Origin of the sequence: Colwellia sp. RE-S-Sl-9 (genome assembly GCF_048296855.1) — a bacterium.
GTDB lineage: Bacteria > Pseudomonadota > Gammaproteobacteria > Enterobacterales > Alteromonadaceae > Pseudocolwellia.
On record NZ_CP182631.1, the window covers coordinates 1,268,771 to 1,730,143 of the forward strand.

Consider the following 461,373-nt stretch of genomic DNA (forward strand, 5'->3'; position numbering starts at 1 on the left):
AAATTGATTTATCACTAAGGCACATTCTTTAGGTTTTGTTTGTATCACAAAGTGAGGTCCTTCTATTTTTTTAAATTCAATATGTTTAAAAACTTTAGAAAATTCATGACTTTTATTAGAAGATATGAGCTTATCTGAATGCGCTTGAATATACATGGTTGGAAGTTCAAAAGTTACCTGCGGAAGAACCTGTTTGCTCATAACCTTTAATCTATTTTTAATAATTTCATCTGGAATGGATTTAATCACTTTTACGAATTTAGATAAAAGCGCTTTTGAAGCTCCTGTTCCAAAGAAGAGTAATTTATAAAAAACAATTGATATGGATGAAGAAGCAAAAGCTTTAATAGGTAACCTTTTAGTTATGGGTAATAAGTATTTATTAGGAGAACTTAGAAAGCTAGCTACAAACACCACTCCTTTTATATGTGTTAATTCAAGCTTAAGGAGTTCAGGAACAATACCTCCAGAAAATGACTCAGCAAGCAAAATGTAATCTTGTTGCGGTAATTGTTTGCGAATGACTTGAGCTAACGAAGCATGATCTTGAGGACCATGGTTTGGCAATGGAATAACTAAATAATCACCATCAAGATGAGATAGAAAGTCTGTAAATAATTCTCCTGTACCATCCATACCTGGTAATAACACTAATGTAGAAATAACGACTTTCCTTGCTAGATATAAACAATAAACACTTGTTAACAAACTATATTATAGGTAAGTAAAAAAAGCCATTGATGTAATAGTTAGAACGATAGTTGGAATAAATAACAAGAGGTCGCGCTAAAACAGTTATGTGCTCTTTATCAAAATTTAGACGAAAAAAAACCGCGAATAAATAAGCGGTTTTTTAGCATGTGGCGGAGCTAACTGAATAAGTGATTAAGCTGAATTAACTGTTTCAACTTACTGCTTTATTGTAAACAACACTTTTTGAATTTCTTACCACTGCCACATGGACAAGGATCATTACGGCCCACTGTAGCTAAAGAGCTAACAGGAACACTGTTTTTTAGAATGATATTTTCGTCGTACAGGATATTATCTAATAAACCGCCTTTCTCCATTAACGAATCAAAGCCATCAAGTTCTTCATCTTCTGGTTCGTTAGCAATCCAAGTATTTAGGGTATCAACAACATTAAAGTTTGTTTGAATTATGCCAGATTCAATGAGCTTGTGTGAGCTGTCGCTATTCCATGCCTTTACTTCACTTTGTTTAAATCGGTCTTCATCGAATAGGTCTTTGTCACATAATTCGTTAAATTGGCTTTTAAAACTATCGAGTTGATATTTAATACAATAGTCTGCTAATGCACTTATTAAAAAGCTATTGATTGAACTTGGTAAAGCCAAAAATCCAGCTAGCCATTGAGTTATATGATCTTCTAGTTCAATTTTATCAATAACACCTGCTTCGTATTGAGCAAATACCGCTTCAATAGCTGATGCTTTGCAATACATGGCTTGATGACTACCCGTAATATAATTACATAAGGCTTGTGTATTACCGTCGGCGACATTATAAAATAACGTAGATGTTACCTCGGTGAGTGCGTCATCAAATATGGTATCAATGGGAGTTGCCAATGAATCGCTGCGAGCAAATAACTGTAAACACTTTTCTAACGCTGGTGAGTATTTTAATTCTGCTAATAGTAATGTTCCAAAAAATAAAATAGCTTCTTGTTCATTTGTTAACGATGTATCGTCTGCGCTAAATTGATCTATCAGCCGTTCTAATTCAGGGTAAAATGCAGACCAATTTTCTTTCGCTGCTTCTATACCGGCAATAGTTAATTTGTTGTCGTTTGTATTACTTATTGCCAATAAAATTTGTTCTACGTTCATTTAAAGTTCCGCGTTAACTAATCAATTCTGAGTGCATATACTGAAGTTCGTATACTAACATTTCTTATTCTTGTTAACATTTAAATAGATAAGTTAACCAAATAAGTTACTCACTTTAAATCACCAGCCTGTTTTTTCGTCATAAAACAAACGATTAATAGATCATTGAGATCAGTTACAAGTCAAATTTAGGATACATTATGTCAAACATATTTGACATCACTTAAAAGTAAAATTAACATTACACCATGTCAAATATTTTTAACACCACATAATAAGGAGTGAGAGATGTCATTTGTTCATAAAAGTGTTTGGGTGCAATTTTTAATTACTGTATTTATTGCATATTACTACGGTAGTGAGTTTGTTCATTTATTTTCAACAGAGCAACTTAATGATGATAACTTTACCTCATTACTATTTTCTACGGTTATCAAGCTCGTTATCCTGAATATCGTTGTACATACCATAGTGGCAGTGTTGAGTAACAAAAACGAAGTCGAGCAAGAAAGTGATGAACGAGATGTATTGATTAGTTTAAAAGGAGGGAACGCCGCCTACAACATGCTGAGTGCTTGGGTCGTATTCATAATAGTTAGCTTATGGGCAACATCATTAGGAAAAGGTCTTTACCATTTTGATACATTGAGTGGAGAATACAACATCTTGAATATATTACTTGTAGGCTTTCTTGTTGTAGAAATAATAAAATTTTCTTATCAGTTATTTCACTATCATAAGGGCGTGTAATTATGCCTAAAGTATTAACTAATAATGTTCGAGTTTTACGCTTTCATCGCAATGAGATGACACAGCAAGATTTAGCCAAAATGGTTAGTGTCTCTAGGCAAACTATTGTAGCAATAGAAAAAGGCAAATACTCACCATCGTTAGAAGTTGCCTTTAAAATTGCTGATGTATTTGGTGTATCTATTGCAGAGGTATTTAGTTATCAAGAACAAGTTGATAACTAATGTTTGATTTTAAATTGCTACTGATTGAGGAATATTAGCACCATGATTTGAACTCTAAATCAGGTTTAGCGCTACAAACCCTCTATTCTAAACATCAAACTCTAGACGAAAAAAAACCGCTAAATAATTAGCGGTTTCTTAGAATGTGGCGGTGAGATAGAGATTTGAACTCTACAGCAGGTTTAGCGCTACAAACCCTTTTGTTTTACTAAACACTAAATAGCAAAAAGCCGCTACAAGTAGCGGCTTTTTAGAATGTGGCGGTGAGATAGAGATTTGAACTCTAGAAGGGCTACAAACCCTTGCCGGTTTTCAAGACCGGTGCTTTCGACCACTCAGCCATCTCACCTGAATGTAATAAAGCAAGTGCTTGCCTTAAGACGAGGCGAATATTAAAGTGTGGAAAATAACTTGTAAAGTATTTATTTACATTAAGTGTTTGTTTGCTGAGTAATTAGTCAGTTTGCTTTCTATTTATACGTTAAAAGAGAAATTATGCCTGAAAATATGAAGTGTCGTTGTCCTTGGTTAGATGTTACCAAACCTGATTATGTAAAATATCATGATGAAGAATGGGGTGTTCCTGTGGTTGACGACCAAACCTTGTTTGAATATTTAACTTTAGAATCAGCACAAGCGGGTTTAAGTTGGTACACCATTTTAGTTAGACGTGATGGTTATAAAGCGGCATTTAATCATTTTAATGTTGAAGAAGTGGCTCTGTTTGATGAAAACAAAGTTAACGAGCTTTTGCTTAACGATAAAATTATTCGCCACAGGGGTAAAATAGAAGCTACGATAAATAACGCTAAGTGTTTCATTTTAATTCAACAGGAGTTTGGTTCGTTTAGTGAATACTTATGGCGCTTTGTTAATAACCGCACCATTGTGAATAGCTGGCAAAATAAGAACGACTACCCTGCTACGACTCAAGAGTCTGACGCGCTAAGTAAAGACTTAAAGAAACGAGGATTTAAGTTTTTAGGTTCAACCACTTGTTATGCTTTTATGCAGGCGTGTGGCATGGTGAATGATCACAGTGTTGATTGTTACAAACGGACACAAATAATTAATGAATATCAACAAGGTTAGTCATAGCAATTTGAAAAAACCCGTGCCATAATATGTCACAATGGTTTATCGAAGATAAGTAGTAAAAATACTTGAACTTCATTAGTATGACCATATCTAAGAAGTATAACTACGTTTTTAAAGGAAAACAGTATGCAATCAAATATTAGTTTAAATGCAACTAAAAGCTCTGCAATTGAAATTAATAAAGTATTAAAAAATACTTATATGTTGTTATCAATGACATTAGCATTTAGTGCAGTAACTGCTGGTATCTCTATGTCTATGGGCTTACCTCATGGAGCTGCTTTAATCATGACATTAGTTGCTTTTGGTTTGTTATTTGTTGTTAACAAAAAAGCTGACCAAGCAAGTGGTATTTATTGGATTTTTGCTTTCACTGGTTTAATGGGAGCTTCTTTAGGCCCAATGCTTAACCACTACGCAGCTCTACCAGGCGGACCTTCTTTAATTATGCAAGCGTTAGGCGGAACAGCATTAATATTTTTCGCTTTATCAGGTTATGCATTAACAAGTAAGAAAGACTTCTCATTTATGGGTGGTTTTTTGATGGTTGGTCTTATCGTTGCTCTTGTAGCGGGTATTGCTAACATCTTCTTTCAAATTCCTGCGCTTTCTTTAGCTGTAAGTGCTGCTGTTATTATGATTATGTCTGGCTTAATTTTATTTGATACAAGCCGTATTATTCACGGTGGCGAAACTAACTACATTAGAGCTACAGTGTCTTTATACTTAAATATTTATAATATTTTTGTTCACCTACTTAGCCTTTTAGGTGTTTTTGGTGGTGATGATTAATAATCATTAATTTAAAGTGATTATCGGTTTATAATAAAAGCCTCGCAATGCGAGGCTTTTTTTTACTTTGTTATTTACGTTTAGCTTTTTAAACTCTTGGAATTATTCGTGCAAACTCTATCAGTTGTTATTACCACCCCGCCCTGTAGCTATTTAACGATTACAGCTATTGATTATATTAACCATGCAATTAAAGCCGGTGTTGATATTGTGGGTGTGTTTTTTTATCAAGACGGTGTGTTAAACGCGAGTGCGAATATAGCGATTGCGAACGACGAATATCAAACACATAAACATTGGCAAAAGTTAAATACAGAGCACGGTGTTAATTTACATGTGTGTATTACGGCTTGTGAAAAAAGAGGCTTAAGCGACGATATTGGCGATACGGTTAACACAGAGGTTACGCACAGTAATATTAGTCAATACTTTACGGTTTCTGGCCTTGGTGAGTTGGTTGAGTTAACGGCTAAGTCTGAAAAAATGGTGCAATTTTAATGTCTGAATCATGTAAAAAAATCGCTATTTTAAATGCGTCTTCAACCATTAATCAAGCCAGTAAAGAAGCGTTAGATGCGGCGTTAATTTATGGTTCGTACGAGCAATCGACTTCGTTATTTTTTCAAGGTGAAGGTGTAAGGCAACTAATAAGCAATCAACAACTTGAAACGGTTCACGTTAAAGATTATTTAAAAACAATGGCGGCATTAGAGTTTTACGACATTGAAAATATATATGCGTGTAAAGCATCACTGATTGAACGTGGTTTAGCTGAAGATTTTCATCTTGATAATGTGCAGGTTTTAAGTAGCGATGCATTTTCAGATAAGCTACATCAGCACAATGTTATTTTAAGGTTTTAGTATTTTTATATGACTATTTTACATTTACAAAGAACATCTGCTTTTGATAAAAACGATTTTGCACAATGTGTGTTATCTATTAAACCTGACGATGCTTTGGTGCTTATTGATGATGGTTGTTATAACGCAAGCCATTCATTGTTTATCAACTTTAAAAAACAAAACCCTACAGTTGCGGTATTTCATATACAAGAGCATGCGCAAGCAAGAGCCATTGAGATTAACCATGATCAATCAAGCCCAATAACTATAGCTAAATTGGTTGAATTGACTTCTCAATATAACTCAACAATAACGTGGCAGTAAGCCGTTTTATGTATAAATTAGTGATATAAAGATGACAACAGAATTAGAATACAACGGGCAAATTATTCCTACGGATAAGCACGGTTACTTAGTTGACTTTACACAGTGGACAGAAGAACTTGCACCTTTGTTAGCTCAAACAGACGATATAGAGTTAACCGAAGCGCATTGGGAAATAGTAAGATTTGTACGAGAATTTTATTTAACTTACAACACATCCCCTGCGATAAGAGCATTAACAAAAGCGTTGAAAACAAAGTTTGGGGAAGATAAGGCAAGTAGCCGTTATTTATTTAGATTATTTCCTGATGGGCCTGCGAAACAAGCAACAAAATATGCAGGGTTACCGAAACCTGCTCGCTGCTTATAGCGATTAATTATTGTAAGTTGGTTAATAGAAAAATGATTAAACACTAATGTTAACAATACTTCCTAATGCTTCAGTACTTGCCCCTGCAGGTTGTACAGCAACATTAGCAGACTGAATTAACCTAAGCGCCATTTGCCCTTCAATTTCAGCTTGGCTTTTTGCTAGCCCTGCGGTTTTAATTCCTTGTGCTGTGTCTGTTTGAGTCATTGCTGGATTGCTTGTGTTCATGGTGATAGACATAAATTAAGTCCTCTGTGTGTTTCAACAATAATAATAAATTTAACTCAGAATATAACTATAGTCTGTATTGATAAAAATGCTCAAAAAAAAGCAACATATTTTTCAATATGTTGCTTTTTGTTTTAAGTATCAAACTAAAGGTGTTTGTTATGCTTGTGGCAATGTAGGTATTTCAATGCCGGCCATTTCAAGCATTACCCTTACCACCTGACAGCTATAACCAAATTCGTTATCGTACCATACGTATAATACGGCTCTGTCACCATCAACAATTGTTGCTTGTGAGTCTACAACACCTGCATAGCGCGAACCCACTAAATCGGTTGATACAATTTCTGTGGATGCGGTGTAATCTACTTGGTTTTGTAAATCTGAATTTAATGAGATTTGTCTTAAATAGTCGTTTAAGTCTGACTTAGTTGTGCTTTCTTTTAAGTTTAAGTTCATTATCGCCATAGATACATTGGGTGTTGGTACTCGGATCGCATTACCAGTTAATAAGCCTGCAAGCTCTGGTAATGCTTTAGCTACCGCCTTTGCTGCGCCTGTTGTGCTAATAACCATGTTTAATGGTGCACTACGACCACGGCGAGGTGCCGGATGATAGTTATCAATTAAGTTTTGATCATTGGTGTATGAATGTACGGTTTCAACATGGCCGTTTTTAATACCAAACTTGTCGTTAAGTGCTTTTAACACTGGCGTAATAGCATTGGTAGTACAGCTAGCCGCTGACACTATAGTGTCTTCAGGTTTGATCATTTTGTGATTAACACCATAAACCACATTTTTAATATCGCCTTTAGCTGGAGCTGTTAATAATACTTTACTAACACCTTTCGATTTAAGATGTTGACCTAAACCTTCTTCGTCACTCCAAATACCAGTGTTATCTACAACTAACGCGTTATTAATACCATACTCAGTGTAGTCAATTTCTGAAGGTGATTTAGCGTAAATAACTTGAATAAAAGCACCATTCGCTTTAATTACGTTGTTTTCTTTATCAATAGTAATACTACCGTTAAAAGCACCGTGAACTGAATCTCGACGTAATAAACTCGCGCGTTTTTCAAGATCATCTGCTTTACCAGGGCGAATAACAATGGCTTTTAAATTTAATGTACTACTTGGCCCTGTTCTTTCAATAAGCAATCGTGCTAATAAACGCCCAATACGACCAAAACCATATAATACAACGTCTTGAGACATAGACTCTTGTGTTTTATTAGCAATGCTATTTAATTCTTTACTTAAAAATTCTTCTATAGTTAAGCCATTAGCCTCACCTTTAAATAAATAACGGTAAGCTAATTTACCTGCGTCAATACGTGCTGGTGCAAGAGGAAGCTTACTTAGTGCCTCTATAAAAGGATAGCTTTCTCTGAGTCTTAATTTCGTTTCTTCATGAAGAGCAACTGACTTATGTGCTTTAATAATATCAATAGCTGATGCATTTACTAACGGACGGCCATGAATGGTAATTTCAATGCCTTTATTTCTAAATAATTGACCGATAATAGGTTGCATATTTTCAGCAAGAGTTTGTCGTTCTTGCCAACTACTTTGATATTGTTCTTCAAGAATACTTGTCATTATTTAAACCTTTTTATTTCTGTTAATTTCGCAATAAGCTATGATTAATTATTATCTGATTGGTATAAGAAAATTCACGCATATTGTAATTGATCATAAAACCTTTCACCATAGGTTACATGCAATTACTTTATAGATTGCAGGAATATTAAGCATAATGAATAGAAAAAATAATTTAATGCACGTAATAACGATAAGTAGCTGTGTATTTATAGCAGCCTGTAATCAAGCGCCGAGCTTTGCAGATTTGTGTAATGAACACCCTAAAATATGCAATGAGTTTAAAGAAGACTCATGGTGTAAAAAAGAACGAATAACAATAGGTTTTGCTAATCTTGCACAACAAACAACGCCAAAAGATGAAAACCAATACAATCAACTTGTTGGTTACGAAAATTACGCTAAGTGCATGGAACACGCATCTAAAATAGAACATATTAAGTTTAAAGAAAAACAAAGCATGCGTATAAATAACCTGGTTGACGCAAAAAAAAGAATTAAAGAGATATCAGACGACACTAAAGATTCAAAGCACCCTAGCTTGCTGTATTACCATTGGACACGGCATTTAAATAAAGGAGCATTACAAACATTTTTAGCGTTAGAAAATACGCATCAACTTGAAACACCCAGCTTACAATTTAATTTAGCCACTTATTACGCCAAGAAAGATCAAAATAAAACGTTGAATTTGCTATATCACGCTTTAGAACTAACAAATGAAAATGATCCAATCAATACTGAAATTTTCAAGTCTATTGCGACAATTTTTGCCGATAAGAAAAAATATAAACAAGTTTATATTTGGTCTAAAATATTACAGACCCATGCACCTGATGATGAGTCTATAAAAGGAGTTAAGCTAGAAAAATACGCTAAAACGTTTAACTTAAAAAGTAGCTTTTTGGATAATGTAGCCTTAAAAACACTTGATACAATTTTGAAAGGCGAATTCAAAAAGCCATAATGTTGTAAAGAAACAACAAAAGTATTATTACAACATAGGTTACACTTTACTTGTGAACGTTAAGCTTAACGAGTTAACACAGTACCTTTGCCCTGTGGGTAGAGGTCCATCGTCAAATACATGACCTAAATGAGAGTCGCAAGCTGTACATGTTATTTCAATTCGTTTCATGTTTATTGAATTATCTGGCTTGTAACTTACATTACCTTCCACAGCTTTGTAAAAGCTTGGCCAACCGCAACCGGCATTAAATTTATGCTCAGATGAAAACAAAGGTTTATCGCAACAGGCGCAGAGGTATTGTCCTGCTTCCCAATGATCATTATATATTCCAGTAAAAGGTCTTTCTGTAGCAGCTAATCTACACACTTTATAAGCTTCTTCAGATAGCTTATTTTTATACTCTTCGTCTTTCATAGTATTTCCTATAATTTAGCTATAACTTAACTATATCAAAGTTCATCATACTTTCCCGTTAACTTTTAAAATAGAAAAATAAAACCATAAATTACACGTTATTTTGTTAAAAAAACATTAAATACATCCCTCAAATTTATGACGTAAATTAATAAAATGATCACATGTTTTTTCATCGAAAATGTAAGTTTTACTTGAATTTTTCTCAAAATGATGTAATTTTACTACATTATTGTTATTTAGGATTAGATTATGACTATTAGAGTAGGTATTAACGGTTTTGGCCGTATTGGCCGTTTCGTATTTAGAGCAGCAGCAGAAAGAAATGATATTGAAGTTGTTGGTATTAATGATTTGATTGATGTTGACTACATGGCTTACATGCTTAAATATGACTCAACTCATGGTCGTTTTAAAGGGACTGTTGAAGTAGAAGACGGTAACTTAGTAGTAAATGGTAATACTATTCGTGTTACTGCAGTGCGTAATCCTGAAGAGTTAAAGTGGAACGACATTGACGTTGACGTTGTTGTTGAGTCTACAGGTTTATTCTTAACAGATGAAACAGCTCGCAAACATATCACTGCTGGTGCGAAAAAAGTAATTTTATCTGCTCCTTCTAAAGATGACACGCCTATGTTTGTATCGGGTGTTAACTTTGATAAATACGAAGGCCAAGACATCGTTTCTAACGCGTCATGTACCACTAACTGCCTAGCACCTATCGCTAAAGTATTAAACGATAAATGGGGCATTGCTGACGGTTTAATGACTACAGTACATGCAACAACTGCTACACAAAAAACAGTTGATAGCCCTTCTGCTAAAGATTGGCGTGGTGGTCGTGGTGCTGGTCAAAACATCATTCCATCATCGACTGGTGCAGCAAAAGCTGTTGGTAAAGTAATTCCTGAGCTTAACGGCAAATTAACAGGTATGGCTTTCCGTGTTCCTACTCCTGATGTTTCAGTAGTAGATTTAACGGTTAACTTAAAAACTCCAGCAACTTATGCAGAAATCTGTTCAGCAATGAAAGAAGCTTCTGAAGGCGCATTAAAAGGTGTTTTAGGTTACACAGAAGATCAAGTTGTTTCTAACGACTTTGTTGGTGAAATCTGTACTTCAGTATTCGACGCTAAAGCGGGTATCGCATTAACTGATACGTTTGTTAAAGTAGTTTCATGGTACGACAATGAAATTGGTTACTCTAACAAAGTTCTTGATTTAGCAGCGCACGTAATTAACTACAACAAGTAGTTATTACAACTAAAGTTTTGCTATAACAGGCATTACCGCTAATAAATGAAATGAAGCCAAGCAATGCTTGGCTTTTTTGTATCTATTTTACAGACATAAATTTACAGACATAAAAAAACCAAGCATTGCTTGGTTTTTATCACTCTACATAAATATTATTTAACGTGAGCTAGTGCTTGGCCTGCTAAATCAGTAATTGCTGACCAGTTTTTATTAGCAATAATTTCGTCTGATACTAACCAAGAACCACCACAACAAGCAACATTAGGTAGCGCTAAATAATCACGTATGTTGTTAATGTTAATGCCACCAGTTGGACAGAATTTAATATCAGGGAATGGACCACCAATTGATTGCAATGCTTTAACACCACCAGATGCTTCAGCAGGGAAGAATTTAAGGTGATCGTAACCGTAGTCAATACCATCCATAAGTTCTGAAATAGATGAAATACCAGGGATTAAAGCAATATCACCTTCTTTACCTGCTTGTAATAAGTCTTTTGTTAAACCAGGACTTATTGCAAATTTTGCTCCCGCGTCTTGACACTGTTGTAGCATAGCTCTATTTGTTACTGTGCCAGCACCAACAACAGCTTCAGGTAGTTCTTTAGCAATAATGCTAATAACATCTAATGCTGCGGGGGTTCTTAAAGTAACTTCTAATACCTTAACATTTGCAGCAAGAAGAGCTTCTGCAATTGGTAAAGCGTCAGCTACATCTTTAATAACAAGTACTGGAACAATCGGTCCCATGGCAAAAAGATCTTTTGGCGATACTTGCCAATTATTTGATAACGTCATAATTTCTCTTTATACAGTTTTTAAGGTTAGTTTTTGGCAAATAAAAGCAGTTGCACCAAGTAGGCCAGGTTGTGGCTCGGTGATCACAAATGTTGGTATCGCTTGATTAAATGCTTCAAACCTACCCTTTGCTTCAAAACGGCTTCTAAAGTTACTATTTTTAATATATTCGATAAATCGAGGCACTATACCCCCAGCGATATAAACGCCACCGAAACTTGCTAAAGTTAACGACAAGTTACCAGCAAAGCTTCCTAATATTTCACAAAATTTATCTAATGTTTCTTTACACACTTCACATTCATTGTTGATTGCTTTTTGTGTAATATCTTTAGCTTCTAATGCTTCAGGTTCAAGCCCTTTGATAGACATTAGTGCTTGATAAATCTGTTGAATTCCTAATCCTGAAAGTACTTGCTCGTAAGAAACATGCTTGTACTTTTTAAGTAAAAAATTAAGAATTTTTATTTCTGTTTCATCAGTAGGAGCGAAGTCAACATGACCGCCCTCACCACCTAAACTCACCCATTGCCCATTTACGTTAACAACGTTAGCAACACCTAAACCTGTGCCGGGGCCGCAGATTGAAATAGGTTTACCTTGTACAACATCGCCTGTACCAAGTTGAACCTTTTGTTCGTTATTTAATAACGGAACAGCATGAGCAATTGCGGTGTAATCGTTAATGAAATACATGTGAGTTAAATTTAACGTTTCTTGAAGTTCTTTTTTAGAAAACTTCCACGGTAAATTTGTCATTGACATTAAATCATTATCAACGGGGCAAGCTATTGCAAAACAAGCATTAAGTTCAGCATTACTTGTATCAATTTCTGATAAGTAATCTTGAATAATTTCAGCTAAACCAGAAAATTGATTACATTGATATAACTTCAGGTTACTGATATTGCCTTCGATATCCGTGGTACCAATTCTTAAATTAGTACCTCCAATATCAGCAACTAAATTAATCGATGAACTCATTTTTAAACGTCCTGATCAAACAGTGAACAAGCTCCGGTATTAGCAGAACTTAATGATTTACGCATAAATCCAAATAGCTCACGACCTAAACCTTCATGATGACCATTCACTTGAAATTGCGCATTTTCACGTTTAGCCAGCTCTTCTTCGCTTACTAATAGTGTTAATTCACCAGTTTCACCGTTTAATAAAATCATATCGCCTGTTTGTACTTTAGCGATTAATCCACCGTCTAAAGCTTCTGGGCACAAATGAATTGCAGCAGGAACTTTACCTGAAGCGCCAGACATACGGCCATCAGTTAATAAAGCTACTTTAAAGCCTTTATCTTGTAATACACCTAAAGGAGGCGTTAATTTATGAAGCTCAGGCATTCCTCGAGCTTTAGGGCCTTGAAAACGAACAACAGCAACAAAATCTTTATCAAGCTCGCCTGATTGGAAAGCAGCATCAAGATCATTTTGATCTTCAAATACAACAGCAGGTGCTTTAACTATTTCACAACCCGGTCTTAAAGATGATGTTTTGATAACAGAAGTACCTAAGTTGCCTTTTAATACTTTTAAACCACCATCAGCTTTAAAGGGCTGAGCAACTGTAGCTATAACTTCTTTGTCGCTTGACTCAGTTGCGCCATCAACCCAAATTAACTCACCATCTTTTAATATAGGTTTTTGTGTATAACGTGTTAAACCACGTCCACAAATAGTTTCAACATCTTCATGTACTAGGCCGCCTTCAATAAGCTCTTTAAATAAAAGTGCCATACCACCTGATTGTTCAAAGTGGTTAATGTCTGCGTGTCCGTTAGGGTAAATACGAGTAATAAGCGGTACAGCATCTGAAATATCATTAAAATCTTGGAAATCAATGATAATACCCGCAGCACGAGCAAAAGCGATAATGTGCATAGTTAGGTTAGTAGAACCACCTGTAGCTGTTAACCCAACAATAGCGTTAACAATTGAACGTTCGTCAATCATTTCACCAATAGGCATGTAGTTGCCAGCTTGTTCGGTTAAACGAGTTACTTGACGTGCCGCAGCTTTGGTTAGCTCTTCACGTAACTGGGTATTTGGAGCAACAAATGAAGCACCTGGTAAATGTAATCCCATCACTTCAACAACAAGTTGATTTGAATTAGCAGTACCAAAAAAAGTACACGTTCCAGCACTATGATATGAAGCGGATTCAGCTTCTAGTAATTCTTCTTTACCTACTTCGCCTTTAGCAAATTTTTGGCGAACACGTACTTTTTCTTTATTGGGTATACCCGATGGCATAGGACCAGCAGGAACAAATACCGTGGGTAAGTGACCAAAAGTCATACTAGCGATCATTAAGCCTGGTACTATTTTATCGCAAATACCTAACATTAATGCGCCATCAAACATGTTGTGAGATAAACCAACAGCCGTAGCCATTGCTATAACGTCACGACTCATTAAGCTTAAGTCCATACCTGGTTGACCTTGTGTAACACCGTCACACATGGCAGGAACACCGCCAGCGAATTGTGCAACACCGCCAGTTTCAGAAACGGCAGCTTTAATAATATCAGGGTATGTTTGATAAGGTTGGTGCGCTGAAAGCATATCGTTATATGCTGAGATAATAGCAATATCTGAGTGATTCAAACCGCGTAATTTTTGCTTATCTTCTTTTCCACAAGCAGCAAAGCCATGGGCTAAATTACCACATGATAAACTCGCTCTGTGAACTGTAGTTGACTTGGCGGCTCTGATCTTTTTTAAATATGCACTTCTAGAGTTCTTACTTCGTTCTATTATGCGTTGAGTAATATCTACAATTTCTTTTTTCATGAACTATTCTGCCCAATATACTTGTGTAGTGACTTTTTGATCTTGTAAGAACGCTCTTATTGGCATTTCAAAAAAATCAGCTCCAGCATTAGCTTGCGCTAATACTGTTTTCTTACTTTCACCACACACATGTAAAATAATATTTTTACTTTGTATAAGATGAGAGAAAGTGAATGTAATACGATTATTAGGCGCTGTTTTAGGTACAACTTTCATTAGCGCATCAGTATTATTAAGTGATAAACCTTGCTCAATTTGATCACTACATGGAAATAATGATGCGGTGTGACCGTCTTCACCCATTCCTAGAATTAAAACATCTAGCGGTAATACACTTTCTTTAGCCGCAATATTTAGCTCTGTTAATGTGCTTTCAGATAACTGTTCTCCCTTTTTAATATGGAAGAATGTTGCAGCTTTTGCATTATTTTGTAATAAATTTTCATGTACTAAACGTGTATTACTTGCATCACTTTCAAAATCAACCCAACGCTCATCGGCCAAAGTAATCGTCACTTTATCCCAAGCTAAATCAATTTGTGATAAGGCTTTAAAAAAGCCCTTTGGTGTAGACCCACCTGATACAGCTAAACTCGCCTTACCTTTTTCCGCAATAGCTTTACTTAACTCATTAGCAACTTTAGTGGCCAATGCTTCATCTAATTCATTACGCGTATTAAAATCATTAACTTGTTGCATTATTCAACCCACTGTCTATCGTCACGAGCAATTAAAGAAATTGAAGATACCGGTCCCCAAGAACCTGCTGGATAAGGCTTAGGTGGTTCGTTACTTTCTTTCCATGCTTCAATAATACTGTCTGCCCATGTCCAAGCAGCTTCCACTTCGTCACGACTAACAAATAAAGATTGATTACCGTTAATAACTTCAAGCATTAAACGCTCATAGGCATCAACAACTCGTTCGTTTTTATAAGTATCTGAAAAACTTAAATCAAGTTTGTTTTCTTGAATGTGCATTTGTGATGCGATACCTGGAATTTTGTTCATCATTTGCAATTCAACACCTTCATCTGGCTGTAGACGAATAGTTAATTTATTTGCAGGCAACTCTGAATAGCTTTCTTTGAATATGTTATGTGGCTGCTCTTTAAAATGAACAACAATTTCACTGTGTTTAGCAGGCATTCTTTTACCAGTTCTTAAGTAGAACGGTACGCCAGCCCAACGCCAGTTATCTATTTCAACTTTAATAGCAACGAATGTTTCAGTGTTACTGTTTGCTTTAGCACCTTCTTCATTCAAATAACCAGGTACAGCGTTTCCATTTAAGAAACCATCAGCGTACTGACCACGAACTGTTTTGTCTTTAATGTTCATACGGTCAATAGGTACAAGTGCTTTAATTGCTTTTAACTTTTCAAGACGAATACTGTCAGCACTTAAATCAGCAGGAGGTTCCATTGCTAACAATGATAATATTTGTAGTAAATGGTTTTGGATCATATCACGCATTTGACCTGCGTCGTCGTAAAATCCCCAGCGCCCTTCTATACCTACACTTTCAGCAACAGTAATTTGTACATGATCAATACTGTTTCTGTCCCAGTTCGTTGTAAATAACGAATTAGCAAAACGTAATACAAGTAAATTAAGAACCGTTTCTTTACCGAGGTAATGATCAATACGATAAATTTGATTTTCTTTAAAGAAACGAGATACTTGATCATTAATAACTTTTGAAGATTCTAAACAATGACCAATAGGTTTTTCCATTACCACGCGATCTTTATCAGTAATTAGATTTGCAGCATATAAACCATCAGAAATGTCACCAAAAATAGCAGGAGCCGTTGAGAAATAGTAAACTCTTGTGTCATTAGCGCCTTTAAGTGTTTTTGCTAATTTATTAAACGAACTGGTTTCTTTAAAATCAAGTTGTTGATAAACCAAACGATTTAAGAAACGTTCTAAAACATCTTCATTAAGTCCTTCTTTAACAAACTTAGTAAGGTTTTCATTTACTAGACTAGCAAAGGCTTTTAAATCATGCTCTTGACGAGCAACACCTACAATACGACTTTCTGGGTTTAATAAGCCGGCACAATCTAATTGATACAATGCAGGTAATAATTTACGGCGAGATAAATCACCTAAAGCACCAAAAATAACGATTTCACTTGGTGCTTGGCTATCAAAATTATTCATATTATTACTTCTCTAATTCGTTTATTACTTATTAACCCTATTATAGCCCTAATTTAGCGTGTGCTAGCTCATCAGTAAAGAACTTTTTGTAATTTTATTACATTATCGAAAAACGACTTCCCCCCTTATCCTTGCACAATATTTTTACAAAAAAAGTTGAAGTTTCAATTAAATATTTGCCAATATTTAGCATTTTCTTTATATTAGTAATAATTATGAAATAAATTTTCATTTTTTCTGTTATCATTTAGAAAATAAATTACAGTTAGTTTATTAAAAATAAGATCTAGGGTTAGTAATTAATGAATATATTAGAAAAAATCGCCAATGAACTAGACACCTTTAGTAAGTCTGAACGCAAAGTCGCTGACGTTATACTTTCATCTCCTGGCACTGTGATACACGCAAGTATCGCAGCTTTAGCAAAACAAGCTAATATCAGTGAGCCTACTGTAAATAGATTTTGTCGTAGATTAGACACTAAGGGTTACCCTGATTTTAAATTACATTTAGCGCAAAGCCTCGCTAATGGTACACCCTATGTAAATAGACATGTTGATGAAAATGATTCGGCTGAAGAATACACAACCAAAATCTTTGAATCAACCATGGCTAACCTTGAACTTGCACGTAAAAGTTTAGACACATCAACCATTAATCGTTCTGTAGATATTCTCACTCAAGCTAATAAAATTTCATTTTTTGGTTTAGGTGCTTCAGCTGTTGTAGCACACGACGCATTAAATAAATTTTTTAGGTTTAATGTGCCTGTTGTTTATTTTGATGACATATTAATGCAACGTATGAGTGCTATAAATAGCCGACAAGGTGATGTTGTAGTAGTTATATCTCATACGGGACGCACTAAATCATTGGTTGAAGTGGCAAGTTTAGCCAAAGAAAATGATGCTACAGTTATTGGGATTACTTCTGCTGGCACTCCATTAGCTAAAGAATGTAACATCGTTTTATCTATCGATGATGCAGAAGATACTGATTTATATATGCCTATGGCGTCACGTATTGCTCAACTCACGTTGATTGATATATTAGCAACCGGTTTTACGTTAAGACGTGGCACTAAGTTTAGAGATAACCTTAAAAAAGTCAAAGACAGCTTAAGAAGCTCAAGATTTGATCGAAAAGAATAAAGATTTACCCTTACCAATTAATTTAATTTAAAAAAATTAAGGATTAAAATGCCTAGAAGAACGAAAATAGTTGCCACATTGGGTCCAGCAACTGAAAATAGAGAAGTATTAAAAAACGTTATAAAAGCGGGTGTTAATGTTGTAAGACTAAACTTTTCACACGGTACTGCTCAAGACCATATTGATCGTGCAAATACTGTACGTGAAATTTCTAAAGAACTAGGTGTATATGTTGGTATTTTAGGTGATTTACAAGGTCCTAAAATTCGCGTATCTACATTCAAAGATGGCCCAATCAAGCTAGCTGTTGGTGATAAATTTGAATTAAATGCTGAGTTAGGTAAAGGCGAAGGTACTCAAGAGAAAGTGGGTATCGACTACAAGAAATTACCCTTAGACGTAAACGTTGATGATATTTTATTACTCGATGACGGTCGTGTTCAGCTTAAAGTATTAAGTACTACAGATACACAAGTATTTACTGAAGTTACTGTTGGTGGCCCTTTATCAAATAATAAAGGTATTAACCGTCAAGGTGGTGGTTTAACAGCTCCAGCATTAACCGAAAAAGATAAAGCTGATATTTTAACTGCTGCTGAAATTGGTGTTGATTTCTTAGCTGTTTCTTTCCCACGTGATGCTGCTGATATGCGTTTAGCTCGTTCTCTTGCTGAAGCGGCTGGTTGTGATGCACTTTTAGTATCTAAAATTGAACGTGCCGAAGCAGTTAACGATGACCAAGTGTTAGATGATATTATTTTAGCATCTGATGTTGTTATGGTTGCTCGTGGTGATTTAGGTGTTGAAATTGGTGATGCTGCATTAGTAGGTAAACAAAAACATATTATTGCTAGAAGCCGTCAATTAAACAGAGCTGTAATTACTGCAACTCAAATGATGGAAACTATGATTGAACAGCCTATGCCGACTCGTGCGGAAGTTATGGATGTTTCAAATGCTGTATTAGATGGTACAGATGCAGTAATGCTTTCAGCTGAAACAGCAGCGGGTAAATACCCTGTAGAAACAGTTAAAGCAATGGCTGCTGTTTGTGTTGGTGCTGAAACTCATCGTTCTGTAAATAGTTCAAATCACCGCTTAGAGCTTAAGTTTACTGAAATTTCAGAAACTCTTGCTTTATCTGCTATGTATGCCGCTAACCATTTAGATGGCGTTAAAGCAATTATTGCCCTTACAGAGTCAGGACAAACAAGTAAAATAATGTCTCGTATTACTTCTGGCTTACCGATTTACTCTGTTTCAAGACACAGTAAAACGCTAACAAGATCGGCTATTTATCGTGGTGTTTACCCTGTACAGTTTGACTCTACTTCTTGTGGTAACGATACTTTGTCAACTGAAACTCTTAAAATGGTTATTGGTAAATCAGAATTAAAAGTGGGCGATAAAATAATATTTACTCACGGCGATTCAATGGAAACTGTTGGTGCAACAAATACACTTAAGATATTAACAGTAGAAGAAAAACACTTAGGTTAATTAATTATTTAACCTATTTAATAGATAATAAAAAAGGTAGCCTCTGAGCTACCTTTTTTATTATCTTTATTTCAAAAGTACTACAAATATACCCGATATAATCGATATATTCGTAATGTTTTGATCGCAAACCTTTTGTTAAATTATCAAAATTATGTAATAAATTACATTTTTGTAATCAATTACGAATTAACAATACTTTTTACTTTATCTTTATAACTTCGACTTACCTTCAACTCTTTGTCGTTACTCATTACAAGATAATATTCACCATTAAGCTGGCTACAAAATTTACTGATATAATTTTTGTTAACCATGGTTGAACGATGACTACGAATAAAAATTCTAGGATCTAAACTTTCTTCTAATTGCTTCATTGTTTGTCGAAGAATGTGGGTTTCCGTTGCTGTATGCACACACATGTAATCACCTGCGGCATCTATCCATAAAATATTTTTAACAGGTACTCTACTCACTTCCCCTGCATCTTTTATCGCAAGTACATCAGAGTAATGATTAAAATGAATCGGCTTGTTGTTTTCTATCGCTTCTAAAATATCTTGGCTTGTATTACCCGTAACATCGCTCACGAGTTGGGCTAGTTTTAATTTTTGTTCAGCGTTATCTTTATTAGCAATACGTTCTCTAATTTTTTCTAATGCATTTTCAATTCGCACATCGTCAGCAGGTTTTAATAAATAATCTTGGGCGTGTATTTCAAAAGCTTTTAATGCATATTCTTCAAATGCAGTAACAAAGACAACAATAGGCATAGATAAGTTTTGAACAATAATTTCATTAACAACTTCAAACCCATTTAAACCCGGCATTTTTATATCAATAAACATTAAATCTGGCTTATGTGTTTTAATCGCTTCAAGCGCCTCTCGGCCATTACTACAATCTTTGATAATATTGATGTCTTTATGTTCTGCTAGCCTAACCATTAACCCTTTTCTGGCGAGCGGTTCATCGTCTACAACAATAGTGGATAAAACTTGTGTCATATTTCAGCTTCAACTTGGAGAGGAATTCTTATACTTACTTTAACACCTTTTGGCATATTGTTGGACACAATAAGAGAATAATCATTGTCAAATAATGCCTGTAAGCGTTCACGTGTATTAACAAGCCCTATGCCGTTTTCACGATGTAGGTTGTTATTAATAATAACAGCACCGGGGCCATCATCAGATAATTCTATGAATAGGTATTGACCAATAGCTTTTACGGCAACAGAGATAGTACCACCTTCTTCCTGTACCGATATCGCATGTTTAATGGCATTTTCGGCTATAGGTTGTAAAATCATACTTGGTACAAGAGCATTATTGCAGTTTTCATCTATATCAAAAACAACCTGTAAACGCTCTTCAAATCTTACCTTCTCTATATCTAAATAAAGTGTAAGTACTTGAATTTCGCTTTCAAGTGTTACTTTTTTCATTGGATCTTTATCTAAAGTATAGCGTAAAAAATCACTTAATTTAGTCACCATCGCATTAGCGACAATATTGTCTTTCACTAATATTAATGTAGAAATAGCATTAAGGGTGTTAAATAAAAAATGAGGGTTCAATTGATATCTCAACATTTTAAGTTGAGCTTGATGAGCTTCCGTATTAGCTGTTAATACATTTTGTTTTTCGTTTTGAAGCATTTGATAATATTTAAGACCAAAATATAAAACACTCCAACTAATCACTATATAAAACGACCATAAACTGAATTTAGTATAATAAATCAAGTATTCAGGACGATAACCATGTTGGTATATTTCCCAATAATTTAAATTTTTAATTACCTGCCAAATTACACCCGTTACAAATGAAACAACAATAAGGCTTAACGCGATTTGAATAGGTTTGAAATTCCAAACGTATCTATATATATAACGTAACGGTACAGTTAACATCCAACCAGAATAGGCATTAAGAAAAACGATAACAATAAAAATATCACGTAAATCGTGTAGTAAAGACCCTAAATAATGAACCAAAGCAAAGCCAAACCAACCAATAGTATGCATTAGCCAAAATAGTTTATCTTTATCTCTTATTAGGCTTTTCCAATTCACGAAAAACATCTCTATTTTATTATATAATTTATTATGCGGCAGGATTAATGGCGCTGCACGGTAATTAGACGTAACATTTTAGCGCCTTATCTCATAATGCTTTTTAAAGGCATCTCACTAGGCCAGATAAGGTCAAACAAATGAAATTGCTTAGCCGCTAATGTACGAAAATTTATTATTTTAGATTCATTCATAGTTTCCTCTACTTTCTCAATATACCACAAGCCATTAAGAAGATAAGAATATAATAAATAAGTGTTTAGGCTTTTTATATTAATGCCCTCATTAGGATTTAATGCTTGATACACTTTAAGCGCATAGCTTTGCTCATCAGCAGTAAGTAAGTTAATCGCAAAGAACATCGCTATTTCAAATTCTTTTTCCGCTAAACATGCGCATTCAAAGTCAATTAGCCAAGCCCTGCTATTTGCCATAATAATATTAGAAAAATTAATATCGCTATGACAAACCACGTAGTTATTACCAAACGGTGTTGGGAGTTTACAGAGTAATGCTTGTATATGATCTTTTTGAACATTAGAAAAACAAGAATTATTGACTATACGGGTAATGATCTTTGTTATGTTTAATAACGGTAAGGTAACTTTCAATGAATGGCATTGCTTCATCAAATCAAGTGCAATGCCTATTTTATCGGGCATTGAAGCACCACTTCTATCTAATGTTTCACCATAAACAAACTCATTTACTAACCAATCATTGGCTGCGTAAATAACCCTAGGTGACAATGCTATATGGGAAGCTGCTTTTGATGTTTTCAGTTCATTTTCAAAAAATGATAAATTATCGTTATATTTAACAAAGTAGCTTTTATCGTCATGTTTAACTTCAAAACATAAACTACTTTGTCCAGCTTCGATACGATTAATAATTAGTGAAGATGGGTTATGAAGTGCTACAAAACACGGTAGCGCCTTTATCATTTCGCATAATTGGTTATGGTTATAAATATATTTCACCATGAGTAATTTAATTAAATAATTCAGAATGGGTCATATCATCCCCCTTATATTCTCGTCGCCAAATATAATACCCATAAGCGGCAATTAATATAAACACGCCAAATAAGAAGGCTGTAGGCGTTAGACCTTTTTCTACATATAAATAAATAGAAACCGCGTCAATAACAATCCAATACAGCCAGTTTTCAATCACTTTTTGTGCAACTAGATAGGTTGAGAAAACAGCAAAAACAGTAGTCGCGCTGTCTAAATAAGGAAAGTCTGTTGGGGTATATTTATCCATAAAAAAACCAACACCTAAAGAAACAATACCCAGTATTGCTATAGAAATTAAATGCGTTTTAGCTGAGTATGTTTTCAGTTGAATACTGTTACTATGAAAATCATCGGTAGTTTTATTCCAACAATACCAACCGTAAAAAGCCATTCCCATGTAATACACTTGCAGAAAGCTATCCATCCATAAATAAAATTTATAAAACAAAAAAGTATAAATAGCGGTACTTATAAAAGCTGCCGGCCAACACCAAATGTTTTTTTTAGCGGCAAGTATCACATAAGCGAGTGAAGTAAAAACAGCAGCTAGTTCTAGAAAAGACAATGTTGAATAATAATTTAAAATAACGTCCATTAAAACTTACCCATTATAAGTTGATCATTACAATTCAGCTTCCACTTCTGATCTATTTCCGCCAATAAACTTACAAACAAATACGGCGGCATCAACACTATGGTGAACTTTTTTAATTTCAGACATAACATGATGTACGGCTAAATCGTAATCTCCAAACACTTGCGTGCTCATACCATTAGTAACAACGTTTAAACCATCAACCTCACGAAGTTTTTTAATAAAGTCCCATATTTCTTTCTTAAAGTTTTCTTCTGCTAATGGGTATAAACTTATTTCTATTGATATTTCCATTTTATTTATCTCTTATTCATTTTTTATTAAGCGAGCTATCAGTAATAATATACCGTTTATAGCTCGCTCTAATACTTCTGTTTTTCAACTAAATACTCTTTAAGTATATGTTTATTAAATTAAAAATCATAATTAAATGTAACACCAAAAACGGCAGGTTCACCTAACTGAGTGTAGCCAGATGTTGTATAACCATCGCGTGGATCATTCGGAAATTCAAAACCACGCACTTGGTATTCTTCATCTGTTATATTTCGTGCCCATACACTTACATTCCATTCGTCTTGAGAATAAGTGATTGATGCATTTAACAATTCATAAGCATTTGATTCTTTATCATGACTATCTGAGAAGTAAAAAGAATCTTTACCCTCTATCGATACATTTAATAATAAATTTTCTGTTATCGCGTAATTAGCGCCGATGTTAAATTGATATGACGGCGCGTGCGCTTGCTCACGACCTGATAACGATTTTATTCCATCTTCAGTTTGATATGAAAAGTCTTCATATTCAGTATCAAGTAAACCTAATGAACCATATATATCTAATGTATCTGTTGCTTGCCAACCTGACTCTATTTCTATACCTAAATTTTTACCTTGCGAGGCATTAGAAAGAAATTCAATAAATTCGCCTGCTTGTTCTACTTGATATGAAATTTTCACCTGAACGTCTTTGCGGTCCATATAAAAAGCGGCAGCTCTTAAATAAGCGTCGCCATCAAGGTAGGTGGCTTTAAAACCAAGTTCGTAGTTCATCACAAATTCAGGATCAAATTCACGCTGATTATCTTCGAGGGTTCCGTCGGTATTTACCCCTCCAGCTTTATAACCACGATTGATAGATGCATAAATTAAACTATCTTGCGTTTGATATGACAGAACAATTTTACCACCTATCATAGTGTCTGATGGTTTAGCAGAGAAGTTTGTTGAATTTTCATAATCTGCTTCACGATTTTCAACACGTAAGCCTGTTGTTAAAGTAACATTTTCTGTTAATACGGTGGCTAACTCTGCATATGCTGCCAGTGTTTCTGTATCAAAAGTTGACGAGAAGTCGCTGTCGTATGTATAAATACGCGTTAAATCTGATGTTTCTTGTTTATAGTAAACACCAGTAACCCAAGAGGTTGAACCATCAAATATTTCATCACCTTCTTTAGAAGTAGCACGTAACTCTAACGTTTGTGTTTCTTTTTCTCTAAAGTAATAATCTGTCGATGAATAACCATCAACTTCAGCTAAACAACCTGTAGGTGTAATACATGGATCAGGGAAATAAAGACCATTATCCCAATCATCTGCATTGTATTCATATTCACCATACGCCCAATCTTCATCATAGCCGTAACCAAGATCGCTATTTGCGTAACTCGCTATAAGCACTACATCAGCACTATCCAAGCCTTTATAATTGAATGTAGAAGCAATAGCCGTTGTTTCTTGTGTATCAAAACCAGGCTGGTCTGAGTAAGTTGTGCGGTTGTTGTCTAGTGAAAAAGCATCGTAACCATTATCAAAATCAAAATGCATAACAGTTAAATCAATCGATAAGTCTTTAGAGGCTTCAATAGCTAATTTACCACGAAGGCTTAATTCATCACGGTTATTTACGTCGTCACGATTCAAATAAATGTTATCAATAAAACCATCACTGTTATATTGTTCAGCCGCTAAACGGTATTTAACTTTATCGCTAGCAGGCCCAGAAAGAACAATGCCAGCACCTTTACTACCATAATTTCCCAAGGTCACTTTAACAGCACCTTCAAATGAATCACTCGGTGCATTAGTTTCAATATTAATAATACCCGCTAATGCATTAGCACCAAAGCGTGTGCCTTGTGGGCCACGAAAAACTTCGGTTTGTGCAACATCAAAAAGAGAAGAAACACTACCTATACCGGTAAATTCAACATTATCAATAATTACACCAACAGAAGGATTGATGGGTTCGCTGAATTGACTACGTTCACCAATACCACGTATTTGATAATAGCGTGCTCGTTGTGAGCCACTTGAAAAATTAACGTTAGGTGTTAATGCTAAAACTTCTTCTAAATTTTGAGCATTACGGCGCTTTATATCTTCTTCAGATAGTATGCTAATCGCGTTAGGGATTTTTTGAAGACTAGTTTCTCTGAAATCACCTTTTACGGTAATCACTTCTATAGAAGTCGTGTTTGCTTCTTCGGCAAAACTCGTTTGAGAAAATAAAACAGAAGATATCGCTAAAGCGATTGTAGATAGTTGGTTTGTCATTTGGTTCTCATATAAATATAAAATATGGAACCAGCGCATTTAATGGCGGTGTAAAATTCCCATTCCTACGCTGGCATTATCCAGTTCAGGTTCGAGGGTTTGTGCATTACACATCTCAGCAAATACGTTAACGTTAGTTAAATTGTATTCGCACCCCTTGGTTTGGCGTGAATTTTAACAATATTTAAACGAATGTACAGTGAAGAAGAAGGTAAACGAGGAGTTATATAGCATTTTATTATGTATCTCATAATAAAATGCTATTAGATAGGAGAATAAACGATTAAATAGAAAGCATTTTACCTAAGGGTTCGCCGCCAACTAAGTGCATATGAATATGATAAACCTCTTGGCCACCATGTTTATTACAATTCATAATTAAACGGTATCCGTCTTCATCAATCCCTTCTTCCTTTGCCAACTTTCTAGCAACACTGAACATTCGCCCAAGAGCAAGTTCATCATCTTCAGTGACATCGTTCACCGTAGGAATTAACTTATTAGGAATAATAAGTATATGACTTTTAGCTTGCGGTGAAATATCTCTAAAAGCGGTAACAAGATCGTCTTGATATAACAAAGGCGTTGGTATTTCTTGTCTAACTATTTTAGAAAATATGGTTTCTTCGGACATTATAATTCCTATCAATATTATGATTTATTGTGGTAATGATTTGTTCAATAAACTTTTCTTACTTCCCGTAACCCGCTGCACAATGGATTCAACTAATAAATAATTAACAGGTACTAAAATTAAGGTAATAAAAGTCGCAAATATAATACCAAAACTTAAGGATATTGCCATTGGGATCAAGAATTGTGCTTGAGTTGATTTTTCAAATAGTAGAGGCATTAAACCAAAAAATGTGGTTAGTGACGTTAATAATACCGGTCTAAATCTAGTTTGCCCTGCGGTTAATACTGCATCCATAAGATCAGCACCTTGTTGACGTTTTTTATTTATAAAGTCAACTAACACTAAACTATCGTTAACCACAACGCCAATTAATGCCATCATGCCTAATATACTAAAAATAGTAAGATCCATTCTCATAAACCAATGCCCAACGATTGCACCAATGATACCAAATGGAATAATTGACATAACAATAATTGGTTGAATATAAGATCTAAAAGGTATTGCAAGTAAACAATAAATAATAAAGAACACAAGAATAAGGCCTAGTCCTAAACTACTAAAAGAGTCAGCCTGTTCTTTTGCTTCACCTTCAATTACCAACTTAACACCGGGATATGAAGCAACTAGATTATCCACATAAGGTTGTAGATCTGCACTTAATACTGTCATGTTGGTGACTTTTTTATCTACATCGGCAGTAACATTTACACTACGGAAACGATCAATACGTTTAATAGCTGCAGGGCTTTTCCCTGGAACCAAGCTAGCGATATGTGATAAAGGTACTTGGCCACCTTGTGGCGTTTCAATGAGCATATCGCTTAAACTACTAATAGATTCTCTTTCTTCTCGTGGAAACATAACACTTACACGTACATCGTCTCGACCACGCTGAATACGCTGTATTTCAGAACCAAAGAAAGCACTCCTTACTTGTTGAGTAACATTAGAAGCAGATAATCCCATAGCATAACCTTGCGCATTTAACACAATTTGAAGCTCTTCTTTACCCGTAGATAAACTATCTGTAATTTCAAAAACTGAAGGGTATGTTGCCAATTTTTCTTTAATTTTATTGGCTATTTCTTTTAGCTCTTCAAAATTATTGCCCATCAATTGAAAATCAATCGGTGCACCCGACCGCCCAATCTCAGCTCTATAAGTTAGCTCTTCAGCGCCAGGAAGTTCCCCGATCAAATCACGCCACTCATTCACTAATTGCCTAGAACCTATTCCTGTTGTATTTTGATCTGCAGGTAAAATTTCAAAACGCACACGACCTGTTTCATTATTAGTAATAGCTAGAGTATTTAAAATAATACTATTACCTTCTTCATCCCGGTATTTATCTTGAAGTGTTTTAGCTGCGTTCGACATTTTTTGTACGTAACCGTCAACTACATCAAAACTAGTACCCACAGGCATTGTTAAATCAGCTCGAGCTGTTTCACTTGGAATACGTGGGAAAAATACAAATTTTGTCCAGCCACTCATAATAAATGCGCCGATCAATATAAACACACCTACAAATAACGATAATGTAGTTAATTTATTCATTACCGCTTTTTTAAGTAGTGGTTGATAGTATTTTAAAATTGCGTTTTCAAAACCATCAGCAAATCGCTCTTGCCACATAGAGAATTTAGATTGCTTTGTTTTTTCACTACGTAGTTTCAAATGTTTTAGATGTGACGGTAAAACAAACTTAGACTCAATTAATGAAAATAATAAAACAGGAATAACAATCGCTGGGATTTGGAAGAATATAGCACCACGTCGACCTTCAATAAAAGCTAAAGGCAAAAATGCAGCAACAGTGGTAAGTACACCAAAAGTAACTGGACCAGCAACTTCTTTCGTACCAATAATTGCAGCTTCTAAGCTTGATTTAGATGTATGTGTGTGTCGGTAAATATTCTCTCCCGTGACAATAGCATCATCTACCACTATCCCCAGTACAAGAATAAAACCAAATAGACTCATTATATTAATGGTTACACCAAGAAACGGCATAAAAACAAAAGCCCCCATAAAACTAATAGGGATACCAATAAATACCCAGAATGCTATAGAAGGTCTTAAAAACAATGTTAATAACACAAGGATAAGAATGCCGCCCTGAATAGCGTTTGTAATTAAAGTATTTAATCGACCTTTAACAACTTCAGAATCGTCATCCCAATAATTAAGTTTAAAACCTTCTGGTAAAGTATCTTGTCTATCGTCGATATATTCTCTTACCGCTTCGGCAACATCAATCGCATTTTGATTCCCAATTCTGTAAATATCAATCAGTGCGCCCTGCTGGCCATTAAATCGAGCTCGTAGTGGTCTTTCACCAAAACCGTCATCTACTTTTGCAATATCAATTAAACGCAGTAAAGAGCCATCAGGATTCGTTTTAATAACAATATTTTCATATTGTTCTCGACTATATGCTTGCCCTTTACTACGTATTAATACATCTCCGCCTTCTGTTTTTACATTTCCGCCAGAAACATCTTGAGAACTAACTCTAACGGCATTAACGATGTCAGAAATAGATAAATTATATTGTTTTAATGTATCTTGTTTGACTTCAATAATAATTTCGTAATCACGTACGGCATTCAGCGAAAGTTGAGTAACCTCTGGTAAGTTTAATAAATCATCTCTTACTTTTTCAGCAAATTCTCTAATTTCACGTTCGCTATAATCAGATGAAATAGTTACTGAAATAACATCACGTTTGTTTTGTCTAACTGAAGTGATTGGATTTTCGATACCGGCAGGAAACGTATTAATTGCATCCACTCTGTTTTTTACGTCTGCAAGTAATTCTCTGACATCATAGCCAGGTTCAGCTTCAATAGTGATACTTGCGGAACCTTCAACTGAAGTACTGATCAACTTTTCTATACCTTCAAGATCTTGAACAGCCTCTTCAACTTTTATCGCTAATCCAAGTTCTGCATCTTCAGGTGTGGAGCCTCTTAATTGAACTTTTACCTCTACAATTTCAGAAGCAATTGAAGGAAATACTTCAAGCGGGATATTACTTTTTAATGAAAACACTCCCATCAACAAAATGGTGATCATTAATAAGTTAGCCGCTACATGATTTTTTGCAAACCAAGCAATCATCGCTCTACTCCATTAACATTAGTTTGTTGACTTTCTCTTTTCGCTTTCATGAGTTTTCTTTGCTCAGGTGTTAACTCTTTTCTTAACTTACCGTCACCTTTTCCTCTCATAGCTTGAGCATTTTTCCTTTTATTTGGAGTAACAGCAGGAATACCATCAATTGATGTTACGGCTACTCGCATTCCTGAAGAAACTTGTCCTAATGGCGTTAAAACCAGTAAATCATTTTCAGAAAGTCCTGATTTAATAACTGCCACATTCTTATTTTGCCAAGCAATATCTATAGTTACCCTTTTTAATAAGTCGTTTTCAACAATATAAACATAACTACCTTGATATATAGTTTTATTAGGTATAACTATTGCGTTTTCAATAACTTTGCCTGAAATATTCGCTGTAACATACTGACCTATTTTTATTGGGTTAATATCACTATTTTCTTTACCATATGGGTCATTAATTTGCGCAACTACAAATAATTGCTGAGAATTAGTGTCTAATGCACCCTCTGTTCTCACAATCTCTCCTTGCCAAGATTGTTCACCTATAAGATCGGAATAAAACTCAACTTTAGGTAACTCCTTTTCAGAATTAACCGTAGATGTAAATCGATTAGGCTCAGGTAACACAACATAAGGTAAGTCTTTATTTTTTATCGGTAATCTAATTTCAACGTAATCTACAGCATAAATTTCAGCTAACTTGGTATTTGATGAAATAACCTGACCTATATCAACTTCTTTTTTTAATATACGTCCGGTATAAGGTGCTTTGATATCGCTTCGCTCTAACGCTAATTTAGCTTGCGATAAAGATGCTTCTGATGAGAACACATTCGCTTGAGCAGCCATTAACTGAGGTTTTCTTAATACTAAATCTGGCGCTTGGTCTTGATTTCCTAACCTTATCCAATCTTGTTTAGCTTGTTCAGAACGCGCTTCTTCTTCTTGTAAAGCTTGTTGTGCATTAAATAATGCTGATTTCGCTATTTGTATACTGGTTAACAAGTCTCGCTTGTCTAGTTCAATCAGAGTTTCCCCTTTCTCAAAAAAACCACCCTCTCTAAACTTAGGATTGATTTCAATGATTTGTCCTGACACTTGTGAATATAAAACACTTTGTGTTCGGGGTTTTACCGTTCCATAACTTTCAACATTAATTTTTAAATCTTCTAACTTTACTTTAACAGCTTCAATATTAAGTTTAGCAACATCTTCTTGTTTAAATTTTTTAAGAGTAGGTGGATTAGAAACAACAACATACGCTGTTATACCAAATGCAGCTAAAACAAGTATAGGGAGTATTTTTTTTATAGTTTTCACGTTATTGTTCCTGAATATTTGAAGGATGACTTTCATCATCTAATAAATTTGATTTTAACCCGCCACCCAAAGCTAAATAACTATCAGCTCTATTTTGTAATAATTGATTAGTAAGTTGAATAAGTGTTGTTTGGGCATCAAAGGCGCGTCTTTCAGATTCTAATACAGTTGTATATGTAACTAAGCCTCTCATATATTGGTTAAAAGATAATGTTTGTGCTTCAATCGCATTCACTTGCGCCTCTTTTGAATAAAGTAAACGTTCAATCAAAGATTTTCGTTTACTCATTAAATTTTCAACTTGTGCAAATGCACTAGAGACTTGAGCAAGATACTCTTGTTCTTTTTTAACAACTTCTAGCCTTGCTTGCTCTTCTAAAGAGGCTAAAGTTCCGCCGTTAAATATCGGTGCAGTTAAATTACCAATTAACGACCACGTTAAAGGATTGCCACTAAATAAATCCGTTAACTCTCTGCCTGAATCCCCATAAGTTCCAGTCAACGCAAGCCTTGGAAATCTTTGTTTATGAGCAACAGCAAGAGCCGCATCTAAAGATAAAAGCCCAAACCAACTTGAGGCAATGTCATTTCTTCGTGTTAATAATAAGGCGGGCTTTTCAATATGAAGTTCAGTATTGATTTTAGGAAAAACACTGTCAGCGTGAATAGTCCCTTTTGGATAATCACCTAACAGTAATTCTAAAGATCGTGCTGATTCTTTTACGGTTTGTTTTTGTTGAGCTACACGTGCTAACTCGCTATTCACGTTATTTTTCGTTAGATAAACATCTAAAGCATTATTCAAACCTAATTTATATGATGACTCAATCATATTTAAATTTTTAACAAGATTATCTGCTCTTTCTTGATATAAATTTAATAACTTTTGCGCTTCTATTAAGTTATACCAACCTTTTATGACATTAGTGACTAAAGTCAATTTTTGGTGTTGATATAAAGAATTTGCAGATGCATAAGCAAGTTGCTGCTGTTGTTGTTTATCTGATAACTGCCCCCAAATATCCACTTCATAACTTAAATTAAGTTTTATATTTGCGGAGGTTTGATAGGTTTCAGTATTTTCGCTTAATGTTTTGCTTCTTGTATTATTTGTTGAGAGTGATAGTTCAGGAAAATCACTCGCATTAGATACAGCCAAACGTTCCTTTGCCAAACTCACATTAATCGCTTGCGATTGAAGATCATGATTATTAGCTAATGCAACTTTTATTGCTGCAATAAGAGGTTCATCTTTAAAATCTTTTACCCATGGATCAAAAGTGTCATGACTTTCAGATGAAATGATATTAGTTGAGGCTTCTGTTTGCCATTGCTCAGGAACAACAATATTTTTGCTCTCATCCGTAATAGCAGAAATATTCGAACATGATTGAGTTAAAACTATTATGGGAAAGATTATTCTAGTGAAGGATGAATAACTTTTCTTTTTATACTTATTAGAATCAGCTTTAGTCAAAATAATGCCTGAAAAAGTTAAATATTAGGAACTTGTAATATAAAGTAAATAACTTAATTAAAACAAGCGTTTTAACATTCGCTTACATATTTTATTTTCAGGTAATACTTGAAAAAGAAAAAAGCCAACAACCTTCAGTCATTGGCTTTGTATAGAATATCGATTACGCGTTATAACCGTTCGGATTATTTGATTGCCAGCGCCATGAGTCATTAACCATATCTTCTAAAGACTTTTCGGCTTTCCAGTTTAGTACTGAGGCAGCATGAGCAGGGTTTGCATAACATTGCCCAATATCACCGGGACGACGCTCAACAATTTGGTAAGGAACATCTTTACCACAAGCTTTAGAAAAGGCTTTTACCATTTCTAATACCGAATAACCTTGGCCTGTGCCTAAGTTAAAAGTATGGCAACCCGCATTACCATGTAATGTTTCAATAGCTCGTACATGACCTTTAGCTAAATCAACTACATGAATGTAGTCACGTACACCTGTACCATCAACCGTGTCGTAATCATTACCAAAAACAGATAAAAACTCACGTTTACCTACAGCAACTTGAGTAATAAATGGCATTAGATTGTTTGGAATACCTTTTGGATCTTCACCAATAGTACCTGAAATATGAGCGCCAACAGGATTAAAGTAACGTAATAACACAACCGATAAGTTGCTGTTAGCATTAACCGTTTCACGACACATTTGTTCAACAACTAATTTAGTTTGACCATAAGGGTTTGTTGTACTTAATGGGAAGTCTTCAGTAATTGGAACCGTAGCAGGATCACCATATACGGTAGCAGAAGAACTAAACACTAACGTATTTACGTTATGTTTTTCCATTACCTGCATTAATACACGAGAACCGTTTACATTATTATCATAATACTTAAGAGGAACTTGTGTTGACTCACCTACAGCTTTTAAACCAGCGAAATGAATAACAGCATCAATAGTGTGTTGAGAAAAAGCAGCATCTAATGCTGCTTCATCACGTATATCAGCATTAATAAAAGTAACTTTTTTACCTGCTATCTTTTCAACACGACGTAGTGATTCTTCACTGCTGTTACTTAAATTATCAACAATAACAACTTCGTGGTTCGCTGCTAGTAATTCAATACATGTGTGAGAGCCAATATAACCAGCTCCACCTGTTACTAATATTTTCATGAAAAAATCTCCAGTATATTTTTAATATTTAGTCCATAAACACTTATTTAAAAATGTTTTTTATCAACAATTGCACCGTGGTGTTGAACAACAATAGAAGCGACGCGAGCTGCGCTTACTAGTGCTTCTTGTATACCTTCACCTTTTAGACGAGCCGCTAAATAGGTTCCAGCAAACGAATCACCAGCAGCTGTTGAATCAATCTGTTTTGCTGCAGGAGTAAAAGGTAGATGATACTCTTTATTTTCTTCATCGTATGCATAAACACCGTCTTTCCCACATTTTATAACCTGTTCATTTACATTGAATTTTTTCATGTAAGAAATAACAGACTCTCGATCATTTTGATTTAATAAATCGCTATGATCTTCTAAACCAGGTAATACAAGATCACTTCGGCTGTATATTTCTTCTAACCAATGGATTGCGTGTTCTTTACTGTTCCACATTCTAGGACGGTAATTAGGATCAAAAACAATTTTTGCCCCTTTACTTTTTAACAAATCGATTAACGACATTAATTTTTGCTTATCTTCGTCACTAAAAATAGCTAATGTTATGCCACTAAGGTAAACAAAATCAAAAGCACTTTCTGATAATTGTTTAACATCCACTAATTGCATTAACTGTGTTGCAGCAGAGCCGTCACGCCAATAAGAAAAGCTTCGTTCACCTTCATCATCTGTAGTTATTGAATAAATACCAATAGGTTTATCTTGCGATGTTTTTACAAAATCAGAATCTATACCTTCCGATTTCCATACATTGAGCATTTCTTCGCTAAAACCATCTTTACCTACTGACGATAAATATTGAATAGTAGCTTCAGGAAAATAACGTTTAGCGTATACAGCTGTATTATAGGTATCGCCAGCAAAAGACTTTACTAAACAGTTATTATTATCGGTTCGTAATTCGAGCATACACTCACCAATGATTAACATAGACGACACGGTCATTCTCCATATAAAATACAATAAAAAAGGCTAGTTATTACTAACCTTCAATTATATCTATTATTTTAGGTATAGCGCTACCATCATATAGTATTATCTTAGATTTAAATCTTATTAGCTCAAACAAAATCTATTTTAGAGGAAGCCTCAGCATAAAGAAGTGGTAACATTTTTTGATAACTATTTTGTAAACTTTGAATAAATTGTTGATTATTAGCTAACTCAACTTTAAATACTTGTTCGATTGAACATAATATTTGAATATCGTGTTCAATATCATCATTACATAGCGAAACTTTTTTCAGTAAGTTATCGGCTAAAGGATCCACTAACTCTTCTTTTTCGATACAACGTTTTCGCAAAAATAAAAACCAAGCAACAATAGCTCCACTTAACGACTCTATACTTCGCTTATCATGAAGGTTTTGTTCAATGATAGGAAGTATTCTCATTGGAAGTTTTTGTGAACCATCCCAAGCAATTTGAGCTAGTAAGTGCCTTATGGCTGGATTTCTAAAACGTTCAAAAATTTCATTGCTATAAGCTTTAGCATCAAGTTCTTTAGGTGAAATAAACGATGGAATAATTTCTTCATCTATCATTTTTTCAATAAAAGTTACTAGTTCAGGGTTTTGCATTGCATCAAAAACTGTTTCGCAACCAAGAAGTACACCAATGTAAGCTAAAGTTGAATGCGGGCAATTAAGTAAACGTAATTTGGCATTTTCAAAGCCTTCAACATCTGAAGTTAACACTGCGCCTGCGGCTTCCCATGCAGGTCTATCTTCAGGTAAGCAGTCTTCAATAATCCATTGTAAAAAAGATTCTCGTTTAATAGGCCAATTGTCTTTGATTGAAAACTCTTGTTCAATTAATTTACGTAAACTTTCATCAGTAGCAGGAGTAATACTGTCTACCATAGTACAAGGACAAATAAGGTGTTTTGATAGCCAATCAGCTAAATCGTTATCAAATGCTTGCGCAAACTGAATAACTGCAGCACGTAATTTTTTACCGTTATCAGTAATATTGTCACAACTAACAATACAAAATGGAGCTATCCCCTGTGCTTTTCTAATAGCTAACGCATTAACTAACATGCCAACAGCGGTTATAGCTTGCACGCTATTTGAGCCATTTGCTGTAGCTAAATCTTGAATAATTTCGCTGTGAGTTAGATCTAACTGACCTTCGTTATTTAGGCAGTAACCTTTTTCAGTAATAGTTAAGGTAACAAACTTAGTGTTTGTAGCTGATAAACGCTCAATAACCGCTTGGTATTGTTGAGTTGCAATCAATACTTCAGTAATAGAACCAATCACTTGGTATGAATTTTCGCTGTCTAATTGCGCTAAACTATATAAACCATTTTGTGGTGTTAAAGCATCACTTACGCCACTAGAGCGCATAGATACTGCACTTATAGCCCAATCACCACCTTGTGATTGTAGTGCCTGATGAGTATACCAAGCTTGATGCCCTCTAAAAAATGCTCCTGGACCTATGTGTACGATACCTATTTCAGGTTTATGGTGCTCATTTCTATATTTAGGTACATCAACGCCCCTACTTTCCAGTTCATGTAATGTTTTATCGCACAACAATTTCATTCTTTTTCCTTTCAACAAAACCAATAAATTCAAATACAATATAACACATTTATAGGTAAATCACATATACCACTAATGTTTATTCTTAAATATAAATACACGACTTGAAAATAAAAAAGCACTACTGACACAAAATAATAAAGTATCAAGTAGTGCTATAAATAACCTGCTGCTGCCAAGTTCACCTAAAGGTTATGTAGGATCGTCTTCGCCACCGATACCTATTTCATTTTCAAGCTGTAAATCGATTTTAAAGCCTGTGGCAAACTCAGTAGGAATATGATTAGGTAACTTAATAATTAATGCCTGAGGAGTTATCTCCCATTGTACAGTTTCGTTACTACCTAACATTTTTATATTCGCTATTTTCCCTTCTAATAACGTTAAGTCGCTACCTAAAGTTTTAACATGAATATCTTGAGTTGGAGTATCCATTACGTACATATAAAGCGTTTTATCGCCTTTTTTTGTAAAACGAATATCTTGCTGCTGGTAGACAATTTTCTGTTTTTCTACTTTATGCCCTCCACCGCGAATTCTTGTAGGACCTTCACCAAAAGATTTCCAAGGACGCGTACCATAAATACCTTCCCCATTCACTTTTAGCCAAGCCCCCATTTTAAGAAGCATGTTTTTCATCTCTTGAGGAATTGAACCATCAGGATTTGGCGGAACATTAAGTAACATCAAGCCATTTTTAGAAACAATATCAATTAAAATATCAATAATTTCGTTTGGAGAAACAAATTTAGCATTATGTCGATAGAACCAAGCACCTGGCGATGTATCTGTCATCCAGAAATCATCTTTAATTTTATTAGGTCTGCCACGTTCATAATCATGCACACCAGTATTTGCTGGAAATGATGTGTTTTTATAACTGACAACAACTTCTTTACCCCATTCTTTACCTTTATTAAAATAATAAGCTAAGAACTTTTTACGATATTCTTCATCTAACTCTTCTACCCACCAATCAAACCAAACAACTTCTGGCTCATATTTATCAACCACTTCTTTTAGCTTTGCGTACCATTCATCATGAAAACGTTTAGTAGGTTTAAAGTCAGTAACACTATGACGATCAGTGTATAAATCTGAGGTTTCTTCCGTTGCATCAAACTTGTATGCATTAGCGTAGTAAACCCAAGTAAAAGCGTGATGGAACGAAGTTAAAAACTTCATATCACGTTTTTCAATCGACTTTTTAAGCTCGCCCGTAACATCAACACCCGTAAATTTTTTCACATTCCAACGTGTTACATCACTGTCCCACATTGCAAAATTATCATGATGCATAGCAACTGGCCCAGCAAACTTAGCACCTGATTGAGCAAATAAGTCAGCCCACTCTTCAGGATCAAAAGCAGTGGGCTTAAAATTAGGGATAATATCTTTATAACCAACAACCGATGGATCACCATGCGCTTTGTAGTGATGTTGATATACATCACCGACAATAGGCTTGCCATTTTTTAAACGCTTTTCACCTGTATGCCAGTCGTACACTTCATCCATGTATAAATTCAGACCATACCAACCGACACCTCTTTTCATATTTATATTCGCGGTTGAAACAGGTCCCCAATGCGCATAAATACCTAATTTTGCATCTTGAAACCAATCAGGTTTTTCGTCATGCCTACCTAATGACTCCCATGTTTCTTGGTAGTAAGGTTCGGTTTCATTCACAACCTTACCCTCATTTTTTTCATCTACTGTTTGAGATGTACAGGCAGATATACCTAACGCTAAAGTAATAACAGAAAGTGTAAATATACGATTATTTGAAATGTTAAACATATTTTATATATCAATTTTATTTTTTACATACAATACAATATTTTTACAGAGGGATCTAGCTTTATACAGGTATGTTAAATAGGTAAGCTGTTCTAAACTAACAAAAATATAACTAACCTATTGTCTTAGTTAATAAATAACCTCAACTCGGGATAAGCAAAGTTACTCAAGAAAAGTATTCTATTTTTCAGAGGGGTTAATTCTATGTAAATAAAAAAGCCACTAATAAAATTAATGGCTTTAAGTTAAGTTAAGGTCTGTTGCTCTTTACTGATTGTTTTTTAAGTAATTTATTAACCTTTTATACAAGGCAAAGTATATGTTTCGTCGTTAATCTAATCTACTAGGCGATAAGGTAGTAGAAATAGCGAATAAAAGCTCTCTTACAGATCCGCTTAAATACTTATTGTTCATTGTTGCAAGGTATTTATACCCGTTACCATTCAAAATGCAGGTTTCAGTAGGAACTAAAAACAATTTAAGCACAGATTTTACGTTCCAAACAAAATCTAAGGTCTACATCCAGGTATGAACCTGACTAAAGTTAATAAGCATTTAATTCAAACATGAAAGTTCAACATACGCCAGTTAGTTTGAATAATTACAGAAATGATAATAACTCTTCATCGAGCTGCATTAATGTTTTTGGATCTGCCATCATAGTTACCGCTAACGACTTAGTTCTAGGTAACATTTTTTCAAAATAGAATTCAGCAGTTTTAATTTTAGCGCGATAGAAATCTCTATTTTCTACATCACCAGCTAACTTCTCATAGGCAGATTGAGCCATTTTCGCCCACATATAAGCCATAACAATATAGCCTGAATACATAAGGTAATCGACAGAAGCTGAACCAACAAAGTCTCTATTCTTTTTAGCTTTCATTGCTAATCTAAAGGTATGCTGTTGCCAGTTTGCTACGGCTTTACTCAATGGCCAAATAAATTTATTCATTTGACGTTTATGAGGGTTACTCGAAATCATACTTTTTTCTTTACAGAAAGATAAAATATCAAAGGTAAACTCTTTTAAAGAACTACCTCGAGTTAATAAAATTTTACGCCCTAGTAAGTCTAACGCTTGTATACCTGTGGTACCTTCATAAAGAGTGGCAATACGTGTGTCTCTTACTATTTGCTCCATCCCCCATTCTTTAATATAACCATGACCACCAAATATTTGTAAACCATGATTAGCACTTTCTAAACCGAGTTCAGTTAAAAAAGCTTTTAAAATAGGAGTAATAAAACCTAATTTGGTATCTGCAATTTTTTTCTCTTCATCTGTTTTAGCCATTTCAATTTTATCAACGAGTTTCGCTGCAAAATAAATCATGGCACGGCCGCCCTCAGAAATCGCTTTTTGTGTCATTAACATTTTACGAACATCTGGATGAACAATAATAGGATCCGCTACTTTTTCAGGCGCTTTTTTACCCGTTAAAGAACGCATTGAAAGTCGTTCTTTAGCATAAATAAGGGAGTTTTGAAAAGCCAACTCTGCTGCACAAACACCTTGCAATGCTGTACCTACTCGGGCTGTATTCATAAAGGTGAACATACATTCTAACCCCTTATTTTCTGGCCCAATGAGGAAGCCTTTAGCATTATCAAAATTCAGTACAGCTGTAGACGAAGCTTTGATCCCCATTTTATCTTCAATAGAACCACAAGTTACATTGTTAAATTCACCAATATTCCCCGTAGAATCAACTTGCATTTTAGGGACTATAAATAAAGAAATACCACGAGTACCTTCAGGTGCATTAGGTAAGCGAGCCAGTACAATATGAATGATGTTATCGGTTAAGTCGTGCTCACCTGCAGAGATAAATATTTTAGTTCCACTGATATCAAATGAACCATCATCATTAGGAACAGCTTTTGTTTTTACTTGCCCCAAGTCAGTACCACATTGAGGTTCAGTTAAACACATAGTACCTGTCCAAGTACCTTCAGTTAACTTTGTTAAATAAATTTCTTTTTGTTCGTCAGTCCCGTGTTCGTGAATAGTATTCATCGCACCATGGCTTAAACCAGGATACATGGCAAACGACCAGTTTGCTGTTCCCATCATTTCAGACTTAACCATGCCTAACGATGAAGGAAGCCCTTGACCGCCATAACCTTCTGGATGAGAAAGTGACTGCCAACCACCGTCAACATACTGCTGATAAGCTTCTTTAAACCCTTTAGGAGTAATAACTTTACCTTGATCAAAAGTACAACCTTCTTTGTCACCACTTTGATTTAATGGTAAAAGCTCCCCCTCACAAAACTTGGCGCATTCTTCCATTATAGCATCGACTAAGTCGGGAGTAGCTTCAGCAAACTCAGGTATTTTTTCATAATGTCCGTAATAATCGAAAACATCTTCAATTAAAAACTTTATATCCTTTATGGGCGCTTTGTAAGTTAGCATCAGGCGTACTCCTAAAAATTTAAGGGGATCTTTTGATTTCAATTAAACATTAAGTTTTATGATAAGTCAACTGGTCGTACCTCTAAAAATTAATAATAAAAAAGAACAAGTTAGAAAAAGGTAATAAAAATTAACGATTAAAAACAATATATTAGATTGTTTATTTATACGGTGGGTTCTATAGAATTAAATTGTTCGGCAATTATGCCTCACACTTAGCATAAAAAGGCCTACAATATTTTTTGAACTGATATCAAACCCATTAATGAATTAACCTCTTTGATATGAAGAATAAATGGTCAAATACAGGGGATTTATTTCAATAACTAAAGCGTGTTTTTACAACAGATAGTTTTCTATTTATGCAAGACTTCGTTTTTGATATATAGTTATTCTTGTTAAAAAACAATAATGTAGAAAAGTTCAAGCTAGCATTATCTAGAGGTTTATTTAATGAATATAAATGACAAATTGGCTATATTAACCTGAACTCGGTTAAGAGATATTTAACAATTTAAAATATAAAAAAATAATTTCATAGGATCTCTAGATAGATATTTTTTCTTAATTCAAGGCAAATTTCGCGTCAATACTCCTCTATTGCAAGTGAATTTAACGCAGACGTTAGGAAAAGTAACGCCTAGAGAAACATTTGTTAAGCCGAGCTCAGGCTATATTAATAAACTTCATATTATTCACTAACACTAGGTGATTGACCTTCGTGGAACATAAATCAAGTCACAATAAAACAGCTATTAAAAAGCTTAATGTACAAATAATCCCTTTGCTACTTATTTATAGCCGTTACTATTCAAGATGTAGGTTTCAGTGGGAACTAAAAACAATTTAGGCACAGATTTTATGTTCCAAACAAAATCTAAGGCCTACATCCATGAGAAATCTGACTAAAGTTAATAAGCCTCATAAATTATTTTAGCCATATCGCATAAGTGATTGATTGGTAACGGGTATATCATTTAAAGTCTATAAAAAAATTAGCAGTTAACCGCCCTGTAGCGGGATCATCGTTAACATCATGCTCTGGGTTTTCAATAAAAATTGAATGTAAAACACTCGCAGGATATATCAATAAGCGATTAGCTTTATAATCTACCTTTTTTAATAACTCATAATGTTCATCAGAATGAGTAAAGTATTTTTGCGTAGGAAGACCATTGTTATCTATATATTTTTGTGCGGCACTTATATAACTACTTTTTCTTCTTTGGGTAATATTTTCATAACCTGTAGGGCGATGGCGATAAAAGCCAGTCCCCCCAAATTCACCAGGATTTAAATAATGTAATACAGCAAAACTATATTGATTTTTATTATCGTAATGAGGAAGGCATTGCAGTAAATCTAATTCTCTTTCTGACTGTGTTAATAAAGAATATTGACCACTTTTCGGGATCAATGTTAAATTTTTAGGCACCTGATAAAAGCTATAGAAAATAGACTGAATTGCTTTTAAAATTGTCATGCCATAATCGCCACCAACATCAGCTCTGACTCCGGGGTAATATGTACCATCAACATTTTTTTGTTGTATATAATTAGCTGATTGGGCTTCGATAATAGCTGCAGAAGTATCAAGTAATATATCATCAAGAATAAATATAGGTGTGTTTTCATCACCAATAAAGAAATGGCTTGGTTTAGCTTTTAAATTAATTTCATTCATATTATTTCTGATGCTATATATAAAATTAGCATTTTAATAATAAAATATATGTATTACCAGTTTCATTATTAAATTAAACTATTTTATAGAACCGAGGTAGTGATTTGAATCAGGAGAAATAATTATTCAAGTTGATATGCGTAACGATTATCTAGGGAATAATGAATAAATATTTATTAAAGTAACTATGGGGAAAAGAATAAGATTAATACAAAGTTATACTATTTTAAAAATTGGCGGAGTGGACGGGACTCGAACCCGCGACCCCCGGCGTGACAGGCCGGTATTCTAACCAACTGAACTACCACTCCGCTATTTTTAAATAGCTATAAAATAAGAAAGAAAAAAACAAATAAAATTGGCGGAGTGGACGGGACTCGAACCCGCGACCCCCGGCGTGACAGGCCGGTATTCTAACCAACTGAACTACCACTCCGCAGAGATTTTATTTGAGATTTATAGGTCTCACCTATTTTATATAAAACAATTGGCGGAGTGGACGGGACTCGAACCCGCGACCCCCGGCGTGACAGGCCGGTATTCTAACCAACTGAACTACCACTCCGCTATATCGTTTTTTAGAATTTTTTTCAGGATCCTTAACCTTAGATTAATTGGCGGAGTGGACGGGACTCGAACCCGCGACCCCCGGCGTGACAGGCCGGTATTCTAACCAACTGAACTACCACTCCGCTACATCAATCACTGCATACAACATCTCGTTGAATGCGGCGGAGATAATACGGTTATGATGAGTTTCAGTCAACCCCTTTTTTAATATAATTAACTGTATGGATAATTGATGAGCAAAACGTTGGAAAACTCATCAAATTTTAAGCAGTTCCTTGTGCTTTAATCGCTTTTTTCTTACGTAAAGTTAAAAATACAAATATACAAATACCTACAACAATAATTACGCCATTAACAACGCCTATCATTATATACATTTGTTTTTGCTGTTCTTCTTCTTCCGCTTGAATTCTTGCAGCTTCAATTGCTCGAGCTTCAGCCTCTAGAGCTTCTTTTTCAGCAAGGATCTCTGCCGCTGTTTTTCTTGGAACCATAATCTCATTACCTTCATCATCAAGAGAAGGAATTAATAGCCCATTTTTGTTTTCAGCATTAAAAGTAAATTCTGGCAAAGTTAAGAAAAATTCACGTCCATTGATTGTTTTTCCAAAAACATCAACAGTAATACGGTGAATACCAGCCTCTGTATATTCCAATGTTTTTATTCTAGAATTGCTTTCTTTTTCAAGTAGAGAAAATGGGATTTCTTGCTTATCAGGATAAACAACCTTACCTTGTAATATAATACTATTTGGATCGACATACGTTGGGTCAATATCAAAGGTAACTACGTGATTAACACCTTCTTCATCACTTACTTCAACAGAGGTTTTAACTGGTGCTTTTTGAACAATAATAGGCTTTTGCCTTAACTCCCTCTTCATTAACGGCATTTTCACATGATAAATAGGCAGCCACTCTCCAGGAGCAAAGTCTAAAACAAACTCCCCTGTGTAAACGCCATCACCTGCTTTTTCATCAAAGTCATACCCATCATCTAAAAAAGATCCCAGCTTGATAGGTTGAGCACCAAAATTATCATATTGCCGATTATTAGAGCTGAATAAATCAATATCTAAATTAATAACAGCTCTAAATAGTGGATCACTTAAACCTTTATCGCCATTCATTAAACGCCCTGTTACTTTTAATGTTTCACCAGCGAGTAATATTTCAGGTAACGGCTCTGCTTCAATAACAACATCTGTAACTACAAGAATTTGACTATCAGGTAATATTTGACCTATTGCTTGCCAAGGTCCAGCCATTGGCTTTTTAATTTTAACTAAGTCGTAAGTGCGATCATCAAACCATTCAACGCTACCATCTTCAGGTAAACTGTTTATTTTGAGCTTACTACCGTCAGGCCTAACAAGAATAATAGGTTGAGAGCCTCTTTTACGATAAAAAATAAGTTTTAATTCATCTATATTAGCGTCAATTCGAAAACGGTTATCAAAATAAGGAATTTGATTCGTTACATTGTCTGAATCGTAATAATTAACCTGTGGCACGTCATCATCGGCAAAAACAAATAGGGGTAAAAAAAACAATAATGTGCTTATACAATACAAAATATGTAATGGTTTATTATTTTCCCTCATTTTTATGCTTCCCATTTATTTTCCCCATAGTGGTGAACTCCCTTTTTCTTCGATAACAGCTAAGCGTTCTTGATGTGCAATCACTTCATCGGCCGTGGCATCAATAATCTTTAATTTTGGTCGATTAGCGTCAAGTCTTCTAATCTCATTTGAGTCCCCGCTTTCATTATCTCCAGCAAGCAAATTAAAGGCAGCTTGCTTTCGAGTCATCTCTACATAAACAAAAGCAAGCAACTGAGCATCAATTAATGCACCGTGATAGGTTCGATCAACAAGCTTATCTACTTTATAAAACTTAGCTAAATAATCTAGAGTTTTGGGTGAACCAAACTCATCTTTAGACACTTTTAATGTATCTATAACAGTACACATATCATATGTCATAGGGACTTTTTTAGTGAGCATAGAAAACTCATGATCCATAAAGCCAACATCAAACTTCGCGTTATGAATAACTAATTCAGCACCATCAATAAATTTAATAAAATCATCGGCTACTTGTGAAAATACCGGTTTATCACTTAAAAAATCATTCGTTAAACCATGGATATCAATAACCTCTTGTTCCATTTGAATTAATGGATTGATATAAACATGATAATTTCGCCCGGTTAATTGACGATTAACCATTTCCACACAGCCTATTTCGACAATTCTGTGACCTTCCCTAGGATTTATACCTGTTGTTTCGGTATCGAGAATGATTAATCGTTCATCTTGTTTTTCAATGTTGTTCACGTGTAGGACCTTTTAGTTGAACACTTTATTTTGCGAGCTCTTCCGGAAATTCTTGAATGTTTAATCTTATTTTATGGCTGCTATACAAAAACCCAATCAATAATAAAGTAATTGATAACTGAATTAACAACCAGGATAAAGATATAAGTGATAAGTAAAAATAGCCAATAAGGCTCACACTTAAATCAGCTATCAGTGCAAATAATAAAAACTTTCTAATATGCTGCCAACAAACTTTAACCCATGGATGGGCATCAGGTCTTCTTAAACTGATGATTAGAATCACAAACAGTCCTACAGCTCCCGACACTAAACTTAAATAAAACATTTTAGGATCAGGAAAAACCATTTTAATGGTACCTGTTTGATTTTTCATATTCGAAATAGAAAGTATCCACACTATATAACCACGAGTTACAAAAGCTAATATTGCATAAATACTCTTAGATAATTTTAAACAATCAAACTGATTAAAATCTTTAAGAGAATACTTTGCATATTCATGTTTATGCATCGGGGAACCTTTCAGCTCTCTCTTTTTCTAAAAGATGCTGAGCTAAAGTAATAGCCTTAACGGCTTTAGAGTTAAACTCTCGATTATATAAGGTATACACAACAAAAATGGTGGCAAAAATAGATAATAATGGGTGATAAAACCAGCACATAACAGCAATAGAAAAATAATAAGCACGTAAACCATAATTATAGGAATGAGCGGCTTGATCATGCACTACAGCCATTTGCCTAGCATAAGCTCTAAGGTTTTCATTCAAACCACTTTCATCGATAGGTGCAGCTCCTATCATTACATTTAAAAAACCATACTGCCGCATTGACCAAGTAAATTTAAAAAACGACATAACAAAAATAAAAGCCAATATACCTAATTTAAATTGAAACATATGGGCACTGGATGTTGCAGCATAAGGGATAGAATACAATACTTCTTGAACTTGTTCTGTTTTTGCAAACAAAGTAAGAATACCAGCAATAACCAGTAACGTGGTAGAAGCAAAAAAAGCAATATTACGCTCAAGGTTTGAAATTAAGGAGGCTTCCCCAACTCTAATGTCTTTCTTTATAGCCTCATACATCCAATGAATACGATGTTGATTCAAACATCTTGCAATGCAATTTGTTGTTTTTGCTTTTTTTCTCGCGAAAAAAGAGTACCCCACCCAAAAAATCACCAAACAAAATAAAGCAGTATAATCTAATAGATATATAGACATTTAATTAAACGCATAAAGTTTTTCCTTCATTATGCAGTAGAGCAATTAAAGATTCGACCCTAAATAATGAAAAATTAAATAATGTTTTATGCTATCGACATAAAAAACACGAATAAATAATTGATAATAAAACAAAGTATAAGTTGTGCTAAGATATTATTTTTGTAACAATTTAAAGAATATAAATTGAATATTGAATTAATCAGTTCAATTTATATAAACATAATAAACACATCAAACAAACTATAATAATAATTAAACTCGGAGCACTAATGCGAAAGCTAAGGAATAGCTGTTTATATTTTTCAGCTGGCTTATTCTTACTAATTTCACTGTTTTCATCAGCTCAAACGCTTAAAGACAATAACGAGTTAATTATTCCAAACACTCATGATTCCATCGTTATTGATGGTGTTCTCGACGATCTTGTATGGAAAGATGCTCTTAATATTTCATTAGATCTTGTGAATAGTCCTTGGGATAACCTACCTAGCCCAGTTAAAACACAAGCTAAAATCATTGAAAACGGAAAATACATTTATATTTCGTTTGTAGCATCGGATCCAAATCCAACAGCAATTCATGGCTTTTTAGCAGACCGAGATACAACTTGGGACGATGACCTTGTCGGTATAAAATTAGATACTTTTAATAGCCGACAATTAAACTATAATTTTTTTGTAAATCCCTTCGGTGTACAAAACGACTCTATAACCAATGAAGTAACAGGGAAAAGTAATCGTTTATGGGATGGTAATTGGCAATCTTTTGGAAAGAAAACACCTACGGGTTATCAAGTCGAAATAGCCATACCTTACAATATTTTAAATTTTGACGAAAACAGCGCAGATAGAGTTTGGGCAATTGAATTAATCAGATTTTACCCGCGAGATGAACGCCTTCGAATTTCACATATACCACTTGATAAAGATAACAATTGTTGGTTATGTCAAATGCCAGAAATTAAAGGTTTTAAACACTCTAATATAAAAGAAAACCTCACGATAACGCCTTCTATCGTGGCATCACAGAACCAGAAAAGAAACATATCAGATCAGAAATGGTCAAAATTAAACGATATAGATGCAGGTATGGATATTCGCTGGGGCCCTAACCCAAATACACTACTTAATGCGACAATTAATCCTGATTTTTCAACAGTAGAATCTGATGCTGGTCAATTAAATATTAATAACGCTTCATCGTTATTTTTTGATGAAAAACGTAGTTTTTTTTTAGAAAACGCTGATTATTTTAGTAGTAATTTTAATCTTGTTTATACACGTAATATTGCTGATCCCGATTATGGAGCTAAGTTAACAAGTAGAACGGATAAATACAGTTACGGTTTATTTGTAACAAACGATCAACAAACCACCTTTATTGTTCCTGGTAATGTTAGTGATGACATTGCAACACTTAATAGAGAAAGTCATTCAGCAGCTTTTAACTACCGATATAATTACAGTGAACAATTAACCTTAGGCTTTGTTTCAACATTAAGAACCGCTGATGATTACCATAATTCATTAACTGGTATAGACGCAAAATATAGAATAAATGATTCGCATACGATTAATGCCCAGTTTTTATATTCAAATACCGAATACCCTAATGAGCTTTCTAAAAGCTTTTGTTTCGATGATTCTGAAGATGCTTGTCAACCCAAAGTAAGTAACGATTGCAAATTTGGAAATTGTGCTTTTAACGAACAAGTCAACAGAACCAATTTACAAGATGATTTTAGTGATCAAGCCTACAAAATAGATTATGAATATAGAACCGAATATTGGAAAGTAAGTCTCAACCATGAAAATATTGATAACTTATTCAGAGCAGATTTAGGTTTTATGACCAAAGCAGATTACCAACAAGACAACGTAGAAGTTATGCATTTAATTTATGGCGATAATGACGACTTTTGGTCAGAAATCTACTTATATAGTTCATGGCATAATACAAAAAATGAAAAAGGTGAATTTATTGAGCGCGCTTTTGACGGAACTATTGAGCTATTAGGACCTAAGTTATCATTTTTAAGTGTGAATATATCGCAAGCAACAAAAACAGGCCTCAGACATGATGATTCATTACTCAATTTAACAGGAAATACTACAAGGTTTGATGAAAAGGTTATTAAGTTATACGCTGAATTTAAGCCAAACAATAGGCTGTTCACCGGTATAGGGTTCGACTTTGGTGATAAAATTGATTACAACAACAATCGTTTAGGTACTTATCAAGAATTATATGCTGAGTTAACAAGCAATGTGACTGACCACCTATATGTCGCATTAACTCATACTTATAGTAAGTTAGACGCAGACTCTATTGCCCCTACAGTTAATGATAATGTCTACACAGCTAACCTAACAAATTTACGCATATCTTATCAATTTGATGTACAAAGCTATTTAAAACTTAATGTTGAATACTTTGATGTTAAATACAACACGAACAACAATCCATATATCGCACCAGATAACATTAATAAAGACCTATCTACACAACTTATATATTCATATAAGTTAAATCCTCAAACCGTCTTCTTTTTAGGGTATTCTGATAATAGTATTCAAAATGATAATTTAACTAAAATGTTTCGAAGAGAAAAAACATTTTTTAGTAAAGTAAGTTATGCATGGTCGCTATAAAAAGGTCAATCCTTAAACTTAATAACTAAATTCGTTTATTATTTTATAGGAAATCACTAGGGTCTGTTGAAATTTCCTGTTTAAGTTTTGTTCGAATTAAATACTTATTGCTCTCAGCGCAAGGTGTGTAGGCTAATTGTTCTATGTAAACTTCTTGCAACAATCAGCAAAGTTCAACAAAACCTAACGTCCCATTATTCATGTTGTTGTTATAAAAACGTTAACAAAAACCAACCAACAAGTTAATTTTTAAGCACCTTAAATTTACATTAAAATCATATAGATAACATCTCATTTACCAAACAAGAATTACCTTACAATTTTATTGATTATCGCTACCTGTAAAGGGTACGATGGCGTTTAAATAGACTAATTGTAAAAAAATGTAATTTATTTAATTCAAAAAATTAAAATTTTATAGAAGCTTCTTTTGCTTACTTAGTTTGATTATTTAAATAGATATTCTTATTAGTTGTGGATAAATATGATTAAAAATACGCTTTTCCCTATATTGTTATCTCTTTCTTGTATTTCTCATCAAGCGATCTCTGCTGAAATGCAAAATGCTGCCACTATAGATAAATTAAAAAAAGAGATAAATGAAAAGGATTTTCAAAACGCTTGGAATACAGCTCAATTACTAGAAGACGAATACCTTGGTGAAGCTTCCTTTGATTTTTTATATGGTGTTGCAGCTTTAGCAAACCATAATGCTGAACATGCAGTATTTGCGTTTGAAAGAGTTACAGCTAATAAACCTGATTGGTTGGATGCTCAATTTTTACTCGCTAAAGCCAACTATAAAATCGAAAACTATCAAGGCGCAATTAATACTAGCCAACAACTTATTAATAACCCTAAAACGTCTGTAAAGCTTAAAGAGTCTGCGAATAGCTTATTAAATGTATCTCAATCGAAATTAAATAAACAATCGTTTCATCTATCACAACGTGTGTCATTAAATGTAGGACACGATTCGAATATCAATGCAGGAACAACCGAAGATAATATATTTATCCCACTAACTGGAGCTACTTTTCCTTTAAATAATGATAGCAAGAAGAACAGCGACAATTACGCTGCATTAACTTACCGCGCTTCAGGGAGTAAAAAATTCTCGCAGGTATCTCAAATTAATTTTTCAGGAAAAGGCACTACACATAATTTTCAAAATGAATCTCAATATAATCGAATGTTTGCTGACCTAAATTTTCAATATCAGCATACTTTTGATTTTGGTCGTTTATCCGTAGGTTTAAAATTTACGCCTTTATGGTTAGACGACGACTTATACAGAACAAAAACCATGTTAACGACTAACTTCGAAAAGCAGCTAGATCCTAAATGGTTAGTTACTGCAGGTGTAGATGTTGGTCAAACAAAAAACAAAAACAGCGAATCATTAAATACAGATAATATTTCTACTAATTTAGCAGCTCATTACTTTTCAAATAACCTAAAACATTCTTTCGCTTTAAGTTATGCAGATGAAAAAAGCGATGAAAGTATCTACCACTATAATAGCCAAAAAATAACTACCGTAAGTTATTCAAATTTATGGCTTATAAACAACGCTTGGCTCGCTAGCAGCATGGTTGCCTTTCAACAAAAAAAATATCAAGATTTACATCCGTTCTTTCTTGAACAACGCGATGATGACATGTGGCTCGCATCGATCAACCTGCAATACACTCAGTCTAAAAGATGGTCTTACAATTTAAATATTAATGCGCAAGATAAAGACAGTAATTTATCACTCTTTTCTTATCAACGTTCAGACATTAGCTTAACTGCTAATATGAACTTTTAGGGGTAAATGATATGAGAACACACAATCAATTAAGCGATTTAACTTTACTAATAAAAATATCACCTAAACTAATACTACTTAGCTGTTTAGGCTACATTGGTACAAGTTACGCAACCCCTGAAGAAATAATTGCAGGAAAAACACTTTTAGCAAAAGGTGTTGTTAACGCTGTAAACCCAAAAACAAACAATGTTCGATCTTTAAAGCGTCGTTCTAAAATAATGTCTGTTGAGCACATCACCACAGGTGAAAATAGTAAAGCGCAATTTAGTATGTCTGATGGCGGTTTAATTACCCTCAAAGAAAATACAGAAATTAACGTCAGTAATTATGTATTTAACGAAGAAACACAAAAAGGTTCAGCAACACTGGAAGTGATCAGCGGTGGCTTACGTTCAATCAGTGGACTGATAAAAAAAACAGGTGGTGATTACCAAGTAAAAACCCCTGTTGGGTCAATTGGTATTCGCGGAACTCACTTTGCAGTTGAAGTATCAGGAGATGATGTTTATTTTGGTGTTTATAGCGGTAATATCGACATTGCACTAAATAATAATCAATCTCTTTCATTAGGTGTTACTGAAGGTTTTGCCTTTGCCTCAGTTAATCAAGCAGGTGAAATCACCCCATTTACACAGGCGCCTGAAATATTATCTTTAGGTTATAACACTTCGCAAGAAGCTTCAGAAGACGTTACAGCAGAAGAAAACGATAACACGGCATCTACAGATGTTAGTACTGAAACGACTACAATTGATACATCTGAAACATCAACAACTAACGAATCTACTAGTTCTGAGGAATATGTCCAAATAGCTTCAGAAAATAATGCTCAAGAAATAACAGAAGACATTATAGAGAAAATAGAAGATATAGAAGATACCCAAACCATTGCAGAATTAATCTCAGAAAGAACAGGAACCTTTGACTACCAACAAATAACTGAAAGTAACATCAGCTCATCTGTTGGCGCTACTAGCGATTTAACACTTAATTTAGCTGTTGATTTTGACAATGGAACAGTCCCTGGCGGTTCACTTAGCTTTACGGACGCTCAAGGCGAATGGTTTGCAACCTATTCAGGATTAATCAATGTTGACCAGTTAGATCTAGGTGTTAACTTTGCTTCTCATGCTAATAAGCTCGCAGATGGCAATATATCAGCTGACTTTTCTAATGGGTTAGACGAAATTACCGGAAATTTTGATTTACAAGAAATTGAAGATACAAGCGTAAATGCAACAGGCTCTTTCACAGTTAAATAACTGAGAGCTAGCTTACGATTATCAATATTAGGATTTTAACAATGCGTAAATTAAGTATTATTGCCGTTTCATTAATAACCTCAAGTTTACTACTTGCAGGATGTGGTAGCGAAGGCTCTGTATCTAATGAAATAAGTCAATCTCCAATTACTGTTGACCCATCTACTCCTGAAGTTCCATCACCTATTATTGATACAAATAATAATTCAATATCTCTTGCTGGAATACAAGGTAAAAATCAAATACAAGTACAAAAAGTTAAAGGTATTACCAAACCCCAAAATGCCATTGTAGATGCAGAATTCTCAAACGCTAAAGGCGACTTTGTTTACAAAGATAATACAAGTAGTGTTGCAGGCAACTTAACTTTTGCCATTAACGTTGAAGAACCAGATCAAATAACAGATATTTCACTTTACCTACCAAGCGTTGAACAAACTATCTCTGTATGTTCAAATAATTGCGGTACTACATTTAATAGAACACTCACAGGGTTTAATCCTCAGCTTTCAGGTGTTCAAGCAGGTAACTTACGTATAGAGTTGTTTGTTACAGATAGCGCACAAAACACAGCAATGCTAGATGCAATATCTATAGACTGGAGCCCGATTGAAATTACAGGTATTAGTGCAACAAGATCAGAAGACAAAATCACGGTTAATTGGCAAGGTGGCTCATCACTTAACCGATATAATGTTTACTCGGCAACTGAAGCAAATTTAACTCCAACAAGTGTGCTTAGCTTATCAAACGGTAGCCAACAACTCGCTATTAATACAAACCAAACAGACATAGCGGTAATCGACGAAACATCCAATTATTATGTTCTCATTACCGGTATAAACGAACAAGGCGAAAGTGGCCAATCAGCTCCTTTTCAAGTTACAGCGACAAAAGTTACTGTAAACCAACCACCTCAAGCGATTACCGATAACGTTATAATCGACGAAGATAATGTACTTAACACTAATGTGCTTGATAACGATATTGATCCTGAAAACAGCTTACTCACTTTAGATTCGATCATAACGCCACCTGTAAACGGACAGTTAACTTTCGACAATGCAGGTAATATTAGCTACCAGCCCAACAAAGATTTTTTTGGACAAGATAGTTTTACATACCAAATATTAGATGATGAAAGCAATAGCGCACAAGCAAATGTTTTAATTACAATTAATAATATAAATGACGAACCTATAGCAACAAACGATGCATATACCTTAGCCATAAATAACTCACTAGCAATAAGTAGCACGGGTTTATTAACTAACGACACCGATATTGATGGCGACTTTTTATTTGTTGATATACTCCCTGTATCACCTCCTCTACACGGTACTTTACAACTCAACTCGAATGGTAGTTTTACTTATATAGCAGACAATAGTTTTATTGATGAAGATAGCTTTGTATATCAAGTTACAGATAATAAAGGTGGAACGAGTAGTGCCCAAGTAACTATTTTATCTTCAGGAAGTGATGCTCCCCCTATTGCATTAAATGATATTTATGAAATAAATGAAGATACAACGCTTATTATCAACTCTGTTAATAACGGTATACTTGCAAACGATACAGATCCAAATTCATTGTCGATATCGTTAAACGAAACCTTATTAACATCAACAACTCATGGACAATTAAACCTTTCAACAGATGGTACTTTTACTTACATACCTGCTCCTAATTTTTTCGGTATTGATAGGTTTCAATACGAAATAATGAACACTTTAGGTAAAACGTCTCAGGCTTTTGTAAACATAACCGTTAATCCTGTTGCTGATATTCCAACAGCAAATAACGACAGTTATCAAATAAATGAAGATATTACACTTAGCATTAATTCAAATTCTGGCTTACTTGCTAACGATTCTGATATCGATGGGGGTACCTTAACCGTTAATACAACTCCTCTTGTTGCTCCACAACAAGGTAGCCTTATATTAAACACAGATGGTAGTTTTACTTACTTACCTAAAAATAACTTTAATGGTTTAGATACCTTTACTTATCAAATATTAAATAATAAAGGTGCTATCACAACAGCTCAGGCAAGTATCACGATAAACCCGATAAATGATGCACCTGTAGCCATGAATGACCAAGCTCAAACTAATTCTGAAACGCTGTTAATACTTGATGTACTCCTTAACGATAAAGATATTGACGGTGATGAATTAACTATTAACCCTTTTACACTAGATGAAGCATACGGAACGGTAACCGTTGAAAATAATAAATTACGCTTTGTTCCTTCAGTTACCTTTGGAGGACTAGCAGAAATAAGTTACACAATCTCGGATCCATCAGGAGAAGAAAGTACAGCAACCGTTTCTATATCAGTAAGCTTAGTTGGCTCTTTAAATGCAGATCCTATAGGCATTAACGACACTTATACGCTTGATGAAGATGAAGTATTAATAGGTTCATCTTTTTTAAATAATGATACTGACTCTGACGGTGGCACATTAACGGCCTCAACAACACCATTTACCAATGTAAGTAACGGTACATTAATCATCAATACTGACGGTACATTTATTTATACTCCAAATGCTAATTATAATGGAACAGACAGTTTTTCTTATAGATTATCTGATGGTCAAGGTGGCTTTAACAATGCACAAGTTACATTAAATATTGATCCCGTTAATGATGTACCTGTCGCCGTATCTGACATATATTCAACTCAAGAAAATACAAGCCTTACCGTTATAGCTTCAAGCTTTAATGCCTTGTTAAAAAATGACACTGATCAAGACGGCGACTCTTTAAGCATAAATGTTGGCATGAGCGGAAATCCCTCTTTTGGTAGTTTAACGCTGAGTAGTGATGGTAGCTTTACTTACATACCTGAAACTAATTTTAGTGGTATAGATAACTTTACTTATCAGTTAGAAGATAACCAAGGAGGCTCAACCTCAGGCAATGTAAGCATTAATGTCATTAATGTGAATGTAGCACCTAAAGCAGTAACAGATAACTACACTATGCTTGAAGGTGGTGTATTAAATGCGCTGTCTGTACTAAGTAACGATACTGATGCAGATGGAGATACTTTAACTGTTGATACCTCATTTTTATCTTCACCTTCGAATGGAGTTGTTAATTTTGCTAGCGACGGTACCTTTGTTTACACTCCTAGCATCGGCTTTGTAGGTTCAGATACTTTTACCTACAAAGTGGATGATGGCAATGGAGAGCAAGATGAAGGCCTTATACATATAACAGTCTCAACAGATCCTAGCGCTCACGGTAATCCTTTAGCTGTAACAGATTTTTATAATATTAACCAAGGTACAATTTTATCAGGCTCAAACCTATTAGATAATGATTTAAGCGACCAAACCAATAGCGCTGACACTAGCTTATTAACAGTAACAACTGTTCCACATGTAGCGCCATTACATGGCACGTTAATATTAGAAAGTAATGGTAACTTTACTTACACCCCAGAAAGTAGTTTTTCAGGTTTTGATTCATTTGAATACGAAGTTAGAAATATTTACAACAAAACCTCAACAGTTATCGTTACAATTAATATTGCTTCAGTAAACACGGCACCAAAGGCTGTAGCAGATACTTATGTAACAGACGAAAATACTACCCTAAATGCTTCTTCTGTATTAAATAACGATACCGATGTTGATGGAGATGCCTTAACAGTAAGTACTTCATTAATATCTTCTCCTTCTAACGGAAGTGTTTCTATTTCTTCTGATGGTACGTTTACTTACATACCAAATACAGATTTTGTTGGCGGAGACAGTTTTACCTACAGAGTACTTGATACTTATAGTGAATATGATGATACGGTAGTTAATATAACGGTAAAACCTAGTTCTTCATCTTCTAATCAGCCCTTAGCAAGAAATGACTTTTACTCTGTAAATACAAATCAATCTCTTACGGTAAACACAATACTTGATAATGATGATGACGGACAAATACTGTCTCTATTTCAGCTTTCAGTAGCAAAAAAAAGGGATGTAGAGCACGGAACACTAGCATTACAAAGTAATGGTAACTTTACTTATACACCAAACACTGATTACAGCGGCGAAGATTTCTTTATTTATCAAATTACAAATTTTTATGGTAAAAAATCTACAGCAAAAGTTATTATTACCGTTCTTTAATAACGAACAAACTAAAATTTTTAACAGTAATTTGGTACAAAGTTAAATTTAAACCCAATTATTAGAAAATATATAGATGTTAGTCTTTAATATAATTAACATCTATATATTATAAGCCGACAAACAAGTCTGTAGATGATGTTCGCTTACTTAAAAAGAAGAACTAATGGTATTAAAATAAATGAAAATCGAATTTTACGGCGTTAGAGGTTCTATGCCGACACCTGGAAAAAATACCGTATTGTTTGGTGGTAATACATCATGCGTATATGTTGAGCTTAATAATGGCGACTTTGTTATTTTAGATTCAGGTACAGGTATTACAAAGCTCAACAAAAAGTTAAATCATTACAAAGAAACAATTAATATTTTAGTTACACATAGTCATTGGGATCATATTCAAGGTTTTCCATATTTCCATCCTATATACTGCACGAACACAAAAATTAATATTATAACAGGAATTATGGACAATAATGACAACGACATGATATTGAAACAAATGTCTGGCTCAAGTCACCCGGTAAAATACAACGAACTCCCCTCCTCAATCACATTAAATGCTATTTCATCGCCTCAAAGTAAATTTAAGCTAAATGACTTTATTATAACAACACAAGCCTTAAATCACCCCGACGGTGGTACGGCTTACTGTTTACAAGGCGACAATCAAAAAATAGCTTTTGTTACCGATAATGAATTAATTCCACCTTCTGCAGCAGCCACAACATGGGATGAATGGATCGAATTTATATCTGACGCTGATGTATTAATTCATGATGCTCAATATAACAACCATGATATGCCGTTAAAGCATGGTTGGGGCCATAGTACTTATGAACAAGTTATGAAACTTGCTATTCAAGCCAATGTAAAACAACTCTTTTTTATTAGTCACGATCCTTGTAGAACAGACCAAGAGTTACTCGCGCAAGAACAATCAATTCAGTCAAAAAATACAGGAATAACACAAATTGCTTGTGCAAAAGAGGATTCAACGTTTGATTTAAATACAATGAGTTTACGTTAAGCTAATAATCATTCTATTTTATAGAGTACCGCATTTATTAAAAAGCTATTCGCACCCGAGGTTTAAAAAGTTCACTTGAAATCCCTCTTACACAATATATTTATAAGCACGTGCAACAAGTTATTCACCACACGCTTTCTTATTGGCGTTTGTATAACTTGCTTCGTTATAAGCTTACAGTTTATTAATGTTTCTCAAGTACAAGAAGTTATTCAGCGTATTGAAGGGATATTGTACGACTTCAGGCTTAATACAAACCTGCCTGCTGAAAAACGGCAGTTTGATGAACATATCGTTATTATAGATATAGATGAAAAAAGCATGAAGGAACAAGGTCGCTATCCTTGGAGCAGAAGTAAAGTCGCTGAATTAGTAGAAAAACTTCATCAAGCGGGTGTGGTGGTTATCGCATTTGATATATTTTTTGCAGAGCCAGAAAGAAACCCCGTCAATGAAATATTAAATAAAAATCCTCAATTAAATAAACAGCTAAGCACTCAAGTTAACGCGTTATCAGAGTCTGTTGATGCTGATACTATTTTTTCTAAAACATTAGAGAATTCTGAAGTTGTTTTAGGTTTTTTATTTGATAATCAAGCCGAAAATACAGGCTATATACCGCCTAGCTCAATTATTTGGACAAAAAATAAAAACGAGTCATCCGAGATCAGCGTATTTAATAATGCATTAGGCAATATTGAAAAACTACAAACATCTGCATTAGGCGCAGGTTTTATTAATGCCGTACCTGAAAGTGATGGATTTATCAGAAAAGCCTCTCTTGTACTTAACTATAACGGCACGCTTTATCCTTCGTTAGCACTAGAAGCAGCACGTGTTTATACCTTAAACGATTCAATACAAGCTGTAACTAAATCAAATAATAATATCTCATGGTTACAAGGCGTTAAGTTTGGAAAAAACATTATTCCCACTAACGAAAAAGGTCAAATACTTATTCCTTTTAAAGGAAAAAAACATAGTTTTGAATACATTTCAGCCACAGATGTACTCAATCAAAAATTACCTAAAGGTCATTTAGAAGGAAGTATTGCTTTTGTAGGAACTTCAGCCGTTGGGCTATCTGACCTACGAGCAACATCAGTTGGTGTTCAATACCCTGGGGTTGAAGTGCATGCCAACGTATTTGAAAGTTTAATTCATCCTGAAATTCTTCCTTTTGAGCCAGACAGTACTTTAGCTATATCGTTATTGTTATTAATATCTACAGGGCTAATACTTTCTTTTTTAATGACAGAGCAAACGCCAACAAAGATACTCATTTTTAGTACGTTTTTCTTCTGTATTCACATAGTCATTAACTGGTATTTATGGAATAAACTAAAAATAAGCCTACCTTTATTTCAAAATCTACTCTTAACTTTATTACTAACTCTCTATTACGCTGGTATAGGGTTCATAATGGAGAGCCAAAAAAGAAAAAGTATTATAGGCATGTTCAACCAATACGTTCCCCCTGCCTACATAGAAAAACTTATTAAAGCGGATAAAAATTTACAACTTAAAAGTGAAAAAAGAAACATGTCTGTACTTTTTGCTGACATTAGAAGTTTCACCGAACTTTCAGAGAATTTTACCCCTGAAGAGTTAACTGAATTTATGCAAATTTATTTAACTGAAGTCACCTCTATTATTTTTGATCATCAAGGCACTATCGACAAATACGTAGGCGATATGGTTATGGCATTCTGGAATGCGCCTTTAGATGACGACGATCACGCAACCCATGCCGTAGTAACCGCTTTAAAAATGATCCAAGCAACTCATAAACTATCCCGTATTTTTAATGAGAGAAATTGGCCTAGCGTTAATATAGGCGTAGGTATCAGTTCTGGTGATATGAATGTTGGCGATATGGGTTCAAGCTACCGTAAAGCCTATACCGTATTAGGTGATGAAGTGAATTTAGGATCAAGAATAGAATCGTTAACCAAGTATTATGGCGTAGATATTCTTATTACAGAAAAAACATTAGAGCAAATGTCACCTAATTATATTTTATGCCGGCAAGTTGACAAAATTAGAGTAAAAGGAAAAGCTCAGGCGGTTACTGTCTACCAACCTATAGCATTTAAAGAAAATTCAAATAAAGAGATTGAAGACTATTTATTACTGCATCAAAAAGGGATAAACGCATACACATTAGGAGAGTGGGATGAGGCAATAAAAGTCTTTAACCAATTAAAACAAAATGATTTTTGTTCAAAAGCACTTTATGATATATATTTAGATAGATTAGCACTATTAAAAAACTCACCACCAATATCGTGGAATGGTATTTTCGTCCATCAGTCAAAATAGGGAATTATGAATAATAAATATTTGAACGAGACTGTTTTCCAACATTTACTTAAAATTAGTATTGAATTAAGTAGTGAAGAAAATACCGAAATTTTAATGGAAAAAGTGCTTATTGCTGCCATGACAATTTCAAACGCAGATGCGGGATCAATCTATATGGTTGATCAAGCTAAAAATGCTGAATTTAGAACTGTTCTTAATAACAGTTTAAATTTACATTTAGGTGGTAGTTCAAATAACCCTATTACATTTCCAAGCATCCCATTATTTATAGATGGTCAGCCAAATAAAAGTGCCATGATCGCACACGCCATTAATAGCACTAAAGTTATAAACATCAAAGATGTATACGACGAACTTCCTTACGATTTAAGTGCCGCGCGTAAAATGGATAAAGAAACAGGCTATCGAACGCAATCCATGCTGACGTTTCCATTAAAAGATCACATTGGCGATATTATTGGTGCTATTCAAATAATCAACGCTCAAGAAAACAATGATCAAGGTCAACCAGTAACCGTAGAATTTACACCCGAAGTTGAAGAGCAAATACTTTCGTTTGCTTCACTTGGGGCTATTGCGTTAACCAACAAAGCATTAATAAAAAATATGGAAGAGCTGTTTGAGTCTTTTGCTCAAACTATTGCTGCCGTAATAGATGAAAAGTCGCCTCACACCGGCGGTCACTGTAAAAGAGTTCCTGAACTTACCTTATTAATAGCTGATGCTGTACATGATGAGAATAAAGGACCACTGGCAAGCTTTAACCTTACACCACAAGAAAGGCATCAACTCGATATAGCAGGTTGGTTACACGATTGCGGTAAAATAGTAACGCCTGATCACATTATTGATAAATCAACCAAACTAGAAACCATTTTTGACCGAATTCACTTTATTGATTCTAAATTTGAAATAGCCAAGCGAGATATAGATATTCGCTTTCAAAAAAGTATGATTAAAGCCTTAAAAAATGGTAATACAATAGAAGTTCAACAACTTGAAAGAGCATCTGATGTAGCCCATAAACAACTCAATTTAGATAGAGCTTTTATACAAAAAATTAATATTGGCGGTGAATTTTTAACAGATCAGCAAGAACAGCATATTAAAGAAATAGCCACTCGTTATAGCATAGTAATAAACAGAGAAAAGCAATCGTTACTTACCGAAGACGAAGTCACTAATCTTTGTATTAAAAGAGGAACGTTAAACGATAAAGAACGCTTGATCATTCAGCATCACATGGATGTAACGAGTGACATACTTGAAGCACTCCCCTTCCCTAAGCATTTATCAAATGTTGCTGAATATGCTTTAGGTCATCACGAAACAATGGACGGTAAAGGTTACCCTAAAGGCTTAACAAAAGAACAAATGTCAGTACCTGCACGCTTAATGGCTGTAGCAGATATATTTGAAGCCCTTTCGGCATCAGACAGACCTTACAAAAAAGCAAAACCCGTTAGCGAATGCCTAACAATTATGGGGAAGCTGGTATTAAATAATCATCTCGATGGGGATATTTTTACTATTTTTGTACGTTCCAAAGTATACGAAACTTACATTTTAAAGTTTGCAACCCCTGAACAGCTTGACGACTTTAATATAGAAGATATACCGGGGTTAAGTCATTATAATTAAGAAAAAACACGTAATAAGAGTACAAAAATCACTCGTAATATATCAACATATATGCCAATTCAAATTATCCCGTATATCTTATAACTAAATATCACTTCTTTTTTATTTATAAGCATATAACCTAAGACTGTAAATTTATTCGAATCAAGATATTCGTTAAATACCTAATTTATACCAAGTTGGTTCTGTAACGTTAAGTTACTCAATTTATTATTCAAATTGGTATTAATATCAAATAAAGTGCTATTAAGTCAGTATTAAAACTTAAAGCCAAAATGTATAGGAAGTAAGCATGTCAAATATATTTGAAGATAACTCAACGTCAGTAGGAAAAACGCCTCTTGTAAAGCTTAACCGCGTAACAACAGGTAATGTGTTCGCTAAAATAGAAGCCAGAAATCCAAGCTTTAGCGTTAAGTGCCGTATCGGTGCAAATATGATTTGGGACGCAGAGAAAAAAGGTTTATTAACACCAGGTAAAAACATTGTAGAACCTACAAGTGGTAATACAGGTATTGCATTAGCATTTGTTGCTGCAGCACGTGGTTATGGCATTACATTAACTATGCCAAGCACTATGAGCTTAGAGCGCCGTAAATTATTAACGGCTCTAGGTGCAAAAGTTGAATTAACTGACGGCGCAAAAGGCATGAACGGTGCTATAGCTAAAGCAAAAGAAATTAGAGATGCAGATCCTGAAAATACCATTCTTTTAGGTCAATTCGATAACCCAGCTAACCCAGAAATTCATGAAAAAACTACAGGCCCTGAAATTTGGGAAGATACTGATGGTAATGTTGATATTTTTGTTGCGGGTGTAGGTACAGGTGGCACAATAACAGGTACAGGCCGTTACCTTAAAAATGTTTCAGATAAAGAAGTTTTGTGTGTAGCTGTTGAACCAACAGATTCACCCGTAATTACACAAAAATTAGCGGGCGAAGAATTAAAACCGGGTCCACATAAAATTCAAGGTATTGGTGCTGGTTTTATTCCAGGTAACTTAGACTTATCGATTGTAGATGCTGTTGAACAAGTATCTAATGAAGATGCTATGGCAATGGCTCATCGCCTAATGAAAGAAGAAGGTATTTTAGCGGGTATTTCTTCAGGTGCTGCTGTAGTAGCGGCAAAAAGACTTGCTGAAAAACCTGAGAATAAAGATAAAAACATTGTTGTTATTTTACCAAGCTCTGCTGAACGTTACTTATCAAGTGCCTTATTTACTGATAGTTTCTCTGATAAAGAATTAGTTCAATAATACAAAGTAAATCAAAAAAGGCGCTTTAGCGCCTTTTTTATTGCCTAAAATAACTTTACAATGCCAATAGATTAATCGTTTAAACACAATGTTCTCAAGGAAATTATGAACTTTACTAGATATATACTGCTTGGTTTAGCGCTTTTAGTTTTAGGCTGTAATAAAGATAAAAATGACATATCAACAATAGATAACCCTGAGTTAGTTGTTATTGCATTTTTTGATGCTTTATATAATGAAAAAAACATAAAAAAAGCAGCTAGTGTATGCAGCCCCAAATTATCTCGAATTATCCTACATTACAAGTCACCTCAAGCCGTTGGACGTCATCTATTCAATATGCAATTTGATAAAGTAGAAATTACCCCTGACGACAGTGGAGTCAAAGTACGTGAACAATTTAAAGATGCTGCAACTATCACTGTTTTTTTTGATGGACTTTATAGAGGAGATAAAATAAAAGATGTTAAGCGTTTATCTCTTATACAAGTTGATGATAAATGGGTTATTAATAAAATATTAAAAGACCCCTTTTAAGGACTGTTATAGACCAGTTAAGAATTAACAAAATTTATTCAAATACAAAAAGCCCGAACGTAAGATAATGTTCGGGCTTTTTGTTATATTCACGTTTTTAAATAAAACGATAATAACCTACTGACCTAACACTTTACCTTCTCGTCTCGGGTCTGCTCCACCCTGTAAGCCATCCTTAAGTACTTTAATGACATGTAATCCACTATTTAAGTCACGAATACCTACCTTATGACCTATTGCCGTTAAACGTGGTGCTAGCGCCTCTAATGAGGTGCCTTTTTCAAGAGTTGTTGAATCATTACGATTGGTTATTTTAGGTAAGTTAACCGCCGCTTGAGGTGACAAGTCCCAATCTAAAACACCTACAATGGTTTGCGCTACATAATTAATAATTCGACTGCCTCCTGGAGAACCCAACACTAACTTTAAATTATTGTTTTGATCAAATACCATAGTAGGAGCCATTGAACTTCTTGGTCTTTTAAAAGGCTCTACACGGTTAGCCACTAACTTTCCGTTTTGGGTAGGCGACAATGAAAAATCTGTTAGCTGGTTATTCAGTATAAAACCTTCAACCATAACCGCTGAACCAAACGCCATCTCTACGCTGGTTGTCATTGATACGGAGTTTCCATCGGCATCTACAATTGAAATATGGCTAGTTGACGGACGCTCTATCGCATTATCTAAGCCTAAAGCAAGCGCACCTATAGGAGCGCCAGCTTGTGCTTTACCCATATCTTTTTTCGGATCAATTAACTTAGCCCGTTCAGCTAAATAATCAGGGGCTAATAAGCCAGCAACAGGTACATTTGAAAATGCAGGATCAGCGATATATTTTTCTCTATCAGCAAATGCGAGTTTCGAACTTTGCGTAAATAAATGTAGTGATTCAATACTGTTTGGTTGTTGTTTGCTTAAATCGAAATGACTTAATAGCCCCAACATTTGTATAACAGCTATACCACCAGAGCTTGGTGGAGCCATACCACAAATATTATAAATTCTGTATTCACCACATACAGCATCAACTTGATTAGGTTTGTATTGCTTTAGGTCGCTAAGCGATAAACGCCCCGGTGCAATTTGTGTATGTTGAACTTTATCTACAATTTTTTTAGCGACCCAACCTTCATAAAAAACAGCAATACCCTCTTGCGCAATACTTTTATAAACCTTAGCTAGTTTTGGATTTTTTAAAATATCGCCCGCTTTTATAGCGACACCATTAGGGTAAAAATAAGCTTTTATTTCAGGTAGCTGTTTTACACCGGGGTTATAAGCTAATGAAATTAATTTTGCTAAGCGTGGTGAAACAACAAAACCCGTTTCAGCAAGTTTAATCGCATCTACAAACAGCTCATTCCAAGCCAACTTACCATATTTTTGATGTGCTTGATGCAAAGCTGCCAATACACCTGGCGTACCAACCGAGCGTCCACCTACAACAGCTTTTATCCAAGAAACTGCCTTGCCATTTTCATCTAAAAACAAGTCAGACGTTGCTTTTTCTGGCGCGGTTTCTCTACCGTCAAAAGTAGTTAAATGTTTATTGGCTTTATCCCAATAAAGCATAAAAGCACCACCACCAATACCTGACGATTGCGGTTCAACTAAAGTTAACACCAACTGAACGGCAATAGCAGCATCAACCGCACTACCGCCTTTAGCAAGTACGTTGTAACCCGCTTGGCTCGCATAAGGGTTAGCCGCGGCGACCATAAACTTTTCAGTAAAAACATCTTTTTTCTGTTTTAGTCCTGTTGCTGCTTCTGGCTCCCTGTCTTCTTGCTCTGCTTTTTTAACAATATTTTGAGAGTTTGGTTGTTCTGGTGAAAAACTATTGCCACACGATGAAATCATTAACAGTGCGCTAATAATAAGTGACGGTTTAAACGGAGAAATCATAACCTTCCTTACTGATGAACTTGAGCTAGTTACCTTGCCTGAATAACAATTGAAAATCGTTAAACTGGCTAAAACGGTTTAATAATGGTTTATATTTATTTGAATTAGTTTCTATTGAACTTAAAGCATAAACACAGGCTTCTAAAGATGATAAAGCCTGCGCTTTTTGTGTTTTTCTAATATGATATTTACTTTCAATATCATCTGGTAAGGTTAAATGAGGCATGCCATGTAAAAAGTCATTTAGCATATACATTTTATAAGATTTTTTCCACGTGCCATCAATTAAAATAATACACTTTATTGAATTCAAAACTTTATCACATTTAACCATTTCATTTGTTAACGTTTTTGCATTTTCACTTGGGTATAACAAGGCAATTTCATTTTGGTATAAAGATAAAATTTCAGTTAATTCAGCATTCTCCTTAAAAACCTCACCAACAATTACCGTACAATTAACTAAGGAATTGGCCAATAACGTTATAGTACCTTTGGTTTGTTTTACTTCTGTAGGATGTTGAAGTACAACCACGTGAATATCATTTATTATTTCTGTAAACAAATGGCATATACAGGCTGATTTTGCACGTAAACAAAGGGGACAACATTCTCTTTTCATCTTTAACTACTGTAATTAAACTGCACATCAAGTATTTACACAGGTGCATTCAAAATATAATCGGTATACTATCAAATAAATAGACAGTTACGATATTGAATAACCTTTAAAATTCAACAAAAATTGATATGTTCACAATAAAATCACTCCCGCTTAAAAAACATCAAATCGCTTTACCTTTATTGGTTATTATTTTATCCACACTCGCTTTTATTTTCGATGTAGATTCTTTAGCTTTTCAACGTGATCGCTTTATAGAGGGTGAATTTTGGCGAGGACTTACAGGACACTTCTTACATACTAATTTTAATCATTTTGTTCTAAATATAAGCGCGGTTATTTTACTCTGGGCATTACACGGTCAATTTTATAATTTACTTAACTACACACTTATTTTTATTGTTTGCGCTATTACCACAACCTTTGGTGTTTATGTCTATTCACCTGAAATTATGCAATATGTTGGTTTATCGGGTGTTTTACACGGCTTATTTATATGGGGAGCCATTAAAGACATTCAAAATAAAGATAAAACGGGCTTTGTGTTACTTGTTGCCGTTATAGGTAAGGTAATTCACGAACAAGTAAAAGGAGCAAGCGAAGAAGTAGCAGACTTAATATCTGCTACTGTTGCGATAGACGCTCACTTATGGGGCATGATAGGCGGTGGAGTTATTGGTTTACTTTCTCTTTACCATGTTAAAAAGTCGAAAAAATAGCTATAAAGTAGTTTCAAACAATTTAAATATTCTACGGTATTCATTTAACCAAGAACTAGGCTGTACAAACCCATGTGGCTCTACGGGGTAAATAGCTGTTTCAAAGTCTTCTTTTTCTAATTCAATTAATCGCTGTACTAAGCGAACGGTATCTTGAAAAAATACGTTATCGTCAACCATAGGTGCATTAATTAATAGTGGTTTTTGTAACCCTTCGGCAAAGTAAATAGGTGAGCTACGTTCATACGCAATGGGATCGTCAGCAGGTGTATTTAAAATGTTAGACGTATAGCCATGATTATAATAAGCCCAATCAGACACTAAGCGTAAAGCTGAACCTGACTGAAATAAATCAGGTTGAGTAAACATAGACATTAGCGTTAAAAATCCACCGTATGAACCACCATAAGTTCCCACACGGTTGCGATCAACATTAGCATTTTCAACTAACCAATTAACACCATCTCGCATGTCTTCTACTTCTGGTTTTCCCATATGGCGATAAATAGCCGTGCGCCAATCGCGTCCATATCCAGCGGAAGCTCTATAGTCCATATCAATAACCACATAGCCTTTTTGTACTAACATACTATGGAACATGTATTCTCTGAAATATCCTGACCAACCTAAATGAGAATTTTGTAAGTAACCCGCGCCATGTGAAAACATAATCGCTTTATTTTTACTCTGTTTATTATTAACGTTTTTACTATCAACCCCTTCAGGTAAATACACTTTTGAATAGATAGGCTCAGCTTGATTGCTTGATGGAATAGCGACAATACTTGGTAACGACCAAGGCATTGATAAAAAAGCCTCTGAAACCGTATGCGTTAAACGAATAGCTTCAGGCGTATCATCAACAATTTCCACATAAAGTTCAGGGGGCATGTTTATCTCAGAGTGAGAAATTAACAGCTTGGTATTATCAGGGCTTAATTGATAATAATTATCGCCCCCTAGATCGGTTACCGCAGTAACGTCACCAGACTGTAAATCAAGTTGGTAAATTTCATAAATACCAGGATGCTTTTGATTTGCCCTAAAAAATAAAAAATCTTGGTTATTCGATAAAACTAAATCGTTTACTTCATACTTACCAAACGTCAACTGTTTTGCTTTACCTTTTAATGGCTTAACATAAATATGTGAGTAACCCGACTCTTCCGATAAATAATATAAGGCGTCGTCACTTTTTGCTGTTGCATTTAACCAACCAAACTCATTAAACGACCAATTGATCCAAGCATCGTCATGTAACCTATGTTGTGATTCAAAGCTTTTGGTTGCAAAATCAACCGTTGCTAACCATCGATCTTTGTTATCCCACGCTTCAAACAAAATGGCGACATTATCGCCTTTTTCATTCCATTGAATAGGCTCATTCGCTTCCATGACATGAATATACCGAGGCGACTTTTCACTTTTATAAACATGGCCCTGTTTTTTATAATTTTCTGCACGCACCTTAGCTAATACATCATCATCAAATCCAGGTAATGTATCAAAAGGTATATACGCCATAGTGCCATCAGTAATATCTAACAAGTAAACATATTCATTATATTGTCGATTATCGGCTACTCGACTGCGTACAGATTTGATCGCAATATCGCCCGACTTACCAATATAATCAGGCATAACATCGCTACTGTCAGACATAGCAGCAGAACTTGCTACACTAACTATTATTTTATTTCCTGCGGGCGATAAACTCGCATGAACAACTTTGTAGTCTTTATTAAAGTAAAAATTAGTTTGCGTAATTGAGCTATTTTTAACACGCCAAGTGCGTTTTTGGTCTTTAATCAGCTGCGCGTTTTCTTCTTGTAATTTCAGGTATTTAATCAGCTTGGTTTGCTCATTCGCTAAGTAAGACTCGTTAGCTGAAATATTTTCAGCTTCATTTTCCGAAGTCATTAATAAATTAGCTAACTCTTTAATTTGATTATTTTTTAAATTTACGCTGTAAAAAACATTACCAATTCGATAAGCCACATCGCCATTGTTTAAAAACATCGGTGAAGTTTCAACAGCCGAGGTATACGTTAGCTGATGTACATTGCCACTAGCGAGCGTTTTAATAAATACGTTGCCTTCAAAGGTATAAACCTCATGTGTTTTGTCATGATTAAGAATCGCGTTTTTGTCTGACACTTGATGTAAATGAGCTAAATTAACTTGTTTTCCATTACCTTTTTCATTAACTTTTTTTACAAATAAATCGCGTAAAATATTACCTTCACGCTTTTGTTGATAAAAAATAGTGTTACTGTCATCCCCCCAATACCAAGCCTCTGGCGCTCTACCAAACCAATCAGGATCTGACATTATTTGCTCCAGGGTTATCTCTTTATTTAAAGTATGAACATTTAAATTCGGCTTACTTTGAATAATTGCAGGTATAACAACTGTATTTTGAGTATCAACTTGAGAAGTGGCTGGAATATTAGTATCTGAGTTATATACCGAGGTACACGATAACGACATGACGCTAAATGCGGTGAACAATAATTGAGGTTTTATGTGTTTTTTTACTGAGTAATTTATTGGATGTTTGATTAACTGATTTATTAGAGATTTCATGTAATAGACACTGAATTAATGAAGGCATTTAACGTTATACTTCGGCTAGTGTCTAAATTCAATTTTCTGAGATAAAGAGTAAACATTTCATGATGAAAGGTGGAATTTTCATTCCACCTTTATCACTTTCGAATGCTTACTTAAAAACTTCCTCTTACACCTAAACTCACACCTCTTGCAGGCAGTGGCGCTACATCTTTCAAGAAAGATGAATGTACTCTAGCGTCAACATCAGTAATGTTATCTACTTTTAAAAACACAACAAAATCGTCACCTATATTGTTTATATAGTAATTAATGTTTGCGTCAACCATGGTATAGCCCTCTGTAGACGTTTCGTTTTCAGCGACTTTGTTTTGGCTAAAATAACGTTGAGCAGTTAACGATGCAGAAAAATTTTCGCCTGTGTAATTAAATTCAGAACCTATACGTAAAGGTGGAATTCTTGGTAAGTTGTCGCCTTGCGTTAATTTAGCTCTGATGTAGTCACCAAAAATTTTAGCGGTAAAGTTTGAAGATACTTGATAAATCAGCTCAGATTCTAATCCATATAAATCGACATCTGATTGTTCATAGGCATAAATAGGTAGAAAGCTTTCTTCTTCATGCTCGTGATCTGCTTCGTTATGCTCTTCTTCGTCTTCAAATATTTCGCTGGTAAACCCTGTATTGCGTTGAAAATAATAATCATCAATTCGATTATAAAAAGCACTCATAACAAAACCTAAATCACCTTCGAACTTTCTAAAGGTAACGTCAAAGCTCAAACTTGATTCAAGCTCAACATCTTTATCGGATAAAACCACTTGTTCTGTAGCTTCATCTATTTTGTATAGCGCTCCTAGCTCATAAGTACTAGTACCAATATGCGGGCCATTTGAAAACACTTCACTGGCAGACGGCGCACGTTGAGAATAACCTAACGATAAACCTAAGTTGTAGCCCGGAGTAAAGTTCCATACAACGCCTAAAGATGAACTTAATGGAGTAAATGATTGATCTTTCATATCCTGATTTAAAGCAATAAAATTATCACTTTCATCGGTTGGTTCTGCTTTTAATGACACATGTTCAAGACGTATTCCTGCTTGCACAAGAAATTGATCAAAGTGTTTTTCTTCTAGCCATGCAAATGCTGTCATCGCTGTTTTTGAAGGAGGCGTAAATGCTTCTTCCCCAATGGCTTCAAAGTCTGACTTTTTATAATGGAGTGTAAAAGCCCCTTTCCAGTCGTTTAAAGGTTTATGGTATAAGTCAAAGCGCGTTTCAAACATTTTATTTTTAAAGGTAGTCCCCGGAGCGCCATCTTCAATTTCTTGATGAATATAATCGGTATACGCAATTTTAGTAGCAACACGATGGAATACGTCATTATCAAAAGTTAGATCACTTAAAATCTGATAACGATCTTGCTCTAAAATACTGTATACCTGCTCTTCTTCGTGTTCGTCATGTTCTGCTTCATCATGGCCTTCCTCGTGTTCATGTCCAGGTAAACCGTACTTACGGTCTAAATATCCGTAAGAAAACCCTATAAAACCGTTATCCATTAAATAGCTAACACCGGCGTTATAGCCTTTAGCCCTTGAAGAAGAGTTTTCTAAGGTATCCGTTAATTCTTCATGTTCTTCGTGCTCTTCTTCCGTTTCGCCTTCATGCTCTTCATCTTCATGTTCGTCATGCTCTAGATCAGTTAACGGAATTTTATAATCGTTAGATTCACGATAAAAAGCATCTACATGAAAAGCTAAAGCCGTATCGTTATCAAGCTCTACACCGGTATTTACATTAAAAGAAGCTTCGTTTTCATCAGACACATCGTTGTGTTTAACTAAATAATCTACTTGATTATCTATGCTGGTAGGCACTCGGTTATCAACCACATTCACTACACCACCAATAGCGCCACTGCCGTAAAATAATGTTGCAGGTCCGCGTAATACTTCAATTTGTGTTGCTGTGCTTGCTTCAGATGAAACGGCATGATCAGGACCTACGCGAGAAGCATCACTTACATCAAGTCCGTTTTGAGTCACCATGACACGCGGCCCATCTAAACCACGAATAATAGGGCTACTTGATACAGGACCAAAGTAGCTTGAATGAACACCTAATTCTCCTTTAAGTGTTTCACCTAAGGTAGACGCTTGTTTTAATCTTAACTCATCACTCGATAACACGTTAATTGGCAATGCTGACTCAATTGAAGAGGAATGTAATGGCGTAGCATAAACGTCAATATTTTCCATCACACTTGGTTTTAGGGTGTATAACAATCCGCTTAAGTCGTTGTCGCCTACACTAACAAGCTCATTAAAGTGGCTATAGTTTTTAGCGACAATATGAAGCTCGTATTCGCCGGCATCTAATCCTGAAATTTCGAAATAACCTTGGTTATCTGTAAATACTTTTTTATTACTATGGCCAAGAACAATCTGGCTATTAACGCTAGGTTTTCCAGCAGTATTAACTACTTTTCCTGAAATTGTTTGTGCGAATGTTTGCGGTATTGCAAGCATACCTAAAGTACAACACGACAGCTTAAACGCCATCGTACTTTTTTTAATAAAAGTCATTGGATGTTCCTGTGAACTCAAAAATAAACGTTAAAAATACCGAAACACGTTGTGGTAACGGTAAAATAAATTTTAAGTATTACAATTGAACAGGAGGAGCTCTTAAAGGAGGTGTTACAGAGTAGTTTGAATGTGCTAACGGTTTAACAACATTCGATGAAAAGCTTAAAAAACGTGAGGCCAGCTGCTGAATAATTTCAACATTATTATCAACATTATCTATATTTTGCTGGCATAAATGACAGTTTTGCTCTGCACTGCTACTTGTTAAATCACCAATAGCTAAATCATAGTGGTTTCCATGACTTATAAATGAAAACAACAAGGCAAAAGCCAATACGATAGGTACAAAAACCTGACGTGCATTGACTCGCTGTAATTGAATTAAAAAGTTAGATAATTTGTTAGGTAATACGTTTAACAAAATAGATGCAAATGATTGATACTAATTAAGTGTGATATTATAACGTATATTGTTTATGTACAAGGGCTAATGGTTATAAGTATTATTTAATCCCCTTTTATAAATAAAGAGCTTATTTTAATTCAAAAGAAAATTAATAAAGTCGTGCTAATTTAGTCTGTAGAAATTACCAATTCATTAAAAATCATAATACTCTACAAGATGATCAATAAAAGCTCTAATGCGTGCCGTTAAATGTCGGTTAGGCGGATAAACCGCATAAAGACCAATGGCTGATGCTTCCGCAGCTTCAAATAATATCTTCAAGCTGCCGTCTTCCACATGCGAATTGACTGCATATAATGGTGCTCTGCCTATACCAACACCTTGCACAGCCATTTGTACAATAGCGCGTGGTGAATTGGCATGAAAGCTCCCCTGCATTTTGTAGGTTTTTATTTCGCCTTTTAGTTTAAAGCTCCAATGGGCAGGTTCCTTGGTGGTCATTTGTAATAAACAATTATGCGTTGTTAATCCACTCGGGTGTTTAGGTTCGCCGTATTTAAGTAAATAATCAGGTGATGCAACAACAACAATACGCATGTCGCGTAGCTTACGAGCGATCAATGTAGAATCATCTAATTTGCCAAAGCGAACGGCTAAATCAAATCCTCCCTCTACAATAGAAACAAGATGATCGGCTAAATGTAAATCTATACTTACATTAGGATGAATAAGCTGAAACGCTGCTATTGCCTCTACCAGTTCTTTACTACCAAACCCTGTTGGTGCTGTTATTCTTATAGGTCCAGCGAGATCTGATTGTCGCTGTTGAACCATGCCTTCTAGTTCATCAAATTGATCCAGTAAAGGCACACAACGTTCATAATAAGCTTTACCCGTGTCGGTTAACGTAACACTTCGGGTAGTACGGTAAAATAGCTGAGCACCTAGTTTTTCTTCTAACTGTTGTACATATTTACTGGCAAGTTTAGTACTAACATCTATTTGCTTAGCCCCACCAGTAAAAGATTCATTCGTAGCAACAGCCACAAATGCTTCCATACACTTTATCGTATCCATTAGCTTATCTCATCTCTCACATATTATCCCCATAATGTACATAAAGATTCCATATTTCAAGCTATTGTCTTCGATTCGATTCAAAAATATAGTAGTCACTCATTTAAAACAAGCACCATCACTGTACTTAAGAGAGAATAAAAATGACAAATTCAATAAAGATCCATAGCTTTCCACTTTCAGGCCATGCTCACCGCGTAGAGTTATTTGCAAGCATTGCGGGTATAAAGCACGAAGTAAATAATATTAATTTACCAGAAGGTGAACATAAACAAGCCCCTTTCTTAGCCTTGAACCCATTAGGACAAGTGCCAACGATTGAAGATGGCGATATTGTGATCAGCGATTCGAACGCTATTTTAGTTTACTTAGCGAGAAAATATGCGCCAGATTATCTCCCGCAAGATCCTCAATTAGAAGCTGAAGTACAAAAATTTCTTACCTTAGCCGCAGGCGAATTAGCTTATGGCCCTGCTGCTGCAAGATTAGTTACGGTATTTAATGTGCCAATTGATCACGATTTTACTAAAGCAACCGCTGCAAAAGTATTAACTAAGCTTGAAAATCATATGGTGGATCGTGAGTTTTTAGTAGGTAATGCACCGACTATTGCTGATATCTCTATTTATAGCTATACAGCACATGCTCCTGAAGGTGGTGTTTCATTGGAACCCTACCCTAATGTTCGTCGTTTATTATCAAACATTGAATCGTTATCAGGTTTTAAAGCGATGCCAACAACCAAAGCGGGTTTATTAGCTGAGTAAATATAATACAACTTATACACCGATAGAGCATGCCACGTTAATTTCGACATGCTCTCTTAAATAACTTCCCAATCGTTTTACCGAGGTATTTATGGATAAGCAAATAACAACTCAAGATAATAATGAAACTCCATTATCACCTTTTCATCGTGGTGAACATGAATTACAAGCACGCATAGGCAAACGTGAAAAAATGGAAAACATTGGTCATCGAGCTGTGCGTTCATTTATGCCAGATCAACACAGAGAATTTTTTGCGCAACTGCCTTTTATGGTTGTGGGTAGTGTAGACAATAACGGCTGGCCATGGGCTTCAATTTTACCCGGTAAACCGGGCTTTGTTGAATCACCAAGTCCCACTTCATTAAATATAGCAAGTACAGCCATTCAAGGTGATCCGCTTGGCGAATCATTAAAAGAAACAGGCCGACCTCTAGGTTTTGTTGGTATAGAACTCAATACACGACGACGCAATAGAGTAAATGGGCGTATCGCTACATCGAATGAAAATAACGTAACCGTTAACGTTGACCAATCCTTCGGTAATTGTCCGCAGTATATTCAACACAGAAGCCTCAACTTTATTCGTGAAGTAGGCGAACAAGGTCAGCATTATGAAAAACAAACCTTCTCAACACTTGACCAAGCAGCAAAAGCTTTAATTAAAACTGCTGATACTTTTTTTGTTTCAAGCTTTGTTCAATCAAAAGATCAACCCAAAATAGAAGGTGTTGATGTATCTCACCGAGGAGGCCGACCTGGATTTATTAAAATAGAAGGAAACACCTTAACAATACCTGATTACGCGGGTAATCAATTTTTTAATACCTTAGGTAATTTTTTGATTAACCCTAAAGGCGGCTTAATATTTATTGATTTTTCAACTGGCGAATTATTAATGTTAACGGGCACTGTAGAATTATTATGGGGTGCTAATGAAACACTTACTAATGAAGAGACTAACGAAGAAATACAAGCTTTTAAAGGCGCTGAAAGAGCGTGGAAGTTTACACTTGATCACGGTATTCGATTAAAAGACGCTTTGCCTTTTCGAGCAAACTTAGGCGAGTATTCTCCGAATACATTAATGACAGGTAATTGGGAAGAAACCGCTAAAACCATTGCTGCTCAAGCTAAACAAGAGCAGTGGCAAACTTTTAAAGTAACTAAAGTTGCAAACGAAAGTGAAGACATTCGTTCATTTTATTTAGAGCCTAACGACAACAGCGCGCTATTAACCTTTAAAGCAGGACAATACTTAACGGTAAAAATCCCCTCTTTGCCTGATCAAAAAGCACATATTCGCACTTACACCGTTTCATCAGCACCTGATGAAAACTATTACAGAATTTCAGTAAAAAAAGAAAATAAAGGTATTGTTTCAAACTACTTACACAACAACTTACAGCAAGGTGATGTTATTGAAGTAAAAACACCTCGTGGCGACTTTTATATAAATGCTTTAGAAAAAAGACCCGCCGTACTTATTGGCGCGGGTGTAGGTATTACTCCCATGATGTCAATGGCCTTGCATGTTTACAATGAAAGTATTCGCATGCGACAGCTTCGCCCGTTAACCGTTATTCATGCAGCTAAAACAACAAATAGCCGTGCATTTCTAGCTGAATTTAAACAATTAGAACAAGTAACAAACGGTGCTATACGCTACTTGAGCTTTATCAGCCAGCCTTTAACAACAGAAAAAGCAGGCATTGATTTTAATGCTAGCGGTCGTTTAAGTGCAGTTATTTATAAACAAATATTGTCTCTCGACGACTATGACTTTTTTCTTTGTGGTCCAACAGCATTCATGCAATCACAATACAATACTTTGTCTGAATTAGGCGTTAAAGATTCCCGTATTTTTGCGGAAGCTTTTGGCCCTGCATCAATACAAAGAACAGTTGCTCTTACCACTACTGATCAAGTAAACCTAGAAGCTGAAAACAGTGTGATCAAATTTACCAAATCTAAGTTTGAACAACCATGGAGCCAAGGTGATAAAACGATTTTAGAAACAGCTGAAGAGCATGGGTTAACGCCTGAATTTAGTTGTCGTAATGGTAAATGCGGATCCTGCGTAACGACATTATTATCAGGAGAAGTGACTTACAGAAATCAACCTAGCGCACCAATAAATAAAAACGAAGTACTGATCTGTTGTGCTGTTCCGGCAAAAAACAGCAATACAATCGAAATCGATTTATAACTCAGCCTGAATTTATATCTTTGGACGATTAGATTCAAAATGAAGACTTTTAGAAGCCTTTCCAATGACCTCTATTTGTACCATATCTTTACTGAACATTACCAAACACATTAATAGAAACTAAAAAAATGAACATATTAAACAACCTAAAAACATACACAGCAGCCCTATTACTTTTCACAACAGCTACCCATTTACCTACAGCTCATGCAGATAGTAATGTGATTGCTGTTGACTACATTCGTGGCGAAGGCGACGTAGAAGGTATTAAAATTGCCTATCAGCGTCATACTGATTACTTAAAGCAATTTTCATCAAACCTAGGACTTTATATTGAAACTAGTGTGAATTTTTGGGAATACGGCGCAGAAAACAAACATGATACAAACTTTGTATTAGCGATGTCGCCAGTAATTAGGTATCAAATTGGCAGTGCCTACTCCAACCCGTTATATGCAGAGTTAGGCATAGGCGTATCATTATTAGATGATACGCAGTTTGCAGGAAAAAACGTAAGTACTCATTATCAGTTTGAAGACAGATTAGGCTTAGTTTATAAGTTTGGGAAAAATCAAAAAAATAGCATTGCATTACGCTATTTGCATTACTCAAATGCGGGCTTTAAAAGTCCAAATCCGGGGTTAGATTTTGTGAGTCTTTCGTATAGTTCTATGATCTAGTTACTTATTTAGTTTTAAGTTAAGCCTTGTTTAACCGTTTAATTAAACAAGGCCAAGTATTTACTCAATATTTACACGAATAGTACTTGCAACTCCGTCATAAATAGCAGAAACAATTACAACGCCTTTAGCATTTGCTGTACTTGTTAATTTATAACTCGCCTTATTCGTACCTAATTGAACAGGTTTAGCTTCTACTAGCTTACTTCCGCCGTTAGTACTCCATTGAGCAAATTCAGAAACATTCAAGCTTTCAGGTGTCCCCTTATAATTAGCAGTTAATGTTAACTCTATTGAATCTGAAGGCTCAAGAGTGATATCTGTGCCATCATTGATTTGCATAGAGTCTATATCTGCTTCACCTGTAACTTGTAATGTCGCTATAGCTTCTTTACCACCACAGGTTCCAGTTAATGTTGTAACACCTGGTTTAAGTGCTAATATAGTTCCTTTATTATCACCCTCTGTTGTTATACCACTAACGTTCTGACCTACTTGTGACCAAGAGATAGCATTATCAATAACAAAATCTTGTTTAGAAGCTTTAGACTCTAAAGTTGCTTGGCTGCTAATTTGCATACGTTCACCAACGTTTAAGGTAATCAAACTAGTTATTTCGTCATTACGTAAAACATCGATATTATCTAAAAATTGAGGATCAGCTGTAACAGCTAATAACTTTGAAACATTACCTATTTTTGCTGTAATAATAATATCTTCAATTGTAGCGGACGAGGTATACAAAGTACCGTCAGTGGTGATAGTTGCACTTGTATTTTTATTCAGGCTAAACTCCATATTTTTTACTGTGTTTTCTGATACGTAGCCGTCATTGTATGTGACATCTCCTCTTATAGGAGTACCGATACAAGTATAAATATTACCGTCATATACCTCATCGGTTATTGGTGAAATTGTCTTTAATGCAATATTTGTTACACCTACGTCACTGACGGATATTTCACCTTCACCATAAATATCCTCTAAAATAGTAGTGGCTGTGATAGTGACAATACCTTGATTAACCGTTGAATTAGCTACTGCCGTTACTAAACCTTTACTATCCACAGTAGCAATACTAGGATCACTTGAAGTCCAACTTTTTATTTCATTGGTTACATCTCGTAGTTTACCATTACTATCAAGCCCCATCACTTTAAGTTGATGTTTATCATCTTTAGATAAACGTATATGATCATTAATAATGGTTACTTTTTCGATAATAGTGCCATCAGCACGTAGCTTTTCTAGCTCAACTGAACGGGCTAACTCAGCCGAATTATGATCTGAATTACAACCCACTATAGCGAAACAGCTTGATATTAAAGAGCTAATGAGAAGCCTATAAGGCAGTGATTTTTTTTGAATTTTCATCTGAATTCCTTTTATACAGCAAGGTAATAGGTACTAAAACTGATAAGTTATACCAAGAGAAATAGCCGTAATTTCAATATCGCTATCTTTATAAAGTGACTGATAGGCGAGCCTAACTTGAGTGTTTTTTAAGTAAGGAACTTGTTGATGCATAGCAATAGCCCACGAGAAACCATTATAATCATCGGTACCATTGTATGCTTCTTCAGGACCCGAAACCGTCATTTCAGTCATTGCATAGCCTGCTGAAAGATCTAAACCGAAACCATCCACAATACCTGATTGCATAACAAAATAGAGCCCGATACTTTTTTCTATATCAAATTCTGTACGAAGAATATTATCGGTATTATTAGCGACTAAATATTGAGCTTCAAAAGCCATATTGTTATTACTAACACCTACTCGTAAAGCTGTTGCTTTGGGTTTAGCTTCTTCACTAGAAAGCTCAATATTAGTAGATAAATAATCTACACCAATATAAGGAGTGTCAGCAAAGCACTGAAATGAAGAGCCAAGTAATAGTAGAGAAAAGAACTTGTTCATGAATGATAAAATCCATATTAAACTGAGGTGTGCATAGTATCTAGGCAGTTATATGGAGTCAAGGTTAGTAACTCCATATAGAAGAGTAAAATCATGGAAAAAATATTATAAATTAAGATTATAATTTGAAGTTAAGTTAACTTTACGGTGTCTAATAAATTGACTAGTAATGTAAAAGTTCAACAGTCCTATCAAGCTTTATCTGGACTTGTTGCTTCAAATAATTCCCAAGTATTAATTTTTGCTAAAAAGTCACTTAACCCAGTATGCCTATCAATTGAAAAACGCTGACGGAATACTCCCCAACTAAGTAAACAAGCTAAGCGAATTTGTCCATCAGAGTAATTATGTTCGCTAATAGTTGTTGAACTAATTATCGTATTAAGTTGCTTTAAACAATCACTCACTCTATCTCTCTGACGTTGCATGTAATCATTGTTTTCAGGCGTAATGCCACTATTACCTAAGATGAATAAATTAATTTCTGAATCAAGTGCTGTATTTACTAATGCGTATAGATCAAAGTCTGCAACATCAACAAATCCCGCTTGACCATTTTTTTGTTTAATATGCAATAAAATACTGCTTGAATCAGTTAACGTTAAATTACCATCTTGTAAAAATGGTACTTTCTTCGCTGGTGATTTTTCAGCACTGCTCGCATAGTCGGTATCAACAAATTCAAAGTCGATATTCGCGCTTAATAAAGCAATACGACAATGTCTTACAAACGGTGATGTGTAGCTGCCATAAAGAATCATATTTTTACCATAGTAGAGTTATTAAGAAGTTGTGCTTCTTATGTTAATTCAAATCATGTTAATCCGTTAATTAATTTTGAAACAATATTTGTGCAAGGTTCTGTTGCTCTTTCAGATACATTTTTGCAGCAATGAAGTTCAACAGATCCTAATATTAATTTGAAATAAACTTAAACTGAGCGTCTAACTCACTAATCCCTAAACCACTCACCTTTTTAACTTCAATTTGAACACTTATACGTTGCTTTAATGTTTCAACATGACTGATTATACCTATGGTTTTACCGCTGGCATTTAGGTTATCTAACGCATCAAGCGCTATTTCTAACGTGTCATTATCTAACGTGCCAAAACCTTCATCCAAAAACAGTGAATCGATACTCGTTTTTGCACTGACTAAATCTGAAAGTGCCAGAGCGAGGGCTAAACTGACTAAAAAGCTTTCACCGCCTGATAAGGTTTTAGTGTCGCGCACAGTATCCGCTTGCCATGTATCAATCACTTCAAGGGCAAGCGTGTCTTGCTCTTGTCTTTGTAACTGATAACGACCATGTAACTTAATTAATTGCTGATTAGCCAAGTAAACCAAATGCGCTAAAGTTAAACCTTGTGCGAAACGTCTGAATTTTCCACCGTCTGAGGAACCAATTAAACCATTTAAATGAGCTAAGTCATCAACGGTTTTCTGTTTTTCTAACATTGCGTCTAATAACTTTTGCTGTTGTACTTTTAGCTTTTTATTTTGTGCTAAGTTTTCAGTTTTTTGGCCCAACAAAAGTTGTGTTTGTTTTAACTGCTCGCTCAATAAAGCTAACGCCTGCTCTACTTGCGCAATCTCAAAATCTTTAATGCCTTTTTCTACTAACTGTTCTTTTTGCTGGTTTAAGGCTTCAAGGGTTTCGCTATGTTGCGCTATTAAAATTTGCGATTGTTGCTTATCTCGCTGTAACGATTCTTTTAGTTCAACTAACGTTTTACGCTGTTCGTCACTCATTAATGCATTTTTGAAGCTTGCTTCATCTGCAAACATGCTTTGTTGAATGGCTAACTCAAACGCTTTAATTGCGGTATCCTGCTCTATTTCTAATGCCGCGTATTGCTCTTTACTTGCTGTATATTGACCTTCTATCGTCTGAAACTTTTTAACAAAATCATTATGTTTGGTTTGTAGCTCAGTAAAGGCGACTTGTTCAAGTTTGCGTTGCTCTGCTATTTCAGCCCTCACCTGACTAACTTCTTTCTCGGCAAATAAGGCGGTTCTTTCTTCAAGGCTCTGCTTGTATTTTTTCTTAATATCTTCTTTTTGAATGGCTAATTGATCAAGTTCTTGCTGAGTTTGTTGTTGCTGAGAGTTTCCTATCGCGATTTGTTTTTCACATTCACTTAAGTGTTCTTTTATTTGATTAATTTGAGTTACATGCTGTTGATAAACAGATACTTGTTCTGACTGATTTATTAGCCATTGTTCCGCTTGTTCGATAGGTGGAATAATTAAACCAACCGAATGAATGTCTTGCGTTAATGCTTGTAAGCTTTGTTCAGCGCTATCTTTTTGCTGGGTAATTTGTTGAGCGATTACCGCTTGGTTTTCATGGGTAATTGACAATTGCTTGTCTAAAGCAGCAAGTGCATTTGTGCCTTCAAGTTGATGTTTTTCTAGCGTATGTAATTCTTTCTGAATAGTATTTAACTGTTGGCTTAGCTGATTTAGCTGACTAACAAGTTGATTCGTTTGTTGTAGTTCGCTCTCATTATTTTTTATCGTTTGCTCAATAAGCTGAAGTTCTTTTAATTCGCACGATAATCCAATAGCAGATTTTTGTTCATTCCATTGTGCAATCAAGGCATTTTGCTCTACGACCTTACTTTCAAGATCTTTTTCAGCTGAAGCTAAGTTAGTTTCTACCTTGGCTTTTTCTAAGTTAAGTTGAGCACCACTGTCTTTAATACGTTCAACTTCTTGCTTTAATTGATTAAATCGATGTTCTGTTTCGTTTTTCTGAACGTTTTTATACTCTTCAATCGCTGGATGCTCAAAAGAGCCGCATAACGGACAAGCCTCTCCTGCTTGTAATTTATTACGATGCTCTGTGAGTTCTACAATTTTTTTCTGCTGATTTAATATGGTTTCAACATCTTTAAATTGTTGATTTGTATTTTTATATTCAATTCTTAATTGCGCTAACTGAGCATCAAAATTAGTTATAGATTGCTTAAAATCCTGGGTGCTTTGTCGTACTTGTTCATTCGCTTGTTGCAACACAGAGTAACGCTGTGCACATTGCATAATTTGCGCTTGAACATTTTGGTTATTTTGTAAAAAGCTTAATTTTTCATTTAATACATTTTCGCCTTCTTCAATCGGATTATTACTATTAGTTACCAGCTCTTGTGTGCTTGGATTTTGTTGTAACAATGCAAACTTATTTTGAATAAGCTGTTCAGACTGCTTAATAACATTAGTGTATTGTTCGTTAGTCTGTTGGTTAGCACTAATTTGGTTATTTTTTTGCGTCGTGATCTGTTTTACTTGCTCTGCACTTTCTTGATTTTTTTGTGTTAATTGAGTAATACCTTGATTGATATGATCAATTTGCTGAAACTGATTTTTCCATAACGGAAGTTTTTCAGGCAAGGTAATTAACGATGGATTTTCTTCAATAAAGCGCGACGATATGGCAAAGCTTTCTTTATATGATGCAGCTTGCGTTTCGTGCTTTTTTCTCTCGCTATTATGTTTATTTATGGTTGTTGTAGCGCTTGCTAATTTTTGTTCAAGTTCGATACTTTGTTTATGGAGTTGAGCTAGCTCACCATCAAGCGGAATTATTTTTTCAACAATCAAAGTTTCTTGAGCAATACGTTCATTTTCTGATTTTTGCTGAACATGTTTTAGTTCATCAAGCTGATTTTGCGTATGTTTTACATCTTTTTGACCGAATGCTATTTGATTTTTTAATTGTGTTAATTGCTCTTTTTGAGCTGTAAGTTGCTTACCTGTTCGTTCTTTTAATTCGTAGTCCGTACGTAAACGCTCAGCGGGTTCTGAAGCTTTAAGTTGTTCCAATTCGTTGTGTGAGCTTTTTTCTTTGACTTCACACTCTGCAAATAGCTCGGTAGCTTTTGTTAATTTTTGCGTTGTTTCGTTAAAATTACTGGCCCACGTTTTAGCTTGTTGCGATAAGGTGAGCTGCTGTTGAAGCTCTGTTTCTTTTTTATTATTTTCTACTATGTCGTTCTCAATAACTGAAACTTCATCATCGCTTAATAAGGTTACGCCTTTGCTTTGTGCTTGTAATAACTTTAATTCATTACTTTCGTGTTTATGTTGTTCAAATACTTTTCGAGAAACAACGCCGTAAATTTCAGTACCCGTTAGCTCTTCGAGTAATTCTGCTCTATCTTTAGCCGGTGCATTTAAAAAAGCTGCAAATTCGCCTTGAGATAACATCATAGACTTGGTGAAACGTGGAAAGTCTAAGCCGGTTACTTTAGCAATTTCGGTTCTAACTGTTTGTAATTTTTCAGCCAAAATTTCGCCATCAAGGGTTGCCAATTCAGCTTTAGCGGCTTGTAAGTTACCGTTGATTTGCCCTTTCGCTTTACGCTGACTCCAAAAAGCACGGTAACCTTTACCTTTTACTTCAAATTCAACCTCGGCCAAACAAGATGCAGTATGACGTGTCATCAACTGGTTTTGATTGTCAGACACGGTAAGTCGTGGTGTACGGTGATATAAAGCTAAACAAATAGCATCTAAAATAGTAGTTTTACCCGCGCCTGTTGCACCGGTAATCGCAAATAAGGCGTTGTCTTTAAACGGCGCTTGTGTGAAATCAATTTTCCACTCACCTTTTAACGAGTTAATATTTTGAAAGCGTAAACTTAAAATTTTCATTGCGCTTTCTCCTCATTTTTTACTGTTTTACTATTTAATTCTTCTTGGGCTTCTTCAACGGCATGTTGAAATAAATGGGTAATTCGAGTTTTACGTGCCTGTTGCTCTTCTGTTTCCCAATGTTCGACAGCTAAACGGCTTTCAAAAACCTCATCTAACGAAAGTTCATTTAAGGTGATTTTCTTTTGATGGCTTGGCATTAATTCTCGCGCTTTTTTACTGCGTCTGATCAACAAGATTTCTACCGGAAAATCTTCAATTAAGGTTTCAATACGAGCAGTTAAGTCTTGTAAATATTCAGCACTATTTATTTCAATATCTAACCAAATTTTAGTGTTATCTTGAAGATCAGAACTGGAGCTATCAACTAAAGATAAATATGGTTCTATGTCTTTATTTAACGACTCTAAATTTGTTTTTAAGGTAACTAAAGGCTGAAAGCACGGTATGTCAATTTCGCTAATAATACGTTCAAATTTATCTTTTTTACCGGAAGCTAAAAATTCAATCATAACAATGCGTTTAGTTTGACTGGCTTCATCAAAACTTAGCGGAATAGGAGATCCGCAGTAACGAATATGTTCGGTTTTTGCGACTTTTTGTGCGCGATGTATATGCCCTAAAGCAATATAGTCGGCATCAGGAAAAGCATTGGCAGGAAAGGCTTCTAATGTACCAATATAAATATCTCTTACTGATTCAGACGTGGTTACGCCAACCGTAGTTAAATGCCCTGTGGCAATAATAGGATATTGTCCTTTCGATAAATTTTCTGCTTGATCAAACAAGGTTTGGTAGTGGCCACTTATGGCTTGTTGCAATGATTGCTGTTTTTGCGAAGCCGATTGCCCTGCACTACTTTTAATCACATCGCGTGGTCTAATAAAAGGAATGCCGCATATAACAGCTTGCGCTTCGCCTTGCTTGTTATTTATGGTGAAGACTTGCTCATCAATATTATCGCTAACCGCTGGAATAACCCTAGTTGATAAACTTTTAAGTAAAGTTTTAGACTCGCCCAGCATAGCAACCGAGTCGTGATTACCCGCCATAATAATAAGTTGGCAATGAATGTTATGCATTTGGCTAATAAAGTCGAAATACATTTCACGCGCATAACTTGGCGGTGTGCCTGTATCAAAAATATCGCCAGCAACAATTACCGCATCAATACTGTTTTCTTGAACTTGTTCAAGTAACCAATCAAGAAAAAGTTGATGTTCTTTAGCACGACTTTTGCCGTAAAAGTGTTGTCCTAAATGCCAATCAGAGGTGTGCAGTATTTTCATATGAGAGATATTTTGTTAGCGCGATTTATTGGAAAGGATTCTACCTGATTTTAAACGAAAAAACGGCTTTAAAAGCCGTTTTATTTAATGAATAACTAAATTAAATTACGAGGATAATACACTAACGATAATGAACCATTAAAGTCCCTGATACATTACCAACACTCACTTCTGAAAACGTTTTGTAATCAACATCGTTAAAAAAGTCTTGGTATTTTTTCGTTGTTACATAAACTACAACACCTTCACTGTCCTTGTCTTCTTCTAAAATAGTATTAATAGCAGCAACAAGATAATGACCAAACCCATGATGTTGATGCAACGGATGTATTGCAATAAACGACAACATATGGAATTTATTCAAAGGCACTGCAGCAAGTATTTTTTCTTCTTTTTCAATCATTTGCTTGGTACTAAAATAACCAGCGCCTAAAAGCATTTTTAAACGCCAATGCCAAAATCGATCTTTTCCCATTCCTGTGTCCGGCTTATTTAAACAAGCAACACCAACAATGCTTTCACCTAAATACAAACCAACCATAGGTTGTTTAGCGGTCCAAAAAGCATTGAGTTCTTCGCGAATTGATGTTCTTAGTCTTTGCTCGTAATCAGGTTTATCGCCATTAAATATTTCAAGAAAAACAGGATCATCATGGTAGGCTTGATACAATAAAGAAGCAGCAAGTTTTAAATCTTCAGCGGCTAAATATTCAGCTCTAACATTTAAATCAGTTTTTTCAGACACGGTATCACCCATCCTATTTCCTCACTTTATCCAGAATAATTTTAAAAGTTAAACCACTATTGAATTAAAACGGTCTACATAATTATAGACGATATACAATATCAGCATATTTTATAGTGAGCAAATTTCAAACAAATGATGCTAATATTACATCGCCATCAGCCTTTTATAACTTTTACCTTCACCTGTATCGGTTAAAACACCATTTTCGAAGTGTAAATAAGTACATTCATCTTTTGTTGTTAACCCATCTTTATGTATTCGTTGTGTTCTAAAATAAAGTACTTTAATTTCTTGTTCTTTAACTTGGTAAGATTCAGTAAAGTCAGCAACACCTAGCGTATCAATAACTTTTTGATGGGTTATATATATACCCGTAACCATTCAAGATGCAGGTTTCAGTGGGAACTAAAAACAATTTAGGCAAGGTATTAAATTTACGTCATGGTTATTCCCTGACTAAAGTTAATAACGCAGCATAAATTGTTTTTAGACCCATCGTAGAAGCACTTGAGCAAAATCACTTCTTCGTTAATGCTTTTTATAAGGGAACGACCATTATTGCAAAGCATTGCCTTGAATTGATATCGCTCAAGTGCTCTGAAATAGCCTCTTGATTGGTTACGGGTATAAAGGCATGTTAGCTATTTTTTTGCGGTTTTCAAATTCGCGCTCGTGATCATTTTGAAACATGTGATCTCTATCGTCACCATCAATGGCAATAACGCAGCCACTTAAAGTAGTAGCAATCGGTGCAACAAGAAGTAAAGCTAATAATGTTTTTTTCATGATATTTCCTAATAAGATAAAAATTACTGTGATCACTGAGCAATAATAAGTCATCACAACACTGAGTATTAATTCAATTAGCAAACACTAAACCAAAAATATAACTACTTGATTTAAAGCTATTTTATTTATAAATTAAAGATAATCGTATTTAAATTTAGTAAAATACACTAAAATTTAGCTACATTAACTTTAGGTTTATAAAAATGACTAACTTTGAAAAAATTATAATTATCGCCAATCAATTAGCTAATGAAGGAAAAAAACCTAGTGTTGCTTTGATTAAGTCAAAAGTCGCAAGCCCATTACCTTTACCTCAAATAATTAGTGCATTAAGAAGTTGGCAACACGAACCTGAGAATTGCGTTTTATTTGAAACATCAGCACCAGAAGATAAAAATACTCCCTTAATTGAGAATGATGAATTATCTGCTGAATTAATTAATGAAGCTATTACGGTAGCAATAGATAACGCACTTGGACCTATTAAGGCTGAACTAGCCAAAGTAAAAGCGCAGCTACTACAATTAACTCAAAAATAAAAAAACAGCTAAAAACAAGTTAAATTCTTTCGATTTATTTTACACTTAGCAATAAAGCATGTATAAATAAACAGTACAACTAATAAGTAGTGTAAACAGGTTTAATAGAATTGAAGTTATTTATTGCGGAAAAACCCAGTTTAGCAAGAGCAATTATCGACGTATTGCCTAAACCACATAAAAAAAATGATGGTTTTATTGAAGCAGGAAATGGCGATATTGTTACTTGGTGTATTGGCCATTTGCTAGAGCAAGCTCCGCCTGAAGATTATGATGTAAAATATAAAAAATGGGTTGTTGAGCATCTACCTATTATTCCGCAACAATGGCAATTAAAACCAAAAAGTAAAACACGAAAACAACTGACAGTGATTAAACGCTTAATTAAGCAATCAGATATTATCGTAAATTCTGGTGATGTAGACAGAGAAGGTCAAATTCTAGTAGATGAAGCCATTAGTTATTGCGGAGCTTCCAAAACCAAAATAAATAACGCCTTACGTTGTTTAATAAGTGATATGAATTTTGCTGCGGTAAAAAAGTCTGTTAACAACCTAAAGCCTAATAAAAATTATATTCCCTTAGCTACATCAGCCCTTGCTAGAGCAAGAGCCGATTGGCTTTACGGTTTAAATATGACACGTTTATGCACGCTGCAAGGACAAAAATCTGGCTACCAAGGCGTATTATCGATAGGACGAGTTCAAACACCTATTTTAGGTTTAGTGGTAAATCGTGATATTGAAATAAACAACTTTATTTCAAAACCTTTTTATGAGGTACTAGCAGACATAGCCACAAACAACGGTGAAAAATTTCAAGGAAAATGGCAACCAAGCAAAGCTTGCGAACCTTACATGGATGAAGAAAAACGCGTACTATCAAAAGAGCTTGCGTTAAATGTAGTAAACCGAATTACTGATCAACCCGGTAAAATCACCAAAGTAACGCAAGATAAAAAACAGCAACAAGCGCCGTTACTTTTTAGTTTATCTGGCTTACAAATAGCGGCTGCAAAAGCATTTGGTATGACCGCAAAACAAGTATTAGATACTTGTCAAAATCTTTACGAAAAACACAAACTCATCACCTACCCAAGATCAGACTGCCAATACTTACCCGTTGAGCATTTAAACGATGTAACAGCCGTTACCAGTGCCATTAGCCAAGTTTCAAATAAACTTGCACCTATGCTTAAATCAGCTGATTTAAAGAAAAAAAGCCGAGTATGGAATGATAAAAAAGTCAGTGCACATCATGCCATTATTCCTACCGCTAAAAATAAACCAACAGGTGTATTATCTTCAACTGAAGAAAAAATTTATGAGTTAGTAGCACGCCAATATATCGCGCAGTTTTATCCTAATTTTGAATATGTAGATAAACAAATTGATACTGTTATAAGCGGTGGGCTTTTTATTAGTAAACAAAAAGATATTGTTAAAAACGGTTGGAAAGATTTATTTCCCTCATTTAATAAAAATAAAGATACTAACTCTCAAGATAAAGAGTTTTCAGCAACCCAATTACCTAACGTAAAAGTGGGCGATACAGTACATTGCTTACAAGGAAATTTGATAGAAAAAAACACGAGCCCACCTAAACCTTTTACCGACGCGACTATTTTGTCAGCCCTTACTGGCATAGCGCGTTATGTAACAGACCCAGATATTAAAAAAGCTTTACGAGAAACAGACGGTTTAGGAACTGAAGCAACACGTGCGGGCATTATAGAGTTACTTTTTAAGCGCCAATTTTTAACACGAAAAGGAAAAGAAATAAGAGCAACAGAAATAGGGAGAAAATTAATTACTGCTTTGCCCTTACGAATTTCACAACCCGATATGACAGCTCTTTGGGAATCGCAGCTTGAATCAATAAGTACTCAATCACTCAATTATCAAGCCTTTATTGGTGGTGTTGAACAAAACTTAGGGCAACTAATTAACGAAGTAAAAAACATTAGTTTTACAGGGTTACCGCAATCAACTGCCCCGAGAAAGTTTACGAGAAAACGAAAAGCTAAAAAGTAAACTAACGGTTTAATCTAAGAAGCGTGCACACTCGGCGTTAAACCCGCAATAAATTCAACAAGATTATTAGCTAATTTTTTATGAGGCAAACACCCTACTTGCTCGACCCAAACTTCACCCGTTTCATTATCAATTGAAATGATCATGTCGTCTTCATCTGTTACCGCAAAGAAAATAGTAATACTCTGCTTTAACTTTTGTTTCATCATAATATGGCCTATCAGGTTTTGCTGTAGCCTTTCAAAGTCATCTTTGTTCCATGGTAAAAGTAATGAAAGCTTGCCATCGGCACTCTCAGCTTCAATTGATTCGCTATATACACAGGTAAAATAGTCTTTTATGTCTTGATGAAGTGAAAATTCAAGCGCTTTTTCAACATTTTCAAAATTTAAATCACTATCAATTTCAATAGGCTTCCAGTAGCTTTCTTCTTCGTTACTTTGCCCTTGTTCACAAGGAGAAACCCAGTCTTTATCTGATACAACGACAGGTAATTGGTGATGAACTTCCTGATACTTTTCGATATAAGAAGTGGTAAATGCTAACAAAGTATTTTTTACAGAAGTATTTGGTAATGTCATATCAGAGAAAGATCCTTTAAAATAAACGCATATTCTGCGTGCAAAATACGTTAACACAATATTGATAACAAGCCCTTTATGACTTTATACAAAAATTCTATCGAACTAAACGATTTATCTTTAGGTAAACCTACTGAATATTGTAGTGAATACAACCCTCAATTATTACAAGGCGTACCTCGCTCGTTAAACAGGGATGGTTTAGGAATAGATGCAAATAACCTTGCCTTTAAAGGTGAAGATGTTTGGTACGGTTACGAGCTTTCTTGGTTGAACAGTAAAGGTAAACCTATTGTTGCTGTTGCTGAATTCAGATTTGATTGCACTAGCCCAAATATTGTTGAATCTAAGTCGTTTAAACTTTATTTGAATAGTTTTAATCAAAGCAAATTTAGTACTTGGGATGAAGTACAAAAATGCTTAACTCAAGATTTGTCTAAAACAGCTGGCTGCCAAGCACGTGTAGCTCTTTTTAAAATTGACGAATGTACCGCCTTAAATATTGCTTCAACTTCAGCAAAGTGTATTGATGACATAGATGTAACTATTGATACTTACGATATTAATCCAGCCTTATTATCACTCTCTGATAATAACAATAGTGTTGAAAATAAAGCCTTAGTCAGTCATTTACTAAAGTCTAATTGTTTAATTACCAATCAGCCCGATTGGGCCAGTGTTTATATTACTTATTCTGGTACTGAGATAGATGAAGCATCATTATTAAGTTACTTGATTTCATTTAGGCAACATAACGAGTTTCATGAACAATGTGTTGAACGAATTTTTACTGATTTGATGAATGCTTTTACGCCCGAAAAGCTTACCGTATTTGCTCGTTATACAAGAAGAGGTGGATTAGACATTAATCCTTTTAGAACAACAGAAAATATTATTGCTCCTTGTTTAAGAACATTAAGACAATAAGTAGCTAACTTGTCATATTTATGACTATTCAAGCTAACGAATATATTAACTACAAATTATTAACATAAATGTCATAAAGTACATACGAACTAATTACTTATCCATACAAATCGCTGTCACAATAATCAGTGCTATGATAAATTTTGATATATACTAGTTAAATACACATTTTAATTTCGAATCGCTTTATTATGTTTTAAACATAATTAAAGGATTAAGTTAAATGATTCGATTGGCAGGACATAATTCCTTTTATGAGCGATACACCATCATCTGATACGCAGGTAACTCAATTAAAGCGTAAATTAGAAGCCGCTATTTCGTCGCGTGCGTCATTAGAAAATGACTTGAAGACTCAATCTTCGATGTTAGTTGATTTTATTGGAAAATTATCTCAAACCTGTAAAGGCCAAGATAAAACATTAGATAATAAGTTAGCCAATTTAAGAAATTTACTAAAAAAATCGGCTGCATTAGCTGATATTGAAAAGCAAATTTCAGTAATATCTCAACTATTACAGCAACACTCTACAACCAATGCTGCCAATATAAAAACCCTACACAACGATTTTTTATTAGCAGGAAAATCATTACAAAAAGTTAATGGTTTACCTAGTGGACTTAGACGTGATTTACGTTCTTTGCTAGAAAGCAGTGAAGATGAAAAAGATGCGGTGGTTCAATATATTCCTCTGTTAAGTCAGTTAGTCTCTTTTTACACTATCGTTTTAGCTTCAAAAAATACTCCTACAGGTAATGGTACAACCGCCGTAACCTCATTAAAAAATATAAATGAATTAGATACTGAACAACCTGTCAGCAAAGAATTTATCGAGAAATTTTCTGGTATATTAAATGAGCTTGCTTTATCTGATATCAACACAAAACAACTATCAACAGTTAAAGCCAAAATAACGCCTGACATGTCTAATAGCAATTTATTAGACCGCTTTTTTGAAGTATTTGATGTTATTGTAGAAGACTTAAAAAATGAACGAAATACAGCAAAAGTCTTTTTATCAACATTAAGCGAAACACTTTCTACTGTGCAATCAGCAGTTAAAAGCACATTGGAGATGAGCTCTGAGTCAGGCTCTAAACATGAAAAAATAAACAATATACTTCAAAAACAAGTCGGTGAAATGGCAACAGATATTAATAACGCCACATCTATTAATACGATAAAAAATGATATAAACAACAAGTTGAAACGCATAGCGCTTACTTTACAAAAAAAATCAGAACTTGAACAAGAACAAAACAACTTACTACAAGCTAAAATGCAAGATATGTCCGCTAAGGTAAAATCACTAGAAGAACAAAGTAAAACCTTTGAAAAACGAATTCAAGAACAACAAACTAAAAGCATGACAGATGCCTTAACTAAGCTGGCTAACAGAGCGGCTTTTGATGACTACTACGCCAAAGCACTTATGAAGTTTCACAGTAATAATTTTGACTTAGCGATTGTTGTTTTAGATTTAGATGACTTTAAACGTATAAATGATACCTACGGCCATACAGCAGGCGATAAGACATTACAAGTAATAGCAAACACCTTGAAAAAGCAAATTAGTGAACATGCATTCGTAGCTCGCTACGGTGGTGAAGAATTCGTGTTAATTATGTCTGAAATTAACAAAACACAACTTTTACAACGCTTAGATACCCTCAGACAGCAAATAGCCCGCTTACCCTTTAAATTTAAAAACGATAAAGTCAGCATTACCATTTCAGTGGGCGCTAGCCATATCAACAAAGAAGATAATACCCATACCGCATTCGAGCGAGCCGACGAGGCTCTTTATCAAGCTAAAGCCGAAGGAAAAAATCAAGTAGTTTACGTATAACCTTCATTTATCATCATAAGTATTAACGCTGTATATTTTTTATCGTGTTAATACTTTGGCCTATTACATCAAACATTTCATCCTAGGCCTTCAGAAAAGGAATAAACATGCATACACAACTTAATCCTGTAGGAAACATGAAACTACTTTCTCAAGTAGAAGTAGATCAACTTCAAAAATCTGCAACAAGCGATTTATACAACTTATACCGAAACTGTTCTCTTGCTGTATTAAACGCAGGTAGCCATACAGATGATGCCGAAGAAATTTATCAAAAATATACTGATTTTCACATTCAAGTATTAAGGCGTGAACGCGGTATAAAGTTAGACCTAGAAAACCCACCTCAACATGCATTTGTTGATGGCACCATCATTAAAGGTATTCAAGAGCATTTATCTGTAGTTTTAAGAGATATATTATTTACCAACACTAAATATAAAAATATCAGTAACGACTCAAGCGAAATAACACATGTAACATTCGATATTTTGCGTAACGCTAATGTTATCCAACCCGAAACTGATCCTAATTTAATTACTTGTTGGGGTGGTCATTCCATCAACCAAATTGAATATAAATATACCAAAGAAGTCGGCTATCAACTTGGCTTACGTGGTTTTAATATTTGTACTGGTTGTGGGCCCGGAGCAATGAAAGGGCCAATGAAAGGCGCAACTATAGGTCATGCAAAACAGCGTAATAACTTTGGTCGCTATATAGGTTTAACTGAACCGAGTATTATTGCTGCAGAGCCACCAAACCCGATTGTTAATGAATTAGTTATAATGCCTGATATTGAAAAAAGACTTGAAGCTTTTGTTCGTATATCTCATGGTATTATTATTTTTCCTGGTGGCGCAGGTACATCAGAAGAATTACTTTATTTATTAGGTATAATGCTTAACAGTAAAAACCAAGCACAAAAACTCCCTATTATTTTAACGGGACCTGTAGAAAGTGAAGAATACTTTAAAGAAATAGATGCTTTTATTGGCGCAACCTTAGGTGCCAAAGCACAAAGCTTGTATAAAATTATTATTGGTGATGCTGAAAAAGTGGCAAAAACGTTAAAAATAGAGCTTGAAGACGTACTCACTTATCGAAGAGAAATTGGTGATTCTTACCACTTTAACTGGTCTTTAGTCATAGAATCTGATTTTCAGCGCCCTTTTGAACCCACACATGAAAATATGGCAAACCAAAATATTAGCTATGATCAAGAAACCTCGACACTTGCTGCAAATTTAAGACGTATATTTTCAGGTATTGTCGCCGGTAATGTTAAGTCATCTGGTATTAAAGAAGTAAGGGAGCATGGTCCTTTTGAGATAACTGGAGATCCAAAAATAATGGCTTTAATGGATAAACTTTTAAAATCGTTTGTTGAACAAGAACGTATGAAACTTCCTGGCACTAAATACCAGCCTTGCTATCGTGTTATCGGAGAATAAAATGAGTGTACACCTTGTACTTATAGATGCTTTAAATTTAATTAGAAGAATCTACGCAGTACAAGAGCGCCCTTTTTTAATGAATAATGAGTTGTCGGACAATACCAAACAGCAAGTATTGTTCAACACTCAACAAGCTTGTATAAATGCAGTAAAAAAAATAATAGAACAACAACAACCTACTCATATTCTTACTGTATTTGACAGTAAAAATCCCTGTTGGCGCTACGAACTTTTTCCTGATTATAAGAAAGGCAGAAAGAAAATGCCTGAGCATTTAGCCAACCATCTCTCTTGTATTCAAGATGAACTGATGGAAATGAATGTAGATTCATTAATTTCTGAAACTGATGAAGCTGACGATTTAATTGCAACACTCGCCATTAAAGTAGCTTTGAAGGGACAAAACGTTACTATTATCTCTACTGATAAGTGCTTTTTATCTATGCTCAATAATCATATTAATGTTTATGATTACTTTAACAGACGTTATCTTAATGAAGCCTACGTACTTGAAAAATTTAATGTAACACCAGAACAGCTCATTGATTTATGGACGCTTACCGGCGATAGTACCAATAAAATCCCTGGCGTTGCTGGTATAGGTCAAATTACGGCATCTGATTTATTAAATGAATACGGCTCACTTACAGCGATAACTTCAGCAGAAAACCTTAAAGGTAGTATTGCTAAAAAGTTGGCTGAACACATAGATACAATCGAACTCAGCCGGAAGCTATTATCTCTAAAAAATGATATTCCGCTTGGCTTTAACTTGAAAGATATTCGATATCAATAATATATAAAATAGTCTAGATTCGTTTAGCTCCCTTTTAAATAGGATCAAACGACTTCACATAACGCTTTTTTATTTATAAGATTTATCTAAACACTCACATTTAAATACATCATGATGTGCGTTAACAATTACTAAATACTCGTATTTATATAAACAAGGCTTTTCATGAATCATAAATTTATAATACGCGCCATTATTGCATTAGCTATATATATTATTAGCTTTGCGCTCGTACTAAAATTTTATGACGACAACCCATCTAAAATGCAGTGGGAAGAAAGAGAAGATTACATTAGAAACTTTTTAACTACCGTAGAACTAAATAAATTTACTTTTGATGAAGCCTTACACTTACTTGGTAGCCCAGACATTACAGAAGCTAAACGGATTGATAATGACTATTATCAAGTCACGTTTTATAGAACCCATCATGTAAAATCAGATGGGATAACAACACAAGAAGAATGCACCCCCTTATTGTTTAAAAACAACATATTACTTGTCTCAGGTAAGAATGCTTACGAATCATTCAAATTATTATGATGCTCTAAAATATTGTATTAAATTTAAAAATCACAATCCTCCCCAAAAAAATCAAACGTAAAATCAATATCTGCATATACCTGTTACCACTCAAAATACATATTTCAAAGCATTTTGAATAACAACAGGTATATAACCTAAAAATTTATATTATTTTTTAAAATCCCTACCTGTTTGATAGTTTATTTAGTAAAGTCACTTTATTGTCAACAAAATACAGTTAACCAAAACCATGAAAATTTATAATAATCCAAACAAACTATTAAAAACATTAGTTGCTATTGTTGTATCAGGAAGCTTGCTTAATGCCTGTTCAAATACAAATAGTATTGCTTCAGCAATCTCAATAAAAGCAAATTCTCCCATTGTTATTCAACATACAATAACCGGTGATTTGGTCAAAAAAATCAAATTTGATATTAACAATCCAAAACCTTATGCATACATTAGTGTTTATGCCAACAACAAGCTATTAATAGACAACCTAAACATTCCCAAAAAGGGACAACAAATATTAAATGCTATTGTAAAGTTTGATGAATCTGGTGAAGTAAAACTAACGATAAAATCAAATAATGCTGATATCACGCTTAATAACCTAACATTTGAAGAAGTAGACGGATTAGCTATACCTCAATATCAAGACATCACCGTAAAAGCAGGTATGGATAAAGCAAGCTCGATTAAATATGGTGGGCCAACTATTGCTGATATTGACAATGATGGTGACTATGACTTTATTGTTAATAACCACAATGCTGAAACCAGTAAACTCTATTGGAATAATGGCGACGGTACAGTAACTAAACATAGTAAAAATCTTTCTAGATGGTTCATGCAAGACTTACACGGTACGGCAGCCGGCGATTATGATAACGATGGTGACTTAGATCTTGTTTTAACAATGGGTGGAGGAAACGGTAAACAACCTACAAAAGCAAATTTTTATAAAAATAATAATGGTCAATTTGTATTAAGTACCGGCGATGTAAATATAGATAAAGGTGGGCGTGGCCGTGGCGCAAAATGGTCTGATATGGATTTAGACGGCGACTTAGACTTAATGCTATTAAATGAATCTAGCCTCACCCACTCTAAACCACAGCAATTATTTTATAAAAATTTAGGTGATGGGACCTTTGAATACACAGCTATAGCAGGTTTAGAAGACCAAGAACCTTCACGTGCGCTGATCACTGATCTTAATAACGATAATATTGATGACATTATTCTATATAGCCCTTTATCTGTGTGGCAAGGTAATGGTGACTTTACTTTTACTGATATCACTTCACAGTTTCCACAAGATATTAGAGCACTTAAAGATGTAATGGCGTTAACTGATATTGATATTGATAATGACGGTGATTTAGATCTGTATCTTGCTCGAGGTAAAGTATTTGAGCATGGCTATGGTGAAGCACCCTCTGTAGATCATGACCCTATAACTAAAGAATTTTCAATAAAACCTCGCGGCTATAAAGGGGTTAATGAGTTTGAATTTATTGCTGATGGAGACATTAAATTTCATAAATACAACTACATGACTCAAGGCGCTTTTAGAGGTAAAGATTACCCTATATTTCTAGGTAATAAAAAATCATCAAAAATATTAAAACCTGGGGAAGAATTCGATCTTAAACAAAATGATGCGCAAGGTTGGCCTGATGATATTTCTGAAAATGGGGTCTACTTTGGCCACTTAGGTAACGGTCGCTGGAAATCAGCTTTAGTCCGTAATGGTAATATTTTTTGGTCATTCCGATTTAGCCTCAACGGCGTTAATGATGTCACGTTGGGCTTTGAACCAGAAAATAGAAATATTAGTGATATCTTATTAAAAAATGAAGGTGGGAGCTTTGTCGATGCTTCAAAGGAATGGAATATCCCAACAGGCGGTAATGCATTAGGTGTAACAACGGGTGATTTTAATAACGATAGTCATCAAGATCTTTTTGTATATCGTTGGGGATTAATTGGCTCTAGAATTTCTGATCTAATGTTATTAAATACAGGCAAAGGCAGCTTTGAAACATTAACCATGCATGGTGCTAATGATGTTGGTGGGCCAGGAAATGGAGATATGGGCCAAGCTTTTGATTTTGATTTAGATGGTGATCTTGACTTGTTAAACGGCAGTGAAGATGGAGAATGGTACCTTTACTCAAATGAATCTAAAAATCTAGCTGATCAAGGCAATTACGCATTAGTGAAAGTGGGGTACGCTCCTAAGTCTAACGTTGATGCAATATCTGCTGAAGTCATCATTAAAACACCTACCCATGAATATCGTAAACGCGTAGGATCAGCAGGTGCTGTTTTCTCGCAAAGCTTACTCAATATTGTTCATTTTGGTCTAGGTAAAGAAGACGTTATTGAAAGTATTAAAGTAAGATGGCGCAATGGAGAAGATCTTGAGATTTTGAATAAAAAAGCTAATCAGCTATTTGATACAAATAAAATTGATCCTCAAAAAATAAATATACACCCATCAACAACAGATATTAGAAAAGGAACATCAATTAACCTACATCCTCTAATATTACCAATAAATGCAGACAAAAATGTAAACTGGTCGTCAAGTAACAGCGATGTTGTAACCGTAAATGATGAAGGTTTTATCACCGCAGTGGGTGATGTAAATCAAACAGCTATAATTACTGCAACAAGCCCAATAAACAACCTATCTAGCAGTAGTAAAGTAAACATAGTGAAATGGTTTACACAACCACTTAAAAACATTTCTTTATCAGCTAAATCAACAAACCTAATTGCTGGTGAATCAATGACGATAAACGCAACCATAACTCCTGAGTATGCTGATAATGCTGATTTAACATGGATAAGTAGTAATACTACAGTTGCAACTGTAAGCGGTACGGGTGTAGTAACAAGCTTATCCAAAGGAGAGGTAACTATTACAGCTATATCAAAAAGTAATAAAAAGATTCAAGAGAGTATCAAGCTTACTGTTGAGCCATTCGTTGAACCTTTCCTAAAAATTATTAACAGCGAAAAATATGATAATGGTACCCCGATCGTTGACGATAATATTACTTTAAATGTTGAATATCATGCAGGTAGTGGTAATGAAGTTATTTCAGCTGACGAAGGTGGAATGAGATTCTGGTTAAGACACTTCAAATCTAAATGGATACCAGCAAAAGATATTGTATTAACTGACGCTAGTGTATTAAAAACGACCTCAGGTAGCGCAAAAATGGTAATACCACTAAAAGGTGCAACACCAACAGCTGAACTGCCCGAAGGTCACTTCTATCAATTACGAGTATCATTTACAAGTAGTGACGGTAAAAATCACGATGCACTAATATACCCTGTTAATATAGTTGCTTCGAAACAGCAGTAAAGTTTTATTAATAATATAGGTATAATGTATAGGAGAAGGAAATAGTATATTTTCTTCTCCTGATTACTACTACGTTATTCATACGCTTTACACAATAAAAAACCCTAAGTTATTAATAATATAACTTAGGGTTTTCTGTTTTATTTCAGGTTTATTAATGCGTTTGGTATTACAAGTCTAGGTTATTTAACCTAAACTCGGGTTAATGAATGTTAGTGAATTAATTAAAAGCTTTATTTATCAATTAATTGGTGTGTGTTTTTGTTTTCCTAAGCTATATTAGTCTCTCAACATTGATATTTTTATGTATAACAAGGCGAATTTTTCTATCTAATAGCTGGCTATTAGTAATAAATTCAACGAAGTTAGGCGTAAAAATAGCTTGTTGAGTAACTTTGCTTATCCCGAGTTGAGGTTATTTAAATTATGATTAAAATTCAGGTAAAGGCGATAAAATTCTCGCGTGAACAGTAACTTCCTCACGGTCATAATATAAATGCTTAGCGTAAAGTTCGTACTTAACTTTATAATGAGTAAACATATCTTTCATGGTTTGAAGATCTTCATTTACCTGCTGGTAACGACCTTTCATTGGAAGCTTTAAGTTAAACATAGCTTCTTTGCAATAACCTTTTAGTAACCACTCAGCCATCAGTTTGGCTACACGTTGCGGCTTTTCAATCATGTCGCACACTAACCAATAGTTATTTTGCTTCGTTGGTGTGTATTTAAAGCCATCCATCATTCGATGTTTTACTTGACCAGTTTCCATCAGTGAATCAGCCATAGCGCCATTATCAATAGAAGTTACCATCATACCACGTCTGACTAGCTGATATGTCCAACCTCCTGGTGCTGCGCCTAAATCAACAGCATTCATACCTGAAGTGAGACGTTCATCCCATTCGTCTTTAGGAATAAAATATAAAAAGGCTTCATCAAGTTTAAGGGTTGAGCGACTAGGCGCTGCATTAGGGAATTTTAAACGAGGTATGCCCATAACATGTAAAGACGAATTGTGCGCGTGTGAATAACCTAAAATAACCTCATTACCACTTAAAAATAAGGCATGTAGTATTGCACCGTCTTTATCATTCTTTTCTGTTAAAGAGCCTATTTTTCTTAGCGCTTGTCTAAGTGGGACGGCTAGTTTACGGCAAAATTTAGAAAGCTCTTTACCATCATTCGTGTCCGTCATTTCCATACGTAAATCAGCATATTGCCAATCAGTACCTAGGGCTTCAGTAATCGCTTCAACACGGTTATAGTCAGGTAAATCTAACTTTTCTGTTATCGTTAAAAACCACTGACGAGCAAAAATCAAACGACTCAGTGGCATTTTACTGATCAGCTGCTCGCCCTCTTCCGCATTATTTAAATGAAAATAAACAAGCCCTTCATTTTTTTTCAATTCTAAGTAGCCGTACACTTCATTCCATGCTGCTTTTTCTTGAATTTCTGCTCCACACTCTTTTTCAAAGCCGGGGCGACAATATAATATAATAGAGGCCATATTTACTTTCTTATTTACTTTCTAATGAACGAGGGTAATTACCCAAAGAGTGAATGAATAGCTTTTAACGATGTGCTTGATCATAATTTTCGAGCAATTTCTTGCCAATAAATATAATACACAACCAACCTAAAGCTAATAACATACCACCTACAGGTGCTAGTTTTCCGATAACAATGCCGATATCAGAAAATGCAAAAAATGTTTTAACGTATAAACTTCCGCTAAAACACAAAATACCTAAACAGAAACATACGCAAGAACCTAACAACCACTTCGATGGTATTTTTATATACCAAAGTGTTGTTATAAATAAAGCAAGCGTATGAATAAATTGATAAAACTGCGCACTGTCAATTCTAACTTTATCAATTGCAGATAATGTTTGCCCTGCATGAGCAAACCAAGCGCCGAATAATACTGAAAAAGCGCCACTTATACCAACAAAAAGCAATAATAACCGTATCATATTAAGATTTTTCATGAACAAACCTGACTAATTGTTCTACCGCTGTTTTAAGATGCTGCTCTTGAGTATAGCCTGACTTAACTCGTGGCTTTAAATCATGATCACCATCTGTAAAATAAATCACTTCACATAAATCAGATAACGCGTAATTTTCTATCTCTTCTTTATTACCTAATGCATCTCTATCGCCTTGAAGGATCAATATAGGTAACACAGTCTCTTGCAATGGAGCTAAACGCAGATTTTCAGGCTTTTTCTGAGGATGAAAAGGAAAACCTATACAAATAGTACCTTTAACGTGCTCAAGCAGCTGTTTTGAGAGTGTTGCAGCTACACGACCTCCCATAGATTTTCCGCCAATAAATAGCGGTAATTCGTTAGAGGTACTAGGTATGTATTTTTCAAGTAACAACTCATAGCAGGCTTCTAATTGCGGCATTCTATTAGGTGGGTACTTTCTTCCATCAAGTAAACGTTTATCCATGTAAGGAAAATTAAAACGTACTACATTTATATTTTTTTCATTTAACTTTAAGGCAAAATTTTCCATGAAATGATGGCTTTTATCTGCTCCAGCTCCATGAGCAAAAATAAACAAAGCCTTAGGCTTCTCAACAAAGTTTTCAATAACGGAGGGGAAGTTAATCGTTGTCATATAAATCTTCTTCTTGTTCTTGCGCTACGGTGTTTAAAACCCAATCTCTAAAGGCTGATATTTTACCTAACTCAAGTTGATGCTCTCTGCAGACAATATAATGTGAGTTTTTACTCACTAAAATTTCATTAAAAGGACAAATTAAGCGCCCTGAATCAATATCTGGTTTAGCAAAGGCACTATGCGCTAAAGCGACACCTTGGCCATGTATAGCGGCTTGTGCAACCATAGCAGAATGACTAAATATAGGCCCATTATTTACGTCTACGCCCTTCAAACCTACTTTTTTAAACCAGCGTTTCCAGTCTTCCCTTGATTTATAATGTAATAATGTATGATTTGCTAAGTCTTCAATACGCTTCAACGATTTACCGCTAGAAAAAATTAACGGAGAACAAACAGGAATTAAATATTCTTGATGTAATTTAACAGCATTAACATCTCCCCAACTACCGTGACCATAATAAATAGCAATATCTATATCTTCTGTTAATAAATTATCAGGTTGATCTACTGCTTTAATACGTACATCAATGTCAGGATGTAAAAGACTAAAAGCTTTTAATCGTGGTACAAGCCATTGAATAGCAAAGCTCGCTTGCACACTAACGGTAATAGCTCCTTTTTCGCCACGTGCGAGTAGTTTCTCTGTAGATTCTTTAATCAGATTGAAAACATCTTTAATATCTAAATAATAAGATTGCCCTTCCTCTGTTAAAAATAGTGATCTATTTTTCCGCATGAATAATTTAATTCCAATAAATTCTTCTAATGCTTTAACTTGGTGGCTAACAGCGGCTTGCGTCACAAAAAGTTCATCAGCAGCTCGTGTAAAGCTAAGCTGTCTTGCAGCGGCTTCAAACACTCTTAATGCGTTCAGAGGCGGTAATTTACTTGCCATTAGTAGGTTTCACTCAACTGGGTTGTTATTATATTTGATCTTATTACTTACAAGAATATGATATCCAAATCCTACACAAGTATCCATTAGTTTATCTAATGACTAACATTAAATTTGATCGTTTTTATTGTTCAATGCATTAGCTTAATATATACACCATAGATGAAGGACTTCATCTCAACCCCATAACCAGATGGGCTATAGAAAAAATTGTGACTCCCAACCCACAATTAATATTGAGAAAATAGGTCCTAAAAATCTATACGTAAATTAATGTATTTTTTTAGAGGTACCAAAAATGAAAAACGTAAAAATATTAACAAACACAGCCATATTCACTTTAGCTTTAGCTGCTTCAGCGTTAACACAAGCTGCAGAGTTAGTAAAAGTGGAAACTATAAACGATGTAGTTATTGAAACCAATGTAAACGCTGAATTAGCTCAAGCTATGAAAAACATAAGCATATTAACATTGAACATTGAAGAAACAGCAGATGCAATGCTTGTAACTCAAACTGAAGAACAATTTAATGCATCTGATGTTACGTCTACTTTAGTAGCAATTGCCGAATAGTTTAATTCTTAGCTTCTCTAGGGCTATTATTGATAAAAAAGGTGAGATGTTATTAATATGAAATATTATCATTCAATTATAAAAAAAGGTGCTCGTAGCACCTTTTTTAATACCTATAAAATGATATAAATATTAAATATGATCAACTGAAATAATTTCGTATTCAACCACTCCACCTGGAGTTGTTATTTCAATTTCACTGTCAACTTCTTTACCAATTAAGCCTCTAGCAATTGGAGAGTTTAATGAAATACGACCTGTTTTAAAGTCAGCCTCATCATCACCAACAATTTGATAAGTCACTTCTTCTTCCGTATCAATATTTAATAATTTAACCGTAACTCCAAAAATAACCTTTCCGGTGTTCGGTATTTTAGTTATATCAATAACTTGAGCATTACAAAGACGCCCTTCAATATCTTGGATACGACCTTCGCAAAAACCTTGCTCTTCTTTTGCTGCATGGTATTCAGCATTTTCTTTTAAATCACCATGTTCACGTGCTTCAGCAATATCTTTAACAATACGTGGACGTTTTTCTGTTTTTAAAATTCTTAATTCTTCTTTTAACTGTTCAGCGCCAAGAAGTGTCATTGGGTATTTAGTCATTTTATTTCTTCTTAATTTTCAATATTACCAATTTAATTAAAAAAACTGGTATAACAAATAAAAAAGTGGTCTTTCGTTAGAAACACCACTTTAAAAATAATTTTTACTCAACGGGTAAATTGCTTTATTTAAAAATAAATACAATGTGAGTAGCGACCTAACATCTTAAATCACTACTCACCATAAAGCTAGAGGCTTACTTACAACGAAGGTGTAATTCTTGAATAGAGTTAACCGTATTTCTATCATCTGCGGCATGAGCTTGGCACGCTGCAAAGGCTGCATTCAATGTTGTAGTGTATGCCACCTTATAACGTAATGCGCCGCCACGTAAAACTTTTGAATCTTCAATGGCTTTACGGCCTTCTGTTGTATTAATAATGTAGGTATATTCGCTATTCTTAATTCTATCAAGAATATGAGGACGACCTTCATGTACTTTATTTACACGACGTACAGGAACACCTGCTTCGCGTAAAATAACTTCAGTACCATGAGTAGCATCTAGCTCGTACCCTAACTCAACCATTTTCTTGGCTAAATCAAGTACACGACCTTTATCACTGTTACGAACAGAAATTAAGGCACGGCCATCTTTAGGAACAGATACACCTGCACCTAAGTTAGCTTTAGCAAAGGCTTCTTCAAATGTATCACCAACCCCCATAACTTCACCTGTTGAACGCATTTCTGGTCCAACCAATGGGTCACTACCGTGGAATTTGTTAAATGGTATAACAACTTCTTTAACAGAAAAGTATGGTGGAATAACTTCTTTAGTAATACCTAATTCTTTTAAGGTTTTACCTGCCATAACTTGTGCGCCAATTTTAGCTAAAGGAACACCTGTTGCTTTAGATACAAATGGAACTGTACGTGCGGCACGAGGGTTTACTTCAATAAGATAAACTTCACCATTTTTAACAGCCATTTGCGTATTCATTAAACCAATAACACCTAGCTCAAAAGCTAAATCGGTAACTTGCTTACGCATTACGTCTTGAACTTCTTGGCTTAAGCTATATACAGGTAATGAACATGCTGAGTCACCTGAGTGAACACCTGCTTGTTCAATGTGTTGCATAATGCCGCCAATAACCACATCAGTACCATCACAAATCACGTCAATATCAACTTCAATCGCATCATCTAAGAAGTGATCAAGTAATACTGGTGAATCGTTAGAAACGCTTACAGCTTCTGTCATGTAACGACGTAAATCATCTAAGTCGTATACAATTTCCATTGCACGACCACCTAATACGTATGAAGGACGAACAACAAGTGGGAAGCCAATCGCTTCAGCTTTAGCCATGGCTTCATCAATTGAAGTTACTGTTGCATTTTCAGGTTGTAATAAACCTAAACGGTCAACCGCTTGTTGGAAACGCTCTCTGTCTTCTGCACGGTCAATGGCATCCGGTGAGGTTCCAATAATTGGTACACCCGCAGCTTCTAAAGCGCGTGCTAGTTTAAGCGGGGTTTGACCTCCGTACTGAACAATTACGCCTTTAGGCTTTTCAACACGTACAATTTCAAGTACATCTTCAAAAGTGATAGATTCAAAATATAAACGATCAGATGTATCATAATCGGTAGAAACCGTTTCAGGGTTACAGTTAACCATGATGGTCTCAAAGCCATCTTCACGTAAAGCTAATGCAGCATGAACACAACAATAATCAAATTCAATACCTTGACCAATTCGATTTGGTCCGCCACCTAAAATCATGATTGATTCTTTATCTGTAGGATTAGCTTCACATTCTTCATCGTAAGTTGAGTACATGTAAGCTGTATCTGAACTAAATTCAGCGGCACACGTATCTACACGTTTATAAACTGGAAAAATATCAGCAGCATGGCGCTTTTTACGAATTTCAGATTCATTAACACCAATAACATCAGCAAGACGAGAGTCAGCAAAACCTTTACGCTTTAATTGTCTTAGATATTCAGGTGTTAACGACTTCATGCCGCCTTCAGAAACTTTTTTCTCTTCAAGAATTAAATCTTCAATTTGCACTAAGAACCAACGATCTATCTTAGTTGCATTAAAAACATCTTCAATGGTTAACCCTAAACGAAATGCATCGGCAACATACCAAATACGGTCTGCGCCTGCTTCTTGAAGCTCGTGCATAATTTTAGTTTTAGCACCTTTTTTGGTTACATCAACAATTGGGTCAAAACCACTCACGCCAACTTCTAAACCGCGTAATGCTTTTTGCATTGATTCTTGTTGGTTACGACCAATAGCCATAACTTCACCAACAGATTTCATTTGCGTTGTTAACCTATCTTCAGAACCAGCAAATTTTTCAAAGTTAAAACGAGGGATCTTAGTAACAACGTAATCAATTGTTGGTTCAAATGATGCTGGAGTTGCACCACCGGTAATATCATTTTGCAATTCATCAAGGGTATAACCTACAGCTAATTTTGCTGCAATTTTAGCGATTGGGAAACCTGTCGCTTTAGAGGCTAATGCAGATGAACGAGATACACGTGGGTTCATCTCGATGATAACCATACGCCCTGTATCAGGACATATACCAAATTGAACGTTTGAACCACCAGTTTCAACACCAATTTCACGTAATACCGCAATAGAAGCGTTACGCATAATTTGGTATTCTTTATCTGTTAGCGTTTGTGCTGGTGCTACAGTGATTGAATCACCAGTATGAATACCCATAGGGTCGAAGTTTTCAATTGAACAAATAATGATACAGTTATCATTTTTGTCACGAACCACTTCCATTTCATACTCTTTCCAGCCAATTAATGATTCATCAATTAATAATTCAGATGTTGGAGAAAGATCTAAGCCACGGGTACAAATCTCATCAAACTCTTCGATGTTATATGCGATACCGCCGCCTGTTCCACCCATAGTAAAAGATGGACGAATGATACAAGGAAAGCCTAAGTTCTTGCTTGCCGCATGCGCTTCTTCAATTGTATGAACAATTTCAGCTTTAGGACATTCAAGTCCTATATTTTTCATTGCTTGATCGAAGCGTTCACGGTTTTCCGCTTTGTCGATTGCGTCAGCTGTAGCGCCGATCATTTCAACATTAAATTCAGCTAATACGCCTTTCGCTTCTAATTCTAAAGCACAATTAAGTGCTGTTTGACCGCCCATTGTTGGTAATACCGCACAAGGACGTTCTTTTTCAATAATTTTGCGAACAACTTCCCAATGAATAGGCTCGATATAAGTTGCATCAGCCATTTCAGGGTCTGTCATTATAGTTGCAGGGTTAGAGTTAACTAAAATAACTCGATAACCTTCTTCGCGTAACGCTTTACAAGCTTGTGCGCCTGAATAATCAAATTCACATGCTTGACCAATAACAATTGGTCCAGCGCCTAAGATCAAGATACTTTTTAAATCGGTACGTTTTGGCATTTCTTTTTCTCTCTCTTGTCTTAGCTTAAGCTTTAGCAGCTTTGATTAAATCAATAAAGTGGTCAAACAAAGGTGCCGCATCATGTGGACCCGGACTCGCTTCTGGATGTCCTTGGAAACTAAATGCAGGCTTATCAGTTAAATGAATACCTTGTATTGTTCCATCAAATAACGACTTATGTGTTACTTCAATGTTTGCTGGAATATTTACTTCATCAATAGCAAAACCATGATTTTGTGACGTTATCATCACAACATCGCGTTTAAAGTCTTTCACTGGATGGTTAGCACCATGATGACCATGACTCATTTTAATGGTTGAAGCGCCATTAGCTAAGCCAAGTAATTGGTGGCCTAAACAAATACCAAACACAGGTAAATTAGTGGCTAAAATTTCTTTAATTGCTTCAATTGCGTAAGTACATGGCTCTGGATCACCAGGACCATTAGATAAAAATACGCCATCAGGATTCATGGCTAAAACATCGGCAGCAGACGTTTGTGCTGGTACAACTGTTAATCTACAACCACGGTCAACTAACATACGTAATATATTACGTTTAGCACCAAAATCGTATGCAACAACATGAAATGGTTTTTCAGCCGGTGTTACAAAGCCTTGACCTAATACCCAGCTACCTTCTGTCCATTCATATTGCTCTTTAGTAGAAACAACTTTTGCTAAATCCATACCTTTAAGGCCTGGAAATGCTTTTGCTTGTGCTAATGCACTTGCTTCATCAAGTGTCTCGCCTTCAGCAAGGTCGCCAGCAATGATACAACCGTTTTGAGCACCTTTTTCACGTAGAATACGTGTTAGCTTACGTGTATCAATATTAGCAATACCTAAAATATTATTGCGACTTAAGTAGTCACTTAAGTTCTCTTCATTTCTGAAGTTACTTGCTAGTAAAGGTAAATCTCTAATAACTAAACCTTTTGCTACAATCTCACCCGACTCTTCATCTTCTGAGTTAGTACCGGTATTACCGATATGAGGATAAGTAAGCGTAACAATTTGCTCTGCATATGAGGGATCGGTAAGAATTTCTTGGTAACCGGTCATTGAAGTATTGAATACAACTTCGCCAACAGCCGCCCCACTTGCACCAATAGCAGTACCTTTAAATACAGTGCCGTCTTCAAGCACCAAAATGGCAGATTTAGTCAATTTAACCTCCGTAAAGAAGAAAACAAACTTAATAATGAACAACTAAATAAATTCCATCATTAAGCATAAAAGTGGTATTTATTATTTTATTAAATACCACATAGAAAAAATGCCAAAAACAATGCTTTTATTTAAAAAGACTTAATTTTTGACAAAATCCACTTATTTTACGCTTGTATTACCTTTTCGTCTAGTCAAAAATGTAAAAAACAAGCTTTAATTTGAATTTTTATTCAAAACTGCCAAAAGTAGCAGTTATCTATAAAATTCTTTTATTTTAAACCTAATACGTCTTGCATATCGTAATAGCCGATATCAGCTTCACTCAACCAAAATGCGGCGCGCATAGCACCTAAAGCAAAAGTCATACGTGAGCTGGCTTTATGGGTGATTTCTAATCGTTCTCCAATATCCGCAAAAAAGGCAGTATGTTCGCCAACTATGTCGCCAGCCCTAACCGTTGCAAAACCTATGGTTTCTTTATCGCGTTCACCGGTAATACCTTCCCTGCCATAAACAGCACATTTATTTAAATCTCTACCTAGCGTATCAGCAATCACTTGACCCATTTTTACTGCGGTGCCAGACGGTGCATCTTTTTTAAATCTATGGTGTGCTTCAAATATTTCAATGTCGGTATGTTCACCAATTGCTTTTGCTGTGATCTCTAAAAGCTTAAAAAGTAAGTTCACTCCAACACTCGTATTAGGAGCAAGAATAACGGGAATGCTTTCGCCAGCTTGTTTAATTTCATCTACTTGTGCATCTGTAAAGCCTGTAGTACCGATAACTAGCGCTTTATTGTGCTGTTGACACCATTTAATGTTCTCAAGTGTTGTTTCAATTGAGGTAAAATCAATAAACACATCAGCTTCGAGTAGTTCATTTAAATCAATTGATGTTTTAGAACCAATTGCACCAATACCAGCTAATTCACCTAAATCAAAATTAACAAAAGAAGATGTTGCTCTAACGCTTCCACCCACTAATTCAATAGATTCATGCTCTACAGCTGCTTGAATTAAATTGCGGCCCATTCGACCACTACACCCTAATATGGCTACTTTTACTTTCATTCTTTATCTCTTAATTTCAAATCTACAATATTTTAAAAGGCTGAGCTAGTTCAATAGAGTTTTGTAACTCGTGCGAAACAACACTCACTATTTTTCCAATTTCTTCTGATTTATCATCATTATTAGCAATATGATAAAACGCTGTGAAGTCGGTAAATAGCTCATTGTTTTCATCATAAAACAACCAATCTATACATACATCTAATGAGTTTTTTTGACAATGCTGATAGCTAGCTTTATCAGCCACTATTTTCGAAATATTGGCATGCTTTAACACAGTAAATATATCTATAAATTCCTGTTTAAATTGTTCTTCATTAGCTAAGTTAGCTATTTTTTCAGGTGTATGTAAAGTACAAGGCAAATGATAGCAACTAAGTGCTGCATCCATATCATAAAACTTAAACGCTTCAATATAGCGGGTAAATAATACCTTTAGCTCTTGTTCTACTTGCATCAATCAATAAACCTAAATTTTTAAAATGGTTAGATATAAAAAAGCCCTCAACTGAGGGCTTTAAAATAACTACTAGCTAACAATAGCTAATAGCTCAACATCAAATATTAATGTTGCGTACGGAGGAATAGCTCCTTGAGAACCTCTCTCACCGTAAGCTAAGTTAAATGGAACGTATAAGCGCCATTTTGAACCTTCAGTCATTAGTTGTAATGCTTCAGTCCAACCAGCGATAACACCACCAACTGGGAACTCAGCTGGTTGACCGCGCTCTACAGAGCTATCAAAAACGTCGCCACTAATAAATGTACCGTGGTAATGTGTACGAACAGTACTTTCAGCTGTTGGCTTTTCGCCTTCGCCAGTTGCTAATACTTCGTATTGTAAACCTGATTCAGTAACGGTTACTTCATCACGCTTTGCGTTTTCTACTAAAAAGGCTTCGCCTTCAGCTGATAATGCTTTAGCAGCTTCTTGCTCTTGCTCTTGTAATTTTTTAGAAACAATAGCAAATGCTTCGTTTAATTGTTCGTCATCTACTTGGCTTGCAGCGTTTGCAATTGCATCCGCTAAACCAGCTTGAACAGCTGTTACGTCAAAATCTTTAAAAGGATTGTTACGTAATTGGTCACCTAATTGACGACCTACACCGTAACTTACACGTGCTTCGATTGATTCAAATTTGTTATCAGACATTTGGGGGGCTCTTATATTTGATTGCCATTCTCCATTTAAGTAAGTAATCAACCATTTAAAATTATAAAATGACTGAGGTAACTTTTTAAACGTTACTTGGCTTTAATAAAATTCGCGCGAAAGAATACCATAAAACATATATACCCTACAGTAAGATTTTAAGAGAATAATGTGATTAATTTGATATAAGTTATTTTTTATCCGTGAATGAATAGTTTTGCTAAAGCTTGAGCCTTTGAAAAATAAAGTGAATAATGCAACTCTATGCTCTTATTAGATGACATTATGAATTTAAACAGTACTTCACATAACTCAAACACCGAAGAAAAACGATTAATCAGCTTATTACCTTTTGGAGTATTCTTAGGACTATTTTTAGGTACAGGGATTATTTTAACTCTGAATGGCGTTGATTTTGCTTTTTATCAATTACCTGCAAGTATCGCCATTATCCCAGCTATTCTCTTTGCGATCTTCTTAGGTAAAGAATCTATAAACACACAAATCAATCAGTTTATTGATGGTGCTGGCCATAACAACATTATTACCATGTGTGTTATTTACTTATTAGCAGGCGCTTTTGCCACCGTAGCTAAATCAACCGGCAGTGTTGATGCAAGTGTTCAGTTAGGTTTATCTGTATTTCCTGATTACTTATTATTACCGGGGTTATTTCTTGTAGCAGCATTTATATCTACGGCAATGGGCACCTCTATGGGTACGATTGCGGCAATAGCTCCTATCGCTTTAGGTTTTATTGAATCAGCAAGTTTAGATGCTGGACTTGTAGCAGGTTGTATTATTTCAGGCGCTATATTTGGCGATAATTTATCTTTTATTTCTGATACCACTATTGCTTCAACCCGAAGCCAAGGGGCCAAAATGAAAGACAAATTTAAAGTTAACTTTAAATTTGCTATTCCCGCAGCGCTTATTTGTTTAGCCATTTTTGTATTTATGGGAGAAGACATTCCGTTTGAGCAAACACAAGACATCTCATTTATTGGCCTTATTCCTTATATTGTTATTCTTATATTGGCGTTGTCAGGAGTTAATGTATTTGTTGTATTAGTTATTGGTATTATTTTAGCAGCCTTTATTGGTATGTTGTCGAATGACTATCAATTAGGAAGTTGGGTTAGTGATATCAACACAGGCTTTGCAAGTATGCAAGACACCATGATACTCGCCTTATTTATCGGTGGCTTAAGTGAACTCATCAAACAACAAGGTGGCCTTGCCGCACTTACTGCAGCAGTTAAGTCTTTAGCAAATAAACTTTGTCCTAATAATAAAAAACGCTCAGCAGGAATAGGTATTGCCAGTTTAGCGTTTGCCTGTAACTTCTTTACTGCCAACAATACCGTTTCAATTATTGTTACCGGTGAAACCGCAAAAAACTTAGCAACCGACGGAGAGTTACCGCCGGCATACTCTGCTAGCATATTAGATATATATGCTTGTATCAGCCAAGGACTATTACCTTATGGTGCTCAAGCTTTACTATTAGGCGCTACGTTAAAAATTTCACCTGTAGAAGTTGTTTTAAGCTCTTACTACCCTATGGTGTTATTTTTTGTTGGTGGATATGCTTTTTGGCGAGCAACAAAATAAGAATTGATATAAAAAGGCGTAAACTTATTAGGTTTACGCCTTTTTATTTATTAACCTCAACTCGGGTTAATGAATGTTAGATAATGAATTAAAATTATTATTTATCAAAATCTTAACCTGTACCGTTGTTTTCCTAAGTTATATTAGTCTCTCAACATTGATATTTTTGTGTATAACAAGGCGAATTTTTCTATCTAATAGCTAGCTATTAGTAATAAATTCAACGAAGTTAGGCATAAAAATAGCTTGTTGAGTAATTTTGCTTATCCCGAGCTGAGGTTTATTAGTATTTTAAGCGTTTCTCTACGTTTAACTCTTCGCTTCTTCCACTTTAGAAATAGGAATAAACTCAGGCTTTACACAGTTTGGAGTTTTAGTTCCTGTCATCAATTTTTTAGACACAGGCAAATGAGCCGTTAATTGTTTAATACGTGTTTGATTTGACGGATGAGTCGATAAAAATTCAGGTGGCGCTGATTTTGAATTTTTAGCCATGTTTTGCCAAAGCTTAATACTGGCGCTAGGTTCAAAACCTGATTTAGCCATTAAGTCTTGCCCTACTATATCGGCTTCACTTTCGTGTGTTCTGCCATAAGGCATTAACACACCATATTGTACACCTAAACCTAATCCAGCCATCCAAAGGGCTTTATTTTCATTGCCTTTCGCTGCAAGCGCTACACCAGCAATAGCTAACCCGCCTTGAGCAACTTTGTTTGAAGATAAACGTTCGTTTGAATGATGTTCAATAACATGCCCCACTTCATGTCCCATAATGGCAGCAAGCTGGTCTTGACTTTCAGTGACATTCAAAATACCTGTATAAACACCTATCTTGCCACCGGGCAGTGCAAAAGCATTAATTTGTGGAGAATCAAATACCACAACTTCCCATTCACCGTCGTGAGCAGATTTAGGTACGTTTATTGTAATAGCATCTGCAACACATTGTACAAACTGGTTGGTAGCAGGATCTTGACTAATTTTTACTTCTGCTTTCATTTGTTCAAAAGATGTAGCGCCCATTTTGCTCAATTCAGTATTTGAATAAAGCATAATTTGGTTTCTACCTGAAGACGATGTGCTACATGCACTTAATAAAATTTGCGCTGCAACAGCACAAAGTAATAGTTTTTTCATTCATATTCCTAATTCAACATTCTTAAATCGATATGCTTAATTCAACCGCGTCAGAGTTATGTCACTGGTTTATTCAAATTATAAAGCTATACCAAGAAAAATAATGAATAAACAGCTTAACCATATTTAAAGTATTAAGAGGGACACCTTTATAATTTTAAGTCTAACTCACCCTATCCCAAAAGAATATTAAGTTGTTCTTAATTCCTATTTTAAATAAAAACAAACCCAACACAAAACACATGTAATTATTGATATCCCGTAAAAGCAAAAAAGCTTTTGAATAACTCAAAAGCTTTTAATTGAAAATCATACCTTTAACAACTAAACAATAACTTTAGTTTTTCGCAAATAATAACTAAAAAGCACTAAAAGAATTAACCCACTTCCCTCGCCTCCACTACTCTCATTTTGGTTATTAGGGGTAACGTCTTTGGTATTGTTATTAGCAGGTAAAGAAGATAATGATGCATCTAATGGGTATGCATCTAAACTATCAATAACATTATCACCATCATCATCAGTATCTTCATTATTGCCCACCCCATCCAAATCAGTATCTATTGACTCATTTGGATCTAGTGGAAAAGCGTCATCGACATCATTAACATTATCACCATCATCATCGGTATCTTCATTATTGCCCACGCCATCCAAATCAGTATCTATTGACTCATTTGGATCTAATGGAAAAGCGTCATCAACATCATTAACACTATCATTATCATCATCCAAATCTATCATATTAATGGCACCATCATTGTCACTGTCTACACAACCATTTTCATCAAATACATCAGGCATTTTATCTAAACTATCAACAATACAATCGTTATCATCATCAATATCTATAAAGTTTACAAGTCCATCTCCATCAGTATCATCAGCACCAAGAAGCCCCTCTGGTAAGAGTGTTATTTTTGTAAATTCAAATGTTTTGGTTTCAGCTTCTTCACCCAAACCAAGTCTATATTGAACGTCTGAATAACCTGTAACCCATAGGCTACCGTCTTTCTTTAATGCATATGTAGCATCCACAATCGAATAACTAGCCAACCAATCAGTATCTTCTCCAACTTTATTTAATTCTTTTGTTGCATTTTCACCACGCCCTAATACTGGAGAGTTATTGCTAACGGAAGCAGTATAAAGCTCCCCCGAAGATGAGATTATTGAAATATTATAATTTGAAACAGAAAAATGTGACCAACTATTATCTTCAATAAGTACAGGTGTATCATAATTTACATTTTCATCTTTTAGTAAGAAGATAGATCCCCAACCATACAGTCCTGAAGATGTATGTGCGTACTTTCGCCAAAGACCACCATTTATTTTTGTTACTGGTTCAGGAATATCTACTGGTGCTATTTTCCCATTAGTATCCATTCTCCCAAGAGAATTACCAATTCCACCAGTCCATACTTCTCCCTCATTATTCAAGAACATGTAAAAATGTTGTTCATGTTTTGATGCCCCAATCCAATTATACAATCCATTTACTTGAACAGGTGATTCAAAAGATTCAGAATTACCTACTTCAAAAAATGATGCTAATTTACCTATTCCCCACAAACTACCGTCAGCTTTTTGTAAGAAAATTCCATCACCAAAAACTCCAGAATTACTATATATAGCAGTCCAATCTTTATCTATTCCTATTTGCACCGGATCGCTGAAATACTTATCCTGGCCGCTGGTTGAAATGTCAACAGAAGAATAAGTTTCCACTCTCCATAAAGTCCCGTCGCTCTTCAATAAAATCAATAGATTACGGCCAGTACGAATATAAGCTAAATCAATCCAAGAGCCATCTGAAAATAGTTGAGGTTTAGCTCCCGACTTGTCTCCCCAAAACCACAATTGGCCGCGGTGTGTTAATAAAAATGAATATTTGAAGTAATCAAAAAAATCTTGTCGATAATTTGTTTGTAATATAGGAAGAGGTTTTACATGAACTAACGTGGTATAAACATCGTCAGGAAGATTGTTATCATCTGTTACACTTAATTGACTTTCTAAAACAAAGCTATCTTCTTTAAAATCAGCTGCTGCCTGATAGGTAAATGAGTTTTTCTCTATATCTAAGGTGAGACTTCCTTGCTTAGGTTCCTCATCTATTTTATAACTTATTACATCATCATCAATGCTATATCCAGGTAATATTCTGGTTAATGGTTCATTATTAGAAACAAACAATGTTATTTCTGTCGGTATCGTTGGTGGCTGATAAACTTGGCGTTCTACATGAATATTTACACTTTTAAGAGTTAATAGCTCACCATCAAAAGCTGAAAAATCAACACTACCAACAGAACCAAACTTTTGACTATTAACACTAATGATTAACCTGCCCTCATTATCAGAAACAGTAATGTCCCTAGTAGCGTTGATCTTGGTTGTAAGGTTATCGCTTCCTCCATTATCAAAAATAGAATAATCGACAGTAACACTGCCATTTTGAGGAATAACAATTGTATCTGCTACATTAATAACAGGTGCAGTATTAGTATAACCGCTAAACTGAACAGGTATATATTCTTTAGTGCCGCTTGCATCAATCACAACTACACTTGAAGCAGAAATGCTCTTAGTATTATTTAACAATAATTGAAACTGGTTATTTCCAAGTGATATGACGGTGGCTTCCAGCCAATCTTCAGCAGTTGAATCGAGTATACTAACATTAATCTCAGCTGCTATATTTGTAGAAAAATTTAATGTTAGTTGTGTGTTTTGATCTGTAATATGTTGAGGTAATATGTCACTAATATGTATATTGTGTTCTTTGCTATAACCTACTTCAACCGGCGTTGGTGCTGAATAATTAATCGCGCCATGTTCATATGTTTTATAAGCTCTAACCCAATAACATACTTGTTCGTCACCTTCAGGTATGCTTATTTCTGTTTCTTCAACAGTATTATAAATAGCGTAAGTATCTTTAAATAATGGACAAGTACCATTAAGTTTAACTTTTCTAATTTCATAACCATCAGCTTTTGGCATAGCAGACCAACTCAATTTCACTTCATTACTATATATACCTTTAGAGACAACAAAATTATCGGGATAACCAACGCCATTAAAATTAGCAACTATATTCGCAGTCTTATTCAACAACGATGCATTGTCTGCACTATTACCTTCTGATTCATCAATTCCTGTAGGTATTGATTGATAATTAATACTAGGATTTGAATAATGAGTAATAGTCTTGCAACTTACACCTGCTTTGTTACAAGCATCATCATATGACATAATAGTTTTAAATTGATTTTCCACATCAACATGGCCGTATGCATAATCGTTTTCAATAGTTTTTGAGCTTTCAACGAAGCGGTCATGCTTAGCGCCAAGATTGTGGCCTATTTCATGAGCAAAAGTTAAACCTCCTGTACAGTTTATACCTATAACACTAAGTCCATAACGGCTATCAACCCAACCTGAAGCACTCGTTGTGTAATAAGCCTTGCCGCAAAACGAATCAGTAAAAGCCCCCAAATGTCCATAATAATTGACTAAATCCGCATCATATTTATCACGTAATTCATCTAAACGGTCAAAGCTACCTTTACGCTCTAACATGTCAGGTAAAGGATCATTAGGATAATAGGTATTAATCATAACTAAACCCGCGAGCGTATAAGAAGCATCTATTCCTGAATTAATTAAGGCTTGATTTGCATTAGCAAAATCAAGCTCAATCAAGTCTTCCAAGCTAGGTTTTATCTGTAATGCTAATGAGGAATAATAAACCAAAATCCGAATATCATTACTTTCAGTAAAACCTTTAGGAGCTTCACTCTGAAGTGTTTGTAAATAAGTTGTATTATAAGAAGAAGGAGAAACTAATGATTTTTGTAATTTGCTTGTAGATTGCTGCTGCTCTCTATCAATTACATCAGTACTACCTTTTGGGAAAGTGATCTCAAATTTTTCTAACTTTATGTCGTTATCAGCAAGTGTTTGTATTTTCCATGTACCTAGTTTAGCGATAATACTACCGCTTAAGCCATGCTTCGAGTAAATTAAACTAATTGTACTCTTATTTTCTGCCTCACCTAACCAAACCTGCTGATTTTTATGCGTTACATAAAAGTTTTTTCTCACAAATTGAACTAAACCAAGCTCAGGAATATCAATGCTAATGGTATCCTTTTTGATTAGTTTATCTCTACTATCAACTAAAGATATTTGATAACTCGATTCGCTTATTTTTTTAGATATAGAAAAAAGTAGGTCATTGTTTTTAGCAGATACTGCAGTTGATATTAGAATAATAATAAATATTAAAATTGTTTTCACTTACATTCCTTATAACAGTTAAATAACCTTTATTTGTTACTTAACTTATCCAGATAATTTGTATTTTATTTTTAAAGTGTATCAAAAACGCCCAACCAAACAAAACAATTCTATTCTTACCTTCTCAAATATTTATAGCTTGGCACATATACTTTTATATAAGTTACTCAGAAATTAAACTAAACATATTTAACATCGAAACCCCTTATATCATAATGATTTTATTATTTATTATAATTTTTTTAACATTATTCAAAGCAAAAATTAATTCATCTTCTGATTTTGCCGCCATTAAAGATATTCTTACCGCTTCAATTTTGTTTCCTTTCTGGACTGTAGCTTTATTACTTTGAATATTAGCATTTGAATGGCTTACTCTAAAATAATCAGCACTTGAAACCAGTACACCACGCTCTTCTAATGCTTGACTAAATTTATCACTCGTCCACGGTGAAGGTAACGTTAACCATAAATGGAAGCTATTTATTTGGGACGATAGCTGTTCTCCTTTTAAAATACGTTTAGCAATAATTTGACGTTTAATCGCTATGTCTCTTTGCTGTTTTTGAATGGCTAACGCTTGCCCTGAAAAAATAAGTTTAGACGCTAAAGCTAGCGTTAACGGAACCGGCATCCATATTGTATTTCTTATTGTCGCTTCTATACGTTGTTTAAACGTCTCAGGATAAACAATAAACCCGACTCGTAGACCCGGAAAAATAGATTTAGATAAACTACTTAAATAAAAACCATATTCAGGTGCGAAATTAGAGAGTGCAGGAAGTTCAGGACTCAAAAAGCCGTAAACGTCATCATCTATCATCCAAACTTTATGTTTAGTAACTATTCGAGCAATTTCTTTTCTTCGCTTAACAGACATAATAGAAGCTGTTGGATTTTGATGAGAAGCAACTACAATCAATAGTTTTATATCATGTTGCTGACAAGCTTGTTCTAACGATTCTGGCGTAATGCCCTCTTCATCTATTTCAAGCGGAATAAGTTTTCGTCCGAACTGATTAGCAAGTGAAATAATGCCCGGATAACATAAGCTTTCTACAGCAATACAATCACCATAATCAGTTAAAGTACTTATTAGCACCATTAAACCATGCTGCGCACCACTGCATAGCGATACTTGTTTTTTGTTTATTAGTACCCCTTGCGATAACAACCAATGTGTCGCCGCTTGATGATCCGTTAGGCTACCCCCTGCAACATTATAATCCATTAATTCTGATAATTTATTTTGCTCGCTCAAGCTTTTAAGTTGCTGCGTAATTTGTTGATTTGCAATATTAACTTGCGGTTTGATAATAGATAAATTGATAGATTGAAGATCATTCGCTTTGATCGCTTGTGGTAATACAGGACACGCAGAAACAAAACTCCCTTTACCTACTTTTGCATTAATAAAACCAGCACTTTCGGCTGCTTTATATACTTTAGTAACGGTAGCCACAGCAATACTTAACCTTGTTGCCAACTCTCTATGCGTAGGTAATTTATCACCCGCTTTCAATAAGCCTTGTTCAATAGCATATTGAAGTTGTTGATAAAGTGCCTGATGTAAGGTTAGTCGATTTTTCCTTTGATGAAAGCCATCAAGCCAATTCCATAATTGAGACATTATTTTTCCATAGCCAAAGCTAGTACAATTAACAACATTGTACTAGCTAACATTTTTTATACCATAAATTTTCACGCTATTTAAAAGAAAAACAACCAAATATATGGAAAGTGCATCGCTTATTATTTTTAATACTGGTTAAATAATTCTATTGTTTTTTTATGGAGAGTTTTTAAATGAAAGTAGCATTTATTGGTTTAGGCACTATGGGATATTCAATGGCGGGACATTTACAACATAATGGCCTGCAAGTAACCGTTTTTAATAGAACAGAAACAAAAGCTTTAGCATGGAAAAACGAATATAACGGCTCTATCGCGCCAACACCTAAAGAAGCAGTAAAAGAAGCTGAATTGGTTATGTGTTGTGTGGGAAATGATAACGATTTAAGAGAGGTTTGCTTTGGAGAAAATGGAATATTAGCAGGATTAAAAGAAGGTGCTATTTTAATTGATCACACAACAACCTCTGCTGAAGTGGCTAAAGAAATATCTCAAGTATGCCTTAAACAAAACAACACCTTTTTTGATGCCCCCGTATCTGGCGGTGAAATAGGTGCTCAAAATGGCGCGCTAACAATTATGGTTGGTGGCGATGAAGAAAAATTTAAAGACATTGAAAACACGATTAATATCTATGCTAAACAAGTGACTCGTTTAGGCGATGTAGGCGCAGGACAAACCTGTAAAATGGTTAATCAACTCTGTATAGCCGGCATTTTACAAGGGTTGTCAGAAGGTTTAACACTCGCTAAAAAGTCAGGATTAGATTTAGTTACCGTAAGAGATGTACTTAAACATGGTGCAGCTCAGTCTTGGCAGCTTGAACAACGAACGCATACCATGGCAGAAGATCAATTTGATTTCGGGTTTGCTATAGACTGGATGAGAAAAGATTTGAATATTTGCTTAGAGCAAGCTGAACAGCTAGGCATAAATTTACCTGTAGCTAAAATGGTAGATGCTTCGTATCAGCGATTACAAGAAAAGGGGTTTAATCGTTGCGACACCTCGGTTTTAATTAAAGATATAGAATAAAGGCTCACCTTTTATCAAAAAAGCCCTTTGAAAGTATATTTAAAGGGCTTTTGAACACATATATCAGCTATAACAAATTCAATAAAGAGTTATCTATAACCGAGTAATTTATTTTCTTTAATTTCTTCAACAATAGCTTCCGGTACATTCTTTTCCCAGCCTGCCTTACCTGAAGATATTTGCTTAAGTACTTCTCTAGAGTATATTTTTAATAATTTTTTATCACTGCATTCAATACCTGATATAAAATTATTTTCTAGTAAATGTTGATATAAAAAGCGTAAATGGTCAGGCACTTTAACTTGAGTAAAATCAATAAGCTCGTCGCCATTTTCTAATTCTGGATATACAAATATACGCGTATTATCTGGAAATAATTTACCAAAAGCTTCCAGTATTCCACCTTCTACCCCACGATAAAACTGCTCATCAAAAATTTGTCGCATGTTCATCATACCCACAACAATCCCTATTTGTAGCTGCGTATATTGACGAAAATAAGCACGTAAAGAAAAGTAACGAGTGTAATCAGAAATCATTACGCTATAACCCAGCGAGTTTAGTAACTGAACCCTTGTAATAATATCAGCTTCAGGCACTTTCGCATCATTACCATACAGATCATTCAGCGATATTTCAGCAATAGCAATTGTACTATCACCATCTAAACTATTAAGCGTATTAAAAGAGTTTTTACCTTGCTCAATCATATCCACATTTAGTTTAGTGGCTGGCTTGAATGAACCACGAATCGTTAATACGTTCTTTTTATACAACATATCTGCTGGAACAGTTACTGAACCATCAGGCTTAAACATAATGGCACGGGTTTTCCAACTACGTATTAAGTGTAAGTTTATCGCACGGTTATCAATATCTTCAAAATAGGGCCCTTCAAATTCAATGGCATCTATTTCAATACGATCTTTACCTATGTTGTCACTTAAAGAATCAATAATATCTTTTGGATTTTCAAAATAATAATAAGCGGCGTAAATAAGGTTTACACCTAAATTGCCTAACGCTTCTTGTTGCGCTTCAGCGCTATCATCATGCATGCGAACATGAATAGTAATATTTGAAGGCTCTGCGCCTGGATACATTTGCACTCTAACACCACACCAAGCATGGCATTCGTTTTTACGATTAAAACTTTTAGCGGCAACCGTTGCTGCATAAGAAAAATAACGTGAAGACTTAGAACGAATATCACCTACCCGGTCTACCACAAGAGCAAATTCTTGTGTCATCATAGCTTTTACACGTGCTTTACTTACATAACGTCTATCTTCTTGCACACCGTATATTGCATCAGAAAACTTCATGTCATAAGCAGACATAGTTTTAGCAATAGTTCCTGCTGCAGCTCCCGCTAAAAAAAACTGCCTCGCCACTTCTTGGCCTGCACCTATCTCTACGATAGTTCCATACTTTTTCTCATCAAGATTCAAGCGTAAAGCTTTGTTACTTGTAGTGCGCGAGCTAACTTTTTTATCCATGATTTCTCCAAACATCATTAATATGTTCATAACCACTTACTTAATTTTAAATAAAAATAAGTGGTATGTAAGAATACAAACTTTTCAATTACTAATTTATTAGTATAACGGGTTCTTATTATATTCTTATTTAAATATTATTTCCCTTAAATTCAGATAAATCACCTCAATATAGCGATATAAAAATAAGCATTTAACTTATCCTGAAAAATATCTTGAAAAACCTTTAAAAATTCATGTTGTTTTAAGCTTTATTGTATTAAATCAATGTTTTTAAATTTTCATCTTCTATAGTTAGTTTAAGAATATTAATTTAAATAATATATAGGCGTTTTAGATGACAAAACAACTTATTCTGGTTATTAACTGCGGTAGTTCTTCACTTAAATTTTCTTTAATCAATCCCAAATCAACTAAGACTATTTTAACCGGTCTGGCTGAGCAGTTGTTTTCAGATAAAGCCACTATCAAAATAAAGTATAAAGAAGACGTTATTGTTAAAAATATTGTAGCTCCTTATGACCATAGTTTAGCCATAGCAATACTCGTTGATGAATTAAAAGCTTTTGACTTTAATGATAACATTATCGCTATTGGTCACCGAGTGGTTCATGGTGGAGAAAACTATAGTACGCCCACATTAATTACTGATGAAGTAAAACAAATAATCGGCTCTTTATCTCGATTAGCTCCTTTGCATAATCCAGCCAATTTAATGGGTATTACGGTTTGCGAAAAAGCATTTGAATCACTTCCGCAAGTTGCCATTTTTGACACCGCTTTTCATCAAACACTTCCCTCTAAAGCTTTTATCTACGGCTTACCTTATGAGTTATATGAAGAACATAGTATTAGGCGTTATGGTTTTCATGGAACTAGCCATTATTTTGTATCCGCTGAAGCAGCAAAATTAATTAACAAGCCTATTGAACAATGTAACTTTATTTCAGCCCATTTAGGTAACGGTTGTAGTATTACCGCAATAAAAAATGGCAAAAGTGTAGACACAAGTTTAGGTTTTACACCCAACGAAGGTGTCATGATGGGAACACGTTGCGGCGATATTGACTCAAACATTATTTTTTATTTAGTGAATAAGCTGGGTTATTCAACTGATGAAATCAATAAGCTCCTCAATAATAAAAGTGGTTTATTAGGCGTTTCAGGTACCAGTAACGATTGTAGAGCATTAGAAGAAGCAATGACTGATGATCCAAACTGCAGAGCAACATTAGCATTAACGATATTCAGCTACAGAATAGCTAAAGTTATCGCATCTTATACTGCAAGCTTAACAGAACTAGACGGTATTATTTTTACCGGCGGTATCGGTGAAAATTCAATGTTGGTTAGAAAAATGGTGGTATCTCACCTACAAATTCTTAATTTTTATCTTGATGATGAAAAAAATGAACAAGCTCGTTTTGGTCAAAGCGGTAATATCGCCGCTAACAACTCACGTTCATGCTGGGTTATTCCTACAAACGAAGAGTTTGTTATTGCTGAGCAAACACAACAATTACTTTCTTTAAAGAATACTGGGGAATAAAAATGCATCATAAAATAATGTTAATTCCAGCGGGATTTGGTGTAGGTCTTACCAGTATAGCTGTTGGTTTAGTACATGCGTGTCAACAACGTGGAATTAAAGTGGGACACTTCAAACCCATTAGCCAACCCTCTCGCAGTGTATTAAAAAATAAAAAAGATCATATTAGTTGGTCAACCGACGATCACTCAATTCCTCTTAGTTATGTTGAAGAACAAATGGCTGACGGACAACGTGAATTTATTCTTGAAAAAATAGTAGAAAACTACGACAACTTTAGCCAACACTACGACGTTGTAATTATAGAAGGTTTAATTCCTACCACGCGCCAACCTTATGCAGGCAGAATTAACCGAGATGTAGCGCAAACACTTTCTGCCAATATTGTTTTAGTAACCACTCTGGGTAACGATACCGCTGAAGAATTTGAAGATCGTATCGAAGTAACAGCTGAAACTTTTGGGGGAATTAAAAATAGCAAGCTACTCGGTTGTATTATTAATAAAGTTAATTCGCCTAATGAAGATGAATTTGGTTTATTACCCAGAGAAAATGAAATTGAGTCTAATGATGCAACCGATTTATTTCCTGCATTATCTATCTTTAAAAACAAACAATTTAAACTATTGGGTTCTGTTCCATGGGAAATGGATTTAGTTGCTCCCAGAGTTTGTGATATTAGTACTTATTTAAATGCAACACTGATTAATAAAGGAGATTTTGAACACAGAAGAATTAGAAGTATCAGTTTTTGTGCGCGTACCGTTGATAACTTAGTCAGCCATTTACAACCCAGCCGACTAATTGTTACACCAGGCGATCGTACCGATATAATTATTGCAACTTGTTTATCTGCACTTAACGGTACAAAAGTAGGCGCATTATTATTAACCAACGGTTACGTACCTAATGAATATGTACTCGACTTATGTAAACAGGCGCTTGAAGCTGGCTTACCTGTACTTTCTGTAAAGTCTGACACATGGCAAACCTCCCGTTACCTTATGAACTTCACACCAGAAATTCCTAAAGATGACATACAACGGCATGAAAAAGTAAAACAACATATTACCGATCATTTATCTGGTAGCTGGTTAGACACCTTATCGCAATCTATTCAACAGAATAGCTTACTATCTCCACCGGCTTTTAGGCATAAATTAACCGAACTTGCTCGCAAAGCGAATAAACTTATTATCTTGCCAGAAGGAGAAGATATAAGAACCATAAAAGCTGCCGCAATATGCGTTAAGCGTAATATAGCTCGATGCCAATTATTGGGTAACAAAGAAAATATTTTACGTATTGCCGAACAACAAGGTATTGAATTACCTGAAGGCTTACTTATTACAGATCCTGAAAACATTGTAGATAATTATATCGCTCCCCTTGTAGAATTAAGAAAGCACAAAGGTGTAACCGAAGCGATTGCCAAACAAGAACTTACCGACAATGTAGTACTGGCGACCATGATGCTGAAATTAGGTCAAGTAGACGGTTTAGTCTCTGGCGCAGTAAATACCACAGCCAATACCATTAGACCTGCCCTACAATTAATTAAAACCGCTGATAATTGTAACTTAGTATCATCTATCTTTTTTATGTTATTACCCGAACAAGTCCTTATATACGGTGATTGCGCCATTAACCCAGATCCTAATGCTGAACAACTTGCTGATATTGCTATTCAATCGGCAGACTCTGCAACCAAGTTTGGTATAGAACCTAGAGTTGCTATGATCAGCTACAGCACGGGTTCTTCGGGCACAGGGGCTGATGTAGAAAAAGTCACGCTAGCGACTAAAATAGCGAAAGAAAAGCGCCCTGATCTGATCATAGACGGACCACTACAATACGACGCAGCCATAATGAAAAGTGTTGCAAAGAAAAAAGCGCCTAATAGCCCCGTAGCAGGTAAAGCCACTGTATTTATATTTCCAGATTTAAATACAGGCAATACCACCTATAAAGCGGTGCAACGATCCGCGGATCTTGTTAGCATCGGCCCAATGCTACAAGGTATGAGAAAACCCGTGAATGATTTATCAAGAGGAGCGTTAGTCGATGACATTGTATACACAATTGCGTTAACCGCCATACAAGCTAATACGTAATTTGTACAGTAATTGTGTATAAATATATCAAAAAACTAAGCGTTCAAAAACAACACAGCACCATATAAACACTATAAAACAGCAACTTAATACACATATAAAGGGTTGTTAACAATGATATCCACAGGTTTTGTGGATATCATTAAATTATTGGGTATAAAAATAGGATCCTTAATAATAAAACCTTCAAAAAATGTAATATAAATACTTGTATTTCTCTCCTCCCTACCTTTTACCATTGCTTTAATGTTAAAATAATTTCATTCAAAATTTAGTTGCTACTTTTACTTATACCTTTCATTAATAGGTTCAGTATTAGCTAATACCATATTTATACCCGTTATCATTCAAGATGCAGGTTTCAGTAGTAACGGGTATATATTCACCACATTAAGTTTCGAACAATAACAAGGGTTAAAGATGACAACCATCTACGGCATAAAAAACTGTGATACCGTAAAAAAATCACTTAAATGGTTAGAAAAAAATAATATTGAGTTTTCATTTCACGATTTTAGAGTCGATGGTTTAACACCTGAGCTACTCACTTCTTTTGTTGATAGAAGCAGCTGGGATGTATTATTAAATAAACGCAGTACAACATTTCGTAACTTACCGTCAGAAATTAAAGATAACTTAACTGACGACGTAATCTTCAATGCCGTAATTGAACAACCCACTTTATTAAAGCGCCCTATTCTTATCAAAAACGACATCACGTGTGTTGGCTTTAAAGACGATTTATATCAGGAAAACTTACTATGAGTAACAACACACCCGTTATTGAATTAACAAAAGACCTTATTTCACGTAAATCTGTAACCCCAGAAGATGCTGGCTGCCAAGACCTTATATCAAACCGCTTAGGCGCTATAGGGTTTAATAACGAATCTATGGTGTTTGAAGACACAACCAACTTATGGTCAAGAAAAGGTACGCAAGATCCTGTGTTTTGTTTTGCTGGTCATACCGATGTTGTTCCAGCGGGTAATTTAGACTTATGGAATACACCGCCATACGAGCCAACAATTATAGATGGTATGTTATATGGTCGTGGTGCTGCAGACATGAAAGGCAGTTTAGCCGCCATGATCATAGCAACTGAGCGTTTTGTAGCTGACTACCCAGATCATAAAGGTTCAATTACTTACCTTATTACCAGTGACGAAGAAGGCCCTTTTATAAACGGCACTACACGCGTTATTGATACGTTAGAAGCTCGTAATGAAAAAATCACTTATTGTATTGTAGGTGAACCTTCTAGTACTAATGAAGTAGGCGATATCATTAAAAATGGTCGTCGTGGTTCAATTTCTGGTGAGTTAACTATTCATGGAAAACAAGGTCATGTTGCTTATCCTGAACATGTTAAAAACCCTATTCACTCAGCCATGCCAGCATTAGCCGAACTAAGCCAATGTCATTGGGATGAAGGTAACGATTTTTTCCCTGCGACAAGCTTTCAAATATCCAACTTAAACTCAGGTACAGGTGCAACCAATGTAGTACCAGGGCATATTACGGCTTTATTTAACTTAAGATACAGCACTGAGTTAACAGACCAAATAATTGTAGACAAAGTACACGCAATACTTGATAAGTATAACTTTGAATACGACATTAATTGGACCTTTAACGGCAAACCTTTTATTACTGAACCTGGCCCATGGTTAGATGCAGTAACCAATGCAATAGAAACTACTATGGGTAAACCTACCCTGTTGTCTACTGCCGGTGGTACATCAGACGGACGATTTATTGCCCCAACAGGTGCTAAAGTTATTGAATTAGGCCCGTGTAACGCAACGATTCATCAAGTAAACGAAAGTGTTTCATGTAGTGATTTAAACAACTTAGTTGATATTTATTATCAATCTCTTGTTAATGTTTTAGGTAAATAAACATGTTATTGAATACCTCACAGCTTAGCGGACAAAGTGATAACCATATTACTTGGCTTACAGAGCATGTTGGTATTCATAAAGACATGCTCTTAGCGTGGCAATCACTTTGTGATGCTGCACTAATCGCTGGCTTTAATCTTAAAATAGCCAGTGGTTATCGTAGCTTCGACAGACAACTCTCCATTTGGAATAGAAAATTCAGCGGTGAGCTTGCCACTAAAAACAAGCTTAACGAAACAGTAGATTTAACACATTTATCTGATAATGAAAAAGTTGACGCTATATTAGTATACTCAGCATTACCGAGTACCAGCAGACATCATTGGGGCACAGACATAGATGTTTATGCCGATAACCTACTGTTAGAAAATCAAAAATTGCAGCTAGAACCTTGGGAATATGAGCAAGGTGGCCCCTTTGAAAATCTCAGTTTATGGCTAACACAACACGCACCAACATTCGGTTTTTTCTTCCCTTACGATGAAGACCGAGGCGGAGTGGCTGTTGAACCTTGGCATTTATCATACGCACCATTAGCGCAACCGTGTTTATGTAATATGACCATTGAAACATTAACTCAAGCTATTGAGCAATCAAACATATTAGGAAAGCAGGCTATTTTAAATAAATTACCTCATATTCTTAGCCAATATGTTCATAATATAAATAAAGGATCAGAAATATGATTGATATGGGCGAATGGCTTATTCCTATTGTCATTATAGGCGTCGTTTTATTTTACATTGGTAATTTAAGTACCTTGCAAAAAAATGCGAAAACGCCTTTACGAAAAAAAGGATTAAACGATCTTGAAGAAACGTTACCTCGCAGCCACAAAACTGATCATAAAATGCCTACGGTAAGTAATAAAGCAGACTCGCCCTATAAAAAGTTATAACTATTTTTCATTCCCCCCATAAAAAACTCTACTAAGGTAAAGGTTTTTTATGGGGATACAAATTAAGGTATTATATTGAACGTTTTCTTAACTCAGTTACTTGTTCAAATCCAATCCCCCAGTTATCAGTATTAATCTCATCTATAACAACAAAAGTCATTTCTGGTTTTTTATTAAGAACATCAACCATTAACTGAGTAGCTCCCTTAATAAGCGCTTTCTTTTGCTCACGAGTAACGTTTTCATCTGTAATTTTAATATTAAGATATGGCATGGTAATTCCTCTAGTGTTTATCTGAGATATCTGTAAACATTTTATTAACAATCAACCAGTTACCGTTTTCTTTTAATAAACCAAGAAAATCAATGTAATGATAATCGAATAATGGACATTCAACTTTCACCGATGCTTGATCATGTATTACATCAATTGAAAGTAACTTAAAAGCAAACTCTGCTTTTAAGTCTGCTGGAATAGGTCTTGTAGCTACATTAGCTAACCATTCTTTTTTAGAAAGACGTAAGCCCGGTGATTTTAACCAAGCATCGTTATGAAATATTGAGGTTAATTTATCTACATCACCATAATATAAGCCATCAAAATAACATTGTATTAATGCCATAATATTCATGAAATCATTTTCAGCATTCTGTGTTACTTTCATGAGCTTTCCTGTGATAAATAAGAGTTCGACTTTATTTTCTCTGCGTTAGTAGCATTTATAAAACTTGGTAGCGATTGAATAGCAGCCAACATTTTTTCTGTTTGTGCGCCATAAACAATATCGACAGGAAAAAAATCTCCCCACGTTGAGTACACTGTCAGCATAATATCTGCCGCTGAATAACTATCTCCTCCTAAAAAAGGCTGATTACTTAATTTATTCTCAACAACTTTCCATAAAAGATTAATCTGTTTAGCCGCTATATTTAAAGCATTTATCTTTTCCTCTTTGTTAATAATACTTTTACCAAGAAAGAATAATTTACTGTACGCTGGGTGCATAGTTGCATTGGCAAACATAATATCTTGTATAGCATTGGTACGTGTATTACCTATATTGGGTAACATAGAACTTTGATGTTTATCTAAAAGATACAAGATGATTGCAGCGCCTTCTGAAAGTACCTCCGTGTTATCAATTAACACAGGTACAGTTCCTACGGGATTTATTTCATTAAAATTATCTATTTTATTTACATCAATAAGGATCGGTTTTTGATCTAATTCCAGTAACACAATTTGCGTTGCTAGTGAACACGCACCTTGAGAATAATAAAGTGTATACATAGTATTTCCTTACAAAATATACGAGTTAAAAACTTATATTAACCTCATGTATATATTTCATATATAGCAACAATATAGATATACTGTTTCCATTTTAAAAACAATAAGGAGGCTGTGTTGGATAAACTTAGAGCAATAGAGTTATTTGTACGCCTTGCAAGTTTAGGTAGCTTTACACGTGTTGCAGAGCAAACTAATACTTCAAAATCAATGGTCAGCAAGGAAATCTCTCGTTTAGAAACTAGTTTAGGTGTACGTTTATTACACCGTTCGACAAGAAATGTGCAATTAACTCATGTGGGTGAAAACTACTTATTACGAGCGAAAAGTATTTTGGAAAAATTAGATGATGCCGATAATTTTGTACAAGATTTACATAAAAATTTACGAGGAAAACTTAAAATAAATATTCCAATGGCTTTAGGAATAACCGATTTATCTAGCTTATTTGCTGACTTTATGATTGAAAACCCTGAGATTGAACTTGATATCCATCTATCTGATGAAAATATAGATTTAGTTGAACAAGGTTTCGATTTAGCATTTAGAGCTTCCAGTAAACCTATAGATTCAATCTATGTTGGCAAACCCATAACACAATTTACGTATAGAATATGTGCTACATCAGAATACCTTCAAAAATCACCGGCAATAACATGCTCTCAAGATCTTAATCAGCATAATTGTTTTATTTATAGTTACTTTCAAGATAAAAATGTATGGCCTATCGAAGGTGGGGTTACTATCAAAGGAAACTTAAAAGTAAACAATACATTATTTATGATGGAAACAATTAAACGAGGTTTAGGTATTGGTTATATACCTGACTTTATATGCCGAGAGGCAATAAATAAAAAACAAGTGGTGGAGGTGCTACCTAACATAGCTAAACCTAAAATTACGCTTTATGCTTTATACCCCGCTAGGCAATTTGTGCCAGCAAAACTCGTACAGTGCATAGCGTATACTCAGCAATGGTTTGAAAATAACAAAAAAGCCCTACCGAAGTAGAGCTTTAATAAACATCAATCTAAAAGTTAATAATCAGTATTATTAACTAACAGCTGATTATTGAAATAAGTTTTCAAAAGATAAACCTGATTTCATCACAGGTAAAATAGCCTCTAGCGTTTTAGCAGGTAATGCGTTTTCTGCTTCATCTAAAATAGTTACCGCTGTTTCTTTTTCTATATCAGTAAATATAAATTTATATTTACCATTGGCTAAATCAAGCACAGGTTTATCATCACCCCAAATGCTGTCCCAAAAACCTTGTTCGGGTTTAGCAAAATCAACATAGTAAATATGCTTACTTTCATTCAAATCAGTTACTTCAAAACCATTATCACTAAAGAATGTAGGCACACTAGTCCATAGTGAATCTAATTCCATATCCACAATAAATGCAGGTTCGTTTTGCTTGTTTTTCCCTACAGTAACAATCGTTTCATTTGCTTTCGACTGTAATAGCTCATGCTTATAAATACGGTATTGGTAATCAACCTCACCAATCAAATCATTTAACATAGCCATTTCAGCACGATGTTCGTCGATAGGGTTAATTTCAGTAATGGTTCCGTTTTCATCTTTTTTAGAGTAATCGATTAAATCAACTTTAATAGCAACACTTCTACCATGAGGTTTAGTATCTAAAGTATATTTAAAACGCTTACTTTCGGTTTCTACTACTTCTTTTAAAAACCAAAAACCCTCTTCTTTTTCAGTTATATACCAATCTGACTCAAATATAAGATTGTCTGAACCAACCGGAGTTAACGCAACATTATCAGTAGCTAATTGAGATTTAACAGCGCTTCGAATAAAGTCTAATAAGTCTTTATCGTCAATCACTTGATCAAACCAAACTTGAGGTTCACCTTCGTTACCTTCAATTCTAGATGCTGCAGCAATAGGTATAACTAAAGCAGGTGCTCTAATATCCATTTTATCACCAACAGGTGCATTTGAATTAGCAACGTCAGGTACATAAAAATCGGGGTGTTGTTTAGGTTTAATTAACCCTTCAGGAATCGTTAAAGGTTTGACCTCATCTCTATTAGCGTAATCAAAATTTCCATGAGCTTGCTTGTTGCTCACATTACTACACGCCGTTGTTATAGATAAACTTAATAGCGAAATACAAAATAATTTACGATTCATTAAAACTCCTGCGGATACCATCTGAATCTCATGTGTAACAATTAATATTACAATGGATGTTAACCGAATAAAATATACGTTGTTTAGATAAGTTTACTTAAAATTATCTATTAAAAACTATCAACTTGGATAACAAATATAGGATTAAGTTCAAACAAAACTGAATATTTAACTACAACATTGGTTTGAACTAATGCGTCATGGTACTTGCCTCATTTTACAAACACAAGAAACCACGGTAATAAATTTTAAATATTATCTGTAAGTCGCTCTATTAGTGTACTAATGAATGTTATATGAGATACAATGCAACCTCTGAACAAAATGAATAAATCACATAATTTAAAAGGTTATTTCACACAATGTCTCAATATTTAGTGCTAAATGCTATGGGCTCAGATCGTACGGGCAGCGTTAGCGAAATAATAAAGCTCGCGAGCAAATGTGGCTGCAACATTATTGACAGCAGAATGGCTATTTTTGGTGAAGAATTCACCCTGATCATGCTATTAGAAGGAAGCGCAAAAGCCATTAACTTAATTGAATCTAAGTTTCCAATTATCTCTCATAAACTCGAGTTAATTACCATGATGAAGCGTACTTCTGGTTATAAACCGCTTGATTTCACTCATCATTATGAAGTGCAATACGCAGGTATAGATCAACCAGGTATACTTAAATCGGTTACCGCATTCTTTACTGCACGCAAAATAGATATATCCTCTTTAAAATCTGTTATTGACCCTAAAGACAGCACCACAAGCGCAACCATTTTAATTGCTCTAACAGAAGATACTAGTATTGATGTTCTAGAAGGCGATTTTATTGAATTATGTGCACAAATAGGCGTTCAAGGCTGCATTAAACCCGCTAATTCAAATCTCTTATAATTTAATCATTTACTTTTAACCGCACATATTAAGGTTCTCTCATGAAAACAATTACCGTAGGTGAAAAAGCTCCCCTTTTTACATTACTTGATGAAAACGAAAAAGAAGTATCCCTCGCCTCTTACATAGGTAAAAAACAAGTATTAGTTTATTTTTATCCAAAAGCGATGACACCTGGCTGTACCGTGCAAGCTCAAGGTTTACGCGATAGCAAAGAACAACTTGATGCTTTAAATACCGTGGTATTTGGTATTAGCCCTGACGAACCTAAACGTTTAGCTAAATTTTGTGTGCGTGATGAATTAAATTTCACATTGTTATCAGATCCTAAACATAAAGTAGCTGACGACTTTGGCGTTTGGGGCTTGAAAAAATTCATGGGAAAAGAATACGACGGCATTCATCGTTTAAGCTTTTTAATTGGCTTAGACGGCAACATCAGCCATGTATTTAATAAGTTTAAAACTAAAGATCACCATGAAGTTGTGCTTGAGGTTATTAAGGCTTAAGTCTTCCTATTTAAAACTTAAGTAAAATAAAAAAACCAACTCATTCGAGTTGGTTTTTTAATGTTCAATTGTTCGCTTCCCTATTAACAATAAATAGGTTTAATACGTTCTATCAAGGCTAAGTCGGTTTGATTAATAGCCCCCTTTTGTAACCACGAAATAAAGCTGGCTTGTAAATCAACAGTGTTGCCTGAAACCATTTGTTCTTGCATAAGTTTTACTTGAACTTGCATACGCTCAGCTTTGTATGTTTCTGGTGATTCTTGCCCTGCAAAAATCTCAAGCATTAAGGTGTCTTCAAGTCGATCAACCTGTTCAGACTTTTGCATAACATCTGTTAAACGTTTTTTCCAAGCCAGCGACATTTGATTAAAAGTTTCTGTTGCTTGAATCTCTTCAGCATTTGCGTCTTCTTGGGCCATGTTTTCAAGCACAGCAAAAATAGCATGCCATGTTTGTTTTTCTTTATTATCATTAATTTGATTAATTTTATCGTTAATTGCTGATATAAACGCTTCAATTTTATGTACAAACTTTTTATTAACCGGTTTAATACTGAGTGCTTGCGATAATATAGCTTGAGCATCTGATTGAGCCGTAGTTAATTCATTGATATTTTCATAGCTTTTAGTCGCAATTTGTAAATCGTTTAATTGCGTATTAAGTTGATCAAGCAGTGTTTGATGCTCGGCTTTATTAATTTCTTGTACTTCATCACGCTTTTTAAACAAGGCGTCGTTTACTGCTCTAAACTCTTTCCACAGTTTATTTTCATGCTTAACACCACTGTAACCAATGTTTTTCCACTGGTTTTGCAGATCTTTAACTGTATTTATTGCAGCAAAAATATCGTCGTTTTCTGACGCTTTAATGGCGTTTTCAATTAACGATTTTTTTAATACGGCATTATCATCATGATAAGCACGTAAACGCTTTTTAATAGGTTGTACTAGTTCATTATATTGCGCTTGAATTTCTTTATATTTACCGCGTTCAACCTCTCCAGCAGCTTGCCATTGTTGTTGAAACTTATTGAGTTGTACATCAACCTCTTTCCAGTCAACAGGTTCTTGTTCGCATGTTTGTACAAATTCTGTGATTTCGTTTAATACGGCTAATCGAGCTGACAAGTGCAACTCTCTTATTTTTTCTTGTTCTTTATAATATAAACGACACGGTGCAAATGCTTGTTCGCAGTACTCATTAAAGTCAGTATTTAATTGTCGTTCAATATCATCATCAGCATGACCTAAAGAATTCCATTTAGTTCTATATTCTTTTACTTTAGCTGCTTGGTCGTTTGGATTATCAAGTGGTGTTTTAACAAGCGCTTGTATTTCTTCTAAAAGTTCTTGTTTACGTGGTGTAGCAATATAATGCTCCCAATCACTTAACTCAGCCATTTTTTCGCTAACAGCATCAAAATCTTTTTGAATTCTACTTTTTTGCTTATCAGATAATTGCTCAAACGATTTTTCAATGCGTTTAAAAATACCAAATGCAATATTATATTTACCACCTGAAATAAAACGTTTTAACTCGTTGATTTTCTTTTGAACTTGACTAAATTGTTTTTTCTGTTCTGCGACAAAAGGCGCTAATCCGGCATTCCATGCTAAAGCGATTTCTTTTTGGGCATTAGTAATAGATTCAGGTAAAACGCCAGACGCTTGCTTCTCAACAATTTTCCATTGGCTTAACCAATCATTATAAATAGGCTGACGTTCATTAAACTCTTCATTACTGCTAGGTAAAGCTAGTTGAGATATTTTGGCGATAAGTTGAGTCGCATCCGTTACTGATTTCGCAATATTAGGAATTTGTTTCAATTTATCTTGTTGCTGTTTTAACTCGTTTGAAAAGTGCTTTTTGTCAGCGCTACTTAAAACAGATTCATTTAACTGTTGAGTAATACGAGTAAACGTTAGCTCAAATAACATTTCGTCAACTTCAGCATCTTCAAAAATAGACGTGGTTAATGATTGGTTGATTTGAGCGATTTCTTTCTCAAAAAACACTTTAGCGGCTTGTTGTTCTTCAGCCAGTTTATCAGCAATCAGCTTTTGTTGATAAGCTTCAGCTTTTGGCGCAAATATTTTATCTAGCTGTGTTTCAATAGTGGCGTGCTTAGTTATAAACACGTCTTTTTCTTGCTCAGTTAAACAATCAAATTCACTTGATAGACTTTGCCATTCAGCCAGTAATTCTTCTTTTTTACTTAACATAACACCGTAATCAGCTACGTCAGTTAATGCTAAAAATTTAGATAAATTTAATTGTGTTTTTTTACTAAGGGCTTTCGGTAATTCTAATAGACGATCAATTTCAGCTATTTTATTATTAATTTCTGCGGTAATTTCTTCGTTACAGGCTTTTTTAGCGAGTTTTTCAAATTGCGATTTATCAGTGACTTTTTCTAATAAATAACGTTGAATAGCAAGTTGTGGCTTTTGAGTAAAAACAGACGTTAACAGTTGTGGCTTGTTAATTTTTTCATATAAAGCGATAACTAGTTTTTCATTTGTTTCTGTGGTTAACCATGCTTCCAATCCTGCTAAACTTTTTACGGTTTGAATATACTTTAACTTTCTTTCGTCTGATAACGTTATTTGATGATTACCCGAAAGTATTTTAGTGACTTGCTTTTGTGCGTATTCTTTTACTTTTTTATTGCTGTTGTTATCACTTTCATTTAGCCAAAGGTCGAAATCGGCTAACTTAATTAATGCGGTGCGCCTAACTAGCTCGTTTTCATCTTGCTGAGCTAAATTGATGAGAATGTTTTTATCTTCAGGGTTGGCTATATTTAAATCACTTATAGCGGTTATACGTACGTTACTGTCTTTGTGTTGCCATTTTGCTTTAAAAAACTTCGAAAAAATCATATATCAGAAAACCTAGCAATATTATTTTGGTCGGAAAACGCTTCTTTAAGTTCACGTTTAGTTTTTGTTACTATTTCACCATTAGCACCGATTGTTAGCATTTCATCAGAGTTTAAGTGTTTAGCTTGATAGGCCATTACTATTTGTAGTGACGAATCTCGTTGGGCTTGATCTACTTTGGTACCTTCTGGCCACTTACCTGTTTCTGCGGCATGTTTTAATCGTAAATACATGCTTTCATCCATATTTTCAACAAGCTGTATAATATTCATAATTTTACTCTGCTAGATGTTATTAATCGTTAACGCTATTTGCTACGTTTTAAAAGAAGAAGTCTTACGCGAGTTACAAGATAAAGAATAAAGCCAAGTACTGTACTTGCTATAGACCCTATATATTCGATGGTACCTGGTTGCGCATCTTTTAAATAAAAGAATAAAAAACCACCACAAAATAACAACATTGCAATAAAAGAATGTGTCATTAATTTTTGTTGCTGTTTAATAGCATTGGTTTGTTTTAGAAGGGCTAATTTAGATTGATCGATACCGGCTATTTCAATACTACAATGAGTACAGGTTTTTGCTTTATCTGATATCTTTTTTTTACAACTAGGACAATTAATAACGGCCATAATAATCTCACACAATAAATACCCGTGTATTCTACAAAAAAAAACGCCCTAGTGGGCGTTTAATTTAAAGATTTTGAGTTATTTCCTCGATTATTTTTTTAATCTATCTTCCCAAAATTTAGCATTTTTGATTCCTAGCTTTATTGGATCAAATGTGTAATTTTCGACACCCGCCTTTTTTTGTTTTTCATAATCTTTTAATGCTTTAATTGCAGGCTTAGCAATAAAAAACATAACAATAATACCAATAATATTTAACCAAGCCATGAGCCCTACACCTACATCGCCCATCCCCCATGCAACATCAGCAGCTTTTATGGTTCCGTAAAAGGTTGCTGACATAATAAGTACTTTTAACATAAAAGTTAAACCTGGGATTTTTAAGGTGCGTTCAATGTAAACTACATTGTTTTCAGCAATAAAATAATAAGCCAGTAAGGTCGTAAACGCGAAGAAGAATAAGGCTAAGGCAATAAATGGCTTACCTATTCCTTTAAACATACTTTCTACTGCAATTTGAGTAAATGCCGGACTATTCGCGGCAATGTCGCCAGCAATGTTTTGCACGATAAAACTTGTTTCACCTTCAAGTTTTACATTGTACGACTGTGTAATAAGGATCATAAAGGCAGTGGCTGAACAAACAAAAATAGTATCTACATAAACAGAAAATGATTGTACTAAACCTTGTTGTGCGGGATGCTGAACTTCAGCTGCTGCAGCGGCATGAGGACCTGTACCTTGCCCTGCTTCATTAGAATAAACACCACGTTTGACACCCCAACCAATTGCAGCACCAACGCCAGCCATAGGAGAAAAGGCATCGTTAATAATGAGCATAAAAATACTAGGTAATCTATCAATATGTAGTGCAATAATAATACAGGCGATAATAATGTAGGCAAAAGCCATAAAAGGAACAACAACTTGGGTAAAGTTAGCAATACGTTTAATACCACCAAATATAATAAAACCAAGCAATATAACGATAGCTGTTGCGGTGATTAATTTAGTCAATGCTATGTCACCAAAAAACGTGCTTAACATGTCTCCTTTACCAAAAACCATAACGGCAGCTTCGCCAAGACTATTTGACTGCACTGTAGGAAGTAACGCACCACAAGCTAAAATGGTTGATAAAGCAAATAACCAAGCGTACCACTTTTGTCCTGTAGCTTTTTCAATATAGTAAGCTGGGCCACCACGATAAACACCGTTAACTTCTTCTTTATAAATTTGAGCGTTGGCTGATTCTATATAGGCTGTAGAAGCACCAAAAAAGGCAACAACCCACATCCAAAAAACAGCACCAGGGCCACCAAAACCAATAGCGGCAGCAACCCCTGCAATATTACCCGTTCCTACTCGGCCAGATAACGAAACAGCTAATGCTTGAAACGATGAAATACCTTTTTTCGAACTTTTACCTGTAACGAGTAAACGCCACATTTCTTTAATTTGTCGAACTTGTACAAAACGTGTAACTATGGAGAAAAAAACACCTGCGCCTAAACATAAATAAATTAACGCGGGGCTCCAAATAAAACTATTAAGTGTATTCACTAATTCTTGCACTGAGTTCTCCTACTCTTTTATCATTATTATTTTTAAGTTAACCGCGTTATGTTTTTACAATTTATACATCGCTAATAACGTGATGAATAGCCGTTAAAAAATCACGACCAAATAAACTACTACGTTCATCAGACCAACCAACGCTGTAATCGGGCAGTAATTCATTGTCTTTAAAAGGCATTTCAACAGTATAGGCTAAACATTTAAATTGTTCTCCTACCCAATTTGAAGCAAGTGTTAAATTAGCTTCGCCAGGTGCATCTTTGGAATAACCTATATCGTCTTGAAATTCAGGTGTAATGGCCAACAATATTTGCTTAAATTTATCTTCTAGATTTTTCAAGCGTTCATCGTAAGACGGAATACCTTCAGAACCTGAAACAAAATTAAACGGTAGGGCTTCATCTCCATGTATATCTAAATGAAGATCTACGCCTGTTTCTAACATTCTTTCTCGAACTAAGTACACTTCAGGACTATTTTCTAAAGAAGGGTTTTGCCATTCTCTATTTAAGTTAACGCCTGCAGCATTGGTTCGTAAATGCCCTCTTACGCCTCCATCAGGATTCATATTAGGCACAAGATAAAATACCGCTTTATTTAACAAAGAGCGAGCAACTCCATCGTCTTCATCAAGCAATCTATCGATAAAACCTTCCATAAACCACTCAGCCATCGTTTCACCTGGGTGTTGTCTGGCAGTGATCCATACTTTTTTCTTCTCATCACTCGGTTCACCAACAACAAGTAGTGACATGTCGCGACCATCTAATGTTTGCCCTAATACGTCTAGTTGACAATCTATGTCTAATTGCGCGGTATGAATAAGATCTTGATGGCGCTCATAACTATAAGGACAAAAATAAGCAAAATACACGGAATCAAATTCAGGTGTTAACGTGATCGTTAATTGCTCTCCATCATAAGTGGTAGGTACTCGAAACCATTCTTGACGATCATAAGACGCAACCGCTTGATAACCTTCCCAACCTTTTACGTAGGCTGACTGGCTTGCATTTATAATATTAAGAATATGTTCACAACGGTTGGTGTTGTGTAACTTAAAATGAAACCACTGAAAAAACTCTGACTGATTATCTTTTTTGATTTCTAACTGAATATTTGACGGGTTTGATGCTTGAACAACGTGAATATTTCCACTATCGAAATTTGATGTGATTTGCATAACATATAAGCTTTTGAAATCTAGAAAGCATAAGTGTACACAATCACATCTCAGATCAAAAGATCTAAAGCGTACGTAAATACATTCCTATTTTTGAAGAGTAACCTAGTGACTTTTCTACCACGTTATTATTTTCATCTATAACATAGTAACTAGGATAAGCACTTATACTAAACTGCTGTTTAATTTCTTCATTTCCTAATACGATTGGGAATGTTAGCTCGTGTTGGCTGGCGAAGTCTCTTACTTCTTGTATATCCATAAAGTCCAAGGCTACCGCTACTACATTCATGTCTTGGTTTTCTAAATAAAACTCCTCAAGGTTTTCGATACTAAAATGACAAACCTGACACCAAGGAGCAAAAAAATAAATTATCGTTTTTTTGTCTTTAACCAATAGTTGAATTTTATCATTCATTAATGTGGTGAATATTTGAGGTTCTGGTGATAACTGTGTTTCAGTAGACAACATAGATGTTGCCCTAAACCACGAGATAACATTAAAAATAATAACAAAAATTGCAACTTGTATAGCAAGGCTACGGATCACTCTGACACTCCTTTAAAACGATATACAGGATAAGACCCTCAATTTAACAATATTATTCTTTAATTTTTTAAATATCTCTTAAAACACTCCCTAAAACAAAAAATCCGATGATAAACATCGGATTTTTAACGGTTAAAAATGTAGGTTAAATTACCCTATGCTTTTTAAACCTTTCATGTAAGGTTGAAGTACTTCTGGAATAGCAACACTGCCATCTGCTTGTTGGTAGTTTTCTAATACGGCCACTAACGTACGACCAACAGCTAAACCTGAACCATTTAAGGTATGAACAAGTTCTGGTTTCTTAGAGTCTGCACTTCTGTAACGTGCTTGCATACGACGTGCTTGGAAGTCACCCATGTTTGAACATGATGAAATTTCACGGTACGTATTTTGTGCTGGCAACCATACTTCAATATCAAAGGTTTTAGTTGCACTAAAACCAATATCGCCCGTACATAAAACAACAGTACGGTATGGTAAACCTAGTTTTTCAAGAATGGCTTCAGCATGACCTGTCAGTTTTTCTAATGCTTCAAAAGAATCTTCTGGCTTAACGATTTGAACCATTTCAACTTTGTCGAATTGATGCTGACGGATAAGTCCTCGAATGTCTCTTCCGTATGAACCTGCTTCACTTCTAAAACATGGTGTATGTGCGCACATTTTAATAGGTAAGTCAGCTTCTTCAACAATTTCGTCTCTAACTAAGTTAGTTAACGGAACTTCTGCGGTAGGAATAAGCGAAAACGTTTTATTATTTAACTCTGTATGGAATAAGTCTTCACCAAATTTAGGTAACTGACCTGTGCCAAAAAGTGAATCATGGTTAACTAAATAAGGTACGTACATTTCTTCGTAGCCATGCTCTTCACTGTGTGTGTCTAACATAAACTGGGCTAACGCACGGTGTAATTTAGCTATTTGTCCGCGCATTACCGCAAAACGTGTTCCTGCTAGTTTAGCACCACTTTCAAAATCTAAACCTTTATCCATTGCGCCAGCGACATCAACATGGTCTTTAACTTCAAAATCAAATTCACGCGGTGTACCCCAACGTTTAATTTCAACGTTATCGTCTTCAGATTTACCTTGTGGTACTGATTCATGAATTAGGTTGGGTACTGCTGCCACAATATCATTAATTTGTTGCAGGATTTTATTTTGTTCTTCTTTAGCGGCTTCAAGTTCATCACCTAATTGGCTTACTTCAGCTAATAAAGGCTGAATGTCTTCGCCACGCGCTTTCGCTTGTCCAATCGATTTTGAACGAGTATTACGTTGGTTTTGTAAATCTTGAGTTTTAACCTGTATTTCTTTACGTGTTGCTTCAAGGTTCGACAAAGTTACTGTATCTAACTGATAACCACGTAAAGCTAATAATTCAGCTGTTTTTTCAATATCTGTTCTAAATAATTTTGGATCTAGCATGAGGAGTCACGTTTTCTTTATTTGTTAAAAATGGAGACAAGGAACATGCCTAATGCTGCAGCTAATATACATAAGCCAACATTAAGAAAAATATTCATTATCGCTTTAAAATAATCACCTTGTTGCAATATTAATAAGGTGTCTAATGAGAATGTTGAAAAAGTGGTAAAAGCACCTAAAAACCCAATACCAATAAGGGTTCTATAAACAGTTACTTCAATTACACCTTGTTCGATTAACCCGTATAACACTCCCATAACAAGAGAACCCGAAATATTAACCGCCAGCGTTGCAAAAGGGAATCCTTTTCCGCCCAAATTCAAAATTAATTGATAAACAAAAAACCGTAAACTGGCGCCACAAGCTCCACCTAATGCTACAAAAATATAAAGGCTTAAATTACTAATACCGCTGGTCATTACTATTCCTGTTAAGTGTATTTAAATAGTTAAGTTTTTCTTTGAGTTGTTTTTCTAAACCGCGATCTGTTGGTTCATATAGTTTTGTATCTGCAATTTCAGGAGGTAAATAACATTCGCCAGCAGCAAAAGCATTCTCCTCGTTATGAGCATATCGGTATTCCGCGCCATGTCCCAACTCTTTGGTTATTGAGCTAGTGGCATTTTTTAGATGAAAAGGTACATCAAGGTCTGAGGTCGCTTTTGCTAGTTCTTTCGCCTTACTAAAAGCCATATATACCGCATTACTCTTGGGAGCTAACGCCATGTAAACGGCAGCTTGTGCAATCGCCCGTTCACCTTCACTTGGACCAACGCGATGAAAAGTATCCCATGCATTAATGGCCAATTGCATAGCACGTGGATCCGCATTACCAATATCTTCACTCGCAATAGCAAGCAAGCGTCTTGCTACATATAACGGATCGCCGCCACCCGTTAAAATTCTTGCATACCAATATAAAGCGGCATCAGGATCTGAGCCTCGAACGGATTTATGAAAGGCACTAATTAAGTCATAAAAAGCATCGCCACCTTTGTCGTACATGGCAATTTTATCGCCAGCGACTTTAATAACCGTTTCTATATTAATACGTTTTTCTTGGTTAACAGTTTCAATAACTTCTAAACAATTTTCAAATAGATTAAGTAAACGTCTTGCATCGCCACTTGCACTAGCAAAAAGTTGTTTTTTTGCACCTTCGTCAATATTAATTTTTAAACTACCAGCAGCACTATTTTCTTCAAACTGTATAGCTTTAGTTAATACTACCGCTAAGTTTTCTAAAGAGAGTTTTTTAAGGGTATAAACCCTCGCTCGAGATAAAACCGCTTGGTTTAATTCAAACGCAGGATTTTCAGTTGTCGCACCAATAAAAATTATAGTACCGTCTTCAATGTGTGGTAGAAAAGCATCTTGCTGACTTTTATTAAAACGATGAACTTCATCAACAAACAACACGGTTCTTTTTTGTTGATGAATAGCACGCTGTTTAGCACTATCAATAGCTTGACGAATTTCTTTAATACCAGAAGTTACCGCAGACACGCGTTCAATTTCAGCATTTGAATGGCTTGCTATAATTTCAGCGAGTGTCGTTTTACCTGTGCCAGGTGGGCCCCAAAATATTAGGGAATGACAACGACCTTGCTCAATAGCAAGTCGTAAAGGCATTCCCATACCTAATATATGTTCTTGACCAACATAATCGGCTAGGGTTTTAGGTCGTAATTTAGCAGCAAGAGGAAGAAATTGAGGATCTTCATCAAAACTTAAATCAAGCGTACCATTAGCGCTGGTCATCTAAATGAGCGCCCTCAGGAATAGTAAAAGTAAAAAGTGAAGGAGCTAAATCAGGTGATAAATTTACGTTTTTAAGTAAAACTTTACTTAACTGCCCCGTTACATCCAGAAAGGTAAAACCAGTTAATTCACTTTGATCATTAAAATTAATTTCTAATGTTGTAATACGGCTATTCACGTCATTTGCATGTATAACGTAGTTGTTTTTAGATGTACGGCTAACAGAGTATTGTTCCCATAAAGATTCATTATTGGTTGTGATCAATAAAATTGGTGTATTAGCTATTGCGCCATCGAGTTTATAGGCGGTTACTTGCTCGATAAATGGGTCAAATAAGAATATAGATTTACCGTCAGATACAATAAGAGACTCGTCTGGCGAGGTGGTATTCCAATGTACAAGGTTAGGACGTTTAACAGCTAAATCGCCTCCTCCACGCTGTAATACATTACCAGCATTATCAATAACCTCTTGTTCAAACAAGGCGCTGAATTGATTAATTCGACTTAACTTATTTATTAATTCACTTTTATATTCTTGTGAAGTATTCGCAATAATATGACTTATATTATTGTTTTCTGTAATGGGTGTGTTCATATCAGCAGCTAAGCTTGGCAGTGCTGAAAAGCTACCTAAGGAAAAAGTTAACAGCGCAGTTGATATTACTTGATGTTTTTTAGTCATTATCGAAATCCTTAATAGGAGGTGGAGCTAATACTTCTCGAGCGCCATTGTTACCAGGAGTAGTAACAATGCCTTGAGTTTCCATTTGTTCAACTATACGAGCAGCTCGGTTATAACCAATTCTAAACTTGCGTTGTACGCTTGAAATAGACACTCGACGTGTTTCAGTTACAAAATTAACTGCTTCATCAAATATGGTATCAAGCTCTTCTTCTTCACTACCTTCTGAAACTTCACCGGGCAATAAAATTTCTTGCTCGCTACCGCCTGACAGAATATCTTCAATATAATTAGGCTCTGCTCTTGATTTCCAATCACTAACCACTGCATGTACTTCATGGTCATCAACAAAAGCGCCATGTACTCGAATGGGTACAGCTTCACCTGGCGGTAAATAAAACATATCACCCATTCCCAAGAGTTGATCTGCGCCTTGTTGATCTAAAATGATGCGCGACTCTATTCTAGATTGAACTCTTAGCGCCATACGCGTTGGAATATTGGCTTTAATTAACCCTGTAATAACATCAGCAGATGGACGTTGTGTCGCTAGAATTAAATGAATACCTGCAGCACGTGCCTTTTGTGCAATACGGGCAATAAGTTCTTCAACTTTTTTACCTACTATCATCATCATGTCAGCAAACTCATCAACAATAATTACAATTGACGGCAGTCTTGTTAATAAGGGGGGGGTTTGGCTAAAGGCATCCTTAGGTTCCCATAAAGGATCAATTAACGGTTCACCAGCCTCTATCGCCTTAACAACTTTAGCGTTATAACCTTTAAGATTTCTGACACCAAGCTTTGACATTAACTGATAACGTCGCTCCATTTCTCCTACACACCAACGCAGCGCATTTGCTGCTTCTTTCATGTCAGTAACTACCTCAGATAATAAATGAGGTATACCGTCGTATACTGATAATTCTACTTGCTTGGGATCTATCATGATCATACGTACATCTTCAGGCGAAGCTTTATATAAAATACTGACAATCATGGTGTTAACTGCAACAGATTTACCTGAGCCTGTGGTACCCGCAACGAGTAGATGTGGCATTTTAGCTAGATCAGCAATAACCGGCTCTCCTGATATATCACTACCAATAGCCATCGCCAATTTTGAGCTTGACTCAGAGAATTTTTCACAAGAAATAACGTCGGCAAAGAATACGGTTTCACGGTGTTTGTTCGGTAATTCGATACCGATCACAGACTTACCTTCGATCACTTCAACAACGCGAACACTTTTTGCTGATAGCGACCGAGCTAAATCTTTCGATAAGTTGGTAATTTTGCTGGCTTTAACGCCTGGGGCTAAATTCAATTCAAACCGGGTAATCACCGGTCCAGGGAAAACACCAACCACTTCGGCTATAATGCCAAACTCAAGTAACTTTTCTTCGACTAAGCGAGAAACTCGATCGAGTTGTTCTTGATCAATGGGGTGTTTGGCACGGTCTGGGCGATCTAATAAGTCAAGTCCAGGCATTCCTTTGTACTTGTCTTCTATTTCTGTAGATGGCGATTGAACTGCTGGCTTAGTGGAAACAGGTATTACTATCTTTTCAACATCTTCAAACGCTGCTGTTATTTCTTCTTCATTAACATGTTCTTGTACGTTAATGGCTAACGGCTCACCCATAATGTCGTTAATATCAACAAAAGGTTCTAATTCATCATCCAATTGAAAAGGAATATCGTTTTCGCTTGGGTTAATTAAATTTTGATCGTTTTGAGTAGAAAGCGAGGAAAATGCATGTTCAACATCATTTTGGTTAGATGTCGTTGTTACAGGTTCTTTCTTAGCGGTAATTTTAGCAGCAACATCGGTAAACTTTTGTTTTATGCTTGAGGTTTTACTGACACTTTCTTCTTCAGGTTTAGACTGTTCAGGTTCTACTTTTGGTTGTTCTTCAGTATTAGAGGTACCAAAATTTTCTTTCAATAAATGAGGAAGGTTAACAAGATATTGCATACCTCGTATGGTGTACGAGCCAATCATATCAACAAAGGCTAATAGTGAAAATCCCGTTAATAGAACAAACCCCGTCCCACAAAGTAACAAGAAAATTAATGTACTACCCACAAATGAAAAATAAGGTAAAAAGGTATTACTCAGTACATCACCAATAATTCCGCCTGCTGAAAAATAAAATATATCATCAAAATTCATACTCGCTATTGAGGTAATACCTACATAAAGCAGAATAAAACCGACAAACTTTAGACCCAAAGTTAAGTAATCAAGCTGCATTAATTTATGATATTTTTGAAAGATCAACCAGCCCGTAATAGCAATAACAAAAGGTAAACTATAAGCGACAACACCAAATAGGTTTAATAATAAATCAGATAAGTAGGCACCTACAGCGCCCCCCATATTACGAATAGCTGTTTGATAACCTGTTTGTGCCCAGCCAGGATCAGCCGAATCAAATGTAAACAAGATAAGCATCATGTACATAGCGAAAACACATGAAACTAATAATCCAGCTTCAAGTAGGCGTTGAACACCGTTTAATTTAGAAGATTCTTGAGACAATATATCTACCATGAAAAATTGAAGAATTTAATACCTTATAAAATAACAAAATATTGCACGCAATAACATTATTTTAGCGTTTAATTGGTAACACATTGTTAGCTTTTACTTCTTCCATAACAACATATGTACGACTTTCGCTCACAGACGGTAACCTAAGTAATGTTTCACCGAGTAATTCTCTGTAGGCTGACATGTCTTTTACGCGCGTTTTAAGTAAAAAGTCAAAGTCGCCTGAAACAAGATGACATTCTTGAATAACCTCTAAACTCTGGACAGATTTAGAAAAATCACTAAACACATCAGGACTCGTTTTTGTTAATGTTATTTCAACAAATACCAGTAAAGCCGAATCTAAAAGTTCGTGATTTAATGTTGCTCTATATCCAGTTATAAATTTATCAGCTTCTAATCGCTTTACTCTTTCAAGACATGGCGTTGGACTTAACCCTACTTTTTTTGATAAATCTATATTAGATAAACGGCCATTTTTTTGTAATTCAAATAAGATATTTTTGTCAATACGATCTAGCTTTTTCATCCACTTCTCTTAAACGATATTTTCATCTAAAAATAACAATAAAAATAGCATAATACACTAGAAAAAATAAAACAACGAAATAATATCTCCTTAAAATAGAATTATACTAGCGTTAAATAAAACCCTATAAAAATACAATTAGAGAAAGCAATTATGATTATCGGTGTACCTAAAGAAATTAAAAACCACGAGTACCGTATTGGCCTTACGCCTGCTGGTGTAAAAGAGCTGACAGTAAATGGACATAGTGTTCTCGTTGAAAGTAACGGTGGTGCTGCCATCGGTTTTGAAAACGAGCAATATATTATTGCTGGCGCAAAAATCATTGATACTGCAGAAGAAATTTTTGCTACTGCAGATATGATCATTAAAGTAAAAGAACCTCAACCTAATGAATGTAAAATGCTTCGTCCTGGCCAAGTATTATTTACTTATTTACATTTAGCTCCTGATCCAAAACAAACAGAATTACTCATAGCTTCTGGCGCTACCTGTATAGCTTACGAAACAGTAACAGCAGCTACAGGTGGTTTACCTTTATTAGCACCTATGTCTGAAGTAGCAGGTCGTATGTCTATTCAAGCAGGTGCTCATGCCCTTGAAAAAGCACAAGGTGGTTTAGGTGCTTTATTAGGTGGTGTTCCGGGTGTTGCTCCTGCAAAAGTTTTAATTGTTGGTGGTGGTGTAGTAGGAACTCAAGCTGCTCGTATGGCTATAGGTATGGGTGCTGATGTTACTATTCTAGATCGTTCACTTCCACGTTTACGTCAACTAGATGTTGAATTTGATGGTCGATTAAAAACAGTTTACTCAACAGCTGATGCAATGGACCAGCTAATTGTAGAAGCTGACTTGGTGATTGGTGCAGTATTAATACCAGGCGCAGCAGCTCCAAAATTAGTTACCGCGCAACACATCAAAATGATGAAAAAAGGCGCTGTTGTTGTAGATGTTGCAATTGACCAAGGTGGTTGTTTCGAAACATCAAAAGCAACCACTCATCAAGATCCAACCTATGTAGTTGACGATGTTGTACATTATTGTGTAGCAAACATGCCTGGTGGCGTAGCACGCACGTCAACAATGGCATTAACAAATGCAACTATGCCGTTTGCTGTTACTTTAGCAAATAAAGGTGCAAAACAAGCGATGCTTGATGATGTTCATCTTATGAATGGTTTAAATGTTTTAGGTGGTAAAATCACTTACAAGCCAGTAGCTGATGTATTAGGTTATGACTACGTAGCACCTGAAGACGCAATTGCTACTTTATAAAATATTGTCGCTTGATTTATAAAAGGTCGAGCAAATAAATATAATTTAAAGCGCTATTAGCATTGAGTTAATAGCGCTTTTTTAATATATGATAAAGAGGTAACAACGCCTATCACTCATTCTTTTGTAAAAAGATACCTACACTTTATAACTTTTGATGCATTTTTTTAAATAAAAGTTAGTTGCCCTATTGATATAATCCCTTAAAATCCCAATTACTAACTAAAGTAAGTTATTCATTTCATCTATTGGAGTACACCATGAGCGAAACCAGACATTGTCCATTACTTATCCTAGGCTCAGGACCTGCTGGCTACACGGCTGCAGTTTATGCCGCACGAGCAAATTTAAAACCTGTAATGATCACTGGTATGCAACAAGGTGGACAGTTAACAACAACAACAGAAGTTGAAAACTGGCCTGGAGATGCAGACGATCTTACCGGCCCTGCACTTATGGAACGTATGCAAAAACATGCAGAAAAATTTGATACTGAAATTGTTTTTGATCATATCAACGAAGTAGATTTCAGTGAACGTCCTTTTAAATTAAAAGGTGACACGGCTTCTTACACTTGTGATGCTTTAATTATTTGTACAGGTGCTTCAGCTCAATATCTAGGTTTACCTTCTGAAGAAGCTTTTATGGGTAAAGGTGTTTCAGCTTGTGCTACATGTGACGGATTTTTTTACCGTAACCAAAAAGTTGCTGTTGTTGGTGGTGGCAATACTGCTGTTGAAGAAGCTTTATATTTAGCGAACATCGCTTCAGAAGTACATTTAGTGCATAGACGTGATACTTTCCGTTCTGAAAAAATTCTTGCTGACCGTTTATATAAAAAAGTGGAAGAAGGCAAAATTATTCTACATTTAGATCGTACCCTAGATGAAGTACTAGGTAATGATATGGGCGTAACAGGTATTAGATTAAAAGATACAAAATCTGATAAAACTGAAGATCTTGAAGTAATGGGCACATTCATTGCTATTGGACATAAACCTAATACTGATATATTTAAAGACCAGTTAGCAATGAAAGATGGCTACTTAACTATTCAAAGTGGTACTTCAGGCAACGCAACACAAACAAGTGTTGAAGGTGTTTTTGCTGCGGGTGATGTTGCAGATCATATTTATCGTCAAGCCATTACGTCTGCGGGTGCTGGCTGTATGGCTGCATTAGATGCTGAACGTTATTTAGATGCTAAAAATTCTTAATTCTTAGCATTTTTAAACGAATAACAATAAGTCTATTAAAATGAGCCAAACTCTTGAATTACTTAACAGTGAGAGTTTGGTCTTCCCTCCTCTACACCAAGCCCTTACAGAACCTAATGGATTACTTGCCTTTGGCGGAGATTTAAGTGTTGAGCGTTTATGCAGCGCTTACAAACACGGTGTATTTCCTTGGTATTCTGATCATGATCCAATCATGTGGTGGAGTCCCGATCCTAGAGCTATAATTACTACAACAACCATTAAAATAAATCGCACGTTAAGAAAAGTTTTAAAACAAAAAAATTATAGCGTTTCAATCAACAAAGCTTTTAACGAGGTTATTAACCTTTGTGCACACGCCCCTTTTAGAAAAGAAGATACGTGGATTGTTACCGACATGATTAATGCTTATAAACAATTACACAGACAAGGACATGCGCATAGTATTGAGGTATGGCAAAACAATGAATTAGTGGGTGGTTTATATGGCGTAGCGATTAATGGCTATTTTTCTGGCGAGTCAATGTTTTATAAAGTCAGTAATGCTTCAAAAATAGCCCTTGTAACACTTGCTAAGCATTTAGAGAGCATTAATATAAGCATGATAGACTGTCAGTTATTAAATCCGTTTTTAGCAGATATGGGCTGTATTGAAGTGTCTAGAGAGTATTTTATTAAACAACAACAAAAACACTTATCTATGAATATTCCTCACGATTTTTGGCTACCAAAAGAAATAGAGTAGTAATATGGCTAATGACTATCAATTCGGGATCACTCAATCTTTTCCCTGTAATTATTTACCTGATGAAGAAGAACGTCTGCTCGTTGCGGTAGATGAACGCTTACATAACACTGAACAATACTCTTGGTTAATGGCAAACGGCTTTAGACGAAGCAGCGACCAAATATATCGTCCTCATTGCATAAATTGTAATGCCTGTAAATCAATTCGATTAATTAGCCAAGATTTTAAACCATCAAAAAGTCAAAAACGTTTATTTAATAAAAACAAAGCTTATATATTGAAAGTATCTCATGAGCCTAAAGACATTTATTATGAGCTTTACGAAAACTACATAAATACCATACATCATGACGGTAGTATGTTTCCGGCAACAATCACTCAATACGAAACCTTCACAAAAAGTAGTGTGTCTGAGCAATTATTTATTGAGACATGGGATGACGACATACTTATTTCAGTTGCAGTTACCGATATTCTCACTGATGGCTTATCTGCCGTTTATACTTTTTATCATCCTGATTACCGTTCAAAAGGTTTGGGTGTATTTTCAATACTCAATCAAATCAAATTAAGTAACGAATACAACAAAAGATTTTTATATTTGGGTTATCAAATTGATAGCTGCCAAAAAATGAATTATAAAAATAAATACTTCCCATACCAAGAATTAATCAATAATACTTGGATTACAACAAATAAATAGCACATTTACTTTACTTTAGGCGCTCAATTCGGCATCATCTGCGCAGCTTTTTATTCATCATTAATTACACCGTTTAGAATTTTATACATTGCAATTAACGGTAGATCAACTTTAGAGGTTTTACGCCCAATGGCGAAAGAAGAAAATATTGAAATGCAAGGCACTGTTTTAGATACATTGCCAAATACGATGTTCAGAGTTGAACTAGAAAATGGCCATGTGGTTACTGCACACATTTCTGGTAAAATGCGCAAAAATTATATCCGTATACTTACGGGTGATAAAGTTACTGTTGAGTTAACTCCATACGATTTATCTAAAGGTCGTATTATCTTCCGCGCAAGATAATAACTTTATAAAACCAACAAAAAACCCAGCTGATTACAACTGGGTTTTTTTATGTCTTTAATATTACAAATACCAATGCGATCAATTAAACATAAAAAAACCATCTAAAAAGATGGTTTTTATCGTTATTTAACATCTACCAAAGATAAACTAAGCGTTAGTGCTCTACTAACTCTTTTTTCGATTCGCATTGAATCACTAACTTACCTTTTTTGACATCAACTTTAGCTACGCCGCCATGAGTTAGATCACCAAAGAGCAACTCGTTGGCTAAGTTTTTCTTCAAATGCTCTTGGATCAATCTAGCCATAGGTCTAGCGCCCATATTTTTATCATAACCTTTCTCAGCTAACCAATCTTTAGCTGCTTTTGAAAGCTCTAAAGAGACCCCTTTTACATCTAATTGTGCTTGAAGCTCAACAATAAACTTATCAACAACTTGATGAATAATTTCGGTACTTAAGTGGTTAAACCAAACAATATTATCTAATCGGTTACGGAACTCAGGAGAGAAAACTTTATTAATTTCTTCCATCGCATTCATATTCGCATCTTGTTGCTTGAAACCAATAGACTGTTTCGTTGTTTCAGTAACACCAGCATTGGTCGTTAATACAATAATAACGTTTCTAAAATCAGCCTTACGGCCATTATTATCCGTTAATGTACCGTGATCCATTACCTGTAAAAGAATATTAAATACATCAGGATGTGCTTTTTCAATTTCATCTAACAATACAACTGAATGAGGGTGTTTAAGTACAGCATCAGTTAATAGTCCACCTTGCTCATATCCAACATAACCTGGAGGAGCACCAATAAGTCGGCTAACCGCGTGCTTTTCCATGTATTCAGACATATCGTAACGCAAGAGCTCAACACCTAATGTTTTAGCCAGCTGTTGTGTAACTTCAGTTTTACCTACGCCTGTTGGACCAGCAAATAAGAATGACCCAATAGGTTTTTCTTCATTGCCTAAACCAGCACGTGATAAACGAATAACAGATGAAAGTTCATCTATCGCATGATCTTGACCAAACACAACCATCTTAAGGTTTCTATCTAATGTTTTAAGGCTATCAGTTTCTGTTGAAGACACTGACTTTTCTGGAATACGAGCCATTTTTGCAACAATCGTTTCAATATCGGTGTTGTTAATGATTTTTTTACGTTTCGATGGCGCAACTAATTGTTGTTTAGCGCCTGCTTCATCAATCACATCAATCGCTTTATCAGGTAAAAAGCGCTCATTAATATACTTAGCCGATAGTTGAGCTGCCGCTCTTAGCGCTTTATTGGTATAACGAATGCCATGATGGCTTTCGTATTTCTCTTTTAAACCTTGTAAGATTTTAGTTGTTTCATCAACACTAGGCTCTGCTACATCAATTTTTTGGAATCGTCTTGCAAGTGCGCGATCTTTCTCAAAAATACTATTGTATTCTTGATATGTGGTAGAGCCAATACAACGCAGCTTACCTGATGATAATAAAGGTTTAAGCAAGTTAGATGCATCCATCATACCGCCAGAAGCCGCACCTGCACCGATAATAGTATGAATTTCATCAATAAATAAAATGGCATTCGTATCCGTTTCTAACTCTTTTAAAACAGCTTTGAATCTCTTTTCGAAATCACCTCTGTATTTTGTTCCTGCTAATAAAGCCCCCATGTCTAATGAGTAAATCGTAGCGTCGGCTAAAAATTCAGGTGCTTTATCTGAAATAACTAAATTTGCTAAGCCTTCAGCAATCGCTGTTTTACCAACACCTGCTTCCCCAACATATAACGGGTTATTTTTACGACGACGACTTAACACTTGTAAGGTTCTTTCTAACTCATCGCTTCTACCGATAAGTGGATCTATATTACCTTTTAGCGCCTCTTCATTAAGATTTACTGCAAAGTTATCTATAGTACGTTCTTCTACTTTCTGTTCAATATCTTCAGTAACATGAGAAGGCTCATTACTTTCAATTTTTGAAATACCATGAGAAATAAAGTTCACAATATCTAAACGAGTCACATCTAGTTTTTTAAGAAAATAAGCAGCTTGTGATTCTTGTTCGCTAAAGATAGCCACTAAAACATTAGAGCCATTGACTTCGCTTTTACCTGATGATTGCACATGAAAAACAGCACGTTGCAATACACGTTGGAACCCTAACGTGGGTTGAGTTTCTCTTTCAATTTCACTTTCAGGAATTACTGGCGTTGTTTCACCAATAAAATTAAGTAATTCTTGACGTAATTTGGATAGATCTGCACCACAAGCATTTAATGCTTCTATAGAAGCGGGGTTATCTAATAGTGCGAGTAGTAGGTGCTCTACCGTCATAAATTCATGACGGGAATCTTTAGCTTGGCGAAAAGCTAAGTTTAATGAAATTTCTAGATCTTTATTTAGCATAGGTTACTCCACTGTCAAAACTTACGGGTTACACTTTTTCCATTTTGCACTTAAGAGGATGCTGGTTTTCAATAGCGTAACTACTTACTTGACTTACTTTAGTTTCTGCAATTTCCGCAGTAAATGTGCCACAAGATGCCTTACCTTTATAATGAATATCGAGCATAATATCTGTCGCTCGCTCAGCATTCATATTAAAGAACATGCGTAATACCTCTACTACAAAGTCCATCGGCGTATAATCGTCATTCAGTAATATAACGTTATACATCGGAGGTTTTACATTGTCTATTTCAATCTTTTCTTCAAGTAGCTCTTGGTTGTCTGTGAGCTCTTTCCATTTACTCATAATTATATATTAGCCTGTAGATGAGAATTTTGCTGTAACTTTTCTCATTATTTTAATGTTTAATAAGATGAAAAAATAGGTAAATTTAACTTGACTAATAATTATATTTATCTACGATTCATTAGTGATGTTTTTTTAATCGCTACTTGATTTAAAAAATGCTTAAGAAACACAAGTAATATACCAAGTTCATTTAATAAAGGATGTAGAAGTATGGCACAGGGTACAGTTAAATGGTTTAATAATGCTAAAGGTTTTGGTTTTATTCGTCCCGACGAAGGTGGTGAGGATATATTTGCTCACTACTCGACAATTCAAATGGAAGGTTATCGAACGTTGAAAGCAGGACAGGATGTAAATTACGAAATTGATGCTGGACCTAAAGGTCAACACGCAGCAAGCATTACACCATCAGAAGTAGAGTCTCAAGAAGATTAATCATTACCTATAAGTTACATAGGGAATAAAAAACACATTTTGTTTTTTATTCCCATTAACTTATTACAAGTTATCAATAATACAATCACCAAATTCAGAACAAGTTACCAAAGTAGCCCCATCCATTAAGCGTTCAAAGTCATAGGTTACCGTTTTAGCATTAATAGCACCCGACATACCTTTCAATAACAAGTCTGCGGCTTCAAGCCATCCCATATGCCTTAACATCATTTCAGCCGATAAGATTACAGAACCTGGATTGACTTTATTCTGACCTGCATATTTTGGTGCTGTACCATGGGTCGCTTCAAAAATAGCCACTTCGTCATTTAAGTTAGCACCAGGAGCAATTCCAATACCACCTACTTGTGCAGCTAAAGCATCAGAAATATAATCACCATTTAAATTTAGTGTGGCAATAACACTATATTCAGCAGGTCTTAGCAGTATTTGTTGCAACATAGCATCAGCTATTACATCTTTAATAATGATCTCTTTACCATTATTAGGATTAATGATTGAACACCATGGGCCACCGTCGATATAGTCAGCACCAAACTCTTCAATTGCTAACTGATATCCCCAATCTTTAAATGCCCCTTCAGTAAACTTCATAATATTACCTTTATGAACTAAAGTTACAGAGTCTTTATCATTATCAATGGCATATTGAATTGCTTGGCGAACTAAACGCTGTGTACCTTCTTTAGAAACAGGTTTAATACCAATACCACAATCCTCTTCAAAACGGATTTTAGTAACACCCATTTCTTTAGTTAAAAACTCAATAACCTTCTTTGCATCTGAGCTATTGGCTTGATACTCAATACCTGCATATATATCTTCAGAGTTTTCTCTAAAAATAATCATATTAACTTCCGCTGGATTTTTAACTGGGCTTGGTACTCCCGTAAACCACTGCACAGGACGTTGGCATACATAAAGATCAAGTATTTGACGTATTGCTACATTCAAGGATCTCATTCCACCACCAACAGGTGTGGTTAAAGGACCTTTTATACCTACTTTATATTGTTTAAATATTTCTAATGTTTCATCAGGCAACCAAGTTTCCGAGTCATATATTTCAGTAGCTTTTTCACCAGCGTAGACCTCCATCCAATGAATATTGCGTTCACCGGCATAAGCTTTCTTAACGGCAGCATCAACCACTTTAATCATAGTTGGAGTAATATCAATGCCAATACCATCACCTTCGATATAAGGAATAATAGGATTATTTGGAACGGTTAACTTTCCATCAATAACTGTGATTTTACTACCTGACTCTGGAATTATTACTTTATTTGACATATGAAGTTCCTCTGCTGCATCCGAATACGGTGAATTAAACATAAGGTATGTTTTATGAAACCAATAATGAAACCAAACACACTTACTTACAGACAAACTATCGTAGAAATGAATAAGAAACTAATCACTAAAAGGTAATAATGGGTATAAACAGAAGAAATATAGAAATTAAGCTATTGAAGTTACAGAACTTATTGACTATAAAATCAATCAATAAGCAAAAAAAAAGCTGAGTAAAAACTCAGCTTTTTCAAAAAACTAATATCTACAATAAAGTAGAAATAATAGTATTTAATGTTGCGCTTGGGCGCATTGCTTTAGACGCTAATTCAACATCAGCAAAGTAATAGCCATTAATATCTTGTGCTGGACCTTGAGCACTATTTAATTCATCAACAATTTTATTTTCTTGATTTGTTAATGCTTGTGCTACGGCTACGAAAGTCGCTTTAAGCTCAGCATCGTCTGACTGACTAGCTAGCTCTTGTGCCCAGTATAATGCTAAGTAAAAGTGACTACCACGGTTATCTAATTCACCTACTTTACGAGACGGTGATTTGTTTTCAGATAAAAATGTACCTGTTGCTCTGTCCAATGTGTCTGCAAGTACTTGAGCTTTATTGTTGCCCGTAGTAGTACTTGTGTGTTCTAAAGAAGCAGCAAGTGCTAAAAATTCACCTAAAGAATCCCAACGTAAATGGTTTTCTTTTTCAAATTGTTGAACATGCTTAGGAGCAGAACCACCAGCACCAGTTTCAAATAAACCACCACCATTCATTAATGGAACGATTGATAACATTTTAGCTGATGTACCTAACTCTAAGATTGGGAACAAATCTGTTAAATAATCACGTAATACGTTACCTGTTACTGAAATTGTATCTTCACCTTTAGCAAGACGTTCAACAGTAAATTGAGTTGCTTCAACAGGAGCCATAATACGGATATCTAAACCATCAGTATTATGTTCAGGTAAATATTTATTCACTTTTTTGATTACTTCAGCATCATGTGCACGATTTTCATCTAACCAGAAAATAGTAGGTACTTTAGTGGCTGTGGCACGATTAACGGCTAATTTAACCCAATCTTGAATTGGTAAGTCTTTCGCTTGACACATTCTCCAGATATCGCCCGCTTCAACAGCATGCTCTAATAAAACAGCACCGCTAGCATCAATTACACGAACCGTACCATTGCTTGCTATTTCGAATGTTTTATCATGAGAACCATACTCTTCAGCTTTTTGAGCCATAAGGCCAACATTAGGAACAGTTCCCATAGTTGTTGGATCAAATGCGCCATTTTCACGACAAAAATCAATAACAGCTTGGTATACACCGGCGTAACAACGATCAGGGATCATTGCTTTAGTGTCTTTTAATTGTCCATCAGGTCCCCACATACCACCAGAAGAACGGATCGCTGCTGGCATTGAAGCATCAACAATTACGTCACTTGGTACATGTAAGTTAGTAATACCTTTGTCAGAATCAACCATAGCTAATGCAGGGCGAGTTTCATAAACCGCTTGAAGGTCAGCTAAAATCTCAGCTTTTTTAGCTTCAGGTAAACGTTCAATTTTAGAATAAACGTCACCAATACCGTTATTAGCATCAACACCTAATTGCTCAAATACGTCTGCATATTTTGCAAATACATCTTTATAGTAAACTTTTACAGCATGACCAAAAATAATAGGGTCAGATACTTTCATCATGGTTGCTTTTAGGTGAAGTGATAATAAAACATCTTCTTCTTTCGCTTTATTAATTTCTTCTTCGAAAAATGCTACTAATGCATTCTTGCTTAAAACAGCTGAATCAATAATTTCACCTGATAATAAAGATAAGTGATCTTTTAATACCGTTACCGCACCTGAGTTATCAGTAAATTCAATTTTTACTTCAGTTGCATTTTCAACGGTAGTCGATTGCTCACTACCAAAAAAATCATTTGCAGACATACTTGCAACACTAGACTTTGAATCTTTGCTCCATGCACCCATTGAATGTGGGTTTTTACGAGCATACTGCTTAACTGAACCAGGCGCTCTACGATCTGAATTACCTTCACGTAATACAGGGTTTACTGCACTACCTTTAATTTTGTCGTATGTATATTTAATCGATTTTTCAGCGTCGTTTTGTGGTTCTTCTGGGTAATCAGGTAATGCATAACCTTTAGCTTGAAGTTCTTTAATAACGGCGTGTAATTGTGGTACTGATGCGCTAACATTAGGTAACTTAATAATATTAGCTTCTGGTGTAGTTGCTAATTGACCAAGTTCAGCTAAGGCATCACCTACACGTTGCTCTTCAGTTAAATATTTTGGAAAATTTGCAAGAACACGTGCTGCTAATGAAATATCACGAGTTTCAATGTCTATACCTGAAGTGGCTGTAAAAGCCTGAAGAATAGGTAATAACGAATGTGTCGCAAGCGCTGGTGCTTCGTCAGTAATAGTATATATAATCTTAGATTTTTCGGTTGTCATTGAGTTTCCTACTGTAAATATTGCCAATACCACGAGTAAATGCATAAACATTCAATACAGCTATATCGATATGCACTTTATTTAAAATTTATTTTCGCGCGCATATTACAGGATTTTAACGAAAATTAACATAGCCCTAGATAAGAGAATAAGACTTTCAAGGCCCAAAGTTTGATAAAAATAATGAATACAAAACAAAGAAGAACAAAATCAACTAGTTTTAAAGCCCCTAAAACAACAGATGAACAACGAAAAATTGTATTGTTTAACAAGCCGTTTGATGTGTTAAGCCAGTTTACTGATGACCAAAAACGAAAAACATTAGCTGATTATATCGATATAAAAGGCGTGTATGCTGCAGGTCGCCTAGATCGAGACAGCGAAGGGTTACTGCTATTAACAAATGATGGAAAATTACAACATAAATTAGCTAACCCTAAACAAAAGACAGAAAAAACCTACTGGGTACAAGTTGAAGGTTCTCCTACTAAAGATGATTTACTTCAATTAGAAAAAGGGGTAAACCTTAAAGATGGTTTAACCTTACCTGCTAAAGTATCGGTTATGAAGGAGCCAGATATCTGGCCAAGAACGCCTCCGATTAGAGAACGAAAAAACATTCCAACAACCTGGTTAAGTATTTCCATAAAAGAAGGTCGAAACCGACAAGTACGTCGTATGACCGCTCATATAGGTTTTCCTACTTTAAGGTTAATTCGATATTCTATCGGTCAATACAACATAAACAACATCAACAATGGTGAGTTTAATGTTATATAAGGCTGAAAATAAACAATGAATTCAATTCAAAATACTCATGGTGATGAGCAATTCAAACCTAATACAACGGTTGCAGCTGTAATATGTTGTAATGATAAGTTTTTATTAGTTGAAGAATTAGAAAACGGTAAAAATGTATTTAATCAACCCGCTGGTCACATAGAAGCAGGAGAAAATTTAATTGCCGCAGCAGAAAGAGAAATATTTGAAGAAACAGGTCTAGCCCTTTCTCCTCAGTATTTAAGTGGTATTTATTATTACCACCGACCTGAACTTAATCTATATTTTGTTCGTTTTTGCTTTGTTATTGAACTTAACACCTGTAAGCAAGGCACTCCACAAGACGATGAAATACTGGCTACACATTGGCTTACCTATAATGAAATAAATGCAAGATCATCTGAACTAAGAAGCCCCATGGTATTAGAGTGTATTGAAGACTACTTATTGCAAAAAGAACATGGTCAAAAAATACCTTTATCGGTATTAAAAAGTAATATTTAGTCTGTTTACTCCACCTCACACATGCTATAATTCCGCGCCTTATTTTCTATGATTTAATTTTTTGATGACTACACACTCTACAACACAAACGCCTCCATTGAATAACAATGACTTATCAACCAAGCCACCTTCTGAAACCAAGGTGATTGTTGGTATGTCGGGTGGTGTTGACTCTTCAGTTTCAGCTTATTTATTGCAACAAGAAGGCTATCAGGTTGAAGGTTTATTCATGAAAAACTGGGAAGAAGACGATACCGATGAGTATTGTGCTGCAGCCCAAGATTTAGAAGATGCTAAAGCAGTTTGCGATAAATTGGGGATAAAACTCCATACAATTAATTTCGCAACTGAATATTGGGATAATGTTTTTGAATATTTTCTTGCTGAATATAAAGCTGGCAGAACACCTAATCCTGATATTATGTGTAACAAAGAAATTAAATTTAAAGCCTTTTTAGAGTTTGCTTGCGAAGATTTAAATGCAGATTACATTGCCACTGGGCATTATGTACAACGTGCATATCAAGACGGTAAATGGGCAATGTTACGTGGTTTAGACAGTAACAAAGATCAAAGTTATTTCTTGTATACATTAAGTCACGAACAAGTGGGCCGAACTTTATTTCCGGTAGGAAACATTGAAAAGCCTAAAGTACGTGAAATAGCTGAACAAGCTGATTTAATTACTCACAATAAAAAAGATAGTACAGGCATCTGTTTTATTGGTGAACGTAAATTTAAAGACTTCCTCGCTCAATACTTACCTGCTCAACCCGGTAATATTGAATCAGCAGAAGGTGAAGTTATTGGAAAACACGATGGTTTGATGTATCACACATTAGGACAACGTAAAGGTTTACGCATTGGTGGTTTAGCCAATTCAGGCGAAGAGCCTTGGTACGTTGTTGAAAAAGATTTAATCCGTAACGTCTTAATTGTTGGCCAAGGGCATAACCACCCTCGCCTATTTTCTAAAGGTTTAATTGGTAACCAATTACATTTAGTTAATAGAAATGAACTGAATGAACCGATTAAATGCACAGTTAAAACACGCTACCGCCAAGACGATGTAGCCTGTAATTTATCTCCTATGGCCAATGGTGAATACCTTGTTATGTTTGACGAACAACAGAGTTCAGTAACTCCTGGGCAATCAGTTGTTTTTTATCAAAATGATATCTGCCTGGGTGGCGGTATTATCAATACTCTTATCCGTTAAAATGGCTCAGACTCACTAGAGAAAGTATAGAATTTATAATGAAAGAACAAACGCTCACATTAGCAGCCATCTGCCAAGTCGCCTACTGGGTTCAAAAACTATCTCGTTCAGGCCAAATAGACGATGCTGAATTAACCATATTGCTTAACAGCATTATGAACACATCTCCTACAAGCACGTTAGATGTCTACGGAAACGATATTGCAAACTTAAAAGTGGGTCTTGAAACATTAATTCAGCATTTAGGTAACCAGTCAAAAAACAAAGACCCTGAACTGACTCGCTACGTAGTGAGTTTATTAGGTTTAGAACGTCGTTTAAGTAAACGTAATAAGCAAATGGCTTTACTTGGCGAAAGAATAGAACAGTGTGAACGACAACTTGCTCACTATGACATAAATAGTGAAACTCTCATTTCTAGTATTGCCAGCATATATAGCGACTTAATTAGTCCATTAGGTTCCCCCATTCAAGTAGCGGGTGATCCAACTATTTTAAAACAACCAACTAATCAACATAAAATTAGAGCTTTATTATTAGCTGGTATACGTTCAGCAGTACTTTGGAGACAAGTTGGCGGTAAACGTCGAAATATTTTATTTGCTCGTTCAAAAATAGTGGAATGTGCAGAATCATTACTAAAACAAATAGCTTAATGCTCTTGTTTTTAAAACATATTATTTAATTTTAATTTGGGAAATATCATGGAACTTTCAGCATTAAGTGCTATATCACCAGTTGATGGCCGTTATGGCAGCAAAACTAAAGCCTTACGCCCTATATTCAGTGAGTTTGGTTTAATCAAATACCGCGTAACCGTTGAAGTACGTTGGTTACAAAAATTAGCAGAAACCCCTGAAATAGCTGAAGTTCCAGCTTTTAGCAGCGAAGCAAATGCCGTATTAAATGCTATTGTTGAAAACTTTAGTGAAGAAGATGCACTAAGCATCAAAAAAATTGAAGCCACAACAAACCACGACGTTAAAGCTGTTGAGTATTTCTTGAAAGATAAAATAGCTGATAACGCTGAATTAAATGCAGTTACAGAGTTTATTCATTTTGCTTGTACTTCTGAAGACATTAACAACTTATCTCATGGGTTAATGTTAACGGAATGTCGCACGACAGTATTACTACCTGTAATTGATGAAATTTTAGCAGAAATAAAAGCATTAGCTGTTGAATACCAAACAATGCCAATGATGTGTCGTACACACGGTCAACCTGCTTCACCTAGTACTATGGGTAAAGAAATGGCTAACGTTTATGTACGTTTAAAACGTCAACGCGACCAAATTGCTGCAGTTGAAATGTTAGGTAAAATTAACGGTGCTGTGGGTAACTACAATGCTCACATCTCTGCTTACCCAGAAGTTGATTGGCACCAGTTTTCAAACGAATTTGTTACCTCGTTAGGCCTAACTTGGAATGCGTTTACCACACAAATTGAACCGCATGATTATATTGCAGAATTATTTGACGCTGTAGCAAGATTTAACACTATATTAATCGATTTCGATCGTGACGTTTGGGGTTACATTGCACTTGGTCACTTCAAACAAAAAACAATTGCAGGCGAAATTGGCTCTTCAACCATGCCACATAAAGTTAACCCAATTGATTTTGAAAACTCTGAAGGTAACTTAGGTATTGCAAACGCTATCTTTGGTCATTTAGCACAAAAATTACCAGTTTCTCGCTGGCAACGTGACTTAACTGACTCTACAGTTTTACGTAACTTAGGTGTTGGTTTTGGTCATGCATTAATCGCTTACGGTGCTACCTTAAAAGGCATCAGTAAACTACAAGTTAATGAGCAAGCATTATTAGACGAGTTAGACAAAAACTGGGAAGTGTTAGCAGAACCTATTCAAACAGTTATGCGTCGTTACGGTATTGAAAAGCCATACGAAAAGCTTAAAGAGTTAACACGTGGTAAACGTGTTAATGCTGATTCTATGCGTGAGTTTATCGCTACACTTGATATGCCTCAATCTGCTAAAGATGAGTTAGCACTTATGACTCCTGCTTCTTACATTGGTCGCGCAATTAGTTTTATAGCTGAATTAGATTAATTAAAACGGTTTTATAACAAACATTAAAAAAGCTAAGTAATAATATTACTTAGCTTTTTTTTGTTTTTAACTTAGGGTTTTACAGTAAGCTCCTAAACTTAAACCTTTGAGACTTCGTTTTCCGTTGATAACTCAGTTTGAGTAGAAGACCAAGCGTTCAGTATGGCTTTAACCAAAGTGGCTAAAGGTATCGCAAAAAACACGCCCCAAAAGCCCCATAGACCACCAAAAAAGATAACCGAAATAATAATCGTTACAGGGTGTAAGTTAACTGCTTCAGAGAACAATAAAGGCACTAATAAATTACCATCTAATATTTGAATTATCCCATAAGCTAGCATGACATAACCAAACTCAGCAGTAACACCAAATTGAAATAAGGCGACTAATATTACAGGCAGTGTGACAATAGTTGCACCAACAAATGGAACCAGAACAGATAACCCCACTAATACGCCAAGTAAAACCGCATAATTAAGTCCTAGTGCGATAAAGGCAACCGTTGAAGCTATTCCAATGATTAAAATCTCAATCACTTTACCGCGAATATAGTTCATAATTTGTTGATTCATCTCATTACCTACTTGCAGCGCCATTCTTCTGTCTTTAGGTAAGAATCTCGTTAAGCTTAATAATAAGGTCTTTTTATCTTTCAAAAAGAAAAACACCATTAAAGGCACTAAAATAAGATAGATCATTAAAGCCACTAAATCAGAAATAGAATTTAACGAGGCTTTTAAAATAAGTTTGCCCCACTCTATTAATTTTTCATTCACCATTTTGATCATACTTTCAATTTGATCTGGTGTTACAATATCAGGATATTTATCAGGTAATGTTAATAAATAAGTTTGCCCTTCTGACAACATATGAGGCACTTCTTGCACCAAATTACTGGTTTGTTGCCACATTACAGGTACTAAACCTAACATTGTAACTAAAGTAAAACTGACAAAACCACATACAACTATTGTCACAGAACCTGTTCGCGAACCTCCAATTTTTTGAAGCTTATTCACAGGTAAATCTAATAAAAATGCAATAGCTATTGCCACAAAAACAGGCATAAGTAACTGACTAAAAAAATAAACGAATAAAAATATACATACTAATAGTATTAATAATGCTATCGCACTTGGATCTGAAAAATGGCGTTTATACCAATTTGTAAAAAGTTGAACCATAAATAATACTTACCTATTTTCTATCAGTAATTCGACAACACCATTATCAAGTGCTGTACTAGAGAATAAATACCCCATGTTTACTAAATATTTAGGGATATCATTTTTTGAACCTTTATCTAGAATACGAATCGAACATTTATCATTAGCTTGCATTTTTTTTAAAATCACACGCATTTTTACTAAAGGTAATGGACATTTATCATTTGTTGCATCGTATTCGTGTAGCATAAACGTTAACTAACACCTTTTAAAATTTCGTTAAATTCACCTTTAAATAAAGAGAGAATCATTAAAAAAAACATGTGCAAAAGTTAACATATATCCCGCTTAGCCGATATACAAATAATCATATTAATGCTCTTTTAAATGAAAAAAAATAACGACTAATGAAATGTAACAAAATGCCCATTTACAAGGTCTACTAAACATAACAATATGTATTGATTTAGATACTCATTACGCACAAACAAGCTATAAATAACATCAACAGGTTTACTATTATTTTGATATTATTAATGCCCTAAAAGCAGACATAGCTTATCATCCCCGTAAATTACTAGAGGTTATTGATTTTTAGCGTTTATTTTAATTTAAAAATGTTAAATCAAAAAATTTAATTATCACTATGTTAAAAACAAAAAAATTACTTATTTCAGTGGGAATATCATTAGCACTTATTTGCTCTTCGACCATTGCAAAAAACAACAAAAACAAGCTTCCTGAAATTGGTGCTGCTGGTTTTAGTACTTTGTCTATTGATAAAGAACAATTTATTGGTAATGCCATGATGAAACAAGTACGCGCATCTCAGCCTTTATTGCATGATCCGGTATTAAATGAATACATTAATAGCTTAGGTAATTTATTAGTTAAAAATGCTAACGATGTAAATTATGCTTTCGATTTTTTTATTGTTAATTCAAAAGAACTCAATGCCTTTGCTTTTTTTGGTGGACATATCGGTGTGCACAGCGGCCTAATTACTACCGCTGAAAACGAAAGTGAATTGGCCTCAGTTATTGCTCATGAAATATCTCACGTGACACAAAGACACTTAGCGAGAAGACTTGAAGCACAAAGCAGAAGCCAGCCTCTTTCAATGGCGGGTATTGCAAGCGGTATATTATTAGCACTTATTAACCCTAATTTAGGTATGGCAGCATTAAGTACTTCAATGGCCGCTAGCCAACAAGCAAGTATTAATTATACTCGTGGTAATGAAAAAGAAGCTGACCGAGTAGGTATTGCTTTATTAGCCAATAGTGGGTTTGATCCAACAGGAGCACCTAATTTTTTCGGTAAAATGGCTGAAAAGTTCAGGTATATTAGTAAACCACCAGCAATGTTATTAACACATCCATTACCTGACTCCCGTATTTCTGACGCTCGTATTAGAGCGCAAAACTATCCTGTTGTTCATATTAAGCCTAGTTTAGCTTTTGAGTTAACAAAAGCGCGTATATCAGCTCGTTATGAACGTAACGCCAAAAGCAATATTGGTATGTTTGAAGGTTTATTAAAGTATGAAAGATATGAAATTAAAGAAGCTGCATTATATGGCTTAGCCCTTTCATACTTTGAAAATGAAATGCCTAAAGAAGCAAAAGATATTTTAGAAAAACTTATTCAAAATGATCCAAATAATTTATTTTATGCGGATGCTATTTCTGATGTTTACATAAAAACAAAAGAATTTGATAAAGCAATAACACTTCTTAAACGACTTAACTTGCTAATGCCTAATAATCAAATAGTTGCTCTTAATTACGCCAACGTTTTACAAGAAGCCGACAAGTTAGAAGAAGCAAGTGTGATGTTGCAAGATTTTTTGATCACACAGCCTGATCACTTTATTGCTAATGATCTATTAACCACTATATACAGAAAACAAAAGAAAATAGGCCCAATGCATGCTTCTCAAGGCGAGGTTTATGCGCTTTTAGGTGTTTATCCTAAAGCTATAGACGAATTACAAACAGCGATTAAATTTTCAAACGATTCCCCCTTGTTTATTAAAAGACTAAAGGCCAGAATACTGCAACTTAGAGAGCACGAAGAAAAACTACAACGACTATAACGATTCAACTTTTAAGATAACTTTAAAGAGTAAACTATGCTAACAATTTACCATAACCCTAGATGTTCAAAAAGCAGACAAACGCTACAATTAATAGAAGAAAACAATCAAGATGTTACTGTAATTGAATATTTAAAAACACCGTTAAACGAAGTCCAAATTAACGAGCTATTAGGTTTATTAAAGATTTCGCCTATAGACATGATGAGAACAAAAGAAGCTGAATTTAAAGAACAAAACTTAAAAGGAGCAAGTAACGAAGTACTTATTGCTGCTATGGTAAATACACCTAAATTAATTGAAAGACCCATAGTAACCAATGGCAAGACTGCTGTTATAGGTAGGCCTCCTGAAAACGTATTAACTTTGTTTTAATTGAGTAAACATTAATGATAAATGCATCAACCTTTTCAACAAGCACATTAAAAAAGATAGCGCTTACAGGCTACTTTGGGCTACTCTTTTTTATGCCTTTATGGCTGCTTGTTCTTAACCCATCAAACGGATTAACTCCTGCGCTATCTTTAGCTTTTTTTACGCTTCCATTAATATTCCCATTTAAAGGCTTAATACAAGGTAATCCTTATACTTATGCGTGGTCTAATTTTGTTGTTATGATCTATTTTTTACATTCATTAACCACTTTATGGGTATCTTCCCAAGATACTGTATGGGCATTAATAGAACTAAGTTTTGCGACATTAATGTTTATGGGCGGTACCTATTACGCGAAATTTAAAGGCCAAGAGTTAGGTCTAAGTATCAGAGAAAAGAAAGTAAAATAAACAACGGCTATATAACAAAACAGGACGTGTTATGAAATTAGTATTACTGGGTATTTCAACTTTATTATTAACTGCATGTGGTGGTGGAAGTAGTACTTCAAATACAGAAACTCCTATCACTCCACCCTCAGAGCCTTTACCTATAAAACAAATCGTAAAAAATGCCATTAATGCTTTTGATGACAGCGTTGCGATTAACCAAGCCGTTGAGTTGTTTTTATATTATCCGCAAACACAATTAACTAATATTGAATGGACGCAAACGTCAGGCCCAGATGTAACTTTTCTTACCCCTAATGCCAAAGGCATAGCATTTACACCTAAAGCTTCTGGTAATTATGCATTTGAAGCCTCTTTTACAACAGCAAATGGTAACACTGAAACACTTACCCAAGAGATTGATGTAACAGATAGAATTGCAAATATTTCAGCGCGATTAGGTCATGTAGTATCAGAAGGTAATAAAGTTTCATTACGCACCAGCCTAGCTTCCAATTTATCAACTAATACCATCACTTGGAAACAAACCTCAGGACCTCAAGTTACTTTAACGGATAGTAATACATCAGGTAAAACGGCTATATTTTTTAATGCGCCTAATGTTGAACAAGATACCTTTATTACTTTCGAAGTAAGTGTATCAGCTGATAATACTATATACCGAGATACTGTCGCAGTCTTAGTTGAGAATAAAAACGAAATTAACAATAATGCAATTTTTGATGAAAGAGTCAGTGATGTTTTTGCATACAACCCCGAATCTCCTTATAAAGCTAGTTTAGTCGACTGTGTATATAACAACGATATAACTTTCAGTAATAATTGTACTCTTAATAAATTACCGTTAATTGCACACGATACAACAACACCAAGCATTGATGACATAATGGACAGAGTTGTGGTTTCTCACCAATGGATGGGCGATCGATTTAAAACATTTTTAGAACAATACGATGTACATAACGATCTTAAAAATATGCTTAGAGCAACAACAGCCATCGTTATTTCTTACGATATAAGACCTTCTTTTTATTGGGGAGAGACTGGCGCTATTTATCTAGATGCTGACAACTTTTGGCTTACTCCTGAAGAACGAGACACGCTAAATGAAGCGCCTGATTACCGTGCTGCCTTCGGTAACGATTTGCAATTTGATATACCTTGGCGATATGTTCGAAATAACGATTATTTAAGTACTTATATTTCTGAAGATACAAGAAGGTCTCGCGATATTGACGATGGTGTTTATCGTGTTCTCGGGCTTATGTACCATGAACTTGCTCACGCCAATGATTTTTTCCCTAAAAGTCGTTGGTTTACTTTAGATAAAACTAAACGCATCAGTGCCGCTATTACCAGCCCAATACAATCTGATTTGTTAAGCCAAGCTCATCCTTTAAATGGCGATGAAATGTTAGGTTTAGCCCAAGTAAGTTTTCATGGCGTTTCAGCTACGGCAACTCAAAAATCTTATACTCCACAAGATGTTACTCAATTCTTTTCTTCTGAAGTAGCTCCCCAATACTATAACTACTCAAGTATAAGAGAAGATTATGCTATGTTATTTGATGGTTTTATGATGAAAGCTCGATACAACATTGATAGAGACATTGCTATTACCAATCAAGTAGATTCTGGCGGTTTAGCCAGTGATTATATTGTTGAGTGGGGGCAGCGTGGGCGTATTAGCGATGAAGATATTAAGCCTAGAGTTGCCTTTGTTGTAGAGCGTATTTTACCTGAGTTTGATGACTTTCAACCTATATTAGACAATTTACCGGCTCCTATTGCTATGGAGTCTGGAAAGTCTTGGATTGATAACTTAGATATTAGCCCAAGTTCAGCACCTAAGTCTTTGGCCAAAGCACAGGTATCATCTCAAACAAGAGCAGCCAACCAAAATCGACCAATAAACGAGTTCCGTTTATTGTTTGAAGAAAAGGCAATGCCTACAAAATAGGATAAGCTTATATCCGTTACCGCTCAAGATGCGTATTTCAGAGTAAATATTGAATGGTAACGGGTATATGTAGTAATTAGTTAAAAATTAAGACGATATATGAGGAAATATTTCTTTAATAAAAGGAATGGTTATTTTTCGTTGTTCTCTAATCGACGCTTTATCTAACTCATCTAACGCATTAATCAAGTTACTCATTTCTCTCGATAAGCGAGTTAACAAAAACTTAGCTGAATCGTTAGCTAAAATTAAGCCTCGTTGTTCTGCCCTATATTGAAGCGCCAATATTTTTTCATTATCGTCAATGGGTTTAACTTGTTCAGTTAATCCCCAACTTAATCTTGAGAGTAAGTCGGGTAACTTTATATTTAAGTTACTCACATTTTGATCGCCTGAAATGATCAGACACTTTCCTTGCTCGGTTACTCGATTAAACAAATCAAATACCGCTCTTTCAAATTCGTCATTACCCGCAATTAAATGAATATCGTCTAAGCAAATCACATCAATTTGTTCTAAACCATCAAACATTTCAGTAGAAAGTTGTGCAAGTTCACTAAAAGATAAACTCAATGAAGATAAACCAAGCTCTTCCGCATATGCGCAACTAGCGTGCAATAAATGAGACTTGCCTACCCCTTCTATACCAAACAAATACAAAGCTGTTGGATGCGATTCCTGCTTTAAAATAAGATCAATAAATTGTTGCAGTTGAATAACAACAGCATGATTGTTCTGGCTTTGAAAACTTTGAAAAGTTTCATCGTCAGGCAATTGAACAGATAAACTCAATTGGGAGGGATATTTCACTCAGTTCCCCAAAAAAACACAGGTATGTCATCAGCACTTTGACCCGATAGAGGATCAACATATTGCTTCAACTTATTATTTAATTGTAAGGAAGCAAATAAAGTATCTGCAGACCCCATAAGTGTTAATTGAAAACGTCGATTATTACCTTCAGCCTTAATCAACTTAAAAGAGCTGATCACTGAAAGCTTATCGAGAAATTGAGTAACATCTACATACTTAGCCAATGAGTCGATATTAGCTACATCAATAATTAAATCGTGATCAGTTTCTGTTGTTAATGAATATCGTTGCGATATATGCGTGGTTATATCAGACATTACCGTTTTTATTAATACAAGTTCATCAACTCCCATGTATTGATTACCCGTTTCCACTTTGTCACTTTGAGTGGTTACAATATGCCAATCAATCGATATTGCTGACTGTTTACACAACAAATCACAATCAGCAGAAGGTACATCAATAGAAGTAAATTTAGCATTTTTAGAGACTCTGATAATCACAATACTTTCAGGTGTATAGCGTTGTGAAGCTAGCTTTATCGGATCGATAAAGCGGCCCCATAAATCAGGGATTTGAATATTTTGTGTATCTGTTAAGTCCATCAAAGGTAAAATAACAGGTAAACCTTTTTGTTTAGCCAAGGCTGATATTTCATCATGCAACGGTGATTCGTCTGTTTCAGAAATTATACGTCGCTCTAAATCATCTTCAGTGACGATCCAAAATAAAACTAAAGGACGAAGTTTGCCCCATAGAGGAAGATTTTCTTGAAAAAATAATTGATTAATTTTATTTTCATCAAATGAAGCAACTAAATTATTCACCCCATTATCAGTAATATAATTAAATTGTGTTAAATATTTAGAGTAATGTTGAACTTCATTTTTTATAAAAGTATTAGATAATACTTGTTCATCACCTGCTATTTTTACTAAAACAGCCTTGAGTGCAGCCTTTAAAGCACTACTTTGATCTTTCTGTGTTTGGGAATTAAGTTCAACTTTCGCGGTATAAAGATCACTGACTTCAACGGCAAAAGCGGGCTTCAATAAAAAAAGAAGAGAAAAAACAATCCAATATCTAAACATATAAAAATAAATTAAAAGAATAATTATGAAAATATTAACATATAGTTGATAAATTTAGTCACATATTAAAATAATTTATTATAAAGATTTTAACCAAGCGTTAGCGCTGGTAGAATATGCGCCATTAACATCCCATTAGTAATTTTATTGAGGTCCCCACTGTGAGTGAACAAAAACAATCCCTAAGCTATAAAGATGCTGGCGTTGATATTGATGCAGGTAACGCGCTTGTTGAAAATATCAAAGGTGCCGTTAAACGCACTACCCGTCCAGAAGTTATGGGTGGCTTAGGCGGATTTGGCTCTGTATGTCAAATTCCTACAGGTTACAAAGAGCCTGTAATGGTTGCTGGCACAGACGGTGTTGGTACTAAATTACGTTTAGCGATTGATTTAAAGAAACACGATACTGTGGGTGTTGACCTTGTTGCTATGTGTGTAAATGACCTGATTGTTCAAGGTGCTGAACCGCTATTTTTCTTAGATTATTATGCAACCGACAAACTTGATGTTGAAGTAGCTTCAGCTGTAGTTTCAGGTATTGCAGACGGCTGTGTATTATCTGGATGTGCTCTAGTTGGCGGCGAAACAGCTGAAATGCCGGGTATGTATCACGCTGGTGATTACGATATTGCGGGTTTTTGTGTAGGTATAGCTGAAAAATCTCGTTTATTAGATGGTAGTGCTGTTGCTGCAGGCGACCAACTTATTGCTTTAGGTTCTTCGGGAGCTCATTCAAACGGTTATTCACTTATTCGTAAAGTGTTAGAAGTTAACAACACAGATACAAACGAGTTATTAAATGGTAAATCAATTGGCGATCATTTAATTGAACCCACTAAAATTTATGTAAAATCAGTTTTAGCTTTACTTAAAGAAGTTAACGTTCATGCGTTATCGCATATTACTGGTGGCGGTTTCTGGGAGAATATTCCACGAGTATTGCCTGAAAGTGCTCAAGCAAAAATCAATGAAAGTACTTGGGAATGGCCTGAAATTTTTAACTGGTTACAAGAAAACGGTAATATTACTACCCACGAAATGTACCGTACATTTAACTGTGGCGTAGGTATGATTATTGTAGTTCCAGCACAACAGCTAGACAAAAGTATTGAAATACTTAGCAATAACGGTGAAAAAGCTTGGCACATTGGTGAAATCACTGATTTACCAGCAGGTGAAGAACAAGTTATTATCAACAAAGGTTAATCATTAATGACTAGCCGAATTGTTGTTTTAATTTCTGGCAGCGGTACAAATTTGCAGGCAATTATAGACGCCTGCAAAACTAAAGGTTATCCAGGTAAAGTTGTGGGTGTTGTATCAAATATACCTACAGCTTACGGCCTAACCCGCGCTAAAGAAGCCAATATAGAAACCTCTACCTTATCGCATAAAGCATTTGATTCTAGAGAAGCCTACGATCAGTCATTAATTAAAGTGATTGATGGATATAATGCTGATGTTATTGTTCTCGCTGGTTTTATGAGAATTTTAACGCCTGCTTTTGTTCAACATTTTCGAGGAAAATTATTGAACATTCATCCATCTTTGTTGCCTAAGTACCAAGGCTTAAACACGCATCAGCGTGCTATTGATGCTGGCGACAATGAACATGGTGTTAGCGTACATTATGTTACAGAAGAGCTGGATGGTGGGCCTGTTATTTTACAAGCTAAAGTGCCTATTTTCGATGGTGACACAGCTGAAGATTTAGCAAGCCGAATACACGAACAAGAACATCGAATATATCCATTAGTAGTAAAATGGTGTTGTTTGAAACGCGTAGTTATGCAAGGCGAAAAAGCATTATTTGATGGTGATATCATTCCAACATCAGGTTATGCTAGCGAAGAATAGCTAATGCTTAATTTGATTGATGCAGTTTTACTTAAAAACACACAATAAAAAGTGAAACTGCATTAAAGGAATATATATGTTAAAACCGCTTTATCAATGTATTGTTTTATTTTCTGTATCTTCATTTACTTGGGCTCAATCTACGCCTGCTTTAAACTCTCCTGAGAATCTAACTCAAGCATCTCAAACTCTTATTGCCCCTTTCAGTGCTGAATACAATATTATTCACAAATCAAAAAAAGTGGGTACTGGTATCAGAAAATTAGAGAAACTCGCCGATAATACCTATCGTTATAGTTATAAAACCGATATTGAATGGTTAATTTTTGATGATAAACGAACTGAAGAATCTACTATAACATTAGTAAATAATCATGTTACTCCAACCCATTATCAATATTATCGTGAAGGAACAGGTCGAGATAAGTCTTATGAATGGAGTTATGATGTTGCAAATAATACAGCTAAAAATATAAAAGAAAATAAAACACTTTCTGTCGAGTTTACTGAAAATATTCAAGACAGCTTGAGCTATCATTTACAACACCGACTAAATTTAATTAAAAACCCTAAACAACAACACTTTGTTTATCCTGTTATAAAATCGTCAGGTAGCATTCATAATTATGTTTATGAATATGATGGTGAAGAAGATGTTATGTTGCCATACGGTTTAGTTAAAACTATTAAATTAAAAAGAGAAGTGGTTGAGAAAGAGCGAACAACTTACGCATGGTTTGCTCCAGAACTCAATTATTTACTGGTACGTCTTTATCAGGTTAAAGGTGGTACTGAACAATTTGAAGCACAATTAACATCAGTTACTATAACTAAATAATTAAACAACCTGAGCTCGGTTTAATAAATGTTATTCTAGCTAAATTTTTAATATTTATTTTTCAAGGGGTTAACTGTTTTTCAAACCAAGATCAGGTTAAATAAATAAAGTGTAGTGAATAACTTCACTACACTTAAATAATTGGTATTACTTCACGGTTTCACTACTCGCAATAGAACATCCTAGCTTAAATAACTGCCACTGCCCTTTTGACATTTTCTGCCACTCTTCATTATTAGTCAGTGGTTGTGTAGCAATAACCGTCACAATATCTTTATCAGTGGTTTCATGATTAAAATTTACCTCCATCTCAGCGTCTATTAAACTTGCTTTGCCAAAAGGTGCTTTGCGCGTTATCCAGTGTAAATTATTTGAACAATAGGCAAATAAGCATTCACCATTAGTAATTATAATATTAAAAACACCATATTCATTTAATTGCTCGCTTAACTCCGCAATATAACGAAATAATTCAACATCATCAGGTTGCTTATCTTTATACTTTATATGTATTTGATCCAACAACCAGCAAAAAGCAAATTCACTATCCGTTTCACCTACAGGTATATGATATTTAACATTAAGTTTGTTATGTACATCTTGTAGCTGACCATTATGGGCATAAGTCCAATGTCGCCCCCAGATTTGACGTGTATAAGGATGCGTATTTTCTAAACTTATCCCCCCTGAATTTGCCTGCCTGATATGACATACAACAGATTGACTTTTAATGGGGTATTCTGTCACCAACTTAGCAATGGGAGATGCTGCGCTTGGTAAAGGGTCTTTAAAGCTCCTACAGCCCTTACCTTCATAAAATGTAATACCCCATCCATCTTTATGTGGACCGGTATTTCCCCCCCTTTGCATTAGCCCGCTAAAGCTAAAACAAATATCAGTAGGTACATTAGCCGACATGGCTAAAAGTTCGCACAAAATAAACACTCCTTACAGCATAAAAATGAACTAAAATAATAAATATAAGATTAAGTTTTCGAAAATTGCTTTGTAAAAGCAAGAGATTATGTTTACCTAGCATATATAACATTAAAAATTTAGGAAGATTATATGGAATTTTTCACTTGGATAATAATTGCCATCTCGCTTTGTATATTTATGGCCTATAACAGAGCTTCACTATCAACGTTTACGCTATCATTTGCCACCTTAATGGCCATAGGTACCTTTGCGGATATAGTCACCTTTATAGGCTGGTTCTTATTCGCTATTGTAGCATTACCTCTTAATTTAGCCCAAGTAAGAAAAGAATACATAAGTGCTCCCCTACTTAAAATATTTAAGGGCATTATGCCTGAAATGTCTCAAACCGAACAAGAAGCGATTGATGCGGGAACAACTTGGTTTGAAGCTGAACTATTCAAAGGCAAGCCTGATTGGAACAAGCTACATAATTATCCACAACCTAGATTAAGTGCAGAAGAGTTAGCTTTTTTAAACGGCCCTGTTGAAGAAATATGCTCTATGGTAAATGACTGGGAAGTAACTCATGAACTTGCCGATCTTTCACCGGAAGTTTGGCAATACATGAAAGACAATAAGTTTTTTGCCATGATCATCAAAAAAGAATTTGGTGGTTTAGACTTTAGTGCTTTCGCACAATCACGAGTATTACAAAAACTGTCTTCTGTCAGTTCTGTTCTTGCAAGCACCGTTGGAGTACCCAACTCTTTAGGGCCAGCAGAGCTGTTACAACACTATGGAACAAAAGAACAACAAGATTACTATTTACCACGTTTAGCTACAGGCGAAGAAATACCGTGTTTTGCTTTAACAAGCCCTGAAGCAGGTTCAGACGCCAGCTCCATTCCAGATTTTGGCGTAGTCTGTAAAGGACAATTTGACGGGGAAGAAGTACTAGGCATGAAGCTAACATGGGACAAACGTTATATAACCTTAGCTCCCGTAGCAACCGTATTAGGTTTAGCTTTTAAACTACAAGATCCTGAGCACTTACTTGGTGAAGAAGAAGATTTAGGTATCACTTGTGCCCTTATCCCTACTGATATTGAAGGTGTTATAACAGGCCGTAGACATTTTCCATTGAATATTCCTTTTCATAATGGTCCAACGCAAGGTAACGAAGTTTTTGTACCATTAGATTTTATTATTGGCGGCGCAGAAATGGCAGGCCAAGGCTGGCGTATGCTGGTTGAATGTTTATCGGTAGGTAGAGCAATAACCCTACCTTCAAACAGTACTGGCGGCGTTAAATCTTTGGCTTTAGCCACAGGGGCTTACGCAAGAATTAGACGTCAATTCAAACTACCTATTGGTAAAATGGAAGGTATTCACGAACCTTTAGCCCGCATTGGCGGTAATGCTTATTTAATGGATGCCGTAACCACAATGTCTACTGGCGCGATTGATTTAGGCGAAAAACCTTCAGTTATTTCAGCTATTGCCAAATACCATCTGACAGAAAAAATGCGTCAATGTGTATCAGATTCAATGGATATACATGGCGGTAAAGGTATTTGTATGGGAAAAAGTAACTATGTTGCTAGAAATTACCAAGGTGCTCCTATCGCGATTACCGTAGAAGGTGCAAACATATTAACGCGTAGTATGATTATCTACGGGCAAGGAGCAATCCGTTGTCACCCTTATGTTTTAGCTGAAATAGCAGCAACCCAGAATGAAGATGAAATTCAGGCGTTAGACGACTTCGATCATGCCTTTTTTGGTCATGTGGGCTTTTCTATCAGTAACATTTGTCGTAGCTTATGGTTTTCATTTACCGGAGCACGATTACAACGAACACCTTTTAACGATGAAACAACGCGTTATTATCAACTACTCAACCGTTTTAGCGCAAACCTTGCCATGTTGTCAGATATTTCAATGGTAACTTTAGGTGGCGAATTAAAAAGAAAAGAACGCATTTCAGCTAGATTAGGTGATGTACTTAGCTATTTATATTTAGCGTCTGCAACCCTTAAACGTTACAACGATGAAGGCCGTAACATAGAAGATTTCCCATTAGTAAAATGGGCACTTGAAGATAGTTTATTTAAAATACAAGAAGCAATAAACGACCTTATAAGTAACTTTCCGAATACAGCCGCTAAAGTCTTTTTACAATGTACCATCTTCCCTCTGGGTACTTGGTTACAAAAACCTTCAGATATTACCGACCAAGAAGTCGCAGAAATATTACAAACACCAAGCGAAACAAGAACAAGGCTAGGTAAGTGGCAATATTTAAAACGAGATCCTGCATTTCCAATGGGGCAATTAGAACAAACTTTAGAAGATATTATTGCATGTGAACCTATTTACACTAAGGCGTGTAAAGGGCTTGATAAGTACCTACCTTTTTATAAATTAAATTTAGTTGCTGAAGAAGCTCTAGCAGCAGGCGTGATCACTCAAGAAGAAGCTGATTTACTCTGTAGAGCTGAAATAGGAAGAAAAATAGCTATTGATGTTGATGATTTTGCATCTGAAGAGCTATGTATTAAAAACTAAATACGGGTAATAAATAATTAAAAATGCAGCTGAAGCTGCATTTTTTTTGAGAATCAAAAGCTAAAATTTATGTTGTTACATTCTTTAAATTAAGAGAAAAAGAAGTACCCTCACCTAATTGGCTATGTACTCTAATTTCACATTTCAATAATGCAAGTAATTTTTGAGTGATTGCTAACCCTAAACCTGCATGTCTGCTCTCGCCTTCAATAGCATTACTGGCTCGATATCTTGCATCAAAAATATACGCGATTTCTTCAGCCTTAATACCCGTACCATTATCTTTTACAGTTAAGTAGCATTGCCCATCATTAACGTCAGAGGTTTCTAACACAATACTTCCTCCATTTGGCGTATGCCGTAACGCATTATCTATTAAATTACTTAATACACGTTCTAACTTACCAATATCGCTATACACTTGAATATGGGAAAACTCAGGAATAATACTAAGTTTTATATTAAGTGTTTCTGCTTTTAGCTGAAACTTAGCCGCTACATCATATAAAAGTTCAGTTAAATTAAAGTTTTCTAAATTCATTGACACTTGCCCGCCTTCTAAGTGAGCTAATTCAAAAATTTGATCAATTAACATTTTTAACTGACTTGAATTTTTTAATGCTGTTCGAATGAATTGATCACGATCATCACTGCTTATTGAATCCCCTTTAATCGCAATAGTTTCAATATAACCTTGTAATGATGCCAGCGGTGTTCTTAAATCATGAGAAATATCAGCTAACAGCTCTCTTCTATGTATATCGGTTTGTTTCAATTGTTCTATTTGATCATTAATTTGCTCAACCATTTCATGAAATACACTACCTAGCTGGTGAACTTCATTTTGACTATTGTGCATCCACGAGTGTAATTTAACTTTAGATTTATCAAAATTACTTGATTTTAATGCCCTCATCTCGGACATTAAACGGCACAATGGACTCGTAAAGTATCGAAATAACCCTAACATAATGACAAATAAAAATAATAACGCGACAACAGCAAATACTATAGACAACTCAGCTTGACGAGTACCTTGATGTTCGTTATAGGCAGAGTCATAACGTTCTCCAGCGACAATAACATACAAATAACCTTGCAATTGTGTTCCGTTAAATACTGGTGCAGCTGAAAAAACTTTTTTACGTGTTAAATGACGAGGATCATCACCATAAATAGGTAAAGGTGCTTTATTTCGAGTTAATTGAATTAAAGGCACTAAGTCAACTTTTTTTCTCTTAATTAAAGAGTCATCAATCGAATGTGTTAATAAATTACCTTGCGGATCAACAAAATAAAACTCAAAGCCTGGCCCTAATATCATAAGCGTATGAAATAAGTTCTCTAGTGCGTCATGATCATACACACCCTGTTGTAGCAAAGGGTTATCTCTTGCTAAATTTGCCGCTAACGACAAATGTAGTTGCTGCTCAGATTCATAACGTGTGTTTTGCTCAACTTGTTGTGACCAAAAATAAAACACAAAAGCAATGGCAATGAACACACCAAATAATGACAATGAAAGTCGTTGGTACAACGATAACTTCATATTCTTACACCTTAACTTACGCCTTGTTTACAAAACTTATAACCAACCCCCCATACTGTTTGTACTATTTCAGGGGCAGTTGCATCTTTTTCTACTTTACTTCTTAAACGATTAATATGTGAATTAACCGTATGCTCATAGCCACTATGATGATAACCCCACACAGAACTTAATAACTGAGAACGAGAAAATACTTGTTCTGGGTGAGATGCTAAATACAGTAATAAATCATACTCTGTTGACGTTAACTCTAATTCTTTACCTGCTAACGTTGTTCTATGAGACAAATGATCTATTTGTAAGTGACCCACTTTCAAACACTGTTCAGGCTCTGGTGCTTGCTGCATATTGCTTAGTAGATGCGCGCGTCTTAATAAACTTCTGACTCGTGCTTGTAGCTCTCTTACACTAAAAGGTTTAGTCATATAATCATCAGCGCCTAATTCTAAGCCTAACACTCTATCTATTTCAGAATCACGCGATGTCACCATTAAAATAGCTTGCTCAGGCTTTTTCTCTCGTAACTGCCTACAAACATCTAAACCTGACATGCCGGGTAACATCACATCAAGAATAATCACATCATAATTGTTGGCTAAAGCAAGCTCTAATGCACGTTCGCCTGTTAAGCTGTGTTCAACATTTAATGATAGTTCTTCTAAATTTACTCTTATTAAATCAGCTATATCTTGTTCGTCTTCAACAACCAAAATGTTATCCATTTGGCGATCCTTGATCATTAAAAAGAGAGGCTGCAACGACACAACCTCTCTTTAACACTATTCTACCCGTGTAATAGTGATGCTTAATGTCGGATTATCGAATCGATGATCTTGTGTTAATACTGACTGAGTTAAGCCATCATCTTTACTAACAACACCTGGATGCATCGCAACATAATCAACGTCATCTCGCACTTCGTTGTATCCCTCTCCGCCAGCAGCAGGACCTGGGATAGTTGCCATCAGTTCACTATTTTTCTCGGTACCTGAGTCATATGAACTTGTTAATAAGGAAATACTTTCGTTTACAGCTAAATTACTTATATCTTTTGCTGTTATACCAGTAAAAGCGTCGTTTGTATTAACTAACATAGTGGCAATAGAAATACTGCTTGGCATAGTGTCTTCAATACTAACAGTAATGGTTTCACTCATACCTGGAGGTAATGGAGATACGCCACTTTTACCTGATAACACCATAGTTTCGCTAAGTACAGCTGAATTATCACCACTCTCTGCAAGGTTCTCTAACGCAATAGAAGCTGGCATACCTATTTCCCAAAGCTTGCCTTCATTATGTAAAACAACAGCAACAGGTGACATAGGTTGTGCTGTGGTCAAATTAACCACTTTAACTGTATATTCATAACTTACTGGAGTGGGTGCCGGAACTACCGGTGGCTCAGGTGTTACTGCTTTATTATCATTATCACTACCACAAGCACTGACTAAAAGACTTAAGGCTATAGCCGCTGATAACGACGCTTTTTTATATGTGTTAGATGAAATCATCATAACCCCCTACTTCACTACGATAGTAACGGAAGCAACAGGGTTCAACCAACGATGTACTGTATTATCAACATCACTTGTGCCACCTGTTAAATCATCATCACCTAAATTACCACGATGTACATGAACCGTTGTATTGGCTTCTACAGATGTAACACCTGTTCCACCTGTACCTGCATTACCGCCCGGTGCTGCCGGAATGCCAGGAGCACCAGGAGCTCCCGACCCCATTACAACGAGCTCATTGTTAGCTTCTGTACCTGCATCATAAGCATTTAACATAACTTTGTAAGTTCCCGCTTCACTTGGAATTTTCCAACCGTTTAAAGCAACAAAAGCATCGTTAGTAGGAAGTAACATGCTAGCAATCGATAAATACATATTACCGTCTGCCGTATCAAGCATAGCAGTAGTTGATTGAGATGGAGCTAATAAACCGCCAGCAGGATTTTCAACCATGTCAGCATTAACGCCTGCTAACATGGTAGATAAACCAGAAATATCGCCACCTTCGGCCATTGCTTGTAACTCAGGAGAAGCAGTTTCACCTAATTTATATAAAGAAGCATCGGCAGTATGAGCTGCAATAATAAGAGGGGTATAATGCATACCTTGAGTAAGGTTTGTTACAGTAACTTCTAATTGTTGTGCGTTAACAGCAACACTTGATGTTGCAAGCATTAATGCCGCGATAGTTTTATTAAATTTCATTTTTTATCCTTGGTAACTGAAATAATTCAAGTTCAGTATGCAAGGAAAGTTTCGCGATGGCGTCACGAAGTTATCACAAAACCATCACATTTTACTTACGTTAAATTTTATAAATAACCTGAAATTTTTAAAGCCTAAAGCGGTTCACACAACAATACATGCGAGAAAGGAGAGATATGTGTTTAATGTAAATTAAACTTGAAAATAGAGTTGCATTAAAAGTAACTCTACTTGAAAGCCTTTATTCTTATAAGCCTTTGATTAGAGATGTTTCGTTTTTACTAACACCAAAAATATCTTTGGGTTTAAAACCTAAAGTTACGTGAAAATCTTTTGCTGGCAATACTAATAATTGTCTAAAGTATTGCGCTTCAGGCGATTGAGCCACAACAAAATAAGTCGCTTGATCTTCCTTTAGTACACGTCCAAGACCTAATAAAGACACAGAAAGCTTTTCACCAAAATTGATAGTTTTAGTTACCGCTTGAAGTTCGTAAGGATTAATTAATGTGACATGAAAAGTATGATGATCTCTTATTGCCTGCCTTTCTCTAAAGGATGAAAATTCATTACCTAATATATTTTTCATTTGCTGTAAGTATACCGACAAATCAGCCTTCGATACCTTGCCACCTACGTATTTAAGTCCTTGATTATCTGTTAATTCAACAACTTCTATTTGAATGTTTTTAATAAATCCCTCTTCAGCATTCATACTTAAATCTTCTTTTATTCGAGAAATTTTATGACTTATTCTTTCTTGCTCTTCTATTAATTCAACATTTTCGCTTTCTTGTTCTTCTATATAAACTAAATAATCAGCAATACTACTGGCCTTTACGCTCATTGAAGCTACCGTAAGTATTGAGAGACTAATTAGAATAAAATTATGTAAAAATTTCATTTTTATCTCCAGATAAAACACATTATTGAGATATTTTACCACTAACTTTGATTGTTTAAATACCACTTCACGGTTTCTTTTATTCTCGTTTCAAATAATTGCTGTGGTATAGGACAACCTATAACGTAACGTCGAGTGAGAGTAAGCTAACTTTTACATTATTTAAAAATGGATAACCTCATTAGATTTAACAATAAAATACAATGTAACCTCCATATCGAAGCATATTTTAGCTATACTGTAATATAACAATCACTTAATACCCATTTCATTAGTGAAGCTGGTAATAGATAGAAAATTAACTAAAACATATGAAGTATATGCTTACCCCAAATGTATTTAATCAAGTAGCTACTCTGTTATGGAATACACGATGGCGCTTATTACAGTGGAGTTTATTTAGTTTTATATTATTTATTGTATTGCAAAATCAAATAAGTTTAGCAACACCAAACATATTAGTGTGGCTGGCTTTATTTATACTATTTTTTGCTTTACAGGCGTTGGTGATAGCTTCATTTATTTTTTTCTTTAAAAACTTACCTTCTACAAAAGCTAAATCACAAAACTGGTTTACTTTTTATCGTATTATCGAATGGTGTGAAACTCTTATTTTTACTCTGCTTATTCCCTTTCCTACATTAATTTATTTATATATGTTGTTTCTATACCCGTAACCAATCAAAATTGAATAGGCACTAACTGTCCATTTTCAATCGTAACAACACGATCAGCTATTTCTGCTAAGTGCTTTTCATGCGTAACAATAATAACGGTTTGGTCTTGTAATAAAGTAGCGAGTTGTAAATTAAAATCTTCTTTACCTTCTTTATCAATCATGGAAGTCGGTTCATCTAGTAATAGAATTGAAGGTTTAGCAAGTAAAGCCCTAGCCAGTGAAATACGTTGGCGTTGCCCACCTGAGAGTAAAACACCATTTTCACCGACTTGTGTTTTATAGCCAGACTCTAATTCATTAATAAAAGTATGGGCACCGGCCTTAATAGCGACTTTTTCAATTTCTTCTTTAGTTGCTTGCGGATAACCGTAAGCTATATTGTCCATTATTGAACCATCACACAACGCAATATCTTGTGAAACAAATCCTATATACCTTCTTAATACGGACAAATTAATATCATTAATATTTGTATCACCAATAGTAATAATGCCTGTAGAAGGTTCTATAAAACGCATTAATAAATGTAAAACGGTTGTTTTTCCTTTACCGTTTTGTCCAACAATAACAACAGTTTCGCCTGATGCTATATCTATATTGACATTATTTAGTAAAATATCACTTGCTTCATAACTAAAACTAATATTTTTAAAGGAAATTTTATTGTTATGAATATCTTGCTCTAAATCACCTTTATCAATAGGCTCAGGCGATATATTAAAAACTTTGATTAATCGGGTAGACGCACCTAAAGCTTGCTGTGTTTGACCGTACAAATTAGCTAAAGCACTCATAGGCCGCGCAAAAAGAATTCCGTACATTAATAAGGTGATTAAGTCAGGCATTGATAACTTACCTGTTTGATAATGAATAGCGCTCACCACCACAACCACTAAAACACCAGACGTTACTAACAATTGAACTAAAGGAGATAAAATAGCTTGAATCTTCAATTGTTTTCTTCGTAACTCTTGAATTTTATAAGCATTATTTTTAAAGCGATCTGACTCTATATTTTCTCGAGAAAAAGCTTTAACTAATTTTATAACACCAAAGTTTTCGCTAGCGATGGCAACAGAATTTGCCTGACTTTGCACAATATCTTCAGTAAGCGGCTTTATACCTTTGCCTAAAATTTTTAAAACAATAAAAAATGCAGGAACCATTAGCATAATAATTAAGGTGATTGTTGGACTAATAGACGCCATAAGGATTAAAGCCCCTACTAGTATCAATAAGGAAGGTACTAAGCTGGTAATAACACCTGATAAAAAATGACTTAAAATACTTACATCGTTACTCAGTAATGCAAGAGTTTCACCTTTTTTATTATTATTAAAATACTTAACTGGCAGTACTTGGATATGATCATACAAGCGACAACTTAACTGTGTTAAGACTTGCGCGCCTATATAGTTAATTCGGTAAGTGGAGAAAAAACGAAGTACCGCTTGAATAGCAAATAATGACAACCAAATGAGTGCTATCCACTTGTAGCCAAAATCATAAATTGTATAGTTTTCTAACACGCTTTTAGAAAATTGCCCAGCAAACCACGGAACACTTAAACTAACTAGACTTTCTAACACCATTAAAATAATGACGAATAATAAGCCTTTTTTATATTGTTTAAGTAAAGAGAAAAAATAAAAGAAATTCATTTTCTGTGCTTTCGTATTCAAAAAATCATCCTGATCAACATAAAATTACTTGGTATCAAATAATACGCAATATAGTGGCTATAATATTAACCTAAATCAAAGTACAAATTCTTCTTTTGCATAAAGAAGATTTAAATTTATTATTTTCATCTATGTCATAACTAAAAAAGAACACGCTTTAAATGTAAATAATTTGTTAACAGCAAATATTATAGCTATAATCCATGCAATTATTTAAATAGGGAATTATTCCATGAAAAAATCAATTTTACGTAGCGCTATCGCCATAGCAATCTCTTCACTTTTTGCATCTACATCAGCTTTTGCTGCAGAACAACCAAATGCTGAAGATCTTGTAGGTAAGGCATATGCAGGTATTCACCTTCTACATATTGATACTGACAGCGAACGCTGGTTAACAAACAATCCATTATCTTCACTAAACAATGGTGACGGTTTTGGTGCTGAATTGGGTTACCGCCTAAATACAACAACTGAACTAAGATTAGGTTACAGCCATATTAATTTAGATGCTAAACATGGTGGCTTTGCTAAACCAGATTCTTCAAATATTGCTTTTGACGTTTTGTATTTTCCAACAGAGCAAAACTTTTATTTAGTAGCAGGTTTAAGTGAATTAGATATTGTTGAATCTAAATTATCATCTAACCTAGGTTTAGGTTACCGCCATTACCTAAGTGAAAAAACAGCGCTTTACTTTGAAACAAAAGCTCATTACCAATTTGATGAATACTATGATGATTTTTCAGCACAACTAGGTTTTACTTACTTCTTTGGCGAATCTAAAAAATCTAAACCCGCTAAAAAAGAAATGAAAGCTGCTGAAGTCATGCCAGCTAAAGCTGCTGTAATGTTAGATGCAGACAACGACGGTGTTGCTGATGCGAAAGATCAATGTAAAAACACACCTCTTGTAGATAAAGTTGATGAAGTTGGCTGTACTATTTTTATGGAGGATGTGGCTTCAATTAATTTATTAATTAACTTTGATAATAACAATGCAGTGATTAAGCCTCAGTATTTTGAAAAAATTAAAGAAGTTGCTGAATTCTTAAAAACATATAAATCTGTAAATGTAGTTATTGAAGGCCATGCTTCTGCTCCTGGTAACGACGCATTAAACAAAACATTATCTCAATTACGTGCTAACGCAGTAGTAGATATGCTTATAAATAAACATGGTATAGATGCCGATAGACTATCTGCTGTTGGATATGGTGAAGAGCGTTTATTAAATAAAGCAACGACTAGAGCGGCTAATGCTGAAAACCGTAGAATAGTAGCTACTATGAGTGTTGACAAAAAAGTACCATTAAAGCGTTAATACAAGTAAATTAATTTACTGAGTTTAGGATCAATTTATCAACTATAACTGGACCTAAATTACAAAATATTTTAAAAGGCTAAACAATGTTTTAGCCTTTTTTATTTAAATGAATATACAGCCATTAATAATGAGTTCGAGCAAAAAACTAAGAATAAAGTTAGCATCCTCCTTAGAATTCTGAAATATTATTCTCTTTAAATAACTGAACTAACTCATCTTCAGTAAGTACTTCTACCCCTAAGTCTTGTGCTTTTGTTAGTTTAGAGCCGGCTTTCTCTCCAGCAACTAAATAATGCGTTTTAGCAGAAACACTACCTGAGACTTTAGCCCCTAAAGATTGTAAAGCAGCTTTAGCTTCGTTACGGCCCATTTGACTTAGCGTACCTGTTAAAACAAAGGTTTTATTAAGTAAAGGTTGCTCATCAGCAGCTGCGACTTTTATTTCAGGCCAACTCATAAAAGACGTTAAATCAGCAATCACTTCAATATTATGATCTTGCTTGAAAAATTGAATTATGTTTTTCGCCACAATTACACCTACGTCAGGTACCGACTGTAAGGTTTCTTCATCTGCATTTTTAAGCGCATCGAAGGTTAAAAAGTGATGAGCTAAGTTATTTGCTGTAGTTTCACCTACTTCTCGAATGCCTAACGAGTATATAAACTTAGGCAATGTGGTTTGCTTGGCTTTTTCCATACCCGCAATTAAGTTAGCCGCAGACTTTTGTCCCATACGCTCAAGCGTGCTAACACTTAATTCGGTTAATCTAAATAAATCTGCAGGTGTCGATATAAGCTTCTCATCCACTAATTGTTCAACTAACTTATCACCTAAACCGTCAATATCAATCGCTTTCCTTGAGGCAAAATGCTTTATTGCCTCTTTACGTTGTGCACCACAAAATAAACCACCGGTACACCTTAAAACAGCCTCGCCTTCAGCTTTTAATACAGCTGAATCACATACAGGGCAAGTTGTCGGAAATTGAATTTCGCGAGCATTATCAGGTCGTTTATCAATAACAACACTAACAATTTGAGGAATTACATCGCCTGCTCTTCTAATAATAACGGTATCGTTAATTTGTATTCCTAAACGATCAATTTCATCTTGGTTATGTAATGTTGCATTACTAACCGTTACACCACCAACAAAAACAGGCTTTAAACGTGCTACTGGCGTTATTGCACCTGTACGCCCTACTTGAAACTCTACATCTTCTAATACAGTTAATTCTTCTTGAGCAGGAAATTTATAGGCCATTGCCCAACGCGGTGCTTTAGCTACAAAGCCTAACTTTTGCTGAAGTAAAATGTCGTCAACTTTTAATACGGTACCGTCTATTTCGTAAGACAAACTTGAACGACTATTTAGTATATTTTGGTAAAATTCTTCGCATTCATCAGTATTTTTAAGCAATCTAACTTCTGGGCACATAGGTAAACCAAGCGCTTTAACTTGACATAATCGTTGGTGGTGAGAGTTTGATAACCATTGTGTGTTTTCATTGGCAACTCCGTCAATAAAGTCACCAACAAAACCTAAACCGTATGCATAAAAAGCTAAGTTACGCTTTGACGTTATTTTAGAATCAAGTTGTCTTAAACTACCTGCTGCTGCATTTCTAGGGTTAGCAAAAGTTTTTTCGCCTTTTTTAATGGCGTTTTCGTTAAGTTGTTCAAAGCTTGCTTTAGGCATAAAAACTTCGCCGCGCACTTCAATAATATCAGGGTAGTCATCCCCAGTAAGACGAAGTGGAATACTTTTAATAGTTCTTACGTTTTCTGTAATATTCTCGCCTGTAGCGCCATCACCACGGGTAGCCGCTTGAACAAGTACGCCATTTTCGTAACGTAGACTCACAGCTAAACCATCTAATTTAGGTTCCGCACAAATTTTTAGCGCTTTAGTGTTACCAATACGGTCTTGTAATCGTTTTACAAAAGCATCCCATTCTTCTTTTGAAAAAACATTATCAAGCGATAACATAGGTATTTGATGAGTAACTTGTGTGAAAACCTTAAGTGCTTCTCCTCCTACTTTTTGGCTAGGAGAATCCATTTTTTTCAATTCAGGGTGTTCTGTCTCAATAGCAATCAATTCTTTCATTAATCTATCGTACTCAGCATCAGGAACACTCGGTTCATCTAATACGTAATATTGATTGTTGTATTTATTGATTAAGGTATGAAGCTCACTAATTCGCTGAGATAACTGAATATTTGACATAATAAAGGTGATAATTCACTTAAAGTTAAAAACAAAAAAGGCTCTATAAAATAGAACCCTATTATAACCAAGTTGATTAATTTATTATTCAACTTGGCATTACTTAAATTAGCATAGCATTACAAATTTTATGCTAATGCGATACGATTTTTTCTTTCAAATTCTCTAATTTTACTTATGTAATGTTGCTCTGTTTGTTTAGTCATAACACTACGTTTATCATCGAGAAGCTGCGCCCCAAACTCTACAGAAATTTGTTTAGCTGCTCCTAGCATATGCTCAAAAACTTCAAATGCGTCACCCGCGTTAGGTAAGGTCATAAATAATGTTACCCCACAGGTTGTGAAGTTTTCTAAAGCATCTAAGTCGAAAGTTCCTGGGTTCATAATATTAGCTAGACTAAAGGTTACTTTACCATTACCGGCACTATCTTGATGACGATGAAAAATATCCATATCGCCGTAGCGTAACCCCAAAGTTAGCAAGGTAGGCAGTAACGCTGCACCAGAAATTACTTCTCCTTGAGGCATAACAACAGAAACCACTAAAACTTCAGGTTCAAGTGGCTCTCTTTTCATTTGTTTTTCAGCGGTTACAGGTTCATCAATTGCTGACATAGATGGCATATCACCTGTATCGACAGGGTCACCAAAATTCAATTCAATTTGATTACGCTTAACAGCTTCTTTTTTAGTGATAGGTGCTTTCTTTTTAACTTTAGGTTTAGCTGTAGTAATAACCTCTTTAGCTTGAGGTTTTGGTTGTGTAATAGGCGTATCGTATAACGGCTTATCTATAACCACCGGTTTTTTAACAGGTTCTTCTAAGTTTTCATTATTAAATAAATCAGGGTTTTCTGTTACGCCGTAGTCAAAATCGACAATATCGTCGCCAATATCTGTAGAACAGTCCTGCTCAGAGGTTCCTAGTTGCTCAATACCAGCGTCCGTTAAGCTAATATCAATTGAAGATGATTTAACTTTAGTTTCAGTCGTATCTATCGAGCTTGTTGTTAGCTGATCAGAAGGTTCGCTATAGTCAAAATCATCATTGACCAGCTCTGTATCAAGCGCACTATAACTAGGCTCTTTTTTAGCTGTAAAAGGCGTATTTTTTACTTCATTTTCATTAAGTGAATGGCTATCGCTTGGTGTTTTACTTCCAACCACGCGCGGTTTACTTACGCCATCTTGGTCAAAACCAGAACCGTCAAAACCTCTCTCAAGGGGTTCAATCGGTTCATTCGTTGCTTTTAATTTATAGGGGTTTTTATTTTTTCTTATCGTTATAAAACCATGTATAAAAATTACTGCAATAATAACAGCGCTTAGAATTATAAGGGTGTTTCTAAAATTGCCTTCCATTTTTCAACCTACAATATTTCGGCCATAGCGACAGCTTCTTCAATATCAACAGCAACCATTTTTGAAACTCCGGGCTCAAACATGGTAACGCCTGTTAAATGAGAAGCCATTTCCATGGCTATTTTATTATGACTTATATAAATAAACTGAACAGTTCGCGACATTTCACGAACCAAGTTACAAAATCGACTTACGTTAGCATCATCTAACGGAGCGTCAACTTCATCCAACATACAAAAAGGTGCTGGATTTAATCTAAAAATTGCGAATACTAATGATAAAGCGGTCAGCGCTTTTTCACCACCAGATAATAGATGAATAGTACTGTTTTTTTTACCAGGTGGTTGTGCCATTATTGTTACTCCGGTGTCTAACATATCAGCTCCGGTTAATTCTAAATAGGCTTTCCCTCCACCAAACACCTTAGGAAATAGGCTTTTCAGGTCTTTATTTACCTGTTCAAAGGTGTTTTTAAATTTCTGACGACTCTCTTTATCTATTTTTTCGATTGCGGCTTCTAATGTGTTAATTGCTAAGGTTAAATCATTATTTTGTGTATCTAAATATTCTTTACGCGTTAATTGTGTTTCGTATTCATCAATCGCAGCTAAATTAATTGCACCTAAGCGCTCTATATCTTTCGAAAGTCGAATAATATGCGCTTGCCAAATGCTTTCTTTGGCATTTTTAGGCATGTTATTCAGTATCTCATCAAATGATTGTTGTGTTTCTCGAAGTAAATCTAATGACGATTCAGCTCGTAATTTAAAACTTTCATAATCTAAATGAAATTTAGCGGATTTTTCACGTAAAGTTAAAATATTATCCTGATTTTTCTTTTGTTCAAGCTCAAGTGTTTTCACCTCAAGTTGAGTATCCGCAATATCTTGCTGAAGCTTTTCTATTTTGCTGTCTGTTTCAGACATTTCTTTAAGCCATTGAACCAGCTTATCTTCATCAATTTTTAATGGTTCGGCGCTGTTATCAATAACATGCTGATTAGACATTTGTTGTTCTATTAAACGTTCTATTGTTTTTTGAACACTTTGCACACTCTGCTTACATTGATCTTTTTCGTTTTTAAATTGCTCAACTTTAATGGCTATATTATGACGTTCTTCAGCTAAGTTATTCACTCGTTTTTGCGCAACACTCACTTGTTTTGCTAGGCTTTCTTGTTGATTTTTTAATTGCTCAAAATCAACATCAGCCGGCATCACTAATTGATTACGCTGCTCCGTAAGCTGATTAATATGTTGTTGAATATTGATGAGTTGTTGCTTATGAAACTCAATGTCACTTTTTATTTTTTGCTGTTGTGTTAAATAAAATTGCTGATTTTGCTCCGCTAATGCTTCTGTTTGTTTAGCGTTTTGCAGCGATAACTCAATAGCTTTACTTTCAATATTTAACTGTTCTTGTTCTGTTAACAACTGCTGTAACTCAAACTCTAACTTAATTAACCCTTCTTTATTTGTATTTACAGCTTGCTCTAGTTGACAAATATCTGTCGTTAATTGCGCTTTTCTTTCAAGTAATAAAAGATGATTCGGCGTGCTTTCAATAGTACCTTTACGAACAAAACCATGTCCTAACCACGTAGTATCCATGCAAATAACAGATTCGTCACCCCCAAGTTTTGGAAGGATTTTTTGCGCTTGTTCAACATTATCAGCAAAATAAATTTTTTGAAAAAAAGAAAGAGCAGACGGTAAATTCTGTATTTTTTCAGTAATAGAACCCGCAGAATTTTGGTTTATATGAGTATGAGATTCAATTAACAAAACCGTTTCTAAATGTTTAATGGCTGAAATAGAGTCTGATACTGAGTTAACTATTTCTGCTTGTGACCAACTTAACAGTAAACTTTCTACCGCTTTTTCCCAGCCTGACTCTACGCTAAGCTGCTCAACAAGGCTTGGAATATTTTGCTTTTGTTCACCACCTTCAACCACTATACCTTTTTCTTGTAAGCTATTTCCCTGTAAACAAGTATGCTGTTCAACTTGCCAATTTTCTTTACGAGAAAGTTGCTCATCAATATTCATTATATTGTTGTTGAATGCGGTTAATGAGGCTATTTCACTGGCCAATAATTGCTTAGTTTCGCTTATTTTATTTTGCTTAGCTTGGATCTGTTGATTTAATTTCTGTTGTTTACTTAGGGTAAGCGCTAACGATTTCTCAATAGTTTTACTTTCTTTAATATCAACCTGATTAGATGAATTATTCTGATACTGCTCATCAATATATAACAGCTGATTATTTAACGATTCAATTTGTTCATTAGCTTGTGATTTTTTTTGCTGCTCTAATTCGACTTTATTTGTAATGGTTGCTGTTTTTTCTTTAAATTCAGCAACACTTTGGTAAGAAGCATTCCATAAAGCTTGCACTGCATTTTGTTGTGTAGATAAACCTTCTAACGTTTTTTGTTCTGTTATTAATTTTTTTTCTACATCGCTCAACTGAGGTAAAATTTTCGTTAAGCTATTTTCTAATTTATTTCTTTTTTCTTGTTCTGTTTTTAAAAGCGCTTGAGCATTTAAAAGTTGCTGCTGAGTAATATCATTATTTTGTGTAATACTGGTGCTTTGCTGTTTTAAATGCTTAATATTTTGCTCTGTGCGGGCAATATGATTAGTTAGCTCTAACTTTTTATTATTAAAGCTAGTAATGCTCTCATTATTTAGTTCAACCTTTTGCTTCGCTTGAAACAGCGCAATATTTTGTTCTTCTTGAATTTTAGCAATCGACTCAATATCAATTTGGGCATCGTTATAAAACGTTTGTTGTTGTTTACTTTGCTGATCAAAAGCTTGCCAGCGTAATACTGAAAGTTCAGCTTTATATTTTCGCTCTTGTGCTTTTAAAGTACGAAAACGTTTAGCTGCTTCCGATTGTTTATGGAGTTTATCTATTTGTAGACTCAGTTCAGCACGAATGTCACTCAAACGAGCAAGGTTTTCACGGGTGTGTCTAATTCTATTTTCGGTATCTTTACGTCGTTCTTTATATTTTGAAATACCCGCGGCTTCTTCAATAAATATACGTAATTCATGAGGTTTAGATTCGATTAAACGAGAAATAGTACCTTGCTCAATAATGGCATAACTACGAGGTCCTAAACCTGTACCTAAAAATATATCCGTTATATCTCTACGACGACATTTGGTTCCATTCAAAAAATAAGTGTTGGTGCTTTCTCGATTAACTAAACGACGAATAGAAATTTCATTTCGATCCGCCATATTCCCTTGAATACGACCATCTAAATTATCAAAAACTAATTCTACACTGGCTTGACCTATAGGTTTACGGCTTGATGAACCATTAAAAATAACGTCGGTCATAGAATCGCCACGTAAATTTTTAGCTGAGCTTTCACCTAACACCCAACGAACAGCATCAATGATATTAGATTTACCACAACCATTTGGGCCAACAATCGCGGTCATCTGTTGTTCAAAAGGCACTTTAGTTGGATCAACAAAAGATTTAAAGCCAGCCAGTTTTATATGCTTTAAGCGCATATTATAAACAACCCCTTTTAATCATATTTAATTGTCGCCCACAAAGATTGGAATAATTGATGATAAGATAAACGATTTGCTCGTACCCTATTATAAGCCGCTAACTTTACCAGATGTTGATGTGCTTTGTAACAATTCAATACTGTAATTTTAAAGCCGTTCAACATATAATCGACTCTGTAATATCAAACAGTTAGGTAAATTAAAAACGATGCAACACAATACTTCTTCAACACAAAATACCAGTGGCGCTGGGTATTTTTTTAAAGGCTTTGACCTTATTCAACAAAAAGGCATTAAACGATTTGTTTTTGTTCCATTGTTTATCAATTTAATTTTATTCAGCGTAGCTTTTTATTACCTTTATTTGCAACTTGATCATTACATGGCGATGTTTACTCAATGGTTACCTAGTTGGTTAACTTGGCTTAGTACGGTTTTGTGGCCTTTTGTTTTAATTGCCGTTGTGGTGCTGTTTTCTTTTATATTTAGTACGGCAGCAAACTGGTTAGCTGCACCTTTTAATGGTTTGTTATCAGAAAAAGTTGAAGCTATGTTAACAGGTGAACCAAGCCCTGATGGTGGATTTAGCGATATTATTAAAGATATTCCCCGTACTGTAGGCCGAGAGTGGACTAAGCTTTGTTATTACGTACCTAGAGCGCTAGGCTTTCTTTTAATTATGTTTATTTTACCCGTTATAGGGCAAGTTATTTGGTTTATTTTTGTTGCTTGGATGATGGCTGTTCAATATAAAGATTACCCTTTTGATAATCATAAAATATCATTTACTGATATGAAAAACGCACTTAAAAAGAAACAAGGGTTAAGCTATGGTTTTGGATTTACAGTGGCTATTTTTTCAATGCTTCCAGTAGTCAATTTAATTGTAATGCCTGTTGCTATTTGCGGCGCAACAAACCTTTGGGTTGATCATTATAGAAAATCATTTATACGTTAAGATAAATAGCTTATAAGCTAAGCCTTGTTTCACTTTAATTAAAAGTTCAGCACTCGCTTAGCCAAAATAAACATGCTATAACTTGTTATATTTATATTATATATAGGGAAATACCGTGGCTAAAAACACCAATAAATCACTGATATTTTCAATGTTCTGTTCAACTTTATGTTCAGCATTGTTAAGCTCAACACTGTTAAGTACAAGCGTAAATGCGGCTGATACTGAAAAAGTAACCATTGAAGTAATGAATGATGCTAAAATTTTCGCGCAATTTGACGATGAAGTTCCTGCCGTAATTAATTATTTCACAAAAAATAATGAAACCAGTATTGTGGATTTTTATGAAGAAAATTATGGTCAAGCTATTTCATCTAGCAGAAAAAAAGGCCGATTAGAAAAGTCATTTATAAAAGATAACTACAATATAAAAATCATTATTTCTGAACAAGATAATTTTAGGCAAGTTGATGTATTAGTCACTAAATAACGCAGATATATATTCAACCCCTAATGAACAAAAGGAGCTTAATGCTCCTTTTTTAGTTAATAGTTTTGTCTGATAGCTATTTTCAATCAAACAATGCGTCTATCGTTCCTTGCGCTAAGCCATGGTATCCAGGTCTTGCTTGTTTATATACTTTTAAAGCCCAGTCTTTTCCTTCTTGCGTGGTAACAAGCTCTTTATATAACGGCACAATAAGTTTGCGTCGTCCTATAGATTTTAAGTAAGTCGCCATTTGCGGATAAACATGTTTATAACCAGCTTTAATTGATAATAAGTACCAAGCATGGGCAATTTCAGCATTCGTACTTACGGTTAAATTAAAACGTTTATCTAGTGTACTCATGAATGATTCATTAATATCTAATGGTAAGTTATTAATGAAATGAAGCCACTCGTGTAACGTCCACTGTGTGGTATTAATTTCATCTAAACTAATAGCTTTTGATAACAATTCATTTGTTAAGTTATCAATCACGTTAAAGGCATTAGAGGTTGGTTTAGGTGAAACACTGGGTAAACCTTGTCCATAAATCCATTCATTCAATACTTTATCAGAAACTATATCAGGGTATTTATGCGTTAAGTTTTCTTTTAAATACACTATAAAGTTTTCAGTACCTAAGCTTTGAAAAGCATGGCTATTAAAATAGTCGAGCATGAATATATCAAACTTATCTCGACCAAACTTTTCTTCTAAGTACATTAAAAACAACTGACCTTTTACATAAGGTACACCCGAAAAAGCATCATCAGGATCGCGTCCTTTCAAATCAATATAAAGCTGTGTATCACCAGGTGCTAATACCGAGATTTCATCATTCAAACCTTGAGCGCCTAATGCTTGCTCCATAACAGCACGGTCTACACCAAAAACAGATTCCATAATGCGATTTTCAACATAACTGGTAAAACCTTCGTTTAACCATAAGTCTCTCCAACTTTCATTAGTGACTAAGTTACCAGACCAAGAATGAGCTAACTCATGCGCAATAAGGTTTACTAAACTTTTGTCGCCCGCAATAACAGTAGGAGTAATAAAGGATAAGCGTGGGTTTTCCATACCGCCAAAAGGAAAACTCGGTGGTAAAATAAGTAAATCGTATCTACCCCAGCGATAAGGCCCAAATAATTTTTCTGTTTCATCAATCATCGCTTGTGTGTCATCAAATTCAGCAACAGCCGCGTCTAATATAGACGCTTCAGCATAAATACCCGTTTGCTTACTCATGGCTTTAAACTGTAAATCACCGACACCTATTGCAATTAAGTAAGAAGGAATAGCTTGCGGCATTGAAAAGAAGTAATCACCATCACGTTCGGTATCAGGTTCATTGTTAGCACTCATTACCGCAACTAAATCTTTATCGGTTGTAATTCGTGCTGTATAGGTAGCTCTTACCGTGGGTGTATCTTGAATAGGTATCCATGATCGCGCGTGAATGGCTTGGTTTTGGCTGAATAAAAAAGGTTTGTTTTTGCCTGCCGTTTGTTCCGGTAGCAACCACTGTAATCCTGAAGCTTTTTCCGTTGAGTGGTAATATACACGTACTTTTTTTGCTTTAAATTGAGGTTTAATGGTTAGCTTAGCACCAAGAACATCATCTCGTTTTGCTAACATATATTGCACTTTCACCCAGTTACCTGAGTTATTTTGTGCCATTACGCGTTTAATAATTAAATCACGAGTATCTAAATAAATAGGTTGTAGATCATCAGACAACCACTTTAACGATAGTTCAGCAAACCCTTTAAGTGATTTTTCTTCAAAATCGACAGCTAAGTCTAAATAAATATGTGTTGTGGTCACCTGATCATAATTAGCATAGGTATATGCATCTTTAAGTTGAGCATTTGCCGCACAAGACAAACTAACTAAGACTAAAGTGATAATTTTTAATAAGTATTTCATTATATAAACATCCATAAAAAATAGGCCTTTAGATTAAGATAACCTAAAGGCCTATTCAACTTAAATACTTAAATTCGAGATGCTTTACTGGAGAGATGAGACGTTTAACTTTTTTAATAGCAAGTTGATAAATTAATTGACCACTTAGCGAAAATTAAAAGCCTTAATACATGCTTTGCTCAATTATGGTTTATCCATTCTAATCACTACGCGTCTATTCTTTTCACGACCTATTATGCTGTTATTTGAAGCCACATGACGCTTCTCACCATAACCTTTAGCTTCTATTCGGCTAGGATCAATACCAGTTTTAACAAACTGCTCTCTTATCGTTTGAGCACGTCGTTTAGACATTTCATAGTTAGCATTTCTTGGACCGTAACTATCTGAATAACCGTCTATTAATACTAATTCTAACTCTGTATCTAAACTTAAGTATTCAGCAATCATAGCTAATTTACGTTTAGATGATTTAGTTAAATCGTCGGTGCCAAATTGGTAATTTAATACGGTATAAGAAATGTCATCAAAATTATAGTTTAGTAAATTACCCACGCAATTAACAAACTCTTGATAAGCACGTTGAAATTTAGCTGTTGATAAACCAACAGATATTTTTTCATCACTTCGGTACCAATCGTCATAATAAAACGTTGGGCTCATACCTTGGTCTAATTCATTTAGCATAGTCCAAGCCACTTTCTTAGGTAAACTTGGTGCAAATTGTTTATGCAATTTCATATCCGCCAGAGTATAACCTGCCACACCCGGTCGCCATTTAGGGGCAACAGAACGAACTTCAGCTAACGAGTAATTATCAGGTAGGCGCATCATATCTAATTCAAATTCTAAATTAGATTTACGATTGGCTTTGCTGTAAAACTTAGCTTCGCCGTAATTGGGAATATTGTGGGAAAGTGTGCACTCTAAACGTGATTCGTTAGATAATTGCCACTTAGAGTTATCTAAGTTAGCCGCATACTGCCTCATACCTGCATTTGCATTGCAAACAGATACTAATAAAACAACTGGTAGAAGATATTTTTTCATAATCAATTATATTTTAGTTTCAATGACAGTAACTATATCGACGAACATTTAAATAACTTTAACATGAATTGTTAAAATTAAAGGATAAAAGTAAAAAACACTCAGTTCTTCGTACTTATTTTAGCTATTTTCTGAGATAATTGTTATTAATTATCAAAATAAATAAGACTTTTTGTATGACGGATCTTAATTCATCTACTACTGCTTCAGCAGACAACGGAAAAACACTTTTTGCACAACGTTTTAGAGGTTACTTCCCTGTAGTTGTAGATGTTGAAACCGCTGGATTTAATGCGCAAACCGATGCTCTCCTTGAAATAGCAGCAACAACCCTTTCCCTTGATGAAGACGGTAATTTTTCTTTAGATAAAACCATACATTTTAATGTTGACCCTTTTGAAGGTGCTAATTTAGAAAAAGCGGCTTTAGAATTTACTGGTATTGATCCAACCAACCCGTTAAGAGGTGCTGTTGATGAAGAAACAGCGCTGAAAGCTATATTTAAATTAATTCGTAAAAAAATGAAAGCCGTTGGATGCCAGCGAGCTATCATGGTTGCTCATAATGCCTCATTCGATTTAGGTTTTGTAAATGCAGCAACAGAAAGGTGTTTAATTAAACGCTCTCCGTTTCACCCTTTTGTTAGTTTTGATACCACTACACTTTCAGGTTTAGTATTAGGGCAAACAGTATTAGCTAAAGCTTGCATAGCAGCCAATATAGATTTTAATAACAGTGAAGCTCATTCGGCTTTATATGACACAGAAAAAACAGCAGAACTGTTTTGCCATATTGTAAATAAATGGAAACAACTAGGTGGCTGGCCTTTAATAGAAGAGTAGCTTTCTTTTTCTCTTTAATTATTAACCTTTAGTGATATCACTAAAGGTTAATAATTAACTTATCCCATAAAAAAAGGAGCCATAAGGCTCCTCTTTCCAAATAAATCTAATCTTAACGACGTAGACCTAATTTACCGATTAAAGCAGTATAACGTTCAACGTTTTTGCCTTTTAAGTAATCAAGTAATTTACGACGTTGACTTACCATACGTAATAAACCACGACGTGAATGGTGATCATGGATGTGCTCTTTAAAGTGACCTTGAAGATGGTTGATTTGAGTTGTTAACAAAGCAACTTGTACTTCTGGTGAACCTGTATCACCTTCTTTTTGAGCATATTCAGCAACAATTGCTGCTTTTTCTGTAGCGTTTAAAGACATAATATTTCCTTAGTGTGTTTACTTAAACCGAGTATGGAATAAGTAAGTAAAATTCTCATCCTGCCAAACACTAATTCAGCTAAGACGACAAAAGAGCGCGTATTCTATCAGTAAAGTGTGCGATTGCAACTGTTTACTGCGGATCATTAGTTATATTTATACCCGTTACCAATCAAGGTGCGTATTTCAGAGCACCTTGAATGGTAACGGGTATATAATTTGCCTCACTACCACTATAAAAATGAGACTGTTTAACAATATGGATATTGGTTGCTATTTCTCTTATCGTAAATTCAATATCCATTTTTTCATGATCTATAAACTCTTTCGCAGCAACATAAAACACATTATCTGCTTATCATGAAATTATGGACAAACGATTAACTGCACTTAAAAAAATAGGGAATCTAATTAAAGAATCCCTATAAGTAATTAATGTTGTTCTATCTAAGATGGTAAAGCTGAAAATAAAATTAACTATTTTAATTTGCTGCCACAACAATACGTTTAGGTGCAACTCTGCCTTCATCATCAATGAAGCCTACACCAATAAATTCACCATCGTCTTCGTTATCACCAATAAACACTTGTACCATACCTTCAGCAGGACCATCAGAGGTTTGTACAGGATTACCATGCCTTAAATAATGAGCCGACATATCATCAACAAAAACAGCAGGTATCCCATCACAAGCCGTTGTCATGGGTAATAACAAAGGATCAAGTAGTGTAGAAGGAGACACTTCATCAGCCTCAGCTTGCGCTAATAAGGTTTCAAGTTGCTCCATAGTAACCATTCTATTTTTAGGATAATTGCCAACAGCACTTCTTCTTAAGTGAGCAACATGAGCACCACAACCTAATAACTCACCTAAATCATCTACAATCGTTCTTATATAGGTACCTTTAGACACATGAATAGATAAATCAACCTCATCATCTTCAAAACGTAAAAGCTCTAAATTAAAAACCGTTATATCTCTTGATTCACGAGGAACCTCAATACCTTCTCGCGCATATTTATATAAAGGCTGACCTTGATATTTAAGCGCTGAATACATAGAAGGGATCTGCTGAGTTGTACCTCTAAAGGAATCTAATGCTTTGCTAAGTTCATCGGCACTTACATTGACTTCTTTCTCAGAAACAATTTCACCGTCAGCATCACTGGTTGTAGTTCTAACACCTAACTTAGCAGTAACTTCGTATGTTTTATCAGTATCTAATAAAAACTGAGAAAACTTTGTGCCTTCGCCTAAACAAATTGGCAGCATACCTGTAGCTAACGGATCTAAAGCACCTGTATGTCCTGCTTTTTGAGCAAAATAAATACGCTTAACTTTTTGTAATGCGTTGTTAGATGACATTTCATAAGGCTTATCCAGCAATAAAACACCATTTATTGCTCTGCCCTTTCTCTTCTTGGCCATTAAGTTATTACCTTAAAATGCTAGCTTTACTCTTTATCATCTTCAATATCTGTAGATTCTACTGACTCATCGTCCATCAAATGCTTATCGCTTGCTACAGCTTTATCAACCAAAGAGCTCATACGAACACCTTCAGCCATTGATTGATCATAAACAAAGCGTAAATGAGGCATAATTCTCGCTCTCAATTTCTTTGCAAGTAATGAACGAATAAAGCCAGCAGCATCGTTTAATACTTCAATAGAGCTTTTAATTTCTGATTCTTCATTTGTAAAAAAAGTAACAAAAATTTTTGCATAAGCTAAATCTCTAGTTACCTCTACTGCTGAAACCGTTGTCATACTTAAACGAGGGTCTTTAACTTCTCTCATCAGTATAGTTGCGATTTCTTTTTGAATTTCTTGTCCGACTCTATCGGTACGAGCAAATTCTCTTGCCATCTTAATTACCTATTATTTCAAACAGCTTGCCATGGCTTACTGTTCTTTAAAAACATAAAAGGGCTAATACAAGATTAGCCCTAGTTTCATGCAGTATATTGTTTAATTAAAGTGTACGTTGAACTTCAACTGTTTCAAATACTTCAATTTGGTCACCAACACGAACATCATTATAGTTCTTAACACCGATACCACATTCTGTACCGTTACGAACTTCTTGTACGTCGTCTTTAAAACGACGAAGTGATTCTAATTCACCTTCGTAAATTACAACGTTTTCACGAAGTACACGAATAGGAGCTGAACGTTTAATAAGACCTTCAGTTACCATACAACCAGCAATAGCGCCGATTTTAGGTGATTTAAATACGTCACGTACTTGTGCAAGACCAATGATTTCTTGTTTGAATTCAGGGGCAAGCATACCGCTCATTGCTTGTTTAACTTCTTCAATCAATGCATAGATAACGCTGTAGTAACGTAAATCAATCTTTTCAGACTCAATCACTTTACGAGCAGCGGCATCAGCACGAACGTTGAAGCCAACAACTATAGCATTTGATGCTGCAGCAAGTGTTGCATCTGTTTCAGTAATTCCACCAACACCTGAACCAATAATTTTAACTTTAACTTCATCAGTTGAAAGCTTAGTTAATGAATCAGAAATTGCTTCAAGTGAACCTTGTACATCAGACTTCAATACAACGTTAACTTCAGAAACATCACCTTCAGCCATGTTAGCAAACATGTTTTCAAGTTTAGACTTCTGTTGACGCGCTAATTTAACATCACGGAATTTACCTTGACGATAAAGAGCAACTTCACGTGCTTTTTTCTCATCTTTAACAACTGTCGCTTCATCACCAGATTGTGGTACACCACTTAATCCTAATATTTCTACAGGAATTGAAGGACCAGCTGATTGAATTGGCTTACCGTTTTCATCGCGCATTGCACGAACACGACCGTATTCTAAACCACATAATACGATATCGCCTTGGTTCAAAGTACCTTCCTGAACAAGAACAGTAGCAACTGGGCCACGACCTTTATCAAGTTTAGATTCAACAACAACACCGTGTGCCATTTTATCGACTACAGCAGTAAGTTCTAGTACTTCAGACTGAAGTAAAACAGCATCAAGTAATTCATCAATACCTAAACCTGTTTTTGCAGATACATGACAGAATTGAACGTCTCCGCCCCACTCTTCAGAAAGCACGTCGTGTTGCGATAATTCACTTTTAACACGTTCTGGATCTGCGCCTTCTTTATCCATTTTGTTTACAGCAATAATAATTGGAGCATCAGATGCTTTAGCATGCTGAATAGCTTCAACTGTTTGTGGCATAACACCGTCATCTGCTGCAACTACAATAATAACGATATCGGTAGCTTTAGCACCACGAGAACGCATTGCAGTAAACGCCGCATGGCCTGGAGTATCTAGGAATGTGATCATTCCATGTCCAGTTTCTACATGGTAAGCACCAATATGCTGAGTAATACCACCCGCTTCGCCATCAGCAACTTTTGCTTCACGAATGTGATCAAGTAGTGAAGTTTTACCATGGTCAACATGACCCATAATAGTAACCACTGGTGCACGAGTAATTGACTCACCCGAATGACCACGGTCAGATAATACGGCTTCTTCAAGTGCATTTTCTTTAACAAGAACCACTTCACGACCCATTTCTTCAGCAACAAGTGCTGCTGTTTCTTGGTCAATCACTTGGTTAATGGTTGCCATAGCACCCATTTTAAACATTGCTTTAACAACTTCAGCGCCTTTAACAGACATTTTATTTGCTAATTCAGCAACAGAAATCGTTTCACCAATGCGAACTTCATTAAGCTTAGTTTCAGCTGGTTTAGTAAAACCATGCTGTAAGCTTTGAGGTGCTGATAAAGTTTGTTTACCACGAGAAGCACGGCCACCTCTTGCATTACGATCTTGTGAAGTATTTTTCTTCTTACGACGACGACGTCCGCCTTCATCGGCTGAATCGCTTTTATCTTCAGCTTCTTGAGCGTATTTAGAAGATGTTAAATGCACAACTTCTTTTTCTTTTGCTTTACGTTCAGCTTCTTCTGCTTTCCAACGAGCTTCATTTTCTTCAGCAAGTTTTTTAGCTGCTTCTGCTGCTGCTTTAGCTTCTTCTTCAGCTTTAGCCGTAGCTTCAGCTTCTTGAATTAGACGAAGTTTTTTGGCTTCATCACTTTCTGCTGGTTTAACTGGAGCTTTAACTTCATCAATATTTTTTGCTTTAGCTACTGCAGCCGCTTTTGCTTTCGCATCTGCTTCTTCTTTAGCTTTAGCTTTTGCTTCACGCTCAAATTCTAATTTAGCCGCAGCTGCTGCTCTAGCATTTTCAGCTTCTTTAGCGTCTGCAATTGCTTTCGCATTCGCTGCTTCTTCAGCTTTAATACGAGCTTCTTCTTGTGCTTTTGCTTCTTCTTCAGCAATTTGTTGTTCTTCTAACTCACTACGCTTAACGTAAGTACGTTTTTTACGAACTTCAACATTTACTGATTTAGCTTTACTACCATGCCCAAGAACTAAAGTTGATTTAGTTTTACGGTTTAGTGTCATTTTACTTGGCTGAGTTGATGATTCATCACCATGTTGCTTTTTCAAATGTTCTAATAATTTTTCTTTTTCATCTTGCGAAACAGAATCGGTTACCGACTTTTGAACACCAGAGTCAGCTAATTGACTAACTAAGCGTTCCACCGGTGTACCGATTTCTTTGGCAAGCTCTTGTACTGTTACATCTGCCATCTATAATTTTCTCCCGGTGTTATTATTCTTCATTAAACCAACAAATATTGCGGGCAGCCATAATTAGCTCGCCTGCTTTGGTTTCATCTAATTCTTCAATATCTGATATTTCATCAACACCTTGTTCAGCAAGATCTTCTAAGGTAATTACACCTCTACTTGCTAAAACAAATGCTAAATGACGTTCTAAACCTTCAAGGTTTAATAAGTCTTCAGCGGGTTCAGCACCTTCAAGTGTTTCTTCACTTGCTAATGCTTGTGTTGTTAATGCTTCTTTAGCTCTTGCGCGAAGCTCTTCTACAATGTCTTCGTCCATACCATCAATTTCCAACATTTCAGCTGCTGGAACATAAGCTATTTCTTCAAGTGAAGTAAAACCTTCTTCACATAAAAGCGTTGCAAAATCTTCATCAAGGTCTAACTTTTCAACGAATAAAGATAATACTTTGTCATTTTCAGCTTGATGTTTTTCATTCATCGCAGCAACAGTCATAACATTCAATTCCCAACCCGTTAACTGGCTAGCTAAACGAACGTTTTGACCACTTCTACCAATAGCCATTGCTAAGTTGTCATCTTCAACGGCAATGTCCATGGTATTTTTATCTTCATCTACAATAATTGATGCAACTTCAGCGGGTGCCATTGCATTAATTACGTATTGTGCTGGATTGTCATCATATAAAACGATATCAACACGTTCACCACCTAACTCACTAGAAACGGCTTGTACACGAGAACCTCGCATACCAACACATGCACCAACAGGATCAATACGTTTGTCGTTACTTTTCACTGAAATTTTCGCGCGAGAACCTGGATCACGAGCAGCGCCCTTTATCTCAAGCATTTCTTCGCCAATTTCAGGAACTTCAACTCTAAATAGCTCAATTAGCATTTCAGGCTTAGTTCGACTAACAAATAATTGTGCGCCACGTGCTTCAGGTTTAATATCGTATAATAAACCGCGAATACGATCGCCTGGACGGAAAGTTTCACGCGGTAACATATCATCACGATATATAATCGCTTCTGCATTACTACCTAAATCTAAAATAACACTATCGCGGCTCGCTTTTTTCACTACACCTGTAATGATTTCACCAATTTGATCTTGGTAAGCATCAACAATAAGTCCACGTTCAGCTTCACGAATTTTTTGAACAATAACTTGTTTAGCGGTTTGAGTGGTTACACGGTCAAATGTAACTGACTCTATTTGCTCTTCAACATAATCGCCAATTTTTACATCTGGGTCATCATACTGAGCAGCATCAAATGTGATTTCTGCATATGGATTTTCCATTTGATCATCACTAGGAGCTATAACTAACCAACGACGGAAAGTCTCAAATTCTCCTGATACGCGATCGATACTTACTCGAACAACGATATCACCTTCATATTTCTTTTTTGTGGCTGTTTCCAAAGCGGTTTCCATCGCTTCAAAAATACTTTCACGCGGTAATGCTTTTTCATTTGAAACAGCATCTACAACTAGTAATATTTCCTTACTCATGCTACTTAGCCTTAATTATTTAAAATAAATCTAAAAATTATCATTAAAATTTAGGAACAAGATTTGCTTTATCAATGTTACTAAAAAGAAGTTCATAATCCTGACCATCAACTACCACTATTAATATATCGTTATCGATAGTCTCAAGTTTGCCTTTAAACTTACGGCGGCCGTTTAAAGGCATTGATAATTTAACTGTTATGGTTTCCCCTATTACAGCTTGAAAGTGCTCTAAACTAAATAGAGGCTTATCCAAACCGGGCGAAGACACTTCTAAGTTATATTCTGAACCTATTGGATCTTCTACATCCAATATTGCACTAACTTGACGACTAACTTCTGCGCAATCATCAACGTTTATGCCATTTTCATGGTCGATAAACAAACGTAAAACCGAATTATTGCCTGCACTTATAAACTCAATGCCGAGTAACTCTTTACCAACACCTTCAACGGCAGGCCTTAACATTTCAGTTAACTTTTGATCAAACTTAGCCAATCATTTTCTCCAGAAACAAAAAAAGGGCATTAAGCCCATTATCAAAACATTTATTTGTACAAACAATGTCATAACAACAATCATTTACACATAAAAAAGCCCCTAACGAGGGGCTCAAATTCACTAACCCTCTGTATTGGCGAATAAAGTTCATTCGCCATAAGTACAACAGTTAATATTTATTAATAATACTCTCAATAAATACCTAGTGACAACTGCTACACTAAAAGCTGGTACGAATTATATATTTACTAACGTCTAAGCGCAAGGGCTTTACAAGTAAGGATAAAAAAAACGTTAAATAAAAAAATGCTGTATTTAAATTTAGGTGCTAATATGAATAAAAAACACTCAAAAATTAAACATTTGTGATATATCTTATTAGTATTATATGGTATATATAGCGCGTAAAAACCAATTAACATTTACCTAACATTTAACTAACATTTGTTCTTTTGGAGCTAACAAGTTTATTATGTATACTTTTTCTCAATTATTGTTACGAAATTGCATATTAGGAATTGTTTTTTCTTTAATTATTGTACTTTTTTCAATATTTACTACATCAAAATATTTACAAGAAAAACAAAACGTTCATGCTTCTATAATTAAAGCAAACTCAGCTTTGTTGTTAAGTGATCAGTCACAACTAAATAATAACAATGCAGCAGAACAAATATTTATAGAGTCGTTACGTTCAAATTATAAATATAGTTTACTGAAAATAACGAATAACACCGATAAAAGTATTTATAATTATTCAACCCCTATCAATACACTTATATTGCCTTACACTTTACCTAAAATTAATAAGTTAACAGTAAAAAACAATTTAACTATTGTTTATCAGCTTGATTTTAGTAATGAATCATCACTCATTATAAAATTGCTTTCATTAATATTAGGTTTAACCTTTATTTTTATACTAATTGCTAGCTTATTAAGTTCGCACAGCTACAAAACACTTCTAAAAAAATTATATGACGATTTAAAAATAGCGATAAATAATAATTTTACAGAAGATGAAACCTCAAAAAGCAATGCTCCCGCTGAATTTACTCATATATTTACTGAGCTTAAAAAATTAATTAGTACACATAACATAAATACAAAAGCGCTTGAAGAGAAAGCCTTTTTAGAGCCTATTACAAAATTAAGTAATAGAAGCCGTTTTGTTCAATATTTTGAAAACCAAATAAGTAGTGATAAAAACATTAAATTTGGCGTATTAACAATTACACGATGTTCAGAATTACAAACAATTAACCAAATTCATGGCTACAATGCTGGCGACACTTATATATGTGGCGTTGCTGAAATAATGAAAGGATTGATAGCTAAGTATCAAGGTGCGCAATTATTTAGACTAAACAGTTCTGATTTTGCAACAATAATCCCCAATAGCACCATTAAAAATGCGGAAAAATATGCTGAGCAATTAACAGAAAAATTCAACTCGTACCAACAAGTTTCAGATTTAGATTCGGTTGCTTTTACTGGACTGGTATATTTCGAAAAAGACAAACCTTTAGGCGAGTTGCTTGCCCTCGCAGACACCGGGATCAGCATAGCTCAAACACAACACAAAAACTCTTGGTATGCGCAAACTGACACAGATATTTTAGAAAGTGCCAGTGCTAGTTATGGCAATCAAAATTGGCGTCAAGAAATTGATAACGTAATAGAAAATCAAAGAATTACTTTACTGGTACAAAATATTAAACCGTCTAACCGAAATGTTAAAGTTTATGGTGAAATACTAGCAAGATTCTTAAATTCAAATGAAGAAATGTTACCTACAGCTTCTTTTGTTGCTATGGCAGAAAAGCTCGACAAAATTGTTGCAATAGATAAGATGATTATTGAAAAAGTTATTTCTGAGATTGCTAGTAAAAATCTTACTAATTCTTCTTATGGCATTAATGTAAGTACACGAAGCATTCACGATGAGCACTTTTTAATTTGGTTAGAAAGAAGATTACTTAGAGATTCGTCAATCGCTTCAAGACTTATTTTTGAAATAACAGAATATGGTCTACAACAAAATATAAAAACCAGTAAACGCTTTATTGATATGATCCACAGAGCGGGTTCCAAAGTAACAGTAGAACGTTTTGGTGTTGGCTTAACATCATTTAAATTCTTTAAAGACTTAAAACCTGACTTTATTAAAATGGACAGTACTTATACGCGTGATATTGATGAAGATAAAAACAACCAATACTTCTTACGCTTAATGGTAGATTTAGCTCATAGATTGAGTATTTCGGTATTAGCTGAAAGTGTTGAAGGCCAAGAAGAAAAATTTGCCCTAGAAAAACTCTTTGTAGACGGTTGCCAAGGATTTTATATAGGTAAGCCACTACCTTTATAGCACTTTAAACACTAGCTAACTGCAATGTTTTTTATTAAAAAGGCATTGCAGTTTCCTTTAAAACACCAAAATTTTGTATCCCTAAAAATATTCCCCTCCGTCTTACCACCTATATAATTGCTCATAATCTAAACAATTACTTGAAATGGCTCATAAACTTTCCAAATTGATGAATAACCCTACAATCAAGCGGTTGTTTCTTTTGGTATAAAAACGGATAATATCCACCATAAATTTACCAATGTAATCATTAAATGTCTGAATATCTCTTATTATTAGTCGGTACTGTGTTAGTGAATAACTTTGTACTCGTAAAATTTTTAGGATTATGCCCTTTCATGGGAGTTTCATCTCGTACTGAAACTGCTGTTGGCATGGCCTATGCGACGACATTTGTAATGACATTAGCTTCTTTACTAAGTTACCTTGTTAATACCTATATTTTAGCGCCGCTAGGGTTAGAATATCTAACAACTATGGCTTTCATATTAGTTATTGCTGTTGTCGTACAATTTACCGAGATGGTAGTACATAAAACGAGTGCCAATTTATATCGCCTTTTAGGTATATTCCTCCCCCTTATTACTACTAACTGTGCTGTATTAGGTGTTGCTTTACTTAACTTGTATGAGCAACACAACTTCTTTGAATCAATAATCTACGGTTTTGGTGCCGCAGCTGGATTTTCATTAGTGCTGATTATGTTTTCTGCTATGCGAGAAAAATTAGCCAATGCAGATATTCCAGCTCCATTTAAAGGTTCTGCAATAGCAATGATCACCGCGGGCTTAATGTCATTAGCCTTTATGGGATTTACAGGATTGGTGAAGTTCTAATGTCTATCGTTATCGCAATTCTTGTTATCGGTTTTATTGCCCTATTATTTGGCGCTTTGCTGGGCTATGCCTCAATTCGATTTAAAGTTGAAGGTGATCCACTCGCAGAACAAATAGATGACCTACTGCCACAAACACAATGTGGCCAATGTGGCTACCCAGGTTGTAAGCCCTACGCAGATGCTGTAGCCAATGGTGAAGCAATTAATAAATGTGCACCTGGTGGCGAAGAAACTATAAAGAAAATAGCAGAATTAATGGGTGTCGAAGTACAAGCATTAGATGAAAACCATGCCGCTGATAACACGCCAAAAGTAGCCTTCATTATTGAAGAAGACTGTATCGGCTGTACTAAATGCATACAAGCGTGTCCAGTAGATGCCATCATTGGTACCACCAAACAAATGCATACCGTTATTGTAGATGAATGCACAGGTTGTGATCTATGTGTTGCGCCTTGTCCCGTTGATTGTATTGAAATGCGACCAATTGAAACAACAAAACAAAGTTGGCAATGGGATTTAAATAGCATACCTGTAACACAAGTTGATTAGGAAAATACGTGAATTCTATTATTAACCGAATTGATAAAAACCAATTTTGGAAATTCCATGGTGGCATTCACCCACCTGAACAAAAATTTATCACTGAAAACAAGCCTATTCGTACTTTGCCTTTACCAAAAGAGCTTATTCTTCCACTGCAACAACATATTGGTCAAGCAGGTGAGTTAATTGTCTCTGTAGGCGATACAGTGTTAAAAGGTCAAGCTTTAACTGCTAGTAATCACCCAATGGCAATACCTATTCACGCACCAACAAGTGGCACGATTACAGCGATTAAAGATGCAACTATTGCTCACCCTTCTGCGTTACCAGAACCTTGTTTATTTTTAGCGCCTGATGGCAAAGATACATGGCAACAGCGCAATATTTGCACTGATTATCATAAACTCACTAATTTCGAACTATTAGAAAAAATAGCGAATGCAGGCATAGCAGGAATGGGAGGAGCTGGTTTTCCTACTCATATCAAAGCTAATAGCTCAGCTGCTCATTCTAAAAGAATAGAGTTTTTAATCATTAATGCTGCTGAATGTGAACCTTATATAACAGCAGACGATTTACTGATCAGAGAACAAAGCCCAACAATAATTGATGGCATCAATATTCTTCATCAACTCATTAATCCTGAATATGTATTAATTGGTATAGAAGACAACAAACCCGAAGCCATTAAAACATTACAAAACGCAACTAAAGATCTCGAACATATAAGAGTTTGTGTTATTCCCACCAAATACCCTTCTGGCGGAGAAAAACAACTGATTCAAATATTAACAGGTAAAGAAATACCTAGCGGATTTTTACCGAGTTCTCAAGGTATTATCATGCAAAACGTAGCAACCTGCTATGCGATTGCTGACGCTGTTATTAACGATATCCCGTTAATTAAACGAGTAACTACCGTTACTGGTTTAGGTTTAAATAAACCTCAAAACGTATGGGCCTTGTTGGGAACTCCTGTTAACTATTTACTTGAGCAATGTGAATACCAACCGCAAAGTAATAAACAACGCATTATTATGGGCGGCCCTATGATGGGGTTTGCTTTACCGTCAGGTAATGTACCCGTTGTAAAAATAACAAACTGTGTACTTGCGCCAAGTGAAAAAGAAATTGCTGCTGAAAATACAGAAGTTGAATGTATACGCTGCGGACAATGTGCCGATGTATGCCCTGCCCAGCTTCTTCCGCAAGAACTCCAATGGAGCGCAAAAGCTAAAGATCACGATCAACTAGAAACCCTCAACTTATTCGACTGTATAGAATGTGGTGCCTGCGCTTACGTATGCCCTAGTTACATTCCGCTAGTACATTACTATCGCATTGGTAAAGCTGAAATACGTGAACAAAAGCAGCTTGAAATAAAAGCCGAAAAAGCAAAAATAAGATTTGAAGCACGTAAGCTAAGATTAGAACGTGACAAAAAAGCGCGAGAAGAAAAACAGCGTAAAGCCGCTGAAGCCCGTAAAGCAAGAATGAATTCAGGTACTCCTGAAGCCAAAAATGAAATGTCAGCGGTTGCTGCAGCTTTAGCACGTGTAAAAGCTAAAAAAGCACAAACTACAGATGCTGCAACTACAACTCCTCAAGAGCAGCAGGCAGTAGAAGCCTCAGAAAAACCTAAAAACCCACAAATTGCAGCTGCGATCGCTCGTGCTAAAGCTAAAAAATTAGCCAACCAAAATAATTTTGATGCTGAAGATTCAACTAAAATTGAAAATAAACAAGACACTAAGGCAAATAATAAAACAGAAAAAAAACCTGCTTTAGAAGTTTCTCCAGAAGGTAAAAAATCAAAAGTAGCAGCAACTATCGCGAAAGCAAAAGCTAAAAAACTAGCGAAAGAAAATAAAGCTAAAGAAGTCCCTTCTACAGTAACTAAAGAAAGTGATGTTCCTTTAGCTGATACATCAAAAGCTACAGACACTCCTGAAATTGGTGAAACAGTAAAAACACCTGAAGTTATTGAAAAACCTAAAGTGACCGAAGCAAAAACTAATAATACAAACAAAGACGATAAAAAAGCGAAAATAGCAGCAACTATTGCCAAAGCAAAAGCTAAAAAGCTAGCAAAAGAAGTCCCTGCTACGGTAACTGAAGAAAGTGATGTTCCTGTGGCTGATACATCAAAAGCTGCAGACACTCAGAAAGTAGCTGAAACAGTGAAAACACCTGAAATTATTGAAACGCCTGAAATTATTGAAACGCCTGAAGCTACCGTTGCAAACGAAGACGATAAAAAAATAAAAATCGCAGAAGCTGTAGCGAAAGCCAGAGCAAAAAAAGAAGTTACAACACCAACAGACAGTAAAGATACGATAGCAGAAGAGAAGAAAAAAAGAATTGCTGAAGCAGTCGCTAAAGCAAAAGCCAAAAAACAACAACGTTCAGAGTTAACTTAAATTATGGCCTTTTGGATCGCAAGCTCGCCGCATAACCATTTAAAAAATAAAACATCCGCTTTAATGAGGTTGGTAATTTACGCCACCATCCCAGGTATTTTGGCGCAATGGTACTTTTTTGGTTGGGGTAACTTAATTCATATTTCACTAGCTATTGCGAGTGCATTAGTTGCTGAGTTTTTTATTTTATCCTTAAGAGAAAAGAAAATTCCTGAACAAATTTTCGATGGTAGTGCCATTTTAACTGCCATACTTTTAGGTATTAGCTTACCCGCATTAGCGCCGTGGTGGATATCTATTTTAGGTGCAGCATTTGCCATTATTATTGTAAAACAGCTATACGGCGGCTTGGGTCATAATCCATTCAACCCAGCTATGGCAGGCTATGTCATGCTACTTATATCATTCCCTGTTCAAATGACATCGTGGCAACCGCCATTACAGTTAATGGCAATCGACTTAAGTGCATTTGACACGCTCTCAGTTATTTTTACCAGCTACACCACAGACGGTTACTCGGTTGAGCAATTAAAAAGACACATAGACGGTTACACCATGGCAACCCCGTTAGATACCGTTAAAACCAATTTAACCTTAGGTTTAACCATTGCTGAAAGCATGGACAGCGCCGTTATAGGTAAAAACTTTGGGATAGGCTGGGAATGGGTAAATGCTGGATTTTTACTGGGTGGCTTGTTTTTAATATTTAAAAAAGCCATTGATTGGATCACCCCTTTTAGCTTTCTATTTAGCTTATTTTTATTTTCATTCATCGCCTTCATGTATAGCCCTGATAGTAACGCATCAACCATGTTTCATTGGTTTAATGGTGCTTGTATGCTGGGCGCATTCTTTATTCTTACCGACCCAGTTTCGGGCGCTACCAGTAATAAAGGAAGAATGATTTTTGGTGCATTAGCTGCCTTACTTGTATTTATTATCAGAAAATATGGTGGTTACCCTGAAGCTATGGCTTTCGCTGTGTTACTTTGTAATATGTCTGCGCCTTTAATCGATCAATACACACGTCCTCGCACATACGGACATAAAAAAACGCAGAATGCTCAGGATAAAACTAATGCGTAAAGCTATTCAAAAAAATGCTAATGTGCTTGCCATATTCGCTATCGTTTGTACCGCTGTTGTCGGCATAGTCCACTCATTAACTAAAGATGAAATTGAGTTACAAAAACAACAGCAATTACTCAAAACGCTATCACAAGTTATTGACCCTGCAACATATAACAACGAAATAATTAACGATTGTATTATGTTCAGCCAAACAGGTTCAGATAAAACAGCTAAGTCAAAAAATCAAACACCTCATGCTGCTTATATTGCAACTTATAATGACTCTCCTGTTGCTATGGCAATAACCGCCACAGCACCCGACGGATACAACGGAAATATTGATATTATCGTTGGTATTAAAACCAGTGGTGTTGTGAGCGGCGTTAGAGTATTAAATCATAACGAAACCCCCGGTTTAGGTGACAAAATAGAGCTTAAAAGAAATTCTTGGATCACAACATTTACCGACAAAAAGATTAATGGTAATCCAGATCCTCGCTGGAAAGTTGCTAAAGATGGCGGCATGTTCGACCAATTTACAGGTGCAACCATAACACCAAGAGCCGTAGTAAAAGCTGTACATAACACAGTGGCTTATTTTAACGAAAACAAAAAAACGTTATTCGCTCAACCGAGAAATTGTGGAGATATTGAATGACAAACGGTGCAGAATACAAAGAACTCGCATGGCAAGGTTTATGGAAAAACAACCCCGGCCTCGTTCAACTATTAGGCTTATGTCCGTTATTAGCCGTAACCTCAACAGTCACCAATGCGTTAGGTTTAGGTATAGCAACGCTATTCGTATTAATCTGTTCAAACGCGACGGTTTCATTAGTACGTAAATGGGTTCCTAAAGAAGTTCGCATTCCTATTTTTGTATTAATTATCGCCTCGTTTGTTACCTGCGTTCAGTTATTAATGAACGCATATACCTTCGTGCTCTATCAATCGTTAGGTATTTTTCTTCCGTTAATCGTAACTAACTGTGCCATTATCGGCCGTGCAGAAGCATACGCCTCTAAAAACCCCGTTAAACAAGCCACCTTTGACGGCTTAATGATGGGCTTAGGTTTTCTACTGGTTTTATTTGTATTAGGCGCAGTAAGAGAAGTACTCGGTCAAGGTACTTTATTTGACGGCGCTCACTTATTATTAGGCGAATGGGCTCATATATTACGCATAGAAGTATATAACCTCGATAACCAATTTTTACTTGCCGTACTTCCCCCTGGAGCATTTATTGCCATGGGATTATTTATCGCACTGAAAAACTTTATTGATAATAAAATTGCCGAAAGCGCACCTAAAAAAGAAGCTAAATCAATCGAGCGTGTACGCGTAAATTTTGATGCAAGTTAATAAATAAAAGCTAAAGTAGTAGAAGCTGAAATATGAATAAAGAATCACGAATAGAAATGCTAACAAGATTAAGAGATAACAATCCTAATCCTACCACCGAGCTAAATTTTAGCACTCCGTTCGAGCTATTAATTGCCGTGCTTCTTTCAGCTCAAGCAACGGATGTTGGCGTAAATAAAGCGACCGATAAACTGTATCCTGTAGCTAATACTCCACAAGCGATCCTCGACCTTGGTTTAGACGGTTTAAAGTCTTACATAAAAACTATTGGTTTATTTAACACCAAAGCCGTAAACACCATGAAAACCTGTCAAATGTTGGTAGACTTACATGGCGGCGAAGTACCTGAAAGCCGAGCCGCTTTAGAAGCCCTACCCGGTGTTGGTAGAAAAACAGCAAACGTCGTGTTAAATACAGCCTTTGGTCAGTTAAAAGACAACGAAGGTAACTACTTCATTGCAGTAGATACCCACATTCAACGTTTAGCTAATCGCACAGGTTACGCTAAAGGTAAAACCGTAGAAGAAACAGAAAAAAGTATTGTAAAAAACACCCCAAGAAAAACGGAGTTTTTCTTTAACTTACACCACTGGTTTATTCTTCACGGACGATACACATGCGTAGCAAGAAAACCCAAATGCGGCTCTTGCATTATCGAAGACTTATGCGATTTTAAAGAAAAAACGGAGTAACAATAACTATTATGAAATTTCTACACAGCATGGTTCGAGTGAAAGACCTAGACGCTTCACTAAAATTTTACGTAGATTTACTCGGTTTAGTCGAAACCAAACGTATTGACGTACCCGCAGGTAAATTCACACTAATTTACTTAGCGACGGCAATAGGTGAACCTGAAGTAGAGCTAACGCATAACTGGGGTTCAACTGAAGAATACAGCATAGGCAGAAACTTTGGCCATTTAGCCTTTGAAGTAGATAACATCTACGACTTCTGCCAAAAGGTCCTTGATGCTGGAGTTACAGTTAACAGACCACCACGCTGCGGACACATGGCTTTTATTAAATCGCCTGATAACATTTCAATTGAATTACTACAAAAAGGTGAAGCACTTTCGCCTCAAGAACCTTGGTTAAGTATGGAAAACACAGGTAGTTGGTAAAGCTTATTTTTACAGTTTAGTTTAATAGCTTCATGATAATAATGATGAAGCTATTAAATTTCATTCCTTAATCAATGGAAAATATCGAGTAACAGCGCCACCATTCACATTCTAGTTTTATGAGTAAATTTTTCACAATATATTTTCTAATGAATATTAGATTCATATTACTGATAAGTATTAGTAACAAACTAAAATCACTCCAACTAAAACCTAACCATTTAATATTTAATGTTATTTACTCATATTTAACATTACATATTACTGAGGCTTTTCAGTAATATAGAAACTGTAGTGATAATTAAAACTTTATGATTCCTAAACCTATGAAAATATGGGATTTTAATATTAATTAAATAAACGTTGTGGTGCTGACATTACTGATAATATCTCTATAATAAGCTGTTAGTTCATTACCCAATAATTATGTCATACCAAATAAGGAAGTTATAAATGCCCATAATATCAAACCGAATAAATGGTGTCCTCGTTGAATTCTCACCAAGCGTAAATAAAAATGTAGATCAAAAAATTATTGATGCATTAAACCTTGTTATAAAAAATACTATAGCGCAAGGTTATTTTTTGAATAAAATATATATTTCTTCAGCAAACGATCAACATAAAATGCCAAGTCGACATGTTCAAGGTCAAGGAAAAGCTGTTGATATATCACGAATCAATGGAATGAAAATGTCTATCTTCTATCCTTCATCACCTGCTGTAAAAGCAATAACCGATGCGATTCAAATGGAATTTGAAAACTATCAACATAGAAGAGAGAATTTTGGCCCTCTGTTGAAGAAAAAGCTAGGAAAAGACAAGGCAATATCTGGTCATGGTGACCACATTCACTTTTCCGTCAATTAGGTAAATACTTATGAAACTTATCATTTTGGTAGCTACCTTTTTACTTTCTGCTTGTACTAATCACTTAAGTAATAGCTCGTTAAAGATTAAAGAAGCTATGGCTTACGGTACAATAATTGAGTTAAATAAAACTGATAATAATATTAATAAAGAGCTTTATATTAGGCTTTATCAAACCCCCTTAAACGGCGAAGATTGTTTCATCGAGACTCATGGTATATGTAAATATCAATATTATGTTAGCGTTTCAACATTCGATGAATCCCCTGAGGTTAATGTTTTTAAATTAGGAGTTTATGGTGAAATTATAAATACACAGTGGCTTGCTGTTAATCAGTATGACTATGCAGAAATAGAAGTAACATATAACTCATATACAAAAGAAGCCATTAAGAACAATAAGGCTCTTAATAATGTAAAATCTACAGTTGTATTGAAAGTTAACCTTGATGGGATTACAGAAAAATAAATGTAATAAACGAGCTAATCAACAAGGACAAAAACAGTTGTTTTTTGCTCCTGCGTCGCTATTTTGGCAAACTAAACTTAGCCTATTAATTGGGTGCTATATTGCAAATGGAGTTCAAGTGAAAAAATCTATATTTTTAGTATTCTTATTATTATCTTTAAATTTAAATGCAGGTGGTTATTACCAAAGCGTCAATCAGGGATATGATGCAGATTCAGGTTTATTCTTTTATCCTATAAAACACAAACCTAAATCAGGAGGGATGTTTTCGAGTAAATCGAATACCAGAATTAAAAATATCTTAATATTCGATCCAAAAACAGAAAAACAATCCTACCTTTTTGAACGCAATAGAATTTGGGATATTCAAACCTTCATTTTTGAGGAAAGCATTAGTACAAATGATGTTGTTAAATTTTTTGGTAGTTCTAGTAGTAGAGTTTTAAATAATAAAAATTCAATAAAACACAAAATAAAAAATAAGTTACTTATTGTAACGAGTGAAAAAGAATCCGAACAACTAACCATGTGGTATGCAACAAAAAAGGGGGGGAATTTAAAAGCAGTTCACAATTTTCACAATTCAGTTAGATGGCATATTGATCTGAAGAACTCCAAAATTAGATTTATATCCCACAACGAAGAAATTACATTCAAGAGTATTGAGTGGTAGCAATAAAACAAGACATTGCAGCAGGACAAAAAACAGTTGGTTTTGCTCCTGCGTCACTATTTTAGCCAATAATCATTTACCTCTTAACGAGGCGTTTAGGTTTTATGAAGAAGTATCTAGCTTTATTTATCACTATTATTGTAGCTTATTTTAACGCTGATTTGATTGTTAGCAAATTGCCTAATAGCGATTTTAAATTGAAAGCTACTTTGTTTCTTAATAAAAGTAATATTGAGACCTTAATCTCGATCCTAAATAAAACCAGTTATACAAATATATTCTGGGTTAAAGATGTGCAGCTAAAAGCTGGGGCGCGTAATAATAATTCTGTAGTCTGGAATCAAACACCTCAACTTGATGAGTTTACACAAAAAGCTATAAGTTTTGGTTATGAAACCATGCTAACCTCTAAAACCAATAAAGGTAATTGGTTACTTTCTGGTTATAAAGAAATTGTATTTCTTAATGAGTCTAGATCAAAAGTGAAAACAATCACTGTGGATTATTTATATGGCGGTAAACCTGAATATCAAACGTGTAATGATAATTACATAAAAAAATCACTTGATGGACAATGTTATTTACCTATATCAAGCAGTTGGTTTATATACAAGTATTGGTCTACCTACGACACAGAATCAGATCAAACCTAACAAGTAACTACGGTTCCTTTAACTTATATATCCCCCATAAACTCACCGTCAGCTAAAAACTTGCTATAGACACTAGAGTAAACGAGTTGCGAGCTTTACCTTCACTAATAAATAACGATCTTATTTATTAGTGAACCAAGGTCTTAGTAGATGTGATTGTCCAGTATCTATAAATTCAAAAGAATAATTATCTATTTCAACACCGATAGTAAATTACTGTAATTATCGGTCCATACCAATTCGTTTGTATTCGGCCATTGTGACTGTAACCGCTTGACCTTAGTATTTCTTATAAACGACTTATTATTTGTTACCACTACCCATTCTGTTTGAGTAACCTCTTTCTCCGTCGCTTTGGTTTTAAAATACAGGGCTGAATAGTTACTGTTTTTAGCAAGCCCTTTTACTAAGGCTGTTAAATCTAAATGGCTATTAGATACATGAATCGCTAATACTCCATCCGCTTTTAAATGCTTAAAGTACAATTCAAACGCTTCGGTTGTTAGTAAATGCGCAGGCACTGAATCGCCAGAAAAAGCATCAATAACCAATACATCAAAATTATTAATGGTTCCGTTATCTAGCTCTTTTTGCAGCGTTACACGGCCATCACCTAAAACGACTTCGACATTCGCCCTACTCTGTTCAATATACGTAAAGTATTGTCGCGCCATGCGTTCTACATTTGGGTTTAGTTCGTAAAAGGTATAGTTATCGCCTCTACGTCCGTAAGTGGCTAATGTGCCAGCGCCTAAACCCACTAACCCTACATTCATAGTAGGTGTTAAAAACAAATGCTGAAGTGCTAGAGCTACGCCTGTGTTTTCGCGGTAGTAACTCATTGGGATATGCGCTAGGTTTTCGTTTTGCGATTGTGTGCCGTGCGAGGTTGTCCCATCAATTAATCGGCGTTCAACAATGCCGTTAACTTCAACGTCTTTCACACTTAAAATACCGTAAAAATTTCGGCTAAGTTCTACGGTGTTTTCTTTAAATTGCTGATTCAGCGATACAAAGCCCACCACAAGTAAAACAGCAAAAACACCACAAGAGCTAGCAATAAGCGTGGTGAATTTTTCAGCCTTATTATTCGAAAAGCTTTTCAATATATAAGTGCACAAACCCAGTAATATAAATACCGCCACTAAGGCGATGGGAAACTCTAAAAACTGAGTGAAAAATCGTTGCGCAACAAAAGCAACAAAGGCGCTACCTAAAAAACCACCCAACGACATATTTAAATAGAATAAGGTTAGTCTGTCGGTAGACGGTTTTAGCTTAACTAATTCACCATGACAGATCATACAAGACGACAATAAAATCCCCGAATAAATAAGTACTTGAGATAAAATATCGAACTGCGATCCGATAAAGAACATAAGCAAACCAGCAAATGAACTCAGTACAAATAACATGTACCAATACCAACGCACGTACCATTTAGGGCTATGAAAACTAATAATAAAAGTAAGTAAATATAAGCTTAATGGCAGTATCCATAAAAAAGGAACTGGCGGAATATTTTGTGTCATCGCATTGGTAATAGACACTAATAAAATAACGCCTACAGCAGATAAGGCCAGCCATAATAACCAATCAAGTTTAAAGGCTTTTATATGAGTAACATCAGCTTCTTCGCTACCTTCTTGTAACGGGGAAACACCCGACACTAACCTGAATAATTGCACGCAAAAAGCGATAAGCAATAACACTAATAAAATGTAACCCGCCGACCAATATATCAACTGATTAGGTAAGCTAAATAATGGTTCAAATATAAACGGGTAACTCAATAACGCCAGCAAAGAACCTATATTAGAAAGGGAATACAGCTTATAAGGGGTAAAATCAGCTTTAGTGACATACACATAACTTAGCCATTTTTGTACCAGCGGACCGGTAGACGAAAGTAAAAAATAAGGTACGCCAATGGATAACACGAGCAACTGTAAAATATCACTTAAGGGAGCTAATTGATTAAACTCACTAAGTTGTTTTAGCCCTATTGGCATAAAAAACAAACTGACAAATAAAGCTACTGCATGAATCGATACTTGAACCGACAAGCTTCTACATTTAGAAAGTATGTGTGCGTATAAATACCCTAACAATAAAAAGGCTTGAAAAAACAATAAACAAGCAGTCCAAATAGCCGCACCACCACCAAATAATGGCAATATTAATTTAGCTATAAGGGGTTGAACTTGAAAGAGTAAAAAAGCACTTAAAAATATAATGAATAAATACAACATGGCTTAACTTTTTAATGTTTGATTTTTGAATTTAAAATGAAGAGAAAATAAAAAGCCTAACAAACATTAGGCTTTAAATATTGAATCTGTTAAAAATTACTCGCCCCAAATATCTTTAGGTTTAAGCTTTAACACTTTACGTTCTGGTTCAGGTTTTGTTGTTTCTGCTGTTTTTGCTTTAGGGTTAACATACAACTTACTCGCATTAGGTTTAGCTTCTTTGTAATATTCGTCCCTATTTTCAAGTGGTTTTTCAGACGCTCTGTCCGTTTTTTTAGACCAAGTTTTTGCTTTATTATCAGTGCGTACTTCGTTATCAGCAGTGTCTTGTTGCTTAATAAACTTTTCAGGTCGGTTAACATGATATTTATTATCTAAGCCGCGAATAAAGTTACGTAAAAACTGATCTTTACACACCTTATAATGTTTATGGTCTGACTTTCTGAAAAAAGCACCAAGCTCAGATTTACTAAAATTAAACTCTTCAGCTTTTACAATTTCAAGTATGTCTTCAGCTTTTAAGTTAAGGGCAATTTTTAACTTAGTTAAAATAATATTATTGGTAATTCTTTTTTCTGGCTGAGGTTGAGGACCGTCTTTCTTGCCTCTTTTCTCATTAATTAAACCATTTAAAAAAGTCGCTAACATTACGTCAGAACAGTTAACATGTGCTGGATCTTCTTCCTTTTTTAACCAATTACTTACTTCTTCACGGGTAACCGTACTTTCAGCTAAAGCAAAAATGTTAATCATTTTTTGGTCGTTAAAATTAAACGTGTATCTAAGGCGACGTAAAATATCGTTATTGGTCAAAGGAGTATCCTAAAAAATAAATCAAATAACTGTCCTTAAAAATATAAGGTACAAGCTGAAAATTGCAAAAAGCTATTTTATCAGAATTTAAAATAGATAACTTCCAATAGATGTTATTTAACTTATTTTAGAATGATTAAGTGATCTTGTTCATCGGGTATATCCGATAAGGTGATGGATTCCATAATGCGTTCTTGTGACGCTAAAGCATGTTTCGACCATTTTTTATATTTATCAGAACGGTCAACACTATGGTTAAATTTCACTTCTAAAAAACTGGTTTCACTTAACGGTAAACAGTAAAAGTCATGGCGTGATAAACTATTACTGCGGATTTCCTGATAAAACACCCAATCAATTTGATTAAAGCTCCTCAAAAAAGCAGCAGGAATAGGAGGTTTACCTCGAATACTAATAAGTAAATTGATTCTTTCTTCTAATTCATCTGTTTCAAAAGGCCTAGCCATATTACTAGATTGCTCTATAGTAGCCTTGCGAATTTTAGTATTCTTCCCATCAGGACCATTATGAAAATTTTCATATTCTTTAATCAAAAAGTTAGCTAAAGCTTGTTTATCTAATACATTGATTTTATCGGTTTGTTTAATGCGTAATTGACAGCTAAGCATGCCATATTCACTACTAGGTACTAGAGCAACAGGAGGTACATACATCCAATTCTTAGTAATAATTCGTACAAACTCATGTTGTTCATATTGTTTTTTATTCTGACCAAACCAAGTATTTGAAGAAAAAGGAAAACTAATATCAACCTTGCTTGGGGTTACTGCAATATTGGTATTAGGTAAATTAAGAGTTAGTTGTAGATCTTCTAATATAAAGCGATGTGTAATACATCGATTAAAGTCAGGGCCTCCCACAAAACCACGCCAACAGTCTTTTAACAGCTGAAGCATTAACTATTCTTAACTGAATTATCAACAAGTAAGTTATCTTGTTCATCTGGTATATCCGATAAGGTGATGGATTCCATAATGCGTTCTTGTGAGGCTAAAGCATGTTTCGACCATTTTTTATGTTTATGGGACAAATCAACTCGATATCTAAAATCAACCTCTAAAAAACTATTTTTACTTAATGGTAAACAATAATAATCATTACGCGACAAACGGTTATTACGAACTTCTTGATAAAAAATCCAATCATGTTTATTAATTTTTTTTATAAAAGCAGGAGGAATAGATGGCTTCCCTCTATTTTCAATCCATCCTGCAATTTCTTCTTCTAATCTATCTGGCGACCAAGGTCTATATTTTTTACTTGACTGCTCTGTAATTTCTTGACGAATTTTAGTGTTTTTTCCATTGGGTCCATTATGAAAATCATCATATTCTTGTATAACAAAGTCAGCTAAAGCTTGCTTATCTAGTACGTTAATTTTGTCAGTTTGTTTAATACGCAGTTGACAACTCAACATACCGTATTCACTGCTAGGTAAAAGGTTAACAACAGGTAAATACATCCAATTTTTTGTGAGCATATGTACATATATATGTTGGTCATAAGATTCTTCAACATGATGTTGAAACCAAGTTTTAGATGTGTGAGGAAAATTTATATCCTCTTTGCTTGATTCAACGAAAAGATTACCATCTGGGATACTCACACTTAACAGTTTATTTTCTAATATAAAGCGATGCGTAATACACCGATTAAAGTATGGCCCTCCCACAAAACCACGCCAACAGTCTTTTAACAGCTGAAGCATTAACTATTCTTAACTGAATTATCAACAAGTAAGTTATCTTGTTCATCTGGTATATCCGATAAGGTGATGGATTCCATAATGCGTTCTTGTGACGCTAAAGCATGTTTCGACCATTTTTTATGTTTATCAGAACGGTCAACACTATGGTTAAATTTCACTTCTAAAAAACTGGTTTCACTTAACGGTAAACAGTAAAAGTCATGGCGTGATAAACTATTACTGCGGATTTCCTGATAAAATACCCAATCAGTTTGATTGAAGCTTTTGATAATACCATCAGGAATCGGAGGGTTACCATAAGCTTCAATATAACCGACAATTTCTTCTTCTATTTCCTCATATGTCCAAGAAACTGAACTCTTAGCAAAACGTTCTTTAGTAGTTTTTCTTAATTCAACATTTTTTCCTTCTGGTCTATTATGATAATCTTCATATTCTTGAATCAAAAAGTTAGCTAAAGCTTGTTTATCTAATACATTGATTTTATCCGTCTGTTTAATACGTAATTGACAACTCAACATACCAAATTCATCACCTGAAATAATCGAGATAACAGGTACATACATCCAGTTTTCAGTCACAATACGCACAAATTTATGCTGTTCATATATTTTGGCATTTTGCTCAAACCAACTAGTTGAAGTATGCGGAAAACTAACATCTATTTTATTAGGCACTGCTGCAACATTACTGTCTGGCAGTTTAAGAGTTAATTGCTTATCGCCTAAAATAAATCGGTGCGTAATACACCTATTGAAGTCTGGCCCTCCCACAAAACCACGCCAAAAATCTTTTAACAAATGAAGCATTAACTATTCTTAACTGAATTAACAACAAGTAAATTATCTTGTTCATCGGGTATATCCGATAAGGTGATGGATTCCATAATGCGTTCTTGTGAAGCTAAAGCATGTTTCGACCATTTTTTATGTTTATCAGAACGATCTACTCGGTGTCTAAAATCAACCTCTAAAAAGCTATTCTCACTTAACGGTAAACAATAATAATCATTACGCGACAAACGGTTATTACGAACTTCTTGATAAAATACCCAATCGATTTGATTAAAGCTTTTAATATAAGCTGCAGGAATCGGTGGCATCCCCCTATTTTCAATCCAACCTTTAATTTCTTCCTCTAATGCTTCTGCTTCAAATGGCCTAAACATTTTACTTGACTGCTCTATAATTTCTTGACGAATTTTGGTGTTTTTCCCATCAGACCTATTATGATAATCTTCATATTCTTTAATCAAAAAGTTAGCTAAAACTTGTTTATCTAATACATTTATTTTATCCGTCTGTTTAATACGTAATTGACAACTCAACATACCAAATTCATCACCTGGAATAATCGAGATAACAGGTACATACATCCAGTTTTCAGTCACGATACGCACAAATTTATGCTGTTCATATGTTTTGGCATTTTGCTCAAACCAACTAGTTGAAGTATGCGGAAAACTAACATCTACTTTATTGGGAACCGCCATAACATTACTGTCTGGTAATTGAAGTGTTAATTGTTTATCCCCCAAAATAAAGTGATGTGTAATGCATCGATTAAAATCAGGCCCGCCCACAAAACCACGACAAAAGCCTTTTATTAAGTGCATCATATTCGACTATCACCTTTAGGTAGTGTATTAATAAATTTTCTTACTTTAGTTGCCGCAGGAATATTACCCAATAACTGCAATTGGTCTGCGTAGGAATTTAACCCTAAAAACGGTAACGTATGAGGGCTAATGCCAGGATCTGCTACTAGGTATTTGCCAAATTTCATTGACCGTACCAAACTACTTGATGAAAGGTCGTTCGCACCTGCAATATTAGGTACTAAATCAAAGGGATTATTGCGTACTGAATGAATTTTCATCTTCATTCCATTCGCTATTTTTTTTAAGTGTGTCAGATTAGCCCCTGAGCCGTGTATTGCTACTTCTTGTGTTGTTAACGGTTTTCCATAATAAATCCGATAATGTTCTAACGCTGCACAAAATATAATGGCGCCTTGACTATGTACCAACCATTTAACTTTTTTGCCTTGCTGACTATTTTGAGCTAAAATCGCGGCCAAATGCTGCGCATTATGAGATTTCTTCCCTTGCCGTTTATCAAAAGCACATTCTGCTAAATCTAAACATAAATTATCAGTAGGATTATGAAACAATGTATAGGCTTTTATGCCATCACTTTGGTAAGCGGCATCTAAATGCGTGCCCATTAACCATGCCGCTTTATCTAATTCATTAAGCATTCCATTAACAGCAGCATGACTTGTATTAACTTGAGACGTTGGTGAAGGGTTTCTTTCCCATGCTCCTTCTAATGCTTTAAGTCCATCTTTATCCATGGCTTTATCATAAGTTGCAGATGTTAATCTATCGACTTCATACAGCATAGTACGCTCTGCTGAAAAGTTATTCTTCGGACCACTAAGTTGTCTATCAAATAACACATCCTCAATATCTATTTTATTAGATGATAAGGAATACCTAATCAAATAATGATAACTACGAAATGGATATTGAGTACGCCATAAACGTTTTAGAGGGTTACGACTGTGTTTTAATGAATTTTTAGCATTAGGGTGTGCACAAATGTACTTAATTTCTTTTTCTACCATTTGTTGGTCAAAATCATTTAATTGCGACAGCATAGCTAGAGCTTGACAGGTAAAATTGACTTTATTAAATGGGAAGTTTTGACTTAAATTTACACCGTATTTCTTACAAGAAATAGTATCTAATGCCATAAGTGATTGTGCGTTGATATTCGTGTCGAGCTTAGTCCAAGACATAGTAATTTCCTTTTAAATTGATTCCATTGCCGATAGGGTAATATTTATGTTATTTAATGTAAAGAATAAGACCCTAGCCGTTTCGTTCAAATGCTTTTTATATAATTAATGTTTTTACTCAAAAACTTTCTATCTATCTAAACTTTATGATCCATCTCATGCTAATATAACGCCGATTTTCAAACTTTTAACTGTCGGCTTTTAACGACAACTCTAGGTTTGAAACACCACTAAAATCACATATTTTATAGAGATGTTATGAGCAAGAATACAAGCCTTTTCAATCCCGTATTAGCGAAAAGAAAAGGAAAAAATGCAGATAAAAAAACATGGACGAACTTACAAGGCAGTAGCTCAAGTTTAGCGATATACCACGGTGCATGTAATGCCGAGTCGCCTGTTTTACTGTTAACTCATGACACGCCATCAGCCATAAGAATTGAACAAGAGCTAAAAAGCTTAAATACAAGTAAAGCCTTATCCATTTGCTTATTTCCTGATTGGGAAACGCTACCTTACGATACGTTTTCTCCACATCAAGACATTATTTCTCAACGCCTTGCGACTTTGTATCAACTTTCACGAATGGAAAGAGGTGTTGTAATCGTACCCGTGTGTACCTTGCTGCAACGTATTTCACCTAAAAAGTATCTTGATTTAAACAGCTTAATTATCAAAAAAGGTGATAGAAAAGATCTTCACCAACTTAGGCGAGAACTTGAAGCAAGTGGTTATCGCGCAGTAGACCAAGTAATGGAACATGGTGAATTTTGTGCCCGCGGGGCCATTATTGATTTATTCCCTATGGGAAGTAAAACACCGTTTAGATTAGATTTTTTTGATGATGAAATAGATGAAATTCGTTTATTTGATCCTGAAAGCCAACGCTCTAGCGACAAAGTTGACGGTATAGATTTATTACCTGCGCACGAATTTCCAACAGATAAAGACGGTATTAACTTATTTAGAAGCCAATACCGCGAAATGTTTACGGGCAATATTCCTAAAGACTCAGTTTATCACCAAGTAAGTAACGGTATTTTACCTGCCGGTATTGAGTATTATCTACCACTATTTTTTGATGAAACAAATACCTTGTGTGATTATTTATCTGAAAATACCTTAGTAATTATTTCTGGTGATATAGATAAAGCACAAACACAGTTTTGGACCGATGCTCAATATAGATACGAAGACCGAAAATACAATACATCACGCCCATTACTTGCACCTGAAAAACTTTTTTTAAATAGTGAAGAACTTTATAGCGCGATAAAACCTTACGATAGAATAGTTTTACAAGCTCAAAATACAGAGCTACAAACTGACGATACAGCAAATGAAGAGTCAACCAGCAAAGCAGGTACTATTCATTTCGACGTAAATACACTACCTGACTTAACCGTAGATCATAAACTAAAACAGCCTTTTGAGTTGCTCAGTCAATTCATGAAAAACAAAGAGTCTCCCGGTAAAATTTTATTTGTTGCTGAAAGCCAAGGCCGCCGAGAAAGTGTTTTAGAATTATTACAACGCAATAATATAAAACCGAAAACATTTACAAATATCGACGCCTTTATTGAAAGCAACGACGTTATTGGTATTACCGTAAATGCCTTAACCCATGGTTTTATCTTTCAAAGTAAAGGCGTTGCGAAAAAGAATGCAATCGCCCTCATTACCGAGTCAGAATTACTTGGCGACAGGGTTCAACAAACACGCCGTAGAAATAAACAAAAAGATATTCAAGCTGACGCTTTATTTAAAAACTTAGCAGAACTATCAATCGGCCAACCTGTTGTGCATATCGACCATGGTATTGGTCGCTACTCTGGCTTAGAAACATTAGAAACAGGCGGCATGACCACCGAATTTTTAATGTTAACTTATGCTAACGAATCAAAGCTTTACGTACCTGTTGGCTCGCTACATTTAATTAGTCGTTACTCAGGCACCGATGCCGAACATGCTCCTTTACATAAATTAGGCACCGACAGTTGGAGCAAAGCCAAGAAAAAAGCCATTGAAAAAGTTAAAGACGTTGCCGCTGAATTATTAGATATTTATGCTAAACGTGCCACCAATCACGGCTATACCTTTAAACGCGACAAAGATGAATATCGCGCTTTTGCTGACAGCTTCGGCTTTGAAGAAACTCATGACCAAGAGCAGGCAATTAATGCCGTAATTAGCGATATGCTTTCACCTAAAACCATGGACCGTTTAGTGTGTGGTGATGTTGGTTTTGGTAAAACAGAAGTCGCCATGCGCGCCGCTTTTATCGCAGTTAACGATGGAAAACAAACAGCGATCCTTGTTCCAACTACCCTGCTTGCACAACAACATTACGAAAACTTTAGAGACCGTTTTGCTAATTGGCCTGTATCTATTGAAGTATTATCACGCTTTAAAACCGCGAAAGAACAAAATGCCGTAATAGCTAAAGTAGAGTCTGGTGAAATTGATATTTTAATTGGTACTCATAAACTTTTACAAAACAGCATAAAATATAAAGATTTAGGTTTATTAATTGTTGATGAAGAACATCGCTTTGGCGTTAAACAAAAAGAAAAAATTAAACAACTGCGTAGCAATGTTGATATTTTAACATTAACCGCAACCCCTATTCCTAGAACATTAAATATGGCTATGGGCGGCATGCGCGATTTATCAATTATTGCTACACCACCAGCCAAACGTTTAGCCGTAAAAACCTTTGTAAGACAAAGAGACGATGCGCTGATTCGTGAATCAATACTGCGCGAGACTGTACGTGGTGGCCAAGTTTACTTTTTACATAACAACGTAGACACCATAGAAAAAACCGCAGCAGACATTCAAATTTTAGTACCTGAAGCACGTATTATTGTTGCTCATGGCCAAATGGGAGAGCGAGACTTAGAACGTGTAATGAGCGACTTTTATCATCAACGTTATAACGTGCTTTTATGTACCACTATTATTGAAACAGGTATCGATGTACCTAGCGCAAACACCATTATTATGGACCGAGCCGACCGTTTAGGCTTAGCTCAGCTACATCAACTTAGAGGCCGCGTAGGTCGTTCGCATCACCAAGCTTATGCTTATTTATTAACGCCTCATGAAAAAGCCATGACCAAAGATGCCAAAAAGCGATTAGACGCTATTGCTTCGCTTGAAGATTTAGGTGCCGGTTTTACCTTAGCCACACACGATCTAGAAATACGTGGTGCCGGAGAATTATTAGGTGAAGATCAAAGTGGTTCAATGAGCCAAATAGGCTTTAGCTTATATATGGAAATGCTTGACCAAGCAGTCGCTTCATTAAAAGACGGTAAAGAATTATCGTTAGACCAAGTGATGCGCAATCAAACAGAAATTGAGCTACGAGTTCCCGCTTTATTACCTGACGATTATATTTTTGATATAAGTTTACGCTTAAGTATTTATAAACGTATTGCCAGCTGTAAGAACAAACAAGACTTAGATGATATTCAGATTGAACTTATCGATCGCTTTGGCTTATTACCACAACCAGCTAAAAACCTTGTTCATGTAGCTAAACTTCGTCTTAAAGCACAAAAAATTGGTATTTCAAGAATCGAAGCCCATGACTCAGGCGGTTCAATTGAATTTAGCGACGATACTAAAGTTGACCCCATGCAAATTATTAAACTTATTCAGCAAAAAAATACTATTTATAAAATGGACGGTGCTAATAAACTTAAATTTATTCAAAAAACTGAAGACAGCAAATCTCGGTTTATATTAATAGCCTCTATTTTAAATGAGTTAGCTTAGGTAAGTTCAATTGTAAACAGAATGTAAATTTATTAGTAACTCTTTACCCTTGAACTTTGGTATTATTGTTAGATAACATAGCTTATAGCGTATAAATTAAAGGAAACGACTTGATTAGGAACATACTAAAAACAGCCAGTTTGATAGCATTTCTTCCCACATTAACACTGTCATCAAGTGTTAATGCCGCTATTAGCTATTCAAATTCATGGTTTGAAATAGAAGTAATTTTATTTCGCCAAATTGACGATAAAAGCCAATTACAAGAAGTGTTTCCAGAAACAAGTGTTCTACCTACACCTGAGCATTTTATCGATCTTTTAGGTCCTTATTTATACCCTAATATCGCTCAATTAAAAAATAGAATACCGAGCTGTACTGAGTTTTCGAATCAAAAAACGACTGAATTTACACTTAATCCTGTTGAAATTCAGTATCAAACCTTTGATGAAGTAATGTTAGAAGATATAGCAAATAATTTTTATCTTTTTAACAACGCCAATGTTACGAAAGCTCTGAGTGAAATTACCTCATCTGACCCTATAAACAATACAATAATTGAAAATATATCTGACGAAACTCAAGGCGATCGAACGAACAACGCTATTGATAGTACTCAGTTATTAAGTGAACAAGGTATTATTGAAAAAGATAATGACGGTCAAGCAGCAGTTGAACAAATTGACCATACATTATCAACAACAGACAACCTCGTTACATTACAAAAAGAGCTGACAGAACAGGTTATTGAAGGTAATGCTCATCAACAATATACTTTTACTTCGTTTGATGTGCCGCACGAGTTTTGCATTGTTCCTGAAGCATTTTTTGATGACTACAAAAAAGAACATCCTTACTTTTCCTATAATGACGTACCATTAGAAAGTACTCCGCTATTATTTTCTGGTGAAGAAGATCTAACAACAGAAAAGCCTTATATAATTAACGAAGCTTCTCTACAACTTCATGATATTGTTAAACAACTTAAACGTAGTAGAAACTTCAGACCTTTACTTCATATGGGTTGGAGACAAATAACAAAAACCAAGAGTGAAGCAATTCCACTCAAATTATATGCGGGTGAAAACTTAATGCAGCCTTATTATAAGGCGCTTGATCACTACCAAAATGCAGTTAAGCAACAACAAAAAAACTTATTATTAGAAGAACAAGCTTTAGTAGCGCAAAGCGTTGATAACCAAGCTACCAATGATATGTTGATGGACCACGAAGCACTGCAACAACAAATTCTACAAAATAAAATAAGCAATATTTTACAGCAAGCTCAAACCACAGAACCAACTATTGATAATGTATTAAATAGCTTAAATACAAGCCCAAACGGCCTTGTTAATCCAATCAGTAATTTGCTTATGAATGGCACAGAAAATTCGTTTGAGGCGCCACTAATTGAACCACAAAAACCGCCACAAGCATGGACTATAGAGGGTTTCTTAAAAGTAGAAGTCGACCATTATTTGCATATTACCGCTGACTTTAATGTCATTAACATGTCATTAGCTGAACAAGCCACACAACAGCTTCTATCTAAAGAACCTGTCAAATTAAAGTCTATTCGCTTTGAGCAAAACAAACGCGTACGTAGTACAGAAATACACTACTTTGATCATCCATATATGGGGATAATTGTTGAAATTAGACGACATGATCAAATTCCACCTGTTGAAGAAGAAGCCGAGCAGGCAACAACCTCTCAATAGTTTCAACCTAAAGCAATAAAGAGTAATAAATAATGGATAAAGAAATAGAGATTCAAGCGGCAGTATTTAGACGTTTACTCGCTCATTTAGACAACCGTAAAGACGTGCAAAACATTGAGCTAATGAATTTAGCGGGGTTTTGTCGCAACTGCTTTTCTAAATGGACAGTTGCAGAAGCTGAAAAACTTGGCGTAGAAGTAGATATAGAAACAGCACGCGAACAAGTATATGGAATGCCCTATTCAGAATGGAAAGAAAAACATCAACTCCCTGCCACACCTGAACAGCTAGAAAAATTTAATCAACTTAATCCTAAAAAGTAAGCTTTTTTAAAATAGCATATACCCCTTACCATTTAGTTTTATAAAAAACTAAATGGTAATTGAAATACCAACCTTATCTGATTCTCTACGATCTTTAGTATTTCTTGACTCTAACCAACGGCCTCGTTTAGCCACTTGCTTTCTGCGATCGTTAGTAGAACGTCTATCTTTTTCTACCCAGTTAGATCTTTTTTTAACTAATTTCACCTGATTTTCATCCGTGTCACTTTCATCAGCGTTATCATTTTTTTTCGTTAGTTTTTGCTGTTTATAATGCTTTTGCTTTTTTTTGCTATTTTTTGCTGTACTTTCTGCTTTAGGCACAAGTACCGACGTTAATAGCTCTGGAATAACGTCCATAACAACCAACCTCTGTCGTAATTAATATAAATGACTTACCACCTTATCGGCAGGTATTACTATTGGTTTAGTTATTTTTAGATCATTTAATTAACAAAAGATTTTATAACGACTTAGCCTTTGAAAAAAAGAAATTATTAGGCATTGGCTAACACAGCATTATTCACTTACTTATGTTTACTCATTAGTTTCGATGAGTTATGTCTATATCACTTTACCCTTACCTAAAAAAGCTCACTTCATCTTCAGTTAAATATCGCCATTCACCTAGTGGTAAATCAGCGAGTTCTACACAACCAATACTCTCTCTATGTAGTCCAACAACTTTATTACCTATTGCAGCAAACATACGTTTTACTTGGTGGTATTTGCCTTCGGTAATGGTAAGTAATACCTCTTGTTCTTCAACTATTTCTAAAATACCGGGCTTAGTTAAGCCTGTTTCACCTTGTAGCTGAACGCCTTCTTTAAAGCGTTCAATAGCCGATTCTTCAATAGGGTTTCTTAACCAAACACGGTATGTTTTATTACAATCTTTTTTAGGAGAAATAATATTATGTGACCAACGACCATCATCTGTAACAATAACGAGTCCGGTTGTGTCAGCATCTAAACGCCCTGCTATGTGTAAATCAAACGCTTTATCTACTTCAACGTAATTCAAAATAGACGGATAAACTTCATCTACGTTAGAGCAAATAGTATCAAGAGGTTTATGTACCATAATATAGCGTGAAGTTCTTGGCGTGAGTACTTGGCCGTCAATATCGACGGTATTATTTTCGTGAACTTGCGTTGCTGCGTTTTTAACCACTTCGCCATTTACTCGTACATCGCCACTTTTAAGGACTTTTTTAGCTTCTGTTCGGGTTAACTCAGTACTTTTACAAATAAATTTATCTATACGCATTTATCTAACTCTTCAAACCTTTTTTACTTATATGCTTATTCAGCAAAATACCAATAACCTAAATCTAGTTGCGCTTTAACAAAACTGATAAACGCTAGATTCTCTTTCCACGGCTCTAGTGCTTCTGGATCAACACATACGTTATCGCACAACAGTCTAATAACAGGAGCAATAGATGAATCAAAATCAACTTGGCTGCCATTTATATAACAAACACCTTGCTCAACAGTGTCGGTAAAATAGAAAGCACGTAAACCACCTAAACGTAATAAGCTGGTTTGCGAGAGTATTTCAGTAATATCTTCATCAGCAAAAGGTTCTTCGTTGGGTACAAGATCCATTTCATGTTTAGCTTGCGTCATATAACAACCGGTAAAGCTTCTAAAAGCATCGTCGTTATCAAGCAATTGCTGTAGTTGATTTTTAATTAATAAATAATCTTTCGAGTCTATTGCACCGCTATGTTGAGTAGCTTCTCGATTAGGATCGACTATTAGCTCGTTACCTTGATCGTTGTCGATCAGATGATCCGCAAACGCACTCAACAAGCTTACCGTTGAATTAGTTCTAAAGCCTACAGAAAAGCTCATCGAATTATTTAATGACTTACCTTCGTGAGGAAAGCCCGGTGGAATATATAAAATATCGCCCGCTTCAAGCTCTTCATCAATAATAGCGTCAAAATTTTCAACATGTAATAAAGCCGTATGAGCCGAAAATTCTTTATGCTCGCCATTATCCCCTACTCGCCAGCGTCGGTTACCAGAACCTTGACAAATAAAGGTATCGTATTTATCCATATGCGGGCCAACACTACCATTAGGCGTAGCAAAACTTGCCATTAAATCGTCTAAGCGCCAGTGGGGAATAAATCGAAATGCTTCAATAATTTTCGCGGCATCTTCCGACCAATTATCTAATGCTTGTATTACTAACGACCAATTTTCTTCACCTAAATGATCGTAAGATTCAAACGGACCAAATTCAGCTTGCCATTTACCGTCAGTATGATGAATCAATCGCGATTGTACTTGCTCTTCGCATGCGATACCCGCAAGTTCATCAGGAGAAATAGGATCTTCAAAATTTAAAAAACCTTGCTTGATTAATACTGGTTTTTTTTGCCAATAATCACGTAAGAATTCTTTTTGGGTAAACTGAGTTAAATTTAATTGAAACATAGACTATTTTAGTATTCTGTAATTTTATCTGTACTTGCGCGGAGTTTATCACGTTAGCTTACTGCTCGTAATCTCTCATTAAATAATTATTACCTCACGATTAAACGACCATTCATTAGACAAAATAAGCCACTCGCCATAGAATGATTTTCATGAGATAACCTGCCTTAAAATAATAAGGAGAGAAAACACGATGGATTTGATTCAGGGCTTAATCATCATCACTACTATTCATTTTTTAGCTGCCGCAGCACCAGGGCCTGACTTTGTTTTAGTATCGCAACAAACACTCACCCATGGTAAAAAAACAGGTTTGTTTTGTAGCATCGGCATCACGCTGGGTTTATCTATCCATCTAATCTATTCAACACTTGGCTTAGCGGCCGTTATTGCTAATTCAAGTTCTGCACTGTGGGCAATTAAAATTATTGGTGGCTGTTATTTACTTTACTTAGGCTATAAAGGTATTACGTCTAAAAAATCGAGTAACGAAGCCGTTCAAACAATTAGTGTAAAAAAATCACCACTCAAAAGCATTGGTGTCGGTTTTTTATGTAACGCACTAAATCCCAAAGCGCCTATCTACTTTGTGTCGTTATTTACCTTAGTGCTATCGCCTGACTTACCTCTTTCGCACTTATTAATTTACAGTGCTTGGATAATGGCTATTCAATTATTTTGGTTTTCAAGCGTGGTGTTTTTACTTTCAAGACCTGCGGTAAATAAAAAGTTTCAAGCCATGGGGCATTGGGTAGACCGAGTAACAGGCGTGGCTATGGTTGCACTAGGTTTAAAAGTGATAACAACTAAGCTTGGTTAAAATATTCCTTACGCTTTATTACATATTTAAAACATTATCTAGACATTTTAATAGCTCAATTTTAACTACAATACTAGCTAAATATTATTGTAGTTAAGTATTATTTCTTAAGGGTTTAGAATGAATTTAATGATTAAGTATTGTAAAACAATAACGATTACTTGCAGCTTACTTTTAGTAACCAGCTGTGGAACTATTGGAAATAAAATTGTATATGAGATGGCTCAGCCGCCTGCTATTGCAACTTGCGATCTACAGCCTCCAACAGAAAAAGACTTATGCTATAAAAACTCAAAAAATAGAATACCTTATGAACAATATAAAAAAGAACGTAAGGCAATAATAGAAGGAAATATTATTGCCCAAAAATAATAATAAAACTTATTACATTTTTAATAAAAAACCATCTTTCGAGGGCTAATTACTACACTTAAAACGACTCTCTATTTACCCTATTGCGAATATTCTCATAACTTTCTGCTTTGGTTTTACTTGGAGCCACTATTTGCTGAATTGTAGCGTTGTGCAGCTGCATTGCTTAATAGCACTTTACCTTTTTTAGCAACGTTTTCGCGTTGTAGGTAGAACCTAATATCTTTCGTTTTAGCATTTTTAAATGCTAACTTTGGCAATGAAATGATTGCGCTCTAATTGAAAGCTATTAGAATAACAAAACTCATCACTTTACGCTTTTATAGGCCATTTATGTCGATTTACATTTCTTTATTACGTGGGATCAATGTCAGTGGTCAGAAAAAAGTGAACATGAAAGAATTAGCTTCGCTTTACCAATCGCTAAACTTGAATCAGGTATCTACTTATATTCAAAGTGGTAATGTTGTTTTTAGTTGTAATAACCTTACTGAAGAAGAACTCGCTAAAAACATTGAAAATGCTATTGAGAAACATTTTGGCTTTAACGTACCTGTTTTAGTTTTATCGCAACAAACGTTAGTTAATGCGTTAAAGGCCTTACCTTTTAAAGATATTTCAGTTACCGAACAAGGCAGCCAAGTAATATTGAGCTTTATGTCTACCGAGGTAAAAAGAGAAAATATAGATGCGCTAAAAAGTTATTTAACAGCAGAAGAAGAATTAGTTGCAGGTAGCAAACTTGTGTATTTACATTGCCCTAAAGGTTACGGAAAAACCAAGTTATCGAATACATTTTTAGAGAAAAAATTAGCTGTAACAGCCACATCAAGAAATTTAAAAACCGTTGTAAAACTTTGTGAAATAGCCGATCAAATATCGTAAAAGCTATTGGTTAACGCTATTAACTAACAAGTTAAAACTTATCCACCACTCTATGGTGCTTTGAGCTACCAAAGCACAGCATCAATTTCATTTAATAGATACTGTGTAAAAACATGAATATCTGGCAGGTCGTTCTTAATAGCATATTCAACAGCAATAGCTTTTTCTGATAGCTCAGTAAAACCAAACATTTGGCCGGCCCCAGCAATACGATGGGCTAAATTAGCGAGCTTTTCGTTGTCATTATTTTTAAGGTGTAAAATTAAGTCTTCTTGTTCTAGCACTAAATTAGAACGGAATCTCTCAACAAGGTCAGAAGTATCTATATTTGATACTTTTTCTTCTTGTTCTTTGGCTGTTTGCGAATCACAGCAGTATTTTACTACGGTGTTAATAAAGAGCTGTCTTTCAATAGGTTTTTTAAGATGACCATCAAAACCTAGCGATAAATATTCGTCAATTTCATGAGACATCGCATTAGCCGTTAACGCAACAATAGGTACTTCACAACCTTGCTGTCTTAATACATTAAAGGCTTCTATACCATCCATTTCAGGCATTTGAATGTCTAGTAAAATCAAACTAGGTTGGCTATTTTTATAGTGTTCTACGGCTTCTTTACCGTTAAGAGCTGTAAGTACTTCTAGCCCCATAGTGGTTAAAATACGTTCAATAATGCGCAAATTGTCTTCATAGTCGTCAGCTAAAATCACTAATCCTGTACAGCTAACGTCATCACTAATTTTCGGTTTATCGAGTACTTGAGTTATTTCAAATTTGTCATCTACACCAAAACTATAATCACAAGGTAAAACAAACGAAAATACGCTACCTACATTTAATTCACTTTCTACTTTGATTTCGCCCTGCATAATATTCGCAAGCTGCTTAGACACAGACAAGCCAAGCCCTGATCCGCCAAAGCGTCTACTAATACTGCTATCACCTTGGGTAAAACTTTTGAATATGTCTTGTATTTGCGTGTCACTCATTCCTATGCCGGTATCAGTAACTTTAAATACCAGTTGATTATCTGATACGTAAACGCTCAATTCGACTGAGCCATGTTGAGTAAATTTGATAGCATTTGCACATAAGTTAATTAAAATTTGCTTTAGCCTGAAGGCATCAAATTTAATAATAAAAGGCGTAGGTAAACGATGAGTAATAATAAAAGATAAGCCTTTTGCTTTAGCTTGATCTAAAAACATATTAATTAATTCGATAAAAACACCGTGAAGATCTTGATGATGTAAATCGAGCTCAAGCTTATTTGCTTCTATTTTACTTAAATCTAAAATGCTATTAATTAAGTCTAATACATGCAAACTGTTAGAATGAATAACCTCAACTTCTTTAGATAAACATTCACCTTTTATTTCACCACTTAATATAGCCTCAGACTGCCCAATAACCGCTGTTAATGGCGTTCTAATTTCATGGCTCATATTTGCTAAAAACTGACTCTTAACCTTATTAGCTAGCTGTAATTCTTGTGTTAGTTCAACTAACTCTAATGTTCTTATTTTAATTTTTTTAGCTAACTCTCCTTTTGAACGAATATCTTTTATACGTCTATAAAGGTAAAACACAGAAATAAAAATAAAGATAATAATAACAATAATAAAATTACGTTCTTGGTTGAGCTTTTGTCTTTCAAGCTCTTGTAATTTTGTTGTTTGTTCAAGATTTTTTACCTTTTCTTTTAACTGTTCCGACTCATATCTCACTAAGCGTTTATTGGTTTGATCATTCGTATGTTTATAAAATTCGTTAATATAATCTTGTTGAGTAGATAGCGCTTCTTTATTGTTTTTTTGATAAGCGTAAATTAATGAATATAAAGCTAAATTATTATTAATTTGCTGCTGATAATTCATTTTTAAGGCTTTTTCATGGGATAAATCTAACTGCGCTAAAGATTCGTCTACATAACCTAAATGAAATAAACCAACTGCTAACTCGTATAAAGCACCTACTTCGGCATTTTGATTTTTTGATAATTTAGCAACGCCTATAGCGGCCTCTGCATAGTTAATAGCAAGATCGGCTTCCAATTGCTGATTATACAAATCAGAAAGATTATTCAGTTGAGCGGCTATATAATAATCTCGGTTATTTTTTTGGTAATAGTCGAGTGCTTTTTCGGTGTAATAAAGGGATTTTTTATATTCTTTAGCATGTTTATAAGAAACACCTAAATCGGCATACGTTGTGGCAATACCGTCTTCGTCGTTAAGGAGTTGTTTTTGCTCTAGTACCTCAAGCAATAACGTGATTGCCGAGTCATGTAGTTTAAGTCGTAAATAAAGTTCAGCAATATTGCCTCGAATATCTATTTGATCTTCAATTGTGCCGTAGTTTAAGTAAAGTTGTTCAGCTTTTTGATACTGATCTAGTGCGCTGAGAGTATCGCCCATGGCAGCATATACTAAAGCGATATTATTAAGTAAATTGGCATGTTCTACGGGCATGTCTGTTTGGGTAAAATACTTTAATGACTTTTGATAAAAATCTAACGCTTCTTGGTTGTTACCTTGGAAGTAATGAATAATACCAATATATTTATTAGCCAGTGCTTCTTCTTTATTAAATTTGTTGTTAGAGGCAAAATTCTTAGTTTTTTCAAAAAATTTTAGCGCTTCGTCAAACTTCTCTTGAGAATAATAAGTAATTGCTTTTGCATGAAGTATTTTGCATTTTTGAATGGAAGTAAGCTCTTCATTATTTTCAAGAAGAGTTAATTGATGAACGGCAGAGGCAACATCTTTGATCTTTTCAATTTCATTAATTTTTTGTTCAAGATCATTTTGAAAAGCGTATCCAGGTATTAAGCTACTTAATAAATAAAGTAGTCCAATAAATAAATACGCAGTTTGCCTAAAAATCATGCCTATACCTTAGGTTTTTTAAGTTAGCATATAACAAATTAATCACCTTCAGTAGTAAAAACATTAACTGCTTATGTTTTTTTGTTGATTGAGTAAAAGTTGTTTAATTTCAGCTAATTCTTTTTCAAGTTTATCTATTTGCGCCCTACTGGCTGGCTGACCTTCTTCACCGGTTTCACCATGAGATTCAGCCCTAAAATTTTCATGCTCTTTACCCATCACTTCAAGAACCGTTCCTACCATCATATTTAAAAAGATAAAGGCGGTTAAAAAGATAAAGCTTAAATAATAAATCCAACTCATGGGATGTACGGCCATGGTTTCGTACATAACATCGGTCCAATCTTCAAATGTTGCAACTCTGAAAAGTGTTAACATTGAAATAGAAACATCGCCCCATAACACGGAGTTAATAGCACTAAACATAATGCTGCCAACAGCTGCGTAAATATAAAAAATAACAAACATTAATAAAGCGATATAACCCATTCTTGGGATTGCTTTAAGTAGTGCATTAATCAGTAACCTTAACTCTGGCACCATAGACACTAAACGTAATACCCTGAAAACTCTTAATAACCTTGCGAGTAAAACGCCAGAACCACCTGCAGGGATCAAGCTACCTATAACAATAATAGTGTCGAATATATTCCAACCACTTTTAAAAAAGTTTCTTTTATCTTTGTAGGTGATAAAACGGATAGATAATTCAATAACAAAAAAGATGGTGATACCGTGATCTAAAATAGACAAGATCGTAACAACATCATCAGGCAAGTTATGGGTTTTAGCTCCAATCAACAACGCAGATATAATAATAACGGCGATAATTGACCATTGAAAAACATTACTTGAGTTAATTTTATGCAGAAAAGTTTGTATTTCGTATAGCGTGGCTTTCACTGTTTTTCTCTTAATTAGCTTATTTAAATAGAATAAATTGAATAGGGTTAAATGAACGATAATACACTTTGTTTACCGATTATAAATAAAGACTTTAGCTTACTACGCTATCAGCAACATATGGGTTAGTTTGGCGTTCTTCACCAAAGGTACTCATAGGTCCATGTCCAGGAATAAAGCGTACATCGTCACCCAATGGAAATAAGTTACTCCGAATTGAGTGTATTAAGGTGGGGTGCTCCCCTCTTGGAAAGTCCGTTCTACCAATAGAACCTTTAAATAATACATCACCTACTTGTGCAAGTTTTGATGCTCGGTGGAAAAATATAACATGCCCTGGTGTATGTCCAGGGCAAAAATAAACTTCAAGTTCAATGTTACCAAAAGTAACGGTATCGTTTTGATTTAACCAGCGGTCGGTTTCAAAAAAATCAGCATCACTAAAACCAAAACGTTCTTTTTGTTCTGGAATTAAATCAATCCAAAATTGATCTTCTTTATGGGGCCCTTCAATAGGAACATTATAGAAAGAAGCTACTTTATGGGTAGCACCAGCGTGATCGATATGTGCATGAGTTAATAACACTTTGGTGAGTTTAAGATTATTTTCGGTAATTGCCGATTCAATTAAGGCGAAGTCGCCGCCAGGATCAATAACAGCAGCTTCCATGGTTTCATCACACCAAAAAAGCGTACAATTTTGCTGAAAAGCCGTCACGGGAATAATTTTAAACTGAAGCATACAACTCGACCTCTAAAGGCTAATAACAAACAAAACACATATATTGGGATTAATTACGCCAATCCAATAGAGAATAATGAAAGTATTTTACGCTATTAATATGTCGATTTTATGTATTATACCCGTTACCAACCAAGGTGCGTATTTCAGAGCATCTTGAATGATAACGGGTATATATTAAAGGCATAGTTATTTATTCTATGTAGTTAAGTGAAACTTAAAATACTCAAAAGTTCCGCTTAAGTGATTATTCTTTTTTACCACACTTGCTTTTTATCTCCATACCTTATTGTCCAACCTGTAAAATAAGACGCGAGAATAAATGCCGCTGATATGTGAGTATATTGTTCTGAAAATATGAGAACAATACCTATAGCTAATGCAAGAAACTCAAGCCAAAGTTGAGTTTTTCTTGATGGTATTCCAAAAAAAGCACACTTGAACCACCAAGGCTGCATTTTCCATTTTTCTGATTTTTTATCTATCATTGTGATTTCCTCTGTAAGTTTAGAAATATCGACTTCAAATACAGAGGCGAGGGATTTAAGAGTTTCAAGACTTGCACTTTGACCACTTTCCACACGCTGAATAGTTCTTATACTAAGACCTGTAAACGTTGCTAGTTGCTCTTGAGACCAATTCTTTTGTGCTCTTAATTTTTTTACTATCATAATTACTCCTCGCTGCTCTGAGCTTACAGAATGTCAAAAAAGTAGGCTTGGCGGTGACGAATTAAACCCGACAGTTTGCCGACAGTTGTCATTAAAACAAGGTAACAATTTGTTATATAAATAAAAAATCAAAGCTCGTTAAACTTATCTAACCATTCACTAAAAGAGTTTGATACCTGTGTTACGCTGCATAACCCTTGATCGAAAAACCAAACGGCCGCATCTTTTTGCTGGCTTACACAATCTGTCTGCTTAAAACAAAACATGTTGCCCTTACAGTCAGACGCAAACAAAATATGCCCTTTCTGCATGCCACTCATTTCGTATAGCTGTGATAATGAATAAACATCAGCCAAATTTAAAAAATCTTGTACTTCAGAAATATCAGAACCTAAATCACAAATTTTAGTTAATACATTGGGCGTATGAACTAAACCATAAGTCGAAATTAAATACTTATAAGACTCAGGTAGAAAAACATTAAGGTTAGATTCCAGCTCGTTAATATCTTCAGCTTTAATAGGAACCATAGCACTTTTACTGCCCCAATTTTTTACGAATAGATCTATGCTATTCATGTGGTAATACTCGATAATTCAAAGACGCCGATAGATATACGATAGCTAAGCTAAAAACACAAGGTTACTACCGATAAACATTTAAAAAAGCTCACACTATTTATTTATAAGATAAAAAACTTTTTAAAGTTCTTTTTAGTAGGTAAGCTTTGCCTCAGCTAATAACAATCAATTATATTAATTAATGACATCATCAAGAGATTTTTTCCATTCGCGTTTAGGTTTTGTACTTGCCGCCGCAGGTTCAGCAATAGGTTTAGGTAATATTTGGGGGTTTCCCACTCAAGCGGCTAATAATGGTGGCGGTGCTTTCTTATTCGTTTACCTTATTGTTACGCTACTTTTCGCTTTACCTGCCCTTTATGCCGAAATTTATTTAGGTAACCAAGCACAATCAAACCCTGTAAGAGCTTTAAAAGAAGCCTGTAAAGATTCTGTACCTAATTTGGGTAAATACATGGGAATTATCGGATTATGCGGTGCGGTAATGATGTTAAGTTTTTACACCATTGTAGCAGGTTGGATGCTAGCTAATGCCTTATCTCCGCTTGCTGCACTACTTAATTTTTCTGACTTATCAGTATGGTTATCAACATCGAGCACCACACGAAATTTAATCTTTACCCCTATATTTTCTTTATTAGGTGCAGCCATTATTCATCAAGGTATTAACTCAGGTATCGAAAAATGGTCGTCGCGCTTAATGCCCGTACTGCTAGTTATGCTACTTGGATTAATTGTGTATATTTTGCAACAACCCGGTGCAATAGAAGGCCTAAAGGTTTATTTAATACCTGATTTTTCACAAGTTATGGAACCTACATTAATCGTATCAGCCATGGGACAAGCTTTCTTCTCATTATCTGTTGGTGTTGGCGGCATGATGGTTTATGGCTCGTACATGAAAAAAGATCATGACATTGGCAAGCTAGTGCTTTCGATCGCCTCGTTAGATATGTTTATTGCTTTTATGGCTGGCTTGTTAATTATTCCTGCCCTTTTTGTTGCTCAACATGCAGGTTTTGAGGTATTTAATGAAGGTAAATTAATTGGCGAAGGACAATTAATATTTAATATTTTACCTCAACTATTTTCAAGCATGGGTACAATAGGTTTATTTGTTTCATTCGCATTTTTCTCTTTGTTATCAATTGCTGCGCTTACCTCAACTATTTCGTCTATTGAAGTTCCCGTGTCTTATTTAGTTGAAGAAAAAAGTAAATCAAGAAACAGTGCAACATGGCTTGTTTCACTTGTAGTGCTTACGGCAAGTTTACTAATTATCGCTTTTTTTGACACCTTGTTCGGCTTAGTAATACAGGTACTTACTACCATTTTACAACCGTTAAGCTGTTTGTTTTATTTTATAGTGGTGGGCTGGTTATGGAAACGCGGTAATAAACTCGTAGCAACAAACCAAAAAAATCACAGTAAATGGCTAGCCTTATGGGGCAATCATTTACGTTATTGCTGCCCTATTTTATTAACCATTGTATTTGTTAACGTAGCCATTCTTAACTAGCTTGAGTAATAGTACTAGGCGTTTCATTTAATCTGATACGCCTATCTCTCATCACTACGTCTTATATTTTTACTAATTAATTACATTTATGATTGCTTGCACCTATGCACTTGCTAAAATAGTGCATTAATTTCTACTTGGCTCTACTCACTCGAATGTATTCACGCTTATTAACACCATTAGATTTAGGTTTTACTCAATTAAAAAACAGAGTTTTAATGGGATCTATGCATACCAATTTAGAAGAAGCGCCCAATGGTTTTAACCGTTTAGCTGCTTTTTATGCATTAAGAGCACAAGGTGACGTAGGCTTGATTATTACGGGTGGAATTTCTCCAAATCCCGAAGGTAGATTAGCACCCAACCGCGCGATAATGAACGATAAAAGCGACGTAGTAAATCATCAACTTATTACCCGGGCTGTACATGCTGAAGATGGCAAAATATGTATGCAAATACTGCATGCAGGTCGATACGCTTATCAAAAACAAATTGTTGCACCTTCTGCCATTCAATCACCCATTATTCCATTAACACCAAAAGCACTATCGAGTAGCGATGTTGAACAACAAATTAATGACTTTGTTCATACCGCTGTTCTCGCGCAAGATTCTGGTTACGATGGTGTTGAAATTATGGGCTCTGAAGGTTATTTAATTAACCAGTTTATTGTTAGCTCAACCAATATTCGGAGCGACAAATGGGGTGGAAGTTACCAAAACCGCATACAGTTTGCGGTACAAATAGTAAAAAATATAAGAGCAAGAGTCGGCACCAATTTTATTATTATTTATCGCCTATCGGTACTCGATTTAGTCGAACAAGGCAGCTCGCTAGCTGAAGTAATTGAACTTGCTCAAGCAATAGAAGCTGCAGGTGCAACCATAATAAACACAGGTATTGGCTGGCATGAATCAAGAGTCCCTACCATTGCCAGCATGGTTCCTTCCGGAACATTTGCCAGTGTAAGCCAATACATTAAAGACAATGTTTCGGTTCCTGTGGTAGCGAGTAACCGTATAAATACGCCAGAGTTGGCCGAGAATATATTAGAAAACAACTGGGCAGACATGGTGTCTATGGCTCGCCCTTTATTGGCCGATAGCCACTTTGTACAGAAAACTAAAAACCAAATACCGCAAGCAATTAATACCTGTATCGCTTGTAATCAAGCCTGTTTAGATCATATTTTCGAAAACAAGGTGGCAACCTGTTTAGTTAACCCTTTTGCAGCACACGAAGAAGAATTTAAACTCGTCCTCGCTCTTACCCCTAAAAAATTAGCTGTAATTGGTGCAGGTCCTGCTGGTATGGCGTTTTCGTTATATGCAGCAACGCGTGGTCACGAAGTTACTTTGTTTGAAGCGACCGATAAAATAGGTGGGCAATTCAACCTAGCGAAACAAATTCCGGGCAAATCAGACTTTAACCACACCTTACGTTATTTTGAATACCAATTAGCTCAGCACAAAGTACGTATTCATTTAAATGCTGAATTAAAAGCTCACGACTTAAGTATTTATGATGACATTGTTATTGCCACAGGAACAACGCCTAACCAGCCAACGTTTGAAGGTTTTAGCCATAACAAAGTGGTGTCGTATCAAGATATTCTTTCAGGAAAAATAACCGCTGGTAAAAGTGTTGCTATTGTAGGCGCTGGAGGCATAGCCTTTGATGTTGCAGAATATTTAACGGACACAAGCAACTCAGCGCAAAATACCGTAACAAATTCAGAGAAAGAAATAGCAGAATTTACTGATACTTGGGGCATAGATCTGTCACTACAAAATAAAGGTGGTGTAAAAGCGGCTAACCATAAAAACTCAGTAAGAAACGTTTATATGCTGCAACGAAAAATTAGAAAACCAGGAGCAAGTTTAGGTAAAACCACAGGCTGGATACATCGCACCTCTTTAAAAGAAAAACACGTGTCTATGCTTTCAGGCGTAACTTATAACAAAGTTGACGACAACGGCTTACATATCAACATTAGAACAAAAGCCAGAGTGTTAGACGTAGACACTATTATTATTTGCGCTGGCCAAACAGAAAATAACAGTGTTGTTGATGTAATAGCTAAAAGTATTTCAGCTGACAACATTCATATTATTGGTGGCGCTTTAAATGCGCAAAAGCTTGATGCACAAAAAGCGATTGAAGACGCACTACACTTAGCTAGAACAATTTAGCTTACTAATAATAAAACATAAAAGGACAGCTTTTATTGTGTTAAAAAACTCATTACCAACACATATTGCAAAACGAAAAATTATATTTATTACCAGCATTCTTGCTTCATTCGCTTTTATTTTATTTTCTCTTACCGCCTCAAGCCCTAGCTATGGAAGCGATTGGTACAAAGCTTATAATATGGAAAAAGTTGAAGCTTATTCAAAAACCTTCGACTCAAATATTGTCTTTTATAAATCGCCGACTAAATGGAATACGCCCTCGTTAACCTTAATTCATGGTGTGGGTGGCTCAGCTGAAGATTTTAAAAAAATAGTTAAACAGCTTTCGCAACATTATCAGTTGTTTATTCCCGACCTGCCCGGTTATGGTCAATCGCAAAGTCCTAAAAATAACTTTTCACCCAGCAAGTATGCTCAAGCCTTATACGAAGTACTCCCTAAATTAGTACGTAAACGTAATATTGTTATTGGCCATTCAATGGGAGGAAATATCAGTGTTCAATTGTCACTCAAACATCCTGAATTAGCAGAAAAGCTTATTTTGATAGATGCTGCTGGTTTTATTAATAAATTTTCTTACAGCCAATACATCGCCAATAATTACGCGCTTGATAAAATAAAGTTAACAGAAAACGAAGCCCCCTTACTAAAGGGCTTAATTAATACCGTTAATAAATTAATTCCCGACCCAAGCAAAGTTTTATTAAGCGACGCAGGTAGAAAATACCTATTAGAAAACAACAGTACTTATATTTCAGCTATTGCTGTACTGGACGAAAATCTAACAAAGTTAATGAGAAAACCAGCACCTCCTACCCATATTATTTGGGGCGGAAAAGATCAAGTCATGCCCGTACAAGTTACTAAGTTACTCAGCTATTTATTAAAAACACAATCTATTGAAATTTTTGAAACCGCAGGCCACTCTCCGCAAAAGCAATTTCCAATACAAGTGGCCAACAGTATTCACAACTTCATACAAAATGGGGCTAAAAGTACTGAAAACATCAATAAAACTACAGTTTACAATCAAAGCATCACTATAGATTGTGATAAAGGCCAAACGACTGATTTGTTAAATAACACAACGTATTTAAACGTTACTATTAAAAACTGCCAACCTAAGAGCAATATAGACAACTTTACTGCTAGCCAATTAGTTGTAAATAACTCTAAGCTAACCTTCACCAATTTAAGCCTAAATTACCCAGAGGGCTTTAGTTTTATATCGCTTAAATCAAGTATGAATGTATGGGGCGGAAATTTAAAAGGCTTATCAGTAGGTTATATAGAAGAAAGCGATATAGAACTTCACGGAGCAGATATATATACAAAAAACACTTTAGTTATTAGCAATGTACCTACTACAATGAATGTATCGTTAACTCGAGTACATCAAGATAACAGAAGCTTTAGTTGGCACGGTATGATTAACGTAGGGTTTTAGCTAATCGGTGCTGCTTTTCTCGTTCTTAGTTCTATTAGGTAGCACAATTCTGACTGTTTTAGTGGCAAGGTGTACTTCACGAAGAAAATAGCTCAAACCTACGGTAAGGGTAAACATTGACGAAATAAAAAGCGTTCCAACCACCCATTTTATTTCAAAACCAAGAATCGCCTTTATAAAAAGCACCGCAATCACCAAACAAACCAGTAATGCAGAAAGCGTACAGGCTGTAATAGCAGAACTCGCTAAGTAACGGCGACGTTCAAGATAATGCTGCTCTACTTCATAACAGTTAAGGTTAACATGCTCAGCTTTAACAAATTTATCCGCAACATGTCGCCCACGATCAATAATACGCGCAAGACGCCCCGTCATAACATTCAACATGCTGGCAATACCCGTTAAGAGAAAAGCAGGAGCCAATGCGAGCTGTATTACGTGGCTTACATCGCCTAAAAAAGGTGTGGTGTCGATCATAACGTTTTAATTCTCATTTTTTAAGAGTGAGTAATATTTCCTACAAAAGTTTTTGATTTGTGGACTATTTATACCCGTAACCATTCAAGAGGCTATTTCAGAGCATTTTGAATGATAACGGATATATATCTTACGCAATAGCAAAATCTACTGAGTGAACATTCGTTAAGTTAACTTGTTGTTTAGCATGCCAAAGATCATAGTTATCTTGCATTGATAACCAACTCTCAGGTGTTCTGCCTATTGCTTTAGATAATCGGAGTGCCATTTCAGGAGATATTGCACTTTGCCCTTTAAGAATTCTATTTAAAGTAGATGAAGCAACATCTAATTGTTTCGCTAAATAACGACAACTATAACCAGAAGGCTCTAGATAAACGTCGTAAATAAACTCCCCTGGATGCGGTGGATTATACATACTCATTAGTGATAGTCCTCATAGTTGAGAATATATGCATTACCTTCGATGAATTCAAAAGTTATACGCCAATTACCATTTACGGTAATAGACCAAATCCCATCACGTTCACCTTTTAAAGGGTGTAACCTAAAGCCGGGTAAATTTATGTCATCAATGACTTGGGCTGTATCTATTGCCGCCAGCTGCATACGTAATTTACGTTGATGCTTTGCTTGAATGCCAGAAACACTACCTGTTTGAAAGTATTTCTTAAGACCTTTGTGTTTAAAAGATTTGATCATACAACAAGTGTAGCGTGATGCGCATCACATGTCGATTAAAAAAGAATAACTATATACCCGTTACCAATCAAGATGCGTATTTCAGAGCACTTGAGCGATATCAATTCAAGGCAATGCTTTGTAATAATGGTCGTTCCCTTATAAAAAGCATTAACGACGAAGTGATTTTGCTCAAGCGCTTCTTCGATGGGTCTAAAAACAATTTATGCTGCGTTATTAACTTTAGTAAGGGAATAACCATGACGTAAACTTAATGCCTTGCATACATGGATGTATGTACTTAGATTTTGTTTGGAACGTAAAATCTGTGCCTAAATTGTTTTTAGTTCCCACTGAAACCTACATATTGAATGGTTACGGGTATATATTACAATGTTCAACCGACTTTTATTAAGCAAACGGCTTAACCGCTATCAAATTAATCAAAGTTTCTTCACGGTCTGTTGGTGGTTTAATACCAAATAAGTTTTCGCCAATAGCTAAGTCTTCTCGGCTCCACCAAAGAAAAGGGTAAGATATTTGTTCATCGTTAACGGTAAAACCAGAATCTTTAATAAGCGTTAAATATTCGTCTGCCGTTTTTTGTACGCTCATAGGGTGGCGAAACAGTAAACGAATAATCCACGAGTGAATATAACGTTTAGTGGATTCAGCAAACATGAATATTCCACCAGGTTTTAAAATACGTAAAAACTCTTTTAAAGCTTCAGGTTGGTAAATTAAGTGGTGGAATGTTTGATGGCAAAATACCATATCCACTGAATTATCTTCCAACTTGATCATTGAGCTAGAGCAACGTACATATTCAACATTGTTTAGGTTATGTAGAGCGACTTCTTTTTTAGTTTCGTCTAGCATTTCCTGATCTATGTCCATGGCAATTAATCGCTCGGGGCTATATCTGTCGTTCAGTTTTTTCATTGAACGACCATAACCACAGCCCACATCGGCAATAACATTAAACGTACGAGGTGAATCTTTTAACAAATGAGTAAGGTCTTCTAGCGCAACTTCTAGAACATAGTCTGTCCATGTATTACTTCTAAGAAACCATTTACCAAAAGCTGATTCAGGTACGTGCGCTTCTGCTAATACATTTTTCATATATTTTCCGTTGAAAGTTACTGTATAAACTTTTTAAAAATAAGCGAGGTATTAATACCACCAAAAGCAAAGTTGTTACTCATTACGTATTGGGTATCTATTTCTCGTCCGTCGCCTGTTATGTAGTCTAAATTTCCACATTCAGGATCAACGTTATCTAAATTTAAAGTAGGAGCAAACCAGCCATTGTTCATCATTGAAATACACGCCCACGACTCAATAGCACCACAAGCACCTAATGTATGGCCTAAATAGCTTTTTAATGAACTAATCGGTACGTTAGATGTTACGGCCATTTCAGTTGCGTGTGTTTCGGCTATATCGCCTCTGTCTGTTGCTGTTCCGTGCGCATTTACATAACCAATTTCAGATGCATTTATACCTGCGTCTTGAAGAGATTCGGTAATAGCTAGCGCCATGGTTTCTTTAGTCGGTTGTGTAACATGAACGCCGTCTGAGTTGGTACCATAACCCACCACTTCAGCGTAAATAGTTGCGCCACGGTTTACGGCATGCTCGTATTCTTCAAGAATAAGTGTACAAGCACCTTCACCAATAACAAGGCCATCTCTGTCTTTATCGAAAGGTCTTGGGCTGTTTTTAGGATCATCATTTTTCGTTGAGGTTGCATATAATGTGTCAAACACAACGACTTGGGTAGGACAAAATTCTTCACCTCCGCCAGCCACCATCATTTCTTGTTTACCAAATTTTATAGCTTCGTAGGCATAACCGATAGCTTGAGAGCTAGAAGTACAAGCTGAGCTTGTTGTATACATACGCCCCGAAATTCCGAAAAACACCCCTACGTTAACAGCCGTAGTGTGGCTCATCATTTTGATATAACTAGTAGCGTTAATACCATTCATATCGCCCGACTTTATTAAGTCGCCAAAGGCAACCATAGGTTCACTTGAACCAGAAGAAGAACCATAAGCGATACCCATACGGCCAGATTTCAGGTATTTATCGTCTAATAAATTAGCATCTATTAAGGCATTTTCAGTTGCGCTGGTTGCCATTAATGAAATGCGCCCCATTGAGCGAATTTGTTTTCTTTTATAATGAGCCGGACGTTCAAAATCTTCTATTGGGGCTGATAAGTGTGTATATAAACCCTTAATAGCTTTTAGCGATTCATCTATTTTTACAGCATTTTTTTTCTTACGTAAATTCGCTTCAAAGTCTTCCCAATTATGACCAAGGGACGTAATAGCCGACATACCGGTAACAACAACACGTTTCATTTAAAAATAAACCTCTTATTCATGTAATTTAACTTTATTACATTTTTCTCTTAAATTGTTATAACTGTTCGGCTAAAAATTTAGCAGGATCGTTAGGCTGAAATACATTAATTCTTGCTGTTGCTAATGCCTTATCATTTTCTGATATAGAACAATCAAACGCGCTTAAACCTGACTCATCACTATACAATTTATCTACTTTCACAATAAGTTTCATGCCTTTTGTAAAAACAGAATAATCGCATTTGTATTTTCTTGAACTGACTAAAAAGCCAATTTCAACCGCTCTACCCTGACTAATTTCATTCGCATTAGCATAAGCTGCAATACTTTGAGCCATGTATTCTATACCCACATAACTTGGTACGCCTTGCAAATTTTGGTTATACAGTAAACTCGACTCTGTTATTGTATGGCTACACGTCGCTGTTTCGTCTTCAAATGAAATAAGCTCATCAAGAAGGATCATCGGCTCTGCATGAGGCAGTACCTCTTCAATGCTAAAGTTTTTCATATTATTTTCCAATGAGAACACTCACGTTATTTCCGCCAAAGGCAAAAGAGTTAGATAAACATGTTGTAAACCCTGAGCCTTTATTTTGCCCTACGGTAGTTAATGCGATGTTAGGTAATTCTTCATCTTTCGACTCGTCCCAGCAGTGTGGAATATACAAGGTATTTTCGGCTTGTAACATTAACCAGCATAAACCAATTTCAGTTGCACCGGCAGCGCCTAAGGTATGACCAATCATGCCTTTGACTGAGCTACATGGCGTTTGAGTACCAAACACTTTATCTACCGCTATGGCTTCCATTGAATCGTTTTTCTTGGTTGCTGTACCGTGTAAGTTTATATAATCGACATCACTAGCATTTAAGTGAGCTTCAGCTAAAGTTTGTTGCATGGCTGAAATAGCGCCCTCACCTTCTGGATGAGGTGCTGACATATGATGCGCATCGCTTGATTCACCACAGCCTAATAACTTAATGTGACCTTTGTCTTTTCTTAGTACACATAACGCAGCAGCTTCACCTAAGTTAATACCGTTTCTGTTGGCGCTAGATGGCTGACATAAGCCTGTAGAAGTCGAGTCTAAAGCAGTAAAACCATTTACGGTCATTCCACATAACGAATCAACACCACCAACTATTGCAGCATCGATAATACCCGTGAGTATTAATTCTTTTGCGGTAATAAAAGCTTTCGCGCTAGACGAACAGGCGGTAGAAATTGTATAAGCTGGGCCGTCGATACTTAACTCTTCACTAATAAATTCAGCTAAGTTAAACATTTCTTGCATGCGGTAGTCGTAGTTTTTAGAAAACTCACCGCTGGCATTTTTTTCAACAATCGCTTGTTCGCCTTCCGCTATACCTGAAGTACTGGTGCCAACAATGACCCCTATACGATGAGTAGGCGTTGATGATTTCACGTCATTAATTTCGTTTTCTAATGCTAATAACGCTAATTTGGCGAGTTGATTATTACGCGTATTAAAATAAGGCTTTTTGTGACTTAATGAAGGCAATTCAGCGTTAACTTCCCCCACAAATAACCGTCCTTCGTTTAATAAACCGTCACGTTCAACAAGACCTGTTCTAACACCTTCGAACATGTTTTTTTGGATATCTTTATTGTTATTTCCTAAAGCATTAACTAAAGAAAATTCACTTAAAAAAATCGTTTCCGTTTTTTTATTTGTCATTTAATTGCTCTATTACTAACTCATATTGTTCAGCTATGTTTTGTAAAACAATATGTTTTGATGTGTATATTATTTTAACTAACATCTTGTTTTTATGTTTAATTTTTCGCACTTGCTCGCTATTTTCAGTCGATTCAATAAGGGTGTACCCTTTTAAAAGACCTTGCTTAATTGTATCAACAGGCCATTTTACCCATTGAATATCACGAATAATACGCAGTACAACCTCATCATTAAACTGTGCACTTACCAGTTCAACTAAGCCACTATCATATTGCCATTTGGCTTGAATAATAGGTAAACCGCTATAGGTCATCGCCACCATGTTTAAGCGTTGTTCATGAAATTCTATTTGTGTCAGTAACTTTTGAGTTTGTTCATTTTTAAAAACTAACGATTCTAACACCGCTGTATCTACTAAATGAGTGGGCACCGTTTGTAATGTATAAAAATCATCGTTAACTTGATTGTTACTGACTAAGCTCGTGCAGCCACTTAACAACATGCATACAAACATACTCAAGACAAAGGGCTTAATTGCGAATAACAGCTTCACTAGTCTTTATTCTCGTCTTTACAAATATCAACTAAAGCTGCTAAACGTCTTTCAGTTTTAGCGACATAAGGATTCGTTTCGTCCCATGCGTAGCCTGCTAATATTGAACAAATCATGTTTTTTACGTCGTTATCATCTTCTTGGAAAAAAATCACATTTTGTAAATGAGTATCGTACCAAGACATAACAAAATATTTAAAAACTTCTATTCCACATTTTAACGGCTCACTAAAATCAGCTTGCCAACAAACCGACTCGCCTTGTAATTGACGATCAAGCGTATTAGCCGCTAAAGAAGCTGACTTCATCGCGATAGTTACACCAGATGAGAATATCGGATCTAAAAATTCACCTGCGTTTCCAAGTAGAGCAAACTTATCACCATATAAACTTGTTACATCAGATGAATAGCCCTGTAAGGCGTTTACTTTGGTTGTTTTTTTATGATTTTTTAATAGCTTGGCAAGATAAGGTTCTTGGCTAATAAATACATCGAGCAATGCTTCACTACTTAAATGATTATTCGCATTAAAGTAATCAACATCACCAACGACACCAAAGCTACATGTATCATCTGAAAATGGGATCAACCAAAACCAAATATCGTTATTATCAGGATGCACCGTGATCAGTATTTTATTACGGTCGTACTTTTCATCAGTGATGTTGTCTTGCATATGACAAAAAAGCGCCTTTCTGTTCGATAACGTACTCGGTAATTCTAACGATAATAACTTAGGTAAAACACGGCCAAAGCCACTGGCATCTAAAACAAACTTTGCTTGTATTGCACTTTTTTGTTCATTTTTTACAAGCTCTAACGTAGCGTATTCTTCAGTAAAACTAATACCTTTCACTTCTTGTTCAAAGCGAATGTCGACACCAATTTCTTGTGCTCGATCTGAGAGTAATTTATCAAACAAAGCACGCTTAACTTGGTAGGTTGTACCATGACCTTCACTAAACTTTTTATTAAAATCAAAACTTGAATGTTCACCGTTTCGATAAAAAGCTGCACCGTTTTTAAATTGAAAACCGAGTTCATCAGCATGTTCAACAAAGGTATCTAACATGTCAGCTTCTTCAAGAAAGCTCATACAATAAGGTAATAAGCTTTCGCCTATTGAAAACCTTGGGAACGTTTCTTTTTCAACAACGATAACATTCCAGCCTTTTTGAACAAGAATACTAGCAGCAACAACACCTGATGGCCCTGCGCCTATGATGACAACATCACACTTCTCAACTTCAGTCATTTTTACGTTTTTTCCTTGATTCAAATCCGTGTACTTTAGTGATAATGGGTGAAAATAAAAAGGTAATAACAATACCTATAAAAACAGTTTGTCCGAAACTAGCAATAGCAGGTGTTGCACTAAAACCTAACATAGCAAACACAAATATTGAACTTAATGCAGACATTAAGGTGGTTTGAGTTATAGATTTTGAAAAACCATGTTCAGCATAAAACACTGAATAATCAAGCCCTAAAGCTAAAACAACAAGCCCTGCCGCCACATTAAATAAATTGATATAACCTTGAAATAACTGACTTAACGCAATAGCAATTGTAAAAGCCAATACTGGAACTAAAACCCCAACACATGCTCGTTTCCAACCATAACGAAAGGTAAATACGATAAACGCGGTTAAAAACGCAATAGCAAAAATCATCAATAATACTTCTCTAAATACTGATAATTCTTTTTCTGTATCGGCTAACGTATCAACAAAAACGCTTTGTTTTAATTCAGCAAAGGTTGCCGATAAAACCGCTACATCGGTAATATTTGAAAAACGAATAATAGAGTAATAATGCTCTGCATCTTTAATCAGCATAGATTGATAGGTTTTACCTAAAGGCGTTTCGAACCAGCTTTCAGGCGTTAAATATTGTGTGGCTTTATTTACTTTATTAGCATTTAAACCCAGTAATGAAGAAAACTGACTAAAGTACTGATTATTGCCCGCATTAACGAGTAATTGATTGTCTTTCTTTTGGCGCTCAATAGAAGGTAACCATTGAGAAATTGCTTGATAGCTACCAATTACTTGTGTTGATTTTAACTGATTCAATAAAGGTAATAGCTGTTCTTCGTTTTCTAATAAGGTTTGAGCACTATCACCTTTAACTAACAGATATTGATTATCAAATTTTTGTCCGAGTATTTCTTTAACTTTCACTTCGCTATTTGATAAAGCGTCTGACACACGATAAAAAGACTTAGGATTATCAACAAAGCTGATATTAAATAAGCAGGTAATACACAAGGCTGCAATAATACATACAGCAGCAATGCTCACTTTAACGTTTACGTTGAATAGCTTTTGATGCAATCGGTTGGCTTTAGCATAAAAAGCAAGAGGCTTTTGACGGCTAAAATCAAACTTGTGATGAAGGTACGGATACACCAACAACACGGTTAATAAAGCGCCAAATAAACCAAAGACAGTAAACACAGCTATTTGTTTAAATAGAACAATTGGCACCACAACAAGCAAGGTATAACCTAAGGTTGTGGTAATAAAACTTAATACCAGCGACATTCGAATAGTAGATAAAGGTGAACGCTGCGTTGCCTTAACCCGTTGTAATTCAGTAAAACTGTGAAAACTATAATCGACTGCAATACCAACTAAGGTAATAGCAAAGATCATGGTGAGTAAGTTAACCTCTTTAAAGAAGATATTTAACCCAATAAAACCATATAAAATACTGATTGAAATGAGAAATAACGTACTAATAACGACAGAGAAACGTCGGTAAGAGATAAAAATTAAAAACAAGGTGGCTATAATAGAAAGCCCGCCTAGTAGTTTCATTTCACTTTCTGCACTGCGGCTTGCTTCGTCGCTATAAAAAATACCGCCGGTTCTTACATAGTCAACTTCAGGTGTTAATGGTATTGCGTTTAACGACTCAACAATAGACTTGGCTTTATTAACATTTAACGCCCCTTCTTTGGTGCTAATGGTTACTAAAACATACACAAGATTGTTATGAGGCACAGTTAAATAACCGTCTGACGTTATATTGATTTTATTTTGAGGGAACGGTGAACGATTAAGAAAATGAGCAAAAGATAAGGTAGGATCTTTTTCAATAGTTTGAGCCACCAATTGCTCACCTATTTGATTGATCAACTCAAATTCTATTTTAAATATTTTTTCGAGATCTTGATGCGTTATCGCATCTCGAAAAGCAGGTAATAACAGCTGTTGCTCAAAACCGCTGTAGCTATTTATCATCATACTTTGATTGGGGATATTTGATAACTTTCCAGTTACGCTGTCGATACCATCAATATTTTTGGCTTGATTAACAAAGGTATCAACAGCTTCTTTAGCTGTAGCTAAGTTGCTATGTCCGATCAAATAAATTTGTTTTGTACTAGCGCCAGCATTAAATTGTTGCTGAATAGCTTTCCAATCATCATTCGTATTATTATCGAATAAAGCAGTTAAATTAGCATTTATACTTACGGGTTGATTAGCCGCTAAGTACAATAAAATTAAGACAAAGATAATGCATTGAACGCACCAAACATACAGTTTATTAATGGATGTTAAATTCATTAATATCTTCATCTGATAAGGTGTTTTTTGTTTGAGTGAGCACTATTTTAGTGGTGTTTTTTTGCGTATCGGTAATTAAAACTTCTCGTTCGCTTTCTTCTTCGCCAAGGCATAACTCTAATAAGCTGATCGCTTGAGCTAACAAAGTATCTTTGGGTTGTAACAATAAGCATTGCTCGTTTTTTACTGTTGTGTCCCACTGCTCTTCATTTATAGTGCCCGTAAAAACCGTTTGAATAAGTGTTTCGATGCTGGCGTGTGTCACCATTTTCCGATAATGATTGGCAATACCGTCTATTGTTTTCACCTCATTATATTGCCAAATTTCATTATCAATAATTAATAACTTTGAAAATACAGGACTGTTTACCTGCCAAAGAATATTATGCTTATAAACTTTAAAAAGGCCGCTCGATTTAATGGGCGTGGATAAAAAGGAAAACTTCTTTTCTTGCGTAAAACTAGCAACGCCTTCTTCTATTTTGAAGTCGTCAATAAGCTCTTTGGCATTTACCTGAGTAAAAACTAAAAGTGCTAAACAGCAAGCCAATAAACGAGAAAGTAATTTAGTCATTTTTAATATATGGTGCCAATTTTTCTATAAGTACAGCAGGCGACTCGTACTGCATTTCATTCGTTGTCATATCAACAGCAACTTGCACGGTATACGCTTTAGTTAATGTTTCATCTGATTCAGTATCAAATATGCGGTATGAAATTTTCAAACGTGATTCATACTCAACTAAAGTTGCTTCAACACGTATTTTGCTACCAAAACGAGCGGGTTTAACGTATTTAAGGCGCATATCAACAACCGGCCATACGTACCCAGAATCTTCCATATCGTTGTAATCATAGTTAAAAGCACGTAGTAAATAACATCGCGCTTCTTCCATGTACTTAACGTAATTACCATGCCAAACCACTCTCATGGCATCAACATCATAAAATTGTACGTCTATCTCTGTTGATACCGTAAGTAAGCCCTTAACTTGTCTCATAAAGATCCCAGCGTTCTTCTTGGATATACGAGATAGTTTTTCTTAGTAACTTGTCTGTTGGTCGATCTTCTTCAAGTAACTCGAAGAAACTTGAAACATCATCAACCATAGCCGCTACATCATCAGTTAAAGAGTCTTTAGATAATTCGTTATTAATAATACGAAGTCTAATACCTTGCACAGAAGCTAAAAGCGTTGCTGCTAGTACTTGTTCAGTTAGTTGTAATATACGTAAACAATCGCGTGCAGCTATGGTTCCCATGCTGACTTTATCTTGATTGTGACATTCAGTAGAGCGTGAAAATACACTTGCAGGCATGGTTAACTTCAGCGCTTCAGCCGTCCAAGCAGAACAACCAATTTGAATGGCTTTAAAACCATGATTGATATGTCTTCTGTCGCCTGTAGCCCCAGTAAGGTTGGGTGGTAAACCATGATTCATTTTTATATCAACAAGCGTAGCAATTTGTCTATCAGCTAAATCTGCTAAGTTAGCAACACAGTTTTTCATTGAATCCATTGCCATAGCAATATGACCACCATAGAAATGACCACCGTGTAAAATATGCTCGCCAATGCCATCAATAATCGGATTATCGTTTGCGCTGTTTAACTCGTTTTCTATCATGGTACGTAACCAAGGTAAGCTATCAGCCAATACGCCAATAACATGTGGTGCACAACGAATTGAATAACGATCTTGTAACCGATGAGAATTACGTGGATGCGTATTGTGGTTTAAATCTGTTTGTATCCACTTAGCTATTTGGTTTTGACCTGGATGTGGTTTTACACTAAATAAAATATCGTCAAAATGGTTACTGTTACCTTTTAACGCTAAACTCGAAAGTGCCGTAATTCGAGCCATTAACTTAGTGGCATACTCAGCACGTTTATACGCAGTACAAGCTAAAGCCGTCATTACAGCTGTACCATTCATTACAGCTAGACCTTCTTTAGGTCTTAGTTTAATCGGCTTTAAACCTTCTTTTTCAAACGCTTCGCTGGCCTGAACTATTTCACCTTTGTAGTATGTGTCTCTTTCGCCGATTAAGGTACCTGCAACATAAGATAGTGGCGTTAAGTCGCCACTTGCACCTACTGAGCCTTCTTCAGGAATAACAGGCAAAATATTACGATTAAGTAACTCAACTAATAAGTCGAGCAAGTTCCAGCTAACGCCAGAATATCCACGAGACAATGACGCTAATCGAGTAGCTAAAATAGCGCGTGACTGCTCTGGCGTAAAAAAGTCACCTAAACCACAGCCATGAAAACGTGTAAGGTGCATAGGCAATTCTTCAACGAGATCTAACGGCACTTCAAACATAACTGAATCGCCGTAACCTGTTGTTACGCCGTATATGTGGCCTTCTTCTTTTAATATTTTATCCAAGAAACGTACGCCAGCGTCGATGCGTTCTTTAAAATCTTCTGCTTGAGAAAGTGCTACAGGATCTTGTGATTTAGAAACATTAACAATATCTTCAATCGTTAAGTTACCTTCACCAAACAGTATTTTTTTACAATTTTCGCTACTCACTTAGCGTTTCTCCAATTCAATATATTTTTGATAGCTGTTATAAATTAGCTATTACCTATCTTTACTTTATCTTGCTTATTATTTTTTATTCTGCCAAAAACTAAAAAAGTTAAACCATTGGTATGGTTCTTTACGACAGTAAAATTCTAATCGCTGTGCATATTTTTCAGCAAGCGACGAGAAGTATTCATTTCTTTCTTTACGTTTTACTTTTTTCGGTTGGGCAAACTCTTCAACATAAGCTGAGTAGCGCCCTTCTTCTTTCAAGCAAAACATTAAAAACACTTTACAGTCCATAATCGATGCTAGTGCAAAAGGCCCTTTAGCAAACGGGGCTTCTTCACCAATAAATGGAACGTTATAGACACTATCAGGATTATTAACCGAAGTACGATCAGCAAAAATAACAATGGCTTCACCGTCTTCAATTTTTTGTTTTAATTGAATAGAGTCAGCTGGCCCAAAGTCATTAATATGAATAAAGTTAATGGCAGCATCTTTGTTTACTTTTTTAAGGAAGTTATTAAATGATGGCGTATGTTCATTGTAGGTAATAACATTAAGCTTACGTTTGTTTTCACCTGTACTAAATATTGCTCGACACACTTCCATGTTACCTAAATGTGCACTAAAAATAACCGCGCCATTGGCATTAATTAAAGATTGATAGGCGGCATCATTTTTAATGTCGATATCTTCAATATTTACCTTGCCCAACCAAGCATCAAACTTGTCGACAATAGATAGACCAAAGTTATAAAAAACTTTGAAACCTTTTCGAAACAGTTGACCTTGAGTTAAAGTGACATTATTTTTGTATTTGTACATGTTACTTAAGTAATGATGAATGCTTTTTCTAGCAACATCACCCGTTAAATAAAAGTAAATCATGACTGGAAATAAAACGACTTTAAAGAGCCAGTTACCTAAATATTTGTGCACAAATACGAGTACTTCAATACCCAACATAAATCCACGTTCTTTTAACTTAGACCAATGTAAATCTTCAGGTTTATTTTGCTCTAGCTCGTTGTTTGACGGTTGCTCAGCCATTGCTTTTTTATTCCACTTTTGTGCGAGTAATTTAGGTAAGCGTAATAACATACCGAAAAACAAACGTGTATGCATTTTACTAATAATGACATTATCTTTAAATGCATGAAAATGAGAAATACCAAATTCAGGATAATGCACTTTAGTTTGTACAAATTTAACAGGAACACCTTGCCAAATAAGCTTGACCATGACTTCAATATCAAAATCCATGCGCTTACCTAGCGAAGTATTTTGTATAAGCTTTGCATACGCCGCTAACGGATAAACCCTAAAGCCGCACATGGAGTCTATAACTTTACAAGAAAGTGTTTCTATTCCTACCCAAAAGTGAGTGATATAGCGCCCATAAAAACGCCCTTTAGAAATAGAATCGTCGTAAACAGGCTGACCACTGATCAAGCTTTCTGGCGAATCAGCGGCTTCTTTAATAAATTGATTAATATCGAGTAAATCATGCTGACCATCTGCATCAACTTGCAAGGCATGAGTCATATTCATGTTAATAGCAGCAGCTAAACCTGTTTGCATAGCCGCACCTTTACCACCGTTTTCTTGATGATGAATTAAGGTAACTAAAGGAAACTCTTCCGAGACTTGCTTTAAAATTTCTCTTGTTGATGCTTGGCTGCCATCATCAACAATAATAATGGGGAAGTTAAATTCGCATAAAGAAGCAATGGTTTCTCTAATAACAATATCATGGTTATAGCATGGAATAACGAAACAATATTGCATTAGCGGTACACTGCTCGGCCAGAAGTGTGAGCACCATGTTCTGAGCTGTAATTAAAACTTACTTTAAGGTCTGACATTTTTTTTAAAATTAATTTTACTTGGTACTCAGGCGCAATTATCACTTGAAATTTTAAAGCATCAACGGAAAGGTATTGCTCAATTTTTAAATCAAAATATTGTTCAACATAATGCATAACCCAATGTACTTGCACAACACCAGCTAATATTGGCGCCTGTGGAAAGTGCCCTTTAAAATAATATAAATCCGCAGGAATAGTTAAAGATAAAACCACTTCATCTTCATTAGCTTCTACGTGATCAACTTGAGGAAATAACACCTTATTATTCAAAGAACTTCTCCATCTCTTTTTTATTCAATTTTCCGGAAGGATTATAAGGTAAAGCCTCTAAATAACGAAATCTTTTTGGTATAGCAATAGCTTCTAGATCTTCATGTAAAATCGAGGTTATATGACGATTAAAGACTAAATTTCGACTTTGTTTTAACTCAGCTTTCGCTTGTTCAGTTAATACAATAGCGGCAACTACTTGAGTGCCTCTTTTATTATTAGCGGTTAAGCAGTAGGCATCGTCAATACAATCAATCGACTTTAAACATTGTTGCACATGATCTAACGACACTCTTTTTTCTTCTATTTTAACAATACGATCAACTCGTCCACAAAGTTCAAATTCGTTGTCACTGATGATATTCACTCTATCGTCACATAGGTACCAATCAGGTTGAATAATATAAGGTGATTTTATTTTGAGGCATTCAGACTCTTGATCGAGGGCGATATCAATATTCTTGAATGCTAACCAATGTTGTTTATCTTCGCTGAAACGCTGACGCCAAGCTATTCCGCCTGTTTCGGTACTGCCAAACACTTCAATTGGCGGTTGCTGTAATTCATTAGCTAACTGCAAACTTGCCTCTAAACTTAAAGGCCCCCCTGAAGAAAACATACAAGAAATATGAGAAACATGATCTTTGTATACATTGTCTTTAATTAAGCGATGAAAGTGTGCAGGACTGCTGATTAACACGACTTTATCTAACGAGTACTTTGTAATGTCGTGACACAAATGCTCTGGGTATTCATAAGGCTGCAATATAACGTTTCGTCCAGACCAAATAGGCCATATCAGTTTAAATAACAAACCATAAATATGTTGATGTGATACGGTAGAAACTACACCTGAATCTTTCAAGTAATGACCAAAGCTTGCTTCTAGTTGCTGAACTTCCAGTAGTAAATGTGAAAACTCTTTGTGAATAGCCTTCGCTTCACCGGTAGAGCCAGAGGTAAATAATATAACTCTTGTATCTGTATATATAATTAATGGCTCTGGGTTTACTGAACAACCATCAGCTTGATACACAATAGTATTTTCAAAAGCGAGCTCATTCGCACCGGCTACACCTTGTACATGAGCTAAGCAAGTTTGTAATTGATTAGTGGTGCCGTTTTGAGGTAATACGATATTTTTACGAGCACCAAGTAAAGCAAAAAATAAAACCGAAAACTCATAAGCATCTTCGCAATAAAGCAACCATGTTTGAGCTGAATTTTGAATAAAAAGCGATCGATGAAATAAAACCGATTCAGACCATTGCTGAAACGTTTTAGCTTGTGAAATAAAATAAGTTTTATCGCTAGGTAATGTAATCTGATTGGTCATTTTTCTTAAATCGTTTTCTAACTATCCATTCACCAAGAAATAAAACACCCATAAGTACATAAGAAACTAAGCCATTATAAAATGCCCAAATTTCATCACTTAAAAACACGGTGACTAAAGAGATAGAACCATTAATCAAGAAAAACACACACCATACTAAGGTAACTTTTTTGGTGTATTCAACCGCATTAATAGTGAGTTTATCTCGAGCACTAGCAATTAAGGTAATAACTGAGGGAGGTTTAGCTAATGAATATAAAAATATACTCAAAAAACTTAAACTCATAACTACAGGATATAATTTTAGTAAAAAGGATGAGTTATTAAAAAGGCTAAGCATTAATAAAATAATAATATTAATGCCTACAACTTTAATAAAAGGAATATTTATTGATGCCTTACTGTAGTAAAAGCGTAAACAAGCTAATAAAACTAACACTAAAGCAATATATGTAGGCTCTATCCATTTTAAGCCAAAAAAAACAATTAACGGATAGAGTACAAAAACACTCCCTATAACAATATGTTTCATTAAAATTAGCTAAGAGCTAATTTTTCAACGGCATCAACTACGTCTTTAACAGTACGAACTTGTTTAAAATCTTCCGGTTCTATTTTTTTACCTGTTATTTCGCGTAATTTTACAACTAAATCAACAGCGTCAATACTATCAAGATCCATATCTTCATATAAATGAGCATCCATTGAAATGTCTTCTTCATCTATTTCAAATAAAGTCACTAATATATTGCTAAGTACTTCGTAAATTTCTTCTCTATTTTTCATGTCAATTTAATACCTGAATTATTTATTTTGTTCGATAAATTGGCATAATGATTTAACTGAGTAAAAATGTTTTTTACTGTCTTCAGAATCGCCATCAATTTTCACATTATACGCTTTTTTAATTGCTACACCCAATTCTAATGCGTCTATAGAATCTAAACCTAAGCCATCAATAAATAAGGGCTCTTCGTCTGATATATCTGCGGGTTCTATATCTTCTAATTCTAATGTTTCAATAATTAATTGTTTTACTTCTGTGATTAACTCATTCATGAGCGGCAAATTCCTCTTTATAATATTCTACTAAGTCTCGAGTAAGTTCTCTTACTGAGTTAGAAACTGATTCAGCTTCTCTATATTTTTGTGTTGATAATACAGGATTAACAACTAATTTGACGGTAAATTTTTTATCGGGTATTTGATACCAAGCTAATTCTTTTGTTAACGTAGTTGGCGTAACCGTTAAAATAATAGGTACGATATCAACTTTTGTTCTTAATGCTATGTTGGCCGCTCCCCGTTTAAACTTTAAGGGTTTATCTATGCTACTTCTTGTTCCTTCAGGAAACACAATTAAATTATTACCTTCTTCAAAAGTTTTACTGCAATCCTTTAAAAACGTATCAGGATCTTCTTCATTATTTATATAGCCTGTATTTGTTACAACTCCTTTTAAAAAAGGATTTTTCCACAAACCCGCTTTAACAACACAATCGGCATTTTCTATAATTGAAATTAACACAACCACATCAATTAAGGATGGGTGGTTAGCAATAACCAACTTGCCTTTATGTTGTTTTAACTGTTCTTCGTTTTCAATTTCGAGTGTGAGAATGCCAACAAAGCTCATATAATTTACGAACATTTTAAACGTTTTGTGTACTACTTTTCTAGCGCTGTATTTACGTTGGTATTCGTTATGTCGATGAATAAAGTTAACAATAGGAAAAACAATAAGGGTAAGTAAAATACCGCCAAAGCCGAATAAGGTGAATGCAGATCCTGTTGCAAATATTCTCCAGTATTTATTTATTTTTTTCAAAATAAACTTCTACTGATACGCCATTGATAACGCTTAGACAGAATTACAGATTCTTTATTTTCTCCATGAAAAAACCTTAAAAAATCAAGAGGTTGAAATGTAGCTTTTTCATCACTATGTTCAGTTTGCTTTTCAAAGGTTAACTGAATACCTGTATCAGGTTGGTATTTAGTTAAAATAAAGGCGACTGATAAAGTTTGCTCTTTATTTGAAACATATTGACTGTATTGTTCTGGAACAATTTGATCGGTGTAAACGACTAAAATTTTATCTAAATGTTGGCTTTCTAGTTTTGCGTAAGCATCAACTATTGCCATCATTAATGAGTCTTCCCCTGCGGAAATAGCGGTCATAGGCTGCTTATTATTAGCAAAAATACTATATAAACCCGCTACAGCATTATGAACAGACAAACCAAAATGGGTGGGTGATAAGTCATTTTTAGTTGCAACATCTTCAATTAATTTAGCTGTTTTATGTAAATCGCCGTGGCGTGAAGAAAAAACACAAGGAATATTACTTGCGTTATCACCAAGAGATTCCAGAATACAATGTAAGGAAAGTTTAGCGAAAGGACTTAATCTTCGGCGTTGCATTGCAGGTATTTGTTTTAAAGGAGGAAGATCTTCTTCAGGTAAGTAATTTAAGTCACCTTTTGCCCATAGCTGCCAATCTTCGGTAGTACGTATGTTTCCATACCATGCTACGCACTTTTCAATACCAAATTTCATAAATACATCAACCGCTAAAATATGCGCAAATTCTACCTAAGCAGCCAGTTCAATTCAACTAAAGAATAGTTAACTATCTACAGCTAACATGAATCAATACAAGGTTATAACGTTGAAAACACAATAATTCGTTCAATTAAAAAACAAATAAAGAGCTAAGCTTTATATTTATGCCAGCTGATCTTTTCTGCTTTTTCACACATATCGCTTAACGCTTTTTTATTATCTAAAGTTTCAAAAACAACGGTACCTATATAGGTTTCTGATTCATTATATAAATTGCAGGTATTATAAGAAAAAAGAGAATGATTAAAGTTAAATGTTCCAATATTTTTAATAAGTACATTAGAGCAATTAAAAGAGAACAAATCAGTTAAGTTAGCTTGTGTTGCTTTAGTTAGTGCTTCTTTAGCTGTCCATAGTTTATAAAAATAGTAAGAGTCGTATTGCTTATTATTTAAAAGGGTTAACTCATCTTCCACACAAAATTCTTGAGCTAATTCAACAAACTTTCTAGGTTTAATTTTTTCAATATCAATCCCTAGCTTTAACTGTTGTGAACTAATACATACTGCGGCAACAGAGCCACTATGAGTGATTGAAATTGAGAAACTATACTTTTGATTGATGAGTAATTGAGTGTAATTCTCTATTTGGTAAGTCTTTATTTGGGCGATTTCTAAGTAACTGTTTTCTTTTGGTTCACCTTCTGCTTTTAAAGTCAGTGATTTTTGTTGGAGCAACTGAGTCGCAGCTTGAAGCAATAAAACTCGACTCAGGAGGAATTGTTGACGTTTTAATGGGCTTTTCATTGTATTAAAACGATTTTTATCTTCATGATTCAATAAAGGAATATATTGGTTATATTGTTCAATAAACCATGAATCACTCACTTTTGCATATAAAATAAAAACCGACATGTAATAACTAAAACAAACGCTGAATGTGAGCAGGAATAGGAATACTTAGATTTTTTTTAATCAATTCATCAATGTTTAAATAATCCTCCTCATTGTCAATTTTACCTATAATACCCGTTTCACATTTTTCAATAATAAAAGCATAACACTGACGTGAACTTTCAGTGATTGACCATACAATAACAATGCCTTGCGAGCTATGACCTTCTAAAAAGTCCATTTCAGCTAATGCACAGCTTTTCATAAAAGGTTGCTCACTAGCACCTATAAAAACATTGGGGCCTTTTATATTAAACTCTTTGGCAATATAAAAGTTTGCCGCATTACCCACAGTAGCAATAAAATCAAAAGGCCTTATAGATTCATTATTCTTCATACTCGTAATAACCGATTGAAAAAGCTCTACACTTAAATATTCTGCGGCACTATATAAAGATAATGGCTTGGATGATTTTTTATATAGCTCTGAAGAGTTATTGAATAAACGATAGACAGCTAATAACGACAACAAAGTAAACGTATCTAATCGTCTTACAGGTAAATCAGTTTCATTTTTCACTAAAGACCGTATATCTTTATCAGAAAGTTCGTTAGATACACTCACCTTCTCATAAGCAATAAGAGCCAAGCACGGATCAGAGTTCATCACGAATTAACCTCTTGTTGCTGGTGAGTTTTATATTTTTTAAAATGACAGCAGCGTTATTCCCACCAAAGCCAAAATGATTAAGTAAAATATGTTCTGATAACATCATTTTTTCAACAGATGAAATAAAAGAATGCAAAAGATCATTTTTCTCTTGTTTTTGATATGTACATTCAGGAAGAATTTCTTGTTGAAAAAGATGCTCAAGCAAGGCTAATTCTAAAACACCACAAGCCCCTAATGTATGACCTAAAAAGGATTTAAATCCAAGTATCTCAGGTGCGTTATCAAGCGGCTTGAACAAACGAGTAATAGCATTACATTCAGCTAAATCACTCATTTGTGAAGCGGTTCCATGTATTTTAATGAGATCGATATCTGATTTATTAATATTCCCATTAGCGAGTGCTTTTTCTACTACTTCAACAATATGGTCACCATTTTCATCTGTAATAGTTAAGCTAAAATCGTCACATGATGAATAACCACCTAACACCTCAAAAATAGTTGATGACTTGGGCATACTTGATAACATCAATACACCAACGCCCTCACCTAATAAAAGCCCATCTCGTGTATTTGAAAAAGGCCTAACACCTGAGTTACTAAATAAATCTAATGAATCAAATCCATTAATAGAGAGTTGATTGAAAAACTCGCAACCAATAACAAGCGCATGTTTAATTTTGTTGTGTTTTATAAATTGAGTAGCGTACAGCACAGCATTCGCACTCGAAGTACAAGCCGTATTAAAAGTGTAATGTATTGTATGTAAACCAAATAACGACGCTAGTTTTTGGCTTAACCTGTCAGTTTGGGATAACCAAATCGATTTATTTTCATCTGGCTCTACGCACGCTATATCAAGAGATGTAGATCCTAAGAATAAGACAGTTTGAGCGAGTTCTTCAGAGGTTAAATTCGCTTGTTGAATAACGACCTCTATTTGAGAAGATAACAACGAGATCATCTCATCAAATGTTTTGTGTAGCCTGTTTTTATTTATTGGAAAATAGAGCGCACTTTTGTTTTCAGCCGGAATTTCAACCGCTAACATATTTTCAGTATTATCAACAACATACTGACAATTTTTCTGTTCTCCTATCGCACTAATAGAAGCAGAAGCAACAACAAAAACTTTATTCATGCATATGTTCTTTTAATCATATTAGCTATTTTCAGCAATTAAATTGGCAATACTATTAATTGTTGTTAAATGCTTTCGGCTTTCTTTAGAACCTTCAACTTTTATCGCAAAGGTTTTCTTTAATACCAAAGACAGTTGTAATGCATCTAAAGAGTCTAAACCTACTCGAGAGTCACTACCAAATAACATTTCATCATCTAAAATATCATTCCAAGCAATATCGTCTTCTTTTTCACATTCTTCAACAATCATTTTTTTTAGTTTTTGTTTTAACTCTTCTAGTTCCACATTAATTTCCTGATTTTGTTGATGAATAAATAAAAAGCCATTGATAAAACGAATAAACTAAATATAAGTAACTTAAGTAAATACGGTAAAATATCGACAAATTCTTTGCCTGAAAATAAATTTCGAATAATTTCAGCAGACCAATATAAAGGTGAGTAAGTTGCTATTTTAGCCATTACCTCTGGTAAAATATCAATAGGCACCATAAAGCCACTAATAGCCGCTAATAATATATTTATTCCTCCGCCAAAAACAATGGCTTGCTCATAGCTATTGACTAAAGAAGCAATAAAAAACGCTAAAGCATTAGCCGCTAATATAATAAATAAACTCCCTATGATATAAACGCCCCAATGGCTTATAAATATATCCGGCTGCTCTGTCACAACAGGTACAACAAATACACCAACTAAAGTTAATAAAATAAGCTGCAGTATACTTAATAAGTAAAAAGCACTGAATTTACTCATAAAATATTGGCTCGTAGATATAGGAAATGTTTTTAATCTAATTAGCGTGCCATTTTGCTTTTCGTTTATTACGGTAATTGAAACAGGTAAAACAATAAAATAAAGCCCAAAAACAATCCATGAAGGTACACTATATAAAATAGGTGTAAACGTCTGTTTATTCTGTGTTACTACAGTAAAATAAGAAGCAACTTCGGTACTGTTTTCTATTTCTTTAATTTGTTCAGTTAAAGAGAGATCTTCATCTAAGTCGCCACTTTCAAGCATAAAAGCATGAAGTCTTAGTTTAGACAATGCAGTTTGAATAAGCCTTATAACCGCTGCTTTTTTTTGAGGAGTCATATTCGCTTGAATATTAACAACAATAGCTCCCTTAGCTAAGCCTGATAATATTTGGTTATTAAAGGAACTCGGTAGTTTTATAGAAATATCCGCTAAGCCCTCATTTTCAACAAGTGTAAAACCTTGCTGCTTTATATAACTTTTATAAGCTAATGATATAGGATCGGTATTTTCAGAGATAAAGCTCACTGAAGTTTTATTTATTACATCAGTGCCTTGCTCACTCATTGCAAATGTCATAATTAACATGAAAGCGATAGGCAATATGAGTAAAACACCAATACTGTGTATATCACTCAAAATAATGCGAGCTTCTTTATTTAGGCTACTTAAAATCATAATTTATTGCCCGTGGTCCCTTGCTTATACATATGCTCAACAGAATTAGCTGAATAATGAATATTTTTTATCGATGCTTTTAATTGGCTTAACTGCAATAAATGACTATTGAGTTCTTCTGGGGAAGTAAGAAGTAACTGATATTTACACGCTGCAATTTTTTGATAACCGCTGAGATAGTTAGTACTTGAAGGTTCGTGCTCAAACTCTACTGATAGTAATAAATTCTTTTGTTGTGTTTGCTCAATAAGCGATGCTTTTCCATCTTTAAGTATAATGATATCGTCACAAACTTTTTCAACTTCATCAAGCATATGGGAAGTAAACAATAAGGTTTTACCTTCCGCTTTAAATTGCTCAAGTAAAGTAATAATAATAGCCCTCGATTCAGGGTCTATACCAACCGTTGGCTCATCTAAAAATAAAACTTTGGGTTGTTTAACCAAGGCTATCGCGATATTTAAACGACGTTTATACCCACCTGAAAGTTTACTCACTTTAATATGACTTACATGGGTGAGTACGCATTGCTCAAGAATTTCATTAATAAACGCATGTTTATCTTTTTTTGTTTTTTTTGATTGTACACAAAGAGATAGAAAATAATAAAGATTTTGCTTAACCGATAATTGTGGATAGAAGGCATATTCCTGCGGCACTAAAGCGACTTTTTCTTTAACCGATTCAATTAAAGGTTGTATCTGGTTTTCATCATAAAATACCTGCCCCTCAAATGAAGGTAGCAAACCACATAACGCAGAAATAAAAGTCGATTTACCTGCACCATTAGGCCCAATAATACCCGTACATTTATTTGCTTTAATGGTTAAAGAAATATCTGATAATGAATAAAAGCTGTTGTTTTTATATTTAAAACTTAGGTGCTTTACATAAATAGCATTTGGCATGTGTGATTTATAATAAAAATAAACCTTATAGATAATATTTATTTAATTAAATAGATATTGAGCTTTATTTTTAACATATCCTTATTTTTTAGCACACTATACGTAATTATACTGAATTAATAAATATTGAATGGCTTTTCTTAATTAAATTTATAATCTTATAGTTTATGGTTATTCATAATAGGAAAATAGGGTTAAGGAACAACAGAAAAGAATTCTTAAATTTTAAACACAAAAAAGCCGAACTTTTTGTTCGGCTTTTTATTAACTTATAAGTTGATTAATTATGCTTTACGACGACGTGCGCCAGCAAAACCTAATAAACCTAAACCTAAGATAGCTACTGAAGCTGGCTCTGGTACACTTAACGTCATGTTACCGTCATGTGAAATTTGAAAGTTTTGAGTACCACCTATTGCTGGGTAAGTAGGGCTTAAACCAAGTATATCTTGTACAGTTACGATTAAAGTAGCTGATTTAGCACCTGAAGTTGTTGATAAATCATCACCATTAGCGTTAAAGAAGTAACCTGCAGCAAAGTTAAGGCTTAAATCAATACCACAAAAACCTTTGTTTTGTAATGCACCTGGGGTTATATTAATAGAACAACCGCCAGTATTTAAACCAAATGAAGCGATTTCTGTTCCGCCGTCAAACATGCCGTTACCAACATTCGTTGTATCAACATATAAACCAGAAGCACCAGCATTGAATGTGATATCTAATGTACCCGTTCCATTGTTTGTTACTGTTCCTGAAAATGCATAGTTGTAAAATACTTCATATGCAGCATCAACACCTAAAAGTGTACCACCAAGTTTAAAGTTTACGATATCAGTAGAACCGAACTCAGAGAAAGCTTCAGTACCTGTAATATCACCACTAAGGTCTGTATCAGTTTGTGTTACATCAGCTAAATCAGCATCAAAATCAATAAAATCAAAAACGATTTCAGAACCAGGAGTTCCGTTAAAAGATGAATCGTTAAATGTAACTACATCAGCAGAAGCAGCAAATGAAGCACTAGTGATCAAAGAAGCTAGTAATAATTTTTTCATGTTTAGTACCCTTTGTATTAAATGTTTACTAATGATGGTGTTATCATCAGGTTTAAGTTAGATATACCAAAACAATGCACAGTATATGCCAACTAACTTTAACCTTTTATATTCAACAACTTAAACAAACCATCATTCAAATGTAAAATCCATTTGTAAAATAAGCTGACACATATTTTCACTATTCAAACGATATGATCAATTTAAAGAGATTCAAACACTTTACACGCGTACTTTTGCAAAACCTCTGGAGATTGAGCCATTAAAATATCTAAACTTCGATTATGACCTTTGACAGACTGTGAATCATCTACATAATCTTTTGCCATTTGCTCTATTACCTCACCTAAAACAATTTTTTCAAATTGGCAATCTGGTGATTTTTTACAGTACTGGGTAAAAGCATATAAAACTTCAACAATTGCTGATTTATAATAAATTGGATGCAAATGTTGGATGAGTACGTCTAGCGTACGCGCAAAACTTTCTTCTCTGGGAGTCATTGAAGTTCTGATTAAATTGGAATCTAAAGCTTCCCCTGAGTTTATATTATCACCAAAAATAATATATTGAGTATTTGATAAACTTTGCCAAATGTCTGTTAAAAACACATCGTCGATACGTGTAATCAAGCCTTTAGCCGTTCGCCACTGTAACCAATCTGTATCAATAGCTTGCATTTTATTACTAACATTTTGATTATTGGTTTTAGCACTAAAACTGTATTCAACATCGTAATTAAACGCTTCTTGTTGAGCATTCAATATTTTCTGTACTAACATATTTAATTCAGCCGGTGATTTACTTGATAAATCAACCAGAGACTCTTCCGTACATTCAGAATGTTCCGCACAAAGTGCTAAAACGCTATTCAACTTAATAGAACGTAAACCATTAAATAATTGAGTATTAATACGTATGGTGTTTCCCAGAATAACCAAAAACTCTTGTATTAAGGTTCTTTCCAGTAAATTACTAGAGGCTTCATCAAGTAGTTTCACTAATTTTTTAGGTTTTAGTAAGGCATGTTCACCATTTAATACCGTTTGATCCTTTTGTCCTACAACGATAGATATATGACGAGCACATACTTGTGACACATCATCTGCAAGATCTTTATAAGAAAGTTCAAGTAGAGAAAAACACAAACGAGCAGTCAACCAATGTTGTTTATGTTGAGCCCTACTATATATACTTTCAACTAATGATTTAAATGTAATACTGGCATATTGCGTTAGAACCGAACTCTCTATATTTTGGGGTAAATGAGAATCTAATTGATATACTTTACTCCATGCCATTAATTGCTCATAACTTGTTTTGTCAGAATAATTTAACGATTGCAATTCTTTTTGCAAAGACTCTGAAAATAAAGAAAAATCGAATGGGATAATGTGTGAATCTGAAACTTCAGGCGTATTATCTAACGCTTGAATAGTAATATTAGGCACAACCAGTTGGTTCACTCTTGATGCTCTATAAGCCAAACTTGCAGAAGCATAACCAATATTGGTTTGTGTTGCTCTTAACTGTAAAGAACGAATAGTATCTAACAATACATCTGCATTGACGCTGTCACACATATCCTGAGTCAATAGATAGGTAAAAACGGCAGCCTCATCGTTTATCCAATGCTTACTAATATCATCCACTTCACCTTTTAAATGCTCACTGGCTAATTCAGCATCAAAAATTCGATAGTTATTTTCTTTATGTTGAAGGCTTGATAACGACAAATAGGCTTTGCCATTAAAGGTATATGTTTGTGCTGTAGCTAGCCCTTGTAAACGACGTTTTGGGCGTCCTGTAAGATTTAAACTCTCATTAGCTCCAACTCTTCGATAACACTCAACAAGCTCTTCAGCAGTAATAACACTTATAGGGCTAATTTCATTGATGGTTTCAGCAATAACCCCTTTCTCAGCTAATTGCTGCTTAACACTGTTATTTTCGGCCAATACTACTAGGGCAAGTTGTGCTTCATTATCTTTAGTCGATCTAAACCTTAACTGCAAAGGATCGAGATCATCTTGTTCAATAACGCCTTCATCAAGCATTAATCCTGTAAAATAAAGACTTTGTGCCCAAACTAATGGCACGTTTTCATTGCGTGTTCTTGGCTGACTTCCAGGAGACGCTCTCTCCGCTTCAATATTTTCGTCTTCTACAAAATAAAGCTCTGGTAAAAGTTTCTTCCCCCCAGCTTCAACCATAACAGCTTCAAGTTTTTCTCTATACTTTTTAGCCTCATCTGCATCATTGTCAAATAATGCTTGAATATATAAATAGGTATAAAATAACGGCCACTCTGATTCAATATTTGCAAAATTAGCGAGTTCTGAATGCTCATAATGAATTCGGCTATGATCTTCTACTGCTGTTTGATGACCATCCCACAAAAAGCGTTTACAACCGTAATCTCCCCCTAACTCAGATAAAATTTTATTTTTCGTTTTATTTATAACTTGTTTGTCGCTAACAGCAAAAGCAGGGAAACCAATAATGCTTAAAAGTGCACTATCAACCTCTTTTGACATAGATTCTCGTGGTAAAAGGTGAGCTAACGTATTACGTGCTCTAGAAACAGCATCTGGAATGGTATGAATAATAGCTCTAGGGTTTGCATCTTTACCAAAAAGGTTAAACCCATCTAACGCTTGTAAAGCTGCTTTTGCCATACCAACAGAACTTGCATTAATTTCTGTTTTACCATTATTTATTTTATTGCCTCGCTCCCAAATACCATAATCTGGAGTTCTATAGGCGAAAGCGATGTAATAAACTAAGTTTTGAATAAAATCGACTTCATCAATAGTTTTAATAATACGTAAACCAGAAGCAGACATTTGTCCGATCATCAATAAAAATATTGATGTTGCATCTATTTGTAAGTGCCCCCATTCATCATCACCAACAACAGTTAGACCCGTTGTTGTACTATATTTTGCGTGTAAGCAATCCATAGGATCTAAAGTGGCTTTAAATTTTTCAACTTTATCAGCCTGCCTCATCATAGAAATAAGCAAGCCACGCATTAATTTGATAGTCGATTGCTCTAGCTCGTCACATTTAATTTTATCTCCGCCCCGTTTAAAGGCCATACTAAGGCTCCAAACGCTTAAGATAGAGTAAACATTATCTCTTACCCATGCATCGGTATAATCTCCATGCGTTGTAATAGCGGTACTTGCTGGAAGTAAACCTGTTACTGGATGCTGACGTTTAATAATAATGTCGTTGATATCTTCATATAAACGATGTAACAAAGAAGCTTTTTGCATATTTATGCTCACTGACGGAAGTATGAAAAATAAAAAGGTTACAAGATAACAAATAGTAACGACACAAAAAATCACCAATAAAGATAAGTGACTTTGTAATATTATTACAGTTGAAGATTAAAACTTTATGAAGAAATAATAGTGGTATTTAGTACAAAAAATCAATGTATTAAAATCAAAAAAGCTCGTTATAAACGAGCTTTTAATATCTATACTAATCCTAGTAATTAACTGATCATTGCTACTACTTAAAATCACTAACCACTTTATCATTTTATTTAATAATTAAAACAATTAGTTAACTATTAAAATGACTTATGTTTAGGGTCTGTTGACCTTTCAGGTATTTTTTTTCAGCAGTCTGTTTGACTTTTATACAAGGCATAGTGATTGATGTGTGGTCGTTCCACATAAAATCACTATAACGATGTAGAAATATCAAACAGGCGCTGCCCAAGGGTTCATTTAAAAGCGATTTATTCTTCGTTGCCTACATGGATGTAGGTACTTAGATTATGCAGGAGCATATAATCTGTAAACCTTTTTTACATAGAATGACTATGTGACAAAACGTTTGCCTTGCCTGCACGGATGCAGGTACTTAGGTTTTGTTTGGAACGTAAAACCTGTGACTAAAGCGCTTTTAAATTGAACAAAAATCATACTCGAAAGATCAACAACCCCTATTATTTTCTACGTATAAACCACTCAATTCATTAATATAAAAAGTACTATATAAAAAAATTACGAAAGCTTTTCAGATAAGATGGTATTTACCACTTCAACGGGTTGAGTTCCATCTATTGTAAGATATGAACAAGCACCTGATTTAGCTTCTTGCTGATAATAAGCAACTAAAGGCTTAGTTTGTTCATGATATACAGCTAAACGTTTACGAACTGTAGCTTCTTCATCATCAGGACGAATTGAAAGGTCTTCACCTGTTTCGTCATCCTTCCCTTCAATGGCAGGAGGATTATATATTAAATGATATACACGACCTGAACCTGAATGTACGCGACGACCCGCCATTCTTTCAACAATCACACTATCTGGAACATCAAACTCAATAACATGATCAACAATAACGTTGTTTTCTTTCATGGCATCAGCTTGTGGAATAGTGCGAGGAAAACCATCAAGTAAAAATCCTGCTTTACAGTCATCTTGCGTAATACGTTCTTTAACTAAACCGATAATAAGTTCATCAGAAACTAACTGACCTGCGTCCATTACTTCTTTAGCTTTAATACCAAGTTCTGTACCCGCTTTAATCGCCGCTCGAAGCATATCACCGGTAGAAATTTGTGGGATGCCAAACTTGGCCATTAAAAATTGTGCTTGAGTACCTTTACCAGCCCCTGGAGCACCTAATAAAATAATGCGCATTTAAAAAAGCCCTTTATAATTTATGATGAATTTAAAAAGCAACACTATACATTTTCAGATGGCTGCAAACAAGTAAGAATATAACACAATCATCAAAAAAGGAGCCATTCGACTCCTTTTTAATACTAAAGTAGTATATTAAACTTTTACTTAGTTAAACTTAACATCAATTTATTTAAACGAGTCACAAAAGATGCAGGATCTTTTAAACTACCACGTTCAGCTAACATAGCTTGATCGAATAAAACCTCAGTCCATTGATTAAATTGATCATCATCAGATTCATCTGAGATATGTTTAACTAATTCATGTTCTGCATTTATTTCGAATATAGGCAGTGTTTCTGGCACACTTTGCCCTACAGATTCCATGAGTTTAATCATTTGACTACTCATATCATTTTCATCGGTAACAATACAAGCAGGAGAGTCTGTTAAGCGTTGCGATAATTTAACATCTTTTACTTTACCTTTTAACGCAGCTTTTATACGTGTAACAACCGAGTCAAACTCTTGTTCAAGTTTTTCTTGTGCTTCTTTAGTTTCAGCATCATCCATATCACCTAAATCTAAACCACCACGAGTAACTGATTGAAGCTGTTTACCATCAAACTCATTTAAATGACTTATCATCCATTCATCAATACGATCAGACAACAATAATACTTCAATACCTTTTTTACGGAACACTTCTAAATGAGGACTATTTTTTGCGGCTGAGAAATTATCAGCAACAACATAATAAATTTTATCTTGCCCTTCTTTCATGCGCTCAATGTATTCAGGTAAAGAAACACTTTGCACATCTGTATTCTCGTTTGTCGAAGCAAAACGAAGTAATTTAGCAATTTGCTCTTTATGAGCCATGTCTTCAGCTGGACCTTCTTTTAAGACTTGCCCAAATTCATTCCAGAATATTTGATATTTTTCTTTATCATTATTTCCTAAACGCTCTAACATAGTTAAAACACGTTTAGTACAGCCTTTTCTGATCGCTTGAGTCACTTTATTGTCTTGTAAAATTTCGCGAGAAACATTTAAAGGTAAATCATTAGAATCTAATAAACCTTTAACAAAGCGTAAATACGTTGGCATAAATTGTTCAGCGTCATCCATAATGAAAACACGTTGAACATATAATTTTAAGCCGTGTTGTTTTTCACGATTATGTAAATCAAAAGGAGCTTTAGCAGGAACGTATAATAAGCTTGTGTATTCGGTTTTACCTTCTACTCTATTATGTGCCCAAAGTAGAGGGTCACCATAATCGTGCGATACATGTTTATAGAATTCTTTATATTCATCATCAGACACTTCAGATTTTTCACGTGTCCATAATGCTGTTGCTTTATTAACGGTTTCCCATGTAGCTTCTTTTGCTTCGATAGCAGGTCGAGTTACATTACCTTCATCATCTTTTTCTTCTGCTACAGCTTCAACAGCAGGAGTTAACATTTCAACTGACACTGAAATATGATCCGAATATTTAGTCACTATCGACTTCAAACGCCAATCGTCTGCAAATTCAGACTCATCTTCTTTTAAATGAAGAATAATATCAGTACCACGATTCGCTTTATCTATTTGAGCCGTTGTAAATTCACCTTCGCCTTCACTACTCCACTCCACACCTTTAGACGCGTCATCACCAGCAGCGCGAGAACGTACTGTTACTCTATCAGCAACAATAAAAGCAGAATAAAAGCCAACACCAAATTGACCAATCAATTGAGAATCAGACGCTTGATCGCCTGATAACTGAGAAAAGAAATCCGCAGTTCCTGATTTAGCAATAGTACCTAAATGAGTAACGACATCTTCATGGTTCATACCTATACCGTTATCTGAAATAGTTAAGGTATTATTTTCTTTATCAGCACTTACACGAACACGTAAGTCGCTATCACCTTCATATAAATCAGCATTTGATAATGCTCTAAAACGTAATTTATCAGCAGCATCTGCAGCGTTAGATACTAATTCACGTAAGAAAATTTCTTTATTCGAATATAATGAATGGATCATTAATTTCAATATTTTAGCTGTATCAGCACTAAAACTATGATTTTCGGTATTTTTTATATCAGTCATTGAATAAACCTCTTCAAACTAAAACTCATTGGGTCATACATGGACAACAAACACGAAATAACATAAAAGTTACATCTATTGTTGTTAGTTGCCATTAGATATAAGACTGTCTTTTTTCTTTTCAACCTTTGATGATAAAAGAAAGTTAACAAAGCCCTAACTACTGACCATATTTGCAATATTCATCAATTCAATAAGAAATAAAAATAAATAATCGAATAATTAAATCAATATAATTTGAAATCATATTTTATGAATAACGTTTTCGGCCAGATAAAGCATGAGACAAAGTATTTCCGTCTACATACTCCAGTTCGCCTCCAACTGGAACTCCATGTGCAATGCGTGAAACATCCACATTATATTTTGATGCTAATTCAGCAATATAATGTGCTGTTGCCTCACCTTCTACTGTCGGGTTAGTCGCAAGAATAACTTCCTTAAAGTTATCGCTCGTGAGTAGTGTACTTAGTACATCAAGCCCTAAATCTTCTGGGCCTATTCCATCAATAGGAGATAAATGCCCCATAAGAATAAAATACTTCCCTTTAAATTCACTCGTTTGCTCAATAGCAATAACATCGGCAGGCGATTCTACAATACAAAGTTGCTGTACAATTTCACGTTTAGGATTTTGACAAATCTCACATAAATCTTGCTCTGTAAACGTTCTGCATTGCTGACAATGACCAACATTTTCCATGGCATTTTTCAACGAATGAGACAATTTAGTACCACCAACTCTATTTCGTTCTAACAAATAGAATGCCATTCTTTGGGCTGACTTAGCACCTACGCCCGGTAAGCACTTTAAAGCATCAATAAGTTCATGTACTAAAGGACTAAAATTCATGATATTTATACACTTATATTTATTAAACAATTTTATTCATATTATTCTAGCACTAAGTAAATATCTAAAATATAATAGCTTTATAAGTTATTTGTAATAAATAGAGTTATTTGAGAGAAAAAGCAACAAATCTAAAACGTTAACAACAAGTTAATAAATAGTAATAAAAACACTACCATGAGTGTCTAGATTTTTTACAGTTAAACTAAACAAGTAATAAAAATAATAAGAAAACAAAAGTAACAAACTGAAAAAAAACAAATTTTTAATTTAGGCATAATTAATGCTTTAATTAAAACAAAATTTAAATGTAATGGCATTATGAGCATTACATTACGTTAAATAACATAATATTGGAGTTAACATGTTGTTAAATATAAGTAAATTAAGCATGGCGGGGTTGGCATTAATGTCGGCATCTGCATTTGCAAGTACAACCAATTTTGGCTCAGTAAGTGACACTGGGAATAACTTCAACCAATTTTCAGTTGTATCTGATGGTGTTACTATTAACGTTTCAGGTTGGTCTGATACAGCAAGTTTTTCTGGTGGTTCATCAGCTAACCCATTAACTGGTGATGATAAAATCGAACGTGCTAGAGATTTTGATAAAAATGGTAATGGTTGGTCAATGGAAAACCGTGATGAATCAAAATCTAATGGTACCCAAAAAACATGGGTGGATGGTTATTCTCACTCAGCAGATAACTTATCCGCAGGCAGCCAAGATTATGATACATATTTACTTGAATTTTCTGTAGCTGTAAACCTTTCTGAAGCAACTTATTCATGGAATCTTGGCAATACATCTAATAACCAAGTAACTGTAGCGGCTTTAAGTAGCAACAACCTTAATGGTAATAGCTGGGCTAATGTTAAAAGTAATCAAACAATTTCATCTGGTTATTCTCAAATGCAGGATACCGGCGGTTACTATACTACTAGCTTCACAAATGCTACAAGTAACGTAACAGGAACATATTCTCAGTATTGGATAATTAGTGCCTTAAACTCTGTGTTTAGTTCAACGGATACAAGCGGCTTAGAAGGTAACGACGGTATGAAATTATCTGGTGTTTCTTTTTCGAAAGATCCAGGTACTCCACCACCGCCATCTACATCAGTACCAGAACCTACTTCTATTACAATGTTTGGCTTAGCATTAATTGGTTTATTTGCTGCAAACAGACGTAAAATTAAATAATAATTTATTTTTGTTATTAAAAAGATGGCTAAGCCATCTTTTTTTTATCTAAAAACTAGGCTATATTCATAGCACACTAATTCTATTAAACTCTTAATAAAATATAATAATAATTGAATTAATAAATTCACTTCTATAACAAAGTGAATAATTACAAATGTTTCAAGTTTTGTTATCAACCTTAAAGCTGGATAAATATGCGTTCATTACTTATAGCATCTACATTATTACTGTCTCTCAATTCTTACGCTTTTAATGATTTTGAAAAAGCACTAACCTCTTATAATAAAAACGAAGTAGACGAGGCTTATGTTCACTTAAAAAACGTTTTAAAAGACGAAGAAGATAATTTGCCTGCCATTGTTCTTATGGGCAGAGTATTACTTAAAAAAGGTTTGTACTTTGAAGGTATAGAAGTTTTACAAGAAGCCTTATTTAGAGGAGCTGATGTCAATTTTTTAATTGACGACCTTACCAGCGCCTTAATGTTAACAAACTCTTTTGACGATGTTATTAAATTAAGCTCAAACAAACATTTAACTCCCGCCAGTCAGCTAACAGCATTTTTACTATCAGGTAATGCTTATTCAGCAATGAAAGACTACGATAACGCTAAGATCTATTATAAAAAAGCCTACGCCCTTGCTCCAAATGATCTGAGAACTATTAGTGCGTTATCAGCTTTTGAGTTACAACAAAGAAACTTTTCTGATGCTGAAAATCTTATTGCTAAAGCACAAATACTTTTTCCAAACGATAGTCGAGTGTGGAATTTAAAAGGACAGCTGCACGATAACAAATCTGAATATGATCAATCTCTTCAAGCTTATAAGCAAGGTTATAAGGTAAATCCTGAAGACCCTTTTATTCAAAGAGCTCTGGCCAATGCTTACGCCAACGCTAATATGACTAAAGAAGCCCTTGCATTAGTAGAGAATATATTAAAAGAAACCCCCGATGATCCTTTTGCAAAACTACTTAAAAGCCGCTTGTTCGCCTATAGCTCTAAGACGGAAGAAGCAAATCAGATACTTATTGATATTAGCCAAAAATTATCACTTCTTAGTGATGAAAAAAGAAATAGCAATGTATCACTATCGTTAGTGGCTGGAACAGCTGCTTATTTACAAAACAACTTAGAGTTAGCCCAAAAAGAGTTGCAGTTTTATGTAAAAGAGCAACCTCAAGATTTAAGTGGGATCAGTTTACTGGTTGATATTTACTTAAGCCAAGGTCAAGCTTCAAAAGCATTTGAGTTACTCGAAAACAAAAATAAATTTATTAAACATAATTTAGAACTTTCAATAAAACTCTTTGAGCTTTATCTTGACGATAATAAAATTTACAAAGCCGAACAAATATTATCTCCATTAGAAAAAAATTATGGTAAGCATTTACAATTTATTTTAGCCAAAGCAAACCTGCTAGCTAAAAGTAATCAATTAGATAAAGCATTACAATTATTAGAAGAAAATAAACCTGTAGATTTTTCACCTGCATATTCAATAACTAAAGGGTTACTGTTTTCAGCTAACAACCAAATATCTGAAGCTCATAATATTGCCGACGAGCTAATTAAAATCAATGCGACTAATGTTGATTATTTGAGTTTTAAAGCCAGTTTATTATTACAACAAAATAATTGGCTTGAAGCCTTAGATGTTTTATCTCAAATTTTAAAACAACAACCTAATAATTTTAATGCTCTATTTAATAGTGCAACCGCTAACGCTGCTTTATCTAAATTTGAAGATGCTAAAGCAATATCTGCACGATTAATTGAAACTCAACCCAATAATTTATCATTAAAAGTACTTAATGCTAAAATTGATAGAGATATGGGTAATGTAGAGCAAGCGAAAGAAGTACTTACTCAAATAATAAGTAAAAACTCAACTTACATTCCAGCCTTAGAAACTTTAATGGAGCTTAATTATCAGCAAAAAGATTATGAACAAGCATTAGAACAAGTTGATAGGTTAAGTAAGTTAAGCTTTTTAAATGCTAAATATATAAAAATGAAAGCACAAATTTACTTGGGCTTAAACGATTTCACTAATGCTAAAAAACAATTACAGCTACTTTCTGGCGTGGTTACTACACCAAGAGATATTTTTGTAATGAGTCAAATGCAGATACAAGCAAATGATATATCTGGCGCTAAAAAGAGCTTAGAAAAAGCACTTTCTATTGAACCTAAAAATATATTTATACAACGTTCACTCGCGAAACTTGAAATCGATTTAGGTGATTTTTCTGAAGCTAATTCCATTTTATCAAAACTTGAAAAAGCGAATAGATATGATCCTAATGTATTAATGCTTAGAGGTGACTACCATCTCAAAAAAGGTAATAAAGTTGCCGCTCATAAATTTTATTTAAAAGCTTTAGATAAAGATAATAACTTTCATATTGTGTTATTAAAATTATATCAACTAGCCTTAGATAAAGTAGAAGAACAGAGCTTTACGGCCACATTAAAAAATATATTAGCTAAAAATCCAGAGAATTATTTAATGCGATCCATATATGCCGATTACTTATTAGGTAAAGGGAATGTTAAAGAAGCTAAAGGTCACTACGAAAAATTAGTTACTGTTGATAATTTAATAAACAAAGCTTCTATATTAAATAACTTAGCTAACATATATATCACTATTGATTTGAATAAAGCAGAGGCATACTCAAAAAAATCTATGGAATTAAATAACAACTCTTCTGCAATAATTGACACTTATGGTTGGATTTTAAGTCTTAATAATAAATTTGATGAAAGCTTGTCAATTCTCAGAAAAGCCTATTCAATGGATTCCAATAATCCTTCAATTAACTATCATATTGGTTATACCTTAGTTAAGTTAAATAGAATTGAAGAAGCCAAGCGAGAACTAAAACAGTCACTAGCTAATAAAAACAGATTTACGGAACGCGAAGACGCTCAAAAGCTTCTTAACTCCCTTTAAAATCCACTTAAAAATATAAAAGCCTAACAACTCTCGTTAGGCTTTTTCTTTTGAGAGCTATAACCTAAAAAACTATAAATACAACTACATATAAATTATTAATATATAGTAAAATAAAAGAGTTTTTAGGGTTCTCACTTAAAATGATAATATGACAATAATTGGCATCATGTGTAATTTAACCTGAAGCAACTATATAAAAGACAGTATAAGACGTTCATATACAATACCTCTGGACAGCATAAAGGTTTCCGATGCTAATTAATGACAAAAATTCAAACATTACGTTTAATAGTAAAGCCGTTTTAAATTCTGGTGAGGTAGCATTAGTCGGTGCTGGCCCGGGTGATCCTGAACTATTGACTTTACGGGCCTTAAGCTTTATTCAACAAGCAGAAGTGACCATTTATGATCGTCTAGTCAGCCAAGATATTCTTAATTTACTACCTGAAACATCTGAAAAGCTTTACGTAGGTAAAAAACAAGCTAAGCATTCTGTTCCTCAAGATCAAATAAACGAATTACTTGTAGAACAAGCTAAATTGGGTAAACGAGTGCTTCGTTTAAAAGGTGGTGATCCTTTCGTTTTTGGTAGAGGTGGAGAAGAAGCTGAATATGTGCTCTCTCAAGGTTTTAATTGTCATTTATGTCCAGGTATTACCGCTGCATCAGGTTGTACTACCTATGCTGGTATCCCTTTAACACATAGAGGTGTTGCACAAGGCTGTACCTTTATTACAGGGCATATGGAGAATGATGGTGAACTCAACTTACCTTGGGAAAGTTTAACGTCTAATGCTCAAACCATTGTCTTTTATATGGGGATAAATACATTACCTAAAATTGCGGCAAAACTTATAGCACATGGTAAAAAGGCAGATACTCCTGCGGCTCTTATTTATAAAGGTACTCAACCAGAACAACAAGTGTACCGAGGTCAATTAAATACATTGGAAAACATAGTGGCTGAACATAATATAAAACCACCTACATTAATTGTTATTGGCGATGTCGTTAATCAGTTAACTACACAGCAGCTATCTTCACCAGGCTTATTAGAAGCCGAACCAAGCTTACAATCAAATAGTTTATAAGCTTGTTAAATACTTTTGGTAATCCTCAACAGCATGGGGATTACCTGTATTTTCTTGGCAAACACTTTGTCGATATTGAAAATTAAATACATCAAACCATAAATCTAAAACTTCAGCGTTTACGCCCTCTCCAAACATATCTAACACTCTTGCTGCCACTTCTGCTGTTGCAAACTGGTTACTAGCTGATGCTTGTCTAATTTGATATCGAGAAATCATATCCTTGTTTTCTGTCATTTCAGGGTTAAATGAAACAACAGGAAAGCGGTTAAGGTATGGGCTTTTACGAAACATTTTTTTAGCTTCTCGCCAGCTACCATCTAACATAATAAATAATGGTCGCTTACCCTCTTTAACAACAAGTGTTTGATTATAAACCTCTCTTTCAGGCTCGGCATATTGATCGGGAAATACCACAAAAGGTTGCCATTGTTCATCATTTAAAACCGCTAATAAATCTTTGTTTTCTTCAGTTCTTGACCATAAAAAAGCAAACGTATCGGGTACTACGTCAGCAATTAATTTACCCGTATTGCTCGGTTTTAAAATTTCTGTGTCATACATCAATAATAAAAAACCGGCATTACTAGTCATCTTAGGTGTTAACTTACAAATACAATGAGTTAAACCAATACGACATTTTTCACAGCGTTTAACTTTCCAACCTCTAGAATTATAAACGGTGGTACTGATACTTTTTCGATGCTCGTAAAGTCGATGAACTGCGTTCATTAATTATTCTCATTAATAAAAAGGTAAACATAAATAAGTGTTACAAAGTTTCGGTATGCTCGACTTATTGTTTATTGACACTGGAATAGCGCTTAAAACTAAGTATAGTGCCCAATAAAGCTAAAAGAACAACAAGGGCTAAACCTACAACACCTAAAACATTATCGACAGCTTTAATCCCTGTCCATTTTAGATAATGAATTTGATACATAGTATCAATAAATTCAGTGTCAGGACCTTGTTGATACAAACTCATTTGAGGCCAATTTAAGGTAATTGCAACTTGAGTAGACGTTAATGCTGTTAAACCATCAAGACTCACTACATTGCCATAACGTTCAGTATTATGCTTTATTGCATCTTTGATCAAAGCTTCTACTTGTTGCTCACTAGGTATTTCAATAGTTTGCATTGTTGCTCTATCCAAATGAGACCATTTATTATCTTCATTTTTAACTAATAAATGCTCTCCAAGAATGGAGTGTATTATTTTAATTTCAGACCACTGATTAGTGTTAGGCGTTGTAAATGAATTGATCGAAGGATATGTTTTTATGGCTAGTTGTTCGTAAGCTTCTGAGTAACCGGGTTTAATAAAAAAGAAACCGCCCGTAATTGCCCAAGCAATTAAAGGCAAAAGCATAATAAAACCTAGGTAGTTATGATACTTTTTAAGATTCACGAGGTTCTTTGTGATCAGACTTTACGCTTTTTTTAAGTGTTATACCCAATGAAACAATAGGTAATAAAATAGCGCCAGCTATAACTCCAACTAAACCTTCCAACAAAATAGAAATAACACTTTTAAAATCAAAACTGATTAAACTATTAGTCCATGAAATAAGATCAGAAATAATATGATGAATAAACTCGATGCTATGAACAATAATTCCTCCCCCTACTAAGAACATAGCGATAGTACCTACAATAGCCAATGTTTTCATGAGTAATGGAGCAAAGGTTAACAAACCTCTACCTAAAGCTTTTTTGAGTGTACTAAATGAGCCTGATAGCGATTGTTTTAATAAATACAATCCTAAGTCGTCTAACTTAACAATTGCAGCAACTAGGCCATAAACACCAACAGTAATCAAGAAGGCCATACTGGAAAGTACCATAACTTGCATTTCAAACGAGGCGTCTTGTAATGTCCCCAAAACAATAACAACAATTTCAGCAGATAAAACAAAATCAGTACGAATAGCACCTTTAATTTTATTTTTCTCTAAAGCGACTATATCAGCATCGCTGTTAATAACATTTTTTATATGTTGTTGGTGGTTTTTTTTACGGTGGAAAATTTTCTCAACAACTTTTTCCACTCCTTCATAACACAAAAACAAACCACCAATTACAAGCAAGATAGTAATAAGCGAAGGAGCAAATGCACTAATAACAAGAGCTGCAGGAACCAGTATTAATTTATTTAAAAAAGATCCTTTCGTAACAGCCCAAACAACGGGTAATTCTCGATTGGCTTTAACGCCAGAAACTTGCTCTGCGTTTAATGCTAAGTCGTCACCTAAAACACCCGCTGTTTTTTTAGCTGCAACTTTTGAAAGTATCGCTACATCATCCAAAATAGTTGCAATATCATCAATTAATGTTAATAAACTAGCGCCTGCCACTATTTAGCTCCTTGCTGAAAAATAAGATTAACCTTCGTCTTCTTCGTCATCAATATCTGACTTAAATTGTCTAAAACCTTCTTTTGCAATAATTTCTATATAAAAAGAAGTTAAATTTTCAGATGCAGCTTTATCAATATGTTTATTTATTTCAGTTAAATGAACTTCTTCAGCTTCAGCTTCTGTTAAGCCAAATTTACAATCAAAATCCCAATAATCAGCATCAACAGGAAGTGTTTTATTGCGCTCTCTTTTAATGTATTTTTTAACTTCATGTTTCACACCATCAATTAATCTTTCGTATTTAATTTTAGGGTGAGTAAGGGTAAATGTCTTTTTCATGATTTTCCTAAATGTTTTACTAAATATGTAATTTAGTTCGTTGCCTATATTTTACGTGATTTTTATTAGGGTATCGATACAATAATTAGAAATCACAATTAAAATAATGAATAATAGCCATCAAATTTACCTCAGTATTAAAAACACTCTTATGATTAAGAAAAAGTTAGGCTTTGCAATTAACCTTATCGCTTTATTTTTATTTGTTCCGGGCATAGTGCTTCCTATGTTTTCTTTATCTATGGAAATGACAGCAAACGTTAGCGGAACAGGTTTATCTTCAACTATAGTTGATAAAGAATTGTCACTTATAACTACAATCCAAGAACTATTTCAAGATGACAGAGTATTAGTCGCCTTGCTTATTTTAATTTTTTCAATCTGTATTCCGGTGATTAAAACGATTTTAGTTACGATAGCTTTTTGGAAAAGAGAACAGGTTATTGAAAAGAAAATTATCAGTTTTGTCGCTTCCATCGGAAAGTGGTCAATGGCTGATGTTTTTGTTATTGCTATATTTCTCGCGGTTCTTTCTACAAATCATGCTGAAACAACCGATATACAGCAACTTTCTATGTTTGGCTTCAAAATGAATTTACATATTAGTAGCGAAACCTTATCGATAGTGGGCCAAGGTTTTTATTATTTTGCAGCTTATTGTTTGTTGTCGTTACTTGGAACACATTTATATCAACATGCATTAAAAGAAGTAGAAAAAACATCTAAATAAAACTGGAATGATTTCTGCTTATACTATAATTAATTTTATTTTGTTAAAAAATTGACGTTAATCGTCATTTAACTCTACACATCGTTTGCAATAAATAGAAAAGGATCAATTATGTTAATTATTAGCGGTACTGCAGAATTTATGGGTGAAACAAATAAGTTTGTAAAGGGTGACTTACATGCCTTTACTATGTTCTGTACTAACGAAGTTTTAGATGATCAACTTATAGATATCGAAAATTTCTTTAATGAGCGCGATTGGGATCAAATAACCATTGAAGAAGCGGGCTTAATTAATGACGATTCAATGTTAGACAATGATACGCTTAAACAAGCATATCAAAAAGCAAGTGAAGAAAGTTTATCGGTAGTTATTCAAAATACGCCGATTTCAAACGCAGCTTAATTATCTAATTAGAGCGTATTTACCTTTACAGTGTATTTTTACAACAGCTAGTTTAGGCTTTATACAAGGCTTCGTTTTTGATATGCCGTTATTTTACTTAAGAAAAGAATAACGCAGCATAAATGCAAACTAACGTTACCTTACGGGTTTATTTAAAAAAAATTGATACCCAAAGGGTCAATACGCTCGAATATCTTTAGATAAAAATAAAGTCTTCTAGTTATCTATCCAAATAACCTGAAGACATTATGTCTCATAGCAACTCTCTGTATTTTTTATATTTCAGCTTGTCTTATTTCTTCTAGTTTTGCGTATAAGTGTTCGGTAAAAAAGCCATGCATTAAAAAGCGTTGCCCTAAGTTCCAAGGGCCCACTAAATACTGCGGATATTTGTTATATGCCAGTTCGGTTAAGGTATCGTCACCAATTATACGACCAATTCTTATAGCGATTGATTGATCTAAATTAAAGCCATTTATTGCGTCTCGATATTCATCTTTTTTCAGTAACAAACAAAATAAGCACATGAATAAAGCATGGGAGGTTTCAAAATCTAAAATTTGAGTCGCCTTTTTATCAACTAACAATTCATCCATATTAATAGGTTGCCAACTCTGCCATTGGTAAGGCCTATTCGTATTATGATTACTGGTTTTATTGCTATTACCTAGTTTTATAAAGCAATCAAATAACTCTTGGTCATGATCAACAAATGTACTGTGCAACATGTCGTTAATTGTTTTTGGATAAAGATTAACTCTATGTTCATGCCCTGTATTTTCTGACAAGAAATTCAAAATATTAGATTCTGTCGCGTAGTGCCTTAAAATAAGTAGGTTGGCTTCTGGTGAGACAAAGTATTTACAAAACCAGCAAATTGTTTTTTGTAATGCTTTATGCGCACTAAATTGAGGTAAAGGTAATCGCTTAACAAACCAAACAATATGCAACAAAATAGCAAAAGTAAATTGTAAAATAGGTCTTAACACCCAGCGGAATTTATTATCTAAATCTTGTAACCATAAATTAGCCGCCTCACTTTGTATTGGTAGTGAATCGTCTGTACTTATAGCTTGTAAATAAGCGCTACGAGGTTTATCCATGATTATCAACTTCTTCTAATTGTAGCTGGTATAACTTAGCTACCACTTTAGCCGTACGAATAATGTCATCAATATTTTTTTGCGAAGTGGCTACACGATCAATCAAATTATAAAGCTCTTGTAGATGATTCTCGTCATTTTCACCATGGTAATCCATAAAAGACGTGGCATTGTTTTCAAAGCTAAATTGCTCATTAATATACCGAGACCATTTCGTGGCCATTTTGTTACCTAGCCCTTCAATAATCCACATAGCGCCAATTAAATCAACTGGATTCGGCTGACTTGCTCTATACATTAAAAAACCATGTAAAGCTTCTGAACCTATATTTTTTTGTGTTGATTCAATCACACTTTGCTCACCGCCAGCAGCAACATAGTCTGCTTCTAATAATTGATAATCTCGGTGTTCTTCTTCTGCATGATGAATAACAGTTGAACGTATGTCTGAATAATCGCGGTCAAAACTTGAAGCACTCCTACTGATCCATCTTGAGCCTTCAATCACTTGTTGACGTAAATTGAGTAACAGTTTTTGGTAATCTTCAAGGCTTAATCGCCCTTGCTCTAATCGTTTTACAATAGCAACTTTAGACACAGCTAAATCAAAGTCTAACCAAACTTTTAATAACGCTTGTAAGCAGTTTTGTCCTAAAGGGGTTAATACAACTTGTTCCATCAAAATTACTCCGCTACAGTTAAGTGCATATATGCACAATTAAATCGGCCACTTTCAGGCACCATACAAAAAATCGTTTCACCAACCTTTAAATCATGCGTATTAATAAATTCATCAAGCATAATAAAAATTGACGCACAGCCAGTGTTACCTCTTTCATATAAATTGGTGTACCACTTTTCTTCTTCAATGCTAGCTCCTGCGGTTTCCAACATATCAAAAATTTTACTTTTAAAATATTTAGACGAAAAATGACATAACACGTGGTCTATTTTGTTCACTTCAACATCACCTTGCGCAATTAGTTTCAAAAAACCATGCACGCCAACCGACACAATATTGTCTAATAACCTAACATCTTGTCGGAGCATTAACGCCCCTGCTTTTTCTGCATCAGCATAAGTATCGTAGTCTTGCCAGGTTTTGTGTTCTTCATTTTTAGCCGTACCCACCGACATACAAACCGGATAAACATTGGCATGAGAAAAACTTTTGATCCAATCTATTCTTAGGCTTTTTCCTGTAGGTCTAGGCTGATTCTCTAAAAGTAACGCGCCTGCCCCATCAGACAACATCCAACGTAAAAACTCAGCATTAAAATCTACTTCGTTACCTTCAACTTGCTCATAACGTTTATTCTTAAAAAGTCTTGAAGTGAGTTCGCTAGCAACCACTAAAGCATTTTCGCTACATTCTGATTTTATACCAGTGAAGGCAGCTTTTAACGCCATCATGCTGCTAGAACAAATTCCATGGCTGGTATGTAGTTCAACTTCTGAAAGGTTTAACGAGGCCTGCACCATACTCCCAAAGCCAGGTAATACCATATCACCTTGGCTAGTGGCACAACTTAGCATTTGTATTTTTGTAGGTGAAAGGTAACTATTTTCAATACAAGCTACGCCTGCATTTGCCGCCATTTCACTGTTAGAGATTTGTGTTTGTTGCTGCTTATTAATGGCGTAATGTCGTTGCACTATGCCATTCGAATTAAGTATTTTGTTTTTTAATCGGCTTTTTTTACCGTTAATTAAACCTAAAACATCTTCAATTTCATCGTTGTTAATAGGGTCACCTGGTAGATAATGCCCTGTACTATTAATATAAACGTCCACTTAAGATCCTTTTTTAAAATATACGTTTAAACAACGCAGGTTTTCTTCAATATACGGAAATACACAAACCACACACATAAATATTAAATAAGTAGGTAAATATGATGAAGTGCCATGAGGATTTTCAAGCGGTATTAATGACATATTCCCCGCCCACTCTAACGTGATTAGCGACTGAAATTCATCCCAATTAATCACTAAGATTGACGTTAACATGTATAAAGGTAAAGAACCTAAATAGGTATGCGCATGCATTTCCCATATTGATATTTCACGCTTTGGAGCAGCATAACGAACATCCCAATGAGCAACAATTTCATGCGATATCCAAGTTATAATACAAATAAGCAAAATAAGTACGTTCACTTCAAACATCAAGCACATCAATATAGGAACCCCCATTTGAATGCCCATTAAAGAATGCATTAACGATTCTTGAATACCCGAAGTAACTTCAATTTTTGTTGCTCGATGACAACACCAATCCGCAAAGCCCGCAATTCCCCACAAAGGTAAAAATACATACAACATCGCATTAATCAGTAATACCGAGGTGTCCATTTCAATAATTCCATTATTTTTGAAAAAAACAAATACTACTTGAATCAGTACTAAATATATAGGTGTTGCCATTGAAGATATATATTTAGTAACACCCCATACAAAATGGTTTAATCATCATTTAGACTCGATTCAAATAAATCCCCCTCATCAATGATACAATACGCTATTAATACCTATCAGTGACTTATAAATAGCCTATGAAAGATTGTAATCAATGCGGTAAATGTTGTATCAAATACGGCGGAGAAGATCTTTCAGTAACAAAAGAAGAAGTTGACCTTTGGGAGATGTTTGAACCAGACATATTCAAATTTATTAAAGATTACAAAACTTGGTTTGATCCTGAATCTGGCGTTAGGCTGAAACAATGCCCGTTTCTTGAAATAGCACCTAAAGAAAAGCCTCTTGCTGTTAATAAGTATACTTGTAGTATTTACTTCAACAGACCTGAAGATTGTCGCCTTTACCCTAGTCTTATTCCTGAAATGATCAGAGATGAATGTGAAATGATTGAAGCCGTAGATATAGCAAATCCAAAACAAGCTCAAATAAAATTAGATGTATTGATGATATAACGCTATCAGTAAAAAGAATAAGCTTTACTGATAGCGTTGAGCTACCAGTAAAGTAAAACTAACGCCAACATTTAGATAACATGAGCAAACTTAGCGTTTTGCGCCACCTGTTTTTTTCATTTGTACAACTTTTCGCGCTATGGCTAGTAGTTCTGGTGCAATATCGTCTGCGCCATCTTTTATTAATTTACTTACATCGCCCGACGAAAAAAATGAACCTCGTTCAGCTTTAATACCCAAAGCCCTCACAAAGTCTTTAGTTTTTCCTGTACTACCTGTATCTATATATTTAAAGATGATTTGTTCGTTAAGACTATGAGGCTCTTGCTTTAACATAGTGACATCATCTGTAAGCTCTTTTATTTCAGCTTCTAAATTTTCAATTAATTCGGCAATATTATTGTATGGCTTCATTCAGTGTTAACTCTCTTAATTATCGCTATAGCGAAAAACGGGTGTGCTACTAAAATATAAACATTGTAACGCTAAAATTTAATGAGTAGGTATTAACCACAACACTTTTTATACTTTTTACCACTACCACACGAACAAGGATCGTTGCGACTAGGTGTTTTTTCAAAAATAGTCGTAGTGGGTTTATTCAGAATAGCGTTAAGTTCATTAATATTTTCATCAGCATCGCTGTTTAAAGCACTATCAACAGTAATATCTGCAAACAATTCGTTATCAATAACTAAAGTTGCTACTTCTAGTTTTCTTTCTTCACTGGCAACAACCAGTGTTAAAGGATTTTTTTCTGTGCCAAGTTTAACGGTACGCTTAGTGTTATAACCTGTTGTTACATGATTTTCTCTGGTATGGATACGCCCTTTGTAATACAGATCGTGCATATATGCTCCGCTAATAAAAACCTTGAACTGAGCGCGGCAGTATAACGGAATACGATAAATAGTCACTGGATAATAAAAGGAATTGATATTTTTATACTGCTTTAGTAAATAACTGACTTATTTTTTATTTTTTCAGAGCACATTATAAAAAATAACCTACTATTTAAAGTAAGGTTATATATCAACTCCAATCTTCTGTATAATAAGCATTAAAAAGATATATTGGCGTAACATGAACAAAAACATGGACTTAATTAGTGTCAAAATTGACAAATAATAAAATTAAAAAAATATTAATCGAATCATTATTATTAACAAAAGATGGTGTAGGCCTTTTTGATCCCGACGATCGGCTTGTATTTTGTAATGAAGCTCTTGGTGAATTCTTTGGCTCATCTGCGAGCAAAGCACTCAATAAAACCTTTTCTGAGTTATGTTTAGGCTGTTTTAAAACAAAAAAAGGCGCCCACATAGAAACCGATAATTTTGAAACATGGATCAAAAAAGCATTAGCAAATAGAAGAAGCCGTAACTATAGAACCTTTGAAACAGATACAGTAGACGGGAAATACTTTATCGTTACTGAACAAATGGCCCAAGAAAATTTTTTATATTTATATATTACAGATATAACAGAAAAGAAAAAAAGCGAGCTTCAATTAAAACTTATGTCGCAAGAACTAGAAGAACTTGCAACAACTGATTATTTAACTGGTATACGAAACCGCCGCTACTTTTATCAAATGGCTCGAGCCGAATTTAATCGTAGTAAAAGAAAGTCTATTACCCTATCACTGCTTATTTTAGATCTTGATAAGTTTAAATCAATAAATGATAACTATGGACATAAAGCAGGCGATCTCATATTACAAACAGTTACACAAACTATAAGTAAATTATTGAGGGAATATGATATTTTTGCGCGTATAGGCGGTGAAGAGTTTGCTATTTTATTACCTTCAACAGATTTAAACTCAGCCTATATTATCGCAGAGCGAATCCGAAAGTCTGTAGAGTTAATAGAAGTTGTATTCGAAGATAAAACGTTAACCATAACTACGTCCATAGGCATGACTGAGAGTTCAGAACACATTACCTCTTTTGATCAGCTCGTACAAACAGCAGATAAATACTTAAATCAAGTTAAAAACCAAGGAAGAAACAAAGTATTATTTGGTTAGTCCTGCTTCTTCCCTCTTACATCGCATCTCCCTAAAAAACTTAAACAAAAAACTCACTTTTTTCAGGATACTTTTCTTGGTATTTAATAATGTAAGTACATTGCGCCACGGCTTTTTTATTATCTTTTTTAATCTGCTCAAGCACATCTTCTAACAATGTTTTTGCTAATCCCTTACCAGCTAACTCATCAGGTACAAAGGTATGGGTTAAGTGCATTTCGCCGTTTTGATCATCATAAATAATATAGGCGATATAACCATCAATATGGTATTCATATTTACATTCTTTAGCATTATGTATCAGTGTGTAAGGCATAAATTTTAAACTCTTTAATTAAGTGGCTTTAGGAGGTTTGTGTTTTAAATGCACATTTTTCAGCGTACATACTTTTATCTGCCTGATGAATAAAATCATCTGGTGATAAATAAGCTTCAGGCCCAGTTTGAGCATAACCTATACTCATGGTTAATTGATCTAATTCATTATGTACGTTTTCTAATAACCTCTGCCCGTAGCTATTTTTTGCTTGTTCTAAAGTACAATTTGGAAAAACAATACAAAACTCATCTCCACCATATCTAAAAGAATGATCTTCAGCGCGAGTAATACTCTTTATAGTATTAGCCACGCTTAAGAGTATTTCATTACCTTTTTGATGGCCCTGAGTATCATTTATTTTCTTAAAATCATTAAGGTCTATATAAGCGATAGTAACTGATTCACCACGACGTTCAGCACTATACAAAACAGAAACAAGAATCTCATTTAAATTTCTTACATTTAACAACCCTGTTAGTGGATCTTTTGTTACTTGCTCTTTTAACCGAGCAATAACCGCTTCACTTTTAGATTCGTACACATAAACCATCGACCAAATAGCTATTACACAAAGTCCAAAATTCCCCATAACAATCCAATGTATATCTGAGTTCATTTGAAATACTAAACGCCCAAGAACCCCTAAACCAACAAATACACTTATTGTTGTTAATATGGTTCCTACTTTACGTCCTAAAAGTAAATAAGAAATGATAGGGAAAATAAAAAGCCAAGCAAATAAACCACTTCGATAATTAGAGAAATAAATTCCATATAAAACAAGAGAATAAAAAGTACATAAATAGATAAAAGACCAACGTTCCAAATGTTTTGTTGTTGATACAATACTCAGAATATAGAGCCAAAAAAGCGCTATAACCCCTTCCATAATAGCGAAAGAGTGCCACCCGCTTATCCAGTTTTTTATCGCAAAAAATGTTGCAGAAAAAATAGTGACTATCAACAGTATACGTAAAGCGAATCGCCTGTAATCATAGCTTTCTTGTTTAATCATTAAAATTTACCATCATAAAAATCAATTAAATATTTAATTGGTTACCTAAATAATCCTAATAAAAGTTCATTTAAAACGCAGCTTCCCATTATTTAAATATATTGATTAACATAAATACTATGTGGAGTGTAAATTTTTGAAAAATCATTGCTGGTAGTATCTAAATTCAGATGTTATATAACGACAACAAGCTAATGATGTTATTCATACATCTATAACGCTCACGGTATGGGCATTTACAACAATCCTTTAGTTGTACTGTTATTACTAGCATAGCTGATAAAATTGAATTTGTTTATTGAATATAAAAATATTTATTGTGAAAAATTAATATGTTGAACAATAGATAACGAGTCTAAAACCTAATTACGGAGATTTTTTTAAGTGTCACATAACTGACATTCATTATTTTTAATTGTTCTATAATACCATCACATTGGCTCATTTTTTCCACCTAGTTTGGACTAAATAGTTATACACACTGTTTTTAATCCGCTTATCTACAATTAAAACAAATCTGTAGTAGCTAACTTAGGTGTTATTTACGCAGGAGGTTATCGTGAATTATAAAGATTATTATAAAATTATGGACGTTTCTAAAACAGCGTCTCAAGATGAGATCAAAAAATCGTATCGCAAATTAGCACGAAAATTTCATCCTGATGTTAGTAAAGAAAAAGACGCAGAAAGTCGCTTTAAAGATATAAACGAAGCTTATGAAGTACTGCGCGATAAAGAAAAACGCGCCGCTTACGATCAACTTGGTAGCAACTGGAAATCAGGTCAATCAGGATTTACACCTCCACCTAATTGGAAAGATCAATTCAACCAAGGTAATACTAACGCAGGTGACCAAGGTGACTTCAGCGACTTTTTTGAATCACTCTTTGGAAGCGGTTTTGCTGGGAATCAGCGTGCTCCAAGAGGCCGAGGCTCGTATCAAAAGCAAGGTCAAGACAGCAATGCGAAAATCATGATAGATTTGCAAGACTCATACACAGGAGCCACACGAAGTTTTACTCTGCAAGATCAAGTTATTAATCAACACGGACAATCGCAACCTAAAGAGCGCACGTTAAAAATTAATATTCCAAAAGGGATAAAAGCAGGCCAAAAAATTCGCTTAAAAAGTCAAGGAGGGTCTGGCGTTGGCGGTGCAAACAACGGCGATTTATATATTGAAATAGGCTTTAACCCTACTCCATTATATGAAGTTGATGGAGCAAATATTACAACAGAAGTAAACATTAGCCCATGGCAGGCAGCCTTAGGTGACAAAGTTAAAGTACCTACACCAACAGGAGTTATCGACTTAAGCGTGCCTAAATTAAGCAACAGCGGTAGTAAAATGCGTTTAAAAGGTCGTGGATTACCGAGTAAAGTGCCAGGAGATTTTTTTGTAAAACTGAAAATTGTTCTACCAAAAAGTTTATCCACTGAAGAAGAAAAGCTGTATCAATCTTTAAAAGCGCTAACGGCTAATAATAAGGAAAAGGCATAAGCCAAAGAAAATATTTAGCTATTCCCATAACACTTCAAGCTCCAACTTATGTATCTTGAAGTGGCATGGGGATAAGATTTTCTAATCTTTACAAAAGCTTATCTAAAACCGTTTTAGCTTGGCGAATTTTACTAAAGGTTTCAGCACAACCGCCTTTATCTGGATGATGCTTTTGAGCGAGATGTAGGTACTGAGATTTAACCATTTTTGCATCGGCATTCGCCGGAAGATTTAACGTTTCAAGCGCCTCTTTCTTGTGGTCTTGTGCGATATGTTTTTGCCAAAATGATTTGAGCATGTCATTTATTTCGTCTTCTTGTGTTTCAAAATAATGCGTTGAATTTAAGTAATAACTTTCTAGGGGATCGATTGTTTCAAGTATTGTTGGTAACTCATTATTGCTTAGCCTAGGTTCATTTATCGCTGTTCTTTGTATTCGTACCGACTCAATCATAAGTTCAAAGGTTTGCTCGCAACGATATTGTTTTTTTAAATGATAAAGCCCGTGCATACAAAGAAAATGCGCACTAAATAAATCTTTAGTATTCGCCAATGAAAAACACTCAAAAGGTGCTACTTTATTATCCTGCAAATGCTTGATTATCTCATATTCATTGGTTAGTGGGGAACTATTCAAGAATTGATCTATTTCATCAAGTATTGGGGTTAAGTAAGGATTTAATGTCTGCATTTAAATAGCTCTGTTTAACATAAGTTTCAGCTATTAGTTTTTAAAAAATGAGTTAGTTGATAAAGGCGCATTAGGTAAAACCTCTGTGTACTTAGCTTCTTTTTCTAATGCTTCTAAATCTTTAATAATTAACTGATTACGTTTTTTATCAAGGGTGTCTTCTTGCTTCCAAAGTTGTAATTGTTTATTAATGACCTGCCGTACAGATCCCGTCATTCGCGCTAAGGTTTCATCGTTTAAACCATTCACTAAATGATGCTGATGCTCTTCTTCTTTCGCACCCGTATAAAACTTAATTTTATTAATATGTTCTAAAATAATTCGACTTAAACGTGTAGGAACATCGTGCAATATTAAATTGCTTGCCTGCTGTTCTTTTTCACGCATTTTTTTAGCTAAATAAGGCATAAACTGCTGGTTAAATTCAGGATATGTCCACAACCAATGGCGCATGGTTGCCAACTTAACCGACAGTAATTTAACCGTTGTTAAAGGTGAAATAATAACATCGTGTGGTTGGTCATCAAACAGCACCATTAAATCAAAACAATCGCCCGCATAAAGCATGTCTAACGAGGCTTCTCGACCGGTTTCAGCATTGCTTTGTTTAATTTCTAATTGCCCTTCAATCATCACAAAAAAGCGCTGAGTCAGTATATTTGAATTTATATATTCACCTTTATGCCATTCGTTCAGTTGAAATTCTTGTTGAAAATCTTCAATCAGCTTGGTAGGTAAATCAGCAAAAAGATTGGCTTGCTTTACTAAAACGGGGCTGGCTTTTTGTGGTAAATGATTAACATCTTTATTCATAGATAAAATGATTTGGGCCGTAACATAAGCGAGTGTTTTTATTCTACCTAGATGTTGATATATAGCAAAAACTAATAACCTAACTTAGGTAATTCACTTTAACGATTATCTCTTAATTCAATAAATTTCCATTATAAAAATAAAGTTTTATTAACTGTCACTTTTGTGACAGAAGCATTTCTCCAGCTCCCCTATTATAGCCTCACTAACCAAGCAACCTTGTATAAGCCATCAAAACAGTAGATTTATACAAGGTTGTTTATCGGGTCAAATTGCTGATTTGGACATTACCAAAAGCATAAGACTTTTTATTAAATACTTTCAAAGTAACAGGTGATTATTATGACTAAAACAATTGGTATTGACTTAGGTACAACAAACTCATGTGTAGCAGTTATGGAAGGCGGCAAAGCACGAATTATTGAAAATGCAGAAGGTAGCCGTACAACCCCTTCTATTGTTGCTTATGCAAACAACGAAACCTTAGCGGGCCAACCAGCCAAAAGACAAGCAGTAACAAACTCAAAAAACACCTTATTCGCTATTAAGCGATTAATTGGTCGTAAGTTTGATGATAAAGAAGTGCAAAAAGATATTAAATTAGCCCCTTATAAAATCATAAAAGCAGACAACGGCGATGCTTGGGTTGAAGTAAACGGCAAAGCGTTATCGCCACAAGAAGTATCAGCGCAAATTTTACGTAAACTGAAAAAAGATGCTGAAGCTTATTTAGGTGAAACAGTAACCGATGCCGTTATTACAGTACCCGCTTACTTTAACGACTCGCAACGCCAAGCAACGAAAGATGCAGGTAAAATTGCCGGCCTTAACGTAAAACGTATTATTAACGAACCAACCGCAGCAGCATTAGCTTACGGCGTTGATAAAAACAGTAAAGCCGACCAAAAAGTTGTCGTTTACGATTTAGGGGGCGGAACATTCGATGTATCGATTATTGAAATAGCCAATGTAGACGGTGAAAAACAATTTGAAGTATTAGCTACTAACGGCGATACCTTTTTAGGTGGTGAAGATTTTGACTTACGCCTGATTAATTACCTTGCAGATGAGTTTAAAAAAGAAAGCGGAATTGATGTGCACGAAGATTCTTTAGCTTTACAGCGTATTAAAGAAGCGGCTGAAAAAGCGAAAATTGAATTATCATCAGCTATGCAAACCGACGTAAATTTACCGTACATAACTGCAGATGCAAGTGGCCCTAAACATTTAAACGTAAAAGTTACACGTACTAAATTAGAGTCATTAGTAGAAGACTTAGTAAAAAGTACCATAGCGCCATGTGAGCAAGCGTTAAAAGATGCTGGTATAAGTAAAGGTGATATTAGCGAAGTTATTTTGGTAGGTGGTCAAACACGTATGCCAAAAGTACAAGAAGCCGTTAAAAACTTTTTTGGTAAAGAACCACGTAAAGATGTAAACCCAGACGAAGCCGTTGCCATAGGTGCAGCCATTCAAGCGGGAGTGTTATCTGGAACGGTTGGCGATGTGTTATTACTTGATGTAACACCACTATCGCTAGGTATTGAAACCTTAGGCGGTGTAATGACCAAGCTTATTGAAAAAAACACTACAATACCAACACGTGCTTCTGAAACCTTCTCTACAGCTGAAGACAACCAAGCCGCGGTAACCGTGCATGTATTGCAAGGCCAACGCGAAATGGCAAGCGATAATAAATCGTTAGGTCAATTTAACTTAACGGATATTAAACAAGGTCCGCGTGGTTCTGTACAAGTTGAAGTAACCTTTGATATTGATGCAGATGGTATTTTAAATGTATCGGCTAAAGACAAAGCTACAGGTAAGGAGCAAAGTATTAAAATTACCGCATCGAGTGGTTTAAGCGAAGATGAAATTAACAGCATGGTAGAAGATGCCGAAAAACACGCAGCTGAAGACAAACAAAAACGCGAGTTAGTTGAGCAACGCAACCAAGCAGATCAATTAATTCATACCGTACAAACCTCGATGACAAGTTTAGCTGAAGATCAGCAAACAGAGCTTAAAACATTAATTGAACAACTAAAAATGGCAGTTAATGGCAATGATAAAGCAGCAATTGAAATACGAAAAAATGCATTACAAGAGGCCTACAGTAAAATGCAAGCCGAGCAAGCACAGTCACAACAAGCTGAGCAACAAGGTAATACTACCAATAGTGCAGCAAACGACGGCGCCAAAAGTGAAGATGTGATAGATGCCGAATTTGAAGATATATACCCGTAACCATTCAAGATGCAGGTTTCAGTGGGAACAAAAAACAATTTAGGCAAGGCATTAAGTTTACGTCATGGTTATTCCCTTACTAAAGTTAATAACGCGGCATAAATTGTTTTTAGACCCATCGAAGAAGCGCTTGAGCAAAATCACTTCGTCGTTAATGCTTTTTATAAGGGAACGACCATTATTGCAAAGCATTGCCTTGAATTGATATCGCTCAAGCACTCTGAAATACGCATATTGATTGGTAACGGGTATAAGTAACGGTTAATCATTTAAATCTTAAATCTTAAAGCTTTAAATATTAACTAATATTGATTCATATCAGTATATATCCATGAATAAAGTGCCAAACTCTTAATCGAGCTTGGCACTTTTTTCTAATAGCTAATATCTATTGTTAAGCGTACTCAAACACACGGACTATAAAATGAATACTAAATTTTCGAACCCACTAAAAAATCTTTCAAATCAGTTTGAAAATATGGTTAGAGGACGCCTTTGGTTAAAAGTATTATTTGCACTCGCCCTTGGTGTAATTGCAGGTATTCTCTTAGGGCCAGATCTCGGTTTACTTTCAGCTGACACAGTAAAAAATATTACCTCATGGCTTGCCCTGCCTGGCCAAGTGTTTTTAGCTATCATTCAAATGATTGTTGTACCGCTTGTACTTGCTTCAATCGTGCTCGGCTTAGCAGCAAACAATAATCCCGACGCAATGAAGAAAAATGGCGTAATCGCAATTCTTTTCATTATGTTTTCAACCGCATTAGCTGCCATCATAGGTATTGCCTTAGCATTAAATATTCAACCGGGTAATTTTGTTGATGCCTCAGCGTTAATGGAAGCAGGAACTGACCAAGTTGCAAATGTAGCAGCCAAAGGCTTCCCGTCTATGGCAGACTTACCGAGTAAAGTTTCGGGTCTTATTCCTAAAAATCCTTTAGCTTCTATGGCCTCAGGCGAAATGCTACAAGTTATACTCTTTTCAGCTGTACTCGGTGCGGCTTTATTATCTATTCCTGCAAAGCAATCTAAACCCTTATTTGATCTACTTAGCGCACTTCAAGAAGTGAGTTTACGCATTGTATCTTGGGCGATGTTATTAGCGCCTTTAGCTGTTTTTGGTTTAATTACTCGCTTAGTTGCCAACCTTGGCGTAGAAGTTCTCGGCGGTATAGCCGTTTACGTATTAACCGTGCTAATAGGCTTATTACTGGTTGCCTGCTTTTACTTTATTGTGGCTAAAATAACCACTAAACAAAAATTCAGCCTATTTTTCGTTAACGTTAGAGAATTATTATTGCTTGCATTTTCAACCAGTAGTTCAGCCGCTGTTATGCCAATATCTCTAAAAGTTGCTGAAGAAAAGCTAAACATTAAACCCGAAATATCACGATTTTTAGTACCACTGGGCGCCACCATAAATATGACAGGTACAGCTATGTATCAAGGCGTTGCAACAGTATTTCTTGCACAAGTGTTTAATGTCGATCTTAGCTTGTCGAGCTACTTATTTATTATCACCATGTCGGTTGCCGCATCAATCGGTTCACCAGCTACTCCCGGCGCTGGCATCATTATTTTAAGTATGGTGTTAGAAGGTGTTGGTATTCCAGCAGCTGGTATCGCGATTATTCTGGGTGTAGACCGCATACTCGACATGTGCCGAACCTCTATCAACGTACTTGGCGATATTGTTGCCTGTACCACGGTGCAATATTTTTCTAAAGAAAACGTTATTGAAGATAAAAACATAGTAATTTCAGAGCAACCACTTAAATAATCTAATACACTGATTACAATTAGAGAGTTAAAAAAATAACCTCTGCCCTGAAGTTAATAACGAGATAACGTTTAAGTATGAACAATAAAGAAAACAACAATAGCGCAACACCAACACAACAGTTAGAAACACAAAGACAAGCCATTATGGATAGCGAATCTTATAGTTTAGCCTACACTGATAACGACTTTATTTTACGTGACGATTTAAAAGCGGTGCGTTTACAGCTTGAAATGCTAAAAGCCGATTTAATTCTAAAAGAAAACCAAATTGAATCAACCGTAGTGATTTTTGGTGGAGCACGAATACTTGAAGACCACAAAGCAAAGGCAGCTTTTGAAGAAGCCAGTAAAGCATTATCTGAAGATCCTGAATCAGCGATTAAACAGCAAAAAAGCAAACTTACCGAAAACGCAGTAAAGCACAGTTATTATTACAATGAAGCGCGAATATTAGGCCAAAAAATTACAGAACTCTCTTTGCAACACCAAGGTAAGCAATTCGTTGTGGTTACCGGTGGAGGCCCTGGTGCAATGGAAGCAGCAAACCGCGGAGCGGCTGATGTAGGCGGCAAGAGTATCGGATTAAATATAGTGCTGCCTTTTGAGCAAAAACCTAATCCCTACATTACGCCTGAGCTATGTTTTCAATTTGACCATTTTGCTTTACGTAAAATTCACTTTCTTAAACGAGCAAAAGGTTTAGTCGCCTTCCCCGGTGGTTTTGGAACCCTTGACGAATTATTTGAAGCACTAACCTTAATACAAACTAAAAAAATAAAACCAATCCCCATTGTATTAGTAGGAAAAGACTACTGGAGCAAATTGATAAATTTTGAGTTTTTAGTTGAGCAAGGCGCTATAGCAGAAGCCGATCTTAAAATATTTCATATTGTAGATACCGCAATAGAAGCGTATGAATATTTAGAACAGCACTGGCCCCAAAATAACAACAGTAAATTATAGGATTAAAATAGCATGAAAATATGTATGTATAGCAGCAAACCTTACGATGAAAAATTTTTCGGTTTGAATAACCCTAAAAATTTAGAAATATCATACTTTTCATCGCACCTAAACGAAAAAACAGCAAGCATGGCGCAAGGCTTTGATGTGGTTTGCTGCTTTGTAAACGACAATCTTAATGCTGAGGTTTTGGAACAATTAAAAAACCAAGGCGTTCAATTAATAGCTCTACGTTGTGCAGGCTTTAATAACGTAGACCTAAAAGCGGCTAAAGCACTTAACCTTCCAGTGTGTAGAGTTCCTGAATATTCCCCATACGCAGTCGCAGAACATGCTTGTGCTTTAGTACTTGATTTAAATCGTAATATACACCGAGCCCATAACAGAATACGCGAAAACGACTACTCCCTCGATGGCCTTTTAGGTTTCGACCTACATGGAAAAACCGTAGGCGTAATAGGAGCAGGAAAAATCGGACGTGCCTTTGTAAAAATAATGAAAGGTTTCGGCTGTAATGTACTAGTGTACGACCCATTTCTTAAAGAGCAAGATGTTAACGACAACTTCACTCAAGCCAGCTTACAAACCTTATTAACCCAATCCGATATTATATCGTTGCATTGCCCATTAACGACTGACACCCACCATTTGATCAACGCTCATGCAATAGCATCAATGAAACCCAATGTTATGCTCATTAATACCAGTCGAGGTGGATTAGTTGATACCGTTGCTATAATTAAAGCACTTAAATTGAAACAAATCGGTTATTTAGGTATTGATGTTTACGAAGAAGAAAGTGAAATTTTCTTTGAAGATTTATCAGATACCTTTATTCAAGACGACGTCTTCGCACGTTTACAAACATTTCCTAATGTTATTATTACTGGGCACCAAGCTTTTTTTACGAAAGAAGCTTTAAATAAAATAGCTGATACAACACTTACTAATGTCCAAAATTACTTTGCTGGAAACCTTGAAAGCGCGAATACAGTCAGTTTAGATTAATCCAATAACATCTTGTTACACCTAAGTCATTATAAAATATAGAAAAATCAAAATAACGATATAAAAACCAATATATATTGGAATATTTCAATATTAATACATATTCTTAATCCGTTTCGGAATAACTACCTTAACAGCAGTATCGCAATTCAAAATGTGCCAATTTGTTATGCAAGAAATAGCATCAAGGCAAATAGCACATAATCAACCACAAATATTCAAATAAGGCGTAGAAAAAATGGAAAAATCTCTAACACTTATAATGATACTTGGATCTTCTACATTAACTTCATATTCATTTGCTCAAGACCAATGTAACACAACAAACCAATGCGTCACTACCTATGGTAATCAAGCTACAGATTGCCGAGATAGTGCAAGTAGTAATAGCATTTGTATGTGTGGAACAGCAAGTTGTGATTCAATAGTTAGCCCTCCTCCCTTAAGTGAAGGGAGTGTATTTTTACGTAAGCGTAATGCCTCAAGCTTTGCCATAGATGGAGGTAATGGCGGTGCCAATAATCAAAATGTTTACATATGGTCAGCTAATACTGCAAACGTAAACCAAGCTTGGGTAGAAATCGATCGCGGTAACGGCTTTTTCAGCTATCAAAAACAAGACACAAATTACTGTTTAGATGGAGGCGATGGCGGTAGTAATGGACAAAACGTTAGACTATGGACCTGCTCCGATACTAATCAAAGTCAACACTGGAACAAAGTAAATATCTCTGCTAATAATTATCGACTAGAAAAACGTAATGCGTCAGGATATTCAATTGATGGGGGTAACGGTGGAGCCAACGGCCAAAATCTCTATTTGTGGTCAAGTAACAATACCAATCAAAATCAACATTGGACATTTAGCGATGTGAACTCAGATGGAAGCAGCGACATACTTGGGCGCTTTGATAAGAGTAAAGACTTATTGCTCTGTAACTACGATGGTAAACCAGATGAAGATGATCTACATTCTGTTGCTGGTTTAGCTACAATGCTAAGTGATGCACGTTTTTCAGGAGTACAAATTCATTGTACCGCTGGGGCATACGGGATCCAAGGTGGCACCTTTTTAGAAGAAAACAATTTGTTTAATTTAGCTTTTGGTGATCGATGGGCAAGCGCCCACAACAACTACAACAATGCCGTAGATCAAGCTTATAATAAAGTTGCTACTACGTTAAATGCAGGTGGCGATATTTGGGTTGCCGAAGCTGGACAATCTGACTTTACTGCGGATGTTGTACGTAAAGTAAAATCAGAAATGCCTAGTATTAATACCAACAACCGCATTCATGTAGTTCAGCATAGTGATTGGAATGAAGATCAAACGACTCCAGCCGATTTAACTTATACCAAAAATAATACTGATTACAATAAAATTGCAGATGGAAACTCCCAAGGTAATGGTACACCTGGTTTAGCAAGTACTGACGGAGGAGAGTGGACACGAGCAACAAGCGATACACAGGTTGGCCCAGTATGGACAGAAGCCAGAGCAGCGGCACTGCGCTGGATGGGTATTAATTGGGATAACGAAAAAATTAAAAGTGGAGGTATGGACTTTTCAGACACTGTTGAACCTATGTGGATCTTCGGATTTGAAGCACAAACAGGTGGTATTACAGGCTTCTTTGATGCCTACCTATAGCTCTATAAACATCTAATGAGTAAGTATTAAAAAGGAATACCTAATGTATTCCTTTTTAAATAATATCTTTTTATTCATCCTACATTAAAAAGGGAAATGATGACTATCATTAAGACACGGATTTTCAACGTCAAAAATATTCTCCACACAGTTATATTGTTACTTGCCTTCATCTTAGGTATTTTCACACATAAATATTTATTAAATGAGAACAAAGCAACTAGACTTGATTCAAGCTCACATAATCAACACTCACTTTCATTCAGTAACTCCCAACAACAAACCAATACAAACCTAGAGTCAATTGAACAAACGAATACAATTCAAGATCAGCAAAGTAGCGAAAAATTTAATAACAAAGCCCGTGAATTAGCTGAAAAAAAACCTAATATATTGAATAACTCTATGCTCAATATTACTATTGCTTCTTGGGCAATAGAAGATCCTATTGCCGCGTTAGAATTTGCTTTATCTCACCAAAATCATTTCATCCTAGCAGATTTAGTTATGTCGATTAGCGGAAAAAATCAAGAGCCTATAATACTAGAATGGCTTTTAGCAAATAAAAATCACCCGCAGTACACCTATTTAGAGCAAAGTTATTTTACCGCTTTTGCTACAGAGGATCCTCTACTGGCATTAGATAAAATGCAAAACGCTTACCCAGAAAAAGCGCAAGGTAATATTTTAATGGCCATAATTGATTCTTGGGCAACACAAAATGCTGAAGCCGTTCTTACTTGGTTAGACTCAAGAGAAAAAAATGCACTTACCGTAGATCTTCAAAACATAGCAATGAATCACTATATTAAACAAAATCCACAAGATGCTGCAATCGACATAACACACATGCGTACTGGAGATAATAAAAGGCAGCTTATTTCAGCAGTAGCCGATACATTGGCCAAACAAAATATTGATGAAGCAATAAAATGGGCTGAAACTTTACCTATAGAAGAACAAAAAAATGCCATTTCAACAGTCATGAATCAGTGGGTAACAAATGGTTACTCTGAAACAGCTTTAAATTATTTACTTGCTCGAGACGACCTGCAAGCTGATGCCACATTGCTAAGTTCAACCATAATAAATATTGCTCAAAATGATACCGATTTGCTTATTAATCGACTCGAAGAATTTTCAGACAATAATAAAAATATGGTAATACAAGAAATAGCTTCAGCATTAATTTATCAAGGAAATAATAGCGATTACGAAAATTGGTATCAAAGTTTACCTATGGGAGCAGAAAGAGAAGCCGCAAGTATACCTGTTATAGAAGCCAATATTCGTACAGATCCTGAACTTGCTTTTAGATACGCTGAAAATATTATTTCAATAAACACTCGAAAACTCTACCTAATAGAAGCAGCAAAATCTTGGGCAAACTACGATCCTAATCAAGCTCGCTCGGCAATAGAATCAAGTGATGTGCTCACTGTAGCGCAAAAAAATGAAATACTTGCCGAGTTTCAATATTAGAGCCTGTTGATCTTTTCTGATTATTTTTACAGCGGTTTATTACAAGGTAAATCATATGTTTCGTCGTTATTCTACTCTAAAGTGCGATAACGTAGTAGAAATGGCTAATATACCCATAACCATTCAAGATGCAGGTTTCAGTTGGAACTAAAAACAATTTAGGCACAGATTTTACGTTCCAAACAAAATCTAAGGTCTACATCCATACAGAAACCTGTCTAAAGTTAATCACGTGGCAATTCCCTTATAAAAACAGTCATTTTAAACATAAAAAATTTTTACATACGTCAAAACACACGCTAAAACCCTAAAAATATAATTAGAACTCTAACCTTTGATTAAAAATAACAAACCTATTCAGTAACTAACACGACTAAATAACCGTTATCTCCTGCATAAAAAACAATAAAAAGCCTAATAAATAAGGTTTTTTGTTAATCTACACCTTAAAAACCTCATTTGATTATTACTACAAAAACCATTAGTATAGTTATTAATTGAGCGTTCAATAAAAAAGACACCAAGCATATGCCCAAAGTTGGAATGAAGCCCATACGCAAACAACAACTTATCGATGCCACATTAGAATCGATAGGAGAATACGGTTTACAAAGTACAACCATTATTACTATTAGCCGCATTGCAGGTTTATCATCAGGCATTATTAGTCATTACTTTGGTGGTAAACAAGGTTTGATAGAAGCTACGGTTATGCACCTTTTAGAGCAACTGAGATTATCTTTACTTGTGCGTATTTCAGTTAAAAGCCTTACAGCAGATGAACGTTTAAAAATAATTATAGAAGCCAACTTTACGCAGTTTCAACAATCAACCCCGGCAATAAAAACTTGGCTTAGCTTTTGGACAGAGTCAATGCACGACCCTAAGTTGAAAAGACTACAACATATTAATAGTAAGCGTTTATACAGCAACCTGCTTTTTTCATTTCGTCAAATATTAGACGAAAAGGCCGCAAAAAACACAGCTAAACAAACGGCCGCTATGATTGATGGATTTTGGCTACGTTGTGCTTTAAGCCCAAATCCAGATGAAGAATTTAAACAAGCTGAGCAGTTATGTAAAAGCTTTATAGATGCTCAACTTAACTTAGCAAAATAACCCTATTCAAATAAACAAATACATTAACGAAAGCGGAGATATTACTTGTCATTAATACGCCACAAAAATTATGTCGATGGTACTTATATTGAAAATACTCATGGTGAAACCTTTGATGTGATCAACCCTGCAACGGGAAAAGTTATTTATCAAGTTGAAATTGCCGACGAACAAGTGAAAGAAAAAGCGATAGCAAGTGCTAAGCGCGGCTTTGCTACTTGGTCTGCTATGAGCGCTATGGAACGTAGCCGTATTTTATTAAAAGCCGTTGCCTTATTGCGTGAACGTAATAACGAGTTAGCCCAAATTGAAGTACTTGATACAGGTAAACCATGGCAAGAAGCCTCCGTAGTTGATGTGTTATCAGGTGCTGACTCTATCGAATTTTTTGCTGGATTAGCCCCTGGCGTTGAAGGTAATCAACAATCAGTAGATGGCGACTTTTACTACACACGTCGTGAACCATTAGGTATTTGTGCTGGCATTGGCGCTTGGAACTACCCTCTTCAAATCGCCTGTTGGAAAGCCGCACCTGCATTAGCTTGCGGTAATGCTATGATTTTTAAACCATCAGAAGAAACACCACTTGGCGCATTAAAGCTAGCGGAAATATTCACTGAAGCCGGTGTTCCTAACGGCGTATTTAACGTGGTTCAAGGTGCTGGTGAAGTGGGTGCATGGTTAACTCATCATCCTGAAATAGCTAAAGTTTCTTTTACCGGCGAAGTAGGCACAGGTAAAAAAGTGATGACAGCCTCGGCGAGCACACTTAAAGATGTCACTATGGAGCTTGGTGGTAAATCACCCTTAATTATTTTTGATGATGCCGATATCGACAATGCCGTTTCTGCTGCTATGTTAGGCAACTTTTATACTCAAGGCGAAGTGTGTACAAACGGTACTCGCGTATTTGTACAAAAGTCTTTATACCCTACCTTTATTGAAAAATTGATTGAACGCACCAGCAAAAATATTGTAATTGGTGATCCTATGGATCCTAACACCAACTTTGGCGCACTTATTTCTGAAAAACATCAAAAACTCGTACAAAGCTATATAGATATTGGCATTAAAGAAGGCGCTACATTACTGCACGGCGGTAAAGCACTTCAACCAGAAAACGCGCCTAATGGCTACTTTACTGCTCCCACTATTTTTGGTGATTGTACTGACGACATGACCATTTGCCGCGAAGAAATTTTCGGGCCAGTTATGAGCGTACTCACCTTTCATGATGAAGACGAAGTGATCCGCCGAGCTAATAACACAGAATTTGGTTTAGCCGCAGGTGTATTTACCCAAGATATTACGCGCGCTCATCGTGTTGTTCATCAAATAGAAGCAGGGATTTGTTGGATCAATAGCTATGGCGCATCGCCAGCACAAATGCCTGTTGGCGGTTACAAGCAATCAGGTATTGGTCGAGAAAATGGCCTTTCTACACTGAACTACTTTACCCAAATTAAAGCGGTATATGTAGGCATGCAAAAACTTGATAGCCCTTTTTAGCAGCTAAATAGCTAATAAAATTTCAATCTCTACTTCTTCACATTATTAAAACGGGTTTTAAATGAATAGCGAAAATTTTGATTACATTATTGTAGGTGCTGGTTCTGCGGGTTGCGTATTAGCAAATCGTTTAAGTGAAGACAGTACTAACAATGTATTGCTTATTGAAACAGGCGGTAGCGATAAAAGTATTTTTATTCAAATGCCAACAGCCTTATCTATTCCAATGAACACAAAAAAATATGCTTGGCAATTTGAAACACAACCTGAGCCATTTTTAGATAACCGTCGTATGCATTGTCCTCGCGGTAAAGTATTAGGTGGTTCTTCTTCAATCAACGGCATGGTTTATGTGCGTGGACACGCTAAAGATTTTGATGAATGGCAACAACATGGCGCACAAGAGTGGGATTATGCTCACTGCTTACCTTATTTTAAAAAGTCTGAAGATTGGGCTTTTAGAACAAACGAGTATCGTGGAAAAGCAGGACCTCTTGGTGTAAACAACGGCAACAAAATGAAAAACCCACTTTACAAAGCCTTTGTTAATGCAGGTGTTGAAGCGGGTTATTTTGAAACTAAAGACTACAACGCCGAACAGCAAGAAGGCTTTGGCCCAATGCACATGACCGTTAAAAACGGTGTTCGTAGCTCAACAGCTAACGCATATTTGCGCCCTGCTATGTCGCGCAGCAACTTAACCGTTGTTACTCATGCATTGGTACATAAAGTACTGCTTGAAGGCAAAAAAGCCGTTGGCGTTAGATACGAACGCAAAGGCAAAGTAGTTGACGTAAAAGCCAATAAAGAAGTTGTTTTATCTGCAGGCCCAATTGGTTCTCCACATTTATTACAACTTTCAGGCATAGGCCCTAAAGCGGTACTTGAAGCGGCAAATATTGAAGTAAAACACGATCTACCCGGTGTTGGCCAAAACCTACAAGATCACCTAGAGTTTTATTTTCAATTTAAATGTAAACGCCCTATTACCCTTAATGGCAAACTAGATTGGTTCAGTAAGTTAAAAATAGGTGTGCGCTGGATTTTAACTAAAAAAGGTTTAGGTGCCACTAATCATTTTGAGTCTTGTGGTTTTATTCGCTCTAAAGCGAGTGTTGAATGGCCTGATTTACAATATCACTTTTTACCAGCAGCAATGCGCTACGACGGTAAAGAAGCCTTTGCAGGTCATGGTTTTCAAGTACATATTGGCCATAACAAACCTAAAAGTCGTGGGTATATTAAGGCTATTTCAGCCGATCCTACCGCGCATCCAGAAATTTTATTTAACTACCTTGAACACGAAGAAGATCGTGAAGGGTTTCGTGCTTGTGTTCGCCTAACGCGCGAAATTATTAATCAACAAGCGCTTGATGAATACCGCGGCGAAGAAATTCAACCGGGTACACATATTCAAACAGATGATGAAATAGACACCTTTGTGCGTCAATCTGTTGAAAGTGCTTACCACCCTTCTTGCTCGTGCAAAATGGGTACAGACGAAATGTCAGTAGTTGATCCACAAACACGAGTTCATGGCATTGAAGGTCTACGCGTTGTTGACTCGTCTATCTTCCCAACCATTCCTAATGGTAATTTAAATGCGCCTACTATTATGGTTGCTGAGCGCGCAGCCGACATTATTCGTGGTAAAGATCTGCTTGCACCTTCAACAGCGGCTGTAACGATAGATCCTAATTGGCAAGAACAACAACGTTCAGCAGTACCTAAAAGAACAATCAGCTAAATTTTATAATATATCCCCGTAACCATTCAAGATACAGGTTTACACATCTTGAATGGTTACGGGTATAAACGCGAGTATCTTTCATCTCTTAATTTTCGTCATCTTATATTTTATAAGACCGCGGAAATTAAGCTTTGAAGCCTATAGTAACAACTATTATTAGGCGATTCTAAATACTCAAACTATAAACAGAAACAGGAGTAAATCATCTCTAAATTTATTGAAATAACCACCAAGGAGCTATCATGACACCTTGGCTATCTGCAGGCATATTATTCACCTTTGCCGCTATCATATTTGTACTATATCGCTGGGGAAATATTCGCTGTGTTGGCGTAACCCCAGTTAGAACCTTCACCTTTATTGCTATTTTGTTTACTTCAGGACTTGATGTGGGACTTATTATGTTCCCGCTCACAGAGTTTGCTGGCTATGCCGATTTAGCCACCAGCCCTGAATACGGATTCACCAATCCGTTAGCGGTAGAATTTGGTTTTTGGGCCTTTCTTATTTGGGCTTTTTACTTTTTAACCTGTTTTTACTTTTGTGTACTTGAACCCCGCGTACGCTTTTTTGAACTCCCTTTGGTTAAAATTATTAACAACATTGTCATCATAGGTACTTGTGCCTTTACCGCCAATTTATTACTGATCAACCTACCTTGGTACATGCCAGAACTTGGCGATGGCGAATCTATTATTGCTAGCTTTTATGCCATTGTTTTCTTAGTTATAGCCTTTGCTGTTTATTCAAGTACCAACATACGCTACGTGCGTATTTTAAGTTTAGCCACTACTTGGCTTTTTCTTGGCTTAATCGCATTAATGTGGAGCGGCGCTTTTCTTGGTGAAAACTCAAGCATCGGCGAGTTTGCGAACACCTTTGCCATGCTCGGCGGTTACTTTGGTAACATTCACGAATTTGTTTTACCTATGAACGACTACCACGAGTTTTACCTTTATTGGTGGTTTGCATGGAGTATTATGATCGGCCAATTTACGGCTCGTTTTGTGGGTGGTTTACGTACCTACCAAGTACTTGTGGCTATGATGGTATTTCCGTCTATCCCAATTGCTATATGGTTTACCGTATTGTACTACTACAACTTAAACGGCATAGAAACAGCCGGTTTCTATAACATTGCCATGGTTGTTGTGGGTATTACCTTTGTGATCAACTCACTCGATTCATTAGTGCGTTTATATACCGACAATTTGAATATTGGCGTTGCTCGTATAGGTAAAGTGAAATACTTAATAGGCAACCTCGTTGCACTTAGCTTACTCACTTTATTATTTAAACTCGATTTTTTACAAATTCAATGGGTTGGTGCTGTAGTGATCGGATTATTCTTCACCTGTTTTGGCTATATTTTATTCGCCAAATTCAAAGAAGTAGCAGCAATAGAAAGCTCGCCGAAAGAAAACAAAATCGATTTCACCAAAATAGAACACGTGACTTAATAAATGAGAATTAAATTAATGAAAAAAAGCATTATCACACTAGCAATAAGTTGTTTACTAGCGCTATCTACCAACGCCTTAGCTGACGTTTCTTCAACCGTTAACTTAACGTCTGACTACACTTTTAACGGTGTAAGTAACAGCGACAATGGCCCAGCATTACAAGCCAGTTTAGATTACTCAAACGACAATGGTTTTTACACCGGAACATGGGCAACCAACGTAGACTTTGGTAGCGGAGATAACACTCAACTCGAATGGGATATTTACGCCGGACAATACTTTCAGTTAAACGAAAAAGTAGGACTTAATGCAGGTATTGCTTACTACACTTACCACGGTTATTCAGGAGCAGATGAGCTAAATTACCCTGAGGCTTATGCCAAATTTGGTTATAACTCATCGGTGGGCGATACCGAACTCAACTTCTGGTACAGCTGGGACTATTTTGGTCTTGATGTTGGTCACTACATTGCTATGGTTGCTCATACCTTTGAAATTGCACCAGGACATAACGTTAGAGCGAGTTTCGATCGTTCTACCTCACGTGATGAAAACAAATGGGCATGGAATGGTAAAGAAGCTTACAACCACGTTCGTCTTGAATACATGAGCAGCTATAAAGGTTTTGATTTTAACCTCGCGCTTGAAGACACCAATATGAACATAGATACCGCAGATACGCGCGTTGTGTTTTCTGTATCTCGTACTTTTGGTTTATAAAAATCTGAATCTAGTTTTATGATGACATGACTCATCTTTTAAAGCTCTTACATGTCGCGTGTAAGAGCTTTTTTATTGATAAATAACCTTTAACACTTCCTGCTGTCTTACTATCCCTGTATTATCTGCGCCATAAATTTCGACAACCTTTGTTGACACCCATCCTTTAGATTGGACCCTGTTATGACCAAAACACACAAACCCAATAGTGCCGCTATGCTTAAAAGAGCTCACCAAAATATGCCTTTAGGCGTTGCTGATAGTTACAGATATTGGGGCGAAGACAACACCGTATTTTTAAGTAGCATGAAAGGCTGCACGATTACCGATTGCGACGAGCAAACTTTTGTTGATTTTCGGTTAGCTTACGGCCCTATTATATTAGGTTATCGCGATGAACGTGTGGATAACGAAGTGATAAATGCCATTACTAACATTGGTACTATTTCTGGTTTTTCTACGGGTCTTGATTCTGACGTTGTTGAATTGGTTAAGTCGCTCTGCCCTAACATTGACCAAATGCGCTTTGCTAACTCAGGTACTGAAGCGGTAATTGGCGCGGTACGTACAGCGCGTGGTTTTACTCAACGTAATAAAATTGTTGTAGTTGAAGGTGGATTTCATGGTTTGCATGACGAAGTGATGTGGAAATCAGACGTTGATAACTGGGAAGTAAGCGATAACAAATCGCCCGAAATCATTCCTTTTGGCGCAGGTATTCCACAAAGTACACGCGAACATCAAGTTAGCGTACCGTTAAACGACTTTGATGCGATTGACGCGGTATTTGCAGAATATGGTAACGATATTGCAGCTATTTTAATCGAACCAATTATGGGTAACTGTGGCTCTATTGCTTCTACACAAGAATACATGCAAAAGCTACGTGATATTTGCGACAACAATGGCTCGTTATTAATTATGGACGAAGTTAAAACGGGCTTTCGCGTAGCTAAAGGTGGCGTACAAGCTTTATATAACATACATGCCGATATAACCACTTACGCAAAAGCTATGGGTAATGGTTACCCTGTTGCAGCTTTTGGTGGCCGTGCAGATGTAATGAGTGCAATTTCGTTTGATAAAAATGGCGTAACACATGGCGGTACTTATACTGCAAACATGGTGGCGTTAAGTGCAGCAAAAGCAACGTTAACCTTACTAAAAGAAACCGATGCGCTAGCAACTATCGACCATGTTGGCGAAAAAATTCAAGCCTTGCTTTCTCGTGTATTTACTAAGTTTGATGTTGAACATTGCTTCGCAGGACCTAATGCTATGTTTGGTGTGCATTTTGGCGCTAACGTTCCACAAAATTATCGTGACTGGAAAAAAACCAACAGCGATTTATATACGCAATTTGCCATGAATTTAATCGACAATGGCGTAATGCTAGAACCCGATTCGCGCGAACCTTGGTTTATTTGTGAAGCGCATCAAACGTTAGATTTTGAATGGTTAGAACAAGTGGCTGAAAAATCGATGGCTGCGGCAATTAACGCATAAGCAGTTAAAAAATTAACGCGTAAAACAGTAAACAATCAGCTGTATTTAGCACAATCTTTATCATTCAAATTGATTAAATACAGCTCTATTCTTACATTCGAAGCTTACTGTTTATTATGCTTCAAGTGCAATAGAAGCCATTTTCATGGTACTTTCAAACGATTCAGCGCCGGCAATAAATAAACCGTTATGACAGAACATAGCGTCGTTAAGTCCCGTAACTTCTTTCAACTTATCACCCGACAAACCAGCCCATGGTGCAGGTAGCGATTTTCTATCTTCAAATGATCCAGGTTCTACAGGTACGGTTTGAATGCGCCATTGACCCGATTGAGATGGATAAACCATATATAACGCTTCAGTAGATAGCGCATGTACGGTTCTTTTCCATGGTGTGTATTTGTCTAGCACGATAACTCGTGGATCTTTTGCATTATCAATGGCTTTCGCCACAATATCTTTTGCGCTAATTCCACCACTAGCTGACGCTATAAATCGCGTTAAAATACGCGCAGCAAACTCAACGGCTTCATCAAAGCAAGTATCAAAATGACTGTCTTCTTGCCATGTAGGGTTAAACATTGAAATGGTTTGGCTAAGGCTAATACCTTGAGCAACACCTTCAGCATAACCACAGTCAATAGCGTCAATCGTTGACACTAAGCCCGCATCAACCGCATCAGCGACTTCTTGATTGTTTTGGCATATTTCTAAACCATATTTTTGCCAAATTAAACCAAACGAAGAATAAGGAATACCATTTTCACGTGCGCCAGCACCACCACGTTGATGATGATCAAAACGCCCTGCGTCTGCGTTATATTCGCCACCTACATCAATCACAATATCAGCCTTGCCGATAATCTCTAAATCACGCGTACGTATCAACTTAAAAGAAGGAATAATGCACTTAAGTGCAGCAACACTAAACACATCGTCTGCATGAAAATTACCATCGTGAGTTGCTATTGTTTTATCAGTCATTTGTATTCTTAATTTAAATAGTGATTTTGAGAAAGGGATAAGAAGATATCGCGAGTTAAATGTTACGTTTAAAAATAAGTAACCAGTAATACTTGTCAGTAAAATTACACGGCGAATTCTATACGAAGACGCCTAATAACAACAGTTAGTTTTTAAATATCGTACCTAAACAATACCTAAAGATACTCAATATTTATCTCAACATCATGAATAAAAAACGATAACTACAAGAAAAGTCTTAAATTTTTACTGACCTCTTGAATAAGTGATTTTGGCACTTCTTGTTCTTTGGCGAGTTTGTCCCAATGTGATACTGCTTCAATCGTTTGATTTAAAACATCATCTATCTTTCGTTTACTAAAAATAGGGCTAAGTTTTTCAAAGCTATAAAAATCATCTCTTGTGAAATTATCTTGCTTTCCGTTAAGTGTCATCCAGTGTTTACTTACCCAATGGCTATCAGGTTTATAACTATAGGCTAGATCGTAAGCGGGAGCTAATTGCCACTTATTATTTTTATCTAATGTAAAACCAAAGTTTTTAGCGTGATCATCATGGTTTCGAGCAACGACATTAAACACCATACGTTTAAATAGCTGCATAGCATCGTCTGGATTAAGACTAAGCTTTCTTGCTGTGCCAAATAATTCCGCATAAGAATACGAACCTATTTTTTTATAACTAACATGTTCAAGCCCATTAAGCGTTTGAACATGTATTTTGTCATTACCGCTGCGATCAAATCGTTCGGTGATAAAGTGCCTGCGTTTTCCTTCATTAAGGAGATGACACGGCATCATGTCTATACCGCACTCTTTAGCTAATAAGTGATAAGTATATTCCATAGCCCCATATCCCATAGGATCACCAAAGGTTTCCTGATTTTTGTTGTGCTCGCTAACACCATCAAATTTCATGAGGTAGTGAGTAAAGCTATCAGGTGCATCTGTTTGACCTGATCTTACTTGAGTAAAATCTTTATTAAAGGCAAGCACAGCTTTAGGTCTTGCTCCACCAGCGCTCATACCCACAGACATAAGAGACATCATTGCTTCTTTATTTTCTTGTCCGTTACTTGTCAAATTAACGCTAAATTGCGCGCGTTTATCTAACACCTCTTGAGCTATAGAAATAAGCGATTCAATATGTATTGGCTGAGAAGCATTAAGATTTTTTCTTTTTATCGCGGGCGAAAAAGTTAAAGCTCCCATACCGCGCATACCTGTATACTGTAAGCGCTGTAAAGGTGTTATATCACTTGTTGATTTACCTTGGCTGGCTATCCATGCATTCATAACAGCATTACCAAAATCATCAGGTAACGAATCGGCTATAAGTCCGGGTAAACCTTTGAAAGTGGCATGATCTATTTGAGGAAATGAGTAAATCTTTTTAGCTAAAGGCATTTTAATGGGAGATAATTCAATACCTGTTTTAATGAAACTAGGAAAGTATTCAAATGCTCCTATTTGAGTATCTGCATTATAACTAACAGCACCAACGTCGTACTCTTTATAATTAACCTTTATGACTTCAGTTACCATTTTAGAGTGTCCTTACTTGGCTTATTATTATGACTTTGCTTATTACTTAGAGTGGAACCTGTAGCTCTCTTTCGTTCCTTTCCCATCATTTCGATAAGTTGAATTGGAGATATTTCTTGTTTTGGTATAAAAAAATTTAATTGCTCTGTTATTTCAAGCCCAATTAGAATAGCGATTAGTGATTCAAGCGTTGATTTCCCTTTTTCACTATTAATTACAGCTTTAAGAGAGACTCCCGATTTTTTAGCTAATTCTTTTTGAGTAAGATTAGCATTAAGTCGAGCCATTTTAATTCTATCGCCCATTTCATTTGCAATGGCATGAGGTGTAAGTTCATCAAACATAACAATAACCCTTAAAAGAAGTATTATAGTAAATATACGCAGTAATAATCCCTACAAGGATTATTACAAGATAAAGAACAAAATACAACCATTAACCACAAAAAACCTTTTAAGGATAATTAAATCAATAAAAATAGATAAAAACCCCTTAAAGGACTTTTAACTTACACAGCAACAAATATATTTATTTACTTGTTAGTTACCCTAATAACAAAAAGGTGAGCTAGTTGCTCACCTTTGTGTTTATAACATGTTGGTTTTACTTAACAATTAAGCTTTACCATGCTGCTCAGCTAGGTATAACCAAGTTGGTATAACGGTATCTGGGTTTAGTGATACGCTATCGATACCTTGCTCTACCAGCCAAGCGGCAAAGTCTTCGTGGTCGCTTGGGCCTTGGCCACAAATACCCACATATTTACCTCGTGCTTTACAGGCTTTAATCGCCATAGACAATAAGGCTTTTATTGCAGGGTTGCGCTCATCAAACAAATGCGCAATTAAGCCTGAGTCTCTATCTAAACCAAGCGTTAACTGAGTTAAATCGTTAGAGCCAATTGAAAACCCATCAAAGTGATCTAAAAACTGATCAGCCAATAAAGCGTTTGAAGGCAGTTCACACATCATAATAACGCGTAAGCCATTCTCGCCACGTTTTAAGCCATGTTCAGCTAATATATCAATTACCTGTGTTGCTTCTTCTAATGTGCGAACAAATGGGATCATTATTTCTACATTGGTTAAATCCATATCGTTACGTACACGTTTTATCGCTTCACACTCAAGAGCAAAACAATCTCTAAAGTCTTTAGAAATATAACGCGCTGCACCACGGTAGCCAATCATAGGGTTTTCTTCTTCTGGCTCGTATTCTTCACCACCCACTAAATTTGCGTATTCGTTCGACTTAAAGTCAGACATGCGCACAATCACTTTTTCAGGTGAATAAGCAGCCGCTAAGGTAGAAATACCTTCGGTAAGTTTAGCAATGTAAAATTCTACAGGGCTATCGTAACCCGCGATAATATCGGTAATTTCTTCTTTTAAATCTATCGATTGTTCATCAAAGTTAATCAGTGCTTTAGGATGCACACCAATCATTTTGTTAATAATAAACTCTAAACGCGCTAAACCTATACCTGCATGGGGTAAACGAGCAAATGCAAAAGCTCTGTCTGGATTACCCACGTTCATCATTATTTTTAGTGGTAACTCAGGCATTTTGTCGACTTCAGAGGTTTTAACCTTGTATTCAAGCTGTCCTTCATAAATAAAGCCGGTATCACCTTCAGCACACGACACGGTTACTTTGTCGCCATTGGCTATTTTACTGGTTGCATCGCCACAACCTACTACAGCAGGAATACCCATTTCACGGGCAATAATAGCAGCATGGCACGTACGGCCACCACGGTTGGTAACAATGGCTGAAGCACGTTTCATGATAGGTTCCCAGTCAGGATCTGTCATGTCAGTTACTAAAACATCGCCCGGCTGGATCTTGTCCATTTCATCAAGCGAGGCAAGCACTTTGGCTTCACCACTACCAATTTTATGGCCAATTGAACGACCTTCAGCAATAACTTTTGCGGTTTCTTGTAATTGAAATTGTTCTATTACATTAGTGCTTTCACGGCTACGTACAGTTTCAGGTCGAGCTTGTACAATATATAGCTTTCCGTCGAGGCCATCTTTTGCCCATTCAATATCCATAGGACGTTGATAGTGCTTTTCAATAATAACGGCTTGTTTCGCTAAATTCATTACCTCATCGTCGGTTAACGAAAAGCGATTAGATTGCGCTTCGTCTACATCAACAATTTCAACTTGCTTGCCATGTTCAGGGTTGTCTGCGTAAATCATTTTAATAGCTTTACTACCAATATTTCGGCGAACAACAGCAGGTTTACCTTTAGCTAACGTAGGTTTATGTACATAGAATTCATCTGGGTTAACAGCGCCTTGTACCACCATTTCACCAAGACCTAAGCTTGAAGTTACAAACACTACATCTTCAAAACCCGATTCAGTATCGATAGAAAACATAACACCGCTTGACGCAATATCACTGCGCACCATACGTTGAATACCCGCTGAAAGCGCCACACCACGGTGATCGTAACCTTGGTGTACTCGATATGAAATAGCTCGGTCGTTAAATAAAGAGGCAAATACATGCTTGATAGCAATCATTACTGCGTCAAGTCCACGTACATTTAAAAAGGTTTCTTGTTGTCCTGCGAAAGAAGCATCAGGCATGTCTTCAGCCGTTGCAGATGATCGCACAGCAAAAGAAGCTTCATTTGAAAATTCACCGGCAAGCTTAGCATAGGCTTGCTCAATGTCAGTCTGCATTTGTGGTAAGAATGGCGTATCAATAATCCATTGACGAATAGTTGTACCGCATTCGCCTAGTGCGTTTAAATCATCTACATCAAGAGTATCTAAAAGTTGATAAATTTTGTCGTTTAATCCGCTTTGCTCTAAAAACTCGTTAAATGCAAACGAGGTAGTAGCAAAACCTCCTGGCACCTGTACGCCAACATTGGCTAAGTTAGAAATCATTTCGCCTAATGATGCATTTTTACCGCCTACGCGATCAACATCATTCATTCCAAGCTCTTCATACCAAAGTACATATTCTTGCACGACAACATCCTCAAGTTATTTAATTAAAAGTGTATAATTAAAAAACTTTATTCAAATAAAACATTAACATATGAAAAGTTTCTTAGGTATAAACTTTATTTTTAAACGATTAAGTGTTTATGTTCAAATATTACTTATTCGTAATTAAATAAAAATCATTGATGTTTATAGAGTAAACATTCTACACTGTGATCAATAAAATCAAAACCCCTTTCGTAAGTTTTCATACATAGGAACAAAAATGAGAGCAGCTTTTTATATTTCAGACGGAACAGCGATTACTTCAGAAGTATTTGGTCATGCGTTGTTGTCGCTATTTCCTATGGAATTTGAACATCACACCATTTCTTTTGTTGAAAGTACCGAACAAGCTTTATTAGCCAAAAAACAAATCAATAAAGCGAGTAAACGCGCAGGCGAGCCACCTTTAGTTTTTCATACCTTTGTAAACCCTGAAATAAGAGAGATTATTGATGGCTGCGACGCCATTATTTATAACTTTCTTGAGCATTTCATTCCTCCTCTTGAAAAAGAATTAGGTATAAAAGCGAACCCGCAACCTCATAGAACGCACAGCATTCATGAAAAAAGTTATGATAATAGAATTGACGCCGTTAACTTTGCATTAGCGAATGACGACGGAACAAATATCAGTAACTACGAACATGCCGACGTTATTTTAGTAGGTGTATCTCGTTCAGGAAAAACCCCATCAGCTCTATATCTGGCCTTACAATATGGCATAAAGGCGGCAAACTACCCTTTTATCGACGAAGACATGGAACATTTAAGAATTCCTGAATTTTTAAGAAAATTTAAAAAGAAAATATTTGGTTTAACCATTGATGCCGACCGATTGATGGATATTAGAAACAATCGAATGTCTAACAGTAAATATGCATCGTCACGTCAATGTAGAATGGAACTAAGAGAAGTTGAAAAGCTTTACAAAAAAGAGAAAATTCCGTTTATAAACACCACTAAATTTTCGGTTGAAGAAATTACCGCCAAAATTCTTTCAGAAATGAAGCTACAACGAAATAAGTATTAATATCAATACCACGAGTAAAATAGATAATACAAAACTAAAGCTTTATTTTATAAACAATGAGGTATAATTGTATCTCATTGTTTATTTGAGTTAATACCATCAAACATACTGATCTAAAAGAAAATCTACCCGTCATTACTTCAAGCGCTGAAGCAAGTTCAAATATGCCCGTATCAGAAAACAACACCCAGTTAAAAATTGCCACGTTTAACTTATTTAATTACCTTGAGCCACCTAATGCTTGTTACGAATTTGAGCGTATTTATAGCGCAGAGCAATGGGCTAAAAAGCAAAACTGGATCACTACATATTTACAAGAATATCAACCTGACATTATTGGTTTTCAAGAGGTATTTAGCCCTGATTCGTTAAAAGCACTCGTGGCAAAGCAAGGTTATGAGTATTTTGAGGTAGTTGATCAACCTGAAATAGTTGACGACTTTATTTACCGCAGCCCTGTTGTAGCTATAACCTCTCGTTACCCTATTGTTGATATAGCTAGCGTAAAACCCAATATGGAACTGGCACAAAGTTTAGGGTTAACTGACGACTTTTCTTTTAGCCGAAAAGTGTTAAGAGCCACCGTTAATGCTCCTCATATCGGCAACACAGATTGCTATGTTGTGCATTTTAAGTCGAAACGTTCAATGTTTGAAATAGACGAACAAAATAATACATGGTCGCCAGAAAAAACCATTATTGAAAGCCTAAAAGCTAACGTTGCAGGTAGTTGGGGTTCAACCATACAACGCGGCAGTGAAGCGACCTTATTAATGATTGAGATGATAGAACGCCGAGAAGCGACTAATTACCCTATGGTGTTAATAGGCGATTTTAACAATACACTCACCGATGGTGTGTTGAGTCATTTACTTACCGACACATTACGCTTTGTTTCCGCTATAGATCGCGATGCCTATTTGGCTAAATATTGCTTACAAGACGCTTGGAATTTATTTGAAGCAGTTATTGTTAATGACAATAAAGAGATTTCAGAAAGTGATGAGGCTGTTGATTCGAACAAATCTGCTGACATAAATCAGCTTACCGCAGCTAGAACACCTACCCATTATTACGGCGCGAGTAATTCAGTGCTTGATTACATCTTGTTGTCGTGTGAGTTTGATGCCAGTTATCACGATAGTCTTTATCAAGTCAGCGATCATCACACTTACGATAGGCATTTAATTAATCCTATTTTTGATCGGGATGGCGAGAGTACAGATCATGGGGTTGTGTTGGTGACATTGGCATTGAGATCGTAATACGTCTAGCCTATTTGAGTGTTGTTAGTGTAGCTATAACACAAATTTTAACGATGGTTTACCTTTCTTTGTCGTGGTAATGACAGCACTCAAAAGACGGCAGTCTCACTTGTTTTTTTGAAATAAGCGCTATTATTAAAATGTTCACTAGCGCTCTTATATTCCTGTTTTACAACGAAGCCAACAATTCTTTCTTAGCAATGGCGGTGATCAAGTTACTCACTCGGGTTAATAAGCCTTTTATAGAATTATTTTGAGCATGTAGTTCTTCAACTAAATCAACACAACTATCAACTAATGCATCACTGTAGGCGAAGCCGATAAGCGCAACAATTTTAACCATTTTTTCTTGTTCAAGCATTTTATGCTCGTCGTTTTGTTGTTCGTAAACGGCATTTACTAACTCAATAGTACTGACTAGTTTTTCCATTTTAGGGCTTAGTCTAATTAATGCATCTGCCCGCTTACTTTCTGTTTTTTCAATTTGTGCTTTACTTACTACGACTCTAGGTCGAGGCTTTTTACGTGACGGTTTCTTTTTAATGACTTTACGTTCAATTGAATCGCTATAACTAAACTCGCCATCAACAAACTGATGAATGTTGGTAACACTCAATCGTTCAGACATGATAGCAGCAGATTTAGCGGTTTTACGGGTAAAGTCGCGGTGATCTTCAGCAAAACCATGTGTAGATATACATTGTGCTAAATCGAGTATCAACGCGTCTTTCTTGCCTTCAGATGCACGTAAGCATCGGCCGATAATTTGTAAATACAATCTTAATATTTTGGTGGGTCTTGCTAGTACAACACAATCAGTTTCAGGATCATCGAATCCAATGGTCAGCATAGACATATTAATAATCAGTCTAACTTCGTTTGATTTGTATCGGCGTATGCTTTCATTATTTTCATCAATTGAACGTTTTGAATGAACACGGTCATGCTTAACACCCAACAAGTGAAACGCGTCAGAAAGTGCTTCTACATGGTTGATTGAGTTCGCAAAAAGCATAACCTTACGACCTTTTGAAAGCGCGTTATCAACGGTTTGTTGCGCAACAACAGAACATTGTTCAAGTAGTATTTGATCTAGGCCTGAAACACTAAAGTCGCCTCGGTACATTTTTACAGCGCTGTAGTCTATTTCTTGAGAAAGGCTAGGTACTTTGTACACGGGCTTAGCCAGTTCGCCTCGTTCTATAAGCTGTTTGGTAGTGGTTTCTTCAATGAGTTGCATTGACGGGTCAATATAAACACCAAGCCTATCAATGGGGGTAGCAGTTAAGCCTATAATTAAATCTGGCGAGAGTTCTTCGCGCATGGCGATGTAAACGCCCCCCATGCAACCTACATGATATTCATCGCGCAGTAATACATCGCATTGTATGTTTAAATGCTTTCTTCGGGTAAAAGACTGTTCCATTACTAAGGTGACATCACCACCAGCAACGTATTTGTAGCCTGATTTAACAACACTAACGGTTAAACCATTAACGGTTAAGGTGTTTAATAATTGAGGAATTAATGCTGCATTACGTAGGCTAACAACCACTTTTTTGTTAGACATTGCTTGGCACAGTTTGAGTATACAAATACTCTTACCGCCCCCCGTAGGTAGTGCGATAATGGAGTTAGTTCCTGCTTCTATCGCTTTGCGAACACTGTTAATTTGGTAATCTTTTTCTAATATCTGCACGCAATACAACTCGGGCTTATTTCTAGTGTTGGTCTGCTAAACCTGTTATTTCTGAAGTTAACTTTATCACATACGAGCCTGTACCATAAGCATGATACTGATTATTTGTTCTTATACGTAAATACATGCAAAGCCAATTGCCATTTTATTGCCATTAATCTCACGAATAAAATAATAGTAAATGCGACAGAAGCACTAATGGTATCTGAAAAATAGGGGATTAAAAGTACATAAGCTGAACCACCAGCAATACAGCAAGCGGCGTAGAGTTCTTTTCTAAATATCAGAGGAATTTCGTTGGCTAACACATCTCTGATCATGCCACCGAAACAGCCGGTTATAGTACCCATAATTACCGCAATTAATGGTGGTGCACCTGTACCTAAAGCCTTTGCAGTACCCATAACAACAAACAACGCTAAACCTAATGCATCGGCTATTTCTAACGATTTTTCGGGTAATTTTTTTGAGCTATTAATCCATAAAATAGCAATTAAACTAGAACAAATAATCGCATATATATAGCTAGGTTGAGTTACCCAAAAAACAGGTACGTTTAATAATAAATCTCTTACTGTTCCACCACCTATAGCGGTAACGGCACCTAAAACAATAACGCCTATGCCGTCCATCTTTTTTTGATAGGCAATAATAGCTCCCGACAATGCAAAAACGCCGCATCCGATGAGATCAAACATAAATATGTAAGACATTTTATTTCTCTTAAAAAATGTTGTTTATTTTTCTATAAAAAAAGGCAAGTCAGTAACTCGCCTTAATCAGATCAATATAACATTTTACTCAAGTTTGTTAATACACATTCGAACGTTCATTTTCATTCTTGTAACCAATAGCCTCTTTGAGTAATAAAAACTAGGCAGCAAATATCGCCATTTTTTTTCTAATGTTATTTATGGCTCTTTCTTCTAATTGTCGAATACGTTCATGAGAAATCCCATATTTATCTGCAAGAGATTTATGGGTTTGTCGCTCTTCAGATAACCATCGGTTAATAAGAATATCTTTACTGCGATCATCTAACGTATCGATAAACTCTTTAACTTTTTCTAAGGATTTTTTGGTAAAGTCTTCGTTTATGAGTTTGTTAGAAAACGATTCAGATTTGTCTTCTAGTAAATGGCCTAAAGTAGAAGATGAACCTTCTTCGTCGTTATCTGCTGAAGCATCAATAAAAACATCAGGCTGACTTAACTGCACCTCCATATCGTTAACATCGGCTTCGCTAACACCTAAATGATCAGCTATCTCTTTTTTTTCTTTATAGCTTAACCATTCAGTTTTCGCTTTTAAACTTCTTAAATTATAAAACAGTTTACGCTTCGCCTTTGTGGTTGCTGATTTAACTAACCGCCAATTACGCAGCACATATTCTTGTATTTCAGCTTTAATGTAATGCACAGCAAAACTCGCTAACCTCACGCCAAAATCGAGGCTAAATTTTTTTACCGATTTCATTAATCCAATAGTCCCTTCTTGAACCAAATCTTCTATGGGTAAACCATAGCCTTGATATCCTTTGGCTATATAAGCAACAAAACGTAAATGCGACATAATAATTTGTTGCGCTGCGGCTAAGTCATTATTTTCTTGGTAATTTGAAAACAATGTTTTTTCTTGCTCTTCATTCAACGCCGGTATGCTATTAACATGCGTTAAGTATGATTGAAAACACCCTGTATTGGTTAAGGAAATAGGAAGTTGAATTGACATAGTTATCCCTCCTTATGACTAGATTTGTTTGTTAACGTTTTATTTAAAAAGCGCGAATTAAAGCGCTTAGTTCCCGGTACGAGCATACTTAGTTCTTTTTGCATTTTTCTATCTAATGTTGAGGTGTTAACCAAGCGTTTTTGTATATGACTTTGCTGTGGGTAAGTACTTTTAATTGTTTGGTTTTGTTTAACAGTAGTAAAAGCGGAAACTCCTATACCTATAACAACCGTTAATAACACCAGTAAAATTTTGAATATTGATTTATTTTTTGAAGTCATGATATATCCTCATTTAAGCAATATAAAACAAGCTCAAATAATGTACTTTAAAAAGCTACACGTATTTGTAATAGTCGTAAATGGGGCTTAATATTTTTGAATAATACCTGCCCCATTGTATTACTCTGAAATATTATTTGCTTCGTCCTCCTCTGGTTCTGAAGTTTCTGAAATAAACTTATCTACCGATATATTAGCCAGGGTTTCAAATTTTAGCTTAGGTATAGTAAACCATTGGTTAATATCGTTTCTTTTTACAAAGTAATTATCGTTATTAGCAGAAAATGAGTAGATATACTCTGTATTTTTATCATCATGAATAATCAGTTTATTTGTCGCTTCGTATGTTTCGTCTGCAATTCCCGATACCGTTAAGCTCGTTAATTGATTAACCAAGTCGGTTATGTTTTCTGTATTTAACGATTGCTGATCATTAAGTTTGGCAGGCGATGTTAACTGCCACTCATTGTCATGCTTTTCTAAATTAACGGTTGAATGGCTTACTTTGCTAATGCCGTTAATTGAAAGTAACGACTTATCTAACCAGTCGCTTGCCTTAGTACTCAATTGATAAGCACTATACTCGATAGAAAAAACCTCATCTTCATCCGCATTACGCACATAAAGCTGCTTATAACTGGGCGATTCACCCAATAATAACTCGTGCTTATTGTTGTTTTTATCTGTAAACACAATGCGTTTTTCAAAGTTATCTTCAGCAACTTTAAAGCGCTCATGACTACTTGCGGTACGCGTGACAGGCCAAGTGACTTGCGTACCTGTTAATTCAGAAGTTAAAGAGGCTATTTTACTTGCCACTAGAGGTAGCTCTGGATGCTCCTTTAATCGCCAATCTCCTTCATGTTTAGTGAGTATGAGTTCAGTATCCTTGGCAATTATTTGTATCTGGTTCAACTCGTTTTTATCCATATGAACAAGTGATTGAGGGTTTATATTACTTTGCATCCCTGAATTAGTAGAAAACAATAGACCCGCAATAATTAATTGCAATAAAAATAAGGCCGACAATGTAGTAATGTGTTTGCTCATTTTATTCCCCTATTGTGCTAACCAAGTTAAATAATGGCGTTGTTTGTTCTTTCTACGTTGCCGCTCTAATATCGCAATCCCCGCTAACATAACAAGCGCTAAAATATAGTTACCGTATTCCCAAAACAGCTGTTCGCTATGCTCCATTGGCGGTAATGTTCTATTAAAGTTACCGCGAGAACGAATACTCATTAGCGCTCGGTCTTCTAGAGACCAATCAATAGTATTCACTAAAAGCTGTAAGCTATTTAGGTAGTCGGTTTGCGATACTCCCCCCGTAAACTGTAGTACTTGGTCTTGAACAAAATCATTCGAGCTAAACAAAATAATACGCGCACTTTCAGGTGCATGATTAATAACGCTAGTAACATCGAATGAATTTTCTTCTGGGTTAGATGACGCAGAACTTTCTTCTGCTGTGTTTTTGTTTTCAGCCGTATTGTTTTCAACAAGTAACGGTGACTCTTTATCAGCAAAATAAGACGTAAATTTACCTTGAGCAATAACTCCCATTAACTGCTCTTTGGTGTCACCCTCGGCACTGTAATTTGTTTCACCTAATTCATTCACCGTAGGCATAATATTAAGTGAAGACGATGTCCATGCTTCAGCTGAACTTGATACTAATGGAGTAAAGCTAACATTCGACTTTTTGTCATCAATATTTATTGGCGAAGACCATGCCATAGTTAACTGCGGAAGTTCAGACGTTATTAAGTTGTCTTTATTTAACCCCGCTCTAATGTCGGCAAAATATGGATAATCTAGCATGCGCATTTCTTGTAGCTGAAAACCGCCAACATTACGAGTAACAGGGATAGGAAACGAAGCATTACTTGGGTCCATCACTAAACTGTTTTCAATACTTAAACCATGATGCGATAACCATTGAGATAAGCCACTTTCAACAGGCGACATAGATAAACTACCACCGCTAAAATTAACGCTATATGGCGAAGTTGCCGCGATAACCGTACCGCCTTTCATCAAAAATTGGTCAACCGCAAAAAGTTGTTTTTGATCTAATGATTTGGGCGACATTAACATAAGAATATCAGCTTCGCCGGAAACACTCCCATCAGATAAATCTTCTTTTAATACATTAAACTCAGCACCTAACATGCGCTCTAGTTGACTATATTTAGCGCTAGGCATTGCATAGCCGTTGTAGGGTTCTGCATCGGGAGTAACAAGGGCTACATTTTTATTAAAACCTGAAGCAAAACGTTTAATGGCGGCATCTAAGTTTCGATCAAAGCTTGCTTCGCTAAAGTCATCAAGTGGTATTTGAACCATTTGTTCGCCACCCACAAGTGTTAAATAAAAGTAGAACGATTGGTTTGAAAATATGCTGGTAGACATAGGTTGAAAACCGTAATCTTCAGCAATTTGTTTAGCTAAGCTGCCACCATTTTTTTCAGGTTCAACAAAGTTAACCGTGAGTTTGTTGTTTGATTTAAGTTTTATGTTTTCAAGCTGTTGTTTAACCGTTTTTTTAAATTCGATTAATTGTTCAGGGAGTTTATCGTTTGCTGATATATAACCTGTAAACGTTATATTTTGCTTAACGGTATCAAACAAGTTACCCGCACTCTGATAATTTTGTAACACCGTTTTTATTGCACGTGTAATATCATGTTCAGGGTTACGTAAAAGCACTTCGACATCTGACTCTGCACGAGCGCTTACTTCAATTAAATCTCTAAAACCTAACACCTCATGCTCGTCACCATATTGCACAAGTACATTAAAATATGAACTCACAATAGAAGCTTGATAACGGTCTGCTACTTGGAATGGCATAGGTTTTATACCAAAGCTGGTGTTGGCTTCTTCTTCAAGTTCTGGATTTTTTTGTGGGTCTATAAATTCAACTCTTACTCTGCCCTTAGCTGCGACTTCATATTCTTGTAGTAGATCTTTTATTTGCGGTACAAGGGGGGCCAGTAAAGGGTGCGTTTTTTCACTAAAATAACCACGGATCAACATAGGCTCTTGTAATTGAGTAAGATAACTTTCTGTAGCCTCAGAAATAGAATACTGTTTACCCGCTGTAGTATCCCAACGTAATTGAGGTAACTGGCTAAGCCATAAATTAGCTGCCAGTAAATTTATGGCGAGCAAGCTGGTAATAAACTGCCAATTTTTATGGTGTTGAGTTTTTTGCTGAGTAACCCAACGCTCTTTCTCTAAAAAGTATGTGTTAAGCGCTAAAAACACGAACGTTAAAGAAACGTAATAATACAAATCTCGCAGGTCAATAACACCACGCGTAATATCTTCAAACCGAGATCCGGTACCTAATTGTCTTAAAAATTCAGCGCTTTGATGATCTAAAAAACCTGTAATAGCAGCAGAACCAATAAAATAAAATAAACCGCAAATAAAACAAGCTGTAATTAAGCTTACTATTTGATTATCACTTCTTGCAGATACAGCCAAACCAATGGCTATATACGCACTACCAAGTAGTAATACCGCTAAATAGCCTGATACAACCGGCCCCCAATCAAGATCCCCTAAAAAGCTAACGGTTATAGGTAAAGGTATGGTGATAAGCAGTGCTATGGCTAATAAAAACAAACAACTTAAAAACTTACCGATAACAAAATGCCAAAGAGGCACTGATAAGGTATGAACATATTCTATGGTGCCACTGCGTCTTTCTTCGCTCCAAAGCTTCATCGTTAAAGTTGAACACAAGAAAATAAGAAGCAACGGCATCCACTCAAACATAGGACGAACATCAGCAATGTTTCTTGAGAAGAAAGCCTCGCCCCAAAAAAATATAAATAAAGTAATCGCAACAAAAGCGCCAATAAATAGGTAAGCAATAGGTGATGAAAAAAACAACGCTATTTCTTTTTGTGCAATACGTAATGTATTAAATTGAGCTGATTGATCAGGCTGCATTTTTAGCCTCCTTGCCTTTTTTAACCGCTTGTTTTTTACTTGAATAAACATCGTTATTAATTTGATTAAATACGGTTTCTAAATCTCTTTTTTGTGGGTAAAGCGCAAATAAATTAGCGCCAGCTTCAACAATAACTTTACTCATATCACTACAAATAGTGCGCGAAAACTCTTGTTTAGATATTTCGACAAGTAAGGTGTTGTTATTATTTACTTCAATATTTTTGACACCTGAAACCTTTTTCAACATGTCTAAGTTTTTACAATCTGTTTCAACAATAAGGTGCTTGCTGTGTTGCAGTACATCTAATTTTTCGTCAAGCACAAGCTGCCCAGATTTAAGTATGAGAACACGATCACACAAGGCATTAACTTCTTGCATAATATGTGTTGAAAGAATAACCGTAGCCTCTTGCGCAATATCTTTAATTAACTGGCGCATATGCTGTGTTTGTTCAGGGTCTAAACCATTCGTTGGCTCGTCTAATATAAGTAATTTAGGTTTTCCTAAAATCGCTTGTGCAACCCCTACCCTTTGTTTATAACCTCGCGAAAGTGTTTGAATAGGTGCCAACAATTTAGCACTTAAATCAGTGGCTTTGATCACTCGCTTTATTTCTTCAACTTTTTCTGTAATTTTTAACCCTTTTAGATCAGCTGCATAATCCAAATATTCAGCCACACTCATTTCAGGATAAACAGGTAAACTTTCAGGTAAATAACCTAAATGCTTTTGTAATAGTTTGGGATTTTTTTTAAGAGAAATACCGTTAAAAGATACTTCGCCTTGGTCAGCTTCAAGGTATCCGCTCACTATTTTCATAATAGTGGTTTTACCTGCACCATTGTGTCCGAGCAGACCAATGATCTCACCTTTTTTAATTGAGAAACTCACATCATCTACAGCAACAAAACTGCCATAGTTGCGAGTTAAATGACTCACGTTAAACATGGTAGTCTCCGAAAATTACTGAGAAAGAGTTATATTAATTATTGGTTTTACAAGATTAGTTTTTAACGTACACATTACGTTAAAAAGGGTCGAATAATACATTGTTAAAATCTCCATAGTTATAAAGGGAATATTCCCAAAACAAAGTACATAACGAGTTAAATGGCTTGATATGGTCTAAAAATAAAAATTCAATAACACCAACTAACACCCAAAAAATAGTTTGAGGGTGTAATAACTACACCCTCAATTTTTTTAGGCCACTTTATCTGCTTTTGATTCTTTAGTGGCTTTTGGATTGTCTTGCGTTTGATGTTCAATCGCTTTTGCCTGTTGATTAATTGCAATCGACTTAGGCTTCATCGCTTCAGGAATTTCTTTCACTAAGCTAATAGTGAGCAATCCATTAGAAAGATCCGCATTGGTTACTTCAACATAATCAGCCAAGTTGAACTTGCGCTCAAAACTACGGTTTGCAATTCCTTGATACAGGTATTTACGCTCTTCTTTCGCGTTTTTATTACCTCGTACCGTTAGCACGCCTTTTTCAACCTGAATATCGAGTTCGTCTTGTGTAAAACCAGCTAATGCTAACGTAATGGCATATTGGTTTTCGTCAATAACCTCAATATTGTATGGGGGATAAACACTAGCGGATGTGTCTGATGTAAAAGCATGGTCAATTAACGATGCTAAACGATCAAAGCCAACGCTATTGCGGTAAAGTGGGGTTAAATCAAGTGAGTTCATAATATATCCTCCGTTAGAAGCAACATAAAAATAAAAACAATTTAAGTGATTAATACCAAACGCATTAATGAATTGACCTATTTTATACGAAGAATAAATTGTCAAATACAAGGCATTTATTTTAATAACTAGTTGTTCTAATTATTAAATAAATAACGATGTAATTGGCCATTTAGACAAGTATAAATGATCAATTGGTTATTGTGATTGGTATAGAGTTCTTTTAAAGACACCTCTATCACAGTGATTTATTTAGGGTCTTTGAAAAGTAAAACAAGACTTTTTTTTATAAAAATTTTAAATAAAAAAATAAAATTTTATAATGCTGAGGAATATTTATCTCGGTCTAATAAAGGGGTTTTACAATAGAGTATTATCTCTATATTCCACCGAAGCCATTTCTCTTAACCGGCTTTTGGTACGTTCAAATTCAAACATTAATGAACCACTATTATAAAGTTGCTCTTGTGGCACGTAAGCCGTTATAAATACATTCAAATTACAATCGTAGCATTCATCAATTAGGGCAATAAAGCGTCTTGCAGCATCGTCCATAGGCGCTAACATAATTTCACGCTCACCTGTTGTTCCTGCTGACACATTGATATTTGAACCATTATCTTCGGTGCCTCTCGCTTTTATTCTTTCATAGGTTTGCCCACTCATGGGTGGAACATTAAACAATAATAGGGTGCTAAACTGTTTCGCTAATTCTATGTAATCAAAATGGCTACGCGCGCCTTGGCATAGCTGGGGAAAGTCAAAACAAATAACAGGTTTATTTATTTGAGTGTTTTTAGCAATGTAGTTAATTTGTCGGCCTAAAATATTAATCGAACGATGTTGATCAAACTCAGGCTGAGTTTCTTCCAAAGCATTCAAATTAAATCGGCTTAATAAGTTTTGATGCAGTTCAATTTGCTGCTGGGCGCTATGAGGTAATTCAAAATAGTTTTGAGCATAAGTTAACGCACGGTGGCGATGATCTTGTTCTCCATTTAAATGTAATACTTGCGTGTGCTGTTTAATAGCCGCAATGGCAGGTAAAAATCGATCTCGCTGTAAGCCATTTCGGTACAACTCGTTAGGCGCACAATTACTGGTACTTACCACAACAATGTTCAACTCGAACATAAATTGCATTAAATTACCCAGCAGCATAGCGTCACCAATGTCTGAAACAAAAAACTCGTCAAAACATAAAACCCGATATTGCTGACTAAATTTTTCAGCAATACTTTTTAATGGCTCGGGTTTACCTGAAAGCTCTTTAAGTTGGCGATGTACGTCTTGCATAAAGTGATGAAAATGTTGTCGCTTACATACTGTATCAAGCTCTTTGTTAGACTCTTTATTAGGTAATGTATTAGCCAAACTACTTACAAATAAGTCCATTAAAAAGGTTTTGCCACGCCCTACTTTCCCCCACAAATAAAGGCCTTTAACAGCTGTGCGACTTTCGCTGTTTTCACTAAAATTTTCTGATTGAAGCGTTACATATAGTTGTTGCAACAATTCAACCGCTTGTTGCTGAGCAGGATCAAAGCTTATTTTATTTGAACTAACTAAAGCTTGGTATTGTTTGATAGGTGAACTATTTGGCATTGGATATAGATATTTAAGCGTAATGAATAACAAGTGTATTCTATCGTAAAACACGAATGGCGTCAGCGAATGTGTTTTATCTTAATTTATAAATAACATCTGTTAAAATAAATCAGACTTCCTCAATTCCATAATAAAAAGGGTTTTACGTGTTTAGAATTTCACTACTTATTATTAGCGTACTCATGTCGTTTCAATTATTGGCGGCTAATACCAAAGGCCAATATATTCAACCTAATAACCTATCTCCTAAAGTACGTATAGAAACTTCAATGGGTAATGTGGTTATTCAGCTTGATCGATATCGAGCTAAAATTACTGTTGATAACTTTTTAGGCTACGTAACTCGCGGACAATACGATAAAACCTTAGTGCATCGTGTAGAAGAAGGCTACCTTATTCAAGCGGGTGGCTTTATGACTAACTACCAAGAAATTGAACCCGACACGCCTATTTTTAATGAGTCTGGCAATGGATTAAAAAATAAAGAGGCGACGATTGCTATGGCAAAACAGCTAAGCGATGCACATTCAGCCACTAGCCAATTTTTTATTAACTTAAACGACAATAGCAATTTAGACCCTGGAGTATCGTGGGGCTATGCCGTTTTTGGTGAAGTGATAGAAGGTTACGATATTCTTGAAGCAATTGCGCAGGTTGAAGTAGGTTATAGCGAACAGTTAGGTTATCCAACAGTACCTAAAAAAATGATCACTATTAACAGAGTGGTTATTCTTGATGAAGAAAAATAGATAAAATTTATTTGTTATTGTACCAACAGACCCAGAGTGAACGTATCACTGTTACCCATTTTTTAGTATACAAAAAATGTCACCAACCTTTTATTCAAAAGTAGGTGACATTTTTAATTGCAACAATCAAGGTATGTCTTAGTCAACAAAGATATTGAATTAAATACCTTATTTATAAGGCGACTACTTTTCTAACTATACCTGCACGTTGACCATTCACCTTAATTTCAACTTTAGAGTTTTTGTTTGTTTTTTCTACAATAAGTTCAATAAATTTAACGTTTCTTCCGCCTTCTTTTCGATTTGCTTGAGTAACTTTCGTGTCTTTCCATCCATCTAGCTGACCCAGCACTAACCCTGAGCTACCATACAAATGACCTGATTCGGCTCCAGTCATTGCTAGTACAGAAGCGCCAGAACTCTCTACTGTTAAAAATATGGGTTTAACCATTTCGGTAGTAAGCGCACGATTTGTTACGTTAGTAGGCATATAACCCGTGTTAGATATTTTTACTATAATTTTATACTGATTTTTCTTTAAGGCTTTAACATTTGTGTCAACCGCTAAGTAAGGAAGTTTTTGCCATACTTGTAGCATCCAAGTTGTTATTTCATCAGCAACGCGCTCTACATATTTTCCCATTGGATTATTAGGCATTGGCTTGTTCCAACCTCCTAACTCGACGGTTCCCAAATCAGGATGCTCAACTTCATACCAATCGGTCCATACTTTAGGCCCAAAATTCTTAAGCGCCCAATCGATTTTTTCACTTTCTGTCGCATTATTTCGTGTTTTGTTATTTTTATCGAATGGGAAGTTCCACAACTCTGGCGCAAAAGAAAATACACCGAGATGCTGATAGGCCCAGTCAATCATTATTCCATTGCCATATATTCCACGTTTACCCGCTGCCTGTCTTTTAGATAGCGGAGTCCATACTGCGCCGTTAGTGACATTAGTATATAATTTTCCCATAACCTGATAGTGATTTAAGTCTTGCAGATCCATCATTTCGTCCGTATAAACGGATGAGGGACGATACAGAATATTTCCCGTCGAGTGTAAGTCGATAATCATGCCAATATTCGGATGATTTAAATAAAATTCAGCTAGACTTCGCGTTTCAATTTCAGAAAGCGGGTATGGCCCAGCCCAGTCCTGAATGTACTCTTGTTTCCAATGCGCCGGCCAATTTCTATTTGGATCAATGCCTCCAAGAGGATCTTCATTAATCAAGCCATCTTTGTCATTGTCGATACCTTCTCGTGGATAGAAATCATAAAAAGGTCCATTGTTATTCAAAGCTAAAGGATCACGAGCAACCATTACACGAGGATCAGTCTTACTTAATTGGTAGCGACCCAATGGATTTTTTACACGCATATTCAGCACTCTACCGTCACCGTCGATATCATCTTGGTCATCTTCGTCGACAAGGCCATCATTATCGTTATCGTAGGGACGTGTAGTGGAATCTCGAACATTAGCAGGGAGGTGATGATAGCGCTCAGATTGATCAGGAATAAGATTAGGTAAGAGATATAAGGTATAAGAATCGACAAGCTTAGTGATATTTTCGTCAGCTCCATATTTAGTGAGTAATTTATTCAATAAATACATAGCTGACTGTGTGGAAATGACCTCATCAGAATCAATTCCGCCTTGTACATATAATGCGGGTTTATCTTGAGCAGCCCCTTTTTTTGAATTAGTAACCGTAACTAGCCAAAGCTCTCTCCCCTCATAACTTTTTCCAATAGAAGATAGCGAAGTTAATTCTGAATTATTAGATGTCCATTTTTTTAAATAGTTGGTCATCTCCTTATAATCCATGTAATCCGCCCAGCGAACTTCCTGAGCCATAGCGCCAATATGAATATTGAACAACCCCGAAAACAACAAAATCGTCCACAAAAAACGACCTTTAGAAACCATATTTATCAACATTAAAATTCCCCCTTTTATGTGATTTATCATCGCAATAAACATCAAAAAATAAAGAGACTGATGCATGCAATGACCAATAAACATATCATCGTTTTAGTTGATTTAATATTCTTTGGCACATCGGGAAAACAATGAAAATTAAGTAATTATTTTGTTTTTTTATTACCTAAAATGACAATATCAATGCAAATATAGAAGTATTATTTAGCTATACAGTTTCTAGTTAAATAGTAAAAAAAGAGACATTATTTTTAATAACTATTTCTTTGATTTAGGTGGGTTACAGCGAACAATTAAGTTAATTAATCTACCTAAAAATAAATGAATTAATAGCAAAGAGATTAAAATTGAAGATGATAATTTTTCGTATGATATTGAATATAACTGGACGTTTTTCTTTACAGAATCTTATTTAGTGTAATAAAAAATTATCGTATAAAGTCTGTTATACGATAATAATACCAATTGTATTAAGTTTGCTAATAAACCTCAGCTCGGGATAAGCAAAGTTACTCAACAAGCTATTTTTATGCCTAACTTCGTTGAATTTATTACTAATAGCTAGCTATTAGATAGAAAAATTCGCCTTGTTATACACAAAAATATCAATGTTGAGAGACTAATATAACTTAGGAAAACAACGGTACAGGTTAAGGTTTTGATAAATAATAATTTTAATTCATTATCTAACATTCATTAACCCGAGTTGAGGTTAATAAGCTCCCAAGCGAGAGTTAAAAAATTTAATGGACTTGGTATAACATTTTACTTTCTTTAGGGTGTGTTGAACTTCGCTGATTATTTTCACAGCTGTTTATTAGCCTTTTATACAGGCAGGCATATGTTTGTCGTTATCCTACTCTAATATGCATGGCGTAGTAGAAATGGCTACTAAACGCTGTCCTACGGATCCGCTTAAATGCTTATTACTCATTGTTGCAAGGAATTTACATAAAATAACTAGGCTCACTCCTTGCGCCGCGATCAACAGACCTTAGTATACCTTCTAATTTATTGAGTGAAAATTACACTTCCCCCCACAACTTCAAAGGTATTTTGACCATACTCAGGTAAAGATGGGCAGTTATTGATTACACCTTTCAACAAAATAAAACTTCCCTGCTCAATACCCGCATAAATACCAGTACCGGCTACTAAGTGTAGGGTTTCTTCAATTTCAAAAGGTATTGAACCTGTACCATTTTCACACGTTGCATCGCCCGCCAAAATATTAGTCATGGAGTCATTGGCAGTATATAGAACACCTGTTCGTTCTTTATTCACAAATGTATGATTTAAGGTAAAGTTAGAGTTTAAAATCCCTTTAATTGTCCCTTTTAAAACCAGTTTTTCTGCACTAAGTTCTCCTCCATCCCGACGAGACTTTAATACCGCTTTAAATTTACCTAACTGCTCTGTTTGAGATACAGAGAAAGTTTTTGCAAAGCCACGTTTTACTTCAAAAACTTTCGTTGTATTGTCAGCTAAAACGTAAAAACTGGTTAAAGATAATAAAGTTGCACCTACTAATGTTTTTTTCATAATAATATTCCTTTAATTTTAATTATATCCATTGATTTTTATTGTAATAATTATTTCACTCATGTTTTTAAGATGATATTGCATGTAAACATCCAAAAAACAAAGAAAAAATATCATAAGGATTGGGGACTAGCAATAAAATGTATTATACCAATTCCATTAAGTTTGCTCTCAACTCAGAGCTACATTAGCGAGCTTAAAACAAGCAAAATCACTATTCTATATTTCATTAACTTTGTACCATTATAAGCTTACTAATGACCTCCCAAGAGTGAGTTTAACAGGCTTATATGTCGTTTTATCGATTTTGACAAGGAGACACCACATAAACAGCATTTTTTAAAAACTCACATCTAATTCATTTCGCTTTTTAGTTCACACTGTTTTATTATGCAGCCCCAGACAACAAAGGGAGTTAAGCTGTGCAGCTAAAAATTAAAATTAACGTATCTAAAGAACCAATATCACCACCTGAGCCTGCGCCATTTGATCCTGTAAAAATTAGAAACTTTTTATTACTCCTCATTACTTTGTTCAGCCTTATAGGTTTTGGCGTTTACAGCTTGTGGACTAAAAAATCAGAGCCTTCTTCACCTAGTACACTTAATACTCCAAACAATGTCTTATCAAGTAAAACAGTGGTAAACGATACTGATTCAAATAACAATAACGTGAATACCGCCGAGTCAAACAGCACCACAATAAATACAAAAACTTTTGCAAGCTCAACACTCACTGAAGATACAATCGCTAATACAGTCGACAGCACAACAGCTAATGCAGCTATGAACACAACCAGCCATACCGTAAGGGATACAGCAACTAATGTAATGCATACTGAATTACTTAAAAACAACATCACAAGCAATGAAGCAGTAACACAAACTAAAACAACAATAGCCATTACCTCTGACGCTTCAGCACAAGAAACTGATAAAACCGAACCTGAACTAGTAGCAGAAACCAAACCAGAAATAAAAACACAAAGCCCAGTTAACGTCACACCAAAAACAGTGAACAACGTTGAGCAGAAAGAAGCTGATTTATTAGCACCTACTCAAGCCATAAATAACGGTGTTTACCGAGCACAATTAACCTCAAATATACTCTCTAGAGAACCAAGCGATAATATTCAACACCTGAGTTTACAGGAGCAAAATAAGTTATATTTCTTCACTGAAATTCACGGAAAAAACAACCAAAAAATTTATCATCGTTGGATATTTAAGAAAAAACGCTTAGCTGAAATAACACTCAACATTAGCAATGAACAATGGCGCACTTATTCAAGTAAAAACTTTGATGAAACTATGGTTGGTCAATGGGAAGTTCAGGTGGTTGATCAGAATGATAATATTTTGAAAACGGTCATGTTTGAGGTTTCACGATAGAAAAGTACTAAAGAATATAGAAGTATCAGATAACGCCCTACCAGTTTAAACAAGCAAAAGAAAATGTCGCATAAACGCAATATTGTCGTATAAATGGTTTTATGCGACAAATAATAATATGGCTAAATCACCGCTAAGTAACCTCTATTTAACTCTGTAAGATCTTCTATAACCTCAAACAGTCTTTGCCCATTAATTATTTAGCTCTAAATGGCTAAATCATTACAATTAGCCATAATTGAATCGCTGAGATAGGAAATGGTGATCGCGGAAATTTTTCGGAAAAAGGTTTAGCTAATATCAAATTGGCTAACCCTTTGATCTTTTATTAATTTTTCTGAGAAATACTTTATAGATCAAAAAAGCCGCTTTATAAGCGGCTTAAAGTTTAAAAGTATAACTACAAAATTAACTACAAACTTTAGACTTTTCAATCATAGCCTTTTGCACTGCAACTGTCTCTTTAATAACTTTATCAAAGAATTTACGTTTATCTTTAGATGAAGCATTACGAACGAATTCAGAAAAAGGTGTAGACTTAACTTTTTCACGGGATTTAAACATGTCGTACTCCTAATTAATTTATGTTGATTTGGTTATGCCGGCAATGGCTTCAAGTGAGGCGCGATTATACTTTTTGCCAAGTAATACGTCAATATCCGTTACATTAAAGTAAGGCTTTTCTCTCGTACCATCAAGGTTTTTTTCCATAAATATTATATCTACTTGATTAGTGAATAATTTTTTAAGTTCACTTACAACTTGTTGAGATTCTAAAAACTGATTAACAAAAACCTCTGGTGGTACACGCCTTCCTTCAACAATTTCACGTGCCTTAACTAAACACCAAGCTTGCTCAGGATCTTGATACACAAATATGATTAAAACATATCGATCTTTTTTCAAAGATCTCTCAATATTAGATTTTGCTTTTTCAAAACTAGAAAGTGTTGAATCAAGTAAAAAGCTGACCTTCTTCTTTAACGCCCTATCGTGTATTGCCTCCACTAAAAGTGTTGCAGGTGTTTGAAAAAGAGGGGAATTTAAACCCTGATAGTCTTCAAACTCTTTCCTTAACTCATCATTTTCAATATGAACAACTTCAACATTATGCTCTTGCCTAAATTGAGATATTATACTTTTAGCTGTTTCTGTTTTTCCTGCGCCTGGTGAACCAGCCATAAAAACAGAAACGGCACTCTCCTCCTCAGGTAAATGATCAATCATTCTTTTAGCTATTTTTTTCTTTAAAGACTTAGCTTGAACTATTGCCTTTGCTGTAATTTCATCATCATTAAGAGGCATAATTTTAACCTAGTTTTCATTTTGATATAATCGTAAACATTATAAATTGAGTATCATAGATCCTTGTACTGTTATGATTTACTCTATCATAAAAGTACAACGTAATTTATTAGTCTTTTTATCTCTTAGTTTTAGTAATAGCTAATCTCTATCTGTCGCGGTGGCGACGGCACCCAAGGGGCGTTACACGCCAAAAGCCCCTCTGGACTCCCCATGGCGCCCTTCTCAGTGAAAACATAAATATCTATTTTGAGCTTACATTCAATACCTGCCGAATATCATCCCTGAAAAGCGGCAGTCTTCGACTTCCTGTCTCGGGTCGAGGCCTACTATCGCTAATATCTAATTGAATCGCTGAGATGGGAAATGGTGATCGCCAAAGATCCACAGAAAACACTTTGAACATAAATAGCTCATAGTTCTCAGCATATAAAAATATAAAAGATGGAATACATAAACTTCAGCTAGCGCCTAGTCTGCTTGAACAAACGCTGAAATGAAAAAAAGTGTTCACGTATTTTCATCATGGATGATGAAAAAAGCGATGTAGGGTTGGATTATGTTCAGGACGAACGGTAAAACGCGATGCCATGGATGGCAAAGAGCGTAGCCCGTTCAGCGCTTTTACGTCGAAAACACTTTTATGAGTGAAATAATACGTTTGTTAGCAGCGCCATGGGGGTTCAGAGGAAGATAAAGAGTGGCGTTAGCGTCACTCTTTTCTTTTTCTGTGTAGTCGCCACCGCGACAATAATTTAACTTATATAGAATTCAAAACAATTATGATCTTTTTACTTCTTAAGCAGATATCAAGTTTGCTGACCCCTTGATATTATGAAGGCTGACCCTATATTAGGCGCTAGAGCAGATGGTATTGTAACCGGCCCTGTTGGAAAGAGTTTTACCGTACCTGAAGAGCAATTTGCTTATCGTATAGAATTTACAGGTGAGTATAAAACAAGAATAAGAGAAGGAATACAGTATGAAGTACCTGTTTATACCGAAACACAAGTTAATGTCATTACGTTAGACAATACCGGTACTGCAATATTAGAAATTAAAACAGGTGCTTCATCTAAACTCACTATTAATCAAGCTGTTGAATACCAAATGGCATTAGATGGTTGTGGAACGGTTTGTGGACCAAAGTCTAATGATTTACAACTTTTTAGTAATGGCAATAAAGCGCCTACTGTAGGGTATATTATTCGTGATACCGAACTTTAAATAGGAAAAATAATGGCTTCTCACAAACCTAAAATACTTGCCTTGTGTAAAAAAATTGCTAGCGAACATGACGGTTGGCAATTTATCGGCGGTAAATTTGTAAATAAAATCGGTAAAGATGTACATTTCATTATCAACCCGACTTTTACTTTCAAAGGCAGTTACATGTTTTTTAGCGTGTGGGGGGGGGTAAAACTGCCTAAAATTTGTAAAATGGTAGATAAACTTTCAAGTTTATCTTTTAAAATAAATATTACAATTAATGAACAGCTACATGAAATTGACCTAAACTCGTCAACGGGGGCTAGTTCATTTACTTTTGAAGGCAGTAATACCGACAGTGATGAACTTATTATCCAAGAAATTCACCGGTGGATAAATACCGCCAGTGAATACCTTACCCAAAAATGGCCTGTTGATAATTACCATACGTTATTTGAAGCAATGAAAAAGCACCCTCCTTGTTATATGGGGGCATACGGAACTTCACTCTATTGTTTAGCAGCCTATTTAGGTCAATTCGACTTCATTGAACAGTACTTTGCTGGCGAGTTAGAGTATGCTGATATAAGACCCATCAAAAAAGACACAGACGAAAGGTTATTAGCTATATTGCCTGAATGGAAAGCCGAGTGGGAGAAAACAGGCACAATAAAAGTATAAAATAAAATTAAGGAGGTAAAAAGGGACACTCCTAAACGGTATTAATTTTTAACTTTCTACGCTTAGCCTTTTTGATGTATTTTTCATCAAAAAGGCTAAGCGTAGAAAGTTAGTCTTTACAACGAATTGTCATCAACATTGTTTGGTATGAGGTGGAATGCCCTGTTGAATAATTTTTTTGCTTAGCCCATGTTGTACCTTCTCTAGCTAATCGTTCATAGCCTTTGCCGCTACATAAAAAATCAGCTTTTTTATTAATTTTTTCTTTCATTTTATCTCGAGAAGCAAAACTATTACCGACAGCGCTAATAGTGAAAACACCTTCTTCAACTTCATGTACGTTTGCAGGAAACCATGCTGCGCAGCCTGTTAATAAGGCGATAAACATTAAGCTTAAATATTTCATTTTTTCATTCTCTATTTAAAGTTAATATTGCGTATAAACAAGTATCACAGTAATGAATATGGAGATAAATGGCTAATTCTTTAGATTCTCTGAATTTTATTCAAAAAACGGTACGAATTGGCTGTTATACCATTCCATCTTAAGTTTTCCCCACCTTAATCCAATCTCTACTACACATTTTCATGACCCGCTTTGCATCACTCACAAATGAGTTCCATGCATCAGAGCAAGCATCGAGGATGTCATCATAGCCTTGAAAGCACCTATTCGCTAAATGATGTTGGCGCAACCAACTCCAAACTTGCTCTATTGGATTCAACTCGGGTGAATACGGTGGTAACTTAATGATCGTTACGTTGCTAAATTTATCAGCAAGGTAAACTTGGTGCCATGCAGCACCATCGACAACGATCACCGCATGTCGTCCTTCTTGAGTTTTTTGAGAAATTAAAGCCAAATGTTGTTCCATTACATCCATGTTCATTACTGGAGAAATCAGTGCCTCAGTTGCGCCTGTTGATGGGCAAACAGCACCAAAAAGGTAAGCGTATTCAAACTGTTGTTGCCTAACGGCTCTCGGTCTTGTTCCTTTCTCTGCCCAGAGCCTTGTCGTTGTATTTTGCTGTCCAAAACGTGCTTCGTCTTGGAACCACACATCTATCTCTTTAAGCCTCACATTCCATGGGAGCGTGCGGATCATTTCACTTTCGAATTTTTTTAAAATCTTCTTGTACTTCATCAGACTGTTTTGGGTGTCGTGAGCGACTTGTTATCCAGCTAAATCCCATTGATTTTAATAACTTATAAATGGCGTTGGGATGATAATCAACATCAAAATTAGCGTTGATATATAGTCGGATACACTCACCCGTTAGTCGTCCACCCATATCGGATTGGCATTGAGCCTTTATATATTGACTCAATATTTCTTTATCTTGCTCTGTAAGATAGCTAGGTCGCCCTGTAGGTTTTTTACTCTCAAGACCAAGTAAACCTTTGCTGATGTAGTTCGCAACCCAATCATTAACAATTCTTCTACTTATATTAAGTGTTCTAGCAACTTCTGATCTATTCTTACCCGATTTAAAGTGTGAAACGGCTAGCAAGGCGCAGCCTCATTCGATGATCTTTTACTTTGTTGGAGAGTATTTTTAATTCTTGTGAGCTATGAGTGTTCAATGTCATTTATTATGAGTAAATAAATGACATTAGATCACATAATTAGACTAATTGGTATAAACCTCGAAACCTGCCGATTTGTCATCCATGAACAGCGGCAGCCCTCGACGTCCTGTCTCGGGTCGAGGCCTACTATCGCTAATATCTAATTGAATTGCTGGGATGGGAAATGGTGATCGCTTGAATTAAAGCGTAAATAAAAAAGCATGGTGGATTACGATATCAGTAGCTAGCGCCTAATCTGCTTGAACAAACGCTGAAATGAATAAAAATGTTCACGTATTTTCATCATGGATGATGAAAAAAGCGATGTAGGGTTGGATTATGTTCAGGACGAACGGTAAAACGCGATGCCATGGATGGCAAAGAGCGTAGCCCGTTCAACGCAATTACGTCGAAAACACTTTTATTAATGGAAGAAAACGTTTGTTAGCAGCGCCATGGGAGTCCAGAGGGAGGTAAAGAGCTGCGTTAGCGTCACTCTTTTCTTTTTGGGTGTCGTCGTCACCGCGACCAATTTACTTGTTTCGCAACACTTACACACTTATTAAACAAAGGAGTTTTATCTAAATTCGAACTGAACTTCTTCATTGCCTGTAAGCATTTCTAAACTACTTTCAACGTGTCGTTTTTTTAATTTAGATGTTTTTGGCTCTAGTAGCGCTTTTAATAAAGATTTATACCGAGCATTTTTACTTTGGCCTAGTATTTTACATAACCATGCTACCCCATCAAGCATATACCTGTCTTGATGATTTCTTTCTTTCCAAATTTTCTCTGCAAAAACGTCTAGTATTTTAACATCTTGAATATTCATACCGTAATACTCCTTTGCAAGCTCTCTAATTGTTCTTCCTGTTGCGGGCTCAATTAAAGCCCTTACTGAACCTACCGATAAACTATCATCATTAATAGTTGGTATGGTCATATACACATACGCTTCGCTTTTTGACTGTCTTATAAACTTAACTTGCCCTAGTCCATTATAAATAAAAGTAGAATTTTTATTTGGATGTAATATTTCATCAGGTTCTCCAAATTTATAAGTGATTAACTGATAACTTTCCCCTGTCATAATTGTTGAAAAAAGTTCTTTTTGAGTCTTATTAACTTTATTATTTTTATCGAGCTTTAAATTAAATTTTTCATTTCTTGCCTGTTCATTTGTCAAATACTCAGATTCAACTAATTCTGAAACAATATTACCTCGCCCATCTTCTATCCATACAGCTGTGTAGTTTTTTAAAATAACGCCATTAACTAAATAGTGTTTACCTACTTCTGGAGTAAATGAAATTTGGCCATTAATGTTTGAATATCCTTCATCAGAAGCTAAAGTATTAAATAATGTCCTAAATAGTTTTTGTGCTGATATTGTTAAGTTCAGCTCTTTTGCTTCTATATTTCGAGTAAAGCCTAATTGACTATAATTATTTGAAGACTTATTCCTATCACGCTGGAAAGCGTTATAAACCTTTGAATCGTCGATTTTTTCAATAAAGAAATAATCAGTACCTCCACCAAAACTTCCGTTATTACGATAGCTATCATCCATCACAGCATAATTACCGTTGAAAGTATTTTTAGGTTGCGTTGTAACACAAGAAATAATAAAAAAACTGCATATAAATATTAAAGCTATTTTCATTTTAAATTCCTTTTCATAATCTAGAGAATAATTAATATAACAATATATAACAAAAAAACGAGCATTAAGCTCGCTTTTTAATATTAATTTTCAACCAGTTAACTAGTCTTTATACGCATCAACCGGCGGACAAGAACAGATCAAATTCCTGTCCCCAAACACGTCATCTATACGATTAACCGTTGGCCAAAATTTATTTGCCGCAGCGGCTGGCACTGGGAATACTGCTTCTTGAATTGTGTAACCACGATCCCATGTATCGGTAATATCCGCTAACGTATGCGGTGCATTGTGTAATGGGTTGTCGTCGCCACTCCATTCACCTGACTCAACTTTACGTACTTCGTCACGTATGCACACCATAGCTTCAATAAAGCGGTCTAGCTCTACTTTCGACTCTGATTCTGTAGGTTCAATCATAAACGTACCGGCAACTGGGAACGACATAGTTGGCGCGTGGAACCCGTAATCCATTAAACGTTTAGCCATATCTACTTCTGTAATACCTGATTCCGCTTTAATTGGGCGTAAATCAATAATACATTCGTGCGCTACACGGCCATTTTTACCTGTATACAAAATGGGGTAATGTTGGCTTAATTTTTTAGCTAAATAGTTGGCGTTGGTAATCGCGTATTTAGTTGCGTCTGTTACGCCTTTTTTACCTAACAATGCGATGTATAAGTAAGAAATACATAAGATACCTGCACTACCGTAAGGTGCTGCTGATACTGCGCCGTTACCTTTGTTAGCTTCGTTTACATTCACTAATGCGTGATCAGGTAAGAATGGAGCAAGATGCGCTTTAACACCTATTGGTCCCATACCTGGGCCTCCGCCGCCATGTGGAATAGCGAAGGTTTTATGTAAGTTAAGGTGCGAAACATCTGCGCCAATAAAGCCTGGAGATGTTATGCCTACTTGTGCGTTCATGTTTGCGCCGTCAAGATAAACTTGTCCGCCATGTTCATGAATAATATTACAAATTTCAGCAATGGTACTTTCGTAAACACCGTGTGTTGATGGGTAGGTGATCATGATACATGCTAGGTTTTCAGCCATTTCGCTTGCTTTGTTACGCAAGTCGGTCATGTCTACGTTACCTTGTTTGTCGCAGTCTACTACTACAACTTTCATGCCTACCATTTGTGCTGACGCTGGGTTTGTACCGTGCGCTGAAGCTGGTATTAAACACACGTTACGATGTGCATCGCCACGACTTTCGTGGTATTTAACAATGCTGATTAAGCCTGCGTATTCACCTTGTGCACCTGAGTTAGGTTGCATTGAGATGTTGTCGTAGCCTGTTAGTTCAACTAACCAGTCGCCTAGTTCGTCGATCATGTGCTTGTAACCTAGAGCTTGATCAACCGGTGCAAATGGATGCATGTTGGCAAATTCAGGCCAAGACACTGGTATCATCTGCGCTGTTGCGTTTAATTTCATGGTACAAGAACCTAATGAAATCATTGAGTGGTTTAACGCAAGATCTTTGTTTTCAAGCTTTTTGATATAACGCAGCATTTCAGTTTCGCTGTGATACGAGTTGAATACTGGATGCGTTAGTATTGCTGTGTCGCGCACTAAGCTGTTTGGAATTGAATCACTGCCGTTAGCAATTACTTGCTGGTCTAAGTCTTCAACACTTAGGTTGTGCCCTTCACCTAATAAAATAGTAAATAAGGTATCGATGTCGCTACGCGTTGTGGTTTCGTTAATTGAAATGCTGATTTGATTTTCAACATCAATACGTAGGTTTACGTTGTTTGCTAAGGCACGCGCTACGATAGTTTCTTTACTGTCGAAACCTGAATTACCTAACTCGTTTAAGTTAAAGGTAAGTGTGTCGAAGTAGTTGCTGTGCAATGGTGTTAAACCTTTGCTTAATACGCCAGCCGCTAAAATATCGGTAAAACGATGAATACGTTCTGCAATAACTTTTAAGCCTTTAGGACCATGGTAAACCGCATAAAACGCTGCCATGTTGGCTAATAATACTTGTGCTGTACAAATATTTGAGTTGGCTTTTTCGCGACGGATATGTTGCTCGCGTGTTTGCATGGCCATACGTAATGCTGGGTTGCCGCGTGTATCGCGTGATACACCGATAATTCTACCCGGTAACGAACGTTTGTATTTGTCTGATGTTGTGAAAAATGCAGCATGTGGTCCGCCGTATCCCATAGGAACACCAAAACGTTGGCTTGAACCAATAACCGCATCAGCACCTAAATCACCTGGCGCTTTTAACAATACTAAGCTCATGATGTCGGCAGCTACAGCAACAATACCTTTGTTGTCGTGAATTTTAGCAATAAGGTCGCTAATGTCTGTTACTTCACCCGTTGCACTTGGGTATTGAAGTAAAGCACCAAAAATGTCGTGGTCAACTGCTTCGTTTGCTGGAGCAACAATTATGTCGAATCCGAACATGTCAGCACGTTGTTTAACAAGATCAATCGTTTGTGGAAATACGTCGTTTGAGATAAAAAACAAGTTTGATTTTTTATTTTTAGAAACACGTTTTGCTAGCGCCATTGCTTCGGCTGCTGCTGTACCTTCATCAAGTAACGACGCTGATGCTAGGTCTAATCCTGTAAGGTCTAAACACATTTGTTGGTAGTTTAATAAAGACTGTAAACGACCTTGTGCAATTTCAGGTTGATATGGTGTGTAAGCGGTGTACCAGCCTGGATTTTCTAACACGTTACGTAAAATAACGTTTGGCGTTAATGTTGGGTAGTAACCTAAACCAATGTAGCTGTTGTTAACTTTATTTAAGCTGGCGACTTTTTTTAAATCAGCCAGTGCTTGTACTTCAGTTTTGCTTTCTTCAATCGCTGGCAAGTTAGCTAAACGAATATCGCTTGGCACAATTTCGTCAATTAATGCATCTACCGACTCTGCACCAATGTCGTTTAACATGGCTTGAGTTTGCTCTGCGTTAGGCCCTATATGTCGGCGAATAAAACCTTGCGATTGTTCTAATTCGTTTAACGTTGATTGAGATTGAGTAGTCATAAAACAGTTTCACTTAAATAATGTTACTAATAAAAATAAAGCCTCTGTTTCAATAGAGACATGAGGCTTAAAATATTTTTTGGTTCGTTTCTACTTTGCAAAGATAATCGAGAATTAGGCACAGGTTTTACGTTCCTGACAAAACCTAAGTACCTACATCCATGTAGGCAACTCGATTAGCGAAGCAATAATTTGTAAATAGTCTGTTGTTAGGCAAGGCACTGAAGTTGTGAGACATTTGAGCTTAGTGTACTAAGTGATAATGTCGAGCAACTAAAGTAACGAAGTATAACTACAGAATATGACCAAATATTTTGCAAAGATAATCGAGAATTAGGCAAAGCCGTCAAACGTTAAAGAGCATGAGCTTAGTGTACTAAGTGATTGCGATTTAACGTGTAGACAATGAAGCATAAACTCGATTAGCGAAGCAAAAAGTTATTCAGCGATAGACGCTGCATACCCCTCTGCATCAAGCAAGCTATCTAACTCACTTTCGTCTGCCACTTTAACTTTAAATAACCAACCTTCACCAAACGCGTCTGAGTTTACTAGCTCTGGTGAATCTTCTAATTCTTCGTTTATTTCTACTACGGTACCTGTAATTGGTGCGTAAATGTCTGACGCCGCTTTAACTGATTCTGCTACCGCAACATCATCGCCTGTACCTATTTCGTCATCCACGTCTGGTAATTCAACAAATACCATATCGCCTAATAGCTCTTGTGCGTGTTCAGTAATACCTACAGTTACAATACCGTTACCGTCGTTACGTACCCATTCGTGAGTCGTTGCATATTTTAATTCTGAAGGGACATTGCTCATTTTTATTAATCCTGTATGTAAATATTATAAATTATGTTTGGCTACAGCTAATTACTATAGCTTAAAAATAGTACGCTTTTAACGATTAAAAAACTTTTTTACCATTACGAACAAAGCTTGGTTTGATCACTTGCACATCAACGAGTTTTTTACGCATTTCTACTTGAATTGTATCGCCGAATTTTACTGAACGAGGTACACGAGCCATAGCAATACTATGACCTAATGTAGGAGAAAATGTACCTGAAGTAATAATACCCTCACCATCTGGTGTGATAACTTTTAAGCCCGTACGTAATACGCCTTTTTCTTCAAAAACTAAACCAACAAGTTTAGGTTGGTCGCCAGCTTCTTTTTGCGCTTCAAGCACTGAACGACCAATAAAATCGCGGTCTGTTGGTTCCCAACTAATAGTCCACGCCATGTTAGCGGCAAGTGGAGACACTGTTTCGTCCATGTCTAAGCCGTATAAGTTCATACCTGCTTCTAAACGTAGTGTATCGCGAGCACCTAAACCACATGGCGTTACGCCAGCGTCTAATAATTTTTGCCATAAGTCAGCAGCCTGCGCTTCTGGTACTACAATTTCGTAGCCGTTTTCGCCCGTGTAACCGGTAGTGGCGATAAATAGTTCGCCTGTTTGCACACCAAAAAATGGCTTCATTCCTTCAACTGCCTTTTTTTGCTCAGGAGTCAGAATCGTTGCAACTTTTTCGATAGCTTCAGGGCCTTGCACAGCGATCATGCCAAACTCAGGACGTTCGGTGATCATTACATCAAAGGTGCCTGCTTGTTTATTCATCCATGCTAAATCTTTTTCACGTGTTGCAGAGTTAACCACTAATTTATAACGTGTGTTACTAAAGTGATAAATAATAAGGTCATCTATTACACCACCTTCTTCATTTAACATGCCTGTGTATAAGGCTTTACCTTCAACAGTTAGCTTGGCAACATCGTTTATTACTAGTTTACGTAAGTAATCTTGAGCGTCAGCACCTGTTATATCAACTATGGTCATGTGCGAAACATCAAACATGCCTGACTTTTGACGAACAGCATGATGTTCTTCTATTTGAGAGCCATAGTTAATTGGCATTTCCCAACCATAAAAGTCGACCATTTTAGCGCCGGCTTCAATATGTTTTGCATGTAAAATAGTTTTGTTGCTCATATAACATCGCCTAAAAAAAGTGTGTACGGAAGTAACTCGATTATAACCACTGATTTCTGTTGATTCAACAACAAAATAGCAATAATTGAAATATAAACCCACATAAAAACATTAAACAGAATTATATTTTATAAAACGCAATTATAAAAAATAATAATCGAATTTCAGTTAAGTGAATATGCTGTTTTTGTGAATAATTTTAAAGAAAAAATAAATAAATTTTCAAAAAAATATAAATACTCAGTTTGAATATCCCCTTTACCAATTAAGAGGCTATTTCAGAGCACTTGAATGGTTACGGGTATAAATAAGATTAGAAGCTCTTAAGAAAAGAGTATTTAACCTCAGCTCGGGATAAGCAAAGTTACTCAACAAGCTATTTTTATGCCTAACTTCGTTGAATTTATTACTAATAGCTAGCTATTAGATAGAAAAATTCGCCTTGTTATACAAAAAAATATCAATGTTGAGAGACTAATATAACTTAGGAAAACACGGTACAGGTTAAGACTTTGATAAATAATAATTTTAATTTATTATCTAACATTCATTAACCCGAGTTGAGGTTATTTAGTTTTGATAGGTAATAAAATATATCCGTTGTACTTCAAGGTGCTGAATTCAGCTGAAGCCTGCACCTTGAAAGATATAAGAATGGGTTACGCACCAAAAAAACTTTTTAGTTCTGCCCAATAATTACTGATGATTTGTTGGTCTTGCGGTGTTAACTCTGAACGCGAAGCCGTGAGTTTTTCAGAAATATCGCTAGCTAGTTCAGCAGATAATACTTGAGTTTCGTCACCAAACTGACTGGCTGATAAGGCAATAAAACCTCTTATGTAGCTACTTGCAAACAACTCATCGTCGTTATTTTCTTTCAAACATAAATCGTCAAAGTGTTGATATAGTGCGTTAAGGTTTTTAATTGACATGCTTTTTCCTGTACTAATAATATTCTAAATTGAAGCTAATTTTTTAATTTACAATCGACTTCCGATTTTTTACGTATTTTAATAATTTGATTAACATAAATATTTCCGTCATAGCTAGCCGCAAAGCCATCATCAGATTGCGCTAATAATTTAGCCGTTAATTCAACATATACGTCTTGGTAAGGCTTTACTTTAAGAGCGTCATAGCTTTTTTCTAGCTGTTCTAAAGTATTACTATTGCCTTCAACCCAAAACTGCTTGTCACTTAAACAAGGTTGAAATGAATTAACTTCATGTCCAAAGGTATAGTGTCCGAAAAATACTGTTTGGTCGCTTATGTCTTTAGTAGGTGAGTTATTTGATAAATTAACACTATCTGCTGAATAACAAGACTGAAACAATACAGAAATAAATAAAACAAGAATGCTGGCAGTTAAATTTTTCATAAATTATTACTCACTTGATCACTATACTAGGGTCAACTTTTGATCCATTTCGATTTTGAATTCGCACATGGACATGATCAGTAATACCATTTTTATAGCGATTTTTTAGAGTTCTAGCGATACCGATACAACTAACGCCCGCTTTAACAACGGTTCCAACAATGTTTGCTGCAGGTTGCATATACCATATCCAACATTTAGTACCATCTGAAGAAATAATTTGCACACCTGATAATTCTTTCGCATCAATACCTGATGAGTAAGGTTTAGATATTCTGCTAACCACTCCTGATAAAGGTGCCTTTACTGGCTGCCCAGGTATAGAATTATAATCGGCCCCATCATGTGTTCTATTTCCTCGAGAAGCACCAAAAGCGCCGGAGCCATAAGCATCAGAACCTCGAATCGCTAACCCTGTAGGTTTTCCATAAATACTAGGCCACATTTTTGTTATAGTAAGACCATATGGTTTAATACAGCCGTTAAATATATACAAAATACCACCGGGTTCTTTTTTATATATAGATTCGATGTCATCTATAATTTTTTGTAATTCTCGACTATATTTTCCATCTTCAGCTACAAGAGGCATAGGCTTGAGTAGTAGAGCTGGTAACATAAAGCCCAACGTATTTAACTTGGCTATTGCAACTCGTAAATCAACGCGTAAATTGATTATTTGCTGAATAATTTTAACATCTTTTGATTTATTCTCGCCTCTTCTACCCACTGAACTTTCTAACATAAATATCCCTATTATTTCCATTGTATTAATTGAGGTTATTATTAAATAACCTTTCCATTCGTAATTTATTTCAAAAATATAATATTGAAACTGAAATAAATATAATACGATCCTAACGTAGTTCTACAAAAAAGTAATCTATTGTTTATCCACTAAACAATCACCTATACAGGGCTACTAGCCGGATATAAAATCTGATCTTTATAACCCGTAATAATAGGAAAATAGCCTGATAAAGCTTGATCAAGTTCAGTATCGCCAGTATCTATAATAAGAGGTCGGCTATTTAAGCCTGCCAGTTTTGTTTTAGTGGCAACAATAATGATATTGTCTTTACCTATCGCCTTAATAACTCTTGGACTAAGTTGTTGATTGCCACGACCGAAGATATGCCCTTGCCCACCAATTAAAGTGATAACTAATTTAATGGTTTCTTTTGCAGAGCTGTTATCAGCTGTTTGGTTTTCTAAAAGGTGATTTTCTATCAGCGACCATAATTGAGGCTCCGTTACATCGTTTGCAATTACAGCATGGTCTTGCAGCACATCTACACCTAATAAGGTATTGGTTTCGCCTAACTCATCCATTATAAAAGCAGTAGTTGAACCTGACCCCATAATATAAAGCTCGTCGTCCATGGTTTCTATTATGTGCGCGGCTATGTCTTGTAAAACTAATTCGTCGGTCTCTTTACCGCCAGATTTAACCGCTTGTACATAACGTAACTCACTAGGTATTTGCATTTCACCATAACGTTTAGCTTTTACTACGCCTTGCCTAAACAAACTTTCGTCTATATCCATTACGTCGGCGTCCATTAACGTAACCAGTTGATTAGTAACTAACATTTCAACCACTCGCCCTGCTGCTTTGGGCGTTACGGCATAAACCCCTGAATGAATTTTACAACCCGCTGGAATGCCTAATACCGGAAATTTATCGTTAACAGTTGCGCAAATATCGCGAGCCGTTCCATCGCCGCCAGCAAATAAAAGTACGTCTACTTGGCTTTCCATTAAGGCAACTACTAGGTTTGTAGTGTCTTGCGGGCTTGTGTTTATATTCTGTGGTGAACTGTTTTGCTGTTCTGCTAATGCTGGCTTTTGTGTTAACTCAGAAGAGTGATAAACAACTTCAACTTCAAAACCTAATGCTTTAGCGCAGGTTTCGCCCATAGAGGCATTTGCCGTATAAATAACAATTTGATTTTTATAAGGCTCAAGCACGCTTAACGCCGTACTTGCGCGTTGATTAGCTTTAAACTCTGCACCTAACGACAAGGCTTTTTCGGGTGTAGATTCTCCGTCGCTTCCTTTTAAAGCAACGCTTCCACCGACTCCAGCAACAGGATTAATAACAAAGCCAAGTTTGAACTTTTTCATGAGAATAACCTTAAGCCTATTTAAATTGAGTTAATGATAGCGTTGAAGACATAGCAGCAGAGGTTTGATAAAAAACAGCTAGTGCATCAATAAACTGTTGTGCTCTTTTTGGAAAGCCTTTTTCAATATAATGTTCTACCTGCTTAAATACAGCGGCTTTGAATGCCTTTGTATCGGCTTCTGCACCATTTAAATTATCAGCAGACACCGTAAATTTTTTATTAGCCGCAACGCAGAACGCCCACTCAATGGCTTGTGGTTTTATTTCTACCGATTCAAACTCTTTTTGTTGTTGTTCATTTCTACCATCGGGTTCATACCAATAACCAAAATCTTCTTTTAATCGACGTTCTTTACCCGCAATACACCAATGAGCGATTTCATGTAAGCCACTTGAATAATAACCATGAGCAAAAACAATTTGATGATATGAACACTTATCTGATGCTGGTAAATATACCGGTTCGTCGTCACCTTTAATTAATAACGTATTATAATCAGTAAAAAAAGTTGCTGAAAATAACGCCATTAAGTCTTGGATATTATGTGTTTTTTCCGTTTGTTCATTAACTTGTAAAACATTAATAGACAAAGGAATGTGAGATGGTGTGTGTTGCATGTACAAAAAGTTCTACGGTAAGACAAACGCTATTTTTGCGTCACTCTAACAAAAATCGGCGATAGATGCATCGCCGATTTAATATTACCAACCTAAAATACTTTGGTTATTTTTGTTTATTTAAACCATTCCTAATAACAAAATAGCCTAGTACTCCAGAAATTAGTGAACCAATAACAATACCTAATCGGTCTTGAAATAATGAAGAATTGACAGATTGTTCAAACGCTAAAGAGCCAATAAATAAACTCATGGTAAAACCGACACCACAAAGTAATGCTACGCCATACAAGAGTTGCCAGTTAACATTTTCAGGTAATTTAGCTAAACCTAATTTTATTGCGATAAAACAAAAACCAAATACACCTAACTGTTTACCTAGTAATAGCCCTGCAATAATACCTAATGGTACAGGTGCAACAATTTGGTCGATACCAATTCCAGTAAAGTTAATACCCGCATTCGCGAAAGCAAAAATAGGTAACACAATAAAAGCGACGGTTGAATGTAAATTATGCTCTAAAGACTTTAATGGTGACGGTTCTCCTTCTTCCCCTTTGATAGGAATAAAAAAGGCTAAAACAACACCTGCTAATGTTGCATGTACACCCGATTTAAGTACGGCCACCCAAAGTACAATACCGAGGAAAATATAGGGAGATGTACTTGTTACACCTTTTCGGTTTAAAACAAATAAAATAGAAATAACAATCGCTGAAACCACTAATGAAAGTACAGATAGTTGTTCGGTATAAAATAAAGCAATAATAATAATTGCGCCCAAATCATCAAAAATAGCGAGAGATGTTAAAAACACTTTTAACTGTAATGGTACTTTACTGCCAATAATGGCTAATATACCTAAAGCAAAAGCAATATCAGTTGCTGTAGGAATTGCCCAACCATTTATTGCAGCAGGATCGTTATAGTTTAGTGCGACATAAAAAAGCGCAGGGGCAACCATTCCACCAACAGCCGCTATAGCAGGCAACGCCACTTGGCTAGGTTCAGATAAGTTACCCTCTAAAAATTCGCGTTTAAGCTCCAATCCTACTAAAAAGAAAAACAATGCCATAAGGCCATCGTTTATCCATAATAATAGAGGTTTTGCTATTTCAAAGCTGCCAACAGCAATAGCAACAGGTACATCAAGTAGTAAATCGTAGTAATTTGCCCATGGAGAGTTTGCTAAAATCATAGCAAAAACAGCAGCAAACATAAGTATAATGCCGCTAGAGGCTTCTTGTTTTAAAAAGTTTTGAATAGTTGAAAGTGCCATAGTTCCCTTAAATAAAATAAATAATAGTAACAGCGAGACATAATATGTCATACGTTAGCACTATTTGTAAAGATCATATACAGTTAAAAGGATGCAACCTTTCTGCATGTTACTTCGTTAATAGTAGTATAGATGGTTAAAAACATATTGGATTAGCTTATTTTATGAGTAAAGTTTTGTCTTTTTTAGGCATAAAAGAAAAAGAGCAATCGTTTGAAGCGATAATATTTCCGCACATGAGTAATTTGTTTAAAGTGGCTTATCAATACACTGGCACAAAACATGATGCTGAAGATTTATTGCAAGACTTGCTTGAATATTTATTTACCAAACAAGCTGAATTGCGAAAAGTTGATAAACTCAAGCCTTGGCTTATGCGCTGTTTATATAACAGATTCATCGATTTATATCGTAAAAATCAACGTCAACCAAATTTAGAAGATATTGATGACGAAAAAATACAACCTTTATTTCGTCATGTCGATAATCATCACCGAAGCGATCAAAACAAAGAAATTTTCCAAGCCATGAATCAACTATCAGCTGATCAACGTGCCTTAGTCACTTTACACGACATTAACGGGTATACCCTTCCTGAGCTGGCTAACATCATGGATACTCCATTAGGTACATTAAAATCCAGCTTACATCGTGCACGGGGTATATTAAGACAAAATATTAGTTTGCAACCTTCTGAACTTAACGTTCGTCATTATTAACAGAGGATAAAATTATGAATTGTAAACGTGTTAATAATACGATTGAAACACTTAACCTAGCTGATTTCACGTCAGGTTTAGATAGCCAATTAACAACACATATAAAAACTTGCGAAGCTTGTGAAAAAGCATTGCAAACGCAGCATTTATACTTGAAAAAAATGTCGCAAATACAAGCGCCTGAATTTAGCGAAAGTGAAGCTTCTGCCATGCTAAGTCATGTGGTTAATTCAGCCCGCAATAATATAGATACCAACAAGCCAGCTAAAAACGATAGTGGTTTTTTACGAGGATTTATTGCTGCATCCGTGTTAGCTATTTCGGTATTTGGTGCATGGAACATATTTAATACTTCTCCTGAACAAGCGCCTTTAATTGCAGATGCAGCACCAGAGTATTTTACAACCGAAGTCGTATTAGTTATTAACGCGCCTGAAGATATGTACGATGCCGATTTAAATCTTGTTTTACCGCAACAAATTGCTTTAGAAGGTTACGATAACATTCAAGACTTAAGCTGGCCTGTAGATTTAAAAGCAGGAACCAACACGCTATCTCTGCCTATTCGTGTAAATAAAAACAAAGGGATAGAACAACCAATAAGTATAATGGCAACCCTTTATCATTATGCTGAAGAACGTGAGTTTGAAATAACAGTAGACCTTGAAAAAATGCAAGCACAACAAAAAAATTCAGCGCATTTAGTACCCGAAAATAACACGACACGTGTTTAGTAACGTAAGTGAGTATTAATATGAAAAACAGCCAAATAAAAAATAACTACTATGTATTATGCTTATTAACCTTTGTATTATTTAGCATCGCATTTACATTAATAGCTGCTGAAGACATGGACAATGTTACAATGGAAATAGCCACAAAAGAGGCTAAGTATGGTCATCGTATTCATATGTATAGTAACGATATTATTTCAGATTATATGATAAAAAAAGGAGACATTACTGTTGAAGAAGTTAAAGAGAAAAAACGTAAGCGTAATCTACAACGTGAAGAATTAAAAACACTAAAACAAGAAGGTGATAGAGAAGCGTTTAAAGCTCGTTTAATGGAAATAAAAGCAGAACATTATATTGAACGTAAAAAACTCGAAGAATACATTAATAATAATGATGAATTAAAGCAACAACTCAACGAAAAACGAAGTAAATATAGAGATAAAAAAGCAAATGACATGCATGACCGCCACCGTAAAGAAAAGTTCTTTAAAAGGTGGGATGACAACCAAGAAAGGGAACGTCATCAATATCCGCATCCCCAATAATGAATAGACTGGTTATAACAACTTCTTTCACCTTAAAGAGCTTATTCTACCTCTTGAGAAGAAATAAATAGAAAAGCATAAAAACCCGTTATCATTCAAGATGCAAAAATATGCATATTGATTGGTAACGGGTATATCTCTTTCTCAATCCTACTTTAACAAAGCTATTATTTAATATCGCCATAGCGTCGACGATATAACTTTGTATGAATATCTTTTGCTGCAGACACCATATACGGAAACGGAATATCAGTCGTAGTAACAAAACCGACATTATAATTTTCACCGTCATGTGCCCGCCCTGTTAATGGCGAGTCAATATACTGAAACCAATGCGCACCAATAACATAAGGGTTATCAATAGCGGTGTTCATATAGTCACGATACATGTCAGCACGTACTTTTTGATTAGGCGCATGGATAATTCCGGGATTAGGATGACCTACATCGGTGGAACCAATATGATATTCGCCAATAATTACCGGAGCATCTAGCTCTTTTAAGAAAGACCAAGTCATTTCATCAAGTCCTTCTCTGTAGTAATTATAACTCACCACATCTGCATACTTTTTAGCGGCTTTAAGTGCTTCTGGTGCGGTTCCCCACGTAGTAAAACGCGCTCCCATATACATATGATTAGGTAATACGTCTTTAATTGCATTTTTAACAACTTTGAAGTATTCGTCAGCATAAGTTTGAAGTAACCAACCAAGATCCACTAGCATTTCGTCGCTGTAGCCATCATCTTTTTTATAATTAACGCCTTCTGATAACTGCTCCCATGAGGCTAGATTTTTACCCCATACAATATTCAATGCATGTATATTTTCATATTTCTGCTTAAGCATTTTTACAAAAACCGCTTTGCTTGGGCTTTTTTTTGCATTTTTTGATAAAGCATCAAAAACAATACCGTAACGACGAATAGGCGGTCCTTCTCCTCCCCAACTTTGTTCGTTATCAATAAATATTCCAACACACCAAGGGCTATCTTTAATTTCTTGTGCAATAACTTGCGTGGTAATGTGAGCACGACGAACAAATTCAGGATCAAACACATCAGGCATTTTACCCCATATATCAAACCCTGAACTTAATGTTTTGAATTCACCTATGATCCAGCCATTAGCAAAGTAAGGCATTTTTTTATTGTCGTAGAACATAGGATCTGTCCAGTTACCAAAAGAGGTAAAACCCCAGTCAACCATGCGATCTAACGTTGTGTCATGCCAGTTTTTCAGATAAGACTGTTCAGTGGTTTCACCATATCGTCGTTCTAAATTTGCTTGGTAGAAGCTATAAACCTCACCGTGTTCCATTGGCCCTTTATGCGCTTTTCGACGATACCCGTAATGATTAGCTAGCTCGTTGTCGTAATCAGGCAACCACTCAAACATATTTCTCCGCTGTTGATTGGCAACATAACTCGTTTTTTGAGCTTGACGATAGTTACCACTAATACCTTGTGAATCTTCTGGTGTTACATCATTAGGGTCAATGTAGCGTACCGAGTCATCTTTATAATCAATCCCTGTAAATGTAGAGGTGTTCGACATACGTGAATTAGCAATACCACTAGAAAAATATAAATAGCCCTCAGGATCTATTAACGCCCATTTATTTGCTACTTTTTGGGTACGAAAGTAACCTGTAGCATCAAAACGAGGACCTTCTTTCCAGCCACCAAATTGACTGCGATCAGGCCAGCCTTTTGAGTTTTTTAGCGCGATCAATTCTTTATCAGCATAAGCTTTAAGCTCTGCTGTTGATTTAACCTTTAGATCAAAATCAATATCAGCACGCTGGCCAAACTTATCAACAATATGAGTTACATAGTTTTTATTAGGTGTTGGCGTTGTTTCAAAACGTAAGTTATCAATAACAATTTCGGTGGGCTTTATTTGTGTTTCAGTATAGATTTTAATCGCATGTACTTGAGAAAAATCAATGATCTCTTTACTACCACGTATAGGCATTTTTCGAGCGGTTGTTTTAAAAGCAGGAGGCGTGTCGCGTAAGCCTGTATCGTGATCTAATTCAAAACCTTTTAATTCAAAATAAAGCGTAATTGTTTCGTCTTTATCTACGGCAACAGTACGTCGCTGAGTTTTATTATTTTCACCGGTAATATTCACACTTAGCATGATAGATGATTCACTGGTATTCTTTGCTGCAAACATAAAAGCATTATTACCTAGATGAGACGTTACCCATGGTTTTTCAGGTTTAAGTTCGATACCTGATGAAGCATGCTGAGTAGAAAATTTTATTTTTAACGCCTGACTATTTAACGCGTTTTTATTCAATGATATTCCAGCATAAAATGGCTGTACCAAGGTAGTTAATTGAGCTGGTTCAAAGTCAGCGACCATAACACTTTTTGTAGGTTTTATATTTACAGGTGCAGAATTATTCACCTCGGAATTACAAGCGGCTAATAAAGATAATATAGCTGCGCTAGCGACAGCAAACGTTACTTTTGATGGATTAAAATACTTCACAAAATAGTATACCTTTTAATAGAGTTTACTAAAGATGTAAGTAAACAATAAAAGTGACACTATTTTTTAAGTGAGTTTTAATTAAACTTATTTTTTAGCATCAACTGTTTTATCTGTTTTGGCTCTAGAGCTGCTTCAACAATAAATAATTCATCGACACTGCCCCTAAAATGATTTTTATTCAAGCCTTTTGAGTGGTTGATATAACCAATATCCCTTCCAAGACTTAATGAACGAGATAAAGGGTCATTTAATGTTGTGTTAATTTTAGCTATAGATTTTTTCTGTGTTTTTTCTAATTTTCCATCAACATATAATAAAACGTGTGTGGAAATATCTGATTGTTCGCCACCGTATAATACAACCGCGATATGATGCCATTGCCCGTCACGTAAATCCGTAGAACCAACCACCTGAGCTTGAAAAGTACCAATACGTAACCGACCTAGTGGACCATCAACCGTTTCGGGGTTAGGAGATATTTGCCAAGCGGCATAATCTTTATGTAAACCCCAACTAACAATGCCGTAAGCTTCATCAACTGAAAAATCGTTTGGTACTTTCACCCAAAAAGCCACCGTACGGGGATCATCACTTCCTATACCGGGAAAGTCAGTTGTAAGCCAATTTGTTTTTCCGTCAAAACTCAATGCTTGCCCAAATTTACCGTCAACTTCTGCTATTTTTTCCATATTAGAAGACTTATCAACAGCTAAGTAATGTTTACCGTCTATACCTTTACCAATAGAAGAGTAATTATCGCCATTTTTATCATCAAAAGACCAATGCAAAAAGTCGGGGTTATACACTGACTCTCCTGGTAGTACTCGCATGAACTCACCTGTTTCATTTTTGATACTGACCATTTCATTTTTTAAATTAAACGATAATGCTTGGTTTTTTCTGACATGTTGATAGCTTTGTAGGTTATCTGCTCGCGCCTTTACTTCACCTTCGATAACATGAACTTGCGACTCACCATTTTGGCTAACTTCAACACCAAACTCAGTTCCTAAGTCGATAATTTCAGCACTTGGTGTATCAATACGAAAACCAATAGCTTTTTGGGGTACACGAGCAACTAATTTTCCTTGTTGTAAAATAACTTGATTAACTGATTTTAAATCAAGCCTGATAGGCGCTTCCAGTACCAAAACCACACCATTATTTAATTTAATTTCACTATAGCCTTCGCTAAGTTCAATCTCTCCACGGCCAAGGTTTCTACCTAATTGTAAAACTTGTTCTGTAGGCGAAACCGCTGCTATTTTAGTCACTAATGCAAAATCAGATTGAGAATTAATATAGCTAGAAATAAATAATGTTCCTACTAAAAAAGCAATACTAGCCGCCATTGCCCATGGTTTACCAAACCAATTTCTAGAAGCGTTACCTGCTAATAAATTTTTATTAACAGTAGGCGTAATATCTGGTTTAGATCGCAAGTTAATACGTGACATGACACTGTGAGTGAATTGTTGTTTTTGACTTAACTGTTCAAGTTCAAAACTTAATAATCGATCGTTAATAACTAACTTGCTCACTTCTTCTAAAAGCATCGGATCTTTTTGGCAAGCTGTTAACAATTCTTCAGCAACATTTTCTCCAGCTAAGTATGCCGCTATGAGTTTTTCTTGCGCTGACGACAATTGATAATGGTTACTCATCACTTAATCCTTCATCTTATTTTCGACACAATTTTTAAGTTTTTGTCTTAGTCTATACATACGCATGGTCATAGCAGAATGACGATCCTCATATTTACGGCAAAGTTCAGCCAATGAAAATCCTAAGGTGTAATGTTCAGTTAATAACGTACGCATTTTATGATCGAGTGCATTTAAACAAAGATGTAAATATTCTAATAATTCCGATTCGTTATTTTGATTAAGATGCTGTTCAACTTGCTGATCTATTAATAACTCTAATTCTGCGCTTCCCCCTATAGCTAAAGCTTTTAGCTTACGTTGATGATTGCGTAGCAAATTAATTGCAATACTTCTAAGCCAACCTTTAAAAGAAGCATCATAATTAAAGTCATTCAACTTATCGTAGGCAAGAATAAAGGTTTCTTGCGCTAGATCTTCAGCTTCATGAGAGTTACTGAGTCGCGATCGTAAACACGCACGCACCGAAGAACCGTAGCGTTGTACTAACACGGAGTAAGCTTCAATTTCACCAGACTTAGTAAGCTCTATGAGCTTTTTATCATTATGTTCTATTATCTGTACGTCTCTCATCATAGCGAAGAATAAAAGTTAATCTTTATATTACCGTTAATCTTCAACTTTATTTTATCCGTTACAATAAAGGTTAAGCTTATAAATTTATTAAGAATATTTTGTTAAAGAGTTTCCCCCTTCAAATTTAACTCGAAGATAATGGTGTAATTTAAAGCTCAAATTACACCATAAGTACATACGATAAATATAGGAACTAGCTCCTACAATAACAAAATAAGTGTTAGCTATTTTTACTTTTTAGAGCGATACGCTGTGCTTCTTGACTTCGTTGTTGACGAATTTCTTCACTTAAGCCTTGCGCAAAGAATACACTAGGATCATGAATAACATCAGTATTATTCGCTACTTTTGAACGTGGCATTTTGTTCTGTAAATCACAATCAAAACGCCCTAAAAAGCTAAATTTATTCTTAACAGCTTTATGATCACAAAAATGAGATAGACCCCAAGTAAAGCCTTGTCCTTCACCTTCACTAGTAAAAATATCAGGTATATAAGGGCCAGCTCCCACTGGCATTAACGATGTAACCGCTGCTATATCAAAATTTACACCGTCTTCAGAATATTGAATGGTGTTCGCCTCAATTCCATTACGAATAGCAAAAGCAGCAATGCCTTTACCAAAACGAAACATAGTGGTTTCATGACCAGAGTTGAGTATTGGATTTAATGGATGCTTGGTATATGGCCCAAGAGGATCATCAGCAATAGCTAATCCATTACCCACCAGGTAATCAGGTCGAACGCCTAAAGCCGCTTTGTAATAAACATAAATTTGATCGTTTACTACCATAGGATATGGCCCATGAACTGAATACTGATCCCAATCGCCTTCAGGTCCATTACCAACAACGATATGGCCACATGGTGTCCAAGGTCCGTCTGGCGAATCAGCATAAGACACAGTTACTGGACAATTGTCTCCCTTAGTTCCACTGGCTTCTTCAAACGCTTGGTAATATAAATAATACTTCCCTTTCCATATTAAAATGTCTGGTGTGCAAACCGCTCGCCATCCTAATGCTGGTTTTTTAGGGCGAGGCACTGCAACACCTTGTTCTTGCCAAGTAAAGCCATCTTCACTTGTTGCATACCACACTTCACTTAAATCCCAATCCATTGATGGTATTTCATCAGTACATAGATCAGCTCCTTGTGGAGGTGAAATAGTGTCGCGCTTGGTATACCAAATATAATAACGGCCATTTTCACAGATGATTTTTGAAGGATCACGACGTGAAATTTTTCCATCTCTATCACCGTAATCAAAGCCTTCAATTTCAGTATATTTAAAGCTCGTAAATAACGGGTTATCTTCTGGCCTAGGCGTTGGGTATTTACTGTAAAGGCGCTCCATTGCTTGACTTAAATCACGTTCAGGCCGAGTTGGGGGCAAGTGCCAAGGAAAACCTTCGGTGTCATATTTACTCTTCATAAAATCCTCTAAGAATTCAATTTAATTTAATTTTTTAAATAATTTGATCGGTATTTTGTTGATCAATTGAAATTGGCTTTTCACGGCAAACATAAAAGATTATTGCCCCCAATGCCAAAATAATAGCCCCCATGATCGCAACAACTAGTTGTCCTTTATCAGCTATAATCGCTAGTGATAACATAATTGCGCCAATTGCCGTGATCCCAAAACCAATCACTTTAATACCTTTAGCATTATCTGATTGATGTTGTTCATTTGAAACGAATTCCGCAGCTGCGGTTCTCACTTCTGTTGCTTCAATATAGGCTTGATACAATGGAGCTTGTTTTTTACGAGCACGTAAAATAAGTTCAAAAACAGCTAAAATAACCATAGGTAAACCAACACCTAACATCATTTCTTGAGCACGATCTAACGATAATGATAATAATGTAGGGCTGACAAATTTAAAGAAGCCATTCACGGCTAATGACACTATAGTTGTGGTTAAAATGCTCGTACCTGTTTGATAGCGTGAGAACAATAACCAAATGGGTGGTAAAAACAGTGCTCCACCGGTTAATGCTGCCATAGTCATTACAACCTCAACCACGCCTCCCATGTAAGGGACTAATAGGGCTACAACAATAGTAACAACACCTAATACCCCTGTAGCAATACGCCCTACTTTAACTAATGTTTTTTGAGATGCATCAGGTTTGAAGCGCTTAAAAATATCATTAGTAATAACACCTGCGGCAATATTTAATGAGGTATTTATAGAACTAGAGGTAGCAAAGATCATCGCCCCTAACATTAGACCTAACATTCCAATAGGCAATACTTCTTTACTCATTAATAAGTAAGCGCCTTCATTTTCAAAGCCTGCTAATTCAGGATTTAACGCACGATAAATCATTGGTGCAATCATCCAAATTACAGGGCTAATTAAGTATAAACCGCCAAACAACCAACCCACTTTTTTAGCGTCTTTAGGCTTAGAAACACTAGTAAAACGTTGAATATAAGCCCAGTTTCCCGCAATAAAAAATAGGTTGTATAAACCAAATGCAACAATAAAGCTCCACGAGTATTCGCTATTCGTCAGGTTGAAAAAACCTTCAGGTGCTTTATCAATAAAATTACTAATGCCGCCTATTTTATCTAACGATAACGGAACAACGATTAACACGGCAGCCGTTAACACTACAAACTGTAAAATATCGGTAACAATTACAGCCCATAATCCACCAATAGCGGTATACAATAAAATGAGCAAACCTAGTGCAACAATTGTATATTCAATTGATAATCCGGTAGAAACTTCCACAATCTTAGCCACTGGGTACAAAAAAGCACCTGTTGAAAAACTCGCTATGGCTAAAAATATATAGGTATATACTTTTTGTACCTTGATACCCAATCGATCTTTAATAAACTCAGCAGCAGTTAATACTCTCGTTTTTTGCCATTTAGGCGCAATATAAAAGCCAATAATGAGGCCAGCAATACACATGGTCCATTGAATAGTGACAGCCACCCAACCATGTTTATAAGCAATTGAGCCCCAAACAACAAAAGTGCCTGCCGAGAAGAAGCTCATAAATAACGATAAGCCGCTCATCCACCAAGGCAGTGCTCCACCAGCAGAAAAAAAGCTTTTCATATTTTTACCTGAGCTTGAAAAGCTTAAACCACAACCAACAACTAACAAGGTGAATAGTAAAATGACACTTAGATCAATGATATTCATCGTTTACATCCTAATATATTGTTAAAAAAAGTACTTCCATCGTGAAATATAATTAGGACACTAAGGTTTTTTGGTGTAATAACGCACCCAATCAATCGCCATACTCGTACCATCAATATCATCAGTAACAGGGCCAGCAATAGCGGCTTTTAAAATAGCTAAGCTAAATAACATAGTCGTTTCACTGAAACAAACATCGTTACGCATAGTGTGATAAAGTTTTCCATCAAAATAGAATTTAAAATAATCTTCATCCCAAGCTATACCATAAGTATGATATTCCTCTGAAAAGTCGGCAACATTTGCAGAATCATAATTAGCAATTTCAACCCATTCATTACCATTGTGATATTCAATTACATAATCACTGATCAAATTACGGTATAAACCTTTAGATGGACCCGACTCTTGTAACCAGCCATTGATAAATTGCACCGCTCCTATGTTTTTTTCTGCATTCCAGTTAAGCTCTATAAATTTATCGCCATGCTTATCAGATACCCAGCGAGTGTCTATGCGATCATCAATAGCATATTTTTCTTCAGACACTAATCGCTTATATATACCGTTAGTAGCTAAGGTCATATCTTTGGCTAAAGCATGGTTTGTTAATGTTTTTACTTGCTCTTCATCAAAAGCTTCAGGGTAACCTGAGGCAGAAGGAGCAAAGACTCTAAACTCATTAATATGAATAGATGCTGGATTTTGTGAACGTAAACGAATTCTTTTAGTTTTTATAGGTTTTGCTAAAACAATTGTGTGATCTGGTTGACCAATTAAAGTATGGTGCAATTGATTATCTGAGTGACTAACACGGCCATTAGGCAAGGTATAAGTATCAGTCCAATTATGAACATTGGTATTCATTATATTAGGGTAGTGGCCTTCATTAATATCCACTTCACAGGCTTTTTCACCTTCGCTAACCCCTTGTTTAGGCCAAAACCAAAAAGAGTTATTGGTACCGTAAGCGCCAGCGTATTTATAACGAGCTTCAAAATAACCATAATGAAATGCACGTTTTGACCAAACATTTCCTGTTGTCCATTCTTGTCCGCCACGACTTTCTTTTTTACTCATTAAATGCAAAACACCGTCTTTTACAATAGCGTTATCTCGCCAGCGACTACTTAGCACCCATGCGTTTTCTGTAGGTCCATTTTGAGATATCCAATTACGGTCTAATTGCTTATTAGGATAATTAAATTCATCACTCCAATTTAACTGCCATTGACTTAAATCTATCGCGTTGTCATTTGCTAATGATGTTTTAGATAATGATAATATAAATACCAATACCGTAATAACATTGCGCATTACAATCTTTTTTTCCATGTTGACACCTATTAATTTCACTGTATTTAGCCGTATATACGTTTGAGTTAATAGGTAATGTTATCAATGAAAATAAGTGACACTTATTTTTTATGTATTAAATAACCTCAGATCGGGATAAGCCATGTTACTCAACAAGCTATTTTTATGCCTAACTTCGTTGAATTTGTTACTAATAGCCAGCTATTAGATAGAAAAATCCGCCTTGTTACACACAAAAATATCAATGTTGAGAGATTAATATAGCTTAAGAAAATAACGATACAGATTAAGTTTTGATAAAGAAGGGTTTTAATTCATTCTAACATTCATTAACCCGAGTTGAGGTTAAATAAAATAATGGAAAACGTTAACGATCGACTTTTAATTATTTGCTCAATATGCAACCTTTTATATTTTATTTACGTTAATAGTTATGAAAGCAGCAAACAACCTAAGACTTAATTCCACAAACAAATACAATATAGAAAGGTGTTTTATGAAAATTAAATTAATTTCAATCGCAGCGATTTTAGCTCTTACAACAGGATTTACAGTAAACGCATTTAATACTGACAGCACAGCGACCGACGTTAAAAAATCAGCATTTAAACACGGTCATAAAATGAAACATCATCATAAAGGCAAGCATCACATTAGTGAGATAGTTAACAACTATATGCTAGCGCAAGGTGATATTACACAAGGCGAAATTGACCTTCAAAAAATTGAACGCGAAACAACACGTACTGAATTGAAAGCGATGAAAGAAGCTGGAGATAGTGAAGGGTTAAAGGCTAAAAAAGCTGAATTAAAAGCCAAGTATGAAGCGCGTAAAACAGCAATGAAATCATACATTGATAGCCACGAAGAACTACAAACATTAATTAAAGAAAAGAAGCAAGAGTTTCGTGCTAAAATGAAAGAGCGCCGTAAAGAAAAAGAGAAGCAAGATCAAATGAAACTTCTGAAAGTTAACATTTAATCTGCGCTTACTCACGAGTAAAATGGAGAGTTTCATTTTGCTCGTGAATACTTTTTTATATCACTTTATAATGCTCCGTCTCTCCTTATAATAATTCACAATAAACTCACTTTATTCATCAAGCCATTTTTCTTTAATACTTAATATTTTATCAAGCTCATTTTCTATAACAATAACAAGTTCTGGATCAAAGTGTTTACCGCTTTGATTACGAATATAATCCATGGTTTTTTCTACGGTCCAAGCCTCTTTATATGGGCGCTTACTTGTAAGGGCATCAAACACATCAGCTAAAGCAACAATACGTCCTTCAATAGGTATTTCTTCACCTTTTAATTGATTAGGGTAACCTGTACCATCCCATTTTTCATGATGAGTTAACGACACTATTTTAGCTAAACTTAATAATTCAGAATCAGTTTCACCTAAAATTTCAGCTCCTATTTGAGGGTGTGTTTTCATAATAGAAAACTCTTCATCTGTGAGTTTTCCTGGCTTGAGCATTATACTATCAGCAATGCCTATTTTACCTATATCATGCATAGGAGCCGCATTAAGAATGTTTTCAGAGTGAGCTTTAGATAATCCGTAAGCTAAAGCAATTACTTGAGAATAATGACTCATGCGCATAACATGCATGCCCGTTTCATTATCTTTGTACTCAGCAGCCCGACCTAAACGTTGAATGATTTGCAACCTAGTTCGTCTTAATTCTTCTGCCTGCACTAACGACAAATGTGTTTTTACACGCGCTCTAACTACTGCCGGTGAAACGGGTTTGGTTATATAATCAACCGCTCCTACTTCAAAACCTTTAGCTTCATCTGTATCGTCGTTCAAAGCAGTAACAAAAATAATAGGTATAGACTTTGTTTTATCAATATTTTTAAGCGTAGAGCACACTTCAAAACCTGTCATCCCAGGCATCATAACATCAAGCAAAATAAGATCAGGCTGTTCTTTTTCTGCAAATTTCAGCGCGTCTTCACCGTTTTTAGCAAAAGATAATCTATAACTGTCTTGAAGAATTTGTTGAAGTACTCGTAAATTAGTAGGCTCATCATCTACTACTAATACTTTATACTGATGCTCTTTCTCATTTCTCATTAACAGCTCCATCTTTTTTTACTAGGGTAATTAGTTCCTGTATTAGACTTTTTGCACTTTCATATTCAAAGTCGTTCACCGCGAGTATTAACTTTTGACTTAATTCTTGTATCGATGAGTAAGCTACGTCATTTAAAGTGTTGAGTAAGGCTTCATCAAAACCTTGACGTTCAATCATTTTTTCAAGCTCATAGAGTAAGTTCTGCCACTCTTGTTCGGTTAACTTCACAAGTTTATTTTGTACTAGTGTAATGTTCTCGTCGTTTGGTTTATTGGTAATAAATTCTTTCAAACTTATTAATGTAGCATCAATATCATCAATACATACAATACATGATTTTTCGTCTTTATTATTCGCCGATTGCTCAATACCTGAAAAAAGTCGATGTAACTTAGTTAACGCTAAATTGCCACTTAAGCCTTTAAGTTTATGGCCTTCTTCGGCTAACTTTTTCCATTGTTTATTTTTACATAAGTTTATTAATTGTTGAGTAATATCACCATAATTTTTAACAAATAAGCTAAGCTCTTGAATTAGTCTTTGTTGGGTTCCCCATAATACCTTCCCTTTTTCATAATCAATTAATGCTGAAGGAGATACTTCGTTTACGTTATTTATCTCAGGTTGTTCAAGCTTAATTCCTAATGAATGGGCTAACTCTATATAAACTATATCAATATCGACAGGTTTGCTTGCAAAACCATTCATACCTGCATTTTTAGCTGCGCGTCTATCATCTTCAAGTACGCTAGCAGTTAAAGCAATGATGGGAATATTTGGAATGTTATTACTCGTTTCATATATTCTTCTAGCTCTTGCCGTAGCTAAGCCGTCCATAACGGGCATTTGAATATCCATTAACACAGCATCAAATTCCTCTGCTTCCATCATTTGTAGAGCTTGTTTTCCATCTAAAGCAGAATTCACACTATGGCCATCACGCTGCAGTAGCCTTGTTAGTAATTCAATGTTTTGCACAATATCATCAACAACTAAAATATTTAGTGGGGGTAACTGAATTTTTGTACTAGGTTTAATTAGCACTTTATTTGCTGATGCCTTTAGAGGAATAACAAAGGTAAATGTAGAACCTTTATTTTTTTCACTTGTCGCTGAAAGTGTTCCTCCCATAAGCTCGACTAGTTGCTTACTTATTGTAGTACCTAACCCAGTGCCGCCATAAATACGACTCATAGAAGCATCAGCTTGAGAAAAGGCATCGAATACTTTATTAAGCTGCTCAGGAGACATTCCAATGCCTGTATCTGTTATCGAAAATTCAACTGTATTATCTTCACGTGGTTTTACACATAAGGTGACTTGTCCTTTTGCTGTAAATTTAACAGCATTACCAATTAAATTGGTTAGCACTTGTCGTATTCTGTCTGACGCACCGTGGTAAATAGGAACAAGTTGCGGCGATATATCAAGTGATAGTGCTAAGCCTTTATGTCTTGCTTCTAACCATAAAGTTGATACGACTGTATCTATCTCTTCAATGAGTGAAAAGTCTCTAAATTCGAGTTCAAATTTACCCTTGTCCATTTTGGCACTGTCTAAAATGTCATTCAGTAAATGGAGTAGAGACTTAGCAGATTGATTAATGCTTTTTAAATGCTTAGTGTCTGATGTATCTTTTGCTTCATCTAACATTATGTCGCTAAAGCCAATAATTGCATTCATTGGGGTGCGAATTTCATGACTCATATTGGCCAAAAATGATGTTCTAGCTGCTACCGCTTCTTCTGCTCTATTTTTCTGGTTAACTAACTCTTCTTCCATTTTTTTACGATCAGTAATATCCATAATAAAACCGTCTAACCAATGTTCTTCTTTTGATGGGCTTTGTATATGGCTACCTTGCCCTATCAACCATTTTATAGACCCAAAGCGATCCGTTATACGAAATTCTAAATCGAAGTTATTTTTTTTAAGCGCCATTTTTTTTTCAATTTCAGGTATATCTTCTGGGTACACTAAATCAGAAAAGTAGCGGACAGGGTTAGGTAAAGTAAAGTCCTTGGCAGGGTAACCTGTAATACGTTCAACAGCGTCACTAATAAATATCATCGGTCTTTTTTCAGTAACTACACAACGGTAGGCTATGCCAGGAATGTTAGTAATAAGAGAACGGTATTTTTCTTCATTTTCTTGTCGTTGACGTTCTAAAGATAATCGTTGGCGTATATCCGTTACAAAGGCAATAAAAAAATCATCGTTATCTATTTTTACATGTCCAATGGATAGCCTTACAGCAATTGTTGAGCCGTCTTTATGTAATGCTTCAATATCTCTTTCTACAGCAACGGTTGTTACTTGTTTGGTTTCAATAAATCGCTCAAAGTAGTTTTCATGCTCAGCTTTAAAAATTTCTGGCGCTATAACATACACATGTTTACCAATAAGCGCTTCACTAGACCAACCGAGTAAACGCTCAATTGCTTTATTTGAACTAATCACTCTACCTTGTGAGTCAATTGTAAGGATCCCATCAGCCGCGGTATCCATCATGGCTGTTAATCTAACTTCTCTATCTTTTATAGCTGCAGATATATCTTTGTATTTTAAAAGTATATTAGCGCCTAAAACCAACGCTGTAATAACCAGTGTAGCTACAGTAACTAAAATAGCTAAATACATTGAAATACTGGAAGATTGACTTGAAAGCTCAAACCCTTCAGGGCGAACAAATCTTGCTGCCGCCATACCTGTATAATGCATACCAGCTATAGCAGACCCCATAACAATACTCGCCAAAAGAGATATTTTAGTATCCCCCAAATAGCTATATCGGCTATCGCGTAATCGAGTATAAACCCACAAAGACAGCATAGCTAAAGCTGCAGCAACAACAATAGATAAAGCAAACATAGGTAGGTCGTATCGTAGTAATAATGACATTTCCATAGCAGCCATACCTACATAGTGCATGGTACCTATACCTAAACCCACTAAAGTACCGCTAACCGCTAATTGGCTCCATGTTATTTTAGACCGAGTGATCATATTCAATGTTACCCACGAAGCGAAAACACTAGGCAACATAGAGATTAACGTTAATTGAAACTGATAGTTAACAGGGGTACATAACTGAAAGGCGATCATACCAATAAAGTGCATTGACCAAACACCACCGCCTAAAGCAATACTGCCAATTAACAACATGAATTGACGCCAAAAATCAGAGCGATTATTAGTAGCATGCGAAGCTACATGCATGCCCATAAAAGAAGAAAAAATAGCGATAGCAACAGATAAAACAACCAACCACGGTTTAAAGCTACCAACAATGAGTAAATTATCTGAGGGGTACTGGAAAAGGGCTAAAATAGTATCAAACATACGCTATAAACCTTGATTTACGAAAGACTAATAATTTCATAAAGTTATTTGTTGAGTACTATAATATAAATGAATATAGCCATTAATTTAACGTTTATTTCCTTATATTAAAGCGCACACGCTTATTTAGTATATATTCCCCGCTGTAGTTATTATGTTTTCTAATAAAAATTCGGTATAAATCAATTTTAACGAAAATAATTCAATATAACTCAACCCTCCCCTTTAATTTCTGTATTAAATAAGTATAGTAAACAACACTTAATTTAACTAAGGTAATTTATGTTGCTTTAGTTAACCGCTGCTGAGGTAAATAATTTTTGAAAAAACTAGACGATATAGATTTACGTATTTTAACCCTACTGTATAACGATGCAGACATTAATAATAAAGACTTAGCCGCTAAAATTGGTATTGCCCCTTCTACCTGTTTAGAGCGTGTAAAACGGCTTAAATCAAGCGGTATTATTAAAGGCTCATTTATCGAAGTTAATCTTAAAAGCATTGGTGGTAATATAGAAGCGATAGCAGCTATTCGTTTACAGCCATATTCTGAAGAGATTGTGAACAAACTCCGTGACGATTTACTTCAGCTACCTGAAATAATCAGCTTATATCACATGGGGGGTAACTACGATTATTATATACACATGTCGGTGAGCGATAGCGAGCATTTAAGGCAATTTGTTTTCCAAGAAATCACCTCGCGCGACGAAGTACAAACAGTTGAAACTTCTTTAGTTTTTGAACACAGTAGAAGTTCTGTATTGCCTCAATTTGATGATTAATATTAACTCTCTTCAATGGTTTATTACCTATTTTTACAATAATTAGAAACAAAAAGCGGAATAACTTATCATTTAAATTTAATAAGTTATTCCGCTTTATTTTAGCTATTGACTCTTTCGACTAACGACGTTCGTGATGGCCGCCTCGTGAACGTGATGATTGGCCTGAATTTCTTGAACTTGAATGTGATCTACGTACTTCTGTGCGTTGTGTTCGTTGAGGCTTAGATTGCATTTTTACTGTTGTTTCTCTTTTTACAACTCGATTTGGCTGAGTTTCTTTAAACACAGGTCGTTCTGTTCTGTGTTGAACGGTACTTTCTTTTCTTACTGTTTCTCTATTTTTACTATATGTTTTTTTTTGCTTAACATCTTTTTGTTGTTCTTGCTTTTGTCTCCGATCAGAACCTTTATTTACCACCTGATTTTTTACCGTATTTTTATGTACAACAGCTGCCGATTTATGTGCTGGTAAAATATTACGCGTTTTGAATTTATTTTGTAACGCTTCATGCTTGGTAACTTTATGACTCTTATCTTTATACTTAACAACTTGTTTGTTACTACTTTGGTGAGTTCTATAATCCTTTTTATGAGGATAAAGCTCAGGGCTGTTGTAGTGTTTAGTTACCGTTTTACGAACAACTGGACGATTAGTGCTATAACGTTTATTTACTTCGTTATTACGGTAACTTACACCTCTTCTATGGTGTGGATTATGAACCCAACGATTAGCATAACCACTTCTAACAATACTTCTTTTCGGTGTATAGCGACTCGTATTTCTATGGTTAATAACAACTACATGTCTGTTACTCCAGTGAAAATCACTAAAAAAATAGTTCCACGAAATATGTATCCCACTGTGCCAGCCAAAAGGTCTACGATGCGAATAACTTACGCTATGTCCCCAATCCCAATATATTGGTGGGTTTAATGACCAATGCCAGTTACCGTAAACATATCGCGTATCGTAATAAGGTACGTAAATCACTTCTTTTTGAATAGGTTGAATAATAATATCTTTATCTTCGCGACTTACTTTTACGTTTTCCATTTTGTCTAAGTTACCCGCTTCTTGTGCTTGGTAACGCAAATCTTGAATAGCTTGAAGAACGCTTTCTTCGCTTTGTAAAAAAGCATCGCCTAGTTGCTGAGTCCAGCTTAAATCTTCACTTAAGCGCTTTAATACTGGAGGAAACATAACTAATGCTTTTATCGAAGGCTCCCAGTCTTCACCTTCTAATTTATTTGCTATTTGAGATGCCGATAGATCTTTGTTTTTTGTGATCCAGCGATCCGCTTGAACCACTTCAATGGGGTAAGTAGATGCAATAAGAATATGCGTTAATAAACTGTCAGGATATAGTGCCACAGGTGCTAACATTTGAGCTAGCTGTGCTTGGTTATATTCAGTGTCAGCCGATACTTCTTTAGCACTTAATGTTGTGCTTAATAAACTAAACGTTAAAGTAAAAAATAATCCGATACCTAAAATTAATTTTTTCATTGTTATGTCCTTTAGGGAAAATACATTACATACGCTATATTAGCTAAAGTAAACTGAACGCTTCCTGAACACTAAAATAGATTTAAATAAAAGTAATCACAAATAATGCACCACCTAAGGCTGATGAGTTTTGAATAGTAAGCTCGCCATTATAACTACTCACTAAGTCTCGCACTATGGCTAAACCAATGCCGTGACCTTTATCGTAAGTATCAGCGCGCGTTCCTCGTTCTAAAATCGCTTTCCGTTGTGACTCTTCAATACCTTGCCCATCATCAGCGATGGTAAAACGTAAACAATGAGCATTAAAACTTACGTCAAAATCAATACGCGACTTTGCGGCTTTGCAGGCGTTATCGAGTAAGTTACCTAGTATTTCCATTAAGTCAGCTTCATCACCTTTAAATAAGGCTTTATTTTGTATATTAACGGATATATCTAGCTGCTTATCTCGATATATTTTATTTAGGGTATTTACAAGTTTATCTGTGGTTTGTTGAATATTAACGCCTAAATGCCAAGCTGATTCTCCTGCACTTTGCGCTCTTTTAAGTTGATGCTCTACCATGTTACTGATATTGGTTATTTGCTCTTTAGTTTCTTGTGGTAGTGCCTGTTGGCTTTGAATAACAGCTAAGGGTGTTTTTAAACTATGCGCTAAATCAGACAAAGCATTTCGATACCGTTTGCGCTGATTTTGTTCGGTGCTCAATAAAGTATTTAGCTGCGAGGTCACTTGTTCAAGCTCTAACGGATAAGCTTTTTCAAGGGCGTTTTGTTTTCCTTGTTCAACTTTTTCTAGTTCAGCCGTTAATGTGTTTAATGGTTTTAATGTCCATTTCAGCCAAATAAACTGAGCAATAATAAAAATAACAATCAGTAAAATTAACCATGTCCACAGCTGTTGCTTAAAACCGTTGGTAATTGCAAGAAATTCAGCTTGGTTTTTAAAAATATGTAAAGTCACTGGAAAAGCTTGATCTAATTCACCAAAACTTACACTAATGCTGTAAGCCATATGTGGCTCATTTTCTATCAACATTTCAGTAAATACAAAATCGCCTATTTTAGGTGACGGTAAATGATTGCTAAGGTGAATACCTAATAAGGAGTCTGATTGCCACAAACTTTTTGAAACTCGTTTAAGTTGAGCTTTTTTACTTTTTAAAGTATCTGGATGTATGCTGTTTATTTGTGCGTAAAGACCTGATTGAATCACGTTAAATTGATTTTCAAGTAACATTTCTGGCATGACTAGTTGATTATCTTCAACTTCAGCCACAGAGAATATTGAGTAGCTGTATGCACGCAATTCGTTTTCTAAAGCACTTTGTAATTGATCGTTAAACGCATTACTTAACGTAATACCAATAACGGGTAACATAACTACAACCATAAACATGGCACTTAACATTAAACGTACTTTAAGGGATTGCGTTACCCAATGTTTAAACGAATAAAGTTTATTGAAAAGTTTCAATTTTTCACTTCTCAGGTAGGGTGGAGAAAGTCGTTCGGTTTGACTGTATATTTGAAGTCATAACAATCAACTAATCCGTTAAGGCTTTCATTTTATAACCTTGGCCACGTAATGTTTCAATAAAACCATATTTACCATCAGGATCAAGCTTTTTGCGTAAACGCCTAATAAATACTTCAATCACATTAGAATCTAAGTCGAAGTCTTGATCGTAAATATGTTCGGTTAAAACCGTTTTCGATTTAACCTCATTAATATGCATCATAAGATATTCAAGCAGTTTGTATTCGTAGCTACTTAAACTTACGTCACTACTATCAACACTTACCGACATGCTTTTAGTATTAATACTAATAGGTCCGTTTTCTATTACGGGGCTTGCTTGCCCTACCGAACGCCTAATAAGTGCATTTAAACGTGCTGTTAATTCTTCAGGGTGAAATGGTTTGGTTAAATAGTCGTCTGCGCCGGCATCTAAACCAGCGACTTTGTCTTGCCAACTATCGCGTGCTGTTAAAACAATTATGGGAAAGGTAAATTGTTTATCACGCAAAGATTTAATCACGCTAATGCCATCAATAATAGGTAAACCAATATCGATAATCGCCGCATCGTAAGGATGTTCCATACCTTGGAATAAACCTGACTCACCATCACTTGCAACATCTACTGAATAGTTTTCAAGTATCAACTGCTTTTTTAAATTACTTTGTAATTCCAAATCATCTTCTACTAAAAGTAAGCGCATATTATATCCCTTTACTATTTACCTTTTACTCGGCCTGACTTTGCATCTACCGTAACATTAATAATATGACCATCATCTTTTATCACTTTAACTTTGTATCCTGAACGTCCATCATTTTTAACTTTTAGTACTTTTCCACCCACCCTGCTTTTAACAATACGGGCAGCTTGGCTAGAATTTTGAACTTTATTTTGTTTAGACGACGAACCATCTGCTCTTATAAATGGCACACTATCTCCACCCAACGCAAAAACAGGTAAAGAAGAAAATAAAATAATGGAAATAACCAACACAATGGCTGTAGTGTTTTTCATTGTACTCCTCAAAATCTTTTAGAAAGCTTTGTAACAATCAACTCATAATAACAGTGTAAAAGATTGATCGCCTAACGAGAATCAATAAATTTTCTGTACTCTATATTAACAATAAATAACTGAACCAAAGCTGAACGAATAAAAGCTTTAAAATGTTCAGGTTACGTTCAGATAAAATAGGTTTTAATAGCATCATCAATAACGCTCGGTAGATAAAATTAATGCAACAACATGAGCTTTTAAAACGATTAAGGATATTTGTTATGAATAAAAACCCAATCACATTAAATACACAAGAAAGACCATCACAACAAAAACGTGTACATAAAGTTAATATGTTAAAAGGCATTGCACTTTCACTGGTTGTCTTAGGGTTTCTTGGTTTTACAATTAGCAATGTATCCGCTAACGAATTAAACCAAGCGAGTATTTCATATGGTGGTAAAACAAATCAACTTGACGACGACACGCGTAATTTAGTGATTGCACAAAACGGTCATTCAAAAGTTTATGACCAATTAATAGGTAAAGCTAAAACGAAAACCAGAGCTCAAGTGATCGCTGAAAAACAATCAACACCTGCAACCAAAGCAAAAACCTTTAATGGTATTGAAAAAAGCTTTGCACCTTTCAATACGCGTGTTTATACACCTGAATTTACCGTATACGACGCGACTTCATTTCTAGAAGATGATATTGACGGTGATGGCTATTACCAAACTTTTGGTGTGGTATTTGATGTCGATGTATATAACCCTAATGGTAATGAAAACAGCGTAATCTATGCTGAGCTATACATAAGTTCAGACGGCGTTAACTGGGAACATTACTACACCACTGACGATTTTTTAATTCAAGGAAGTAACGACCAAGATCAGTTTGAAGTGATCACAACATTTGCTGAAGGTTACCGTACTAATCATTACGATATTTTAATTGATATTTACGAAGTTGGCTTTGCCGATATTGTTGCAACGTATAGCTCTGACGATAATAATTCGCTGTATGCATTACCTTTAGAAAGTGCGGAATACGATAGAGTTTATGTTGAAGAAGTTGTGGTGCATGCGGGTAGCAGTTCGATACCTTTCGTACTATTTATTGTATTAATGGCTTTAGTAAGAATAGTAAGAGTTCGATCAAAAACAGCCTAGTAACAAAACTGATTAACAGAATCATTCCCAAAAGCTTTATACAAACATCCCGCTTATTATTTAATAATAAGCGGGATGTTTAATTTTAGCATCAGCTTAAATCGGCTAGTTTTAAATATTGTTTAAAACAAAATCAGTAACTGAGGTTAATACCTGTTCTGTTTTTTCTTTATGAGGAGCATGACCACAATCTTTTAGCATAACGAGAACATTCTTATTTCTATTTGCCCCCCCGCTATTAGCAACTTTATTAATAATAAATTCAGGGAAGGCTTTAGATCCATATTCATCTTTATCACCATGTAGAGCTAATACAGGACATTGTATTTTGCCAATACAATTTTCTAAACTCCACGTTGAAAACTCAGCTGAAAGCCAAATATTAATCCACGAAGACAACAACCATTTTGCTCTAGCGCCATGGTATTTTTCTAAGCGTTGCATTTGCTCAGCGTTTTGGAACATAGCCTGCGCTTCTTTTATTCCCTTTCGAGTTAACGGTTCAACAAAAGCTTGGGAAGAAATAGTAATTACACCTTGGCAATCAGCATCATTAGCCGCAATATTAATAGCAATAACACCACCAACACTATGGCCTAATAATAAGTAATCACGAATATTTAATTGTTTTTTAAGATGTGGAAAATGTTGAAGAGATTCTTCTTTTATAAAATTTTTTGTTGCCAGTGTTGTACACTCGCTTGATTGACCAAAACCTAATCTATCATAAGCAATTACCCGTTTAGATAATGCTGTAGCAAGTGTTTTGGGGAATGAACGCCAAAGTTCAACACAACCTAAAGAGTCATGCATTAACACTAAAGGAACGTTATCTACGAGGTTATTTGGGATCCATTCTTTTACAAAAATATTCCCTTCAATCCCTGAAAACACATATTCTTTTGTTTTAATATTATGTTCAGTCAAGCTGACTCCTCAAAAAAAGTTAAACAGATATAAAAAATCCCATTTATTTTATTCAAATAAATGGGATTTTATTTAGCAAATCAAGTTAAGTTAAGTTAAGTTTCAATAAATTTTGTAAAGCTTAGCCTTTTAAATCATCAAAAAAGCTTTTTACGCTGTCAAAAAAACCTGACTCTTTAGGACTATGTTTGCTATTGGTTCCCATTTTAGTCTCAAGCTGTCTTAATAAATCAGCTTGATCACCAGAAAGGCTAACCGGTGTTTCTAATACCACTTTACACATTAAATCGCCCGTTACATGACTACGTACTGATTTAACACCTTTGCCACGTAAACGGAACATTTTACCTGTTTGTGTTTCTTTAGGTATTTTAAGTTTAACTTTACCAGCAAGTGTCGGTACTTCAATCTCACCACCTAATGCAGCGGTAGTAAAACTGATTGGCATTTCGCAATATAAGTCATTCTCATCACGCTCAAAAATCTTATGCGCTTTTACATTCGCTTGAACATATAAGTCACCTGCTGGTGCTCCATTCTCGCCTGCTTCACCTTCACCAGTTAAGCGAATACGATCACCAGTATCAACACCTGGTGGAATTTTCACTGATAGTGTTTTGTTCTTTTGCACGCGCCCTTGACCATGACATGAGTTACAAGGATCAGAAATAACCTTACCTTGACCATTACACGTAGGACATGTTTGTTGAACAGCAAATAACCCTTGGCGCATTTGCACTTGGCCATGACCATGACAAGTAGAACACGTTTTTGCACTGCTACCTTTTTTAGCGCCACTACCATCACACGGCTCACACGCCACGTATGTTGGCACTTTAATTTCTAACGTTTTACCTTTAACCGCTTCTTCAAGCGTAAGCTCTAAATTGTAACGTAAGTCAGAACCACGTTGTTGACGTTGACGTCCGCCACCGCGACCACCACCAAAGATATCACCAAAAATATCACCGAAGTCTTGAGCACCACCGAAGCCGCCGCCAAATCCACCGCCGCCACCGTGACCACCTTGTTCAAACGCTGCATGACCATATTGATCGTAAGCTGCACGTTTTTGATCGTCTGTTAATATTTCATAAGCTTCTTTAACTTCTTTAAACTCTTCTTCTTTGCCTTTGTCACCTTGGTTTCTATCAGGGTGCAATTTCATAGCTAAGCGTTTATAAGCTTTTTTAATATCTCTTTCTGGTGCACTTTTAGATACACCAAGTACTTCATAGTAATCGCGTTTTGACATAGTGAATTCTTTTACTTACTTTGTAGTTAATACCAATTTTCTTAACAACTTTTATCTGTAAAGATAAAACGGGTCGTTGTACCCTTTCGATTAAATTCGGCTAAGAAAATTAGAATTAATATTAAACGGTTAACATAACAAAGCGCCGATATATCGACGCTTTGTAATTTAGTAAAGTTCAACAATATTGTTGATGATTCAGATTAAGCTGTTTCTTTTAAGTTCAAGGAGAAGGCACGGAGCTTAGTTCACTAAGTGAGTACCTTCGACAAAGAAATTAGAATGAAACAGCAACAGCTGAATCTATCAACTTATTTGTCTTCCTTTACCTCTTCAAATTCAGCGTCTACAACATCATCGCCAGCTTGACCAGCATCTGATGCTTCTGGAGCTTCGCCACTTTGTGCTTGTGCTTTAGCTTGGGCAATTTCCATTAACTTAGCTGAAGCTTCAATAGCCGCTTGTTGCTTCGCGTCAATCTCTTCTTTGCTATCGCCTTTAATAGCTGTTTCAAGCTCAGATAATGCAGTTTCGATTTTCTCTTTATCTTCAGCAGGTAAATCATCACCAGCTTCAGTAATTTGAGTACGAGTTGCGTGAATCATACCATCAGCTTGGTTACGAGCCGTTACTAGTTCTTCAAACTTTTTATCTTCATCAGCGTTAGCTTCTGCGTCACGTACCATTTGATCAACTTCTTCATCAGATAAACCAGATGAGGCTTTAATAGTGATCTTCTGCTCTTTACCTGTATTTTTGTCTTTCGCCGTTACATGTAAAATACCATCAGCATCAATATCAAAAGTTACTTCAATTTGAGGTGTACCACGTGGAGCAGCATCAATACCTTCAAGGTTAAATTGACCTAAAGATTTGTTTGCAGACGCTTGCTTACGCTCACCTTGTACAACATGTACAGTTACTGCTGACTGGTTATCTTCAGCTGTAGAGAATGTTTGTGACTGTTTGGTTGGGATAGTTGTGTTTTTGTCGATAACTTTAGTCATCACACCACCCATAGTTTCAATACCTAGTGATAATGGTGTTACGTCTAATAATAAAACGTCAGTTACATCACCAGCTAAAACACCCGCTTGAATCGCAGCGCCCGCAGCTACCGCTTCATCAGGGTTAACATCTTTACGAGGTTCTTTACCAAAAAAGTCTGTTACTGTTTTTTGTACTAGTGGCATACGTGTTTGACCACCCACTAATATAACATCGTTTACGTCACTAATAGATAAGTCTGCATCTTTAAGTGCTTGTTTAAGCGGTTCTAAAGTCGCTTTAACCATGTCTTCAACTAATGATTCTAATTTTGCACGACTGATCTTAATGTTCATGTGCTTAGGACCAGAAGCATCAGCAGTAATGTAAGGTAAATTTACATCTGTTGATTGTGCTGATGAAAGTTCACATTTAGCTTTTTCTGCGCCTTCTTTAAGACGTTGCATTGCTAATGGATCTTTTGTTAAATCCATACCTGAATCTTTCTTAAATTCAGCTACTAAGTAATCAATTAAACGGTTATCAAAATCTTCACCACCTAAGTGAGTGTCACCGTTAGTCGCAAGTACTTCAAATGTGTGCTCGCCTTCAACTTCATCAATTTCAATAATTGAGATATCGAATGTACCACCACCTAAATCGTAAACAGCAACAACTTTATCGCCTTCCTGTTTATCCATACCGTAAGCTAATGCAGCAGCAGTAGGTTCGTTGATAATACGCTTAACATCTAAACCAGCGATACGACCAGCATCTTTAGTTGCTTGACGTTGTGAATCGTTAAAGTATGCAGGAACCGTAATTACGGCTTCAGTTACTTCTTCACCTAAGTAATCTTCTGCAGTTTTTTTCATTTTCTTTAAAACTTCAGCAGAAACTTGCGGTGGAGCTACGTTTTTATCACGAGCTGTAACCCATGCATCGCCGTTATCAGCTTTTACAATACCAAATGGCATAATGCCGATATCGCGCTGAACTTCTTTATCTTCAAAGCGACGACCAATTAAACGCTTAATTGCGAATAATGTGTTTTTTGGGTTAGTTACTGCTTGACGTTTAGCAGGTTGACCAACTAATGTTTCGCCTTCTTCTGTGTAAGCGATAATTGAAGGAGTTGTACGATCCCCTTCTGCATTTTCAATAACACGCGCTTTACCGCCATCTAGTACAGCAACACAAGAGTTTGTTGTCCCTAGGTCAATACCAATTATTTTGCCCATCTTTAGGATCTCCGAATACTATTATAAAAAATATGGTTTAATCTTTCGATGAACAATTAGTGGGGGCAGTAAAAAGTGTTTTCAATAGAAAAATTAAAAAAAAGTGTTTTTTTTGAAAGAAAATATGAAAACCACGGTGTAATGCTAAAAATAGCGCAAATTAAAGAAAGAAAATCGATAAGATCAAAAAAGCCAAACAATTTGTTTGGCTTTAATAATACAAAAATTTGAAGTTACAAGTTAATTAAGCGCTAGTATCAACACTTGCTGCTTTTGAAACCATTACCATTGCAGGACGAACTAAACGACCATTTAATTCGTAACCTTTTTGCATAACAGCAATAACCGTATTAGGTGCTACACCTTCTACTTCTTGCATTGACATAGCTTGATGTAACTCAGGATTAAATGGCTGGTCTTGAGGATCAACAACTTTAATACCAAATTTATCTAATCCAGCTAATAAACCTTGTAACGTTAGCTCAACACCTTCACCGATAACTTTTTGTTTTTCGTCTTCAGCATCAATGCTAGCAATAGCACGTTCTAAATTATCAACGGTTGGTAATAATTCAGCCGCAAATTTTTCTAAAGCAAATTTACGTGCTTTTTCTACGTCTTGTGCTGCACGTCTACGTACATTATCAACTTCAGCCTTTGCACGTATTACAGAATCTTTTTGATCAGAAACTGTCGCTTGCGCTACAGATAAAGCTAATTCAAGCTCATTAATTTTTTCTTGCTCTTCACTAATGTTCTCAGCAGCGGCTTCAAACTGTTCTTCAACTTGTTCTTCAGCTTGTTGAACGATTTCATCAGCTAAAATTTCTTCAGCGCTTCTATTATCTGTTGACTCATTTGTCATGAAAAACTCCAAGGTAAAACGTACTTTTTAATAAAGTTTATAAACGTAATTAAAATATAATTAACGCTAATTATGGGGATTTGTTTCCACGATTCAAGCTCAAATGTGAATCATTTATAAAAAAGTCGACTTTACAATGAGATAAATACCAGCGAAACTTTGTATACTACTTAGCATCACTACTCAAAATCATAATAACAACACTATGTCTCAATTATATAAAACAGTAGGATTAATAGGCAAACCTCATCATGAGGGTGCAAAAGCCACCATTGAGGCATTGCACGAATATTTACGTTTACACCATTACCACGTGGTAGTTGAGTATTCTTTAGCGCAATCAGTTGATATTAAAAACATGTCTGTTCATCCATTAACTGAAATAGGTGAATTAGCAGATCTTGCTATTGTAGTTGGCGGCGACGGTTATATGTTAGGTGCTGCAAGAGTGCTAGCTTGTTATGATATTGGTGTAATTGGTGTAAACCGAGGCAACTTAGGTTTTTTAACTGATTTATCTCCTGATAATGTAATAGAGCCACTTGAAGCAATTTTAAAAGGTGAATCTCGATCTGAACAACGTTTTATTATTGAAGCAGAAGTTTACCGACACGGGAAACTGAAAAGCTCTAATAGCGCTGTAAATGAAGCGGTTTTACATGCGGGCAAAGTTGCCAACATGATTGAGTTTGAAGTGTATATAGACAATAGTTTTATGTTTAGCCAACGCTCAGACGGTTTAATTATTTCTACGCCTACAGGTTCAACAGCTTATTCTATGTCTGCAGGTGGGCCAATATTAACACCTAATTTGAATGCTCTGTCGTTAGTGCCTATGTTTCCACACACATTAACAAGTCGACCTATTGTAGTAGATGGTAATAGTGAAATTAAGTTAGTACTCGCTAATGAAAACTACGAAAATCTGCAAGTAAGTTGCGATGGCCACGTAATTTTGTCTGTAATGCCAGGTGATGAAGTTATTATTAAAAAAAGCGCAAATGCGATCAGATTAATTCACCCACTTGATCACGACTATTTTACGGTATTACGTAATAAATTAAGCTGGGGTAATAAACTTTATTAAAATCTGTTTAATCTAAATTCGGGTTATTTATTCTTTACGTTACATAGCTGAATAATTTTTCAGCTATGTAACACTCATAAATTCTCATTTCCTTAGTCATAAATTCCTTCCTACTTTAATATAGTATTCAAATAACGAACGATTTGATTAAAGAATCAACTAAGTCGAAAAATTATCATAAAAATGACATAAACTAGTTGCAATATTCTTTAACAATCCTTAGTATACGCCTCGTTCTCAGGGGACAGGTTTCAAACCTCCTTTTGTTAACTTTCTTTAGTAATAGAAATAAATAATTACTGGCTTGTTTAAGTTTTACTTAAACCATTCGGACGCGGGATGGAGCAGCCTGGTAGCTCGTCGGGCTCATAACCCGAAGGTCGTCAGTTCAAATCTGGCTCCCGCAACCAATTCTTTATATTAATTAGAATCAAAATAAATTAATGATGGGATATACGACCTAGGTCGTCAGTTCACTCTTTTCAAAATAAGTGGCTCCCGCAACCAATTCTTTATATTAATTAGAATCAAAATAAATTAATGATGGGATGTACGACCTTGGTCGTCAGTTCACTCTTTTCAAAATAAGTGGCTCCCGCAACCAACTTTTTACTCAAGTATAAAAGAGTTGTTCTTCTAAAGAGAATTAAAACCTTTAGGGCTTTCTTCTTATTTCTTAAGAAGTTCATTCGGACGCGGGATGGAGCAGCCTGGTAGCTCGTCGGGCTCATAACCCGAAGGTCGTCAGTTCAAATCTGGCTCCCGCAACCAATTTCTAATATTCTATATAAATACTCGAAAATACTGTTAACTATTAGTCACGACTTATCGTCAGTTCACTCTTTTCAAAAATAAGTGGCTCCCGCAACCAATTTCCATATATCCATATATATCCATATATATCCATATATATCCATATATATCCATATATATCCATATATATCCATATATATCCATATATATCCATATATATTCAAAAAAATACCGTTAACTTTTGGTCACGACTTATCGTCAGTTCACTCTTTTCAAAAATAAGTGACTCCCGCAACCAATTTCCATATATCCATATATATTCAAAAAAATACCGTTAACTTTTGGTCACGACTTATCGTCAGTTCACTCTTTTCAAAAATAAGTGGCTCCCGCAACCAATTTCCATATATCCATATATATTCAAAAAAATACTGTTAACTATTGGTCACGACCTATCGTCAGTTCACTCTGTTCAAAAATAAGTGGCTCCCGCAACCTATTTCTAATTTCTATATAAATACTCAAAAATACTGTTAACTATTAGTCACGACTTATCGTCAGTTCACTCTTTTCAAAAATAAGTGGCTCCCGCAACTAATTTCTATATAAATACTCAAAAAATCAAGTTAAACAATACGCTAAATTATGAAAAGCTTTCTTTAAGTGCTTTAACTAACTCTGGAACACCAATAGCAGCTGTATTTTTAATGACAGTAAGGTTTGCGACTGATTCAAGCTCTATATTTGTAGCGGGATCAGCATCGATATAATAGACAGGAACATTAGGTCGTATAAACGAAACCAAACCTGCTGCAGGATAAACTTGTAAAGAGGTTCCGATAATAATGAGAATATCTGCTGACATAACTTCTGCTATTGCATTGTCTAGTTTATCAACCGCTTCACCAAACCAAACAATATGGGGTCTTAGTTGACTACCTAACGGGCATCTATCGTTTAAAGTTATATCGCCTAAACAATCAAAAGTGAGGTTGGGGTTAGCTGAACTTTCACTTTTCAGTAATTCACCGTGTAAATGAATGACGTTTTTACAGCCTGCTCTTTCATGTAAATTATCTACATTTTGCGTAACAATAGACACATCGGCATGTTCGGCTAACTCAGCTAGCGCGATATGCCCTAAGTTAGGAGATACATTTAATAAGTGGCGTCTTCTTTCGTTATAAAAATCAAGAACCAATTGGGGGTCTTTACGCCAACCATCTAGAGAAGCAACCGTTAAAAAATCATGTCCTTCCCATAAACCATCAGCATCTCTAAAGGTATTAATACCGCTTTCTTCGCTCATTCCAGCGCCAGAAAAAACAACAACTTTTTTACTCATAGGTCTAATCATTCATATTCCGTTATTTCAAATATAATAAACGTGAATTAGCTCAGATAGCAATTGAAGTATTTTATTCTCTTATACTTTTATTTAGTTATTCTTTTATCGCTGGAATATCTTCATTGAGCATACGGCTACGCCACTTTTGCCAGTTTTCAGTTAACTCAACACTTGCCCAATAAAGACACGGTACAAAGACTAAGGTAATAATAGTTGCCGCAATAACACCATAAGCAAGTGACACTACCATGGGGATCAAAAATTTAGCTTGAACACTTTGAGCTGACAGCATAGGCATTAAACCAATAAAAGTAGTTAAAGATGTTAATATAATAGGTCTGAAGCGAGTTTTACACGCCAAGAAAACTGCATCTTTGGCGTTTTTACCTTCTTTAACAAATCGATTAATCGCATCGACCAACACTAAGTTATCGTTTATAACAACACCTGATGCAGCCAAAATACCTAACATTGAAAACATCCCATAACTTACATCATGAATAAGGTGTCCTAATAAAGCTCCCAAAAAACTAAAAGGTATAGCTGACATAATAAGTAACGGTTGGCTATACGAGCGGAATGCAACAGCCATTAACATATAGGCAACCATAATAGCTAAGCCTTCTAACACGATTACCGTTTGCTGAAATTCATCTTCAGCTTGCATTCTTTCGCCACGACCAAAACCTACCTGTGGATGTCGTTTTTGCCACTGAGGTACAAAGTTTTCTCTGATATCTTTTATCATGGCAGCTCTTTCATCACCTGAATATTCGCCGTAAACATAACCCGATTTATAACCGTCTATACGAATAATACGTTGAATACCTGCATGAATTTCTAAATCGACAACCGCCATAAGAGGAATAGTTCTGCCATCCCGACTTCTTATTTTTAAGTTATTTAACGTTTCAATCGACTCTCGCTCTACTTGCGAGTACATCACTTTAACTTTTACATCGCCACCTACTTTGGGGAGTCGTTGAACCTCTTGACCAAAATAAGCTTGCTTAATTTGTTTACTAACCTCTTTAATACTTAAACCTAAAGCTTCTGCGCCTGGCTTTAAGTGAAAAACCATTTCCTGACTGCCTTTATCCATATTATCGCGAAGTAAATAAACGCCTGAATAGGTAGCTAAATGTAATTTAAAATCTTCTACTGCATCTTTTAATGCTTCAATATTTTGAGAATTAAAACTAAACCCAATTCTAGGCTCTTGTGTATTTAAGGTCGATTTTAGCTCTATTTCTTCCGCATCAGGTATATCTCCAATAAACTCTTGTAGCTTGGCTGAGGCCTCTTCAATATTCATCGCCCTTTGCTCAAAGCTTACTAATTTAATTTCACTAACTATTCGTGTAGAAGATAATTGAGTATAAGCATGTTCAACAAGTTGAGGGTTTTCCATTGTTTCAACATAAGACAAAAGCGATTGTTGCCCTAATTGAATTTGATTAAGTACTTGCAACATACGATCGTGAGTCGCCGTAGGTGGCAAATTTACAATAAGTCGTATTTTGTCATCAGCTATTTGTGGCATAAAAGATTTATGAATGTAGTTATTATTTAATAAACTTAACCCAATAAATAGGCTGCCAATAAATAAAGCTAAAACACTGTGTTTGTGTTTATAACTCCATGTAAGAGTAGGTATATATAGATGTTTATTTAACCACTCCAAACTTCCTGCAAACTTAGCTTGTATTCGCGCTAATTTTGATTGCTTCGCATTAGGATCTTGGTGCTTTAAGTGTCGAAGATGCGAAGGTAAAATACATAAAGCTTCAAAAAGTGAAAACAATAAAGATAAAATAACTACGGTTGCGATAGCGCGAGTAAACTCCGCGGTATTACCCGGTAAAAAAACCATAGGAGCAAATACCACTACCGTAGTTAATACACCAAACAATACAGGTTTTGCAACTTGAGCAACGCCTTCAATTACCGCCTCTTCTCCATCTAATCCTGCTTCATGACTTAAATGAACACTTTCGCCAATAACAATCGCATCATCAACCACAATACCTATAACCATTAAAAAAGCGAAAAGGGAGATCATATTTAACGACACATCAAACGTAGGTAACAAAGCGAAACTAGCAGCAAATGCAGTACCAATACCAGCACTTACCCATAAAGCAATTTTAGGTTGTAAAAAAAGTAAAAGTAAAACAAATACCAGCGCGAGGCCACTTAAAGCATTGGTAAAAATAGTCGATAAACGTCCTTGATAAGCTTCGTTCCAATCAGACCAAATAGTCAGTTGTACGCCTTCAGGTAATTGCGCATTTTTTTTATTAACAAAGTTATGAACATTTTCAGACATGCTAGGAATGTCCATATAATCGCTGTTCAGTACATCAATTAAAATGGCAGGTTCACCATCAAATGTGGAAATAAAACGGGTATCAGCCAAACCGTCTTTTACCTGCGCAACATCACGCAGGTATAAAGTAGCGCCGTCTTTATTTTGCCTAATAACAATATCTTCAAACTCTTGTTGTTCATCTGCTCGGTTTCTTACCGACAGCATTAATACACCGGCTTCGTCCCGAACGGTACCGGTAGAAATATTAATAGATGAATTACGAATAGCTGTGGAGACTTCATCAATAGCAATATCATAGGTCGACATCGCTTCTTCAGTTACTTCGATAGCAACCTCATATCTACCCTGCCCCTTTAAAACCACACTAGAAATAAGCGGTAAAGCTGAAACTTGCTGACGAATTTGATGGGATAAAGCAGCTAAGGTTTCTCGCTCCATTTGCCCATGCAGCGCAATGCGGATCATTTCTTTACGATTAGTTCTTTCTGTTACAACAGGGCGCTCAGAGTCACTAGGCAAACCATTAACTGAGTTTATTTTTTCTCTTATTTCTTCTGCAAATTTACGCTTATCAACACGTTCCTTACCTGTAACAGTTACTGAAGCTCTACCTTCTGAAGCTCTAGATACAACGCGTTTTATGCCTTCAACATTTTTAATCGCGTCTTCAAAGCGCACAATGATTTGGTCTTCAATATCTCTAGGACCTGCCCCCGGCCAACGCATGTTAATATCCATAATAGCCATTTTCTCAGTTGGAAAAGGCTCTTTTTCAATACTGTAAAAATAGCTAACTAAACCTGCAACAATAAGGCAGACCATAGCAAGGTTAGCGGCAATAGGATTTCTTACCCACCAAGTGACGACTGACCTCATGCCCCTAGTCCTTCATTGGTGTTTTGCTTTTTTCTGTTTTTTGGGTTCTTTTTAACGACGTTGCCAGTCTTTATTTCTTTAGTATTTGTATCATCCGTTATATTTGCGTGTTGAAGCTCTGTTGTATGTATGTTTTTTAATGGTTTGACAGCCATCCCTGGCGTAGGGGCAACTAAGGCTGAAATAATAATATCGGTATTGTTAGCAATGCCTTTAACCACAACCGATTGGTTATCTCTATGAATAAGCTCGATCGTTTTAACTTGTAAATGACTTTCTTCGTCAACATACCAAATTCTATTACTCGATCTGACAGCAGTACGAGGCAAGGTACTAGCGTTTTTAACAACACGACCTTTTATTTTTCCGTTTACAAATAAACCGGGTAAAATATTACTGTGGTTTTGATCTTGATGAATTTCAGCAATAACATTTAAGGTACGAGTACGCGGATCAAATTGACCCGAAGTACGAACAATACGACCTTGCCACGACAATATTTTATTCCCCATTTCTGCACTAAAAGTAACATCAACACCTTTATTGTAATCTTCCTGATAAAAGTCGATAGGCAATTCTAAAATAGAAAGCTGCTTGCCATTTAAAGCTAAATTAACTTCCATTATTTCAGCATTATAAATAGAGGTTAGTGTCGTATTTTTATTAATTTGCTGGCCAACATTTACATTTTCACTTCTTACTACGCCGGAAAATGGCGCTAAAATTTCTGTACGTTCTAAATCTAACTTGGCTTTGTCTAACTGTGCTTTAGCTGATTTAAGCTCAGCTTCAGCATGCTCTAATTGTGGTAACCAACGAGCTAAGTCATTTGCATTATCACGCCCTAAATTGACCAACTCTTGCTTAGCTACATTAGCTTGCGCTTTTACTTTTTCTAACTGTTGTTTAGCTTGTGCTACTTTAGCTTCACTTTGAATAACATTTAGCAAGTAATCGCTATCATCTACTTTTAATAGCAATTGGCCTTTATTCACTCGACCTCCTTCTACTAAATTAGCTGCAACAAAAAGTAATCGCCCTTCTACTTGGCTACGTAAATCAACTTGTTGTTTCGGTTTAACTTCTCCTTGGCTGTAAGCAAAAAGCTGTATATCTTGCAGATGTGATTTTTCAACAAACACTTTAAGTTTTTTGGGTTTGTAGTTATTTTTTTCAGCAACGGGCTTAAATACATCTAATGCATATAATGTCGTTAAAATAAGGCTTACGATAACGATAAAGGGTATTGAGTCGACAAGTTTAACTTTTAACATAATTATATAGACTTAGTTAATGATTGAGGTACGCCTAAGGCGAGAATGAGTTGAATTCTATTTTTCAGTCGAGCTGTTGATAATACCATCAGGTCTACTTCTACTGCTGTACGTGTTCGTTGTGCTGATAATAATTCAAAGCTATTTGTTACCCCCACGTTGTACTGATCTTCTGTTTGCCTTTCTGCTTCTTTCGCTTCATGAAAAGCTTTTTCTAATAATTCTTGGCGACGGCTTAATAAACTTTCGTTTTGAATAGCCGCTTCAACTTGTTGCCAAGCATCTAACAACGTGGCTTTGTATTGTTCAAATTGTATTTGTTGCTGTAAATAAGCTTTTTCAGCTTGCTTACTTAATGTGCCTTGATAAAAAACAGGTTGCACTAATGAAGCCGTTAAAGAACCTAACCAGTAATTAATATCGAATAATTCACTAACATCTGCACGTCGAGCATCGTAGTTAAAATTAAGCGTTAATTTAGGTAACATTTTTTTCTTGGCGACGTCCCAACTATATCCCGCAGCAATCAGTGTTGCTTCTGCTGCTCTTACATCAGGTCGGTTAAGTAAAATATCTTTAGGGGCTAGTAGATTAATGCCTTGCTGCAATTCTGGTAGAGTAAGCTGTAGTTCTAATTTTTGTTCTGAGTAATTACCAAGTAATAAATTGAGTCGACGCTTAGCTTGCTCACGTTTATAATTTATTCTTTTTTGACTTTCTAACAAACGGTACAAATTGGTTTTAGCGTTACGTATATCAATACCTGTAGATAAACCATTATCTAACCGCGTTATCGACATATTTAAACGACGTTTTTGGTTTTCTATATGATTTCTATTTAATTTAAGCAGATTGTTTTGCTCAATAACTTCTAAGTAAGTTATTAATACTTGAGATTGTAACGACTGCCTTGCCGCAACAAGAGCAAACTGCTGTGCTTTAGCGGTCCATGTTTTTTGTTTTTCAGTGCTGGCTAACTTTTGCCATAAGTCGAGCTCCCAATTAACACCAACACCTAACGTTGCTAATTGATTAGTCGATTTATTTAAATCAGCATCTGACGATAAACTTTGATTAACACGTTTTGAGCTTTGTAAATTAATTTCAGGCCATAGTGACCCTGAGGCTATTTCATAATCGGTAATAGCTTGCTTTACTCGTAACGCGGTAATGCTTAATTGAGGGTTGTTTTTTTCAGCTAGTAGTAATAATTCTTGTGCTTGTGTTGGGAGTTGCATACCCCATTGTAAATCTTCACCTTCAGGTAAGAATTGTTGTGACTGGTTTAACCAATTGGTAGAAGCTAAATCAGCCAGATGTGAAACTGACTGTTGTTGTTCTTGGCTAACGTTAGTACTACAGCTTGTTAACAGAATGAGAAGGAAAATACTGAAAGTTCTGAACATGTACGTACTTAAGTAAAACGATTCCCCTAAACTCCATTTATTTTTCAACATACACAATTTATCATACCTAAATTCCACCTGTTTAATTAGATTTAACATAAAACAATGAGTCACACCTTATTTTACCTATAAAAAACAAATTTCAAAAGAGAAATGAGTTTTTATTAAGATAATACCATTCACTTTGCAAAAATCTGTTAATTATTTTGCTGAAAAATAAACGTGATTGGAGGATAAAAAGATTTTGATAGAGATAACACCAAACCCATTAATGAATTAACCGATTTTATACGAAGAATAAATGGCCAACATCGTTCCAGCCTGAACCTAAGCACCTACGTCCTTTAGCCGAGGCATTTATTTTAATAAGGGGTGTTCAAATGATTAAATAAATAACGATGTAATTAACCTCAGCTCGGGATAAGCAAAGTTACTCAACATTGATATTTTTATGCCTAACTTCGTTGAATTTATTACTAATAGCCAGCTATTAGATAGAAAAATTCGCCTTGTTATACACAAAAATATCAATGTTGAGAGACTAATATAACTTAGGAAAACAACGATACAGATTAAGGTTTTGATAAATAATAATTTTAATTCATTATCTAACATTCATTAACCCGAGTTGAGGTTAATTAACTCGAGTTGAAGTTATTGCGATGAGTATGATAGGTAGGTTTCAAAAAAACTCTTCTGCTGAGCATTCAGCAATTGTCCTGTTTCAATACAGAGACGATGTTAAACTTGATAGATTTTAATGCGTTACAAGGTAGCGAACAAACAGAAAATTCAATTTTGATAATGAGAGTAGTTTAGCAGGAGGTACACTAATTATAAGCAGCTATTGGTTATTTACTTCTTAGACAATATAACCTGATGAAGATAAATTTAACGAATTAAAGCAACGCTAAACAACTAATGAAAGTAAAATGTAAAGACGATTTACAGCTATTAACATTCGATCTTTAAATAATTATACGAGAATGGCGGTGAGGGAGGGATTTGAACCCTCGAAGGCTTGCGCCTTACACACTTTCCAGGCGTGCTCCTTCGGCCACTCGGACACCTCACCATTTGAAACTTTGTTTTATTCTTTATTGCTCTGGAAAAAGCAGCGCTATGGTAGGGAAATTAACAACATAACGCAACTACTAAGTGTTTTTATTCACTTATTTATCAATAATATTTTTAGTTTTGGCTCGCGGCTAATTCTGCATTAAAATTTAACATTCTGTTTAACGACTTTAATGCCCCCTCACGTAAAGACATATCGACAAAAATTTCTTTACCTGAACTATCTTCTAGTGCTTCTTGTATTGCTTTAAGACCATTCATTGCCATCCAAGGACAATGAGCACAACTTCTACAAGTAGCACCTTCTCCTGCAGTTGGCGCTTCAAAAAATTCTTTATCAGGACACAACTGCTGCATTTTATAAAAAATACCGCGGTCAGTTGCCACAATAAATTTATTGTTAGGTAAGTTTTGAGCGGCTTTTATTAATTGGCTTGTAGAACCTACAGCATCGGCTAAATCAATAATGTCAGCAGGTGATTCAGGATGAACTAATATAGCAGCATCAGGATGAAGCGATTTCATGTCACTTAATGCTTTCTTTTTAAATTCGTCATGAACAATACAAGCACCTTGCCACATTAACATGTCGGCACCTGTTTGCTTTTGTATATAAGCCCCCAAATGGCGATCTGGGCCCCATAAAATCTTTTCGCCTAATGAGTCTAGGTGTTCAACTATTTCTAACGCACATGAGGATGTGACAATCCAATCAGCTCTTGCTTTAACTGCTGTAGAGGTATTCGCATAAACAACTACTGTTCTATCTGGGTTTGCATCACAAAATTCGTTAAATTCTTTTATAGGACAACCTAAATCTAAAGAACAAGTCGCTTCTAAATCAGGCATAACAACTGTTTTATTAGGTGTTAATACTTTAGCAGTTTCCCCCATAAACTTAACACCAGCAACAATTAAAGTAGTCGCTGGATGATTATTACCAAAGCGAGCCATCTCAAGTGAGTCTGCTACACAGCCACCAGTTTCTTCGGCTAATGCTTGAATTTCAGGGTCTGTATAGTAGTGAGCAATAAGTACGGCATTTTTTTCAATCAATAATTTTTTAATTCGATCTTTATACTCAACTTTTTCATTAGGTGATAAAGGTAAAGGTTTCGCAGGAAAGTGAAAATCAAACTCTACAGCTAAATTAGATTGTGACATGAATATTCTCGAATTGATGATTGAATTTAACACTGAAATTATACGGTAATATTATTGTAATGTGTATAACGCGTTTAATTATCTTATAGTATTAATTAAGATAAGAAGAAACACTGAAATAGTTAAACTAGATAATAATGAAAAAGATGAAATAGTAGATTGGATATTAAGGATTTTGTAGGATTAATAAATCAGACCAGAAAAGAAGTGGTCGGTCGTGAAGGATTTGAACCTTCGACAAATTGGTTAAAAGCCAACTGCTCTACCAACTGAGCTAACGACCGATTTAAAACTCCCAAATGAATATATTCACTACCTAATACTTTAGTAAAGAGAAGTGGTCGGTCGTGAAGGATTTGAACCTTCGACAAATTGGTTAAAAGCCAACTGCTCTACCAACTGAGCTAACGACCGATATATATTCTACAAATGCCAACCACATACCTTGGTAAAGTAAGTGGTCGGTCGTGAAGGATTTGAACCTTCGACAAATTGGTTAAAAGCCAACTGCTCTACCAACTGAGCTAACGACCGACATTTGTTCGCGTCACACTACTCGTCTAACGCGCCGCATATAATACTCATAATTTCTTTTAGTGCAACAACAAATTTAAGTTTTTTCAACATATGCGTTTGTTTGCATAAAAAGAAAGCAAAAAGGATAAGGAACCAACAACTTTATGGTAAGTTTGCCAATCTTGGTTTGGCTAACTTAGCCGCACTAGATGTTGGATACTTAGCAATAAGCTCTTTCAATAAACTTTTAGCGGTTGCCATATTGTTTAATTTTTCTTCAACAATCGACAATTTAAGCATTGAATCACTTCTTTTTGGAGAATCTTTAAATTGATTATAAACAATTTCAAATTCAGTTTTGGCTGCAGCTAAATCGTTTTTATTAAAAAGTAACTGTCCTAACCAATAATGAGCATTGGCTGCATAAGCAGAATTAGGGAATTTTAAATTAAACGCTTTAAATTCTGGAATAGCTTCTTCATAACGCCTTTCTTTCAGCACTAGATTAACAGCCCTGTCGTAGGCTTCATTTTCTGGTACGTCAGAACTATACACAACGTCATTAACATTAGATGCATTATAAGTAGGCGTAGCTACTGGGGCAGGCGTTGCTGTAAGGGCTTGTGACACTCTTCTATCAAGCTCTTGGTATAGTTCGCGTTGACGTTCTAATACCTGACTAAGCTGATGAGTATGTAACTCTGTAACACCACGCAATTCATTCAATTCATTTTGTAAATCATCTAATTGCCTTTGAACATTAACTTGAGCTCTATTACGAGCATCCATTCTTTGTTCTAAGTTTTCAATTCGTTCAGATATACTTTTAGATGAAGCGTTTGAACCGCTATGTTGACTGATATCGACAACTGGAGCTGGCTCCGCTGCCAGCACACAAGATGTGCTAACAGACAGAATCATTCCAAATAAAACTTTATTCAGTTTCATTTACATTCCTGATTAGTAAACTAATACTGCACGACGGTTTTTAGCAAAAGCACTTTCACTACGATCTTTAACCATCGGCTTCTCTTCACCGTAGCTAACTACAGAAATTTGAGAAGAAGAGACACCCATATTTTCTAAATAAGTAACAACAGCTTTAGCTCTACGCTCGCCTAATGCAATGTTATATTCTGGAGTACCACGCTCATCGGCATGACCTTCAATTAAAACGTTTACATTTGAGTTTTCAGTTAAAAATTTAGCATGAGCATCTAGTAAAGATGCAAACTGGCTGTTTAATGTAGACGTGTCAAAATCAAAGTATACGATATGTTCAGAACGTAACGCTTCAAGTTGCTGACGTTTTTGCTCTGCAATTTCAGCTTCACGTTGTGCAGCTGATACTTGAACATTGTCAGTTTGTGTATCAGTAGAAACTTGTGTATTTGTATCTACTTGGCTTTGTCCTTCAGTTTCGTCAGAAGTAGAACTACATGCAGCTAATGCTAACATGGGTAATGCAATAGCAAGAGCTTTAACAGTTTGATTCAAGCGCATTTTATTATTCCTTATGTTTCAATAAATTTACTTTTGTTTTATAAAAAAGGTGACCATGCGGGAGCTTTTACTTCCCCGTTTTTAACAGGCAATCTAGCTTTAAATCGCCCATCAACAGACACTAAGCTTAGTACCTGCCTATTATTATGTAAGGTACTATAAATAATCATCCCGCCGTTAGGAGCAACACTAGGAGATTCATCTAAACGAGTTGTCGTTAAAACTTGGAAAACATTAGAACTTAATTCTTGTTTTGCCAAATGATACTGACCCCTTGTTCTATTAACCATAATCAATTGACGGCCATCAGGCGTTAGAGAACCGCCAAGATTCATTTCGCCGTCAAATGTTAGACGTCTTTTTTTACCGTCGACTAAATTTACGCGATAAAGCTGAGCTTTTCCACCCCGTTCTGAACTAAATATCAATGAATTACCATCAGGCGACCAACTTGGCTCTGTATCGATAGCTCTATGACGAGTAATTCTTCGTAATTTTCGAGTGGCTATATCCATCACATAAATTTCAGGGTTACCATCTTTTGATAATACCATGGCAAGTTGTTTACCATTAGGTGACCATTTAGGTGCACTATTAATGCCTTTGTAAGATGTCAACATTTTGCGCTGACCGCTATATATGTCAATACTATAAATTTGTGCTTGGTGGTTTTCAAACGTTACATAAGCTAATTGGTTACCATCTGGACTCCAACTAGGCGACATTAAAGGTTCTTTTGAGCTTAATAATACATGCTCATTAAAACCATCATAATCAGCGATAACTAATTGATATGGATAATTACCACTATCTCTAACAATTACGTAAGCGATTTTAGTTAAAAACGCCCCTCGAGTTCCTGTTAATTTTTCATAAACAACATCACTAATAGTATGAGCATAACGTCTAAATTGGCTTGCCGTAATTTCAGCAGATTTATCAACATAAATATGATCAGTCGCTTTTACTAATTGGCCATTACTCATCATTTGAGTTTTACCACCCGTAATTTGACCTCGAATAACATCAACTAATTGATATTTTACGAGGTATCGACCAATTGAAACCTCACTTACTTCACCAACTAATACCGCTTCTACGCCTTTGTTAGCCCATGCAGAATAATCAATTTGGTGAACAGAGCTTGGTCTTTGGGGAAATGTAGCTGCTGAAATAGGATTAAACTTCCCACTGCGACGAAGATCATTACTGATCACACTAGATAAGCTTTCAGGCATAGCACCAGAACCATTCCATTTAAATGGAAGTACAGCGATAGGCCTAGCACTATCGACCCCTTCTGTTATTACAATTTCTAAAGCAGCAAATGCTTTAGGAGTAAGGCATAAAATAATTAACGCGATAAATGTATTAAGTTTCTTCATATGAATATTTTATAATCTACTTAGTGAATAATGGTTAAAATTCAGGAACTACCGTTAAACTGATCGTTCTCATCTCTTTAAAAACTTCTGGGTCTTTCGAAACAGGTAAAGTACCGGCTTTATATATAGCAGTTTTAGCTGCTGCACAAACCGTTGGATTACCTTGCCCTAATTGAACGTTAGTCACAAAACCTGATGGTGCAAGACTTATGGTCAATTTACAAGACTTTCCTTCCATTGTGCTTCTATCAGTAATTAAATTACGAATTATCGTTTGTTTAATTAAAGCGGTATAACGACCTATTTCAGTCATAACCTGCTGTCTTCTCGCTTTTTGTCGAGATGCCATTTCTGAAGCCATTTGCTCTGCCAGCAACTTATCTTGTCGTTCACGTTCTTTGGCTAGTTGTTCTTGACGTTTTTTCTCAGCGGCCTTTTTCTTTCTTAAATCTTCAGCTTTTTTAGCCTCAGCTTGCTCTTTAAGCCTTTTGGCTTTTGCATCAGCTGCCGCTTTTTCTGCTTTTTGCTTTTCAGCTACTTTTTTCTTACGCTCTTTTTCTGCTGCTGCGGCTTTAGCCTTAGATTTTTTAGCTTCAGAGTCAGCTTTTTTCTTTTCTAGTTCTTTCTTCTTGCGTTGTCTTTCTAAATCTTTAATGCGTTGTTCTTCTTTTGCTCGATTCTTTTTAGCTGAAGCAACTTTTTGTTCAAGTTCTTTTAACTTACGTGCGTCATCAGCCTTTTGTTGCTTAATTTTTTTAACTTGTTCTTCTACTTTACTTTTATCAACGGCAACAGCTTGAATAGGCTCCATAGGTGCAGGAGTAGGAATGGGTTTCGGCTCTGAAGTAAAATCACCTAAAAATAAGAAAATGGCTAATACTAAATGTAAAGCCACGCTCAAGAGCAATGCAATAGAAAACTTTTTATCCACGTTATTTTTTCTCCTCAGAGTCAGTCATAAGACCAACCGAAGGCACGCCCGCTTTCTTTTGTAATAACACCATAAGTTGAATAACAGCATCATAAGAGACGGCACCATCACCATTAACAACCACAGGTGTACCAGGTTCCACTTCTAAATGTGCAGCAACTAACGTGGCAACTTCTTCTGCAGACATAGGTTCATTTTTACTGGTTCCTACCGCTAAATAATACTTTCCATCAGCATCAACCGAGGCAACTAAAGGTACTTTACTATCTTTATCTAGTGGCTCTGAATCAGCTTTGGGTAAGTCAACTTTTACTCCCTGAGTAATTAAAGGAGCTGTAACCATAAAAATGATCAGTAGTACCAACATTACATCTATATATGGAACAACATTTATGTCAGCAACTTTACGACGTCTAGCTCTTTTATACATAAGGTAAACCTATTAACTCAATTATTCTGACGTTGCTTGACGTTGTAAAATACTCGAAAACTCGTCCATAAAGTTACCGTAACTATTCTCTAGTTTCTCAACTTGATGACTAAAACGGTTAAATGCCATTACAGCAGGAATAGCAGCAAACAACCCCATGGCTGTTGCAACAAGAGCCTCAGCAATACCCGGAGCAACTTGTGCTAACGTTGCGTTTTCTGCAGACCCCAAAGCAATAAATGAGTTCATTATGCCCCATACTGTTCCAAACAAACCGATATAAGGACTAATAGAACCAACAGTTGCCATAAAAGGTAAACTTTTTTCTAAACCGTCAACTTCTCTAGACATAGCAACACGCATTGCTCTGTATGTTCCGTCAACAATAGCATTAGAGGAAGTGATGTTACTTTTTCTTAATTTTGCAAATTCTTTAAAACCAGCAACAAATAAACTTTCTATGCCTGTTACCTTACTGCGAGCTGAAATTTCATTAAACAATTTACTTAGATCAGCTCCGCTCCAGAATTTATCTTCAAAGACTTTTAATTGAGTTTGTGCTTCTTTTAAAATTTTTATACGTTGAAAGATCATTGCCCAACATGCAACTGAGAATCCGAGTAAAATCAACATAACTGATTTTACTAATAAACTCGCTTGTAAAAATAAATCTAAAATAGAAATTTCAGCTGACACTTTTAAGGGCTCCTAATATGCTTTCGGGGATAGAACACGGTTTAGCTAATAGTAAATTAACACAAGCAATACGAATTTTAGCAGTACATATGACTTGTTGATTTTTCATTATTTTTTGTTGAAAAATCAAACTAGCTCGCTTAATTTCACTAATTTCAGAAACCACAACAAGTGCGTCATCAAGTTTTGCAGAGGCAAGATTATCCATTTCGACCTTTCTGACTACAAATCCTAAATTTTGTTCTAAAAAGAATGATTGATGTATATTTAATTTTCTTAGCCATTCTGTTCGTGCACGCTCAAAAAATTTCAAATAATTTGCGTAATACACTATACCACCTGCATCGGTGTCTTCGTAATAAACGCGTATTTCAAATTGATCTTGAGTCTCTAACATTAAAAACAGTCACTTGTGTATAACATTTACGGCTAGGTTAATAAATTTATGGTTATACTAATAGATAACCCCTTTAAACAACAAGCGTTTAAACGCTTTGAGTTAAATATTTTTTGTTATTTAATCAATAATTAGCTAATTATTTTGTATCAATTTATTAATATGATTGTTAAAAACAACAAATACATTAGTTTTTCTAATGCAAATTTATAATTTAAATAGTTTGAGACATGCTTTTAAAATAACTAAAATACCTTATCTTTCTGATTCACAGATGAAAGCATCTAATTATTCATATGTATTGTGGGTAATGCTATTGATGAAGAAAGTTCCTCTTTTGATATTTTATATATTTATTCCCTCGAACAACTTACTATAAGTTGGCCCACATAATTATGTGGGCTTTTTTTTGTCTGAAATAAATGAAAATTGAAAAATAATATATGAGGATTGTTGATTATCTGTCAGGTTTGTCTAACCCAAAATGTTGATAGGCTAAATCTGTTGCAATTCGCCCTCTAGGAGTTCTTTGCAGAAAGCCTTGTTGAATTAAAAAAGGCTCGAGTACATCTTCAATGGTTTCTCGCTCTTCGCCAATAGCTGCAGCCACATTATCTAAACCTACGGGTCCACCCATAAATTTATGAATAATAGCTTCTAGCAGTTTTCTGTCCATAATATCGAAACCTTGGTGATCCACTTCTAGCATATCAAGCGCTAAAGCTGCGGTCTCTTGGCTCACAATCCCATTAGTTTTTACATCGGCGTAATCTCGAACTCGCCTTAATAAACGGTTAGCGATACGCGGTGTACCACGAGAACGTCTTGCTACTTCAAAACTGCCTTCATGATCTATTGTTAAATTTAGGAAGTGAGCGGAGCGTTTTACAATTTCAGTAAGATCTTTGGTGTTGTAAAACTCCAATCTTTGTACAATACCAAAACGGTCTCTTAATGGGGATGTTAATGCTCCAGCACGTGTCGTTGCACCTATTAGAGTAAAGGCAGGTAAATCCAGCTTTATTGATCGTGCTGCGGGTCCTTCACCAATCATTATATCTAATTGGTAATCTTCCATTGCGGGATATAAAATCTCTTCAACTACAGGGCTTAAACGATGAATTTCATCAATAAACAACACGTCGTTTTCTTCAAGATTGGTAAGTAAAGCAGCTAAATCTCCGGCTTTTTCTAGTACAGGACCTGAAGTTGTTCTAATACTAACGCCCATTTCGTTAGCAACAATATTGGCTAATGTTGTTTTTCCAAGTCCAGGAGGTCCAAAAATAAGTAAATGATCGAGGGGTTCTTCGCGTTTAATTGCCGCTGAAATGAATATTTCCATTTGTACTTTAACGTGATCTTGACCAGTATAATCAACCAACATTTTAGGACGTATAGCGCGATCTATGGTTTCTTCTTCGTGCATAACTTGTGGTTCAATTAAGCGGTCAGCTTCAATCATTTCAATATTTCTCTGTAATTATTTGGAGTTTTTCTATTAATATAAAAACTATAGTGTCATTTTATAGCATGGCTTTTAGTGCATTGCGTATGATGTTTTCGCTTTTCATGCCTTTTTCAAATACCGACTTAACAGCCTTATCAGCTTGGGATTGATTATAGCCTAAAGAGATCAAAGCATTAATAGCATCGCCTCTCTCATCATTAACGAAAGTATTCTCAATTTTATTAGGTACTAAAATGTTATCAATTTCTGAAGAGCTATTATCAAGTTGCCAATCTTTTAATCGATCACGCATTTCTATCAATAATCGCTCTGCTGTTTTTTTACCGACACCGGGAATTTTAACTATGGTAGATAAGTCGTCATGAATTACGCAACTCACAAATTGATCAGCAGACATGCTAGATAAAATAGCTAAGCCTAATTTAGGACCAACACCGTTTACTTTCATCAAAAGTCTGAATAATTTACGCTCTGTTTTATTGGCAAAACCATACAGTAACTGAGCATCTTCTCTTACAACAAAGTGAATATAAACAATCGCTTCTTGATTTATTTCAGGTAAGGTGTAAATGCTCGTCATTGGCATAGTGACTTCATAACCCACGCCATTACACTCAATTAATACTTCAGGTGCTGTTTTCTCAAGTAAACAACCTCGTAAACGACCTATCAAAACATTCTCCAGATAATTTATTTTTCCATACGATAACACTAGTTATATATACAGTAAACTTTTAACTAGTGGATTATTACTGAAGTATTTATCTTAACCTTCCCCTAACCGTTTTAAGTCCTTGACCCGACATTTTTCCTAACAGTTCGTAACTATGAGCATGGCATAAGGCTACAGCTAAAGCATCGGCAGCATCGGCTTGCGGTGTACCGGGTAGTTTTAATAAGGTTTTAACCATATGCTGAACCTGACTTTTATCTGCGGCGCCGGTTCCTACAACTGATTGTTTAATTTGGCGGGCTGAATACTCTGCAATAGGAAGACCTCTATTAGTGGCAGCAACAATTGCAGCCCCCCTCGCTTGACCCAACTTAAGCGCACCACCGGGGTTTACGCCCATAAATACTTCTTCTATCGCAAATAATTCAGGTGAGAATTGCAATATTAATTCTGAAACGCCAGAAAAAATGGTTTGTAGTCTATCGCTAAACTGATTATCTCCGTCTTCTTTTGAAGTAGAAAATGCCTTGATACAACCGCTACCAAGATAGGTTAGCTTACGACCTTCAGTTTTAATAACACCGTAGCCAGTGATTCGAGAGCCTGGATCAATGCCAAGAATAATAGTCAAAAAATTAACCACCTTATTCGGGTTAGATACTTATACATAGGTAATATACATAAAAAATGCAGTTAAGATTTATCTTAACTGCATTTTATTTTCACTCAACATTACAGATAATAATTAACTATCAGTTTCAGTCTTTTTTTCTTTAGGCAAGATAGCAATACCTAGTTCAGTTAACTGAGCAGGATTAGCTTGACCTGGAGCGTTAGTTAAAGGACATGCCGCTGTTGTTGTTTTAGGGAATGCCATTACGTCTCTGATAGAAGTAGCGCCAGTCATTAACATAACTAAACGGTCTAAACCAAACGCTAAACCAGCATGCGGTGGAGCACCATATTGTAATGCTTCAAGTAAGAAACCAAATTTCTCTTGAGCTTCTTCGTCACTAATACCTAAAATTCTAAATACTGCGGCTTGCATATCTTGATTATGGATACGAACAGAACCACCACCTAATTCACAACCGTTTAATACCATGTCGTATGCGTCAGATAACGCACCAACAGGATTAGCTTCAAGTTGTTCAGCGGTTAAATTAGTAGGTGCTGTAAATGGATGATGAATAGCGTGCATATGCCCGTCTACTTCTTCAAACATTGGGAAATCAACAACCCATAACGGCTTCCATTCACCTTGCAGTAAGTCTAAGTCTTCACCTAATTTAAGACGTAAAGCACCTAAAGACTCTGTTACTACGTTGTATGTGTCTGAACCAAAGAATACAATGTCGCCATCTTTTGCATTAGCTCTATCAAGTAAAGCATTAACAGACTCTTCAGTTAAAAATTTAAGAATTGGCGATTGTAAACCTTCAAGCCCTGCAGCTCTGTCGTTCACTTTTAACCAAGGCATACCTTTAGCACCGTAAATACCAACAAACTTAGTTAAGTCGTCGATGTTTTTACGTGAAAACTTAGATGCGCCATCTGGTACACAAATAACGGAAACACGACCTTTAGGATCGTTAGCTGGACCTGAGAATACTTTAAATTCAACGTCTTTTAAAATATCAGCAACGTCTACAATTTCTAATGGATTACGTAAATCTGGCTTGTCTGAACCAAAACGCGTCATGGCTTCTGAGTAAGGCATACGTGGAAATTCACCTAAATCTACGTTTAGTAGTTTTAAGAAAAGCTCACGGATCATCTTTTCAGTAACAGCCATTACTTGATCAGACGACATAAATGAAGTTTCAATATCTATTTGCGTAAATTCTGGTTGGCGATCAGCACGTAAATCTTCATCACGGAAACATTTTACGATTTGGTAGTAACGCTCCATACCCGACATCATCAACAATTGTTTAAATAATTGTGGAGATTGTGGCAATGCAAAAAATTGACCTTTATGAGTGCGACTTGGTACTAAGTAATCTCTTGCACCTTCAGGGGTTGCAGCCGTTAAAATTGGTGTTTCAATATCTAAAAAGCCTAAGTTTTCTAACGATTCACGAACTGAAGCAGTAACTTTTGCGCGGAAACGTAAACGCTCTGTCATTTCAGGACGACGTAAATCTAAATAGCGATATTTTAAACGTTGCTCTTCAGAGTTTGTTTGGTTTGAATCTAATGGTAATGGAGCGGCTTTGTTTAAGATGTTTAGCTCTAAACCTAATATCTCAATTGCGCCAGTTGCCATATCTTTGTTGATTTGACCTTCAGGACGTGCACGAACTTTACCTTTAATTTGAACACAAAATTCGTTTCTTAAGGTATTCGCTTTAGCGATAACTTCTGGTAAGTCTGGATCATAAACAACCTGAACCATACCTTCTCTATCTCTTAAATCTAAAAAGATAACTGCGCCTAAATCACGACGGCGATTAACCCAACCACAAAGAGTAACTTCTTGACCAACATGAGATTCGTTAACCTCACCACAATACATAGTACGCATTTAGCAATTCCTGAGCATTTGCACTTGTGATTAATTCACAAGCTAATGAATATAAAAATTGGCGATATTATATAGTAATGAGTCGCAATGTCACCTCTGCAAGACTAATAAACTCTATCAGGGAATGATAATTAAAATAACAAATATCCATGCGAGTTAATTAATCGTGCACTGTTTATGGTTTGCCTTATAAATTTCAGTTAAAATAAGCGCAATAAAGCTATTTTCTTAAAGATTTTGCATGATAAATTCTGATACTGATCTCATTTTTTCAAGTAAGAAAGCTCAAATAAAAGACTTTGCCTTTGATAAGCAAGTTGTTGAAGTTTTTCCTGACATGATTTCGCGCTCTGTACCTGGTTACAATACCATTATTAATACCATTGGTAATTTGAGTAAAGAGTACGCGCAAGCCAATACCAACATTTACGATTTAGGTTGTTCCTTAGGTGCTGCAACACTGGCGATGAAAAAGTCGATCACCGTAAAAAACTGTTCAATCATCGGTATAGATAACTCTTCAGCTATGGTTGAACGTTGTAAAATGCATGTAAATGCGTTTAAAGGTGAGTCTCAAGTTGAAATTTGTGAAGGTAATATTTTAGACATTGAGCTTAAAAATGCTTCTATGGTCGTGCTTAATTTTACACTGCAATTTATCGAACCCGATGCACGCCAAAACCTCATTCAAAAAATTTATGATGGTTTACAACCCGGTGGTATATTAGTGTTATCTGAAAAGTTAAAAGCTGCAGATGATGTGTGTAATGAACTATTAATCGATTTACATCATAATTTTAAAAGAGAAAATGGTTACAGCGAGTTAGAAATCGCTCAAAAAAGAACGGCGATTGAAAATGTAATGCGCCCCGATACTTTAGAAACCCATTTATCTCGCCTTCAAGACTCAGGTTTTAATCACGTTAATCAGTGGTTTCAATGTTTTAATTTCATGTCACTTGTTGCAATAAAATGATCTCATTTAATAAGTTTTACCAATTAATCGCACAAAACCGTTTAAGTTCTTGGCTCAATGTTTTACCTGCTCAATTAACCACTTGGCAAAAAAGTGAGTTACATGGTGAGTTTTCTCACTGGGAAAAAACCTTAGATGCTCTGCCTAATACTACGCCTTCTTCAATCGATTTAAGTAATAGCGTAACCATTGGAGCAGAAACAGATATTAATGCCGGTGAGTTTAAGCGCATTGAAAACCTACTTAAAAAGTTTAAACCTTGGCGTAAAGGTCCTTACCATATTCACGGATTACACGTAGATACCGAGTGGCGATCAGACTTTAAATGGGATCGACTCGCTCCACACATTAGTGACTTATCAAATCGATACGTTTTAGATATTGGCTGCGGCAGTGGTTACCATTTGTGGAGAATGCGTGGTGCGGGCGCTAAATTTGTAGTGGGTATAGATCCTACTCAATTATTTTTTATGCAATTTAATGCTGTCAAACATTTCGCACAAGACGATAACGTACATTTATTACCCTTAGGCGTTGAAGATTTACCTGAGCTAAAAGCCTTTGATACGGTGTTTGCTATGGGTGTGCTTTATCACAGAAGATCGCCTATCGACTTCTTATACCAATTAAAAGCACAACTGGTTAAAGGTGGCGAATTAGTATTAGAAACTTTAGTGGTTGATGGCGATATTAATACCGTATTAGTACCAGGCGAACGTTACGCAAAAATGAGAAACGTTTGGTTTTTACCAAGCTGTGACGCTATGGTTGCTTGGATGGAACGTTGTGGATTTAAAGACATTAAAGTGGTAAATACCGACGTTACTGCCTTAGATGAACAACGAAAAACTGATTGGATTGATACAGAGTCTTTAGAAGATTTTCTTGACCCTAACGATCCAACTAAAACAATAGAAGGTTACCCGGCCCCTAAACGCGCAATTTTTATAGCTCATACTTAATCAAGTTACCATGGTACAAGTACGATTAAGTATTTGTACCATTCAATAAAATAGATATCACCACAAATACTTAGACATAAGTTTATCGTATAAACCACGGTATTTTATTTCATCAATACCTTTATCAAACTTATCTTTAAGTTGCTCAGACTTAAAACCAGCCGAATACTGCTTTTCATCAAAAATATAATGTACTTTAAATGAATTCTGATACATGGATTTTTCATGACTGTTACAAAAGTAAATAAAAATATTTAAGTCCAAAATAATCACTTCTGCTTCACCCGTGAACAACATATCTACTTGTTCTCGTTGCTCTGCCACCTCTCTATACTGATATGAACTCGCAACTTTGAGGTTATATTCATCGCCCATGTGCTTACGGGCTCTTTGAAAAGCCACGATTGTTAGTCCAGCTAAATCATCTATGTCCTCAATAATTAATTCTCTTTCCGCTAACGAAACTGCAACATTTTGATAAGTAATATAAGGTTTTGAAACGTACATACCCGGATATATGTAATTTGATGGTACGATTGATATAGCATCTACATTAGATTTTTGAAATCCTAAAACAGTTCGAGATAGCTGGACATGCTGAAACTCAGGCACAATATTTTGAGTTGATAACGCATCTCTAATAATATCCATTTGTAAACCACCACCATTTTCACTCGTAATAAATGGCGGCTTAGGTAATCCCGCTAAGAACAATACCCTTTCACGTTCGCCAGAAACTGCAGCACAGCATTTCACAGCAACAAAGGTAAAAGTAGCAGCTACAACACGATATTTAGCTTTTTGAAAAATACTAATTATAGACTCCTCTATAAATATAACTTTAAGCAGGTAAAAACATCATATAAAGTTGAGGGGGTGGGTAATATCCAGATATACCCGTTACCAATCAAGATGCGTATTTCAGAGCTGCACCTTAAATGGTTACGGATGCACACATATTGTATACTGTATACCTAAAACTGGTCAACCACCTTGTTAACATTATCACATGATTTACGACATTTTTATTACAATAAAGGAAGAATATGGAAACGCCTTGGTTAGAAAGACGACAATTAAGTATGACAAAGCGTCAAAATGATCATAGAACACCATTTCAAAGAGACAGAGCAAGGATATTGCATTCTGCAGCATTCAGACGTTTACAATCTAAAACACAAGTAATGGGAAGTGGGCAAAGTGATTTTTACAGAACACGACTCACCCATTCATTAGAAGCCGCACAAATAGGTTCGGGGATCACTTCACAGCTTCGTTGCAAATATCCTGATGTTTGTAGCAGTATACTTCCTGATGACGATACGTTGATTGAATCAATTTGTTTAGCCCATGATATTGGACACCCACCTTTTGGTCATGGTGGAGAAGTCGCTTTACATTATATGATGCGTAACCACGGTGGATTTGAAGGCAATGGTCAAACCTTAAGAATTGTTGCTCGGTTAGAACCTTTTAGTAAAGATTGTGGTATGAACCTTACACGAAGATCTCTACTGGGTTTACTAAAATATCCGCAAACTATTGATGTATTAAATACTCAAAAAAATCAGGAAGAACCTAAATCATTCAGGCAACTAAAAGCTTCCCAGTGGCATCCACCTAAAGGTATTTATTCTGATGATTTAGATATTTTATCTTGGATTTTACAGCCATTATCAGAGCTAGATAGACAACATTTCCAACAAATTCAAAGCCAAAAGAATAAACACCATAAAACACAGTTCAAATCATTTGACTGCTCTATTATGGAGTTAGCCGATGATATTGCTTACGGAATACACGATTTAGAAGACGCGATAGTTACAGGTGTAGTGAGTCAAACTGATTTCGATATTCATGTTATTGATAAATTAAAAGCCATAAATAACGAATGGTTGTCTGTGTATTGTAACGATTTATCTAGTAAACTTTTTAGTGACCAATTCTATTTACAAAAAGAAGCTATTGGTGGTTTAGTTAATTACCTGATCACTGAAATTATATTAGTGGATTTAAACGAGTTAGAATCTTTAAGCTTTGCAGAACCATTATTACAACACAACGCTAAACTTCCTGACGTTGCGGCAAAAGTATTACAGGTTTTTAAAGATTTTGTTTTTGAATTTGTGATCAAACAAACAGATATTCAAAGACTTGAATATAAAGGCCAACAAATTGTTATGGAATTATTTGAAGCGTTTGAATCAGATCCTTTACGATTATTACCTAAGCCTACGGCTAAGCGCTGGCAATATGCCAAAGATAACAACCTGAATCATCATAGAGTGATTGCCGATTATGTGGCTGGAATGACGGATGATTACGCAACAAAACTCTATAAGACCTTATTTATACCTATGGCGCAAAACAGTATTAAAGAAAACAATTACTAATAAAAATGCCAATCAGTACAACTGATTGGCATTTTCTTTTCAATAAACAATTATTAACAACAGCATTAAAACATTTTTTTAACGTCTGCTACCGTCGATAAAAACTCATCGCTTTGCATAAATTCAACATCAGGTATAAGACCTTTATCTACATAACTTTTTATCAATACTTTACAGGTTGATTCATTTTTAAAGATATCATTAGCAATAGCTCCAGCTCTGATAAAATCGATATAATGAACTTCTTCAGGGAGCATGGTTAAGTCACTCCAACTTTTTACTAATTCAATAAATTGATCTGAAAAACCCCAAGCTTTTGTTACTTCAGCACCAATGTTACTTGATAATTTAACAATAGCTTGCTGTAAAAAAGTAGGATTAGCAAAAACGTCTGGATGATTTTCAGCTTCAGTTAATATAGGTAAAACACCAATAGAGTGTACTAAAGCAGCAAGAGTTAGCTCGTCTAAAGACAAGGAACTATGTTTATTTTTTTGTTTATAAAATGTCATCAATGCAATAGCAACAGAGGCCACATCAATAGTTTTTTTCCATGATTTTTTCAAATACATTGCCACTATTTTATTTTTAGAAACAAAAACTTGCTCTATAGCCATAGCGGTTGCAATACTTTTAATTTGCCTCAAACCTATACGAGTAACGGCTTGATTTACCGTTTCAACTTTTACAGCGCGCCCAAGTAAAGGGCTATTAGCTACCTTTATCATACCTAATGAAAGCGCAGGGTCATTCGCAATAATCTCGCTCATTTGAGCTAAGTTAACATCGGGATCATCTGCTGACTCACGTACTTTGAGTGCTATTTTTGGCAGCGTGGGTAATACCAATGCATCTTGTTTAATCTTTTCAACTAAAATGGTATATAGTGCGTTTTCAGTTCCCATAAAATGACCTCTAATTTTTATTAAGTACAACTTTAACATAGCACATTATGATTAAATCGATAGTTAATTTTTATAAAAATATATAACTTTTTCAACTAAATATATTATCATTTAAACTGCTAGTTCACTTTCAATATTCTGTTACTAAAGCTTACTTTATTGTGTAATAACTTTTCGAACAATACGTTATAATGAACCGTTATTTTTAGTCTATTTACTCATAAAGGAATTTTATGTTGAAGTTATACGTTTGCTTTTTTACCCTACTCTTTGTAGGTAAAATATTTGCGAGCAATATAGCCTTATCACTACCTGAAAACTTACCCGATGAAGTTAAAAGCAACATCAAAGCTTATTTAGGTGAACTTCCTGATAACCCTCAATCTAGAGTGTCTTTTATTTACTCAGCAAAAAATAACACAATTAAAGCACTACAAGCTTTAGGTTATTATCGTTCAGTGGTTAGCACTAACTTAATTAAAAGTGAAGACGATACTCCGTGGAAGCTTGCTTTAACCATACAATTAAAAGAAGTGACTTTAGTTAACTCTATTAACGTAAATATAAGTGGTGAAGCGCAAAACGATAAAATGTTTAATTCACTCACGTCAAACTTGGCAATTAAACCGCAAGATCGTTTACATCATGGTAATTACCAAAAAATAAAGTCAGAGATTATCGCGTTAGCGCTACAACGAGGTTACTTCGATGGCTATTTCGAAACCGCTAAAATAGCTATAACGCCAGAAAATACCGCAGATATTTCTCTTACCTATAAAAGTGGTAAGCGCTATAAATTTGGTAAAATTGAATTTATAAATAACACCATAGATCAAAATTTTATCAATAAATTAGTCCCCTTTACTTACGGAGACGATTATCAAGTATCTACACTTCAACAATTTCAAAATAACTTAGAAAAAACTCAATATTTTAGCAATATTGTTATTGTCCCTAACCAAGATGATCCATCTGCAGCAAAAGATAAGTTTGTTCCTATTCAGGTCACATTAAAAGAAGCTAAAAAACACTATTTTGATATAGGTTTAGGTTACGCTACTGATACAGACTTTAGGATTTCTGGTGGCTGGAGAACACCATTAGTTAACAAGTATGGCCATAGACAAGAAACACAAATAAAGTACTCAAAAATAAATCCAACAGGACGTTTTATTTATTCAATTCCCATCAATGGCTCTCTTAACGATACGATTCAATTCAAACTACTATTAGAAAATAATGAATATGGTGATGTTGATAGTAATTATTGGTCATCTAGAATAAGTAAAATAAAAGTAAGTGATACTGTAAATTCTGAATACTATGTTCGTTTTCTTCATGAAGAATGGGATATAGACACTTTAGACGACATGGCCGACTATTTTTTATTGGGCTACAGTTGGTCTAATACACACAGAGATGGCAGTTTAATAGATCCCAGTGATGGCTTTAGTCAATATTATAATATTGAAGGCACTCATACCGAGATATCTTCTGAAACGAGTTTTTTAAAATTTTATGCCCATTGGCGATATATAAAAACCATCAAACCCAAACACCGTATCGTTACACGTGCTGAAATAGGCTATACCTTGTTAGATAGTTCAAATGCTGAAGAATTGTCACCTTCTTTACGTTTTTTTGCGGGCGGAGATCAAAGTATTAGAGGCTTTGCCTACCAATCGATAGGACCTACACGCCGACAAGTCAATTCAGATCAATCAAGTGAAGATCTCGTTGTGGGCGGTAATCGATTAGCTGTAGCAAGTATTGAATATCAATATTATTTTACACCTACCATTAGAGGCGCAATATTTGCTGATATAGGAAGTTCATTTGATACAGGATTTCAAAAGAAATACTCTGTAGGACCTGGTATTCATTATATATCGCCTATTGGCGCGATAAAACTCGATGTAGGATACAGCTTAAGTGAAGATAATCCTTCGTGGCGATTACATTTAAACTTAGGTGCTGAACTATAATGACATCACCTAAAGTAACCCCAAAAGACGCTAGTCCAACCAAAATAAAAAACAAGAGCTTACGCCGTAAAGTAACTTCTTATACGGCTATTTTTATTACGAGCTTACTCTGCTTGTTAGCCATCCTTTACAGTAGCCCATGGGGAACTCAGGCCAGTATTTCACTCATTAATAAATTTTCTGATGTGACATTAATTTATAAAGGCGGCATGTTTTCAGAAAAAATAGAATTTTCAGATTTTATTTATCAAAACGATGACGTAAAAGTGCACGCTAAAAACGTGACATTAAAATTTCATTTACGCTGTTTTTGGCAAAAGCAACTATGTATTGATAGTTTAAACATAGGCGATTTGTCATTAAAAATTAAATCATCAAATACGCCAAAGTCAGAATTTACTCTGCTTGAAATACCTATTGCGATAAAGATCAAAAAACTGTTAGTTGCAAAAACAGCGATAGAGTTAACTGATCAAGTAATTAATATTACTGGCTTTACTTCTCCTATTAATATTAAAAAAAGTACCTTTACCTTTAATAGTCCGAGTATTAAAGAAATTGCTGTAGCTGATTTTGTGAATAACAAGGTTGCAGGAAAAACAGCAGCAACTAAACCAGCAATAATCAATAAACAAAAAAGCGATACCTCTACGTTAGCTTTACCTGAAATAGAGCTTCCATTTGAATTAAAGATCATCAATTTTAAAATGGATACGTTATCAAATAACCTTGCTACATTAGATAACCTACCTAACAAAATAACTGATATAAATATTGGTTTAACATGGTTCAAAAATGATCTATTTATTACCTTATTCAAAGTAAATTATGGTACTGGATTAGCTGATATTAATGGCAAATTATCATTAATCAAAAACTACCCGCTAGACATTCAACTTAAACATCAGCTAAACAATAATACTTATTGGCCTGAAGTTAACAACTCTGCACAAATAGTTAATATTAAAGGTGATTTATCTCAACTTGATTTGCAGTTTAAAAGTGAAGGCAGCTTAGCGCTTACAGGTAACGCTAACCTTAATATTATCGACAATAACTTCCCTTATAATCTTAATTTAGAAGCAACTAAACTCCCTGTATATAATCAGGTAAGTCAGCACCTTCACCCTTCTGTGTTGTCTTTAACATCACAAGGCGACATTAATAAGCAAATATTATCATTAAATAGTGTACTCAATGGCTTAGGCTATAAAAATGCAAAAACATCGTTAAAGCTTACACATAACAAACTCATAGAAAATAAAATAACGATTGAAGAATTTGGCTTAAATGATGCGAAAAACAACCTGAGCATCAAAGGTCATATTGCTTTAAGCGACAAACCATCGTGGAATTTAAAAATCAAATCTACAGGCTTTACTTTTCCTCAATTTAAACATTTAGATGCTCAATACGACAATATTAAAGAATGGTTATCAGGACGGATCAAAGGTAACTTAGATACCACGGGCATATATGATAAAGAAAATTCATCCATCACATTAACTAACACCCATCTCACGGGTGACATTAATAAAATGCCTTTTGAATTATCAGGCGAAATAAATTTAAGTGAAAACTTACAACTTAAACCCAGTAAATTAAATTTATCGCTTTTTGATTCTCGCATGAGTTTTTCTGGCTATAGCGATAATGAGTGGCACGTAAAAGGAAATATAGAGGTTCCAAGTGCTAATAAATTTTATTCTGAAATAAACGGCAGTGTTTCTACTCGTTTTGATGTAACGGGTAATATCGATAAACCCAATATTTTATTTAAACATGATATTACTGACTTTGCTTTCAAGAAATCAGCCTCTCCTTTTATTACCATTCAAGGCAGTTATTCTCCCTTTGAAGAGCACTTAATCAATGCACAAATAAAAAGTAAAAGCATAAATTGGTTAAGTACCGAGTTAACACAAGTTGTTGCTAAAATTAACGCTGATATGAATCAACAAACATTTGATGTTAAGTGGGAAGGTGACTTTAAAAGTAAGTTTTTACTTAATGGTCTACGAAATGAAGACTCAAAAAATTGGGTAGGTATTATTGCTGGTGCTGAATTTAATTACTTAACTCAACATTGGCAGCCTGATACAGACATTATTATTGATTATAACGATCAAACACAAAAATTATCCTTGAATAAACATTGCTGGAACAATCAAGGGCTTAACATTTGTTTGCCTAAAGAAGTCTCATTTTTAGACTCAGGAAGCATTCCTCTAACTTTATACCTGAATAGTTCATACTTTAACGAAACCTTTGCCCCTAACGACATACTCGTTAATACCATAATTGAAGGTGGTGCAACGATAAATTGGACACCTGATAAACATTATGTAATAGAAGGCGATTTATCGGTTTTAGCAGGGAATATTTTACTTGATGAAAAAGAAATAGGTTTACCTGTTAAAGTATTAAGTGCTTGGGATCAAGGTCGATTAACCTTTAAACTTAACGATGATTTTGTACAAACACAACTAACGTTAACCCCAGATAAACAAACTAATGCCAATAATAATTATGACTTTTATTCAAATATAAATTTAGCAGGTAAAGTCACATTTAAAGATGATTTTCCCATATCTGCAAATATCGATATAGATAACTTTAATTTACGGCCGTTTCAATCAATCAGTCATGAAATCACCTTGCTTGAAGGCACTCTACATACTCAAGTTAATGTAACAGGTGATCTTAAAAACCCTAAAATTAATGGTGAAATTAATTTAGACAAAGGCCGTGTAAAATTATTAAAGAGTCCTAATGTAATTAACGATGTAAAAGTTAACTTAGCTCTTGAAAACACCAACGCCAAACTTGATGGCACCTTTAATATTGATAAAGATACTGGTTTTATTACAGGTGATGCTGACTGGAAAAAAGAAAAGTTACTTAACCTAAGCGTACATGCTGACCGTTTATCTATACTTGTTCCACCACAAATAGAGGCAACTATCGCTCCGCAGATTAATGCGGTGTTAACGCCAAACAACCTAAAAATATCAGGTAAAGTTAATGTGCTTAGCGGAATACTACGCGTAATTAACTTACCAGAAGGTAGTGTAGAGTTAACTAATGACGTTATTTTTGTTGATACCAAAGGTAACGAAATAGTTAAAGAAAAACGCTTTAATATTGAGTCTGATATTAGAGTATTCATTGATGAAGCTTTTCAACTTACAGGCCAAGGATTTAACGGTAACTTAGCAGGTGATATACGAGTACAGCACAGCAACCAGCAACCCATACAGATATTTGGTAATTTAAACATTCCTGATGGTCGCTATCATGCTTACGGACAACGCCTACAAATAGAACGAGGTAAAGTCGCGTTTAATGGCCCTATGGAAAACCCACATATAGATATTAAAGCCACAAGAACTATTCCTAAAGAAAACATAAAAGTGGGTGTTGAAATTAAAGGATTAGCAAACGCCCTTACACTCAAGCTTATTTCTACACCAGCACTGTCGCGAGCACAAACTTTGTCTTATTTATTAAGAGGGCAAGGACTCAAAAATGACGCTCCAGACGATTCAGGTATAGGTGTGGCTTTAGGTGCAGCTTTAGCAAACTATTCTGGCATTTTAAAGCAAATAGACAAACTACCGCTTATTAACAATGTTGAAATAGAAGGTGATAGCAGCCAAGTATCCATAGCCGGATATTTAGGTAAACGCATTTATGTAAAATATGGTGTTGGCGTAAACGAACCGGTTAATGAGTTAACCGTTAGATTATTTTTAATGAGTCGATTATGGGTAGAAACGATTTCAGGCTTAGAGAACTCGGCAGATATTTATTATTCTTTTGATTCAGATTTGTAATAGGTTAATTTAATTAATGCAGTCTTTACGCTATAAAATAATCGAACTTTTTATCTTATTCATAATATTGCCGAGTAGTTTTACTCTACATTACCCAGTTTGGATAAAAGTAATTATGGGTGTTATTGGGTTCTCATATATTATATTTGTGCTTTTAAAAGTAGAAAGTTACAAGTTCAAAATGACTACGAATGTAAACTGGAAAGCATTTTGGAAGCGTGTTGTTTTACCTCTTCTCATTATCACAACTGTAACTACTTTTTATGTTTGGTCTACTGATAAGGCACAACTTTTTCATGTTATGTTAAATAATCCTAAACTCTGGTTATTTATCTTATTTTTTTATAGCCTATTTTCAGTATACCCACAGGAATTACTCTACAGAACATTCTTTTTTAAACGATACCAAGCTTTGTTTAAGAGCGAATGGCTATTCATTATTGTTAACGCTGCCCTATTCTCTTTAGCGCATATTTTCTTTAAAAACACATTAGTTATATTGCTCACGTTTATTGGTGGGATCTTATTTGCTTTAACTTTCAAAAAAACTAAATCGACCTTATTAGTTTCTATTGAACATTCAATTTATGGTTGTTGGTTATTTACGGTAGGCATGGGGAATATGTTAGGCTTTCCTTCTTAAAGTTAACACTCAAGTCATATGAGTAACTCGAGATAACCTGAGTTCGGTTTAAGATATTGTTAACTCATTGAAAAGTAATCACTAAAAACTCGGTTCGCTTCTAGCTTGATAGTTTTACTTAATTCAAGGCAAATTTACGCGTCAATATCTGGCCTATTGCAAGTGAATTTAACGCAGAAGTTAGTAAAAGTAGCTGCTAGAAGAACATTTATTAAGCCGAACTCAGGTTAGATAGTTACACTGGTTATCTACTTTATCTTATCTAAAAACAATTAGTTCCAAGTTTTTTCCGACACTAAATGCCAATCATATTGCCATTCTGGTGGAATATTTTGTTCATCAAGTAAACTATCCGGAGCAATATAGTTATAGCGTTGCCCTAAATGTTCAATACTATTTTCTGAAACACGTGTTTGAATATGGTGTGGCTTAATATCACTTACATTTTCTAAGCCCGCGGCTCCTACTAATTCAGCTAAGTTTTTGATCATAGCCGCATGAAACTTATAAACTCTCTCGCCCTTCTCTTCATAATCTAAAGCGTTATAACGGGCCGCGTCTTGTGTTGCTATACCTGTTGGGCAGGTATCATTATTACAATGACGAGACTGAATACAACCTAAGGATAACATCATAGCTCTAGCACTATTCACCGTGTCTGCTCCTAAAGCTAATAATCGCAATACGTGAAAAGCAGAGAGTGCTTTCCCTGAAGCGATTAATCGCAATTTATCTCTAACACCACAGCCAACCAGTGCATTTTGTACAAAAACCAAAGCATCTCTTAAGGGCATCCCCACTGAATTAGTAAACTCGATTGGCGAAGCACCTGTACCGCCTTCACTACCGTCAATAGTAATAAAGTCAGGAGAAGATCCTGTCACTACCATAGCTTTACATAAGGCTAAAAATTCACGTTTACTACCTATACATAATTTAATGCCAACAGGCTTTCCTCCTGAAAGCTCTTTTAAACGATCAATAAAAGCTAAAAGCTCTATTGGCGTATTAAAGCTGCTGTGTGCAGGGGGAGAAATAACGTCTTGGCCCAAAGGTACTTTTCGAATTGCTGCAATTTCAGGGGTTAGTTTTACTGCAGGTAAAATACCTCCATGTCCGGGTTTAGCGCCTTGCGAAAGTTTAATTTCTATCATTTTCACATAATCTTGGTTCGCTGTTTCTAAAAATAAAGGCTCACTAAAATTACCTTTGTTGTCTCTACAACCAAAATACCCTGTACCAATCTGCCATACCAAATCTGCGCCATATTGAAGATGATAAGCACTTATGCCGCCTTCACCAGAGTTATGATAAAACCCACCTTTTTTAGCGCCTTTGTTTAACGCTAATATGGCATTTTTACTCAATGCACCAAAGCTCATAGCTGAAATATTTAATAGCGAAGCTTTGTAAGCTTTTTCTCCATGCCCAAAGGTAACTCTAGGGTCTTGATCTTTAAGGTGTGTAGGCTTTATCGAGTGGCTCATCCACTGATAGCCCACTTTATAAACATCAAACTGAGTACCAAAAGGACGTGTGTCGTTTACTCCCTTTGAACGTTGATAAACAAGATCTCTAAATTCTCGATTAATGGGTCTACCACTTAGATTAGTTTCAATAAAATATTGTTGAATTTCAGGGCGAAAAGATTCTAATAAGTACCTAATATGACCTACAACTGGATAAATGCGTAAGATGGTGTGTTTACTAAAAAAAATATCATGCAAACCCAAGATGATTAAAGGCAAGGCAATCACCAACAACCAAACAACACTAGGCCAATAAAACTGACCAAAAAAGATAACAGCAAGAGAAGCAACTGAAATAAAATAAAACCACTGACGAGCAAGCATAACTACGATCCTAAATACCTAAGTAGAATAATCCTATATGGAGTCTTTTGTTAAATAAAGAAAATAAGCCATTGTTTTATAACAATGGCTTAGCTTTGAAGTTTGTATCTAAAAATTTAAACTGAAATAGGCGCTTTAATATGTGGGTGAGCTTCGTAACCTACCAATTCAAAATCTTCAAAGGTAAAATCAAAAATACTCGCTACATTTGGATTAATTTTCATTGTAGGCAATGGCAAAGGCTTTCTTGAAAGCTGCTCTTGAACTTGTTCCATATGGTTTGAATATAAATGAGCATCGCCAAAGGTATGGACAAAGTCACCTAATTCTAAATCACACACTTGAGCAATCATCATAGTGAATAAAGCGTAGCTCGCAATGTTAAATGGTACACCTAAGAATATATCAGCACTGCGTTGATATAGCTGACATGACAACTTTCCATTTAATACATAAAATTGAAACAAGGTATGACACGGCGGTAAAGCTTGCTTACCTATTGCCGCATTTTCTGATGGTGATATTGAAGTATCAGGCAATAACGCAGGATTCCACGCTGTAATAATATGCCGGCGAGAATCAGGATTTGTTTTAAGGTCATGAATAAGTTGCGCTAGTTGATCAATAGTTTCACCATTTGATGCAGGCCAATTACGCCATTGCACGCCATATACGGGGCCTAACTCACCTTCTTGCGTTGCCCATGCATCCCAAATTTTAACGCCATTTTCTTTAAGATAAGCAATATTAGATTCACCTTTTATAAACCAAAGTAATTCATGAATAATTGATTTTAAATGACATTTTTTTGTAGTCACTAAAGGAAAACCTTTAGCTAAATCAAACCGCATTTGATAACCAAAAACACTGCGTGTTCCTGTACCTGTTCTATCTGATTTATCTACACCGTTATCGTGTACATGTTTCATTAAATCTAAGTACGCTTGCATGAAAATATCCTATGAAATAGCGTTTAAGGTGAAGTTTATTACCTAAAAATTAGTGACGTTATAATAATAGATTAGTTAATTATTGGCTAACTAAAGATCATTTTCAGCGCGACAATTAATAAGAAAAAAGAAAATAAGCGCTTCAATGTTTTTACTGGTAGCTTATTCGCATACTGCACACCAAAAGGTGCAAAAAAAGTAGACGTAATAACTATAGATATTAATGCAGGCAAATAAACATACCCCATACTCCATGGCGGAAGTTCATTTACACCAATACCTGATATTATGTAACCTGCGCTGCCAAATGCTGCCACCAATGCACCACACATAGTAGCAAGCCCTATAGCATGACGAACCGATACACCAAAAATAGTTAAAATAGGGATCAAAATAACCGCGCCTGAAATTCCCATTAAACTTGCCAATACACCACAAGCATAAGCAATGATAAAAATAGCAGCGTCATTTGGTAAAGGCCAAGTCTTAACAACCCTAACTGAAAGCAACATATAAAGGGCCAAGGTGCTAACCGCTACGGCAAATATAGTTTTTAAAACCGTAACCGAGAGTAAATCAGCAACTAACGCCCCACTTAAAGAACCTAAAGAAATCGCGACAATAAATTTTTTCGTTAATGACCACGGAATATTACTGTTTTTATAATGAGATAAAGTCGCTGCAGATGAAGTAACAACAATAGAACACAAAGACGTACCTAATGCTAAAGGCAATACAACGTCCATAGGAAGATCTAATAAAGGAAGTAAATAAATAAGTGCAGGAACAATGATCAGCCCTCCACCAATGCCTAATAAGCCTGATAGGAAGCCAACAACAATGCCGATTAAAACACATGATAAAAGAATAATACTTAGCATATAGCCTTTTAAGTTCGCCCTTTGGAAGCTTTAAGTAAAAACGTTACTATTTTAAATAGCAATTACATACCTGCGCGAACAAAGCCGCCAAGCCCTAAATGCTCTAATTGTTCCCTCATATAACCATGTACTTGTTTAGTAGAACTAAGCGATAAAACATGCGCTAAAATAACTTTCATTTTATGTAGTTCTACATGGCGTATAACCCATTTAATTCTAGAAATATTATGTGGATTCATACTGAGTTTATCGTAGCCCATTGCGAGTAATAATAAGGCTCCTGCAGGCTCACTAGCGAGTTCACCACATAAGCTTAAAGGAACTAAGTATTTACTTGATTCTTGGGCTATTGTATTTAACGCACGCAATACCGCAGGATGATATGCGTCGTATAAGTCAGACACTTGTGCATTATTACGATCTACCGCTAACAAATATTGAGTTAAATCGTTTGACCCTACAGAGAAAAAGTCTACTTTACTTGCAAACTCTCTTAATTGAAAAATAACTCCTGGTACTTCAATCATCATACCTATTTTAGGTTTTACAAATTTAGATTTATCAGTAATATCTAATTCTGACGAAAGTTCGTAATAGGCTTGATTGATTAAACGAGTCGCTTCATCAACTTCAGATATATTAGAAATCATAGGTAACATAATTTCTAAATTGTTATGCCCATAATTCGCTTTAATCATGGCTCTAACTTGTTGTAGAAAAATTTCAGGGTGATCTAAAGTAATTCGAATACCACGCCAGCCTAAAAAAGGATTATCTTCAACAATAGGAAAATAAGGTAAAGCTTTATCACCACCTACATCGAGCGTACGCATAGTGACATTTTTTTTAGGAAAAGCCGCTAACACTTGTCTATATAAATCAGTTTGCTGTTGTTCAGAAGGAAAGCAACTCTGATTCATAAAAGGAATTTCGGTTCGATACAAACCAATACCCATAGCACCTGTTGACGATGAATGCTCAAATCCAGAAGACAAACCCGCGTTTAATTGTAATTCAATACATTTACCATCAAGTGTAATAGCCGGTAGCTTTTCAACCTGCTTTACTTTGTCAGCTAGTGCATACTCTTCTTCAATTAAGTGCTTATATTCTTTTAGTAACGAATCGTTAGGCGCAACATATAACTCACCACTATAACCATCTACAATGGCTATTTGCTTATGTAATTGCCCAAGAGGTATTTTGTCTACCCCCATAATTGCAGGTAATCCAAGCGCTCTGGCTAATATTGCTGCATGAGAGTTATTTGAGCCAGTTAAAGAAACAATGCCTTGTAGGCCAAAGTGTTGGTACTCAGCTAACATTGAAGCCGTTACATCTTCAGCAACTAAAATAAAAGCATCAAGTGGTTCATTAACTTGGCTATTTTTTTCAAGCAAATTCGCTAAAATTCTATTTCCTAGATCTTTTATATCACTTGCTCGTTCGCGTAAATAGTTATCATCAAGTGCTTCAAACTGAACCACATAACTATCTACAACCAGTTTTAACGCACTTTGTGTATTCCAACCGTCATTAATTTTATTTTCAACTTCATGGCCAATATCTGCATTACCTAAAAGCTGCTTATACATTTCAAAAATATCTAAACTATTATCAGATATGACTCGACTTAACTCTTCAGCCATTCTTTCAAATTCATGACGAGTATCAGAAATAGCTTGTTTAAAACGTACTAATTCTGTTTCTTGATCGGTATGTTTTTCTAATGTAACTGATTGCAGCTGTACGGTTGGCTGAATAACAAATAATGGACCAATAGCGACACCTGAAGAACCACTAACGCCTTTTAGCTGCCTTGTATACTGGTTATTTTTTTCAGTTAATCCATAGCGAACTTCAGCATTAGCTAACGCCATAGCTAATTGCGCTGAAAGCGTAACAACAAAAGCTTCTTCATTTTCAGTAAAGTGTCGAGATTCTTTTTGCTGAATAGACAAAATCCCCAAAACTTTACGTTGATGAATAATAGGCGTACCTAAAAAAGCATTCAGTTCATCTTCTTGTACAATTGGGGTTTTAATAAATTGAGGATGTTTATGTGCATCGGAGATATTTAAAGGTTCTTCACGTTGGCCAACTAAACCAACTAAACCTTCTGAAAATCCTATACGAGTATTACCTAGCGCATCTTTGGCTAAACCATCAGAGGCCATTAATACAAAATGTTCGGTAGCGTAATCGGCTAAATAAATTGAACAACAGTCTGTATTTAATGCTGTTTTTACCTGAGTAACCATGCGAAATAAAGCACTTTCTAAATCAGCATCTTGGCTAAATTCAAGTATAATACGTCGTAAAGTGGTTAACATATCTCTCCTTGGTTTATACCAATCTCACTAATAAATTGATCGTATTTCTTCTAAAAAATACGGTAAATCTAATAACGCAACGGGTATTATATCATTATATAGTCAATAAAAATGGGAGTTTTTTAATCCTGTAATTTTGTACAAAAACAAAAAAATCTAGTGTTTAAGATAAAAATAGCCTACATAAATGTAAGCTATTAAATTATAACATAATAATAATCAGGCTCGACGTTTGCGTCGATCTGAACGATATGTGGGTAATGCCTGTAATGAAAACTCTTTCATTACTTTTCTATAAACCTCACGCTTAAACGATACAACTTGCCTTACTGGATACCAATAGCTTACCCATCTCCAATCATCAAATTCAGGGTGCTCTGAATGTAGTAAATCTACAGATGATTCTTTAGACGTTAGCTTAAGCAAAAACCACTTTTGTTTTTGCCCTATACATAACGGTTTACTGTCGTGTCTAATTAAACGTTTCGGTAATTTATATCTAAGCCAATGTTTAGTCGAAGCAACAACGCTCACATGTTCAGGTTTTAGCCCCACTTCTTCATGAAGTTCCCTGTACATAGCTTGTTCTGCTGATTCACCCTTATCTATACCACCTTGTGGATATTGCCAAGAATGTTGACCATAACGTCTTGCCCAGAATACTTGTCCCCTATCATTGATTATTACTATGCCGACATTGGCTCTATAGCCATCAGCATCGATCAAAGGAGCTCCCGACAAATTTCAATAGTTAACTGATTCTTCCATACAAACGGCTTTTGAGCAAATAAATATTTCACTTGATACCATACATTTAGGCTAAGATAATAGGCATATTAGATAAAACGACTTAACGATATACTCCTATTAATATAATTATTCCTCAAGACGAAAGTGCCTTATTAGAACGTGCGTATACTTTATCAGGTTTAACCTTAGGTGAAGTGGCAAAGAATGAGGGTATTAAAGTCCCTAAAGATTTAAAAAAAGAAAAAGGCTGGGTAGGATTACTACTTGAAAAAGTATTGGGTGCTAGTGCTGGCTCTAAACCTGAACCAGACTTCCCACACTTAGGTATTGAGCTTAAAACCCTACCAATTAATAGAGAAGGAAAGCCTTTAGAAACTACCTTTGTTTGCGTAACTCCCCTTAAAGATCTTGTGGGTGCTACATGGCAAAACAGTCATATTAAAAATAAATTAGCACGTGTTTTATGGGTACCTATTATTGCTGAACGCTCCATTCCTATTCCAGAACGTATTATTGGTACACCATTTATTTGGTCACCATCGCCTGAAGAAGAACATTTAATGGCAATGGACTGGCAAGAATTAACCGATATGATTGTGTTAGGTGAAGTGGAAAATATTACCGGTAAACACGGGCAAGTCCTTCAAATAAGACCAAAAGCCGCTAACAGCCATGCAAAAACACAAGCGATAGATAAAAATGGGCAACCTTTTATGACATTACCCAGAGGATTTTATTTAAAAACAGCGTTTACACATAAACTCATTAAAAAACACTTACGTATAAATTAACTTATCTACAAAGAACGAATAACAACCTTTTGAGCAAAACTGACTTTTGAACCTGCAGGTATTGATATAGGCTTTGTATTTGCTGCTTCTAAGCAAACATATTCGTTTTCACCACCAGCATGAATATCCACCATGTTTTGAGCGGTTTCATGACCAGGATTCCATAAAACCCATTGATGACAATCAGATGAACTAACCTCAATAATACGATTCCAATCTTTATCAATAATGTCTATGACACGATTTGATTCATAAACTCTATCAATGGGACCTTCGCAATTATTTAAGATTGAAATATTATTATAAGTACCGGTTAATTTATCAAAATACTCAACATCAGATAATTGATTAATATGTGTATTTTTAGGATTTCCTACAGCAAAATAACTGTGTAATGCTCCTGTATATTCAACATCTTTAGCGGATTTGTTTTCAATAAATAGTTTTTGTGAAAATGACTCACCAAACACAAGTTCTTGCTTTAACTCGTAGGCTATATCCCATGCAGGCGTTTGGTTTTCACCTTGTTTAATTAAAATAATGGTTACTGATTTTTCCGTAATTTCAATGTTTTCTACTTGCCACAACGATGTTCTAGCAAAACCATGGTTAGCAACTAAAGTTTTATTCACATCGGTAAAATCAACGCTTTTATTATGTTTAAATAAATCATTTTCAAAATCACCAAACCAAGGTAAACATACAGGTATACCACCTCTAATACCTTTTGCGTTACCAAACAGCGTGTCATTACTCAACCAAAAAACAGGTTGTTGATTTTTAGGCTGCCAAGTTAATACATGACCACCATATAAACTAAGCGATGCTTGGCAATCTTGATGTTCAATCAATAAACCTTCAGTAGTAGTTAACGAATTTTGATCTAAAAATACGCTTGTTGTTACTTTCCCAAACGCATTGTTTTGAATAATGTCTGAAGACATGGAGACCCTAATAAAAAATAAAGCAGATAATAAATCTATTTTAAAGCATAGTTATAAGGTGTGAAAGGATAAAAGTTTTCTTGAATTTGTTAACCAATAAAAAACAAAACCACTTTTCAATCAAATTACTGATCAGAAAAGTGGTTTAAACTTTCATTAAATAAATTTTAGTTTATCTCTAAAGCAAGCTAAAACCTTATAAAGAACGACAAATGGCTTCTACTGAGTCTTTGGCATCGCCAAATAACATTTGTGTATTATCTTTAAAGAATAATGGATTTTGAACACCAGCGTAACCTGCACTCATTGAACGTTTAAATACTACAACATTCTTAGCATTCCACACTTCAAGTACTGGCATACCTGCTATAGGGCTAGTAGGGTCTTCTGCCGCAGCAGGGTTGACCGTATCGTTAGCACCAATAACAAGCACTACATCAGTTTCAGGGAAGTCATCATTAATTTCCTCCATACCTAATACAATGTCGTAAGGCACTTTTGCTTCAGCTAATAACACGTTCATATGGCCCGGTAAACGACCTGCAACAGGGTGAATAGCAAACCTGACATTAATACCTTTATCTTTTAATATTCGTGTCATTTCATACACAGGGTATTGTGCTTGAGCAACGGCCATGCCATAACCTGGAGTAATTATTACCGATTTCGCATCACTTAATAAAGCAGCTACCGCTTCTGCTGTCGCTTCAACATGCTCACCATAGTCTTTATCTGTATCGAGAACTACGTCAGTACCAAAACCACCGGCTATAACACTAATAAACGAGCGATTCATTGCCTTACACATAATGTAGGATAATATAGCACCTGAAGAGCCCACTAAAGCACCTGTAACTATTAATAAGTCGTTACTTAACATAAAGCCTGCCGCCGCAGCTGCCCAACCAGAATATGAATTAAGCATAGATACAACAACGGGCATATCAGCTCCACCAATTGATGCAACAAGATGCCAGCCAAATAAAAGCGCAACAATAGTCATAATATAAAGAGCTGTTGCGCTACCATCATCCCCAACAAAACTTAACATCAACATAAAAGAAAACAATAAAGCGGCAAAATTAAGTTTATGACGGTGAGGTAACATAAGCGCAGCTGAATTAATAAGCCCTCGTAATTTAGCAAAAGCCACCACAGATCCTGTAAAGGTAACCGCACCAATAAACACGCCTAAGAAAATCTCAGTTAAATGAATATTGTTTTCCATTTGCTGAGCAGAAGTTAAATATCCAAGATGGTGTTCAGACATTTCATAGAAGCTATTAAAGCCCACTAAAACAGCCGCTAAACCAACAAAACTATGTAATATAGCTACAAGTTCAGGCATACCTGTCATTTCAACTTTTTTCGCTAAACGTAAACCAATAACTGTACCAATAATCATAACAACAATAATAACGCCTACGTTTGATACTCTTTCATCGGCAATGGTCGCGATTAACGCGATACTCATACCAACAATACCAAACCAGTTACCTCTTTCTGCTGTTTCTTGCTTACTTAAGCCTGACAAACTAAATATAAAAAGTAATGCCGACACTAGGTACGCAGCACTAATAAATCCACTAGAAAATTCCATAAGTGCCTCCTATCGTCTAAACATTTTTAACATACGTTTTGTTACCATAAAACCACCAACAATATTAATGGTGGCAATAAGGACGGCTATCGCAGCTAAAATTTGAATTAAGGTATTGTCTTGCCCTATTTGTAGTAAAGCGCCAACAATAATAATGCCTGAAATAGCATTGGTTACACTCATTAAAGGTGTATGCAGTGAATGACTAACATTCCAAACAACGTTGTAACCAATAACACAAGATAAAACGAAAACCGTAAAATGAGAGATAAAATCAGCAGGAGCAACACTCGCTACCCAACCAAATAATAAAGCAGCTGCCGCCATTAACCCGTATTTTTTAGCTGGATTAGTGGGCACTTCAGGCTCTGGTTCAACTTTAATAGCTGGTTTAGGTTTTGCAGCTGGAGCCGCACTCACTTGAATAGGCGGTGGCGGGAAAGTGATTTCGTTACCTTTTACTACTGTCATATTTCTAACAACAACATCGTCAAAATCAACTTGAATAGTTCCGTCTTTTTCAGGACATACAAGTTTAAGTAAATTAACTAAGTTATTTGCGTAAAGTTGTGAAGCTTGATTCGGCAGACGAGAAACAAGATCGGTGTAACCAATAATATGTACGCCATCAACATCTGTTACTTTACCAGCAACAGTTAGTTCACAGTTACCACCACCAGCAGCAGCTAAATCTACAATCACAGAACCGGTTTTCATTGATTTAACCATTGCTTCAGTGATCAGCTTAGGCGCTGGTCTACCTGGGATCATTGCAGTAGTAATAATAATATCAACATCTTTAGCTTGAGCAGCAAAAAGTGCCATTTCAGCTTCAATAAATGCCGCACTCATTTCTTTAGCATAACCATCACCAGAACCAGTGTCTTCTGGCTCTTCGTAATCAAGCTCTAGAAACTCAGCCCCCATACTTTCAATTTGTTCTTTAACTTCTGGGCGAGTATCAAAAGCTCTAACAATAGCACCTAAACTACTAGCAGTTCCTATCGCGGCAAGACCTGCAACACCTGCACCAATGATCATGACTTTAGCCGGTGGCATTTTACCAGCAGCGGTAATTTGCCCAGTAAGAAAACGACCAAAATTATGAGTGGCTTCAATAACCGCGCGATAGCCTGCAATATTTGCCATTGAACTTAAGGCATCCATTGACTGAGAGCGTGTCATTCTTGGTACCATTTCCATGGCAAAGGTCGTAATAGATTTTTCTTTTAAAGCTTCAAGTAATTCAGGAGATTGGGCTGGCGCAATAAAACTAATTAAAAAACCACCATCTTTCATTTGAGCAACTTCATCTAATGTGGGTGCGTTTACTTTTAATAATGTGTCTGACTTCCAGCAATCTGCTTTAGTTACAACGTTTGCACCTGCATCAATAAATTCTTGATCAGTAAAGCTAGACTTTTTTCCTGCCCCTTTCTGAACCTTTACTTCAAATCCAAGTTTTATAAGCGCTGCAACAGAGGTTGGAGAGGCCGAGACCCTATTCTCTCCAGATAGCACCTCTTTAGGTATACCAATATTCATAAATCACCTTTTTCTTATTATTAATAACTTGCTTAATATTAATTAGCCAAAGTATGAATGATGTTCATACTTTAAGCCTTTTATACCGTATCAAACACAACCCAACAATGAAAGAAAAAAGTTACAAAAAGAAAGGTATAACTTTCGTTTTGTTCGGAATGTATATTGACTATAAAATAAATATAATCAATTACATTTAAAATGCGAGAATAATAAAGAAGTAAACAAACAAAATATTGTTGATTGTATTTAAAAATCAATAACTTGATATATATCAAATGAGTTTAGGAAGTAATAAGTGTGAGAAATAAACACAAAAGAAGCTAGCTCTACGTGTTGTTCACATTAGAGCTATAAGGAAAAATATATGGGAATAATAAATAGTGGGGGAATGTTACCTAAAAAACTTAATTAATCAATATCTTCTAGAGGCCACGAAACAATATAGTCTTCAAAATTAACAATACTTACATCGTCATCTTTTACTATTTTACCTCGAACAGACATGCCAGCATTATGCATAGCTGTTTTTTTACCTTTGTGAAGTAATGGATGCCACGAAGGAATTCCACGCCCTTCTTGTAACCTTCTGTATGTACAACTCGGCGGCATAAAAAACACACCATCTAAGTTATCTTGTGTTAAACGCACACAATCAGGAACTAACTTGGTACGTTCTTCATATTTAGTACATTGACATGACTTTTCATTTAAAAGAAAACAAGCAATATTAGAGTAATGAATTTGCTCGCCTTCTTGAATATGTGTAGTAGGTAATAACTCGGTTGACTCATCAGTCGTTTCATCATCAATAAATTTATTTAAGCAGCATTTAGCACAACCATCACATAAAGACTCCCACTCTGGACGAGACATTTCTTGTAAGGTTTTAGTTTCCCAAAAAGGCTCAATAACTTTTACTGAAGCCTTTACTGCTTTTTTAGACATATACTTTTTCTCTACTTCTAGATGTTAGAAATAATTAGCTGAATTACTTAACTGGCGGAAATTTAATACGATCTGACAAGTGCCCTACTGAACTAACAAAGTAATAGCTTAAATTCCAATGCATTAAGCTTTTATAATTATCGTAAGCTAAATAAGCACGTCCACTTTCATCATCAGGAAAAACCAAAGCAGCAGTTAAATCTGCATTAGGTAAATTAGTACCATCTGTACGTCTTACTCCTAATGCTTGCCATTGGGCTAATGTTTTTTCTGTTTTGCTCCAAGCTTTTAACCAGTTAGCTCGGCTGCCTGTATTTTTAGGAATGGCAAGTTTAGTATCAAAACCTTCGGGTAGCTTAACTTGGCGTCCCCAAGTAAGTTCATCATTCCAGCCTTCATTTTTTAAATAATTAGCCATTGAAGAAAACACATCGGCATAGTTTCCCCAAATATCTTTCTTACCATCACCATCGCCATCAACGGCATAACTTAAAAAAGAGGTTGGCATAAATTGATTTTGCCCCATAGCGCCAGCCCAAGAGCCTTTCATATTTTCAATAGAAATATGACCTTCTTCTAATATGGTTAATGCTGCCCAGAGTTGTTTCTTAAAGAATGCTTCTCTGCGTCCTTCATATGCCATAGTTGATAAAGCTGAGATCACGTTATAGTTACCCATGATTTTACCAAAATTGGTTTCAAGGCCCCATAAAGCAACAATAAATCGAGGTTGAACACCGTATTTTTCACCAATTTTAGTGAGTAACTCTTTATGATTTTTATATTCGTTACGTGCTCGCTCAATTTTCCAATTGGGTACACGTTTAGGTAAATAGGTATCTAAAGTCTCCACTTTTTCAGGTTGACGTTTATCTGAACTGACAGCTCGTTGATGAAAGGTCACCTTTTCGAAGCTACTGTTAATAATGGCAGGTGAATAGCCTTTTTCAAGGGCTTCTTTTTTAATTGCTTCTATATAGGTTTCAAAGCTTGGTTTTTCGTTAACCGCATCGTTCGCAGTTAAATAGCCACTAAAAAGCAGAGCACCGCTAAGCATAACTTTACTGAATATAGATCTTAAAAGAGAACTTGGTAATGAATGATCTTTATTATTTTTCAAAAATGAGATGTTTTGCACAAAGGTAATTCCTTTTATTGATGAGTCTGTTGAGCTTTATGTTGATCAAGTAAATTTTCTTCAGGAGGCGGTAACTGTAAATAATAACCTTTATCTTTCAGGTTTTCTTTTACGGTATCAATATCAGATATGGCTAATTTTGATTTACCCGCAAGGTTCATCACAGTCACTAATACAGGTGTTCCAAATACCGACATTAAGCCCTCTGGCACATCAGAAAAATCGTTTCTCTTATTTACAAATAAATATGTTTGCTTTTTTTTAGAACTTTTATAAACGGAGCACAACATGATTAAACCTACGACCTATGGATATCTATTAAAAATATTTATGAGAAGAATATAACACGCCATTCAACGTGCTTTCACGTAATTTAACATAATAACTATGTGAGTATTTGTAACGAATACTTTATCTATATTCGCTATTTAAACCCATTATTAGCATAAGCCTGAAGTTTTTCACCAAACAAAGCTAAACGCCAACCATATAAAACATCAATAATCCCTTCATATTTATCAACGTTATTAATTTTGAAGTGGTAACTTAAAAACTGATTGATCTGTTTTTTAGAGGCTAGATTTTCAGGTAATAAATCAGCATTTTTTGCAGCAGTTGCAACAAAGGTTTTTACCTGCTTAAAGATTTGTTTGTATGCGGGGTATTCATCTAATCGAATAATAGGCTGCGGGTATTCGCTTTCAGGCACTTTATTGGCTTGGTTAAGCACTTGTAACATGGCTTTGCCTTTGTGCTTTATATCTAACAGCTCTACACCTTCAATACTAAGCATGGCGCCTACACTTATTGGGTTACGTTGTGCAACGCCTATTAAAGTATGGTCTTTAGCAATAAAGCCTAATGGCATATCTCTTTTTTGAGCTTGCTGGTAACGCCAAGCAGCTAAATATTTTAATGCATTCAGCTGTTTTGCATTTAACTTCCAATTCATTTTAATGTTTAGATACATTAAGTTTTCATCTATTGGAGAAAACTTACGGTCTATCATCAGTTGAGTTTCTTGTTGAGCTGCTTCTAACCAGCCAGCATCGATAACCAGTTGGTGAATTTTTGGATAAATTTGGTGTAGATATTCAACGTCAGCTTCAGCATAAGTTTTTTGGCGTTCAGTCAAAGGTCGTTTGATCCAATCGGTTCTCGATTCTGACTTGTCTAATTCAACGCCGGTAAAATGTTGCACCATAGCCGCATAACCTAACGATAAGCCATGACCTAAAAATGCCATCATAATTTGGCTATCAATTAAGTTTACGGGTTTACAGTTAGCTGCCGTTAAAAATACTTCTAAGTCTTCTGAACAAGCATGTAGTACTTTACAAATATCTGCATTTGTCATTAACGCCCAAAATGGAGATAAATCGTCTATAGTTACCGGATCAATGAGCGCGATAACTTCACCATCGCTAACTTGTAACAACCCAAGTTTAGGGTAAAGCGTACGGGTACGTACAAACTCGGTATCAATAGCTAACATATTTGATTTTTCTAGTGTTTTACACAATTCAACCAGAGTAGAATAATCTTGAACGTATTGTCTTTGTATTATTTTTTCCACGGAAAACCTTGAGAGTTATGAGATAACAACACTGATTGACGACGTTTATTAATGATGACAGAACTTTATGACAATTTAATAAACGCCCACAGCGCTTTACTTACGACGACGAAGTGCTTGTTGTCTGGTTTGATGTTTTTTAACTGAGCGGCGAATACGGCGGCTTTTCGCGTTGTCCATTGCCTTTTCATCCACTTTTACTTTACTTTGTGTTTCTAAGGGTAAGTTTACTAATTTACGGTAATAGTTAACATCTTTTAACGGAAGTTCAGTCCAACCACCTAAAGGTAATTGACGCTTCATTTCCATATCGCCATATCTTACACGGATCAATCGACTTACTTGTACTTCTTGGCTTTCCCATAAACGTCTTACTTCACGGTTTCTTCCTTCAGAAAGTACAACATGAAACCAATGGTTTCGGCCTTCACCACCTTTGTAAGTAATTTTTTGGAATTTAGCCAGGCCATCTTCTAGCTTAACGCCAGCACGAAGCGTTTGTAACATAGCTTCGTTTACTTCACCAAATACACGTACAGCATATTCACGCTCTACTTTTTGAGAAGGATGCATTAATCGGCTAGCTAACTCGCCATCGGTAGTAAATAACAACATACCTGAAGTGTTAATATCTAATCGACCTACAGCAACCCATCTTCCATCTTGTAGCGGTGGTAGTCGGTCAAATACCGTAGGACGACCTTCTGGATCTTTACGCGTACACATTTCGCCTTCAGGCTTGTTGTACATAAGAACACGACATAAATCGTCTTCTTTCGCTTTTATACTGACTAAATGACCATCTATTTTAATTTGTTCGTTGCCTTCAACACGATCACCTAGATAAGCAACTTTGCCATTAACGGTAATACGGCCTGCGCTAATGAAGGTTTCAAGTTCTCGGCGTGAACCTTTGCCTGCACGAGCTAGGACTTTTTGTAATTTTTCAGACATGTTTTTTCATTCTCGTTCGTCAGTAACTTCACCAATGCTAATAAAAGCATTGCTACGTTTCTGTCTCAAATAGTTGAATATATGTTATCTAATATATCCCTTAACATCAGTGTTAAACATTAAGGTTCATCAGACAAACTAAATTCAGTTAACGGTACTTTTTCTATAGAAAGAGGTTCGGGTAAATCACTCAATGTTTCAAGTGAAAAATAATCAAGAAATACCTGAGTAGTTGCATAAAGTGCTGGCTTACCCGGAACCTCTTTATATCCGACTATATCTATCCAATCTCTTTCTAATAAGGTTTTCATAATAGCGCTGCTCACGGCAACGCCTCTTATATCTTCTATTGCGCCACGCGTTATAGGCTGTTTATATGCAATAAGTGACAATGTTTCTAGTAATGCTCGAGAGTACCTTGGAGCTCGCTCTTTAAATAAATTAGCGAGTTCATTACTAAACTTAGCAACCGCTTGAAAACGATAGCCTGTAGCCACTTTTACTAGTTCGATACCACGGTTTTGATAATGCGCGCGTAGTTCATTAATTTGGGTAATTATACGCTTATTAGACACATTGTATTGCTCTAATACTGTTTTTTTAAATAATTGAACAGACATCGGCTTTTCAGAAACAAAAAGTGCGGCTTCAATTAAACATTTTAGTTGTTCGTCATTTAGCTGTTTATTATTAAGAAGAGCCATTATTTAAAAACCTAGTATAAAAATTTAAACTGTTTCTGGGTGTTTTAATTTAAGTTGAATAGGACCAAACACCTGCGCCTGAATACATTCTATCAAAGACTCTTTTAATAATTCTAAAATAGCTAAAAAAGTTACAACAACCCCTTGCCTACCTTCTTTAATATCAAAAAATTGGCTAAATTCGATATAAGGATTGTTCTGGTTCGCTTCAGTCAGTTTATTCACAATAAAGGCCATGCGCTCTCGAGTAGATAGGGCTTCTTTTTGAATATGATGATGTTCTAGCGCTTTGGTTCTATTCATTACATCTTGCAACGCGCTAATTAAATCAGACAGTTCAACATCAGCGTCTATTGTGCGTAATTGAAAATTATCAGGTACATTGGCGTGGCCAATAAAAACATCTCTATCTAATCGAGGAAGTTGATCAAGCTCTTGGGCTGCATGTTTAACTATTTCATATTCTTGAAGACGCCTTACCAATTCCGCTCGCGGATCTTCTTCGGTGTCTTCTACAGTTTGTTTTGGTAGTAATAAACGCGATTTAATTTCAGCTAGTATAGCTGCCATCACTAAATACTCAGCTGCAAGTTCGAGTTTTACATCTTTCATTAACTCAACGTAAATCATGTATTGCTTAGTAATAGGTGCAATAGGTAAATCTAAAATATCAAATTTTTGTTTACGAATTAAATACAGGAGTAAATCTAACGGGCCTTCAAAAGATTCTAAAATCACTTCAAGGGCATCAGGTGGAATAAACAAGTCTAAAGGCTTATCAATAAAAGCCTTACCGTGGATCATAGCCAAAGGTAAAACCTGTTGGATCATTTCTCCATCGTTTACTGTTGAAGTATCTTTCTGCAAAAATTTATCCACTTAAACTAACACTGTCGACTAACTAAAATGTAGTTAATCCACTTATTCGAACGGTGTTGGGTCACCTTCACCGACTCTAATGATAGAGATATCTCCATCAGAAAAGTCAACAACGGTTGTAGGATGTTCGCCTAAATGACCACCATTAATAATAAGATCAACTTGGTGTTCTAAAATGTCACGAATATGTTCTGGATCGTATTCTGCTCGACTTTCACCAGGCATAATTAACGTTGTCGACATAATAGGTTCTTTAACTTCAGCGAGTAACGCTTGGGCAATATTGTTGTTAGGAATACGTATACCTATAGTTTTACGTTTTGGATTTAATAAACGTTTAGGTACTTCTTTAGATCCTTTAAAAACAAAGGTATAAGGGCCTGGCGTATTACTTTTTAATAATCGGTAAGCGGTATTGTCTACACGGGTATATTCAGAAAGCTGAGACAAGTCGCTGCAAATAAGCGTGAAGTTATGGTTTTTCTCTAAATTTCTAATATTACAAATACGTTCTAAGGCTTTTTTATCGCCCATGTGGCAACCGATAGCGTAGCCAGAATCAGTAGGATAAACCACTACAGCGCCATCATGAATCATAGCAGCAGCTTGTTTCATTAAACGCCCTTGCGGATTATCAGGATGTACGTAAAAAAATTGGCTCATAATATCACTCCATTTTATTGAGGGTCTAACGCGTTAGCATTTCAGATCGCAGTTTTTCAGGCCACAGCGACCAAATGGGTAATGCTTTTTCTGGCATACGTAAATTACGCCCTAAATCGCTCCATTTATTTGGATGATGAAAGTCAGATCCCATTGAGGCATGTAAGTCATACTCTAAACAAAAGTTTAGCATTAATTGCCTTTGGTCGTTACTCATTTGTGGAAGAACAATTTCTAAACCATCGCCTCCCTCTTCTTTAAACTGAATAACTAAACGCCTAAGCCACTTGGTTGAAAGGTCATATCTAACAGGATGCGCCATAACGGCAGTACCACCTGCTTGATGAATGGCATCTATCGCTTCTTTAATACTGCACCAGTTAGGTTTTACATAAGCACGCTTACCTTTACCTATGTATTTGTCAAAAGCTGCCTGCATTTTAGATATACTGCCTTGCTGTAATAATACCTTAGCAAAATGCGCACGAGTTAAAGATCCCCCATTAGCAAGCTCTTTCGCTTTTTCGTAAATACCATCGAAACCACATTTGGCAAGTTTTTCACCCATAGTAATTGCTCTGCTTTCTCGAGCAACTTGTTGGCTTTCAATTAAGCTTAATAAAGCAGGATGAGTTCGATCAATATTTAAGCCTACAATATGTATTTCAAAACCTTGCCACGCCGTTGAAATTTCAATGCCGTTAATTAAATTTAGTGCGTATTTTTTTTCGCTTATATAATTATTTGCAATATCTAAGGCCGATACCGTATCGTGATCGGTAATCGCTAACACATCAATTTGAAAGTTAGTCGCCCTTTCTATAAGCTCTTGCGGAGTTAAACCACCATCAGAAAATTTAGTATGGCTGTGTAAATCAATGCGTAAATTTGAAAAATCTTGAGATTCTATGGTTGACATAACATCCATAATGAGTTCTTCTATAGGGGATTTTATTTGCCTAGTGGCAAGTTTACTGAGATGACAAAGATAATGATACAAACAAAACAAACTATTTTATTAATTTGGTGGTGGCATAATTCTACATAAGTAGGTTATGGCGATTGTTTGTATGTAAATTATACTGAAAAATAAATTCCAAAAAACCTGCTTTGCTAGCGGGTTTTTTACGTTTTACGCATTTAGAAAATAGAGATTAAAATGATAATAGTTAAAGTTAAAAGTTGGTTTATGTGGTGGCTTTTGCCTATTTACGCAGGATGACAAAACACATAGTTAATACCAAGAATTAGGAAGCACAATGAATACTCAAAATACAATGAATACAAAAAGCATTGGTCAAGTACATACACTGACTGACAATGCGAATTATCAAGCTGATCCCCTAGCGATTTACCATAAAATATGTGGTGCTAATCATCATAACATTCTACTTGAATCAGCTGAAATAGATAAAAAACATCAATTAAAAAGCTTACTCCTAACAGATGCCGCATTAAAAATCGTATGCCAAGGCAACGAAGTTACGTTTACCGCGTTAACTGATAATGGTTTAGCTGCTTTAACTTTTGCCAAACAAGCTTTAATTCAACATGCTGAACTTAAATTTTCTCAAAATAAACTCGTTGCCATCTTCCCTGAAGTTACTCAGCAACTTGACGAAAAATCTCGTTTATTAGCGGTTAATCCTTTTCAATGTTTACGTTTATTTAATGACTTAGCGCCAGCAATATCTGATGAGCTTCATGATTTTTCTGTATTTTTAGGTGGTGTATTTGCTTTCGACATGATGTCGATGAGTGAAAAACTGCCAGATGTTTCTGAAGGCGAAAACACCTGTCCTGATTTCGTATACTACTTGGCTGAAACACTGATTATTATTGATCATGAAGAGCAAACATCTGAAGTTATTGGTAATATATTTTCTGGTCCTGATGTAGAAAAAAGCAACCAAACCATTCGAGCACGACTGGCTGAGTTAAAAAAATTACTCTCTCAAAACTACACCGCGGTTCAAACAGATAAAACATCAAACCGTGTTGAATTAGAGGTAGTTACCGATATTTCAGACGAGCAGTTTTGTGCCAATGTAAATCAGTTAAAAGAAAACATTAGAGCTGGCGATATTTTCCAAGTGGTTCCTTCTCGCACATTCAGCTTACCTTGTTCAGATACACTTAATGCTTATAAATCATTAAAACAAAGTAACCCAAGCCCTTACATGTTTTATTTAAAAGACAGTGACTTTTGCATGTTTGGCGCGTCTCCAGAGTCAGCTTTAAAATACCAACATAAAAATCGCCAAGTAGAAATTTATCCAATAGCTGGCACAAGACCTCGTGGTTTTAATCCTGACGGTACGCTTTCTCCTGATTTAGATAGCCGTATTGAACTTGATTTACGTTTAGATAAAAAAGAACTCGCTGAACACATTATGCTTGTAGATTTAGCGCGTAACGATATTGCACGTGTAAGCCAAGCAGGCACGCGACACGTAGCCGATTTATTAAAAGTAGACCGCTACTCTCATGTAATGCATTTAGTTTCACGCGTTTGTGGCACGCTAGATTTAGATTTAGACGCCCTACATGCTTATCAGTCGTGTATGAACATGGGGACGCTCTCTGGCGCACCTAAAGTTAAAGCAACAGAGTTAATTAGAAACATAGAAGGTAAACGCCGTGGTAGCTATGGCGGAGCTGTTGGTTACTTAACAGGTAAAGGCGAGATGGATACATGTATTGTTATTCGTTCAGCTTTTGTTGATAACAAAGGTATGGCGCAAGTACAAGCTGGTGCTGGTGTTGTTTACGACTCAGATCCTCAATCAGAAGCTAATGAAACCAAACAAAAAGCACAAGCGGTAATTAGCGCAATTAAATTAGCTGAAAACACAGAGCTAGTGGTAGAAAACTATTCGCCTCAAAGCGCCCCTTCACTCAATACGGCTGCAACAAAGGAGAATAGATAATGACTTCTCTTAACAAAGCTATACCTAAAACGTTATCTACAATAATCATGTTAGATAACCTAGACTCTTTTACTTATAATCTGGTAGATGAGTTTCAATGTTTAGGCTACGAACCGCTTATTTACAGAAATACTTTACCTGTAGATTACATTCTTGAACAACTTAATAAAGAAGCTAACAATAACCCACAAGGTGTTATTTTAGTGTTATCACCTGGGCCCGGAGATCCAAGTCATGCAGGTTGTTTAATGGAATTAATTGCAAAAACAGTAGGACAATTTCCTATTTTAGGTATTTGTTTAGGTCATCAAGCACTTATTCAGCATTACGGTGGTGTTATTGGCCGCGCACCAGAAATTGTGCATGGTAAATCATCAAACGTAGAACACACAGGTACAGGCGCTTTTTTAAATATTGCTAATCCATTACCTGTAGCGCGTTATCATTCATTAGTTGCCACAAAAATGCCAGATGCTATTGAAATGATTGCCCAATTTACCACTGATAATAACGATGTATTACCTATGGCAGTTCAGCATTCAAAAGATGCTGTTTTAGGATTTCAGTTTCATCCTGAGTCAATACTCACCACCTACGGTAGTCACTTATTAGCACAAAGTTTAGAACATTTAATCGCTTTGAATCAGCAGAAAGCAAGTTAAGGAATTTATGATGTCGAACTCTCACTTATTACAACAACTCGTTGATGGTCAATCGTTAAGTCAGCAAGAAGCTGAACAGTTTTTTACCAATACCTTTAATGGCAATGTAGATCCATCTCTATTAGCTTCCGCCCTTACCGCCTTAAAAATAAAAGGTGAAACAGCCGAAGAAATTGCTGGTGCAGCTATTGCGGTGCGCGCTTGCGCTACTGATTTTCCAAAGCAAACAAATGATGTAGCAGACTGTGTTGGCACAGGTGGCGACGGCGCTAACACCATCAATATTTCAACTACAGCGGCTATTCTTGCTGCGGCGTGTGGTTTAAAAATGGCTAAACATGGTAATCGCAGTGTATCGAGCATGTCTGGCTCTGCTGATTTGTTAGAAGCCTTAGGTGTTAATTTATCTATGTCGCCTGAAACGGCAAGCGAGTGTTTAGCACAAGCCAATATTTGCTTTTTGTATGCGCCAGCTTATCACCCCGGTTTTAAATATGCCGGCCCCGTTCGCAAAGCCATGGGGATAAGAACCCTGTTTAATATTTTAGGGCCATTAGTTAATCCTGCATTTCCATCAACCATGCTACTTGGTGTTTATACGCCAACGTTAATTCCTGTTATTGCACAAAGTTTATTATTAACAGGCGTAAAACGCGCTTGGGTTGTACATGGTAGCGGATTAGATGAAATAGCTTTGCATGGCGAAACGCAGCTTATTGAAATAGCTAATGGTACAATGCAAGAAAAAACCATTTCGCCTGAAGATTTTGGTTTATCACGTTACACCCTTGAAGATATTAAAGGCGGAACACCTGAAGAGAATGCTCTTTATATTAAAGACATATTAAAAGGTAATGGGCTACCTGCTCATAACGCTGCGGTAATCATCAACTGTGCAGCATTGTTATATTTGCATGATAAAGCTGACAACTTAAAAGATGCAGCAATTATGGCAAAAGACGTTTTAGCATCAGGCATAGCATTCGATACACTTAGTAAACTGGTTGAAGTGTCGAACCAAACACCGAATGAAGCAGTAAAGGTAGAAAAATAACATGGCAAATATTTTAGAAAAAATCGTCGCAGATAGACGCATTTCAATTGAAGCATTAAAGAAAACTTTACCACTAGAATCATTTAAAGATTCACTTGTTCCTACAAACAAAAGTATGTACAAAGCGCTAACACGCACTGAAGAAAAACCATATGCTGGCTTTATTTTAGAATGTAAAAAAGCATCGCCATCAAAAGGCCTTATTCGTGCTGACTTTGATGTAAAAGAAATTTGCACCATTTACGACAAATATGCGGCTGCAATATCAGTACTTACTGAAGAAAAGTACTTTCAAGGTTCATTTGAATATCTTGAAATAGTAGCGAACACTGTAAAATGCCCTGTGCTTAACAAAGACTTTTTTATTGATACTTACCAAGTTTATTTAGCTCGCTATTACGGCGCTGATGCCATTTTATTAATGCTAAGTGTTCTATCTGATGAAGAATACAAAGAGCTAGCAGCCGTTGCAGAGCAATACAATTTATCTATTTTAACTGAAATCTCTACTGATGAAGAACGCGACCGAGCAATTGCGTTGGGCGCAAAACTTATTGGTATAAATAATCGTAATCTACGTGATCTTTCTACCGACATATCTCGTACATTTGATTACGCGCCTACAATTCCTAACGACAGACTCGTTATTTCAGAATCAGGTATTTATACCAATGATCAAGTAAGAGAGCTAGCTCCTGCTGTAGATGGCTTTTTGGTAGGTAGTTCAGTTATGTCGCAAAACGACATCGACCTTGCCTGTAGAAAACTCATATTAGGTAACAACAAAGTATGTGGTTTAACAGCGCCAGAATACGCACAAGCAGCACGTGAGTCAGGTGCTGTATACGGTGGATTAATATTTGCTGAAAAATCTCCACGTTATGTTACCAGCGAACAAGCAAAAGAAATCGTAACGCAAGAAACATCACTGAACTATGTGGGTGTTTTTGTAAACCACCCGATTGAAGAAGTTGCGACACGCGTTAAAGCCTTAAACCTTTATGCGGTTCAGCTACACGGACAAGAAGATCAAAACTACATCAACAAGTTACAAGCACTATTAAATGAAAATGGCGCAAGTACTTGTGAAATATGGAAAGCGCAAGGTGTAGAAACCACAATACCTGAATTATCGCTAACCAATATACAGCACACTGTTTTAGACGGTAAAAACGCAGGCAGCGGTCAAACGTTTAACTGGCAAGGGTTAGCCGATAGCGAGCAAGATTTATCAAGCTGCTTTTTAGCAGGCGGACTGAACGTTGAAAATATAAAACAAGCAGTCAACTTACTGACTGAACACGACTTATTCGGCTTAGACCTCAACTCTGGTGTTGAAGCTAGCCCTGGCATTAAATGCAGCGAGAAGCTTACTCAAGTTTTCGCAGAAATACGGAACTATTAGCAATGACAACTAATACAGAAACAACAGAAGTTAAAAAATCATTACCCGCTTACTTTGGTGAGTTTGGTGGCATGTTCGTAGGTGAATTATTAGTACCTGCACTTGAACAGCTTGAACAAGAATTTATCGCGTCGCAAACAGACGAAGCATTTTTAGCAGAATTTAATAAGCTACTTACAAGCTACGCAGGCCGACCAACGCCTTTAACCCTTTGTAGAAACTTAGTTAAAAATCCTTTAGCTAAAATATACTTAAAGCGTGAAGATTTATTACACGGTGGTGCTCACAAAACTAACCAAGTATTAGGCCAAGCTTTACTGGCTAAACGCATGGGGAAAACTGAAATAATTGCTGAAACAGGTGCAGGTCAACATGGTGTTGCTACTGCTATTGCTTGTTCATTATTAGGTTTAAAATGTCGAGTTTACATGGGCGCCGTAGATTGTGCTCGCCAACAACCTAACGTATTTAGAATGGAATTAATGGGTGCAACGGTTATTCCTGTAACCGCAGGTAGCGGTACATTAAAAGATGCCGTAAACGAAGCACTTCGCGACTGGTCTGCTAATTACGAAGACGCTCATTACCTTTTAGGTACCGCAGCTGGCCCTCACCCATTCCCGACGATTGTTCGTGAATTTCAGAAAATGATCGGTGAAGAAGCTAAAGCACAATTACTTGAAGAAGAAGGTCGACTACCTGATTACGTAGTTGCTTGTGTGGGCGGTGGTTCAAACGCTATTGGTATGTTTAACGATTTTATTGAAGATAAAGACGTTAAATTAATTGGTGTTGAAGCAGGTGGTAAGGGTGTAAATACTCATCATCACGGTGCAACATTAGTCGCAGGCACCAAAGGTATGTTACACGGTAATTATACCTACATTATGCAAGACGATAACGGTCAGATAGAAGAGAGTTACTCTATTTCAGCAGGTTTAGACTACCCTGCTGTTGGTCCTCAGCACGCATTTTTAAAAGATACTGGTCGTGCACAATACGTACCTATTAATGACGATGAAGCTTTAAACGCTTTTCAAGCATTAGCCATGAATGAAGGTATTATTCCTGCGTTAGAATCTTCTCACGCACTGGCTCATGCGCTTAAAATGGCTGATGCCGTTACTGAAGAAACCATTATATTAGTGAACTTATCAGGCCGTGGCGATAAAGATTTAGCTCACGTTCATACCGTTTTAGAAGCTCAGAAAGGAGAAGCGTAATGACTCAATCAACTAACAATGCCGGTTATCGTTACGACCAATGCTTCGCAGACCTAAAAGCTAAAAACGAAGGCGCTTTTATCCCATTCGTTACCATTGGCGATCCAAACGCAGAACAGTCATTAGCAGTAATTAAAACCTTAATTGATGCCGGTGCCGACGCCCTTGAATTAGGTATTCCTTTTTCAGACCCAAGTGCCGATGGTGTAACCATTCAAATGGCTGCTTTACGAGCCATTAATGCAGGTACAACAACGGATACATGTATTGATATACTCACTAAAATACGTGAATACGCACCTAACATTCCTATTGGCTTATTACTTTACGGCAACTTAATTTTTGCTCGTGGATTAGATAAGTTTTATGGCGATATGGCAAAAGCCGGTGTCGATTCAGTATTAATTGCTGATTTACCGATAAGAGAATGTAAACCTTTTAGAGAAGCCGCACTTAAACACGGTATAGCCCCTATTTTTATTGCACCACCTAATGCAAGTGAAGAAAGCTTACAAAAGGTTGCTGAAAACGGTTGTGGCTACACTTATGTATTAAGTAGAACAGGAGTTACAGGCGCAGAGACTAAAGCGGCAATGCCAGCCAATGCGTTAATTGAAACCCTAACTAAATACAAAGCAGCTCCACCGGTATTAGGTTTTGGTATATCAGCACCTGAACAAGTTAAAGAAGCACTTTTAGCAGGTGCAGCTGGAGCGATAAGTGGTTCAGCCGTAGTTAAAATAATTGAGAATAATTTAGAAGATTATTCAGCAATGAATAAAGAATTATCTACTTTTATTAGCAGTATGAAAGCCGCGACTAAAGCATAGTTATTTATATAAGTTTTACAAAAAACATATCGCTTAATCAAAAAAGGCTTCTAATAAAATTATTAGAAGCCTTTTTTCTCAAACGTACTCAGTTAAGCAAACGTTTTAAAACACTAAGAAGTTGTCCATACTTCACTCCATACTGCATCTAAACTACTCAAAGCTTCTGAACTTATAGAGCTACCTTCGCCAATAGGAGCATCGTATGTCGACATTGCTGTTACAAGTTGTTCTAACTGACTATTTAATAATACAGAGTCTCCAACTTCTATTTGATCAAGCTGATGTTCATTGCCAGTAAACCAATCGTTAATCGTAATTTGATCATCGGTTCCTACAATATTTATTTGTAAGTCGTCAGCACTTTGACTAAACCATAGATCATTAATCGAAACACCATCCTGAATAATTAATATATCATTACCTGCTGCATCATTTTGCATAATAGTGTCTTGCCCATCACCCACATTAAACATGTAATAATCATTGCCTTCACCGCCAATCAAAGTATCGTTACCCGCTCCGCCAGCGATTATATTGTTACCTGCTCCGCCGATGAGTAATTCATCACCCGAAGATCCAAATAAGCCTTGATCTGATGAGTCACCCTGTATTACTTGTGTGAACTGTTGTTGATCAGGAAGTAGTACCGCTTGATCTGACTCAGTAACACTTGGTACAGGTAAACCATACGCACCAAAAATTTGTGCTGCAGATAATTCACCACCAGACTCAAATGTAAACTTATCTACTGCGTAATCGCCACCAAGAAAGAAGTTAGTAATAGTTACTTGGCTATCACCACTGCCTAGCACCAAATCATTACTTCTCTTCATTAAAGATGAAGCTATATCACCAAAAGAAATACCGTTATTAAAATGAATAGTATCTAAACCACCACCTGCTGCATTCACTGTATCTTGGCCATCACCAGCGTTTAAGACGTAAATGTCATCCCCTTGACCACCAATTAATAAATCGTTACCTAAACCACCTATTAAAGTGTCATTACCACTTTGTGCGTTAATTGTGTCATTACCCGATGTACCATTAATGGAGTTATCCGTTAAGTCACCAAAAATGACCTCGGTCTCAGCTTGTGGTATTGCGGTTGCTTCAGCTAAACCATATGCCCCAAAAATTTGTGCTGGCGTTAAATTACTACCATCAGAAAAACGGAAATCGTTAATGGTATTACTGCCATAAATAAAGAAGTCTGAAATAGTGACTTGGTCTGGCCCGCCCGCTATTTTTAATACTAGATCATCGCCTGATTTAAGTAAGTTAAAGGCAACATCTTGCCAACTAATATCACTCGCGAATTCAATAGTGTTAACACCACTACCTACAGCAATAACATCTTGTCCGTCGCCTTTTGCAAAAACAAAAGTATCGTTACCATTACCACCTATTAATAAATCGTTCCCTTTACCACCATTAAGTTGGTCATAACCTTCACCACCAAATAAAATATCATTGTTCATTGTACCAACAATAATATCGTCACCACCAACGCTTGGTGTAGGGGTCGGTTCTGGTTCTGGTTCTGGTTCTGGTTCTGGTTCTGGTTCTGGTTCTGTAGGAATAGTATCAGTAAGTGTATTAATATCATCAGTATTTAACCAAACACCGCCTTCGGTATAAATTCTATCTAAAGCAGATTCACCACCTAAAAAGTGTTCTAAAACACGGATGGATTGTGTAACACCATCACCCACTACTATTAACAAATCATCTCCCTCACGCGTAAAAGTTAATGATGATTGATTTAAGTCTTGTAAATACAGTGTGTTTTGTCCGCCATCAGCAACATTAATAATGTCATGTCCGTCGCCAACATTAATAAAGAAGTTGTCATTACCTGCTCCACCTACAAAAGTGTCATTACCCATGCCGCCGGTAATAGAGTCGTTACCATCACCACCTATAAGAAAATCGTCACCACCTTGACCAAATAATTGATCGTCGCCCCCCAAGCCTAATATTTTATCATTACCGGTCGAACCCACTATTTGTTCGGCGTTTTCTGTACCTAATTGCACAACAAGGCTTTTCACTTCATCTACATTTAAAGATGTGCCATCATTGAATTGAAAGTTATTCACTAAGAAGTGTGCTGTATATGTTTGAAACCAGTTTTCGATGGTTACGCTGTCAGATGTGCCCTCTAACTTTATAACTAAATCGCTACTTTGACGTGCAAATATCAAGTCGCTAGTAGCAATACCAGCACCAAAAATCAAGGTATCGTTAGAGGCTGTAAAATTACTATATGCTTGAGTTGAGCGCGTTTCAATAATACGGTCTTGACCATCACCCAAATTAAATTGATAAGTGTCATCACCAAAAGAACCGTAGAGGGTATCATTTCCTTGCCCACCGATGAGAATATTACTACTGTTGTCGTAAATATTATCAAAAGAAATTAAGGTGTCGTCACCTTCACCTCCATTTAATACATCACTGCCTTGACCGCCTTCTAAGGTATCATTACCTAGGCCGCCAAATAGCTCGTCGTTATCGCTTCCTCCGATTAAGGTATCATTACCGGCCCCCCCCCTTAAAATATCGGCACCGCTCTCCCCTTGGAGCATATCATCACCAGTACCGCCTTCTAATGTATCAACAGAATAAGAGCCTATTAAAATATCATTACCTGCATCACCATATAAATAATTATTGCCACTTCCTGTAACACTTATCGCATCATTACCTTCACCGCCATATGCGACATCATTACCTTCACCAGCATCTAACGTATCATCTCCAGCGCCACCAGAAAGATTATCATTTCCTATACCACCATTTAGTGTGTCATCCCCTTCAAGACCATTTAGTTCGTCATCTCCTCCATGACCATTAAGAACATCATTACCTTCACCACCATTAATCGTATCATCAATAAGGTGAATACTGTCGCCTTCTATCTGAGTATAAATCTCAGCGGCAGTCCACGTAACACCATCTGAAAAGACAAAAGAATCTATTATCGTATTGCTTTGATCATAACTAAACTGAGAGTTAACTGTTAGTTGGTCTGTACTACCTAAAAAACTAATAAGTAAATCATTTCTACTAGAACCTTCTATAGCATTACGCTGAAAAACAACATCTGTAGAAGCAATATCAGTAAACTTTAAAATATCTGCGTCTACGACATTATCAGTGATTAAGTCCCATCCATCCCCCAAATTAAAGAAGTATGTGTCTCTGCCATCACCACCATTAAGTATATCATTACCACTATTACCTATGAGCCAATCATTACCTTCGCCAGCGTTAAGTATATCATTACCATCACCACCACTTAGTGTGTCGTAACCAGTCTCACCGTTTAACGTATCATTACCACTTTCACCGTATAACATGTCATCATCACTACCACCGTTGAGTGTATCATTTCCCCCACGACCATAGAGCTTGTCTTCAAAGCCAAGACCATTGATAACATCATCACCACTACCCCCGTATAAAAGGTCATGAATAGTATTAGAACCATCAATAACTTGATTTAATTCTCCATTTCCCGCTATAGAAGCATAAATCTCAGTGGCCGTAATTGTAACGCCATCTGAAAAGACAAAAGATTCAATGACAGTATTAGCTGAATCGTACATAAATTGTGACCCCACAATTACACGATCGTCGCTACCAGAAAAAGTAATAAGTAAATCTTCAATACTATAATTTTCAAGATTATTAAGCTGGAAAGTAACATCTGAGGAAGTAATATTAGTAAATTCAATAACATCAATACCTACTTCACTATCAGTATAAACGTCATCGAAGAAAACATCTTGACCATCGCCAGCTGAATATATGTACCTATCGTTACCATTACCGCCAGAAATAACATCGTTTCCTGTTCCACCAATTAATGTGTCATCTCCACCATAACTATATATATAATCGTTTCCAGCTTTACCTGATATAACATCATTTGTTGTATAACCAACAAGCTCATCATCGCTATCCGTTCCGGTAAGAACAGCCAACTTTATACCCTCTACATCTAAAACAGTACCATCAGAAAATACGATTTCATTTATAATATGTTGATGAATTCCTTCAACAAAGAAATTTGGTACTGTAACTTTGTCATCAGAATTATTAATGCTAATAATTAAATTACCACTGCCTGTTTCTCTTAATAAAGTAATATCTGATAAATTAATATCGTCGCCAAAGGCCAAGGTATCAAAATAGTCTATGTTGGAACTAAATAAGCTTTGCACAATAGAATCTTGCCCATCACCTCTAGAGAAGTGATAAGTATTATTGCCACCACCACCATTTAGAACATCATTTCCAGTGCCACCAATAAGTATGTCATCGCCAAGTTTCCCATATAATATGTCATCGCCCAGACCACCATCAAGCGTATCGTTTCCGTCTCCTCCGTCTAACGAATCACTCTCTGCGTCACCAGATAATATATCATTACCTGAATTACCATAGAGTGTGTCACTACCTGTACCACCAATAAGGGTATCATCTCCGCCATTGCCTACTAGTGTGTCATTGCCCTCAAAACCATTTAGAACGTCATCACTCTTATAACCGATGAAGTTATTCACACCATCATCCCCAAGCAGTACTTCCGCCCTCATGTCATCAAAGCTTAAGCTACTGCCGTCATCAAACGCAATACTATCAATTGCATTAAACGTAGAATAGAAAAAGGAACCTATTACAATTTGATCTGTTGTTCCATTAAGTTTCACTAATAAGTCATAATCAGAGCGCGTTAAATTAATATCCGCGGCACTAATTCCTGCACCTAAACGTAACGTATCGACACTATTTTCATCCAAATCATAATTCTTTATTATATCTTGACCATCGCCTATATTGAAAAGATAGGTATCACTACCACTATTACCAATTAAGGTATCATTACCCACTCCACCAGTTAAAGTATCATCACCTGAGTTACCAATGAGCGTGTCGTCACCTTCACCGCCACTTAAGCCATCATAACCTTCCCCACCAGTAAGGTTATCGTTACCTGCCCCACCAATTAAATTATCACGCCCTTCGCCGCCATCGAGGTTGTCATTACCTGCTCCACCATTTAAAGTATCATCACCTGAATTGCCTGTAAGTGTGTCGTCACCTTCACCACCACTTAAGCCATCATTACCTTCGCCACCAAAGATATGGTCAATACCACCTAAGCCGTAAAGAATATCGTTGCCAAAAGAGCCTGATATATTTTCATTATCAGTTGTGCCTATAAATATATCATCGCTATTAGTGGTTGAATCAGTTAAGCCAAATTCACTTAACGTTGTAATTAATTCAGGTGTTAATGCTATATTCTCAAATGCTTGAGCAAGATAACTATAAGCATCAAAATTCATAGACATTAGCTGCGCCCCTGAAAACTTCGCTAATTCCATTAAATCAATTAACCCATTAACTTGATCTGTAGAAATATTACTATCAAGCATGCTTACAAGTTCAGAAGAATCGAAAGATAACCCACTTTCTTCAGAATAAGCTAAATCGACACTCTCCAAATAAGGTTTTAAACGAGTTTGTATAACAAGCGAGGCGTACACTGACTCGATTAAAGTATCATAAGCAACATTAAGCCCTTGATTATTAAATCTAAAATTACTCAACATCAATTCCAAGTTAGGAACAGAGTTATTATCCAAACCAACGGACTCAATACGAAGTAAACCTCCATCAATATTTATTAGCCTACCGTTAAAAGCTTCCAGTATAGCTATTTTTGATAGATCACTCCCCAGTGAAAACCTATTGAGATCAAAAGGTGCATAATTTCCACTTTCATCGCTATCTTTTTGATTAAAATCAACTGCTACACCATAAGAAGTTATCGTGTTAGACGTTAATGACCACTCCCATAAAATTTCATCTAATAGTCTTTTTTGTTCTTGAGCTGTTGTAGTTGCGCTGAATAACTCTAACTGATTTACTAACTCAACATTTAACGTTGCAGCTTCACGTAAACTTCTTAAACCACCAGAGCCTTCTATATTGGGTAAATGTTCTATTTCTTCAGGAATATCTAATACATCTAAAAACTCTGAATCGAATGTATTTGCAGAATAATTTACTTGCCCCACCTCATATTCTTCACCATTACGGACAAAATTAGAGGTGATCGATATTTGATTGCCATTTTGATTAATATTAACGTTTTCAGTTTGATTAACTTCAATTGAGGTTATGCCAAGATTGGCTAATGTTTCTAATTCGTTTACTTGACTAATACCATCTTGGTTAACATCTTGCCAGACTTGTAGTTGGCTATAAACACTATCATTTTCATCAATAACACCATCATCGTTATTATCAAGTTATTTAAGCGCAGCAAAGCCATTTTCTGCATTTGTGCCATCAGTAAGTAACGTGTTATCACCAAAAAGTTCACGACCTGAATCAATAGCACCATTTCCATCAATATCTAATACTAATAAACCGTCATCAGCGGCTACCCACCCTGTTCCTTGTTTCAAACCATCAGCAGTGTGATCAAATAAAACCCCTATATCAATATTAACCGTTTCAATACCATCGCCATCCAAATCAAGTAAGAGTGGATCCTTAATAATAGGACTAGCAGAGGCTTCGACTTGAGTAAATTGAGTACTCACAGACTCCGGCATAAAATGAATAAATAAATTACGATAAAGAGTCTGAGCTAGCACATTCATCAATGATATTTCTGGATTTTCAAGAAGAAGGTTAAACGGAGTCCCTGGCGGTTGATTTGCTTGAATAAAATCCCACATTTCTTGACGTACACCACCTAGAACTGAATTAAGGTAAAGTTCATCATGGCTTGCAACTAAAGGTGATGCTCTTAAACTTTTTCTCCAGAAGTCATCCAAGAAATCCGCATCATATTCATTTCCATTAAGGTTATGGTGATTTTCCTTATCATTAATAAATACAATATGGTTATTGAAACTATCGTATACAATCTCAAGGTTAGATGTTTCCTCGTGAAAATATCGCGGGCTGTTATAATCGTTAAGCCGTTTTCCTAACGCTACAGCAAAGCTCGCCATGCCAGCATGTAATGTTCCAATAGAAAAAAATAAAGCTAACGAATCATCAAGAGGGGCTTGAATATTACCAGGAAATAAGTTGCCCATACCTTTGCGTCTCCATACCTCATAGTCTGCTGTTTGCATTTGTTCTTCATTTAATATACCTCCATTACCATTTGGATCATTAAAATCATTTACTATAGCTGCAAAAGTTCCTAACACGATATCATTCGAGAACTCGTCTAACGTAAGGGTATAATTTACAGGATCGGTAGATTTAGCAAGGTAGTTTCCTGCCGCAGCAGCGCCTCCCCAAGCACCACTGTACGTTGTAATTTGGGCTTGAACAAGTGCTTGAACCTCTCCTGTAAGTTCATAATAGTGAAGATAAAAACCGCCTCTATCTCCATCAGTAATAAACTGCTGAAGTTCATTAATATGATCTTGTGTTAATGTATCTACTCTTTTACTCGTGTCTTCTTCTAATTCTAATGACATAATAAATTCCTTTTTATAAACTTTACTTTTTATAGATAATGTTAAGATGGATCAAACATTGTTATTTGATATTTTTTATAACTGGTTTTATATTTTTTTATGAAGGTAGGAATAGCTGGTATAAGCTCACTAAAACAGGCTTTATATCGTTCAGGAAAACTAATTGTAGCTGTTAACATATTCTCATCAAGTAATGCTATCTCACAATTTCCAGAATTTACACATAATAGGTAAATTTCAGGTTCATATTCCATTATGGGTATTAAGCCATAATCAAGGTAACTATATTTAAAATCATCTACGTATATAAACACGTCATTTTTATCTCTTACCTTACCAGCATCTATAATTCTCTTATTACCGTAAAAATTATGACCTTTCATCTCTGGTGAAATAAATAAGCTTAACCTGTAGTTAACTTTTATTTGTGCTTTTTGATTTTCAATACATAAATAATAATTAGAGAATATGGTATCTCCTTCTGAGCGATTATCTGGCCAAATAAGGCTCATAAACGCGTTCTCTTTAGATATTCGATTGTGATATTTTGTTGGATAAGAAAAGGTCCACTCACTGTTTTTGTCAACCAGTGTTACTGTGGTGTTTCGTTCACAGCCGCTCAAAGTAACAACTACGGTAGCAACAACAAAAAATAAAAATAGTTTTACTAAATTACTCATAGAACACTCCATCATCTTTCTCTCACCCCTTCACTCACACCTTTCATCAATGGCGCAAGCAAGAATTCCATTAATCGTCGTGAACCTGTTTTTATCTCAACCGTCACCGACATGCCCGGTTTAAGTTGTACCCACTTACCATTGACATTAATTTGTTCTGTTTTCATTAACACTTTAAGAGGAAATAACAAACCGCGTTGTTCGTCTTCAATTGCATCGGCTGAAATATCCATCACCTCACCGTCAATCACGCCATATTTGGTAAAAGGGAAACTATCAATTTTAATTTCAGCGATTTGTCCTGTTTCTACAAAACCAATGTCTTTGTTGAATAAACCTGCTTCGACTTCAAGGGTTTGATTGTTAGGCACAATACGTAATAGTTCTTGTGCTGGGGTCACAATACCACCAATCGTGCTCACCACTAGCTCTTCAACCACGCCATCTACAGGTGATGTAAGTATTCTCAGTTGTGTTAGTCGATTAGCTTTATGCAATTCTTGCTCAAGGCTGTCACGTTGACGCGTTAATTGATTGATTTCTTGTAAGGTATTACGACGCATTTCTGATTGATAGGCGTAAAGGTTTTGTTTCGCTGATTCAATACTTGCACTTATTTGCTCTACATTCGCACGTTGCAGTAATAAGCTTTCTTCCTGGTCGATACGTTGTTGCTTTAACTCTAGGTATTGATTACGCGATACAGCAGAGGTTTCTAATAACGAGTAATAGCTTTGCTCTCGCTCTATTACTAACGGTAAAGTTTTTTCTAAACGGCCTACGTCTATTTTTCGGGATTTTTTTTCAGCGTTAAGTTTGGTTATTTCGCTGGTAAAACTGTTAAGTTTTGATTGGTATTCTTGCCAACTACTGGTTAAGAGTGATTGTTGGTTGATGGGTAACAATGAAAAAGCAGTATCGTAAAGATCTTGCTCCTGTTGTTTATTAGTAGCCTTATTGTTTATGTCAGTATTATTGGTTTGTAGTGTTTCTTCTTGAGACTGTTTAAGCTTTTCTATAACAAAATTGAGTTTTTCAAGAAAAAACGTTTGTCTTGCTAAGTCTTCTTTATAGCCCGTTAATTCATTGATTAATCGGTCGGCATCGGCAACATTAGAGGTGTTGTCTAAGGCAATTAATTTATCGCCTGCTTTAACATGTTGCCCTTCTTTGACAAAAATGGTTTTAACCACCCCTGTTTCATACGGCTGAATAACCTTTACTTGCCCGCTGGGGACTATTTTCCCTTGAGCAGTCGCAATAATGTCTATTTCGGCCCATGAGGCCCAAATAATCAATATGACGATTAAGCCCATAATCGCCCATAACAGTGAACGGCTCCATTTAGCCGGAGGTGAGGCTTGAATTTCTAAAGCTGCAGGTAAAAAAGCCAGTTTTTCTAACGAGATTGATTTAGCTGCTTTTTCAGTGGTATTTGAGGAGTGAACGTTTGACGAATTAACCTCTGCTGAACCATCAGGTGCATTATTTTTTGTTGCTTGGCTATTATTTAAGGCTTCGCTGTTATTGGCTGTTTCATTATCAGGTTGCATTGTCGCTCCCCTTTAATGTCGCTTGGTTTGCTGTTTGAGTTTTAGCGTGGTTTTGGTTCTGCATTGTTGGTTTAGCTGCCATACCTAAACCATGATGACTTTGTATGGAGTACAACTGTGCGTATATACCACCATGCTTAACCAGTTGGTCATGATTGCCTTGTTCAACTAAGCGACCTTTATCAACCACCATAATACGGTTTGCATCTTTTACAGCTGATAGCCTGTGAGCAATAATGAATACTGTACGCCCTTGACTAATACGGCGCATATTCGCTTGAATAATACTTTCAGACTCGTAATCTAAAGCACTGGTTGCTTCATCAAAGATGAGTATTTTAGGGTTAGTAACAAGTGCCCTAGCAATGGCAATTCTTTGGCGTTGTCCGCCTGATAATGATGAACCTTGCTCACCTACTACGGTATCGTACCCTTCAGGAAGTTCTAATATAAATTCATGTGCGCCCGCAAGCTTTGCTGCATTAACAACATGTGCCATGAGCATTCCAGTATCAACGAGTGCGATGTTTTCACGTACGGTGCGATTAAATAAGAAGTTTTCTTGTAGTACTACGCCCACTTGACGGCGCAGCCATGCAGGTTCAACCATGGCCAAATCTACACCGTCTATCATCACCCTGCCTGACTCAGGCACATAAAGGCGTTGAATAAGTTTAGTTAAGGTACTTTTTCCTGAGCCTGAACGGCCAACAATACCAATCACTTCGCCAGGGCGACATTGAAAGCTAATATTGTTTAGAACTGGTGCACGGTTTGGCCCGTATCTAAACAGTACATTGTCGAATAATACATGGCCTTTTATATCGGGCAATGTTGCGCGATTAGGGTCGTACCCTGGTTCTGGTGGTGCGTTTAGCACATCACCTAAGCGTTGAAGGGATATGTTAGCTTGTTGAAAGTCTTGCCATAAGTTAACTAAACGCATAATAGGCCCACTAACGCCTGCGCTAACATATTAAAGGCGATAAATTGTCCTATAGTTAACTCACCTGTAACTACGGCAATAGCGCCAAAATAAAGGGTAAGTAACCCACCCACCTTATTGATATAAGACGCCACTTGGCTATAAATATTATTGAGGTTACTGGTTTTGAATGAGGTATTAACGTAATCAGCTAGCTTGTCTTCCCATGCATTTCTTAATTGGGGTTCAACCGCCATGGCTTTGATGGTTTCAACGCCGTTAACTGATTCAACAAGAAAGGAGTGATTTTCTGCACTACGTTGGAACTTTTCATTTAACCGTTTACGTAAGGTAGGTGTAATAATAAGGGAAAGAACAAAATAAAATGGAATAGTCCCGATAATTATCCATGTTAAGAGTGGTGCGTAATAAAACATAACGCTGAAAAAAACAAAGCTAAAAAACACGTCTAATACAACGGTGAGTGAAGAACCTGTTAAAAACTCACGAATGCTATCTAACTCTTTTACACGAGCGACAGTATCACCAACACGTCGGGCATTAAAGTACGCAATGGGGAGCGATAACATGTGTTTATATAACTTGCTACCTAATTCAACATCAACGCGGTTGGTGGTGTGTGAAAACACATAGGTTCGAAGCCCTGTTAAAACAACTTCAAAGGTAATAACAATAAAGAAGCCAACCGCTAAAACATCCAATGTTGTCATGCCTTTGTGTACAAGTACTTTATCAATCACCACTTGGAAGAATATAGGTGTTGCTAGTCCTACAAGTTGAATAAAAAATGAGGCTATAAATACATCAGAAAAATACGGTTTGTATTTAATAAGTGCAGGGATAAACCAAGAGAAACCAAATTTAGCGCTTTCGGTTAATAAACCATTACGTTTTGAGAGTAAGAGTAAGTCACCTGTCCAAAAGTCACTGAGTTCTTCATGAGTATGAGTAACAGGTTTACCTTGTTGTAAATCTTGAATAAGTACATCATCGTCAGTAATTTTGGCGATGATAAAGAAGTGGCCTTCTTTATGTCGAGCAATAGTGGGTAATGTTTCTGCCTTTAAATCTTTAACGGTATCAACAATAAATTTGGCTTTGAAACCTAAGCTTTTTGCGGCACGTATTAGGTTAATGTCGGCTAACGATTCATCTTCGTGTTGAAATTCTCGAAGTAACGCACTGGGCTCGGCTGGAATTTGGTGAAAACGGGCAATCAATGATAAACATTGAATACCCGAGTTAAAGTAACTCGACATCTTTTCCTTGATATTAAATATCATCCATAATTAATTGCCGGATATATTAATAGATAAGAGCTATGGTGTATAGATGAAAAAACATCCTTTCTTTTGGATATACTACTTATTTCTACTTATCTAATTAAAGCTAATGCCTTTAAGTTTTGCTATATTCAAAATTACTAAAAATAGGAATAAAAGTATTTAAGTCGGCATCAATTTGAAATGGTTAATTACTATCAAATAACACGCGATGTTGATGGTGTCCAAGTTCCGGTCCCTAACTGTGCTAAATGATTCATTCCTTGCTTTAACACTTTATCCCCCACGTTTCTTGAACTTTCAGGACGACTAATTAAATAGCCTTGAATATATACAACACCTAAAGATTTTAATAACTCTAGCTGTATTATTTCTTCAATACCTTCAGCAACAATTTTTAAATCTAAACGTTGAGAAAGCTCAACTATCGATTTTAATATTTTGCGGTATTTTTCGTTATGACTCGCTTCAGATACAAACATACGATCAATCTTCAACACATCTACAGGCAGTGTAGCTAAAACAGAAAGTGAACTAAAACCGGTACCAAAATCATCAATGGCAATAAAAACACCTTCTTTTCTGAGTTTTTCTAACTCCGAAATAATATTTTCTGAAATATCGATAAAGCATGACTCAGTTATTTCCAACATTAAAGAGCTTGGTGGTAGGCCTGTTTTATTGAGAGTTCCCATAACCCAATCATAAATGGGTCGATGTTTTAATTGTACGCCAGACACATTCACAGATATTTTAGTTTTAGTCATACCTGCATTATGCCAAGCAGCCATTTGACGACACGCTTCGATAAGGATCCAATCACCTAGCACCAAAATTTGATTTGAATCTTCGGCAATAGGAATAAACTCAGCCGGTGTAACAATACCTTCAATCGGATGCTGCCATCTAACTAATGCTTCAAAATAACTAATGACACAACCATCAACATGAATAATAGGTTGAAAAGCTAAAAAGAAGCTATTTGATGCTATACCTAACCTCATTTCTTCTAATAAATAATGATAACGTCTTAATTTACTGCCCATTTCTGGTGAGTAAATACGATAAATACCACGTCCTTCTTTTTTAGCTCGGTACATTGCAACATCTGCCATTTGCACAAGTGCTTCAGGACTATTAGCACTATCAGGATATGCAGCAATACCAATACTGGCACTAATCTTAATAAGCTTATTACCTAAAATAAAGTCGCGCTCTAACTCTTTTAATACATGTTTAGCTATATTTACGGCAATCTCTGGTTCTTCAATATTTTGAAGGAATAAAGTAAATTCGTCTCCGCCTAGTCGTGATAAGTTATATTCTTTATCTTCTTCGTTATCACTAAAATTTAAATTTTGGCTTCTTACAACACTTTTTAAACGTTCTGCTACCTGAATTAATACTTCATCTCCAAACGAATGCCCAAACGAGTCATTCACTTGTTTAAAGCCATCTAAATCGATAAATAATAAACCGCATCTTATTTTTGTTTCATCTGCAATAGAGATTTGTTCGTTAATATGTTCTAAAAATTTATGCCGGTTAATGAGCGATGTTAACTTATCGCAATACGCACTTTGTTCAGAGTTGGCTTGATAAATTCTTGCGTATTTAGTGAGATCTTCAATATAAATATTAAGTTGCGACAATGTTGAATATGATTTTTTTTCGGTGCTATTACTACCAAAAGTATCAATTAAATTTTTGGCTTGATCACACATTGGCATTAAAATTTTATCTAATTTTCTAGATTGATAATTAATTGCTACCGTAAAAACGACATACGATATAATGAAAAATGCAGAAATAGGAAATAATAACCCAAGCAAAACAATAAAAGTAAGATGTTGTAACGGTATAACTAATCCTGCATCTGTATTTAAAGAAATTAGTAGTTGGTTATTTTGTTTTTTTAGAGGAAGTAATAAAGCGCTACTGATAAGACTATCTATAGTATTTAAGGGGTCTGATTTTTTTAATGTAAAGGTTTCATTTGGATAATTAAAAAATGGTGAGTTAACCTCTTTAGCTAATTCAGTGACAAATAAAACATAAATAAATATAATAAAAATCACCGATAGCAATCCTAGCATCCTCCAAAACTTAGTTCTTACACTTGTCAAAGTAACATCCTTTCTGCTCGTCAGTAAATTTATAGGCGTTTCATTATTAAATTGTTCTATTTTAACCAGTAAAAATACTCAATTAATAGGTGAGGTTTTCGCACTAGTTGTACTTAATAACCACAAGCCAACTCTTAAAAAAACGTCCCCTACCTAATAAATAACTATATTTATTATTAATCAAGATAACACTCAAAGCGCTTGAACAATATCAAGCCAAAACAGCGCTTGTAATTATGCTTGTTCTAAATAGTGTTACCTCTTCACGTGTGTTTTGATAGGCCTAAAACTACACCTTAAATGACAACAAATATACACTCTCTTAATCGTATAACATATATATAAAAAGAATAACATAATGAAAATGACAATAAAAAGCAAAGACATAAATTTTTGATATTACAATATAGCGTCCCTTTCAACCTCAATATGCCAAATTTAGTGGGGATAAACTATAGCTGCCTGTATCTGTATTCTTGCCATATCAAAAACAGAACATATAGCTTCTTCATCGAGTAATATTGACAGTTCAGTACAAGCAATAACAGCAGGCGCTATTTGCTGATAATGCTTGATTAAAGCGTTATAGTTTTTTTTATCATGTTCTGTTTCTTGCCCTAGATAAGTGCGCTTTCGTATTTCATCAATTTGTTCGATATCCTCATTATTAGGCCTAATAACAAGAATGTTGCTTTGACTAAAATACTGCTCTAAACGAGATGATAATACGCTGTATTTTGAAGCGATTAGCGTAATAGTTTTTATTTTCTTAGCTTGTAAGCAACGTATGGTTTCAGTCACTGGATGTATAATTTCAATGCTAGAGAATAATGTAAGATCTACTTGCTCAATTGCTTCATGCAAGGTGATATTAGGTACTATTAGGGTATTAACTTTTGCATGAATGCATTGCTGAAGAGCTTCACTCACAAGGGGCTTAAGATAATCGAATTGGTCAGGTAAATAATTATTGATCACTGAAAAGTCGGCAGGAATCATTAACAAACTACAGGCCATTTTGGGATGGTTTGTCGTTTGATGAAAGATTTCTTCTTTATAAAAACTAACCGTGCGCTTACCTAATTCCATTAAGCCCACGTTACACAATGTTTCTGTCATTGTTGTTCTACTTTTTACTTAATATATAATCAGCAAAATAATTCTTTTTATCTGTCATTTTTTCACAAAGTTTTAGCTTAGTGCCTGTAATAATTTGATCAATAATGCTGTCGTTATATTTCCTAGAAATTTCAGTATGAATCTTTTCACCAGCACTAAATTGGTAAACTTTACCTGTTGCTTTAATTGCTACATTTTGGTCACTCTTACTTTTCAAATAACTTTTAGCAATGCCATCTTCTTCATCATATTCAGGCGCATGTTCAAACTCTTCAATATTAAATGTTGCCTCTAGCTCATTATTAATTCTATGTAATAAATTAATATTAAAGGCACGAGTAATTCCACTTTCGTCATTGTAAGCAGGCATAATTACCGAAGCAGGTTTAATTAAATCAACACCAAGTAACAATTTGTCACCCGTATTTAAATCATTGCTCAGTTTTTGTAAAAATTGTTGCGCTACATTGTCAGGCATATTACCTATATTAGAACCTAAAAAGAGAACCACTTTAGGGTGGTGGCTATTTTTTAACGAATGTAAACAATCAAAGTAATCACCATGTTGAGGTTTTATTGAGGTGTTTGGCAACTCAGTTGCAATACTGTCAGCTAATGTATCTACTGCATTTCTAGATATATCAATAGGGATATAATCATAACGGTAACCTTGTGCATTTAGGGCTGCTAATAGCTTTTTAGTTTTAGTTCCGTCACCGGCTCCTAACTCAATTAATTCAAAATGGCGTGTATGGTCTAACTCTAAGTGTTGTATCATCTGAGACGTTTGTTCTGTAAATATTTCTAGTTCAGCTCGAGTAAGATAATATTCAGGCATATTCATTATTTTAACGAATAATTCATCGCCTTGTTTATTATAAAAATATTTAGATGATAGCTTTTTTTCAGTACTGCTTAATCCTTCATCTACATCTTTTGCAAATTGTTCTATCATTACTTTATCTCTTTCTTTTTAAATAATGGCTTAGCTATTTATTTTCTGTTACCAGACGGATACCGGTATATTGCCACTGAAAACGTGGATGAAAAAAATTACGATACGTTGTTCGAGAATGTTTAGGTGAAGTAATACTAGAAGCTCCTCGCAATACCATTTGGTTAATCATAAATTTACCATTATATTCACCAACAGCCCCTTCGCTAACTTTAAAGCTAGGGTAAGGTAAATAAGCAGAAGACGTCCATTCCCAACGTTTCCCCCAATTGAAATGGCTACTTGCAACCTCCCATTCAAATTCAGTAGGTAAACGAGCTCCTTTCCAATGTGCGTACGCATTGGCTTCATAATAAGATACATGGCAAACCATTGCATCCAAATCTATGGCCTGTAAGCCTGCTAGAGTATAGTAAAACCACTCACCATTAATTTTATGCCAATATAGTGGATGCGTAATATTATTACTACGCACCCAAGACCAACCTTCATCTAGCCAATATGAAAACTTTTCATAACCTCCTGCTTCAATAAAAGCGATAAACTCTCTATTAGTCACTAATTTTGTTGATATATCGTAAGATTGTAAATAAACCTTATGTCGTCCTAGTTCATTGTCAAAACAGAAACTATCTCCTGTATGACCTATAGCATAAACACCTTCATCAATGCTAAGCCAATCATTTTCAGAGGCTATATTTTTATCCCCCACAAAAGCAGTATTTTCATCATAAACGGGAAAAGTAGGGTTATATGAAAGTGTGTACTTTAAATCGCTAAGGAGTAATTCTTGATGCTGTTGCTCATGTTGAATTCCTAAAGTGATGAGTTCGTGAATACGTACTTGTAATGCTTTATTCATTGTCACTAGGGCAACGTTTAATAACTGAGTAATATATGTATCTACATATTTTCTATATTCATAAACGCTAGCTACAGTGGGACGGGTCATAAGGCCTCTTTGACCACGCACTGCTCGTTCACCAACCCCTTGATAATAACTATTAAACAAAAAACTAAAATCAGTATCAAAAACAACGTAGCCTTCAAGGTATTTGTTTAGCAGCATTTCTTCAAAAAACCATGTCGTATGAGCTAAATGCCATTTAGGAGGGCTAGTAAAATCAGCAGATTGAGGAATATAGTCTTCAATATTCAATGGTTTACAAAGTAATTCCGTGTACTTTCTCGTGAGATTAAATTGTTCTAGTAACATAACCTGTGTCCGTAATTCGCAAGTATTAATAAAGAAAGGAAAATTGAATAGTTAACAATACAAACGACTATTATCTAATTTAAGATTTGGTGATATTATCTCGTGTTAACAGAGATTTAAAATTTGCCTGCGTTAACTAAATCTTTAGTCTCAGGAACGGGTTCTGAAGCATCCCAATGTTCGATAATTTTATCATTTGCATCGGTATCAAAAAAGTCCATCGTGATCCATTTAGCTTCACCGTGATTTAAGCTTTGGTAAGCATGAACAAATACATACTTGCCATCTTCAAATGTTCGAACAATATCAATACTGCGAACAGGGTTTCTTTCAATAAATGGCATAAAGAACTCAATAAACCCTTCTTTACCGTCACGTACACCCGTTGAATGTTGAGTGTATCTATCGCCGGTATATTTTTCGACAGCTTCTTTTACATGACCATCTCGAATACCTTCAAGGTAAAGTAATTTTGCATTTTGGATTTTTTGACTCATATATATCCTTATTTTATTAATGAAGTTTGTAGCATCTGCATTGATGCAAAAAAACAACTAATGCCTAGTTAATTAATTTATTATTCAAGCTGGTATATAATTAACCGTTATATTAAAGGCTGATAATTTCCATATATGCCCGAAAATTAACCAGCCTTTACTTGCTCTGTACTCAATTAATAAAAACTATTTTTTTGAATGGTATGCTTCTGACACTGCGTAACTGTTTTCAAACCAATTCCAGCTTTTCACTTTTCCATTTTCAACATGTACACGAACAGCCCAACTAAATTTACCGGTATCAACTCCACTGTTATTAGCAATGGCACTCATTGTTCCCATAAATACAGCTTGGTCACCATTTGAAAAACTATAATCAGTAGTCCAACTGGTTACTTTTAATCCTGCGCCAAACTTTGGTAAAAACTTATTCAATACAGTGTCCTTGCTTTTCCAATTACCTATCCAAGGAATTTGTTTATCACCTTCATTATGCCAAACAAAATCATCAGCCATTAATTTGTCTAATGTTGCCATATCACCACTTCCTGCAGCAGCAAGAAAAGCATTAGCTGTTTTTAATGTTTGAGCCGATTGCATATCAAGCGCTTTATCATTAGCGCTAGACGTTATTGTAAAAAAAGTTAAAAAAGAAGATATAAGCAGTATTGCAAACTTTTTGTTAATCATAGTTTTTCCTAATATAAGAGTTATTTGAGTTAATTTTTAAATTATACTTTTTATTATTCAACTTTAAGTAAATATAAAAAGTAATATGCTCGTTGAAACAACACCATAATATCTTATTATATTTATCTTCGAGCGTACTGACCTTTTGAGTATAAATTTTATTCAAATTAAACACGATTTAATTTAGGCGTTGTGATTGTGGCATAGTCATGCCATGTAAAAGAGCAACAACAACGAGTAAATCGCGTTTAAATAAACCTGTAAGGCAAGGCGAGTTTGGCATTTCTGCTGTGTTATCGTTTTTTTATGTAGAATAACGGCATATCAAAAACGAAGCCTTACATAATAACCTAACTAGCTGTAGCAAAAACATACCGCAAAGGTCAACTCGCGCTAATAATTTAACAATAAAATATGACAATATGATGTTATGAAAACAAAGAAAAAAGGAGGTGTAACTCAACCTTAAAATGGTAAATATCAAACATTATCTCTAAAATGACTAGGAGATATTTGTGTATGTCGCTTAAAAAATTTAGTGAAAT

390 protein-coding genes, 11 tRNA genes, 3 pseudogenes and 1 riboswitch (2 of these 405 only partly in view) are annotated in these 461,373 nt (G+C 35.5%); of the genes and pseudogenes, 139 read left to right on the top strand and 265 right to left on the bottom strand.

Translation table 11 applies throughout. The features are described from left to right. A protein-coding gene (locus ACM9HF_RS05490; RefSeq protein WP_473615317.1) for an alpha/beta fold hydrolase domain-containing protein crosses the window boundary here: on the bottom strand, window positions 1-636 show its 5' portion. 21 nt of this gene lie to the left of the window's left edge; 636 of the gene's 657 nt are visible here — the first part of the coding sequence; the start codon lies at window positions 634-636; the stop codon falls past the left edge of the window. 281 nt (window positions 637-917) lie between these two features. After that, the gene (locus ACM9HF_RS05495; RefSeq protein ID WP_473615320.1) at window positions 918-1,853 is read right to left on the bottom strand and encodes a DUF1186 domain-containing protein; all 936 of its coding nucleotides are present in this window, start codon (window positions 1,851-1,853) and stop codon (window positions 918-920) included. Window positions 1,854-2,141: 288 nt separating this feature from the next. Here ACM9HF_RS05495 and ACM9HF_RS05500 point away from each other — a divergent pair, with 288 nt between their 5' ends. Then, window positions 2,142-2,603, top strand: coding sequence for a hypothetical protein (locus tag ACM9HF_RS05500; RefSeq protein WP_473615324.1), 462 nt, complete (start codon window positions 2,142-2,144; stop codon window positions 2,601-2,603). A 2-nt stretch (window positions 2,604-2,605) separates the two neighbouring features. Further along, entirely contained in the window at window positions 2,606-2,827 is a 222-nt protein-coding gene (locus ACM9HF_RS05505) for a helix-turn-helix transcriptional regulator (protein WP_473615328.1), read from the top strand. Between the two features lie 258 nt (window positions 2,828-3,085). Here the strand turns inward: ACM9HF_RS05505 and ACM9HF_RS05510 are convergent. Next, window positions 3,086-3,176: transfer RNA gene (locus ACM9HF_RS05510), tRNA-Ser, on the bottom strand. Between the two features lie 146 nt (window positions 3,177-3,322). Here ACM9HF_RS05510 and ACM9HF_RS05515 point away from each other — a divergent pair. The 6 genes from ACM9HF_RS05515 (at window position 3,323) to ACM9HF_RS05540 (ending at window position 6,256) form a co-directional block, all read left to right on the top strand. Next, window positions 3,323-3,919, top strand: a complete 597-nt coding sequence (locus tag ACM9HF_RS05515) for a DNA-3-methyladenine glycosylase I (protein ID WP_473615331.1) — start codon at window positions 3,323-3,325, stop codon at window positions 3,917-3,919. Between the two features lie 132 nt (window positions 3,920-4,051). Beyond that, on the top strand, window positions 4,052-4,717 hold the full coding sequence (locus ACM9HF_RS05520) for a Bax inhibitor-1/YccA family protein (protein ID WP_076417950.1): 666 nt from the start codon (window positions 4,052-4,054) through the stop codon (window positions 4,715-4,717). A gap of 108 nt (window positions 4,718-4,825) precedes the next feature. After that, window positions 4,826-5,215, top strand: coding sequence for a sulfurtransferase complex subunit TusD (gene tusD / locus ACM9HF_RS05525; RefSeq protein WP_473615337.1), 390 nt, complete (start codon window positions 4,826-4,828; stop codon window positions 5,213-5,215). Next, on the top strand, window positions 5,215-5,580 hold the full coding sequence (gene tusC / locus ACM9HF_RS05530) for a sulfurtransferase complex subunit TusC (protein WP_473615340.1): 366 nt from the start codon (window positions 5,215-5,217) through the stop codon (window positions 5,578-5,580). The genes tusD and tusC overlap by 1 nt, the downstream gene beginning before the upstream one ends. 9 nt (window positions 5,581-5,589) lie before the next feature. Then, entirely contained in the window at window positions 5,590-5,886 is a 297-nt protein-coding gene (tusB, locus tag ACM9HF_RS05535; RefSeq protein ID WP_473615345.1) for a sulfurtransferase complex subunit TusB, read from the top strand. Between the two features lie 31 nt (window positions 5,887-5,917). Continuing rightward, a complete protein-coding gene (locus tag ACM9HF_RS05540; RefSeq protein WP_473615347.1) occupies window positions 5,918-6,256 on the top strand; it encodes a TusE/DsrC/DsvC family sulfur relay protein in 339 nt (112 codons plus the stop codon). 36 nt (window positions 6,257-6,292) lie between these two features. On the opposite strand, the gene ACM9HF_RS05545 is transcribed toward ACM9HF_RS05540, so the two are convergent. Both ACM9HF_RS05545 and ACM9HF_RS05550 read right to left on the bottom strand, forming a co-directional pair. Beyond that, a complete protein-coding gene (locus ACM9HF_RS05545) occupies window positions 6,293-6,496 on the bottom strand; it encodes a hypothetical protein (RefSeq protein WP_473615351.1) in 204 nt (67 codons plus the stop codon). A gap of 147 nt (window positions 6,497-6,643) precedes the next feature. Continuing rightward, window positions 6,644-8,092 (bottom strand): glyceraldehyde-3-phosphate dehydrogenase, encoded by a 1,449-nt coding sequence (locus ACM9HF_RS05550; RefSeq protein WP_473615355.1) that lies wholly within the window; start codon window positions 8,090-8,092, stop codon window positions 6,644-6,646. Between the two features lie 157 nt (window positions 8,093-8,249). Between ACM9HF_RS05550 and ACM9HF_RS05555 the strand changes: the two genes are divergently transcribed. After that, window positions 8,250-9,059, top strand: coding sequence for a DUF2989 domain-containing protein (locus tag ACM9HF_RS05555; RefSeq protein WP_473615359.1), 810 nt, complete (start codon window positions 8,250-8,252; stop codon window positions 9,057-9,059). 39 nt (window positions 9,060-9,098) lie between these two features. Here ACM9HF_RS05555 and msrB read toward each other — a convergent pair whose 3' ends face one another. Beyond that, window positions 9,099-9,476 (bottom strand): peptide-methionine (R)-S-oxide reductase MsrB, encoded by a 378-nt coding sequence (msrB, locus tag ACM9HF_RS05560; protein WP_473615362.1) that lies wholly within the window; start codon window positions 9,474-9,476, stop codon window positions 9,099-9,101. A gap of 252 nt (window positions 9,477-9,728) precedes the next feature. Here msrB and gap point away from each other — a divergent pair, with 252 nt between their 5' ends. Then, complete coding sequence (gene gap, locus ACM9HF_RS05565) at window positions 9,729-10,733, top strand: type I glyceraldehyde-3-phosphate dehydrogenase (protein WP_473615366.1); 1,005 nt, start codon at window positions 9,729-9,731, stop codon at window positions 10,731-10,733. 155 nt (window positions 10,734-10,888) lie between these two features. Here gap and ACM9HF_RS05570 read toward each other — a convergent pair whose 3' ends face one another. From ACM9HF_RS05570 to zwf, 5 genes are read right to left on the bottom strand one after another with little or no spacing between them, the layout of a single operon-like run. Beyond that, entirely contained in the window at window positions 10,889-11,536 is a 648-nt protein-coding gene (locus tag ACM9HF_RS05570) for a bifunctional 4-hydroxy-2-oxoglutarate aldolase/2-dehydro-3-deoxy-phosphogluconate aldolase (RefSeq protein WP_473615370.1), read from the bottom strand. 9 nt (window positions 11,537-11,545) lie between these two features. Beyond that, window positions 11,546-12,520 carry a glucokinase gene (locus ACM9HF_RS05575; protein WP_473615372.1) on the bottom strand — a complete coding sequence of 325 codons (975 nt, stop codon included), beginning with the start codon at window positions 12,518-12,520 and terminating at the stop codon, window positions 11,546-11,548. A gap of 2 nt (window positions 12,521-12,522) precedes the next feature. Further along, window positions 12,523-14,343: a phosphogluconate dehydratase gene (gene edd / locus ACM9HF_RS05580; RefSeq protein ID WP_473615375.1), complete on the bottom strand. Its 1,821-nt coding sequence runs from the start codon at window positions 14,341-14,343 to the stop codon at window positions 12,523-12,525. Window positions 14,344-14,346: 3 nt separating this feature from the next. Further along, window positions 14,347-15,042 carry a 6-phosphogluconolactonase gene (gene pgl / locus ACM9HF_RS05585; RefSeq protein WP_473615378.1) on the bottom strand — a complete coding sequence of 232 codons (696 nt, stop codon included), beginning with the start codon at window positions 15,040-15,042 and terminating at the stop codon, window positions 14,347-14,349. After that, window positions 15,042-16,511, bottom strand: a complete 1,470-nt coding sequence (gene zwf, locus ACM9HF_RS05590; protein ID WP_473615381.1) for a glucose-6-phosphate dehydrogenase — start codon at window positions 16,509-16,511, stop codon at window positions 15,042-15,044. The genes pgl and zwf overlap by 1 nt, the downstream gene beginning before the upstream one ends. A gap of 302 nt (window positions 16,512-16,813) precedes the next feature. On the opposite strand from zwf, the gene ACM9HF_RS05595 reads away from it, so the two are divergent. Next, entirely contained in the window at window positions 16,814-17,662 is an 849-nt protein-coding gene (locus ACM9HF_RS05595; RefSeq protein WP_473615385.1) for a MurR/RpiR family transcriptional regulator, read from the top strand. A gap of 48 nt (window positions 17,663-17,710) precedes the next feature. After that, on the top strand, window positions 17,711-19,162 hold the full coding sequence (gene pyk / locus ACM9HF_RS05600) for a pyruvate kinase (RefSeq protein ID WP_473615389.1): 1,452 nt from the start codon (window positions 17,711-17,713) through the stop codon (window positions 19,160-19,162). A gap of 182 nt (window positions 19,163-19,344) precedes the next feature. Here the strand turns inward: pyk and ACM9HF_RS05605 are convergent, their stop codons facing one another. From ACM9HF_RS05605 to ACM9HF_RS05720, 24 genes are all read right to left on the bottom strand, one after another. Next, complete coding sequence (locus ACM9HF_RS05605; protein ID WP_473615392.1) at window positions 19,345-20,169, bottom strand: LytR/AlgR family response regulator transcription factor; 825 nt, start codon at window positions 20,167-20,169, stop codon at window positions 19,345-19,347. Next, entirely contained in the window at window positions 20,166-21,248 is a 1,083-nt protein-coding gene (locus ACM9HF_RS05610) for a sensor histidine kinase (protein WP_473615396.1), read from the bottom strand. The genes ACM9HF_RS05605 and ACM9HF_RS05610 overlap by 4 nt, the downstream gene beginning before the upstream one ends. Window positions 21,249-21,325: 77 nt before the next feature. Beyond that, entirely contained in the window at window positions 21,326-22,183 is an 858-nt protein-coding gene (locus tag ACM9HF_RS05615; RefSeq protein ID WP_473615400.1) for a hypothetical protein, read from the bottom strand. A 46-nt stretch (window positions 22,184-22,229) separates the two neighbouring features. Continuing rightward, entirely contained in the window at window positions 22,230-22,853 is a 624-nt protein-coding gene (pnuC, locus tag ACM9HF_RS05620) for a nicotinamide riboside transporter PnuC (protein WP_473615403.1), read from the bottom strand. 27 nt (window positions 22,854-22,880) lie between these two features. Then, window positions 22,881-23,147, bottom strand: coding sequence for a YkoF family thiamine/hydroxymethylpyrimidine-binding protein (locus ACM9HF_RS05625; RefSeq protein ID WP_473615404.1), 267 nt, complete (start codon window positions 23,145-23,147; stop codon window positions 22,881-22,883). 119 nt (window positions 23,148-23,266) lie between these two features. Continuing rightward, on the bottom strand, window positions 23,267-25,414 hold the full coding sequence (locus ACM9HF_RS05630; RefSeq protein WP_473615406.1) for a TonB-dependent receptor: 2,148 nt from the start codon (window positions 25,412-25,414) through the stop codon (window positions 23,267-23,269). Window positions 25,415-25,459: 45 nt separating this feature from the next. Further along, window positions 25,460-25,582, bottom strand: a riboswitch (TPP riboswitch). Between the two features lie 115 nt (window positions 25,583-25,697). Further along, window positions 25,698-26,048, bottom strand: coding sequence for an HIT domain-containing protein (locus ACM9HF_RS05635; protein ID WP_473615409.1), 351 nt, complete (start codon window positions 26,046-26,048; stop codon window positions 25,698-25,700). Between the two features lie 24 nt (window positions 26,049-26,072). Beyond that, window positions 26,073-29,177 carry an efflux RND transporter permease subunit gene (locus tag ACM9HF_RS05640; protein ID WP_473615413.1) on the bottom strand — a complete coding sequence of 1,035 codons (3,105 nt, stop codon included), beginning with the start codon at window positions 29,175-29,177 and terminating at the stop codon, window positions 26,073-26,075. Then, entirely contained in the window at window positions 29,174-30,499 is a 1,326-nt protein-coding gene (locus ACM9HF_RS05645) for an efflux RND transporter periplasmic adaptor subunit (RefSeq protein ID WP_473615416.1), read from the bottom strand. Before ACM9HF_RS05645 ends, ACM9HF_RS05640 begins: the two co-directional genes overlap by 4 nt. A 1-nt stretch (window position 30,500) precedes the next feature. Beyond that, a complete protein-coding gene (locus ACM9HF_RS05650) occupies window positions 30,501-31,976 on the bottom strand; it encodes an efflux transporter outer membrane subunit (protein ID WP_473615420.1) in 1,476 nt (491 codons plus the stop codon). Between the two features lie 163 nt (window positions 31,977-32,139). Next, a complete protein-coding gene (gene galE, locus ACM9HF_RS05655; protein ID WP_473615423.1) occupies window positions 32,140-33,153 on the bottom strand; it encodes a UDP-glucose 4-epimerase GalE in 1,014 nt (337 codons plus the stop codon). A gap of 47 nt (window positions 33,154-33,200) precedes the next feature. Then, a complete protein-coding gene (locus ACM9HF_RS05660) occupies window positions 33,201-34,097 on the bottom strand; it encodes a sugar kinase (RefSeq protein ID WP_473618260.1) in 897 nt (298 codons plus the stop codon). Window positions 34,098-34,228: 131 nt separating this feature from the next. Then, window positions 34,229-35,719, bottom strand: coding sequence for a mannitol dehydrogenase family protein (locus ACM9HF_RS05665; protein ID WP_473615426.1), 1,491 nt, complete (start codon window positions 35,717-35,719; stop codon window positions 34,229-34,231). 192 nt (window positions 35,720-35,911) lie between these two features. Continuing rightward, entirely contained in the window at window positions 35,912-37,522 is a 1,611-nt protein-coding gene (locus ACM9HF_RS05670) for an alpha-L-fucosidase (RefSeq protein WP_473615429.1), read from the bottom strand. Window positions 37,523-38,123: 601 nt separating this feature from the next. Then, window positions 38,124-39,944 carry an acyl-CoA dehydrogenase C-terminal domain-containing protein gene (locus tag ACM9HF_RS05675; protein ID WP_473615432.1) on the bottom strand — a complete coding sequence of 607 codons (1,821 nt, stop codon included), beginning with the start codon at window positions 39,942-39,944 and terminating at the stop codon, window positions 38,124-38,126. Between the two features lie 973 nt (window positions 39,945-40,917). Beyond that, window positions 40,918-41,628, bottom strand: coding sequence for a DUF6445 family protein (locus tag ACM9HF_RS05680; protein ID WP_473615435.1), 711 nt, complete (start codon window positions 41,626-41,628; stop codon window positions 40,918-40,920). 234 nt (window positions 41,629-41,862) lie between these two features. After that, window positions 41,863-41,939, bottom strand: a tRNA-Asp gene (locus ACM9HF_RS05685). A gap of 48 nt (window positions 41,940-41,987) precedes the next feature. Further along, window positions 41,988-42,064, bottom strand: a tRNA-Asp gene (locus ACM9HF_RS05690). Between the two features lie 52 nt (window positions 42,065-42,116). Continuing rightward, window positions 42,117-42,193: transfer RNA gene (locus tag ACM9HF_RS05695), tRNA-Asp, on the bottom strand. 50 nt (window positions 42,194-42,243) lie between these two features. Then, a tRNA-Asp gene (locus ACM9HF_RS05700) sits at window positions 42,244-42,320 on the bottom strand. A gap of 141 nt (window positions 42,321-42,461) precedes the next feature. Continuing rightward, a complete protein-coding gene (locus ACM9HF_RS05705; protein ID WP_473615439.1) occupies window positions 42,462-43,817 on the bottom strand; it encodes a TIGR03503 family protein in 1,356 nt (451 codons plus the stop codon). Further along, window positions 43,818-44,540 (bottom strand): DNA polymerase III subunit epsilon, encoded by a 723-nt coding sequence (gene dnaQ / locus ACM9HF_RS05710; protein WP_473615442.1) that lies wholly within the window; start codon window positions 44,538-44,540, stop codon window positions 43,818-43,820. A gap of 25 nt (window positions 44,541-44,565) precedes the next feature. After that, window positions 44,566-45,054: a DUF2919 family protein gene (locus ACM9HF_RS05715; protein WP_473615446.1), complete on the bottom strand. Its 489-nt coding sequence runs from the start codon at window positions 45,052-45,054 to the stop codon at window positions 44,566-44,568. After that, window positions 45,047-45,772, bottom strand: a complete 726-nt coding sequence (locus ACM9HF_RS05720) for a DUF599 domain-containing protein (RefSeq protein ID WP_473615448.1) — start codon at window positions 45,770-45,772, stop codon at window positions 45,047-45,049. Before ACM9HF_RS05720 ends, ACM9HF_RS05715 begins: the two co-directional genes overlap by 8 nt. A 272-nt stretch (window positions 45,773-46,044) precedes the next feature. On the opposite strand from ACM9HF_RS05720, the gene ACM9HF_RS05725 reads away from it, so the two are divergent. From ACM9HF_RS05725 to ACM9HF_RS05765, 9 genes are all read left to right on the top strand, one after another. Further along, entirely contained in the window at window positions 46,045-48,426 is a 2,382-nt protein-coding gene (locus tag ACM9HF_RS05725) for a carbohydrate binding family 9 domain-containing protein (RefSeq protein ID WP_473615452.1), read from the top strand. A 484-nt stretch (window positions 48,427-48,910) separates the two neighbouring features. Beyond that, on the top strand, window positions 48,911-50,236 hold the full coding sequence (locus ACM9HF_RS05730) for a surface lipoprotein assembly modifier (protein WP_473615455.1): 1,326 nt from the start codon (window positions 48,911-48,913) through the stop codon (window positions 50,234-50,236). Window positions 50,237-50,247: 11 nt separating this feature from the next. Then, entirely contained in the window at window positions 50,248-51,501 is a 1,254-nt protein-coding gene (locus ACM9HF_RS05735) for a FecR family protein (protein WP_473615460.1), read from the top strand. A gap of 41 nt (window positions 51,502-51,542) precedes the next feature. Further along, on the top strand, window positions 51,543-55,643 hold the full coding sequence (locus tag ACM9HF_RS05740) for a cadherin-like domain-containing protein (protein ID WP_473615464.1): 4,101 nt from the start codon (window positions 51,543-51,545) through the stop codon (window positions 55,641-55,643). Between the two features lie 181 nt (window positions 55,644-55,824). After that, window positions 55,825-56,673 (top strand): MBL fold metallo-hydrolase, encoded by an 849-nt coding sequence (locus ACM9HF_RS05745; RefSeq protein WP_473615468.1) that lies wholly within the window; start codon window positions 55,825-55,827, stop codon window positions 56,671-56,673. Window positions 56,674-56,748: 75 nt separating this feature from the next. After that, window positions 56,749-58,995 carry a CHASE2 domain-containing protein gene (locus ACM9HF_RS05750; RefSeq protein WP_473615472.1) on the top strand — a complete coding sequence of 749 codons (2,247 nt, stop codon included), beginning with the start codon at window positions 56,749-56,751 and terminating at the stop codon, window positions 58,993-58,995. A gap of 6 nt (window positions 58,996-59,001) precedes the next feature. Then, a complete protein-coding gene (locus ACM9HF_RS05755; RefSeq protein ID WP_473615476.1) occupies window positions 59,002-60,639 on the top strand; it encodes an HD domain-containing phosphohydrolase in 1,638 nt (545 codons plus the stop codon). A 292-nt stretch (window positions 60,640-60,931) separates the two neighbouring features. Then, the gene (gene cysK, locus ACM9HF_RS05760; RefSeq protein WP_473615480.1) at window positions 60,932-61,900 is read left to right on the top strand and encodes a cysteine synthase A; all 969 of its coding nucleotides are present in this window, start codon (window positions 60,932-60,934) and stop codon (window positions 61,898-61,900) included. Window positions 61,901-62,005: 105 nt separating this feature from the next. Further along, window positions 62,006-62,437, top strand: coding sequence for a hypothetical protein (locus ACM9HF_RS05765; protein ID WP_473615483.1), 432 nt, complete (start codon window positions 62,006-62,008; stop codon window positions 62,435-62,437). A gap of 117 nt (window positions 62,438-62,554) precedes the next feature. On the opposite strand, the gene ggt is transcribed toward ACM9HF_RS05765, so the two are convergent. Both ggt and ACM9HF_RS05775 read right to left on the bottom strand, forming a co-directional pair. Then, window positions 62,555-64,345 (bottom strand): gamma-glutamyltransferase, encoded by a 1,791-nt coding sequence (gene ggt, locus ACM9HF_RS05770; protein WP_473615486.1) that lies wholly within the window; start codon window positions 64,343-64,345, stop codon window positions 62,555-62,557. Between the two features lie 25 nt (window positions 64,346-64,370). Further along, the gene (locus ACM9HF_RS05775; RefSeq protein WP_473615489.1) at window positions 64,371-64,967 is read right to left on the bottom strand and encodes a tRNA-uridine aminocarboxypropyltransferase; all 597 of its coding nucleotides are present in this window, start codon (window positions 64,965-64,967) and stop codon (window positions 64,371-64,373) included. A 128-nt stretch (window positions 64,968-65,095) separates the two neighbouring features. Between ACM9HF_RS05775 and rrtA the strand changes: the two genes are divergently transcribed. After that, the gene (gene rrtA / locus ACM9HF_RS05780) at window positions 65,096-65,686 is read left to right on the top strand and encodes a rhombosortase (protein ID WP_473615493.1); all 591 of its coding nucleotides are present in this window, start codon (window positions 65,096-65,098) and stop codon (window positions 65,684-65,686) included. On the opposite strand, the gene ACM9HF_RS05785 is transcribed toward rrtA, so the two are convergent. From ACM9HF_RS05785 to ACM9HF_RS05800, 4 genes are all read right to left on the bottom strand, one after another. Next, window positions 65,687-68,176 (bottom strand): S9 family peptidase, encoded by a 2,490-nt coding sequence (locus tag ACM9HF_RS05785; RefSeq protein ID WP_473618261.1) that lies wholly within the window; start codon window positions 68,174-68,176, stop codon window positions 65,687-65,689. It abuts the gene before it with no gap. Window positions 68,177-68,412: 236 nt separating this feature from the next. Beyond that, window positions 68,413-70,848 carry a TonB-dependent receptor gene (locus ACM9HF_RS05790; protein ID WP_473615497.1) on the bottom strand — a complete coding sequence of 812 codons (2,436 nt, stop codon included), beginning with the start codon at window positions 70,846-70,848 and terminating at the stop codon, window positions 68,413-68,415. 79 nt (window positions 70,849-70,927) lie between these two features. Beyond that, complete coding sequence (locus tag ACM9HF_RS05795; RefSeq protein ID WP_473615499.1) at window positions 70,928-71,272, bottom strand: hypothetical protein; 345 nt, start codon at window positions 71,270-71,272, stop codon at window positions 70,928-70,930. A 177-nt stretch (window positions 71,273-71,449) separates the two neighbouring features. Then, on the bottom strand, window positions 71,450-72,334 hold the full coding sequence (locus tag ACM9HF_RS05800; protein WP_473615503.1) for a LysR family transcriptional regulator: 885 nt from the start codon (window positions 72,332-72,334) through the stop codon (window positions 71,450-71,452). A 143-nt stretch (window positions 72,335-72,477) separates the two neighbouring features. On the opposite strand from ACM9HF_RS05800, the gene ACM9HF_RS05805 reads away from it, so the two are divergent. The 3 genes from ACM9HF_RS05805 (at window position 72,478) to ACM9HF_RS05815 (ending at window position 75,990) form a co-directional block, all read left to right on the top strand. Then, complete coding sequence (locus ACM9HF_RS05805; protein WP_473615506.1) at window positions 72,478-73,101, top strand: glutathione S-transferase family protein; 624 nt, start codon at window positions 72,478-72,480, stop codon at window positions 73,099-73,101. 91 nt (window positions 73,102-73,192) lie between these two features. Then, window positions 73,193-75,310, top strand: coding sequence for an FAD-binding oxidoreductase (locus ACM9HF_RS05810; RefSeq protein WP_473615510.1), 2,118 nt, complete (start codon window positions 73,193-73,195; stop codon window positions 75,308-75,310). Between the two features lie 128 nt (window positions 75,311-75,438). Continuing rightward, window positions 75,439-75,990 carry an acyloxyacyl hydrolase gene (locus tag ACM9HF_RS05815; RefSeq protein WP_473615514.1) on the top strand — a complete coding sequence of 184 codons (552 nt, stop codon included), beginning with the start codon at window positions 75,439-75,441 and terminating at the stop codon, window positions 75,988-75,990. A gap of 60 nt (window positions 75,991-76,050) precedes the next feature. On the opposite strand, the gene ACM9HF_RS05820 is transcribed toward ACM9HF_RS05815, so the two are convergent. The 8 genes from ACM9HF_RS05820 to ACM9HF_RS05855 all read right to left on the bottom strand — a co-directional run bounded on the left by ACM9HF_RS05820 (window position 76,051) and on the right by ACM9HF_RS05855 (window position 85,392). After that, window positions 76,051-77,364: an Ig-like domain-containing protein gene (locus ACM9HF_RS05820; RefSeq protein ID WP_473615520.1), complete on the bottom strand. Its 1,314-nt coding sequence runs from the start codon at window positions 77,362-77,364 to the stop codon at window positions 76,051-76,053. Between the two features lie 33 nt (window positions 77,365-77,397). After that, window positions 77,398-77,910 carry an outer membrane beta-barrel protein gene (locus ACM9HF_RS05825; RefSeq protein WP_077337886.1) on the bottom strand — a complete coding sequence of 171 codons (513 nt, stop codon included), beginning with the start codon at window positions 77,908-77,910 and terminating at the stop codon, window positions 77,398-77,400. A gap of 191 nt (window positions 77,911-78,101) precedes the next feature. Then, window positions 78,102-78,671 carry a glutathione S-transferase family protein gene (locus ACM9HF_RS05830; protein WP_473615524.1) on the bottom strand — a complete coding sequence of 190 codons (570 nt, stop codon included), beginning with the start codon at window positions 78,669-78,671 and terminating at the stop codon, window positions 78,102-78,104. A 154-nt stretch (window positions 78,672-78,825) separates the two neighbouring features. Further along, window positions 78,826-82,569 (bottom strand): SbcC/MukB-like Walker B domain-containing protein, encoded by a 3,744-nt coding sequence (locus ACM9HF_RS05835; RefSeq protein WP_473615527.1) that lies wholly within the window; start codon window positions 82,567-82,569, stop codon window positions 78,826-78,828. After that, entirely contained in the window at window positions 82,566-83,858 is a 1,293-nt protein-coding gene (sbcD, locus tag ACM9HF_RS05840; RefSeq protein WP_473615531.1) for an exonuclease subunit SbcD, read from the bottom strand. Before sbcD ends, ACM9HF_RS05835 begins: the two co-directional genes overlap by 4 nt. 121 nt (window positions 83,859-83,979) lie before the next feature. After that, complete coding sequence (locus ACM9HF_RS05845) at window positions 83,980-84,615, bottom strand: GNAT family N-acetyltransferase (protein ID WP_473615535.1); 636 nt, start codon at window positions 84,613-84,615, stop codon at window positions 83,980-83,982. Between the two features lie 135 nt (window positions 84,616-84,750). After that, the gene (locus tag ACM9HF_RS05850) at window positions 84,751-84,987 is read right to left on the bottom strand and encodes a DUF3192 domain-containing protein (protein WP_473615538.1); all 237 of its coding nucleotides are present in this window, start codon (window positions 84,985-84,987) and stop codon (window positions 84,751-84,753) included. A 237-nt stretch (window positions 84,988-85,224) separates the two neighbouring features. After that, on the bottom strand, window positions 85,225-85,392 hold the full coding sequence (locus ACM9HF_RS05855) for a hypothetical protein (RefSeq protein ID WP_473615541.1): 168 nt from the start codon (window positions 85,390-85,392) through the stop codon (window positions 85,225-85,227). Between the two features lie 206 nt (window positions 85,393-85,598). Here ACM9HF_RS05855 and ACM9HF_RS05860 point away from each other — a divergent pair, with 206 nt between their 5' ends. Both ACM9HF_RS05860 and ACM9HF_RS05865 read left to right on the top strand, forming a co-directional pair. After that, the gene (locus ACM9HF_RS05860) at window positions 85,599-85,934 is read left to right on the top strand and encodes a hypothetical protein (protein ID WP_473615542.1); all 336 of its coding nucleotides are present in this window, start codon (window positions 85,599-85,601) and stop codon (window positions 85,932-85,934) included. Between the two features lie 110 nt (window positions 85,935-86,044). Beyond that, window positions 86,045-87,967, top strand: coding sequence for a DNA topoisomerase III (locus ACM9HF_RS05865; RefSeq protein ID WP_473615546.1), 1,923 nt, complete (start codon window positions 86,045-86,047; stop codon window positions 87,965-87,967). Between the two features lie 14 nt (window positions 87,968-87,981). Here ACM9HF_RS05865 and syd read toward each other — a convergent pair whose 3' ends face one another. Beyond that, window positions 87,982-88,548 (bottom strand): SecY-interacting protein, encoded by a 567-nt coding sequence (gene syd / locus ACM9HF_RS05870; protein ID WP_473615550.1) that lies wholly within the window; start codon window positions 88,546-88,548, stop codon window positions 87,982-87,984. A 78-nt stretch (window positions 88,549-88,626) separates the two neighbouring features. Here syd and queF point away from each other — a divergent pair, with 78 nt between their 5' ends. The 6 genes from queF (at window position 88,627) to ACM9HF_RS05900 (ending at window position 97,491) form a co-directional block, all read left to right on the top strand. Beyond that, complete coding sequence (gene queF, locus ACM9HF_RS05875; protein ID WP_473615553.1) at window positions 88,627-89,475, top strand: NADPH-dependent 7-cyano-7-deazaguanine reductase QueF; 849 nt, start codon at window positions 88,627-88,629, stop codon at window positions 89,473-89,475. 254 nt (window positions 89,476-89,729) lie between these two features. Continuing rightward, window positions 89,730-91,325: a diguanylate cyclase domain-containing protein gene (locus tag ACM9HF_RS05880; RefSeq protein WP_473615557.1), complete on the top strand. Its 1,596-nt coding sequence runs from the start codon at window positions 89,730-89,732 to the stop codon at window positions 91,323-91,325. A 107-nt stretch (window positions 91,326-91,432) separates the two neighbouring features. After that, window positions 91,433-92,779, top strand: a complete 1,347-nt coding sequence (gene ppnN, locus ACM9HF_RS05885; protein ID WP_473615560.1) for a nucleotide 5'-monophosphate nucleosidase PpnN — start codon at window positions 91,433-91,435, stop codon at window positions 92,777-92,779. Window position 92,780: 1 nt separating this feature from the next. Continuing rightward, on the top strand, window positions 92,781-93,578 hold the full coding sequence (gene xni / locus ACM9HF_RS05890) for a flap endonuclease Xni (RefSeq protein WP_473615564.1): 798 nt from the start codon (window positions 92,781-92,783) through the stop codon (window positions 93,576-93,578). A 165-nt stretch (window positions 93,579-93,743) separates the two neighbouring features. Further along, window positions 93,744-94,121: a DUF3192 domain-containing protein gene (locus ACM9HF_RS05895; RefSeq protein ID WP_473615568.1), complete on the top strand. Its 378-nt coding sequence runs from the start codon at window positions 93,744-93,746 to the stop codon at window positions 94,119-94,121. A gap of 232 nt (window positions 94,122-94,353) precedes the next feature. Next, window positions 94,354-97,491 carry an FG-GAP-like repeat-containing protein gene (locus tag ACM9HF_RS05900; RefSeq protein WP_473615572.1) on the top strand — a complete coding sequence of 1,046 codons (3,138 nt, stop codon included), beginning with the start codon at window positions 94,354-94,356 and terminating at the stop codon, window positions 97,489-97,491. A 430-nt stretch (window positions 97,492-97,921) separates the two neighbouring features. Here ACM9HF_RS05900 and rlmM read toward each other — a convergent pair whose 3' ends face one another. The 4 genes from rlmM to ACM9HF_RS05920 form a co-directional block, all read right to left on the bottom strand. Then, the gene (gene rlmM, locus ACM9HF_RS05905) at window positions 97,922-99,004 is read right to left on the bottom strand and encodes a 23S rRNA (cytidine(2498)-2'-O)-methyltransferase RlmM (RefSeq protein ID WP_473615577.1); all 1,083 of its coding nucleotides are present in this window, start codon (window positions 99,002-99,004) and stop codon (window positions 97,922-97,924) included. A gap of 64 nt (window positions 99,005-99,068) precedes the next feature. Continuing rightward, window positions 99,069-99,488 (bottom strand): DUF423 domain-containing protein, encoded by a 420-nt coding sequence (locus ACM9HF_RS05910; RefSeq protein WP_473615581.1) that lies wholly within the window; start codon window positions 99,486-99,488, stop codon window positions 99,069-99,071. Beyond that, window positions 99,475-100,128: an alpha/beta family hydrolase gene (locus ACM9HF_RS05915; protein ID WP_473615585.1), complete on the bottom strand. Its 654-nt coding sequence runs from the start codon at window positions 100,126-100,128 to the stop codon at window positions 99,475-99,477. Before ACM9HF_RS05915 ends, ACM9HF_RS05910 begins: the two co-directional genes overlap by 14 nt. Next, the gene (locus ACM9HF_RS05920; RefSeq protein WP_473615588.1) at window positions 100,115-101,029 is read right to left on the bottom strand and encodes a transcriptional regulator GcvA; all 915 of its coding nucleotides are present in this window, start codon (window positions 101,027-101,029) and stop codon (window positions 100,115-100,117) included. The genes ACM9HF_RS05915 and ACM9HF_RS05920 overlap by 14 nt, the downstream gene beginning before the upstream one ends. Before the next feature lie 298 nt (window positions 101,030-101,327). Here ACM9HF_RS05920 and ACM9HF_RS05925 point away from each other — a divergent pair, with 298 nt between their 5' ends. Further along, the gene (locus tag ACM9HF_RS05925; protein WP_473615592.1) at window positions 101,328-101,603 is read left to right on the top strand and encodes a hypothetical protein; all 276 of its coding nucleotides are present in this window, start codon (window positions 101,328-101,330) and stop codon (window positions 101,601-101,603) included. A gap of 132 nt (window positions 101,604-101,735) precedes the next feature. On the opposite strand, the gene greA is transcribed toward ACM9HF_RS05925, so the two are convergent. The 6 genes from greA to bamJ form a co-directional block, all read right to left on the bottom strand. Then, window positions 101,736-102,212, bottom strand: a complete 477-nt coding sequence (gene greA / locus ACM9HF_RS05930) for a transcription elongation factor GreA (RefSeq protein ID WP_077337904.1) — start codon at window positions 102,210-102,212, stop codon at window positions 101,736-101,738. A 196-nt stretch (window positions 102,213-102,408) separates the two neighbouring features. After that, on the bottom strand, window positions 102,409-105,627 hold the full coding sequence (gene carB, locus ACM9HF_RS05935) for a carbamoyl-phosphate synthase large subunit (RefSeq protein ID WP_473615598.1): 3,219 nt from the start codon (window positions 105,625-105,627) through the stop codon (window positions 102,409-102,411). A gap of 25 nt (window positions 105,628-105,652) precedes the next feature. Further along, a complete protein-coding gene (gene carA / locus ACM9HF_RS05940) occupies window positions 105,653-106,798 on the bottom strand; it encodes a glutamine-hydrolyzing carbamoyl-phosphate synthase small subunit (protein ID WP_473615602.1) in 1,146 nt (381 codons plus the stop codon). A gap of 272 nt (window positions 106,799-107,070) precedes the next feature. Continuing rightward, a complete protein-coding gene (gene dapB, locus ACM9HF_RS05945; RefSeq protein ID WP_473615606.1) occupies window positions 107,071-107,874 on the bottom strand; it encodes a 4-hydroxy-tetrahydrodipicolinate reductase in 804 nt (267 codons plus the stop codon). 22 nt (window positions 107,875-107,896) lie between these two features. Next, window positions 107,897-108,331 carry a DUF6841 family protein gene (locus ACM9HF_RS05950; RefSeq protein WP_473615610.1) on the bottom strand — a complete coding sequence of 145 codons (435 nt, stop codon included), beginning with the start codon at window positions 108,329-108,331 and terminating at the stop codon, window positions 107,897-107,899. Window positions 108,332-108,403: 72 nt separating this feature from the next. Further along, complete coding sequence (bamJ, locus tag ACM9HF_RS05955) at window positions 108,404-109,027, bottom strand: BamJ family beta-barrel-assembly machinery protein (protein ID WP_473615614.1); 624 nt, start codon at window positions 109,025-109,027, stop codon at window positions 108,404-108,406. Between the two features lie 285 nt (window positions 109,028-109,312). Here bamJ and ACM9HF_RS05960 point away from each other — a divergent pair, with 285 nt between their 5' ends. After that, on the top strand, window positions 109,313-110,641 hold the full coding sequence (locus ACM9HF_RS05960) for a Na+/H+ antiporter NhaC family protein (RefSeq protein WP_473615617.1): 1,329 nt from the start codon (window positions 109,313-109,315) through the stop codon (window positions 110,639-110,641). Between the two features lie 309 nt (window positions 110,642-110,950). Here ACM9HF_RS05960 and ACM9HF_RS05965 read toward each other — a convergent pair whose 3' ends face one another. The 3 genes from ACM9HF_RS05965 to ACM9HF_RS05975 all read right to left on the bottom strand — a co-directional run bounded on the left by ACM9HF_RS05965 (window position 110,951) and on the right by ACM9HF_RS05975 (window position 117,719). Next, window positions 110,951-111,781 (bottom strand): M48 family metallopeptidase, encoded by an 831-nt coding sequence (locus ACM9HF_RS05965; protein WP_473615620.1) that lies wholly within the window; start codon window positions 111,779-111,781, stop codon window positions 110,951-110,953. A 324-nt stretch (window positions 111,782-112,105) separates the two neighbouring features. Beyond that, window positions 112,106-116,089, bottom strand: a complete 3,984-nt coding sequence (locus ACM9HF_RS05970) for a zinc-dependent metalloprotease family protein (protein WP_473615622.1) — start codon at window positions 116,087-116,089, stop codon at window positions 112,106-112,108. Between the two features lie 205 nt (window positions 116,090-116,294). Next, window positions 116,295-117,719 carry an aminotransferase-like domain-containing protein gene (locus tag ACM9HF_RS05975; RefSeq protein ID WP_473615626.1) on the bottom strand — a complete coding sequence of 475 codons (1,425 nt, stop codon included), beginning with the start codon at window positions 117,717-117,719 and terminating at the stop codon, window positions 116,295-116,297. 176 nt (window positions 117,720-117,895) lie between these two features. Between ACM9HF_RS05975 and ACM9HF_RS05980 the strand changes: the two genes are divergently transcribed. After that, window positions 117,896-118,756 (top strand): NAD(P)-dependent oxidoreductase, encoded by an 861-nt coding sequence (locus ACM9HF_RS05980; protein ID WP_473615629.1) that lies wholly within the window; start codon window positions 117,896-117,898, stop codon window positions 118,754-118,756. Between the two features lie 89 nt (window positions 118,757-118,845). On the opposite strand, the gene ACM9HF_RS05985 is transcribed toward ACM9HF_RS05980, so the two are convergent. Then, complete coding sequence (locus ACM9HF_RS05985) at window positions 118,846-120,255, bottom strand: TonB-dependent receptor (protein WP_473615633.1); 1,410 nt, start codon at window positions 120,253-120,255, stop codon at window positions 118,846-118,848. 337 nt (window positions 120,256-120,592) lie between these two features. On the opposite strand from ACM9HF_RS05985, the gene ACM9HF_RS05990 reads away from it, so the two are divergent. From ACM9HF_RS05990 to ACM9HF_RS06015, 6 genes are all read left to right on the top strand, one after another. Beyond that, window positions 120,593-121,804 (top strand): acetate kinase, encoded by a 1,212-nt coding sequence (locus tag ACM9HF_RS05990; RefSeq protein WP_473615636.1) that lies wholly within the window; start codon window positions 120,593-120,595, stop codon window positions 121,802-121,804. A gap of 2 nt (window positions 121,805-121,806) precedes the next feature. After that, window positions 121,807-123,918: a phosphate acetyltransferase gene (gene pta, locus ACM9HF_RS05995; RefSeq protein WP_473615640.1), complete on the top strand. Its 2,112-nt coding sequence runs from the start codon at window positions 121,807-121,809 to the stop codon at window positions 123,916-123,918. 420 nt (window positions 123,919-124,338) lie between these two features. Next, complete coding sequence (locus ACM9HF_RS06000) at window positions 124,339-124,683, top strand: ArsC family reductase (protein WP_473615643.1); 345 nt, start codon at window positions 124,339-124,341, stop codon at window positions 124,681-124,683. Beyond that, entirely contained in the window at window positions 124,680-125,819 is a 1,140-nt protein-coding gene (gene dapE / locus ACM9HF_RS06005) for a succinyl-diaminopimelate desuccinylase (protein ID WP_473615647.1), read from the top strand. Before ACM9HF_RS06000 ends, dapE begins: the two co-directional genes overlap by 4 nt. Window positions 125,820-125,821: 2 nt before the next feature. After that, the gene (locus ACM9HF_RS06010) at window positions 125,822-126,508 is read left to right on the top strand and encodes a M15 family metallopeptidase (protein ID WP_473615651.1); all 687 of its coding nucleotides are present in this window, start codon (window positions 125,822-125,824) and stop codon (window positions 126,506-126,508) included. Then, complete coding sequence (locus ACM9HF_RS06015; RefSeq protein WP_473615655.1) at window positions 126,505-126,720, top strand: hypothetical protein; 216 nt, start codon at window positions 126,505-126,507, stop codon at window positions 126,718-126,720. The genes ACM9HF_RS06010 and ACM9HF_RS06015 overlap by 4 nt, the downstream gene beginning before the upstream one ends. Window positions 126,721-126,790: 70 nt before the next feature. On the opposite strand, the gene ACM9HF_RS06020 is transcribed toward ACM9HF_RS06015, so the two are convergent. From ACM9HF_RS06020 to ACM9HF_RS06030, 3 genes are read right to left on the bottom strand one after another with little or no spacing between them, the layout of a single operon-like run. Further along, on the bottom strand, window positions 126,791-126,994 hold the full coding sequence (locus tag ACM9HF_RS06020; protein ID WP_473615659.1) for a tautomerase family protein: 204 nt from the start codon (window positions 126,992-126,994) through the stop codon (window positions 126,791-126,793). A 10-nt stretch (window positions 126,995-127,004) separates the two neighbouring features. Further along, on the bottom strand, window positions 127,005-127,385 hold the full coding sequence (locus ACM9HF_RS06025) for a nuclear transport factor 2 family protein (protein ID WP_473615664.1): 381 nt from the start codon (window positions 127,383-127,385) through the stop codon (window positions 127,005-127,007). Next, window positions 127,382-128,011 carry a glutathione S-transferase family protein gene (locus ACM9HF_RS06030; protein WP_473615668.1) on the bottom strand — a complete coding sequence of 210 codons (630 nt, stop codon included), beginning with the start codon at window positions 128,009-128,011 and terminating at the stop codon, window positions 127,382-127,384. Before ACM9HF_RS06030 ends, ACM9HF_RS06025 begins: the two co-directional genes overlap by 4 nt. 117 nt (window positions 128,012-128,128) lie before the next feature. On the opposite strand from ACM9HF_RS06030, the gene ACM9HF_RS06035 reads away from it, so the two are divergent. Continuing rightward, complete coding sequence (locus ACM9HF_RS06035) at window positions 128,129-129,022, top strand: LysR family transcriptional regulator (protein WP_473615670.1); 894 nt, start codon at window positions 128,129-128,131, stop codon at window positions 129,020-129,022. A 57-nt stretch (window positions 129,023-129,079) separates the two neighbouring features. Here ACM9HF_RS06035 and bamC read toward each other — a convergent pair whose 3' ends face one another. Next, on the bottom strand, window positions 129,080-130,171 hold the full coding sequence (bamC, locus tag ACM9HF_RS06040) for an NlpB/DapX family lipoprotein (protein WP_473615675.1): 1,092 nt from the start codon (window positions 130,169-130,171) through the stop codon (window positions 129,080-129,082). Between the two features lie 362 nt (window positions 130,172-130,533). Between bamC and ACM9HF_RS06045 the strand changes: the two genes are divergently transcribed. Then, window positions 130,534-131,061, top strand: coding sequence for a glycine cleavage system transcriptional repressor (locus tag ACM9HF_RS06045; protein WP_076418754.1), 528 nt, complete (start codon window positions 130,534-130,536; stop codon window positions 131,059-131,061). 41 nt (window positions 131,062-131,102) lie between these two features. Continuing rightward, window positions 131,103-131,570, top strand: coding sequence for a thioredoxin-dependent thiol peroxidase (bcp, locus tag ACM9HF_RS06050; protein WP_473615681.1), 468 nt, complete (start codon window positions 131,103-131,105; stop codon window positions 131,568-131,570). Window positions 131,571-131,653: 83 nt separating this feature from the next. Here bcp and ACM9HF_RS06055 read toward each other — a convergent pair whose 3' ends face one another. The 12 genes from ACM9HF_RS06055 to lrp form a co-directional block, all read right to left on the bottom strand. Further along, on the bottom strand, window positions 131,654-134,455 hold the full coding sequence (locus tag ACM9HF_RS06055; RefSeq protein ID WP_473615686.1) for a DUF349 domain-containing protein: 2,802 nt from the start codon (window positions 134,453-134,455) through the stop codon (window positions 131,654-131,656). Continuing rightward, window positions 134,452-134,727 carry a YeaC family protein gene (locus tag ACM9HF_RS06060; RefSeq protein ID WP_473615690.1) on the bottom strand — a complete coding sequence of 92 codons (276 nt, stop codon included), beginning with the start codon at window positions 134,725-134,727 and terminating at the stop codon, window positions 134,452-134,454. The genes ACM9HF_RS06055 and ACM9HF_RS06060 overlap by 4 nt, the downstream gene beginning before the upstream one ends. Before the next feature lie 35 nt (window positions 134,728-134,762). Beyond that, window positions 134,763-135,089, bottom strand: coding sequence for a hypothetical protein (locus tag ACM9HF_RS06065; protein ID WP_473615693.1), 327 nt, complete (start codon window positions 135,087-135,089; stop codon window positions 134,763-134,765). 90 nt (window positions 135,090-135,179) lie between these two features. Further along, entirely contained in the window at window positions 135,180-136,664 is a 1,485-nt protein-coding gene (locus tag ACM9HF_RS06070) for an alanine/glycine:cation symporter family protein (RefSeq protein ID WP_473615697.1), read from the bottom strand. A gap of 61 nt (window positions 136,665-136,725) precedes the next feature. Continuing rightward, the gene (locus tag ACM9HF_RS06075) at window positions 136,726-137,850 is read right to left on the bottom strand and encodes a M14 family metallopeptidase (RefSeq protein ID WP_473615701.1); all 1,125 of its coding nucleotides are present in this window, start codon (window positions 137,848-137,850) and stop codon (window positions 136,726-136,728) included. A gap of 64 nt (window positions 137,851-137,914) precedes the next feature. Continuing rightward, complete coding sequence (locus ACM9HF_RS06080) at window positions 137,915-138,400, bottom strand: TlpA disulfide reductase family protein (protein WP_473615705.1); 486 nt, start codon at window positions 138,398-138,400, stop codon at window positions 137,915-137,917. 150 nt (window positions 138,401-138,550) lie between these two features. Beyond that, on the bottom strand, window positions 138,551-139,831 hold the full coding sequence (gene serS / locus ACM9HF_RS06085) for a serine--tRNA ligase (protein ID WP_473615709.1): 1,281 nt from the start codon (window positions 139,829-139,831) through the stop codon (window positions 138,551-138,553). A 17-nt stretch (window positions 139,832-139,848) separates the two neighbouring features. Then, entirely contained in the window at window positions 139,849-140,250 is a 402-nt protein-coding gene (gene crcB / locus ACM9HF_RS06090) for a fluoride efflux transporter CrcB (protein ID WP_077337926.1), read from the bottom strand. Continuing rightward, the gene (locus ACM9HF_RS06095) at window positions 140,234-141,592 is read right to left on the bottom strand and encodes a replication-associated recombination protein A (RefSeq protein ID WP_473615714.1); all 1,359 of its coding nucleotides are present in this window, start codon (window positions 141,590-141,592) and stop codon (window positions 140,234-140,236) included. Before ACM9HF_RS06095 ends, crcB begins: the two co-directional genes overlap by 17 nt. Further along, entirely contained in the window at window positions 141,579-142,277 is a 699-nt protein-coding gene (lolA, locus tag ACM9HF_RS06100; RefSeq protein WP_473615717.1) for an outer membrane lipoprotein periplasmic chaperone LolA, read from the bottom strand. Before lolA ends, ACM9HF_RS06095 begins: the two co-directional genes overlap by 14 nt. After that, window positions 142,270-144,825: a DNA translocase FtsK gene (locus tag ACM9HF_RS06105; protein WP_473615722.1), complete on the bottom strand. Its 2,556-nt coding sequence runs from the start codon at window positions 144,823-144,825 to the stop codon at window positions 142,270-142,272. Before ACM9HF_RS06105 ends, lolA begins: the two co-directional genes overlap by 8 nt. Window positions 144,826-144,898: 73 nt before the next feature. Beyond that, window positions 144,899-145,366 (bottom strand): leucine-responsive transcriptional regulator Lrp, encoded by a 468-nt coding sequence (gene lrp / locus ACM9HF_RS06110; protein ID WP_473615726.1) that lies wholly within the window; start codon window positions 145,364-145,366, stop codon window positions 144,899-144,901. A 153-nt stretch (window positions 145,367-145,519) separates the two neighbouring features. Here lrp and ald point away from each other — a divergent pair, with 153 nt between their 5' ends. The 5 genes from ald (at window position 145,520) to infA (ending at window position 149,657) form a co-directional block, all read left to right on the top strand. Further along, window positions 145,520-146,641 (top strand): alanine dehydrogenase, encoded by a 1,122-nt coding sequence (ald, locus tag ACM9HF_RS06115; protein WP_473615729.1) that lies wholly within the window; start codon window positions 145,520-145,522, stop codon window positions 146,639-146,641. A 260-nt stretch (window positions 146,642-146,901) separates the two neighbouring features. Beyond that, entirely contained in the window at window positions 146,902-147,858 is a 957-nt protein-coding gene (gene trxB, locus ACM9HF_RS06120) for a thioredoxin-disulfide reductase (protein ID WP_473615730.1), read from the top strand. A 40-nt stretch (window positions 147,859-147,898) separates the two neighbouring features. Next, window positions 147,899-148,603, top strand: a complete 705-nt coding sequence (aat, locus tag ACM9HF_RS06125) for a leucyl/phenylalanyl-tRNA--protein transferase (protein WP_473615733.1) — start codon at window positions 147,899-147,901, stop codon at window positions 148,601-148,603. 4 nt (window positions 148,604-148,607) lie between these two features. Further along, window positions 148,608-149,309, top strand: coding sequence for an arginyltransferase (locus tag ACM9HF_RS06130; protein ID WP_473615736.1), 702 nt, complete (start codon window positions 148,608-148,610; stop codon window positions 149,307-149,309). Between the two features lie 129 nt (window positions 149,310-149,438). Further along, window positions 149,439-149,657 carry a translation initiation factor IF-1 gene (infA, locus tag ACM9HF_RS06135; protein WP_011043571.1) on the top strand — a complete coding sequence of 73 codons (219 nt, stop codon included), beginning with the start codon at window positions 149,439-149,441 and terminating at the stop codon, window positions 149,655-149,657. 157 nt (window positions 149,658-149,814) lie between these two features. Here infA and clpA read toward each other — a convergent pair whose 3' ends face one another. After that, window positions 149,815-152,067: an ATP-dependent Clp protease ATP-binding subunit ClpA gene (gene clpA, locus ACM9HF_RS06140; protein ID WP_473615743.1), complete on the bottom strand. Its 2,253-nt coding sequence runs from the start codon at window positions 152,065-152,067 to the stop codon at window positions 149,815-149,817. A gap of 28 nt (window positions 152,068-152,095) precedes the next feature. After that, window positions 152,096-152,416, bottom strand: coding sequence for an ATP-dependent Clp protease adapter ClpS (clpS, locus tag ACM9HF_RS06145; RefSeq protein ID WP_473615746.1), 321 nt, complete (start codon window positions 152,414-152,416; stop codon window positions 152,096-152,098). Between the two features lie 213 nt (window positions 152,417-152,629). Between clpS and cspD the strand changes: the two genes are divergently transcribed. Then, window positions 152,630-152,854, top strand: a complete 225-nt coding sequence (gene cspD / locus ACM9HF_RS06150; RefSeq protein ID WP_076418775.1) for a cold shock domain-containing protein CspD — start codon at window positions 152,630-152,632, stop codon at window positions 152,852-152,854. 63 nt (window positions 152,855-152,917) lie between these two features. On the opposite strand, the gene icd is transcribed toward cspD, so the two are convergent. Next, a complete protein-coding gene (icd, locus tag ACM9HF_RS06155) occupies window positions 152,918-154,168 on the bottom strand; it encodes an NADP-dependent isocitrate dehydrogenase (protein ID WP_473615752.1) in 1,251 nt (416 codons plus the stop codon). A 265-nt stretch (window positions 154,169-154,433) separates the two neighbouring features. Next, window positions 154,434-156,665, bottom strand: a complete 2,232-nt coding sequence (locus tag ACM9HF_RS06160; protein ID WP_473615755.1) for an NADP-dependent isocitrate dehydrogenase — start codon at window positions 156,663-156,665, stop codon at window positions 154,434-154,436. Between the two features lie 183 nt (window positions 156,666-156,848). Here ACM9HF_RS06160 and ACM9HF_RS06165 point away from each other — a divergent pair, with 183 nt between their 5' ends. The 5 genes from ACM9HF_RS06165 to purB all read left to right on the top strand — a co-directional run bounded on the left by ACM9HF_RS06165 (window position 156,849) and on the right by purB (window position 161,243). Then, window positions 156,849-157,445, top strand: coding sequence for a pseudouridine synthase (locus tag ACM9HF_RS06165; RefSeq protein WP_473615760.1), 597 nt, complete (start codon window positions 156,849-156,851; stop codon window positions 157,443-157,445). A 15-nt stretch (window positions 157,446-157,460) separates the two neighbouring features. Further along, a complete protein-coding gene (locus tag ACM9HF_RS06170) occupies window positions 157,461-157,949 on the top strand; it encodes an NUDIX hydrolase (protein ID WP_473615763.1) in 489 nt (162 codons plus the stop codon). 64 nt (window positions 157,950-158,013) lie between these two features. Then, complete coding sequence (gene mnmA / locus ACM9HF_RS06175) at window positions 158,014-159,168, top strand: tRNA 2-thiouridine(34) synthase MnmA (protein WP_473615766.1); 1,155 nt, start codon at window positions 158,014-158,016, stop codon at window positions 159,166-159,168. Between the two features lie 38 nt (window positions 159,169-159,206). Next, window positions 159,207-159,824, top strand: a complete 618-nt coding sequence (gene hflD / locus ACM9HF_RS06180) for a high frequency lysogenization protein HflD (protein WP_473615769.1) — start codon at window positions 159,207-159,209, stop codon at window positions 159,822-159,824. Between the two features lie 48 nt (window positions 159,825-159,872). Next, window positions 159,873-161,243 (top strand): adenylosuccinate lyase, encoded by a 1,371-nt coding sequence (gene purB / locus ACM9HF_RS06185; protein ID WP_473615773.1) that lies wholly within the window; start codon window positions 159,873-159,875, stop codon window positions 161,241-161,243. A 98-nt stretch (window positions 161,244-161,341) separates the two neighbouring features. On the opposite strand, the gene ACM9HF_RS06190 is transcribed toward purB, so the two are convergent. Both ACM9HF_RS06190 and ACM9HF_RS06195 read right to left on the bottom strand, forming a co-directional pair. Continuing rightward, the gene (locus ACM9HF_RS06190; RefSeq protein WP_473615777.1) at window positions 161,342-162,427 is read right to left on the bottom strand and encodes an AI-2E family transporter; all 1,086 of its coding nucleotides are present in this window, start codon (window positions 162,425-162,427) and stop codon (window positions 161,342-161,344) included. Window positions 162,428-162,436: 9 nt separating this feature from the next. After that, window positions 162,437-162,658 carry a sulfurtransferase TusA family protein gene (locus ACM9HF_RS06195; RefSeq protein WP_473615780.1) on the bottom strand — a complete coding sequence of 74 codons (222 nt, stop codon included), beginning with the start codon at window positions 162,656-162,658 and terminating at the stop codon, window positions 162,437-162,439. A gap of 397 nt (window positions 162,659-163,055) precedes the next feature. Between ACM9HF_RS06195 and bepA the strand changes: the two genes are divergently transcribed. From bepA to ACM9HF_RS06215, 4 genes are read left to right on the top strand one after another with little or no spacing between them, the layout of a single operon-like run. Then, window positions 163,056-164,507 carry a beta-barrel assembly-enhancing protease gene (gene bepA, locus ACM9HF_RS06200; protein ID WP_473615784.1) on the top strand — a complete coding sequence of 484 codons (1,452 nt, stop codon included), beginning with the start codon at window positions 163,056-163,058 and terminating at the stop codon, window positions 164,505-164,507. Between the two features lie 36 nt (window positions 164,508-164,543). Further along, window positions 164,544-164,882: an arsenate reductase (glutaredoxin) gene (gene arsC, locus ACM9HF_RS06205; protein WP_473615788.1), complete on the top strand. Its 339-nt coding sequence runs from the start codon at window positions 164,544-164,546 to the stop codon at window positions 164,880-164,882. Between the two features lie 14 nt (window positions 164,883-164,896). After that, complete coding sequence (locus ACM9HF_RS06210; RefSeq protein ID WP_473615792.1) at window positions 164,897-165,292, top strand: DUF2069 domain-containing protein; 396 nt, start codon at window positions 164,897-164,899, stop codon at window positions 165,290-165,292. A 31-nt stretch (window positions 165,293-165,323) separates the two neighbouring features. Beyond that, window positions 165,324-167,252 carry a hypothetical protein gene (locus tag ACM9HF_RS06215; RefSeq protein WP_473615796.1) on the top strand — a complete coding sequence of 643 codons (1,929 nt, stop codon included), beginning with the start codon at window positions 165,324-165,326 and terminating at the stop codon, window positions 167,250-167,252. A gap of 87 nt (window positions 167,253-167,339) precedes the next feature. Here the strand turns inward: ACM9HF_RS06215 and hda are convergent, their stop codons facing one another. Both hda and ACM9HF_RS06225 read right to left on the bottom strand, forming a co-directional pair. After that, window positions 167,340-168,062: a DnaA regulatory inactivator Hda gene (gene hda / locus ACM9HF_RS06220; RefSeq protein ID WP_473615800.1), complete on the bottom strand. Its 723-nt coding sequence runs from the start codon at window positions 168,060-168,062 to the stop codon at window positions 167,340-167,342. Continuing rightward, the gene (locus tag ACM9HF_RS06225) at window positions 168,059-169,156 is read right to left on the bottom strand and encodes a DUF2066 domain-containing protein (protein ID WP_473615804.1); all 1,098 of its coding nucleotides are present in this window, start codon (window positions 169,154-169,156) and stop codon (window positions 168,059-168,061) included. The genes hda and ACM9HF_RS06225 overlap by 4 nt, the downstream gene beginning before the upstream one ends. Before the next feature lie 161 nt (window positions 169,157-169,317). On the opposite strand from ACM9HF_RS06225, the gene purM reads away from it, so the two are divergent. From purM to ACM9HF_RS06240, 3 genes are all read left to right on the top strand, one after another. After that, window positions 169,318-170,364: a phosphoribosylformylglycinamidine cyclo-ligase gene (purM, locus tag ACM9HF_RS06230; RefSeq protein ID WP_473615808.1), complete on the top strand. Its 1,047-nt coding sequence runs from the start codon at window positions 169,318-169,320 to the stop codon at window positions 170,362-170,364. 6 nt (window positions 170,365-170,370) lie between these two features. Beyond that, entirely contained in the window at window positions 170,371-171,015 is a 645-nt protein-coding gene (gene purN, locus ACM9HF_RS06235) for a phosphoribosylglycinamide formyltransferase (protein ID WP_473615813.1), read from the top strand. 76 nt (window positions 171,016-171,091) lie between these two features. After that, entirely contained in the window at window positions 171,092-171,853 is a 762-nt protein-coding gene (locus ACM9HF_RS06240; RefSeq protein ID WP_473615816.1) for a DUF3108 domain-containing protein, read from the top strand. Between the two features lie 147 nt (window positions 171,854-172,000). Here ACM9HF_RS06240 and ACM9HF_RS06245 read toward each other — a convergent pair whose 3' ends face one another. Beyond that, window positions 172,001-172,789, bottom strand: a complete 789-nt coding sequence (locus ACM9HF_RS06245; protein ID WP_473615820.1) for a class II glutamine amidotransferase — start codon at window positions 172,787-172,789, stop codon at window positions 172,001-172,003. A 132-nt stretch (window positions 172,790-172,921) separates the two neighbouring features. Between ACM9HF_RS06245 and fadE the strand changes: the two genes are divergently transcribed. Continuing rightward, on the top strand, window positions 172,922-175,342 hold the full coding sequence (gene fadE / locus ACM9HF_RS06250) for an acyl-CoA dehydrogenase FadE (protein ID WP_473615823.1): 2,421 nt from the start codon (window positions 172,922-172,924) through the stop codon (window positions 175,340-175,342). A 67-nt stretch (window positions 175,343-175,409) separates the two neighbouring features. On the opposite strand, the gene ACM9HF_RS06255 is transcribed toward fadE, so the two are convergent. From ACM9HF_RS06255 to ACM9HF_RS06275, 5 genes are all read right to left on the bottom strand, one after another. After that, window positions 175,410-176,891 (bottom strand): sensor histidine kinase, encoded by a 1,482-nt coding sequence (locus ACM9HF_RS06255; protein WP_473615827.1) that lies wholly within the window; start codon window positions 176,889-176,891, stop codon window positions 175,410-175,412. A gap of 11 nt (window positions 176,892-176,902) precedes the next feature. Next, window positions 176,903-177,613: a response regulator gene (locus ACM9HF_RS06260; RefSeq protein ID WP_473615831.1), complete on the bottom strand. Its 711-nt coding sequence runs from the start codon at window positions 177,611-177,613 to the stop codon at window positions 176,903-176,905. Window positions 177,614-177,670: 57 nt separating this feature from the next. After that, window positions 177,671-178,405 carry a spondin domain-containing protein gene (locus ACM9HF_RS06265; RefSeq protein ID WP_473618262.1) on the bottom strand — a complete coding sequence of 245 codons (735 nt, stop codon included), beginning with the start codon at window positions 178,403-178,405 and terminating at the stop codon, window positions 177,671-177,673. A 9-nt stretch (window positions 178,406-178,414) separates the two neighbouring features. Next, on the bottom strand, window positions 178,415-179,116 hold the full coding sequence (locus ACM9HF_RS06270; protein WP_473615835.1) for a spondin domain-containing protein: 702 nt from the start codon (window positions 179,114-179,116) through the stop codon (window positions 178,415-178,417). Window positions 179,117-179,363: 247 nt separating this feature from the next. Next, window positions 179,364-179,963 (bottom strand): hypothetical protein, encoded by a 600-nt coding sequence (locus tag ACM9HF_RS06275; RefSeq protein ID WP_473615838.1) that lies wholly within the window; start codon window positions 179,961-179,963, stop codon window positions 179,364-179,366. Window positions 179,964-180,331: 368 nt separating this feature from the next. Here ACM9HF_RS06275 and ACM9HF_RS06280 point away from each other — a divergent pair, with 368 nt between their 5' ends. Next, a complete protein-coding gene (locus ACM9HF_RS06280; protein ID WP_473615842.1) occupies window positions 180,332-180,697 on the top strand; it encodes a hypothetical protein in 366 nt (121 codons plus the stop codon). 4 nt (window positions 180,698-180,701) lie between these two features. Here the strand turns inward: ACM9HF_RS06280 and ACM9HF_RS06285 are convergent, their stop codons facing one another. Beyond that, complete coding sequence (locus ACM9HF_RS06285) at window positions 180,702-182,381, bottom strand: ABC transporter ATP-binding protein (protein ID WP_473615847.1); 1,680 nt, start codon at window positions 182,379-182,381, stop codon at window positions 180,702-180,704. Window positions 182,382-182,613: 232 nt separating this feature from the next. Between ACM9HF_RS06285 and ACM9HF_RS06290 the strand changes: the two genes are divergently transcribed. Beyond that, window positions 182,614-183,705, top strand: a complete 1,092-nt coding sequence (locus ACM9HF_RS06290) for an OmpA family protein (protein WP_473615852.1) — start codon at window positions 182,614-182,616, stop codon at window positions 183,703-183,705. A gap of 172 nt (window positions 183,706-183,877) precedes the next feature. On the opposite strand, the gene ligA is transcribed toward ACM9HF_RS06290, so the two are convergent. The 3 genes from ligA to smc form a co-directional block, all read right to left on the bottom strand. Beyond that, the gene (gene ligA, locus ACM9HF_RS06295; protein WP_473615855.1) at window positions 183,878-185,938 is read right to left on the bottom strand and encodes an NAD-dependent DNA ligase LigA; all 2,061 of its coding nucleotides are present in this window, start codon (window positions 185,936-185,938) and stop codon (window positions 183,878-183,880) included. Between the two features lie 128 nt (window positions 185,939-186,066). Then, window positions 186,067-187,302 (bottom strand): cell division protein ZipA, encoded by a 1,236-nt coding sequence (gene zipA / locus ACM9HF_RS06300; protein ID WP_473615857.1) that lies wholly within the window; start codon window positions 187,300-187,302, stop codon window positions 186,067-186,069. A gap of 8 nt (window positions 187,303-187,310) precedes the next feature. After that, entirely contained in the window at window positions 187,311-190,835 is a 3,525-nt protein-coding gene (smc, locus tag ACM9HF_RS06305; RefSeq protein WP_473615859.1) for a chromosome segregation protein SMC, read from the bottom strand. A 211-nt stretch (window positions 190,836-191,046) separates the two neighbouring features. Here smc and cysZ point away from each other — a divergent pair, with 211 nt between their 5' ends. Continuing rightward, window positions 191,047-191,796: a sulfate transporter CysZ gene (gene cysZ / locus ACM9HF_RS06310; RefSeq protein WP_473615863.1), complete on the top strand. Its 750-nt coding sequence runs from the start codon at window positions 191,047-191,049 to the stop codon at window positions 191,794-191,796. Window positions 191,797-191,911: 115 nt separating this feature from the next. Further along, a complete protein-coding gene (locus ACM9HF_RS06315) occupies window positions 191,912-192,286 on the top strand; it encodes a hypothetical protein (protein ID WP_473615868.1) in 375 nt (124 codons plus the stop codon). Between the two features lie 82 nt (window positions 192,287-192,368). On the opposite strand, the gene ACM9HF_RS06320 is transcribed toward ACM9HF_RS06315, so the two are convergent. After that, window positions 192,369-194,213: a M1 family metallopeptidase gene (locus tag ACM9HF_RS06320; RefSeq protein WP_473615871.1), complete on the bottom strand. Its 1,845-nt coding sequence runs from the start codon at window positions 194,211-194,213 to the stop codon at window positions 192,369-192,371. A gap of 183 nt (window positions 194,214-194,396) precedes the next feature. Beyond that, a complete protein-coding gene (locus ACM9HF_RS06325) occupies window positions 194,397-195,263 on the bottom strand; it encodes a flagellar protein MotY (RefSeq protein WP_473615875.1) in 867 nt (288 codons plus the stop codon). A 176-nt stretch (window positions 195,264-195,439) separates the two neighbouring features. On the opposite strand from ACM9HF_RS06325, the gene rnt reads away from it, so the two are divergent. After that, entirely contained in the window at window positions 195,440-196,105 is a 666-nt protein-coding gene (rnt, locus tag ACM9HF_RS06330) for a ribonuclease T (RefSeq protein WP_473615878.1), read from the top strand. 112 nt (window positions 196,106-196,217) lie between these two features. Here rnt and rpsO read toward each other — a convergent pair whose 3' ends face one another. The 7 genes from rpsO to rimP all read right to left on the bottom strand — a co-directional run bounded on the left by rpsO (window position 196,218) and on the right by rimP (window position 203,160). Further along, complete coding sequence (gene rpsO / locus ACM9HF_RS06335; protein ID WP_076418899.1) at window positions 196,218-196,487, bottom strand: 30S ribosomal protein S15; 270 nt, start codon at window positions 196,485-196,487, stop codon at window positions 196,218-196,220. A 172-nt stretch (window positions 196,488-196,659) separates the two neighbouring features. Beyond that, a complete protein-coding gene (locus ACM9HF_RS06340; protein ID WP_473615883.1) occupies window positions 196,660-196,833 on the bottom strand; it encodes a hypothetical protein in 174 nt (57 codons plus the stop codon). A 136-nt stretch (window positions 196,834-196,969) separates the two neighbouring features. Further along, window positions 196,970-197,917: a tRNA pseudouridine(55) synthase TruB gene (truB, locus tag ACM9HF_RS06345; protein ID WP_473615887.1), complete on the bottom strand. Its 948-nt coding sequence runs from the start codon at window positions 197,915-197,917 to the stop codon at window positions 196,970-196,972. 26 nt (window positions 197,918-197,943) lie between these two features. Beyond that, window positions 197,944-198,357 (bottom strand): 30S ribosome-binding factor RbfA, encoded by a 414-nt coding sequence (rbfA, locus tag ACM9HF_RS06350; RefSeq protein WP_473615890.1) that lies wholly within the window; start codon window positions 198,355-198,357, stop codon window positions 197,944-197,946. A gap of 106 nt (window positions 198,358-198,463) precedes the next feature. Continuing rightward, window positions 198,464-201,142: a translation initiation factor IF-2 gene (infB, locus tag ACM9HF_RS06355; protein ID WP_473615894.1), complete on the bottom strand. Its 2,679-nt coding sequence runs from the start codon at window positions 201,140-201,142 to the stop codon at window positions 198,464-198,466. A 22-nt stretch (window positions 201,143-201,164) separates the two neighbouring features. After that, complete coding sequence (gene nusA / locus ACM9HF_RS06360) at window positions 201,165-202,661, bottom strand: transcription termination factor NusA (protein ID WP_473615898.1); 1,497 nt, start codon at window positions 202,659-202,661, stop codon at window positions 201,165-201,167. A gap of 43 nt (window positions 202,662-202,704) precedes the next feature. Further along, a complete protein-coding gene (rimP, locus tag ACM9HF_RS06365) occupies window positions 202,705-203,160 on the bottom strand; it encodes a ribosome maturation factor RimP (protein ID WP_473615903.1) in 456 nt (151 codons plus the stop codon). A gap of 475 nt (window positions 203,161-203,635) precedes the next feature. On the opposite strand from rimP, the gene ACM9HF_RS06370 reads away from it, so the two are divergent. From ACM9HF_RS06370 to ACM9HF_RS06430, 13 genes are all read left to right on the top strand, one after another. Further along, window positions 203,636-205,534: an EAL domain-containing protein gene (locus tag ACM9HF_RS06370; protein WP_473615907.1), complete on the top strand. Its 1,899-nt coding sequence runs from the start codon at window positions 203,636-203,638 to the stop codon at window positions 205,532-205,534. Between the two features lie 254 nt (window positions 205,535-205,788). Beyond that, on the top strand, window positions 205,789-206,370 hold the full coding sequence (rsxA, locus tag ACM9HF_RS06375; RefSeq protein ID WP_076419737.1) for an electron transport complex subunit RsxA: 582 nt from the start codon (window positions 205,789-205,791) through the stop codon (window positions 206,368-206,370). Then, complete coding sequence (gene rsxB / locus ACM9HF_RS06380) at window positions 206,370-206,924, top strand: electron transport complex subunit RsxB (protein WP_473615913.1); 555 nt, start codon at window positions 206,370-206,372, stop codon at window positions 206,922-206,924. The genes rsxA and rsxB overlap by 1 nt, the downstream gene beginning before the upstream one ends. A gap of 8 nt (window positions 206,925-206,932) precedes the next feature. Then, the gene (rsxC, locus tag ACM9HF_RS06385) at window positions 206,933-209,338 is read left to right on the top strand and encodes an electron transport complex subunit RsxC (protein ID WP_473615915.1); all 2,406 of its coding nucleotides are present in this window, start codon (window positions 206,933-206,935) and stop codon (window positions 209,336-209,338) included. A gap of 3 nt (window positions 209,339-209,341) precedes the next feature. Continuing rightward, window positions 209,342-210,424, top strand: coding sequence for an electron transport complex subunit RsxD (gene rsxD, locus ACM9HF_RS06390; protein WP_077338770.1), 1,083 nt, complete (start codon window positions 209,342-209,344; stop codon window positions 210,422-210,424). Continuing rightward, the gene (gene rsxG, locus ACM9HF_RS06395; RefSeq protein WP_473615920.1) at window positions 210,417-211,067 is read left to right on the top strand and encodes an electron transport complex subunit RsxG; all 651 of its coding nucleotides are present in this window, start codon (window positions 210,417-210,419) and stop codon (window positions 211,065-211,067) included. The genes rsxD and rsxG overlap by 8 nt, the downstream gene beginning before the upstream one ends. Then, window positions 211,064-211,771: an electron transport complex subunit E gene (locus ACM9HF_RS06400; RefSeq protein WP_077338772.1), complete on the top strand. Its 708-nt coding sequence runs from the start codon at window positions 211,064-211,066 to the stop codon at window positions 211,769-211,771. Before rsxG ends, ACM9HF_RS06400 begins: the two co-directional genes overlap by 4 nt. A 32-nt stretch (window positions 211,772-211,803) precedes the next feature. Beyond that, window positions 211,804-212,463, top strand: coding sequence for an endonuclease III (gene nth / locus ACM9HF_RS06405; protein WP_473615924.1), 660 nt, complete (start codon window positions 211,804-211,806; stop codon window positions 212,461-212,463). An 11-nt stretch (window positions 212,464-212,474) separates the two neighbouring features. Continuing rightward, a complete protein-coding gene (locus tag ACM9HF_RS06410; protein ID WP_473615927.1) occupies window positions 212,475-212,894 on the top strand; it encodes a VOC family protein in 420 nt (139 codons plus the stop codon). Between the two features lie 453 nt (window positions 212,895-213,347). After that, entirely contained in the window at window positions 213,348-213,764 is a 417-nt protein-coding gene (locus ACM9HF_RS06415) for a hypothetical protein (RefSeq protein ID WP_473615929.1), read from the top strand. A gap of 10 nt (window positions 213,765-213,774) precedes the next feature. Further along, the gene (locus tag ACM9HF_RS06420; protein ID WP_473615933.1) at window positions 213,775-214,233 is read left to right on the top strand and encodes a hypothetical protein; all 459 of its coding nucleotides are present in this window, start codon (window positions 213,775-213,777) and stop codon (window positions 214,231-214,233) included. Continuing rightward, window positions 214,214-214,906, top strand: a complete 693-nt coding sequence (locus ACM9HF_RS06425; RefSeq protein WP_473615936.1) for a hypothetical protein — start codon at window positions 214,214-214,216, stop codon at window positions 214,904-214,906. Before ACM9HF_RS06420 ends, ACM9HF_RS06425 begins: the two co-directional genes overlap by 20 nt. 104 nt (window positions 214,907-215,010) lie before the next feature. Then, window positions 215,011-215,559 (top strand): hypothetical protein, encoded by a 549-nt coding sequence (locus tag ACM9HF_RS06430; protein ID WP_473615939.1) that lies wholly within the window; start codon window positions 215,011-215,013, stop codon window positions 215,557-215,559. A gap of 191 nt (window positions 215,560-215,750) precedes the next feature. On the opposite strand, the gene ACM9HF_RS06435 is transcribed toward ACM9HF_RS06430, so the two are convergent. From ACM9HF_RS06435 to ACM9HF_RS06465, 7 genes and pseudogenes are all read right to left on the bottom strand, one after another. Beyond that, window positions 215,751-217,811, bottom strand: a complete 2,061-nt coding sequence (locus ACM9HF_RS06435; protein ID WP_473615943.1) for a fused MFS/spermidine synthase — start codon at window positions 217,809-217,811, stop codon at window positions 215,751-215,753. Between the two features lie 345 nt (window positions 217,812-218,156). Continuing rightward, a pseudogene (locus ACM9HF_RS06440) lies at window positions 218,157-218,624 on the bottom strand (YehS family protein); the annotation flags it as partial. Between the two features lie 122 nt (window positions 218,625-218,746). Then, the gene (locus tag ACM9HF_RS06445; RefSeq protein ID WP_473615947.1) at window positions 218,747-219,541 is read right to left on the bottom strand and encodes a hypothetical protein; all 795 of its coding nucleotides are present in this window, start codon (window positions 219,539-219,541) and stop codon (window positions 218,747-218,749) included. Beyond that, window positions 219,541-220,353: a hypothetical protein gene (locus ACM9HF_RS06450; RefSeq protein WP_473615951.1), complete on the bottom strand. Its 813-nt coding sequence runs from the start codon at window positions 220,351-220,353 to the stop codon at window positions 219,541-219,543. Before ACM9HF_RS06450 ends, ACM9HF_RS06445 begins: the two co-directional genes overlap by 1 nt. Beyond that, the gene (locus tag ACM9HF_RS06455; protein ID WP_473615954.1) at window positions 220,353-221,162 is read right to left on the bottom strand and encodes a hypothetical protein; all 810 of its coding nucleotides are present in this window, start codon (window positions 221,160-221,162) and stop codon (window positions 220,353-220,355) included. The genes ACM9HF_RS06450 and ACM9HF_RS06455 overlap by 1 nt, the downstream gene beginning before the upstream one ends. Continuing rightward, on the bottom strand, window positions 221,162-221,971 hold the full coding sequence (locus ACM9HF_RS06460) for a hypothetical protein (RefSeq protein ID WP_473615958.1): 810 nt from the start codon (window positions 221,969-221,971) through the stop codon (window positions 221,162-221,164). The genes ACM9HF_RS06455 and ACM9HF_RS06460 overlap by 1 nt, the downstream gene beginning before the upstream one ends. Further along, the gene (locus ACM9HF_RS06465; RefSeq protein WP_473615962.1) at window positions 221,968-223,155 is read right to left on the bottom strand and encodes a hypothetical protein; all 1,188 of its coding nucleotides are present in this window, start codon (window positions 223,153-223,155) and stop codon (window positions 221,968-221,970) included. Before ACM9HF_RS06465 ends, ACM9HF_RS06460 begins: the two co-directional genes overlap by 4 nt. Window positions 223,156-223,413: 258 nt before the next feature. Between ACM9HF_RS06465 and mfd the strand changes: the two genes are divergently transcribed. The 3 genes from mfd (at window position 223,414) to ACM9HF_RS06480 (ending at window position 228,982) form a co-directional block, all read left to right on the top strand. Next, window positions 223,414-226,938 carry a transcription-repair coupling factor gene (gene mfd / locus ACM9HF_RS06470; protein ID WP_473615966.1) on the top strand — a complete coding sequence of 1,175 codons (3,525 nt, stop codon included), beginning with the start codon at window positions 223,414-223,416 and terminating at the stop codon, window positions 226,936-226,938. A 110-nt stretch (window positions 226,939-227,048) separates the two neighbouring features. After that, a complete protein-coding gene (locus ACM9HF_RS06475; protein ID WP_473615970.1) occupies window positions 227,049-228,659 on the top strand; it encodes a CsiV family protein in 1,611 nt (536 codons plus the stop codon). Window positions 228,660-228,691: 32 nt separating this feature from the next. After that, window positions 228,692-228,982 carry a DUF1244 domain-containing protein gene (locus tag ACM9HF_RS06480; protein ID WP_473615974.1) on the top strand — a complete coding sequence of 97 codons (291 nt, stop codon included), beginning with the start codon at window positions 228,692-228,694 and terminating at the stop codon, window positions 228,980-228,982. A 48-nt stretch (window positions 228,983-229,030) separates the two neighbouring features. Here the strand turns inward: ACM9HF_RS06480 and ACM9HF_RS06485 are convergent, their stop codons facing one another. The 3 genes from ACM9HF_RS06485 to ACM9HF_RS06495 form a co-directional block, all read right to left on the bottom strand. Then, a complete protein-coding gene (locus tag ACM9HF_RS06485) occupies window positions 229,031-229,342 on the bottom strand; it encodes a hypothetical protein (protein WP_473615977.1) in 312 nt (103 codons plus the stop codon). Between the two features lie 220 nt (window positions 229,343-229,562). After that, complete coding sequence (locus tag ACM9HF_RS06490) at window positions 229,563-230,252, bottom strand: pseudouridine synthase (RefSeq protein ID WP_473615981.1); 690 nt, start codon at window positions 230,250-230,252, stop codon at window positions 229,563-229,565. Window positions 230,253-230,287: 35 nt separating this feature from the next. Continuing rightward, on the bottom strand, window positions 230,288-231,433 hold the full coding sequence (locus ACM9HF_RS06495; RefSeq protein ID WP_473615986.1) for a JmjC domain-containing protein: 1,146 nt from the start codon (window positions 231,431-231,433) through the stop codon (window positions 230,288-230,290). 193 nt (window positions 231,434-231,626) lie between these two features. On the opposite strand from ACM9HF_RS06495, the gene ACM9HF_RS06500 reads away from it, so the two are divergent. From ACM9HF_RS06500 to ACM9HF_RS06510, 3 genes are all read left to right on the top strand, one after another. Further along, complete coding sequence (locus ACM9HF_RS06500; RefSeq protein WP_473615991.1) at window positions 231,627-232,253, top strand: LysE family translocator; 627 nt, start codon at window positions 231,627-231,629, stop codon at window positions 232,251-232,253. Between the two features lie 120 nt (window positions 232,254-232,373). Further along, on the top strand, window positions 232,374-232,625 hold the full coding sequence (locus ACM9HF_RS06505) for a hypothetical protein (RefSeq protein WP_473615996.1): 252 nt from the start codon (window positions 232,374-232,376) through the stop codon (window positions 232,623-232,625). Between the two features lie 333 nt (window positions 232,626-232,958). After that, entirely contained in the window at window positions 232,959-233,510 is a 552-nt protein-coding gene (locus ACM9HF_RS06510; RefSeq protein WP_473616001.1) for a DUF1697 domain-containing protein, read from the top strand. A 65-nt stretch (window positions 233,511-233,575) separates the two neighbouring features. Here ACM9HF_RS06510 and ACM9HF_RS06515 read toward each other — a convergent pair whose 3' ends face one another. From ACM9HF_RS06515 to ACM9HF_RS06535, 5 genes are all read right to left on the bottom strand, one after another. Then, complete coding sequence (locus ACM9HF_RS06515) at window positions 233,576-236,401, bottom strand: tetratricopeptide repeat protein (protein WP_473616003.1); 2,826 nt, start codon at window positions 236,399-236,401, stop codon at window positions 233,576-233,578. A 63-nt stretch (window positions 236,402-236,464) separates the two neighbouring features. Beyond that, a complete protein-coding gene (locus ACM9HF_RS06520) occupies window positions 236,465-237,304 on the bottom strand; it encodes an ion transporter (RefSeq protein WP_245825394.1) in 840 nt (279 codons plus the stop codon). A 94-nt stretch (window positions 237,305-237,398) separates the two neighbouring features. Continuing rightward, window positions 237,399-238,046, bottom strand: coding sequence for an MBL fold metallo-hydrolase (locus ACM9HF_RS06525; RefSeq protein WP_473616010.1), 648 nt, complete (start codon window positions 238,044-238,046; stop codon window positions 237,399-237,401). Window positions 238,047-238,303: 257 nt separating this feature from the next. Further along, window positions 238,304-238,717 carry a helix-turn-helix domain-containing protein gene (locus tag ACM9HF_RS06530; protein ID WP_473616014.1) on the bottom strand — a complete coding sequence of 138 codons (414 nt, stop codon included), beginning with the start codon at window positions 238,715-238,717 and terminating at the stop codon, window positions 238,304-238,306. Window positions 238,718-238,845: 128 nt separating this feature from the next. After that, window positions 238,846-239,295, bottom strand: a complete 450-nt coding sequence (locus ACM9HF_RS06535; RefSeq protein ID WP_473616019.1) for an SMI1/KNR4 family protein — start codon at window positions 239,293-239,295, stop codon at window positions 238,846-238,848. A gap of 184 nt (window positions 239,296-239,479) precedes the next feature. Here ACM9HF_RS06535 and ACM9HF_RS06540 point away from each other — a divergent pair, with 184 nt between their 5' ends. The 3 genes from ACM9HF_RS06540 to ACM9HF_RS06550 all read left to right on the top strand — a co-directional run bounded on the left by ACM9HF_RS06540 (window position 239,480) and on the right by ACM9HF_RS06550 (window position 244,459). Next, entirely contained in the window at window positions 239,480-240,817 is a 1,338-nt protein-coding gene (locus ACM9HF_RS06540) for a sodium-dependent transporter (protein ID WP_473616023.1), read from the top strand. A 155-nt stretch (window positions 240,818-240,972) separates the two neighbouring features. Continuing rightward, a complete protein-coding gene (locus ACM9HF_RS06545) occupies window positions 240,973-243,009 on the top strand; it encodes an oxidoreductase (RefSeq protein WP_473616028.1) in 2,037 nt (678 codons plus the stop codon). Between the two features lie 37 nt (window positions 243,010-243,046). Next, on the top strand, window positions 243,047-244,459 hold the full coding sequence (locus ACM9HF_RS06550) for an alpha/beta fold hydrolase (protein ID WP_473616031.1): 1,413 nt from the start codon (window positions 243,047-243,049) through the stop codon (window positions 244,457-244,459). On the opposite strand, the gene ACM9HF_RS06555 is transcribed toward ACM9HF_RS06550, so the two are convergent. From ACM9HF_RS06555 to recR, 32 genes are all read right to left on the bottom strand, one after another. Further along, complete coding sequence (locus tag ACM9HF_RS06555; RefSeq protein WP_473616035.1) at window positions 244,460-244,936, bottom strand: DUF2721 domain-containing protein; 477 nt, start codon at window positions 244,934-244,936, stop codon at window positions 244,460-244,462. It abuts the gene before it with no gap. 130 nt (window positions 244,937-245,066) lie between these two features. Beyond that, a complete protein-coding gene (locus tag ACM9HF_RS06560) occupies window positions 245,067-245,360 on the bottom strand; it encodes a HigA family addiction module antitoxin (protein ID WP_473616040.1) in 294 nt (97 codons plus the stop codon). Further along, the gene (locus tag ACM9HF_RS06565) at window positions 245,360-245,638 is read right to left on the bottom strand and encodes a type II toxin-antitoxin system RelE/ParE family toxin (protein WP_473616041.1); all 279 of its coding nucleotides are present in this window, start codon (window positions 245,636-245,638) and stop codon (window positions 245,360-245,362) included. The genes ACM9HF_RS06560 and ACM9HF_RS06565 overlap by 1 nt, the downstream gene beginning before the upstream one ends. 390 nt (window positions 245,639-246,028) lie before the next feature. After that, entirely contained in the window at window positions 246,029-246,742 is a 714-nt protein-coding gene (locus ACM9HF_RS06570) for a class I SAM-dependent methyltransferase (RefSeq protein WP_473616045.1), read from the bottom strand. A 17-nt stretch (window positions 246,743-246,759) separates the two neighbouring features. Then, on the bottom strand, window positions 246,760-247,989 hold the full coding sequence (locus ACM9HF_RS06575; protein WP_473616048.1) for a beta-ketoacyl-ACP synthase: 1,230 nt from the start codon (window positions 247,987-247,989) through the stop codon (window positions 246,760-246,762). Between the two features lie 58 nt (window positions 247,990-248,047). Next, complete coding sequence (locus ACM9HF_RS06580) at window positions 248,048-248,503, bottom strand: hotdog family protein (RefSeq protein WP_473616052.1); 456 nt, start codon at window positions 248,501-248,503, stop codon at window positions 248,048-248,050. Between the two features lies 1 nt (window position 248,504). Next, window positions 248,505-249,695, bottom strand: coding sequence for a beta-ketoacyl-ACP synthase (locus tag ACM9HF_RS06585; protein ID WP_473616056.1), 1,191 nt, complete (start codon window positions 249,693-249,695; stop codon window positions 248,505-248,507). Beyond that, window positions 249,685-250,212: a DUF3261 domain-containing protein gene (locus tag ACM9HF_RS06590; protein ID WP_473618263.1), complete on the bottom strand. Its 528-nt coding sequence runs from the start codon at window positions 250,210-250,212 to the stop codon at window positions 249,685-249,687. The genes ACM9HF_RS06585 and ACM9HF_RS06590 overlap by 11 nt, the downstream gene beginning before the upstream one ends. A gap of 38 nt (window positions 250,213-250,250) precedes the next feature. Continuing rightward, a complete protein-coding gene (locus tag ACM9HF_RS06595; RefSeq protein WP_473616060.1) occupies window positions 250,251-251,507 on the bottom strand; it encodes an NAD(P)/FAD-dependent oxidoreductase in 1,257 nt (418 codons plus the stop codon). Further along, window positions 251,500-253,827: an MMPL family transporter gene (locus ACM9HF_RS06600; protein WP_473616064.1), complete on the bottom strand. Its 2,328-nt coding sequence runs from the start codon at window positions 253,825-253,827 to the stop codon at window positions 251,500-251,502. The genes ACM9HF_RS06595 and ACM9HF_RS06600 overlap by 8 nt, the downstream gene beginning before the upstream one ends. Continuing rightward, on the bottom strand, window positions 253,808-254,401 hold the full coding sequence (locus ACM9HF_RS06605) for a hypothetical protein (RefSeq protein WP_473616067.1): 594 nt from the start codon (window positions 254,399-254,401) through the stop codon (window positions 253,808-253,810). Before ACM9HF_RS06605 ends, ACM9HF_RS06600 begins: the two co-directional genes overlap by 20 nt. Then, complete coding sequence (locus ACM9HF_RS06610; RefSeq protein ID WP_473616071.1) at window positions 254,394-254,828, bottom strand: acyl-CoA thioesterase; 435 nt, start codon at window positions 254,826-254,828, stop codon at window positions 254,394-254,396. The genes ACM9HF_RS06605 and ACM9HF_RS06610 overlap by 8 nt, the downstream gene beginning before the upstream one ends. Continuing rightward, complete coding sequence (locus tag ACM9HF_RS06615) at window positions 254,815-256,371, bottom strand: HAL/PAL/TAL family ammonia-lyase (RefSeq protein ID WP_473616075.1); 1,557 nt, start codon at window positions 256,369-256,371, stop codon at window positions 254,815-254,817. Before ACM9HF_RS06615 ends, ACM9HF_RS06610 begins: the two co-directional genes overlap by 14 nt. A 78-nt stretch (window positions 256,372-256,449) precedes the next feature. Further along, a complete protein-coding gene (locus tag ACM9HF_RS06620; RefSeq protein ID WP_473616080.1) occupies window positions 256,450-258,162 on the bottom strand; it encodes a glycosyltransferase family 2 protein in 1,713 nt (570 codons plus the stop codon). Continuing rightward, a complete protein-coding gene (locus ACM9HF_RS06625; protein WP_076418917.1) occupies window positions 258,162-258,512 on the bottom strand; it encodes an ApeI family dehydratase in 351 nt (116 codons plus the stop codon). Before ACM9HF_RS06625 ends, ACM9HF_RS06620 begins: the two co-directional genes overlap by 1 nt. Beyond that, window positions 258,505-259,848 (bottom strand): AMP-binding protein, encoded by a 1,344-nt coding sequence (locus ACM9HF_RS06630; RefSeq protein WP_473616086.1) that lies wholly within the window; start codon window positions 259,846-259,848, stop codon window positions 258,505-258,507. Before ACM9HF_RS06630 ends, ACM9HF_RS06625 begins: the two co-directional genes overlap by 8 nt. Then, complete coding sequence (locus ACM9HF_RS06635) at window positions 259,823-260,380, bottom strand: COG4648 family protein (protein ID WP_473616091.1); 558 nt, start codon at window positions 260,378-260,380, stop codon at window positions 259,823-259,825. Before ACM9HF_RS06635 ends, ACM9HF_RS06630 begins: the two co-directional genes overlap by 26 nt. A gap of 5 nt (window positions 260,381-260,385) precedes the next feature. Beyond that, window positions 260,386-260,634 carry an acyl carrier protein gene (locus ACM9HF_RS06640; RefSeq protein WP_473616095.1) on the bottom strand — a complete coding sequence of 83 codons (249 nt, stop codon included), beginning with the start codon at window positions 260,632-260,634 and terminating at the stop codon, window positions 260,386-260,388. An 18-nt stretch (window positions 260,635-260,652) separates the two neighbouring features. After that, window positions 260,653-260,907 (bottom strand): phosphopantetheine-binding protein, encoded by a 255-nt coding sequence (locus ACM9HF_RS06645; protein WP_076418913.1) that lies wholly within the window; start codon window positions 260,905-260,907, stop codon window positions 260,653-260,655. Continuing rightward, on the bottom strand, window positions 260,900-261,676 hold the full coding sequence (locus ACM9HF_RS06650) for a lysophospholipid acyltransferase family protein (protein WP_473616101.1): 777 nt from the start codon (window positions 261,674-261,676) through the stop codon (window positions 260,900-260,902). Before ACM9HF_RS06650 ends, ACM9HF_RS06645 begins: the two co-directional genes overlap by 8 nt. Further along, window positions 261,673-262,407 (bottom strand): beta-ketoacyl synthase chain length factor, encoded by a 735-nt coding sequence (locus ACM9HF_RS06655; protein ID WP_473616105.1) that lies wholly within the window; start codon window positions 262,405-262,407, stop codon window positions 261,673-261,675. Before ACM9HF_RS06655 ends, ACM9HF_RS06650 begins: the two co-directional genes overlap by 4 nt. A 155-nt stretch (window positions 262,408-262,562) precedes the next feature. Next, the gene (locus ACM9HF_RS06660) at window positions 262,563-263,327 is read right to left on the bottom strand and encodes a 4'-phosphopantetheinyl transferase family protein (RefSeq protein ID WP_473616109.1); all 765 of its coding nucleotides are present in this window, start codon (window positions 263,325-263,327) and stop codon (window positions 262,563-262,565) included. Window positions 263,328-263,334: 7 nt separating this feature from the next. Then, a complete protein-coding gene (locus tag ACM9HF_RS06665) occupies window positions 263,335-263,976 on the bottom strand; it encodes a hypothetical protein (RefSeq protein WP_473616114.1) in 642 nt (213 codons plus the stop codon). Then, complete coding sequence (locus ACM9HF_RS06670; protein ID WP_473616118.1) at window positions 263,963-265,120, bottom strand: beta-ketoacyl synthase N-terminal-like domain-containing protein; 1,158 nt, start codon at window positions 265,118-265,120, stop codon at window positions 263,963-263,965. The genes ACM9HF_RS06665 and ACM9HF_RS06670 overlap by 14 nt, the downstream gene beginning before the upstream one ends. A 21-nt stretch (window positions 265,121-265,141) precedes the next feature. Next, complete coding sequence (locus ACM9HF_RS06675; protein WP_473616121.1) at window positions 265,142-265,408, bottom strand: acyl carrier protein; 267 nt, start codon at window positions 265,406-265,408, stop codon at window positions 265,142-265,144. Beyond that, the gene (locus ACM9HF_RS06680; protein WP_473616125.1) at window positions 265,399-266,559 is read right to left on the bottom strand and encodes an ABC transporter permease; all 1,161 of its coding nucleotides are present in this window, start codon (window positions 266,557-266,559) and stop codon (window positions 265,399-265,401) included. Before ACM9HF_RS06680 ends, ACM9HF_RS06675 begins: the two co-directional genes overlap by 10 nt. Beyond that, window positions 266,556-267,467, bottom strand: coding sequence for an ABC transporter ATP-binding protein (locus ACM9HF_RS06685; RefSeq protein WP_473616129.1), 912 nt, complete (start codon window positions 267,465-267,467; stop codon window positions 266,556-266,558). Before ACM9HF_RS06685 ends, ACM9HF_RS06680 begins: the two co-directional genes overlap by 4 nt. Before the next feature lie 284 nt (window positions 267,468-267,751). Continuing rightward, complete coding sequence (pepA, locus tag ACM9HF_RS06690; protein WP_473616133.1) at window positions 267,752-268,525, bottom strand: flocculation-associated PEP-CTERM protein PepA; 774 nt, start codon at window positions 268,523-268,525, stop codon at window positions 267,752-267,754. A gap of 203 nt (window positions 268,526-268,728) precedes the next feature. Continuing rightward, window positions 268,729-271,806 (bottom strand): phosphorylase b kinase regulatory subunit alpha/beta, encoded by a 3,078-nt coding sequence (locus ACM9HF_RS06695; protein WP_473616137.1) that lies wholly within the window; start codon window positions 271,804-271,806, stop codon window positions 268,729-268,731. 744 nt (window positions 271,807-272,550) lie between these two features. Further along, on the bottom strand, window positions 272,551-273,195 hold the full coding sequence (adk, locus tag ACM9HF_RS06700) for an adenylate kinase (protein ID WP_473616139.1): 645 nt from the start codon (window positions 273,193-273,195) through the stop codon (window positions 272,551-272,553). 146 nt (window positions 273,196-273,341) lie between these two features. Next, window positions 273,342-275,285, bottom strand: coding sequence for a molecular chaperone HtpG (htpG, locus tag ACM9HF_RS06705; protein ID WP_473616142.1), 1,944 nt, complete (start codon window positions 275,283-275,285; stop codon window positions 273,342-273,344). A 250-nt stretch (window positions 275,286-275,535) separates the two neighbouring features. Next, window positions 275,536-276,138 carry a recombination mediator RecR gene (gene recR / locus ACM9HF_RS06710; protein ID WP_473616146.1) on the bottom strand — a complete coding sequence of 201 codons (603 nt, stop codon included), beginning with the start codon at window positions 276,136-276,138 and terminating at the stop codon, window positions 275,536-275,538. Between the two features lie 364 nt (window positions 276,139-276,502). Here recR and xdp1 point away from each other — a divergent pair, with 364 nt between their 5' ends. The 3 genes from xdp1 (at window position 276,503) to cobA (ending at window position 281,399) form a co-directional block, all read left to right on the top strand. Beyond that, a complete protein-coding gene (gene xdp1 / locus ACM9HF_RS06715) occupies window positions 276,503-277,342 on the top strand; it encodes an exosortase-dependent surface protein XDP1 (RefSeq protein WP_473616150.1) in 840 nt (279 codons plus the stop codon). Between the two features lie 197 nt (window positions 277,343-277,539). Further along, window positions 277,540-280,305 carry a tetratricopeptide repeat protein gene (locus ACM9HF_RS06720; RefSeq protein ID WP_473616154.1) on the top strand — a complete coding sequence of 922 codons (2,766 nt, stop codon included), beginning with the start codon at window positions 277,540-277,542 and terminating at the stop codon, window positions 280,303-280,305. 254 nt (window positions 280,306-280,559) lie between these two features. Continuing rightward, the gene (gene cobA / locus ACM9HF_RS06725; RefSeq protein WP_473616159.1) at window positions 280,560-281,399 is read left to right on the top strand and encodes a uroporphyrinogen-III C-methyltransferase; all 840 of its coding nucleotides are present in this window, start codon (window positions 280,560-280,562) and stop codon (window positions 281,397-281,399) included. Here cobA and ACM9HF_RS06730 read toward each other — a convergent pair. From ACM9HF_RS06730 to ACM9HF_RS06745, 4 genes are all read right to left on the bottom strand, one after another. Then, complete coding sequence (locus ACM9HF_RS06730) at window positions 281,394-282,131, bottom strand: tRNA-uridine aminocarboxypropyltransferase (protein WP_473616163.1); 738 nt, start codon at window positions 282,129-282,131, stop codon at window positions 281,394-281,396. The genes cobA and ACM9HF_RS06730 overlap by 6 nt on opposite strands. Window positions 282,132-282,195: 64 nt before the next feature. After that, complete coding sequence (locus ACM9HF_RS06735) at window positions 282,196-282,774, bottom strand: PepSY domain-containing protein (protein ID WP_473616166.1); 579 nt, start codon at window positions 282,772-282,774, stop codon at window positions 282,196-282,198. A 28-nt stretch (window positions 282,775-282,802) separates the two neighbouring features. Next, window positions 282,803-283,759, bottom strand: a complete 957-nt coding sequence (locus tag ACM9HF_RS06740; protein WP_473616170.1) for a DUF808 domain-containing protein — start codon at window positions 283,757-283,759, stop codon at window positions 282,803-282,805. A gap of 27 nt (window positions 283,760-283,786) precedes the next feature. Continuing rightward, on the bottom strand, window positions 283,787-284,101 hold the full coding sequence (locus ACM9HF_RS06745; protein WP_473616173.1) for a DUF6172 family protein: 315 nt from the start codon (window positions 284,099-284,101) through the stop codon (window positions 283,787-283,789). 151 nt (window positions 284,102-284,252) lie between these two features. Here ACM9HF_RS06745 and ACM9HF_RS06750 point away from each other — a divergent pair, with 151 nt between their 5' ends. Next, complete coding sequence (locus tag ACM9HF_RS06750) at window positions 284,253-284,831, top strand: paraquat-inducible protein A (RefSeq protein ID WP_473616177.1); 579 nt, start codon at window positions 284,253-284,255, stop codon at window positions 284,829-284,831. Between the two features lie 111 nt (window positions 284,832-284,942). Then, window positions 284,943-285,236: a hypothetical protein gene (locus ACM9HF_RS06755; RefSeq protein ID WP_473616182.1), complete on the top strand. Its 294-nt coding sequence runs from the start codon at window positions 284,943-284,945 to the stop codon at window positions 285,234-285,236. Between the two features lie 275 nt (window positions 285,237-285,511). On the opposite strand, the gene ACM9HF_RS06760 is transcribed toward ACM9HF_RS06755, so the two are convergent. Genes ACM9HF_RS06760 through ACM9HF_RS06775 form a run of 4 tightly spaced genes read right to left on the bottom strand, consistent with a single transcriptional unit; the run spans window position 285,512 to window position 288,766 of the window. Further along, window positions 285,512-286,339: a DUF6999 family protein gene (locus ACM9HF_RS06760; protein WP_473616185.1), complete on the bottom strand. Its 828-nt coding sequence runs from the start codon at window positions 286,337-286,339 to the stop codon at window positions 285,512-285,514. Next, complete coding sequence (locus tag ACM9HF_RS06765; protein WP_473616188.1) at window positions 286,332-287,018, bottom strand: iron-containing redox enzyme family protein; 687 nt, start codon at window positions 287,016-287,018, stop codon at window positions 286,332-286,334. Before ACM9HF_RS06765 ends, ACM9HF_RS06760 begins: the two co-directional genes overlap by 8 nt. 5 nt (window positions 287,019-287,023) lie before the next feature. Then, complete coding sequence (locus ACM9HF_RS06770) at window positions 287,024-288,133, bottom strand: beta-ketoacyl-ACP synthase III (protein ID WP_473616192.1); 1,110 nt, start codon at window positions 288,131-288,133, stop codon at window positions 287,024-287,026. Next, window positions 288,134-288,766: a diguanylate cyclase gene (locus ACM9HF_RS06775; protein WP_473616196.1), complete on the bottom strand. Its 633-nt coding sequence runs from the start codon at window positions 288,764-288,766 to the stop codon at window positions 288,134-288,136. 128 nt (window positions 288,767-288,894) lie between these two features. Here ACM9HF_RS06775 and ACM9HF_RS06780 point away from each other — a divergent pair, with 128 nt between their 5' ends. Further along, on the top strand, window positions 288,895-289,272 hold the full coding sequence (locus ACM9HF_RS06780; RefSeq protein ID WP_473616201.1) for a YkgJ family cysteine cluster protein: 378 nt from the start codon (window positions 288,895-288,897) through the stop codon (window positions 289,270-289,272). Between the two features lie 90 nt (window positions 289,273-289,362). Here the strand turns inward: ACM9HF_RS06780 and ACM9HF_RS06785 are convergent, their stop codons facing one another. Together ACM9HF_RS06785 and ACM9HF_RS06790 are read right to left on the bottom strand one after the other, a co-directional pair. After that, a complete protein-coding gene (locus ACM9HF_RS06785; protein WP_473616205.1) occupies window positions 289,363-289,686 on the bottom strand; it encodes a hypothetical protein in 324 nt (107 codons plus the stop codon). Window positions 289,687-289,778: 92 nt separating this feature from the next. Next, on the bottom strand, window positions 289,779-290,123 hold the full coding sequence (locus ACM9HF_RS06790) for a PBPRA1643 family SWIM/SEC-C metal-binding motif protein (protein ID WP_473616208.1): 345 nt from the start codon (window positions 290,121-290,123) through the stop codon (window positions 289,779-289,781). Between the two features lie 257 nt (window positions 290,124-290,380). Here ACM9HF_RS06790 and ACM9HF_RS06795 point away from each other — a divergent pair, with 257 nt between their 5' ends. Next, the gene (locus ACM9HF_RS06795) at window positions 290,381-291,304 is read left to right on the top strand and encodes a sensor domain-containing diguanylate cyclase (protein ID WP_473616213.1); all 924 of its coding nucleotides are present in this window, start codon (window positions 290,381-290,383) and stop codon (window positions 291,302-291,304) included. A gap of 40 nt (window positions 291,305-291,344) precedes the next feature. Here the strand turns inward: ACM9HF_RS06795 and ACM9HF_RS06800 are convergent, their stop codons facing one another. Then, on the bottom strand, window positions 291,345-291,620 hold the full coding sequence (locus tag ACM9HF_RS06800; RefSeq protein ID WP_473616218.1) for a GNAT family N-acetyltransferase: 276 nt from the start codon (window positions 291,618-291,620) through the stop codon (window positions 291,345-291,347). Window positions 291,621-291,648: 28 nt separating this feature from the next. Beyond that, window positions 291,649-292,638: a GGDEF domain-containing protein gene (locus ACM9HF_RS06805; RefSeq protein ID WP_473616223.1), complete on the bottom strand. Its 990-nt coding sequence runs from the start codon at window positions 292,636-292,638 to the stop codon at window positions 291,649-291,651. Between the two features lie 559 nt (window positions 292,639-293,197). On the opposite strand from ACM9HF_RS06805, the gene ACM9HF_RS06810 reads away from it, so the two are divergent. Then, a complete protein-coding gene (locus tag ACM9HF_RS06810) occupies window positions 293,198-294,139 on the top strand; it encodes a DnaJ C-terminal domain-containing protein (protein ID WP_473616227.1) in 942 nt (313 codons plus the stop codon). 88 nt (window positions 294,140-294,227) lie between these two features. Here the strand turns inward: ACM9HF_RS06810 and ACM9HF_RS06815 are convergent, their stop codons facing one another. Further along, window positions 294,228-294,830, bottom strand: coding sequence for a DNA-J related domain-containing protein (locus ACM9HF_RS06815; protein WP_473616231.1), 603 nt, complete (start codon window positions 294,828-294,830; stop codon window positions 294,228-294,230). A gap of 33 nt (window positions 294,831-294,863) precedes the next feature. Then, window positions 294,864-295,643 carry a Crp/Fnr family transcriptional regulator gene (locus ACM9HF_RS06820; protein WP_473616234.1) on the bottom strand — a complete coding sequence of 260 codons (780 nt, stop codon included), beginning with the start codon at window positions 295,641-295,643 and terminating at the stop codon, window positions 294,864-294,866. Window positions 295,644-295,985: 342 nt separating this feature from the next. Here ACM9HF_RS06820 and dnaK (ACM9HF_RS06825) point away from each other — a divergent pair, with 342 nt between their 5' ends. The 12 genes from dnaK (ACM9HF_RS06825) to ACM9HF_RS06880 all read left to right on the top strand — a co-directional run bounded on the left by dnaK (ACM9HF_RS06825) (window position 295,986) and on the right by ACM9HF_RS06880 (window position 312,843). Next, entirely contained in the window at window positions 295,986-297,890 is a 1,905-nt protein-coding gene (dnaK, locus tag ACM9HF_RS06825; protein WP_473616239.1) for a molecular chaperone DnaK, read from the top strand. Window positions 297,891-298,314: 424 nt separating this feature from the next. After that, window positions 298,315-299,670 carry a dicarboxylate/amino acid:cation symporter gene (locus ACM9HF_RS06830; RefSeq protein ID WP_473616241.1) on the top strand — a complete coding sequence of 452 codons (1,356 nt, stop codon included), beginning with the start codon at window positions 298,315-298,317 and terminating at the stop codon, window positions 299,668-299,670. A gap of 77 nt (window positions 299,671-299,747) precedes the next feature. Next, a complete protein-coding gene (locus ACM9HF_RS06835) occupies window positions 299,748-300,635 on the top strand; it encodes an LOG family protein (RefSeq protein WP_473616246.1) in 888 nt (295 codons plus the stop codon). A gap of 12 nt (window positions 300,636-300,647) precedes the next feature. Further along, window positions 300,648-301,643: a 2-hydroxyacid dehydrogenase gene (locus ACM9HF_RS06840; RefSeq protein ID WP_473616250.1), complete on the top strand. Its 996-nt coding sequence runs from the start codon at window positions 300,648-300,650 to the stop codon at window positions 301,641-301,643. A 238-nt stretch (window positions 301,644-301,881) separates the two neighbouring features. Next, window positions 301,882-303,294, top strand: a complete 1,413-nt coding sequence (locus ACM9HF_RS06845) for an RICIN domain-containing protein (protein ID WP_473616254.1) — start codon at window positions 301,882-301,884, stop codon at window positions 303,292-303,294. A 96-nt stretch (window positions 303,295-303,390) separates the two neighbouring features. Then, window positions 303,391-304,776 carry a hypothetical protein gene (locus tag ACM9HF_RS06850; protein ID WP_473616258.1) on the top strand — a complete coding sequence of 462 codons (1,386 nt, stop codon included), beginning with the start codon at window positions 303,391-303,393 and terminating at the stop codon, window positions 304,774-304,776. 528 nt (window positions 304,777-305,304) lie between these two features. After that, entirely contained in the window at window positions 305,305-305,895 is a 591-nt protein-coding gene (gene betI / locus ACM9HF_RS06855) for a transcriptional regulator BetI (RefSeq protein ID WP_473616262.1), read from the top strand. A 45-nt stretch (window positions 305,896-305,940) separates the two neighbouring features. Next, window positions 305,941-307,404 carry a betaine-aldehyde dehydrogenase gene (gene betB / locus ACM9HF_RS06860; RefSeq protein WP_473616266.1) on the top strand — a complete coding sequence of 488 codons (1,464 nt, stop codon included), beginning with the start codon at window positions 305,941-305,943 and terminating at the stop codon, window positions 307,402-307,404. A gap of 61 nt (window positions 307,405-307,465) precedes the next feature. Then, window positions 307,466-309,151, top strand: a complete 1,686-nt coding sequence (gene betA, locus ACM9HF_RS06865; RefSeq protein WP_473616270.1) for a choline dehydrogenase — start codon at window positions 307,466-307,468, stop codon at window positions 309,149-309,151. A gap of 245 nt (window positions 309,152-309,396) precedes the next feature. Next, complete coding sequence (locus tag ACM9HF_RS06870; RefSeq protein ID WP_473616273.1) at window positions 309,397-310,614, top strand: BCCT family transporter; 1,218 nt, start codon at window positions 309,397-309,399, stop codon at window positions 310,612-310,614. An 18-nt stretch (window positions 310,615-310,632) separates the two neighbouring features. Then, window positions 310,633-311,337: a TorF family putative porin gene (locus ACM9HF_RS06875; RefSeq protein WP_473616277.1), complete on the top strand. Its 705-nt coding sequence runs from the start codon at window positions 310,633-310,635 to the stop codon at window positions 311,335-311,337. Window positions 311,338-311,520: 183 nt separating this feature from the next. After that, window positions 311,521-312,843 (top strand): aspartate aminotransferase family protein, encoded by a 1,323-nt coding sequence (locus ACM9HF_RS06880; RefSeq protein WP_473616281.1) that lies wholly within the window; start codon window positions 311,521-311,523, stop codon window positions 312,841-312,843. 114 nt (window positions 312,844-312,957) lie between these two features. Here ACM9HF_RS06880 and ACM9HF_RS06885 read toward each other — a convergent pair whose 3' ends face one another. The 4 genes from ACM9HF_RS06885 to ppsA all read right to left on the bottom strand — a co-directional run bounded on the left by ACM9HF_RS06885 (window position 312,958) and on the right by ppsA (window position 318,364). Next, window positions 312,958-313,827, bottom strand: a complete 870-nt coding sequence (locus ACM9HF_RS06885) for an MYG1 family protein (RefSeq protein WP_473616286.1) — start codon at window positions 313,825-313,827, stop codon at window positions 312,958-312,960. A gap of 224 nt (window positions 313,828-314,051) precedes the next feature. After that, complete coding sequence (locus tag ACM9HF_RS06890) at window positions 314,052-315,371, bottom strand: type II toxin-antitoxin system HipA family toxin (RefSeq protein WP_473616290.1); 1,320 nt, start codon at window positions 315,369-315,371, stop codon at window positions 314,052-314,054. Continuing rightward, window positions 315,365-315,715: a helix-turn-helix transcriptional regulator gene (locus ACM9HF_RS06895; protein WP_473616293.1), complete on the bottom strand. Its 351-nt coding sequence runs from the start codon at window positions 315,713-315,715 to the stop codon at window positions 315,365-315,367. The genes ACM9HF_RS06890 and ACM9HF_RS06895 overlap by 7 nt, the downstream gene beginning before the upstream one ends. A 270-nt stretch (window positions 315,716-315,985) precedes the next feature. After that, window positions 315,986-318,364: a phosphoenolpyruvate synthase gene (gene ppsA / locus ACM9HF_RS06900; RefSeq protein ID WP_473616296.1), complete on the bottom strand. Its 2,379-nt coding sequence runs from the start codon at window positions 318,362-318,364 to the stop codon at window positions 315,986-315,988. A gap of 241 nt (window positions 318,365-318,605) precedes the next feature. Here ppsA and ppsR point away from each other — a divergent pair, with 241 nt between their 5' ends. Together ppsR and ACM9HF_RS06910 are read left to right on the top strand one after the other, a co-directional pair. Next, window positions 318,606-319,415 carry a posphoenolpyruvate synthetase regulatory kinase/phosphorylase PpsR gene (ppsR, locus tag ACM9HF_RS06905; protein WP_473616300.1) on the top strand — a complete coding sequence of 270 codons (810 nt, stop codon included), beginning with the start codon at window positions 318,606-318,608 and terminating at the stop codon, window positions 319,413-319,415. A gap of 164 nt (window positions 319,416-319,579) precedes the next feature. Continuing rightward, window positions 319,580-320,680, top strand: a complete 1,101-nt coding sequence (locus tag ACM9HF_RS06910; RefSeq protein ID WP_473616304.1) for an endonuclease/exonuclease/phosphatase family protein — start codon at window positions 319,580-319,582, stop codon at window positions 320,678-320,680. A gap of 169 nt (window positions 320,681-320,849) precedes the next feature. Here ACM9HF_RS06910 and ACM9HF_RS06915 read toward each other — a convergent pair whose 3' ends face one another. The 9 genes from ACM9HF_RS06915 to zapE all read right to left on the bottom strand — a co-directional run bounded on the left by ACM9HF_RS06915 (window position 320,850) and on the right by zapE (window position 331,661). Continuing rightward, window positions 320,850-322,379: a DEAD/DEAH box helicase gene (locus ACM9HF_RS06915; protein ID WP_473616308.1), complete on the bottom strand. Its 1,530-nt coding sequence runs from the start codon at window positions 322,377-322,379 to the stop codon at window positions 320,850-320,852. Window positions 322,380-322,480: 101 nt separating this feature from the next. Continuing rightward, window positions 322,481-323,092, bottom strand: a complete 612-nt coding sequence (locus tag ACM9HF_RS06920) for a trimeric intracellular cation channel family protein (protein WP_473616313.1) — start codon at window positions 323,090-323,092, stop codon at window positions 322,481-322,483. A gap of 160 nt (window positions 323,093-323,252) precedes the next feature. Continuing rightward, window positions 323,253-324,110, bottom strand: coding sequence for an RNA polymerase sigma factor RpoH (rpoH, locus tag ACM9HF_RS06925; RefSeq protein ID WP_473616317.1), 858 nt, complete (start codon window positions 324,108-324,110; stop codon window positions 323,253-323,255). 2 nt (window positions 324,111-324,112) lie between these two features. Then, the gene (locus ACM9HF_RS06930; RefSeq protein WP_473616321.1) at window positions 324,113-324,391 is read right to left on the bottom strand and encodes a hypothetical protein; all 279 of its coding nucleotides are present in this window, start codon (window positions 324,389-324,391) and stop codon (window positions 324,113-324,115) included. 120 nt (window positions 324,392-324,511) lie between these two features. Then, complete coding sequence (locus tag ACM9HF_RS06935; protein WP_473616324.1) at window positions 324,512-325,441, bottom strand: DUF4340 domain-containing protein; 930 nt, start codon at window positions 325,439-325,441, stop codon at window positions 324,512-324,514. A gap of 9 nt (window positions 325,442-325,450) precedes the next feature. Then, complete coding sequence (locus tag ACM9HF_RS06940) at window positions 325,451-328,354, bottom strand: Gldg family protein (protein ID WP_473616326.1); 2,904 nt, start codon at window positions 328,352-328,354, stop codon at window positions 325,451-325,453. After that, window positions 328,344-329,306, bottom strand: a complete 963-nt coding sequence (locus tag ACM9HF_RS06945) for an ABC transporter ATP-binding protein (protein WP_473616330.1) — start codon at window positions 329,304-329,306, stop codon at window positions 328,344-328,346. The genes ACM9HF_RS06940 and ACM9HF_RS06945 overlap by 11 nt, the downstream gene beginning before the upstream one ends. A 255-nt stretch (window positions 329,307-329,561) precedes the next feature. Further along, a complete protein-coding gene (locus ACM9HF_RS06950; RefSeq protein ID WP_473616334.1) occupies window positions 329,562-330,056 on the bottom strand; it encodes an Hsp20 family protein in 495 nt (164 codons plus the stop codon). A 360-nt stretch (window positions 330,057-330,416) separates the two neighbouring features. Continuing rightward, window positions 330,417-331,661: a cell division protein ZapE gene (gene zapE, locus ACM9HF_RS06955; RefSeq protein WP_473616339.1), complete on the bottom strand. Its 1,245-nt coding sequence runs from the start codon at window positions 331,659-331,661 to the stop codon at window positions 330,417-330,419. Between the two features lie 149 nt (window positions 331,662-331,810). Between zapE and ACM9HF_RS06960 the strand changes: the two genes are divergently transcribed. Beyond that, window positions 331,811-332,413 carry a peptidylprolyl isomerase gene (locus ACM9HF_RS06960; protein ID WP_473616342.1) on the top strand — a complete coding sequence of 201 codons (603 nt, stop codon included), beginning with the start codon at window positions 331,811-331,813 and terminating at the stop codon, window positions 332,411-332,413. Between the two features lie 172 nt (window positions 332,414-332,585). On the opposite strand, the gene ACM9HF_RS06965 is transcribed toward ACM9HF_RS06960, so the two are convergent. Next, on the bottom strand, window positions 332,586-334,361 hold the full coding sequence (locus ACM9HF_RS06965; protein ID WP_473616345.1) for a M14 family metallopeptidase: 1,776 nt from the start codon (window positions 334,359-334,361) through the stop codon (window positions 332,586-332,588). Window positions 334,362-335,372: 1,011 nt separating this feature from the next. After that, a complete protein-coding gene (locus tag ACM9HF_RS06970; protein WP_473616349.1) occupies window positions 335,373-335,903 on the bottom strand; it encodes a hypothetical protein in 531 nt (176 codons plus the stop codon). A gap of 422 nt (window positions 335,904-336,325) precedes the next feature. On the opposite strand from ACM9HF_RS06970, the gene ACM9HF_RS06975 reads away from it, so the two are divergent. Further along, entirely contained in the window at window positions 336,326-337,294 is a 969-nt protein-coding gene (locus ACM9HF_RS06975; RefSeq protein WP_473616353.1) for a DUF2914 domain-containing protein, read from the top strand. 408 nt (window positions 337,295-337,702) lie between these two features. Here the strand turns inward: ACM9HF_RS06975 and ACM9HF_RS06980 are convergent, their stop codons facing one another. Next, window positions 337,703-337,858: a hypothetical protein gene (locus tag ACM9HF_RS06980; RefSeq protein ID WP_473616357.1), complete on the bottom strand. Its 156-nt coding sequence runs from the start codon at window positions 337,856-337,858 to the stop codon at window positions 337,703-337,705. 18 nt (window positions 337,859-337,876) lie between these two features. Beyond that, entirely contained in the window at window positions 337,877-338,599 is a 723-nt protein-coding gene (locus tag ACM9HF_RS06985; RefSeq protein ID WP_473616359.1) for a zeta toxin family protein, read from the bottom strand. Window positions 338,600-339,433: 834 nt separating this feature from the next. Between ACM9HF_RS06985 and ACM9HF_RS06990 the strand changes: the two genes are divergently transcribed. Together ACM9HF_RS06990 and ACM9HF_RS06995 are read left to right on the top strand one after the other, a co-directional pair. Further along, window positions 339,434-339,826, top strand: a complete 393-nt coding sequence (locus ACM9HF_RS06990; protein WP_473616361.1) for a hypothetical protein — start codon at window positions 339,434-339,436, stop codon at window positions 339,824-339,826. A 12-nt stretch (window positions 339,827-339,838) separates the two neighbouring features. Then, window positions 339,839-340,489, top strand: coding sequence for a hypothetical protein (locus tag ACM9HF_RS06995; protein WP_473616365.1), 651 nt, complete (start codon window positions 339,839-339,841; stop codon window positions 340,487-340,489). A 109-nt stretch (window positions 340,490-340,598) separates the two neighbouring features. Here ACM9HF_RS06995 and ACM9HF_RS07000 read toward each other — a convergent pair whose 3' ends face one another. From ACM9HF_RS07000 to nhaA, 12 genes and pseudogenes are all read right to left on the bottom strand, one after another. Next, window positions 340,599-340,895 (bottom strand): hypothetical protein, encoded by a 297-nt coding sequence (locus tag ACM9HF_RS07000; RefSeq protein ID WP_473616368.1) that lies wholly within the window; start codon window positions 340,893-340,895, stop codon window positions 340,599-340,601. Window positions 340,896-341,034: 139 nt separating this feature from the next. After that, window positions 341,035-342,080, bottom strand: a pseudogene (locus tag ACM9HF_RS07005) (IS630 family transposase). 556 nt (window positions 342,081-342,636) lie between these two features. Beyond that, entirely contained in the window at window positions 342,637-343,722 is a 1,086-nt protein-coding gene (locus ACM9HF_RS07010) for a hypothetical protein (protein ID WP_473616372.1), read from the bottom strand. Between the two features lie 102 nt (window positions 343,723-343,824). Then, complete coding sequence (gene gcvP, locus ACM9HF_RS07015) at window positions 343,825-346,743, bottom strand: aminomethyl-transferring glycine dehydrogenase (protein WP_473616375.1); 2,919 nt, start codon at window positions 346,741-346,743, stop codon at window positions 343,825-343,827. 438 nt (window positions 346,744-347,181) lie between these two features. Then, on the bottom strand, window positions 347,182-347,568 hold the full coding sequence (gene gcvH, locus ACM9HF_RS07020) for a glycine cleavage system protein GcvH (RefSeq protein WP_473616380.1): 387 nt from the start codon (window positions 347,566-347,568) through the stop codon (window positions 347,182-347,184). Between the two features lie 85 nt (window positions 347,569-347,653). Further along, complete coding sequence (gcvT, locus tag ACM9HF_RS07025; RefSeq protein WP_473616385.1) at window positions 347,654-348,742, bottom strand: glycine cleavage system aminomethyltransferase GcvT; 1,089 nt, start codon at window positions 348,740-348,742, stop codon at window positions 347,654-347,656. A gap of 659 nt (window positions 348,743-349,401) precedes the next feature. After that, window positions 349,402-349,674 carry a YfcL family protein gene (locus ACM9HF_RS07030; RefSeq protein WP_473616387.1) on the bottom strand — a complete coding sequence of 91 codons (273 nt, stop codon included), beginning with the start codon at window positions 349,672-349,674 and terminating at the stop codon, window positions 349,402-349,404. 35 nt (window positions 349,675-349,709) lie between these two features. Next, window positions 349,710-350,120: a COG3650 family protein gene (locus ACM9HF_RS07035; RefSeq protein WP_473616391.1), complete on the bottom strand. Its 411-nt coding sequence runs from the start codon at window positions 350,118-350,120 to the stop codon at window positions 349,710-349,712. A gap of 10 nt (window positions 350,121-350,130) precedes the next feature. Continuing rightward, window positions 350,131-350,865: a M23 family metallopeptidase gene (locus ACM9HF_RS07040; protein ID WP_473616395.1), complete on the bottom strand. Its 735-nt coding sequence runs from the start codon at window positions 350,863-350,865 to the stop codon at window positions 350,131-350,133. 164 nt (window positions 350,866-351,029) lie between these two features. Next, window positions 351,030-352,247 carry an ATP-NAD kinase family protein gene (locus ACM9HF_RS07045; protein WP_473616399.1) on the bottom strand — a complete coding sequence of 406 codons (1,218 nt, stop codon included), beginning with the start codon at window positions 352,245-352,247 and terminating at the stop codon, window positions 351,030-351,032. A gap of 16 nt (window positions 352,248-352,263) precedes the next feature. Then, window positions 352,264-352,776, bottom strand: coding sequence for an elongation factor P hydroxylase (locus tag ACM9HF_RS07050; protein ID WP_473618264.1), 513 nt, complete (start codon window positions 352,774-352,776; stop codon window positions 352,264-352,266). Window positions 352,777-352,972: 196 nt separating this feature from the next. Then, window positions 352,973-354,145, bottom strand: a complete 1,173-nt coding sequence (nhaA, locus tag ACM9HF_RS07055) for a Na+/H+ antiporter NhaA (protein WP_473616401.1) — start codon at window positions 354,143-354,145, stop codon at window positions 352,973-352,975. A gap of 164 nt (window positions 354,146-354,309) precedes the next feature. Here nhaA and ACM9HF_RS07060 point away from each other — a divergent pair, with 164 nt between their 5' ends. The 3 genes from ACM9HF_RS07060 to ACM9HF_RS07070 are packed head-to-tail and all read left to right on the top strand — an operon-like array spanning window position 354,310 to window position 356,146. Then, window positions 354,310-354,864 carry an RNA polymerase sigma factor gene (locus tag ACM9HF_RS07060; protein ID WP_473616404.1) on the top strand — a complete coding sequence of 185 codons (555 nt, stop codon included), beginning with the start codon at window positions 354,310-354,312 and terminating at the stop codon, window positions 354,862-354,864. A gap of 14 nt (window positions 354,865-354,878) precedes the next feature. After that, complete coding sequence (locus tag ACM9HF_RS07065; protein WP_473616408.1) at window positions 354,879-355,598, top strand: hypothetical protein; 720 nt, start codon at window positions 354,879-354,881, stop codon at window positions 355,596-355,598. Window positions 355,599-355,618: 20 nt separating this feature from the next. Beyond that, window positions 355,619-356,146: a hypothetical protein gene (locus ACM9HF_RS07070; protein ID WP_473616412.1), complete on the top strand. Its 528-nt coding sequence runs from the start codon at window positions 355,619-355,621 to the stop codon at window positions 356,144-356,146. A 167-nt stretch (window positions 356,147-356,313) separates the two neighbouring features. Here the strand turns inward: ACM9HF_RS07070 and ACM9HF_RS07075 are convergent, their stop codons facing one another. The 6 genes from ACM9HF_RS07075 to ACM9HF_RS07100 form a co-directional block, all read right to left on the bottom strand. Next, entirely contained in the window at window positions 356,314-358,647 is a 2,334-nt protein-coding gene (locus ACM9HF_RS07075) for an agarase (RefSeq protein ID WP_473616416.1), read from the bottom strand. A 77-nt stretch (window positions 358,648-358,724) separates the two neighbouring features. Further along, the gene (locus ACM9HF_RS07080; RefSeq protein ID WP_473616419.1) at window positions 358,725-360,314 is read right to left on the bottom strand and encodes a LamG-like jellyroll fold domain-containing protein; all 1,590 of its coding nucleotides are present in this window, start codon (window positions 360,312-360,314) and stop codon (window positions 358,725-358,727) included. A gap of 3 nt (window positions 360,315-360,317) precedes the next feature. Then, on the bottom strand, window positions 360,318-360,890 hold the full coding sequence (locus tag ACM9HF_RS07085; protein ID WP_473616423.1) for an RNA polymerase sigma factor: 573 nt from the start codon (window positions 360,888-360,890) through the stop codon (window positions 360,318-360,320). Window positions 360,891-361,110: 220 nt separating this feature from the next. Further along, complete coding sequence (locus ACM9HF_RS07090; RefSeq protein ID WP_473616427.1) at window positions 361,111-362,325, bottom strand: glycoside hydrolase family 117 protein; 1,215 nt, start codon at window positions 362,323-362,325, stop codon at window positions 361,111-361,113. A 34-nt stretch (window positions 362,326-362,359) separates the two neighbouring features. Next, window positions 362,360-364,060, bottom strand: a complete 1,701-nt coding sequence (locus ACM9HF_RS07095; RefSeq protein ID WP_473616431.1) for a sodium:solute symporter family protein — start codon at window positions 364,058-364,060, stop codon at window positions 362,360-362,362. A 60-nt stretch (window positions 364,061-364,120) separates the two neighbouring features. After that, window positions 364,121-365,395, bottom strand: coding sequence for a family 16 glycosylhydrolase (locus ACM9HF_RS07100; RefSeq protein ID WP_473616434.1), 1,275 nt, complete (start codon window positions 365,393-365,395; stop codon window positions 364,121-364,123). A gap of 478 nt (window positions 365,396-365,873) precedes the next feature. Between ACM9HF_RS07100 and ACM9HF_RS07105 the strand changes: the two genes are divergently transcribed. Next, window positions 365,874-366,359 (top strand): hypothetical protein, encoded by a 486-nt coding sequence (locus ACM9HF_RS07105; protein ID WP_473616438.1) that lies wholly within the window; start codon window positions 365,874-365,876, stop codon window positions 366,357-366,359. Between the two features lie 111 nt (window positions 366,360-366,470). On the opposite strand, the gene ACM9HF_RS07110 is transcribed toward ACM9HF_RS07105, so the two are convergent. Further along, window positions 366,471-367,466: a response regulator gene (locus tag ACM9HF_RS07110; protein WP_473616441.1), complete on the bottom strand. Its 996-nt coding sequence runs from the start codon at window positions 367,464-367,466 to the stop codon at window positions 366,471-366,473. After that, window positions 367,456-370,809, bottom strand: coding sequence for an MHYT domain-containing protein (locus ACM9HF_RS07115; RefSeq protein ID WP_473616446.1), 3,354 nt, complete (start codon window positions 370,807-370,809; stop codon window positions 367,456-367,458). The genes ACM9HF_RS07110 and ACM9HF_RS07115 overlap by 11 nt, the downstream gene beginning before the upstream one ends. 320 nt (window positions 370,810-371,129) lie before the next feature. Here ACM9HF_RS07115 and ACM9HF_RS07120 point away from each other — a divergent pair, with 320 nt between their 5' ends. Next, complete coding sequence (locus ACM9HF_RS07120) at window positions 371,130-371,597, top strand: Lrp/AsnC family transcriptional regulator (RefSeq protein WP_076421007.1); 468 nt, start codon at window positions 371,130-371,132, stop codon at window positions 371,595-371,597. A gap of 121 nt (window positions 371,598-371,718) precedes the next feature. Here ACM9HF_RS07120 and ACM9HF_RS07125 read toward each other — a convergent pair whose 3' ends face one another. The 4 genes from ACM9HF_RS07125 to ACM9HF_RS07140 form a co-directional block, all read right to left on the bottom strand. After that, a complete protein-coding gene (locus ACM9HF_RS07125; protein WP_473616453.1) occupies window positions 371,719-373,107 on the bottom strand; it encodes a DUF3300 domain-containing protein in 1,389 nt (462 codons plus the stop codon). An 82-nt stretch (window positions 373,108-373,189) separates the two neighbouring features. After that, on the bottom strand, window positions 373,190-374,587 hold the full coding sequence (locus tag ACM9HF_RS07130; protein ID WP_473616457.1) for an ATP-binding protein: 1,398 nt from the start codon (window positions 374,585-374,587) through the stop codon (window positions 373,190-373,192). 70 nt (window positions 374,588-374,657) lie between these two features. Continuing rightward, entirely contained in the window at window positions 374,658-375,335 is a 678-nt protein-coding gene (locus ACM9HF_RS07135) for a response regulator transcription factor (protein WP_473616460.1), read from the bottom strand. Between the two features lie 14 nt (window positions 375,336-375,349). Then, complete coding sequence (locus ACM9HF_RS07140; RefSeq protein ID WP_473616464.1) at window positions 375,350-375,649, bottom strand: PepSY domain-containing protein; 300 nt, start codon at window positions 375,647-375,649, stop codon at window positions 375,350-375,352. A 263-nt stretch (window positions 375,650-375,912) separates the two neighbouring features. Here ACM9HF_RS07140 and ACM9HF_RS07145 point away from each other — a divergent pair, with 263 nt between their 5' ends. Continuing rightward, entirely contained in the window at window positions 375,913-376,803 is an 891-nt protein-coding gene (locus ACM9HF_RS07145) for a choice-of-anchor H family protein (RefSeq protein WP_473616468.1), read from the top strand. 111 nt (window positions 376,804-376,914) lie between these two features. On the opposite strand, the gene ACM9HF_RS07150 is transcribed toward ACM9HF_RS07145, so the two are convergent. The 4 genes from ACM9HF_RS07150 to grpE form a co-directional block, all read right to left on the bottom strand. Next, window positions 376,915-377,730 carry an alpha/beta fold hydrolase gene (locus ACM9HF_RS07150; RefSeq protein ID WP_473616472.1) on the bottom strand — a complete coding sequence of 272 codons (816 nt, stop codon included), beginning with the start codon at window positions 377,728-377,730 and terminating at the stop codon, window positions 376,915-376,917. A gap of 121 nt (window positions 377,731-377,851) precedes the next feature. Continuing rightward, complete coding sequence (dnaJ, locus tag ACM9HF_RS07155) at window positions 377,852-378,985, bottom strand: molecular chaperone DnaJ (protein WP_473616476.1); 1,134 nt, start codon at window positions 378,983-378,985, stop codon at window positions 377,852-377,854. A gap of 311 nt (window positions 378,986-379,296) precedes the next feature. Next, entirely contained in the window at window positions 379,297-381,213 is a 1,917-nt protein-coding gene (dnaK, locus tag ACM9HF_RS07160) for a molecular chaperone DnaK (protein ID WP_473616479.1), read from the bottom strand. Window positions 381,214-381,457: 244 nt separating this feature from the next. Continuing rightward, entirely contained in the window at window positions 381,458-382,078 is a 621-nt protein-coding gene (gene grpE / locus ACM9HF_RS07165; RefSeq protein ID WP_077340561.1) for a nucleotide exchange factor GrpE, read from the bottom strand. A gap of 205 nt (window positions 382,079-382,283) precedes the next feature. Here grpE and nadK point away from each other — a divergent pair, with 205 nt between their 5' ends. The 3 genes from nadK to ACM9HF_RS07180 all read left to right on the top strand — a co-directional run bounded on the left by nadK (window position 382,284) and on the right by ACM9HF_RS07180 (window position 383,936). Then, on the top strand, window positions 382,284-383,165 hold the full coding sequence (nadK, locus tag ACM9HF_RS07170) for an NAD(+) kinase (protein WP_473616485.1): 882 nt from the start codon (window positions 382,284-382,286) through the stop codon (window positions 383,163-383,165). A 333-nt stretch (window positions 383,166-383,498) separates the two neighbouring features. Beyond that, window positions 383,499-383,575 (top strand) — tRNA-Met (locus tag ACM9HF_RS07175). A gap of 284 nt (window positions 383,576-383,859) precedes the next feature. Then, a tRNA-Met gene (locus tag ACM9HF_RS07180) sits at window positions 383,860-383,936 on the top strand. 625 nt (window positions 383,937-384,561) lie between these two features. Here the strand turns inward: ACM9HF_RS07180 and ACM9HF_RS07185 are convergent. The 20 genes from ACM9HF_RS07185 to aspS all read right to left on the bottom strand — a co-directional run bounded on the left by ACM9HF_RS07185 (window position 384,562) and on the right by aspS (window position 403,924). Then, entirely contained in the window at window positions 384,562-385,275 is a 714-nt protein-coding gene (locus ACM9HF_RS07185) for an SIR2 family NAD-dependent protein deacylase (RefSeq protein ID WP_473616488.1), read from the bottom strand. Between the two features lie 85 nt (window positions 385,276-385,360). Further along, a complete protein-coding gene (locus ACM9HF_RS07190; RefSeq protein ID WP_473616492.1) occupies window positions 385,361-388,474 on the bottom strand; it encodes an efflux RND transporter permease subunit in 3,114 nt (1,037 codons plus the stop codon). Further along, window positions 388,471-389,748 carry an efflux RND transporter periplasmic adaptor subunit gene (locus tag ACM9HF_RS07195; RefSeq protein WP_473616495.1) on the bottom strand — a complete coding sequence of 426 codons (1,278 nt, stop codon included), beginning with the start codon at window positions 389,746-389,748 and terminating at the stop codon, window positions 388,471-388,473. The genes ACM9HF_RS07190 and ACM9HF_RS07195 overlap by 4 nt, the downstream gene beginning before the upstream one ends. A gap of 2 nt (window positions 389,749-389,750) precedes the next feature. Next, a complete protein-coding gene (locus ACM9HF_RS07200) occupies window positions 389,751-391,154 on the bottom strand; it encodes a TolC family protein (RefSeq protein ID WP_473616498.1) in 1,404 nt (467 codons plus the stop codon). A gap of 987 nt (window positions 391,155-392,141) precedes the next feature. Beyond that, a tRNA-Ser gene (locus ACM9HF_RS07205) sits at window positions 392,142-392,229 on the bottom strand. A gap of 116 nt (window positions 392,230-392,345) precedes the next feature. Continuing rightward, complete coding sequence (gene nadA, locus ACM9HF_RS07210) at window positions 392,346-393,395, bottom strand: quinolinate synthase NadA (RefSeq protein WP_473616502.1); 1,050 nt, start codon at window positions 393,393-393,395, stop codon at window positions 392,346-392,348. Between the two features lie 208 nt (window positions 393,396-393,603). Then, window positions 393,604-393,679 (bottom strand) — tRNA-Lys (locus ACM9HF_RS07215). 54 nt (window positions 393,680-393,733) lie between these two features. Further along, a tRNA-Lys gene (locus tag ACM9HF_RS07220) sits at window positions 393,734-393,809 on the bottom strand. A gap of 44 nt (window positions 393,810-393,853) precedes the next feature. Continuing rightward, a tRNA-Lys gene (locus ACM9HF_RS07225) sits at window positions 393,854-393,929 on the bottom strand. Window positions 393,930-394,073: 144 nt separating this feature from the next. Continuing rightward, the gene (ybgF, locus tag ACM9HF_RS07230) at window positions 394,074-394,859 is read right to left on the bottom strand and encodes a tol-pal system protein YbgF (RefSeq protein WP_473616506.1); all 786 of its coding nucleotides are present in this window, start codon (window positions 394,857-394,859) and stop codon (window positions 394,074-394,076) included. A gap of 12 nt (window positions 394,860-394,871) precedes the next feature. Further along, the gene (pal, locus tag ACM9HF_RS07235; protein WP_473616510.1) at window positions 394,872-395,414 is read right to left on the bottom strand and encodes a peptidoglycan-associated lipoprotein Pal; all 543 of its coding nucleotides are present in this window, start codon (window positions 395,412-395,414) and stop codon (window positions 394,872-394,874) included. Window positions 395,415-395,452: 38 nt separating this feature from the next. After that, window positions 395,453-396,799, bottom strand: coding sequence for a Tol-Pal system beta propeller repeat protein TolB (gene tolB / locus ACM9HF_RS07240; RefSeq protein ID WP_473616514.1), 1,347 nt, complete (start codon window positions 396,797-396,799; stop codon window positions 395,453-395,455). A 34-nt stretch (window positions 396,800-396,833) separates the two neighbouring features. After that, complete coding sequence (gene tolA / locus ACM9HF_RS07245) at window positions 396,834-397,730, bottom strand: cell envelope integrity protein TolA (RefSeq protein ID WP_473616518.1); 897 nt, start codon at window positions 397,728-397,730, stop codon at window positions 396,834-396,836. A gap of 1 nt (window position 397,731) precedes the next feature. Beyond that, window positions 397,732-398,160: a protein TolR gene (gene tolR, locus ACM9HF_RS07250; protein ID WP_077340601.1), complete on the bottom strand. Its 429-nt coding sequence runs from the start codon at window positions 398,158-398,160 to the stop codon at window positions 397,732-397,734. A 21-nt stretch (window positions 398,161-398,181) separates the two neighbouring features. After that, the gene (gene tolQ, locus ACM9HF_RS07255) at window positions 398,182-398,856 is read right to left on the bottom strand and encodes a protein TolQ (RefSeq protein ID WP_473616524.1); all 675 of its coding nucleotides are present in this window, start codon (window positions 398,854-398,856) and stop codon (window positions 398,182-398,184) included. After that, window positions 398,846-399,253, bottom strand: coding sequence for a tol-pal system-associated acyl-CoA thioesterase (gene ybgC / locus ACM9HF_RS07260; RefSeq protein WP_473616528.1), 408 nt, complete (start codon window positions 399,251-399,253; stop codon window positions 398,846-398,848). Before ybgC ends, tolQ begins: the two co-directional genes overlap by 11 nt. A gap of 457 nt (window positions 399,254-399,710) precedes the next feature. After that, a complete protein-coding gene (ruvB, locus tag ACM9HF_RS07265; RefSeq protein ID WP_473616532.1) occupies window positions 399,711-400,718 on the bottom strand; it encodes a Holliday junction branch migration DNA helicase RuvB in 1,008 nt (335 codons plus the stop codon). Between the two features lie 61 nt (window positions 400,719-400,779). Beyond that, window positions 400,780-401,397 (bottom strand): Holliday junction branch migration protein RuvA, encoded by a 618-nt coding sequence (gene ruvA, locus ACM9HF_RS07270; protein WP_077340609.1) that lies wholly within the window; start codon window positions 401,395-401,397, stop codon window positions 400,780-400,782. A gap of 88 nt (window positions 401,398-401,485) precedes the next feature. Further along, window positions 401,486-402,028 carry a crossover junction endodeoxyribonuclease RuvC gene (gene ruvC / locus ACM9HF_RS07275; protein ID WP_473616540.1) on the bottom strand — a complete coding sequence of 181 codons (543 nt, stop codon included), beginning with the start codon at window positions 402,026-402,028 and terminating at the stop codon, window positions 401,486-401,488. 114 nt (window positions 402,029-402,142) lie between these two features. Beyond that, window positions 402,143-403,924, bottom strand: coding sequence for an aspartate--tRNA ligase (gene aspS / locus ACM9HF_RS07280; protein WP_473616545.1), 1,782 nt, complete (start codon window positions 403,922-403,924; stop codon window positions 402,143-402,145). Between the two features lie 241 nt (window positions 403,925-404,165). Here aspS and cmoA point away from each other — a divergent pair, with 241 nt between their 5' ends. Both cmoA and cmoB read left to right on the top strand, forming a co-directional pair. Beyond that, the gene (gene cmoA / locus ACM9HF_RS07285) at window positions 404,166-404,900 is read left to right on the top strand and encodes a carboxy-S-adenosyl-L-methionine synthase CmoA (RefSeq protein WP_473616548.1); all 735 of its coding nucleotides are present in this window, start codon (window positions 404,166-404,168) and stop codon (window positions 404,898-404,900) included. Then, window positions 404,897-405,862 carry a tRNA 5-methoxyuridine(34)/uridine 5-oxyacetic acid(34) synthase CmoB gene (gene cmoB / locus ACM9HF_RS07290; protein ID WP_473616552.1) on the top strand — a complete coding sequence of 322 codons (966 nt, stop codon included), beginning with the start codon at window positions 404,897-404,899 and terminating at the stop codon, window positions 405,860-405,862. The genes cmoA and cmoB overlap by 4 nt, the downstream gene beginning before the upstream one ends. A gap of 57 nt (window positions 405,863-405,919) precedes the next feature. Here cmoB and ACM9HF_RS07295 read toward each other — a convergent pair whose 3' ends face one another. Further along, entirely contained in the window at window positions 405,920-406,618 is a 699-nt protein-coding gene (locus tag ACM9HF_RS07295) for a substrate-binding periplasmic protein (RefSeq protein ID WP_473616556.1), read from the bottom strand. Window positions 406,619-406,908: 290 nt separating this feature from the next. Between ACM9HF_RS07295 and ACM9HF_RS07300 the strand changes: the two genes are divergently transcribed. Continuing rightward, on the top strand, window positions 406,909-408,255 hold the full coding sequence (locus ACM9HF_RS07300; protein ID WP_473616558.1) for an anti-phage deoxyguanosine triphosphatase: 1,347 nt from the start codon (window positions 406,909-406,911) through the stop codon (window positions 408,253-408,255). Between the two features lie 65 nt (window positions 408,256-408,320). On the opposite strand, the gene ACM9HF_RS07305 is transcribed toward ACM9HF_RS07300, so the two are convergent. Beyond that, window positions 408,321-409,160: an HDOD domain-containing protein gene (locus tag ACM9HF_RS07305; protein ID WP_473616562.1), complete on the bottom strand. Its 840-nt coding sequence runs from the start codon at window positions 409,158-409,160 to the stop codon at window positions 408,321-408,323. 233 nt (window positions 409,161-409,393) lie between these two features. Here ACM9HF_RS07305 and ACM9HF_RS07310 point away from each other — a divergent pair, with 233 nt between their 5' ends. The 3 genes from ACM9HF_RS07310 (at window position 409,394) to ACM9HF_RS07320 (ending at window position 415,624) form a co-directional block, all read left to right on the top strand. Continuing rightward, entirely contained in the window at window positions 409,394-411,145 is a 1,752-nt protein-coding gene (locus tag ACM9HF_RS07310) for an autotransporter assembly complex protein TamA (protein ID WP_473616567.1), read from the top strand. Then, complete coding sequence (locus ACM9HF_RS07315) at window positions 411,145-414,981, top strand: translocation/assembly module TamB domain-containing protein (RefSeq protein ID WP_473616572.1); 3,837 nt, start codon at window positions 411,145-411,147, stop codon at window positions 414,979-414,981. Before ACM9HF_RS07310 ends, ACM9HF_RS07315 begins: the two co-directional genes overlap by 1 nt. Window positions 414,982-415,162: 181 nt before the next feature. Further along, window positions 415,163-415,624 carry a CPBP family intramembrane glutamic endopeptidase gene (locus ACM9HF_RS07320; protein WP_473616576.1) on the top strand — a complete coding sequence of 154 codons (462 nt, stop codon included), beginning with the start codon at window positions 415,163-415,165 and terminating at the stop codon, window positions 415,622-415,624. A 272-nt stretch (window positions 415,625-415,896) separates the two neighbouring features. Here the strand turns inward: ACM9HF_RS07320 and ACM9HF_RS07325 are convergent, their stop codons facing one another. From ACM9HF_RS07325 to rppH, 5 genes are all read right to left on the bottom strand, one after another. Continuing rightward, a complete protein-coding gene (locus ACM9HF_RS07325; RefSeq protein ID WP_473616581.1) occupies window positions 415,897-417,477 on the bottom strand; it encodes an FMN-binding glutamate synthase family protein in 1,581 nt (526 codons plus the stop codon). A gap of 116 nt (window positions 417,478-417,593) precedes the next feature. Continuing rightward, window positions 417,594-418,427, bottom strand: a complete 834-nt coding sequence (locus ACM9HF_RS07330) for a thymidylate synthase (protein ID WP_473616584.1) — start codon at window positions 418,425-418,427, stop codon at window positions 417,594-417,596. A gap of 86 nt (window positions 418,428-418,513) precedes the next feature. Next, window positions 418,514-419,308 carry a sulfite exporter TauE/SafE family protein gene (locus ACM9HF_RS07335; protein ID WP_473616588.1) on the bottom strand — a complete coding sequence of 265 codons (795 nt, stop codon included), beginning with the start codon at window positions 419,306-419,308 and terminating at the stop codon, window positions 418,514-418,516. Window positions 419,309-419,370: 62 nt separating this feature from the next. Further along, window positions 419,371-421,641: a phosphoenolpyruvate--protein phosphotransferase gene (ptsP, locus tag ACM9HF_RS07340; protein ID WP_473616592.1), complete on the bottom strand. Its 2,271-nt coding sequence runs from the start codon at window positions 421,639-421,641 to the stop codon at window positions 419,371-419,373. Window positions 421,642-421,860: 219 nt separating this feature from the next. Beyond that, window positions 421,861-422,367 carry an RNA pyrophosphohydrolase gene (rppH, locus tag ACM9HF_RS07345; RefSeq protein WP_473616596.1) on the bottom strand — a complete coding sequence of 169 codons (507 nt, stop codon included), beginning with the start codon at window positions 422,365-422,367 and terminating at the stop codon, window positions 421,861-421,863. Between the two features lie 140 nt (window positions 422,368-422,507). Between rppH and mutH the strand changes: the two genes are divergently transcribed. Further along, window positions 422,508-423,182, top strand: a complete 675-nt coding sequence (gene mutH / locus ACM9HF_RS07350) for a DNA mismatch repair endonuclease MutH (protein WP_473618265.1) — start codon at window positions 422,508-422,510, stop codon at window positions 423,180-423,182. 5 nt (window positions 423,183-423,187) lie between these two features. On the opposite strand, the gene ACM9HF_RS07355 is transcribed toward mutH, so the two are convergent. The 12 genes from ACM9HF_RS07355 to rnm form a co-directional block, all read right to left on the bottom strand. Further along, window positions 423,188-424,126: a D-hexose-6-phosphate mutarotase gene (locus ACM9HF_RS07355; RefSeq protein ID WP_473616599.1), complete on the bottom strand. Its 939-nt coding sequence runs from the start codon at window positions 424,124-424,126 to the stop codon at window positions 423,188-423,190. A gap of 196 nt (window positions 424,127-424,322) precedes the next feature. Continuing rightward, window positions 424,323-425,726, bottom strand: a complete 1,404-nt coding sequence (pntB, locus tag ACM9HF_RS07360) for a Re/Si-specific NAD(P)(+) transhydrogenase subunit beta (protein WP_473616603.1) — start codon at window positions 425,724-425,726, stop codon at window positions 424,323-424,325. Between the two features lie 9 nt (window positions 425,727-425,735). Continuing rightward, window positions 425,736-427,271, bottom strand: a complete 1,536-nt coding sequence (locus tag ACM9HF_RS07365; RefSeq protein WP_473616608.1) for a Re/Si-specific NAD(P)(+) transhydrogenase subunit alpha — start codon at window positions 427,269-427,271, stop codon at window positions 425,736-425,738. A 411-nt stretch (window positions 427,272-427,682) separates the two neighbouring features. Further along, window positions 427,683-428,219, bottom strand: a complete 537-nt coding sequence (locus ACM9HF_RS07370; protein ID WP_473616612.1) for a YcgN family cysteine cluster protein — start codon at window positions 428,217-428,219, stop codon at window positions 427,683-427,685. 43 nt (window positions 428,220-428,262) lie between these two features. Continuing rightward, window positions 428,263-429,276 carry a lytic murein transglycosylase gene (locus ACM9HF_RS07375; protein WP_473618266.1) on the bottom strand — a complete coding sequence of 338 codons (1,014 nt, stop codon included), beginning with the start codon at window positions 429,274-429,276 and terminating at the stop codon, window positions 428,263-428,265. A 95-nt stretch (window positions 429,277-429,371) separates the two neighbouring features. Next, on the bottom strand, window positions 429,372-429,647 hold the full coding sequence (locus ACM9HF_RS07380) for a YcgL domain-containing protein (protein WP_473616615.1): 276 nt from the start codon (window positions 429,645-429,647) through the stop codon (window positions 429,372-429,374). Between the two features lie 134 nt (window positions 429,648-429,781). Beyond that, the gene (gene rnd / locus ACM9HF_RS07385; RefSeq protein WP_473616619.1) at window positions 429,782-430,933 is read right to left on the bottom strand and encodes a ribonuclease D; all 1,152 of its coding nucleotides are present in this window, start codon (window positions 430,931-430,933) and stop codon (window positions 429,782-429,784) included. Window positions 430,934-431,029: 96 nt separating this feature from the next. Next, the gene (rluB, locus tag ACM9HF_RS07390) at window positions 431,030-431,887 is read right to left on the bottom strand and encodes a 23S rRNA pseudouridine(2605) synthase RluB (RefSeq protein WP_473616624.1); all 858 of its coding nucleotides are present in this window, start codon (window positions 431,885-431,887) and stop codon (window positions 431,030-431,032) included. 119 nt (window positions 431,888-432,006) lie between these two features. Further along, window positions 432,007-432,591 (bottom strand): SMC-Scp complex subunit ScpB, encoded by a 585-nt coding sequence (scpB, locus tag ACM9HF_RS07395; RefSeq protein WP_473616627.1) that lies wholly within the window; start codon window positions 432,589-432,591, stop codon window positions 432,007-432,009. Between the two features lie 24 nt (window positions 432,592-432,615). Further along, entirely contained in the window at window positions 432,616-433,422 is an 807-nt protein-coding gene (locus tag ACM9HF_RS07400) for a segregation and condensation protein A (RefSeq protein ID WP_077340653.1), read from the bottom strand. Between the two features lie 90 nt (window positions 433,423-433,512). Beyond that, on the bottom strand, window positions 433,513-434,133 hold the full coding sequence (locus ACM9HF_RS07405; RefSeq protein ID WP_473616632.1) for an L-threonylcarbamoyladenylate synthase: 621 nt from the start codon (window positions 434,131-434,133) through the stop codon (window positions 433,513-433,515). Window positions 434,134-434,158: 25 nt separating this feature from the next. Further along, a complete protein-coding gene (gene rnm, locus ACM9HF_RS07410; protein ID WP_473616636.1) occupies window positions 434,159-435,061 on the bottom strand; it encodes an RNase RNM in 903 nt (300 codons plus the stop codon). Between the two features lie 331 nt (window positions 435,062-435,392). Between rnm and ACM9HF_RS07415 the strand changes: the two genes are divergently transcribed. Genes ACM9HF_RS07415 through trpA form a run of 6 tightly spaced genes read left to right on the top strand, consistent with a single transcriptional unit; the run spans window position 435,393 to window position 442,237 of the window. Further along, complete coding sequence (locus tag ACM9HF_RS07415; RefSeq protein WP_473616640.1) at window positions 435,393-437,063, top strand: anthranilate synthase component 1; 1,671 nt, start codon at window positions 435,393-435,395, stop codon at window positions 437,061-437,063. Next, on the top strand, window positions 437,063-437,725 hold the full coding sequence (locus ACM9HF_RS07420; protein ID WP_473616645.1) for an aminodeoxychorismate/anthranilate synthase component II: 663 nt from the start codon (window positions 437,063-437,065) through the stop codon (window positions 437,723-437,725). Before ACM9HF_RS07415 ends, ACM9HF_RS07420 begins: the two co-directional genes overlap by 1 nt. A gap of 10 nt (window positions 437,726-437,735) precedes the next feature. Continuing rightward, a complete protein-coding gene (trpD, locus tag ACM9HF_RS07425; protein ID WP_473618267.1) occupies window positions 437,736-438,779 on the top strand; it encodes an anthranilate phosphoribosyltransferase in 1,044 nt (347 codons plus the stop codon). Between the two features lies 1 nt (window position 438,780). Continuing rightward, entirely contained in the window at window positions 438,781-440,184 is a 1,404-nt protein-coding gene (gene trpCF, locus ACM9HF_RS07430; RefSeq protein ID WP_473616648.1) for a bifunctional indole-3-glycerol-phosphate synthase TrpC/phosphoribosylanthranilate isomerase TrpF, read from the top strand. Between the two features lie 2 nt (window positions 440,185-440,186). Continuing rightward, window positions 440,187-441,407, top strand: a complete 1,221-nt coding sequence (gene trpB / locus ACM9HF_RS07435) for a tryptophan synthase subunit beta (protein WP_473616652.1) — start codon at window positions 440,187-440,189, stop codon at window positions 441,405-441,407. Continuing rightward, window positions 441,407-442,237: a tryptophan synthase subunit alpha gene (gene trpA, locus ACM9HF_RS07440; protein WP_473616656.1), complete on the top strand. Its 831-nt coding sequence runs from the start codon at window positions 441,407-441,409 to the stop codon at window positions 442,235-442,237. The genes trpB and trpA overlap by 1 nt, the downstream gene beginning before the upstream one ends. A gap of 113 nt (window positions 442,238-442,350) precedes the next feature. Here the strand turns inward: trpA and ACM9HF_RS07445 are convergent, their stop codons facing one another. From ACM9HF_RS07445 to ACM9HF_RS07505, 13 genes and pseudogenes are all read right to left on the bottom strand, one after another. Next, window positions 442,351-447,867, bottom strand: coding sequence for a calcium-binding protein (locus ACM9HF_RS07445; protein ID WP_498811540.1), 5,517 nt, complete (start codon window positions 447,865-447,867; stop codon window positions 442,351-442,353). 462 nt (window positions 447,868-448,329) lie between these two features. Further along, a pseudogene (locus tag ACM9HF_RS07450) lies at window positions 448,330-449,763 on the bottom strand (SPM autocatalytic domain-containing protein); the annotation flags it as partial. Between the two features lie 41 nt (window positions 449,764-449,804). Then, on the bottom strand, window positions 449,805-450,443 hold the full coding sequence (locus tag ACM9HF_RS07455) for a hypothetical protein (protein WP_473616667.1): 639 nt from the start codon (window positions 450,441-450,443) through the stop codon (window positions 449,805-449,807). 11 nt (window positions 450,444-450,454) lie between these two features. Further along, the gene (locus tag ACM9HF_RS07460; protein ID WP_473616671.1) at window positions 450,455-451,996 is read right to left on the bottom strand and encodes an HlyD family type I secretion periplasmic adaptor subunit; all 1,542 of its coding nucleotides are present in this window, start codon (window positions 451,994-451,996) and stop codon (window positions 450,455-450,457) included. Next, window positions 451,986-452,942: a peptidase domain-containing ABC transporter gene (locus tag ACM9HF_RS07465; protein WP_473616675.1), complete on the bottom strand. Its 957-nt coding sequence runs from the start codon at window positions 452,940-452,942 to the stop codon at window positions 451,986-451,988. The genes ACM9HF_RS07460 and ACM9HF_RS07465 overlap by 11 nt, the downstream gene beginning before the upstream one ends. After that, window positions 452,933-454,201 (bottom strand): ABC transporter transmembrane domain-containing protein, encoded by a 1,269-nt coding sequence (locus ACM9HF_RS07470; RefSeq protein ID WP_473616679.1) that lies wholly within the window; start codon window positions 454,199-454,201, stop codon window positions 452,933-452,935. The genes ACM9HF_RS07465 and ACM9HF_RS07470 overlap by 10 nt, the downstream gene beginning before the upstream one ends. 221 nt (window positions 454,202-454,422) lie before the next feature. Further along, a complete protein-coding gene (locus tag ACM9HF_RS07475) occupies window positions 454,423-456,303 on the bottom strand; it encodes a putative bifunctional diguanylate cyclase/phosphodiesterase (RefSeq protein ID WP_473616684.1) in 1,881 nt (626 codons plus the stop codon). A 486-nt stretch (window positions 456,304-456,789) separates the two neighbouring features. After that, on the bottom strand, window positions 456,790-457,470 hold the full coding sequence (locus tag ACM9HF_RS07480; RefSeq protein WP_473616688.1) for an aspartate/glutamate racemase family protein: 681 nt from the start codon (window positions 457,468-457,470) through the stop codon (window positions 456,790-456,792). A 7-nt stretch (window positions 457,471-457,477) separates the two neighbouring features. Continuing rightward, window positions 457,478-458,425: an L-histidine N(alpha)-methyltransferase gene (locus ACM9HF_RS07485; protein ID WP_473616692.1), complete on the bottom strand. Its 948-nt coding sequence runs from the start codon at window positions 458,423-458,425 to the stop codon at window positions 457,478-457,480. 34 nt (window positions 458,426-458,459) lie between these two features. Continuing rightward, window positions 458,460-459,641 carry an ergothioneine biosynthesis protein EgtB gene (gene egtB, locus ACM9HF_RS07490; protein ID WP_473616694.1) on the bottom strand — a complete coding sequence of 394 codons (1,182 nt, stop codon included), beginning with the start codon at window positions 459,639-459,641 and terminating at the stop codon, window positions 458,460-458,462. Window positions 459,642-459,757: 116 nt separating this feature from the next. After that, window positions 459,758-460,138 carry a nuclear transport factor 2 family protein gene (locus ACM9HF_RS07495; RefSeq protein WP_473616696.1) on the bottom strand — a complete coding sequence of 127 codons (381 nt, stop codon included), beginning with the start codon at window positions 460,136-460,138 and terminating at the stop codon, window positions 459,758-459,760. Window positions 460,139-460,324: 186 nt separating this feature from the next. After that, entirely contained in the window at window positions 460,325-460,828 is a 504-nt protein-coding gene (locus ACM9HF_RS07500; RefSeq protein ID WP_473616700.1) for a nuclear transport factor 2 family protein, read from the bottom strand. A 480-nt stretch (window positions 460,829-461,308) separates the two neighbouring features. Then, window positions 461,309-461,373: the 3' end of a helix-turn-helix domain-containing protein gene (locus ACM9HF_RS07505; protein ID WP_473616704.1), read on the bottom strand. The gene runs 823 nt beyond the window's last position; only the last 65 of its 888 coding nucleotides appear in the window; its start codon lies off the right edge, out of view; the stop codon is at window positions 461,309-461,311.

Bases quoted from the DNA above. Each gene is read 5' to 3' on its own strand.
- ACM9HF_RS05495 (WP_473615320.1), bottom strand. From the start codon at position 1,853: ATGAACGTAGAACAAATTTTATTGGCAATAAGTAATACAAACGACAAC.
- ACM9HF_RS05500 (WP_473615324.1), top strand. From the start codon at position 2,142: ATGTCATTTGTTCATAAAAGTGTTTGGGTGCAATTTTTAATTACTGTA.
- ACM9HF_RS05505 (WP_473615328.1), top strand. From the start codon at position 2,606: ATGCCTAAAGTATTAACTAATAATGTTCGAGTTTTACGCTTTCATCGC.
- ACM9HF_RS05515 (WP_473615331.1), top strand. From the start codon at position 3,323: ATGCCTGAAAATATGAAGTGTCGTTGTCCTTGGTTAGATGTTACCAAA.
- ACM9HF_RS05520 (WP_076417950.1), top strand. From the start codon at position 4,052: ATGCAATCAAATATTAGTTTAAATGCAACTAAAAGCTCTGCAATTGAA.
- tusC (WP_473615340.1), top strand. From the start codon at position 5,215: ATGTCTGAATCATGTAAAAAAATCGCTATTTTAAATGCGTCTTCAACC.
- tusB (WP_473615345.1), top strand. From the start codon at position 5,590: ATGACTATTTTACATTTACAAAGAACATCTGCTTTTGATAAAAACGAT.
- ACM9HF_RS05540 (WP_473615347.1), top strand. From the start codon at position 5,918: ATGACAACAGAATTAGAATACAACGGGCAAATTATTCCTACGGATAAG.
- ACM9HF_RS05545 (WP_473615351.1), bottom strand. From the start codon at position 6,496: ATGTCTATCACCATGAACACAAGCAATCCAGCAATGACTCAAACAGAC.
- ACM9HF_RS05550 (WP_473615355.1), bottom strand. From the start codon at position 8,092: ATGACAAGTATTCTTGAAGAACAATATCAAAGTAGTTGGCAAGAACGA.
- ACM9HF_RS05555 (WP_473615359.1), top strand. From the start codon at position 8,250: ATGAATAGAAAAAATAATTTAATGCACGTAATAACGATAAGTAGCTGT.
- msrB (WP_473615362.1), bottom strand. From the start codon at position 9,476: ATGAAAGACGAAGAGTATAAAAATAAGCTATCTGAAGAAGCTTATAAA.
- gap (WP_473615366.1), top strand. From the start codon at position 9,729: ATGACTATTAGAGTAGGTATTAACGGTTTTGGCCGTATTGGCCGTTTC.
- ACM9HF_RS05570 (WP_473615370.1), bottom strand. From the start codon at position 11,536: ATGACGTTATCAAATAATTGGCAAGTATCGCCAAAAGATCTTTTTGCC.
- ACM9HF_RS05575 (WP_473615372.1), bottom strand. From the start codon at position 12,520: ATGAGTTCATCGATTAATTTAGTTGCTGATATTGGAGGTACTAATTTA.
- edd (WP_473615375.1), bottom strand. From the start codon at position 14,343: ATGAAAAAAGAAATTGTAGATATTACTCAACGCATAATAGAACGAAGT.
- pgl (WP_473615378.1), bottom strand. From the start codon at position 15,042: ATGCAACAAGTTAATGATTTTAATACGCGTAATGAATTAGATGAAGCA.
- zwf (WP_473615381.1), bottom strand. From the start codon at position 16,511: ATGAATAATTTTGATAGCCAAGCACCAAGTGAAATCGTTATTTTTGGT.
- ACM9HF_RS05595 (WP_473615385.1), top strand. From the start codon at position 16,814: ATGAATATATTAGAAAAAATCGCCAATGAACTAGACACCTTTAGTAAG.
- pyk (WP_473615389.1), top strand. From the start codon at position 17,711: ATGCCTAGAAGAACGAAAATAGTTGCCACATTGGGTCCAGCAACTGAA.
- ACM9HF_RS05605 (WP_473615392.1), bottom strand. From the start codon at position 20,169: ATGACACAAGTTTTATCCACTATTGTTGTAGACGATGAACCGCTCGCC.
- ACM9HF_RS05610 (WP_473615396.1), bottom strand. From the start codon at position 21,248: ATGTTTTTCGTGAATTGGAAAAGCCTAATAAGAGATAAAGATAAACTA.
- ACM9HF_RS05615 (WP_473615400.1), bottom strand. From the start codon at position 22,183: ATGATAAAGGCGCTACCGTGTTTTGTAGCACTTCATAACCCATCTTCA.
- pnuC (WP_473615403.1), bottom strand. From the start codon at position 22,853: ATGGACGTTATTTTAAATTATTATTCAACATTGTCTTTTCTAGAACTA.
- ACM9HF_RS05625 (WP_473615404.1), bottom strand. From the start codon at position 23,147: ATGGAAATATCAATAGAAATAAGTTTATACCCATTAGCAGAAGAAAAC.
- ACM9HF_RS05630 (WP_473615406.1), bottom strand. From the start codon at position 25,414: ATGACAAACCAACTATCTACAATCGCTTTAGCGATATCTTCTGTTTTA.
- ACM9HF_RS05635 (WP_473615409.1), bottom strand. From the start codon at position 26,048: ATGTCCGAAGAAACCATATTTTCTAAAATAGTTAGACAAGAAATACCA.
- ACM9HF_RS05640 (WP_473615413.1), bottom strand. From the start codon at position 29,177: ATGATTGCTTGGTTTGCAAAAAATCATGTAGCGGCTAACTTATTAATG.
- galE (WP_473615423.1), bottom strand. From the start codon at position 33,153: ATGAAAATATTAGTAACAGGTGGAGCTGGTTATATTGGCTCTCACACA.
- ACM9HF_RS05660 (WP_473618260.1), bottom strand. From the start codon at position 34,097: ATGTTAATCATTGGTGAGTGTATGCTCGAATTACGAACCGATAATAAT.
- ACM9HF_RS05665 (WP_473615426.1), bottom strand. From the start codon at position 35,719: ATGAAATTGTTGTGCGATAAAACATTACATGAACTGGAAAGTAGGGGC.
- ACM9HF_RS05670 (WP_473615429.1), bottom strand. From the start codon at position 37,522: ATGTTTAACATTTCAAATAATCGTATATTTACACTTTCTGTTATTACT.
- ACM9HF_RS05675 (WP_473615432.1), bottom strand. From the start codon at position 39,944: ATGCTAACTTACAAAGCGCCCATAAAGGATATAAAGTTTTTAATTGAA.
- ACM9HF_RS05680 (WP_473615435.1), bottom strand. From the start codon at position 41,628: ATGAATGAAATTAATTTAAAAGCTAAACCAAGCCATTTCTTTATTGGT.
- ACM9HF_RS05705 (WP_473615439.1), bottom strand. From the start codon at position 43,817: ATGGGAAGCATAAAAATGAGGGAAAATAATAAACCATTACATATTTTG.
- ACM9HF_RS05715 (WP_473615446.1), bottom strand. From the start codon at position 45,054: ATGCATAAACATGAATATGCAAAGTATTCTCTTAAAGATTTTAATCAG.
- ACM9HF_RS05720 (WP_473615448.1), bottom strand. From the start codon at position 45,772: ATGTCTATATATCTATTAGATTATACTGCTTTATTTTGTTTGGTGATT.
- ACM9HF_RS05725 (WP_473615452.1), top strand. From the start codon at position 46,045: ATGCGAAAGCTAAGGAATAGCTGTTTATATTTTTCAGCTGGCTTATTC.
- ACM9HF_RS05730 (WP_473615455.1), top strand. From the start codon at position 48,911: ATGATTAAAAATACGCTTTTCCCTATATTGTTATCTCTTTCTTGTATT.
- ACM9HF_RS05735 (WP_473615460.1), top strand. From the start codon at position 50,248: ATGAGAACACACAATCAATTAAGCGATTTAACTTTACTAATAAAAATA.
- ACM9HF_RS05740 (WP_473615464.1), top strand. From the start codon at position 51,543: ATGCGTAAATTAAGTATTATTGCCGTTTCATTAATAACCTCAAGTTTA.
- ACM9HF_RS05745 (WP_473615468.1), top strand. From the start codon at position 55,825: ATGAAAATCGAATTTTACGGCGTTAGAGGTTCTATGCCGACACCTGGA.
- ACM9HF_RS05755 (WP_473615476.1), top strand. From the start codon at position 59,002: ATGAATAATAAATATTTGAACGAGACTGTTTTCCAACATTTACTTAAA.
- cysK (WP_473615480.1), top strand. From the start codon at position 60,932: ATGTCAAATATATTTGAAGATAACTCAACGTCAGTAGGAAAAACGCCT.
- ACM9HF_RS05765 (WP_473615483.1), top strand. From the start codon at position 62,006: ATGAACTTTACTAGATATATACTGCTTGGTTTAGCGCTTTTAGTTTTA.
- ggt (WP_473615486.1), bottom strand. From the start codon at position 64,345: ATGATTTCTCCGTTTAAACCGTCACTTATTATTAGCGCACTGTTAATG.
- ACM9HF_RS05775 (WP_473615489.1), bottom strand. From the start codon at position 64,967: ATGAAAAGAGAATGTTGTCCCCTTTGTTTACGTGCAAAATCAGCCTGT.
- rrtA (WP_473615493.1), top strand. From the start codon at position 65,096: ATGTTCACAATAAAATCACTCCCGCTTAAAAAACATCAAATCGCTTTA.
- ACM9HF_RS05785 (WP_473618261.1), bottom strand. From the start codon at position 68,176: ATGTCGTTATCGTGTACCTCGGTATATAACTCAGATACTAATATTCCA.
- ACM9HF_RS05790 (WP_473615497.1), bottom strand. From the start codon at position 70,848: ATGACTTTTATTAAAAAAAGTACGATGGCGTTTAAGCTGTCGTGTTGT.
- ACM9HF_RS05800 (WP_473615503.1), bottom strand. From the start codon at position 72,334: ATGGATACGATAAAGTGTATGGAAGCATTTGTGGCTGTTGCTACGAAT.
- ACM9HF_RS05805 (WP_473615506.1), top strand. From the start codon at position 72,478: ATGACAAATTCAATAAAGATCCATAGCTTTCCACTTTCAGGCCATGCT.
- ACM9HF_RS05810 (WP_473615510.1), top strand. From the start codon at position 73,193: ATGGATAAGCAAATAACAACTCAAGATAATAATGAAACTCCATTATCA.
- ACM9HF_RS05815 (WP_473615514.1), top strand. From the start codon at position 75,439: ATGAACATATTAAACAACCTAAAAACATACACAGCAGCCCTATTACTT.
- ACM9HF_RS05820 (WP_473615520.1), bottom strand. From the start codon at position 77,364: ATGAAAATTCAAAAAAAATCACTGCCTTATAGGCTTCTCATTAGCTCT.
- ACM9HF_RS05825 (WP_077337886.1), bottom strand. From the start codon at position 77,910: ATGAACAAGTTCTTTTCTCTACTATTACTTGGCTCTTCATTTCAGTGC.
- ACM9HF_RS05830 (WP_473615524.1), bottom strand. From the start codon at position 78,671: ATGATTCTTTATGGCAGCTACACATCACCGTTTGTAAGACATTGTCGT.
- ACM9HF_RS05835 (WP_473615527.1), bottom strand. From the start codon at position 82,569: ATGAAAATTTTAAGTTTACGCTTTCAAAATATTAACTCGTTAAAAGGT.
- sbcD (WP_473615531.1), bottom strand. From the start codon at position 83,858: ATGAAAATACTGCACACCTCTGATTGGCATTTAGGACAACACTTTTAC.
- ACM9HF_RS05845 (WP_473615535.1), bottom strand. From the start codon at position 84,615: ATGGGTGATACCGTGTCTGAAAAAACTGATTTAAATGTTAGAGCTGAA.
- ACM9HF_RS05850 (WP_473615538.1), bottom strand. From the start codon at position 84,987: ATGGTTACGGGTATATATATAACCCATCAAAAAGTTATTGATACGCTA.
- ACM9HF_RS05855 (WP_473615541.1), bottom strand. From the start codon at position 85,392: ATGAAAAAAACATTATTAGCTTTACTTCTTGTTGCACCGATTGCTACT.
- ACM9HF_RS05860 (WP_473615542.1), top strand. From the start codon at position 85,599: ATGACTAACTTTGAAAAAATTATAATTATCGCCAATCAATTAGCTAAT.
- syd (WP_473615550.1), bottom strand. From the start codon at position 88,548: ATGACATTACCAAATACTTCTGTAAAAAATACTTTGTTAGCATTTACC.
- queF (WP_473615553.1), top strand. From the start codon at position 88,627: ATGACTTTATACAAAAATTCTATCGAACTAAACGATTTATCTTTAGGT.
- ACM9HF_RS05880 (WP_473615557.1), top strand. From the start codon at position 89,730: ATGAGCGATACACCATCATCTGATACGCAGGTAACTCAATTAAAGCGT.
- ppnN (WP_473615560.1), top strand. From the start codon at position 91,433: ATGCATACACAACTTAATCCTGTAGGAAACATGAAACTACTTTCTCAA.
- xni (WP_473615564.1), top strand. From the start codon at position 92,781: ATGAGTGTACACCTTGTACTTATAGATGCTTTAAATTTAATTAGAAGA.
- ACM9HF_RS05895 (WP_473615568.1), top strand. From the start codon at position 93,744: ATGAATCATAAATTTATAATACGCGCCATTATTGCATTAGCTATATAT.
- ACM9HF_RS05900 (WP_473615572.1), top strand. From the start codon at position 94,354: ATGAAAATTTATAATAATCCAAACAAACTATTAAAAACATTAGTTGCT.
- rlmM (WP_473615577.1), bottom strand. From the start codon at position 99,004: ATGGCCTCTATTATATTATATTGTCGCCCCGGCTTTGAAAAAGAGTGT.
- ACM9HF_RS05910 (WP_473615581.1), bottom strand. From the start codon at position 99,488: ATGAAAAATCTTAATATGATACGGTTATTATTGCTTTTTGTTGGTATA.
- ACM9HF_RS05915 (WP_473615585.1), bottom strand. From the start codon at position 100,128: ATGACAACGATTAACTTCCCCTCCGTTATTGAAAACTTTGTTGAGAAG.
- ACM9HF_RS05920 (WP_473615588.1), bottom strand. From the start codon at position 101,029: ATGGCAAGTAAATTACCGCCTCTGAACGCATTAAGAGTGTTTGAAGCC.
- ACM9HF_RS05925 (WP_473615592.1), top strand. From the start codon at position 101,328: ATGAAAAACGTAAAAATATTAACAAACACAGCCATATTCACTTTAGCT.
- greA (WP_077337904.1), bottom strand. From the start codon at position 102,212: ATGACTAAATACCCAATGACACTTCTTGGCGCTGAACAGTTAAAAGAA.
- carB (WP_473615598.1), bottom strand. From the start codon at position 105,627: ATGCCAAAACGTACCGATTTAAAAAGTATCTTGATCTTAGGCGCTGGA.
- dapB (WP_473615606.1), bottom strand. From the start codon at position 107,874: ATGAAAGTAAAAGTAGCCATATTAGGGTGTAGTGGTCGAATGGGCCGC.
- ACM9HF_RS05950 (WP_473615610.1), bottom strand. From the start codon at position 108,331: ATGCAAGTAGAACAAGAGCTAAAGGTATTATTTACCCGCTATATTGAA.
- bamJ (WP_473615614.1), bottom strand. From the start codon at position 109,027: ATGTCTGATAACAAATTTGAATCAATCGAAGCACGTGTAAGTTACGGT.
- ACM9HF_RS05960 (WP_473615617.1), top strand. From the start codon at position 109,313: ATGAATTTAAACAGTACTTCACATAACTCAAACACCGAAGAAAAACGA.
- ACM9HF_RS05965 (WP_473615620.1), bottom strand. From the start codon at position 111,781: ATGAAAAAACTATTACTTTGTGCTGTTGCAGCGCAAATTTTATTAAGT.
- ACM9HF_RS05975 (WP_473615626.1), bottom strand. From the start codon at position 117,719: ATGTCTCAATTATGGAATTGGCTTGATGGCTTTCATCAAAGGAAAAAT.
- ACM9HF_RS05980 (WP_473615629.1), top strand. From the start codon at position 117,896: ATGAAAGTAGCATTTATTGGTTTAGGCACTATGGGATATTCAATGGCG.
- ACM9HF_RS05985 (WP_473615633.1), bottom strand. From the start codon at position 120,255: ATGGATAAAAAAGTTAGCTCGCGCACTACAAGTAACAAAGCTTTACGC.
- ACM9HF_RS05990 (WP_473615636.1), top strand. From the start codon at position 120,593: ATGACAAAACAACTTATTCTGGTTATTAACTGCGGTAGTTCTTCACTT.
- pta (WP_473615640.1), top strand. From the start codon at position 121,807: ATGCATCATAAAATAATGTTAATTCCAGCGGGATTTGGTGTAGGTCTT.
- ACM9HF_RS06000 (WP_473615643.1), top strand. From the start codon at position 124,339: ATGACAACCATCTACGGCATAAAAAACTGTGATACCGTAAAAAAATCA.
- dapE (WP_473615647.1), top strand. From the start codon at position 124,680: ATGAGTAACAACACACCCGTTATTGAATTAACAAAAGACCTTATTTCA.
- ACM9HF_RS06010 (WP_473615651.1), top strand. From the start codon at position 125,822: ATGTTATTGAATACCTCACAGCTTAGCGGACAAAGTGATAACCATATT.
- ACM9HF_RS06015 (WP_473615655.1), top strand. From the start codon at position 126,505: ATGATTGATATGGGCGAATGGCTTATTCCTATTGTCATTATAGGCGTC.
- ACM9HF_RS06020 (WP_473615659.1), bottom strand. From the start codon at position 126,994: ATGCCATATCTTAATATTAAAATTACAGATGAAAACGTTACTCGTGAG.
- ACM9HF_RS06025 (WP_473615664.1), bottom strand. From the start codon at position 127,385: ATGAAAGTAACACAGAATGCTGAAAATGATTTCATGAATATTATGGCA.
- ACM9HF_RS06030 (WP_473615668.1), bottom strand. From the start codon at position 128,011: ATGTATACACTTTATTATTCTCAAGGTGCGTGTTCACTAGCAACGCAA.
- bamC (WP_473615675.1), bottom strand. From the start codon at position 130,171: ATGAATCGTAAATTATTTTGTATTTCGCTATTAAGTTTATCTATAACA.
- ACM9HF_RS06045 (WP_076418754.1), top strand. From the start codon at position 130,534: ATGTCTCAATATTTAGTGCTAAATGCTATGGGCTCAGATCGTACGGGC.
- bcp (WP_473615681.1), top strand. From the start codon at position 131,103: ATGAAAACAATTACCGTAGGTGAAAAAGCTCCCCTTTTTACATTACTT.
- ACM9HF_RS06055 (WP_473615686.1), bottom strand. From the start codon at position 134,455: ATGATTTTTTCGAAGTTTTTTAAAGCAAAATGGCAACACAAAGACAGT.
- ACM9HF_RS06060 (WP_473615690.1), bottom strand. From the start codon at position 134,727: ATGAATATTATACAGCTTGTTGAAAATATGGATGAAAGCATGTATTTA.
- ACM9HF_RS06065 (WP_473615693.1), bottom strand. From the start codon at position 135,089: ATGGCCGTTATTAATTGTCCTAGTTGTAAAAAAAAGATATCAGATAAA.
- ACM9HF_RS06075 (WP_473615701.1), bottom strand. From the start codon at position 137,850: ATGCAAATCACATCAAATTTCGATAGTGGAAATATTCACGTTGTTCAA.
- serS (WP_473615709.1), bottom strand. From the start codon at position 139,831: ATGCTAGATCCAAAATTATTTAGAACAGATATTGAAAAAACAGCTGAA.
- crcB (WP_077337926.1), bottom strand. From the start codon at position 140,250: ATGACCAGCGGTATTAGTAATTTAAGCCTTTATATTTTTGTAGCATTA.
- ACM9HF_RS06095 (WP_473615714.1), bottom strand. From the start codon at position 141,592: ATGACCAGCGCTAATGGTACGCTTGATTTAAGTTTTGATGAAGATCCT.
- lolA (WP_473615717.1), bottom strand. From the start codon at position 142,277: ATGACTAAAAAACATCAAGTAATATCAACTGCGCTGTTAACTTTTTCC.
- lrp (WP_473615726.1), bottom strand. From the start codon at position 145,366: ATGAAAAAGCTAGATCGTATTGACAAAAATATCTTATTTGAATTACAA.
- ald (WP_473615729.1), top strand. From the start codon at position 145,520: ATGATTATCGGTGTACCTAAAGAAATTAAAAACCACGAGTACCGTATT.
- trxB (WP_473615730.1), top strand. From the start codon at position 146,902: ATGAGCGAAACCAGACATTGTCCATTACTTATCCTAGGCTCAGGACCT.
- aat (WP_473615733.1), top strand. From the start codon at position 147,899: ATGAGCCAAACTCTTGAATTACTTAACAGTGAGAGTTTGGTCTTCCCT.
- ACM9HF_RS06130 (WP_473615736.1), top strand. From the start codon at position 148,608: ATGGCTAATGACTATCAATTCGGGATCACTCAATCTTTTCCCTGTAAT.
- infA (WP_011043571.1), top strand. From the start codon at position 149,439: ATGGCGAAAGAAGAAAATATTGAAATGCAAGGCACTGTTTTAGATACA.
- clpA (WP_473615743.1), bottom strand. From the start codon at position 152,067: ATGCTAAATAAAGATCTAGAAATTTCATTAAACTTAGCTTTTCGCCAA.
- clpS (WP_473615746.1), bottom strand. From the start codon at position 152,416: ATGAGTAAATGGAAAGAGCTCACAGACAACCAAGAGCTACTTGAAGAA.
- cspD (WP_076418775.1), top strand. From the start codon at position 152,630: ATGGCACAGGGTACAGTTAAATGGTTTAATAATGCTAAAGGTTTTGGT.
- icd (WP_473615752.1), bottom strand. From the start codon at position 154,168: ATGTCAAATAAAGTAATAATTCCAGAGTCAGGTAGTAAAATCACAGTT.
- ACM9HF_RS06160 (WP_473615755.1), bottom strand. From the start codon at position 156,665: ATGACAACCGAAAAATCTAAGATTATATATACTATTACTGACGAAGCA.
- ACM9HF_RS06165 (WP_473615760.1), top strand. From the start codon at position 156,849: ATGAATACAAAACAAAGAAGAACAAAATCAACTAGTTTTAAAGCCCCT.
- ACM9HF_RS06170 (WP_473615763.1), top strand. From the start codon at position 157,461: ATGAATTCAATTCAAAATACTCATGGTGATGAGCAATTCAAACCTAAT.
- mnmA (WP_473615766.1), top strand. From the start codon at position 158,014: ATGACTACACACTCTACAACACAAACGCCTCCATTGAATAACAATGAC.
- hflD (WP_473615769.1), top strand. From the start codon at position 159,207: ATGAAAGAACAAACGCTCACATTAGCAGCCATCTGCCAAGTCGCCTAC.
- purB (WP_473615773.1), top strand. From the start codon at position 159,873: ATGGAACTTTCAGCATTAAGTGCTATATCACCAGTTGATGGCCGTTAT.
- ACM9HF_RS06190 (WP_473615777.1), bottom strand. From the start codon at position 162,427: ATGGTTCAACTTTTTACAAATTGGTATAAACGCCATTTTTCAGATCCA.
- ACM9HF_RS06195 (WP_473615780.1), bottom strand. From the start codon at position 162,658: ATGCTACACGAATACGATGCAACAAATGATAAATGTCCATTACCTTTA.
- bepA (WP_473615784.1), top strand. From the start codon at position 163,056: ATGTTAAAAACAAAAAAATTACTTATTTCAGTGGGAATATCATTAGCA.
- arsC (WP_473615788.1), top strand. From the start codon at position 164,544: ATGCTAACAATTTACCATAACCCTAGATGTTCAAAAAGCAGACAAACG.
- ACM9HF_RS06210 (WP_473615792.1), top strand. From the start codon at position 164,897: ATGATAAATGCATCAACCTTTTCAACAAGCACATTAAAAAAGATAGCG.
- ACM9HF_RS06215 (WP_473615796.1), top strand. From the start codon at position 165,324: ATGAAATTAGTATTACTGGGTATTTCAACTTTATTATTAACTGCATGT.
- ACM9HF_RS06225 (WP_473615804.1), bottom strand. From the start codon at position 169,156: ATGTTTAGATATTGGATTGTTTTTTCTCTTCTTTTTTTATTGAAGCCC.
- purN (WP_473615813.1), top strand. From the start codon at position 170,371: ATGACTAGCCGAATTGTTGTTTTAATTTCTGGCAGCGGTACAAATTTG.
- ACM9HF_RS06240 (WP_473615816.1), top strand. From the start codon at position 171,092: ATGTTAAAACCGCTTTATCAATGTATTGTTTTATTTTCTGTATCTTCA.
- fadE (WP_473615823.1), top strand. From the start codon at position 172,922: ATGGAATTTTTCACTTGGATAATAATTGCCATCTCGCTTTGTATATTT.
- ACM9HF_RS06255 (WP_473615827.1), bottom strand. From the start codon at position 176,891: ATGAAGTTATCGTTGTACCAACGACTTTCATTGTCATTATTTGGTGTG.
- ACM9HF_RS06260 (WP_473615831.1), bottom strand. From the start codon at position 177,613: ATGGATAACATTTTGGTTGTTGAAGACGAACAAGATATAGCTGATTTA.
- ACM9HF_RS06265 (WP_473618262.1), bottom strand. From the start codon at position 178,405: ATGATTTCATCTAACACATATAAAAAAGCGTCGTTATCAGCGGCTATA.
- ACM9HF_RS06270 (WP_473615835.1), bottom strand. From the start codon at position 179,116: ATGAAATTTAATAAAACTATCGCGGCATTAATGCTTGCAACATCAAGT.
- ACM9HF_RS06275 (WP_473615838.1), bottom strand. From the start codon at position 179,963: ATGAGCGTAAAGGCCAGTAGTATTGCTGATTATTTAGTTTATATAGAA.
- ACM9HF_RS06280 (WP_473615842.1), top strand. From the start codon at position 180,332: ATGAAGTATATGCTTACCCCAAATGTATTTAATCAAGTAGCTACTCTG.
- ACM9HF_RS06290 (WP_473615852.1), top strand. From the start codon at position 182,614: ATGAAAAAATCAATTTTACGTAGCGCTATCGCCATAGCAATCTCTTCA.
- ligA (WP_473615855.1), bottom strand. From the start codon at position 185,938: ATGTCAAATATTCAGTTATCTCAGCGAATTAGTGAGCTTCATACCTTA.
- zipA (WP_473615857.1), bottom strand. From the start codon at position 187,302: ATGGAAGGCAATTTTAGAAACACCCTTATAATTCTAAGCGCTGTTATT.
- smc (WP_473615859.1), bottom strand. From the start codon at position 190,835: ATGCGCTTAAAGCATATAAAACTGGCTGGCTTTAAATCTTTTGTTGAT.
- cysZ (WP_473615863.1), top strand. From the start codon at position 191,047: ATGCAACACAATACTTCTTCAACACAAAATACCAGTGGCGCTGGGTAT.
- ACM9HF_RS06320 (WP_473615871.1), bottom strand. From the start codon at position 194,213: ATGAAATACTTATTAAAAATTATCACTTTAGTCTTAGTTAGTTTGTCT.
- ACM9HF_RS06325 (WP_473615875.1), bottom strand. From the start codon at position 195,263: ATGAAAAAATATCTTCTACCAGTTGTTTTATTAGTATCTGTTTGCAAT.
- rnt (WP_473615878.1), top strand. From the start codon at position 195,440: ATGACGGATCTTAATTCATCTACTACTGCTTCAGCAGACAACGGAAAA.
- rpsO (WP_076418899.1), bottom strand. From the start codon at position 196,487: ATGTCTTTAAACGCTACAGAAAAAGCAGCAATTGTTGCTGAATATGCT.
- truB (WP_473615887.1), bottom strand. From the start codon at position 197,917: ATGGCCAAGAAGAGAAAGGGCAGAGCAATAAATGGTGTTTTATTGCTG.
- rbfA (WP_473615890.1), bottom strand. From the start codon at position 198,357: ATGGCAAGAGAATTTGCTCGTACCGATAGAGTCGGACAAGAAATTCAA.
- infB (WP_473615894.1), bottom strand. From the start codon at position 201,142: ATGGCAGATGTAACAGTACAAGAGCTTGCCAAAGAAATCGGTACACCG.
- nusA (WP_473615898.1), bottom strand. From the start codon at position 202,661: ATGAGTAAGGAAATATTACTAGTTGTAGATGCTGTTTCAAATGAAAAA.
- ACM9HF_RS06370 (WP_473615907.1), top strand. From the start codon at position 203,636: ATGTATACTTTTTCTCAATTATTGTTACGAAATTGCATATTAGGAATT.
- rsxA (WP_076419737.1), top strand. From the start codon at position 205,789: ATGTCTGAATATCTCTTATTATTAGTCGGTACTGTGTTAGTGAATAAC.
- rsxB (WP_473615913.1), top strand. From the start codon at position 206,370: ATGTCTATCGTTATCGCAATTCTTGTTATCGGTTTTATTGCCCTATTA.
- rsxD (WP_077338770.1), top strand. From the start codon at position 209,342: ATGGCCTTTTGGATCGCAAGCTCGCCGCATAACCATTTAAAAAATAAA.
- rsxG (WP_473615920.1), top strand. From the start codon at position 210,417: ATGCGTAAAGCTATTCAAAAAAATGCTAATGTGCTTGCCATATTCGCT.
- ACM9HF_RS06400 (WP_077338772.1), top strand. From the start codon at position 211,064: ATGACAAACGGTGCAGAATACAAAGAACTCGCATGGCAAGGTTTATGG.
- nth (WP_473615924.1), top strand. From the start codon at position 211,804: ATGAATAAAGAATCACGAATAGAAATGCTAACAAGATTAAGAGATAAC.
- ACM9HF_RS06410 (WP_473615927.1), top strand. From the start codon at position 212,475: ATGAAATTTCTACACAGCATGGTTCGAGTGAAAGACCTAGACGCTTCA.
- ACM9HF_RS06415 (WP_473615929.1), top strand. From the start codon at position 213,348: ATGCCCATAATATCAAACCGAATAAATGGTGTCCTCGTTGAATTCTCA.
- ACM9HF_RS06420 (WP_473615933.1), top strand. From the start codon at position 213,775: ATGAAACTTATCATTTTGGTAGCTACCTTTTTACTTTCTGCTTGTACT.
- ACM9HF_RS06425 (WP_473615936.1), top strand. From the start codon at position 214,214: ATGGGATTACAGAAAAATAAATGTAATAAACGAGCTAATCAACAAGGA.
- ACM9HF_RS06430 (WP_473615939.1), top strand. From the start codon at position 215,011: ATGAAGAAGTATCTAGCTTTATTTATCACTATTATTGTAGCTTATTTT.
- ACM9HF_RS06435 (WP_473615943.1), bottom strand. From the start codon at position 217,811: ATGTTGTATTTATTCATTATATTTTTAAGTGCTTTTTTACTCTTTCAA.
- ACM9HF_RS06445 (WP_473615947.1), bottom strand. From the start codon at position 219,541: ATGCTTCAGCTGTTAAAAGACTGTTGGCGTGGTTTTGTGGGAGGCCCT.
- ACM9HF_RS06450 (WP_473615951.1), bottom strand. From the start codon at position 220,353: ATGCTTCAGCTGTTAAAAGACTGTTGGCGTGGTTTTGTGGGAGGGCCA.
- ACM9HF_RS06455 (WP_473615954.1), bottom strand. From the start codon at position 221,162: ATGCTTCATTTGTTAAAAGATTTTTGGCGTGGTTTTGTGGGAGGGCCA.
- ACM9HF_RS06460 (WP_473615958.1), bottom strand. From the start codon at position 221,971: ATGATGCACTTAATAAAAGGCTTTTGTCGTGGTTTTGTGGGCGGGCCT.
- ACM9HF_RS06465 (WP_473615962.1), bottom strand. From the start codon at position 223,155: ATGTCTTGGACTAAGCTCGACACGAATATCAACGCACAATCACTTATG.
- mfd (WP_473615966.1), top strand. From the start codon at position 223,414: ATGAGCAAGAATACAAGCCTTTTCAATCCCGTATTAGCGAAAAGAAAA.
- ACM9HF_RS06480 (WP_473615974.1), top strand. From the start codon at position 228,692: ATGGATAAAGAAATAGAGATTCAAGCGGCAGTATTTAGACGTTTACTC.
- ACM9HF_RS06485 (WP_473615977.1), bottom strand. From the start codon at position 229,342: ATGGACGTTATTCCAGAGCTATTAACGTCGGTACTTGTGCCTAAAGCA.
- ACM9HF_RS06490 (WP_473615981.1), bottom strand. From the start codon at position 230,252: ATGCGTATAGATAAATTTATTTGTAAAAGTACTGAGTTAACCCGAACA.
- ACM9HF_RS06495 (WP_473615986.1), bottom strand. From the start codon at position 231,433: ATGTTTCAATTAAATTTAACTCAGTTTACCCAAAAAGAATTCTTACGT.
- ACM9HF_RS06500 (WP_473615991.1), top strand. From the start codon at position 231,627: ATGGATTTGATTCAGGGCTTAATCATCATCACTACTATTCATTTTTTA.
- ACM9HF_RS06505 (WP_473615996.1), top strand. From the start codon at position 232,374: ATGAATTTAATGATTAAGTATTGTAAAACAATAACGATTACTTGCAGC.
- ACM9HF_RS06510 (WP_473616001.1), top strand. From the start codon at position 232,959: ATGTCGATTTACATTTCTTTATTACGTGGGATCAATGTCAGTGGTCAG.
- ACM9HF_RS06515 (WP_473616003.1), bottom strand. From the start codon at position 236,401: ATGATTTTTAGGCAAACTGCGTATTTATTTATTGGACTACTTTATTTA.
- ACM9HF_RS06525 (WP_473616010.1), bottom strand. From the start codon at position 238,046: ATGCTTCAGTTTAAAATTATTCCCGTGACGGCTTTTCAGCAAAATTGT.
- ACM9HF_RS06530 (WP_473616014.1), bottom strand. From the start codon at position 238,717: ATGATAGTAAAAAAATTAAGAGCACAAAAGAATTGGTCTCAAGAGCAA.
- ACM9HF_RS06535 (WP_473616019.1), bottom strand. From the start codon at position 239,295: ATGAATAGCATAGATCTATTCGTAAAAAATTGGGGCAGTAAAAGTGCT.
- ACM9HF_RS06540 (WP_473616023.1), top strand. From the start codon at position 239,480: ATGACATCATCAAGAGATTTTTTCCATTCGCGTTTAGGTTTTGTACTT.
- ACM9HF_RS06545 (WP_473616028.1), top strand. From the start codon at position 240,973: ATGTATTCACGCTTATTAACACCATTAGATTTAGGTTTTACTCAATTA.
- ACM9HF_RS06555 (WP_473616035.1), bottom strand. From the start codon at position 244,936: ATGATCGACACCACACCTTTTTTAGGCGATGTAAGCCACGTAATACAG.
- ACM9HF_RS06560 (WP_473616040.1), bottom strand. From the start codon at position 245,360: ATGAGTATGTATAATCCACCGCATCCAGGGGAGTTTATTTACGACGTT.
- ACM9HF_RS06565 (WP_473616041.1), bottom strand. From the start codon at position 245,638: ATGATCAAATCTTTTAAACACAAAGGTCTTAAGAAATACTTTCAAACA.
- ACM9HF_RS06570 (WP_473616045.1), bottom strand. From the start codon at position 246,742: ATGAAAAATGTATTAGCAGAAGCGCACGTACCTGAATCAGCTTTTGGT.
- ACM9HF_RS06575 (WP_473616048.1), bottom strand. From the start codon at position 247,989: ATGAAACGTGTTGTTGTTACCGGTATGTCGGCTATTACGTCCCTTGGT.
- ACM9HF_RS06580 (WP_473616052.1), bottom strand. From the start codon at position 248,503: ATGAAAAACTTTAGCATTGAAGAGGTACTGCCTCATGCAGAGCCGATG.
- ACM9HF_RS06585 (WP_473616056.1), bottom strand. From the start codon at position 249,695: ATGACAAATAAAAAAACGGAAACGATTTTTTTAAGTGAATTTTCTTTA.
- ACM9HF_RS06590 (WP_473618263.1), bottom strand. From the start codon at position 250,212: ATGTTTGTATGCATGTTGTTAAGTGGCTGCACGAGCTTAGTCAGTAAC.
- ACM9HF_RS06595 (WP_473616060.1), bottom strand. From the start codon at position 251,507: ATGACTGAAGTTGAGAAGTGTGATGTTGTCATCATAGGCGCAGGGCCA.
- ACM9HF_RS06600 (WP_473616064.1), bottom strand. From the start codon at position 253,827: ATGAATTTAACATCCATTAATAAACTGTATGTTTGGTGCGTTCAATGC.
- ACM9HF_RS06605 (WP_473616067.1), bottom strand. From the start codon at position 254,401: ATGACTAAATTACTTTCTCGTTTATTGGCTTGCTGTTTAGCACTTTTA.
- ACM9HF_RS06610 (WP_473616071.1), bottom strand. From the start codon at position 254,828: ATGAGACAAGTTAAGGGCTTACTTACGGTATCAACAGAGATAGACGTA.
- ACM9HF_RS06620 (WP_473616080.1), bottom strand. From the start codon at position 258,162: ATGCAATATTGTTTCGTTATTCCATGCTATAACCATGATATTGTTATT.
- ACM9HF_RS06630 (WP_473616086.1), bottom strand. From the start codon at position 259,848: ATGACCAATCAGATTACATTACCTAGCGATAAAACTTATTTTATTTCA.
- ACM9HF_RS06635 (WP_473616091.1), bottom strand. From the start codon at position 260,380: ATGAAACATATTGTTATAGGGAGTGTTTTTGTACTCTATCCGTTAATT.
- ACM9HF_RS06640 (WP_473616095.1), bottom strand. From the start codon at position 260,634: ATGAAAAATAGAGAAGAAATTTACGAAGTACTTAGCAATATATTAGTG.
- ACM9HF_RS06645 (WP_076418913.1), bottom strand. From the start codon at position 260,907: ATGAATGAGTTAATCACAGAAGTAAAACAATTAATTATTGAAACATTA.
- ACM9HF_RS06655 (WP_473616105.1), bottom strand. From the start codon at position 262,407: ATGAAATTTGGTATTGAAAAGTGCGTAGCATGGTATGGAAACATACGT.
- ACM9HF_RS06660 (WP_473616109.1), bottom strand. From the start codon at position 263,327: ATGTCGGTTTTTATTTTATATGCAAAAGTGAGTGATTCATGGTTTATT.
- ACM9HF_RS06670 (WP_473616118.1), bottom strand. From the start codon at position 265,120: ATGAATAAAGTTTTTGTTGTTGCTTCTGCTTCTATTAGTGCGATAGGA.
- ACM9HF_RS06680 (WP_473616125.1), bottom strand. From the start codon at position 266,559: ATGATTTTAAGTAGCCTAAATAAAGAAGCTCGCATTATTTTGAGTGAT.
- ACM9HF_RS06685 (WP_473616129.1), bottom strand. From the start codon at position 267,467: ATGCCAAATGCTATTTATGTAAAGCACCTAAGTTTTAAATATAAAAAC.
- pepA (WP_473616133.1), bottom strand. From the start codon at position 268,525: ATGAAAAAATTATTACTAGCTTCTTTGATCACTAGTGCTTCATTTGCT.
- ACM9HF_RS06695 (WP_473616137.1), bottom strand. From the start codon at position 271,806: ATGCAAAAAGCTTCTTTGTTACATCGTTTATATGAAGATATCAACGAC.
- adk (WP_473616139.1), bottom strand. From the start codon at position 273,195: ATGCGCATTATTTTATTAGGTGCTCCAGGGGCTGGTAAAGGTACTCAA.
- htpG (WP_473616142.1), bottom strand. From the start codon at position 275,285: ATGACTGATATAAAAAATACCGAAAATCATAGTTTTAGTGCTGATACA.
- recR (WP_473616146.1), bottom strand. From the start codon at position 276,138: ATGAATTTTAGTCCTTTAGTACATGAACTTATTGATGCTTTAAAGTGC.
- xdp1 (WP_473616150.1), top strand. From the start codon at position 276,503: ATGTTGTTAAATATAAGTAAATTAAGCATGGCGGGGTTGGCATTAATG.
- ACM9HF_RS06720 (WP_473616154.1), top strand. From the start codon at position 277,540: ATGCGTTCATTACTTATAGCATCTACATTATTACTGTCTCTCAATTCT.
- cobA (WP_473616159.1), top strand. From the start codon at position 280,560: ATGCTAATTAATGACAAAAATTCAAACATTACGTTTAATAGTAAAGCC.
- ACM9HF_RS06730 (WP_473616163.1), bottom strand. From the start codon at position 282,131: ATGAACGCAGTTCATCGACTTTACGAGCATCGAAAAAGTATCAGTACC.
- ACM9HF_RS06735 (WP_473616166.1), bottom strand. From the start codon at position 282,774: ATGCTTTTGCCTTTAATTGCTTGGGCAATTACGGGCGGTTTCTTTTTT.
- ACM9HF_RS06745 (WP_473616173.1), bottom strand. From the start codon at position 284,101: ATGAAAAAGACATTTACCCTTACTCACCCTAAAATTAAATACGAAAGA.
- ACM9HF_RS06750 (WP_473616177.1), top strand. From the start codon at position 284,253: ATGATTAAGAAAAAGTTAGGCTTTGCAATTAACCTTATCGCTTTATTT.
- ACM9HF_RS06755 (WP_473616182.1), top strand. From the start codon at position 284,943: ATGTTAATTATTAGCGGTACTGCAGAATTTATGGGTGAAACAAATAAG.
- ACM9HF_RS06760 (WP_473616185.1), bottom strand. From the start codon at position 286,339: ATGGATAAACCTCGTAGCGCTTATTTACAAGCTATAAGTACAGACGAT.
- ACM9HF_RS06765 (WP_473616188.1), bottom strand. From the start codon at position 287,018: ATGGAACAAGTTGTATTAACCCCTTTAGGACAAAACTGCTTACAAGCG.
- ACM9HF_RS06775 (WP_473616196.1), bottom strand. From the start codon at position 288,766: ATGGCAACACCTATATATTTAGTACTGATTCAAGTAGTATTTGTTTTT.
- ACM9HF_RS06780 (WP_473616201.1), top strand. From the start codon at position 288,895: ATGAAAGATTGTAATCAATGCGGTAAATGTTGTATCAAATACGGCGGA.
- ACM9HF_RS06785 (WP_473616205.1), bottom strand. From the start codon at position 289,686: ATGAAGCCATACAATAATATTGCCGAATTAATTGAAAATTTAGAAGCT.
- ACM9HF_RS06790 (WP_473616208.1), bottom strand. From the start codon at position 290,123: ATGCACGATCTGTATTACAAAGGGCGTATCCATACCAGAGAAAATCAT.
- ACM9HF_RS06800 (WP_473616218.1), bottom strand. From the start codon at position 291,620: ATGCCTTACACACTGATACATAATGCTAAAGAATGTAAATATGAATAC.
- ACM9HF_RS06805 (WP_473616223.1), bottom strand. From the start codon at position 292,638: ATGATTAAACAAGAAAGCTATGATTACAGGCGATTCGCTTTACGTATA.
- ACM9HF_RS06815 (WP_473616231.1), bottom strand. From the start codon at position 294,830: ATGCAGACATTAAATCCTTACTTAACCCCAATACTTGATGAAATAGAT.
- ACM9HF_RS06820 (WP_473616234.1), bottom strand. From the start codon at position 295,643: ATGAATAAAGATGTTAATCATTTACCACAAAAAGCCAGCCCCGTTTTA.
- dnaK (WP_473616239.1), top strand. From the start codon at position 295,986: ATGACTAAAACAATTGGTATTGACTTAGGTACAACAAACTCATGTGTA.
- ACM9HF_RS06830 (WP_473616241.1), top strand. From the start codon at position 298,315: ATGAATACTAAATTTTCGAACCCACTAAAAAATCTTTCAAATCAGTTT.
- ACM9HF_RS06835 (WP_473616246.1), top strand. From the start codon at position 299,748: ATGAACAATAAAGAAAACAACAATAGCGCAACACCAACACAACAGTTA.
- ACM9HF_RS06840 (WP_473616250.1), top strand. From the start codon at position 300,648: ATGAAAATATGTATGTATAGCAGCAAACCTTACGATGAAAAATTTTTC.
- ACM9HF_RS06845 (WP_473616254.1), top strand. From the start codon at position 301,882: ATGGAAAAATCTCTAACACTTATAATGATACTTGGATCTTCTACATTA.
- ACM9HF_RS06850 (WP_473616258.1), top strand. From the start codon at position 303,391: ATGATGACTATCATTAAGACACGGATTTTCAACGTCAAAAATATTCTC.
- betI (WP_473616262.1), top strand. From the start codon at position 305,305: ATGCCCAAAGTTGGAATGAAGCCCATACGCAAACAACAACTTATCGAT.
- betA (WP_473616270.1), top strand. From the start codon at position 307,466: ATGAATAGCGAAAATTTTGATTACATTATTGTAGGTGCTGGTTCTGCG.
- ACM9HF_RS06870 (WP_473616273.1), top strand. From the start codon at position 309,397: ATGACACCTTGGCTATCTGCAGGCATATTATTCACCTTTGCCGCTATC.
- ACM9HF_RS06875 (WP_473616277.1), top strand. From the start codon at position 310,633: ATGAAAAAAAGCATTATCACACTAGCAATAAGTTGTTTACTAGCGCTA.
- ACM9HF_RS06880 (WP_473616281.1), top strand. From the start codon at position 311,521: ATGACCAAAACACACAAACCCAATAGTGCCGCTATGCTTAAAAGAGCT.
- ACM9HF_RS06885 (WP_473616286.1), bottom strand. From the start codon at position 313,827: ATGACTGATAAAACAATAGCAACTCACGATGGTAATTTTCATGCAGAC.
- ACM9HF_RS06890 (WP_473616290.1), bottom strand. From the start codon at position 315,371: ATGGTAACTGAAGTCATAAAGGTTAATTATAAAGAGTACGACGTTGGT.
- ACM9HF_RS06895 (WP_473616293.1), bottom strand. From the start codon at position 315,715: ATGTTTGATGAACTTACACCTCATGCCATTGCAAATGAAATGGGCGAT.
- ppsR (WP_473616300.1), top strand. From the start codon at position 318,606: ATGAGAGCAGCTTTTTATATTTCAGACGGAACAGCGATTACTTCAGAA.
- ACM9HF_RS06910 (WP_473616304.1), top strand. From the start codon at position 319,580: ATGCCCGTATCAGAAAACAACACCCAGTTAAAAATTGCCACGTTTAAC.
- ACM9HF_RS06920 (WP_473616313.1), bottom strand. From the start codon at position 323,092: ATGTCTTACATATTTATGTTTGATCTCATCGGATGCGGCGTTTTTGCA.
- rpoH (WP_473616317.1), bottom strand. From the start codon at position 324,110: ATGTCAATTCAACTTCCTATTTCCTTAACCAATACAGGGTGTTTTCAA.
- ACM9HF_RS06930 (WP_473616321.1), bottom strand. From the start codon at position 324,391: ATGACTTCAAAAAATAAATCAATATTCAAAATTTTACTGGTGTTATTA.
- ACM9HF_RS06935 (WP_473616324.1), bottom strand. From the start codon at position 325,441: ATGAGCAAACACATTACTACATTGTCGGCCTTATTTTTATTGCAATTA.
- ACM9HF_RS06940 (WP_473616326.1), bottom strand. From the start codon at position 328,354: ATGCAGCCTGATCAATCAGCTCAATTTAATACATTACGTATTGCACAA.
- ACM9HF_RS06945 (WP_473616330.1), bottom strand. From the start codon at position 329,306: ATGTTTAACGTGAGTCATTTAACTCGCAACTATGGCAGTTTTGTTGCT.
- ACM9HF_RS06950 (WP_473616334.1), bottom strand. From the start codon at position 330,056: ATGAACTCACTTGATTTAACCCCACTTTACCGCAATAGCGTTGGCTTT.
- zapE (WP_473616339.1), bottom strand. From the start codon at position 331,661: ATGCCAAATAGTTCACCTATCAAACAATACCAAGCTTTAGTTAGTTCA.
- ACM9HF_RS06965 (WP_473616345.1), bottom strand. From the start codon at position 334,361: ATGTTGATAAATATGGTTTCTAAAGGTCGTTTTTTGTGGACGATTTTG.
- ACM9HF_RS06970 (WP_473616349.1), bottom strand. From the start codon at position 335,903: ATGAAAAAAACATTAGTAGGTGCAACTTTATTATCTTTAACCAGTTTT.
- ACM9HF_RS06980 (WP_473616357.1), bottom strand. From the start codon at position 337,858: ATGTTTAAATCCCGTGAAAAAGTTAAGTCTACACCTTTTTCTGAATTC.
- ACM9HF_RS06985 (WP_473616359.1), bottom strand. From the start codon at position 338,599: ATGCCTCTTAATGATGATGAAATTACAGCAAAGGCAATAGTTCAAGCT.
- ACM9HF_RS06990 (WP_473616361.1), top strand. From the start codon at position 339,434: ATGAAGGCTGACCCTATATTAGGCGCTAGAGCAGATGGTATTGTAACC.
- ACM9HF_RS06995 (WP_473616365.1), top strand. From the start codon at position 339,839: ATGGCTTCTCACAAACCTAAAATACTTGCCTTGTGTAAAAAAATTGCT.
- ACM9HF_RS07000 (WP_473616368.1), bottom strand. From the start codon at position 340,895: ATGAAATATTTAAGCTTAATGTTTATCGCCTTATTAACAGGCTGCGCA.
- ACM9HF_RS07010 (WP_473616372.1), bottom strand. From the start codon at position 343,722: ATGAAAATAGCTTTAATATTTATATGCAGTTTTTTTATTATTTCTTGT.
- gcvP (WP_473616375.1), bottom strand. From the start codon at position 346,743: ATGACTACTCAATCTCAATCAACGTTAAACGAATTAGAACAATCGCAA.
- gcvH (WP_473616380.1), bottom strand. From the start codon at position 347,568: ATGAGCAATGTCCCTTCAGAATTAAAATATGCAACGACTCACGAATGG.
- gcvT (WP_473616385.1), bottom strand. From the start codon at position 348,742: ATGAGCAACAAAACTATTTTACATGCAAAACATATTGAAGCCGGCGCT.
- ACM9HF_RS07030 (WP_473616387.1), bottom strand. From the start codon at position 349,674: ATGTCAATTAAAAACCTTAACGCACTATATCAACACTTTGACGATTTA.
- ACM9HF_RS07035 (WP_473616391.1), bottom strand. From the start codon at position 350,120: ATGAAAAATTTAACTGCCAGCATTCTTGTTTTATTTATTTCTGTATTG.
- ACM9HF_RS07040 (WP_473616395.1), bottom strand. From the start codon at position 350,865: ATGTTAGAAAGTTCAGTGGGTAGAAGAGGCGAGAATAAATCAAAAGAT.
- ACM9HF_RS07045 (WP_473616399.1), bottom strand. From the start codon at position 352,247: ATGAAAAAGTTCAAACTTGGCTTTGTTATTAATCCTGTTGCTGGAGTC.
- ACM9HF_RS07050 (WP_473618264.1), bottom strand. From the start codon at position 352,776: ATGGCGTTATTTTCAGCAACTTTTTTTACTGATTATAATACGTTATTA.
- nhaA (WP_473616401.1), bottom strand. From the start codon at position 354,145: ATGGCACTTTCAACTATTCAAAACTTTTTAAAACAAGAAGCCTCTAGC.
- ACM9HF_RS07060 (WP_473616404.1), top strand. From the start codon at position 354,310: ATGAGTAAAGTTTTGTCTTTTTTAGGCATAAAAGAAAAAGAGCAATCG.
- ACM9HF_RS07065 (WP_473616408.1), top strand. From the start codon at position 354,879: ATGAATTGTAAACGTGTTAATAATACGATTGAAACACTTAACCTAGCT.
- ACM9HF_RS07070 (WP_473616412.1), top strand. From the start codon at position 355,619: ATGAAAAACAGCCAAATAAAAAATAACTACTATGTATTATGCTTATTA.
- ACM9HF_RS07080 (WP_473616419.1), bottom strand. From the start codon at position 360,314: ATGAGTAACCATTATCAATTGTCGTCAGCGCAAGAAAAACTCATAGCG.
- ACM9HF_RS07085 (WP_473616423.1), bottom strand. From the start codon at position 360,890: ATGATGAGAGACGTACAGATAATAGAACATAATGATAAAAAGCTCATA.
- ACM9HF_RS07090 (WP_473616427.1), bottom strand. From the start codon at position 362,325: ATGAAGAGTAAATATGACACCGAAGGTTTTCCTTGGCACTTGCCCCCA.
- ACM9HF_RS07095 (WP_473616431.1), bottom strand. From the start codon at position 364,060: ATGAATATCATTGATCTAAGTGTCATTTTACTATTCACCTTGTTAGTT.
- ACM9HF_RS07100 (WP_473616434.1), bottom strand. From the start codon at position 365,395: ATGGAAAAAAAGATTGTAATGCGCAATGTTATTACGGTATTGGTATTT.
- ACM9HF_RS07105 (WP_473616438.1), top strand. From the start codon at position 365,874: ATGAAAATTAAATTAATTTCAATCGCAGCGATTTTAGCTCTTACAACA.
- ACM9HF_RS07110 (WP_473616441.1), bottom strand. From the start codon at position 367,466: ATGAGAAATGAGAAAGAGCATCAGTATAAAGTATTAGTAGTAGATGAT.
- ACM9HF_RS07115 (WP_473616446.1), bottom strand. From the start codon at position 370,809: ATGTTTGATACTATTTTAGCCCTTTTCCAGTACCCCTCAGATAATTTA.
- ACM9HF_RS07125 (WP_473616453.1), bottom strand. From the start codon at position 373,107: ATGAAAAAATTAATTTTAGGTATCGGATTATTTTTTACTTTAACGTTT.
- ACM9HF_RS07135 (WP_473616460.1), bottom strand. From the start codon at position 375,335: ATGCGCTTACTTTTAGTAGAAGATGATTTGGAATTACAAAGTAATTTA.
- ACM9HF_RS07140 (WP_473616464.1), bottom strand. From the start codon at position 375,649: ATGAAAAACACTACAGCCATTGTGTTGGTTATTTCCATTATTTTATTT.
- ACM9HF_RS07145 (WP_473616468.1), top strand. From the start codon at position 375,913: ATGAATAAAAACCCAATCACATTAAATACACAAGAAAGACCATCACAA.
- dnaJ (WP_473616476.1), bottom strand. From the start codon at position 378,985: ATGTCAAAACGCGATTACTATGAAGTACTTGGTGTATCTAAAAGTGCA.
- dnaK (WP_473616479.1), bottom strand. From the start codon at position 381,213: ATGGGCAAAATAATTGGTATTGACCTAGGGACAACAAACTCTTGTGTT.
- grpE (WP_077340561.1), bottom strand. From the start codon at position 382,078: ATGACAAATGAGTCAACAGATAATAGAAGCGCTGAAGAAATTTTAGCT.
- nadK (WP_473616485.1), top strand. From the start codon at position 382,284: ATGTCTCAATTATATAAAACAGTAGGATTAATAGGCAAACCTCATCAT.
- ACM9HF_RS07185 (WP_473616488.1), bottom strand. From the start codon at position 385,275: ATGATTAGACCTATGAGTAAAAAAGTTGTTGTTTTTTCTGGCGCTGGA.
- ACM9HF_RS07190 (WP_473616492.1), bottom strand. From the start codon at position 388,474: ATGAGGTCAGTCGTCACTTGGTGGGTAAGAAATCCTATTGCCGCTAAC.
- ACM9HF_RS07195 (WP_473616495.1), bottom strand. From the start codon at position 389,748: ATGTTAAAAGTTAAACTTGTCGACTCAATACCCTTTATCGTTATCGTA.
- ACM9HF_RS07200 (WP_473616498.1), bottom strand. From the start codon at position 391,154: ATGTTCAGAACTTTCAGTATTTTCCTTCTCATTCTGTTAACAAGCTGT.
- nadA (WP_473616502.1), bottom strand. From the start codon at position 393,395: ATGTCACAATCTAATTTAGCTGTAGAGTTTGATTTTCACTTTCCTGCG.
- ybgF (WP_473616506.1), bottom strand. From the start codon at position 394,859: ATGAAACTGAATAAAGTTTTATTTGGAATGATTCTGTCTGTTAGCACA.
- pal (WP_473616510.1), bottom strand. From the start codon at position 395,414: ATGCGCTTGAATCAAACTGTTAAAGCTCTTGCTATTGCATTACCCATG.
- tolB (WP_473616514.1), bottom strand. From the start codon at position 396,799: ATGAAGAAACTTAATACATTTATCGCGTTAATTATTTTATGCCTTACT.
- tolR (WP_077340601.1), bottom strand. From the start codon at position 398,160: ATGTATAAAAGAGCTAGACGTCGTAAAGTTGCTGACATAAATGTTGTT.
- ybgC (WP_473616528.1), bottom strand. From the start codon at position 399,253: ATGTTAGAGACTCAAGATCAATTTGAAATACGCGTTTATTACGAAGAC.
- ruvB (WP_473616532.1), bottom strand. From the start codon at position 400,718: ATGATTGAAGCTGACCGCTTAATTGAACCACAAGTTATGCACGAAGAA.
- aspS (WP_473616545.1), bottom strand. From the start codon at position 403,924: ATGCGTACTATGTATTGTGGTGAGGTTAACGAATCTCATGTTGGTCAA.
- cmoA (WP_473616548.1), top strand. From the start codon at position 404,166: ATGATAAATTCTGATACTGATCTCATTTTTTCAAGTAAGAAAGCTCAA.
- cmoB (WP_473616552.1), top strand. From the start codon at position 404,897: ATGATCTCATTTAATAAGTTTTACCAATTAATCGCACAAAACCGTTTA.
- ACM9HF_RS07300 (WP_473616558.1), top strand. From the start codon at position 406,909: ATGGAAACGCCTTGGTTAGAAAGACGACAATTAAGTATGACAAAGCGT.
- ACM9HF_RS07305 (WP_473616562.1), bottom strand. From the start codon at position 409,160: ATGGGAACTGAAAACGCACTATATACCATTTTAGTTGAAAAGATTAAA.
- ACM9HF_RS07310 (WP_473616567.1), top strand. From the start codon at position 409,394: ATGTTGAAGTTATACGTTTGCTTTTTTACCCTACTCTTTGTAGGTAAA.
- ACM9HF_RS07315 (WP_473616572.1), top strand. From the start codon at position 411,145: ATGACATCACCTAAAGTAACCCCAAAAGACGCTAGTCCAACCAAAATA.
- ACM9HF_RS07320 (WP_473616576.1), top strand. From the start codon at position 415,163: ATGACTACGAATGTAAACTGGAAAGCATTTTGGAAGCGTGTTGTTTTA.
- ACM9HF_RS07325 (WP_473616581.1), bottom strand. From the start codon at position 417,477: ATGCTTGCTCGTCAGTGGTTTTATTTTATTTCAGTTGCTTCTCTTGCT.
- ACM9HF_RS07330 (WP_473616584.1), bottom strand. From the start codon at position 418,427: ATGCAAGCGTACTTAGATTTAATGAAACATGTACACGATAACGGTGTA.
- ACM9HF_RS07335 (WP_473616588.1), bottom strand. From the start codon at position 419,308: ATGCTAAGTATTATTCTTTTATCATGTGTTTTAATCGGCATTGTTGTT.
- ptsP (WP_473616592.1), bottom strand. From the start codon at position 421,641: ATGTTAACCACTTTACGACGTATTATACTTGAATTTAGCCAAGATGCT.
- ACM9HF_RS07355 (WP_473616599.1), bottom strand. From the start codon at position 424,126: ATGTCTTCAGACATTATTCAAAACAATGCGTTTGGGAAAGTAACAACA.
- pntB (WP_473616603.1), bottom strand. From the start codon at position 425,726: ATGGAATTTTCTAGTGGATTTATTAGTGCTGCGTACCTAGTGTCGGCA.
- ACM9HF_RS07365 (WP_473616608.1), bottom strand. From the start codon at position 427,271: ATGAATATTGGTATACCTAAAGAGGTGCTATCTGGAGAGAATAGGGTC.
- ACM9HF_RS07370 (WP_473616612.1), bottom strand. From the start codon at position 428,219: ATGTCTAAAAAAGCAGTAAAGGCTTCAGTAAAAGTTATTGAGCCTTTT.
- ACM9HF_RS07375 (WP_473618266.1), bottom strand. From the start codon at position 429,276: ATGCTTAGCGGTGCTCTGCTTTTTAGTGGCTATTTAACTGCGAACGAT.
- ACM9HF_RS07380 (WP_473616615.1), bottom strand. From the start codon at position 429,647: ATGTTGTGCTCCGTTTATAAAAGTTCTAAAAAAAAGCAAACATATTTA.
- rluB (WP_473616624.1), bottom strand. From the start codon at position 431,887: ATGTCTGAAAAATTACAAAAAGTCCTAGCTCGTGCAGGCAAAGGTTCA.
- scpB (WP_473616627.1), bottom strand. From the start codon at position 432,591: ATGGCTCTTCTTAATAATAAACAGCTAAATGACGAACAACTAAAATGT.
- ACM9HF_RS07400 (WP_077340653.1), bottom strand. From the start codon at position 433,422: ATGATCCAACAGGTTTTACCTTTGGCTATGATCCACGGTAAGGCTTTT.
- ACM9HF_RS07405 (WP_473616632.1), bottom strand. From the start codon at position 434,133: ATGAGCCAATTTTTTTACGTACATCCTGATAATCCGCAAGGGCGTTTA.
- rnm (WP_473616636.1), bottom strand. From the start codon at position 435,061: ATGGATGTTATGTCAACCATAGAATCTCAAGATTTTTCAAATTTACGC.
- ACM9HF_RS07415 (WP_473616640.1), top strand. From the start codon at position 435,393: ATGAATACTCAAAATACAATGAATACAAAAAGCATTGGTCAAGTACAT.
- ACM9HF_RS07420 (WP_473616645.1), top strand. From the start codon at position 437,063: ATGACTTCTCTTAACAAAGCTATACCTAAAACGTTATCTACAATAATC.
- trpD (WP_473618267.1), top strand. From the start codon at position 437,736: ATGTCGAACTCTCACTTATTACAACAACTCGTTGATGGTCAATCGTTA.
- trpCF (WP_473616648.1), top strand. From the start codon at position 438,781: ATGGCAAATATTTTAGAAAAAATCGTCGCAGATAGACGCATTTCAATT.
- trpB (WP_473616652.1), top strand. From the start codon at position 440,187: ATGACAACTAATACAGAAACAACAGAAGTTAAAAAATCATTACCCGCT.
- trpA (WP_473616656.1), top strand. From the start codon at position 441,407: ATGACTCAATCAACTAACAATGCCGGTTATCGTTACGACCAATGCTTC.
- ACM9HF_RS07445 (WP_498811540.1), bottom strand. From the start codon at position 447,867: ATGTTGAGTAATTTTAGATTTAATAATCAAGGGCTTAATGTTGCTTAT.
- ACM9HF_RS07455 (WP_473616667.1), bottom strand. From the start codon at position 450,443: ATGAGTAATTTAGTAAAACTATTTTTATTTTTTGTTGTTGCTACCGTA.
- ACM9HF_RS07460 (WP_473616671.1), bottom strand. From the start codon at position 451,996: ATGCAACCTGATAATGAAACAGCCAATAACAGCGAAGCCTTAAATAAT.
- ACM9HF_RS07465 (WP_473616675.1), bottom strand. From the start codon at position 452,942: ATGCGTTTAGTTAACTTATGGCAAGACTTTCAACAAGCTAACATATCC.
- ACM9HF_RS07470 (WP_473616679.1), bottom strand. From the start codon at position 454,201: ATGTCGAGTTACTTTAACTCGGGTATTCAATGTTTATCATTGATTGCC.
- ACM9HF_RS07480 (WP_473616688.1), bottom strand. From the start codon at position 457,470: ATGACAGAAACATTGTGTAACGTGGGCTTAATGGAATTAGGTAAGCGC.
- ACM9HF_RS07485 (WP_473616692.1), bottom strand. From the start codon at position 458,425: ATGATAGAACAATTTGCAAAAGATGTAGATGAAGGATTAAGCAGTACT.
- egtB (WP_473616694.1), bottom strand. From the start codon at position 459,641: ATGTTACTAGAACAATTTAATCTCACGAGAAAGTACACGGAATTACTT.
- ACM9HF_RS07495 (WP_473616696.1), bottom strand. From the start codon at position 460,138: ATGAGTCAAAAAATCCAAAATGCAAAATTACTTTACCTTGAAGGTATT.
- ACM9HF_RS07500 (WP_473616700.1), bottom strand. From the start codon at position 460,828: ATGATTAACAAAAAGTTTGCAATACTGCTTATATCTTCTTTTTTAACT.